Origin of the sequence: Corallococcus sp. AS-1-12 (genome assembly GCF_020036995.1) — a bacterium.
Lineage (GTDB): Bacteria > Myxococcota > Myxococcia > Myxococcales > Myxococcaceae > Corallococcus.
Window position 1 is genome coordinate 1 of the sequence record NZ_JAIQDD010000007.1, and the last position, 370077, is coordinate 370077.

General features: G+C 71.6%; 299 protein-coding genes and 1 pseudogene. 146 read left to right on the forward strand and 154 right to left on the reverse strand.

Going from position 1 to position 370077, the window contains the following annotated elements; all coding sequences use genetic code 11:
- Positions 1-222 precede the first annotated feature (222 nt).
- Positions 223-927, forward strand: coding sequence for a hemerythrin domain-containing protein (locus K8556_RS13750; protein ID WP_223740519.1), 705 nt, complete (start codon positions 223-225; stop codon positions 925-927).
- On the opposite strand, the gene K8556_RS13755 is transcribed toward K8556_RS13750, so the two are convergent.
- Both K8556_RS13755 and K8556_RS13760 read right to left on the reverse strand, forming a co-directional pair.
- Positions 908-1396: a hemerythrin domain-containing protein gene (locus K8556_RS13755; RefSeq protein ID WP_223740520.1), complete on the reverse strand. Its 489-nt coding sequence runs from the start codon at positions 1394-1396 to the stop codon at positions 908-910. The genes K8556_RS13750 and K8556_RS13755 overlap by 20 nt on opposite strands.
- Before the next feature lie 9 nt (positions 1397-1405).
- Positions 1406-2050 carry a hypothetical protein gene (locus tag K8556_RS13760; RefSeq protein ID WP_223740521.1) on the reverse strand — a complete coding sequence of 215 codons (645 nt, stop codon included), beginning with the start codon at positions 2048-2050 and terminating at the stop codon, positions 1406-1408.
- A 56-nt stretch (positions 2051-2106) separates the two neighbouring features.
- Between K8556_RS13760 and K8556_RS13765 the strand changes: the two genes are divergently transcribed.
- The 3 genes from K8556_RS13765 to K8556_RS13775 are packed head-to-tail and all read left to right on the forward strand — an operon-like array spanning position 2107 to position 4584.
- Positions 2107-2949: an LEA type 2 family protein gene (locus K8556_RS13765; RefSeq protein ID WP_223740522.1), complete on the forward strand. Its 843-nt coding sequence runs from the start codon at positions 2107-2109 to the stop codon at positions 2947-2949.
- A 14-nt stretch (positions 2950-2963) separates the two neighbouring features.
- Complete coding sequence (gene aat / locus K8556_RS13770; protein ID WP_223740523.1) at positions 2964-3650, forward strand: leucyl/phenylalanyl-tRNA--protein transferase; 687 nt, start codon at positions 2964-2966, stop codon at positions 3648-3650.
- A 10-nt stretch (positions 3651-3660) separates the two neighbouring features.
- Complete coding sequence (locus tag K8556_RS13775; RefSeq protein WP_223740524.1) at positions 3661-4584, forward strand: hypothetical protein; 924 nt, start codon at positions 3661-3663, stop codon at positions 4582-4584.
- Between the two features lie 113 nt (positions 4585-4697).
- Here K8556_RS13775 and K8556_RS13780 read toward each other — a convergent pair whose 3' ends face one another.
- Both K8556_RS13780 and K8556_RS13785 read right to left on the reverse strand, forming a co-directional pair.
- Positions 4698-5702, reverse strand: a complete 1005-nt coding sequence (locus K8556_RS13780; RefSeq protein ID WP_223740525.1) for a hypothetical protein — start codon at positions 5700-5702, stop codon at positions 4698-4700.
- 63 nt (positions 5703-5765) lie between these two features.
- A complete protein-coding gene (locus K8556_RS13785; protein WP_223740526.1) occupies positions 5766-6569 on the reverse strand; it encodes a hypothetical protein in 804 nt (267 codons plus the stop codon).
- 55 nt (positions 6570-6624) lie between these two features.
- On the opposite strand from K8556_RS13785, the gene K8556_RS13790 reads away from it, so the two are divergent.
- Positions 6625-8025: a hemolysin family protein gene (locus K8556_RS13790; protein WP_223740527.1), complete on the forward strand. Its 1401-nt coding sequence runs from the start codon at positions 6625-6627 to the stop codon at positions 8023-8025.
- 7 nt (positions 8026-8032) lie between these two features.
- Here K8556_RS13790 and K8556_RS13795 read toward each other — a convergent pair whose 3' ends face one another.
- From K8556_RS13795 to glgA, 3 genes are read right to left on the reverse strand one after another with little or no spacing between them, the layout of a single operon-like run.
- Complete coding sequence (locus K8556_RS13795; protein WP_223740528.1) at positions 8033-8524, reverse strand: hypothetical protein; 492 nt, start codon at positions 8522-8524, stop codon at positions 8033-8035.
- Positions 8524-9441: a serine/threonine-protein kinase gene (locus K8556_RS13800; protein WP_223740529.1), complete on the reverse strand. Its 918-nt coding sequence runs from the start codon at positions 9439-9441 to the stop codon at positions 8524-8526. The genes K8556_RS13795 and K8556_RS13800 overlap by 1 nt, the downstream gene beginning before the upstream one ends.
- Positions 9442-9477: 36 nt before the next feature.
- Positions 9478-10911, reverse strand: a complete 1434-nt coding sequence (gene glgA, locus K8556_RS13805; protein ID WP_223740530.1) for a glycogen synthase GlgA — start codon at positions 10909-10911, stop codon at positions 9478-9480.
- A gap of 71 nt (positions 10912-10982) precedes the next feature.
- Between glgA and pdxH the strand changes: the two genes are divergently transcribed.
- Complete coding sequence (gene pdxH / locus K8556_RS13810; protein ID WP_223740531.1) at positions 10983-11582, forward strand: pyridoxamine 5'-phosphate oxidase; 600 nt, start codon at positions 10983-10985, stop codon at positions 11580-11582.
- A 4-nt stretch (positions 11583-11586) separates the two neighbouring features.
- Here pdxH and K8556_RS13815 read toward each other — a convergent pair whose 3' ends face one another.
- Together K8556_RS13815 and K8556_RS13820 are read right to left on the reverse strand one after the other, a co-directional pair.
- On the reverse strand, positions 11587-14004 hold the full coding sequence (locus K8556_RS13815; protein WP_223740532.1) for a CapA family protein: 2418 nt from the start codon (positions 14002-14004) through the stop codon (positions 11587-11589).
- Positions 14005-14153: 149 nt separating this feature from the next.
- Entirely contained in the window at positions 14154-14843 is a 690-nt protein-coding gene (locus K8556_RS13820) for an SDR family oxidoreductase (protein WP_223740533.1), read from the reverse strand.
- A 103-nt stretch (positions 14844-14946) separates the two neighbouring features.
- On the opposite strand from K8556_RS13820, the gene hemG reads away from it, so the two are divergent.
- The 3 genes from hemG (at position 14947) to K8556_RS13835 (ending at position 18431) form a co-directional block, all read left to right on the forward strand.
- On the forward strand, positions 14947-16347 hold the full coding sequence (gene hemG, locus K8556_RS13825) for a protoporphyrinogen oxidase (RefSeq protein ID WP_223740534.1): 1401 nt from the start codon (positions 14947-14949) through the stop codon (positions 16345-16347).
- A 255-nt stretch (positions 16348-16602) separates the two neighbouring features.
- Complete coding sequence (locus K8556_RS13830) at positions 16603-17661, forward strand: sensor histidine kinase (RefSeq protein WP_223740535.1); 1059 nt, start codon at positions 16603-16605, stop codon at positions 17659-17661.
- Positions 17658-18431: a LytTR family DNA-binding domain-containing protein gene (locus tag K8556_RS13835; protein ID WP_223740536.1), complete on the forward strand. Its 774-nt coding sequence runs from the start codon at positions 17658-17660 to the stop codon at positions 18429-18431. The genes K8556_RS13830 and K8556_RS13835 overlap by 4 nt, the downstream gene beginning before the upstream one ends.
- A 48-nt stretch (positions 18432-18479) precedes the next feature.
- On the opposite strand, the gene K8556_RS13840 is transcribed toward K8556_RS13835, so the two are convergent.
- Together K8556_RS13840 and K8556_RS13845 are read right to left on the reverse strand one after the other, a co-directional pair.
- Positions 18480-19946: a hypothetical protein gene (locus tag K8556_RS13840; protein ID WP_223740537.1), complete on the reverse strand. Its 1467-nt coding sequence runs from the start codon at positions 19944-19946 to the stop codon at positions 18480-18482.
- A 99-nt stretch (positions 19947-20045) separates the two neighbouring features.
- A complete protein-coding gene (locus K8556_RS13845) occupies positions 20046-21533 on the reverse strand; it encodes a glutamate--cysteine ligase (protein WP_223740538.1) in 1488 nt (495 codons plus the stop codon).
- A gap of 165 nt (positions 21534-21698) precedes the next feature.
- On the opposite strand from K8556_RS13845, the gene rlmN reads away from it, so the two are divergent.
- Together rlmN and K8556_RS13855 are read left to right on the forward strand one after the other, a co-directional pair.
- Positions 21699-22775 carry a 23S rRNA (adenine(2503)-C(2))-methyltransferase RlmN gene (gene rlmN / locus K8556_RS13850; RefSeq protein ID WP_223740539.1) on the forward strand — a complete coding sequence of 359 codons (1077 nt, stop codon included), beginning with the start codon at positions 21699-21701 and terminating at the stop codon, positions 22773-22775.
- Between the two features lie 200 nt (positions 22776-22975).
- Positions 22976-23362, forward strand: coding sequence for a hypothetical protein (locus K8556_RS13855; protein ID WP_223740540.1), 387 nt, complete (start codon positions 22976-22978; stop codon positions 23360-23362).
- A gap of 3 nt (positions 23363-23365) precedes the next feature.
- Here the strand turns inward: K8556_RS13855 and K8556_RS13860 are convergent, their stop codons facing one another.
- Both K8556_RS13860 and K8556_RS13865 read right to left on the reverse strand, forming a co-directional pair.
- On the reverse strand, positions 23366-24976 hold the full coding sequence (locus tag K8556_RS13860) for an adenylate/guanylate cyclase domain-containing protein (protein WP_223740541.1): 1611 nt from the start codon (positions 24974-24976) through the stop codon (positions 23366-23368).
- A gap of 33 nt (positions 24977-25009) precedes the next feature.
- Complete coding sequence (locus K8556_RS13865) at positions 25010-25864, reverse strand: metallophosphoesterase (RefSeq protein ID WP_223740542.1); 855 nt, start codon at positions 25862-25864, stop codon at positions 25010-25012.
- Positions 25865-25956: 92 nt separating this feature from the next.
- Here K8556_RS13865 and gluQRS point away from each other — a divergent pair, with 92 nt between their 5' ends.
- The 7 genes from gluQRS to K8556_RS13900 all read left to right on the forward strand — a co-directional run bounded on the left by gluQRS (position 25957) and on the right by K8556_RS13900 (position 31775).
- On the forward strand, positions 25957-26895 hold the full coding sequence (gluQRS, locus tag K8556_RS13870) for a tRNA glutamyl-Q(34) synthetase GluQRS (RefSeq protein WP_255651716.1): 939 nt from the start codon (positions 25957-25959) through the stop codon (positions 26893-26895).
- Positions 26896-27055: 160 nt separating this feature from the next.
- Positions 27056-28012: a hypothetical protein gene (locus K8556_RS13875; RefSeq protein ID WP_223740544.1), complete on the forward strand. Its 957-nt coding sequence runs from the start codon at positions 27056-27058 to the stop codon at positions 28010-28012.
- A 72-nt stretch (positions 28013-28084) separates the two neighbouring features.
- A complete protein-coding gene (locus K8556_RS13880) occupies positions 28085-28732 on the forward strand; it encodes an AgmX/PglI C-terminal domain-containing protein (RefSeq protein WP_223740545.1) in 648 nt (215 codons plus the stop codon).
- Positions 28733-28776: 44 nt separating this feature from the next.
- On the forward strand, positions 28777-29616 hold the full coding sequence (locus K8556_RS13885) for a DUF4081 domain-containing protein (RefSeq protein ID WP_223740546.1): 840 nt from the start codon (positions 28777-28779) through the stop codon (positions 29614-29616).
- Positions 29617-29802: 186 nt separating this feature from the next.
- Entirely contained in the window at positions 29803-30252 is a 450-nt protein-coding gene (locus K8556_RS13890; RefSeq protein ID WP_223740547.1) for a hypothetical protein, read from the forward strand.
- A gap of 98 nt (positions 30253-30350) precedes the next feature.
- Positions 30351-31007 carry a hypothetical protein gene (locus tag K8556_RS13895; protein ID WP_223740548.1) on the forward strand — a complete coding sequence of 219 codons (657 nt, stop codon included), beginning with the start codon at positions 30351-30353 and terminating at the stop codon, positions 31005-31007.
- Between the two features lie 141 nt (positions 31008-31148).
- Positions 31149-31775 (forward strand): tRNA-(ms[2]io[6]A)-hydroxylase, encoded by a 627-nt coding sequence (locus K8556_RS13900; protein ID WP_223740549.1) that lies wholly within the window; start codon positions 31149-31151, stop codon positions 31773-31775.
- Between the two features lie 30 nt (positions 31776-31805).
- Here K8556_RS13900 and K8556_RS13905 read toward each other — a convergent pair whose 3' ends face one another.
- Positions 31806-33710 (reverse strand): SLC13 family permease, encoded by a 1905-nt coding sequence (locus K8556_RS13905; protein ID WP_370639927.1) that lies wholly within the window; start codon positions 33708-33710, stop codon positions 31806-31808.
- Positions 33711-33871: 161 nt separating this feature from the next.
- Here K8556_RS13905 and K8556_RS13910 point away from each other — a divergent pair, with 161 nt between their 5' ends.
- The 3 genes from K8556_RS13910 (at position 33872) to K8556_RS13920 (ending at position 38073) form a co-directional block, all read left to right on the forward strand.
- Positions 33872-35665, forward strand: coding sequence for a phosphoenolpyruvate carboxykinase (GTP) (locus K8556_RS13910; protein WP_223740551.1), 1794 nt, complete (start codon positions 33872-33874; stop codon positions 35663-35665).
- A gap of 138 nt (positions 35666-35803) precedes the next feature.
- A complete protein-coding gene (locus tag K8556_RS13915; protein WP_223740552.1) occupies positions 35804-36634 on the forward strand; it encodes a hypothetical protein in 831 nt (276 codons plus the stop codon).
- A complete protein-coding gene (locus tag K8556_RS13920) occupies positions 36634-38073 on the forward strand; it encodes an ABC transporter substrate-binding protein (protein WP_223740553.1) in 1440 nt (479 codons plus the stop codon). The genes K8556_RS13915 and K8556_RS13920 overlap by 1 nt, the downstream gene beginning before the upstream one ends.
- Here K8556_RS13920 and K8556_RS13925 read toward each other — a convergent pair.
- The 6 genes from K8556_RS13925 to K8556_RS13950 all read right to left on the reverse strand — a co-directional run bounded on the left by K8556_RS13925 (position 38054) and on the right by K8556_RS13950 (position 42968).
- The gene (locus K8556_RS13925) at positions 38054-39229 is read right to left on the reverse strand and encodes a pyridoxal phosphate-dependent aminotransferase (RefSeq protein ID WP_223740554.1); all 1176 of its coding nucleotides are present in this window, start codon (positions 39227-39229) and stop codon (positions 38054-38056) included. The genes K8556_RS13920 and K8556_RS13925 overlap by 20 nt on opposite strands.
- A complete protein-coding gene (locus tag K8556_RS13930) occupies positions 39226-39504 on the reverse strand; it encodes a hypothetical protein (protein ID WP_223740555.1) in 279 nt (92 codons plus the stop codon). The genes K8556_RS13925 and K8556_RS13930 overlap by 4 nt, the downstream gene beginning before the upstream one ends.
- Positions 39505-39619: 115 nt before the next feature.
- Positions 39620-40315 (reverse strand): dethiobiotin synthase, encoded by a 696-nt coding sequence (bioD, locus tag K8556_RS13935; RefSeq protein WP_223740556.1) that lies wholly within the window; start codon positions 40313-40315, stop codon positions 39620-39622.
- Entirely contained in the window at positions 40305-41486 is a 1182-nt protein-coding gene (bioF, locus tag K8556_RS13940; RefSeq protein ID WP_223740557.1) for an 8-amino-7-oxononanoate synthase, read from the reverse strand. Before bioF ends, bioD begins: the two co-directional genes overlap by 11 nt.
- Positions 41483-42508 carry a biotin synthase BioB gene (gene bioB / locus K8556_RS13945; protein WP_223740558.1) on the reverse strand — a complete coding sequence of 342 codons (1026 nt, stop codon included), beginning with the start codon at positions 42506-42508 and terminating at the stop codon, positions 41483-41485. Before bioB ends, bioF begins: the two co-directional genes overlap by 4 nt.
- 190 nt (positions 42509-42698) lie before the next feature.
- Positions 42699-42968: a GlsB/YeaQ/YmgE family stress response membrane protein gene (locus K8556_RS13950; RefSeq protein ID WP_120597359.1), complete on the reverse strand. Its 270-nt coding sequence runs from the start codon at positions 42966-42968 to the stop codon at positions 42699-42701.
- A 185-nt stretch (positions 42969-43153) separates the two neighbouring features.
- On the opposite strand from K8556_RS13950, the gene radA reads away from it, so the two are divergent.
- Positions 43154-44515 carry a DNA repair protein RadA gene (gene radA / locus K8556_RS13955; RefSeq protein WP_223740559.1) on the forward strand — a complete coding sequence of 454 codons (1362 nt, stop codon included), beginning with the start codon at positions 43154-43156 and terminating at the stop codon, positions 44513-44515.
- Positions 44516-44527: 12 nt separating this feature from the next.
- Here radA and K8556_RS13960 read toward each other — a convergent pair whose 3' ends face one another.
- Both K8556_RS13960 and K8556_RS13965 read right to left on the reverse strand, forming a co-directional pair.
- The gene (locus tag K8556_RS13960) at positions 44528-44998 is read right to left on the reverse strand and encodes a hypothetical protein (RefSeq protein ID WP_223740560.1); all 471 of its coding nucleotides are present in this window, start codon (positions 44996-44998) and stop codon (positions 44528-44530) included.
- Positions 44999-45316: 318 nt separating this feature from the next.
- A complete protein-coding gene (locus tag K8556_RS13965) occupies positions 45317-47035 on the reverse strand; it encodes a hypothetical protein (RefSeq protein WP_223740561.1) in 1719 nt (572 codons plus the stop codon).
- Between the two features lie 266 nt (positions 47036-47301).
- Here K8556_RS13965 and K8556_RS13970 point away from each other — a divergent pair, with 266 nt between their 5' ends.
- Positions 47302-48783 carry a HAMP domain-containing sensor histidine kinase gene (locus tag K8556_RS13970; RefSeq protein WP_223740562.1) on the forward strand — a complete coding sequence of 494 codons (1482 nt, stop codon included), beginning with the start codon at positions 47302-47304 and terminating at the stop codon, positions 48781-48783.
- A gap of 6 nt (positions 48784-48789) precedes the next feature.
- Here K8556_RS13970 and K8556_RS13975 read toward each other — a convergent pair whose 3' ends face one another.
- Entirely contained in the window at positions 48790-49368 is a 579-nt protein-coding gene (locus K8556_RS13975) for an NUDIX hydrolase (protein WP_223740563.1), read from the reverse strand.
- Between the two features lie 153 nt (positions 49369-49521).
- On the opposite strand from K8556_RS13975, the gene K8556_RS13980 reads away from it, so the two are divergent.
- Both K8556_RS13980 and K8556_RS13985 read left to right on the forward strand, forming a co-directional pair.
- Positions 49522-50931 carry a sigma-54 dependent transcriptional regulator gene (locus tag K8556_RS13980; protein ID WP_223740564.1) on the forward strand — a complete coding sequence of 470 codons (1410 nt, stop codon included), beginning with the start codon at positions 49522-49524 and terminating at the stop codon, positions 50929-50931.
- Positions 50932-51115: 184 nt separating this feature from the next.
- Entirely contained in the window at positions 51116-52162 is a 1047-nt protein-coding gene (locus tag K8556_RS13985) for a TetR family transcriptional regulator (RefSeq protein WP_223740565.1), read from the forward strand.
- A gap of 15 nt (positions 52163-52177) precedes the next feature.
- On the opposite strand, the gene K8556_RS13990 is transcribed toward K8556_RS13985, so the two are convergent.
- The gene (locus tag K8556_RS13990; RefSeq protein WP_223740566.1) at positions 52178-52720 is read right to left on the reverse strand and encodes a hypothetical protein; all 543 of its coding nucleotides are present in this window, start codon (positions 52718-52720) and stop codon (positions 52178-52180) included.
- Positions 52721-52855: 135 nt separating this feature from the next.
- On the opposite strand from K8556_RS13990, the gene K8556_RS13995 reads away from it, so the two are divergent.
- On the forward strand, positions 52856-53911 hold the full coding sequence (locus tag K8556_RS13995) for a hypothetical protein (RefSeq protein WP_223740567.1): 1056 nt from the start codon (positions 52856-52858) through the stop codon (positions 53909-53911).
- Positions 53912-53933: 22 nt separating this feature from the next.
- Here the strand turns inward: K8556_RS13995 and K8556_RS14000 are convergent, their stop codons facing one another.
- Positions 53934-54248 (reverse strand): tetratricopeptide repeat protein, encoded by a 315-nt coding sequence (locus tag K8556_RS14000; RefSeq protein ID WP_223740568.1) that lies wholly within the window; start codon positions 54246-54248, stop codon positions 53934-53936.
- A gap of 61 nt (positions 54249-54309) precedes the next feature.
- On the opposite strand from K8556_RS14000, the gene rsfS reads away from it, so the two are divergent.
- The 4 genes from rsfS (at position 54310) to K8556_RS14020 (ending at position 57306) form a co-directional block, all read left to right on the forward strand.
- Positions 54310-54855 (forward strand): ribosome silencing factor, encoded by a 546-nt coding sequence (rsfS, locus tag K8556_RS14005; RefSeq protein WP_223740569.1) that lies wholly within the window; start codon positions 54310-54312, stop codon positions 54853-54855.
- Positions 54856-54859: 4 nt separating this feature from the next.
- Positions 54860-55324 carry a 23S rRNA (pseudouridine(1915)-N(3))-methyltransferase RlmH gene (locus tag K8556_RS14010; protein WP_014394001.1) on the forward strand — a complete coding sequence of 155 codons (465 nt, stop codon included), beginning with the start codon at positions 54860-54862 and terminating at the stop codon, positions 55322-55324.
- Between the two features lie 78 nt (positions 55325-55402).
- Positions 55403-56548 carry an RNA ligase RtcB family protein gene (locus tag K8556_RS14015; RefSeq protein ID WP_223740570.1) on the forward strand — a complete coding sequence of 382 codons (1146 nt, stop codon included), beginning with the start codon at positions 55403-55405 and terminating at the stop codon, positions 56546-56548.
- Positions 56549-56604: 56 nt separating this feature from the next.
- Positions 56605-57306 (forward strand): ComF family protein, encoded by a 702-nt coding sequence (locus K8556_RS14020; protein ID WP_223740571.1) that lies wholly within the window; start codon positions 56605-56607, stop codon positions 57304-57306.
- 10 nt (positions 57307-57316) lie between these two features.
- Here K8556_RS14020 and K8556_RS14025 read toward each other — a convergent pair whose 3' ends face one another.
- Entirely contained in the window at positions 57317-58132 is an 816-nt protein-coding gene (locus tag K8556_RS14025) for a Uma2 family endonuclease (protein WP_370639928.1), read from the reverse strand.
- 119 nt (positions 58133-58251) lie between these two features.
- The gene (locus K8556_RS14030; RefSeq protein WP_223740573.1) at positions 58252-58569 is read right to left on the reverse strand and encodes a DUF3817 domain-containing protein; all 318 of its coding nucleotides are present in this window, start codon (positions 58567-58569) and stop codon (positions 58252-58254) included.
- 171 nt (positions 58570-58740) lie between these two features.
- Here K8556_RS14030 and K8556_RS14035 point away from each other — a divergent pair, with 171 nt between their 5' ends.
- The 5 genes from K8556_RS14035 (at position 58741) to K8556_RS14055 (ending at position 69342) form a co-directional block, all read left to right on the forward strand.
- The gene (locus K8556_RS14035) at positions 58741-59772 is read left to right on the forward strand and encodes an SIS domain-containing protein (protein WP_223740574.1); all 1032 of its coding nucleotides are present in this window, start codon (positions 58741-58743) and stop codon (positions 59770-59772) included.
- A complete protein-coding gene (gene nagA / locus K8556_RS14040) occupies positions 59772-60944 on the forward strand; it encodes an N-acetylglucosamine-6-phosphate deacetylase (protein ID WP_223740575.1) in 1173 nt (390 codons plus the stop codon). The genes K8556_RS14035 and nagA overlap by 1 nt, the downstream gene beginning before the upstream one ends.
- A 57-nt stretch (positions 60945-61001) precedes the next feature.
- Positions 61002-63038 carry a glycosyl hydrolase family 18 protein gene (locus tag K8556_RS14045; RefSeq protein ID WP_223740576.1) on the forward strand — a complete coding sequence of 679 codons (2037 nt, stop codon included), beginning with the start codon at positions 61002-61004 and terminating at the stop codon, positions 63036-63038.
- Positions 63039-63296: 258 nt separating this feature from the next.
- The gene (locus tag K8556_RS14050) at positions 63297-66959 is read left to right on the forward strand and encodes a DUF3857 and transglutaminase domain-containing protein (protein ID WP_223740577.1); all 3663 of its coding nucleotides are present in this window, start codon (positions 63297-63299) and stop codon (positions 66957-66959) included.
- A gap of 85 nt (positions 66960-67044) precedes the next feature.
- Positions 67045-69342, forward strand: coding sequence for a hypothetical protein (locus tag K8556_RS14055; RefSeq protein WP_223740578.1), 2298 nt, complete (start codon positions 67045-67047; stop codon positions 69340-69342).
- A gap of 22 nt (positions 69343-69364) precedes the next feature.
- On the opposite strand, the gene K8556_RS14060 is transcribed toward K8556_RS14055, so the two are convergent.
- Both K8556_RS14060 and K8556_RS14065 read right to left on the reverse strand, forming a co-directional pair.
- Entirely contained in the window at positions 69365-71536 is a 2172-nt protein-coding gene (locus K8556_RS14060; protein WP_223740579.1) for a bifunctional alpha,alpha-trehalose-phosphate synthase (UDP-forming)/trehalose-phosphatase, read from the reverse strand.
- Positions 71537-71549: 13 nt separating this feature from the next.
- Positions 71550-72692, reverse strand: a complete 1143-nt coding sequence (locus K8556_RS14065) for a hypothetical protein (protein WP_223740580.1) — start codon at positions 72690-72692, stop codon at positions 71550-71552.
- 147 nt (positions 72693-72839) lie between these two features.
- Here K8556_RS14065 and K8556_RS14070 point away from each other — a divergent pair, with 147 nt between their 5' ends.
- The 3 genes from K8556_RS14070 (at position 72840) to K8556_RS14080 (ending at position 76322) form a co-directional block, all read left to right on the forward strand.
- Positions 72840-73709, forward strand: coding sequence for a DUF2381 family protein (locus K8556_RS14070; protein ID WP_223740581.1), 870 nt, complete (start codon positions 72840-72842; stop codon positions 73707-73709).
- Positions 73706-75520: a serine/threonine-protein kinase gene (locus tag K8556_RS14075; protein ID WP_223740582.1), complete on the forward strand. Its 1815-nt coding sequence runs from the start codon at positions 73706-73708 to the stop codon at positions 75518-75520. The genes K8556_RS14070 and K8556_RS14075 overlap by 4 nt, the downstream gene beginning before the upstream one ends.
- A 370-nt stretch (positions 75521-75890) precedes the next feature.
- Entirely contained in the window at positions 75891-76322 is a 432-nt protein-coding gene (locus K8556_RS14080; RefSeq protein WP_223740583.1) for a cupin domain-containing protein, read from the forward strand.
- A gap of 75 nt (positions 76323-76397) precedes the next feature.
- Here K8556_RS14080 and K8556_RS14085 read toward each other — a convergent pair whose 3' ends face one another.
- Genes K8556_RS14085 through speD form a run of 7 tightly spaced genes read right to left on the reverse strand, consistent with a single transcriptional unit; the run spans position 76398 to position 83493 of the window.
- A complete protein-coding gene (locus K8556_RS14085) occupies positions 76398-77663 on the reverse strand; it encodes a low specificity L-threonine aldolase (RefSeq protein WP_223740584.1) in 1266 nt (421 codons plus the stop codon).
- A gap of 26 nt (positions 77664-77689) precedes the next feature.
- Positions 77690-79321 carry an FAD-dependent oxidoreductase gene (locus K8556_RS14090; protein ID WP_223740585.1) on the reverse strand — a complete coding sequence of 544 codons (1632 nt, stop codon included), beginning with the start codon at positions 79319-79321 and terminating at the stop codon, positions 77690-77692.
- Positions 79312-80808, reverse strand: a complete 1497-nt coding sequence (locus tag K8556_RS14095; RefSeq protein ID WP_223740586.1) for a polyamine aminopropyltransferase — start codon at positions 80806-80808, stop codon at positions 79312-79314. The genes K8556_RS14090 and K8556_RS14095 overlap by 10 nt, the downstream gene beginning before the upstream one ends.
- Before the next feature lie 13 nt (positions 80809-80821).
- Positions 80822-81049: a DUF350 domain-containing protein gene (locus tag K8556_RS14100; protein WP_014393984.1), complete on the reverse strand. Its 228-nt coding sequence runs from the start codon at positions 81047-81049 to the stop codon at positions 80822-80824.
- Positions 81049-81210, reverse strand: coding sequence for a hypothetical protein (locus K8556_RS14105; protein ID WP_014393983.1), 162 nt, complete (start codon positions 81208-81210; stop codon positions 81049-81051). Before K8556_RS14105 ends, K8556_RS14100 begins: the two co-directional genes overlap by 1 nt.
- A gap of 19 nt (positions 81211-81229) precedes the next feature.
- On the reverse strand, positions 81230-83146 hold the full coding sequence (locus K8556_RS14110) for a DUF4178 domain-containing protein (protein ID WP_223740587.1): 1917 nt from the start codon (positions 83144-83146) through the stop codon (positions 81230-81232).
- The gene (speD, locus tag K8556_RS14115) at positions 83143-83493 is read right to left on the reverse strand and encodes an adenosylmethionine decarboxylase (RefSeq protein ID WP_223740588.1); all 351 of its coding nucleotides are present in this window, start codon (positions 83491-83493) and stop codon (positions 83143-83145) included. The genes K8556_RS14110 and speD overlap by 4 nt, the downstream gene beginning before the upstream one ends.
- Positions 83494-83568: 75 nt before the next feature.
- Between speD and K8556_RS14120 the strand changes: the two genes are divergently transcribed.
- The 3 genes from K8556_RS14120 to K8556_RS14130 are packed head-to-tail and all read left to right on the forward strand — an operon-like array spanning position 83569 to position 85439.
- A complete protein-coding gene (locus K8556_RS14120) occupies positions 83569-84267 on the forward strand; it encodes a peptidylprolyl isomerase (protein ID WP_223740589.1) in 699 nt (232 codons plus the stop codon).
- Positions 84264-84998, forward strand: a complete 735-nt coding sequence (locus K8556_RS14125; RefSeq protein WP_223740590.1) for a phospholipase — start codon at positions 84264-84266, stop codon at positions 84996-84998. Before K8556_RS14120 ends, K8556_RS14125 begins: the two co-directional genes overlap by 4 nt.
- Before the next feature lie 24 nt (positions 84999-85022).
- A complete protein-coding gene (locus tag K8556_RS14130; protein WP_223740591.1) occupies positions 85023-85439 on the forward strand; it encodes a secondary thiamine-phosphate synthase enzyme YjbQ in 417 nt (138 codons plus the stop codon).
- Here the strand turns inward: K8556_RS14130 and K8556_RS14135 are convergent.
- From K8556_RS14135 to K8556_RS14150, 4 genes are all read right to left on the reverse strand, one after another.
- Positions 85436-87178, reverse strand: a complete 1743-nt coding sequence (locus tag K8556_RS14135) for a L,D-transpeptidase family protein (protein ID WP_223740592.1) — start codon at positions 87176-87178, stop codon at positions 85436-85438. The genes K8556_RS14130 and K8556_RS14135 overlap by 4 nt on opposite strands.
- 167 nt (positions 87179-87345) lie before the next feature.
- On the reverse strand, positions 87346-88707 hold the full coding sequence (locus K8556_RS14140) for a sigma-54 dependent transcriptional regulator (RefSeq protein WP_223740593.1): 1362 nt from the start codon (positions 88705-88707) through the stop codon (positions 87346-87348).
- Entirely contained in the window at positions 88704-90131 is a 1428-nt protein-coding gene (locus tag K8556_RS14145; RefSeq protein ID WP_223740594.1) for an ATP-binding protein, read from the reverse strand. Before K8556_RS14145 ends, K8556_RS14140 begins: the two co-directional genes overlap by 4 nt.
- A gap of 73 nt (positions 90132-90204) precedes the next feature.
- Positions 90205-90666 (reverse strand): hypothetical protein, encoded by a 462-nt coding sequence (locus tag K8556_RS14150; RefSeq protein ID WP_223740595.1) that lies wholly within the window; start codon positions 90664-90666, stop codon positions 90205-90207.
- A gap of 336 nt (positions 90667-91002) precedes the next feature.
- Here K8556_RS14150 and K8556_RS14155 point away from each other — a divergent pair, with 336 nt between their 5' ends.
- From K8556_RS14155 to K8556_RS14175, 5 genes are all read left to right on the forward strand, one after another.
- The gene (locus K8556_RS14155; RefSeq protein WP_223740596.1) at positions 91003-91260 is read left to right on the forward strand and encodes a hypothetical protein; all 258 of its coding nucleotides are present in this window, start codon (positions 91003-91005) and stop codon (positions 91258-91260) included.
- Positions 91261-91528: 268 nt separating this feature from the next.
- Positions 91529-91798 (forward strand): hypothetical protein, encoded by a 270-nt coding sequence (locus K8556_RS14160; RefSeq protein ID WP_223740597.1) that lies wholly within the window; start codon positions 91529-91531, stop codon positions 91796-91798.
- Between the two features lie 243 nt (positions 91799-92041).
- A complete protein-coding gene (locus K8556_RS14165; protein ID WP_223740598.1) occupies positions 92042-92626 on the forward strand; it encodes a GAF domain-containing protein in 585 nt (194 codons plus the stop codon).
- Positions 92627-92755: 129 nt separating this feature from the next.
- Positions 92756-94636, forward strand: a complete 1881-nt coding sequence (locus tag K8556_RS14170; RefSeq protein WP_223740599.1) for a serine/threonine-protein kinase — start codon at positions 92756-92758, stop codon at positions 94634-94636.
- A gap of 85 nt (positions 94637-94721) precedes the next feature.
- Positions 94722-98498: a tetratricopeptide repeat protein gene (locus tag K8556_RS14175; protein ID WP_223740600.1), complete on the forward strand. Its 3777-nt coding sequence runs from the start codon at positions 94722-94724 to the stop codon at positions 98496-98498.
- Positions 98499-98558: 60 nt separating this feature from the next.
- On the opposite strand, the gene K8556_RS14180 is transcribed toward K8556_RS14175, so the two are convergent.
- Positions 98559-99731 (reverse strand): isoaspartyl peptidase/L-asparaginase family protein, encoded by a 1173-nt coding sequence (locus K8556_RS14180; RefSeq protein WP_223740601.1) that lies wholly within the window; start codon positions 99729-99731, stop codon positions 98559-98561.
- 234 nt (positions 99732-99965) lie between these two features.
- Between K8556_RS14180 and K8556_RS14185 the strand changes: the two genes are divergently transcribed.
- The gene (locus tag K8556_RS14185) at positions 99966-100631 is read left to right on the forward strand and encodes a type 1 glutamine amidotransferase domain-containing protein (RefSeq protein ID WP_223740602.1); all 666 of its coding nucleotides are present in this window, start codon (positions 99966-99968) and stop codon (positions 100629-100631) included.
- A gap of 10 nt (positions 100632-100641) precedes the next feature.
- Here K8556_RS14185 and sufT read toward each other — a convergent pair whose 3' ends face one another.
- The 7 genes from sufT to K8556_RS14220 are packed head-to-tail and all read right to left on the reverse strand — an operon-like array spanning position 100642 to position 106900.
- A complete protein-coding gene (gene sufT / locus K8556_RS14190; RefSeq protein ID WP_223740603.1) occupies positions 100642-101193 on the reverse strand; it encodes a putative Fe-S cluster assembly protein SufT in 552 nt (183 codons plus the stop codon).
- Between the two features lie 9 nt (positions 101194-101202).
- Positions 101203-101655 (reverse strand): Fe-S cluster assembly sulfur transfer protein SufU, encoded by a 453-nt coding sequence (gene sufU, locus K8556_RS14195; RefSeq protein WP_223740604.1) that lies wholly within the window; start codon positions 101653-101655, stop codon positions 101203-101205.
- A complete protein-coding gene (locus K8556_RS14200; RefSeq protein ID WP_223740605.1) occupies positions 101652-102881 on the reverse strand; it encodes a cysteine desulfurase in 1230 nt (409 codons plus the stop codon). The genes sufU and K8556_RS14200 overlap by 4 nt, the downstream gene beginning before the upstream one ends.
- On the reverse strand, positions 102878-104188 hold the full coding sequence (gene sufD / locus K8556_RS14205) for a Fe-S cluster assembly protein SufD (protein ID WP_223740606.1): 1311 nt from the start codon (positions 104186-104188) through the stop codon (positions 102878-102880). The genes K8556_RS14200 and sufD overlap by 4 nt, the downstream gene beginning before the upstream one ends.
- Positions 104185-104967, reverse strand: coding sequence for a Fe-S cluster assembly ATPase SufC (gene sufC / locus K8556_RS14210; RefSeq protein WP_223740607.1), 783 nt, complete (start codon positions 104965-104967; stop codon positions 104185-104187). Before sufC ends, sufD begins: the two co-directional genes overlap by 4 nt.
- Entirely contained in the window at positions 104967-106406 is a 1440-nt protein-coding gene (sufB, locus tag K8556_RS14215; RefSeq protein WP_223740608.1) for a Fe-S cluster assembly protein SufB, read from the reverse strand. The genes sufC and sufB overlap by 1 nt, the downstream gene beginning before the upstream one ends.
- Positions 106403-106900 carry an SUF system Fe-S cluster assembly regulator gene (locus tag K8556_RS14220; protein ID WP_223740609.1) on the reverse strand — a complete coding sequence of 166 codons (498 nt, stop codon included), beginning with the start codon at positions 106898-106900 and terminating at the stop codon, positions 106403-106405. The genes sufB and K8556_RS14220 overlap by 4 nt, the downstream gene beginning before the upstream one ends.
- A 157-nt stretch (positions 106901-107057) precedes the next feature.
- On the opposite strand from K8556_RS14220, the gene K8556_RS14225 reads away from it, so the two are divergent.
- Positions 107058-108251 carry an ABC transporter substrate-binding protein gene (locus K8556_RS14225; RefSeq protein WP_223740610.1) on the forward strand — a complete coding sequence of 398 codons (1194 nt, stop codon included), beginning with the start codon at positions 107058-107060 and terminating at the stop codon, positions 108249-108251.
- 31 nt (positions 108252-108282) lie between these two features.
- On the opposite strand, the gene K8556_RS14230 is transcribed toward K8556_RS14225, so the two are convergent.
- The 6 genes from K8556_RS14230 to K8556_RS14255 are packed head-to-tail and all read right to left on the reverse strand — an operon-like array spanning position 108283 to position 112998.
- Complete coding sequence (locus K8556_RS14230) at positions 108283-108468, reverse strand: hypothetical protein (RefSeq protein ID WP_223740807.1); 186 nt, start codon at positions 108466-108468, stop codon at positions 108283-108285.
- Entirely contained in the window at positions 108452-108718 is a 267-nt protein-coding gene (locus K8556_RS14235; protein ID WP_223740611.1) for a hypothetical protein, read from the reverse strand. Before K8556_RS14235 ends, K8556_RS14230 begins: the two co-directional genes overlap by 17 nt.
- Positions 108719-108753: 35 nt before the next feature.
- Positions 108754-109614 (reverse strand): hypothetical protein, encoded by an 861-nt coding sequence (locus K8556_RS14240; RefSeq protein WP_223740612.1) that lies wholly within the window; start codon positions 109612-109614, stop codon positions 108754-108756.
- Positions 109608-110696, reverse strand: a complete 1089-nt coding sequence (locus K8556_RS14245; protein WP_223740613.1) for a hypothetical protein — start codon at positions 110694-110696, stop codon at positions 109608-109610. The genes K8556_RS14240 and K8556_RS14245 overlap by 7 nt, the downstream gene beginning before the upstream one ends.
- Positions 110693-112231, reverse strand: coding sequence for a hypothetical protein (locus K8556_RS14250; RefSeq protein ID WP_370639922.1), 1539 nt, complete (start codon positions 112229-112231; stop codon positions 110693-110695). The genes K8556_RS14245 and K8556_RS14250 overlap by 4 nt, the downstream gene beginning before the upstream one ends.
- The gene (locus K8556_RS14255) at positions 112228-112998 is read right to left on the reverse strand and encodes a TadE/TadG family type IV pilus assembly protein (protein ID WP_223740615.1); all 771 of its coding nucleotides are present in this window, start codon (positions 112996-112998) and stop codon (positions 112228-112230) included. Before K8556_RS14255 ends, K8556_RS14250 begins: the two co-directional genes overlap by 4 nt.
- A 239-nt stretch (positions 112999-113237) precedes the next feature.
- On the opposite strand from K8556_RS14255, the gene K8556_RS14260 reads away from it, so the two are divergent.
- Positions 113238-113909, forward strand: coding sequence for a hypothetical protein (locus K8556_RS14260; protein ID WP_223740616.1), 672 nt, complete (start codon positions 113238-113240; stop codon positions 113907-113909).
- A 30-nt stretch (positions 113910-113939) separates the two neighbouring features.
- On the opposite strand, the gene K8556_RS14265 is transcribed toward K8556_RS14260, so the two are convergent.
- Genes K8556_RS14265 through K8556_RS14280 form a run of 4 tightly spaced genes read right to left on the reverse strand, consistent with a single transcriptional unit; the run spans position 113940 to position 120052 of the window.
- The gene (locus K8556_RS14265) at positions 113940-115490 is read right to left on the reverse strand and encodes a DUF4388 domain-containing protein (RefSeq protein WP_223740617.1); all 1551 of its coding nucleotides are present in this window, start codon (positions 115488-115490) and stop codon (positions 113940-113942) included.
- Between the two features lie 14 nt (positions 115491-115504).
- Positions 115505-116326, reverse strand: a complete 822-nt coding sequence (locus K8556_RS14270; protein ID WP_223740800.1) for a lipopolysaccharide assembly protein LapB — start codon at positions 116324-116326, stop codon at positions 115505-115507.
- Positions 116327-116373: 47 nt separating this feature from the next.
- A complete protein-coding gene (hemW, locus tag K8556_RS14275; protein ID WP_223740618.1) occupies positions 116374-117579 on the reverse strand; it encodes a radical SAM family heme chaperone HemW in 1206 nt (401 codons plus the stop codon).
- A 13-nt stretch (positions 117580-117592) separates the two neighbouring features.
- Positions 117593-120052, reverse strand: coding sequence for a plectin 1 isoform 8 (locus K8556_RS14280; protein ID WP_223740619.1), 2460 nt, complete (start codon positions 120050-120052; stop codon positions 117593-117595).
- A gap of 196 nt (positions 120053-120248) precedes the next feature.
- On the opposite strand from K8556_RS14280, the gene K8556_RS14285 reads away from it, so the two are divergent.
- Positions 120249-122852 (forward strand): pitrilysin family protein, encoded by a 2604-nt coding sequence (locus K8556_RS14285; RefSeq protein ID WP_223740620.1) that lies wholly within the window; start codon positions 120249-120251, stop codon positions 122850-122852.
- Between the two features lie 75 nt (positions 122853-122927).
- Complete coding sequence (locus tag K8556_RS14290) at positions 122928-123794, forward strand: 50S ribosomal protein L11 methyltransferase (RefSeq protein ID WP_223740621.1); 867 nt, start codon at positions 122928-122930, stop codon at positions 123792-123794.
- Positions 123795-124028: 234 nt separating this feature from the next.
- Here the strand turns inward: K8556_RS14290 and K8556_RS14295 are convergent, their stop codons facing one another.
- On the reverse strand, positions 124029-125024 hold the full coding sequence (locus K8556_RS14295) for an asparaginase (RefSeq protein WP_223740622.1): 996 nt from the start codon (positions 125022-125024) through the stop codon (positions 124029-124031).
- 66 nt (positions 125025-125090) lie between these two features.
- Between K8556_RS14295 and K8556_RS14300 the strand changes: the two genes are divergently transcribed.
- The 7 genes from K8556_RS14300 to K8556_RS14330 all read left to right on the forward strand — a co-directional run bounded on the left by K8556_RS14300 (position 125091) and on the right by K8556_RS14330 (position 136007).
- Positions 125091-125825, forward strand: coding sequence for a 16S rRNA (uracil(1498)-N(3))-methyltransferase (locus tag K8556_RS14300; RefSeq protein WP_223740623.1), 735 nt, complete (start codon positions 125091-125093; stop codon positions 125823-125825).
- A gap of 109 nt (positions 125826-125934) precedes the next feature.
- Complete coding sequence (locus K8556_RS14305; protein WP_120561959.1) at positions 125935-126201, forward strand: GlsB/YeaQ/YmgE family stress response membrane protein; 267 nt, start codon at positions 125935-125937, stop codon at positions 126199-126201.
- 167 nt (positions 126202-126368) lie between these two features.
- Positions 126369-128456 (forward strand): RDD family protein, encoded by a 2088-nt coding sequence (locus K8556_RS14310; RefSeq protein ID WP_223740624.1) that lies wholly within the window; start codon positions 126369-126371, stop codon positions 128454-128456.
- A gap of 50 nt (positions 128457-128506) precedes the next feature.
- Positions 128507-131539 carry a FrgA protein gene (locus K8556_RS14315; protein WP_223740625.1) on the forward strand — a complete coding sequence of 1011 codons (3033 nt, stop codon included), beginning with the start codon at positions 128507-128509 and terminating at the stop codon, positions 131537-131539.
- A 16-nt stretch (positions 131540-131555) separates the two neighbouring features.
- Positions 131556-133097: an ATP-binding protein gene (locus K8556_RS14320; RefSeq protein ID WP_223740626.1), complete on the forward strand. Its 1542-nt coding sequence runs from the start codon at positions 131556-131558 to the stop codon at positions 133095-133097.
- A complete protein-coding gene (locus tag K8556_RS14325) occupies positions 133094-134485 on the forward strand; it encodes a sigma-54 dependent transcriptional regulator (protein ID WP_223740627.1) in 1392 nt (463 codons plus the stop codon). Before K8556_RS14320 ends, K8556_RS14325 begins: the two co-directional genes overlap by 4 nt.
- A 181-nt stretch (positions 134486-134666) precedes the next feature.
- Positions 134667-136007, forward strand: a complete 1341-nt coding sequence (locus K8556_RS14330) for an FAD-binding oxidoreductase (protein ID WP_223740628.1) — start codon at positions 134667-134669, stop codon at positions 136005-136007.
- A gap of 17 nt (positions 136008-136024) precedes the next feature.
- On the opposite strand, the gene K8556_RS14335 is transcribed toward K8556_RS14330, so the two are convergent.
- The 3 genes from K8556_RS14335 to K8556_RS14345 form a co-directional block, all read right to left on the reverse strand.
- Positions 136025-137416: a wax ester/triacylglycerol synthase family O-acyltransferase gene (locus K8556_RS14335; protein ID WP_223740629.1), complete on the reverse strand. Its 1392-nt coding sequence runs from the start codon at positions 137414-137416 to the stop codon at positions 136025-136027.
- Between the two features lie 44 nt (positions 137417-137460).
- Entirely contained in the window at positions 137461-138264 is an 804-nt protein-coding gene (locus K8556_RS14340) for a hypothetical protein (RefSeq protein ID WP_223740630.1), read from the reverse strand.
- A 94-nt stretch (positions 138265-138358) separates the two neighbouring features.
- A complete protein-coding gene (locus K8556_RS14345) occupies positions 138359-139354 on the reverse strand; it encodes a class I SAM-dependent methyltransferase (protein WP_223740631.1) in 996 nt (331 codons plus the stop codon).
- Positions 139355-139817: 463 nt separating this feature from the next.
- Here K8556_RS14345 and K8556_RS14350 point away from each other — a divergent pair, with 463 nt between their 5' ends.
- The 3 genes from K8556_RS14350 (at position 139818) to K8556_RS14360 (ending at position 142504) form a co-directional block, all read left to right on the forward strand.
- Complete coding sequence (locus K8556_RS14350) at positions 139818-140198, forward strand: hypothetical protein (protein ID WP_223740632.1); 381 nt, start codon at positions 139818-139820, stop codon at positions 140196-140198.
- 89 nt (positions 140199-140287) lie between these two features.
- Entirely contained in the window at positions 140288-141667 is a 1380-nt protein-coding gene (locus K8556_RS14355; protein WP_223740633.1) for a hypothetical protein, read from the forward strand.
- Between the two features lie 72 nt (positions 141668-141739).
- Complete coding sequence (locus K8556_RS14360; RefSeq protein ID WP_223740634.1) at positions 141740-142504, forward strand: DUF5953 family protein; 765 nt, start codon at positions 141740-141742, stop codon at positions 142502-142504.
- Between the two features lie 6 nt (positions 142505-142510).
- Here the strand turns inward: K8556_RS14360 and K8556_RS14365 are convergent, their stop codons facing one another.
- From K8556_RS14365 to K8556_RS39470, 3 genes are all read right to left on the reverse strand, one after another.
- The gene (locus K8556_RS14365; RefSeq protein ID WP_223740635.1) at positions 142511-142978 is read right to left on the reverse strand and encodes a hypothetical protein; all 468 of its coding nucleotides are present in this window, start codon (positions 142976-142978) and stop codon (positions 142511-142513) included.
- 75 nt (positions 142979-143053) lie between these two features.
- On the reverse strand, positions 143054-143554 hold the full coding sequence (locus K8556_RS14370) for a serine/threonine protein kinase (protein ID WP_223740636.1): 501 nt from the start codon (positions 143552-143554) through the stop codon (positions 143054-143056).
- A 40-nt stretch (positions 143555-143594) separates the two neighbouring features.
- Positions 143595-144701 carry a site-2 protease family protein gene (locus tag K8556_RS39470; protein WP_370639923.1) on the reverse strand — a complete coding sequence of 369 codons (1107 nt, stop codon included), beginning with the start codon at positions 144699-144701 and terminating at the stop codon, positions 143595-143597.
- 218 nt (positions 144702-144919) lie between these two features.
- Here K8556_RS39470 and K8556_RS14380 point away from each other — a divergent pair, with 218 nt between their 5' ends.
- From K8556_RS14380 to K8556_RS14400, 5 genes are all read left to right on the forward strand, one after another.
- Positions 144920-146482 (forward strand): acyl-CoA carboxylase subunit beta, encoded by a 1563-nt coding sequence (locus tag K8556_RS14380; RefSeq protein WP_223740637.1) that lies wholly within the window; start codon positions 144920-144922, stop codon positions 146480-146482.
- 121 nt (positions 146483-146603) lie between these two features.
- The gene (locus K8556_RS14385; RefSeq protein ID WP_223740638.1) at positions 146604-147218 is read left to right on the forward strand and encodes a hypothetical protein; all 615 of its coding nucleotides are present in this window, start codon (positions 146604-146606) and stop codon (positions 147216-147218) included.
- A 40-nt stretch (positions 147219-147258) separates the two neighbouring features.
- Positions 147259-148776 carry an acetyl/propionyl/methylcrotonyl-CoA carboxylase subunit alpha gene (locus tag K8556_RS14390; RefSeq protein WP_223740639.1) on the forward strand — a complete coding sequence of 506 codons (1518 nt, stop codon included), beginning with the start codon at positions 147259-147261 and terminating at the stop codon, positions 148774-148776.
- 27 nt (positions 148777-148803) lie between these two features.
- Entirely contained in the window at positions 148804-149313 is a 510-nt protein-coding gene (locus K8556_RS39475) for a biotin/lipoyl-containing protein (RefSeq protein WP_304503965.1), read from the forward strand.
- Between the two features lie 8 nt (positions 149314-149321).
- Entirely contained in the window at positions 149322-149846 is a 525-nt protein-coding gene (locus tag K8556_RS14400) for a YfbM family protein (protein ID WP_223740640.1), read from the forward strand.
- 1 nt (position 149847) lies between these two features.
- Here K8556_RS14400 and K8556_RS14405 read toward each other — a convergent pair whose 3' ends face one another.
- Positions 149848-150633, reverse strand: a complete 786-nt coding sequence (locus K8556_RS14405; protein WP_223740641.1) for a TSUP family transporter — start codon at positions 150631-150633, stop codon at positions 149848-149850.
- Positions 150634-150695: 62 nt separating this feature from the next.
- Here K8556_RS14405 and K8556_RS14410 point away from each other — a divergent pair, with 62 nt between their 5' ends.
- From K8556_RS14410 to K8556_RS14440, 7 genes are all read left to right on the forward strand, one after another.
- A complete protein-coding gene (locus tag K8556_RS14410; protein WP_223740642.1) occupies positions 150696-151508 on the forward strand; it encodes a hypothetical protein in 813 nt (270 codons plus the stop codon).
- A 106-nt stretch (positions 151509-151614) separates the two neighbouring features.
- On the forward strand, positions 151615-154308 hold the full coding sequence (locus tag K8556_RS14415; RefSeq protein WP_223740643.1) for a DnaJ domain-containing protein: 2694 nt from the start codon (positions 151615-151617) through the stop codon (positions 154306-154308).
- A gap of 30 nt (positions 154309-154338) precedes the next feature.
- Positions 154339-154695 (forward strand): ribosome assembly RNA-binding protein YhbY, encoded by a 357-nt coding sequence (gene yhbY / locus K8556_RS14420; RefSeq protein ID WP_223740644.1) that lies wholly within the window; start codon positions 154339-154341, stop codon positions 154693-154695.
- Positions 154696-154827: 132 nt separating this feature from the next.
- Positions 154828-155094, forward strand: a complete 267-nt coding sequence (locus K8556_RS14425; protein WP_223740645.1) for a hypothetical protein — start codon at positions 154828-154830, stop codon at positions 155092-155094.
- Entirely contained in the window at positions 155091-155981 is an 891-nt protein-coding gene (locus K8556_RS14430; RefSeq protein WP_223740646.1) for a hypothetical protein, read from the forward strand. Before K8556_RS14425 ends, K8556_RS14430 begins: the two co-directional genes overlap by 4 nt.
- A 139-nt stretch (positions 155982-156120) precedes the next feature.
- Positions 156121-156978 (forward strand): hypothetical protein, encoded by an 858-nt coding sequence (locus K8556_RS14435; protein WP_223740647.1) that lies wholly within the window; start codon positions 156121-156123, stop codon positions 156976-156978.
- Positions 156979-157092: 114 nt separating this feature from the next.
- The gene (locus K8556_RS14440; protein ID WP_223740648.1) at positions 157093-158211 is read left to right on the forward strand and encodes an alpha/beta fold hydrolase; all 1119 of its coding nucleotides are present in this window, start codon (positions 157093-157095) and stop codon (positions 158209-158211) included.
- On the opposite strand, the gene K8556_RS14445 is transcribed toward K8556_RS14440, so the two are convergent.
- Both K8556_RS14445 and K8556_RS14450 read right to left on the reverse strand, forming a co-directional pair.
- Positions 158189-159358: a metallophosphoesterase gene (locus K8556_RS14445; RefSeq protein WP_223740649.1), complete on the reverse strand. Its 1170-nt coding sequence runs from the start codon at positions 159356-159358 to the stop codon at positions 158189-158191. The genes K8556_RS14440 and K8556_RS14445 overlap by 23 nt on opposite strands.
- 96 nt (positions 159359-159454) lie before the next feature.
- On the reverse strand, positions 159455-160054 hold the full coding sequence (locus K8556_RS14450; protein ID WP_223740650.1) for a Uma2 family endonuclease: 600 nt from the start codon (positions 160052-160054) through the stop codon (positions 159455-159457).
- A 156-nt stretch (positions 160055-160210) separates the two neighbouring features.
- Between K8556_RS14450 and K8556_RS14455 the strand changes: the two genes are divergently transcribed.
- Positions 160211-161233, forward strand: coding sequence for an NADP-dependent oxidoreductase (locus K8556_RS14455; protein WP_223740651.1), 1023 nt, complete (start codon positions 160211-160213; stop codon positions 161231-161233).
- A gap of 142 nt (positions 161234-161375) precedes the next feature.
- A complete protein-coding gene (locus tag K8556_RS14460) occupies positions 161376-163490 on the forward strand; it encodes a catalase (protein WP_223740652.1) in 2115 nt (704 codons plus the stop codon).
- 21 nt (positions 163491-163511) lie between these two features.
- Here K8556_RS14460 and K8556_RS14465 read toward each other — a convergent pair whose 3' ends face one another.
- On the reverse strand, positions 163512-164225 hold the full coding sequence (locus K8556_RS14465) for a S8/S53 family peptidase (protein WP_223740653.1): 714 nt from the start codon (positions 164223-164225) through the stop codon (positions 163512-163514).
- A 24-nt stretch (positions 164226-164249) separates the two neighbouring features.
- A complete protein-coding gene (locus K8556_RS14470; RefSeq protein ID WP_223740654.1) occupies positions 164250-164444 on the reverse strand; it encodes a hypothetical protein in 195 nt (64 codons plus the stop codon).
- 162 nt (positions 164445-164606) lie between these two features.
- Here K8556_RS14470 and K8556_RS14475 point away from each other — a divergent pair, with 162 nt between their 5' ends.
- Positions 164607-165884 (forward strand): dicarboxylate/amino acid:cation symporter, encoded by a 1278-nt coding sequence (locus K8556_RS14475; RefSeq protein WP_223740655.1) that lies wholly within the window; start codon positions 164607-164609, stop codon positions 165882-165884.
- 17 nt (positions 165885-165901) lie between these two features.
- Here the strand turns inward: K8556_RS14475 and K8556_RS14480 are convergent, their stop codons facing one another.
- Together K8556_RS14480 and K8556_RS14485 are read right to left on the reverse strand one after the other, a co-directional pair.
- Positions 165902-167113, reverse strand: coding sequence for an SO2930 family diheme c-type cytochrome (locus tag K8556_RS14480; RefSeq protein ID WP_223740656.1), 1212 nt, complete (start codon positions 167111-167113; stop codon positions 165902-165904).
- Between the two features lie 39 nt (positions 167114-167152).
- On the reverse strand, positions 167153-168703 hold the full coding sequence (locus tag K8556_RS14485) for a parallel beta-helix domain-containing protein (protein ID WP_223740657.1): 1551 nt from the start codon (positions 168701-168703) through the stop codon (positions 167153-167155).
- Positions 168704-169055: 352 nt separating this feature from the next.
- Between K8556_RS14485 and K8556_RS14490 the strand changes: the two genes are divergently transcribed.
- On the forward strand, positions 169056-169505 hold the full coding sequence (locus tag K8556_RS14490) for a hypothetical protein (RefSeq protein ID WP_223740658.1): 450 nt from the start codon (positions 169056-169058) through the stop codon (positions 169503-169505).
- Between the two features lie 9 nt (positions 169506-169514).
- On the opposite strand, the gene K8556_RS14495 is transcribed toward K8556_RS14490, so the two are convergent.
- Positions 169515-170372, reverse strand: coding sequence for a neutral zinc metallopeptidase (locus tag K8556_RS14495; RefSeq protein ID WP_223740659.1), 858 nt, complete (start codon positions 170370-170372; stop codon positions 169515-169517).
- A 140-nt stretch (positions 170373-170512) separates the two neighbouring features.
- Entirely contained in the window at positions 170513-171829 is a 1317-nt protein-coding gene (locus K8556_RS14500; RefSeq protein ID WP_223740660.1) for a neutral/alkaline non-lysosomal ceramidase N-terminal domain-containing protein, read from the reverse strand.
- Between the two features lie 167 nt (positions 171830-171996).
- Here K8556_RS14500 and purF point away from each other — a divergent pair, with 167 nt between their 5' ends.
- From purF to K8556_RS14530, 6 genes are all read left to right on the forward strand, one after another.
- The gene (purF, locus tag K8556_RS14505; protein ID WP_223740661.1) at positions 171997-173379 is read left to right on the forward strand and encodes an amidophosphoribosyltransferase; all 1383 of its coding nucleotides are present in this window, start codon (positions 171997-171999) and stop codon (positions 173377-173379) included.
- A complete protein-coding gene (locus tag K8556_RS39760; protein WP_223740662.1) occupies positions 173357-175015 on the forward strand; it encodes a sensor histidine kinase in 1659 nt (552 codons plus the stop codon). Before purF ends, K8556_RS39760 begins: the two co-directional genes overlap by 23 nt.
- The gene (locus K8556_RS14515; protein ID WP_223740663.1) at positions 175012-176379 is read left to right on the forward strand and encodes a sigma-54 dependent transcriptional regulator; all 1368 of its coding nucleotides are present in this window, start codon (positions 175012-175014) and stop codon (positions 176377-176379) included. Before K8556_RS39760 ends, K8556_RS14515 begins: the two co-directional genes overlap by 4 nt.
- A 157-nt stretch (positions 176380-176536) precedes the next feature.
- Positions 176537-177862, forward strand: coding sequence for a TolC family protein (locus tag K8556_RS14520; protein ID WP_223740664.1), 1326 nt, complete (start codon positions 176537-176539; stop codon positions 177860-177862).
- A gap of 28 nt (positions 177863-177890) precedes the next feature.
- Positions 177891-179084, forward strand: coding sequence for an efflux RND transporter periplasmic adaptor subunit (locus tag K8556_RS14525; protein ID WP_255651735.1), 1194 nt, complete (start codon positions 177891-177893; stop codon positions 179082-179084).
- A 28-nt stretch (positions 179085-179112) separates the two neighbouring features.
- Complete coding sequence (locus K8556_RS14530) at positions 179113-182247, forward strand: efflux RND transporter permease subunit (RefSeq protein WP_223740666.1); 3135 nt, start codon at positions 179113-179115, stop codon at positions 182245-182247.
- A gap of 4 nt (positions 182248-182251) precedes the next feature.
- Here K8556_RS14530 and K8556_RS14535 read toward each other — a convergent pair whose 3' ends face one another.
- Together K8556_RS14535 and wecB are read right to left on the reverse strand one after the other, a co-directional pair.
- A complete protein-coding gene (locus K8556_RS14535) occupies positions 182252-183262 on the reverse strand; it encodes an RluA family pseudouridine synthase (protein ID WP_223740667.1) in 1011 nt (336 codons plus the stop codon).
- A 109-nt stretch (positions 183263-183371) separates the two neighbouring features.
- Positions 183372-184493: a non-hydrolyzing UDP-N-acetylglucosamine 2-epimerase gene (wecB, locus tag K8556_RS14540; RefSeq protein ID WP_223740801.1), complete on the reverse strand. Its 1122-nt coding sequence runs from the start codon at positions 184491-184493 to the stop codon at positions 183372-183374.
- 105 nt (positions 184494-184598) lie between these two features.
- Between wecB and kdsB the strand changes: the two genes are divergently transcribed.
- Positions 184599-185345 carry a 3-deoxy-manno-octulosonate cytidylyltransferase gene (gene kdsB, locus K8556_RS14545; RefSeq protein WP_223740668.1) on the forward strand — a complete coding sequence of 249 codons (747 nt, stop codon included), beginning with the start codon at positions 184599-184601 and terminating at the stop codon, positions 185343-185345.
- On the opposite strand, the gene K8556_RS14550 is transcribed toward kdsB, so the two are convergent.
- Entirely contained in the window at positions 185338-186186 is an 849-nt protein-coding gene (locus tag K8556_RS14550) for an aldo/keto reductase (protein ID WP_223740669.1), read from the reverse strand. The two genes, kdsB and K8556_RS14550, sit on opposite strands and share 8 nt — an antisense overlap.
- A gap of 116 nt (positions 186187-186302) precedes the next feature.
- Between K8556_RS14550 and K8556_RS14555 the strand changes: the two genes are divergently transcribed.
- The 6 genes from K8556_RS14555 to K8556_RS14580 all read left to right on the forward strand — a co-directional run bounded on the left by K8556_RS14555 (position 186303) and on the right by K8556_RS14580 (position 192481).
- Entirely contained in the window at positions 186303-188072 is a 1770-nt protein-coding gene (locus tag K8556_RS14555) for an ABC transporter transmembrane domain-containing protein (RefSeq protein ID WP_223740670.1), read from the forward strand.
- Between the two features lie 329 nt (positions 188073-188401).
- A complete protein-coding gene (locus K8556_RS14560; RefSeq protein WP_206799515.1) occupies positions 188402-188635 on the forward strand; it encodes a hypothetical protein in 234 nt (77 codons plus the stop codon).
- A gap of 87 nt (positions 188636-188722) precedes the next feature.
- A complete protein-coding gene (locus K8556_RS14565; RefSeq protein ID WP_223740671.1) occupies positions 188723-190375 on the forward strand; it encodes a CTP synthase in 1653 nt (550 codons plus the stop codon).
- On the forward strand, positions 190372-191208 hold the full coding sequence (kdsA, locus tag K8556_RS14570; protein WP_223740672.1) for a 3-deoxy-8-phosphooctulonate synthase: 837 nt from the start codon (positions 190372-190374) through the stop codon (positions 191206-191208). Before K8556_RS14565 ends, kdsA begins: the two co-directional genes overlap by 4 nt.
- A 23-nt stretch (positions 191209-191231) precedes the next feature.
- Complete coding sequence (locus K8556_RS14575; RefSeq protein WP_223740673.1) at positions 191232-191807, forward strand: HAD family hydrolase; 576 nt, start codon at positions 191232-191234, stop codon at positions 191805-191807.
- 44 nt (positions 191808-191851) lie between these two features.
- Positions 191852-192481 carry a response regulator gene (locus K8556_RS14580; protein WP_043321054.1) on the forward strand — a complete coding sequence of 210 codons (630 nt, stop codon included), beginning with the start codon at positions 191852-191854 and terminating at the stop codon, positions 192479-192481.
- 123 nt (positions 192482-192604) lie between these two features.
- Here K8556_RS14580 and K8556_RS14585 read toward each other — a convergent pair whose 3' ends face one another.
- Together K8556_RS14585 and K8556_RS14590 are read right to left on the reverse strand one after the other, a co-directional pair.
- Positions 192605-193054 (reverse strand): Hsp20/alpha crystallin family protein, encoded by a 450-nt coding sequence (locus K8556_RS14585; protein WP_223740674.1) that lies wholly within the window; start codon positions 193052-193054, stop codon positions 192605-192607.
- A 225-nt stretch (positions 193055-193279) separates the two neighbouring features.
- Complete coding sequence (locus tag K8556_RS14590; protein ID WP_223740675.1) at positions 193280-193474, reverse strand: CPXCG motif-containing cysteine-rich protein; 195 nt, start codon at positions 193472-193474, stop codon at positions 193280-193282.
- Between the two features lie 72 nt (positions 193475-193546).
- On the opposite strand from K8556_RS14590, the gene K8556_RS14595 reads away from it, so the two are divergent.
- On the forward strand, positions 193547-194404 hold the full coding sequence (locus tag K8556_RS14595) for a general secretion pathway protein GspE (RefSeq protein WP_223740676.1): 858 nt from the start codon (positions 193547-193549) through the stop codon (positions 194402-194404).
- A gap of 4 nt (positions 194405-194408) precedes the next feature.
- On the opposite strand, the gene serB is transcribed toward K8556_RS14595, so the two are convergent.
- The 3 genes from serB to K8556_RS14610 all read right to left on the reverse strand — a co-directional run bounded on the left by serB (position 194409) and on the right by K8556_RS14610 (position 198196).
- Positions 194409-195632 (reverse strand): phosphoserine phosphatase SerB, encoded by a 1224-nt coding sequence (gene serB / locus K8556_RS14600; RefSeq protein ID WP_223740677.1) that lies wholly within the window; start codon positions 195630-195632, stop codon positions 194409-194411.
- A 79-nt stretch (positions 195633-195711) separates the two neighbouring features.
- A complete protein-coding gene (locus K8556_RS14605; protein ID WP_223740678.1) occupies positions 195712-197373 on the reverse strand; it encodes a serine/threonine-protein kinase in 1662 nt (553 codons plus the stop codon).
- Positions 197374-197443: 70 nt separating this feature from the next.
- Complete coding sequence (locus K8556_RS14610; protein ID WP_223740679.1) at positions 197444-198196, reverse strand: TIGR02266 family protein; 753 nt, start codon at positions 198194-198196, stop codon at positions 197444-197446.
- Positions 198197-198300: 104 nt separating this feature from the next.
- Between K8556_RS14610 and nuoE the strand changes: the two genes are divergently transcribed.
- Genes nuoE through K8556_RS14645 form a run of 7 tightly spaced genes read left to right on the forward strand, consistent with a single transcriptional unit; the run spans position 198301 to position 206521 of the window.
- On the forward strand, positions 198301-198789 hold the full coding sequence (gene nuoE, locus K8556_RS14615) for an NAD(P)H-dependent oxidoreductase subunit E (RefSeq protein ID WP_223740680.1): 489 nt from the start codon (positions 198301-198303) through the stop codon (positions 198787-198789).
- A gap of 40 nt (positions 198790-198829) precedes the next feature.
- Positions 198830-200173 (forward strand): NADH-quinone oxidoreductase subunit NuoF, encoded by a 1344-nt coding sequence (gene nuoF / locus K8556_RS14620; protein WP_223740681.1) that lies wholly within the window; start codon positions 198830-198832, stop codon positions 200171-200173.
- On the forward strand, positions 200170-200676 hold the full coding sequence (locus K8556_RS14625; RefSeq protein WP_223740682.1) for an NADH-quinone oxidoreductase subunit J: 507 nt from the start codon (positions 200170-200172) through the stop codon (positions 200674-200676). The genes nuoF and K8556_RS14625 overlap by 4 nt, the downstream gene beginning before the upstream one ends.
- Before the next feature lie 25 nt (positions 200677-200701).
- Entirely contained in the window at positions 200702-201004 is a 303-nt protein-coding gene (gene nuoK / locus K8556_RS14630; RefSeq protein ID WP_120527355.1) for an NADH-quinone oxidoreductase subunit NuoK, read from the forward strand.
- A 25-nt stretch (positions 201005-201029) separates the two neighbouring features.
- Positions 201030-203258: an NADH-quinone oxidoreductase subunit L gene (gene nuoL, locus K8556_RS14635; RefSeq protein WP_223740683.1), complete on the forward strand. Its 2229-nt coding sequence runs from the start codon at positions 201030-201032 to the stop codon at positions 203256-203258.
- The gene (locus K8556_RS14640) at positions 203255-204946 is read left to right on the forward strand and encodes a NuoM family protein (protein WP_223740684.1); all 1692 of its coding nucleotides are present in this window, start codon (positions 203255-203257) and stop codon (positions 204944-204946) included. The genes nuoL and K8556_RS14640 overlap by 4 nt, the downstream gene beginning before the upstream one ends.
- Positions 204947-204961: 15 nt before the next feature.
- Complete coding sequence (locus K8556_RS14645) at positions 204962-206521, forward strand: NADH-quinone oxidoreductase subunit N (RefSeq protein WP_223740685.1); 1560 nt, start codon at positions 204962-204964, stop codon at positions 206519-206521.
- A 514-nt stretch (positions 206522-207035) separates the two neighbouring features.
- Here K8556_RS14645 and K8556_RS14650 read toward each other — a convergent pair.
- The 5 genes from K8556_RS14650 to K8556_RS14670 form a co-directional block, all read right to left on the reverse strand.
- Entirely contained in the window at positions 207036-208490 is a 1455-nt protein-coding gene (locus tag K8556_RS14650) for a sigma-54 dependent transcriptional regulator (protein WP_223740686.1), read from the reverse strand.
- On the reverse strand, positions 208487-210997 hold the full coding sequence (locus K8556_RS14655; RefSeq protein WP_223740687.1) for an ATP-binding protein: 2511 nt from the start codon (positions 210995-210997) through the stop codon (positions 208487-208489). The genes K8556_RS14650 and K8556_RS14655 overlap by 4 nt, the downstream gene beginning before the upstream one ends.
- On the reverse strand, positions 210994-212922 hold the full coding sequence (gene selB, locus K8556_RS14660) for a selenocysteine-specific translation elongation factor (RefSeq protein WP_223740688.1): 1929 nt from the start codon (positions 212920-212922) through the stop codon (positions 210994-210996). The genes K8556_RS14655 and selB overlap by 4 nt, the downstream gene beginning before the upstream one ends.
- 27 nt (positions 212923-212949) lie before the next feature.
- Entirely contained in the window at positions 212950-213645 is a 696-nt protein-coding gene (locus tag K8556_RS14665) for a phosphoribosyltransferase (protein ID WP_223740689.1), read from the reverse strand.
- Positions 213646-213779: 134 nt separating this feature from the next.
- Positions 213780-214673 carry an Hsp33 family molecular chaperone HslO gene (locus tag K8556_RS14670; RefSeq protein ID WP_223740690.1) on the reverse strand — a complete coding sequence of 298 codons (894 nt, stop codon included), beginning with the start codon at positions 214671-214673 and terminating at the stop codon, positions 213780-213782.
- 272 nt (positions 214674-214945) lie between these two features.
- Here K8556_RS14670 and K8556_RS14675 point away from each other — a divergent pair, with 272 nt between their 5' ends.
- Entirely contained in the window at positions 214946-215629 is a 684-nt protein-coding gene (locus K8556_RS14675; protein WP_223740691.1) for a succinate dehydrogenase, read from the forward strand.
- A gap of 122 nt (positions 215630-215751) precedes the next feature.
- Here the strand turns inward: K8556_RS14675 and K8556_RS14680 are convergent, their stop codons facing one another.
- Together K8556_RS14680 and dacB are read right to left on the reverse strand one after the other, a co-directional pair.
- The gene (locus K8556_RS14680; protein ID WP_223740692.1) at positions 215752-216261 is read right to left on the reverse strand and encodes a single-stranded DNA-binding protein; all 510 of its coding nucleotides are present in this window, start codon (positions 216259-216261) and stop codon (positions 215752-215754) included.
- A 252-nt stretch (positions 216262-216513) separates the two neighbouring features.
- Entirely contained in the window at positions 216514-218751 is a 2238-nt protein-coding gene (dacB, locus tag K8556_RS14685) for a D-alanyl-D-alanine carboxypeptidase/D-alanyl-D-alanine-endopeptidase (RefSeq protein ID WP_223740693.1), read from the reverse strand.
- Positions 218752-218885: 134 nt separating this feature from the next.
- Between dacB and K8556_RS14690 the strand changes: the two genes are divergently transcribed.
- From K8556_RS14690 to dtd, 4 genes are read left to right on the forward strand one after another with little or no spacing between them, the layout of a single operon-like run.
- Complete coding sequence (locus K8556_RS14690; protein ID WP_223740694.1) at positions 218886-220502, forward strand: ABC transporter substrate-binding protein; 1617 nt, start codon at positions 218886-218888, stop codon at positions 220500-220502.
- The gene (locus tag K8556_RS14695; RefSeq protein ID WP_223740695.1) at positions 220499-221413 is read left to right on the forward strand and encodes an ABC transporter permease; all 915 of its coding nucleotides are present in this window, start codon (positions 220499-220501) and stop codon (positions 221411-221413) included. The genes K8556_RS14690 and K8556_RS14695 overlap by 4 nt, the downstream gene beginning before the upstream one ends.
- Positions 221410-222243, forward strand: a complete 834-nt coding sequence (locus K8556_RS14700) for an ABC transporter permease (RefSeq protein ID WP_223740696.1) — start codon at positions 221410-221412, stop codon at positions 222241-222243. The genes K8556_RS14695 and K8556_RS14700 overlap by 4 nt, the downstream gene beginning before the upstream one ends.
- 54 nt (positions 222244-222297) lie before the next feature.
- The gene (dtd, locus tag K8556_RS14705; protein ID WP_223740697.1) at positions 222298-222759 is read left to right on the forward strand and encodes a D-aminoacyl-tRNA deacylase; all 462 of its coding nucleotides are present in this window, start codon (positions 222298-222300) and stop codon (positions 222757-222759) included.
- Here dtd and K8556_RS14710 read toward each other — a convergent pair.
- From K8556_RS14710 to K8556_RS14765, 12 genes are all read right to left on the reverse strand, one after another.
- Positions 222756-223853, reverse strand: coding sequence for an alpha/beta fold hydrolase (locus tag K8556_RS14710; protein WP_223740698.1), 1098 nt, complete (start codon positions 223851-223853; stop codon positions 222756-222758). The two genes, dtd and K8556_RS14710, sit on opposite strands and share 4 nt — an antisense overlap.
- A 77-nt stretch (positions 223854-223930) precedes the next feature.
- Positions 223931-225028 (reverse strand): serine aminopeptidase domain-containing protein, encoded by a 1098-nt coding sequence (locus tag K8556_RS14715; RefSeq protein WP_223740699.1) that lies wholly within the window; start codon positions 225026-225028, stop codon positions 223931-223933.
- Positions 225029-225114: 86 nt separating this feature from the next.
- A complete protein-coding gene (locus tag K8556_RS14720; protein WP_223740700.1) occupies positions 225115-225960 on the reverse strand; it encodes a hypothetical protein in 846 nt (281 codons plus the stop codon).
- Between the two features lie 23 nt (positions 225961-225983).
- Complete coding sequence (locus K8556_RS14725; RefSeq protein WP_223740701.1) at positions 225984-226445, reverse strand: PTS sugar transporter subunit IIA; 462 nt, start codon at positions 226443-226445, stop codon at positions 225984-225986.
- Positions 226446-226637: 192 nt separating this feature from the next.
- Positions 226638-227294, reverse strand: coding sequence for a ribosome hibernation-promoting factor, HPF/YfiA family (gene hpf / locus K8556_RS14730; protein ID WP_223740702.1), 657 nt, complete (start codon positions 227292-227294; stop codon positions 226638-226640).
- Positions 227295-227557: 263 nt separating this feature from the next.
- The gene (locus K8556_RS14735; protein ID WP_223740703.1) at positions 227558-228346 is read right to left on the reverse strand and encodes a hypothetical protein; all 789 of its coding nucleotides are present in this window, start codon (positions 228344-228346) and stop codon (positions 227558-227560) included.
- Between the two features lie 16 nt (positions 228347-228362).
- Positions 228363-229001 (reverse strand): GNAT family N-acetyltransferase, encoded by a 639-nt coding sequence (locus tag K8556_RS14740; protein ID WP_223740704.1) that lies wholly within the window; start codon positions 228999-229001, stop codon positions 228363-228365.
- A 60-nt stretch (positions 229002-229061) separates the two neighbouring features.
- The gene (gene rpoN / locus K8556_RS14745; protein ID WP_223740705.1) at positions 229062-230582 is read right to left on the reverse strand and encodes an RNA polymerase factor sigma-54; all 1521 of its coding nucleotides are present in this window, start codon (positions 230580-230582) and stop codon (positions 229062-229064) included.
- A gap of 253 nt (positions 230583-230835) precedes the next feature.
- Positions 230836-231576 carry an LPS export ABC transporter ATP-binding protein gene (gene lptB, locus K8556_RS14750; protein WP_223740706.1) on the reverse strand — a complete coding sequence of 247 codons (741 nt, stop codon included), beginning with the start codon at positions 231574-231576 and terminating at the stop codon, positions 230836-230838.
- Positions 231573-232205 carry an LptA/OstA family protein gene (locus tag K8556_RS14755; protein ID WP_223740707.1) on the reverse strand — a complete coding sequence of 211 codons (633 nt, stop codon included), beginning with the start codon at positions 232203-232205 and terminating at the stop codon, positions 231573-231575. The genes lptB and K8556_RS14755 overlap by 4 nt, the downstream gene beginning before the upstream one ends.
- Entirely contained in the window at positions 232202-232768 is a 567-nt protein-coding gene (locus K8556_RS14760; RefSeq protein ID WP_223740708.1) for a hypothetical protein, read from the reverse strand. The genes K8556_RS14755 and K8556_RS14760 overlap by 4 nt, the downstream gene beginning before the upstream one ends.
- Positions 232769-232781: 13 nt before the next feature.
- Positions 232782-233735 carry a lysophospholipid acyltransferase family protein gene (locus tag K8556_RS14765; RefSeq protein WP_223740709.1) on the reverse strand — a complete coding sequence of 318 codons (954 nt, stop codon included), beginning with the start codon at positions 233733-233735 and terminating at the stop codon, positions 232782-232784.
- An 18-nt stretch (positions 233736-233753) separates the two neighbouring features.
- On the opposite strand from K8556_RS14765, the gene astB reads away from it, so the two are divergent.
- A complete protein-coding gene (gene astB / locus K8556_RS14770; protein WP_223740710.1) occupies positions 233754-235076 on the forward strand; it encodes an N-succinylarginine dihydrolase in 1323 nt (440 codons plus the stop codon).
- Between the two features lie 133 nt (positions 235077-235209).
- Complete coding sequence (locus K8556_RS14775; protein WP_223740711.1) at positions 235210-235734, forward strand: aminoacyl-tRNA deacylase; 525 nt, start codon at positions 235210-235212, stop codon at positions 235732-235734.
- Between the two features lie 5 nt (positions 235735-235739).
- Here K8556_RS14775 and K8556_RS14780 read toward each other — a convergent pair whose 3' ends face one another.
- Positions 235740-238340, reverse strand: coding sequence for an O-antigen ligase family protein (locus tag K8556_RS14780; protein ID WP_223740712.1), 2601 nt, complete (start codon positions 238338-238340; stop codon positions 235740-235742).
- Positions 238341-238526: 186 nt separating this feature from the next.
- Here K8556_RS14780 and K8556_RS14785 point away from each other — a divergent pair, with 186 nt between their 5' ends.
- Complete coding sequence (locus K8556_RS14785) at positions 238527-238802, forward strand: hypothetical protein (protein ID WP_223740713.1); 276 nt, start codon at positions 238527-238529, stop codon at positions 238800-238802.
- Between the two features lie 19 nt (positions 238803-238821).
- Here the strand turns inward: K8556_RS14785 and K8556_RS14790 are convergent, their stop codons facing one another.
- From K8556_RS14790 to K8556_RS14815, 6 genes are all read right to left on the reverse strand, one after another.
- Positions 238822-240009: an acyltransferase gene (locus K8556_RS14790; protein ID WP_223740714.1), complete on the reverse strand. Its 1188-nt coding sequence runs from the start codon at positions 240007-240009 to the stop codon at positions 238822-238824.
- Positions 240010-241308: a UDP-glucose/GDP-mannose dehydrogenase family protein gene (locus tag K8556_RS14795; RefSeq protein ID WP_223740715.1), complete on the reverse strand. Its 1299-nt coding sequence runs from the start codon at positions 241306-241308 to the stop codon at positions 240010-240012.
- A gap of 105 nt (positions 241309-241413) precedes the next feature.
- The gene (locus K8556_RS14800; protein WP_223740716.1) at positions 241414-242385 is read right to left on the reverse strand and encodes a nucleotidyltransferase family protein; all 972 of its coding nucleotides are present in this window, start codon (positions 242383-242385) and stop codon (positions 241414-241416) included.
- Positions 242386-242424: 39 nt separating this feature from the next.
- Complete coding sequence (locus tag K8556_RS14805) at positions 242425-243501, reverse strand: nucleotidyltransferase family protein (RefSeq protein WP_223740717.1); 1077 nt, start codon at positions 243499-243501, stop codon at positions 242425-242427.
- 4 nt (positions 243502-243505) lie between these two features.
- On the reverse strand, positions 243506-244993 hold the full coding sequence (locus K8556_RS14810) for an MraY family glycosyltransferase (protein ID WP_223740718.1): 1488 nt from the start codon (positions 244991-244993) through the stop codon (positions 243506-243508).
- 137 nt (positions 244994-245130) lie between these two features.
- The gene (locus K8556_RS14815; RefSeq protein ID WP_223740719.1) at positions 245131-246159 is read right to left on the reverse strand and encodes an ROK family protein; all 1029 of its coding nucleotides are present in this window, start codon (positions 246157-246159) and stop codon (positions 245131-245133) included.
- Positions 246160-246400: 241 nt separating this feature from the next.
- Between K8556_RS14815 and K8556_RS14820 the strand changes: the two genes are divergently transcribed.
- From K8556_RS14820 to K8556_RS14840, 5 genes are all read left to right on the forward strand, one after another.
- Positions 246401-247921: an oligosaccharide flippase family protein gene (locus K8556_RS14820; RefSeq protein WP_223740720.1), complete on the forward strand. Its 1521-nt coding sequence runs from the start codon at positions 246401-246403 to the stop codon at positions 247919-247921.
- Positions 247918-249060, forward strand: coding sequence for a glycosyltransferase (locus K8556_RS14825; RefSeq protein ID WP_223740721.1), 1143 nt, complete (start codon positions 247918-247920; stop codon positions 249058-249060). Before K8556_RS14820 ends, K8556_RS14825 begins: the two co-directional genes overlap by 4 nt.
- A 142-nt stretch (positions 249061-249202) precedes the next feature.
- A complete protein-coding gene (locus K8556_RS14830; protein WP_223740722.1) occupies positions 249203-250327 on the forward strand; it encodes a glycosyltransferase family 1 protein in 1125 nt (374 codons plus the stop codon).
- Positions 250328-250342: 15 nt separating this feature from the next.
- A complete protein-coding gene (locus tag K8556_RS14835; protein WP_223740723.1) occupies positions 250343-251578 on the forward strand; it encodes a glycosyltransferase family 4 protein in 1236 nt (411 codons plus the stop codon).
- Positions 251575-252726, forward strand: a complete 1152-nt coding sequence (locus K8556_RS14840) for a glycosyltransferase family 4 protein (protein ID WP_223740724.1) — start codon at positions 251575-251577, stop codon at positions 252724-252726. The genes K8556_RS14835 and K8556_RS14840 overlap by 4 nt, the downstream gene beginning before the upstream one ends.
- Positions 252727-252730: 4 nt before the next feature.
- Here the strand turns inward: K8556_RS14840 and K8556_RS14845 are convergent, their stop codons facing one another.
- The 5 genes from K8556_RS14845 to K8556_RS14865 are packed head-to-tail and all read right to left on the reverse strand — an operon-like array spanning position 252731 to position 259915.
- Positions 252731-253816 (reverse strand): glycosyltransferase family 4 protein, encoded by a 1086-nt coding sequence (locus tag K8556_RS14845; protein ID WP_223740802.1) that lies wholly within the window; start codon positions 253814-253816, stop codon positions 252731-252733.
- 19 nt (positions 253817-253835) lie between these two features.
- Positions 253836-255284 (reverse strand): O-antigen ligase, encoded by a 1449-nt coding sequence (locus K8556_RS14850; protein ID WP_223740725.1) that lies wholly within the window; start codon positions 255282-255284, stop codon positions 253836-253838.
- On the reverse strand, positions 255281-256432 hold the full coding sequence (locus tag K8556_RS14855; protein WP_223740726.1) for a glycosyltransferase family 4 protein: 1152 nt from the start codon (positions 256430-256432) through the stop codon (positions 255281-255283). Before K8556_RS14855 ends, K8556_RS14850 begins: the two co-directional genes overlap by 4 nt.
- A gap of 49 nt (positions 256433-256481) precedes the next feature.
- Positions 256482-257726: a glycosyltransferase gene (locus K8556_RS14860; protein ID WP_223740727.1), complete on the reverse strand. Its 1245-nt coding sequence runs from the start codon at positions 257724-257726 to the stop codon at positions 256482-256484.
- Complete coding sequence (locus K8556_RS14865; RefSeq protein WP_223740728.1) at positions 257723-259915, reverse strand: polysaccharide biosynthesis tyrosine autokinase; 2193 nt, start codon at positions 259913-259915, stop codon at positions 257723-257725. The genes K8556_RS14860 and K8556_RS14865 overlap by 4 nt, the downstream gene beginning before the upstream one ends.
- 219 nt (positions 259916-260134) lie before the next feature.
- Between K8556_RS14865 and K8556_RS14870 the strand changes: the two genes are divergently transcribed.
- The 12 genes and pseudogenes from K8556_RS14870 to K8556_RS39765 all read left to right on the forward strand — a co-directional run.
- A complete protein-coding gene (locus K8556_RS14870) occupies positions 260135-261466 on the forward strand; it encodes a bifunctional glycosyltransferase/class I SAM-dependent methyltransferase (protein WP_223740729.1) in 1332 nt (443 codons plus the stop codon).
- A 7-nt stretch (positions 261467-261473) separates the two neighbouring features.
- Complete coding sequence (locus K8556_RS14875; RefSeq protein WP_370639924.1) at positions 261474-263171, forward strand: hypothetical protein; 1698 nt, start codon at positions 261474-261476, stop codon at positions 263169-263171.
- Positions 263172-263215: 44 nt separating this feature from the next.
- Complete coding sequence (locus K8556_RS14880) at positions 263216-263545, forward strand: cytochrome c (RefSeq protein ID WP_223740730.1); 330 nt, start codon at positions 263216-263218, stop codon at positions 263543-263545.
- Between the two features lie 59 nt (positions 263546-263604).
- Positions 263605-263922 carry a hypothetical protein gene (locus K8556_RS14885; RefSeq protein ID WP_223740731.1) on the forward strand — a complete coding sequence of 106 codons (318 nt, stop codon included), beginning with the start codon at positions 263605-263607 and terminating at the stop codon, positions 263920-263922.
- Between the two features lie 191 nt (positions 263923-264113).
- The gene (locus K8556_RS14890; protein WP_223740732.1) at positions 264114-264827 is read left to right on the forward strand and encodes a hypothetical protein; all 714 of its coding nucleotides are present in this window, start codon (positions 264114-264116) and stop codon (positions 264825-264827) included.
- 24 nt (positions 264828-264851) lie between these two features.
- Positions 264852-265292, forward strand: coding sequence for a c-type cytochrome (locus tag K8556_RS14895; RefSeq protein ID WP_223740733.1), 441 nt, complete (start codon positions 264852-264854; stop codon positions 265290-265292).
- A complete protein-coding gene (locus K8556_RS14900) occupies positions 265292-269596 on the forward strand; it encodes a DUF4114 domain-containing protein (protein WP_223740734.1) in 4305 nt (1434 codons plus the stop codon). Before K8556_RS14895 ends, K8556_RS14900 begins: the two co-directional genes overlap by 1 nt.
- Positions 269593-270105, forward strand: a complete 513-nt coding sequence (locus K8556_RS14905) for a prepilin-type N-terminal cleavage/methylation domain-containing protein (protein ID WP_223740735.1) — start codon at positions 269593-269595, stop codon at positions 270103-270105. Before K8556_RS14900 ends, K8556_RS14905 begins: the two co-directional genes overlap by 4 nt.
- Entirely contained in the window at positions 270102-271397 is a 1296-nt protein-coding gene (locus tag K8556_RS14910; RefSeq protein WP_223740736.1) for a prepilin-type N-terminal cleavage/methylation domain-containing protein, read from the forward strand. Before K8556_RS14905 ends, K8556_RS14910 begins: the two co-directional genes overlap by 4 nt.
- Positions 271394-272083, forward strand: a complete 690-nt coding sequence (locus K8556_RS14915; protein ID WP_223740737.1) for a Tfp pilus assembly protein FimT/FimU — start codon at positions 271394-271396, stop codon at positions 272081-272083. The genes K8556_RS14910 and K8556_RS14915 overlap by 4 nt, the downstream gene beginning before the upstream one ends.
- 167 nt (positions 272084-272250) lie before the next feature.
- Positions 272251-275835, forward strand: a complete 3585-nt coding sequence (gene mfd, locus K8556_RS14920; RefSeq protein WP_223740738.1) for a transcription-repair coupling factor — start codon at positions 272251-272253, stop codon at positions 275833-275835.
- Between the two features lie 38 nt (positions 275836-275873).
- Positions 275874-276090, forward strand: a pseudogene (locus K8556_RS39765) (DUF2652 domain-containing protein); the annotation flags it as partial.
- A 76-nt stretch (positions 276091-276166) separates the two neighbouring features.
- Here K8556_RS39765 and argE read toward each other — a convergent pair.
- The 5 genes from argE to K8556_RS14950 all read right to left on the reverse strand — a co-directional run bounded on the left by argE (position 276167) and on the right by K8556_RS14950 (position 282398).
- Positions 276167-277309, reverse strand: a complete 1143-nt coding sequence (gene argE, locus K8556_RS14930; protein WP_223740739.1) for an acetylornithine deacetylase — start codon at positions 277307-277309, stop codon at positions 276167-276169.
- A 67-nt stretch (positions 277310-277376) separates the two neighbouring features.
- The gene (locus K8556_RS14935; protein WP_223740740.1) at positions 277377-278909 is read right to left on the reverse strand and encodes a ChaN family lipoprotein; all 1533 of its coding nucleotides are present in this window, start codon (positions 278907-278909) and stop codon (positions 277377-277379) included.
- 88 nt (positions 278910-278997) lie between these two features.
- Positions 278998-280422 carry a hypothetical protein gene (locus tag K8556_RS14940; protein WP_223740741.1) on the reverse strand — a complete coding sequence of 475 codons (1425 nt, stop codon included), beginning with the start codon at positions 280420-280422 and terminating at the stop codon, positions 278998-279000.
- 63 nt (positions 280423-280485) lie between these two features.
- The gene (gene hutF / locus K8556_RS14945; protein WP_223740742.1) at positions 280486-281868 is read right to left on the reverse strand and encodes a formimidoylglutamate deiminase; all 1383 of its coding nucleotides are present in this window, start codon (positions 281866-281868) and stop codon (positions 280486-280488) included.
- 44 nt (positions 281869-281912) lie between these two features.
- A complete protein-coding gene (locus tag K8556_RS14950; protein ID WP_223740743.1) occupies positions 281913-282398 on the reverse strand; it encodes a DUF2383 domain-containing protein in 486 nt (161 codons plus the stop codon).
- A gap of 251 nt (positions 282399-282649) precedes the next feature.
- Between K8556_RS14950 and ligD the strand changes: the two genes are divergently transcribed.
- Both ligD and K8556_RS14960 read left to right on the forward strand, forming a co-directional pair.
- On the forward strand, positions 282650-285199 hold the full coding sequence (gene ligD / locus K8556_RS14955; protein ID WP_223740744.1) for a DNA ligase D: 2550 nt from the start codon (positions 282650-282652) through the stop codon (positions 285197-285199).
- A gap of 72 nt (positions 285200-285271) precedes the next feature.
- A complete protein-coding gene (locus K8556_RS14960; RefSeq protein WP_223740745.1) occupies positions 285272-286225 on the forward strand; it encodes a DMT family transporter in 954 nt (317 codons plus the stop codon).
- Between the two features lies 1 nt (position 286226).
- Here K8556_RS14960 and K8556_RS14965 read toward each other — a convergent pair whose 3' ends face one another.
- The 5 genes from K8556_RS14965 to K8556_RS14985 form a co-directional block, all read right to left on the reverse strand.
- Positions 286227-289943: a VCBS repeat-containing protein gene (locus tag K8556_RS14965; RefSeq protein ID WP_223740746.1), complete on the reverse strand. Its 3717-nt coding sequence runs from the start codon at positions 289941-289943 to the stop codon at positions 286227-286229.
- Positions 289944-290037: 94 nt separating this feature from the next.
- A complete protein-coding gene (locus K8556_RS14970; protein ID WP_370639925.1) occupies positions 290038-291552 on the reverse strand; it encodes a hypothetical protein in 1515 nt (504 codons plus the stop codon).
- Positions 291553-291606: 54 nt separating this feature from the next.
- Positions 291607-293025 (reverse strand): DUF1501 domain-containing protein, encoded by a 1419-nt coding sequence (locus tag K8556_RS14975; RefSeq protein WP_223740748.1) that lies wholly within the window; start codon positions 293023-293025, stop codon positions 291607-291609.
- 17 nt (positions 293026-293042) lie between these two features.
- Positions 293043-293714 (reverse strand): hypothetical protein, encoded by a 672-nt coding sequence (locus K8556_RS14980; protein WP_223740749.1) that lies wholly within the window; start codon positions 293712-293714, stop codon positions 293043-293045.
- Positions 293714-295537, reverse strand: a complete 1824-nt coding sequence (locus K8556_RS14985) for a DUF1585 domain-containing protein (RefSeq protein WP_223740750.1) — start codon at positions 295535-295537, stop codon at positions 293714-293716. Before K8556_RS14985 ends, K8556_RS14980 begins: the two co-directional genes overlap by 1 nt.
- 335 nt (positions 295538-295872) lie before the next feature.
- On the opposite strand from K8556_RS14985, the gene K8556_RS14990 reads away from it, so the two are divergent.
- Positions 295873-296442, forward strand: a complete 570-nt coding sequence (locus K8556_RS14990; RefSeq protein WP_223740751.1) for a DUF420 domain-containing protein — start codon at positions 295873-295875, stop codon at positions 296440-296442.
- A 9-nt stretch (positions 296443-296451) separates the two neighbouring features.
- On the opposite strand, the gene K8556_RS14995 is transcribed toward K8556_RS14990, so the two are convergent.
- The 4 genes from K8556_RS14995 to K8556_RS15010 are packed head-to-tail and all read right to left on the reverse strand — an operon-like array spanning position 296452 to position 300932.
- Positions 296452-297642, reverse strand: a complete 1191-nt coding sequence (locus K8556_RS14995) for a hybrid sensor histidine kinase/response regulator (protein WP_223740752.1) — start codon at positions 297640-297642, stop codon at positions 296452-296454.
- Positions 297639-298076, reverse strand: a complete 438-nt coding sequence (locus tag K8556_RS15000) for a response regulator (protein WP_223740753.1) — start codon at positions 298074-298076, stop codon at positions 297639-297641. The genes K8556_RS14995 and K8556_RS15000 overlap by 4 nt, the downstream gene beginning before the upstream one ends.
- The gene (locus K8556_RS15005) at positions 298073-300343 is read right to left on the reverse strand and encodes an ATP-binding protein (RefSeq protein ID WP_223740754.1); all 2271 of its coding nucleotides are present in this window, start codon (positions 300341-300343) and stop codon (positions 298073-298075) included. Before K8556_RS15005 ends, K8556_RS15000 begins: the two co-directional genes overlap by 4 nt.
- A complete protein-coding gene (locus tag K8556_RS15010) occupies positions 300324-300932 on the reverse strand; it encodes a biliverdin-producing heme oxygenase (protein ID WP_223740755.1) in 609 nt (202 codons plus the stop codon). The genes K8556_RS15005 and K8556_RS15010 overlap by 20 nt, the downstream gene beginning before the upstream one ends.
- Before the next feature lie 276 nt (positions 300933-301208).
- Here K8556_RS15010 and gltB point away from each other — a divergent pair, with 276 nt between their 5' ends.
- On the forward strand, positions 301209-305780 hold the full coding sequence (gene gltB, locus K8556_RS15015) for a glutamate synthase large subunit (RefSeq protein WP_223740756.1): 4572 nt from the start codon (positions 301209-301211) through the stop codon (positions 305778-305780).
- 3 nt (positions 305781-305783) lie between these two features.
- Positions 305784-307244: a glutamate synthase subunit beta gene (locus tag K8556_RS15020; protein WP_223740757.1), complete on the forward strand. Its 1461-nt coding sequence runs from the start codon at positions 305784-305786 to the stop codon at positions 307242-307244.
- Between the two features lie 13 nt (positions 307245-307257).
- Here the strand turns inward: K8556_RS15020 and K8556_RS15025 are convergent, their stop codons facing one another.
- The 8 genes from K8556_RS15025 to K8556_RS15060 form a co-directional block, all read right to left on the reverse strand.
- Positions 307258-309435: a hypothetical protein gene (locus K8556_RS15025; protein WP_223740758.1), complete on the reverse strand. Its 2178-nt coding sequence runs from the start codon at positions 309433-309435 to the stop codon at positions 307258-307260.
- A gap of 226 nt (positions 309436-309661) precedes the next feature.
- Complete coding sequence (locus K8556_RS15030) at positions 309662-311821, reverse strand: hypothetical protein (RefSeq protein ID WP_223740759.1); 2160 nt, start codon at positions 311819-311821, stop codon at positions 309662-309664.
- A 327-nt stretch (positions 311822-312148) separates the two neighbouring features.
- Positions 312149-313543 (reverse strand): ammonium transporter, encoded by a 1395-nt coding sequence (locus K8556_RS15035; RefSeq protein ID WP_223740760.1) that lies wholly within the window; start codon positions 313541-313543, stop codon positions 312149-312151.
- Positions 313544-313750: 207 nt separating this feature from the next.
- Positions 313751-315670 carry a S41 family peptidase gene (locus tag K8556_RS15040; protein ID WP_223740761.1) on the reverse strand — a complete coding sequence of 640 codons (1920 nt, stop codon included), beginning with the start codon at positions 315668-315670 and terminating at the stop codon, positions 313751-313753.
- Positions 315671-315680: 10 nt separating this feature from the next.
- The gene (locus tag K8556_RS39770; protein ID WP_223740762.1) at positions 315681-316826 is read right to left on the reverse strand and encodes a helix-turn-helix domain-containing protein; all 1146 of its coding nucleotides are present in this window, start codon (positions 316824-316826) and stop codon (positions 315681-315683) included.
- 2 nt (positions 316827-316828) lie between these two features.
- Entirely contained in the window at positions 316829-317251 is a 423-nt protein-coding gene (locus tag K8556_RS15050) for a hypothetical protein (RefSeq protein ID WP_223740763.1), read from the reverse strand.
- 22 nt (positions 317252-317273) lie between these two features.
- Complete coding sequence (locus K8556_RS15055; protein ID WP_223740764.1) at positions 317274-317855, reverse strand: hypothetical protein; 582 nt, start codon at positions 317853-317855, stop codon at positions 317274-317276.
- A gap of 106 nt (positions 317856-317961) precedes the next feature.
- Positions 317962-322308 (reverse strand): DEAD/DEAH box helicase, encoded by a 4347-nt coding sequence (locus K8556_RS15060; protein ID WP_223740765.1) that lies wholly within the window; start codon positions 322306-322308, stop codon positions 317962-317964.
- A 357-nt stretch (positions 322309-322665) separates the two neighbouring features.
- On the opposite strand from K8556_RS15060, the gene K8556_RS15065 reads away from it, so the two are divergent.
- Positions 322666-323025 (forward strand): DUF1778 domain-containing protein, encoded by a 360-nt coding sequence (locus K8556_RS15065; protein WP_223740766.1) that lies wholly within the window; start codon positions 322666-322668, stop codon positions 323023-323025.
- 31 nt (positions 323026-323056) lie between these two features.
- Positions 323057-323611 (forward strand): GNAT family N-acetyltransferase, encoded by a 555-nt coding sequence (locus K8556_RS15070; RefSeq protein WP_223740767.1) that lies wholly within the window; start codon positions 323057-323059, stop codon positions 323609-323611.
- Positions 323612-323678: 67 nt separating this feature from the next.
- Here K8556_RS15070 and K8556_RS15075 read toward each other — a convergent pair whose 3' ends face one another.
- Positions 323679-324149 carry a hypothetical protein gene (locus K8556_RS15075; protein ID WP_223740768.1) on the reverse strand — a complete coding sequence of 157 codons (471 nt, stop codon included), beginning with the start codon at positions 324147-324149 and terminating at the stop codon, positions 323679-323681.
- A 171-nt stretch (positions 324150-324320) separates the two neighbouring features.
- On the opposite strand from K8556_RS15075, the gene K8556_RS15080 reads away from it, so the two are divergent.
- Both K8556_RS15080 and K8556_RS15085 read left to right on the forward strand, forming a co-directional pair.
- The gene (locus tag K8556_RS15080; protein ID WP_223740769.1) at positions 324321-324947 is read left to right on the forward strand and encodes a double-CXXCG motif protein; all 627 of its coding nucleotides are present in this window, start codon (positions 324321-324323) and stop codon (positions 324945-324947) included.
- A gap of 114 nt (positions 324948-325061) precedes the next feature.
- On the forward strand, positions 325062-325997 hold the full coding sequence (locus K8556_RS15085; protein ID WP_223740770.1) for a pirin family protein: 936 nt from the start codon (positions 325062-325064) through the stop codon (positions 325995-325997).
- Here K8556_RS15085 and K8556_RS15090 read toward each other — a convergent pair.
- The gene (locus tag K8556_RS15090) at positions 325988-326596 is read right to left on the reverse strand and encodes a DUF2378 family protein (protein WP_223740771.1); all 609 of its coding nucleotides are present in this window, start codon (positions 326594-326596) and stop codon (positions 325988-325990) included. The genes K8556_RS15085 and K8556_RS15090 overlap by 10 nt on opposite strands.
- 83 nt (positions 326597-326679) lie before the next feature.
- Entirely contained in the window at positions 326680-328140 is a 1461-nt protein-coding gene (locus K8556_RS15095) for an ATP-binding protein (RefSeq protein WP_223740772.1), read from the reverse strand.
- A 174-nt stretch (positions 328141-328314) separates the two neighbouring features.
- On the opposite strand from K8556_RS15095, the gene K8556_RS15100 reads away from it, so the two are divergent.
- On the forward strand, positions 328315-329274 hold the full coding sequence (locus tag K8556_RS15100; protein WP_223740773.1) for a PLP-dependent cysteine synthase family protein: 960 nt from the start codon (positions 328315-328317) through the stop codon (positions 329272-329274).
- A gap of 7 nt (positions 329275-329281) precedes the next feature.
- Here K8556_RS15100 and K8556_RS15105 read toward each other — a convergent pair whose 3' ends face one another.
- The 3 genes from K8556_RS15105 to K8556_RS15115 all read right to left on the reverse strand — a co-directional run bounded on the left by K8556_RS15105 (position 329282) and on the right by K8556_RS15115 (position 333408).
- Entirely contained in the window at positions 329282-330373 is a 1092-nt protein-coding gene (locus tag K8556_RS15105) for an aromatic ring-hydroxylating dioxygenase subunit alpha (RefSeq protein ID WP_223740774.1), read from the reverse strand.
- Between the two features lie 41 nt (positions 330374-330414).
- Positions 330415-330828, reverse strand: coding sequence for a four-helix bundle copper-binding protein (locus K8556_RS15110; RefSeq protein WP_223740775.1), 414 nt, complete (start codon positions 330826-330828; stop codon positions 330415-330417).
- 99 nt (positions 330829-330927) lie between these two features.
- Complete coding sequence (locus tag K8556_RS15115) at positions 330928-333408, reverse strand: heavy metal translocating P-type ATPase (RefSeq protein ID WP_370639926.1); 2481 nt, start codon at positions 333406-333408, stop codon at positions 330928-330930.
- A 242-nt stretch (positions 333409-333650) separates the two neighbouring features.
- On the opposite strand from K8556_RS15115, the gene K8556_RS15120 reads away from it, so the two are divergent.
- Entirely contained in the window at positions 333651-335549 is a 1899-nt protein-coding gene (locus tag K8556_RS15120) for a hypothetical protein (protein WP_223740776.1), read from the forward strand.
- Positions 335550-335552: 3 nt separating this feature from the next.
- Here K8556_RS15120 and K8556_RS15125 read toward each other — a convergent pair whose 3' ends face one another.
- Complete coding sequence (locus K8556_RS15125) at positions 335553-336128, reverse strand: RNA polymerase sigma factor (protein WP_223740777.1); 576 nt, start codon at positions 336126-336128, stop codon at positions 335553-335555.
- Between the two features lie 15 nt (positions 336129-336143).
- Positions 336144-336722, reverse strand: coding sequence for a hypothetical protein (locus K8556_RS15130; RefSeq protein ID WP_223740778.1), 579 nt, complete (start codon positions 336720-336722; stop codon positions 336144-336146).
- A gap of 119 nt (positions 336723-336841) precedes the next feature.
- Between K8556_RS15130 and K8556_RS15135 the strand changes: the two genes are divergently transcribed.
- Entirely contained in the window at positions 336842-337306 is a 465-nt protein-coding gene (locus tag K8556_RS15135) for a hypothetical protein (RefSeq protein WP_223740779.1), read from the forward strand.
- A gap of 6 nt (positions 337307-337312) precedes the next feature.
- Here K8556_RS15135 and K8556_RS15140 read toward each other — a convergent pair whose 3' ends face one another.
- Positions 337313-338731 carry a sigma-54 dependent transcriptional regulator gene (locus tag K8556_RS15140; protein WP_223740780.1) on the reverse strand — a complete coding sequence of 473 codons (1419 nt, stop codon included), beginning with the start codon at positions 338729-338731 and terminating at the stop codon, positions 337313-337315.
- Positions 338728-340041, reverse strand: a complete 1314-nt coding sequence (locus K8556_RS39485) for a sensor histidine kinase (protein WP_304503967.1) — start codon at positions 340039-340041, stop codon at positions 338728-338730. The genes K8556_RS15140 and K8556_RS39485 overlap by 4 nt, the downstream gene beginning before the upstream one ends.
- A gap of 140 nt (positions 340042-340181) precedes the next feature.
- Between K8556_RS39485 and K8556_RS15150 the strand changes: the two genes are divergently transcribed.
- Positions 340182-341117: an MBL fold metallo-hydrolase gene (locus tag K8556_RS15150; RefSeq protein WP_223740781.1), complete on the forward strand. Its 936-nt coding sequence runs from the start codon at positions 340182-340184 to the stop codon at positions 341115-341117.
- Positions 341118-341148: 31 nt separating this feature from the next.
- Entirely contained in the window at positions 341149-342909 is a 1761-nt protein-coding gene (locus K8556_RS15155; protein WP_223740782.1) for a M14 family zinc carboxypeptidase, read from the forward strand.
- A 125-nt stretch (positions 342910-343034) separates the two neighbouring features.
- Here the strand turns inward: K8556_RS15155 and cglD are convergent, their stop codons facing one another.
- Positions 343035-346433: an adventurous gliding motility lipoprotein CglD gene (gene cglD, locus K8556_RS15160; protein WP_223740783.1), complete on the reverse strand. Its 3399-nt coding sequence runs from the start codon at positions 346431-346433 to the stop codon at positions 343035-343037.
- 196 nt (positions 346434-346629) lie between these two features.
- Between cglD and K8556_RS15165 the strand changes: the two genes are divergently transcribed.
- Positions 346630-347427, forward strand: a complete 798-nt coding sequence (locus K8556_RS15165; protein WP_223740784.1) for a TIGR02266 family protein — start codon at positions 346630-346632, stop codon at positions 347425-347427.
- Entirely contained in the window at positions 347424-348371 is a 948-nt protein-coding gene (locus tag K8556_RS15170) for a serine/threonine-protein kinase (protein ID WP_223740785.1), read from the forward strand. Before K8556_RS15165 ends, K8556_RS15170 begins: the two co-directional genes overlap by 4 nt.
- Before the next feature lies 1 nt (position 348372).
- Here the strand turns inward: K8556_RS15170 and K8556_RS15175 are convergent, their stop codons facing one another.
- Both K8556_RS15175 and K8556_RS15180 read right to left on the reverse strand, forming a co-directional pair.
- Positions 348373-352170 (reverse strand): AAA family ATPase, encoded by a 3798-nt coding sequence (locus K8556_RS15175; RefSeq protein ID WP_223740786.1) that lies wholly within the window; start codon positions 352168-352170, stop codon positions 348373-348375.
- Positions 352167-353411 (reverse strand): exonuclease SbcCD subunit D, encoded by a 1245-nt coding sequence (locus K8556_RS15180; RefSeq protein WP_223740787.1) that lies wholly within the window; start codon positions 353409-353411, stop codon positions 352167-352169. Before K8556_RS15180 ends, K8556_RS15175 begins: the two co-directional genes overlap by 4 nt.
- A 462-nt stretch (positions 353412-353873) precedes the next feature.
- Between K8556_RS15180 and K8556_RS15185 the strand changes: the two genes are divergently transcribed.
- The gene (locus tag K8556_RS15185) at positions 353874-354557 is read left to right on the forward strand and encodes a hypothetical protein (RefSeq protein ID WP_223740788.1); all 684 of its coding nucleotides are present in this window, start codon (positions 353874-353876) and stop codon (positions 354555-354557) included.
- Between the two features lie 10 nt (positions 354558-354567).
- On the opposite strand, the gene K8556_RS15190 is transcribed toward K8556_RS15185, so the two are convergent.
- On the reverse strand, positions 354568-355290 hold the full coding sequence (locus K8556_RS15190) for a 1-acyl-sn-glycerol-3-phosphate acyltransferase (protein WP_223740789.1): 723 nt from the start codon (positions 355288-355290) through the stop codon (positions 354568-354570).
- 249 nt (positions 355291-355539) lie between these two features.
- Between K8556_RS15190 and zwf the strand changes: the two genes are divergently transcribed.
- The 3 genes from zwf to gndA are packed head-to-tail and all read left to right on the forward strand — an operon-like array spanning position 355540 to position 359193.
- Positions 355540-357081: a glucose-6-phosphate dehydrogenase gene (zwf, locus tag K8556_RS15195; RefSeq protein ID WP_223740790.1), complete on the forward strand. Its 1542-nt coding sequence runs from the start codon at positions 355540-355542 to the stop codon at positions 357079-357081.
- The gene (gene pgl, locus K8556_RS15200) at positions 357078-357743 is read left to right on the forward strand and encodes a 6-phosphogluconolactonase (RefSeq protein WP_223740791.1); all 666 of its coding nucleotides are present in this window, start codon (positions 357078-357080) and stop codon (positions 357741-357743) included. Before zwf ends, pgl begins: the two co-directional genes overlap by 4 nt.
- A 22-nt stretch (positions 357744-357765) precedes the next feature.
- On the forward strand, positions 357766-359193 hold the full coding sequence (gene gndA / locus K8556_RS15205; RefSeq protein WP_223740792.1) for an NADP-dependent phosphogluconate dehydrogenase: 1428 nt from the start codon (positions 357766-357768) through the stop codon (positions 359191-359193).
- Between the two features lie 22 nt (positions 359194-359215).
- On the opposite strand, the gene K8556_RS15210 is transcribed toward gndA, so the two are convergent.
- The 4 genes from K8556_RS15210 to K8556_RS15225 form a co-directional block, all read right to left on the reverse strand.
- On the reverse strand, positions 359216-360844 hold the full coding sequence (locus K8556_RS15210) for an acyl-CoA synthetase (RefSeq protein ID WP_223740793.1): 1629 nt from the start codon (positions 360842-360844) through the stop codon (positions 359216-359218).
- A 127-nt stretch (positions 360845-360971) separates the two neighbouring features.
- On the reverse strand, positions 360972-361805 hold the full coding sequence (locus K8556_RS15215) for a zf-HC2 domain-containing protein (protein ID WP_223740794.1): 834 nt from the start codon (positions 361803-361805) through the stop codon (positions 360972-360974).
- Positions 361802-362359: an RNA polymerase sigma factor gene (locus K8556_RS15220; protein WP_223740795.1), complete on the reverse strand. Its 558-nt coding sequence runs from the start codon at positions 362357-362359 to the stop codon at positions 361802-361804. The genes K8556_RS15215 and K8556_RS15220 overlap by 4 nt, the downstream gene beginning before the upstream one ends.
- Before the next feature lie 111 nt (positions 362360-362470).
- A complete protein-coding gene (locus K8556_RS15225) occupies positions 362471-362641 on the reverse strand; it encodes a hypothetical protein (RefSeq protein WP_223740796.1) in 171 nt (56 codons plus the stop codon).
- Positions 362642-362787: 146 nt separating this feature from the next.
- Here K8556_RS15225 and K8556_RS15230 point away from each other — a divergent pair, with 146 nt between their 5' ends.
- Positions 362788-363795, forward strand: coding sequence for a cupin-like domain-containing protein (locus K8556_RS15230; RefSeq protein ID WP_304503968.1), 1008 nt, complete (start codon positions 362788-362790; stop codon positions 363793-363795).
- Between the two features lie 5 nt (positions 363796-363800).
- Here K8556_RS15230 and K8556_RS15235 read toward each other — a convergent pair whose 3' ends face one another.
- A complete protein-coding gene (locus K8556_RS15235) occupies positions 363801-366554 on the reverse strand; it encodes a CHAT domain-containing protein (RefSeq protein WP_223740797.1) in 2754 nt (917 codons plus the stop codon).
- A 553-nt stretch (positions 366555-367107) separates the two neighbouring features.
- Between K8556_RS15235 and K8556_RS15240 the strand changes: the two genes are divergently transcribed.
- Both K8556_RS15240 and K8556_RS15245 read left to right on the forward strand, forming a co-directional pair.
- Complete coding sequence (locus K8556_RS15240) at positions 367108-368136, forward strand: polysaccharide lyase (RefSeq protein ID WP_223740798.1); 1029 nt, start codon at positions 367108-367110, stop codon at positions 368134-368136.
- Between the two features lie 191 nt (positions 368137-368327).
- Positions 368328-369863 (forward strand): S1 family peptidase, encoded by a 1536-nt coding sequence (locus K8556_RS15245; RefSeq protein ID WP_223740799.1) that lies wholly within the window; start codon positions 368328-368330, stop codon positions 369861-369863.
- The last annotated feature ends 214 nt before the right edge of the window (positions 369864-370077 follow it).

Consider the following 370077-nt stretch of genomic DNA (forward strand, 5'->3'; position numbering starts at 1 on the left):
GCACCAGTCGTTCCGCGGTGGCAAGCACCTCGCGCTCCACTGCCTTGAAGCGTGGCGTCGGGTCCCTCGCGACGCGGTGTCTGCTCGCCTGCCTCGCAGGCCCGCTGGGGGCTTCTTCTTGCGATGTCACCCCACCTCTATGCGGCTCGTAGGACTGCTTATTCCGCGCAGACCTCCTGTCGGACAGGTTCAGTTGGCGGGACAGCGGCTCATACAAGGGGCATGTCCACGAATGAGGCATCCAGCCGCCGCCGCTTCCTGTCCACGGTGGTCGTGCTCGGCGTTGGAAGCACCGTGAGCGCGGCGCCCAAGGCGGAGCGCAAGTCCAGGCCCGCGGAGGTGAACGCCACCGAGGACCTGATGCGCGAGCACGGCGTCATCCGCCGCACGCTCCTGATGTACGAGGAGATCGCTCGCCGCCTCGGCGTGCCTGAAGAGAAGGCTCCCGCGGAGGTGCTCGCCCAGGCCACCCGGCTCATGCGCCGCTTCGGCGAGGACTACCACGAGAAGACAGAGGAGACGGAGGTGTTCCCCCGGCTGGTGAAGGCGGGCCAGCAGAAGGAGCTCGTCCAGGTGCTGCTCGAACAACACGCCGCCGGGCGCAAGCTCACCGCGTCCATCCTCGCCGCGGCCTCAGGCCGCGACGCCCTCACCCAACCCCAGCAGAGGGCCACGGTCGCGCGGCAGCTCACGCAGTTCATCCGCATGTACCAGCCGCACGCCGCTCGCGAGGACACGGTCCTGTTCCCCGCGTTCCGTGAGCTCTTCGACGAGAAGCAGTTCCAGGAGCTGGGCGAGCGCTTCGAAGCGCAGGAGCACCGGCTGCTGGGGAGCAATGGTTTCGAGAACGCGCTCAAGGAGGTGGATCAACTGGAGCGCGCGCTGGGAGTCCACGACCTCGCCCGGTTCACTCCTTCGGAGAAATAGTGCGCGCGAGGAACGCGGCCAGCAGGGCCCGCCGCTCCTCCTCGCCCAGCACGCCATCCAGCGCGGGGAAGAGGTACGTCTCCTCGCGCAGCGAGTGGTGGTGCTCCAGATGCTTGAACGTGCTCTCCATGTCGAACACACGGAGCACGGCGCGGCGGTAGTCCGGAGCGCTCGCGTCCAGCGCGTCCACGGCCTCCTGACACTTCGCCAGCAGCTCCCGCATGCGCTGGTGCTCGCCGGTGAAGAGCTCCGGCGCGGCGCCTCGGATCCTTCCAGCGCGTGGCAGCTCCGGCAGGAGCAGCGCCTCCTCCGCCTCCAGGTGCCGCGTCAGCTCCTCGCGGTAGCGCGCCAGCCGCTCACGCGCGGCGGGCAGGTCCATGCCCATCAGCGCCTCCTGGTGCAGGAGGAACAGCTCCTCCAGGTCGCGGTGGAGCACTCCCAGGCTGACGAAGTCGGTGGGCGCGGCCATCAACGCCCTTCAGTGCACCTTGTCGTCGCGCACGTGGGCCTCGCGGGCCACGCGCGGACGCGGCGTCACCATGCGGGCCACCCCGGAGTAGAGCTGGTCCTCCGTGTAGACCTTGCGCACGCGGCGGTGCGACGCGCGCGGGTGGTAGGCCGGGCCCGGACGCTCCAGCCATTGCAGCACCCGCACCTCGCCGGAGTACGCCAGGTCCGCGAGCAGCGCCTCCGGGCACAGCTTCAGGTAGCGGCGCACCAGCGGCCGCAGGCGGCGCCCGAACTCCGCGCCCAGCTTCGCGTGGCGGCGGCCCGCGTGCAGCGTGCCGTCGAAGCGCAGGGAGATGTGGAAGAGCTCGTGCATCAGCGTCTCCAGCCGCGACTTCGCGGTGGAGCCCCGGAAGAAGAGGGGCCGGAGCGTGATGCAGTACAGGATGCGGCGGCCCCGGATGCGCACGACCGGCTTGCGCCGCCCCGCCTTGTCGATGCTCTTGCCCCCCTTGAAGCACAAGGGCTTCACCGTGCCTCGCGACGCCCGGCGGGCCTCTCCGGCGACGATGAGGATGCGGCCCACCTTCACGTGGCCGAACTCGGGCATGCGCGCGGCGATGTCCCGGATGAGGGAGCGCAGGGTCCTGTTGAAGTTGGGACGTCGGGGAGCCACGGTTGGTGGACAGTCTAGCGGAAATCCCCTTGGGACCAGCCCCTGGCCTCCCCAGAATGTCTTTTGTGAATCGCTCGACCTGCCTGATGGCCCTGGTGTCCGCGCTGTTCGCCCTCCACCTCGGGTGTGCCTCCGCGCCCGTCCGCTCCGGCGGCCCCCCGGCCCTGACGGCCCAGGAGACCGCCGTCGTGTCCCAGGGGCTCACCGACGCCTCCGTGCGCTACACCGGACAAATCACCGGCACCGCCAACGGCGTCGTGGAGCGGGCCGACTACGAGCTCGTCGCCGACGGGCAGGTGGTGAAGACGGGCTCCGCGAAGCTGGGCGTGCCGTTCGCGCCGGGGGCCCCCGCGGACTTCTCCATCGAGGAGAAATCCGCCTACGTGAAGAGCCCGGAGGACCTGGCCCGCTTGAGCGCCCAGGGCGGCACGGTGCTCATCGCGCTGCGCGGCACGCTGGTGGTGCGCTCGGGTGGCGGTGAGGAGACCCTGCCCTTCGCCGCCAGCCGCGCCGTGCGCGTGCCCCGGCTGCCGGAGGTCATCGTGGAGAGCCTGGACGCGGCCCGCTATTCGCCGGAGGAGGTGCAGATGAACCTGCGGCTGGGCGTGCGCAACCCGAACCCGTTCCCGCTGCGGCTGGACTCGCTGACCTACCAGGTCGTCATCGCGGACAAGCCCCTGGAGGAGGGCACCACGGCGCAGGCGGACTCGGTGGATGCGTCCGCCACGGGTGTGTACCCGGTGGAGGTCGCGGTGACGGCCGAGTCCTGGGGGCCGGGGGTCAAGGCGCTCATCGGCAAGGGCGTCCTGCCCTACAGCGTGAAGGGCGAGCTGAAGGGCCCCCTGTTGCAGGTCCCCTACTTCCTCAAGGGTGACGTGAAGCTCAACGTGTCCCGCTAGACTGGGGCGCACGCGTGCCCATCTACCTGCTGAGTGACGACGAGCCGGAGCTGTTCCCCCCACCCGCCAAGGCGGACAAGAGCGGCCTGCTCGCGGTGGGCGGAGACCTGCGCCCGGAGCGGCTGGTGGCCGCGTACTCGCAGGGCATCTTCCCCTGGTACAGCGAGGGGCAGCCCATCCTGTGGCACTCGCCCGACCCGCGCTTCGTGCTGGAGCCGGACAAGATCCACGTGGGGCGTTCGCTGCGCAAGGTGATGAACCGGGGCACGTACACGGTGCGCTACGACACCGTGTTCGCGAAGGTCATCGACGCATGCTCGCGCGTGCACCGGCCGGGGCAGGACGGCACCTGGATCACGGACGCGATGAAGCAGGCGTACATCCGGTTGCACGAGCTGGGGCTGGCGCACTCGGTGGAGGCGTGGGACGGCGAGGTGCTGGTGGGCGGGCTGTACGGCGTGTCGCTGGGCGCGGCGTACTTCGGGGAGAGCATGTTCGCGCTGGCGCCGGACGCGTCGAAGGTGGCGTTCGCCACGGCGGTGGAGCGCTTCAAGGGCTGGGGCTTCCAGCTCATCGACTGCCAGGTGGAGACCGAGCACCTGGAGCGCTTCGGCGCCGAGTCCTGGCCGCGCAAGCGCTTCCTGGCGGCGCTCGCGCAGGCGTTGAAGGAGCCCACGCGGCGGGGGCCGTGGACGGAGTAGACTCCACCGGATGGACGTCCACTACACCTGGATTGGCCCTCCTCCGGCGGACCGCAACCGCGACATCACCGCGCCGAAGGCCCTGGCGGCACGCTGCGCGGGACAGAGCGTCAAAATCTATTTCTGGTGCCTGGACGCGCACGTCGCCGCCTACGAGCGGGACTTCGCCGCGCACACGAACGTCACCGTGCGAGGCATGCAGGCGTTCCTGGCGAAGGCGGGCACGCGGGCGTATCGCTGGTACTACTGGTACCAGGAGTCGGACGACTGGGCCGTCGCGGCGATGACGGACATCCTCGGCTGGGGCCTGGCGCTGGCGACGCCGCCCTCGTACCGCGCCTTCGTGAAGGACGCGTGGTCGCTGTTCCTCATGTACACGTGGGGCGGCTATGTGATGGACGCGGGCGTGGGGCCGCACGGCGGAGGCACGTTCGCCCTGCCGGAGCCAAAGGCCTTCATGGCGCCGTCGCTGACGAGGGACGACGCGCTGATGATGCGCCGTTTCCAGCTCTCACGGCTCACCGGCTGGCAGGCGGAGGGCGACGTGACGCTCAACGAAAGCCGCGCGGACGAGGTCTGCGAGGCGATGGACTACGGCGCGGCGGACGACGGCGAAGGAGAGATGTGTCCCCAGTTGGAGGTCTGGATGCTGGGGAGCCCTCGTTACTCCAAGGGTGCCTGGGCCGCGCTCAAGCAGTACTGCGTGGTCTGGAAGGAGATGCAGCAGAAGGACACGCTGGTGAGCGCGACCGCGCCGCAGGTGTTCCGCTACCTCATCGCCGGCTCCGTCTACAACGGCCTGACGCGCACGCAGAAGGGCGGCGTCCAGGCCCCGCACGGCGCGCTCTGGTACTGCACGGACAACAAGAACGGCACGGTGGACGTGCCGGACCTGAAGCTGCGCAAGACGTACCACGGGTCCAGCGCGCAGTAGCCGGGTCGCGGCCAGAGCGCGTATCGCGCCTGGACACCCTCCCACGGCCAGTCGATTGCCCCTGGAGGCCGACAGCGGCGTCCAGGGGCCTGGGCTTCACAGCGTGAGCGCGGCTACTTCTTGCACGGCGACAGCGTGCGCTTCGCGTGGATGAGGTCCTCTTCCGTGGGGCTCCCGTACCGCACGGCCTTCGGCGCGGCCTTCAGCTTCTGGTAGTCGTACGCGTAGAGCACGCCCATCTCCCGGCTCAGGATGAAGCGCGGGCCGCTGAAGTCCCAGAGGCCTCCGAACAACTGCCCTCCCGGCTTGAGCGGCGTCAGCGCCGTGCTCTCCCGCCCCCGCACGAACAACATGGACAGGTCGTCCGTCGCCCAGTTGCACGGGTTGCTGCCGTTCTTGTGCAGATAGGACACCGTCAGGTCGAACGCGCCCTCGCCCTCGTCGCCCGTCACGCCGAAGTACTCCCACAGCCGCGCGCACTCCGGCGCCGCGCAGTCCTGCGGCGGGATGTGCTCCGCGTAGTCCGGCGGAATGCCGTCCGACTCCTTGCCAATCAGGCTCCGGTTGGGCCGGCGCAGCACGCACCCCGTGGGCTCGTCCTTCTGCCGCAGCGCGATGGGCGTCCCCGCCAGCCGCCCGGGCGGCAGCACCTCGCACTCCGTCGCCAGCTCCGCCATCAGGTACGTCTGGCGGTCCTCGTCCGTCCCCATCCGCACCGCCCAGTACGCGATGGGCGTGCCCTTGCAGGCCTTCGCCTTCTCCTTGCCGAACACCCAGATGGGCGCCTTCGCCGTGTCCAGCGCGCCCAGCTTCTTCGCCTGGTCCATGGGCACCGGCTTCACCCCGGAGCGGCTGCGCGCCCCCGCCTGGAAGAACTTGTCCTTCGAGGACGGGATGATGGCCTGGTGCACCAGCCAGCCCAGCCGGTCGATGCCCACCTGCCCCATGGGCGTCATCGGCAGGAACTCCGGCTTCACCGGGCAGCCCCGGTCCGGCTCCGGCATGTCCACCACCACCGCCGAGCCGTCATCCTCATCCACCTGCGCCCACGCGGCCCCCGGCCCCACCGTCAGCGCCAGCACCAGCGCGAACCCCGCGCGCTTCACTCCGTTCGTCATTCCGTCGGACCTCCACCCACGGTCATACCGCAAGCGGCTGCCCTCCGGCGCGCCCCCCAGGCCTCAGCGGGGCTTCTTCGGAGCCGGCTTGCGCTTCACCGGCGGAGGCGGCGCGGGCGGCACCCCGGCATCCCCCGGCACGTCCGACACCGTCGCGTCGAGCGCCTCCTGCTTCGCGGCGTCGTCCGGCTTCGGCGGCGCCTCCACCTCCGTGCGGTCCTCCAGCGGCACGCGGCCCACGGCGCGGTTGAACAGCTCCCACAGCGCCTTGCGGTGGCCCTCGCGGTCCGTCTTCCCGGACAACACCAGCCCCGCGCCGCTGTAGCGCACCGTCAGCCCCGGCGGCATGCCCGCCGCGAAGTCCTCCAACTGCGCCTGGAGCTGCGGCACCGCGAACGTCAGCTCCAGCTCCTTCGCCAGGTACGCGTGCGTCTTGAGGAACGCGCGCAGCGCCAGCCGGCAGGCGTTGTCGTTCACCGTCGCCGTCAGGGCGCGCTCCGCGCCTTCCGTGGCCTTCAGGTCCGGGCAGGCCTTCCTGGCCGCCGCGAGTTCCGACCCGGTGTTCTGCAACTCGATGGGCCCCACCATCACCCGCCACACCGCGAAGCGGCCCTCCGCGTACAGCAGCACGCGCGCGATGCCGGCGGCGTGCGGCGTCAGGAGCAGCTCACCGCTCTGGGCCAGCGCCTCCGCCGTCACGACATTGGGCGCGTCGGACTCCGCCCAGTCCACGGCGGTGAGCTTCTGGAAGGTCTCCTTGCCGGGCTCCAGCGTCAGGGCCTGGTCCACCGGCCAGGCCCGGGCCGCCGAGGGCGCCGCCAGCGCGCCCAGCAGTCCGCCAATGACGTACATCCGACGTCCCCGCATGGTGCCTCCCGCCAGGGTGGTATGCCCCTCTAGCACGGGATAAGAACGACCCCCTATGCCTACCTGGACCCTCTGGGTCGCCTGCCTGGCCCTCTGCTTCATGAGGTCCCTGGTCGCCGCCGCGGAGTCCGCGCTGTATGGGACGTCCGACCTGCGCGCCCAGGAGCTCGCGGAGGAGAGCAAGAGTGTCGCCGCGCGCCGGGTGCTCCGTCACAAGACGGACCGTGAGCCCGCCGCCACCGCCCTGCGCCTGGGGATGGTGCTGTCCGGCTTCCTCGCCGCCGCCATTGGCGCCTTCGTCCCGCCGCGCCTCCTGGACTTCAGCCGCTACGCGGAGGCCACCTGGGTGCCCATCGCCACGGTGTGCGCGGGCGCCCTCTTCGTGGGCGTGCTGGCCAGCCTCATGGAGGTGACGCTGCGCGGCCTGGCCAACGGCAACCCGGAGCGCTGGGCGCTGCGCCTGTCGGCCCTGGTGTCCCTGCTGGTGGCGGTGCTCTATCCGCCCATGCGCCTGATGCTGGGCATGCTCAACCTGGGCGCCCGCACCATGGGCCGCACCCTGCGCTTCGAGCCGCCGCCCCCGCCCCTGGAGGAACTGGAGAAGCTGCTCGCCGCCCAGGCCGCGCGCAACGAGGTGGACAAGAGCGCCCCGCAGCTCATCCGCTCCATCTTCGAGCTGTCCGACAAGCGCTGCCGCGACGTGATGGTCAACCGCACGGACGTCGTCTCCGTGGACGTCACCACGCCGCCGGATGAGGTCCTGCGCATCCTGGCGGAGGAGAACCACTCGCGCATCCCGATCTACAAGGACGACGTGGACCACATCGTCGGGGTGCTGCACGCGCGCGACCTCATCCCGCTGCTCCAGCACCCGGAGCTCATCGTCCTGCAGGACATCATCCGCCCCGCCCACTTCGTGCCGTGGATGAAGCCCGTGGGCGACCTGCTGCGCGACATGCAGAAGCGGAAGATCCACATGGCCATGGTCGTGGACGAGTACGGCGGCTTCATGGGCGTCGTCACCCTGGAGGACATCCTCCGCGAAATCGTGGGCGACATCGGCGACGAGTTCGAGGTGGAGGAGAAGCTCGTCGAGAAGATGGCCGACGGCAGCTCGCTGGTGGACGCCGCCATGGAGGTGGATCAGTTCACCAAGGTCTTCGGCTTCCCGCTGCCGGAGGGCGACTTCGACACGCTGGGCGGCTACCTGTCCTCGCTGGCGGGCCACCTGCCGGACGTGGGCGAGCGCTTCACGTACAACGGCTGGCAGTTCGTCGTGGCCACCAAGGAGGGCGCCCGCATCGACCGCGTGCGGATGTCCCGCCTCAAGAGCGCCGCGCCCGGCCTCGCGGACGGACAGCTCCGCGACGGCGTCCCGGCGTCCCGGGACGACGGCCAGGGGGGCCCGCCGCGGCAGCCCCCGGACTCCGGCGCGGCGCCGGACGCCAAGGGCTGAAGCCGCTTCACTGCGCCGGGCTGGACTCCCCGCCCGGCACCCACGCGAGGTCCAGCGAGCGCACGTCCCGGAAGGGCGCGCGCCGCTCGGAGCCCCCGAAGCGCAGCACCACGCCGCCCTCCACCCGCACCTCGTGCGAGGCCGCCTCCGGCCGGCCACCGCCGCGCGCCACGGCCAGCGGGAAGGCGACCTCCAGGGGGACCCGGCCCTTGCCGTCCAGGGGCACGCCCATCACCTGCTCGCCCGTGGCCACGCGCCGCCCGTCCACGCGCAGGTCGAAGTCCACGCGCGTGAGCGTGGCCGCGTCCGAGGACGGGTTTCCCACCTGGAGCCTCAGCGTGAGCGCCCCGCTGCCGTCGCGCGTGAAGGCCACGTCCACCGCCTCCACCCGCACCGCCTCGTCGTAGGCGCGCGGGCTGAAGGGCACCACGCCCAGGCAGCCGGACAGGCAGGAGAGGCCGGCCAGCCCCAGCCCGAGCACCGCCCGGCGCGAGCGCATCAGCCGCCCAGCAGAGGCTGCAGCGCCTCCACCGTCAGGGGCCAGCCCGCGCGGCGCGCGAGCACCTCCAGCGCCTTGATGAACTCCGCCGCGGTCTGGAAGCGGCGGGCCCGGTCCGCGAACAGCGCCTTGCGCGCCACCCGCGCCGCGTAGTCCGGCAGGTCCGGAGACAGCGTGGAGAGCAGCGGCACGCGGGCATCGCGCACCTGGTGCATGAGCTGCGCCTCGTTGTCGCCGGTGAAGAGGCGGCGGCCGGCCCACAGCTCCCAGAGGATGACGCCCACCGCGTACAGGTCCGTGCGGGCGTCCACCGCCTGCCCCAGCACCTGCTCCGGGCTCATGTACGGCAGCGTGCCGCGCAGCGCCCCGGAGTCGCCGCGGATCATCCCCTCCACCTCCGCCACGCCGAAGTCGGTGAGCTTCACGTCGCCCTGGACGCCCAGGAGCACGTTGGCGGGGTTCACGTCGCGGTGGACGATGGTGGCGCCGTTCTCCCCCACCTTGGCGCGGTGGATGTAGTCCAGCGCCTTGAGGATGCACCACGCGATGTAGCAGGCGGACTCCGGCGGCATGGCGGCGCCGGCCTTGATGAGCAGCTCCTGCATGTAGCCCAGCGTCCGGCCACTCACGAGCTCCTGCACCATGAGGTAGTCCGGCCCGGCGCGGAACAGCCGGAACGTCCGCACGATGTGCGCGTTGCGCAGGCGCACCGTCAGCTTCGCCTCGTCGACGAAGGCCTTCACATACGCGGGGTCGTTGCGGAAGGACGGGTGCAGCCGCTTGATGACGACTTCCTCGGGCTCGCCCGGGGAGCGCTGGGTCGTCTCACGGGCACGCGCCTGATACACCTCGGCCATGCCACCGACCGCCAGCCGGCCGACCACTTCATAGCCACCCAGGTCCGGAGCTTCCGCCACGGCGGCAAGATTAACGCGGATCCGGGAGCGGCCCCACTATTCCTCCACCAGGGAGTGGAAGAGGGCCTCGTACTTCCGGGCGGACGCGGTCCAGGAGAAGTCCTTCCCCATGCCGCGCACCTGGAAGTCCCCCAGCCGTGCGGGGTCCGCGTACAGGGAGAGCGCCCGGCGGATGGCGGCCAGGAGCGCCGAGCGGTGGAAGGCCTCGAAGAGGATGCCGTTGCCGTCCAGGCCCCCCTCCACCGTGTCCACCAGCCCGCCCGTGGCCCGGACGATGGGCACCGTACCGTAGCGCAGCGAATACATCTGGTTCAGGCCGCACGGCTCGTAGCGGCTGGGCATGAGGAAGAAGTCCGCCCCGGCCTCCACCAGGTGTGACAGCTCCGGGTCGAACCCGATGCGCACGCCCACCTGCCTGGGGAAGCGGGCCTGGAGCGCCCGCAGGCCCTCCTCCAGCGCCGGGTCGCCGTTGCCCACCGCCACGAACCTCAGGTCCGCCTGGAGCGCCGCGGGCAGCGTCTCCAGCAGCAGGTCCACGCCCTTCTGCCACGCCAGCCGGCTGACGATGCCGAACACCGGCGCGTGGCCCTCCGTGGGCAGGCCGAAGCGCTCCAGCAGGGCGCGCTTGCACACCGCCTTGCCCGTCATGTCCTCCGGGCCGTAGCGCGCGGGCAGGAAGGCGTCCGTCCGGGGGTTCCACTCGTGCGCGTCGATGCCGTTGATGATGCCGGTGAGCGCGTGCGAGCGGCGGCGCAGCAGGCCATCCAGCCCGTAGCCCTGCTCCGGCGTCTGGATTTCGCGCGCGTAGGTGGGCGACACGGTGGTGAGCGCTTCGGAGTAGACGAGCCCCGCCTTGAGGAAGTTGACGTGGTCGTAGAACTCCACGCCCTCCGGCGTGAAGAGGTCCCACGGCAGCCCCAGGTCCTCCATGGTCCGCTTGGGGAACTGCCCCTGGTAGGCCAGGTTGTGGATGGTGAAGACGCACTTCGCGCGGCCGAGCGGCGTGCCCTGGAAGCCCCGGCGCAGCGCCACGGGGACCAGGCCCGTCTGCCAGTCGTGCAGGTGGATGATGTCCGGGAAGAAGCGCAGGCGCTGCGCGGCCTGGAGCGCGCCCACGCACAGGTAGGCGAAGCGGCGGGGGTTGTCCGCGAACTCACCGCCCGCGTCGCCGTAGAGGCCCTTGCGGCCGCCGTAGAAGGCCTCGTTCTCCAGGAAGAGGACCTCCAGGCGTTCGGTGAGGCGCGCGGACAGGATGGGGCCGCCCGTCTCGCCGAAGGGGAAGCGCAGCACCAGGGACTGGCCGGTGGGCACCAAGTGTCCGGTGTTGCGCACGTCCTGGTAGCGGGGCGTGACGATCTTCACGTCGTGCCCCAGCCCGGCGAGCGCCGTGGGCAGGGCCCCGGCCACGTCGCCCAGTCCCCCCGTCTTCGAGAAGGGGGTGACCTCCGAGGCGATGAAGAGGATCTTCATGAGGCCCGCCATTGCGTGCGAGTCCCGACAGGGAGTCAACCGCGAACGTGCGCGCCGAGGCGGTGTTTCCTATGGTGCGCCGCGTGACGACGATTCCACCCGACCCCCTCCAGCGCTTCGCCGACCTCTTCGCCCAGGCGAAGGCCGCCATCCCCGTGGACCCCAACGCCATGGTCGTGGCGTCCGTGGACGACCAGGGCCGCCCCAGCTCCCGCGTGGTGCTGCTCAAGGACTTCGATGCGCGGGGCTTCGTCTTCTTCACCAACTTCCACAGCCGCAAGGGGCAGCAGCTCCGCGCGCACCCGTACGCGGCGCTGTGCTTCTTCTGGCAGCCCCTGGAGCAGCAGGTCCGCATCGAGGGCCGGGTGGAGCAGGTGTCCGACGCGGAGGCGGACGCGTACTTCCAGAGCCGCGCGCGCGGCAGCCAGATTGGCGCGTGGGCCAGCCTCCAGAGCGAGGAGCTGCCCTCGCGCGAGCTGTTGGACCAGCGCGTGGCGGAGGTGGAGGCGCGCTTCCAGGGCCGCGCGGTGGAGCGCCCGCCGCACTGGAGCGGCTTCCGCGTGGTGCCGGACCGCATCGAGTTCTGGCACGCCCGCCCCAGCCGCCTGCACGAGCGCAACGTGTACCTGCGCGACGGCGCGGGGTGGAAGACGCAGTTGCTCTACCCCTGAGCTTTCAGGGCACGCGGTGCTCGCGGAAGGTGACGCGCAGCGTGTACGTGCCCGCCGGGGCCTCCACCCGCACGAAGTCCCGCGCGTGCGGCGTCTGGAGCGTCAGCGTGCCGCCCGTGGCCTGCTTCTCCCAGGCCACCAGCGCCAGGTCGTCCACCGCCGTCACGCCCTGGCCGGACTTCGGGGGCGCGGTGTTGAGCGTCAAGTCCAGCGCCCAGGGCGCGTTCCACAAGTTCGGCCCTGGCGGATCCGCGGGGAAGCGCAGGTCCTCCGCCACCAGCGTCCAGTCGTAGGTGCCGCCGTCGTGACGCAGCAGCGTCTGCTCGCCAAAGAGCGTGTAGGACTCCACGGGCAGGTACTGCACCTTCGCGGAGAACGCGCCGCCGCCCTGCCCCTTCAGCCACGCCACCGCCGTGAGGTCGCGGTTGGGCGGCCCCTCCGCGAAGCCCGGCGGACGGAAGCGGTTCACCAGCTTCACCGCCGCGCTCCGTGAGTCGCTGGCCGCGCGCCGCTGGCAGAGCGCCGCGGCGCCCCGGTGCGGCCCGTCCTGGCACACGTAGCCGGCGTTCGGGCCCACGCTCCAGCGCGACGCCTCGTTGGCGTCGTCGTCCACGTCGTGGTCCTCGAAGTCGCCGTGCAGGAGCACGTCGCGCCCGGCCTTGAGCTTCACGCCCGTCACGTCCGCGCCCGTGAGCCTCGCCACCGCCACGGACTCGCCTTCCTGGCGCAGGGGCCGCAGGTCCACCGTGGCGCGGCCGTTCGCGTCCACCGTCACCGGCACGTCCACGGTGCGCTCGCTCACCGCCGCGTGTCTGTCTTCCGGGAGCAGCTCGCCCCAGGAGGGTTGGGGCACCAGCTCCACGCCGCCCTCGCGGGACAGCTCCGCCAGGTTGCGCAGGAAGCTGTCCGCCAGGTCGCCCGCGACGGGGCGGGGGCGGTAGTCCTCGATGTACACGGGCACGGCGCGGGCGCGGTCCACGCGCGCGCCCGTGGCCTCCACCTCCGCCATCAGGCCCACCATCGTCTCCATGCGGTCCTGGTCGAAGGCGAAGTTGCCCAGCGACTGCGCCATCAGCACGCCCTGGTGGCGCGCGAAGCCCTGCGGGATGTGCGGGTGGTGCGCGATGACGAGCCCCGCGCCCGCGTCCACCAGGTCGCGCATCCGCTGCGCCGTCGGGGTGGAGGGCCGGAGGCTGTACTCGACGCCGGTGTGCAGCACCGCCACCGGCACGCGCCCCTGTGCCTTCTCCGCGGCCAGCAGCGCGGACGCCCGCGTCAGGTCGCGCGCGTCCGCCGCGCCGCCCTGGTCGGGGCCCGCGACGTACTGCTGCTCATGCGCGCTGCCGGTGATGGAGCACATGGACACCAGGCTGTAGTCCCCGCCCGGAAGCGACACGCGCGCCGGGAGGAAGGCCTCGGTCTCGTCCTGGCCCGCGCCGCTGAAGGCCATGCCCGCCGCGGCCACGTGCGCGAGCGTGTCCGCGAGCCCCGGCGCCAGGTAGTCGTAGACGTGGTTGTTGCCCAGGCTCACGTAGTCCACGCCCAGCCACGGCAGCGCGGGCAGCGAGCCGGGCAGCGTGAAGAACGCGTAGGCCTTCTCGTCGTGGGGCGTCGCCGGTCGGTCCGTCACCGGCGTCTCCAGGTTCACGGCCCGGAAGTCCGCCGCCTGGAAGTAGGGCCGCACGTGCGTGAAGACGGCCTTCGTGCCCGGCAGCGGATCCGACACGCGGATGAGCGCCGCCGGGTCGTCCGGCGGCATCTGGTTGCGCGGCGTGGTGTCGTCCGGGTCGAGGAAGCGCCGGCCCAGCGACACGTCGCCCGCGAAGAGCATCCGCACGCCGTCCTTCGGGGACAGGCGCACCGGCGGCAGCGTCACGCGCTTCTGCGTCAGGCTCCGGCGCAGCTCCACCGCCACCACCGCCGGGCGGAAGCCCTCCGCGTCCACCGTGAGCAGCCGGTTGTGGCGGGGCAGCGCGGGGAAGCGGAAGTGGCCGGCCGCGTTCGTGCGCGCCCGCGCGTCCCCCACCTGCACCACGACGCCCGCGACCGGCGTGCCCGCCGTGGAGACCAGCGAGCCCTCCAGCGCGATGCCGGTGCAGGCGTAGTCACGGCGCGCGGTCCGCTCGGCCTCGGGCACGCTGGCGTCCGCCGCGGGCTCCGGCGCGCAGGCCGTCAGCACCGGAGCCTCCTCGGGCGGGGGCGGCTCCTCCGCGGTCTCGTCGGGAGGCGGGTTCTCGTCCGGCGGCGGCCTGGGAGGCGGAGGGGACTCCTCGCCGGGCGGGTCCTCCGGAGGCGTCACCGGCGCCGAGGGCTCATCGCCCGGCGTCACGGCCTCCTGTCCCTGCTTCGGCGGGGACGCGCCAGGACCGCACGCCACCAGCCACGCCGCCACCCACGCCACGGACCACCGCCGCCACGCCATCCCACCCCTCCACCGCGGACCGCCTCGCGACGAGATGGGGACGACGGCAGGCAGGCGCCAGCGACGGGCTCGCCCCCGGGGGCTGCCTGCCTGCCCCGGGGGGCCGGGGGGTGTTCACCCGGCGACAGCGACCCCGTCCCTCCAGGACACTACCAGGGCACCTCCGCGCCCTCGTAGTCGAAGAACCGGCCGGAGTGCTCCAGCGAGATGCTGTCGATGACCCGCAGCATCCCGCGCACGGACTCCTCCGCCGGCAGCGGCGCGTCCTGCCCGCCCATGTCCGTCTGCACCCAACCCGGATGCAGCAGCACGCACGCCAGGCCTTCGCGGCGCAGGTCGTTGGACATGGAGCGCACGCCCATGTTCAGCGCGGCCTTGGACATGCGGTAGGCGTACGCGCCGCCCTCCGTGTTGCTGGAGAGCGACCCCATGCGCGACGTGACGTGCGCCACCTTGCGGCCCGCGCCGTGCCGCAGCGCCGGCAGCAGCGCGGAGGTGATGCGCAGCGGCCCGAGCGCGTTCACCTCGATGGTGCGCGCCAGGTCCTCGTAGTCCAGCTCATGCAGCCCCACCCACTGACCGGACACGCCCGCGTTGTTGATGAGCACGTCCACCGGCTCGCGGCACACGCGCTCCGCGAAGGCCTGGACGCTGTCCGCGCGCGTGACGTCCAGCGCGTGGATCCTCAGGCGGTTGCCCGCCTCCAGCAGCAGCGGCTCCAGCCGGCGCGCCAGCTCCGGGGCACGCACCCCCGCGTCCACCGTTTCTCCCCGCCGCAGCAGTTGCTGCACGAATTCGAAACCGATGCCACGGCTCGCTCCCGTGATGACATAGCGCATGCCTTTATTAACGCGCCGGGTGGCTCTCCTTGGCAAAGCTCTTGCCTTCGCACTAAGGCGCCCGGGGTTGCTCACCTCACGACAAGCTCGGGAGTAGGACGACATGACGGTCGCGGTCATAGGGGGAGGCATCACCGGACTGGCGCTGGCCTATCAATTGCGGGCTCGCGGTACTGATGCCGTGGTGCTGGAGTCGACGTCACGCGTGGGTGGAAACGTGCAGACCCACGCACGCGGGGGCTACTTGCTGGAGGCCGGGCCCAACAGTTTCCTGGACCGGGAGCCCACCACGCGTGAACTGGCGGAAGTGCTGGGAGTGTCAGCCCGGATTCGTCCGGCGGATGCGGCGGCGAAGAACCGTTACGTTTTCACCCGCGGCGCCCTGCGGGCGCTGCCCACGTCGCCGCCGGCCTTCCTGAAATCCGACATCCTCCCCCTTGCGTCCCGCCTGCGGGTGGTGGGGGAGCTGTTCAGCGGGCGCAACCCCACGGGTGCGGACGAGTCCCTGGCCCAGTTGGGGCGGCGCCACCTGGGACGTGAGGCGACGGCGGTGCTGCTGGACGCGATGCAGACGGGCACCTACGCGGGCGACCCGGAGCAGCTCAGCGCGGAGGCCACGTTCCCGCAGTTGGTGAAGTTCGAGCGGGAGCACCGCAGCCTCATCCTGGGCGCCATCCGTGCGCAGCGCGCGGCGCGGCGGGCGAAGGGCGCGGGCGCGGTGGAGCCAGGGCCCCGGGTCACCGGGCAGATGAGCACGTTCGACGGCGGCCTGGGCGTGCTGGTGGACGCGCTGGCGAAGGCGCTGGGCGACAACGTGCGCACGGACGCGAAGGTGGAGGGGCTGGAGCGCGCGGCGGACGGCTGGAAGGTGCGCTACCAGCAGCGGGGCCAGCCGGCGGAGCTGAGCGCGTCGCACGTGGTGCTGGCGGTGCCCGCGCACGTGGCGGCTTCGCTGGTGCGTCCGCTGGACGCGGAGCTGGCCCGGACGGCGGACGCCATCCCGTACGCGCCCATCGCCGTGGTGCACCTGGGCTTCGCGCCGGGGACGGTGCCGAAGCCGGACGGGTTCGGGTTCCTGATTCCGGCGGTGGAGGGCACGGCGATGCTGGGCACCATCCACGTCTCCACCACGTTCCCCTTCCGCGTGGAGGGCGGGCGCGTGCTGCTGACGTGCCTGATGGGCGGCGCCCGCCGGCCGGAGGTCGTCTCCCGGGACGAGGACGCGCTGGTGGCGCTGGCGCGCGAGGAGCTGAAGACGATGGCGGGGCTCACCGCGACGCCGGAGCTGACGGAGGTGTTCCGCTGGCCGCGCGGGATTCCGCAGTACACCGTGGGCCACCTGGAGCGCGTGGCGGCGATGGAGGAGCGGCTGACGCGCCTGCCCGGCCTGCACCTCGCCGGCAACGCGTACCGGGGCGTGGGCGTCAACGACTGCCTCAAGGAGGCGGCGCGGCTGGCGGACGCGCTGGGCGGGACAGCGGCGGGCGCCACCCGGAGCGCCTGAGCGACCGCTCACCCAGGGACAGCGACGGCCGGGGGCACCCCTCCCTGGAGGGGCCCTGGGTCGATGCCAGAGTCCGTGGGCATGTTTCCCGGACACTGGAGAAGCCCCCCATGTTCTCACTGCGCTCGCCGCTCCTGTCCATGCTCGCCGTCCTCTTCTTCCCCGCGGTCCTCGCCGGGACGTTCGTCCTGGAGTTCGTCCCCGCGACCGTCCCCCAGCGCTAGGGCGCGGGACGGTGTAGCCTTCCGCCTCCGCATGCCGGAGACGTCGTCGGAAGGCTCCATCGTTCGTGCCACGCTGCGCGCGCTCGTCGCGCCGTGGCGGCTGGCCCCCATCGTCCTGGTGTCCATTCCGCTGCTCGTGGCGCAGGTGCGCTGGAGCCTGGACCCGCGGGCGTTCTGGATTGGCCTCCTGCTGTGCCTGCTGTGCGTCGCGGTGGCGCCCGTGTCGTACCGGGTGCTGTTCCCGGAAGGGCTGGACCTGAGCCACGGCGGCATCCGCCTGCTGCTCTACGCGGCGGTGGGCAGCGGCGTGGTGCTGTCCGTGGGCTACGCCCTGCCGCGCGTGATGCTGATGCGGGACACGTTCCTGTCGGAGCCGTACAACCTGGCCATCTGCGGCGGCCTGTTCCTGGTCGCGGGCTGGGGGTTGGGGCGGGACATCGGCTTCGAGGAGACGCTGGCCCGGGAGCGGGCGCGCGCCACCCGCTTCGCCTGGGAGGCGGAGCAGGCGCAGTTGCTGGCGCTGCGCAGCCACCTGGATCCGCACTTCCTCTTCAACACGCTGAACGCCATCGCGGAGTGGTGCCGCGAGGACGGCGCCGTCGCGGAGGCCGCGGTGCTGCGGCTGTCCACGATGCTCCGCTCGGTGCTCGCGGGCGTGCGCAGCGTCACCTGGCCGCTGTCCCAGGAGCTGGAGCTGATGCGCACGCTCTTCGACCTGCACCTGCTGCGCGACCCGGACCTGTTCCAACTGCGCATGGACGTGGCGGACGGGCTTGCGGACGTGCCCGTGCCGCCGCTGTTGCTGCTGCCCCTGGCGGAGAACGCGGTGAAGCACGGCCCGGCGGCCGGCCACCGGGGCCCGCTGGGCGTGGAGGTGGCCGCGCGCGAGGGGGCGGTGGTGGTGTCCATCCACAACCCGGGGGCGTCCAGGGGCCCGCGCGAGGGCAGCGTGGGCCTGCCCACCGTGGAGCGGCGGCTGGCGCTGGCCTACGGCGGCCACGCGCTCCTGTCGCTGGAGAGCGCCGACGGGCGCACCCGTGTCACCGTCACCCTGCCCCGCCAGGGCCCCCAACCCGGAGTCCTCACGTGAGAGAGCCCCTGCGCGTCCTCATCGCCGACGATGAGCTGCTGGCCCGGAAGCGCCTGTCGCGCCTGCTGGCCGCGCTGCCGGACGTGAGCGTCTGCGGCGAGGCGGTGGATGGGGACTCGGTGCTCGCGGCGGTGCGCGCGGGCGGCGTGGACGTGGTGCTGCTGGACATCCACATGCCGGGCCTGAGCGGGCTGGACGCGATGGCGCTGCTGCCGGAGGGCGGGCCCCACGTCATCTTCTGCACCGCGCACGCGGAGCACGCGGTGAACGCCTTCGAGCACGGCGCGGTGGACTACGTGCTCAAGCCCGTGGAGGCGGCGCGGCTGCAGAAGGCGCTGGAGCGCGCGCGGACGCGGCTGCCGGCGCGGGTGAAGTCCGCTCCGGTGACGGCTCCGGCGTCCGCGGCGGAGAAGCCGGCGCTGGCGCGGCTGCCCATCCCGACGCGGCAGGGGCTGGTGCTGGTGTCGCCGGACGCCATCTCCCACGCGTCGCTGGAAGACGAGCTGGTGACGGTGTTCACCGCGCAGGGCGACTACCTCACGGACTTCACGCTCAACGAGCTGGCGGACAAGCTGCCCCCGGAGCACTTCCACCGGGTGCACCGCCGCGCGCTGCTCAACCTGGCCCATGTGACGCGGCTGGAGCCGCTGGAGACGGGCGGATATCTGGCGCGCACGGCGCGGGGCCACTCGGTGGAGGTGAGCCGCCAGTCCGCGCGCGAGCTGCGCCGCATGCTGGGCCTGCGCAAGGGCGCGGAGGACGAGGGCTGAGCACGGCCTGCGCGCGCGGCACGGCGTAACGCCCGGCGCCGCGCGCCTTCAGTTCCAGACGAACAGCCGGTGCACCTGCGCCGCGTCGTCGCCCAGCGTGTCCATCAGGGCCTGCTTCGCGGGGCCGGGCAGCTCCTGTCCGCCTCGCGCGCAGCGGGCCGCGTCCTCCACCGCGAAGGCGGGCGCGGCGCAGAACGCGTCCTGCCAGCGCGACATGAGCGAGGCGAAGAAGGTCTGCTCGTAGCCGCGCAGTTGGCCGTCCAGCCAGCCCTCCTTGTCGGGCCGCTCGAACCGCTGGGGCCGCACGCCGCCGGGGTCGAAGGTGATGTTGTGCTCGTAGCCGGAGGCCTCCAGGGACCGCTCCGCCTTCACCGCCAGCGGCGCGTGCCGCTCCTGGAGGATGCCCTGGGCCACCACCGCGAAGTGGTACTCCACGCCCCGCCGCTGCGCGTGGTAGTCGAACGAGCGCGACACGTCGCGGTACTTCGTCACCTCCACCGTCGTCTTGTACTCGACCGTCTTCTTCTGCTGGACGAGGCGCTTCTTCATCACGCCCTTGTCCTCGTAGGACTCCTCCACCGTGTACGGCACCTCCGCCGTCGCGGTGCGGTCCTCGTGGTCCGTGTACGGCACGCGCTCCGTCCACGGCGCCGTCAGCGTCACCGGCTCGCTGATGCGCCGCTCGCTCAGGCTCCCCGCGATGGTCATCGGCGCGTGGCGCTGGGACGCCTCCGAGTACCAGGGCGAGGCCTCGAACGCGCCCGACAGCCGCGTCACCAGGTACTGCACGACGTCGTTGCTGATGCCATCCACGGACACCTGCCACGTGGGCACGCCCAGCGCCTCCGGGAACATCCCCGCGCGGGGCGCGGGCTGCTGGTAGTGCCCGCAGTAGCGCGACACCAGCTCCGCCCAGTGCTGCGCGCCGCCGGACAGCGACTGCTTCAGGTTCGCGCACGTCGCCGCGCCGCCCTGCGCCACCGCCTCCTCCATGTCGCGGCGGATGGGCGCCATCTCCGGGTGGGCCAGGAGCGCGCGCTTGCGGTCCAGGTGCGACTCCGCCGTCAGCGCGTGGCCCCGCTTCGCCTGCTCGATGATGAGCTGGCGCAGGTGCCGGTGCGTGCCCGCCATCTCCTCCAGGAGCGAGCTCTCCATGCCGCCATCCAGCTTGGAGTTCCACTTCACCTTGTAGGTGAAGAACTGCTCCAGGCTCGCCTCCGCGTCCTCGTCCCGCCCCTCCACCCGCGCCTGCCGCGCCTGGGTGAGCAACTGGGACAGGCCGCGCCAGCGCAGGTCCTCCAGCGACGCGCGGTACTCCGGGTTGTTGGGCTCGTCATTGACGAGCTTCACGTAGACCTCGGCCGCCTCGACGAAGCGGCCCTTCTCCGCCAGGTCGTTGGCGTGGCCCCGGGTGGTCGAGCACGCGGACAGGACACCCGCGCACAGGAGCGCCGGCACGAGGAAGGACCTCCGGCGGGCGCCGGAGCGGAACGATGCGAGGAGCGAGGCGATCACGGGAACGGCACCCTTCAGCGCGAGGCACGAGGCCTCGCAAGCTGACCTTCAGGATGGCCGGATTATTCACCGCGACGGCCCCGTCCCGACAAGGGTCCGTCAGCGCTCCACCGGCCAGGTGTGCACGGGCAGCCCCTCGTCGGACAGCTCCAGGTAGCGCTCCAGCATGGCCGCCAGCGCGTCCTGCCGGGGCATGTGGGCCTCCAGCCGCTCCAGCACCGCCCGCTGCCAGCGCGCCCCGGTCCGCTGGAGCGCCACGCGCCGGGCGATGATGTCCAGCAGCCCCTCCGCCTCCGCCACGTCCACCCCGGCCTCCACCAGCCCGCGCCTCGCCACCGGCAGGAGCTGCTTCACCAGCTCCACCGCCGGCAGCACCCGGGGGCTGGGCGCGGTCTCCGCCGGCCACAGCAGCGCCGCGCCCAGGCCGTGGTGCGCCGCCTGCTTGAAGTTGCGCCGCGCCTGCCAGAAGGGCAGCGCCGGCAAGAGCGCGTCCACCCGCTCCGCGAGCCCCAGCGTCAGCCCCAGCAGGAACGCGCCGTTGGCCACCATGTCCACCGGCGTGGGGCCGGACGGCAGCGCGCGGAACTCGATGCGCACGTGGCCTTCGCCGTGCGGATCATAGACGGCCCGGTTCCACGACCAGACCGTGCCCTGGTGCAGCCGCAGCTCCTCCAGCTTCGGCAGGCCCCCGGCGGCCACCACCTCCAGCGGGGACTCCCGTCCCATCACCGGCAGGAGCGCCGGGTAGAGCGCCACCGCCTCCGCGAACAGCTCGTGCGCCCCCTCGCGCACCCAGCCATGGCCGAACGTCACGCGCGGGTGCAGGTGCGCGGCCTCGTCGCTGTCGCTCCGGTCGTCGGTGGCCTGCTGGAAGAGCGCCACGCGCGTCTCCTCCCACAGCCGCTTGCCCAGGAACACCGGCGAGTTGCCGCACGCGGCCAGCACCGGCCCGGTGGCGAGCTGCGCGGCGTTGTACACGCGCGCGAAGTCCTCCGGGGCCACGCGCAGGTGGAACTGGAGCGACGTGTTCGCCCCCTCCAGCGTCACGTCCTCCCAGGTGAGGTGGAGCGTGTCGTCGCCCGCGATGGCCACCTGGAAGGGCCCGTCGCGCCGCTTGCGGATGGCCGCGGCCAGCGCCCGGTAGCGCGGCTGCGGCGTGAGCGCGTTCCTCCCCAGGTCCGCCTGCCGCAGCGTGGGCAGGATGCCCACCGCCGCCACGCGCGCGCCCTCCGTCGCCGCCGCGCGCTTCAGCTCCGCCAGCACGTCGTCCAACTGGGCCTGGAGCCCGGTGAAGGGCCGCCCCGCGAGCAGCGAGGGGCGCAGGTTCATCTCCATGTTGAAGCGGTTGAGCTCCAGCGTCAGCCGGTCGTCCTTCGACTTCGCCAGCACCTGCTGGTTCACCGGCAGCGGCGAGCCCGCGCCGTCCACCAGCGCCACCTCCAGCTCCGCGCCCATCGTCGCGGGCCCCACGCCGAAGCCGGGACGCCGGAGCACCTGGCGCAGCGCCTCCAGGCTCTCCGCGAGCCGCGCCACGAACCGCGTGTGCTCCTCCGGCGTGAACTCCTCCTGCTGGATGGCCAGTCCCATAGGCCCTCCACGATTGCCACGACGCGCGGCCCCGGCACGCGCGGTGTCAGCCGCCGGACGCCGCAAGGTGCCGGGGCCCCCACCCGGACCCACGCCCCCCTGTCCGCCCCCCAGGCCGGCGGCCCCGGGTGCGCCCGCGCCGGGTGTGTTATCCCAGGCCCCGTCATGCCGGACGCCACCGTCAACCTCCACGACCTGACCCGCCCCGAGCTGGACGCGCGGCTCGCCGGCTGGGGCTTCAGCCCCCAGTACCGCGAGCGCGTGTGGACGGGCCTGTACCGCGACGGCGTCACCGCGCTGGGCGAGGTGACGGGGCTGCGCCCGGACCTCCAGGCCGTGCTCCAGGAGCGGGCGCGCCTGGGGGCGCTCGCCACGCACCACGAGAGCTTCAGCAGCGACGGGCTCACCCACAAGCTGCTCCTGCGCCTGCACGACGCGCAGACCATTGAGACGGTGCTGATGCGCTTCAAGGGCCGCGCCACCGTGTGCGTGAGCACGCAGGCCGGGTGCGCCATGGGCTGCGTCTTCTGCGCCACCGGGCAGATGGGGCTGTCACGCCACCTGACGCCGGGCGAGATCGTGGGACAGGTGCTCCACGTCACGCGCCTCCTGCGCGCGCAGGGTGAGAGCTTGCGTAACATCGTGCTCATGGGCATGGGCGAGCCCCTGCACAACTACGAGCACACCCTGGCCGCGGTGGACATCCTCGTGGACCCCAAGGGCCTGGCGCTGGCGCCGCGCTTCATCACCCTGTCCACCGTGGGCGTGGTGCCCGGCATCCTCCGGCTGGCGGACGAGGCGCGCCCGGTGCAGCTCGCGGTGAGCCTCCACGGCGCCACGGACGCGGAGCGCGCCGCGCTGGTGCCCGCGGGCCGCCGCTGGCCGCTGAACGAATTGATGGACGCGTGCCGCTACTACGTCGCGAAGCGCAAGCGCCGCATCTTCTTCGAGTGGACGCTCATCTCCGGCCGCAACGACACCGCGGAGCACGCGCACACGCTGGGGCAACTCCTGCACGGGATGGACGCGCACGTGAACGTCATCCCGCTCAACCCCACCGTGGGCTACGACGGCGGCCCCAGCGTCCCCGACGCGGTGCGCGCCTTCCAGGACGTGCTCACGTCGCACGGCGTGCCCAGCACGGTGCGCCAACGTCGCGGCATCGACATTGACGCGGGCTGCGGCCAGCTCAAGGCCGCCGTGGAGCGCAAGCCCCGCCGCTCCCTTCCCGTCGCTTCCTGAGCAACGTGCGGGGTCGCGCGGAACACCCCCCAACCTGACGTGTCACCCTGAAGCGCTAGCATCCAGCCCGCCCGCACGTGCGTAGCGAGGTGTGGGCGGCAAGCGGATGTTCGTGGGCCCTTGCATGGCATGGGCTCGTGGGCACATTCTTCAAGACGGCTTCCACGCAACCCCAACGGCTTCTCTGGCGGAGGTGGGCAATGCTTTCCATCCAGGAGCACGGCACGGTGGAAGAGGCGAGCAGGAACCTGCTCGACTTCATCCTGATCCCCGACAACTGGCTCGAGCAGGCGCACCCGCAGCCCGAGGGCTCCGCGACGTGGCCGGCACCGGACACCCAATACCAGCGGCGCGTGGGCCCGCTGCGCATCTGCGCGTCGGTGGACGTGGCGCCGTCGCTGGACGTGACGCTCCACATCGCGTTCCGCGCGCCGGGGCTCACGCCGCTCAAGGCGGCGGACCACCTGGAGAGCTTCCTCAAGCAGCGCCTGCCGCTGACGCCCAACAGCGAGTGGCAGGTGGAGGTGGACGAGCGCCGGTGGATCCACTTCTCGCGGCGCTACGCGGGCACGCACCTGCTGGCCTGACGGCTACGGCGCCAGCCGGTAGTGCCGCAGCGGCTGCGCCACGTTCTTCACCGGCGTCTCCGTGAGGGGGCCGAACTGGAGCTTGCGCACGAAGGGCTCCTGGGACTGCTTCAGCGCCTCGTGCACGCTCTCCATCACCAGCGTCTCGCGGAAGCCCGCCAGCGACTGCAGGCGCGCGGCCTGGTTCATGCCGCTGGAGAAGGCCGTGTAGTTGCGGTTGGGCCCGAAGAGGCCGCAGTTCGCGGTGGCCAGGTTCACGCCCACCGCCACGCCCAGGCCCGGCAGCTTCACCCGCTGGCACAGCGCGGCCACCTCTTCGCGTCCGCTCAGCTCCGCGGTGAAGGCCTGGATGTCCTGCGCCGCGCGCACGGCGGCCTCCGCGCGGCGCACGCGGTCCGTCTGGAAGAAGGGCGGCCCGAAGAGGCCGATGACGCAGTCGCCCACCATCTTGTCGAAGACGCCGCCGTGGGCCCAGATGCAGTCCACGGCGCGCGCGCTCCACTCGTCCACGAAGCGGCCGATGCTGCGCGGGCTGTCGAAGCCCTGCTCGCAGATGCGGGTGAAGCCGTTGATGTCCGCGAACAGGATGCCCACCTCCTGCTCCTGCGCGCGCAGGTGCCGCGCGTAGTCCGGGTCCTCCAGCAGCGCGTCGATGGCCACCGTGGGGAAGAACTGCGACAGGTGGATGCGCTCGCGGTTGTAGTCCAGCAGGCGCTGGCTCAGCGTGGAGGCCAGCACGCGGATGAGGTCCATCGCGTACGCGGAGAAGCCCTCGTTGCTCCAGACGACAATCTTGCCCAGGGGCTCGCTGCGCGTGGCCGCGGAGATGAGGACGGCCTCCGTGGTGCGCCCGTCGAACAGGCGCTTGAGCACGCCCGCGTCCCCGTGCAGCAGCCGCGTGCCGTGCTGGTGCACCAGCGCCTCCAACTGAGAGCCGGGCTGATCTCCGCTCTCGTACTCCAACTGCCCGTGCCGGTACGTGCGGTAGTGCAGCACGTGCGGCTGCACGGCGTCGCGGTACAGGAGGAGGAAGCCCGGCAGCCGCACCCGCTGCGCCAGCGTGCGCACCGCGTGGTCCATGCCCGCCTCGAAGACGGGGTTGGCCAGGTGCTCGTTGCACTGGAGGATGAGCTGGTGCTTCTCCGACGCGGTGTGGACCAGCATCAGCACCGTGTCCAGCTCCTCCGCCACCACGTCCAGCGCGCGCACGCGCTTCGCGGTGGTGCCCGCGTCGCCGGGCGGCCCCGCGAAGAGCACGCCCAGCGTGCCCACCGGTGAGCCCGCCACGTCCAGCGTCTGGGTGAGCAGCGTGCCCGTGTCGTGGACGCTCAGCCCCATGGGCCCCGCCAGCAGACTCCCGGCGAAGACGCCGCCCCAGTCGCCCTCGCTCCAGGTCTGCTCCACCAGCTCCTCGTCGCGCGTGGTGACGGCGATGGCGCGCGCGCCCAGCAGCGTCAGCAGCGTGGGGAAGCAGCGCCGGAAGCACTGGGTGAGCGTCTCGCGCTCCCGCAGGCTCTCCTCCAGGAGGTCGTCCGTGACGCGTCCCAGGTGCCGCAGGTAGCGGTACTCCTCCAGGGACAACTCAACGGGTGGGGACGGGGGCGCCGGGGTCATGTGCGCCCCTTGTACCGCCGCCCGGGAGAAGTGTCACAGCGCGGGCACGTGCTTCGTCCCGCCCACGACGACGCCGTCCTGGACCTCGATGAGCCAGTAGCCCTCCTTCCCCGCCTGGGTGGAGGAGCCCGCGCCGAACAGGTGGGGCCGGTCCGCCGTGGCCGGGTGGTGGTAGCGCTGGTGGATGTGGCCGTGGAGCACCGCGAAGCGCGGGCCCGGCAGCAGCTTCAGCAGCGCGTCCGCGTCATGCAGGCCGTGGTGCCAGCCGTCCGCGTGGTTCGCGGCGCCGCGCGGCGCGTGGTGCACCACCACCAGGATGGCGCGGCCATCCAGCCGTGCGTCCCTCAGCAGGGCCGCCAGGCCTTCGAGCTGGGCGGGGCCCACGGTGCCGTAGGACAGGCCGGGCGTGGGCAGCGGGCGCGCGGAGCACAGGCCCACCACCGCGGCCCCCTCCCCCACCAGCCGCACGAAGGGGAACGCGCCCTCGCGGCGGTACTCCGGCAGGTCGCTGCCGAGCAGGTCCCCGAAGTGCCGGGCGAAGCGGCCCTCCCGCGCGGCGCCGGGGGTGAAGACGTCGTGGTTGCCGGGGATGACGGTGCAGCGCGCGGGCGTGGGGGCCAGCGGCGACAGCGCGGCGCGGGCGGCGCGGAACTCGCCCTCCAACGCGTAGGCGGTGAGGTCACCGGAGAGGATGAAGTGGTCCACGCCGTGCGTGCCCGCCTCGCGGGCGATGGTGGACAGCGTGGCCTGCGCGTTCCGGTAGGCCTTCGCCCGGCCTCCCGCCGTCAACTCCACGAGCGCCACCCAGCGGCGCCAGCCCAGCTTGCGCAGCGGCAGGGCGAAGTAGTCCTCGGTGATGTGGACGTCGGAGCAGTGCAGGAAGCGCATGGAGGAGGTCACACCCTGGGAACGGGAGGAGGCGGCGGGGCATTCTCTCCCAGCGCGCGAAAGCGGGCGGGGAAGTTATGTTGGCCGCCACGATGCGAGGACGCTTCGCCCCCAGCCCCACCGGCCGCATGCACCTGGGCAACGTGAGAAGCGCGCTCCTGGGCTGGCTCCAGGCGCGGGCCGCGGGCGGCGCGTTCCTGCTGCGCATCGAGGACCTGGACCGCGCGAGGTGCCGCCCCCAGTTCCTCCAGGACCTCTACGAGGACCTGCGCTGGCTGGGCCTGGACTGGGACGAGCCGCCGCTCATCCAGAGCGAGCGCGACGGCGTCTACCGCGAGGCCCAGGAAAAGCTCGCGCGCGAGGGGCTCATCTACCCGTGCTTCTGCACGCGCGCGGAGATCGCCCGCGCGGCGAGCGCCCCCCACGGCCTGTCCGACGAGGGCCCGCGCTACCCCGGCACCTGCGCGCACCTCACCGCCGCGCAGGTGTCGGAGCGCGCCCGCACGCGCGCCCCCGCGTACCGCTTCCGCGCGCGCGCGGGCGAGGTGCGCTTCGTGGACGAGCTCATGGGCCCGTACGCCCAGGACGTGCAGGCGCTGGTGGGGGACTTCGTGGTGCGCCGCAACGACGGCGTGGCCAGCTACCAGCTCGCGGTGGTGGTGGACGACGCGGCCAGCCGCATCACCCACGTGCTGCGCGGGGACGACCTGCTGCCCTCCACGCCCCGGCAGCTCCAGCTCTACGCCGCGCTGGGCCTGGCCGCGCCCGCGTTCCTCCACGTGCCGCTGGTGATGGGCGAGGACGGCAAGCGGCTGGCGAAGCGCGACGGGGCGTTCGCGCTCGCGGAGCTGCGGGCGCGCGGCCGGCCTCCCGAGCACGTCCTGGGCCTGCTCGCCGCGTGGAGCGGCCTGGGCGACGGCGGCCCGGTGACCCTGCCCGCGCTCGTCGCGCGCTACCGCACGGACGCGCTCCCTCGCGAGCCGGTGGTGGCGCGCGAGGCACTGCTCCTCGACGCGCTCGGCCTGCGCTGAGGGCACCCGGCCTTCCGCCCCACCCTCCGGGACGGGGCGACCGTGAGGCGGTGAAACGCCCGGGCGTGCCCGGTGCACACCTTCACCCAGACACGTCCGTCCCCGGCCGCGCCGTTGGAGCGCGGCCGGGGCGGCACACGGGAAGCGAGGGTGGAATCCAATGGCAGCCATTGTCGAGAGCGAACGCGCCGGCATCATCCCAGCGGTGCCGGGCAGTGCGTACAAGCTGAGCTGGGGCGCCATCTTCGGTGGCACCTTCGTCGCGCTGGGCGTCTGGATATTGCTCTACACGCTGGGGCTGGCGCTGGGCCTGTCGTCGGTGAACCCCGCCGACGCGTCGAGCGCGAAGTCCGCGGGCATCTTCACCGGCATCTGGAGCGTCATCGTCCCGCTGGTGGCGCTGTTCGTGGGCGGCGTGGTGGCCGCGCGCAGCGCGGGCATCGTGGACAAGGCCGGGGGCGCCATGCACGGCGCGGTGCTCTGGGGCCTGACGACGCTCCTGGGCGTCATGGTCGTGGGCATGCTGGTGTCCAACGTGCTGGGCGCGGTGTTCAACGTGGGCAAGGCGGCCGTGGGCGCGGGCGGCACCGCGGCCGTGGGCGCGGTGACGGGCGGCGGTGAGGCCGCGAAGGCGTTCGGCCTGGACGCCAACGACGCGCTCGCGCCGGTGAACAAGCGCCTGCGGGAGGAGGGCAAGCCCACCATCACCGCGAACCAGTTGGAGGCCGCGACCAAGGACATCGTCACGGAGGGCGTGCGCCAGGGCCGCATGGACCGGGAGCTGCTGGTGAGCAACATCGCGCAGAACACCAACCTGTCGCGCCGGGACGCGGAGGAGGTGGCGGACCGCGTGCAGCAGCAGGTGGACCAGGGCGTGAGCCAGGCCAAGGCCAAGGCCAGCGAGGTGGGCCAGCAGGCGCAGCAGGGCGCGCTGAAGGTGGCGGACCGCTCCGGCCGCGTCTTCTGGGGCATCTTCGCGGGGCTCCTCCTGGGGCTCATCGCGTCGGTGCTCGGCGCCACGCTGGGCGTCAGCCGCAAGCAGCGCATCCGGGCCGAGGGCGCCGTGGTGCCTCCGACGACGCCGACCACGACCCCGCGGCGTGAGGTGTATCCGTAGCCTCGGGCGCTCGCGTGCATCCCCGCTTCCCGGTCCCCCGGGAGGCGGGTATGACACGCGGGCTCCCGGCCCATGGCGTCCTCGCACCGCACCCTCGTCCGCTGGCTCCTCATCCCCGGCCTGAGCCTGGGCCTGTTCCTGCTGTTCGCGCTGGGGGCCGCGTGGGTGACGCGCTTCATGGACGCGCCGGAGCGGACTGAACCGGCCGCGCCGCCCCCGGCCCGTCCGCCGGGCACGAGCGCACCGGCGCCCGGGCTCCCCCGGCCCGCGCCCCCCACCCCTCCGCGCCCGCCCCCCGTGGCACCGGCGCGAGCGCCGCCCCGCGCCCCGCCGCCGCGCCAGGCCCCCGACGCCCCCGACCCCCGCCGCGTGGAGCGGGTGGAGCCGGTGGTGGAGGCGTCCTCCGGCCGCATCGACGCGGAGGACCTGCGCCTGGCCATCCAGGCCGTGACTCCGCTCGTGCAGCAATGTTTCCAGGACGCCGCACAACGCAACCGGGGCACACAGGAAGTGAAGCTGCGCTTCACCGTGGAGGGCGAGGGCTCCGAGGGGAAGATGCGCCGGGGCGAGCTCGTCTCCAGCACCATCCCGGACCCCATGGTGCAGGCGTGCGTGCTGGACTCGCTCCTGGACGCGCGCTTCCCGGCGCCCCACCTGGGAGGGTCCGCGACCGTGCTGCATCCCTTCCGGTTCTCCGTGCCTGGGGACGCTGGCCCGTGAGGTCGGGTTGCGCGTAAGGTTCAGGCCCCCTTCGGCCCCCGCGCATGCCCGTCACCGTCGAACAGCTCGCGCCTTCCCACACGGACGCCCTGCGCGCGCTCCTGGCGAAGGATCCCGTCCACAACCTCTACCTGCTGGGGTTGCTGGAGGAGTTCGGCATCGCGGCGCCGGAGCGCCAGGCGGCCTTCTCCTTCCACGGCCGCTTCGACAGCGGCGTGCTCACCGCGGCCGTCTTCGTGGGCGGCGAGGGCGGGCTGGTGGTGCCCAGCGCCAGCGACGCCAGCGTCACCGGCGTCATCGCGGACGCGCTCGCCCCCAGCCTCAAGCTGCGCGCCACCGTGGGGGACAAGGCCTCCGTGGACGCGCTGGTGCGCAGCCTCTGTGAAGGCAAGCCGCGCCTGTCCCGCACCCAGAAGCTGTTCAGCGTCTCCGCGGACGACCTGGGCCCCTTCACCAACCCCACCCTGCGCCTGGCCCGCGAGGAGGACGTGCCCCGCCTGCTGCCCCTGGCCCAGGGCTACGTGCGCGAAATCCTGGAGCGGGATCCGCTGGCGGAGGACTCCGCCCACTACGAGTCCCGCGTCCTCCAGCGCGTGCGCCAGCGCCGCACCTACGTGCTGGAGGAGGGCGGCGAGCTGGTGTTCAAGGTGGACATCGGCTGCCGCTCGCAGTTCGGCGCGGAGCTGGAGGGCATGTACACGCCCCCGTCCCGCCGCCGCCAGGGCCACGCCACGCTGTGCCTGGGACAGATTTCCCGGCACCTGCTGTCGTCGCTGCCCCGGCTGGCCATGCGCGTGGACGAGCGCGACGAGAGCACCGCCCGCATCGCGCGCAAGGTGGGCTACCACGCCGGCCGCACCCAGCGGCTCGTGCTGGTGGAGTAGCCCCCCGGACAACGCAGGCAACACCCGCCTGTTGCTCCCGGGACAACGGGGATTGTCAAAAAGACATGTAAACAATTGAAAACACGCCAGCTTGGACCAGGGCATGGCGCTTGCTCCTTGGGAGCGCGGCGCGCGTTCGCGTGCCCGGCGGCCCCAATCACCGCCGTATCCCACGGGAGCAGTTCGATGAAGCGTTTCCAGACGTTGGCGAAGGTGTGCGCGTTCGGTGTGGTGGCGTTGAGCGCGGGGACCGCGGCCGCGTGGCAGTACTACCCGGGCATCGCGTTCAAGGCCGCGTATGCGTCCGACGCGGCGTGCTTCAACGTCCACAGCTACTCGGGCATCCGCAACGACTGTACGACGACGCGTCTGGCCATCGCCTCCGTGCCCATGTGGACGGTCGGCTACCACCCGACGACGGTGCAGATCTACGGCAACAACAGTTGGTGCGAGACGGAGACCGTCAACGGCGTGGGCAACGCCGGCCAGGTGGGCGCCACCACGTACACGGTGGCCGGCCCCATGGCGTGGCAGACCCTCAACACGGGTGACCGCTACGTGTGGGAGGACTTCGCCCTCGTCTTCCGCTGCGGCCTGCAGTCGGGCGGCATCATCGGCGGCTTCACCATCGACTGAAGCACGGGCCTGCCGGCTCACAGCGGGCCGCACGAAGGCTTCACATTCCTCCCCTTCGCGCGGTCCGCTTCTTCCCACCGAAGTCCCGCGAGCGCCCCATGTCCTCCAGGCTCCAGACCGTCCTCGCCATCGTCAACACCGCCGCCATCGCGGGCGTGGGGCTCACGCTCGCCGGCCACCAGCGCGCCTCCGGCGAAGCCCTGGAGGAGCTGCGCGCCCAGGTGCGCCACGCCAGCGAGGGCACCGACGCGAAGCGCGCCGCCGCGGAGACCGCGATGCGCCTGTGGGCCGCCAACGCCGCGCGCCCGCCCACGGCGCCCCACGCGCGGCCCGGCGCCCCGGAAGCGGCCCCTTCCGGAGCAGCCGCCGCGGCGGAGGACCCGGGCGAGGACGTGCCCCCGGCTCCGCCCATCCGCCCGCCCCCGGCCTCGTTCGAGCAGTCGCGCACGCGCGTGTTCAACGCGTTCGCCGCGGAGCCGGTGGACGGGGACTGGAGCGCGCGCGCGTCCCGGACGCTCGACGACGCGTTCCGCGCGCACCTGCCTGGCACCTCGCGCGTGAAGTCGCTGGAGTGCCGCGCCACGCTCTGCCGCGTGGAGCTGGTGCACCGGGCCCAGGCCGACCACGGGGCCTTCCTGATGAACGGGCTGCGCACCTGGCCGGGCTCCGTCTTCATCGCCAACGAGGCGCAGGAGGGCGACGACTACGTGGTCACCCTGCTCGCGTCGAAGGAGGGCACGAACCCGCCGCTGTAGCCGTGGACGCCGGCGCCCGCCGCGGGAGAGCGGCCCCTCACCGCGCGGGCGGCCGGCATGTCCTGGGAGGAAGCGGGCGCGAGGGCGCCGCACGACACCCGCGCGCGGCGCCCGGCGGATGCCCTACAGTCCGCCTCCGAAATGAGCAGCCGCCCCACGCCCTCCCGCCGTCCCCTCTCCGGAGCGGGCCCCGTCATCCTCCACGCGCCCACCGACCCCGGCTGGCTGCCGCTGGCGCTGGCGAACTTCGACGCCGTGCTGGTGGACCACGCCCACTGCGAGAAGAAGGCCGCCGCCAACGCGCTGTCCATGCTCCAGGCCTACCCGGACCTGCCGGGCCTGCCGTCGCAGATGGCGCGCCTGGCCCGCGAGGAGAGCGCCCACCTGGCGCGCGTGCTGGACCTGATGGCCGCGCGCGGCCTCACGCTCACCAAGGACGCCGGGGACCCGTACGCGCAAGGGCTGCAGAAGCACGTGCGCACGCCCGCCCCGGAGCGGCGCGTGGACCGCCTGCTCGTCGCCGCCATCATCGAAGCGCGCTCGTGCGAGCGGCTGTCCCTGCTCGCGGAGGGGCTCACCGACCCGGCGCTGGCCCGCTTCTACGGAGAGCTGGCCCAGTCCGAGGACGGCCACCAGTCCCTCTTCCACCGCCTGGCCGTCACCGCGTCCAACGGGGACGAGGCCGCCGTGGACGCGCGCCTGCAGTACCTGCTCGCGCAGGAGTCGCGGGTGCTCGCGGACGTGGGGCTGCGCGCCGCCATCCACTGACCGCCATCCCCTGAAGGGAGCGCCGCGCGCCTACGCGTGGAACGGCCACACCACGGGCACGGCGAACACCAGGAACACCACCAGCGCCGCGGTCAGCGGCGTGCCCAGCCGGAAGAAGTCGGTGAACCGGTAGTGCCCGGGCCCGTAGACGAGCACGCAACTGGGCTCCAGCGGGGTGATGAAGGAGCAGCTCGCCGCCAGCGTGATGCCCATGGCGAAGGGGCGCACGTCCACGCCCAGTTGCGCCGCCGCGTTGAGCGCCACCGGCAGCACCACCAGCGCCGCGGCCTGGTTGCTCATGGGCGCGGACAGCAGGATGGTCAGCACCATCAGCAGCGCCAGCACCGCGCGGGGCCCGCCGTACGCGCCCAGCCGGGCCACGTGGTCGCCGATGAACTTCCCCGCGCCGCTCACCTCCATGGCCAGCCCCAGCGCCATCATGGAGCCGATGAGCAGCACCACCCGCCAGTCCACGCGGAACGCGGTGCGCGCGTCCACGCACCCGGTGGCGATCATCAGCAGCATGCCGGTGAGCCCCGCCACCGACAGCGGCACCCAGCCCAGCGAGCCCGCCGCCAGCGCCCCCAGGAAGAGGAGCACCGCGAGCAGCGCCTTCGCGTAGCGCGGCGGCTCGTACTCGTGGCCCTCCAGCACCATCAGGGTGTGGCCCGGGGCCAGCTCCGCCACCTTCTGCCGGGGCCCGCGCAGGAGCAGCACGTCCCCCACGGACAGGGGCAGCGTGGACAGCGAGTGGTGGTGGTAGGAGCGCCGCAGGAGCTGCAGCTTGGTGTTGCGCTGGATGGCGGGCCGGCGGTGCAGCCCCAGCGCCACCAAGCCGAAGCGCTCCACGAACAGCGTCTCCTTCAGGCTGCGCCCCACCAGGGGGCTGCCGGGCGGCACGCCCACCTCCGCCAGCATCGACTCCGGCCCCTCCAGCTCCGCGTCCGACAGCCGCACGTCCGGCCGCAGCTCGATGCCCCGCAGGTCCTTCACCCGCAGGATGTCCTCGCGCTTGCCCTCCACCACCAGCCGCTCGTCGCCCGTGAGCACGTACCCGGGCTTCGCGGACAGGGTCTCGCCGTCGCGCACCACGCCAATCACGCGCAGGCCCAGGCCTTCGCTGATGTCCGACAGCGGCTGGCCCACGTAGCGCGAGTCCCCGGGCACCACCGCCTCCGTGAGGTAGTCGCGCAGCGTGAAGCCCTCCGTGCCCGGCTTGCCCTCGCGCGCGGGCAACAGCCACCGCCCCAGGAGCACCACCACCGCGATGCCGATGAGCACCACCGGCAGCCCCACCGGCGCCAGCTCCGTCACGCCAATGGGCGCCAGCCCCTGCCGCTTCAGCGCCGCGGACACCACCAGGTTCGTGGACGTGCCGAAGAGCAGCGCCGTGCCGCCCAGCATGGACGCGTACGCCAGCGGCAGCAGCACCTTGCTGCGCGGCACCTTCGCCCGCTGCGCGGCGCCAATGGCCACCGGCAGGAAGGCCGCCGTCGTCACCGTGTTGGAGATGAACGCGGAGAACACCGCCACCACGCCCATCATCGCCAGCACGAACGCCTGGTGGCCGAAGCGCGCGAAGAAGGCCATCCGCTGCCCCACCATCTGCACCACGCCGGTGGCGGCGAGCCCCTGGGTCATCGCCAGCAGGGTGAAGATGAAGATGACCGTGTCGTTGCTGAAGCCCTCGAACGCCTGCGCTGGCGTCAGCACCCCGGAGAGCGCCAGCAGGCACACCACCACCAGCGAGGTGAACTCGATGGGGATGGAATCCACGGAAAAGAGGATCAGGGCGACGACGATGATGACCAGGACGAGGGCGATGGACATGGAGCGGGCGGGCGCACCCACAACCTGGGCACGGCGCGCTGCGCTGCCAGCGTGTGCCGCACCGCGCCGTTTACTGATGAATGACCGGGCGCTGATAAGTGGAATTAGGCCAAAGCGGTCGAAAGTCCGGTTGACTGCCGGACGTCAGTTGCTTTTGGGGCCCCGGTCCAGAAGGTTTGGTGTTCCTTCCGCTGTAGGGTTTCGCCCCCTCGCGAAGTCGCGAAACGCGGGAGACCCGACCCATGAAACACCCCGAGGAAACCTCCATGGCTTCGACGCAAGCGGCCGCCGCCTCCGAGCAGGCGCCCACGAAGAACCCCACGCTGCTGGCCTGGGTGGCCAAGATGGCCGCGATGACCCAGCCGGACCGCATCGTCTGGTGCGACGGCTCCGAGGCGGAGAAGCAGCGCCTCACCGAGCAGGCGGTGAAGGACGGCACGCTCATCCCGCTCAACCCGCAGAAGCGCCCCGGCTGCTACCTGCACCGCTCCAACCCCAACGACGTGGCGCGCGTCGAGCACCTCACGTTCATCTGCACGCCCAACAAGACGGACGCGGGCCCCACCAACAACTGGATGGAGCCGGAGGCCGCCTACACGAAGCTCTCCCAGCTCTTCGAAGGCTGCATGAAGGGCCGCACCATGTACGTGGTGCCCTACGCCATGGGCCCGCTGGGCGGCGCCTCCACGAAGATTGGCGTGGAGCTGACGGACAGCGACTACGTGGTGCTCAACATGCGGATCATGACCCGCATGGGGAAGGCCGCGCTGGACATGCTGGGCGACAGCGACGACTTCAACCGCGGCCTGCACTCCACGGGTGACGTGAACCCGGACCGCCGCTACATCTGCCACTTCCCCCAGGACAACACCATCTGGAGCTTCGGCTCCGGCTATGGCGGCAACGTGCTGCTCGGGAAGAAGTGCCTCGCGCTGCGCATCGGCAGCTACCTGGGCCGCGAGGAGGGCTGGCTCGCCGAGCACATGCTCATCCTGGGCGTCACCAGCCCCAAGGGCGAGACGACGTACATCGCCGCCGCCTTCCCGTCCGCGTGCGGCAAGACGAACTTCGCCATGATGATCCCGCCCAAGGAGTACGCGGGCTGGAAGATTGAAACCGTCGGCGACGACATCGCCTGGATGCGCCCCGGTCCGGATGGCCGCCTGTACGCCATCAACCCGGAGGCCGGCTACTTCGGCGTGGTGCCGGGCACCAACTACAAGACCAACCCCAACGCCATGGAGACCATCTCCAAGGACACGCTCTTCACGAACGTGGCGCTCACCCCGGACGGCGACGTCTGGTGGGAGGGCAAGGACGGCGAGGTCCCCGAGGAGCTCATCGACTGGCAGGGCAAGCCCTGGAAGAAGGGCAGCACGGAGAAGGCGGCGCACCCGAACAGCCGCTTCACCGCGCCCATGAGCAACAACCCGGTGCTGTCCGCCAAGGCGAACGACCCCCAGGGCGTTCCCATCAGCGCCATCATCTTCGGCGGCCGCCGCTCCAACACCGTCCCGCTGGTGCTCCAGGCCTTCAACTGGACCCACGGCGTGTTCCTGGGCGCCACCATGGGCAGTGAGACGACGGCGGCGGCCACCGGCAAGGTGGGCGTCGTGCGCCGCGACCCCATGGCCATGCTGCCCTTCTGCGGCTACCACATGGGCGACTACCTCCAGCACTGGCTGGACATGCAGAAGTCCATCCCGCAGCTCCCGAAGATCTTCCAGGTCAACTGGTTCCGCCAGGACAAGAACGGCAAGTTCATCTGGCCGGGCTACGGCGAGAACATGCGCGTCCTGGAGTGGATCGTGAACCGCGTCCAGGGCCGCGTCCCCACGCAGGAGACGCTGCTGGGCTGGGTGCCGCGCCAGGACCAGGGCCTCAACCTGAAGGGCCTGGACATGTCCGAGGAGGCCGTCCAGGAGGCCACCTCCATCAAGGAGGACGAGTGGAAGTCCGAGCTCAAGAGCCAGGAGGTCTTCTTCGAGCAGTTGGGCACCAAGGCCCCCGAGGCCCTGATGCTCCAGCGCAAGCTGCTCATCGCGCGCCTGGACGGCTGAGCGCCGTCTGACGCCAGGGCAGGCCCGTCCGGGGCCGCTTCCTCCCCCGTGCCGATGGGGGTGGGGGTGGCCCCGGCGCTTTTTTCCGGGGGCCAGCGCTTCGACGGCCGGATTGTTCGGCGCTAGGCTCACCGCCCCATGAGACTGGTTTTCGTGTTGTCGCTGGCGCTGGCGCTGGCACCGGGGTCCGCCCTGGCGCAGCGGGGTGGCTCCAAGGTCAACGTGCAGGCGCTGTTGAAGGAGGGCAAGCGCCTCTATGACGCCGGCAAGTACCGCGAGGCGGCGGAGGCGCTGAAGCAGGCCAACGAGGCGCAGCCGCACCCGCGGCTCGTCTACAACATCGCCGTGGCGCTGGAGTACGCGGGCGAGCCCCGCGAGGCGATGAGCTTCTACCGGCAGTACGTCACGTCCTCCAGCGAGGACACCGACCCCGCCCTCCTGAAGAACAGCAACCGCGCCATCGACCGGCTGCGCGTGCAGTTGGACCGCGAGGACCAGGCGCAGGCGGCGGCGGACGCGGACCGCAAGCGCCTGGAGGCGGAGGCGGACGCCGCGCGGCAGCAGGCGGAGGCCGAGCAGGCCGCGGCCCGGCGCGCGCAGGAGGAGAGCGAGCGCCAGAAGCAGGCGGAGCTGGACCGGACCCTCAAGTCCTACCGCAACCAGCGCATCGCCGCGTTCGCCACGGGCGGCGTGGCGGTGCTGGGCGTGGGCGCGGGCGTGCTCTTCGGGCTGCAGGCGCGCGACCAGCGCGAGCAGTTCGACAGCGCCTCCACGCTCACCGACAAGCAGCGGCTGTCGGACAGCACCAAGAGCAAGGCGCTGCTGGCGGACATCGGCTTCGGCGTGGGGCTCGCGGGAGCCATCACCGCCATCATCCTGTATCCCAAAGAGGGCCCCCCCGCGCAGGGCGAGGTCCGCGTGACGCTCGCGCCGCGCGGCGCCGGGGTCGGCATGGAGGGTCGTTTCTGATGCGCGCGCTGGGAATGATGACGCTGGGCATGGCGCTGCTGTCGTCCGGGTGCAGCTTCACCACGGCGGGCGGCCTGTCCGAATGCACGACGAGCAGCGACTGCGGCAGCAACAGCGTCTGCACCTCCGGGTTCTGCCTGCCGCAGCCCGCGGGCTGCGACCAGGTGGTGGGCGCCACGTCCGCGGCGAACCCCATCGTGCTGGGCGCGGCGCTGCCGCTCACCAACGCGAGCGGCAACGCGGAGATTGAGCAGCAGCGCTTCAACGGCCTGAAGCTGGCGCTGGATGAGGTGAACCAGGCGCAGGGCGTGGGCGGCCGCCAGTTCCTCATGTACGTCTGCGACACCGGGGCGGACGCGAACCGGGCGGTGACGCAGGCGACCTGGATGGTGAACGACAAGGGCGCGGTGGCGCTCTTCAGCGCGGGCAGCGCGCAGACGCTCGCCATCAGCGGGGTCACCATCCCCAAGAACGTGCTGCTCATGAGCCACACGGCGACGAGCTCCGCGTTCACCACGCTGTCGGACAAGAACGGTGGCGCCGTGGGCCTGGTCTGGCGCACCACGCCCTCGGACGTGCTCCAGGGGCGCGTCATCGCGGACGTGCTCCAGGGCATCACGCCCATCAACGACCCGGGCGTGACGTTCACCCCTCCGACCAAGGTGGGCGTGGCGTACGTGAACGACTCGTACGGCAACGGCCTGTATGACGCCATCCAGAGCCGCGTCACCAACAAGGACAACGTCGCGGGCGCGCAGTACAACCGCAACGAGTCCGTGTCCGGCGCGGTGAGCCGGCTGGTGTCCTTCAAGCCGGACCTGACGGTGCTGGCGGGCTTCCCCGAGGACAACGCGCGGCTGATTCCGGAGGCGGCGTCCCAGGGCGTGGGCGTGGCGAGCGGCAACCGCTGGTTCCTCACGGACGCGAGCAAGGACCTCACCCTGCTGACGAACCTGGGCGCCAACAAGGCGGAGCTCACCGGCGCCTACGGCACCGCGCCCGCGTCCGCGCGCCCCAGCGACTCCACCTACAAGCTGTTCGCGGACCGGTTCATCACCGCCTACAAGACGGACCCCGGGCAGTTCTCCTTCACCGCGCACGCGTATGACGCCATGTACATCGTGACGCTGGGCGCGGCGTTCGCGGTGGGCAACGACCCCAACAACCCGCAGCCGGTGACGGGCCCCCGCATCGCGGAGGGCCTCACGAAGCTCACGCCCGCCTCGGGCCAGACCGCGACCACCTACTCGCTGGGATCCACGCAGTTCACCGCGGCGCGGGAGGACCTGCGCGCCGGCAAGGTCATCAACGTGCGCGGCGCCAGCGGCGAGCTGGACTTCAACAACGAGACGGGCGAGGCGGCGTCGCCCTACGAGCTGTTCAAGGTGGAGAACAACGCCTTCAAGACGGTGCAGCTCATCAACCCGCCGGTGGACTGAGCACGCGCACCAGCGGTGCCAGGGCGGCGGTGAAGACCTCGGGCGTCGGCAGCAGCGACAGCACGAGGTACGCACCGCCGCCGAAGTCGTGGAAGTAGCCCGGCTGCACGCGCACCCCCTCCTCCAGGAGCCGCAGGCAGGTGGCCTCCTCCCCGGGGTGATGGGGGATGCGCAGCACCGCGCTCCAGCCGCCGTGCGCGGGCACCACGTCCCACGCGGCGTCCGCCGGGCGCGCTCGACTCAACCGCTCCCGGTTGCCCTTCACCCGCGCCAGGAGCGCCCGCTGGAAGCGCGGCGCGTGCGCCAGGAGCGACGGCAGCGCGAGCTGCACGGGCGTGGCCACCGACAGCGCCGCGTCCGCCACGTCCTCCAGCCGGGCCAGGGCCTCGTCGCGCGCGTGCGCGGGGCCGCCCACGTGCAGCCACGCCAGCTTGAGGCCGGGCAGGCCCGCCACCTTGGACAGGCCGGAGAGCGAGAACGTCAGGCACGGGAGGCTCCGCCCCGCCACGGACGTCACCCGGCCCGCTTCGTCATCCCACGCGAAGTCGGAGAACACCTCGTCGCAGACGAGCGCCAGGCCGTGGCGCGCGCACACGTCCGCGAGCGCGTGGAGCTCGCCCTCGTGCAGGAAGTGGCCGGTGGGGTTGCCGGGGTTCACCACCACCACCGCGCGCGTGCGGGCGTCCACGGCGGCCTCCACCCGGCCCGCGTCCAGGCCGAAGCCGTGCACCGAGGGCAGGCGGTAGGAGCGCGCGTGCACGCCCTCCAGGCGCGCCAGCACGTCCACCAGCGGGTAGCCGGGCGCGGGCACGAGGACGTTGTCCCCCGGGTCGCACAGGAGCTTGAGGAGCCAGCCGTAGGCCTCGCTGGTGCTGGCGGAGAGGACGACGTGCGCGGCCTCCACGGGCGCGCCCCGCCGGGACAGGTGCGCGGCCACGGCCTCGCGCGCGGAGGGCAGGCCGAAGGGCTCCGGGGCGTAGTCGAAGTCCCCGCGGTGGGCCCCGAGCTTCACGCGCGGCGGCGGCAGGCCCACGCGCGTGGGGTTGGTCTCCGCCAGGTCCAGCACGGGCAGCCCGCATGCGTGGCGCATGGCGACGGCCTGGGACAGCGGGTTGAGCGTTCGCGGGAAGGCGGTGCGGAGCGAGAAGCGGCTCACAGCCCCGTCTGGAGCATGGCGCTGGCCACGCGGCGGATCAGCTCGCGGCGCAGCTCCAGGCGGCAGTGCTCGACGGCCTTCTCGTGCGGCGCGGGCAGTTCCGGGTTCCGGGTGCGGATCGCGGTGCGCAGGACCAGCTCGACCTTCGCGGGCTCAATCTGGAACAGCCGCGGACCGTCTTTCTGGAGGAAGTAGGACAGCCCGCGCTGTTCGATGAGCTTCTTGAAGAAGCGCCGGACGTCCGCGAGGAGCGTGATGTCGATGATGTCCGCCATTCGTGACGGCTTTCTCGCGCGGAAAAAACGGGCCGTCCAGATCACGGCCTCGACCACGCGAAAACTTGCGCGACCTGTAGCACGCGCCTTTCCGCCGAACGCGGCGGAGGCCGATTTATCGGGCCCGCGCGCGTTCGGGCAGCAGCGGCGCCAGCGCGCGCCGGAAGGCCATCCGGCGCTTTCTTGCATCCTCCACGTACGGCACGGGCCCCAGGACCTCCACGCCATGGCGGGCCTCCAGGTAGCGCCGGTTGTCCCGCTCCGCCAGGTCGCGTCCGGGCACCCCGCGCGACAGCACCACCGCCCGCACGGACACCTGGCGCGCGGCCAGCGCCTCCAGCGACAGCGCCACGTGGTTGAGCGTGCCCAGCCCCGCGCGCGCCACCAGCACCACGGGCAGGCGGAAGGCCTGGATGAGGTCCACCACGTCGCGCTTCGAGTCCACCGGGACGAACAGCCCCCCTGCCCCCTCCACCACCACCGCCCCGCCCTTCAGCCGCCTCCACGCCGCGAGCGTCGCGCGGAAGTCCGGCTCCATCCCCAGGCGCGACGCCGCGATGCCCGGGGCCAGCGGCGCCTTGAAGCGGTGCGGGCAGAGGGCGTCCACCGGCAGCGTGCTGCCCGCGGCCTCGCGCATGGCGAGCGCGTCCGCCGGGGCCTTGAGGGACGCGCAGCCGCTCTCGTAGGGCTTGAAGCCCTGGGGCGCATGGCCCGCGTCCCTCAGGAGCGACAGCAGCGCGCACGACACCTGCGTCTTGCCCACGCCGGTGTCCGTGCCGGTGACGAAGAACTGGAGCGCTTCAGGGGCCACGGGAGACTCCCACCCGGCGCAGGGCCTCCAGCGCCAGGTCGATGTGGCCCGTCGTATGGGCCGCGGAGAGACAGAAGCGGAGCCGGCTGGTGCCGTCCGGCACGGTGGGCGGGCGGATGGCCTTCACCAGCAGGCCCGCCTCGCGCAGGCGCGTCGCCGCGTCCAGCGCGCGCGCGGGCTCGCCCAGGATGACCGGGAAGATGGCGCTCCGGGGTTCAGCGGGCAGTCCCAGCGCGCGCAGACCCTCGGTGAAGCGGTGGATGTGCCCCCACAGCCGCTCGCGCGGGGCGGGGTCGTGCTCCACCAGGTCCACGGCGCGCTCGGCGCCAGCGCAGAGGGCGGCGGGCAACGCGGTGGAGTAGACGAACGGCCGGGCGCGGCTGACCAGCAGGTCCGCCACCGCGCGCGACGTGGCCACGTACGCGCCCAGCCCGCCCAGCGCCTTGCTCAGCGTGCCCATGCGCAGGTCCACCCGGTCCTCCACGCCCAGCGCCTCGCACAGGCCCGCGCCGCGCGCGCCCAGGACGCCGGTGGCGTGCGCCTCGTCCACCATCAGCGCGGCGCCGTGGGCCTCGCACGCGGCCAGCAATTCGCGCAGCGGGGCCACGTCCCCGTCCATGGAGAACACGCTGTCGGTGACGACCAGCTTGCGCCGCGCGGGCGTCTGCTCCAGCGCGCGGGTGAGCGCGGCCACGTCCGCGTGCGGGTAGACGACGACGCGCGCGCGGGACAGCCGGCAGCCGTCCACCAGCGAGGCGTGGTTGAGGGCGTCGGAGAACACCGCGTCGCCGGGGCCCACCAGCGCGGGCAGGATGCCGGTGTTGGCCGCGTAGCCGGAGTTGAAGAGGCGCACCGCCTGGGCGCGCTCGAAGCGGGCGAGCCGCGCCTCCAGCCGCTGGTGCGGCACCATGTCCCCCACCACCAGGCGGCTGGCGCCGGTGCCCACGCCGTAGCGCTCCAGCGCGGACGCGACGGCGGCGCGCACGGCGGGGGACGCCGCGAGCCCCAGGTAGTCATTGGAGGAGAAGTTGACCAGCCGCTCGTCCCCCACGCGCACCTCCGCGCCCTGGGGGGAGTCGAGCGGCTCCAGCGCGCGGCGCAGGCCCTTCGCGGACAGGGCCTCCAGGTCCTCGCGCGCCCAGCGGTCCGCGACCTGCGTCGAGGGGCTCACCGGTCCTGCCGGGGCTCCAGGGGGCGGATGCCCGCCTTCTCCAGGAGCGCCATGTCCTGGGTGTACTCGGGGTTGCCGGTGGTGAGCAGCTTCTCCCCGAAGAAGAGCGAGTTGGCGCCCGCCATCATGCACAAGAGCTGCGCCTCCTCGTTCATCTGCATGCGGCCCGCGGACAGGCGCACCATGGCCTGGGGCATGAGCAGGCGCGCGGTGGCGATGGTGCGCACCATGTCCACCGTCTCCACGCGGTGCTGCTGGGCCAGGGGCGTGCCCTCCACGGGCACGAGCGCGTTGATGGGCACCGACTCCGGGTGCACCTCCTGGTTGGCCAGCGTGCGCAGGAGGTTGCAGCGGTCGTCCACGGACTCGCCCATGCCGATGATGCCGCCGCAGCACACGGAGATGCCCGCGTCGCGCACCCGGTCCAGCGTCTTCAGCCGGTCGTCATACGTGCGGGTGGAGATGATGTCGCCGTAGTGCTCCGGGGACGTGTCCAGGTTGTGGTTGTACGCGGACAGGCCCGCCTCGCGCAGGCGCTTCGCCTGGCTGTCGGTGAGCATGCCCAGCGTGGCGCACGCCTCCATGCCCAGGGCCCGCACGCCCTTCACCATCTCCAGCACGCTGTCGAACTGCGGGCCGTCCTTCACCTCGCGCCACGCGGCGCCCATGCAGAAGCGGGTGGCCCCGGCGGCCCGGGCCTGGGACGCGGCGGCCAGCACCTCCGGCACCGCCATCAGCTTCTCCGCCTTGACGCCCGTCTTGTAGCGCGCCGCCTGCGGGCAGTACGCGCAGTCCTCCGGACACCCGCCCGTCTTGATGGAGAGCAGCGAACAGAGCTGCACCTTGTTCTCCACGAACACCTGCCGGTGCACCGTCTGCGCCTTGTGCACCAGGTCCAGCAGCGGCAACTGGTACAGCGCCTTCACCTCCGCGAGCGACCAGTCGTGACGCACCGTCACCCCTTCCGGGGCGGGGGCGGCGTGGTGGGCGTGGCCGTGGAAGGACTCGGCGGTGTCGGACATGCGGGCTCCTGGGGAGGCGTCAGGAGGCCGACGGTGCGTGGCCCGGGGGCCATTGTCAACGCTCTTGGAGCAGGGGGTTGACGAGTCCTCCTCCCCCTCTGGGGAGGCCCGCAAGACAGAAGGGACGTCCGTGCGTGACACGGACGTCCCTGGCTGTCTCCCGCCTCATCGGTCGAGGAGCCCTGCCTGACTAGACGTGGACGCGACGGCCGCGGCCGGCGAGCCCCACGAGGAACAGCACGACCAGCGCGCCCAGCACGGAGAACAGCAGGCCCGTGGGGTGGAGGTCGAACACGCGACCGTCACTGGAGAACAGCGAACCGACGAAGCCGCCCACGAACGAACCGGCGATGCCCAGCAGCGTGGTGGCGATGAGCCCCATCGACTGGTTGCCCGGCATGATGGCACGAGCGATCAGACCCGCGACCAGACCAATCACCAGAAACGCGATAATCCCCATGGCACTCTCCCTGTGTGGGGGGCGCGCTGTTTCGCGTCGCCCGTGGTCCAGAAAGTGGGTTGCCCCTCCCTGTAGGGCAACTCGCTACCTGATCCACGCCATCACGCCTGCCTGCTCTCCTGGCATGTCGCGCGCATGAGCTTGGGCGACGAAACGTCAGGGGTCTGGGGTAGACACTCCAACCCATGGCGAAGGCGAAGACGCACTACACCTGTCAGGCCTGCGGCTACCAGACGGCGAAGTGGCTCGGGAAGTGTCCGGACTGCGGGGCCTGGAGCTCGCTCCTGGAGGAGACCGAAGCGAAGGTGGACGACAAGCGCCCGGCGTGGGGCGCGTCCGGGGGCTCCTCCCGGCCGGTGAAGCTGCAGGACGTGACGGCGGAGACGGAGGTGCGCCGCCGCACGGGCATCACGGAGTTCGACCGCGTGCTGGGCGGTGGCGTGGTGGGCGGCTCGCTGGTGCTGCTCGGCGGCGACCCGGGCATCGGCAAGTCCACGCTGCTGCTGGCGGCGCTGGACAAGCTGTCGCGGCACGGTCCGGTGCTCTACGTGTCGGGTGAAGAGAGCCTGCGTCAGACGAAGATGCGCGCGGAGCGCCTGCGGGTGGAGGGGGACGCCATCCACCTCTTCGCGGAGACGGACGCGGACCGGGTGCTCCAGGCGGCGGAGGCGCTGAAGCCGCAGGCGCTGGTGGTGGACTCCATCCAGACCATGTACCTGCCGGAGTTGGGCAACGCGCCGGGCAGCATCACCCAGGTGCGCGAGGTGGCGGGCCGGCTGATGGCGTTCGCCAAGCGCAGCGGGGTGCCCACGTTCCTGGTGGGGCACGTGACGAAGGAGGGCTCCATCGCGGGTCCCCGGGTGCTGGAGCACATGGTGGACACGGTCCTCTACTTCGAGGGCGAGCGCGGCCACCCGTTCCGCCTGCTGCGCGCGCACAAGAACCGCTTCGGCAGCACCAACGAGATTGGCGTCTTCGAGATGAAGGGCGCGGGGCTGGTGGAGGTGGCGGACCCGTCCGCGCTGTTCCTCTCCGAGCGCCCGCAGGGCAAGTCCGGCAGCGTGGTGACGAGCACGCTCAACGGCACCCGTCCGCTGCTGGTGGAGGTGCAGGCGCTGGTGGCGCCCACGGGCTATGGCACGGCGAGGCGCACGGCGATTGGCGTGGACGGCAACCGCGTGGCGCTGCTGGCGGCGGTGCTGGAGAAGAAGGAGGAGATCCCGCTGGTGGGCTGCGACCTGTTCGTCAACGTGGCGGGCGGCATGCAGTTGAGCGAACCGGCGTGCGACCTGGCGGTGTGCGCGGCGCTGGTGAGCAGCCTGCAGAACCGGCCGTTGGACGCGAAGACGCTGGTGCTGGGAGAGGTGGGGCTCGCGGGCGAGGTGCGCGCGGTGGGCCAGGTGGAGCCGAGGCTCGCGGAGGCCGCGAAGATGGGCTTCCAGCGGGTGGTGCTGCCGGCGGGCAGCGCGCGGCGCGTGGAGGCGACGAAGCTCCAGGTGGTGGGCGTGGAGACCCTGAGCGAGGCGCTGGCGGCGATGTTCGACTGACGCCCCGGGGCGTCAGTGCTTGTGCAGCATCCAGGACACGTCCGGCACGCGCGTGGGCTTCGTGAGGGTGGGCAGGTCGAAGAAGGCGTCGCGGCCCAGGGTGGCGATGAGCTGGGCTTCCGCGGCGTCTCCTTCCGGAGTCATGGCCTGGGTGGGCAGCTCATAGGGCTGGACGAGGACGAGCCCCCCGTCGAGTGACTGGCGCTGGGACGCGGGGATGGCGTCCAGGCGCGGGCCGAAGAGGTCCACGAAGGGGGCGCCGAAGACGTTGCGCCAGTAGAGGCCGGAGAGGCCCTCGCTGTAGTCGCGCACGTTGAATTCGCGACTGGAGCCGAAGCCGTCCTCGTGCGGGACCAAACGCCAGTTCTTACGGTCGAAGTCGTCATCGAGTCCGGACTGGGCAAGGGGTGAGCCCAGCAGGCGCATGATTTCGACGACCTGACGCAGGTGGGCTTCGCGCCAGCGGGCCGTCCGGGCTTCCACGATGGACGTCATCCACCTGAATGACCCGACGAATGGATACTTCCCACGGCGGTCGGGGGAGAGATGGAGGAAATCCCGGTCTGTCTTCGCACCGATGAAGAGACGCTTGGACTCATCGTAGGAGGCCGCGAGCACATCCGGATCGAAAGAACCGGGCTCGAACTGCGCATCTGTCCCGACGCCCCCGTAGCGCACAGGTTGGAACCAGCGGCCCTCCGTGAAGAACCGATGGACCAGTTCGCGAACAACGCTTGTGGGCGGAGCGCCAGGAGGCAGCGCAAAATCCGTACTCAGGTAGCGAATGGCCATGAAGCGCTCTCACGGGAAGGGCTTGACCGTTGCCTGCCCCTGCTTTTCAAGGTCGCTCAATTCCTTGGCCAGGGGCCCGCTCAACCGCGTCGCCCCCTCGGGATGTTTGGCGGAACGGATCCAGAGTTCGAGGGAGCCACCGTACTTCTGGACGTACTCAATCATGGCCTTGAGGTTCCCTGTAAGCGCCATCTCCGCGCGCCCCTTCACCTCGACGAAGTCGTAGGGACTGCCCCAGACCAGGTCCCCCTTGTGTCCCGTCACAGCATCCGGGACGAAGCCCTGGGCCTTGCTGCCAGGCGGGGGCAGCAGGAGGTCCGTGTTCTTCGGCAGCTTCCGTCTCTGGAGCACGGACTGCTCGAACGCGCTGCCCGCGCCCTTGTTCGTGATGACCGTCTGGTAGAGCCGCTCCCACTCCGGATCCACCGCGTACTGGAAGCTCCGGTACTTCTCCGGGTGACGGAACTGGTAGTCCACCCACGCCTGCGCCAGGTGCTCCGCGCTGCCCGGCACCAGCCGCGCCCCCTCCTCCGTCGCGCGTGAGCCCACCAAAGCCACGCGCTTGCCCCGGGCCAGCACGAGCCCCGCCTCCGCGAGCGGCGCCTCCAGCCGCTTCGCCAACGCCCGCAGCTTCTCCACGTCCTCCGCGGACACGGCCTCACCGCGCCCCGCCGCGCGCAGCACCTGACGAAGCTCCTGGGCCTCCCGTGGCGACAGGTGCCGCACCACCCGCTGCAACACCTGCACCTCGCGCAGGCTCCGGCCCGTGAGCAGCGCGACGCGCTCCGCGCCCTGCGCGCCTTCCGACAACAGGCGCCCCGACACCACCGGCAGCGCCACGCTCACCGCGCACAGCAGCCGCTCGCCGTCCGTCAGCGGGTATCCCAGGAGGCTCTGCCCCAGCACCACGCCGCCCACGTCCGCCACCTCGCCGGTGACGGGCAGCAGCCCCAGGGCGATCTCCAGCACCACCTCTTCCGGGGGAATGCCCGGAGGCTCACGCGCCGGGTCCCAGACCGGAGGCGCGAAGCGGCCCGCCTCCACCGCGGACGCCAGGAGGCTGTCGCGCGCCAGCAGGTAGAGCGCCACCTCGCTGGGGCTCTTGCGCGGGAAGTCCGGGTCCGCCGTGTGCGTGTAGGCCCAGTCCAGCACCGCCTCCAGCAACGCCTGCTGCGTCTCCTCGTAGAGCGCGCTCTCGGTGAGCAGCCCGTCACTCCCGAGCCGGCGGAAGTGCGCGTCCGCCAGGGCCTGACGGCGCGCATCCGCCCAGCGGTGGAACTCCTCCAGCTTCGCCTCCGCTCGCGCGGACCGCTTGCCGTCCTCGAGCAGGGCCTGGGCGTGCTTCGCCTTCAGCCGCAGATACACCTCCAGCGGCTCGTCCTTCGCGAGTTCCTCCTCCGTCCGCGCGGACGCCCAGAGCATCAGGTCGTTGAGCGCGGCATGGCCCACCTGACGCTCCGTCTCCATCACTGCGGGCTGCTTCAAGGCGGCTCGCTTCTCGCGGATGAACGCGAGGTAGCGGCCCAATTCCTCTCCTCCGACCGTGCCGCCCGAACCCGCGCGCTTCCACGCGGCCTCCCGCGTGAACGAAGCGGGCGATGCGCTGTGATAGCGCCCGTAGCCGTGCAGCCCCACCGGCAGGGTCCGCGAGCCCGGCGTCCCGCAGGCCGTGAGCGACAGGAGCAGCACCAGCCCCGCGCTGAATCGTCCCAGCCAACCTGTCAGCATGACGCGCCCCCTCAATCACTCACATCTACCAGCCGTGTCTGACGTTTCTTGTGAGCCGCTTCCTGACGCACAGGGGCCCCGCACGCAGCGCGGACACCGCGCTCCAGCAGCCGGTTCCACGGCATGCGCCACACCTTCTCGCGCCTGTCCCATCCAAGACATCCCTCTTCCGGGGGAGCCCGCGCCGCGCTCCGGAGCGCGGAACGAGGACTGGCCACGGACGGGGGCATGCCGTTTGATGCGGGGGTGCGAGGAGCACTGCCCGGATGACGCATCGACCCCATTCCTCCCGCCTGCGGGACGCGCTGGGCTCGCTGTCCGCGCGGCTCCTGCTGGCGTTCCTCCTGCCCACCCTGCTCTTCCTGTCGCTCGCGGGCGCCTCCGTGTACGCGCTGGCCCGCGCGAGCCTGGAGGACGAGCTGGGCGCGAGCCTGTCCGCGCTCGCCGCCGCCACCGCCAGCCAGGTCAGCGGTGAGCGCATGCTCACCATCGAGCCCGGCGACGACGTGTCCGGCACCCGCACCTGGCGCGCCCTCGTGCGGCTGCTGGACGGCGTGCGCACCGCGAGCGGCGTGCGCCGGGTCTACGCCGTGGACGCGCGGGGCCGCGTGCGCGCGGACGTGGGCGGCAACCTGCCCGTGGGCACCGAGCTCCCGGACCTCGCGCGTGACCGGCTGGAATTGACGCGCGTCCTCGCGGGAAAGCGCGCCGCCAGCCAGGTGCTCTTCACCGGCTCCGACGGGCTGCTCTACAAGACGGGCTACGCCCCCGTGGTCCAGGACGGCCAGGTGGTGGGCGCCATCGGCGTGGAGGGCAGCGCGGCCTTCTTCGGACCGCTGCGGCGGCTGTGGCGCACCTTCGTCATGGCCAGCGCCGTGGCGCTCGCCGTGCTCGCCGTCATCGCCGTCATCACCGCCCGGGGACTGGCCCGTCCGCTGCGGCGGCTGATGGACTCCGCGCTGCGGATCGGCCGGGGGGACCTGACCACGCCCGTGCCGCCGGAGCCCACCCGCGAAATCGGAGTGCTCGCGCGCGAGCTGGAGGTCATGCGCGGCGCGCTGGAGGGCCGCGACCGGCAGCTCAAGCTCATGCTCGCGGGCGTGGCCCACGAGGTGCGCAACCCGCTGGGCGGCATCGCGCTCTTCTCAGGCCTCCTGCAGGAGGACCTGCGCGCGGGCGCCCACGCGGACGCGAGCAGCCACGTGGACCGCATCCAGCGCGAGGTCGCCTACCTCCAGCGCATCGTCGAGGACTTCCTCGCCTTCGCCCGCGAACAGCCGCTGGCGCGCGCGCCCATGGAGGCGCCCGACCTGCTCTCCAACGCGTGCGAGCTGCTCTCCGCGGAGGCGCACGACAAGGGCGTGGCCCTGGACGTGGCCGCCTCGCCCGCGCACCTGGAGGCGGATGGCAGCCTGCTGACCGCGGCGCTCGTGAACCTGGTGAAGAACGCCGTGCAGGCCGCGCCCGCCGGCAGCCACGTGCGGATCCGCGGCGAGGTGCGCGACGGGAGATACGCCATCGACGTCCAGGACTCGGGCCCGGGCGTGCCCGAAGCCGAGCGCGAGCGCATCTTCGAGCCCTTCTTCACCACCCGCGAGCAGGGCACCGGGCTGGGCCTGCCGCTCGCGCGGAAGATCGTCCGGGCCCACGGCGGCGAGCTCTCCCTGCGCTCCACGCCGGGCGAGACCGTCTTCACGCTGACCCTGCCCTGTCCGCCGGACGCGACAGGACGAGGAGCGGACGCCTGACGCGCCCTACGCCGCGCCGCCCGCGCGCAGCACCTCGCGCGCCTTGAGCAGCATGCGGCGCAGCGGCGCCTCATCCGCGCGCGTCAGCGCTTCGTCCCAGCCCAGCCACTGGATGCCGAACGACTCCGCGGGGTCATGCGCGAGCGACTCGGGGTCCTCCGCCACCACGAGGTAGCGCACGTCCAGGTGACAGTGCTCCGGCTCGTCCTTGCGCGCGGGGATGACGTGCACGTCCACGTCCAGCGGGCGCGGCGCGGTGGGGTGCAGGTGCACGCGGCAGCCCGTCTCCTCGCGGGCCTCGCGCAGCGCGGTGGCCTCCATGTCGCCGCCGTCCCCGGCCTCCGAGTGCCCCCCCGGCTGCAGCCAGCGGTGGAGCTTCGCGTGGTGCAGCATCGCCACCCGCCCGCCCGCCACGTCCACCACCACCGCGCTGCCGGTGAAGTGCGCCTCCGCCTGCGAGCGGGAGAAGGGCTCCTTCAGCGACGTGGCGAAGTGGCGCATGCGCGAGAGGTCCTCGCGCTCCTTGTCGTCCGTGGGGACGTGGCGCGCGAGCAGGTCGACGAGGGCAGCGGAGACGGGGGCCATGCGCCGGGATAGACACCCACCCGGCCCCTGACGCCAGCCCTTTCACGCCAGGCCCCACCTGCACCCCGCCGGGTCCGGTGTAGGGTGGCCTGGCGTGTGCATTCCGCCGCCCACCCACCGGTGGCCCCCCACCCCTCCTTCCCGAGCAGGCGCATGGCCCGCATCCTCGTCATCGACGACCACGACACCCTCCGCGAGGGCATGACCGTCACCCTCACCCGCTCCGGCCACACCGTGTCCGCGGTGCGCAGCGGGGCGGACGGGCTCGCCGCGTACAAGAAGGGCCCCTTCGACCTGGTCGTCACGGACCTGAAGATGGACGGCATGGACGGCATCGCCGTGACGCGCGCCCTCAAGCAGGCGGACCCTGGCGCCGTCGTCATGGTGGTGACGGCGTTCGGCACCATCGAGACCGCCGTGCAGGCCATGCAGGAGGGCGCCTACGACTTCATCACCAAGCCCTTCCCCCCGGAGGTGCTGCGCGCCAAGGTGGACAAGGGCCTGGAGCTGTCCGCCACGCGCCGCCAGGTGGAGCGCCTCACCGCCCGCACGGACGCGCATGACGCCGACGCCGCCCTCACCCACCGCGACCTGGTGGGCGACAGCGAGCCCATGCAGAAGCTGCTCGCGCAGGTGCGCAAGGTGGCCGCGAGCGACGCCACCGTGCTGGTGCGCGGCGAGAGCGGCACCGGCAAGGAGCTGGTCGCCCGGATGATCCACCAGCGCTCCCCGCGCAAGGACGGCCCCTTCGTCGTGGTGCACTGCGCGGCCCTGGCGGAGACGCTGCTGGAGAGCGAGCTGTTCGGCCACGAGCGCGGCGCCTTCACCGGCGCGGTGAAGCGCAAGCTGGGCCGCTTCGAGCTGGCCGACGGCGGCACCCTCTTCCTGGACGAGATTGGGGAGATTCCCGCCTCCGTGCAGACCAAGCTGCTGCGCGTGCTCCAGGAGAAGGAGCTGCAGCGCGTGGGCGGAGAGGAGACGCTCAAGGTGGACGTGCGCGTGGTGAGCGCCACGCACCGCGACCTCCAGGCGGAGGTGAAGGCGGGCCGCTTCCGCGAGGACCTCTACTACCGGCTGCACATCGTCCCGCTCACCCTGCCGCCCCTGCGCGAGCGCCCCGAGGACCTGCCCGCGCTCGCCCGCCACTTCGTCGCCAAGCACGCGCCCCGGGTCAACCGGCGCGTCACCGGCATCGACGACGCCACGCTGCACGCGCTCACCCGCCACGCGTGGCCCGGCAACGTGCGCGAGCTGGAGAACGTGATGGAGCAGGCGCTCGTCTTCGCCGAGGGCGACACGCTCACCCCGCAGGACCTGCCCCCGCACCTGGCCGGCCAGACGCCGCGCATGGACGCGGGGCTGCCCGTGCCCCAGGGCGACCGCCCCCTGCCGGAAATCCTGGAGGACCTGGAGCGCCAGCTCATCGCCCGCGCCTACGAGAAGGCCGGCGGCGTGAAGACGGAGACCGCCCGCCTGCTGGGCATCAAGACCTCCGCGCTGTACTACAAGCTGGAGAAGTACGGCTTCCTGCCGCGCGGCGAACGCCCCGAGGACGCTTCGTAGGCGCCCCGGGGGGCCTCGGAAATCCGTCATCCGCGCCCCGGCCCCATGACTTTCCACCGTCCGGCCCACCCACCCCGTCCCACCCTGCCCCCGCAGGTGCCCGGAACCAGGGCGCTTTCCGTCGGACCTGGGAACGGAGTAGGAGGAAGGGACTGGCATCCGCCTTGCTGACGGTGTCCCCCCGATGATGTTGCGTGCCCTCCCCCTCCTCCTGTGCCTGTTCGTGGCCGCGCCCGCCGGGGCGACGTCCGGCCTGGAGCAGGCGCGCGCGAAGGCCCAGGCGGCGCGCACGGAGGCACGCACCCTGCGCACCCGGCAGCAGGGGCTGCGCGACGAGCTCAACGGCCTGGCGGCGCGCATCGAGGCCCTCAAGGCCCAGCGCCAGGGGAAGCTCACGGCGGGCGGCGAGCTGGAGTCCGCGCTGCGCCGCTCGCAGGAGCTGAGCGGGGAGCTGACGGGGCTGGCGCAGTCGGTGTCCGGCGCGGACGGCGAGGTGGAGCGCGCGCACCTGGCGCTGCACGGCGCGCTGTCCCAGGAGCTGACGCGGCTGCGCGCGGCGTGGGACGCGACGACGGACCGGGCGCAGCGCGCGCGGCTGGTGGAGCAGATGCGGTCCGTGCGCGGCGAACGCGAGGCCGTGCGCGCGGCGCTGCCCGCCTCGCAGGTGCCGGCGCTGGAGGGCGCGGCGCGCGGGGATGATCCGGAGGACCTGCTGGCGCAGGCGGACGCGCTGCGCGACTCCCAGGACAAGGTGCGCCAGCGGCTGGAGGCCCTCAAGGCGCGCATCACCGAGGTGCGCGAGGAGCGCGACCTGGACCGCCGCATGAACGACTTCCTGGGCGAGGAGTCCATGTTCGACGACCAGGACCGCCGCCTGCGCCTGCGCACCGTGGGCGACCAGGGCCTGCAGGTGGCCCCCACCCAGCGGGGCGGCCGGCAGCCGGAGGGGATTCCGACCGACTCGATGGTGGAGTCGCCGGACTACGCGGGTGACCCGACCCAGGGACCGGGCGTCGGGGGCAACCCCACGGTGGGCGGTCCGGCCCTGTCCGTCACCGCCAGCGACCGGCGGCCCCAGGTGGACCCGGTGCGCGCCCAGGCGCTGGCCGCGGGCGGCCCGCAGGACCTGTCCTCGCTGGAGCAGGAGGCCGCGCGCCTGGAGTCCCTGGCGCGCGAGCTGGACGGGCGCGCGGGCGCGCTGGAGCGCCGCGCGAAGACGCTGGCGCCCTGAGACGGCGCCGGGCCGCTACAGCAGGCCGCCCTCCACCTCCAGCACCACCGTGGCCTGCACGCGCACCTCGCGCTCCGGCAGGCGCCCCGTGCCGCGCAGGATGATGGACATGCTGGGCGCGGCCACGTAGGGCCGCAGGTCCACGCTGCCGTCCGCGTTCAACCCCACCGTGGGGTTGGGCGGGTGCAGGCCCAGGCCCGCGATGCCCTCCCGGGACGCGAAGCGCGCCTCGGAGTTGCCCGCGCGGGCCACGGCCTCCAGTGAATCCAGGAAGCCGAAGTCCTGGTCGTTCGGGCTCAGGACCTTGAGCGTCATCGACTTCACCTGCACGCGCGTCACCTCGTCCTTGGTGACGTCGCGGTTCTTGAAGTCCTGGTTCTCGTTGAAGTCCAGGGCGGAGAAGCTGCTGATGGAGGGGAAGGCGTTGAGGAGCGTGGAGGTGCCTGCGGGGTTCGCGGGCACCGTCGCCTCGCCCTGGACCTCCGTGGTGAAGGACGCCGGAGAACAGGCGGCGAGCCCCAGGCCGGCCACCGCCGCGAGGAAGGACGCGTAAGACATGGCGCCAATGTACCGGGCGGCCGGGTGCGGCGTCACCGACCGCAGGCACGCCCCGGGTGTCCCGGGGACGACGTGGCCGCGGAGGGCACTTGCGAGCGTGGGGATGCCAGCGGGGCGGAGTATGGTGCGCGCGTCTTGGACCGCCGCCTCCTCCCGCTCCTGCTGGCCCTCAGCATCCCCTGGGGCGGAGGTGCGCGCGCGGCCGAGTGGCAGGGCTCGCTGAGGGGCACCGGCCGGCTGCTCGTGGACAGCAACGCCCCGCGCGACTTCTCCGACGGCGCCACGCCCGGCCCCGGCGCGGACCTGGCGCTGAGCGCGCTGGGCGTGGCGGAGGGACGGGGCACCGGCGAGCGGGCCCAGGTGGTGGGCCGGTACGAGCTGGGCGCCCGGAAGTACCTGGACTACGCCAACGAGGACACGCTGGTGCAGGCGGGCGCGCTGGAGGGCTCGCTCGCCCTGGGCACCGAGTGGGGCGTGGGCGCGGAAGGCCACGCCAAGGACCGGCGGGGCGGCAGCCGCGCGTACTCGGACCTGGGCGCCAGCCTCTTCGCCGAGTACGCCCCGGACGTGCGCCTGGCCCTGCGCCTTCGCCTGGGTGCGCGCCGCTTCGTGTACCGCCCGGACCACACGGCCGACTTCGGCGGCCCGGAGGTGGGCGTCCTGGGCCGCTACCGGTTGACCCCGCGCCACACGCTGAGCGTGTTCGGCGAGTGGGGCTCGCGCCGCTACGGCCCCTTCGCCCGGCCCTCCCCGGGCGTCAACGCGGCCCCCGTGCGGCGGCAGGACGGCGCGCTGGTGGCGGGGGTGGGCTACACGTACCGGGGGCCGGTGAAGCTGTCGCTCACCTATGCCTTCCAGGAGGTCAGCTCCAACAGCTTCGGAGAGACGGCCCTGCGCCACCGGCTCACCGGCAGCGCGGGGGTGCGGCTGCCGTGGCGGGTGACGCTGCTGGCGCAGGGGACGCTGGGCCTGGCGCGCTACCCGGACGGCATCTTCCTGTCGCCGGAGATCATCCTGGTGGAGGAGGACGAGGGGCAGAACTCGCTGTCCCTCAAGCTGGCCCGGCCCGTCTCCGCCCGCGTGGACCTGGAGCTGTCCTGGGGCCTCTGGAGCACGCGCCTGCCGCGCAATGACTTGCGTTACACGCGTCAGGTGTTCGGCGTGGGCTTCACCTGGCGGGACCAGGACTAGGAGCCCAGGCCCCGGAGCACCGTCAGTCCAGGTCGGCGATGCGCTCGTCGATCTCCTCGGCCAGGCTGGGGTGCTGCTGGGCGAGCGCGTGGTCCCGGGCGGTGGTGAGCACCTGCTTCGCCTTGTCCGTCTGGCCGGCCCCCGCGTAGGCGTCCCCCAGGGAGACGAGGGCGGCGGCGTACTTCGGGTCCAGCCGGACGGCGGCCTCCAGACTCTGGATGGCGCTGTCGTACTCCTTGCGCTCCAGGTGGAGCTTCCCCAGGGAGAACCAGGCCATGGGGGCGTCGGGGAACTGGGCCGTCATCTTCTTGAACTGCTCCAGGCGGGGGTCGCTCATGGACGGAACCCATTAGAGGAGCGCTGGAAGCTTGCCAAGGGTGCGCTAGGGTATCCGCCACATGGCCACGAAGAAGAAGACCCCTGCATCCAAGAAGGCGAAGGCGAAGAGCGCGACCCGGGCTCCGGCCCGCAAGAAGACGGCCGCCAAGAAGGCGAAGCCGGGCGTGCGTCCGCCGCCGCGCAAGAAGACCGCCGCCGCGCGCAAGAAGGCTCCGAAGCCCGCCGCCCCGCCCGCGCCTCCCAAGCCCGCGGAGAACGCGAAGGCGCGCGAGCTGGCGCGCCGCATCGGCAACCTGCTGCTGGACAAGAAGGCCACGGACGTCGTCATCCTCGACATGCGCGGGATGACGTCCTACGCGGACTACATCGTCATCGCCTCCGGCGAGAGCGACCGCCAGGTGAGCGCCATGGCGGAGAACGTCCAGGTGCAGCTCAAGCAGGACCCGCAGCCCCTGCGCCCCATCAGCACCGAAGGCCTGGAGACGGGCCAGTGGGTGCTCCTGGACTACGACGACGTCGTGGCCCACCTGTTCAACGGCGAGGTGCGCGCCTTCTACGACCTGGACGGGCTGTGGGCGGACGCGCCCCGGGAGAAGCTGTCCTAGTCCCGTGAAGGTCCGCCTCCTCTCCATCGGCAAGGACCGCTCCGGGTTGTTCGAGCCCGCCGTGCAGGAGTACGCGCGGCGGCTCGAGCACTACACGCGCTTCGAGCTGCTGGAGCTGAATGAAGCGTCGGGCCGCAAGCTCAAGCCCGGCGAGGCGAAGTCCGCGGAGGCCGCCGCCATCCTGGGCAAGCGCAAGCCGCAGGACTGGATTGTCGCGCTGGACGAGCGCGGCACGCTGCTGGATTCGGTGGAGCTTGCCCGCTACGTCGCGAAGGCGCAGACGGGCTCCAAGGACCTGCTCTTCGTCATCGGCGGAGACGAGGGCCTGGACGACTCGGTGCGTGGCGCGGCGCATCAGGTGATGTCGCTGTCGCGGATGACGCTGCCCCACCGGCTGGCGCGGGTGGTGCTCATCGAGCAGCTCTACCGCGCGTTCACCATCCTGAAGGGCGAGCCCTACCACAAGTAGGCGGCCGGGCAGCCTGTCCCGAGGCGCTGGGGGCCCGGGCGTCAGGGCGCGTGAAGCGACCGCGTCGAAGCGGCCATCATGAACACGCCCTCTTCTGAAACCTCCACGGCCGCCACCGTGCGCATCATCGCCTCGCCCCAGTCCTGGGTGGAGGGCGAGGCCGTCCGCCAGCTTGAGGCCGTGTCGCGCCTGCCCGGGATGCGGCTCGCGGTGGGCCTGCCGGACCTGCACCCCGGCAAGGGCGCTCCGGTGGGCGCGGCCTTTGAATCCGAGGGCTTCCTCTATCCCTACCTCGTGGGCAGCGACATCGGCTGTGGCATGGGGTTGTGGGACGTGGACCTGCTGACGCGCAAGGCGAAGGCGGAGCGGTGGGCGGCGAAGCTGGACCTGGAGGGGCCGTGGGTGGGGGACACGGAGGCGGTGCTCGCGGAGCACGGCGCGAGCGGCACGGGCTTCGAGTCGGCGCTGGGCACGGTGGGCGGCGGCAACCACTTCGCGGAGGTGCAGCGGGTGGAGGAGGTGCACGACGCGCGCGTCTTCGAGGCGCTGGGCCTGCGGGAGGAGCGGCTGCTGCTGCTCGTGCACTCGGGGTCGCGCGGGTTGGGGGAGGCCATCCTGCGCAAGCATGTCGACCGGCATGCCGCGGGCGGACTGGCGGCGGACTCGGACGAGGCGCGCGAATACCTCCAGCGGCATGACGGCGCGGTGCTGTGGGCGAAGGCGAACCGGGCGCTGGTGGCGCAGCGGACGCTGGAGGGGATTGGGGCGACGGGGCGGCGGGTGTTGGACGTGTGCCACAACAGTGTCACCGCGCGGCATGCGGGTGGACGCGTGGGGTGGCTGCACCGCAAGGGCGCGGCGCCGTGGGACGAGGGGCCGGTGGTGATTCCCGGCAGCCGTGGCGCGCTGAGCTATCTGGTGTTGCCGGTGGGCACGGGCGAGCAGAGCGCGTACAGCCTGGCGCACGGCGCGGGACGCAAGTGGACGCGCTCGGCGGCGCGGGAGCGGCTGAAGGAGCGCTTCACGGCGGAGTCGCTGACGCGCACGTTCTTCAAGAGCCACGTGGTGTGCGAGGACCGGGACCTGCTCTTCGAGGAGGCACCGCCGGCCTACAAGGCCATCGACCGCGTGGTGACGGACCTGGTGGAGGCGGGGTTGGTGCGGGTGGTGGCGACGCTGGCGCCGGTGCTCACGTACAAGACGCGAGGCCGCACGGCGGAGTGAGCGGCACGGGGCTGGCACGGGAGGCGCGGGAGGAACCGCCCCTGTGAGGCCCGGAGATGTGGAAGGCCCTGTTGGACCTGGTGTATCCGCCCATGTGTCTGGCCTGCGCGAAGGTGCTGCCGGGCGTGGGCGCGGTGTTCTGCGAGCCATGTGACACGGCGTTGGAGCGGCTGCCGCCGGTGTGTTGCCGGACGTGCGCGGAGCCGGGGGCGTTCCCGGGGAACACCTGTCCGCGTTGCCGGACGGTGCCGCCGCCATTCAGCCGGGCCTGGGCGCCCTTCGCGCACGAGGGGCCGGTGGCGAGGGCCATCCACCGGTTCAAGTACGAGGACCACCCGGACCTCGCGGCGCCGTTGGGGACGCTGCTCGCGGACGAGGCGCGGCGGTTCCTGAGGACCGCGCCGGGGTGCGTGGTGGCGTTGCCGCTGCACGTGCGGCGCTTCCGGAAGCGGCAATACGATCAGGCGCACCTGCTCGCGGGGGAGCTGGCGAAGGCGACGGGGCGGACAGCGCCGGTGGGGTGGCTTGTGCGCACGCGGGAGACGCGCCGGCAGGTGGGGCTGAGTGAAGCGGAGCGCGCGGGCAACGTGGCGGGAGCGTTCGTGGCGTCGCGGGCGGTGAAGGGGCAGGAGGTGTTGCTCCTGGACGACGTGTTCACCACGGGGTCCACCGCGAGGGCCGCCGCTGTCGCTCTGAGAGACGCGGGGGCCACGCGAGTGGAGGTACTGACCCTGGCGAGGGCGTTCACCCTCGCCTGAGGGCCATGGCTCAGAGCTGGGACTTCTTGAGCCGGGCGAGCTCGGCCTCGAGTTCCTGAAAGCGGCGTTCGGCCGCATTCGCGCGCCGGGCTTCCTCGTCCGCGCGCCGGGATTCTTCATCCGCACGCCGGGATTCTTCCTGGGCACGGCGTTGCAGGCTCATCGTCTGGTCTTCCAGGCGTTCGATGAACTCCTCGGAGACCAGCAGTGGTGCATTGCCCGCCCAGAAACGCACGTCCTCGCCCTCGACCTGGAGTTCGAGTCCCAGTACCTCCGAGACGAAGCGTCCGTGCCGGGACTCCATGCGCGTGTAGACGCGCGCATCCGGTGTCGCCAGCCGGTAGCCCTCCAGCGTGAGGCATCCCCCATCGAAGATGAAGTACTCGGGGATTCCCAGACGGGCATACCGGCCCACGTTGAACTCGGCATCCTTCTTCCGGTCGCCCCCGACGTGGATCTCCATCACCCAGTCGAGCCCGTGCCCCTCGTGGCTCACCAGCCACTTCTTCCGGCGATGGTTCTCGACGTCCAGCACGACCAACAGGTCCGGCGCGAACCGGCGCTCCGCCGGGTAATACACCGGCAGCTCCGAGCCCACGTAGGCCTTGCGTCCACGGCGCTTGAAGTAGCCCCGGAGCGCCTCGCGCGCGAGCATCTTGGGTTCCTGATGGCTGTCCCCCTCGGGCATCGCCATCTCTTCGTACGTCACCTCACCCGGCAGCGTTGCCACCACCCGGTCCCGCTCCGCCTGCCCCATCCGATCCCATTCTTCCTGCGAAGGCGCCCGGGGGAAGGCGTCTCCAACCTTGTCGGTATGACGTCCCATGACCTCAAGCCTGCGTCGGGTAGGCCCCATGGTCAATCACCCCCGCGCGGGCTCTGAGCAAGCAACGCGCCAGGGAATACTCGTACCGGCGTCCAGGCTTCGCGGCGAATGACCTCGAATCAGCGCGTCTTCGCCGTCTCCAGCGCGAGCGCCTCGCTCCGCAACTGCGCGTCCAGCCAGAACGTCCCGCCCGGCACGAGCGAGGCCACGAAGGCCACGGCGATCCGCTTCACGCCCCAGCGGTATTCGATGGCCGCCATCATCAGCGTGTAGAGGTACGCCATGAACAGCACCCCGTGCGCCATGCCCACCACGCGCACGCCCTGGGGCATGTTCATCACGTACTTCAGCGGCATGGCGATGAGCAGCAGCACCAGGAAGGACAGGCCTTCCCAGAAGGCGACGGCGCGGAAACGGCCCAGGGCGGTCTTCAGCATGACGTCCTCTCTCCTCCGCACCATCCCCTGCCGTCAAGGGACCCGGCCACCGCGACCGCGCCTGCCCGCTCCCCAGCCACGCACCGGATGTCGGAAGCATCACGCCCGGCGCCTTCCTCCACCCGTCCACCCCCGGAGGCTGTTATCCCCCCGAGCGTGGACCCCACCTCGATGAACTCCTCCCTCCCCGCCCTCGCACGCGAGGCCGCCGAGGCGCCGGCCGCCGCCCGCCGCCAGCTCGAACGCTGCCGCGACACCTTCGCCTACCTGGGCGCCCGCCTGCGCCGCACGCCTCCCCGCTTCGTCGTCACCTGCGCGCGAGGCAGCTCCGACCACGCGGCCGTCTACGGCAAGTACCTCATCGAGACCGCACTGGGCCGCGCCGTCGCCTCGCTGGGCCCCAGCGTCGCGTCCGTCTACAACACGCGCTCCCTGGACCTGCGCGACGCGCTCTTCATCGCCGTGTCCCAGTCCGGCCAGAGCCCCGACCTGCTGCGCATGACCGAGGCCGCCCGAGCGGGAGGCGCCGTCGTGCTGGGCTTCATCAACGACGAAGCCGCTCCGCTCGCCGCGCTGTGCGACGTGCGCATCCCGCTGTCCGCCGGCCCCGAGCACAGCGTCGCCGCCACCAAGTCCTATCTGCTCTCCGGGCTCGCCTTCCTCCAGCTCGCCGCGCACTGGTCGGACTCCGCGGAGCTGCATGACGCCGCCCGGCGGCTCCCAGACGCGCTGGAGGCCGCGGGGAAGCTCGACTGGTGGCCGGCGCTCGCGACGCTCAAGGACGCCAGCAGCCTCTATGTCGTCGGCCGGGGCAGCGGCCTGGGCGCCGCGCTGGAGATGGCCCTCAAGCTCAAGGAGACCTGCCGTCTGCACGCGGAGGCCTTCAGCACCGCGGAGGTCCTCCACGGGCCGCTCGGGCTGGTGCGGCCGGGCTTCCCCGTGCTCGCGCTGGGGCAGGAGGACAACGCCGCGCAAGGCACCCGCGACGTCGTGCAGCGCATGGTCGAGCTGGGCGCGAACGTCCACACCGCCCTGCCCGTCCCCGGCGCGCAGGCCCTGCCCACGCTGCCGGACGTTCCCGCGGCCATCGCGCCGCTCTGCCAAGTGCAGAGCTTCTACTTCGCGGTGCACCAGCTCGCGACGGCGCGAGGCCTGGACCCGGATGCGCCCGCGCACCTGCGCAAGGTCACGGAGACCGTGTGATGCCCACCGTCCTCCAGGGCGCCCATGTCTTCACCGGGGACCAGGTCCTCGAAGGTCACGCCGTCGTCATCGAGGACGGGACCGTCCATGCCGTGGTGCCCCGGGCCGGGCTCCCCACCGGCGCCACCGTGCACACGCTGCCGGAGGACGCGCTCCTGGTCCCCGGCTTCGTGGACGTGCAGGTCAACGGCGCGGGCGGCGTGCTCTTCAATGACACGCCCACCGAGGAGGCCGCGCTCGCCATCGCCTCCGCCATGCGCACGTGCGGCACCACGGGCCTGCTCCCCACCTTCATCACCGACGACGCCGCCCGCATGCGCGAAGCCTGCGAGGCCGCGCTCACCGCCACCGCGCGCCCCGGCAGCGGCGTCCTCGGCATCCACCTGGAGGGCCCCTTCATCAGCCGCGAGCGCGCCGGTGTCCACGTGCCCGCGTTCATCCGCACGCCCGACCCTCGCGACCTCGACTACCTCACCACCCTGCCCCGCCGCTTCGCCGCGCACGGCGGCCGCGTGCTGATGACGCTCGCTCCCGAGTGCGTGGACGACGCCACCCTGCGCCGCCTCGCCAGCTCCGGCGTCGTGCTCAGCGCGGGCCACACCGCCGCCACCAGCGAGCGCGCCACCCAGGCCCTGCAATCCGGCGTGCGAGGCTTCACCCACCTGTTCAACGCCATGCCCCCGGTGATGAACCGCCAGCCCGGCCCCGTCGTCGCCGCGCTCACCCATGACGACGCGTGGTGCGGCGTCATCGCGGACGGCGTGCACGTGCACGCGGACAACCTGCGCCTGCTCCTCAAGGTCAAACCGCCGGGCAAGGTGTTCCTCGTCACGGACGCCATGCCGCCCGTCGGCACGCCCGTCACGTCCTTCACCCTCCAGGGACGCGCCATCCTGCGTCGCCACGGCCGCCTGGAGACGGAGGACGGCACGCTCGCGGGCGCGGACATCGACCTCACGGCGGCCGTGCGCCACTGCGTCCAGGCGCTCGGCGTCCCCCTGGAGGAGGCGCTGCGAATGGCCTCACTTCACCCCGCCACCTTCATGGGACTGCATGGCCACCGGGGACGCATCGCCCCCGGGCATCGCGCGGACCTCGTGCTGTTGAAGCCGGACCTTTCCGTCCACACCACCTGGGTCGGCGGGCAGGCGAAATCCAAAGCCAGCCATTAACCCGGAAAAATGGGTGCGTGACTCCTTCCGCGTGTACCGCAGGCGAGGAGAACACGAATGCGTCGTAGCAAATGGATTGTGGGCCTGGTGGCGTCCGCGCTGACCGTCGCCGGCTGTGGTCAGGAGTCCTTCGCCCCCGGGGCCGAGGGCCCGGGCAGCGTGATGAAGGCACCACTGGAGGCCGCGTGGGCCGTGGGCGTCGCCTACGCCGTGGGCACGCGCGTCATCTACGAAGGCCGCGTCTATGAATGCCGTCAGGCCCACACGTCCCAGGCGGACTGGACGCCCACGGCCGTGCCAGCGCTGTGGCTGGACCTGGGCCCCGTCACGGGCGGCGGCGACACCACCGCGCCCGTCGTCACCGCGTCGAGCAGCAGCACGAGCGTCACCGCCGCGGGCTCCATCACCGTCTCCGCGAGCGCCACGGACAACGTGGGCGTGACCCGGATGGAAATCCTGGAGAACGGCACGCTCGTCGCCACCGCGTCCTCGTATACGCGCAGCTTCTCCGGCTCCGGGCAGAACGGCACGTACACGTACACCGTGAAGGCGTACGACGCCGCCGGCAACGTGGGCTCGAAGACGGTCACCGTCACCGTCGCCATCCCCTCCAACGGCGACACCACCGCCCCCGTCGTCACCGCCAGCGCTAGCGCGTCGCGCATCACCGCCGCGGGCTCCTTCACCGTCTCCGCGAGCGCCACGGACAACGTGGGCGTGACGAAGCTCGAGATCCTGGAGAACGGCACGCTCGTGGCCACCGCGTCGTCGTTCACGCGCGCCATCTCCACGTCCGCGCAGAACGGCACGTACACGTACACCGTGAAGGCCTACGACGCCGCGGGCAACGTGGGCACGAAGACGGTGATCGTCGTGGTGGAGCTGCCCGGCACGCCTCCGCCGGGCGGCAAGCGCATCGTCGGCTACTTCACCGCGTGGGGCATCTACGCCCGCAACTACCAGGTCTCCCACGTCCCGGCGTCGAAGCTCACGCACATCAACTACGCCTTCTCCAACATCTCCCCGGACGGCAAGTGCATCCTCGGGGACGCGTTCGCGGACATCGACAAGGGCTTCGGCTTCCCCGGCGAGTGGGACCCGGGCGCGCTGCGCGGCAACTTCCGCGCGTTCAAGGAGCTGAAGAAGACGAACCCGCACCTCAAGCTGCTCATCTCCATTGGCGGCTGGTCCTGGTCCAAGTACTTCTCCCAGGTCGCCGCCACCGCCGCGTCGCGCACCGCGTTCGTGAAGTCCTGCGTGGACCTGTACGTGAAGGGCCAGTTCCCCGGCGTCACCCCGGCCAACGGCGTGGGCGTGTTCGACGGCATCGACGTGGACTGGGAGTACCCCACCGGCGGCGGCCTGCCGGACAACATCAGCAGCCCCGCGGACAAGGTGAACTACACCCTGCTCATGCAGGAGTTCCGCACCCAACTGGCCGCCGTGACGGCGCAGACGGGCCAGCCGTACCTGCTCACCATCGCGTCCGGCGCGTCACCGGACCTGCTCGCCAACAAGCAGGAGACCGTGAAGCTGGCCGGCATCCTCGATTGGATCAACGTGATGTCCTACGACTACCACGGCGCCTTCGAGAGCACGGTCAACTTCCACTCCGCGCTGGACCGCGTGACGGGCGACCCGGGCGCCAACGACGGCTTCTACACGGACGGCTCCATCAGCAAGATGCTCCAGTTGGGCGTGCCCGCGTCGAAGATCGTCGTCGGCGTGCCCTTCTACGGCCGCGGCTGGGGCAACGTGCCCAACGTGAACAACGGCCTGTTCCAGTCCGGCGTCCCCACCAAGGGCACCTGGGATGACGGCCAGTCCGGCCTCACCGGCGTGTTCGACTACAAGGACCTCAAGGCCCACTACGAGCGCGCGGGCTCCGGCTACACGAAGTTCTTCCACCCGGAGAGCAAGCAGGCCTACGTCTACAGCCCCACGACGAAGGTGTGGGTCGCCTACGACGACCCGCAGAGCCTCAACGCCAAGTCGGACTACATCCTGTCCAAGGGGCTGGGCGGCGCGATGTTCTGGGAGCTGAGCGGCGATGACGGCAGCCTCGTCGACACGCTCTACAACAAGCTCCACTGACGCCAGGCCCCCAACCAGGGGCACCCACACCGGGGCCGGCACGGGCAGCACGCCCGCGCCGGCCCTGTGCGTTTTCGTGCCCTGGCCTTCACGGGCCCACCCCGCCCCACATCGGTCCGGCATAGAGTGGGGCGCGGATGGGTTGCCTGCCCGCCGTCCGGGGCCGCATGCAGGGGAAGGCCGTGACGGGTCCACCTGTTCACTGGCGTCACCACCCCCTGCCTGCCCCCGGGCGCCGCCGATACTCGAGGAGAACGGATGTCGCGTTTCACATCGCTGGCCGCACTAGTCGTGCTCACCTGCCCCGTGCTGGGGCTCGCGAAGCCGAACGCGGACGACCGGGCCCGCGAGTACGCGGCCGAGGCCGTCAAGGCCGCCAACTCGCCGCGCGGCGGCGCCGCGCTCCTGCGCATGCACGCGCTGGTGGATGACGTGGAGGACCTCACCCCGCTGGTGAGCACCTACCAGCAGATTGCGTCCCGCCGCACGTCGGACGTGAACACGCGCACCACCGCCCAAATCCTGCTCATGGACGCGGAGCGCTCGCGCGGCCGGATGGTGCGCGCCAACGAGGTCCGCCAGTGGCTGGGCTTCGTCAACGACTACTACGTCGTGGGCGGCTTCGAGAACGAGGGCAAGGCCGGCTGCGACACGGACTTCGGTCCGGAGGCCGCCAACCTGGACCTCACCGCGCGCTACCCCGGCGCCAAGGGCCACGAGGCCACCTGGCGCAAGCTGTCCGTCACGTCCGCGGACGGCTACGTGGACCTGGCCACCGCGGTGCGCCCCAACAAGGAGTCCGTGGCGTACGCGCTCACCTGGCTGGAGGTGCCGCAGGACACGCGCGTGCCGCTGGCCCTGGGCACCTCCGGCGGCTACCGCCTGTGGGTGAACGGGCAGCTCGCGTCCAAGGAGGACCGCTACAACCTGCCGCGCCCAGACCAGACGCGCGTGTCGGTGAAGCTCAAGAAGGGCCTCAACCGCGTGCTGGTGAAGGTGTGCCAGGAGTCCGGCCCGCTGGGCTTCTACCTGCGCTCGGAGTCCGCGTCCGCCCGCGCCTCGCTGCCCGCCAAGGCCCCCGCCCTGGAGCGCATGCCCGCGCCCGCGCCGCAGCCCCTGCCCACGCTGACCTCCTCGCTGCGCGCGCTGGTGGAGAAGAACCCGAACGACGCGGCCCTGCGCGGCGACTACGCCCAGGTGCTGTCCTTCTTCCGCGCGTATGACGAGCGCGAGCACACCGCCAGCGCCGAGGCCGCGCTCGCCGCGGAGAGCGCCCCCAACGACGCGCGCCTCCAGGTGCTGGCCGCCAACACCCAGACGGACGACCTCAACGAGCGCCGCCGCTTCCTGGAGGCCGCCGTGAAGGCGGACCCCACCTACGCCCCCGCGCGCCTGGCGCTGGCGGACCATGAGATGGACCGCGGCCACCCGGAGCGCGTGCAGCCGCTGCTCGCCCCCCTCCTGGAGGTGGAGGACGGCCGCAACGTGCCGGGCGCGCGCCTGCTGCTCGCCCGCGCCGCGGAAGCCCTGGGCGAGCGCGCCCGGGCGCACGCGCTGATTGAAGAGGCCTTCCGCCAGCAGCCCCGCGTGCCCCGCGTGGTGCGCGTGGCCGCCGCGGCGTCCCGTCAACTGGGCCGCGCCCAGGAGGCCATGGACCGCATGCGCGTGGTGCTGGCGCTGCGCTACGACGACACCAACACCCGCCGCCAACTGGCCTCCATGCTCGCGGACGCGGGCAAGGTGGACGCCGCCGAGCGCGAGTACGCGAAGCTCACCGACCTGAACCCCTTCGACAACGGCAGCCGCGTGCGGCTGGCGGAGCTGAAGGCCGCCAACGGCGCCGTGGAGGAGGCCACCGCCCTCTTCACGGAGGCCAAGGCGCTCTCCCCGGATGAGCCGGAGGTGTACGAGCGCGAGGGCCGCGCGCTGCTCGCCGCCGGCCAGCGCGAGCCCGCCCTGGCCGCCTTCGAGAAGTCGCTGGCGCTGCGCCCGCAGAACCCCGGCCTCAAGGAGGCCCTGCGCACGCTCAAGGGCGAGTCCGAGAGCGCGGGCACCCAGTACCTGGTGGACGCGAAGCCCCTGTCCAAGGAGGCCGAGGGCTACGTGCACGAGGACGCCCTGTACCTCGTGGACAACACCTACGTGCGCGTGCAGAAGAGCGGCCTGTCCAGCCGCCTGCAGCAGATGGTGGTGCGCGTGTACAACCAGCGCGGCGTGGACGCGTTCCGCAGCGTGCCGGTGACGTACTCGCCGGACCGCCAGGAGGTGCGCGTGCTGCGCGCCCGCGTGACGAAGCCGGACGGCTCCGTGGTGGACAGCTACGGCGACGCGGACCGCAACATCAACGAGCCGTGGACGGGCATGTACTACGACGCCCGCGCGCGCATCCTGTCGTTCCCGTCGCTGGCCGCCGGTGACACGCTGGAGCTCACCTACCGCCTGGACGACACCGCGCAGGACAACCTGCTGTCCGACTACTGGGGCGACGTGGAGAGCGTGCAGGGCACCTACCCGAAGGTGCGCTTCCAGTACGTCGTGGACATGCCCCAGGAGCGGCCGCTGTACTGGAACAAGAGCCGCCTGGCCGGCGTGGACCAGCGGCAGGAGTCCCCCGAGTCCGGCCGCACCGTGTACCGCTTCGGCGCGAAGCACGTCTCCAAGGTGGTGCCGGAGCCGGGCATGCCGGGCTGGGCGGAGGTCGCCCAGAACCTGCACATCTCCACGTACAAGACGTGGGACCAGGTGGGCCACTACTGGTGGGGCCTGGTGCGTGACCAGCTCCAGCCCAACGCGGAGCTGAAGGCCACCGTGGACCAGGTGCTCACCGGCGTGGACCGCAAGGACCAGCTCGCCGTGGTGCGCGCCATCTATTCGTTCGTCGTCACCAACACCCGCTACGTGGCGCTGGAGTTCGGCATCCACGGCTTCAAGCCGTACCGGGTGGACCGCGTGCTCGCGCGCCGCTTCGGCGACTGCAAGGACAAGGCGAGCCTCATCCACTCCATGCTGAAGGTGGCGGGCGTGGACAGCCGGCTGGTGCTCCTGCGCATGCGCAACCTGGGCTCGCTGGACGCGGAGCCCGCGTCGCTGGCGGCCTTCAACCACGCCATCGCGTACGTGCCCAAGTTCGACCTGTACCTGGACGGCACGGCGGAGTTCCACGGCGCCAGGGAGCTCCCGTCCGCGGACCGCGTGGCCAACGTGCTGGTGGTGGACCCCAACGGCACCAGCAACTTCCTCACCACGCCGGAGGCGAAGGCGGAGGACAACAAGACGACGCTGGCCATGGACGTGGCGCTGCGCCCGGACGGCGGCGCGGACGTGAAGGGCCAGAGCAGCGTGTCCGGCCAGTCCGCGCCGGACTACCGCCGCGCCTACCGCCCGGAGTCCACGCGCAAGTCCACCTTCGAGCGCGCCTGGGCGCAGAGCTTCCCCGGCCTCACCGTGCGCGAGGTGAAGCTCAGCGACACCACCCGCCTGGATGACGACGTGACGCTGGACTTCCACATGGGCATCCCGCGCTACGCGGAGGTGCTGCCCGGCGGCAGCCTGCGCTTCCTGCCCTTCGGCACGGGGCGCACGTACCAGCAGGCCTACGCGTCGCTCGCCGAGCGCCGCTTCGACCTGGTGATGCAGAGCCCCTGGGTGAACACCTTCAAGCTGCGCTACACGCTGCCCGGCGGCTACACCGTGGCGGACATGCCGCAGGCGGTGGAGGAGACCACCCCGTTCGGCCGCGTGAAGCTCAGCTACCGCGTGGAGAACGGCGCGCTCATCGCCGACGGTGAGGTGGCCCTCTCCGTCGCCCGCATCAAGGCGGACGAGTACCCCCGGTTCCGTGAGTTCCTGGGCCGCGTGGACCGCGCCTTCGGCCGCCGCATCCTGCTCCAGGGGCCGGGGCAGAAGACGGCTTCGCGGTAATCGCCGACACTCGCGACGCCTGCCGGGTGTCGCGGGAGCACGGAGGGCTTGACCCGGACGCGGCCCTCCGTGCTTAAGCAGATGCATGCACCCTGCACGCGCGCTCGTCCTTGGCTGCTTGCTGCTGGCGACGGTCGCCACCGCGGCTCCCGTCGTCCAGGTCCCCGAAGGCGGGCGGGCGGTGGAGGTCATCCCCAAGGGCGTGCTGTGCGGCCCCGTGCGCGGCGGCTGGGTGCTGGGGCCGGAGGGCCGCACGCTCAAGCCGCCCACGCGCGCGGATGAGACCAGCCGCACGCTGGAGCTGAAGGTCGCCGCGGACGAGGCCTCCTGCGCCACGGCCACCGACACCGTGGTGGTGGTGGCCACCGGGCCCTTCCCGCGCATCGACAGCGCCTCCACCACGTTCTATCCGGACGACGGGCGCCTGGAGCTCAAGGGCACCGGCCTGAAGAACGTGGCCATCGCCTGGTCCGGGACGCCCCGGGGCGTGGATCCGAAGACGCTCTCGCTGGAGGGACAGGACGTCTGCATGGAGCCCAACGGCCCCAACGAGTGCGCCGTCCCGCTGACGCCCGGCCTGCCCACGGACGCGGCGCTGTCGTGGATCCCCGCCTACGGCCGCAGGGGCGCGGACGTGACGACGTACGACGCCAACGGGCGCTTCCTGGACGACGAGTACTTCCGCCTGCGCCCCGGCCGCACCGTGCTCACGCGGCCCCTGGTGCAGTCCTCCGGCGTGGACCTGTCCAAGGGCCCCGGCTACGCGGCGGTGACGCACTCGGAGGCCATCGCGTCCGTGGACTGCGGCACCGCGAGGTGCGAGGTGACCGAGGGCGCCGTGTCCATCCGCAACGTGCCGGGGCTGAACCCCACGGTGGCGCTGCGCCTGCGGCTGGTGCCGCGCGTGTTCTTCGCGAAGGGGGACGCGCTGGAGACGTCCTTCTCGGAGACGCTGCCCGTGCTCGCGTGCCCCATCTCCGCGGTGGAGGGCACGGTGCTGCGCGACGCGGAGAACTCCGGGCTGGTGATGCGCCTGGACGCGTCCTGCGCGCACGACCCGCGCGGCCTCTTGTGGACGGTGAACGGCGCGCGCGTGCGCGTGGAGCGCGTGGTGAAGGCGCAGGACGGCACGTACGTGCTGCTGCGCACCAGCGGCACCAACGAGCCCCAGGTCGTCGTCACCGCCATCACGTCGCGCGTGGACGGCACGGTGGTGGCGTCGGAGACGGCGGACACGCAGGCCGCGCCCGTCCCCCGCGCGACCCTGGAGCTGCCGGGCCACGGCGCCATCGACTTCGTGCCCACCAACCGCCCCGCGGAGGTGACGGTGGCGTCCAACGGCGGCCTGGGCCGCTTCGTGCTGCGCCCGCTGGGCGGGGCCTACACCGTGACGGTGCGCGAGTCCGCCACGCTCATCCAGGGCGAGGCGACCTCCGGCGGCTTCGTGTCGCTGCGCTTCGGCTACCGGCTGCCCACGCTGCCGGCGGAGCTGGCCACGTCCGACCTGTTCCTCACCGACGAGCGCGTGCAGCGCGCGGTGCGCGAGGCCAGCGTGCCCACCAACGTGGAGAACCTGGTGGAGCTCATCTGCGCGGACAAGGAGGGCAACGACGAGAAGCTCTCCCCCAGCCGCCCGCACCGGCTGGAGTACGCCATGCGCAACACCTGCCGCGTCGTCGTCCACCGCGAGCGCCTCACGCCGGAGGAGGGCAACCAGGAGATCACCCTGCGCATCACCGTGACGAAGTCGGACGGCTCCGTGCGCGGCGAGAGCAGCGTGGATCAGCGCCTGTTCCTGCGCCCCAAGGGCGAGATGCGCGTCATCCCCGTGCAGGGCAACCTGGGCCAGTACGACCGCATCCTCGTGCAGGTGGCGCACGTCGCGGACGAGTCCCGCTACGCCCTCTCCACGGTGGACCGCACGGGCCTGCCGTCCGCGCAGTGGACCGCCATCGTGCGCGGCGGCATGTTCCGCCTCTACACCATGGCCACCATCCCCGCGGGCCTCTACCGCGCGACGCAGCCCACGGGGCAGTTGGCCATCAACTTCGGCGTGCTGTCGCGCCTGGCGCTGCTCAACAACGAGGGCCAGGAGCGCCTGCTGGGCATCGAGATGGGCCTGATGGGCCTGGGCCTGGTGCCGCAGTCGGGGGAGATCCAGTTCCCGCCCACGCTCGCGGCCGTGCTGGGCCTGGGCCTGCGGGTGCCCATCGGGCCGGGCGCGGCGGTGGGCGCGCAGGCGTGGATCGCCCGCGAGTTCCGGGGCGACATCACCCGGCGCACCAGCGGCGACCCCAACACCGACACCGTGGTGCCCTCCAGCAAGTGGTCCTTCATCTTCGGACCCAGCATCTCCGTGGGCAACGTGGGCTTCAACCTCTGAAGCCCGCGCCGCGCCGCCGGGGCTACTTCCCGAGCAGCGCCTTCAGGAAGCGCCGCACCTCCGGCGGCCCCTCCACGCGGTAGCCCGCGCGCGAGTGCTTGTTGCCCGCGTGCACGGTGATGCCGCCCGGGGGCACCGCGGCGAACAGGTCCTCGTCCGTGACGTCGTCGCCCAGGGCCACCACGCGCACGTCCGGCGCCTCCTGCTTGAGCACCTCCGGCACCACGCGGCCCTTGTTGACGCCCCGGGGCCGCACCTCCACCACCCGGTCCCCGGGCAGGATGTGCATGGGCTCCTGGGAGAACTTCTCGAAGAGCAGCAGGCGCAGCTCGCGCGCCTGGAGCGCGCCGAACTCCGCGTCCACCTTGCGGTAGTGCCACGCGAGCGACGCCGTCTTCTCCTCCACGAACGAGCCCGTCACCCGCGCCGCGAACGTGTCCAGCACGGACTTCACCTTCGGCTTCCACTCGAAGGACACGCCCGGCAGCGCCTGCCACGGCTGGCCCCGCCGCATGCGCGACCACAGGCCGTGCTCCGCGTGCAGCCCCGCGGGCAATTCGCCGAACCACGCCTCCAGCGTGTCGCGCGGGCGGCCGCTCACCAGGTGCACGGACAGGTCCGGCCGGGCGCACAGCTCCTGGAGCAGCGTCATCAGCTCCGCGTCCGGCGCGGCCAGCTCCGGCGTGGGGGCGAAGCCCACGAGCGTGCCGTCGTAGTCCAGGAACAGCACCTTGCGGCCCGGCCCCTTCAGCTTCTCCACGGCGAGCATGCCGTCCGGCAGCGGCGGCTTCTCCTCCACCGAGGCCAGCCCCTGGAGCCGGTCCAGGAAGCTGGCCACCCACCAGTGCACGTCCCGCGTCTTCACGCCCGCGCGCAGGGCGCGCATGCGCTCCTTGCGCTCGGGGGCGGGCATCTCCAGCGCCTGCTCGATGGCGTCCGCCATGCCCTCCACGTCGTAGGGGTTCACCAGCAGCGCGTCGCGCATCTCCGACGCCGCGCCCGCGAACTCGCTGAGCACCAGCACGCCGTCCTCGTCCGGGCGGGCCGCGCAGAACTCCTTGGCCACCAGGTTCATGCCGTCGCGCACGGGCGTCACCAGCATCACGTCCGCGCCCCGGTAGAGGCTCACCAACTGCCTCTCGTTGAGCGAGCGGTAGAGGTAGTGCACGGGCGTGCTGTGCACGGTGCCGTAGAGGCCGTTGATGCGGCCCACGATTTCGTCCACCGTCTCGCGGTACTCGGCGTAGGCCTGCACCTGCGTGCGGCTGGGCACGGCCACCTGGATGAAGCGCAGGCGCCCGCGCAGGGACGGCTGCCGCTCCAGCACGCGCTGCACCGCGAGCAGGCGCCGGGGAATCCCCTTGGTATAGTCCAGCCGGTCAATGCCCACGAGCAGCCGCTCGCCGCGCGCGCGCTCCTGGAGCGTCTTCACCTCGTCCAGCACGCCGGGCTCGCCCGCCAGCGTCTCGAAGGCGGTGGCGTCGATGCCCATGGGGAAGGCGCCCACGCGCACCTCGCGCCCCTGGAAGAGGACGCGGTCGATGTCCGTGTCCAGCCCCAGGTGCCTGAGCAGCGTGCCGGAGAAGTGCCGCACGTAGCTCACCGCGTGGAAGCCGATGAGGTCCGCGCCCAGCAGGCCCTTGAGCAGCTCCCCGCGCCGGGGCAGCGTGCTGAAGATTTCGGAGGACGGGAACGGGATGTGGTGGAAGTAGCCGATGCGCGCGTGCGGCAGGCGCTGGCGCAGCATCCCGGGCACCAGCATGAGCTGGTAGTCGTGCACCCAGATGGTGTCGCCCGGCTGGTAGTGCTTCGCGGCCAGGTCGGCGAAGCGCTCGTTCGCCTTGCGGTAGGCGTCCCAGTCCCGGTCCTGCCGGGGGACGCGGTCCAGCATGTAGTGACACAGCGGCCAGAGCACCCGGTTGGAGTAGCCCTCGTAGAAGCGGCTGACCTCGCTGGCGGACAGGTACAGCGGCACGCAGCGCAGGTCCGCCAACTGCTTCTCCACCTGCGCGCGCTGGGCGTCCGTCAGACGGGAGACATCCCCGGGCCAGCCGATCCACATGCCCCCGGAGCGCTCATGCGGGCGGCTGAGCCCGGTGGCGAGCCCCCCGGCGCTGCGCACCACGGAGACAGCATCCTTCTCCGCCTTGACGGTGACGGGAAGACGGTTCGAAACGAGCAGGAGTCGAGCCATAGACCCACTAGCTCTATTCACCCCTTCCGGGAATGGCTACCGCCTTCTGTGCCTGGCTGACGTTTATGGGCCCCTGGCCCGCCCGGGCCCAGCCGAGCCGGACCAGCAGCGCGGGCTCCCTGCCCGCCTTCCACACGAACGCATCCAACACGTAGTGCGTGGCCTGCGGCAGCGCGAGCAGGGGCACCACGAGCGCCAGCACATCCGACTCCAGGACAGGGCCCATGTCTCCGAACAACACCGGGCGGTCGTGCCACACCAGCACGTCCCACAACCCCTCCTCCAGGAGCGCCAGCCCCGCGAGGAACAGCAGGAAGCCCGGCAGCCCCGCGCGCAGGAGCACGCCCCACTCGCCGAAGCCCCCTTCCGCGTGGCGCCCGCGCGCGTAGCGGAACAGCAGCGCGAAGTACGGCACGCCGTGCAGCACCACGTTCATCACCGTGAACGCGAAGTCGTCCCGCGCCAGCACGATGCCGCCGAACCACGCCACCCACGTGGCCGCCACCAGCAGCACCTTGCCGGCCTGCACGCCTTCGCCGCGCGCGATGCGCAACGCCTGGAAGCCGGCCCACAGCGTGAGCACCGCCGCGTGCGCGCCCAGCGCCGCGGTGCCCACCCACCGGGGGAGGCCGGAGAGGAAGTCGTTCTCCACGAACCACCAGAAGGCGCGGGGCAGGTTCGCGTGCCACCACACGACGGGGCCCAGCGTGGCGGCGTAGACGGCCGCGGCGTCCAGGCGCCGCTCGAAGGCGGACGCGCGCGCCTTGCGGTCATAGAGCGCCACCCAGCCGTACTGCTGGCGGATGAAGTGGAACAGCGCCACGTACGCGAACAGGCTCCAGAACGCGGCCGGGGACACCATGTAAGCGAAGACGCCCGCCGTGTACGCGGCGAGCGGCGCGCCCACGTAGAGGCCCGGGCGGCGCGACACCTCCTCGCCGTCCAGGTACGTGCGGAACAGCGTGGACCAGACGTGCGCCACGTCCACGCCCACCACGAACAGCAGCCACGCCCACGCGGGCGTGTCCCCCGCCGCCCCCAGCCACGGCGCGGCCAGCACGAAGGCCACGGACAGCAGCGCGCTGCCGGCGAACACGGTGAGGTCCACGCCAGGGCCGAACAGCCAGGCCTGCGCGGGCGAGAGGAGACGGGGCATCGGGACGCGGAGCCTACCAGCCCTCCCGCGTCCCCGGACGAAGCGCGCCCGGACGGAGCCTCACAAGGAGTCCGCCTAGTTTCTACCCTGCATGCCGGAAACCGGTACGCCCTGGGGTAGCGTTCCCACGTGGGAGGTCACGCATCCTTGTTCCAACCTTTCAAATTGGCCCTGGTGCTCGCGCTCGCAGCGGGAGCGGCGGCGCACGCAGAGGCGTCACCTGGGGGCCGCGTCAGACGGGAACGGCCTGTCACTGTCGCGAGGACCGCGGGTGAACCGCTGCCCGTGGTCCACGTCACCCAGGACACACCGACGCTGCTCCTGTTCCCTTCACCGATTCAGCGGAAGTCCCTCACCTTCGACGAGTCGCGGATCCGCGTCCTGGATGCAGGGGAGCGGTCGGTCATCGTTCAAGCCGTGTCGGACCTCCGGGAGGACGAACGGCAGGTGATGGGTGTCTTCTTCGCGGACGGCGGTACACCCGCGAGAGCCGCCTTCTCGCTGGTGACCGTCCCGGCCGAGGTGGACACGCGGATCGATGTGCAGCGGCCCCAACCGCCGGACGTCGCTTGCCAGAACGGACCTCAAGCCAGGGTGCCACAGCCGGAGGACTTCGTGCTGCTGGGCTACGTGGACGGGATGGGCGTCACGACCTCCAAGGTCCACGCGGTCGAGCCCGGCTCGCAGGGGCTTTCTTCCTCCAAGGCCATGTCCTTCCGCGGCAAGGGATGGGTGCTGGTGGATGTCCGCGTCTTCAACGAGGTCGACCGGCCCTCCTGGACGCCGCGAGAAGCACTGTTGGTAGGCCGGGGGGGAGGCCCCCTGAGGGCACGGCTTGTGAACGTCCAAGAGGGCGCGATTCCACCAGGAGAGGAGCGGCGGGTGCTCGTGATTGCGAACACACAAGAGGTGGAGCCCCGCCTCATGTTCACCCTGGAGGTACGCGGGGACGGGGGACGTACCCTCACCATCCCCGAGGTGCGCTTTCCAAGACCTGCTCCAGGAGAAGTTCAATGACCGCGACCCTGCTCAGGCTGCCGTCGGGCGCCGTCGTGGACGGATGGCGCGTCTCGGGCGAACTCGGCAATGGAGGGTTCGCCGTCGTCTATCTCGTGGAGAAGAACGGCAAGCAATGCGCGCTCAAGATCGCGCGCCACCGTGAAGCCAGCGGGGACTACAAGCAGACCCACGCCCGCATGCTGCGCGAGTTGACGGCGCTCCTCCTGCTGGATCATCCCAACATCATCGGACACCGGGGCTACGGATACGCAGAGAGTGGCAACGCCTACATCGCACTCGATTACGTGGAGGGCTGGACGCTGGCGGAATGGAAGGAGCGCAAGCACCCCACGGTGCGTGAGCTCATGCGGGTCTTCGAAAAGCTATGCGCCGCGCTGTCCTATATGCACGGCCGGGGCGTGCTTCATCGCGACTTGAAGCTGAGCAACGTCCTGGTCCGCAAGAGCGACGGTGAGCCCATCATCATCGACTTCAGCTGTGCGACCTACACGCTGGCCGACGAACTGACGGACGGGGGGCTGCCTCCGGGAACGGACCGCTTCCGGGCCCCAGAGCAGTTCCAGTTCCTGCGTGAGCACAGGAATGAGCAGCGGGCGCGTTACGACTTCAAGGTGGCGGACGAAATCTTCGCGGTCGGAGCCATGGTCTATGAGCTGCTGACGGATCCGCGCCCGACAGGGTTCAACGGGCGCTTTTCGCTGAACAGCCCCGTTGCGACACCGCCCGCTGCGCGTGCGGTCAATGCCCGCGTCCCCGAAGCGTTGAGCGATCTCGTCGAGGATCTTCTCTCGCGCGACCCCAAGCGGCGCCCGGCCGACACCGAAACGCTGCGTCGCGAACTCGCGGAACTGCTTGCCTCGCCCGGCGACGACTACGACGTGCCGGCGCATGCACCCTCGGAGCAGCGTCAGGTTGAACCGGTTGACCGCGCCTCGCCTACCGGCATGGCGCCGCCGCCCCATGCGTCTCCACACACGCGGCACGTCAGCCTGAGGCCAGGCTCCCACCGCGGGGGGCGAAGGCTCGCGGTCGTCGTCGCGGGCATCGCGCTCGCCGCCGCTGTGGCCTATGGGTTTCGTCCCGGAGCATGGCCCCCGCACGCGCCGCCCGCCGTTGCCACGCCGCCGTCCTCCGGGGCCTCTCGTTCCGCGCCGTCCAGTCTCTCCGCCCCTGGTATGTCACCCGCTGGCGGGACGCCCGTATCCACGCCGGACCCCGCAGTCACCGCCGCCCTCAAGGAAGGTTCACCCGTGAAGACCCCACCCCTCGAAGCGACAACCCCAGGACGCACCTCTCGCAGGCAGAAGCGCCCTCTGGGGGCCGTCGAGTGCTCCTCCCTGTCGCTTGTCGCGGCGCTGGCGGCGGGTTGCCCTGGTTCCCAGATTCGCCCGGAGTCGTTCACGTGCCCAGCCGGTGCGGAACGGGCCATGCGGGAGGAACTCCACTGGGAAGTGGGCGAAAGCTTCCTGGTCATCCCGGACGACCGCTACACCACGAGTGACGCCCCCTGGATTACAGCGGGTGCGGCGGTGGTGGCGGTTGTTCCCAAGGGTGCGGTTGATCCGCGACAGGTGCAGGTGGCTCCGCCTGGGACACGCTTCCATGGGACGGCGTACTACCTGTCCGACAAGATGGGGCGCACGGAAGGACCGGCGGTCGTCATCCGGTATGACCGCGCGAAGCTGCCAGGGCAGGAGGAGCAGCCCGTTTGCTTCGTGGTGGAGATTCCCTCCAAGGGCTTCAAGGATGGCAGGGTCAAGGCTCAGCAGAACATCATTCGCGGTGACGTCGTGGACCGCTGGCCCTGAACAAGACGAGGGGGACGCCTTGGGGAGAAGGATGGCTTCCAGCACGAGCTCCGCGACGACCTTCAAGGCCCGGGGCCAGCTCAAGGCAATGGGTGTTTCGAGCGACCAGGGCAGTGCGACTCGGCGCTGCCGCGGGTACGCCCTCCCCTGCGGTTTCCCACATGGGTCCGCGACCACCGGGCTCTTTCTGTCTGATCAGAAAATGCGACCGGCAGCGGCGGTGGCGGACAGCCGCCGTGAAAACTTCCTGAGACAAGGAGATGCGTCAAAGACAACAACCCGACACGTGCGACTAACTTGCAAGGTTTTCCTTCCTGGGCGTTATCATGGCTGAAGACACACAGACGCAGGGCCGACCGTGGAGGCTTTCATGTCCGGAATGTCGATGATGAATGGACTGGTTCACACCGCCGACCTCGAGTGGAAGCCGCTCGGTCCTGGAACGTCCTACCGGCTGCTGCGCGTGAGCGCGGAGACGGGCGTGTGGAGCGCCATCCTGAAGATGGAGAAGGGCGCCGTCTTCGCGCCGCACAAGCACCTGGGCCCGGCCGAGATCTTCATCCTCTCCGGCTCGACGCAGGACCGCCTGGGCATCACCCGCGCGGGCGACTACGAGTTCGAGCCGCTGGGCGCCGAGCACCCCGCCACCACCGCGCTGGAGGAGTCGCTCGTGCACTTCACCGCGCACGGCCCCATCGCGTTCCACGACGACAAGGGCCGCATCGTGATGCTGCTCGACTCGGAGTTCTTCCTGAAGGCGCAGGAGCAGGAGCCGCAGTACAGCATCAAGAAGGCGGCCTGACGCACGGCCGAGGCTGTGTTTCACACGTCGGGTGTCTGACATTGACACCCGACGTCAGGGTTGGCGGCCAACGCCTCAGGCCGCCTCCAGCAGGCGCAGGAAGGCGCGGGCCGCGTCGGCGTCGCTGATGGGGCCCAGCCCCTCGCTCACCTGCAGCTCCGTGGACACGACGCCGGGCACGCGCGTCTGTCCGAAGCCCCCCGCCACCCAGACGCGGTCCTCGCGCGCGATGCGGTCGCGCTGACGGACGTACGACTGGGGCGAGCCGCGCAGGAACACGTGGAACATGTTCGTCTGCACGGGCTGCGGCAGCACGGTGACGCGGGGGTCCGCCGCGATGAGCGCGGTGAGCGCCTTCGCCCGCTTCACGTAGCCGGGGATGGCGGCCAGCGCCGCGTCGAAGCGCATGGCGGCGGAGGCCACCAGCGGGGCCAGGTGGAACAGGTTGCCGCCGTGCCGGTGGCGCCACACGCGCGCCTCCTGGATGAAGTCGCGGCGGCCCACCAGCATGGCGCCGCCGATGCCGCCCACCATCTTGTAGAAGGACACGTAGACGGAGTCGAAGCCCTTGCAGATGTCCGCGTAGGAGCGGCCGTAGAAGGGCTGGCTCTCCCACAGCCGCGCGCCGTCCATGTGCAGCTTCACCTTCTTGTCGCGGCAGGTGCGCTTGAGCTCCTGGAGCTGCTCCCACGTCTGGAGCTGCCCGCCCAGCCAGCGCACCGGCAGCTCCACGCTGACGCTCCCCAGCGCGTCGCGCGCACCGGCCACGTCCTCCGCCAGCAGCGGCCGCGTCCACGGCCCCAGATTCACCGCGCGCAACTGGTGCAGCACGGAGTAGGCGTCGTCCTCGTGCAGCACGTGGTGTGACGACGGGTGCACGCCCACCGTGCGCAGGTTGCCCTGGTCCGCGTAGATGCGCAGCGCGATGAGCTGCGCCATGGTGCCCGTGGGCATGAAGCACGCGTCCTCGAAGCCCAGCAGGTCCGCGAGCTTCTTCTCGAAGGCCTGCACGAAGTCGCCGTTGCCGTAGAAGTCGCTGGACAGCTTCTGGCGCTGCATCCACTCGCCAATGCGCACGTACTCCGCGCCGTCATCGGACGTGGAGGCCACCGGCAGTGACGCGGTGCAGCCCTTGCGCAGTTGTTCGTACTCGGCCGCGGAGGGCGCCGCCGCGTTCGCGTTCGCCGCGGGGACGCCCGCGAGCCCCGGCGACTTCGTGGTGCGCAGGGACGGCGTGCCCCCGTCCGGAGCCGCGTCGCCCCGCCCCGGGAACAGCGTGGAGCCCGCGAGCAGGCTGGTGAGTGCGAGGAACTCCGCCCGGCTGAAGCGACTGTCCTTCATGTGCCCTTCCCTCCCGCTTCGGATGGCTACAACCAACTGGCGCTCTTGAGCCCCATTCCCGCCAGGGCCCGCTCCGCGGCCTGCACGCCGAACCAGTTGGCCTCCTCGAAGAGGGCCATGCCGCCCAGGTCCGTGTGCGCGAAGTGCAGGTGCCGCCCCAGGCTCTGCTGCGCGGCGCGGCGGGCCTCGCCCCAGAGGAAGCCCGGCTGGGGCCGCACCATGGCGTGGCCCCAGCGCTGCACCTCCAGCCGCTGCGCGAGCGCGCCCACCCCGGGGTGCGCCGGCAGCAGGTCCGCCATCACCAGCGCCTCCCAGTCCCCGTACGTCGCGGAGAGGGCCTGATTGCGCTCCGCCTTCACGTCCGCGCCGGCCATGGGCAGGTACCACGTGAGCACCGTGGGCCCGCGCGCGTCCTGGCGCAGCGACTGGTGCGTGGCCACCACGTAGCCCAGGCTCCGGCTCTCGTAGAAGACGTTGTCCCAGGCCAGCGGGAAGCCCCGCGACGCGGGGGGCGCGGACACCGTCAGGTTCGCCACCACCCACGGGCTGTAGACGAAGGCGTCCATCCACGCGGGGCGCGCCTCGCGCCACGGCGCCACCACGTGCGCGGCGACGAAGCGCGGGCACGCCAGCACCACCTGCCGGGCGTGGAAGGCCCGAGGCGCCCCGGTGCGCGCATCCAACGCGTGCACGCGGCAGCCGTCCTCGCCCGGCTCCACCGTGTGCACCAGCACCTGCGTCTCCAACTGGCGCGGGCCCAGCGACGACGCCAGTTGCCTCACCAGCCGGCCGTTGCCCTCGGGCCAGGAGAGGAAGCCGTCGCTGCGCTCGCCCTTCCCGTTCTGCCGCGCGGCGAAGTACCAGATGCCCGCCCAGGCGGAGACGTGCTCGGAGGTGGTGCCGTAGTCGTCGCGGCACGCGTAGTCCACGAACCACTTGAGCCGGGGCGAGCGGAAGCCCTCCGCCTCCATCCATCGCGCCATGCTCAGCGCGTCCAGCGCGGTCCACTCCGCGTCGTCGCTGGAGAGCGCCCCCGGCACCGCGAACGCCTTGCGCCCCTTCGCGTCGCGCGCGGCGGCGAAGGCGTTCATCCGCGCGTCGAAGCGCTCCAGCTCCGCCAGGTCCTCGGGGCTCGCGCCCGCGCGCAGGTACAGCCCTTCGTACCAGTGGCCCCGGTAGAAGACGCGCTCGTCGGGCTCCTGGATGAGCAGCTCCTCCGCGAACGACGGGTGGCCCTCCGCGTCCACGCCGGTGACGGCGTCCATCTGCCGCAAGAGGCGCATCACCGGCCCCCTGTCCTCCAGGGGGGACGGCAGGTAGTGCGCGCCCCACGGGAACGCGGACACGGCGTTGCGGCCGGAGCGGGACGTGCCCCCGGCCTCCGCCTCCAGCTCCACCACGCGCACGTCCTTCACGCCCGCGGCGGACAGGCGCCACGCGGCGGACAGCCCGGCCACGCCCGCGCCGACAATCAGCACGTCCACCCGCTCGAAGTCCTGCGCGCGCGGCAGCGGCCCCGTGCGCAACCTGTGGCCGGTGTCCACCGCCCGGTCCACGATGGCGCCCGGCACCGGCGCGCGAGCGGCCTGCCGCGTACAGGCGCTCGCCACGGAGGCGCCCAGGAACGCGGCCACCAGCTCGCGCCGCGTCAGTTCCACCGGCGCCACTCCTCTTCGTAGTAGTGCACCAGCACCTGGTTGTTCAGCCGGTTCACCTCCGCCGGCAGCGGGGACATGTCCGGGGAGAAGCGCGTGAGCCCCTCCAGCGTGTCCTCGTCCAGGAAGGCCAGCCCCTCCGGCAACGCGCGGTGGCGGCTGGCCGTCTCCTGCGCCACCAGCACGTAGCCCCACTCACCGAAGGACGGCACCAGCGCGTGGTACGGCTGCGTCCAGAAGCCCGCAGCCTTCAGCGTGGTCTCCACGCACCAGAACGAGCGCCGCGCGAACAGGGGGCTGGTGCTCTGGATGACCGCGACGCCGCCCGGCGCCAGGCGCTTCTTCAGAATCTTGTAGAAGCCCGTCGTGTACAGCTTCCCCAGCGCGAAGTTGTTGGGGTCCGGGAAGTCCACGATGACGACGTCCCAGGCGTTGGCGCCCTCCGTCAGGAACTGCATGGCGTCCGTGTTGATGACGCGCATCTTCGGGTGCGTCATGGAGTGGTGGTTGAGCGCCGCCAGCTCCGGGTAGTTCATGGCGAGCCCGGTGATGGCGGGGTCCAGGTCCACCAGCGTGACGGACTTCACCTCCGGATACTTCAGCACCTCGCGCGCCGCGAGCCCGTCCCCGCCGCCCAGGATGAGCACGTGCTCCACCTTCTGCGCGCGCACCATGGCCGGGTGCACCAGGGACTCGTGGTAGCGGTACTCGTCGATGCTGGCGAACTGGAGGTTGCCGTTGAGGAACAGCGAGAAGCCCCGCTTGCCGCGCGTGACGATGATGCGCTGGTACGGGGAGCTGGTGGCGTGGACGACGTCATCCGCGTAGAGCTGGTCCTCGTAGAAGGTGGTGAGCCGGTCGCCCAGCGCGAAGCACACCAGCAGCCCCGCGCACAGCGCCACCGCCTTGACGCGCAGGCGCACGGGGTTGGCCAGCACGGGCGCGAGCAGCCACGTGCTCCACAGCCCCACGCCCGCGTTGAGCAGGCCGAAGAGCAGCGACGTGCGCACCAGCCCCAGCTTCGGCACCAGCAGCAGCGGGAAGGCCACGCTGGCCGCGAGCGCGCCCAGGTAGTCGAACGTCAGCACCTGGCTGACCAGGTCCTTGAACTTGAGCTGGTCCTGCAGGATGCGCAGCAGGAGGGGGATCTCCAGCCCCACCAGCGTGCCGATGACGAGCACGCTGCCGTAGAGCACCACGGGGAACACGCTGGTGAGCGTGAAGGTGAGGAAGAGCATCGGCGCGCACAGCCCGCCGACCAGGGCCACGGCCAGCTCTATCTCCACGAAGCGCTGGGCCACCCCGCGCTCCACGAAGCGCGACAGGTAGCTGCCGATGCCCATGGCGAAGAGGTAGCCGCCGATGACGGTGGAGAACTGGGTGATGCTGTCCCCCAGCAGGTAGCTGGCGAGCGTCCCGACGATGAGCTCGTAGATGAGCCCGCACGTCGCGATGACGAGGACGGTGAGGAAGAGCAGCGTCTTGTTCAAAGCGTCACGTGTTTCAGCCGCTGATGGCCGCCGCGATGATGATGGCCAGGCCCAGGATGAACGAGCCGATGACGATGCCCAGCGCGGTGTTCTGGTCGACCTCAATCTCCTTGTGCACGTCGTACGGCAGGATGAGGCGGATGACGTAGAAGCCGGCCACGAACACCACCAGGCCGATGAGCGAATAGATGACGCTCGCCAGCACTCCCTGCAGGGTGACCACCACTCCGAGCAACAGCATCACTTGCCTCCCATGAATCCACCGGTCCACAAGAGCACGCCGCCGGGACCGCGCTTCACGTCGCCGGTCACCCTGCCGCGCTCCTCGTCACTGAAAGGGGCCCAGCCCGTATAGGTGGCCCACGCGTACGCCACGAGCACCAGTCCGCCCAGGTACTTCATCGTCCACCTCCCTGTCCGCTCACAGGTTGCTCTCCTTCCAGCGCTCGGTTTCGAAGGCGTTGGCGAAGAAGAACGACAGCGCCGGAATCACCAGCAGCAGCACCAGCGAGATGACGAACCAGCTCTCGTTGGGCGTGTCGTGCGTGAGCACCACCTGGTAGCTGACGACGGGCCCCAACTGGGGCCCCTTGAGCTTCAGGGCCGGGTCGAACGACGTGGTCGTCCGCAGCACGTACGTCCCCTTGGGCAGCGACGACAGGAACACGCTGCCGTTCTGGCTGCCCTCGCTCCAGGAGCCGTCGCTGTCGCGCCCGTGGTAGAAGCTCACCTCTTCGTAGAAGCTCACCACGTCCTGCGTGTCCTGGTTCACCAGGTCGCCCTGCACGCCCACCCAGGCGTTGTTGAGCGCCTGCGACATGTGGATCTGCGCCCGCACGTTGCCGTCCCGCTGGAGCTCGAAGGGCTCGCTGAAGTGCATGGCGTCGGCGGTGCCGGAGTTCGCGGTCCGGGGCAGCGTCACCTGCAGGTCCAGCACCCGCGCGTTGAGCGCGCGCATGTGGAACACGGCCGCCAGCGCGAACAGGCCCAGCAGCCACACCGCGGACCAGCGCAGCGTGCGCAGCATCGACTCGCGGCGCAGGTTGGGCTGGCTGGGCGCGATGCCCCGGGGCCCGGGCAGCGGCTCCTTCAGCTTGAAGGCGTCGCGCACCTGCTCCGGCGTGAGGTACTCGCCGTGCGTGTAGGTGACTTCATTGTCGGTGGCGTCCTCGTTCACCGAGTACGGCGGCGCGACGTACTCCGTGGCGCGCGCCTTCTCGCCCTGGAAGACCTTCCAGTAGAACTCGCCCACCACCGCGTCGGTGACGGCGGTGACGGACTGGAAGGCCTTGTAGCGGCGGCCCCCGTAGTGGGCGGACACCTGCGGCACGACGTTCGCGTCACCGGCGGCCATGGGCGTCAGGAACACCCAGTGGCCGTTGGACTCCATCAGCCAGGTGAAGCCGCGCGCCGGGTGGTAGAGCAGGTACTCCATCCACGGGTAGCGCGTGCCCTCCACCACGCACGAGCGCTCCTGGTAGCCGATGCAGATCCACTCCGTGCCGTCGAGCGTGCCCTTCTGCCCCAGTTGGATGGCGGCCGGCAGCTCCGGCTTCTGGAGCAGCTTGAGGAAGGCCAGCTTGCCCTGGGCCACGCTCATCAGCGCGCCGCAGTACGGGCACGCCACGCGCAGCGTCTGGTCCGGCGCGCGCAGCTCCAGGGGGCCGTTGCAGTTGGTGCAGCGCGCCTGCTGGAGCTGGGCCTTGCGCACGCGGGGGCGCAGCTCCCCCGCGGGGATGCCCAGTTGCTTGAGCTCCAGCCGCTGCCCCAGGAACACCTCCGGGTCGCGGTCGCGCGTGCCGAAGTCCAGGGTGACGAACAGGCCGCGCGGGCCGGTGGCGTCCACGTAGTAGCTGTCCGCCTGGGGGTCCACGTCGCTGGGGAGCTGGCCCTCCGCGGCGACGACGCGCCCGTGGCCGCGCTCCTCCACCACCAGCGGGCGGTTGCGCAGGCGCAGCCGGTCCCCGGGGTGCAGGTGCTCCAGCTCGATGCCCTCCTCCACGCCCGCGTCGGAGAGCAGGTGGAAGGCGCCCTCGGACTCGCTGAGCCAGCCGGTGCGTCCGTCGGACATCTCCACGTACCACTCGTCCCAGGGGCCGGCGCCGTGGTCCTTCTGGAGGTGCCCCACGATTTGATACGCGGTGCCGTTGACGCGGCCCTCCAGGCCCAGCCGCAGCGGAGAGTCCGTCTCCACGATGCGGGCCACCTTGCCGTGGTCCTCCAGCTCCGCGCCCACGCGGGCCACCATCGTCTGGCAGTGGCCACACACCACGACCTGCGCCGACCCGGCGGAGAACTCCACGCTCGCGCCACACGACGGACACGCCCCCTGCGTCACGCCTCCACTCCTCTCGACAGCTCGCGCACGCGGCACGACGTGGCGCCCAGGTGCTTCGCCGCCAGCGCGTCGAAGTCCGGTCGTGCGCGGGTGCGGCAGCAGTAGACGTTGAGCGCGGCGAAGCCGTGCTCCGGGAAGGTGTGGATGGTCAGGTGGCTTTCGGCCAGGAGCGCCAGGCCGGTGACGCCGCCGGGCTCCGGGAAGACGTGCCACTGCGGCTGGCCCACGACCTTCAGGTCCATCAGGACGACCAGCTCCTCGAAGAGCGCCGCCAGCGCGGCCGCGTCCTTGAGCCGCTCCGGCGCGCAGCCGCTCGCGTCAACCAGCCATTCCTGTCCGGTTGTCACAGGGGAAACCTCCGGGAGTGGAGACCCTCTTTAACACGCTGGAGCCGGGTCGAAAGCCGCTAGGATGCGCGCCCCATGCGCACCCGATTCCTGACCGCTGGACTCCTCTGCCTCGCCCTGACCGCGTGCTCCAAGGACAAGGAGCAGCCGCCGGCCGCGAAGGCTCCCGCAGCACAACCGGCTCCCCGCACGGTGAGCCTGCAGACGGACGTGGCCTCCGCGAAGGGCTTCCAGAAGAAGGCCCTGGAGGGCCAGGACCTGTGGGCCACGATGGAGACGAACCAGGGCACCCTCGTGCTCAAGCTCTTCTCCCAGGACGCGCCCAAGACGGTGGCGAACTTCGTGGGCCTGGCGTCCGGCGAGCAGGCGTGGATCAACCCCAAGACGGGTGAGCGCGTGGAGGGCAAGCCGCTCTACGACGGCGTCATCTTCCACCGCGTCATCCCGGACTTCATGATCCAGGGCGGCGACCCCACGGGCACCGGCCGCGGCGACCCGGGCTACCGCTTCGAGGACGAGTTCAAGAGCAACCGGGACTTCGACAAGAAGGGCCTGCTGGCCATGGCCAACGCGGGCCCGGGCACCAACGGCAGCCAGTTCTTCATCACCACGTCCACGCCGCAGTTCCTCAAGGGCCGGCACACCATCTTCGGTGAGGTGGTGAAGGGCTATGACGTGGTGGAGAAGATCGCCAACACGCCGCGCAACCGGCAGGACCGCCCGGACACGGACATGGTCATCCAGCACGTCACCATCAGCGACACGCAGCCGTGAGCCTCCGCCCGCGCCACGTGCGCACGAAGCTGGGGGAGCTGGACTGCCACGTGGTGGACGCGCTCCCCGAGGGCGCGACGCCGGAGCTGGTGGTGGTGCTGAGCCACGGCTTCGGCGCGCCGGGCACGGACCTGGTGGCGCTGGCGCCGGAGCTGATGATGGCCGCGCCCCGCCTGGCGCAGGGCGTGCGGTTCGTCTTCCCGGAGGCCCCGCTGTCGCTGGACGCGCTGGGCATGCCCGGGGGCCGCGCGTGGTTCGAGCTCCCCATGGCCATCCTGATGGGCCAGGGCCGGGACTGGGCGCACTACTCGCAGGCGGTGCCGCCGGGGATGCCCGCCGCGCGCCGCGCGCTGATGAGCGTGGTGGCGGCGCTCCCGGTGCCCATGGGCCGCGTGGTGCTGGGAGGCTTCAGCCAGGGCGCGATGATGTCCACGGACGTGGCGCTGCGGCTGGACGAGTGCCCCGCCGGCCTGTGTCTCCTGTCCGGGGCGATGGTCGCCGGCAAGGAGTGGGAGCCCCGGGTCCGCGCCCGGCCGTCGCTGCCGGTGTTCCAGGGACACGGCCGGCAGGATCCAGTGCTGCCCTTCCAGGAGGGCGAGCGCCTGCGTGACCTGCTGGCGGGCGCGGGGATGCCGGTGGAGTTCCTGCCCTTCGACGGTGGGCACACCATCATCACGGAGGAGCTGGAGCTGCTGGCGGCGTTCCTCGTGAAGCGGCTGGACGGGCGCTGACCGCCGGAGACGGAGGGTTTCCAGGTGTATCAGTCGAAGGAGCTGACGGTGTCCACGCGAGGCCGGGGCCTGGTGGACATCACCGGTGAGGTGCGGAAGGCGGTGAAGGGCACGGGCATCCGCGAGGGCCTGTGCACGCTGTTCCTGCACCACACGAGCGCGTCGCTGATCATCGGAGAGAACGCGGACCCTGTCGTCCAGCGCGACCTGGAGGCGTTCTTCTCCCGGCTGGTGAAGGACGGCGACCCGCTGTTCCAGCACGACGCGGAGGGGCCGGACGACATGCCGGCGCACGTGCGCACGGTGCTGACGCAGGTGTCCCTGAGCATCCCGGTGAAGGACGGAGAGGCGGACCTGGGCACGTGGCAGGGCGTCTACCTCTGGGAGCACCGCACGTCTCCGCACCGCCGCCGCGTCACGGTGTCCGTGCTGGGCGGCTAGAGGTCCCGCACGGCGGCGACGACGGGGGCGCCCTTGCGGCGCTTCTTCGGGGCTTCGTGGGCCTGGCCCCGGATGCGCACCCAGGTGCCGGGGTCGTCCGGCATCGCGTGGACCATGGACCAGCCGGTGGGCACCTCCGGCGTGGTCCACGCGTAGAGGGCTCGCGCGTCCCTGGGCGCCAGGTTGATGCAGCCGTGGCTCACGGGTTCGCCGAAGCGGTCGTGCCAGTAGGCGGTGTGCAGGGCGAAGTCGCCCTCGAAGAACATGGTCCACGGCACGGTGGCCACGCGGTAGCTGGCGTTGCCCATGCTGCCCGTCATGTCGGCTTCCGCGAACTTCACCCAGATGCGGAAGAGCCCCTCCGGCGTGTCCGTGCCGGGTTTGCCGGAGGAGATGAGCGTGGCGTAGACGGGGCGGTCGCCCTCGTAGGCGATGAGCGTCTGGGCCTCCAGGTCTACGTCCAGCCAGCGCGCGCCGGGCTCCACGATGGACGGGGACGCCAGCGACCACGCGACGTGCAGGTCGTCGCGCGCCACCCAGTGGTCCTCCGCGATGCGGACCCACTGGCCGTTGGGGGACAGCTCCTTCACGGAGACGAGCGTGCGCGGCGGGAGGGTCGTCTCTCGTTCCGCTTTCGCGTCCGGGGCCTTGCGCACCACCACGTCGGTGCGGGGGGCGGTGCGGGACTGGGCCCAGCCGAAGGGCATGGGCAGGGACACGAGCGCCTCCGCGTCCAGGCCGCTGAAGTCGGAGGGGCGGTGCTCGCGCAGCACGCGCGCCTCGAAGTACTGACCGTCGGAGGTTCGCCAGAAGGTGCGCCGGCCGACCTTCACCTGCCCCAGGAGCTTCACGGTGACGGAGCCCTTGAGCAGCACGCCCTGCCGCCTCTTCCGGGCGAGCGCGAGGCTTGGATAGGCGCGCACGCGGTGGCCCACCACGCGCGCGTAGACGCCGGGGGTGAGCGCGCCCTCTTCGACCCGGGGCAGCGGGCGGACACGGGGCTCGCGGAAGTTCTGTTCCAGGTAGCGCTCGCAGACCCAGCCACGCGGTTGCAGTTGCACCCAGGTGTCGCAATCCGGTCCGCGCATCGCGCCCTGCCACTTCACGCGCATGTCCTGGGCCACGGTGCCCAGCGAAGGGGAGTCCTGCCGGGGCTCGGAGCGAACAGCGATGGAGCGGCGCACACGCAGCGAGCCCGCATCCGGTGCATAGGGGATGGCGTAGGGCTCCATGCCCGCGTCGACCTCCGCGAGCGGTGCCTCCGCGACCGCGTCCTCGTCACCGTCAGCGTTCGAGACAGCGCTCCCGCCGTCCAGGTCCTGCGAGAGGGCCTCCGTTCCGGTCGCGGTGGCGTCATCGTCCGCGTCGATCAACGGCTCACCGTCCGGCCCCAGCTCCAGCACGGGGACCTCGGACTCGGTGATGACCTGGGGCTCCTCTTCGCCGGGCAGGGCTTCGGTGGACTGCGACAGCGAGGGCTCCAGCGACAGTGACAGCGCACTGCCCGCGTCCTCCGTGGTGTCCACGGCGCTCAGCAGGGCCGGCGCGGTGGCATGCGTGACGCCGCCGCCATCGGCCGGCTCGGGCGCGGTGGCCTGCCATGCGGAGCGCAGCGCCTGCGCGGACTCCGTCGGCGGCGTGGCCTCCACGTCGGGCGCGGAGGCCCGCGCCGTCACGGTGCCCGCATCCACCGGCGCGGCGGGAGCGGGGGGCTCCACCGGAGCGCACGCGAAGAACAACAGGGGGAGTCCGAGGGGGAACCAGCGGCGGCGCATACAGACCGCAACGGTACGGGTCCGCGCTGACATCCTCAACGTCGGCCCAGGTGCGATCTCCTACGCACGGGTGGGCAGTCCTTGCGCCCTGAACGGCGATTGCCACGAACGGCGGAAAGTGCGTCCGCGGATCAGCTCCGGCCCTCCGTGGGCGGAATCCCTTCGGGCGTCTCCTGCGCCTCCAGGAGCTTGTAGAGCGTCTTGCGGTCCACGCCCAACAGCCGCGCGGCTTCGCTCTTGTTGCCCCCCACGTGCTGGAGCACGTGCGCCGCGTAGCGCCTGGACAGCTCCGCGAGCGGCGGCAAATCCCCCGCGAGCCCCGTCAGCCGCTTGGGCGCGTCACCGATGGGCTCCGGGAAGTCCGGCGGCCCCAGCACGCCCGTCACGTTCAGCGCGAGCGCCCGCGCCATCACGTTCTCCAACTGCCGCACGTTGCCCGGCCAGTCGTACACCGTGAGCCGCGCCATCGCGTCCGCCGTCACCACCGGCCGCACCCCGCCCCGCGCGTGCAGCGACGCGAAGTGCTCCACCAGCGCCGGGATGTCCTCGCGCCGCTCGCGCAAGGGCGGCAGGTGCAGGTGCACCACGTCCAGCCGGTACAGCAGGTCCTCGCGGAACGTCCCCTCCGCCACCCGCGCCTTCAAGTCCTTGTTCGTCGCCGCCAGCACCCGCACGTCCACCTTCACCGGGACGCTCTCGCCCACGCGGCGGATCTCCCCCTCCTGGAGCACGCGCAGGAGCTGCGACTGGACCTTCATCCCCACGTCGCCAATCTCGTCCAGGAACAGCGTGCCGCCGTTGGCCTCCTCGAACAGGCCGCGCCGCGCCCCGGAGGCCCCCGTGAAGCTGCCCTTCGCGTGGCCGAACAGCTCGCTCTCCATCAGCGACTCGGTGATGGCGCCGCAGTCCACCGGGATGAACGGCCCGGACGTGCGCGCCGAGCGCTTGTGCAGCGCCCGCGCCACCATCTCCTTGCCCGTGCCCGTCTCACCCGTAATCAGCACCGGCACGTTGCTGGTCGCCGCGCGGGCCACCTGCTTGTAGACCTCCAGCAGCGCCTGGCTGCGGCCCACCAGCGACGTGCGCTCCACCTGCTTGCGCAGCGTGCGGTTCTCCTCCACCAGCCGCTTCTGCTCCAGCGCCCGCTTCGCCACCCGCATGATGGCGTCCACGTCGAACGGCTTGGACAGGTAGTCGAAGGCGCCCTGCTGGATGCTGTCCAGCGCGCCCTCGATGTTGCCGAACGCCGTCACGACAATCACCGGCGTGTCCGGCAGGTGCTGCCGCACCAACTGGAGCACCTTCAGGCCGTCGCCCGGGTCGGGCATGGCCATGTCCGTGAGCACCAGGTCGAAGGACTGCTCGCCCATCCGCTCCGCCGCGCCCTTGGGGTCCGGCGCCTGCGTCACCGGGCCCAGCACGCCCAGGAGGCGCTGGAGCAGGTCCCGCGCATGCGGATCATCATCGACGACGAGGATTCGGGCTGTGCTCATGAGGCCTTGCGGATGGAGGAGGCGTCGCGCTGCGCCCCGGACTCCACCACAAGCGGCGCCGGAGTGCGCGCCGCACGTGCGAACCGCACGCGGATCCGCGTGCCCTTGCCTTCTTCTGAATGCACCGTGAGCGTGCCGCCGTGCGCCTCCACCACGCGCCGGGTGGTCGCCAGCCCCAGGCCGTGCCCCGGGATGCTCCGCACCTCCGCGGCCCGGAAGAACGGCTGGAACAGCGACGCCTGCGTCGCCGCGCTCATCCCCAGCCCGTTGTCCGTCACCTCCACCACCGCGTCCGCCCCCTCCGTCGCCACCCGCACCTTCACGCGCGGATCCGGCCGCCCCGCCGTGTACTTCACCGCGTTGGACAGGAGGTTGCGCGCCACCACCTGGAGCAACTGCGCCGGACAGTCCACCAGCACGCCCGGCTCCAGCTCGCGCTCCAGCGACACGCCCAGCGCCGTGGCCGTCTGGCTCACCTCCAGCAAGAGCGTGCTCACCGCCGTGTCCAGCTCCCCCATCGTCCCGTCGCCCCGCGTGCCCGCGCGGCAGAAGCGCAGCAGCGCTTCAATGAGCTCGCCCATGCGCACCGCGCTGGACTCGCACTGAGAAATCATCTCCAGCGCGCCCGGGTCCTTCACCGCGCCGGAGCGCCGGATGAGCGTCAGGTAGCCCTTGAGCGGGGACAGCGGGCCCATCAGGTCGTGCGCCACGCGCCGGGTGAACGCATCCAGCTCCTGGTTGTGCCGCCCCAGCTCCTCCAACTGTCCCTGGATGGTGGCGTCCTGGCGCTTGAGCAGGGAGATGATGTGCCAGCCCACCAGCATGGACAGCAGGATGGCCAGGAGCGTGGTGGCCGCGCCCAGGGCCGTGTTGCGCACCCGCAGCGTGCCCAGCCTCCCCACCAGCACGCGCGCGTCGGACGCGTTCTCCGTGGCCAACTGTCCCGCCAACTGGTCCACCTCCGCCGCCAGGGGGCGGATGCTCTCCACCAGGTGGCGCCGGGCGCGCTCCGCGTCGCGCTGCCGTGAGAACACCGCCGCCGCGCGCACCTGGTCCGCCAGCCCCTGGCACGCGCCGTTGAAGCGCAGCCAGATCTCCTTCTCGCCGGGCGGCAGGTGGCGCATGTACGCCTCCGAGGACTGCCGGATGCTGCCCAGGATGTCCTCCATCACCGCGTCGGCTTCCTTGCGCTCCGCGTCCCCGCTGGAGCGCACGTGCGCCTCGATGGCGGACTCCAGCGACATCACGTCCACGCGGATGCGGCCGATGAGGCTCGCGCGCTCCAGGGCCTCCAGCACCAGCGCGTCCACCTGATGCCCGGTGCGCACCTCCGTCCAGAGCATGAAGCCGATGACGCCCGACAAGAGCGTCACCACGAAGAAGAAACCCGCGCGGTATCCACGGATGGGGGTCCGCGAGTTCATCGCCACGGGGACGCTCCTTGGGTCGACAGGGAAAGAAACCGCGGGCGTCCCGTCACGGACGCCCACGCGAGACTCACGGCACCGGCCCGGCCGCCTCGGTGGAGGTGGCGCCCGGCAGGGGCGGCTGGGTGCGCCGCCGCGCGCGCTCCAGCGCGGACTCGTACCAGACGTCCGACAGCTCCTCGTGCAGCGCCGCCAGCTCGCGCTGCCGCGCCAACAACTGCGCGTTGTGCTCCTCCAGCGTGTGGCGCTCCGCCTCCAGCCGCGCCAGCTCCTCCGTGGCCGCCGTGCGCGCCTGCTCCGCCTCCGCGCGCGCCTGCTCCGCCTCCGCGCGCTCCTGTGCCAGCTCCTCCAGCGCGGACTCCAGCGCCGCCAGCTTCGCCGCCAGCGCCTCGGTGCGCTCGCGCTCGGCCTGGTACTCGCGCTGCCAGCGCTCCGTCTCCGTCACCTGGGCCTGGAGGCGCTCGGGGGGAATGGTCGCGGCGCATCCCACTCCCAGCCACGCCACACTCCATGCCACCAGCAGGTGCCGCATACGCCATCTCTCCCGACACCTGGCCGCGCGACATGCACGACGAGGACATCCGGGCTTCATGCTCCCCTTCATGTCACGGCGCGTGGCGCTCGGGACGGAAGGTCGCGGTGCAGCTTGCAGAAGAGCGTCGTTGCCGTCAAAGCAACGTGCGCCTGCCTGGGGAGCTTGCACCCATTGTTGCAATCGCAACTGAGGAGATTCTCCCCATGGCGGATCCGCTCCCACCCGGAGAACCCCGCGAAGTTGCTTGAAACGGGTGCTGGCACGGCGGGTGCTCAAGGGTCATGGCATCAACCGATGCAATCCCGCGTCGGCGTGTCGTCCCCGGAGCCATCCATGAAGACTGTCATCGTCGCCGCCCTCTTCGCCGCCACCACCGCGTTCGCCAACACCCCGGCTCCCGCCGCCGCCCCCGCCGCGCAGCCGGCCCCCGCCGCCGAGGCGAAGGCCGAGGCCGCCGCCCCCGCCGAGGCGCAGGGTGAGATGAAGACCGAGTCCAAGACCGAGACCAAGCACGAGGGCAAGGCCACCAAGAAGGGCACGAAGACCAAGACCGAGAAGAAGACCACCACCGAGACGAAGACCGAGGGCTGATCCCTCGCTTCACTCGCGCCCTGTCCGCCTCCAAGGGACGGACAGGAGGCGGTCCCGGCAGGGGCGCTCTCCTCACGAGGGCGCCCCTGTTGTCGTTTGCGCGTGGGAGCGGAATCGTTGTCACTCCAGCGGTCCTTCATCCGGCGCGCGCGAGCGGCGCCACGTGACGCAGGGTGAATAAACAAACCCCGCGCCCCATCTGAAGGCGCGATGACGATGCCCGGCGCACTCCAGCGCGGGCCGCCGTCAAGACTCCGAGCCCATCACCATGAAGACCTTCCTCGTCGCCGCCCTGCTGTCCGCCACCGCCGCCATCGCCGCCCCCACCCAGCCCGCCCCCGCCAAGGCGCCCGCCGCGGAGACGAAGGCCCCCGCGTCCACCGACGTGCAGGCGGACCCCCACGCGCCCGCGAAGACCGAGGTCAAGACCGGGGCGACGACGGAGGCCGCGCCCTCCGGCCGCACGGAGACGATGATGCAGGGCACCGGCGGCAAGAAGCCCCTGAAGGCCCCCGCCTCCCAGAAGTCCGCGCAGTAGCCCGCGTCCCTCCTCCCAGGGATGCACCCACGTCGTGCCCGGGCAGGGGCGCTCTCCATGAGGAGGGCGCCCCTGTTCGCGTTTCCAGGCCCCGGGTCCACCGCACCTCGCTCCTTCTTGGGTTTTCAGTAAAACCACCATTTGACAGGAACAGAGGAATCGCGCATAACAGGACATGTGTGGATGACGGCTCATCCACGACAGGAAGGGGTGTCCCCCTCCCCCCCTTCAAGCGAGACGGTCATGGTGGAAGCGTTCACGAAGGTGTCCGAAGCGTCGCGGTTGCTCCTGGACAAGGGCCTGTGCCCGGCCACGGGTTCGGATGCGCTGGGCATGGTGGCCCGCCCGCTGAAGGTGGACCGCGCGTGCCTCTTCGAGAACCGGACCACGAACCTGGCGGGCCGGTTCCTCACGGACCTGCGCTACGCGTGGGCGGAGCCGGGCGTGGTGTCCCCGCTGGCGCACCCGGTGCTGCGCTCGCTGCCCATGCGCGACTACGCGATGGCGTGGGCGGACATGCTGGAGGCGCAGATGGTGGTCTCCTGCACCACCCGGGAAGCGCCGCCGATGATGCGCGAGCTGCTGGAGCGCCAGGGCGTGCAGTCCGTGCTGCTGTGCCCCATCGTCCCGGCCAAGCAGTGGTGGGGGTTCGTGGCGTTCGAGGACTGCCGCCAGGCGCGGCTGTGGCGCCCGGAGGAGATCTCCCTGCTCAAGTCGCTGGCGCGGGCCATTGGCGCGTCGGTGCGGCACTCGAACATGCGCTCCTCGCTGTCGCAGGTGCGCACCAACCTCACCAGCGTGCTGCGCCCCGTCGCCGGGGACACCTGAGCCGACACCGGACCCGGCCGGGTCATGGCCGCCCGCCCCCCCGGCGGGCGGGAGGGGGCCGGGAGGGTCGCTGGGGAGCGGTAACGCGGCGTCCCGTTTCTGCTACCCTCGCCGCCCTGTTCCCCGCCCATGTCCTCGTTCGAGCCCACCGCCATCAGTCGTTCCCGGCCTCCTGATCTCGTCAGCGGTTACCGCCTGGAGAAGCTCGTCGGCGCCGGAGGCATGGGAGAGGTCCACAAGGCCACCCAGCTCTCGCTCGGCCGTACGGTCGCGGTGAAGCTGCTGAACCCGGACCTGGCCAAGGACCCGTCGTTCATCGCGCGTTTCCAGAAGGAGGCCGCGGCGCTGGCGACGCTGAGCCACCCCCACGTCGTCGCCATCGTCGACAAGGGGAAGACGGACAACACCTACTACCTGGTGATGGAGTTCGTGGACGGGCCGTCCCTGCGCGAGCTCATGCGCAGCCCGTCCATGGAGACGCCGGTGCTGCTGCGCCGGATGCTCGAGATCTGCCGGGCCATCGAGTACGCGCACGGCCGGGGCGTCATCCACCGCGACCTGAAGCCGGAGAACATCCTGCTGGATCAGCAGGCCGGCGGCATCGCGAAGGTGTCCGACTTCGGGCTGGCGTCCTTCCTGGACGACGCGTCCGCGGCGTCGCGCTTCGCGCTCACGTCCACGCACGTGTCCATGGGCACCATCTCGTACATGGCGCCCGAGCAGCGCGTGGACGCGAAGAGCGCGGACGCGCGAGCGGACATCTTCTCCCTGGGCGTCATCCTCTACGAGACCTTCACCGGCGAGGTGCCGCTGGGCACCTTCGATCCGCCGTCGCGCAAGCGCCCGGGCCTGGACGCGCGCGTGGACGCCATCGTGATGCGGTGCCTCAAGCCGGATCCGGACGAGCGCTACCCGTCCGTCACGGCGCTCATCGCGGACCTGGAGCCGCTGGTCCCCGGCAGCCTTTTGTCCATGCCGCCCCTGCGGCTGACGCGCTGGCAGCGGGCGAAGGCGGCCATGCGCCGCGCGGCGCGCGTGACGGCGCAGACGGCCGCGGGCGTGACGGTGCTGGCCGCCGTGGGCGTGCTGGGCGTGGCGTACAACCGCAGCGGGCAGGTGCGCGCCCAGCTTCCGCTGCCGAGCAAGGCCATCATGGACCAGGCGCTGCGGGACTCGCCCCGCAACGGCCCGGGCCGGGTGGAGGACGTCACCCCGGACAAGCGCCGCGTGACCATGGGGGACGGCCCGGACCTGCCGCAGATGCTGGTGGCCGGCCGCACGCTGAACTTCGAGAACAAGGCCCTGGTCTTCCCGCCCGTGGACGACGAGAAGAACGCGTCGCACGTGGGCCGCGCGCGCGTGGACGTGCTGGGGCTGGTGGGCGGCGTGGCCCGGCTGACCGCGCGCGTGCGCGCCGAAGCGCCGCCGGCCACGTGGAAGCGCCGCCTGAAGGAGCTCTGGGACGGCCCGCCGCCGGAGCCGGTGGCCTCGCTGGGGCTGATGGGCCGGGACGGCCGCTACGTCACGCTCGTGCACCACGGCGCGGGCGCGCCGCTGACCCTGGAGTGGTCCCTGGGCGAGCGCGGCGGCGCCATGCTGGGCCTCGCGTCCCCGGAGGGCGAGGTGCGGCTGGAGCTGTTCGTCACCGAGGACGGCGTGATGCAGGCCTTCGTCGGCCAGGGCAAGGACCAGCGCCCCATCGCGGAGCCCCTGAACCTGGGCCCGGACTGGCAGGCCCACTTCGGCGAGGCCCCGGCGCCGGTCATCGGCTGCATCGAGGGCACGTGCACCGTCGAGGGGCTCACCTACACGGTGGACAAGCCCGCGCCCGTGACGGAGGTCACGTCCTCGCCGGGGGTCGTCGTCCCGCAGCAGCCGCCCCGCACGGTGGCCGCCAACACGGTGCCGGCGAAGGCCGTGGTGGCCAAGAAGCCCGCCCCGCCGCCGCCCCCGGTCAAGCGCCCGCCGGTCAAGGCGGCCCCCGCCAAGCCCACCCCGAAGCGCCGCTAGGGGACCGGGCGGGGTCGGCGCCGAACAGCCACCGCAAGGGGAATATGGCCTCTCCGGGGGGATTGCATTATCCCTCGGCTCCCCTATGCGCACCTTCCGCAGCGGCCTGACCGCGCTCGCCCTCGTCGCCGGCCTCACCGGCTGCCCCCGGCCCTCCTCCGTCGTCGCGCCCCACGTGCTCGAGTCCGCCGCCGAGCGGGCCGGCCAGGGTGACGCGGAGGCGCGCACGCTCGCGTTCGCGGGCTTCCACGCCTACCTCGTCGCGGGTGACGCGAAGCTCGCCCAGGAGCGCTTCGACGCCGCCGTGAAGAAGGACCCGGGCGACCCGTACGCCCTGGAAGGGCAGGCGCTGCTCGCCCGCCGCAACGGCCAGTCCGACCGCGCGCTCGCCGCGTCCCTGGAGCTGGTGAAGCGGGCCCCCAAACACCCGGTGGCCGTCATCGCCGCGCGCTACGTGCTGGACCGCGTGGGCACCTCGCGCGCGGAGGACGACACCATCCTCAAGGGCGTGGACGCGGGGCTCGCCGCGGGCGCCCGGGGTGAGACGGCCTACCTGCTGCGCGCCGCGCGCCTGTCCGTGGCGAGCCTGCGCGGGGACGCGGCCACCCAGGCCCAGACGCTCAAGGACCTGGGCGGCGCCAGCGAGGCCACGCTGGTGGGCCCCTTCTCCCCCTTCCACGTGCTGGCCATCGACGAGCCCATCGCGCCGGAGAAGGACGGCTCCTTCGCGGGCCCCTTCACGGGCGCGTACGGCCCGCTGGCGGTGCGCACGCTGCGCTCGCCGGACGGCCGGCTGGACCTGGGCGGCGAGCCCGGCCACGGGGACATGTACGCGCTGGGCATCGACGCGGAGGTCGCGCAGGCCGGCGTCTACGTGCTGCGCACGGTGAGCCAGACGTCGCACCGCGTGCTGATGGACGGCGCCCCCGTGCTGGAGCGCCGCGACTGGGCGCGCACCGCGTCCACGGTGAGCGTGCGCGCGCTGGAGCTGCCCGCCGGCAAGCACCGCTTCGTGGTGAAGATGTCCCGCGACAACACGCAGGGCGGCCTCTCCTTCGCGCTGGCGAAGGCGGACGGCAGCCCCTCCGGCGTGCGCCTCACCGCCGCCACCGGGCCCGCGCCGCGCTGGAACGCGAGCGCCCCGGGCGAGGTGGAGGCCCCGGACCTGTACCCGGGCGCGGAGGACCTGGCCCAGGCGCTCCAGGGCGAGGCCGGCGAGACGCTGAGCACCTTCCTCGCGGTGCGCGACGGCCTGGCGCGCGACCTGGACGGCACGCACCGGCTGATGGCGAAGCTGGAGGCGACGACGCCCGCGCTGCTCACCCTGCGCGCGGAGCAGGCCGCGCAGGACCGGGGCATCCCGTCCAAGGTGGCGCGAGGCCGGGCCACGCGCGACCTGGAGGCGGCGCTGGCGAAGGACCCGGGCAACGTGGCCGCGCTGCTGCTGCGCGCGGACCTCTTCCTGGATGACGGCCAGCCGGCCACCGCGCTGGACACGCTGAAGACGGCGCGCGACGCGGTGAAGCCCGCGGGCTTCCCGGTGCACCTCCTGATGGCCCGCGCCGCGCTGGCGCTGGACGTGGACGCGCAGGCGGAGGTGGCCCTCGCCTCCGCGCTGGAGGCCCAGCCGGGCCTGTGCGAGGCGCTGGGGTTGCAGTACTCGCTGGCGCGCCGGCGCGACGCGGTGGCCCGCACGGACGAGCTGGTGAAGGCCCAGGAGGGCTGCCCCGGCGCGGACTCGCGGCGGGTGGACCACCTGCGCACGCGCGGCGACCTGGACGGCGCGGCGAAGGGCTACACGCAGTTGCTCGCGCAGGACCCGGACAACCTCACCACCGCGGCGGCGCTCTCCGGCGTCTACGTGAGCCAGCGCCGCTACGACGACGCGGCGAAGGTGCTCCAGACGCTGTCCACCGTGTGGCCGCGCAACGCGGAGATCCTCAAGCGGCTGGCGGACGTGCGCGAGTACGCGGGCCAGGGCGCGGAGGCGCTGAAGCTGCGCGAGCAGGCGCTGAAGCTGGACGGCACGGACCTGGCGCTGCGCCGCGCGGTGGAGCGGGCGAAGACGGGCAAGGAGCTGCTGGCGGCGTACGCCATCGACGGCAAGGAGGCGCTGAAGGCCTACGAGGCGGCGCCCGTGACGGGCGGCAGCGCGGCGGCGTACGTGCTGGACGCGGCGGCGGTGCAGGTCTACCCGGACGGCTCGCTCGTCAACCGCATCCACACCATCCAGAAGGCGCTGGAGCAGTCCGGCGTGCAGGAGATCGCGGAGGTGAACATCCCCCGCGGCGCCCAGGTGCTGGCGCTGCGCACGCTCAAGGCGGACGGCCGCGTGCTGGAGCCGGAGAACATCGAGGGCAAGGACACCATGAGCCTGCCCGGCGTGCAGGTCGGTGACTCCGTGGAGGTGGAGTACCTGCTGCCCGAAAGCGACCGGGGCCCCGCGCAGCCGGGCTTCACCGCGTCCGCGTTCTACTTTCAAATCGCCAACCAGCCGAACGCGTGGAGCACGTACACCGTCGTGGCCCCCAAGGGCAGCGGCATGAAGGTGGACGCGCACGGCATGAAGGCGCCGCCGCCGGAGGTGAAGGGCGACGCGGAGGTGTTCCACTACGACGCGCGCCGCGTGCCGCCGTTCATCCCGGAGCCGGACGCGCCGCCCTCCGGCAACGAGTACCTGCCCTTCGTGATGGTGGGCGCGGGCGAGACGGGCAACGACGGGCTGGCGCGCGTGTACGGCGACGCGTTCCAGGACCGGTGGATCCGCACCTCGGAGGTGGAGGCGTTCGCGCGCCAGGCCACGGAGGGCAAGAAGGGCCTGGAGGCGGTGAAGGCGCTGCACGCGGCGGTGATGAAGCGCTTCTCCGGCCGCGACGCGAGCCTGGCGCAGTCCGCGGCGTCCACCGTGGCGCAGGACCGGGGCAGCCGGCTCACCGTGATGAAGGCGGGCCTGGAGACGCTGGGCATCCCGTCGCGCATCGCGGCCATCCGCACCTTCAACACCGACCCCGCGCCGTACCTCTTCCCGGCGGACGCGCTCCTGCCCTACGCGGCGCTGCGCGTGGAGGTGCCGGGGGAGCAGCCGGTGTGGCTGGACACGTCCGTGCGCTATGGCCCCTTCGGCGAGCTGCCGGAGACCGCCATGGGCGAGCGCGAGGCGTACCTGCTGCCGGAGCCCGGCAAGCCGCTGCAGAAGGTGAAGACGCCGCCGCTCAAGCCGCGCGCGGGCAAGGACGTGAAGCTCACGCTGGAGCTGGGCGCGGACGGCAGCCTCAAGGGCCAGGGCGAGGAGGTCTACTCCGGCTTCGAGGCCGCTCAAATCGCCGAGGCCTTCGAGCAGCTCTCTGCGGAGAGCCGCAACCAGGCGCTCCAGGGCGCGGTGGCGCGCTACTTCGGCGGCGCGGAGCTGTCGTCCGTGAAGCTGGAGCACCAGGAGGAGGTGGGCGCGCCCTTCGTGCTGCGCTACGCGTTCACCGTGCCGCGCTTCGGGCGCATGGAGGGCGACAGCCGCATGGCGCTGGGCCCCCTCACCTTCCCCGCCCTGCTGGGCCGGCGCTACGTGCAGTTGTCCTCGCGCACCACGCCGCTCTACATCGACGACACGGAGGCCAGCCGCACGAACGTCGCGGTGACCCTGCCCCAGGGCTGGAAGCTCAGCGACCCGCAGGCGGGCCTGAAGGTGGACAGCCAGTTCGGCCACTACACCCGGACGGAGAAGCAGGACGGGCGCACGCTCACCATCTCCGAGTCCTTCAACCTGCCCCGCGCCCGCATCCAGCCGGCGGAGTACGAGAAGTTCTCCGGCTTCGCCGGTGACGTGGACCTGCTCCAGGTGCGCGAGCTGTTCCTCGTGAAGCAGTAGCCTTCGAGCCGCCTCCGCGCGCCACGTCCGTGGTGCGCGGAGCCGGGCCCGGCCGCCTGCCTACGGCTGCTGGAAGATGGCGACGGTGGGCGTGCCGTCCTCGCCGATGTAGCCGCGGTACATGCCGCTGGAGTTGAAGGGCATGGCCACGTGGCCCTGGCGGTCCATGGCGATGACGCCGCCCTCGCCGCCGGCCTTCACCAGCACGTCGTGGATGACGAAGTTGGCGGCCTCCGGGAGCGGCAGGTCCTGGTACTCGACGCGGGCGCAGATGTCGCGCGCCACCGTGTAGCGGATGAAGAACTCGCCGTGGCCCGTGGCGGAGACGGCGCAGCGCTCATCCGCGTAGGTGCCCGCGCCGATGATGGGCGAGTCCCCCACGCGGCCGAAGCGCTTGTTGGTCATGCCGCCCGTGGACGTGCCCGCCGCGAGGTTGCCGTCCATGTCCAACGCCACCGCGCCCACCGTGCCGAACTTGTGGTCCCCCGTGACGGGGTCCACACCCGGCGTCAGCGACGAGCCGGGCTGCGGCTGCGCGGGCGTCACGGGCGACTGGCCCTGCGTGGACGGCTGCCCCTGCTCCGCGGGCGGTGCCCCCTTCGCGTTCTCCTGCTCCAGCGCGCGCTGGAGGCCCTGCCAGCGCTCCTCCGTGTAGAAGTACTTCGCGTCCACCAGGGGCACGCCCTGCGATTTCGCGAAGGCCTCCGCCCCGTCGCCCACCATCATCACGTGCGGCGACTTCTCCATCACCAGCCGCGCCAGGTCGATGGGGTTCTGGATGTGATGGACGCCGGCCACCGCGCCGGCCATGCGCGTCTTGCCGTCCATCACCGCCGCGTCCAGCTCGTTCACGCCGTCGTGGTTGAACACCGCGCCCTTGCCGGCGTTGAAGTACGGCGAGTCCTCCATCACGCGGATGGCCGCCGTCACCGCGTCCATGCCGCGGCCGCCCTTCGCCAGCACCGCGTGCCCCGCCTGGAGCGCCTCCGTGAGCACGGCGCGCATCGCGGCCTCGCGCTCCGGGGACAGGTCCTCACGTGAAATCACGCCCGCGCCGCCGTGGATGACCAGCCCCCACTTCGGCTTCACGCGCGGCGGTTCGTCCGTGCGCAAGGCCGCCTCGTCACGCGCGGCGCCCGCCTGCGACGACGTGGCGCAGCCCAGCGGGGCCAGGAGCAGCGCGGTGCTCGCGAGCAGGCCGCGATGCATCCGGGAAGAAAACGAGGGGAACATGCCGTGCGCCTCCAATGAGGCCCGCGCTCGGGCGGGCTCCCCTTGTCGTAAAGCCGTTCCTCCAGGGCGTCCAGCGCCGCCGGGTGCCGCGCCGCATGCACCAGCGAGAAGGCCTCACCCCGAGCGCCTGCCTGTCCGCCTGCCCTCCGCTTCCCCTCCCGTCAGGGCATGTGCACCGTGCAGGTTCGGGCTGTAGGCAGCGCCAGACAGCAGGACATCCGGGAGGACGGGGCAATGAAGAAGCTGAAGGGGATGAAGGTGGCCGTGCTGGCGGCGGATGGCTTCGAGCAGGTGGAGCTGACGCGGCCGGTGAAGCGCCTGGAGCGAGAGGGCGCGCACGTCACCATCGTCTCCCTCCACAAGGGCCGCATCCGGGGCATGAACCTGCTGGTGCCCGGCCGCAAGGTGCGGGTGGACGCGACGCTGCGCGACGTGAAGGCCGCGGACTTCGACGCGCTGCTCCTGCCCGGCGGCTTCATGAACCCGGACTTCCTCCGGCAGAGCGCCCTGGCGCTGGACTTCGTGAAGGACGCGGACCTGTTGGACATGCCCATCGCGGTCATCTGTCACGGGCCGTGGCTGCTCGCGTCGGCGGGGCTGCTGGAGGGCCGGCACCTGACGTCCTGGCCGGGCATCCGCAACGACATGGAGAACGCGGGCGCGCACTGGACGGACGAGCCCGTGGTGCGCGACGGCAACTGGGTGTCCAGCCGCGGGCCGCACGACCTGCTCGCCTTCGAGCACGCCCTGGTGGAGCTCTTCGCGGAGCGCATGTCGCCCGCCATCGCCCGCCGCGCCCCCACGGAGGCCGCGCCGCGCTGGCCCCGGTGGCTCGCGGGCGGGCTCGCCGCCGCGGCCACGCTGGGCCTGGTCGCACGGGGCCGCAAGGCCCTGGCCTAACGCCGGGCGCTCACATCCAACCCAACTGGAGCCGCGCCACGTCCGACATGCGGCTCTGGTCCCACTGGGGCTCCCAGACGAGCTCCACGTTCGCCTCCTTCACGCCGGGCAGCGCGGACACCTTGGAGCGCACGTCCTCCACCAGCACCTGCCCCATGCCGCAGCCGGGCGCCGTCAGCGTCATCTCGATGTCCACGCGCTGCCCGCCCTCGTCCAGCGGCGTGGCCTTGCACGTGTACACCAGCCCCAGCTCCACGATGTTGACCGGGATCTCCGGGTCGTAGACCGTGCGGAGCTGCTCCCAGACCTGCTCCTCGTGAAACTCGCCGGGCGTGACGCTCGCCTCGGGCGGCTTCGCCTTGGCGGCGTACTGTTCGCCCAGCACGTCCGCGTTCTTCTCGTCGATGCGGAACAACTGGCCGTACGGGTCCTGCACCGTGACGTTGCCGCCCAGCGTCTGCACCACCGTCAACTCCGAGCCCGCCGGCAGCAACACCTTGTCCCCGCTGGGGATGAGCATCGCGTCCACGTCGCGCTCGATGACCGTCATCGCGCCTCGCATGACCCCTCCCTACTCCGTCGACACCGACGTGGTGCGGCCGTCCAGCGCCGCGTTCAGCGTGTGCCACGCCAGGCTCGCGCACTTCACCCGGGCCGGGAACTCGCTCACGCCCGACAGCACCGCGAGCTTGCCCAGCGCCTCCACGTCCACCTTGTCCGGGCCTTCCGTCACCAGCGTGTGCACGCGCTCGAAGAGGGCCTGCGCCTCCTCCCGCGTCTTGTCCTTCACCGCGCCCGTCATCAGCGACGCGGACGCCTTGGAGATGGCGCACCCCTGGCCCTGGAAGCCGATGTCGCGGATGACGCCGTCCTCCAGCTTGAGCGTCACGGAGAGCTGGTCGCCGCACAGCGGGTTGTAGCCCTCCGCCGCGCAGGTGGCGCCCTCCACCACCCGGAAGTTGCGCGGGCGCTTGGAGTGCTCCAGCACCACCTCTTGATACAGGTCCTTGAGGTCCGAGCTCACGCGAACACCTCCCTCACCTTGTGCAGGCCCTTCACCAGCGCGTCCACGTCTTCCGTCGTGTTGTAGAGCGCCAGCGACGCCCTCGACGTGGCCGCCACCCCGAAGCGCTGCATCAGCGGCTGGGCGCAGTGGTGCCCGGTGCGGATGCAGATGCCCTCCTGGTCCAGGATGGTGCCCACGTCGTGCGGGTGGACGTCCTCCAGCGTGAAGGACAGCACGCCCGTCTTGCGCGGCGCCGTGCCCACCAGCTTGAGCCCCGGAATCGACTGGAGCGCGTCCGTCGCGTACGCGAGCAGCCACTGGTCGTGCTGGGACACGTTCTGCATGCCCAGGGCCTCCAGGTAGCGGATGGCCGCGGCCAGCCCCACCGCGCCCGCCATGTCCGGCGTGCCCGCCTCGAAGCGGTGCGGCACGCGGTTGTAGACGGTCTTCTCCATCGTCACGGAGAGGATCATGTCCCCGCCGCCCTGGTACGGCGGCAGCGACTCCAGCATGGCCAGCTTGCCGTACAGCACGCCGATGCCCGTGGGCCCGAAGAGCTTGTGCCCGCTGAAGGCGTAGAAGTCACAGCCCAGGTCCTGCACGTCCACCGGGAAGTGCGTCACCGACTGCGCCCCGTCCACCAGCACCGGGATGTTCTTCGCGTGCGCCTTCGCCACCAGCTCCTTGATGGGGTTCACGGAGCCCAGCGCGTTGGACACGTGGGTAATCGCCAGCAGGCGCGTCTTCTCCGTGAGCAGCGCGTCCACGGCGTCCATGCGCAGCTCGCCACGGTCATCCACGGGAATCACGCGCAGCTTCGCGCCCGCCGCGTCGCACACCATCTGCCAGGGCACGATGTTGGAGTGGTGCTCCATGGCGGAGATGAGCACCTCGTCCCCCGGGCCCACGTGCTTGCGGCCGTAGGTGGCGGCCACCAGGTTGATGGCCTCCGTGGTGCCGCGCACGAAGATGACCTCGCGCACGTCCTTCGCGTGGATGAAGCGGCGCACCGTCTCGCGCGCGTCCTCGAAGGCCTGCGTGGCGCGCTCGGAGAGGATGTGCACGCCCCGGTGCACGTTGGCGTTGTCGTGCGTGTAGTAGCGCGTCAGCGCGTCCAGCATCGCCTGCGGCTTCTGTCCCGTGGCGGCGCTGTCCAGGTACACCAGCGGCCGGCCCCGCACCTCCTGCCGGAGGATGGGGAAGTCCGCGCGCACCCGCGCGAGGTCGAATCCAGGTCCACTCATCCCATCACCTCCGCCGTCCCCGGCAGCTTCTCCGCGAGCAACGCCTCCACCCGCGCGCGCACCGGACCCTCCGGCACCGCGCGCACCAGCTCGCTGGCGAACGCCCGCGTCAGCATCCGCTCCGCCTCCACCTTCGGGATGCCGCGCGAGCGCAGGTAGAACAGCGCGTTGTCATCCAACCGGCCCACCGCCGTGCCGTGGGCGCACTTCACGTCATCCGCTTCAATCTCCAACTGCGGCCGGGCGTCCACCTGCGCGCCCTCGGAGAGCAGCAGGTTGCGGCTCTGCTGGCTGGCGTCCGTCTTCTGCGCGTCCTCGCGCACGCGGATCCTCCCGTGGAAGGTGCCGCGCGCGCGGTCGTCCAGCACGCCCTTGTAGAGCTCGCGGCTGGAGCAGTGCGGCACCGCGTGGTCCAGGTCCGTGCGGTTGTCCAGGTGCTGCGTGCCCCGGCCCACGAACAGGCCGTTGAGCACGCACTCGCCGCCCTCGCCCGCGAAGGCCGCGTGCACTTCGTTGCGAGCCAGTGCTCCGCCAAAGGAGAACGCGTGCGACTGGAAGCGGCTGTCCCGCCCCTGCCGCGAATACAACCCGCCCAGGTGCAGCGCGGTGTCGCCCTCCGCCTGGAGCTTGAAGTGGCGCAGGCTGGCGTTGTCCCCCAGCGACACCTCCGTCACCGCGTTGGTGAACGTCGCGCCCGAGCCCAGGCCCGCGTACGTCTCCACCAGCGTGGCCTCGCTGCCCTCGCCCGCCACCACGACGACGCGCGGGCTGGCCAGCACCGGCCCGTCGCCGCCGCGCGCGAGGAACAGCAACTGCACCGGAACTTCACTCAAGGCCCGGGGCGCGAGCGTGAGCAGCGCGCCTTCCTCCAGCAGCGCCGCGTTGAGCGACGTGAAGGCATGCGCGGACGGCCGGGAGAACCGGCCCAGCGTCTCCTGGAGCAGCGCCCCGTCCTCGCGCAGCGCCTGCGACAGCGGCTTGAGCACCACGCCGCGCGGCAGGCCGGTGAGCACCGACAGCGCCGGCACGAAGCTCCCGTCCACGAACACGAGCCGGGGGCCGGGCAGCGAGAGCCGCGCCACCGCCCGCACCACGTCCTCGCCCGCGGGCACGTCCCGCACGGGCTGGAACGGGTGCGACGACAGCGTGGCCACGGGCGTGTACTTCCACTCCTCGTCCCTGGACGTGGGCAGGCCGCGCGCCTGGAACTGGCTCAGGCCCTCCTCACGCAGCGCCTGGAGCCACGCGGGGGCCGCGGCGCGCGCCTGGAAGGCCCGGGCCACCTCCACGTAGTGGGAAGCGCTCATGGCCGGGCCTCCTTCGCCTTGCCGGCGCCCTCCGCGCCAATCCAGCCGTAGCCCTTCTCCTCCAGCTCCAGCGCCAGCTCGCGTCCGCCCGAGCGCACGATGCGGCCCGCCGACATCACGTGCACGTGGTCCGGCACGATGTAGTCCAGGAGCCGCTGGTAGTGGGTGATCACCACCATGGCGCGGTCCTTCGCGCGCAGCGCGTTCACCCCGCCCGCCACGACGCGCAGCGCATCGATGTCCAGGCCCGAGTCCGTCTCGTCCAGCAGCGCCAGCCGGGGTTGGAGCACCGCCATCTGGAAGATCTCGTTGCGCTTCTTCTCTCCGCCGGAGAAGCCCTCGTTCACGGAGCGGTTCATGAACGCCGCGTCCAGTTGCACGAGCTTCGCCTTCTCCTTGGCCAGGGAGAGGAAGTCCATCGCGTCCAGCTCCTCCTCGCCCTTGGCGCGGCGCTGCGCGTTGAGCGCCGTGCGCAGGAAGTGCAGGTTGCCCACGCCGGGAATCTCCACCGGGTACTGGAAGCCCAGGAACACGCCCGCCTTCGCGCGCTCCTCTGGCGGCGTGCCCAGCAAATCCCTGCCGTCGAACAGCACGGAGCCCTTCGTCACCTCGTACGTCTCACGCCCCGCCAGCACGCCCGCGAGCGTGCTCTTGCCGGAGCCGTTGGGCCCCATGATGGCGTGCACTTCACCGGCACCGACTTCCAGGTTGATGCCCTTCAGGATGTCCTTGCCGCCCACGCGGGCATGCAGGTCCTGGATGCTCAACAACGACGCCATCACCCCACGCTCCCTTCCAGGCTCACGCCCAAGAGCTTCTGCGCCTCCACGGCGAACTCCATGGGCAGCTCCTTGAAGACCTGCCGGCAGAAGCCGTTCACGATCATCGACACCGCGTCCTCCTGCGAGATGCCGCGCTGCCGGCAGTAGAAGAGCTGGTCCTCGCCAATCTTCGACGTGGACGCTTCATGCTCCACCTGCGCGGTCGCGTTCTTCACCTCGATGTACGGCAGCGTGTGGGCGCCGCACTTGTCGCCCAGCAGGAGCGAATCGCACTGCGTGTAGTTGCGTGCGTTCGCCGCGCTCTTGAGCACCTTCACCAGGCCCCGGTACGTGTTCTGCCCGCGGCCGGCGGAGATGCCCTTGGACACGATGGTGGACCGGGTGTTCTTCCCGATGTGCACCATCTTCGTGCCCGTGTCCGCCTGCTGCCGGTGGTTGGTGAGCGCCACCGAGTAGAACTCGCCCACCGAGTCATCCCCCTTGAGGATGACGCTGGGGTACTTCCAGGTGATGGCCGAGCCCGTCTCCACCTGGGTCCACGAAATCTTGGAGCCCCGGTGCGCGATGCCGCGCTTGGTGACGAAGTTGTAGATGCCGCCCTTGCCCTCCGCGTCGCCCGGGTACCAGTTCTGCACCGTGCTGTACTTGATGGACGCGCCGTCCAGCGCCACCAGCTCCACCACCGCCGCGTGCAACTGGTTGGTGTCGCGCATGGGCGCGGTGCAGCCCTCCAGGTAGCTCACGGAGGCGCCTTCGTCCGCGATGAGCAGCGTGCGCTCGAACTGGCCCGTGTCCGCCGCGTTGATGCGGAAGTACGTGGACAGCTCCATGGGGCACTTCACGCCCTTGGGCACGTAGCAGAACGAGCCGTCGCTGAAGACCGCGGAGTTGAGCGCCGCGAAGAAGTTGTCGGAGAAGGGCACCACCGTGCCTAGGTAGCGCTCCACCAGCTCCGGGTGCTCGCGCACCGCTTCGGAGAACGAGCAGAAGATGACGCCCGCCTTGTAGAGCTTCTCCCGGAACGTGGTGGCCACCGACACGGAGTCGAAGACGGCATCCACCGCGACGTTCTGCAGGCGCTTCTGCTCCTCCAGCGGGATGCCCAGCTTCTCGTAGGTGCGGAGGATTTCGGGGTCCACCTCCGACAGGCTGTCCTTCTTCGGCTTCTGCTTGGGCGCCGAGTAGTAGCGGATGGCCTGGTAGTCGATGGGGTGGTACTTCACCGCCTGCCACGACGGCTCCTTCAGCGTGAGCCAGTGGCGGTACGCCTTCAGGCGCCACTCCAGCATGAAGGCCGGCTCGTTCTTCTTCGCGGACAGGACGCGGATGACGTCCTCGTCCAGGCCGGGCGGCAGCGTGTCCGCCTCCACCTGGGTGACGAAGCCCGCCTGGTAGCCCTTGCGGGTGAGTTCCTGGATGGTCTCGGTGCTGCTCATGAGCGGACTCCCGTGACGGAAGCAGGCGCGCCGACGGACGCCGGCAGGCCCAGGCCCACCAGCCGCTCCGGCATGCGGGGCGCGGGCGCGCGCAGGTCCGCGAGCGTCAGCTTCCCCAGCGCTTCCTGGATGGCCTGGTTGATGAGGCGCCAGTGGCCGCGCACCTGGCAGACGGACTCCAGCTCACAGGGCCCGGCGGGCTTGCCCGGGTGCTGGCCACACTCCGTGAGGGACACCGGCCCCTCCAGCGCGGACACCAGCTCCGCCAGCGAGATGGCCTCCGCCGGACGAGACAGGCCGTAGCCGCCGCTCGCCCCCCGGTGTGACACCACCAGGCCCGCCTGCAAGAGGCCCTTCAGGACCTTGCTCGCGGACGGAAGGGCGACATGCGTGCGCGCCGCCAGCTCTCGCGTGGTGCGGGTTTCCCCGTCCGCGCGCGCCAGCTCGGTCATCAGCACGATGCCGTAGTCGGTCATCTTGCTCATCCGGAGCATGAGTGGGTGTCTCCTCGGGACTGTCCGCGGGCCCGATGCCCGCGACGGCCTCTTATGTAATCTGGACCATCGCAGTCCACATTCAAATCGGGCCACAACGAGCTAGGGTGGGGCCGTCCGCTTTTCGTGTCCGTCTCCCCCTCGAGGAGCCCTACCGATGCGCCGTTCCCTCCCCCTCCTGCTCACCACGCTGGCCCTGGCCCTGGTGGGTTGTGAGAAGAAGTCCGCCCCGGCCCCCGCGCCCGCCACGCAGGGGGGCAGCGCCACCGCCGCGCCTGCCGGGCCTCCGCCGGAGGGCAGCATCCTCATTGGCGAGGTGGGCAGCCTCACCGGCTCCGAGGCCACCTTCGGCATCTCCGCGCGCAACGGCATCGACCTGGCGCTCCAGGAGGCCAACGCCGCGGGCGGCGTGCGCGGCCAGAAGCTGGTGGTGCGCGTCTACGACAGCCAGGGCCGTCCGGAGGAAGGCGCCCAGGCCGCCACGCGGCTCATCGCGCAGGACCGGGTGGTGGCGCTCCTGGGCGAGGCCGCGTCGTCCGTGTCCATGGCCATGGCGGACAAGGCGCAGGCGGCGAAGGTGCCCATGATTACGCCCACCTCCACCAGCCCGGAGGTGACGAAGAAGGGCGACTACATCTTCCGCGTCTGCTTCATCGACCCGTTCCAGGGCCTGGTGATGGCGAAGTTCGCGCGGGAGAACCTGAAGCTGTCCAAGGTGGCGGTGCTCACGGACAACAAGAGCGCCTTCTCCGTGGGGCTGGCGGACGTCTTCAACCAGAAGTTCAAGGAGTTCGGCGGCACCATCGCCGGCAACGAGAGCTACTCCAAGGGCGACACGGACTTCCGCGCGCAGCTCACGTCCATCAAGAACATGAAGCCGGAGGCGGTGTTCGTCCCGGGCTACTACACGGACGTGGGCATCATCGCGAGGCAGGCGCGCGAGGTGGGCCTGCGCGTGCCGCTGCTGGGCGGTGACGGCTGGGACTCCGACAAGCTGTACGAGCTGGGCGGCTCCGCGCTGGAGGGCAGCTACTTCTCCAACCACTACTCGCCGGACAACCCGGACCCCGTCGTGCAGAACTTCCTGAAGAAGTACAAGTCCGCCTACGGCGCCGTGCCGGACAGCGTGGCGGTGCTGGCGTACGACGCCGCGCGCCTGCTGGTGGACGCGATGAAGCGCGCGCCGGACACGTCCGGCCCCGCGCTGCGGGACGCCATCGCGGCCACGAAGGACTTCCCGGGCGTGGCGGGCACCATCAACCTGGACGCCAACCGCGACGCGGTGAAGCAGGCCGTGGTGATGAAGGTGGAGGGCGGCAAGGCGGTGTTCGTCACCACCGTGAAGCCCTGAAGCCGCGCTCCGGCCGCCCGTCCCCGGTGCGTCAGGGGATGGGCGACTGGATGATGTAGTAGATGGACTGGAAGTAGGTGTTGAGGGCCCGCAGCAGTTGGACGAGGAACGGCCAGCTCATCACGGTGAAGCCGAAGAACGCCGCCGTGATGACGCCGTACTCCGACATGGCCTGGCCGCGCTGGAGGGCCTGCTTCAGGCTAGTGCGCGTCTTCACCGGGCACCTCCATCGTCGTGTCGCCGCCGCCGCCCTTCTTGCCGGTGCGGCACTGGTTCATGCACTTGTCGCGCGCCTGGCCGGCGACCTTCAGGCAGTAGGGGCCGGCGTTCTTCGCCTTCTCCTTGCACACCTTCTCGAACTTCGCCTTGTCGTCCGCGCAGCGGCGCTCGCAACTGACGCCGGCGAAGGCCCGCGGGCCCCACAGCAGCGCGCCCGCGCCCAGCGACAGCATCAGGACCTGCTTCATGAAACGGCTCATCGTTCCCTCTCTGCGTGCCGCGCTCAGGGCGTGGCCTGGGACCGCATCAGCGACAGGTGGAAGTCCACCACGCGCTGCGCGGAAGGTTGCCGCAAGGTGGCCTGTCCGCGCAGCCCCGGGCGCGTCAGGGTCAGCTCGGTCTCCTGGAAGCCCTCCTGGCGGGCCTCCGACACGCTCCAGCCCTGGTCCCGCAACTGGGCGCGGTAGGCCTGCTCCACGTCGGGGAGCGCCGTGTCCGGCACCCGGCCGGAGACGGTGATGTTGGTGGCGCCCTCCATCCGCAGGGACAGCGAAGCGATGTCCTGCAGGTTCCGGGGCACCGGGACGCCCGCGGGCACGCGGCCCGCGCGCTCCAGGTAGTTGCGCATGCGCGCGGAGGAGACGAAGACGACGGTCTCGCCGCCCTGGTGCAGCGTGGACATCAGCCGCACCTCGTCATCCTTGGGGACCCAGTAGCCCACGTAGCCGGCGTTGTCGTTGAAGCGCACGCCCACGACGGGCAGGCCCTCATCCAGGAGGAACTGGCGGTAGTGCTGCAGCACCTGGTCCGACGAGTCCCGCGTGGAGAACCACGCCACCGCGATGGGCGTGTCCGGGCCCAGGTAGTCCGCGGCCAGCGCCTCCGGACGGCCGCCGTTGGGATAGGGCGGGAAGTACGTCAGCGTGCGCGCGAGGATGGCCTCGTCCCGCTTGGAGCGGCTGGGGGTGGGCCGCGCCGCCTGGTCCAGCTCGTCCGCGGCGGCCTCCGCCCGCTCCAGCTCCGTGCGGGCGCCGCCGTAGCGCGCCTCCTCCCAGCCCATGCCGATGAGGATGCCCGCCACCGCCACCGACACCAGCACCGACGCGGTGCGGAAGGCGGGATGCGAGACCCACTGCTTCAGCACGACTCCGGATCCTTGCACCCCATGTACCACTCACCGCGGTCCGAGTGCTTGTAGGTGTCCTGGTTCTTGTCGTTGTCCCAGTCGCGCCACTCCTGGTTGAAGTAGCGGGTGCTGCCCTCCTGGTCCACGGTGTTGGACGGGGTCTGCATGTTGGCCAGGTGCGGGTGGATGGACAGGTACGGCTTCGTCGGGCTGTCCTCGAAGGCGTACAGCATCATGCTGTCCAGCAGGTCCTCGGTGAGCGCGGACCGGAACTGCTGCATGCTGCTGACCATGGCCGAGTAGCCGGGCTGGACCCGCTGGTAAACGAGCTCCGTGCGGTCATACATCTCACCGCTGGAGTCCGACGGGGAGATGTCCGCGTCCTCCGTCAGCGCCCACGTGTCCGTGATGATGGCCATGCGCTGTTCCTTGAGGAAGTACGCGTTGCCGTCCTCGCCGCCCGTGCCCTGCTGGGCGTTCTCGTGGACCTGGGCCACGCCCTCCTGCTTCCAGTTCTTCTTGGTCAGCTTCTCGTTCTTGCTGAACTCCGGCAGGAACTCCTCGGGCAGCAGGTAGTTCTCCACCACCGCGCGGGCGGAGCACTGGATGAGGCCGCCGTTGGAGAACTGGCTGCGGTACTGGCCCGCGATGCCGCCGCCCAGCGACCCGGCGCTGGTGTCCGGCGCCTCGCACGTCACCTGCTTGGCGTTGCTGTTCATCCAGCACACGTGGGCGACGACGGCCAGGTGGTGGTCCGTGTCCTCGCAGTCCGCGTAGTTGCTGCCGGACATGACGTCCGGCCGGTCGATGCCGGACTCGTGGTCGCAGTAGGTGAGGCGGGCGTTGTGCTGCACGTTGGAGCTGCCGCCCTGGGGGCCGGTGCCGCCGCCGCCGCTCTGCTTGAGCGCCTTGGTGTAGTCCTGCGTGGTGAAGTCCCAGATGGTCGTCACCGCCGCCTCCTGCGCGTCCAGCGAGTAGCGCAGGAGGTCGTCCAGGAAGAGCGCGTACATGAAGATGGGGATGAGGACGATCATCGAGAGCGCCATCTCCACGGAGGCGGCGCCCCGGACGCGGCGGCGCTGGGGGTGCGCGGTGCTCATAGGGCCAGGTCCTTGGCGCTGGCGAGGTCCGCCGCGTCGCCGTTGCCGGCGCGGTTGAGCACGCGCGCGGCCTCCTGGGCGGTGAACGGGTGCAGCTTCACGCGCCAGTACGGGTTGAAGAGGCCCGGGGCCTCCTTCCAGCCGTTGGGGCCCAGGCGGTGGTAGTAGACGAGCGCCTTGGAGAGCGCCGCGCCCTCGCCGGGCGCCAGCCGCAGTTGGCCATCCCCCTGGGCGCCGTGCGTGAGCGTGAAGGAGCCGCTGTCGTTGAGCTCCCAGGGCGCCTTGTCCTTGTCGCCCACGAAGAACTGCTTGGTGACGTAGCTGTAGACGTGCGGCTGGCCCCAGTCCGTGCTGGGGTCGTCGTTGGCGCGGAACTTCATGAAGCAGTTGCCGCTGCCCGAGCAGCTCATCAGGTCCTTGGTGTTGATGCCCTTGAACTCGTCGTGCTGGCCGCTGTGGGCGCCGCCGGGGGTGTGGCTGCCGCCGTTCTCGCTGCTCTCCACCACGGCCTTGTAGGTGCCCACGCCGAAGCCGTGGCGCCACTGCGACATGAGCGTGCCGTGCTCGTCCGCGACCACGACCTTGCCCTCGTTGCCGGTGACCTGGCCGGGGCCGTGGATGTTGCTCTTGGTCTGGGCGACCTTGGCCGTGCCCTTGTGCCCCATGATGACGTGCGTGCCTTCACCCGGGATGTCCTTGAGCAGGTCCTTGATGAAGTCGCTTTTGTAGTAGGTGGGCAGCCCGTTCATGATGACCGGGAGGCTGCGGTTGGCGGCCCAACCGGGGCGCGAGGCGTTGGAGATCTCCGTCATCACCTGCGCGCGGGCCTTGTTGCTGGAGCCCTGGCGCGAGCAGTTCATCCCGTCCACCGCGCAGTCGAACTCCTCCGCGTTCAGGCTGCCCACGGAGGAGTTGAGCGAGGAGGCGCCGGGGACGCTGTAGTCGGTCATGTCCGACAGGCTGGCGGACTGGCCGTCCCGCAGGGCGTTGCGCGCGGCGCGGTGCGCGGACTTCTGCGAGTCGTGGATGCCGTTGGCCATCGTGTTCAGGTCGTGGATGACCTTGTTGAACTTGTCCTCCACGTCCTTGACCTTGGAGTCGTAGTCGCTGGCCTTGGAGCTGTAGTCCATGGCGATCATCAGCGCTTCAATCGCGTCGAAGCAGTGCTGGAAGTTGTAGGGCGGGCACTGCGCGACCTCCAGGGCGGCGATGATGAAGAAGCTCATCTGCCCGGCGCGCATCATGTCGCCGGTGGCGCTGGCGGCGGCCATGTAGCCGTGCGCGGACGTCATGCCCACGTAGGTGGACGCGATGGCCCGGTTGCTGGCGGCGTAGTAGTTGAGCGCGCGCGCCTCCACGACGCCCATGGAGTAGGCGAGCGCGTCGCTGTGCTGCTGCAGGCTCATCTTCTCCCGCAGGGCGTGGCTCAGGTTGAAGCTCAGCGTCGTCATCAACGCGAGCAGCAGGAAGGACAGGCACGCGAGCACCAGGGCCTGGCCGCGGTGGCCGCGCTTGGGCCGCGAGGCGGACCTCACGGTTCGAACGTGAAGATGCATTCGTTCTCCTCCGGAAGTTCCTTCTGGGTGAGGTAGAGGTTGGAGTGCATCCGCATGATGTACGTGGCGCGGATGGGCAGGATGTAGAGCTTGTTGTTCGCCGCGGCGTCGTACTTGGACATCTTCTTGACGATGAACTCGTCCCGCTCCGAGTCCTTGCCCAGGCGCAGCACGTACGGCAGGTCCCGGCCGCGCGCGATGTTGTAGATGACGACGTCCGCGAACGGGATGGGCAGGCGGTAGTTGAACGTCACCTGCACGCTCAGCTTGGTGCGCAGGCTGTCCGCCCAGCCGCCGTCTCCGGAGGCGACCTTCGGATCATCGAAGTCCATCTCCTTGTTGCCGTGGGAGCCGGAGCCCAGGTCCCCCTTGAGGGGGTTGCAGATGGTGACCTCCGCGAACTTCAGGCCGGAGGCGTCCCCCATCTTGTTCTTGCCGATGTCGCCGCCCTCGAACTTGGACTTGAAGTCACCCGCGCTGGTGATGGGCTTGATGATCTCCGCGCCCCCGCTGGCGGCCGTGCTCACCATGGGCAGGAGCACCGCCAGGGCGGCCTTCTCCATGGTGGGGATGTCCGCGTTGTGGATGGAGCCGGCGCGCACGGCCTTGTAGGCCGCGTACTTCGTCAGGAGCCGGGCCTGGTGCATCAACCCCAACTGGAGGATGCCCAGCAGCATGAACACGAACAGGGGCAAGACGATGGCCGTCTCCACCGCCGCCTGGCCTGATTCGTTGCCGCGCTTCATGCTTCGCCCCTGTACTGAAAATACCCCAGGGTGGGAGTCTTCCCGACCCATTGTGCCGCTACCATACCGCCCGTAGGTTCGGCGGGAATCGGCCAAGTGGCCGGGAATGCAGGCCCGGCCACCGGGCTTGCGAACATTATCGGGCGGGCCGGGGCCCGGGGTGCTTGACGCTGTGCGTATGCCATGGTTGGCACGGGCCTTCGCGTTGAGCGCAGGGAGACGAATCCATGAACTGGCACGTGGCGAAGCGAATGGGCGTGGTGTTGGCGGTGGCGTTGCTGGCGGCCTGCAGTGACGAGGGCGGGGACGCCAAGCCGGACGGCGGCACCCAGGGCGACGGAGGCACCCACACCACCAAGTCCGCGGGCCCCGGTCTGGGGACCTCGAAGGAGAACCCGGTGGGGACGCCGTTCGCGCTGCCGGCGGGGCTGACGCTGGAGAACCCCATCACCAGCTACACGCCGCAGGATCCGGTGGAGTGCGACGACATCTATCCGGAGGACGCCAAGGGCAGCGGTGACGAGGTGACGCTGTGCCTCATCTTCCGCAACACCACGGGCGGGCCCATCACGGTGACGCTGCCGCCGGGGCTCATCTTCGTGTCCACCAACGACGACGTGCAGAACGGGCTGCTGGTGCAGGCGGTCACCATCGAGGTCCCGCCGGGCGAGCGCTTCTTCGTGCCGCTGTTCCTGTACTGCGCCAACCAGGACCGCTCCACCACGGGTCCGGACGACAAGTACGAGCTGGGCCCCACGGTCCAGTACAAGGAGTTCCAGGAGCTGTACTCCCTGCTCGCGGGCAAGACGCTGGAGCCGCAGGACGCCATCCCCATCCAGACGGCCGTCGCCCACCTGGCCAACGGCGAGGGGCTGTCCTCGGCGGACCGCGCCGCCCTGCAGGCGCTGTAGGCACCGCCTCGCGTCCGGCGGCGGGCCTGGTCACCGCCGCCGGGCGATCTCCTGGATGAGCGTCACGTAGCGGCGCTGCTGGGGGTTCAGCTTGAAGGCCTTGCGCAGGGCGTCCTCCGCGAGCGCCCACTGGCCCTCGCCCCGGGCCACGTCGCCCAGGAAGGCCCAGCCCTCCTCCAGACCGGGCTCCTGGCGCACCAGCTCCTGGAGCTCCTGGAGCGCCAGCCGGCCGTGCGCCTCCGGCTTCATGAGGTAGCGCGCCCAGGCGCGGTGGGCCTGGTACAGCGGCCGGGGGTCGATGTCGCAGGCGTACTCGAAGTACTCGAAGGCGCCCGCGAAGTTGCGCGCCTCCAGGCGGCGTTTGGCTTCGTCGAACTGGGTGGTGGCGTCCAGCAGGTCCGTGCGGATGCGGAACTGCTCCGCGGTGGAGGGCCGGCCGGTGTTGTTGCGCGCCTTCTCCCGGTGCGCCTGACGGCGCTTCTTCCACAGCGCGTTCTGCTCCGGCTCCGACAGCATGCCGTAGGCCCGCGCGTACGCGGCGAGCATCCCTTCCGCCTTCTCCTTCAGCTCCGCGGTCTGGAAGCGCAGCGGGGAGAAGCGGTCCGCGGCGGCGAGGAACGCCTTGCGCAGCGCCACCGGCTGCACGTCCTCCGGCACGTCCAGCAGCGCGAAGGGGTCCATGCCGCGGTGGTTGAGGAACGCGCCCACCAGCGCGTTGCGCGCGGCCTCGTCCTCGTCCGAGAAGGGCGTGCCGGACGGGGCCTGCGTGGGCACGGGCACCGGCGTGGGGACGGGCTCCGGCGCGGGGACGGGGGTGGCGGGGGCCCTGCGGGCCAGCTCCTCGGCTCGCGCGTCCACGTCCTCCACGAAGCCGGCCACGCCCAGCAGGCACAGCGCGTAGAGCCGGCGCAGCACGGCGTCCATGTCGAAGCCGGTGCGGTCCAGCAGCTCGTTGAAGGTGGGCCGCTGGCGCAGGGCCTGGAACAGGCGCGCGTCCTTGGAGGACAGCTTGGGCGCGGACTCCACGCCGGGCATCTGGCCGAAGCGGCGGTCGTCCGTGAAGGTGAAGTGCGTGGCGACGGTGTCGAAGGGCAGTTGGGTGGAGACGCCGGTGAGGATGAGCTGCGCGGTGTTGGCGCGCACGGTGGCGTCCGGGTTCTCCACGTCCGCGATGAGGCGGTACTTCGCGTCCGTCCAGCGGAAGCAGTCCAGCAGCTTGTGCGCCAGGTTCGCCTGGAGCTGCTTGTAGAGGTCGAAGGGGCTGATGAGCCCCTTCTGCACGAGCAGCCCGCCCAACTGCATGCCCGAGGACACGCTCTCCGCCAGGGCCTTCTGGTAGTCGCCCTCCGTCAGGCGGCCCTTCTCCACCAGGTACTTGCCCAGCGTCTCGTGCAGGAGGTTGGAGTGGCACGCCACCGGCGCGCCGTCCTCGAAGGTGATGCGCTTCTCGCGCTGGCGCACCTTGAGCTCCAGCGTGCAGGTGCGCTCCTCCACCATCAGCGCGTGCAACAGCAGCGGGAACGGCGTGTCCGCCAGCAGGCCCTCGCGCTGGCGCAGCACCTGGGACGGCGGGGGGAACATGCTCGGAAAGCCTACTACTCCGCGCCGTCGCCGCCCATGTCGTCCGCGGCGTAGGGCTCGTCCTCGTAGACGCCGTAGGGGCCACCGTAGGTGTCGTGCGTGGGCAGGTAGCGGGTCAGGTACGCCCCCACGCCCATGAACACCAGGGCCACGGCGGCGTACGTCAGCGGGCGGGACGGGCGGGCCCGGTACGCCCACCAGCGGTCGCGGCGCTTCTGGAAGCGCGGGGCGACGGCGTACTCACGCCAGGCGGCGTCGCGGGCCTCCTGCGCCTCCACGTCCAGGCCCTCCTTGTCCAGCGCGCGCGCCAGGAGCACGCGCCCCTCCACGGAGCCCTGACGCACCTGGAGGAAGCGCTCCAGGGCCTCGCGCGCGCCCTTGAAATCGCCGCGCAGGAGGCGGAAGCGGCCGCGCTCCAGGTCGATGGCGCCCTGCCGGTAGTCGGCGTCCAGGCGCTCGGCCTCGGTGAGCAGCAGCTCGCCCCGGGGAGAATCGCCCGCGCCCAGGTAGGCCACGCCCAGCAGGTAGAGGGTGTCCACGTCGTCGTCGCCCGCGTCCAGGTTGGGGCGCAGCAGGTCCACGGCCTCCTGGTAGCGCTTCTGGCCCACGCGCAGGTCGGCCAGCTCCGCGCGGGCGCGGCGGTCGTGGGTGTTGGTGAGGATGGTGCCCGCGAGCTCGCCCGCGCGCTGCCAGCGCTTGAAGGCGCGCATGGGGCTGGGCAGCACCTGCAGGGTGAAGCGGTCCGCCGCGAACAGCAGCACGGCCAACAGCCCCAGGGACAGGAGCGGGCTGCCCGTCAGCATCGTGAGCCCCATCCACATCAACCACTTGGTCAGCACGGTCGAGTCGTCCTTCCTTGGAGCCGCCTGCACCGGCGAGCCGCCTACAACAGCCGCGCGCAGATGGCGCTGTGCACGTCCGCCCCCCGCTCCGTCAGGACCAGCCTGCGGCCGTGACGCGTGGCGAAGCCGTGGGCCACCAGCCGCTCCACCTCCTCGCGCCGGGGCTCCACGGGCTGGCCGTATCGCTCACAGACGGCCTCCCAGTCCACCCCCGACACCAGGCGCAGGCCCATGCTCAGCCGCTCGGCGAAGAGCTCCTCGGGGCCCAGGTCCTCGCGGCTCGCCTCCGGCAGCCTCCCCTCCTCCACCGTGCGCAGGTAGGCCTCCGGGCTCCGGAGGTTCACGTAGCGGTGGGGCGCGGGGGACAGCAGCATGCCGGTGGCGCCCACGCCCAGCGCCAGGTACTCGCCGCCGGTCCAGTAGAGCGCGTTGTGCCGGGAGCTGAAGCCGGGGCGCGCGTGGTTGGAGACCTCATAGCGGGTGAGCCCGTGCGCGCCGTACACGTCGCGCACCGTGCGGGCCATGGCCACCACGTCGTCGTCCTCCGGCAGGGAGAGTTCGCCGCGCTCAAGCTGCTTGGACAGCGGCGTGGACTCCGCCAGCACCTCGCGCTCCACCGTCAGCGCGTAGGTGGACAGGTGCTCCGGATTGAGCGCCACCGCGCGGCGCGCGTCCGCCTCCACCTGCGCCACCGTCTGGCCGTGCACGCCGTAGATGAAGTCCATGGCCACCACGGGGAAGTCCGCCTTCCGCGCCGCGGCCACCGCGCCCTCCACCATGGCGGCGTCGTGCGCGCGGCCCAGCGCCTTCAGCGTCTCTGGCTGGAAGGACTGCACGCCCAGGGACAGGCGGTTGATGCCCGCGGCGCGGTAGCCGGCGAAGCGCTCCGCGTCCGCGCGCTCCGGGTTGCCCTCCAGGGAGACCTCCAGGCCGGGGGCGAGCGACAGGCGCGCGGCGATGCCCTCCAGCACGCGCGCCACGTAGCGGGGGTGCCACAGCGACGGCGTGCCGCCGCCCAGGAAGAGGGACTCCAGCGGCTTCACGCGCAGCGACGGGTCCGCGGCGAGGCGCGCGTCCAGCTCCGCCAGCACCGCGTTCGCGTAGCGCTCCTCCGGCACCTGGCGCGCCACCGCCACCGCGAAGTCGCAGTAGGGACACTTGGCCAGGCAGTACGGGAAGTGCAGGTACAGCCCGAAGCGGGCTGCCTGCATGCCCGTCAACGGGTCCGTGGGCGCGGCGAAGGACATGGAGGTCCAACCTCTACTTCAGGGCCTTCAATTGCGCTTCCAGCCGCGCCACCTTCGCCTTGGTGCTGGCAGCCGATTCGAGCGCTGCCTCGGCCGCCATCAGCTTGCGCTTCATGGAGGCCACGTCCGCCTTGAGCTGCTCGCGCTCCGCCGCCCAGTCCGCGGGCACGTCCGCGCCAGCGGTGGGCGCCGCCGCGAGCTTCGCCTCGAGCGCCTGGCGGGCCGCCTGCTCCGCCTTGAGCGACGCGCTGACCTGGGCGAGCCGGGCCTCCAGCGCGGCCTGGTCCGCCTGCGCCGCGTCGCCCCCCGGGGCCTGGGCGTTGGACTCGCCGAGCCTCGCCTCCAGCGCGGCCCGCTCCGCCTGCTCCGCTTCGAGCGCGGCGCGGGCCTCCTCCAGTTGCGCCTCCAGCGCCGCCTTCACGCCCTGCTCCTCCAGGAGCGTGACGTCGGCCTGCGCGACCCGGGCCTCCAGCAGCGCCTTCGCGCTTTGCTCCGACGCGAGCTTCGCTTCGACGTCCTTCACGCGGGCCGCCTGCGCCTCGGCGACGCGCCGCTTGGACTCGGAGGCCTCCAGCGCGCCCTCCACCATCTTCACGCGCTGCTGGAGCCGGTCCACCTTGTCCGCTTCCGCGCGGGCCGCCTCCAACTGCTCGGTGAGGGAGACCAGCTCCTCGCGCTGGCCGTCATGTCCCGCGCTCAGCGCCTCGGCGCGGCCCTCGGCCTCGGCGGCCTGCACCCGGGCGTCCGCGATCTCGGCTTCCACCGCCTCGCGGCGGGCGCGCTCCAGCGCCAGCTCCTCCTGGGCCTTGGCGACCAGGGCCTGCAGGCGCTGCACCTCCGCCTCGCGCTGGCCCGCGGCCGTCTCCAGCATGGACGCGCGCGCGGAGAACCCCACGCGCTCCGCCTGCGTGGTGGCCAGCTTGCGCTCCACGGCGGCGAGCTGCTCCTGGTGCGCCTCGCGCTCGGCCTGCACGGCCGCGGCCTGGGCGGCGAGCTCCGCCAGTTGGGCCTCCAGCGCGGCGGCCTTGCCTTCCGCCTCGTGCACCCGGCCCTCGGCCTCGTGCACCGCCTCGCCGAGCGCCGCCGCGTCCGACTCCATCCGGTCGCGCAGCGAGACCTGCTCGACCTCCGCGGCCTCCAGCACCTCGCGCAGGGAGGCCAGCTCCGACTCGGCCATGCGCGCGCGGACCTCCGCGGCCTCCACCTCGGCGCGCGCGGCTTCACGCGCCTGGGCCACCTCCGCCTCCAGCTCGCGCACGCGCGCCTGGACCCGGGCGGCCTCCGCGGCGCGGCCCTCCAGGGCGCTCCTCAGCGAGGGCAGCTCCGCGGCCTCCGCCGTGCGCGCGGTGAGCGCGGCGCGCAGGCCCACCGCGTCCGCGTCCTTCAGCGCGAGCGCGCGCTCCAGCTCCGTCACCTGCGTCTGGAGCGTCTTGAGCCCGTCCTCCACCACCGCGAGCTGCCGGCGCGCGGCGTCCCGCTCGCCCTCCAGCCCCTTCGCGTGGGCGTGCGCCTCCTCCAGCGAGCTGCGCGACCAGTCGCTCTCGCTCTCCAGGGCGCCCATGGCGCCCTTCGCCTCCGCGAGCGCCGTCTCCAACTGGCTGATGGCCAGCGCCTGCGCGTCGCGCTCCGTGGTCAGCCGCTCCACGTCCGCGAGCACCGACTGGTACTGCGCCTGGACCGCCTCCAGCGCGCCCTGCGCCTCGGACTTGCCGGAGGCCAGCTCCGCCACGCGGTCCTGCGCGAGCCCCAGCGCCTCCTTCGCGCCGACCAGCTCCTCCGCCATCGCCCCGCGCGACTCGCGCTCGGCGTGGAGCTCCTCCGTCAGCCGGGGGACCTCCGACTCCACCTCCGCCAGCGCGCGCGTGAGGTCCTTGCGGTCCGCCTCCGACGCGGCGAGCTCCGCCTCCAGCGAGGCGATGCGCGCCTGGGCCTGCTTCAGCCGCTGCTCGTCCTGCGCGGACGGCGCCGGTGCGCCCCCGCCGCCGCCCTCCCGGCGCGCCTTCTCCAGCGCGGCCTTGAGCTGGGTGAGCTCGCCCTCGCGCTCGGCGTACAGCGCGCGCGCCCGGGCCAGGGTCTCCGTCTTCTGCTTCAGGATGCCCCGGAAGAACTCCAGCTTGTCCTCCGCCGAGCCGCCCATGGGCAGCCGGGGCTCGGCGGGCTCCGCGAAGGGGTCCCCCTTGCCGGGGCTGCGCGCAGCGGCCGCCGGGGACGGTGGCGTGGTCGTGGGCAACCCTCCACCGCCGATGGGCGCGGGGGTCGTGGGCACCCGGGCGGCCGGCGCGGCGGCCGGGGATGCGGGCAAGCCTGCGGCGGGCCGCCGGGGCGGCAGGGGGGGAGGCGCGGAGGGGGGAGGCCTGGGAACCGCGAGGGGCCTGGGGGACGCCGGAGCGGGCGCCGCCACCGGGGCGTCGCCGTCATCCAGCAGTTCCTTCAGGTCCGCGAGCGGATCCGCCTCGTCCGGGGGAGACGGCATGTGCGCGTCCCAGGTTACCGGCCACGGGGGGTTTCCACCAGTTACGCGATGCCCCCCGCGCCGCTTCGCCTGCCTGGTGGGAGGCGGACGGCACGGTCCGCTCGACGTGGAGGGGGCGGGACGTTAGCCAATGGAGCAAACATCACACCTCGCCTTGCCTCTCCTCGGGAGGGGATGACAGCTTCGGACCACTCCTATGGCCATCCGCTACACCCTGCCCAACGGGCTCACCGTCGTCTTCGAGGAGCAGCACGCCGCCAAGGTCGCGGCCTTCCAGGTCTGGGTCAAGGCCGGCAGCGCGGACGAAAGGCCGGACCAGGCCGGGCTCGCCCACCTGCACGAGCACATGCTCTTCAAGGGCACGGAGCGCCGGGGGCCCGGTGAGATTGCCCGGGACATCGAGGCGCACGGCGGCGAAATCAACGCCTGGACGTCCTTCGACCAGACCGTCTACCACATCGTCATCGCCAGCCAGTTCGCCCGCACGGGCCTGGACATCCTGGGGGACGCCGTCCGCCGCTCCGCGTTCGACAAGGAGGAGCTGGCGCGCGAAATCGAGGTCGTGTGCGAGGAGATCAAGCGCAGCTACGACTCGCCCTCACGCCGCGCGTCCCGGGGGCTGTTCACCGCCGCGTTCCAGACGCACCCCTACCGGCTGCCCGTCATCGGCACGGAGGAGAGCGTGCGCAGCTTCACCCGCGAGAAGGTGCTGGAGTTCTACCACCGGCACTACACGCCGAAGAACCTGGTGCTGTCCGTCGCGGGCGACCTGAACGAGGCGGAGCTGCGCCAGTGGGTGGACGAAATCTTCGGCGGTGACTGGGGCCGGCCCTACGCGGGCCCGGTGGAGCGTCCTCGCGACGCGGCCCCCACGGGCCGCCGCGTGCTCATCCAGACGGAGGACGTGAAGGAGGCCTACCTGCACCTGGCCTTCGCCATCCCGGAGCTGGAGCACCCGGACGTGCCCGCGCTGGACGTGCTGGCGATGATCGCCGGCCAGGGCAACTCGTCGTGGCTGGTGCGCGAGGTGAAGCGCCGCCAGCACCTGGTCAACGACGTGCACGCGTCCGCGTACACGCCCAAGGACCCGGGCATCTTCTCCGTGTCGCTGACGCTGCCGCCCGAAAAGGCGCAGAAGGCGCTCACGCAGACGGCGCGCGTGCTGGAGGCGCTGCGCACCACTCCCGTGCCCCTGGACGAGCTGCGCGCGGTGCAGGCGGTGGTGGAGGCGGAGTCCGTCTACCGCAAGGAGACGGTGCAGGGCACGGCGCGCAACCTGGGCTCGTACCAGACGTCCCCCGGCGGCCTGGAGTCGGAGGCCCGCTACCTGGAGGACATCCGCAACCTGAAGCCGGAGGACCTGCGCCGCGTGGCCCAGAAGTACCTGCGGCTGGAGCACGCCGTGGTCACCGCGCTGGTGCCGCCCGCCGCGGAGCTGACGGAAGGACACGTGCACGCCGCGCTGGATGAAGCGGCGAAGGGCCCCGGCCTCACGCCCCCGGAGCGCTCCGCGAAGCAGCCGCCCCCGGAGGCCCCGGCGCGTCCGGCCCGGAGCGCCGTCGCGTCCGCGCGCTCGGAGGTGGTGCAGGAGAAGCTGCCCTCCGGCGCCACGCTCATCATCCGCGTGGAGCCGCACGTGCCGCTGTTCTCCATGCGCGCGGCCTTCATCGGCGGGGCGCGCTACGAGACGCCCGAGGACAACGGCATCACCACGCTGCTCAGCCGCACCCTCACCAAGGGCACCACCACGCTCAGCGCGGATGACATCAGCCAGTTGGGGGACCTGTACGCGGGCAACGTCACCGGCCAGGGCGGCCGCAACTCCGTGAGCCTGAAGGCGGACTTCCTGTCGCGCTACTTCGAGCCCGGCTTCCGGCTGTTCGCGGACGTGCTGGTGAACCCCGCCTTCCGCGAGGAGGAGGTCGCGCGGGAGCGCGCGCTGCTGCTCCAGGACATCCTCACCCGCGAGGACAAGCCGTCGAGCATGGCGTTCGAGCTGTTCTCGCGCACGCTCTACCAGGAGCACCCGTACCGGCTGTCACTGCTGGGCGAGAAGGCGTCCGTGGAGGCGCTGGGGCCCGAGCAACTGCGCGCGTACCACCGGGCGCACATGGACCCGTCGCAGATGACGCTCAGCGTGGTGGGCGACGTGGACGTGGCCCAGGTGCGGGCGCTGGCGAACGAGTACTTCGGAAAGTCGCGCGGTGGCGCGGTGGCCCCGAAGCAGGTGCGGCCGGAGGCGCCTCCGTCCGCGCCGCGCACGGAGAAGAAGGTGCTCGCGCGGGCGCAGACGCACCTGGTGATGGGCTTCCAGGCGGCGCGGATGACCGACTCGTGGCGCGTGGTGCTGGACGTGCTGTCCACGGTGCTGTCCGGCCAGGGCGGGCGGCTCTTCATCGAGCTGCGCGACAAGCGCTCCATGGCCTACAGCGTGAGCAGCTTCTCCATGGACGGGCTGGACCCCGGCTACTTCGCCGTCTACATGGGCACCAGCCCGGAGAAGGTGGACGCCGCGGTGGAGGGCATGCGCCGCGAGCTGCAGCGCATCCGCGACGAGCCGATTCCGGCCGCGGAGCTGGAGCGCGCCAAGCAGCACATCATCGGGGCGTATGAAATCGACCTGCAGCGCAACAGCGCCCGCGCGACGCTGCTGGCGCTGGACACCTGCTACGGCATCGGGCTGGACAACTTCCTGCACTACTCCGAGCGCGTGGCGAAGGTGACGGCGGAGGACGTGCGGGAGGTGGCCCGCCGGGTCATCGACTTCGACCGCATGGCCACGGCCATCGTCGGGCCCTGAGGCCCGCGGCGCGAGCGTGGAAGCGTCACGACGACGGCGCTTCCACGCCGCACCGGGTGCGGTAGAAGGGGCGCCATGTCCCAGACCTACCTGTCACTCACCGTCGATATCGCGGAGGAGGCCTCCGAAATCCTCCAGGACCTGCTCCATGAGGCCGGCGCCCTGGGCCTGGAGGTCCGCGACACGGAGACGCCCACCATGCCGGGCGTGCGCGCCCCCGCGAAGGGCGAGTCCATCGTCGTGGCCTACTTCGAGGACCGCGAGAGCGCGGAGGAGGCCCGCGACGCGGTGGCGGAGAGCCACCCCACCGCGCGCCTGTCCCTGGACGAGCAGCCCCAGCAGGACTGGAGCAACGAGTGGAAGTCGCTCATCAAGTCCGTGCAGGTGGGCCGCCTGTGGGTGGGCCCGCCCTGGGACGTGGCGAACGCGCCGGCGGACAAGGTGAAGCTGGTCATCGAGCCGAAGATGGCCTTCGGCACGGGGGACCACCCCACCACGTCGCTGTGCCTGGCGGCGGTGGATGACTTCATGGCCACGCACCCGGGCGCGAGCGTGCTGGACGTGGGCACCGGCACGGGCGTGCTCGCCATCGCGGCGAAGAAGCTGGGCGCGGGCCACGTGGTGGGCACCGACAATGACCCCACCTCCGTGGAGCTGGCCCAGGAGAACTGCGCGGACAACCAGACGCCCGACCTGGACATCTCCGGGCGCGAGCTGACGGAGGTGCCGGGCACCTTCGACCTGGTGCTCGCGAACATCCTGGCCAACACCCTGATTGAGCTGGCGCCCCTCATCGTCCCCAAGGCGAAGGACCGGCTGGTGCTGGCCGGCGTGCTCGCGCACCAGCGCGCGGACGTGGAGGCCGCGTACCGCGCCCTGGGGTGCACCGTGCTGGAGGGCGCGCAGCAGGGCGAGTGGGTGCGCATCGACTTGAAGCGCTAGAAACAAGAGGGGGTCGGGCGGCGAAAACTGGTTCGCCATCCCGACCCCATCTGGACTCGCGAGGCTTTCCCCCTTGGCGTCAGGACCTCGCGAGTCCCGCCGTGTGCCTGGCGGACATTGCAGTCCGCGTGCCTGACGCTGTGTCCTTGGCGTTCCAAGAGGACGCGGGCGCGGTTGTAGCGGGGCGGGTTACGGGGAGCGCGGCGCGTGTGACCTTCCGCGCTACAGCGGGCCTCAGACGAACGCGAGCGTTCCGGCCGCGCGCAGGGAGCCCACCACTTCGTTCCGGGTGTGGAGGATGCGCGGCTCCGCGTGGTGCGCCAGGCCCGTCATGGGCAGGGACAGGCCCTGCTGCTCCGCGACGAGGCGCAGCACGGCGAGGAGCGCGGGCGCGGCGCAGCGGGCGTCGCCGTCCTCCACCTTGACGGCCACGCCCAGGCGGGCCCTGGGCAGCGCGGCGCAGTAGACGCCCTCCGCGCCAATCTTCACCACGGCCTCGCCCCCGAGCGCCGTCATGATGTCCGTGCACGCGCGGCCCCTGCCCGCGACCAGCTCCGGGTGCGCGAGCATGGCCTCGCGCAGGCGCCGGGCCGCGGGCGCCTCCGAGACGCCGAAGCGGGCCCACGCGGTGGCCATGGCGCTGAGCGGAAGACCGAAGCAGACGGCGAGGCAGCCATCCACGGCCTTCACCAGCGCGTCGCGCGGCAGGCCCGTCCACTTGGCGATTTCGTCCTGGATGCGCTCCTGCACCGGGTGGCCGTCGCTGGCGTAGCCGTGGACGTCCCAGCCGTGGTGCCGCGCCAGCGCGAGCATCCCCGCGTGCTTGCCGGAGCAGTTGTTCCAGCGGGGCGTGAGCACCACGCCCGCCCTCAGCGCCTCCTCCGCGACCGCGGGAGACAGCGGCGGGTGCGGGCCGCACGCCAGGTGGCGCTCCTCGCAGCCGGAGGCGCTCAGCATCCGCATGGCGAGGGCGCGGTGCTCGGGCTCGCTGGAGTGCGACGCGCAGGAGAGCGCCAGCTCGCGCGGGCCGAAGCCGTAGCGGTCCGCCGCGCCGTCCTGGACCATGGGCAGGGACTGGAAGGGCTTCGCCGCCGAGCGCCAGAAGGTGACGCGCTCCGGGTCACCCGCGTACGCGACGCGCGCGCCCTCCGCGTTCACCACCGCGACGGACACGGTGTGGAGGGACTCGACGAAGCCGGAGCGGGTGGACTCGATGACGAGGGTGGCCATGGGCGTTTCGCGCGCCATAGCATGGAGGGCTATCCTCCGGGCGCCCTCCCCTTCAAGGAAGCCGCCGTGGTCCGCCTCTTCGTCCCCCTGCCCGACCCCGCCCCCGCCGACGTGACGCTGACGGGCGAGCGCCGCCACTACCTCGTCCACGTGCTGCGGCTGGCGGACAGCGACGCGCTGGAGGTGTTCGATGGCAAGGGCCGCGCCTTCGAGGCGCGCGTCACCGGGCTTGGCGCGGAGTCCGTACGGCTGGTGCTGGGGGCCGTGCGGGTGACGCCGCCCGCGCGGGAGATGCGCGTGCTCCAGGGGCTGCCCAAGGGGGACAAGCTGGAGCTGGTGCTGCAGAAGGGCACGGAGCTGGGCGCCACCGCGTTCCATCCGGTGGCCACGGCGCGCAGCGTGGTGAAGCTGGAGCCGAAGCGCGCCGGGGAGCGCACCCAGCGGTGGGCGAAGATCGTCGAGGAGGCCGCGCGCCAGTGCCGGCGCGACGACGTGCCGGTGGTGCACCCGCCCGGGCCGCTGCTGGACGCGGCGCGCGCGCTGACGCCGGGCACGCTGCTGCTGGTGCTGGATGAAGAGGAGTCCGCGGTGCCGCTGGGCGAGGCGTTCCGGAGCGTGGCGCCGGGGACGCCGGTGGCGCTGGTGATTGGACCCGAGGGCGGGCTCGCGCGCGAGGAGGTGGAGGGATTGAGGGAGTTGGGGGCGCGGCCGGTGACGCTGGGCTCGCGCATCCTGCGCACGGAGACGGCGGCGCTGGCGGCGCTCGCGGTGATGCAGCACCTGGACGGTTCGCTCGGTTAGCAGGCGAGCGGACGGCCCCCCCCTGCATCCCGGGTCACGGATCCGTGTGGTGATTCCTACGTTTCTGCCATTGGGGACCTCGCGGGTCCCTCACACGGGAGAGACTCTCATGGGGATCATCGCATTCATCATCATCGGCCTCATCGCGGGCCTCATTGCTCGGGCCATCCTGCCGGGCAAGCAGAGCATGGGGTTGGTGGCCACGACGCTGCTGGGCATGGTGGGTTCGCTGGTGGGCGGTCTCATCGGCTCGCTCTTCGAGCGCAACGGCCGGCTGTTCGACCTGCATGCCTCGGGCATCATCATGTCCGTCGTGGGATCCATCATCGTGCTTCTCCTGGTGGGAGCAGCGGGACGGCGCCGCGTCCACGCCTAGCGTGAGGCGCCCCACACGCGCCGTTCCCCGAGGGGCGGTGGTGCTGGTGCGAACGAGCCCCTGACGGTTCCTCGGCCGAGGGACCGGCGGGGGCTTGTCCTTTTCTTGCTACAGGCCTGAATGCGGCCTTTCATGGCGACGGTTGTCCGCGTCACCGGGAGGATCCGTTGTCCAAGTGCCTGAAGTGCGGCGCCTCGCTGCCGCCGGTCGGAGATTGCCCCGCTTGCGCCGCCAATGCCGCGCGCCCACCCGCGGTGGCCCCCGTCCCCAGCCTGCTCGACCGCGACATCCACATTGATCGCCGCAGGTCCGGCGACCGTGTGGCCCAGGACGCTGGCGGCGACGACCCCATCACGTTGAACAGCGAACCGATGGAGCCGGAGACGCTGCGCGGCACGCCGGCCTTCGCGATGGAGCCGCCGCGCGGCCCCATCACCCCGCCGGGCATGACGCCGACGGTGCGTCCGGGAATGGCGCCGCGCGCCGCCGCGCCCCGTCCCCCCGCGCAGGCGCCGGTCGCCGCGCCGCGTGCCGCCGTGCCGCCGGATGCGGCCGTGCGCGCGTCCGCGCCCCAGGGTGACGTGACGGGTCGTCCCGCCGCGTCCAACGCGCAGCCTGTGGCTCGCCCCGCGGATGCGACGCTTCGCGCGGCGGCGCCCGCTGCGCGCCCTGCTTCGCCCCAGGCCGAGGCCCCTCACGCGGATGCAACGATTCGCGCGGCGGCGCCCACGGCGCGTCCTGCTCCGTCCCAGGCCGATGCCGCTCACGCGGATGCGACGATTCGCGCGGCGCGTCCTGCTTCGTCCCAGGCCGATGCCTCTCACGCGGCGGCTCCGGCTCACGCGGATGCGACGATTCGCGCGGCGGCTCCCACGGCGCGTCCTGCTTCGTCCCAGGCCGATGCCTCTCACGCGGCGGCTCCCACGGCGCGTCCTGCTTCGCCCCAGGCGGATGCATCTCACGCGGATGCGACGGTTCGTGCCGCAGCTCCCGCTGCGCGCCCTGCTTCGCCCCAGGCCAATGCGCCGGTTCGCACGGCGGCTCCCGCGCAGCAGGCGCCCCGGGCCGCAGCTCCCATGCCTCCGCGCGCCACGCCTCCCGCCGGGAACGCTCCCGCGGGCGCCGTGCAGCCTCCGCGCCCCGCCGCGCCGCCTCCGGGCGTGCCACCGATGGCCGCCGCTCCCGTGCCTCCGCGCGCCGCGCCCACCTCGGCCCTGTCCGAGGCGAGCTTCCAGAACCCTGGCGTCGCCGCGCCTCGCGCCGCGCCGCCTCCGGTGGCTCCCATGGAGCCCCGTCCGGGCTCCGCGCCCACGCCGGCCTACGGCACCGAGCCGCACGTTCCTCGCCCCCACGCGCAGGCCGCCTCGGGTGCACCTCGCGGCAACCCCGTCCAGGGGGCGCCCGGTCTGCCTCGCATGGACGCGCCCGCGCAGGCCCCCGGTCTGCCCCGGATGGGGGGCGCGCAGGCCCCCGCTTCCGGTCTTCCGCAGGCGGCTTCGTCCGGTCTTCCCCATCCGGCGGCCCCCGGACCGTCGGCCGCCGAGCACTGGGAGGCGGCCCACGCCTCGTCCGGCCTGCCCTTGATGGATGCTCGCAGGGACGCCGCTCCGGGCCTTCCCGACATGGAGGACCCGGCCATCCTGCCCCCGCTGGAGACGCCGGCCTTCGCGACGTCCCCGGCGCCCGCTCCGGGAGTGTCCCGCATGGAAGCCTCGCCCGTCCCCGCCCCCGCCGCCCCCGCGAAGTCGAAGGCCCCCGCGCCCTCGGCGGTCCCGGCCGCTGGCGAGGTCCACGCACGGCCCGCCTCGCTGTGGCGCCGGCTGCTGTCCTTCACCGTCGACACCGCGGCCATCAGCGCCGTGGCGGCGGCCTACATCACCCTGGCCTCGTCGGTCGCGGGCGTGAAGGGGCCGCAGCCGGGACTCACCGGGTTGGACGCGTTCGTCGCCTGGCTGCGCGCGCTGCACTCCGTGCTGCTGCCGGGCGTGGTCCTGGTGCTGGTGCTCGCCACCGTGTACTGCGCGGTCGCGGCCTTCCTGTGGAATGGACGCACCCTGGGACGGTTGCTCCTGGGCCTGCGGTTGGTGGACACCCATGGCATGGCACCCACCCCGGGCCGGGCCATCTTCCGGGCGCTGCTCGCCGGGCTTTCCTTTGTTCTCTTCCTGGGCGGCTTCTGGATGGCGCTGTTCGACCGGCGCGGACAGACGCTTCATGACAAGCTGACGTCCACCTTCGTCGTCCAACCGAGCTGAAACCGGCTCATTGTGCCTTGCGGCCGCGGCCGTAAGATGCCGCGGCCTTCATGCCTTCGCGTCTTGCCCAGCACCTCGTCTCGCGCGCCCTCCTGACCCAGGAGCAGGCCGGGGAGTTGTTGCGTCTGCACCAGGCCCAGGGTGGCCACGTGGACACCGTGCTCCTGGAGCGCGGCCTCTCCGAAGCGGATGTCCTCGCGATGCTGGGCGAGGTCTCCGGCTTCCGGCCCGTGAACCTGGTGGACTTCGAGCCCAACCTCGAGGTCGCCAGCTTCATCCCCCCGAAAATCGCCGAGCGCCTCAGCGTCGTCCCCCTGTCCCTGGACGGCAACACGCTGCACGTGGCGTGCGCCTATCCGGTGCCCAAGAAGGAGCTGGACGAAGTCGGCTTCCTCCTGGGCAAGCCGCTGGAGCTGTGGGTCGCCATCGAGCTGCGGGTGCGCGAGTGGATCTCCATCATCTACCGCCAGCCGCTGCCGCCCCGCTTCGTGCAACTGGCCGAGGCGGTCGCCCAGCAGGCCGGAGCGCTCACGCCGCCTCCGCCACCGCCGCCGGACGACGAGTCGATGACGGTGGACATGGTGGAGCAGTTGGCGCGCAACGTGGCCCAGGAGCCCGTGCCCGCGGCGGCCCGTCCCGCCGCCTCGCGTGAGCCCGAGCCCACGGACATCCCGCCGCCCGCGTACGTGCGCGAGCCGCTGCGCCTGAACACCTCCGCGGGGCCGGTGACGACGGCGCGCGCGGTCCAGCGCCCCACCCCGCCGCCGACGCCCACGGACATCCCGCCCCCCGCGTACACGCGCGAGCCGCTGCGGCTGAACATGCCGGGCACGCCCGCGCGCGCCACGGCGCCCACGCAGGCCCCGACCCGGGGCGCGCCAGCGAACGCCGGGCCGCCGACGCTCTATCCGCCGGGAGAGCGTCCTCTCCCGCCGCCGCAGCCCGTGCCCGTGCTGTTGCCCGTGGGTCCGGCCGGCACGCCCGCCCCAGCGCCGCAGGGCTCCGCCCAGGGCGGTCGACCCACCGCGCCCGGTGCGTTCGCCACGCCCCCGCAGGCCGCGGGCCGTCCGGGCACCACCGTGCAGGGCGGAGGCACGCAGGGTCCCGCGACGCAAGGCTTTGGCGGACCGGGCACCACCGTGCAGGGCGCGGGCGCGCAGGGCTTCGGAGGCCAGGGCACCACCGTGCAGGGCGCGGGTCCTCAAGGTCCCTCGACAGCGGGACAAGGCGCCCGACCGGGCACCGCCGTCCAGGGCCCGCAGGGCACGCCTCCGTCCGCGAACCGCACCGGCGCCCCCTCGCAGCCCCCGGGAGCCCGTCCCGCCGTGTGGCCTCCCGCGCCCGAGCAGCAGGCCCGCGCGGCCCAGGCCGCCACGCCGACCCAGCCTCCCGTTCCCCCGGCGCCGCCCCGGGGCGAGCCGTCCTTCATCATCTTCAGCAACCCCGCGTCCGCGCAGGGCGCGAACCGTCCCCGCGCGCCGGAGCCCGCCCCCGTCCCGGGTGCCTCCAGCGCGCCGGATGCCGCCGTGCCGGAGTGGACGCTGCCCCAGGCCCGCTCCGCGCTGCGCGAGGCGACGCGGGACCTGGACCGCCTGCTGGACGTGGCCCTGCGCTTCGGCCGCCGCACGTTCGACTACGTGGCCGCCTTCGCCGTCGTGCGCGGCGCCGCCGGTGGCTGGGACTCGCGCGGCGAGGGCTGGGACGCGAACGCCCTCGCCCAGGTCTCCATCCCCCTGGACGCGAGCAGCGTCTTCCGCACCGTCGCCGTCACGCGCGGCAGCTACGCGGGCCCGCTGCCGCCGGACGCGCTCACGCGGCACTACCTGGAACTCTTCGGCCGCCAGGCCCCGCGCACCGTCTTCCTGTACCCGGTGGAGGTGAAGGGCCGCCTCGTGGCCATCCTCTACGGCGACTGCGGCCAGAAGCCGATGAGCCAGCGCCGCCTGAGCGACTACATCCTGTTCTGCCAGGACCTGCCGGCCGCCTTCCAGGAGCTCATCCTCTTCCGCAAGCAGCGCGTGTCCGAGCTGCGCGCGCCCGAAGAGGACATCAGCATCGACGTGGACGTGCCCGGCTTCCCGGCCCCGGTCCAGCCCGCCCCCGCGCCCGCCGTGGTCGCGGGGCTCGGGTGGAACCCCGTCTTCGGCCGGGGCGGCGTGGCCAACCTGGGCCGCGCCGCCGCCCTGCCCCCGCGCGTGCTGTCCCCGGAGGAGCGCCCGCCGCCGGACTTCACGCCGCTCTTGCGCCGGCTCACCGGCCCGGACGCGTCCCTGCGCTCCAGCGCCATCGCGGAGCTGGCGCGCTCGCCGGAGGCCAGCGCCCGGGTGCTCGCGCAGCACTTCCCCGGCCCCACCGCCTGGAGCCGCCTGCCCGTCGTGGAGCTGCCGGAGGCGGACGAGCTGGGCCCCATCCCCGCCGCCCTGTCGCGCCTGGGCCGCCCCGCGGCCGTCGCGCTGGCGCCGCTGCTGGACTCGAACGACGCGGACACGCGCTACCTGGCGCTGCTCACCGCGGGCAACCTGCCCTACGCGGAGCTGGTGGACGGCGTGCTGCGCGGCCTGTTCGACATGGAGCCGGACATCTCCAGCGCCGCCCGGGTCGCCGCCGCCGCGCTCAAGCACCTGCCGCGCCTGGACGCGTCCCTGCGCGACCTGCGCCAGGAGCTGGCCAGCCGGGACGCGCTCCGCCGCTCGCTGGCGGCCCGCGCCCTGGGCACGCTGCACGACCGCGACGCCATCGAGGGCCTCATCAACCTCACCGGCAGCGACGACGCCATGTGCGCGCAGGCCGCCGCGGAGGCCCTGCGCGAAGTCACCCGCGCCACGCTGGGGCTCCAGCCGCGCCAGTGGTCGGCGTGGTGGGCGGAGAACCGCAGCCGCCGCCGCGCGGACTGGCTGGTGGCCGCGCTGCGCCACCGCGAGCTGGACGTGCGGCTCGCCGCCATCGAGGAGCTGAGCCGCGCCCTGCACGACACGCTGGGCTACTACGCGGACTCGCCCGACGCGGAGCGCGAGGCCGCGGTGCGGCGCTGGGAGTCCGCGGCGGTCGACCCCGCCAACGCCCGCCGGCTGGGCATGCTCTGAGCCACGGAGGCGCGCGATGACGGGCGCCATGTGGCTCAGCCTGCTGGCGTGCGCGGGGCAGCTCGCGCTCGCCGGCATCGCGCTCGCCCGCGTGGGACGCAGCCCCCTCGCGCTGCCGCTGTCGCTGCTCTCCATCGCGCTGTCCACCTGGAACTTCTCCGCCTTCGGGCTGGCGCGCTCGGGGGACACGGGCTGGCGGCTGATGGGCTTCGCCGCGGCGCTGATGACGCTGCCGTGCGCGGTGCACTTCATCCTCGCGTTCGTGGGCCGCCGCCGCCGCTCCGCCCGCGTGCTCTACGGCACCTACGCGGTGATGGGCGCGCTCGCGCTGACCATGCTCATCGCCATGGGCGTGCCCGCGCTGGAGGAGCGCATCAACACCTTCCGCTTCGGGCTCGCGGTCGCCGTGGGCGTCATCCCCATCCTCGCCACGGGCTTCGTGCTGCTCACGCGCCACCTGCGCCACGCCAGCGCGGAGGGCTCCCCGGACGAACGCGCGCGAGCGGGCCTGATGCTGCTGGGCCTCACGCTGCTCGTCGCGCTGCTGCTCACGGACCTGGCGGCGGACATGGCCCTGCCCGTGCCGAAGCTGGGCAACGTGGGCACGCTCCTGGGCCTGCCGGTGATGGCCACCGCGTCGCTGCGCTTCCAGCTCTTCGGCAAGGACGCGCGCGCCACGAACGCGGCCATGCACGCCGTCGTGCTCGCGCTGGTGGGCGTGCTCGCCTACCTCACGCTCTTCCGCGTCTTCGCCGCCGAGTCCGGCGCGCTCGTCGTGGGCACCACCGCCATCACCTTCTCGCTGCTGGCGGCGGCGCGGCGGGGCGTCACCGCCTTCGTCACCCAGCGCGAGCGCCTGGAGCAACTGGCCACGCTGGGCCGCTTCTCCGCGCAGATGGCGCACGACCTGAAGAACCCCATCGCCGCGCTCAAGGGCGCCGCGCAGTACCTGAAGGAGGAGCACGCGCGCGGCCACTCCTGGGACGCGCACGGGGACTTCCTGGACCTGCTGCTGGAGCAGGTGGAGCGCCTGGACCGCGTGGCGGGCACCTACCAGCGCCTCGCGCGAGTGGAGCCGCTGCGCCGGCCGCTGGACCTGAACCGGCTGGTGGAGGGCGTGCTGTCGCTCCAGGCCTTCGCGACGCCAGGCGCGGTGGAGCTGAAGAAGGAGCTCGCCCCCGACCTGCCCGCGTGCGCGGGCGACGAGGACCTGCTCGCCAACGCGCTGGAGAACCTGGTGCGCAACGCCTTCGAGGCCATGCCCGGGGGCGGCACCCTCACCGTGCGCACGCAGCGGGACGGCGACGCGGTGGTGGTGGAGGTGCGGGACACCGGCGCCGGCATGGACGCGCGCACGCGGGAGCGGGCCTTCGACGACTTCTTCACCACCAAGGCGACGGGCAGCGGCCTGGGGCTGGCCTTCGTGCGGCGCGTGGCGGAGGCGCACGGCGGCACCGCGTCCCTGACGAGCGGCGAGGGCCATGGCACCCTGCTGCGCCTGCGCCTGCCGGCGGCCCCCGCCTCCCAGGCCCCGCAACCCGAGGGAGAAGCCGCGTGAGTGACGCACTGAAGGGCCACGTCCTGGTGGTCGACGATGATCCCGCGCTGCTCAAGGTGCTGGGCGCGCTGCTCACCCAGGCGGGCCTCACGCCGCATCCGGCCTCCAGCGCGAAGGACGCACTGGCCCTGCTCGCGCGCCGCCCCATCGACGTGGTGCTGAGCGACGTGCGCATGCCGGGCATGAGCGGCATGGAGCTGCTCGCGCAGGTGGGGCGCGGCTGGCCGGACGTGCCCGTGCTGCTGATGACCGCGCACGGCACGGTGCCGCTCGCGGTGGAGGCGATGAAGGCGGGCGCGGCGGACTTCGTGCTCAAGCCCTTCGACCGCGAGGAGCTCCTCTTCACGCTGAGGAAGGCCCTGCTCCATGCGAGCCGGGACCCGGAGCCCACGCGCGGCACCGGCAAGGCGCCGGACGGCCTGGACAGCCTGCTCATGGGCGCAAGCCACGCGATGACGCAGGTGAAGGCCCTGCTGGTGAAGGCCGCCCAGGGCACCGCCACGGTGCTGCTGCGCGGCGAGTCCGGCACGGGCAAGGAGCTGGCCGCGCGGGCCCTGCACGAGCACAGCCCCCGGCGCGCGGGGCCGTTCGTGAAGCTGCACTGCGCGGCGCTCCCGGACACGCTGCTGGAGAGCGAGCTGTTCGGCTACGAGAAGGGCGCCTTCACCGGCGCGGCCACGCGCAAGCCCGGACGCGTGGAGCTGGCGCACGGCGGCACGCTGTTCCTCGACGAGATTGGCGACGTGTCCCCCGCGGTGCAGGTGAAGCTGCTGCGCGTGCTCCAGGAGCGCGAGTTCGAACGGCTGGGCGGCACCCAGACGGTGAAGGTGGACGTGCGCTTCGTCGCGGCCACGCACCAGGCGCTGGAGGACGGCGTGCGCCGGGGCACCTTCCGCGAGGACCTCTTCTACCGGCTCAACGTGGTGCCCCTCTGGCTGCCCACGCTGCGCGAGCGCCCGGAGGACATCGCGCCGCTCGCCCGCCATTTCCTGGACGTGCACGCGAAGACCAACGGCCGGCCTCCCTTCACCCTGAGCGAGGACGGCCTGCGCGCGCTCCAGGCCCAGCCGTGGCCCGGCAACGTGCGCCAGTTGCAGAACTTCCTGGAGCGGCTGGTGGTGCTCTGCGACGGGCCCGTGCTCTCGGGCGAGGACGTGGCGCGCGAACTCTCCCGCCAGCCGGGGCTCGCGCCGCCGCCCGTCGCCGCGCCGCCGCCTCCGTCGCCGTCCGACTCCGTCACGCTGGAGTCACGGCGCAAGGACGTGGAGAAGGAGGCGCTGGTGGACGCGCTGAAGCGCTCGGGGGACAATCGCACGCTGGCGGCGCGGCTGCTCGGGGTGAGCCGGCGCACGCTCTACAACAAGCTGGAGGAGCACGGCCTGCTGTAGGGGTGCCGGGGGGCCGGCCCGCTGGAGCGCGGGCCGTGTTTTCACACCGCGCTTCCGTGTACGGACCTGACTTCCAGGTTTATGCTGCTTCGCGCTCGTACTCCCTGGACGCGGCACCGCAGCGCACCCGAGTCCCCCTCCCGGCCCCCAGGGGCTGGCTGACACGAAGGAGCAACGCCCCATGACCCAGACCCTCGCCGGCCGCGTGAGCGGCCCCGTCTACACCCCCAACGACGCGGGCTATGCCCCGGAGTGTGCCGGCTTCAACGTCGTGGTCACCCATTCGCCGCAGTACGTGGTGGCGGTGAAGTCCACGCAGGACGTGGTGGAGGCCATCCGCTTCGCCCGGGAGAACCACCTGCCCGTGTCGGTGCAGGCCACGGGGCACGGGACGGACGTGCCCATCACCTCCGGCGTGCTCCTCTCCACGAAGGCGATGAATCACGTGAGCATCGACCCCGCGACGCGCGTCGCCACCATCGGCGCGGGCGCGCGCTGGGAGCCCGTCGTCGCGGAGGCGGCGAAGCACGGCCTGGCGCCCATCGCCGGCTCGTCCCTGAACGTGGGCGTGGTGGGCTACCTGCTGGGCGGCGGCTTCGGGCCGCTGGTGCGCAGCCACGGCGTCAGCTCCGACTATGTCGTGGGCTACACGCTCGTCACCTGTGACGGGGAGACGGTGGAGGCGAGCGCGGAGAAGCACCCGGACCTGTTCTGGGGCCTGCGCGGCGGCAAGGGCGGCTTCGGCATCGTGACGGAGGTGAAGGTCCAGTTGGTGGAGCTGCGCTCGCTCTACGCGGGCAGCCTCTTCTTCGAGGAGCAGCACATCGAGGCCGTGCTGCGCGGCTGGGTGAAGTGGACGTCGGAGGCGGACGCGCGCGTGTCCACGAGCATCGCCGTCATGCGCTTCCCGCCGTTCGACTTCATCCCGCCCCCGCTGCGCGGCCGCACGGTCATCAACCTGCGCTTCGCCTACCCGGGCTCCCTGGAGGAGGGCGCGAAGCTGGCGGCGCCCCTGCGCGCGCTGGCGCCCCTCTACCTGGACATGCTGGGCGAGCTGCCCGCGACCCAGATGGCGCGCATCCACAATGATCCGGACCAGCCCAGCCCCGTGTGGACCAGCGGCATGATGCTCAGCCACGTGGACCAGGACCTGGTCACCACGCTGCTGCGCCACGTGGGCGCGGGCGCGCAGACGCCGTACTTCATGCTGGAGCTGCGGCACCTGGGTGGCGCGAGCCAGAAGGACGTGGCGGGCGGCTCGGCGGTGGGCGGCCGCAACGGCAACTTCCTCGTCGGGCTGGTGGGCATGCACCCGCCGCTGTTCGAGGCGGTGCTGCCCGGCGCCACGGAGGGCCTGCGCGCGGAGCTGAAGTCGTGGCTGTCGCCGGAGATGGCCATCAACTTCATGGGCAAGGTCCGCGACGCGGCGCACTTCGACAGCGCCTGGCCGGACGCCATCCGCGCGAAGCTCAAGGAAGTGCGCGGCAAGTACGACCCGCACAAGCTCTTCGCCGCGAAGTAGCCGCCAGCGAAGGCCCTTCAGGGGGCCAGCGCCGCCAGCGCGTCCAGCTCGTCCTGGAACGCGGCGACGAGGGCCCCCGGGTCGGGCACGCGGGACGCGTCCGAGGCCACGCCCACGGTCACCCGCCCCGAGTAGCTGAAGAGGCTGACCCCCAGGCCCACGTGGCCGGCCTGGGGGACCCAGAACGTGAGCCCCTCCAGCCGGCTGCCCGCGAGCGACACCGGCTGGCGCGGCCCGGGCACGTTGGTGGCGACGAGCGACGCCTTGGTGCCCATCACGTCCACGACGGCGCGCTCCAGCGCCGCGGGCGTGCGCCCCAGCAGCTCCAGCACGCCGAACGTCACCACGGCCTCCGGAGAGCGCTTGAGCTCCTCCATCCGCTTCGCCACTTCGCGCAAGCGGCGGCGCGGCTCCGCCAGGTGCACGGGCAGCCGCAGGAACACGACGCCAAAGCGGTTGCCCAGCTCGCGAGGCACCGGCACGTCCAGGGGCCGCAGGTTCACCGGCACCAGCGCGTGCACGTCCTCCGGCGGGGCGCCGCGCGCGTCCAGGTAGCGCCGCAGCGCGCCCGTCACCACCGTGAGCAGCACGTCGTTCACCGTGCCGCCCAGGGTCCGGCCCACGGCCTTCACCCGCTCCAGTTCGATGGGCTCCGACCACGCGGCGAGCTTCCGGGGGCCCAGGGGCCCGCGCAACGGAGAGCGGGGATCCGGCGGCAGCACCAGCAGCTTGCCCAGGGCCGCCGCGCCCTTCGCGCCCTCTCGCACCAGGTCGCCCGCGAGGATGGGCTCGCGCACCAGCTCCGCGCCCTTGCGCAGCGCGGAGCGGGCACCCCGGGCCAGCCGCAGCCAGCCCGGAGCGCCCGGCGGCCGCTCCGGTCCGGACGGAGTGACTTCACTCCCCTCCTCCAGCTCCACCGCGCGCGGCCCGGGCGCCCCGGGGGCCTCCACCGGATCCGTGAGGGACAGCAGCACCCGCGCGAGCGCGATGCCATCCGCGATGCAGTGGTGCAGCCGCGCGAGCAGCACGTCCCCGCCCGGCGCGCCCCGCACCAGGTGGAGGTGCCACAGCGGACGGGAGCGCTCCAGCGGCACGCCCAGCCAGTCCCCGACGAGCGCCTCCAGCCCCGCGTGTCCCGCGGACTCCGGCACGCGCAGCGTGGACAGGTGCGCGTCCGGGTCGAAGTCCGGCGCGTCCTCCCAGTGCGGCGCGCCCAGCGGCCCGGGCACCACCCGCTGCCGGAAGCGCGGGTAGCGCTCCACCAGCCGCTCGCGCACCACCGCGCGCAGGCGCTCCAGGTCCATGGCGCCGTCGAACCACAGCACCGCGGTGATCATCATCAGGTTCGCGGGCTCCTCCATCTGGAGCCACGCCGCGTCCATGCTCGCCATCCGCTCGCGGCCTGCCATGGCGTCCTTCTCACCCGTGCGCCCCGGTGGGGGCAAGGTCCTCCTCAAGGCTTGGGCGGAGGCTCCGGCGCCTCCTGCTTCTCCCGTTCGAACTGGAACGTCTGCCGCGTGGCGCCCGGCACGGTGAGGACGAGCGAGTCCTTCTCCTCGAAGGCGTACGTGAACTCCCCGCCCTTGAACTTCCCCTGGGACAGGGGCACCACGCGCTGCTTGCCGCACACCGGGCCCACCGCCTGACCGTCCTGCGTGCGCAGCGCCAGGTGCTTCTTGTCCTTCACCTCCACCCGGCCCCACGCGCGCACGTCCAGCGTGCTGCCGCGCCCGAGCGTCGCGTCATCCAGCTTCGTGCGCAGCACGAAGCAGCCCTCCGGCGTCACCTGCAGCGCCCGCGCGTAGTCGGACCGGGGCTGCACGTCGATGCGCTCCGCCTGTCCCTGATCCGTGTCCGGGATGCTCGCCGCGGACAGCACCCACGTGCCCACCAGCTCCTTGGGGACCGCCGTGCCCTTCGGGGCCTTGTCGCCCTCGCACGGGTTCGTCACCAGCTTCTCCGGGCTCTTGGGCGCGGGCTCGAAGGACCGCTCGCAGGTGAGGCCGCACGACTTCGCCGCGCACGCCGAGTCATCCGGCGCGCAGGCCGCCTTGCTGGTGCAGGCCTTCAGCCGCTTGAGCGCGTCCTCGCACCCCTCGCGCATGCACTTGTCGACGCACTCCGCGTCGATGCACTCCGCCACGCAGACCCAGTTGGTGCGGCCACACACGCCCGCCACGGTGCGCGGGGCCTGGGCCGCCGCGGGCAGCGCGGCGGCGGACATGAGGAGCGGGACGAGGAGCCGGAGCGGTCGCATGCGCCCTGCAAGCTACGCAGTGCGCCCACCCGCGGCGACACCCGGAGACAGGAAGGCTGTCCACCGGGCATCACTCCAGGCTCCGGCACTGCCGTCAGGTGAACTGCCACCGCCAGGTGCGCGGGTCGGACGGATTGGGCAGCTCCAGCTCGAAGTCCAGCGTGTCGTAGCGGCTGAACTCGCGAGGCTCCACGCGCAGGAGCGTCATCGCCGTGGTGTTGCGCTCGCGCATGGGGGACACGTCGAAGGCCAGCTCCGCGTCGAAGGCGACCTTGTAGAACAGGCAGAAGCCGTCCACCCGCCCGTCCTCCTCCACCGGCCGCTGGATGCGCACGCGCGAGGGCAGCCCCTCCGCGCGCATCGTCTCCAGGTCGAACCCGAACGCGGGCTCCGGCTCGCACAGCAGGTGGTCCACCTCGTACGAGCGCACCAGCCGCGTGAAGTACGACGGGCTCATCGCCTCGCGCAGCGACTGGAGGCAGCGGAAGTCCACGTGCGGCAGGTGCTGCGTCCAGATGAACGGGACGCACGCCTCCTCGCGGAGCTGCACGGGCTCCACGTAGACCTCGAAGCGGTTGGGGAGGATGCGGCCGCCGGGCTTGAGCAGGCGCGAGCGCAAGTCCAGCATCCGGGGCACGAGCCCCGCGTCGAGCAGCGCATCTCCCAGCAGCTCGTGCAGCAGCACGTCCGCCTTCTCCTGCGGCTGGAAGTGCCAGGTGGGCTCGCGCACGAAGTCGATGCGCTCCAGGCCGTTGCGGCGGGCCACCCACTGCGTGGTGTCCAGCAGCCGCGAGTCATCCACCGCGTACAGCTTGCGCGGGTGCTGGTGCGCGGCGAGGAAGGTGCGCAGGCCGGTGCCGGCCTTCACGTCCACCACCACCTGGTTGGGGCGCACGTAGCGCTCCACCGCGCGGCGCCACATCTCCACGCGTTGTGGGTCCGCCAGCATCGAGTCCTGCGGCGCCGGACTGGACAGGGCCAAGCTGTTGGGCGAGTGCCGGCGGTGCAAGTGGGACACGAGCGGCAGGTGGCTGAGGCGCGAGCGCAAATCCATCAATGCCTGACGCGGCAGGTCGAGCAGGTTCGACATGGTGGCTTCCCCCCGGAAGGCCGTGAGGGTCCCGACAAAGACGCGGTCGACCACCCCGTCCCCCGGAACCGGACTCCGAACGATGCGGTAGAGCGAGGGTCCAACCCAATCCGTCCCGGGGGCCGCCCACTGTCCCCACGTGAACACCCGCCTCCGCACCGGGGGCCGAATCCACTCACGGCGCCTCGCGACAATCCCTCAAAGCAGGAAGGCACCGGGCTCCCGGTGACCTCTCGCCGGCGAACCGGAGACGTCGCCGGCGAGAGGCTTTCCCCCTGCACGGGAGCGTCCGCGAATGACAGTCCAAGCATCCCTCCGGGTGGGCAAGAAAGCAGGTGGAGTGCGTTTTTTCTGGAAAGCCGCCCATCCGCGAACCCTGGTCATCGAGGGGGAGAAGGCTGCGGGTCACTTCCGAGGATGGACCCAGGTCTCGTTGGAAGAGGGGGCACGGATGATGCGAGCGATGGCATCGCGGACGCAGGGTGGGCGGGAGCCGGCGGAGAACGTCGAAGGCGAGGCGCGGTGGGAGGCGCAGCCGTGGCGGCTCCAGTTGCAGGACGCGCGGGCGCATGAGCACCGGGTGGCGCGGCCGGTGCTCGTCGCGGCGCTGCTGGCGGAGGGCTTCACGGCGGAGGCGGAGGTGGCGGGGTTCGCGGGGGCGCTGGAGGACCGGGCGTCGCTGAGCATCGGGCAGGTGCTGCGGTTCGTGGACAGCCTGCGGGTGCGCCTGGCGTTGGCGCGCACGGACGACGAGGTGTTGCAGTTGGCCTACCTGCGCCGCCACGCGGAGGAGCTGGCGGAGCGGATGATTGACTGGGCCAACACGGGGCGCCTGCCGGCGTAGGGCAGGCGGGGCGCCGCGCGGACGTTGGTGGTGGGCGTCCCCGGTGGGAGTGCCTTGACAGGGGCGGTGGGGCGCTTTCAGGTGGGGGCATGCTCGCCCTCGCACTCGCCGCCACGCTGGCGGCCGCACCCGCGCCTCGCGTCGCCGCCTCCACGGTGACGGTCCTCCACGCTCCGCAGCTAAATCAGCTCCAGGGGTTGAACGCGTTCCTGACGCGGGCCGGGGCGTCCTCGCAGATGCTGAACCCGGAGGCCTGGCGCGGCGAGCTGCACCCCATCCTCCAGCTCGACCTGGGGAAGCCGGAGCTGATGGAGGCGCAGGGCATCGACGTGACGGGGCCGCTGACGGTGTCCATGCGGCAGGACGGCCGCATCGCGTGCACGCGGGTGAAGGACGCGAAGGTGTTCCAGGAAGCGACGGCGAACGTGCTCGCGCGCAGCGGCGACGTGAAGGCGGGCACGGTGAAGGGCGTGACGACGCTGCGAGCCCCCAGCGCCACGGGCGGCTTCGGCGGCTACGTCATCAAGGGCCAGGAGGCCTGCGCCTTCCTGAGCACGGACTCGGACGACGCGCTCCGCAAGGAGGCCGCGAAGCTGGTGGCGCAGAAGGCGCCGGCCGCGGACGCGAGGATGGCCACGGTGCCGGGGGTGCTGTTCGTGTCCACGAAGGACGGCGTGCTGGCGCTGGACGGCACGGCGACGGGGCTGAAGGTGGAGGGCACGGCGGCGAAGCTGCCCCTGCCGCCCTTCCTGGCCAGGGGCACGAGCCCCTACGGCGCCATGGCCCCCGCGGGCCTGCTCTTCGCAAGGGCGCAGGTGGCGCCGACGGGCGTGGCGCAGGCGGTGGAGTCGGTGGCGGACGCGGTGCGGACGGTGTGTCCCGCGTGCCCGGCGGCGGACGTGAAGGCGGTGACGGACGCGCTGGCGAAGCAACTGACGGGGCAGGTGTTGTTCGGGGTGGACTCGGTGGCGGTGCGGGGGTCGCTGCGCAAGCCGGAGGTGCGCTTCTTCGCGGCGAAGCAGGCGCTGGCGGCGGAGGTGACGGACGCGGCGGCGGTGAAGGCGGCGTTGGCGCCGCTGGCGAAGTTCCCGGGAGCGAAGGCGCTGGAGGACGGCTACGCGATGGAGGCGAAGGGCGGCAGCGTCTACGTGCGGCTCAAGGGCAAGCAGTTGGTGTTCGGCAACGACTCCACGGTGACGCAGGCGATGCTCGCGGCGCTGCCGGAGAAGGGCGGGCCGCTGAAGCGCGCGGTGGAGTTCACGTTGGATCCAAAGAAGCTGGCCAGGGGCCTGTCCCAGGTGTCGCTGATGGACGTGATGGGCGACGAGCGCCTGGCCGCGTTCTTCGGAGCGAGCACGGAGCTGGGCCCCCTGCTCGCGAAGAGCGACAGCATCACCGGCTGGCTGGACAGCGCACCCAACGGCACGCACCGCTTCCAGATGAACTGGTCGCTGCCGGAGAAGAACTGAAGGACAGTGCCTGATCAGCAGGCAATAGAGTCGCTGCGTGAGCGCGACCTCGCTCGCGCATGTGGTGCAGGGATGGCGATGCAGCGAAATGACCTCGTCATGATTGCCTACGCGCCCGCGCTCGCAGGCAATGACAGCCGCCCTCTTGCCGTCGTCCACGGCATGGAGCGCGCCATCCCTGGCTTGCGCCTGGACTGGGCGATCTCCTCCGAAGGGAGTCCCTATCCCCTGCCCCAACGGGACGAATGGGTCCTCGGTGGCAGGTCGGATGGCCCCGGGTTTCCTCTCGTCTGCAATGGGCCCAACGAGAGTGAGTTGGTGACGGTCTATGGACTGGAGATCTCAGCGGACTCCGGGCCGGGAGGTCAACCGTTGCTCGACGTCCACGCGGAGATGCCGATGAGTGCTGGCAACCTCGCGGCGGCAGGGGAGTTGCTGGAAGGTATCGCGGAGGGAGCGCGCGCATTCTGGGGCCACGCGACGCCTTTCCCCGCAGGCGTGGAGATCGCGCGTCAGACCAAGAATCAGGCAGCGAATCCAAAGCCTCCGCCTCGCGGGCTGCCCGCTCTCAAGCTCGCACGGGAAATCTCTTCGCCGGAATGTCCCCACCGCCTGGGCTGGCTCAACTACTGGTCGCCCGCTACCGCGCGCCACATCGGATTCCCGGACCCGGCACGCGACGCGGAGTTGTTGTCGCGAGCCCGGCGCACCGCGACAGGTGGATGGATTGTCCGCCTCACCGAGGAGCCGCTCGATCTCGACAACCCCATCCACCTCGAAACGCTCCTGAGAACCTACGAGCGCTTCCCGGCCATCGGCGGACGCGTTCGCACTTGAACGCGACTACTTGCGCACCAGCTCCACCTGCATGCCCAGCAGCTTGCGGCCCTCGCCCGTGGTGCCGCACATCGCGCCGTCCGTGAGCGGACCCATGGGGCGCGCCATGCCCTCCACCTTGCACCAGTAGCGCACGGTGTACAGGTGCGCCCCCTCTCCGCGCAGCCGGATGCCGAAGGCCTCCAGGCGCCGTGACTCGCCCTGTGTCCCGCAGGGCGTTCCCTCGGGCAGCCACCCCGAATCACCGGTGTCCTGAAGGTGGCACTGGTACTCCAGCTGCACGGCCTTCATGGGGCGCTTGAGGTGGAACTCGAACTGCTCGATGCGCTTGGGCTGCGTGGGCAGCCACGTGGCCCGACTGGAGCTCTGGTTGCCGATGTCCTCGCTGTGCACCGTGCCCACCAGGTCCACCGTCTTCGAGGGACCGGCCCCCAGCGTCGACGCCAACATCATTCCAACCAGCAGGCTCTTCATGGGGTTTCCTTGTGGGAGACACCCGTCCCGACGTGGTCAACGTGAACCTATTCACCCGGAGCGCGTTGCCGTCCGCTACCGGAACGCATCAACGACGTAGGCCGCTGCGGTGGAACCTTCGAGAATCGCCGTCCCAGGCTTCGAGTCCGGACTCTTCCGCATCTGGTCCTGGCTAAGTCGGGCCACGGCGCAGATGGGGAACTTCTCGCTGTCCGGTGGATGGGCCTCGTAGTACCGGATGACGACCTGCGGTCCGCTCGTCCAGACCTGCCCATACAAACGGGTCGTCGCCTCCAGCGTGCCGAAGTCATCCTCGAGGATGCTCTCAATCGGTCCGTCGTAGAGCGTGGGACGCCGTGAACCAATCTGATTCGCGTCCAGTTCGACCAATTGCGCGTCCCCCACACGCAACTTCAAGGCACGCATCGTCCGCTTGGCTTCCTCCGAGCACTCCTGCGGTCCCGGAGTTCCATCGGAGCGCAGCGACACCCCGCTGCTGGTACATCCAGAAGACGTAGCGAGCAGGACGCAAGTGCCGAGCAGCAGGCCGCATTTGAGTGACAGCGAAGAGGACATGGAGGGCCCCACTTACCAGGGTGGATGCCTCCCATCCAACCTACGCCGTCCGCTCCCGGGGCCACCCCGTCCGGGACCGGTTCTTCTCCGCCTCCTCCTCGCGCGCCAGCCCCCGCTGGATGTCATTCCAATCCAGCGTCCCCGCGAGCAGCCCGTCCTCATCCACCACCGACGCCATGGGCACGCGCGCCTCCGCCATCCTGCGCAGCGCCGTCCACCCGTCCTCGCGCAGGTCAGCCACCACCCCGTCCTCCATCGCGTCGCGCACCACGTAGCCCGCGCGCTGCGCCTCCGGCACCGCCTGCACCGCCGCCCACGTCACCCGCCCCACCGGCCGCCCCGCGCTCGTCACCGGCAACGCGTTCACGTGCTCGTGCCGCATCGCCCAGTGCGCGTCCTGCATGGACAGGTCCAGGTCCACGCCCACCATCCGGGGCGTCATCAGCGCCTCCACCTTCACGCGCTCCAACAGCGCCTTCATCCGCACCTGCCGCGACTCCCCCTCCGCCCCCATCAACACGAAGAACGCCACCACCAGCGTGAACGGGTTCAGCGTCGCCAGCCCCCACACGCCGAACAGCACCGCGAACACCCGCCCCAGCCCCGCCGCCACCTTCGTCGCCCGCACCATCCCCAACCTCGGCGTCAGCGCCGCGCGCACGATGCGCCCCCCGTCCATGGGGAACGCCGGCAACAGGTTGAAGCCCCCCAGCACCGCGTTGAGCATCGCCAGCGTGAAGAGCGCGAACTGCACCTGGAACAGCCCCAGGCCGTGCATCACCCACGTCAGCGCGCCCAGGAACGCCGCCAGCCCCAGGCTCGTCAGCGGCCCCACCAGCGCCATCACCGCCTCGTCCCGGGGGCGCTTGGGCACCTCCGCCAGCTCCGACACGCCTCCGACAATCATCAGCGTGATGCCGTGCACCTCGCCGCCATGCCGCAGCGCATAGAGGGTGTGCGCCATCTCGTGCAGCAGCACCGACATGAACAGCCCCACCGCCACCGCCAGCCCCCACGCCCACGGGTGCCCCCCCAGCGCGCCCGGCGGCACGTCCGCCGTCTCCGCCGCCTGCTGGAGCGCCCCGCCGAACGACAGCGCCAGGATGGGCAGCGCTATCAACAGGGAGACATGGACCCGGATGGGCACCCCCCGGAAAGAGCCCACCTGCAGTGCTCCCGGCCTCGAACGCATCGCCCACCTCCCTGCCCGCCTCCCGGCCCCGGAGCCCAGGAGACGCGGTGTCGGAAATCCTGAACTTCCGTCCCGTCCCCGCCCCATGCACGGGGGGCCCGGCCGTCCGCCCACCCCACCAGAGGCGAGGGAAGCGCTGCCAGCGCCCGCCAATCGTGTTAGAGCGGCCCCCCATGGCCACGACCCCCGAGAACGATCCCTTGCGCGCACGGCTCCAGCAGATGGAGCAGCAGGCCGAGCAGGGCGGCGGCGCCGACCGCATCGCCAAGCAGCACGAGGCCGGCAAGCTCACGGCCCGCGAGCGCATCGACCTGCTCCTCGACCCCGGCTCCTTCAGCGAGCTGGACAAGTTCGTCACCCACCGCAGCCACGACTTCGGCATGGGCGACAAGAAGATCCTCGGCGACGGCGTCGTCACCGGCTACGGCACCGTGGAGGGCCGGCAGGTGTTCGTCTTCGCCCAGGACTTCACCGTCTTCGGCGGCTCGCTCTCCGGCGCCTACGCCCAGAAGATCTGCAAGATCATGGACCTGGCCACCCGCGTGGGCGCGCCCGTCATCGGGCTCAACGACTCCGGCGGCGCGCGCATCCAGGAAGGCGTGGAGTCCCTGGCCGGCTACGCGGACATCTTCCTGCGCAACACGCTGGCGTCCGGCGTCGTCCCCCAGATTTCGCTCATCCTGGGGCCGTGCGCGGGCGGCGCGGTGTACTCGCCCGCCATCACGGACTTCATCATGATGGTGAAGGACACGTCGTACATGTTCATCACCGGCCCGGACGTCATCAAGACGGTGACGCACGAAGAGGTCTCCAAGGAGTCCCTGGGCGGCGCGCTCACGCACAACCAGAAGTCCGGCGTGGCCCACTTCGCCGCGGAGAACGAGCAGGCCGCCATCGCCATGACGCGCGAGCTGCTCTCGTACCTGCCCTCCAACAACCAGGAGGACCCGCCCGCGCAGCCGTGTGACGACGACCCGTTCCGCGCCGAGGAGTCGCTCAAGTCCATCGTCCCGGCGAACCCGAACAAGCCCTACGACATCAAGGAGATCATCCGCGCCATCGTGGACTCCAAGCACTTCTTCGAGGTGCAGGAGCACTTCGCGAAGAACATCGTCGTCGGCTTCGCGCGCATGAACGGCAAGAGCGTGGGCATCGTCGCCAACCAGCCCGCGGTGCTCGCCGGCTGCCTGGACATCGACGCCAGCGTGAAGGCCGCGCGCTTCGTGCGCTTCTGCGACTGCTTCAACATCCCCCTGCTCACCCTGGTGGACGTGCCCGGCTTCCTCCCCGGCACCGACCAGGAGTGGGGCGGCATCATCACCCACGGCGCCAAGCTGCTCTACGCGTACGCGGAAGCCACCGTCCCGAAAATCACCCTCATCACCCGCAAGGCCTACGGCGGCGCGTATGACGTCATGGCGTCCAAGCACATCCGCGCGGACATCAACTACGCCTACCCCACCGCCGAAATCGCCGTGATGGGCCCGGAGGGCGCGGTGAACATCATCTTCCGCAACGAGCTGCTCAAGGCCCAGGACGCCAACGCCGAGCGCAAGAAGCTCACGGACGACTACCGCGAGAAGTTCGCCAACCCGTTCAAGGCGGCGGAGCTGGGCTACATCGACGAGGTCATCCGTCCGGAGGAGACCCGCGCCAAGGTCATCCGCGCGCTGGAGATGCTCAAGGACAAGCGGCAGGAGAACCCGCCGCGCAAGCACGGCAACATCCCGCTGTAGGAGAAGTCCCGGACCCGCGCCCGCACGCGCCCGCCGCCTGGGGGGCAGGCGGGCGTGGAGACTTCCGGAAATTCTCAGGTAACGCCGGGGCTTTCACGGGGCCACTCAAGGAGCCCCCCCCGTGTCCCAGCAGCGCCGACTCGTTCTCTTCCTCTCCGACGTCGAAGGAAACCTCACCGCCCTGCGTCAGACGCTCAAGGGCGTGTGCGAGGGGCTCGACCTCCCGTGTCCTGAAGTGAAGTGGGTGGAACCCCGTCCGGAGTCGCTGGCCGACACCGGCTGGCACGTGGCGGAGATTCCCCTCGTCTCCGGCAAGACGTCCGGCAAGGTCTCCTCCCCCGAGGAGCACGTGGACGCCATGACGCAGGCGCTCTCCCGGGACTTCCGCGACCGCTCCATGGGCATGTACGTGGACCGGGAGCACAGCTACGCGCGCGTCTGCATGGCCGCCCCCAGCCGCCCGCCCCGCGCCATGGAGGGCGAGTACCTGGACGTCCTGCGCCAGGCCGCGCGCTGGCTGGACGTGGAGACGACGGCGCTGGCCCGGCTCTTCAGCGGGAATGCCGCGCGCAACCTGCTGGCGGCCGCGGTGGACTTCGGGCCGGACGGCAAGGCCGTGGAGGCCCCCTCCCACCCCGCCCCGCCCCCGGAGCCGGACGAGGACGACCGCTTCGTCGAGGCGAAGCTGGCCCAGGCGAAGCTGCTGATGGATGAGTACCTGAACCTGCGCAAGTAGAGGCGGGCAATCCCGGGCGCCCCATGGTAGACGGGCGCCCATGCCCAAGATCCGCAAAGTGCTCGTCGCCAACCGCGGCGAGATCGCCATCCGGGTGATGCGCACCTGCAAGGACCTCGGCATCGCCACGGTGGCGGTGTACTCCGAAGCAGACCGCTCCGCGCTGCACGTGCGCACCGCCGACCAGGCCTACTTCGTCGGCCCCCCGCCCTCGCGCGAGAGCTACCTCGTGCAGGAGCGCATCCTGGAGGTCGCGAAGCAGTCCGGCGCGGACGCCATCCACCCCGGCTACGGCTTCCTGTCGGAGAACGCGTCCTTCGTGCGCGCCTGCGAGAAGGCCGGCATCACCTTCATCGGTCCGCCGGCCGCCGCCATGGACGCCATGGGCGAGAAGACCCGCGCCCGCGCCAACATGATCAAGGCCGGCGTGCCCGTCGTCCCCGGCACCACGGAGCCCATCGGCACCATCGAGGAGGCCCGCGAGTACGCCCAGGGCATCGGCTTCCCCATCATGCTCAAGGCCGCCGGCGGCGGCGGTGGCAAGGGCATGCGCCGCGTGGAGGGCCTGGCGGACTTCGACTCCGCGTGGCGCTCCGCCAAGAGCGAGGCGCTCAACGCCTTCGGCAACGACGCGGTCTACATCGAGAAGTACCTGGAGAAGCCGCACCACGTGGAGATCCAGGTCTTCGCCGACCAGTACGGCAACACCATCCACCTGAACGAGCGCGAGTGCTCCGCGCAGCGCCGCCACCAGAAGGTGGTGGAGGAGACGCCCAGCCCCATCCTCACGCCGGAGCTGCGCGCGAAGATGGGCGAGGTCGCGGTGAAGGCGGCCAAGGCCGTCAACTACGTGGGCGCCGGGACGGTGGAGTTCCTGGTGGACGTGCACCGCAACTTCTACTTCCTGGAGATGAACACCCGCCTCCAGGTGGAGCACCCCGTCACGGAGTGGGTCACCGGCCTGGACCTGGTGGCCATGCAGATCCGCGCCGCGGAAGGCGAGAAGCTGCCCCTCTTCGAGGCCCCCGCGCCGCGCGGCCACGCGATTGAAGTGCGCGTGTACGCGGAGGACCCGGCGCGCAACTTCATGCCCAGCCCGGGCAAGATTCATGCGCTGCGCGTGCCGAGCGGCCCGAACGTGCGCGACGACTCCGGCGTGTACGCCGGCTTCACGGTGCCCAACTTCTACGACCCCATGATTTCGAAGCTGTCCGTGTGGGGCGCCACGCGCGAGGAGGCCATCGCGCGGGCCAAGCGCGCGCTGTCCGAGTACGTGGTGAAGGGCATCACCACCAACATCCGCTACCTGCACGGCATCCTGTCCCACCCGGAGTTCGTGGGCGGGGACTACGACACCAGCTTCCTCACCCGCCATCACACGGCGCTGCTGGGCGAGGAGGACCCCAAGCTCAGCGAGGTGGCGCTGCTCGCGAGCACGCTGCACGCCTTCCAGCGCGACCAGAAGCGCGCCAAGACGCTGCCCTCGCGCGCCGGTGGCGGTGACACCCCTGGCCGTATCAGCCCGTGGCGTCTGGCGTTGAAGAGCCGCCGCCGCTGACCCTCCTCCCGCAAGGACCTTTCCTCCATGCGTTACTTCACGAAGCAGCAGGGCCAGAAGGAAGCGGTGCCGGTGGACCTGGAGTCGCTGGGCCAGGACCGCTACCGGCTCACGGTGAACGGCAAGACGTTCCAGGTGGACGCGCTGTCCGTGGAAGCGGGCACGCTGTCGCTCCTGGTGGACGGCCAGTCGTACAACGTCGAGTTCGAGGAGAACGGCGACGAGATCGGCACGCTGGTGCGCGGGCAGGTGAACCGCACCGACGTGGCGGATGAGCGCAAGCTGCGCATGCGCGCGGCCGCCAGCAGCTTCTCCGTGGAGGGCCGTCAGGTCGTCCTCGCGCCCATGCCCGGCAAGGTGGTGAAGGTGCTGGTCAAGGTCGGGGAGGAAGTGAAGGAGGGCCAGGGGCTCGTGGTCGTGGAGGCCATGAAGATGGAGAACGAGCTCAAGAGCCCCAAGGCCGGCAAGGTCACGGAGGTGTTCGCCAAGGAGGGCACCGCCGTGGAGAACAACGCCAAGCTCGTCGTCGTGGAGTAGCCCGCCCCATGGAGATGCTCTGCACGCTGCGCAGCACCACCGAGCCGCAGCGCCAGGCCCTGTTCAAGGCGCCCGAGGCGCTGGAGCCCTTCCTGGAGGACGAGGAGGACTTCGGCGACGCGAAGGGCGCGGCGTTCCTGGAGCTGGACATTGGCGAGGCGTGGCACGGCCTCCAGTACCTGCTCACCGGCACCGCGTGGGAGGGCAGGCCGCCCCTGGACTTCCTGGTGCGCGGCGGCGAGGACGTGGGCGACATCCCGTCGGATGAGGGCACCGCGCGCGTGTTCGACGCGCCTTCCGTGAAGGCGCTGGCGGAGGCGCTGAAGCAGGTCCCCGTGCAGTCCCTGCGCCAGCGCTTCGACCCCGCGAAGCTCCAGGCGGAGGACATCTACCCCGGCACCTGGGACGAGGAGGAGGAGCTGGAGGAGGACGTGGATCCGCTGGAGGAGCTGCTCTCCTACTTCGTGGAGCTCCAGAAGTTCACCGCCGCCGTGGCGAAGCGCGGCCTGTGCCTGCTGGTGCACATCGGCTGAGTCAGGCCGCCCAGCCCTGCCACACGTCGTGCCCCAGCTTCAGCACCAGCGCGCCCACCACGCAGAGCACCACGACGCGCACCACCCGGTCGCCGCCCTTCACCGCCACGTGCGCGCCCAGCCACGCGCCGGTGAACTGCGCGGCGGCCATGGGCAGCGCCACCTTCCACAGCACCACGCCCCGGAGCGTGAAGAGCGTCACGGACGCCAGGTTGGAGGCGAAGTTCACCACCTTCGCGTCCGCGGACGCGCGCGCCAGGCCGTGGCCCAGCAGCGACGAGAACGCCACGATGAGGAAGGTGCCCGTGCCCGGGCCGAAGAAGCCGTCATAGGTGCCGATGCAGAGCGCGATGAGCGCCCCGATGGCCTGCGCGCGCGGACGCGGTGAGGGCTCCACGCCGTCCCGCTTCGGCGGCGCGCGGCGGAAGGCGAGGAACACCGCCACCGCGACGAGCAGCACCAGCACCAGCGGCTTGAGCACCTCCGGCTTGAGCAGCATCACCAGCGCCGCGCCGCCGAACGCGCCCATCAGCCCGAAGGGGAACGTCGCGCGGGCCAGCCGCCCGTCCACCAGCCCCGCGCGCGCGAAGCGCACCAGCGCCGCGCCCGAGCCGAACACGGACTGCCCCTTGTTGGTGCCCAGCGCCACGTGCGCGGGCAGGCCCGCCGTCAGCAGCGCGGGCAGGCTGATGAGCCCCCCGCCCCCCGCGATGGCGTCCACGAAGCCCGCGCTCAACGCGGCGACACACAACAGCCCCAGCTTCCACGCGCTGACGTCCAGGTCCACGATGGCGCCCCGCTTATCACCCTTACTTGCGCGGGGTCGAAGCTTGGGGGTCAATGGGGTCCATGCTCGCGACCCTGATGACCGTGCTGGCGCTGACGCTCGCCGCGCCGCCCTCGCCGCCTGACGCGACCACCGCCACGTGCCGCTCCATCGACGGGCACGTGTCCTGTGGCTACGCGTGCAAGTCGGATGGACAGCGCGTGCGGTGCGCCCAGACGCTCCAGGGCCGCTGTACCGTCATCGACGGGCAGGCCTCCTGCTTCGACCCGCCGGCGTACGTGGTGAAGGCGTACGGCGCGGGGCTGCCGGACTCGGAGTGCAAGACCATCGACGGGGTGGTGGGCTGCGGGTACGGGTGCGTCACGGACTTCGGCAAGGTGCAGTGCGCGAAGACGCCCGCGGGCGTGTGCCGCAGCCAGGGCGGCAACGTGACGTGCTTCGACCCGCCCGCCGCGGTGTTCGCGGTGTTCGGCCGGCAGGTGCCGCGCGCGCAGTGCGTCAGCAACGGCCTGCAGATGGCGTGCGGCTTCAACTGCGTGAACGCCTCCGAAGGCGTGCGCTGCGCGAAGACGCCCATGGGCGTGTGCAAGGCGCAGAACGGCCACATCACCTGCTTCGACCCGTCGCCCGCGGCGCTCTGCGCGTGGGGCAAGGGCCTGCCGGCGCCCCAGTGCAAGCTCAGTGAGACGGGCCCGGTGTGCGGCTACAACTGCACCACGGCGTACGGGAAGGTGGCGTGCGCGGGGACCCCGGCGGGCATCTGCAAGGTCTTCGACAGCGAGGTGTACTGCTTCGACCCGCCCGCCGAGCAGCAGGCGGACGCGGCGTGCCTGGCCAACGTGGGGCTGGCGGCGATGGAGGGTGCCGCGCCCTGAAACGCCCGCCCGGCCGCTCGCGTGACGTCGTCTGCTTGGACGCGGGCACGGGCGGCGGTAAAATTCCATCTTCCCGGCGGTCCAAGGAGCGGGAGCAGGACGGCACATGGCGGAGGGCGAGGTCCGGCAGTACTGGGTGCGGAACGATCGGGGCACCACCTGGGGGCCCCTGACGGGCGCGACCATCGAGCTGCTCATCGACAGCGGCTCCATCGAGGGCAAGCTCCAGGTCTCCACCGATGGCCTGCAGTTCGCCTTCCCCTGGCGCTTCCCCGAGGTGCGGGACGCGTTCCCCCGGGAGCTGTGGGGAGACGGCGCGCCCGCGTCGCAACTGCCCTCCACGCCCGCCGTCATCGCTCCGCCGCCGCCCGGCCCCGTGGCCGCGCCCGTCGCGGGTCCGGCCGCGGTGCCCATGGCGGGCCCTGGAGCGGCCCCGGCCGCGGGTCCTGGCGCCATGCCCATGGCGGGCCCCGGCGCGATGCGGCCCGGGCCTGGCGCCGTGCGTGCCCCCGTCGACGCGGCGGGGCGTCCTGTCGCGGCCGCGCGGCCTCCGGGGCCTCCGGTCGCGGTGGCCCGTCCGGCGGGAGCGGCTCCGGCCGCGGCGGCTCCGCAGGCTCCGCAGCCCCTGGCGGATGACGGGACCAACACGGTGCCGCCGCAGGGGCAGCTCCAGCAGTGCTCGCCCCTGCAACTGTACGGGCGCATCGCCGCGGGCGAGCAGACGGGCCTGCTGACGCTGGGGCTTTCGGACCGCACGTTGTGGCTCCACTTCCGCAAGGGCAGTCCGGAGTACGTGGACTCGTCGCACGCGGAGGACGCGCTGGGCGTGTCGCTGATGGGCGCGAGGCTCCTGACGGCGGAGCAGCTCCAGCAGGCGGAGGGCTCCAAGGAGCGCTTCGGCGGCGACCTGCTGGCGGCGCTGTTCGGGTTGGGGCTGCTCCAGCCGGCGACGGCGTTCACGCAGCTTGCGCAGCGGGCGCTGGGCATCCTGGGCAAGGCGCTGCGGGCGGAGTCCGGGACGTTCACCTTCGAGGCGCGGGACCTGCCCGCGCAGAAGGCGATGCCGCTGGGCAACCGCTGGGCGCTGCTCAGCGACCAGGTGCGGCGCATGCCGACGGCGGACCTCAAGCGGCGGCTGGCCTTCGTGCTGCCCATGCCCATCATGAAGTCCGGGGGCCGGGTGGCCTCCAGCGAGCTGCGCCTGACGCCGCACGAGGTCCGCGCGCTCTCCTTCATCGACGGGGTGCGCTCGCTGGGGCAGTTGCTCCAGGACGTGCCGCAGGACGCGGAGCACCTGCTGCGAGTGGCGTTCCTGTTGAAGGAGCTGAACGGAGTCTCCTTCGCGGCGGCCTCGCGCACGCAGGCAGCGCCCCCGCCTCCGGCCGCCGGCCCCACCGCGGCGGGAGCAGCACCAAGAGCCCCCGGAGCCGCGCCCACGGCGGGCCCGGGCAACCCGACCCGTCCGTCCGGCACCGTGCCCACCGTGGGCGCTGGAGCCGTGCCCACGGCAGGCCCGGGCAACCCGACCCGTCCGTCCGGCACCGTGCCCACCGTGGGCGCTGGAGCCGCACCCACGGCGGGCCCGGGCAACCCGACCCGTCCGTCCGGCACCGTGCCCACCGTGGGCCCGGCCGCCGCGCCCGGCGCACCTGCCGCAGCGAGCACCGGAGCCAGACCCGGCGTGCCCGTCGTGGGACCAGGAGCCACCGGAGCCGGTGCCCCCGTCGCGGGCCCGGGTGCCGCGCCCGCTGCCGCGAGCGCCGCAGCCAGACCCGGTGCCCCCATCGCGGGCCCTGGAGCCGCCGGAGCCGGGGCCCCCGTCGCGGGCCCAGGTGCCGCGCCCGGTGCGGCTGTCGCGGGTCCAGGCGCAGCGCCCCGCCCCGCCGGTGCCGCCCCCGTGGCGGGTCCCGGTGCCGCGCGTCCGGGCGCCGCGCCCACTGCCGGCCCCGGTGCCGCGCCCCGTCCCCCGGGTGCCCCCGCCGGTGCCGCCCCCGTCGCGGGCCCGGGTGCGCGCCCCCCGGGTGCCCCCGCCGGTGCCGCTCCCGTGGCGGGCCCCGGTGCCGCCCGCCCCGCCCCGCCCGTCGTCGCCGCTCCGGCGGCCCCGGCCGCTTCGGGTCCCGGTTCGGAAGAGCTGCCCGCGCTGCGCCAGCTCGCCGTGACCATGAAGGGCCAGAACCACTTCCAGCGGCTGGGCCTCACCGAGCAGACCGAAGGCAGCGCGGTGAAGATCGCCTACTTCCGCCTGGCCAAGCTCTACCACCCGGACACCCTGCCCCCGGGCGCCCCGCCGGAGCTGGAGAAGCTCAAGGCGGAGGTGTTCGCGTACATCGGCGACGCCTACCGCGCCCTCTCCGACGACAAGAGCCGCGCGGCCTACCTGGAAGAACTCAAGAGCGGCGGCGGAGACGGCGTGGACGTCCAGTCCATCCTCCAGGCGGAGGAGCTCTTCCAGAAGTCCTGCATCCTGGTGAAGGCGCGCAAGTACCCGGAAGCCGTGAAGATGCTCAACGACGCCATCGCCCTCAACGCCGAGGAGCCCGAGTTCTTCGCCTGGCGGGGCTACGCGCGCTTCCTCGCCGCCCCGGACAAGAAGGCCGCCCAGCCGGAGGCCTTCCGCGAAATCCAGGGCGCCATCAAGCGCAACGAGCGGTGCGCCCCCGCCCACTACTTCCTGGGCGTCATCGCCAAGCTGTGCGGCGACGCGACCGGAGCCCTCAAGCACTTCAAGCGGACGGTCGAGCTGCAACCGGACCACATCGATGCGATGCGAGAGGTCCGCATGGCGTCGCAAAAGAAGTAGGGTGCGCGCCTTTTCAAGGAGACACCCCCCATGCCCCTCACCGGGAAAGAACGCCGCCACCTGCGGGCCCTCGGCCACCACCTGGAGCCCGTGGTCATCGTCGGCTCGTCCGGCGTCACCGAGGGCGTCATCGCCGCCGTCGAGCAGGCGCTGAACGACCACGAGCTCATCAAGGTCAAGATCAACGAAGGCCCGGAAGGCCGCCACGAAGGCGCCGACAGCATCGCCGAGGCCACCGGCTCGGAGCTCGCGCAGCTCCTGGGCCGCACCGCCCTCTTCTTCAAGCGCCGCAAGCAGAAGTCCCGCTTCGAGGACATCCTCAAGGGCCCGCACGAGCCCCGCCCCGAGCCCAAGCCGGCCGAAGAGAAGAAGCCGCGCCGCCGTTAGCCGCACGGTTTTCCGGGGGTCACGGGGAATTCAGGCCGCCCCCCGCACTTTCCGCGGGCCCGAGAGCAGGCGAGCCCTCGTGCCGGGTTCGAAATGTCCCTACGCTGGGGGTCTTCCCCCCGCGGAGGTGATGTGCAGACTTCCCCGTCCTCCCCATCCCCCGGCTGGCACGACGTGCTGATGCATCACCTGGAGCCGCTCCTGGGTGACTTCACCGCGAAGATGGCCATCCACACCGCCGCGTTGCGGGTCCTGAAGCGTCCACCGGAACAGGTGAGCCTTCAGGACGTGCCGCTGGTGCTGGAGGGCCTCAAGCCCATGCTCAACGTCTTCATCGGCGCGGCGCGCACGACGAACACCCTCACGGAGCTTTCGAAGGCCATGGAGAAGCTGCGATGAACGCCCCCCGTCCCTCTTCGGGCCGCGCCCTCAAGCGGGTGGCGCCGTGGCTGGGCGCCGTCGCGGTGCTCCAGGTGGCGCACCTGTCCGCGGTGGCCACGTCGTTCCAGGACCCGCACCGGCTGGCGCTGGTGGGGGACGTGGCGGGCTGGACGGTGGGCCTGCTCGCGGTGCTGGGCACGGCGGCGGCGGCGCTGTCGTTCGGCTCGGGGGACTACCTGCGCCGCGTGTGGGGGCTCTTGACGGCGGGGGCGGTGCTGTCGCTCGTCAGCACCGCCCTGCGCAGCTACTGGATGCACGCGGTGCCGGACGTGCCCTTCACGCAGTCGCCGCTGTTGCCCGTGCGCATGGGCGTGGTGGTGCTGGCGAACGTGTGCACGACGTTCGCGCTGGTGCTGCTGTCGCGCACCTACAAGCAGTCCGGCCTCCAGCCTCCGCCCAGCTCCCGCGCGTCGCTGCTGTGGGCGGTGGCGGCGGTGGCGGCGCTGGCGGTGGGTGGGCCGGCGCTCATCGCGGCGGTGGGCCACCTGGGCCAGGACTTCGCGGCCACGTGCACGGCGGTCATCGCGCTGGCCTCCACGCTGGCGGACATGATGACCATCCTGCTCGTCGCGCCCATCCTCCGCGTCGCGTACATGCTCCGCGGTGGGCGGCTCGCGTGGGTGTGGTGGGCCATGGGCGTGTCCGGCGCGGTGTGGCTCTTCTACGACGCGCGTGAGTGGCTGGCGCCGCTGTTGCCCGGCAATCCCGCGGAGGCGGTGGAGCTGCTGCGCGCGCTGCGCACCTCGGGGCTCGCGATGCTGGGGCTCGCCGGGTGGTTGCAGCGCTCGGCGCTCATGTCGGCCCAGCGCCAGTCGAACCCGGGCGTCGTCATCCCCACCGCCTGACACGGCCCGCCGCGCCGCGCCGGCGCGCGAAGCCACCCCCGGCCCGCTCCCACTTCCGGGGCGGGCCGTCGTGTTTCCGAAGGGCGAGGGGCTGGAGGAGACTGGGCCTCTCGTTCTGCTCCCAGGAGGCACCCTGCCCATGCGCCCTTCCCCGAGGTCCCTGCTGTTGGCCATCTGTCTGCTGACCGGGTGCCGGACGGCGCGAGAAGCACCGGCGGCCCCCGCGAAGGCGGACTGCGGCCCGGTGATCCCCGGCATGGAGGCGGTGCTCAAGCCCGCGGCCTTCGTCGTGCTGGGAGAGATCCACGGCACGCGGGAGGCGCCAGACTTCGCCGCGCGGCTGGCGTGTCACGCGGCGGCTTCGGGGCAGCCGGTGCGGCTGGCGTTGGAGCTCCCGGTGGAGGAGCAGGCGCGCCTGGACGCGTTCGTCGCGGGTGAGGCCGAGGGACCTCCCGACAGCGCCTTCTGGCGCCGCGAGGTGCAGGACGGCCGCGGCAGCGAAGCCATGCGGCAGTTGCTGGAGCGCGCGCGGGACTGGCGGCGCGCGGGGCTGCCGCTGCGGGTGGTGGCGTTCGACGCGGGGGGCAAGGACCGCGACGACACGATGGCGGCCTGGCTCCGTCAGGCGCGGAGCGAGGCGCGCGGGGATACCTTCATCGTGCTCGTGGGCAACCTGCACGCGCGCCGCGACGTGGGCGCGCCCTGGGACGAGAAGCTCCAGTTCATGACGCACCGGTTGCTCGAAGCGGTGCCCGGGCTGGTGTCGCTCGACCTGGTGAACGCCGGGGGCTCCGCGTGGATCTGCCGGGGCATGACGGCGGACACCTGTGGCCAGCAGCCCCTGCGAAGCCGGGGCGAAGCGCGGGCCCCGGGCATCACGCTCCAGAAGAGGGCGGAGGATCCGGACGGCTACGACGGGACCTACTCGGTCGGACCGCTGAACGCCTCGCCGCCCGCGTTCGGCGCCACGAGCACCGCGACGCCCGCGCCTCGCTGAAGCACCGAGCCCGGTGTCATCCCGTCCACGCCCCGGCCACCGGGGAGTGGCCGTCCTCCCACCGGGCGCGCTACATGCGCGGCTCCCTCCTTTGGGCGGCACGAGGAACCTGGAATGCTCGCACGCACGTGGCGCGGGGTGACGAAGGCGGAGGACGCCGACGCCTACCTCGCCTATCTCCACCAGACGGGCCTCACGCACTACCGGCGCACGCCGGGCAACCTGGCCGCGTACTGCCTGCGCAAGGTGGCGGACGGGCGCGCGGAGTTCCTCCTCGTCACCCTCTGGGAGTCCATGGACGCGGTGAAGCGCTTCGCGGGGGACTCGCCGGAGCGCGCCACCTTCTTCCCGGAGGATGACCGCTACCTCATCGAGCGGGACCTGCACGTCACCCACTACGAGGTCCCCTTCGCGGAGGGCCAGGCCTTCGAGTCCCAGCGGATCCGCTTCGACGACTTCCGGGTGTCCGGGCCCGCGGGCGACCTGCGGCTGGTGGACACGGGCGGCGGCGGCAAGGCGTTGCCCGTCGTCTTCGTGCACGGGCTCGCGGGCAACGCGTCCCACTGGCAGGCGCAGTTGGAGCACCTGTCCCGCCAGGGCCGCCGGGGCATCGCGCTGGAGCTGCGCGGCCACGGGGGCTCCACGGTTCCGGAGCCGGAGGACTACACGCTGGAGTCGCTCACCGGGGACATCTCCGCCGTGGTGCGAGCGCTGGGGCTGCGCCGCTTCGTGCTGGTGGGGCACAGCATCGGCGGAGGCGTGACGCTGGCGTACGCGGGGGAGAACCCCCGGCAGGTGGCGGGCCTGTTCCTGGTGGATCCGATGACGGACTCGCGCGGCTCCCCCGAGGAGCAGGTGGCCGCGTACCTCGCCTCACTGGACGCGCCGGACGTGGCGCAGGCGGTGCGGCAGGACTGGGCGCAGATGGCGGGGCCGCGCGCGGACGTGCGCGAGCGGCTGCTGGCGGACCTGGACGCCACGCCGCTGTCCGCCGTGACAGCGGTGCAGCGCTCCAGCCTGCGGTTCGACCTGACGGCGGCGCTCGCGCGCTACCCGGGGCCGAAGTTCTCGCTCGTGGCGCCGGACAACGACACGCCGCACAGCCTCCACCGGCTGGGGGAAGGCGTGGCGCACCAGGTGGTGGAGGGCGCCGGCCATTGGATCCACCTGGACCACCCGGACGCGGTGAACGCCGCGCTGGACGCGTTCCTCACGAAGTCAGGACCAGCTTGACGAGCTCCGGGGGGCTGCCCAGCCGCATGGGGGGCCCCCAGAAGCCGCAGCCCCGGCTGACGTAGATGTGTGAGTCGCCGTGCCGGTAGTGACCGGCGGAGTGCTCCCAGCTCAGCCCGATGAGCGCGGTCATGGGGAAGAGCTGGCCGCCGTGGGTGTGACCGGAGATTTGGAGGTCCACGCCGCGCTCCGCGGCCACCTTGAAGTTGGCGGGCTGGTGCGCGAGCAGCACCGCGGCGCGCTCGGGGTCACGCTCCGCGAGCGCCAGGTCCAGGTCATAGCCCTTCTGGCCCAGGCGCCGGCCGCCGTGCCAGTCATCCACGCCCACCAGGTCGAACGCGCCGCCCGCGTCGCCAATGCGCACGTGCCGGTTGCGCAGCGAAGGAATGCCCAGCGAGCCCAGGTGGGCGACCCACGCCTCCGCGCCGGACGAATAGTCATGGTTGCCGGTGACGAAGAAGCTCCCGTAGCGAGCGTGGAGGTTGCCGAGCGCCGCGACAAAGCCGCCCAGCCGGGGCACGGTGCCATCCACCATGTCACCGGTGATGGCGACCAGGTCCGGCTTGAGCGCGTTGGCCCGCCGCACGAGCTCGTCCATGAAGCGCCGCTGGATGAAGGGGCCCACGTGCAGGTCGGTGAGCTGCACGATGCTGAAGCCGTCCAGAGAGCGGGGCAGCTTCGGGATGCGGACCACCACCTCCGTGACCTCGGGGACGGTGAACGCGCGCCAGCTCCCATACCCCGCCAGTCCCCCACCCAGCGCGAGCGCCCCACCCGCGGTCGCCTGCGACAGGAAGCGGCGCCGTTCGACATCCACGGAGGGCGCGGCGGGAGCAGGCCGGATCCGGCGCCCCAGAGCGAGCACAGCACGTCCCAGGTCGACGCCCGCGAGCCCGAGCACCAGGCACAGCGCCACGCCCATCCACGAATAGGACACCAGCTCCACGACGTCGCCAGGAGCCTCCGGAAGCGTGCGTTGCAGATACCGCCGGGCAATCAGCACCAGCGTCATGAACCCCAACCCGAGCGCGGCGACAATCCGAAGCCCACGGCGGGACGTGAGGTTCCAAACGAGCCGCCGGAACAGATACAGGTGCCCGAGCACGGCACCCAGCGCGATGAGGAGCGAGAAGGGAGACAGCGGCATGGGCCCAAGCCTCCCGCGCCTTCCACCCGAGCGCACCAGAATCCGTGCTCGCCCGGCCGCCACGGGAGCATCAGCGACAGGAAGCGAACGACTGCGTCAGCTCGCCGTGCGCCCCCAGATGAACGCGAGGTCCAGCTCCACCGCGTCGAAGGGCTCCGCCCGCACGGGAGCATCCCCGGTATGCGTGAGCAGCGCTTCGTACCTTCCATCCCGCAGCCCGAACACCTCCAGCGTTCGCGTGCGCGGTTCCATCAACCAGACATGCCGCACGCCCTCGCGCGCGTACACCGGCAGCTTCACCTCGCGGTCCAGCTTCCAGGTGGACGGAGACAGCACCTCGCAGACCCAGTCCGGGGCAAGAGACGTCGCTGCTGTTTCGGGAACATCGGGCATCCGCTCCAGCCTCCAGCCCGCGACATCCGGAACCACGACGTCAGCCCCGAAGTGCAACTCCGGTTCGTCCAGGAGCATCCAGCCCCCAGGCCCACCTCGCCCCCGCGAGAAGGGGCCCATGAGCTCTCCCCCAAGCCGGGAGGACACCACGCCATGCAGCATCGCCGGCCGTGGGCTTGCATACAGCTCTCCCGCGACGAGCTCCCCCACGACATGCTCGGGAAGCGCCTCCAGGTCCGCATAGGTCGCGGGCTTCTTTCCCATCACGTCTCCCCAGTCCTCGCCGCCCATCACTCTATCCATGAAGGCGGTTGGTAGCACGCCCGTCCGACATGACAGGGCACACGCCCAGCACCCTACCCCACACATCTTCCACAGGTTCCCGTCCAATTCCCTGCCGCGCCCGCACCCGGCGGTTAAGAGGCCCGCATCTCCATCCACTCACGAAAGGTCCCCCTCATGGCCACGCCGCTCCAGGGACGTGAAATCCGCCTGAAGTCCCGCCCGCACGGTGCTCCCACGCCGGACAACTTCGAGCTCGCCACGGTCTCCGTCCCGGAACCCGCCGAGGGCCAGCTCCTCGTGCGCAACCACTTCATGTCCGTGGATCCGTACATGCGCGGACGCATGAACGACGCGAAGTCCTACGTCCCGCCCTTCAAGCTGGGCGAGGCCCTGGACGGTGGCAGCGTGGGCCAGGTCGTCCGCTCGCGCTCGCCGGACTTCAAGGAAGGGGACTTCGTCGTCTCCGGCACCGGCGGCTGGCGCGAATACGCCGTCGCCCCCTCGAAGCACTACCAGAAGGCCGACCCGTCCGTGGGCCCGCTCTCCGCGTACCTCGGGGTGCTCGGCATGCCGGGCATGACCGCGTACGTGGGCCTGCTCGACATCGGCAAGCCGAAGGCCGGCGACACCGTCTTCGTGTCCGCCGCGGCCGGCGCCGTGGGCGGCGTCGTGGGCCAGCTTGCCCGCATCCAGGGCTGCCGCGTGGTGGGCAGCGCCGGCTCGGACGCGAAGGTGCAGCACCTGCGCGACGACCTGAAGTTCGACGCCGCCCTCAACTACAAGGCCGCCCCCATCGCCGAGTCCCTGGCCAGGGCCTGCCCGGACGGCATCGACGTCTACTTCGACAACGTGGGCGGCGACCACCTGGAGGCCGCCCTCAGCCTGATGAAGAACCACGGCCGCATCGTCCTGTGCGGCGCCATCTCCCTGTACAACGCCACCGCCCCCACGCCCGGCCCGCGCAACCTGGGGCTCGCCGTGGGCAAGCGCCTCACCCTCCAGGGCTTCATCGTCAGCGACCACGCGGCCCGCCGGCCGGACTTCCTGCGCGACATGGGCCAGTGGCTCCGCGAGGGCAAGGTCCAGGACGTGTCCACCATCGTGGACGGCCTGGACAAGGCCCCCGACGCCTTCATCGGCCTGCTGCGCGGGGACAACACCGGCAAGATGCTGGTGCGCCTGGCGAAGGACGCCTGACGCTCGCTGGCCAACGTCGCGAACGAACGCCACCGGACACAGCCGCCGTCTTGCGTCCTGCACTCCCCAGACGCGGGACACAGGACGTGCGGCCTCCGCCGCGTCCGGCACCCTGCACGCCCATTTTGAAGGAGGCGGTGCGGTGACCTCACAGAATCAGCCGGACGCGGTGCGCGTCGATGAGAAGAGCAAGGACCAGCAGCTCGCGCGGGACCGCTCGGAGCCCACGGGCAACTTCCTCACCACCGACCAGGGCATCCGCGTCGAACACACCGACGACTCGCTCAAGATTGGCGCGCGCGGCCCCACGCTCCTGGAGGACTTCCACTTCCGCGAGAAGATCACCCGCTTCGACCATGAGCGCATCCCCGAGCGCGTCGTCCACGCGCGCGGCTCCGGCGCCCACGGCTACTTCCAGGTGTACGAATCCCAGGCGAAGTACACCCGCGCGAAGTTCCTCCAGGACCCGTCCAAGAAGACGCCCGTCTTCGTGCGCTTCTCCACCGTCGCGGGCTCGCGCGGCTCCGCGGACACCGTGCGCGACGTGCGCGGCTTCGCGGTGAAGTTCTACACGGAAGAAGGCAACTGGGACCTGGTGGGCAACAACATCCCCGTCTTCTTCATCCAGGACGGCATCAAGTTCCCGGACATCATCCACGCCGCCAAGCCAGGGCCCCACCACGAGATTCCCCAGGCGCAGACGGCGCATGACTCCTTCTGGGACTTCGTGTCGCTCGTCCCGGAAACGATGCACATGGTCATGTGGACCATGTCCGACCGCGCCATCCCGCGCAGCTTCCGGATGATGCAGGGCTTCGGCGTCCACACCTTCCGCTTCGTGGACGAAAAGAACACCTCGCGCTTCGTGAAGTTCCACTGGAAGCCGCTGCTGGGCACGCACTCGCTCGTCTGGGATGAAGCGCAGAAGCTCGGCGGCAAGGACCCGGACTTCCACCGCCGCGACCTCTTCGAGGCCATCGAGCAGGGCGACTTCCCCGAGTACGAGCTGGGCGTTCAAATCCTGGAGGAGAAGGACGCGCAGGCGCTGGGCGTGGACCTGCTGGACGCGACGAAGCTCATCCCGGAGGAGGTCGTCCCGGTGCGGCCGGTGGGCAAGCTCACGCTCAACCGCAACCCGACCAACTTCTTCGCGGAGACGGAGCAGGTCGCCTTCTGCGTGTCCAACATCGTGCCGGGCATCGACTTCACGGATGATCCGCTGATGCAGGCGCGGCTCTTCTCGTACCTGGACACGCAGCTCACGCGCCTGGGCGGGCCGAACTTCGCGGAGATCCCCATCAACCGCCCGGTGGCGCCGGTGCACAACCACCAGCAGGACGGCTTCGGCCGGCACACCAGCAACGTGGGCCGCGCCAACTACTTCCCCAACTCGCTGGGCGGCGGCTGCCCGTTCCTCGCGTCCCAGCAGCAGGGCGGCTTCGTGCACCACCCGGAGCAGGTGAGCGGGAAGAAGGTGCGCGAGCGCTCCGCCTCCTTCAACGACCACTACAGCCAGGCGGCCCTCTTCTTCCGCAGCCTCTCCGAGCCGGAGCAGCAGCACCTCATCGACGCGTGCCGCTTCGAGCTGGGCAAGGTGGAGACGAAGGCCATCCAGGAGCGCGTGCTGGAGCACTTCGCGAAGATCGACGCCCTGCTCGTCTCCGCCGTGGCGGAGGGGCTGGGCCTGCCCGCCCCCAAGGCCACGCCCGTCACGCCCAAGGGCCCTCCCGCGTCCAAGGCCCTGAGCATGGAGGCGATGAAGATGGCCACGCCGCCGTCCATCAAGACGCGGAAGGTGGGCGTGCTCGTCGCGGACGGCGTGGACGCGGACGAGCTGATGGCGCTGCGCAAGGAGCTGCAGGCGGGGGGCGCGCAACTGAAGGTCATCGCCAAGCGCCTGGGCACCGTGAAGGCCTCCAACGGCAAGGACCTGCCGGTGGACAAGAGCGCCATGACCACCGCCTCCGTGGAGTACGACGCCGTCTTCATCCCCGGCGGCGCCGCGAGCGTGGCCACGCTGAAGAAGGACGGCGAGTCGCGCCACTTCGTCCAGGAGGCCTACCTGCACTGCAAGACGGTGGGCGCGTCCAAGGACGCGGAGGAGCTGCTCAAGGCCTGTGAAATCGACCCGGCCGCGCCCGGCGTCGTCGCGGGCTCCAAGGCCGGGGCCGGAGCGGCGCTGGCCACCGCGTTCGCGCAGGCGCTCGCGAAGCACCGGCACTGGGACCGCAAGGACCACGACCGCGTCCCGGCCTGAGGCCCCACCCGGTGAGCGGCGTCACCGCGTCCGCTGTGACGCGGTGACGCGCCGCCACCCGGGAGGACAGCCCTCGCGCAGCACCCGCGCCGCCGCCAGCGCGCAGGCATAGCTGGTCGTGATGGGGCGCTCGACCCAGGCCCCGTCCGCGTACAGCCGCACCTTGGACGCGTGCTCGACGTGGTCCACGAGGTCCCCCTTCCTCAGCGCGTGGGCCGTGGCCGCGTCCGCCACCGTCACCACCGACGGCAGCCCGGACGGCAGGCCCGACACGGGCCCCGCGGCGCAGAGCACCAGGCTGCCCTGCCCCACCGCCCGGTCCAGCAGCGCGGTGAGGGGCGCCTCGAAGGCGCGGCCCACGGTGCCCAGGCTCAGGTTGATGAGGTCCGGCCGCACGTCCTGCGTCAGCCACTCCAGCGCCTCCAGCAGGCCCAGCGAATCGCCGCGCATCCGCCCGTCCAGCACGCGCGCGACGTACCACTCCACGCCGGCGCCGGGACGGCCCTGGTCCATCAGGATGCTCAGCACCGCGGTGCCGTGGCCGTGCGTGTCCTCCAGGTCCTCCAGCACGCGGTCGCCGCCGCGCCAGGCCGCCAGCTCCTCACGCGAGTGGACGCGGGACTCCAGGCGCCGCGCCTCCCGGTCCACCGTGAAGCTCGCGGCCCCGGCGAGCGCCAGCCCCGCCCCGCGAAGGAAGCCCACCGACACACCGCTGTCCACGATGGCGACCTTCACGGGGGCAGGACCTGGAGCCATCGCCTAGCAGGAGCCGGACGCGTCCTCGCCCACCGGCATCTTGAGCGACGTGGGGTAGTAGGTGCCCACCCACTGGGTGCCGTTCCAGGTCCACTGGTAGCCGTTCATGTACGACGTGGCGCAGGCGTACCCGATGAGGTCCTCGGACCCGCTCACGTCCTCCAGCAGCTTCGACACGTCCTTGCTCGTGAATTTCAAGGGAGCACTCCCGGCATTGGATTGGAGGGAAAAGCGGTCCGGAGCCTAGGGGGCCGGGGAGCGGGTCGCAATGATGTGGGGCGTCCCGCGCGGGGTAGCGCGGCGCCGGACCCGCGAGGGGGTTAGGGTCCGCCCGTCCACCGGTGTGAGAGGTGTCTCGCGATGAAGCCCTGGGCCCGCTGGTTCCGCATTCCCTTCTGGCAGCGCGTGCTGGGCGCCTTCGTGCTGGGCGCGCTCGCCGGGTGGGCGCTGGGCGACCGCGCCGGCACGTGGCTCCAGCCCCTGGGCACGCTCTACGTGCAGCTCATCCGGATGATCGCCACGCCGCTGGTGTTCTTCGCCGTCATCCACGCGGTGTCCGCGCTGCGCGGCCAGAAGAGCGTGGCGGCGCTGGGCGGCCGCACCTTCCTCTGGTTCGGCGTCACCGCCGCGCTGGCCGTGGGCGTGGGCCTGGGCACCGCCGCGCTCACGAAGCCGGGCGTGGGCGTGGGCACGCTCCAGGCGGCCAGTGACTACAAGCCCCGCCAGGTGCCGGGCCCCGTGCAGGTGCTGCTGGACGTGGTGCCCACCAACCCCTTCGCCGCGCTGGCGGAGGGCAAGATGCTCCAGGTCATCTTCTTCGCGGGCCTCCTGGGCTTCGCGCTGGTGAAGCTGGGGGAGCGCACCGCGCGGCTGCGGCAGCTCGTGGGCGAGGCCAGCGACGCGATGATCCAGGTCACCCGCTTCGTGCTGGAGCTGACGCCGCTGGGCACCTTCGGCCTCATCGCCGCGCTGGTGGGCACCTACGGCTTCGAGCGCCTCCTGCCCCTGGGAACGTTCGTCCTCACGCTGTACCTCGCGTGCGCGGTGCACGTCGTCTTCGTGTACGGCGGGCTGCTCGCGGCGCACGGGCTCAACCCGCTGCGCTTCTTCCGGGGCGCCGCGCCGGGCATGCAGGTGGCGTTCGTCAGCTCCTCCAGCTTCGCGTCCATGCCGGTGGCCCTGCGCAGCGTCACCCACAACCTGGGCGTCAACCGGGACTACGCGGCGTTCGCGGTGCCCCTGGGCGCCACCATCAAGATGGACGGCTGCGGCGCCATCTACCCGGCCATGACGTCGCTCTTCATCGCCCAGTACTTCGGCCTGACGCTGTCCGCGCCCCAGCTCTTCATCATCCTGCTGGCGTCCGTGCTGGGCAGCTTCGGCACCGCGGGCGTGCCCGGCACGGCGGTGGTGATGACCACCGTGGTCCTCAGCGCCGCGGGGCTGCCCCTGGAGGGGCTGGGCTACCTGCTGGCCATCGACCGGGTGCTGGACATGATGCGCACCCTCACCAACGTCACCGGGCAGATGCTGGTGCCCGTCCTGGTGGCCCGCGAGGAGGGGCTCCTGGACCTGGCCGTCTACAACCGCGCGTCCAGCAACGTGGGGCTGGAGGAGCCCCCGTCGCCGGCCACCTGAGCGCTACTCGCAGGCCTTCACTTGCAGGCCTTCAGGGGCATCGCGTCGATCCAATCCGCGATGAGCTGCGCGCCCTCCGCGTGGTGAATCGTGCGGCCAATCTGCGGCATCATCTTGCCGGACTCCTCCGTGTGCAGCCGGTACCAGAGGATGGACTCGTCGTGCTTGCCGGGGACGATGTCGAACTCGCCGCCCACGCCCGCGCCCGCGGAGCCCGGGCGCTTGCACTCGCCCAGGCTGAACAGGCTGGTGTTGTCGAAGTTGAGGAACAACTGGCTGGTGATGCCCGCCGTGCCCTTCGGGTTGTGGCAATGCGCGCAGTTGATGTCCAGGTACGTGCGCGCCCGCGTGTCCAGGCTCGCCGCCTGCGGGTCGAACGCGTCCGGCGCCTTCGGCAGCTCCGCCGGGGCGGGCAGCCCGTCCAGCTTGCCCAGTGAAGCCAGGTACTCCAGTTGGTCGTGCTCCACGCCGCCGTAGGTGTTCGCGCGGTGCAGGTAGCGCGCCTTCACGCCAATGGGGTGCAGCACCTGGTCGCCCTTCTCATCCACCAGGTGGTGGCACTGCTGGCACTGGTTCTTGGAGGGCACCGAGTACCGGAACGACCGGGTGGCCCCCTCCGAGTCGATGAACGTCACGTCGCGGGAGCGGCCGCCGGTGGCCAGCGTGGCCTCCGTCTGCTCCGCGTTCCAGACGTACGGCCACGCCTCCCAGCCGGAGGGCTGGCGCACCAGGACGCGCGTCTCGATGAAGCGCACGTCCTGGTCCGGCGCCCGCAGGTCCGCCGGGAAGGCGAACGTCTTCGTGATGAGCGTCCCCACCGGCAGGTCCAGCGCGGCCACGGGCTCGTAGTGCGCCGTCTTGCCGGGGGGGATGTAGAGGGTGCGTGACTTGACCGCGTAGTCGGAGAACAGCGGCGTGGACAGGGTGTAGGGCACGTTGCCCTCCACCGGGACCAGCCCCCCGTCCGCCGGGCTTCCGGTGAACAGCCCGAAGCCCGACAGCGCGTTGGGGATGGCCAGCGGAGAACCCGCGTCCTCGGGACCGGCGTCCGGAACGCCCGAGTCAGGCGTCCCGGCATCCGTGCCCGCGTCCGGAACCCCCGCGTCCTCCGTCCCGGCATCCGTCACGGGGGTCCCCGAGTCGGGTGAGGGCCCGGGGACTTCCGGGTCGGAGGAACCGCAGGCCGCCAGCGTCAACGCCAGCAGCACCGCGGGAAGACGGGGGCTCACGAACGGCGTCCACATGGGTGTCACGCTCCCTGACAACGGTTACTGGATGTAATCGCCAATCGTCAGCGCGGGGCTGAAGCCGGCGCAGTTGAACTCCGCCTTGTTGGCCGGGTAGTGCCGCGTGAGGGCCCACCCGCCCGCGAAGTCACCCTTGGCCGCGGCCGCGCCCGCCGCCACCAGGTCCAGGTCCGCGATGACGTTGCCGGTGCCCGAGGGCAGCGTGTTGTCGACGAAGCAGATGTTGATGGGGTTCAGTTGCGTGCGGGCGTGGCCGAAGGGGTCCACGCCGTCCCACACCAGGTGCTCCACGCCCGCCGCGCCCTGCGTCTCGCCGTAGGTGTAGAGCGCCGCCAGCGCCGCGCCCAGGGGCCGCAACTGCGGGCTCAGCTTGCCGTTGTCCACGTTGTCGCCGCTGCCGCCCTGGAACGTGTTGCCGTGGACGTAGATGTCGGAGCTGGCGAAGTTGAAGCCGCCCGCGGCCCACAGCGCGGGGTCATCCTCGATGACGAGGCCACTCAGTACCGCCACGTCCACCGTGTTGTTGTTGCCCCAGGTGTTGCCCGTCAGCTCCACGCGGCGCGACGCCAGCATGAACGTGCCCGTGCCCGCCGGCACCTGCGACACCGTGCTGCTGCTGTTCGCCACGGAGGCGAAGTTGTTCCGGTTGTTGCCGGTGATGATGTTGTTCTTCACCCGGATGTCGGTGCCCATGATGGGGTTGCCCGGCAGGTCGAACACCACCAGGCCCGTGGTGTTGTCCTGGGCCGTGTTGCCCAGCACGTAGGCGTACTTCGTGTTCTCGATCTCGATGCCCGCCACGTTCTGCTTCGCCACGCTGTTGCGCACGACGGCGTACTCCGTCTGGCCCACGTAGATGCCCGCGTCCGCGGCGTTGTAGGCCTCGCAGTCCTCGATGAGGACGTACTTGGACTTCACCGGGTACAGGCCGTACTTGCCGTTGCTCTCCTTGTCGGCCTCCGCCCACTCCGTGCGCACGCGGCGCATGACGACGTCCGTGGAGGACTCCACGCGGATGGCGTCCTTCTTCGCGTTCCACACCGCCACGTCGCTCACCGTGAAGCGGTTGCCCACCACGTCCAGGCCGTTGGAGTTCGCCGCGGCGTTGGTGAACACCAGCACCGTGCTCTGCGCCCCGCCCGTGCCCTCGCCCTTGGCGCCCTTGCCCGCGCCCACCAGCGTGATGCCGTTCTGGCGGATGGTGATGGCGTTGTCGAAGGTGTACGTGCCCGCCGCGAGCTGGATGGTGGTGCACTCGGCCAGCGTGTTCACCTGGTCCTGGAGCGCCTCCTCCTGGCCCGGCGCGAAGCTCAGCGTCGCCTGGGTCTTGCCCTCGCAGGAGAAGGTCCCCGCGCTGCCGCCGTCCCAGGGGATGCCCGTGTCCACGCTCCCCGCGTCGCTGCCCGCGTCGCTGCCCGCGTCCGTGCCCGCGTCCGTGTTCGTCCCCGCGTCCACTTTCACGCCCGAGTCCGGCGTGGTGTCTTCATCATCCGAGCAGGCGGTCAGCGAGAGGGCCCCCACCAGGGCCAGAACGGTCGCGCACGAAGCGCGGGTCCACTGCAAACGGGGCATGTCGTTCCTCCGCGAGGCCGCTCCGCGTGGGCCACGGGGAAGCGCCCGCGGCCCGCGAAGCAGCGGGAAGGCGGCATGCTCGGAGCAAAGACACACTGACGACAAGCACAAGTTTCACGTTTGTGTTTTGACGCAGCGCCCCTTCAGTCACGCTCAAAAAAGCACGCGCACGCGGTAAGCCTATCGTTCGCAATGTGTCCGGAATGCGAATGACGCACGGCCCCATGACCGGCCCCCGGGCAGGCCCCCGGGCGCGGGCGCCGCGCTCCCCGGAGCCGACCCGCGCGGTCATCTTGAGAAGGAGGTCGCGGCGCGGTTTCCCTCTCCCGCGACGGAAGGAACGAGGACGCCCATGCGCACCGGACCTTTGGTGACCCTGGTGGTGGCGCTCGCGTCAGGTCCGGCCATGACGGCCCTGGCGCAGCAGGACGAAGCGATGACGGCCCCGGAGGGCAATGACTCGCAGAACCTGGATGACCGGCAATCAGTGACAAGCAATTCCGGCGACGGCGCCTTCTGGGACAATTACTGGTATCAGCCGCCCCAGCAGCCCCTCGCCGGCGCGTACCAGCTCGAACAGCCGATGGCCGGCGCGTATCAGCTCCAACAGCCCATGGCCGGCACGTACCAGCTCCAGCAGCCGCTCATCGGCACGTACCAGCTCCAGCAGCCGCTCATCGGCACGTACGAACTGCAGCAGCCGCTCATCGGCAGCTACCAGCTCCAGCAGCCGATGAACGGGACGTACCAGCTCCAGCAGCCGCTCGTGGGGACGCGGCAGCAGCCGCTGCCGCGCCGTTGAGCGCGCCGCCTACCGCCGGGCGTTGAAGGTGTCGCACGCCTCCAGGGTCCCCTGCTCCAGGCCGCGCTTGAACCAGGTCATGCGCTGCGCGGCGGAGCCGTGGGTGAAGGACTCCGGGACGACGTAGCCCCGGGCGCGCTTCTGGAGGGTGTCGTCGCCCACGGCGCTGGCGGCGCCCAGGCCCTCCTCCACGTCGCCCTGCTCCAGGATGTCGCGCTCCTTCTGCGCGTGGTGGGCCCAGATGCCGGCGAAGCAGTCCGCCTGGAGCTCCGTCAGCACGGAGAGCTGGTTGGCCTGCTCCTCGCTCGTGCGGTTGCGCAGGGACTGCACCTTGCGGGAGACGCCCAGCAGGTTCTGCACGTGGTGCCCCACCTCATGCGCGATGACGTACGCGCGGCCGAAGTCACCCGGCGCGCCGAAGCGGCTCTCCAGCTCGTCGAAGAAGCGCAGGTCCAGGTACACCTTCTGGTCGCCCGGACAATAGAAGGGCCCCACCGCGCTCTCCTGCATGCCGCACGCGGACTGCACCGCGTCCGAGAAGAGCACCAGGTGCGGCTGCACGTAGCGCACGCCCTGGGGCTCCAGCAGCCCGGGCCAGGTGTCCTCCGTGTCCGCCAGCACGACGGAGGCGAAGTCCTTCAACTGCTCCTGCCGCGGGTCCACGCTCCCGGAGCCGCCCGTGCCCGGCTGCGAATACGGGGAGGTGCGCGTGCCGATCTGCACGTCGGACGGGTCGCCGCCCAGCAGCATCACCAGTAAGGCCACCACCAGTGACGCGGCGCCACCGCCCACCGCGAGCGGGCGCCCGAAGCCACCGCCTCGCCGGTCCTCGACGTTCGAGCTGCGACGTCCGCCTTCCCACCTCATCCCGTGCCCCCTGTCTCGCGAAGAAGACGATCCGAGGACCAAGGTAGGCAGCGGGCCCTCCGCCCGCGACAGTGCCACCCCGGGGCGTCCGGACGTCAGGAGGTCCGCAAGGCAGGCGGGCGGCCGGGCCTTCGCCGCGCCTACCTGGCGGGAGAGAAGCCCACCGCGCCGGAGGCCACCCGCGCGGCGGCGCCCAGGCGCTCCAACAGTGCGGGACCGAAGTACTGGCGCCGGGACTCCCCCTGCCCCGCGCGCACCTGCTCCGGCGTGTCCAGGTAGCCCACGTAGCCGTTGGCGAGCCCCAGCACGTGCGTGGCCCCGGTGAGGTCCGCCAGCGCCCTCCCCGCGCCCACGGTGGGCTCTCCCGGGATGGACAGCAGCTCCAGGGGCCCCAGCGCCAGCGCGTCCACCTCCGCGTCGCGCGGGGACGAACCGCACAGGAAGTTGTCCCCCGCCGCGCGGGTGAAGGCGGGCACCAGCCGCGACGCGTCCGGCCGGGGCAGCGCCGTCTGGACGCGCGCGAACGCCAGCCGCACCGGCGCCTCCACGGACGCCGGGGCCGCCCCGTCCGCCAGCGCCGCCAGCTTGCGCGCGAAGCCCAGGGCGCGCTCGGGGCCCTGCCCTTCGTTGAAGGACACGGACGCGTTGCCCTCGCTGCCCTGCACGAACAGCGTGACGCCGCTCCCCGCCTCCTCGCGCAGCGCGCTCAGCCGGCCCGGGAAGTCCGGATCCAACAGCGCCCGCTGCCGGGGGATGAGCGTGGCGTGCCCGGCGAACACCAGCACCTCCGCCACCGGCCCCTCCGCCCCGCGCAGCACTGCCCGCGTGAGCTGGCCGTCCGGGGCGTCCCCACCGGAGCGGGAATGGACGAGCCCCGCCTCCGCCGCGCCGCCCACCTCCAGCGTCACGTCCTTCAGGGAGGCGGCGGCCTTCTCCAGCGCCTCGCTCGCGCCCTGCACCGCCGCGCTCACGGACGCCTCCCGGTAGCGCCCCGTGCCGGAGAGCTGGGCCGCCCACCGCGCGTCGTAGCCTCCAAACGAGGAGTGCGTGTGCGTGGCCACCACCAGCACCTCCCCCACCCCGGCCTTCGCGGCCCGCTCGCGCACCCGCGCCGTGATTTCCGGGGTCACCAGGAGCAGCTCCAGCGACACCACGCCCACGCGCGCGCCGCCAGCCTCCAGCACCAGGGCCCTCGCCTGGAGGGGGAGCTCGGCCTGGCTCGCCTCGGGCCGGGGGGGGACGTAGCCCGCCACCACCACCGGGAACGGGGGGGAGAGGGCCACCTTCGCCGCGCCCGCCTTGAGGGGGCCTTCGCCACGCACCTGTGACAGCACCTCGGGCGTGCGTTCCTCCCACGTCCCGCACCAGTTCCAGGAGGCGAGCGCGTAGGCGGCCCCGGCCGTTAGCAAGGCGAAGGGCAGCAAGGGACGGAGGAGGGAGCGCCAGGAGGAGGACATGCCGGAGGGCAGCGTAACCCCTCGGCGCTTCCAGGCGGCTCCCACCTTTCGGGCGACGGCACCTTGCCTGGCCTACAAGGGCCGACGTCGGCTGATGGTGGAATACCCACCTTCAAGGCGTGCGTTCCTGTTCCGCTTCGCGGTCGAAAGGGGTAAGGCAGCGCGCCATGTGCGGCATCTTCGGAATCGTGGGTCACGGAGAGGCGTCCAACCTGACGTACCTGGGGTTGCACGCCCTGCAGCACCGCGGACAGGAGTCCGCCGGCATCGTCGCGTCCGACGGGCACACCCTGCGCGCGCACCGGCAGATGGGCCTGGTCGCCGACATCTTCACCGTGCCGGTGATTGAAGGACTCCCCGGCAAGGCGGCCATCGGCCACGTGCGCTACAGCACGGCGGGCGGCAGTGGCATCAAGAACGCCCAGCCGCTGTTCGTGAACTACGCGGGCGGCCAGTTCTCCATCGCGCACAACGGCAACCTGGTGAACGCGACGGAGCTCAAGGCGGAGCTGGAGGCGGAGGGCGCGCTGTTCCAGTCGGACGCGGACACGGAGGTGGTGATGCACCTGCTCGCCCGCTCCAAGCAGCCTGGCTTCGAGGCGCGCCTCGTGGAGGCGCTGCGCCGCGTGGAGGGCGCGTACAGCATCCTGCTGCTCACCGAGGACAAGCTCATCGCGGTGCGCGACCCCAACGGCTTCCGGCCGCTGGTGCTGGGCAAGATGAAGGAAGGCGCGTACGTGCTCGCCAGCGAGACGACGGCGCTGGACCTCATCGAGGCGGAGCTGGTGCGCGAGCTGGAGCCCGGGGAGCTGGTCGTCATCGAGAACGGCGTGCTGCGCTCCAGCATGCCCTTCAAGCCCGCGCCCCGGCTGGGCCGCTGCATCTTCGAGCACGTCTACTTCGCCAAGCCGGACTCCGTCCTCTTCGGCAGCAGCGTCTATGAAGTGCGCAAGCGCCTGGGCATGCAGCTCGCGCGCGAGCAGCCCGCGGAGGCGGACCTGGTCATCGCGGTGCCGGACTCCGGCGTGCCCGCGGCCATCGGCTTCTCGCAGGTGAGCGGCATCCCCTACGACGTGGGCCTCATCCGCAGCCACTACGTGGGCCGCACCTTCATCGAACCGCAGCAGTCCATCCGCCACTTCGGCGTGAAGCTGAAGCTGTCCGCCGTGCGCCAGGTGCTCAAGGGCAAGCGCGTGGTGGTGGTGGACGACTCCATCGTGCGCGGCACCACCAGCCGCAAGATCGTGAAGATGCTCAAGGCCGCGGGCGCCGTGGAGGTGCACCTGCGCATCTCGTCGCCGCCCACGCAGTGGCCCTGCTACTACGGCATCGACACGCCCAGCCGCACGGAGCTCATCGCGGCCAGCCACACCACGGAGGAGATCGCGAAGTACGTGACGGCGGACTCCCTGGGCTACCTGTCGCTGGAGGGCCTGGGCACCGCGGTGGACGACCCGAAGCGGAGCACCTACTGCACCGCGTGCTTCTCCGGGCAGTACCTCACCGACAAGCTGTCCCAGAGCGCGGGTGCCACCAAGCTCAGCGCCTGAGACGCCAGCCGCGCCTTCGGGCCGGCCCGGGCTCGCCCAGGCGGAGCGGCAGTTCGTCCGCTCCGTCGTCGCGGGCCTGGTGTTGTTGGGCGCGGTCGCCGTCGCGGGGCCGCTGCTCTCCTACCGCGGCGACGTGGCCGTGGCCCGCGCGGAGTTCCAGTCCCGCATGACGCGCGAGGCCCGCGTCTACGCGGAGGCGCTGGGCCTGCACCTGAAGCTGCTCCAGACGGAGCTGCTGCGCGTGTCGGAGGGCGTGGGCCCGGACGTGAAGCGCGAGCTGCCCACCGAGGACCTCCAGGACCTCACCACGCCCCGCGCCGGCCTCTTCCACGCGGGCGTGATGGTGCTGGACGCGCAGGGCAAGCTGCGCTGGAGCGACCCGCCGCTCGACGAGGCGCAGGCCCGGGGCGGCTTCGCCACGCGCCCCTGGTTCCAGCAGGTGCTCGCGCGCCAGACGTCCGTGGTGGACGCCATCGCGCCGGGCGCGTCCCTCTTCGTCGTCGCGGTGCCGGTGGTGCGCGCGGGCCAGACGACCGCGGTGCTCGCGGGCCTGCTGGACACGGGGACGGCGCTGCCGGGCGGCCGGCCCCTGAGCGACGATTTGGAGCTGCTCGTCCTCAACGCCTCCGGAGACCTCTTCCTGCCGAGCGCGCCGCCCTCCTGGGCCAACGTGTCGCGCGCGTCCGGGGAGCTGCGCGACTTCATCCGCGAGGGCGTCCGCCCGCCATCCCTGGACGCGGCGCGGGAGACCTTCCTCACCGCCACGCCCGTGCCCGGCACGGGGCTGCACCTGGTGCTCGCCGCGGACGAGACCGCGCTGCTGTCCGGGCTGCGCGACCGCTTCCTCGTGCAGCTCCTGGTGCTGGCGCTGCTCCAGGTGGGCACGCTGGTGCTCTTCACCATCCACTGGCGCCGCGTCTACGGCCTGTTCCGCGAGGTCGAATCGCGCTCCGCCCGGCAGGAGAAGATGGCCGCGCTGGGCAGCGCCGCCAGCCTCATCGCGCACGAGGTGAAGAACTCCCTCAACGGCCTCAAGGCCGCCACCGGCCTCGTCTCCCCGGAGGGCGAGGGCGGGCTCGTGGTGCGCACGCTGCACGGGCAAATCGACCGGCTGGCGCACCTGGCCACGTCGCTGCTCCACTTCGGCAAGCCGCCCGTGGTGCGCCGCGTGGACGTGGACCTGTCGCAACTGGTGCGTGACGTGGTGGAGGGCCTGCGCTCGCTGCCGGAGGCGGCGGAGGTGCGCGTGGACGTGGACGTCCCCCCGGATGTCGCGCCCCTGTCGTGCGACCCGCTGCTGCTCACCACCGCGCTGGACAACCTGGTGCGCAACGCGATGGAGGCCACCGTGGCGGCCAAGGACCTGGGCAGGGTGGCGGAGCCCCGGGTGCGCGTGCGCGCCCGCCTGGACGCGGACGCCGCGGTGGTGACGGTGGAGGACAACGGGGGCGGGCCTCCGCCGGAGGTGGAAGGCCACCTCTTCGAGCCCTTCCGCACCTCCAAGCCCAAGGGCATCGGCCTGGGGCTGGCCATGACGCGCCAGGCGCTGGAGCATCAGGGCGGACAGCTCACCTTCGAGCGCCTCCCCGACGGCTGCCTCTTCCTCCTCCACCTTCCCCGAGCCCCCCGGCCATGAGCCTCCCCGTCCTCCTGGTGGATGACGACCGCGCCTTCTCCTCCATCGCGGCGGTGGCGCTGCAACGCGAGGGCTTCAGCCTCACGGTGGCGCACTCGCTGCACGAGGCCCGCGCGTCGCTGGCCAAGGCCACGCCCGCGCTGGTGGTGCTGGACCGCCGCCTGCCGGACGGAGACGGGCTCGCGTTCCTGCCGGAGCTGAGGACGCACGCGCCCGGCGTGGCGGTGGTGATGGTGACGGCGCACGGGGACATCGCCAGCGCGGTGGACGCGGTGCGGGCGGGCGCGGCGGACTACCTGGCCAAGCCCGTGGAGCTGGCGGACCTGGTGCTGCGCGCGCGCCGGGCCGTGGACGCGAGCCGCCTGAGGGACCGCCTGGAGACGGCGGAGGCGGAGCTGTCCGGCCGCCGCCGGCTGGTGCCCCCCACGTCCGCCGCCATGCAGCGGGTGTTCGCGATGCTGGAGCGCATCGCCGCGTCGCCGCGAAGCCCCGTGCTGCTGCTGGGCGAGACGGGCGTGGGCAAGGAGCAGCTCGCGCGGCACCTGCACGCGCTCGCGTCGAAGGACGGGGGCGCGCCCTTCGTGCACATCAACTGCGCGGCCCTGCCCGAGCAGACCGTGGAGAGCGAGCTGTTCGGCCACGAGAAGGGCGCCTTCACGGACGCGCGCGCCGCGCGGCGCGGGCTGGTGGAGGTGGCCCACGGCGGCGTGCTCTTCCTGGACGAGGTGGGCGAGCTGCCGCTGCCGCTCCAGGCGAAGCTGCTGACGTTCCTGGACTCGGGGCGGTTCCGCCGGCTGGGCGGCACCACGGAGCAGACGAGCACCGCGCGCATCGTGGCCGCCACCAACCGGGACCTGCCCAAGCAGATGTCGGGCGGCAACTTCCGCGAGGACCTCTGGTTCCGCCTGGGCGTGTTCCGCATCGACATCCCCCCGCTGCGCAAGCGGCGCGAGGACATCCTCCCGCTGGCGGAAGGGATGCTCGCGGACCTGGGCCGCGAGCTGGGCCGGCGCGACGTCACCCTGGGAGCGAAGGCCCGCGCGAGGCTCGGGGCCTATGCGTTCCCGGGCAACGTGCGAGAGCTGCGCAACATCCTGGAGCGGGCGCTGGTGCTGGAGCCCGGACCGGAGCTGGAGCTGGAGGTGCTGGGCGGCACGCCCTCCGTGAGCGGCGCGGTGAAGGGGGAGCCGCCGGCCGCGGTGGCGCCGGGGGCCTTCAGCGTCACGGAGCCCGTCCCCATGGAGGACCTGGAGCGCGCGTACGTGCGCTGGGCCCTGGAGCGGCTGGGCGGCCGGCGCATGGAGGCGGCGAAGGCGCTCGGGCTGTCCTACCCGACCTTCCTCAAGCGCCTGGGCGACGAGTGAAGGGATTTGCAGCGCCCGCGATGAAAGGATTTTGAAGTCGCGGGCACTGAAAGGATTTTGAAGTCGCGCGGCGGCGCATCCGCGCGGATTTGCTGGGGTCGGGCCGGGCACACGGCTTGCGATGGGGGCCTTCCGGATTCTCACCGGAGCCTGCCGCTTGCGCCGTTCCCTCCCCGCACTCCTCGCCCTGGGCACCCTGCTCGGCCTCACCGCCGGTGCCGAGCAGCACCCCACGTCCTCCGCCACGCTGCTGCTCTCCACCCTGCCGGACGACGACGGTCTGGCGGAGCTCCTCTGGGAGAGCTCCGCGGACTTCGCGGACGACCGCGCCCGCCTCGCGGCGTCGCGAGCGGACCACCAGCGCACGCACCTGCTGCCGAACCCGGAGCTGGACGTGTCGATGAACACCATCCCCATTGGCGCCACCAACCCTCCGGGCCTGCGCCGCCTGGACGACGTGCCCAACTACGTCGTGGGCGTGTCGGAGCTGGTGGAGCTGGGCAAGCGGGGCCCGCGTCAGGACGCGGCGAAGGCGGCGCTGTCCGCCACCACGCTGGACGTGCACGCCGCGCTGAGGGCCCGCACGTACGACGTGCTGGAGCAGGCGGCGGAGGTGGCCGCCACGGAGGTGCGCGTCGCGGAGCTGACGAAGCTCACCGACGACGCGCTGAAGCTCACCGACCTGCAACGCGCCCGGCAGCAGCACGGCGACGCCGCGGGGCTGGACGTGGACCGCTCCACGCTGGAGGCGCAGTCGCTGGAGGCGTCGCTGGGAGAGGAGCGCGTGAAGCTCACGGACGCGCTGCTCGCCTGCGCGCGGCTCGCGGGCATCCCGTGTGAGCCCTTCGGGAGCCACGAGCGGGCCATGGCCTTCCTCCACGCGCGGCTCGACAAGGCGCCCGCGCCCGCCGCCATCGAGTCGCGGCCGGACCTGCGGGCCCTGAGCGCGCAGGAGGACTCCGCGCGGTCCTCGCTGACGCTGGCGCGGCGCCGCTGGATCCCGGATCCGACGGTGCGCGCCGGCTACACGCGAGACCAGTTCATGATCTCCGGCAACCAGCAGAACTCCCTCTTCGTGGGCCTGTCGATTCCGCTCCCCCTCTTCGACCACGGCCAGGCGGACGCGCACGCCGCCAGCGCGAGCGCCCACTCCGCGAGGACCGCCCGGGAGCTGCTCACGGCCCAGGCCTCGCGAGAGACGGACACGCTGAACCAGCAACTGCGCGCGGTGCAGGAGCGCCGCCAGAAGCTCCACACCCAGACGCTGCCGCTGGCCGAGGGCGTGGTGAAGCGCCTGGACGCGGCGGTGAAGGCCGGAGGCGCGGCGCTGCAGGACCTGCTCCTCGCGCGCCGGACCTACGGAGAGCTGGTGCTGCACGCGGCCGACCTGGACCAGACCGCCTACCGCCTCACCCTCGCCATCGCCCGCGCCAGCGCCGCCGGACCGCGCGCGCCGGACACGCTGCTCAACCCCCGCTCCTGAACCTCCTCCCTCCCCTGGAAGCCCTCCCATGAACACCCCTGACACCTCCGCCGCCCCCACCTCCACCAACACCTCCTCGCGCCGCGCCCCGGTCTGGATGGCCTTCGCGGGAGCGGGCCTGCTGGGCACCGGCGCGCTGCTCTACGTGCTGGCCCCCACCGACTCCATCGCGGAGAGCGAGAGCGCCATCCAGGGCCCCACCGTGAAGGGCGAGACGGTGCACCTGCCGGACGAAGCCCCCCAGTGGCACTACGTGCAGCTCGCCGTGGCCACCGAGGGCAACGCCCTCACCCCGCTCCCCTCCCCCGCGCGCGTGCAGTTCGACGAGGCGCGCACCGCGTCCGTGGGCGCCCCGCTCGCGGGCCGGGTGGAGGAGGTCCGCGTGCGCCCCGGCGACCGCGTGAAGCAGGGGGACGACCTCTTCAGCGTGCGCTCCGGTGCGTTCGCGGAGCTCGTGCGCGAACAGCGCGGCGCGGAGGCCGAGCTCGCGGAGAAGCGCCGCAACGCGGACCGCCTCCAGGCGCTGGTGGCCCTGCAAGCCGCGCCGGAGAAGGAGCTGCTCGCCGCGCGGACGGAGCTGCGCCAGGCGGAGCTCTCCCTGGAGGCCGCCAGGGCGAAGCAGGGCAGCCTCCGCGTGTCCTCCCGGGGCGAGAACCTCTTCTGGGTGACCGCGCCGCGCTCCGGCACGGTGGTGGACCTGGACGTGGTGGCCAGCCAGGAGGTGACGCCGGACCGGGACAGGCCGCTGGTGCGCCTCTCCGACCTGGATCAGGTCATGGTCGTCGCGGACCTCCAGGAGGCGGACGCGCTGGACATGTCCCCCGGCCAGGACGTCACGGTCACCACGCGGGACGGCATCGTCCGCGCCGGCAAGGTAGACCGCGTCTCCGAGGTGGTGGATCCGCTGCGCCGCACCGTGGAGGTGCGCGTGCGCGTCCCCAACCAGGACCGCCGCTTCCGCCCCAACGCCTTCGTGGAGGTGACGCCCACGGCGCCGGAGGGCGTCAAGCGCGTGCGCGTCCCCGACAGCGCGGTGGTGACGGACGGAGCGCGCTCCGTGGTCTTCGTCGCCCGTGACGCGAACCGCCTGGAGCGCGTCGCCGTGACGCCGGGCCGCCGCCGCGACGGCGAGGTGGAGCTGCGCGCAGGCCTCGCCTCCGGAGACCGGTTCGTCGCCCGGGGCGCGCTGCTCCTGGAGAACCAGATCGAACTGGCGGACTGAAGCCCCCACGCCGGATCGAAAGACGCCCATGTTCGAAAAGCTCGTCGACTTCAGTCTGAAGAACCGCGCGGCGGTGGTGTTCCTCACGCTGCTGACCGCCATCTGGGGCTGGTTCTGCTTCCGCGACCTCACCGTGGAGGCCTTCCCGGACCCCACCGACACGCAGGTCAACGTCATCACCCTCTACCCGGGCCAGCCGTCCGAAGAGGTGGAGCGCCAGATTGGCCTCCCGCTGGAGCGCGCCCTCAACGGCATCCCGGGCCTGACGCGCCTGCGCAACCTCTCCATGTTCGGCCTGTCCTTCGTGACGCTGAGCTTCAACGACAACACCGACGTGCTCTTCGCCCGGGCCCAGGTGCTGGAGCGCCTGCGCGACGCGGAGCTGCCCGACGGCCTCACGCCCTCCCTGGGCCCGCTGGCCACGCCCATCGGGGAGATCTACCGCTACACGCTGAAGGGCGCGAAGGGCGACCCCATGAAGCTGCGCACCCTCCAGGACTGGGTGGTGCGGCCGGGCCTGCTGCGCGTGGACGGCGTCGCGGACGTCGTCAGCTACGGAGGCCTCCTCAAGGAGATCCACATCCAGCCGGACCCCGCCCGGCTCGCGGCGTTCGGCCTCACGCTGGACGACGTGGAGGACGCGCTGAAGGACGGCTCGGAGAACGCGAGCGGCGGCGTGCTGGAGCGAGGCTCCGAGCAGTTCGTCATCCGCAGCGAGGGCCTCTTCCGCTCGCTGGACGACATCCGCGACGTGCGGGTGGCCACGCACGAAGGCACGCCCGTGTTCCTCAAGGACGTGGCGGACGTGAACGAGGGCTGGTCCCCCCGCCAGGGCGTGGTCAGCCGCGACGGCGACGGTGACGTGGTGCAGGGCATCGTGCTGATGCGCCGCGGAGAGAACCCCTCCGTGGTGCTCTCCCGCGTGCGTGACGCGGTGGAGTCGGTGAACGGCCGCCTCCAGGGGGAGGACGCGCGCATCGACCCGTTCTACGACCGCACGGACCTGGTGAACACGACGTTGCGCACGGTGGGCCACAACCTGCTGGAGGGCGCGCTGCTCGTCACGCTGGTCCTCTTCATCTTCCTCCTGGACCTGCGGGCCGCCATCGTCGTGGGCGTCCTGATTCCCCTCTCGCTGCTGGCCTCGTTCATCTACCTGAAGATGCGGGGCATGTCGGCCAACCTGCTGTCCATGGGCGCGGTGGACTTCGGCGTCATCGTGGACGGAGGCGTGGTCATCATCGAGAGCATCCTGGCGCGCATGTCCGGCCACCAGTTCGAGGGAGAGACCCCGCTCGAGCGCATCCAGCGCGCGACGAAGGCGGTGGTGCGCCCCACGGTGTTCTCGCTGCTCATCATCATCGCGGCGTACCTGCCCATCTTCATGTTGCAGCGGGTGGAGGGCCGCATCTTCGCGCCCATGGCGAACACGGTGGTGGCGGCGCTGCTGGGCGCGCTCGTCTTCTCCGTCACGCTCATCCCGGTGCTGGCGTCGTTCGTCTACCGCAAGCCGGTGAAGCACAAGGAGTCCCCGGTGCTGCGCGCCGCGGACAAGGCCTACGGCCCCGTGCTGACGTGGAGCCTCAAGCACCCGGGCACCGTGGTCGCGGTGTGCACGGCGGGCCTGCTCTTCGCGGGAGCGCTCGTCCCGCGCATGGGCAGCGAGTTCCTCCCGGCGCTCAACGAAGGCAGCCTCTACCTGACCTTCACCATGCCCTCGAACATCTCCCTGTCGGAGGGCCGCAAGCTGGTGCCGCGCATCGAAGGCCTGCTGCGCCAGGCGCCGCAGGTGGACGGGGTGCTCAGCCAACTGGGCCGCCCGGAGGACGGCACCGACGCGAAGCTCACCAACAACCTGGAGTTCTTCGTGAAGCTCAAGCCACCCGCCGAGTGGCCCAGGAGCACGCCGAAGCTGGACGACGTGCTGGAGGTCCTCCAGCGCTCCGTGTCGGAGGTCCCGGGCATGGAGGTGAGCTTCAGCCAGCCCATCGGGGACAACGTGAACGAGAGCATCAGCGGCCAGCAGGGCCAGCTCGCGGTGAAGCTCTTCGGTGACGACCTCCAGGTGCTCCAGGAGTATTCGCAGAAGGTGAAGCGCACGCTGTCCAAGGTGGACGGCGTCGCGGACCTGGGCATCGTGAAGAGCGGCGAGGTCCCCAGCATCCAGGTGACCCCGGACCGCGTGGCGCTGGCCCGCCACGGCATGTCGCTGGGCGACTTCCAGCACGTCTTCCAGACGGCCGTGGGCGGCCGGCCGCTCAGCGAGTTCTGGGAGGGCGAGCGCCGCTTCGACGTGGTGATGCGCCTGCCCATGTCCAGCCGGGACGACGTGGAGAAGATCTCCCGCCTGCGCGTGCCCGTGGAGGGCGGCGTGCTGGTGCCGCTCAGCGAGCTGGCCCAGGTGAAGACGGGCTTCGGCCGGGCCTCCATCAACCGCGAGAACGGCCGGCGCTACATCGGCGTGCGCATGAACGTGCGGGGCCGGGACCTGGGCTCCTTCGTGAAGGACGCGCAGGCGCTGGTGGAGAAGGAGGCCCCGCCCCCCGCCGGGACGAGCGTCGAATGGGGCGGCGAGTTCGAGAGCAAGGAGCGCGCGATGGACCGGCTCCTCACCGTGCTGCCGGTGGCGCTGGTGCTCACGCTGCTCTTGCTCTTCAAGGCGTTCAACTCCTTCGGCCGCGCGGTGGTGACGCTGCTCAACGTGCCCTTCGCGCTGATGGGAGGCGTGTTCGGCCTGTACTGGGCGGGCATGCCGCTGAGCGTGGCGGCGGCGGTGGGCTTCATCGCGCTCATCGGACAGGCGGCGCTCAACGGCGTGCTGGTGATGAGCGCCATCGCGGAGCGAAGGGAAGCCGGAGAGTCACTGGACGACGCCATCCTCCACGGCAGCCGAGAACGCCTGCGCCCGGTGCTGATGACCGCCGCGCTGGCGGCGCTGGGCCTGGTGCCGGCCTGCTTGAGCAACGGCATCGGCTCGGAGATGCAGAAGCCCCTGGCCATCGTCATCGTGTCCGGAACCATCTCCGCGTGCGCGCTGACACTGGTGCTCCTGCCGGTGCTCTTCCGCATCTTCGCCCGCTTCACGGAGCAGGTCGTGGACCGGATGCCCGCGCAGTTGCTGCGCGTGGTGCCCGGCGCGAAGAACCTCCGCAAGGCCGGCTAGGGCCTCACGGCTCCGGCGCTCCGTTCGCGGGCGCCGGGGCCTTCCCTTCGATGAAGTCCTTCAGGTCATCGGGAAGCGGCGACGCGAAGGTGACCGTCTCCCCGGTGCCCGGGTGCGGGAACGTGATGCGCTCCGCGTGGAGCGCGTGCCGGGGCAGCCGCAGCCGGGCCCACGCCTCCGGCTCCAGCGAGTGCTTGCTGAAGCGGTCGAAGTAACCCGGATCCGGCCCGTACATCTTGTCGCCCACGAGCGGGAACCCCGCCTCGCGCAGGTGGACGCGAATCTGGTGCTGACGCCCCGTCTCCGGAAAGCAGCGCAGCAGCGCGAACGGCGCGCCGCCATGCGTGAAGCGCTGGAGCACCTGGAAGCGCGTGCGGCTGGGCTTGCCCACCACCGGGTCGATGCGCACGGCGATGCGGATCAGGTCCGTGCCCTCCGCGATGGGCGCGTCCACGGCGAAGGTGTCCCCGGCGGGCTGGCCCTCGCACAGCGCCAGGTACTCCTTGTGCACGTCGCGCGACAGGAACAGCCCGCCCAGCACGCGGCAGGACTCGGTGGTGCGGCCACACACCACCAGCCCGCTCGTCTCGCGGTCCAGCCGGTGCGCGGGCTCCGCGAAGCGCTCACCGAAGCGCTCGCGCAACAGCGTCACCAGCGTGCCCTTGTGGTAGCGCGCGGTGGGGTGGATGGGCAGCCCCGCCGGCTTGTCCAACACCAGCAGCCAGTCATCGGAGAAGACGACGGGCAGCGCCGTGGGCGTCACGGGCTCCTGGCTCGCGGGGCGGCGGATGCGGAAGGTCAGCCCCGGGTACACGGGCGTGGAGGGCTTGAGCCGGTACTCGTCACACAGGACGCCGCGCAGGATGATGCCGCGCACGCGCTCCAGGTCCATGCGGCGGATCTTCTCGCAGAGGTAGCGGTCCAGCCGCCACCCCGCGTAGTTCGGCTCCACGACGAACGGGATGTCCACGTAGCCGTCGGGCACGGCCGGAGCGCTCTCGGGGTCTTCACGCATGGCGGGACCCGACGCTCTACCACGCTTCGGAACACGAAGGCCGCCCGGCCCCCGCGTGACGAAGACGCGAGCACCCGGCGGCCTGATTGCTTCACGGAAACGCGTCCGCTCACCCGAAGGCGCGCTTCGTCTCCACGCCCAGGAAGCGCGCGTACAGGTCCGCGATGCGCTCGCCCGTGCGGCCGTCCCACAGCTCCGGCACGCGGCCCTTCTTGAAGTCGCCGGCCAGCACGCGGTTCGCGGCCTCGCGGATGCGCGCCGGGTCGGTGCCCACCACCTCGTTGGAGCCGACCTCCACGGTGATGGGGCGCTCGGTCTGCTCGCGCATGGTGAGGCACGGCACGTTCAACGCCGTGGTCTCCTCCTGCAGGCCGCCCGAGTCCGTCATCACCAGCTTCGCCTGCGACGTGACGGACAGGAACTCCAGGTAGCCCATGGGGTCCACCAGCTTGAGCCCCGGCGTCTGCTCCAGCCTGGACCCCAGCCCCTGCTCCGAAATCATCTTCCGCGTGCGCGGGTGCACCGGGAACACGACGGGCAGCTCCTTCGCCACGTCCATCAGCACGCCCAGGAGGCCCGACAGCAGCTTCGGGTTGTCCACGTTGGACGGGCGGTGCAGCGTCGCCACCACGTAGCCCCTGGGCGTCAGCCCCAGGGTCTTCAGCGTGGGGAGCTGGTCGGCCTTCTCCTTGGACGACAGGAGCGAGTCGATCATCACGTTGCCCACCAGGTGGATGTGCTTCGGGTCGATGCCCTCCTTCAAGAGGTTCGCGTCCGCGTCGCGCGACGGCGTGAGCAGCAGGTCGGAGAGCCGGTCGGTGACGACGCGGTTGATCTCCTCCGGCTGGTGCCGCTCGAAGCTGCGCAGGCCCGCCTCCACGTGGGACAGCGGGATCGCCAGCTTGGACGTGACGAGCGCCGCGGCGATGGTGCTGTTCACGTCGCCCACCACGGAGACCAGGTCCGGCTTCTCCTGGAGGAACACCTTCTCCATCTCCACCATCATCTTCGCCGTCTGCTCGGCATGGCTGCCGGAGCCGATGCCCAGGTGGATTTCGGGCGGAGGCAGCCCCAGGTCCGCGAAGAAGACGTCGCTCATCTTCGCGTCGTAGTGCTGGCCGGTGTGGATGACGAGCTGCCGCAGGGACGTACGCGCGGAGATGGCCCGGTGGATGGGTGCCACCTTCATGAAATTCGGACGCGCGCCAACGATGTGGATGACCTTCTTCATGTCGCCCCGGAAGCTAGGCATGGCGCCAGTTCTGGCCAGTGGTGGGCGCCAGACAGCCCCTCCCCGGGCGCGGCGAGACGTCCTGAATCTGATAGATGCCGCCCCATGCCCGCCCCCCGCACCGTGGCCGTCATCCCCGCCCGCCATGCCAGCACCCGCTTCCCTGGCAAGCCGCTCGCCCTCATCGCCGGCCGTCCGATGGTGGAACACGTCTGGCGCCGCTGCCAGGAGGCCCGCGCCTTCGACGAGGTGTGGGTGGCCACGGACGACACGCGGATCCGCGACGTCGTGGAGGGCTTCGGCGGCCAGGCGGTGATGACCAGCCCCGCCTGCCCCACCGGCACGGACCGCATCGCGGAGGTGGCCCGCGCCCGCCCGGACGTGGAGGTGTGGGTGAACGTGCAGGGGGATGAGCCGCTCGTGGACCCCGGCGCCCTCAAGGTGCTCGCGGACCTCTTCCAGGACGCGTCCGTCCACATGGGCACCCTGGTGCGGCCCCTGGAGCCGGAGGAGGTGGACAACCCCAACGTGGTGAAGGCCGTGCTCGCCCTCAACGGCGACGCGCTCTACTTCAGCCGCGCCCCGGTGCCCCACGCCCGCGAGCCCGGCACCCCCGTGCGCCGCCACGCCCACCTGGGCCTCTACGGCTACCGGCGGGACACCCTGCTCCAGCTCGCATCCTTCAGCCCCACCCCGCTGGAGGAGACAGAGAAGCTGGAGCAGCTCCGCGCCCTGGAGAACGGCCTGCGCATCCGCTGCGCCAGCGTGTCCTGGCGCACCGTGGCGGTGGACGTGCCGGAGGACGTGGCCCGCGTGGAGGCCGTGCTGCGCGAGCGCGCCGGCGTCAGATGACCGGCAGCTCGTCCGGCTCGTCGCCCTTCGGGAAGGCCGCGTCGATGCGCTGGAGCTCCTCCTTCGTGAGCTTCAGCGAGGCCGCGCTCGCGTTGTCGCGCACGTGCGCCGCGTTGCTCGCCTTGGGGATGGCGAACACCGACGGCCGGCGCACCAGGAACTGGAGCGCCACCTGGAAGGGCGTCACGCCGTGCGCCTTCGCGATGGACGCCAGCACCTTGCCGCCCGCGCTGGTGGGGGACGGGAACCGCCCGTTGCCGAAGGGGCTGTAGGCCACCACCGCCACGCCCTGCGCCTCGCACCACGGGAGGACCGCGTGCTCGATGGCGCGCTCCTCCAGGTGGTACAGCACCTGGTTGCACGCGATGCGCCCCTTGCCCGCCAGGGCCAGCACCTCCTCCAGGTCCTCCACCCCGAAGTTGCTCACCCCCCAGGCGCGGATCTTCCCGGCCGCCACCAGCTCCTCGAAGGCCTCCACCGTGCCCTCCAGCGGGTGGGAACCGGGCCAGTGCAAGAGGTAGCAGTCCAGGTGGTCCGTGCCGAGGCGCTTCAGGCTGCGCTCGCAGGCGGCCACCGTGCCCCTGCGCGTCGCGTTGGACGGCATCACCTTGGAGACGAGGTACACCTCCTCGCGCCGGCCCTCGATGGCCTTCGCCACCAGCGCCTCCTCCACCCGCCCCTGCCCGTAGAGCTCCGCGGTGTCCAGGTGCGTGAGCCCCAGGTCCAGCCCGGCGCGCAGGGCCCGGACGGCGGCCTCCGCGTCGTCGCCCTCCATCTGCCAGGTGCCCTGTCCGATGACGGGCACCGCCACCCCGGTGTTGCCAAAGACGCGCTTCTCCATGGCCCCTCCTCGCGTGGAACGGCCCCTGGAATACCACCCAGGCCACCCGCCTGCATCCCGGCCCTGCGGACGCTGTCCGGGCTGCACGTCCCCCGACAGTCCGGTAGGCTCCGCCGGTGCCTCCCTCCGTCTCCGCTCCGACATCCCGCCAGTCCTCCGGGGTCACCGTGCGCCGCCTGCTCGCCCTGGCCCGTCCTGAACTGGGCACGCTGCTGGTCGCCACCCTCTTCCTGCTCATCAGCAGCGGCGCCAGCCTGGTCTACCCCCAGGGCGTCCGCGTCCTCATCGACGAGGCCCTCAACGCCAAGAACCGCGACCTCATCGACAAGTCCGCGCTCGTCATGCTGGCCGTCTTCCTGGTCCAGGGCGTCGCCACCGCCCTGCGCTTCTACCTGTTCTCCACCGCCGGCGAGCGCGTCGTCATGCGCCTGCGCCAGGACTTCTTCCGGCGCCTCATGGACCAGGAGGTGGCCTTCTTCGACACGCACCGCACCGGAGAGCTCACCAGCCGGCTCGCGTCCGACACCACCGTGCTCCAGAACACGGTGAGCGTGAACATCTCCCAGGGGCTGCGCAACGCCGTGCAGGCCCTGGGCGGCATCGTGCTGCTCTTCTACACCTCGCCCTCGCTCACGTTCCTGATGCTCGCCATCGTGCCCCTCGTCGCCGTGGGCGGCATGGTCTACGGCCGCCGCGTGCGCGGGCTGTCACGCAACGTGCAGGACGCGCTCGCCAAGGCCAGCGAGGTCGCCGAGGAGAGCCTGTCCGGCATGCGCACCGTGCGCTCCTTCGCGGCGGAGCCCTCCGAGGTCGCGCGCTACGGCAACACCGTGCGCCACGCCTACGAGGTCGCCCGCGACCGCGCGCGCCAGTCCGCCGCCTTCATGGGCGGCGCCTCCAGCGCGGGCTACATCGCCGCGGTGGTGGTGTTCTGGTACGGCGGCCGGCTGGTGGTGGACGGCGAGCTCTCCGTGGGCGCCCTCACCTCGTTCCTCATCTACACGATGCTCGTGGCCGTCTCCCTGGGCTCCCTGGCGGACCTCTGGGCGGACTTCATGCGCGCCTCGGGCGCCGCCGAGCGCGTCTTCGAATTGATGGACCGCGAGCCCGCCATCCCCGCCCACGAGGGCGAGCGCCCCGCCACCGTCGAGGGGCTCGTGGAGCTGCGCGGCGTGCACTTCGCCTACCCCACGCGCCCGGACGTGCCGGTGCTCCAGGGCATCGACCTCACCGTCAACGCGGGCGAGGTCGTCGCCGTGGTGGGCTCCTCCGGCGCCGGCAAGTCCACGCTCGCCGCCCTCCTGTCCCGCTTCTATGATCCGCTCCAGGGCCAGTTGCTGCTGGACGGCCGCCCCCTGAAGTCCCTGGACCCCGGTTGGCTCAGGCGCAACGTGGGCATGGTCGCCCAGGAGCCCCTGCTCTTCTCCTGCTCCATCGCGGACAACATCCGCTACGGCCGCCCGGACGCCACCGACGCGGAGGTGGAGGCCGCCGCCCGCGCCGCCAACGCGCACGACTTCATCCAGCGCTTCCCGGACGGCTACCGCACGGAGGTGGGCGAGCGCGGCGTGCAGTTGTCCGGCGGCCAGAAGCAGCGCGTGGCCATCGCGCGGGCCGTGCTCAAGGACCCGCGCATCCTCATCCTGGACGAGGCCACCTCCGCCCTGGACTCGGAGAGCGAGCACCTGGTGAAGGACGCCCTGGACCGGCTGATGCAGGGCCGCACCACGCTCATCATCGCCCACCGCCTGTCCACCGTGGCCAACGCCCAGCGCGTGCTGGTGATGGAGCACGGCCGCGTGGTGCAGAGCGGCACCCACTCCACCCTCATGACGCAGGACGGCCTGTACCGCCGCCTCGTGGAGCGCCAGGTCGTCGCCGCCTGAACGCTCGTTCCCCGGACGGGCCACGCCCCCACCGCCGTCTCCATGGCGGGAAATGGAGGCACGCATTATCTCTGCTGCCGCAAGAAAGGAGGTGATGCCTTGAACGACAGCAAGATCAAGGCGTCCACCTCCGTCGCGGTGGCCTGCTAGCGCAGGTTGTCCCCGGCGGAAGTGACGCCCGCGGTACAGAGTCGCCCCCGCCTTTGCCGGCGGGGGCGACTTTTTTCGTCCCCCCTCCCTACCGGGAATGTCCTGTCCACCCACCGGTTCGTGGCCGCCGGGGGGAAGCACCATCCACGACCGTCGGGGTCGCTCGCAGGAGAACTGCCGTGTCCATCACGCCGTGCCCCATCCCTCTGCCCTCCGCCCTCCGTGACGAAGAGACGGTGGACGACCAGCGCAACCTTTTTTGCCCCAACTACGACGCCTGCCTGCACCAGGTCGTGAAGAAAGGCTGGGAAGGCTGGAGTTGCCGGGGGTGCGACCTGCGCCACTTCCGCGTCGGCCAGCCCACCGCCCAGCAGTTCGCCGTGGCCCGCCCGGGCGGTTGGGACGGGCAGTGAAGGGCTGACCTCGCGGGTCGGGGCCAGCCAGCCGTCCGTGCGTCAGAGAATATTTGACGCCCCCTGGCCCTCTTGGCAGGAAGGGACATGCGCTCCAAGAAAACCAAGTTCATCTTCGTGACGGGCGGCGTGGTCAGCTCGCTGGGGAAGGGACTGGCCTCCGCATCCATTGGCGCCCTCCTCGAGAATCGCGGGCTGGACATCACCCTCATCAAGCTGGATCCCTACATCAACGTGGATCCGGGCACGATGAGCCCCTTCCAGCACGGCGAGGTGTTCGTCACCGAGGACGGTGGCGAGACCGACATGGACCTGGGCCACTACGAGCGGTTCACCCACGCCCGGATGAGCCGCCTCAACAACTTCACCTCCGGCCGCATCTACAACGCGGTCATCACCAAGGAACGCCGGGGGGAGTACCTGGGCAAGACCGTCCAGGTGATTCCGCACATCACGGATGAGATCAAGGCCAGCATCCGCCAGGCCGCCCAGGACGTGGACGTCGTCATCGTGGAGGTCGGCGGCACGGTGGGTGACATCGAGTCCCTGCCCTTCCTCGAGGCCATCCGCCAGATGCGCTACGACGTGGGCAGCCAGAACGCCGTCTACATCCACCTGACGCTGCTGCCGTACATCGGCGCCGCCGGCGAGGTGAAGACCAAGCCCACGCAGCACTCGGTGATGAAGCTGCGCGAGATCGGCATCCAGCCGGACTTCCTCCTGTGCCGCACGGACCGGGAGATCTCGCGCGAGCTGAAGGACAAGATCGCCATGTTCTGCAACGTGGACAACGGCAACGTGTTCACGTCCCCGGACGTGCGCAGCATCTACGAGCTGCCCCTGGAGCTGCACCGCCAGGGCCTGGATGAGCGGCTGGCGGAGGTGCTCAACATCTGGAGCCGCGCCCCCCACCTGGAGAAGTGGGAGACCATCGTCCGGAAGATCTACGAGCCCGCGCGCGGTGAGGTGACCGTCGCCATCGTGGGCAAGTACGTGAACCTCACGGAGAGCTACAAGAGCCTCAACGAGTCCCTGCTCCACGGCGGCATCGCCAACGACGTGCGCGTCAAGCTGCGCTTCGTGGACAGTCAGGACGTGGAGGCGCAGGGCCCGGAGAAGACGCTCGCGGGCGTGGACGCGGTGCTCGTGCCCGGCGGCTTCGGCGTGCGCGGCACGGAAGGGAAGATCGCCGCGGTCCGCTACGCGCGTGAGAACAAGCTCCCCTTCTTCGGCATCTGCCTGGGCCTCCAGATGGCCGTGGTGGAGTTCAGCCGCACCGTGCTGGGCCTCAAGGGCGCCAACAGCCTGGAGTTCGACGAGCACACCGCGCACCCCGTGGTGACGCTCATGGAGAGCCAGGTGAAGGTGCAGGACAAGGGCGGCACCATGCGCCTGGGCAGCTACGCGTGCGCGCTCAAGCCCGGCAGCGTCGCGCACAAGCTCTACGGCCAGGAGTCCATCCAGGAGCGCCACCGCCACCGCTACGAGGTCAACAACGCCTACCGCGGCCGGCTCCAGGAGGCCGGGCTCGTCATCTCCGGCCACAACCCGGAGCTGAACCTGGTGGAGATGATTGAACTCGCGGACCACCCGTACTTCGTGGGCTGCCAGTTCCACCCCGAGTTCAAGAGCAAGCCCTTCGCCCCCCACCCCCTGTTCTCCGGCTTCATCGGCGCGGCGCTCGCCCAGCGGGACGCCACCCGGACGCAGGCCCCCGCCGCCGCCCCGGTGCGCTCATGAGCAACACCCCCTCCATCGAGCTGTGCGGCCACAAGGTCGGCCCCGGCCAGCGCCTCTTCGTCATCGCCGGCCCGGACAGCATCGAGTCCGAGGAGATGGCCCTGCGCCACGCCCACCTGCTCAAGGGCATCACCCAGCGGCTGGGCGTCCCGTATGCCTTCAAATGTTCCTATGACAAGGCCAACCGGACCAGCGGCAAGTCCTTCCGCGGGCCGGGTTTGAAGGAAGGTCTGAGAATCCTGGACCGCATCCGGCGGGAGGTGGGGGTGCCCGTTCTCACGGACGTCCATGAAACCAGCCACGTCGCGCCTGCCGCTGAAGTCGTGGATATCATCCAGATACCGGCGTTCCTCTGCCGGCAGACGGACCTGGTGGAGGCGGTGGCCCGCTCGGGCAAGGGGGTGAACTTGAAGAAGGGACAGTTCGTGGCCCCCAAGGACATCGTCCACTCCGCGCGCAAGGCCGTGGAGGCGGGCAACCCCAACGTGCTCGTCACCGAGCGCGGCTCCTCCTTCGGCTACAACAACCTCGTCGTGGACATGCGCGGCTTCGCCCAGATGCGCGAGGCCGGCCTCGTGGTCTGCATGGACGCGACCCACGCGGTCCAGCTCCCCAGCTCCAGCGACGGAAAGACAGGCGGCGACCGCAAGTTCGTCTCACTGCTCGCCCGCAGCGCCGCCGCCGCCGGGATTGACGCTTTATTCACAGAAGTCCACGAAGACCCCGACCGTGCCCTGTGTGACGGTCCGTGCTCGCTCAATCCACAGATGTTCGAGGACGTGGTACGAGATGTGCTCAGCATCCGCCGCGCGCTGGGTCACGAAGCCAGTTGATGGACGCGAAAGGTGAGGAGGCCATGCCGACGGAAGCGCCTTCCAAACCGGGCAAGGAAGAGCTGACGTCCCGCGCGTCGCGCGTGCGGTTGCTCGTGTTCGACGTGGATGGCGTCCTCACCGACGGCGCGCTGTACTACGGCGACGACGGCGAGGTGATGAAGCGCTTCAACGTGAAGGACGGCCATGCGCTCGTCATGGCCCGGCTGGTGGGCCTGCCCGCCGCCATCCTCACCGCGCGCTCGTCCCGCATCGTCGAGGCGCGAGGCCGGGAACTCGGCCTCGCCGCCATCTTCCAGGGCCGCAAGCAGAAGGGTCCCGCCCTTCTTGAATTGCTCGCCCAACTCCAAATCCCCGCGAATCAGTGCGCGTACATGGGAGACGACCTCAACGACCTGGACCCCATGTCGCTTGCGGGGCTTTCCGCCTGTCCGGCGGATGCCGTTCCAGAGGTGCGCCAGGAAGCGGACTTCGTTACGACGAACGTGGGCGGTCACGGAGCCGCCCGCGAGCTTGTGGAGCTGTGCCTCCGTGCCAGTGGCCGTTGGGAAGACGCCGTGGGTCTGATGAGAAGCACAGATAAACGCAGCACGTCGTAGGGTGGGTTGATCAAACCCCGCATTCAAGGTAGGTGTTTATTTCCATGGCTAGTGGAACGATGCAGTCCGAGGGGAGTACGGCGATGACGGACCAGCTCTACACGACGCACGACATCAGTCGGTTGCTTCAGGTGGACCCGTCGACGGTGAGCAAGTGGATTGACCGCGGCATCCTGATGGCCTTCCGGACCCCGGGCGGCCACCGCCGGGTGCGTTCGACGGACCTGCGCACCTTCCTGGTCACCCACCAGATGCCCGTGCCCGAGGAGCTGGGCAGCAGCACGGTGCGCCTGCTGGTCGTGGACGACGAGCGCCCGGTGCTGGACGCCATCAAGCGCGCGTTCAAGCCGCACGCGAACCAGGTGGAGCTCCAGACCACCACGAGCGGCGTGGAGGCCCTGCTGCTGGTGTCCGAGCAGAAGCCGCACGGGATGATCATCGACCTCAACATGCCGGACATCGACGGCATCGAGGTCTGCAAGCGCATCCGCGCGCGCAAGCAGATGGAGGGCGTGCGCCTCATCACCATGACGAGCAATCACACGCCTGACGTGGTGGAGCAGTCCAAGCAGGCCGGCGCGGTGGCGTGCCTGGCCAAGCCGCTGGACGTCACGCAGGTGATGGAGCTGTTCCGGGTGCCGCTGGCGCTCAACACCAGCGCTGCTCGCAAGTGATGGGACGGGGGCTTCCGCCGGCCACCGCGGAAGCCCTCGGGTCGCAAGGATGCTTGCGGGAGTCGCCGCGCCTCGTCGCAGCGAGGGCAGCGGCCTCCCTGATGGGGTGTTGATGCACGGGCATCAACCCTGGACCTTCACCTCGACGACGCGGGGCTTGGTCTCCTCGCGGCGCGGCAGGGTGAGGGTGAGCACGCCATTGTCGTAGCGGGCCTCCACGCGGGTCGCGTCCACCGTCTCCGGCAGGCGGAACTGGCGCGCGTACACGCCCGAGGCGCGCTCCTGGCGCCGCAGGGTGCTGCCCTCCGGCACGGTCTCGGCCTTGCGCTCGGAGCGCACGGTCAGCACGCCGTCCTCCACCTTCACCTGGATGGCCTTGGCGTCATGGCCCGGCAGGTCCACGCGCAGCGTGATGCCGGACTCGGCCTCCAGGATGTCCGCCGCGGGCGTGACGGTGCGCTCGGCGTCGTTGCGGGCGCCCGGCGAGGCCAGCTCGCGGAAGAGGAAGTCGAAGTCGCGCAGCAGCGGGTGGGTGACGGCGGCGTTGTTGAAGGGATAGCGGACGTTCAGCATGGTCGTCTCCTGTTCGTGACGTCCCTGCGGACGCACGATGTGCGGGTTCACGGTCGTTGTTGAATCGGCGTCCGGGGCCCCGTTCTTCGGGGGTGCCCGGCAGCGCCTCACAAGACTCAAGAGAACCATGCTTCGGGACGTGTCAAGCAACGGCCCCCGCCGTCCCGGCGCCCCCGCGAAGGGCCTGCCCGCCTGCCCGCCTGCCCTCCTGCCGGGAGTCCGCGCTCAGTCGTCGTCGCGGCCGAGCGTGACGAAGGCGCTGTCCTCGTCGCGGGTGACGCGCACCTGCCAGGGGCGGCAGCAGACGGGGCAGTCCTCCACGTAGGACTCGGAGGACGCGCCCAGCGAGTCCACGTCGACTTCGACCTCTTCACCGCAGTACGGGCACATCTGGGTGGCGGCGTCCGCGAATGGCTGCATGGTCCAGCCTCCTTGCATGTTCGGTGACGTGGACTGAGCGTCCGCGCCATCAGACGCTAGAATCCCCATCCCATGGCTCCCCCTTCCCGGAATCGCATCGCGGACATCCTCGTCAAGGCGCGCGTCATCGACGAGTTGCAGCTACGCAGCGCGCTCGCCTCGCTGGACCAGTGGGGCGGACGCGTGTCGCGCGTCGTCGCGGACCTGGGCCTGGCCTCCGAGGAGACCATCACCCAGGCCATCTGCCAGGGCCTGGGAATGCCGCGCGTGCAGTTGGGCAACCTGACGAAGGACGCCGCGGCGCTCGCGCGCGTGGACGTGGGGCTCGCCGAGCAGAAGGGCATCTTCCCCGTGCAGCTCAAGGACAACGGGAAGACGCTGGTGCTGGCGATGTCCGACCCCACGGACCTGGCCACGCTGGACCAGGTCGCGGCGCGCAGCCGCGCCCGCGTGGTCCCCATGGTGGCGGGCGACCGTGAAATCGAGCACGCCATCCTGCGCCACTACCGCGGCCAGGAGCCGGTGGAGAAGAAGCGCTTCAAGCCCGACACGAACAAGTCGCGGGACCCGGGCGAGCTCCCGGAGGAGGAGGAGTTCAAGGTCGTGGACATGAGCGGCAAGACGGTCGTGAAGCGCATCAGCGACATCGTCGACCCGAACGCCGCGCCGCCGCCCCCCGCCGCCCCGGCCCCCGCCGCGCGAGCGGCCCCCGCGGCCGCCCCGGCGGGCTCCAGCGCCTCGGACATCCTGGATGAAATCCTCGCGGGCGGCGCGCCCACCTCCGAGTGGACGGAGGAGGACCTGGCCCGCCTGCAGACGGTGCAGCAGAACCAGGAGAAGAGCTCCAAGATTCTGCGCGCCCTGCTGGAGCTCGTCTTCGAGAAGGGCCAGGTGCAGCAGCGCGAGCTGGCCGCGCGCATGCGCCTCTGAAGCCCTACGCGCCCGCCTCCGAGCCCACCTCCGAGCCGACCTCGCGCAGCTCGCGCGCGGTGAGGCCCAGCAGCGTGAGGATGGTGTCCAGCCCGCCGGCGGAGATGGACGTGTCGGCGGCCTCGCGCAGCTTCGGCTTGGCGCGGAAGGCAATGCCCAGCCCCGCCTTCTCCAGCATCAGCAGGTCGTTGGCCCCGTCCCCCACGGCGATGACCTGCTCCAGCAGGATGCCCTCCTGCTTCGCCAGCGTCTCCAGGAGCTCCGCCTTGCGGCGCGCGTTGACGATGGTGCCCACGGTGCGGCCGGTGAGCCTCCCGTCCTGGACCTCCAGCGCGTTGGAGTACGCGAAGTCGATGCCCAGCCGCTTCTGCAGCGCCTCCGCCGCCACGGAGAAGCCCCCGCTGATGACGGCGGTGCGGTAGCCCAGGCGCCGCAGCACGCGGATGAGCGTCTCCGCGCCCTCGGTGAGCGGCAGGTTCGCGGCCAGCTCGTGCAGCACGCGCGCGTCCAGCCCGGCGAGCAGCGCCACGCGCTGGCGCAGGGACTCGTCGTAGTCCATCTCCCCGTGCATCGCGCGCTCGGTGATGGCGGCCACCTTCGCGTGGACGCCGTACGCGCGCGCCAGCTCGTCGATGACCTCGATGCGGATGAGCGTGGAGTCCATGTCCATCACCACCATCCGCTTGCCGCGCCGGTAGAGGCTCTCGCGCTGGAGGGCGACATCGAACGTGGGGCTCGCCATGGACAGCGCCAGCAGCGCGCCCTTGAGCGCCGCCGTGTCCGCGTCCGGCGGCAGCGTGACGTGCAGCTCCACCGCCGCGAGCGGCGTCTCGCTCAGCCGGGTGATGCGCTCCACGCGCGCGTTCCCCGCAGCCAGTTGCCGCGTCAGCGCGTGCACGTCCCGCACGCCCAGCGCCTTGCCCACGGCGGTGACGACGTAGCGCAGCGGCTCCGGCCCCGGCGCGGGAGACGTGAAGGCCGGAGGCACCGCGCGCACGTCCACCGTGACGCCCAGCTCCCGGGCCAGCGCGGGGAGCGCCTGGAGGGACTCGCCGCCGGGCAGCCGCACCCAGAGGGCCAGGGTGAGCAGGCCCTGCACCACCACCTGCTCCACGTCGAGCAGCTCCGCGCCCGCTTGCGCGAGCAGGCCGGTGAGGCGGGCGGTGGTGTCGGGGCCGTCCCTGCCGGTGACGGTGAGGAGGACGCTGTCAGAGGGGCGCGTGAGCATGGGCGCGCCGCAGTCTGACAGGTCTCCACGAGGACGGGCGAGCCTCGCTTGGGAGGCCCGCCTGCCCGCCAGGCAGCGGCTACTCCTGCGGATCCGACGACAGGATGAGCGCGCCGCGGTCCAGGTACTCGCGCTCCGGGAACGCCTTGTAGAAGTCCGCCAGCATCGCGTCCACGTCCGGGTAGCGCTGCTCGCGCCGGTCCTGCGTGGCCTTGTCGAAGAGCTGATCCAACCCGCTGGGCGCCTCCGGGTTCACCTCCGACGGCAGCGGCGAGCGGCGGCCCGGAATCTGACCGGTGAACATCTCGTAGAGCAGGATGCCCAGGGCGTACACGTCCGCGGCGGGGCCCGCCTCCTGGACGCCCTTGTTCATCAGCTCCGGCGCCATGTAGACCATGCCGCCCGTGCCCACGAACACCTGGGGCATGCCCTTCGTCGCGTCCACCTCCACCACGCGGCTCATGCCGAAGTCCGACAGCTTCGCGTTGCCGTACGCGTCGAAGAGGATGTTCTCCGGCTTGATGTTGTGGTGGGTGAGCCCCGCGGCGTGCGCGGCCCTCAGGCCGTACGCAAGCTGCAGGAAGGTGCGCAGCGCGTGCGGCACGTCAATGCCCTTGCCGCCGGACGCCTCCAGCCGCTCCTTCAGGCTGCCGCGCATCAGCTCCACCACGAAGTAGGGCCGCGCCGAGTCCACGTTCTGGTCGAGGATCTGCACCACGCCCGGGTGGCGCACCTGCGCCTGCGCGCACAGCTCCTTCTTCAGGCGCTTGAGGACCTCACCGCGCTGCAGGAAGGAGAAGTAGCCGAAGATGTCCTTCAGCTCCTTGATGCAGATGTCCAGCCCCAGGGCGTTGTAGCGGCCCTTGAAGACGGTCCCCAGCGGCCCCGTGCCAATGGGGTCGAACTTCTGGTAGCGCAGGTCCAGGTCGCTGGTTCCCTTCGCGGCGGCGGCAGCGGCGGCAGCCTGGGGAACCGGGGCTGCGGGAGCGGGGGTCGAGGCGGGAGGGGGCATCGGAGCGGGCGCGGCGGCGAGCGGAGGGGTGATGATGAGCGGCTGGGACGCGCTGGGGACAGGCGCGGTCACCACGACGGGCTGGGGCGCGGGCGCCGGCGGCAGCCCGATGAAGGTCTCCCGGCGTCCTTCCGCCGGGCCGTCCTGACGGAACGCCGGCTGCGGCTGCGGCGTCGCGATGGGCGGCGGCGCGGCGGGCTGCATCTGGGTCGCGACCTGCCCCAGATCCAGCGCCGGCATGGCCACGCGGTGCGTGCGCGACGGCGGCACCGGCGGCGGCCCGCCCTGGGACTGGGCGGCGGCCCCGGCCGCGGAGGAGGCATCCACCTCCGCCTCGTCCAGGAGCAGCTCCGGCGGCGGCGGCGGGACGCTCATCGGTTCGTCCTCGTCCAGCGGGCGGCCGATGTGCGTGGCGTCCTCCGCCGGCAGGAGCTGATCCGCGAAGAAGTCGTCGACCTCCGACGCGAACCGCTCCTGCAGGTCCCCCTCCACCACCCGCTCACCCGTTTCGGTGAGCTTCAACTGGGCCTCGCGGTCCATGGCGATGTAGTGGAACTTGCGCAGGAAGAAGAAGTAGCTGTCGAACTCCAGCGAGACGGACGGCTCGAGGGCGGCCTTCACGTCGGCCAGCTTGTTCGAGCGTCCCAGGCGGCCGTTCTCCCGCAGATTCTGCAGGATGAGCAGCGCCTCGCCACTGACGGTGTCACGATGGATGGCGGGCTTCGTCATGGGTGCGCGGACTCTACGCGGCACCCGCCCGGCGCTTCAACGTCTGGCGCTTCTTAAGAAGCGGCCGGCCCTACCGGATGCGCAGGAGCTGCTTCACCGTCTCCAGCACTTCCACGAACCGCACGGGCTTGCGCAGGTAGATGTCCACCCCGAGCTGCATCGCCCGCTCCTGGGCCTCCTTGCCACCCGCGGAGATCGCGATGACCGGGATGCCCTTGAGCTCCTCCTCCTCCCGGATGCGCTCCACCAGGGCGAAGCCGTCCATCACCGGCATGTAGAGGTCCAGCATCACCAGGCTGAAGCGGTCCTCGCGCAGCCGCAGCAGGGCGTGGTGCCCGTCCGGGGCGAAGTGGACCTCCAGCGGGACCTTCCCGTGCAGGTCATTGCTCGCGAGCTTCTTCAGCACGTAGCTGTACATCTCGATGATGTGCGGGTTGTCCTCGACGATGAGCACACGGTACCCGTCCTGCTCGGAGGGGGTCGTCGCGCTGTCGTTGGGTCCCGCCGCACTCAAGATGTCACCCAGTCGCCGCCGGTCCTGCTCGCTCTCCACACGGATGCCCACGCCGCCCGGCTGATCGGGCGCGGCGATGCGCACCCACGCCACCGTCCCCCCGACTTCTACCGGATCCAGCAGTCCCGGGAAAGAAAGAGCAAGCCGCAGCTCGTCCCCCACCGCGAAGAGCTGCTCGGTCTGCACGAAGAACCCTCCGGCGGAAAGGTTCTCCGTCACGTCCCGGAGCGGCCGGCCATGGGCGTAGTCCACCCGGAGGATGGTGGGGACACGAGGGTGCTGCCGCTGGTCCGCAGGGTCCAGGCTCATAACAAGGGGTTGAAATCGCTCGGTAATTTGCTGAGGGCGGCCCAGTCTACCGCCGAGGGTTTATGTTGACAACGAAGCCATTGCGGCAATACGTACGGCCCGCCATGGCGGAGCCCCTGTTCACTCCTGAAGAGCAGAAGAAGTTCGACGCGGGGATCGCGGAAATCCTCTCGCACTACCCCCCTGATCGCAAAAGCGCCGGCATGCTTCCCGCGCTGCGCCTGCTGCAGGACCTCAAGGGGTGGTTGCCTCCTGAAGGTCTGCGGCTGGTGGCGAAGAACCTGGAGGTCACGCCGGAGCGCGCCTACGAGGTCGCCAGCTTCTACGTGATGTACCACCTCAAGAAGCCGGGCAAGTACGTCATCGACGTCTGCACGAACCTCTCCTGCTCCCTCTGGGGCGCGGAGAAGATGCTCGCGTACCTGGAGCAGAAGCTGGGCCTGACCGCCGGGGAGACGAACGACAAGTTCACCCTGCGCGAGACGGAGTGCCTGGCCTCCTGCGGGACGGCGCCCTGCCTGCAGATCAACGAGGATCACCACGAGCGGCTGACCCAGGCGAAGCTGGACGCCATCCTGGCCAAGCTGTCGTGAGTCGCCCCTCCTCTCCTTCGCTTTCCTAGGACGTTCATCCATGGCCTCTACGGCAAAGGCGGTCGAACCCGTCATCTCGGCGGCCTGGGGCAAGCCCCAGTCCTGGACCCTCGACAGCTACCGCTCGCGCGGTGGCTATGACGGCCTCAAGCGCGCGCTCTCCATGGAGCCCGCCGCCATCATCGACGAGGTGAAGAAGTCCAACCTGCGCGGCCGTGGCGGCGCGGGCTTCCCCACGGGCATGAAGTGGAGCTTCGTCCCCAAGGACAGCCCCAAGCCCAAGTACCTGGCCGTCAACGGCGACGAGTCCGAGCCGGGCACCTTCAAGGACCGCTACATCCTGGAGAACGACCCGCACATGATGCTGGAGGGCATCGCCATCGCGTCGTACGCGCTGGGCGTGCACACCTGCTACGTGTACCTGCGCGGCGAGTTCAAGTTCCAGGCGGAGCGCACCCAGGCGGCCATCGACGAGGCCTACAAGGCCGGCATCTTCGGCAAGTCGCTGATGGGCAAGGAGGGCTTCGCGCTCGACTGCTTCCTGGTCCGCGGCGCGGGCGCGTACATCTGCGGTGAAGAGACGGCGCTGCTGGAGTCGCTGGAGGGCAAGAAGGGCTGGCCCCGCCTCAAGCCCCCGTTCCCCGCGGTGGTGGGCCTCTTCGGCTGCCCCACGGTGGTGAACAACGTGGAGACGCTCGCCAGCGTGCCGCCCATCCTCGCCAAGGGCGCGGACTGGTACGCGAAGCTGGGCACGGACAAGTCCGGCGGCACGCACCTGGTGTGCCTGTCCGGCTCCGTGAACCGCCCCGGCGTCTACGAGGTGGGGATGCACACCACCATCCTGGAGCTGATCCACGACGACAAGTACGGCCAGGGCATGCCCAAGGGCCGCAAGGTCAAGGCGGTCATCCCGGGCGGCTCCTCGGCGCCGGTGCTGGGCGCGGACGAGCTGGACGTGGCGCTGGAGTTCGAGGCGCTGAAGATGAAGCAGACCATGGCCGGCTCCGGCGGCGTCATCGTGATGGACGACGCCACCTGCATGGTGCGCAGCCTCTGGCGCGTGGCCCGCTTCTACGCGGAGGAGTCCTGCGGCCAGTGCACCCCGTGCCGCGAGGGCACGCCGTGGCAGACCCGCCTGCTGCGCAAGATCGAGGAAGGCCGCGCGGAGCTGAGCGACATCGACATGCTGTCGAACGTCGCCTCCTCCATCGCGCCCTACCCCCCCATCGGCCTGGGCAACACCATCTGCGCGCTGGGTGACGCGGCGGCGCTGCCCACGCACTCCTTCCTCATGCGGTTCCGGGACGAGTTCGAGGCTCACGTACGGGAGCACCGCTGCCCGTTCGGTGACCACCCCTGGGGTTCCTTCGGAGACTGGTCTTGAACATCGAATTGGTCCTCTTCGGCGTCTTCGCCGTCATGACGCTGCTGTCAGCGGGGCTGGTCATCACCGCGCGGAGCCCCATCAACTCCGCCATGGCCCTGGTGTCGACGTTCTTCTTCCTGGCCGGCATCTACGTGCTGCTCTGGGCGCACACGGTCGCCGCCGTGCAGGTGCTCGTGTACGCGGGCGCCATCATGGTGCTCTTCCTGTTCGTCATCATGCTGCTCAACCTGGGTGACGCGCCCCACCGCGGCAAGCCCTCGGCGACGCGGCTGCTGGGCGGCGCCTCCGCGCTGGGCCTGCTGGCCGTGCTGGGCGTGACGCTGGGCCGGGTGAACGCGCAGCCCGCGCAGTTGGACGCGAAGGCCCAGGCGGCGTTCGGCACCATGGCGTCCATCGGCGAGACCATCTTCACCACCTGGCTGTTGCCGTTCGAAGCGGTCAGCCTGCTCCTGCTGGTGGCCATGGTGGGCGCGGTGGTGGTGGCCAAGTCCCGCATCTGACCCTCGCGACCTTCCGGACAACCCAATGGTCCCCATCACCTACTACCTCCTGCTGGCCGCGGCCCTCTTCTGCATGGGCATGTTCGGCGTGCTGGTGCGCACCAACGCGCTGGTCGTCTTCATGTGCGTGGAGCTGATGCTCAACGCGGTCAACCTCACGTTCCTGGCCTTCGCGCGCATGCACGGTGAAGGCACCGGGCACGTGTCCGCCTTCTTCGTCATCGCCGTGGCGGCCGCGGAAGCGGCCATCGGTCTGGCCATCGTCATCGCGGTCTTCCGCAGTCGCGGGTCCGTGAACGTCGACGACATCCGGACGATGAAGCACTAACGCCCCGTCACCCCTGAGCACATCCATGGACGGATCCCTCGTCGAGTTCTTCAGAACCGCACCCATCCCCCCCGACGTGCTCAGCCCGTCGCTGGGGTTGATCATCCTGCTGCCGCTGCTGGGCGCGTTCGTGTGCGGCGTGTTCGGCAAGTGGCTGGGCCGCGCCAACGTGCACCTGGTGGCGTGCTCCGCCATCGCCGGCGCCTTCGTGCTGAGCCTGCTGGCCTTCTGGGCCACCAGCGACGCGGCCGGCGGGCGCGTGGTGAGCATGGCCAACCCGTTCGGCCTGGAGCGGGACACCATCCGCTACGCCATCGCGCACGACTACGGGACGTGGTTCGCCGCCGGTGACTTCCGGGTGAACTTCGGCCTGCTGGTGGACCACCTGTCGGGCATCCTGCTGCTCATCATCACGGGCGTGGGCTTCCTCATCCACCTGTACTCCACCAGCTACATGGAGCACGACGATGGGTACTGGCGCTTCTTCGCGTACCTGAACCTCTTCGTCGCCGCGATGCTCACGCTGGTGATGGCCGACAACCTGGTCCTGCTCTTCGTGGGCTGGGAGGGCGTCGGCATGGCCAGCTACCTGCTCATCGGCTTCTGGTACACGGACAGCGCGAAGGCGTGGGCGGGCCGCAAGGCGTTCGTCACCAACCGCATCGGTGACTTCGCGTTCCTCATCGCCACGTTCCTGCTCATCCTCACGGTGGGCGCCTTCAACCGCCAGGCGGACCCGCGGGACTACAACGCGGCGTCCACGTCGCGCGCCCGCTACGAGCAGGGCATCTCCCAGAAGGGCCCCGTCACCTTCAAGGGCCTGGAGAAGATGGCCCTGGCCCTGCCGGAGGGCACGGGCGGCGCGGTGTCCCTGGCCACGCCCATCGAGTCCGGGCCGCTGGCGGGCTACACCTTCGGCGGCGTGATGACCGCCGCGCTGCTGCTCTTCCTCCTGGGCGCCGCAGGCAAGAGCGCCCAGTTGCCGCTCTACGTCTGGCTGCCGGACGCGATGGCCGGCCCGACGCCGGTCTCCGCGCTCATCCACGCCGCCACGATGGTGACCGCGGGCGTGTACCTGTTCTGCCGCATGAGCGCGCTGCTCGTGCTGTCCCCCACCGCCATGGCGACCATCGCCATCGTGGGCGCGCTCACGTCGCTGCTGGCGGCGCTCATCGCGTTCGCGCAGGACGACATCAAGAAGGTGCTCGCCTACTCCACGGTGTCCCAGTTGGGCATCATGTTCATGGGCGTGGGCATGGGCGTCTTCTGGGCCGCCGCCATGCACCTGATGACGCACGCGTTCTTCAAGGCCTGCCTCTTCCTGGGCGCCGGCAGCGTGATGCACGGCAACGGGGACGAGACGGACATCAAGAAGCTGGGCGGCCTGTGGAAGGAGATGAAGTGGACGCACGCCACGTTCCTCATCTCCACGCTGGCCATCACGGGCATCTTCCCCATCATGTCCGGCTTCTTCTCCAAGGACGCCATCTTCCACGGCGTGCACCACAACCACCTGCACGGCCTGGAGTGGGTGTCCGGCTTCGTCTACGTGCTGGGCCTGCTCATCACCGCGTCCACGGCGTTCTACATGTCGCGCGTCTACCTGCTCACCTTCACGGGCAAGCGGTCCCCGGAGGCGAAGCTGGCGCACGCCCATGAGAGCGCGTGGCACATGACGCTGCCGCTGGTCATCCTGGCCTTCTTGGCCTTCATCACGTTCGTCTACGCCCTGCCCCTGATGCCCCGCACGGGCGGCGGGACGCAGCCGGTGTTCGAGAACTTCCTGTCCCCCGTGCTGCGCCCGGCGGAGACGGTGGCCCGCGTGGCCAAGACGGTGCAGTTGGACACCAGCTCGCCCACCGTCGGGGACTACGCCTTCGCGTGGATGTGGGCGCTCGCGGGCGGCGCGGCCGCGGCGTTCGCCTACCTGAAGTTCTTCCCCTCGCGGGCGGGCCAGCCCGTGCCGGCCTTCGCGCGCGCGGTGCGCCGCACGGCGCAGAACAAGTTCTACGTGGATGAGCTCTACGAGTTCATCATCATCCGGCCGGTGAAGTTCGTGGCCTTCATCCTCTTCCGCGTGGTGGACGCGCTCGTCATCGACACGGTGCTGGTGCGCGGCACCGCGTACGTCACGGAGAAGGTGGGCCTCGGGCTGCGCCGGCTCCAGACGGGTGACGCGCAGGCCTACGCCGCCATCATGGCGCTCGCCATCCTGGGCGGCGCGGTCTACGCCCTCGTGCAGGTGCTTTCATGAGCTTCTTCGACACCCACCTGTTGAACGTCGTCATCTACCTGCCGCTCGTGTTCGCGGCGCTGGTGCTCGCGCTGCCCGCCAGTGAGCACGGGCAGGTCCGCACCATCACCTTCGTGGGCATGCTGCTGGACCTGGTGTTCGGCGTCTGGGCGTACTTCCGCTTCGACCCGTCCGGCGCCGAGTTCCAGATGGAGTACCGCGTCCCGTGGTTCCAGCAGTTCGGGATGAGCTACCACCTGGGCGTGGACGGCCTGGCCGTGAGCCTGCTGCTCCTGACGGTGTTCCTGGGCCCGCTGGTGGTGCTCGCCTCCACCACGTACATCCAGCACCGCATCAAGGAGTTCCACCTGGCGCTGCTGGTGCTCCAGACGACGATGCTGGGCGCGCTGGCGTCCATGGACGTCCTGCTCTTCTACATCTTCTTCGAGGCCATGCTCATCCCCATGTACCTGATGGTGGGTGTGTGGGGCGCCGAGGACCGCCGCATGGCGGCGGTGAAGTTCTTCCTCTACACGCTGGTCGGCTCGCTGCTGATGCTGGTGGCCATCGTGGCCGTGTACTTCATCAGCGGTGGCCCGGGCGTGCGCTCGTTCGACTACGGCACGCTCTACAACAACCTGCTCGCCGCCAATCAGCAGCTCGCCGCGTGCAGCAACGGGCCGGAGGGCGCGTGCGCGGGCCTGACGGGCCTGGCCGCCACGCTGCACACCTACGGGCCGTGGATGTTCGCCGCGTTCGCGCTGGCGTTCGCCATCAAGGTCCCCATGTGGCCGGTGCACACCTGGTTGCCGGACGCGCACGTGCAGGCGCCGGTGGCGGGCTCCATGATTCTTGCCGGCGTGATGCTGAAGATGGGCACCTACGGCTTCTGGCGCTTCGCCATTCCGCTCTTCCCGGTGGCGGCGCACGCGGCCCGGCCGTTCCTCGCGGTGCTGGCGGTGATTGGCATCGTGTACGGCGCGCTGATGTGCCTGGCGCAGCGGGACATCAAGAAGCTCATCGCGTACTCGTCCGTCAGCCACCTGGGCTACTGCATGCTGGGCCTGCTCGCCGTCACCGGTGAGGGCGCCACGGGCAGCGCGTACCAGATGCTCAACCACGGCATCTCCACGGGCGCGCTGTTCCTCCTGTTCGGCTTCCTCTACGAGCGCCGCCACACGCGCCTGATGTCGGACTACGGCGGCATCGCCAAGGTGATGCCGGTGTTCACCGCGGCGTTCGTCATCATCACCTTCTCGTCGGTGGCGGTGCCGGGCACCAACGGCTTCATCGGCGAGTTCCTGGTGCTGATGGGCACGTTCAAGAGCACCCTGCCCCTGGGCTTCGGCGCGTTCGCCACGCTGGGCGTCATCCTGGGCGCGGCGTACATGCTGTGGATGGTGCAGAAGGTGTTCTTCGGCAGCATCACGCACCGGGAGAACCAGCACCTGCGCGACATGAACGTGCGCGAGATGCTCACCACGGCCCCCTTCATCGTGCTGGTGGCGGTGATGGGCCTGATGCCGCAGCCCTTCCTGGACCGCATCGCTCCGTCCACGGACCGCTACGTGGCGCGCGCCAGCGTGGGCGCTCCGGGCGCCACCCAGGCGAAGGACGACCAACTGCGCGTGGAGGTGATGTCGCTGCCCTCCACCGCCGCCGCGGCCCGCCCCTCCGTTCCCGCCGCGCCGCTCGCCGTCCGCGAGTAGGCCCCGAAAGACTCCATGAACCTGCCAAATCTCACCCTGGCGGATTTCCTCCCCATGCTGCCCGCCATCATCATGGTGGTGGCGGCCTCCGTCCTGCTGTTGTCGGAGGTGTTCCTCTCCGCGACGGCGTCCCGCGGCTACCAGGCGGTGCTCACCGTCGTGGCGGCGGTGGCCAGCGGCGCCGTGGCCGTGGGCCTGATGTTCGAGCCGCCGCAGGAGGTGTTCCTCGGCTTCGGCGTGCTGGACCCCTTCTCCAGCTTCCTCACCCTGGTGGTGAGCGTGGGCCTGGGGCTGGCGGCGCTGAGCGCGGTGGGCTTCCTGCGCAAGCGCGGAGCGGAGCGCGGTGAGTTCTACGCGCTGATGCTCTTCGCCTCCGCGGGCATGAGCCTGCTGGCGATGTCGTCCGAGTTCATCACCATCTTCGTCAACATCGAGGTCCTCTCCATCGCGACGTACGCGCTGACGGCGTACCTGCGCCGCGGCACGCGCCCCAGCGAGGCGGGCTTCAAGTACTTCATCCTGGGCGCCTTCTCCTCCGCCGTCCTGCTGTACGGCACGGCGCTGCTGTACGGCGCCACGGGCACCACGAAGCTCAACGACATCGCGGGGCCGCTGCAGCAGGCGCTGACCACGTCCCCGGCGCTCGTCTACGTGGGCGCGGTGCTCATCGCCGCGGGCTTCGCGTTCAAGGTGGCGGCCGTGCCGTTCCACATGTGGACGCCGGACGTGTACGAGGGCGCCCCCACCCCGGTGACGGCGCTGATGAGCGCGGGCGTGAAGGCGGCGGCGTTCGCGTCGCTGGTGCGCGTGTTCGTCACGGTGGGCAAGGGCATGGACCCCAAGCTGCCGCTGATGCTCTTCGCCACGCTGGCGCTGCTCACGATGGTCGCCGGCAACCTGATGGCCATTCCGCAGCGCAACGTGAAGCGCATGCTGGCGTACTCCTCCATCGCGCACGCGGGCTACCTGCTCCTGGGCGTGGCGGCGCTGTTCGTCGCGGCCCCGGGCGAGCACTTCCGCCTGCTGTCCGCGTCGTCGCTGTCCGGTGGCACGCCGCTGGACGTGGCGCGCTCGGACGCGCTGCGCGGCATCCTCTACTACCTGCTGGCGTACACCTTCAGCGCGGCGGGCGCCTTCGCCATGGTCTCCGCGCTGGAGCGCCGCGAGGATGAAGAGAAGGGGACCGCGTGGGACCTGGAGCGCTTCGCGGGCCTCGCGCAGCGCCGTCCGGGCTGGGCGTTCGCCATGGCGGCCTTCATGCTGTCCCTGGGCGGCATCCCCCCCACCGTGGGCTTCATGAGCAAGCTGCTCATCTTCCAGGCCGCCATCGACGTGGGCCTGGTGGGCCTCACCGTGGTGGCGGTGCTCAGCAGCGCGGCGGGCGCGTATTACTACCTGCGCGTCGTGGTCTACATGTTCATGCACCCCGTCCCCGAGGGCGCGCAGCCGCTGGAGCGCAACTGGGGCACGGAGGCCGCGCTCGTCATCGCCACCGTCGCCGTGGTGCTGCTGGGCATCCTCCCCGGCCACGTCACCGACTGGCTGGCCCAGGCCGGCACGCTGTTCGGCCAGTAGCCGCTTCGGCTCGCGGCACCCGACGCCCGCCTCGGCCCCCGGCCCTGGCGGGCGTTGTCGTTGCGGGCATGGCTCACGGCGTCATGGCCGCCGTGCATTGCAGAAGTGAAATGGATCCGCACCGCGTCATGCGGGCGGCGGCGACGCTGCGGACGGTGCGGGGAGCGCAAAAAGAAGGCGGCCCGGCACCCGTGAGGGTGTCGGGCCGCGGGTCTTCTCAAGGTAACGCACCGGAAGTGCTGAAAGGGTGGGGGGGAACCACTTTCAGCCTCGCTTCGATGCGTCCCGAGCTAGCCTTTAGCAGGCGCCATGCCAGTGCCCGTTTGGAACGAAACTCTAGAGTTCTCAGGCACTTGGACGACGGGGCAACATTTCCCGCCCATTGCAGCCCTGAAATCGCGTTTCAGGGATGAAAACAGTCAACGAATTCAGGAGGTTGGTTTTTTCATCCCTGAACGGGGGTGATTTCGGATCTGAACTCGCACCGGGAGGCGGGTGCGAGTTCGCTGGCAGGCTATTCGCGGGCGCCGGCGGGGGGCCGCAGGTTGAGCCGCTTCATCTTCCGCCACAGCGTGGTGGAGGAGACGCCCAGCTCGTCCGCGACGCGGGCCAGGTCCACGCCGTGGCGCTCCAGGGCCTGGACGATGGCGCGGCGCTCCGCGTCCTCCACCACCTCCGCCAGCGTGGGGCCCGCGGCCTCCGCGCCGCCGGGCCGCGCGAGGTCGGTGGGGGGCAGGCCCGTGGCCTCGGGCGGAGGCGCGGCGGCGGCGAGCACGCGGCCCTGGAGGCGCAGCGGGAAGTCCTCGGGGAGCAGCTCGTCCCCTTCCGCGAGCGCGGCGGCCTGCTCCACCAGGTTCTCCAGCTCGCGCACGTTGCCGGGGAAGCCGTACGTCATCAGGTGCTCCACGGCGGCGGCGGACAGGCGCCGGGGCCGGGGGCTGCGGGCGTTGGCGCGGTCCAGGAAGTGCTGCGCGAGCGCGGGCACGTCCTCCAGGCGCTCGCGCAGCGGGGGCACGCGCAGGAGCACCACGTTGAGGCGGTAGTAGAGGTCCTGGCGGAAGCGCTTCTCCTTCACCTCCAGCTCGATGTCGCGGTTGGTGGCCGCGGCGATCCGCACGTCCACGCGCAGCGCGGTGGACTCGCCCACGCGGCGCACCTCGCCGTCCTGGAGCGTGCGCAGGAGCTTGGACTGGAAGGTGGGGCTCGTCTCCGTCACCTCGTCGATGAAGAGGGTGCCGTTGTCCGCCTCCTCGAAGAGGCCGCGGCGCGTCTTCACCGCGCCGGTGAAGGCGCCCTTGGCGTGGCCGAAGAGCTCGCTCTCCAGCAGCGTCTCGCTGATGGCCGCGCAGTTGACGGGCACGAAGGGCTGCTTGCTGCGGCGGCTGTGCGCGTGGAGGGCGCGGGCCACCAGCTCCTTGCCCGTGCCGCTCTCGCCCTGGATGAGGACGGTGGCGTCGCTCTGGGCCACGCGCAGCAGGCGCGTGGTGAGCTCGCGCATGGCCTGGCTGCGGCCCACCAGCGCGGACAGGCCGTGGCGCTCGTTGAACTCCGTGGCCAGGTTGTCCACCGCCGCCTGGAGCCGGGAGCGCTCCAGGGCGCGCTCCACGCGGTAGCGCAGCTCGCCTTCCTTGAAGGGCTTGGTGACGTAGTCGTACGCCCCCAGGCGCATGGCCTCCACCGCGCTGTCGATGGAGCCGAAGGCCGTCATCATGATGACCTGGAGGCGCGGGGCCACCTCCAGCGCGCGCCGGAGCAGCGTGAGCCCATCCATGGGCTCCATCTTCAGGTCCGTGAGGAGCAGGTCCACGCGCTCCTGCGCGAGCTTGGCCAGGGCCTCCTCGCCGGTGGCGGCTTCGTTGACGGTGTAGCCCTCCGCGCGCAGGAGCAGGGCGGTGGTGGCGCGCATGTTGCGCTGGTCGTCCACCACGAGGATGCGGCCTCGGGGAACCGGAGTGGTCGCGTCGGTCATGAGAGGGACTGGGGCTGCGTGAGCGGCAGCCAGAAGGTGAAGGTGGTTCCGCGTCCGGCGGCGCTCTCCACGGCGATCTCCCCGCGGTGCTCCTCCAGGATGCGCTTCACCACCGCCAGCCCCAGGCCGGTGCCCTGGGCCTTGGTGGTGAAGAAGGGTTCGAAGACGCGGTGGAGCAGCTCCGCCGGGATGCCCGGGCCCTGGTCCATCACGTCGATGCGGAGCTGCTCCCGGCCCGCGTGCGTGTCCCGGCGCGCGCGCACCCGGACCTCGCCGCCCTGGGGCATGGACTGGATGGCGTTGACGGCCACGTTGAACAGGGCCTGGCGGATCTGCCGCCGGTCCATGGGCACCGCGGAGAGGCCGGGCTCCACCTCCACGGAGGTGGACACCGGGCGCTCCGTGGGGGCCTGCGCCCGCGCGGCTTCGAAGGCGTCCTGGAGCACGCGCAGCAGGTCCTCCGGCTGGAGCACCGGGTTGCGCGGCCGGGTGAAGTCCAAGAGGTCCGCCACCATGCGGTTGAGGCGGTCGCTCTCCTCCGCGACGATGTCCAGCAGCATGGCCGTGTCCCCCCCGGGGTTCATGATGCGCCGGAGCGTGGCCACCGCGTTGAAGATGACGCCCAGGGGGTTTCTCACCTCGTGGGCGACGATGGCGGACAGCTCGCCCAGCGCGGCGAAGCGCTCGCGCTTCACCATCTCCGCGCGGGTGGCGGCCAGCTCCGCGTAGCTGGCCCACAGCGATTCGTAGAGGCGCGCGTTGGCGATGGACAGCGCGAGCTGGCCGCAGGTGGCCTCCGCCAGCTCAATCAATTCCGGGCCGAAGGGGCGCGGGCCGCGCACGTCGTCCACCAGCACCACGCCGATGAGCTCCTCGCGCGAGGTCAGCGGCAGGCCCAGCAGGGCCTTCTCCCCCACCCGGTCGATGAGCACCGCGCTGACGGAGGCGCTCGCGGACGTCAGGTCCTCCACCGCGATGGGCTTGCGCTCCAGCGCCACGCGCGCGGCCAGGTCGCCGCTGTCGAGCGGCACCACCACCGTGCGGAACAGGTCGCGGTGGGTCGCGGACGCCGCCGCGCCGCGCAGCACCTTGGCCTGCTCGTCGTAGAGCAGGATGAAGCAGTTGGACACGTCCAGGAGGTGCACCAGGAAGTCGGACGCGACGTCCAGGATGCTCGCGGTCTCCAGCACGCCGGACGTGGTGCGCGCCAGGTCCAGCAGCAGGCGCGTCTCCGTGAGCTGGCGGGCGGACTCGGCGCGCAGGCGGCGCTGCTCCAGGAGCATCACCAGCAGCTCCGCGAGCGTGGCCAGCAGCCGCGCGTCGCGCTCGTCGAAGGGCCGCTCCCTCGCGCGCAGCGCCTGCACCACGCCCACGCTCTCACCGCCGCGGGTGAGCCGCGCCGCCGCCCCGCTGCCGAGGCGGCCCTGGGACAGCGCCTCCAGCGCGCGCCCCTGCGCCTCCGAGGACAGCACGCCTCTGTCCTCCCGCAGCGCCGCGGCCAGCAGCACGCCGGTGGCGCGCACGGCGTCCGCGTCACTCCCCTCCTCCAGCCCCACCTGGGCGGAGAGCCGGGGGGCCTGCCCCGGCCCGGGGACGACGTGCAGCGCCACCGCGCGGGCCTGGAGCAGCTCCGCCACGCGCGCGAGGAACGTCTCCGGCGGCGGGGGCACGGGCTGCGCCACGAAGCGCGCCATCTCCGCCACCGACTCCACCTCCCAGCGGCTGCGCGCGCCGTCCGCCTGGAGGTGCGCGTCCGCGAGCGCCGCGCCCACCACCTTCGCGAACAGCGTCAGCACCGAGCCGTGCCGGGGCGCCACCCACGGGCCCGCCACCCAGAGCACCTCCGACTGGGGCCCGCCCACCGGCAGGTACGCGTGCGTGGGCTGCGCCTGGTCCGCGCCGCCGAACACCGGCCGCCCGTCCGACAGCGCCTCCAGCGCCAGGTGCGCGTCCGCCGGCAGGGACACGCCGTCACGCACCACCCACCGCGTGCCGTCCCAGCGCAAGAGCCGCGCCCGGAAGCCGGCGGCCTCCAGGCCCGTCAGCGCCACGCGCCGCACGCCCTCCTCCGAGCGCGCGGACACCAGCCCCGCGGTCGTGTCCACCAGCCGCTCCGCCACCGCCAGCTCCCGGGGGCGCTCCGCCGTCACCATGCAACTGAGCAGCAGCGCGAAGCCCCCACCCTCCAGCCGCAGGGGGCTGGCCTGCGCGAAGACCTCGCCCGACACGCCGTGGACGCTGAGCACCTTGTAGAGTTGCGGACGTCCGTCCAGCGGCGCGCCGCTGGCCAGCCGCTGGAAGCGGTCCCCCATCCGGCTGCGGTCCTCCGGCTGGATGAAGTCCAGGATGGAGCGGCCCTCCACCTGCTCCACGGGCAGGCCCAGGAGCCGCGCGTAGGCGGCGTTGGCCACCCAGACGCGCCCCTCCCCCGCCAGCACCAGCATGGGCTGGGCGAAGGGCTCCACCAGGGCGCGCACCTCCTGCTCGTTGTAGGCCTTGGAACTCATCCGCGACGCAGCACCCGTTTGTCCCCCACCCGCAGCGTCACCTTCTCCCGGTCGAAGTACTCCGACAGCGGGATGGTGAACTTGCGGCTCTGGCCCACCAGCTCCTTGAAGGCCTGCGTGGAAATCTCCTTCTGCTCCTTCAGGTACGCCACCAGCCGGGCGCGCAGGTCCTCCAGAGCGCCCGCGTCGAAGCACAGCTCCTCGCTCACCCGCACGCCGGTGCCCGACGACACCAGCACCTTCAACAGCTCCTGCAGCTTCGCGGGCGCGAGCCCCAGCTTCTGGGACAGCTCCGTGACGGTGGGCGGCGCGAGCCCCGCCGCGGACAGCTCCGCGGACAGGCGCGTGCGCGCGGCCTCGTCGCCCAGCGTGAGCGTACGGCCCCGGCCCTTGAGGCGCACCAGGTCCTTCTCCGCCTCCACGCCGCCGGAGTCCACCAGCGCCTGCACCACGCGCTGGAACAGGCGGGCGTCCAGTTGGGCGGAGAGCCGCTGACGGAGCTCCTCGCGCGACAGGCCGTCCCGCATGGGCTCGCGCTCGTGGAACGCGGCCAGCAGCGCGAGCGAGCGCTGGCGCAGGCCCTCGAAGACGTCCTGCGCCACGTAGAGCCGCCGGTCGCGGTCCACCAGCAGCACCTGCCCCTTCGCGCCCAGCAGCTCCAGCGTGCGCGTGAGCACCTTGGGCGAAAGCCCCGAGCGGCCGAACAGCTCCGTCTGCGTGAGCCCCGCGTAGCCCGCCTGCCGGAGGAGCCACCCCACCTGCCCGGCCGCGTCCGCCTCCAAAAGCGGCCGCACCACGGACGACGCGCCCTTGCGCCGGCGCGGCGGCGTGATGGAGAGCACCCGCCCCCCGGCCACCGTGGCGCCCCGTCCCGGCAGCGCGCGCGAGCCGCGCAGGATGAAGCGCTGGCCCACGAGCGCGCCCACCGGCGACTCCAGCCGGAGCTGCGCGAGCCCCGTCTCCCCCGGCGCGAGCGAGTCCAGGTCCAGCAGCGCCACCGTGGCCTCCACCTGCGCGGTGCCCAGGTGCAGCAGCAGCTTGCGGCGCTTGGGCAGGGGCGCTTCCGCGGCGGGCAGCAGCGTCAGCTCCACGTCCAGCATGGACGTCTCCGGCAGCTCGCCCGCGCGCGTGAGCACCATGCCCCGGTGCACGTCCTCCGGCTGCACGTCCGCCACGTTCACCGCCGCGCGCTGCCCCGCCTCCACGCGCGCCACCGGCTGGCCGTGCACCTGCACGCCCCGGACGCGGAAGGGGCCCGGGCGCGCGCCGGCCACCGGGGGGAGCAGCGACACCGCGTCGTCCACCGCCAGCGCGCCGGACAACAGCGTGCCCGTCACCACCGTGCCGAAGCCCTTGATGGTGAAGGCCCGGTCCACCGGGAGGAACACGGGCCCCTCCGCGGGGCGCCGTGGCAGCGACGCGCCGGCGTGGGCGAGCGCCGCCTTCAGCTCCGGCAGGCCCTGCCCCGTGCGCGAGGACACCGGCACCACGGGCGCGGTCTCCAGGAAGGTGCCGGCGGTGAGCGCGGCGAGGTCCGCCTCCACCAGCGCGCGCCAGTCGTCGCCCAGGCCCTCCAGCAGGTCCGCCTTGGTGAGCGCGACGACGCCCGCCTTCACGCCGAGCAGCCGGCAGATGTCCAGGTGCTCGCGCGTCTGGGGCATGACGCCCTCGTCCGCCGCGACCACCAGCACGGCCAGGTCCACGCCGCCCGCGCCCGCGGCCATGGCCTTCACGAAGCGCTCGTGGCCGGGCACGTCCACCACGCCCGCCACCTGTCCGTCCGGCAGCGGCAGGTGCGCGAAGCCCAACTCCAGGGTGATGCCCCGCCGCTTCTCCTCCGGGAGCCGGTCGGTGTCGGTGCCCGTCAGCGCCTTCACGAGGGACGTCTTGCCGTGGTCGATGTGCCCCGCCGTCCCGATGATCATCGCCGCGTCAGCGCCCCGCCGCGGGACTCAGGCTCCGGCCTTGTCCGGGTCGTCGTCCGGGTGGGCGTCGCCCGTCACCGGCTGGTAGTCCCACGGGAAGACGAAGAGCGCGTCCGTGGACAGCCCCACGTGGTCCGGCGTGAAGCCCTCCGGCCGCGCGATGAGGCACGCGGTGCGGATCTCCTTCGCGCCCACCTTCTTCGCGAGCGCCGTGGCCAGCCCCAGCGTGTCCCCGCTGGAGGCGATGTCGTCCACGATGAGCACGCGGCAGCCCTTGAGCTCCGGGGACATCTCCTCGCTCACCTGCGGCTGGCCGCGCTCCGGGGTGCGCTCGGCCTTGTCGCGGCTGCGGCGGCTGATGCGCACGGGGTAGAACTTGCAGCCGAGCGCGCCCGCGAGCGCCCCGCCCACGTACACGCCGCCGTGGGCCACGCCCACCACCGCCTGTGGCTCCCAGGCCTGACGGATGGTGCGCGCCAACTGCTGCACCTTCCGGTCGAACTCCGCCCACGACAGCTCCACCACGCCGGTGGACTTGTGCCGGGACTGGTCGCGGCCGGTGGGTTGGCGCGGGGCCTCCACCTGGGGCGCCAGCACCATGTCATTGGGAATGGAGACGAGCTTCTCCGCCCCGTCCTTCTGGGCGGCGGAGGGCGCGGAAGACTTCGGGGAAGGGTTGCGCTGGTCCTGGGACTTCGGCGGCGCTGCCCGCTTGATGGCCACGGCGAAAGCTCCGGGTGAGGTGCCGCCCTGTCATATCCCGAGCACCGGGCCCCCGCCACAACCGCCGCGCCTGCCTCCCCGGATGGTGTGAAGCGCTGAATCATCCGCTGTAGAAGCGGATGTCTGTCTTCACGTCAGGCGCTGCCCTCGGTGAGCATCTGCTGGATCTCCGCGCCGGGGATGACATAGCGCGTCGTGCAGAACTGGCAGGTGGCCTCCGCCTGGCCTTCCTTCTCCAGCAGGTCCTTCAGCTCCTCGCGGCCCATGGCGAGCAGCGCGAGCTTCACGCGGTCGCGGCTGCACGAGCAGGTGAAGCGCAGGGGATAGCGGGACATGATCTCCAGGTCCGCCTCCGGCACGAGCGAGCGCAGGAGCACCGCCGCCCCGTCCCGGGCGTGGGCCTGCACGGCCGTCTGGAACTGCGCCTTGAGCCGGGTGCCCAGCGCCTTGAAGGCGTCCCGGTCCCCGTCCGGCAGGGGCTGCACGAGCAGGCCCACCACCGTGGCCAGCGGATCCTCCTGGCCGTCCACCAGGCCGGGCACCTGGGCCACCATCAGGTGCGAGGGCACCTGATCCGACTGGTGGAAGTAGCGCTCCAGGTCCGCCACCAGGTCGAAGTGCTCCAGCTCCACGGACGAGCGGTAGTACTCGCCGCCGCCCTGGTCGCGCAGCACGGACAGGAAGCCCTGGTTCCCCAGCACCGGGCGCCAGTGATAGCTCCCCTCCGTCCCCACGTACTCCACCAGGGTGTTCTTCACGTAGCCGCGCACGACGCCGTTCGCGTCGCCGTCCACGAAGAGGCCGCGCAGGGGGCCGTCACACTCCAGTTGCAGGTTGATGCGGGAGTCCGTGCCCTTGCGCAGCGACCCCATGAGGGCGGCGGCGGTGAGGCCCTGGGACAGGAGCGCGGCGGAGGCCGGCATGCTCTGGTGGGTGGCGCGGGCCTGGCGGGACAGGGCCCCGGTGGTGGCCAGCACCAGGCGCAGGTCCGTCGCCTTCAACAATCCACTGACAAGCTCATCAGTCATAGGGCTGGTTAGCGTGCCCCACCCGTTCGCGCCCGCCAACGGAAGAGGGGCTGGGACGGGACGCCCGCCTGGCGGCCAGCAGTCAGGGCGGGGAGCTGGCATCGCCAGGGCTTATGAGTCGGTGTTCCCCGGCTGGCACGGACCGGTGCGGAAGAAATCCAGCCCGCGTGACGGAACGGCTATAAACCGCCGGAAGGCCGTATCACCCAGGCCCTGACTTGGGCTCGCGGGGGTCCTCACCCCACCCGACCGCGCGCCCCGCTGGAGACTCGATGAGCACCCAAGCCACCGCCGAAGCCATCACCGACCGGACGCCCCTCTTGAAGTCGCGGCTGGGGTCGTTCCTCGCCGTGGTGCCCCTGAGCATCTGGGTCATCAACCATCTGTGGGACAACCTGTCCGCCTTCTACGGCGCGACGGCCTGGGAAAAGTCGGTGACGGAGTACGCGAACCCGTTCGCCCAGGCGTTCACGTTCATCATCGTCATGCTGCCGCTGCTCATCCACACGGCGTGGGGGCTGTTGCGCATCTTCACGATGAAGCCCAACAACCTCGCCTACAACAACTACGGCAACCTCAAGTACATCATCCAGCGCGTGGCCGGCCTGGGCGTGCTCGCGTTCCTGGGCGCGCACATCTGGCTGGCGTTCCTGCACCCGCGCCTGGTGGAGGGCCACGCGGAGCCCTTCATGGATATCGCGCGGGAGATGCACTACCACGGCCCCACGCTGATGGTTTACCTGCTGGGCACGCTGGGCACCTCGTACCACCTGGCCAACGGCCTTCAGACCTTCGGCATGGGCTGGGGCATCCTCGCGAGCGACCGCTCCATGCGCCGCTTCGAGCCCATCTCCATCCTCATCTTCCTCATCCTGCTGGCCATGTCCTGGGGCGCCATCTACGCCCTCTACACGGCGGGCGCGGCGTACGGCCCGGCGGGCATGGACGTCGGCTGAGGCAGGCCTGAAGCAGCGCCGGGGCCTTGAAGCCCCGGTGCGCTGGAGCCTGGAAACACGACCGGCCGCCCCTGACATCCAGGAGCGGCCGGTTCGCTTTTCAAGGGGGAAGGCCCCAGGCGTTAGAACGGGATGTCGTCGTCCGTGCCGCCGGGGTTGCCGCCCATGCCCCCACCGTCGTCCATGCCCATGGGAGGCGGCGGCTGGCCGTAGTCGTCACGACCCTGCCCGTAGCCGCCGTTGCCCTGCTGCTGCCGGCGCCCACCGCCATTGCCGCCGCTGTAGCCCTCACCGGCGTCACGGCCGCCGAGGAAGGTGACGGAGGTGGCGACGACCTCGGTGGTGTAGTTCTTCTTGTTCTCCTTATCCATCCACTCGCGCGTCTGCAGACGGCCTTCGACGAAGCACTGCCGTCCCTTCTTGAGGTACTCGCCGCACAGCTCCGCGAGCTTTCCCCAGACGACGATGCGGTGCCACTCGGTGCGCTCCTGCTTCTGGCCGTTCTTGTCGTTCCAGCTCTCGCTCGTCGCGATGCGGAAGTTCGCCACGGCCTGACCGCCCGGGGTGAAGCGCACTTCGGGGTCCGCCCCGAGGTTGCCGATGAGAATGACCTTGTTCACGCCTCCAGCCATGTTTCCTCCCGATACCTGACCCCTCTAGGGCCAGGAACAAACCTGCGAGGCCACACGCCCCGACAGGTCCTTCAGCCCATAGCATCCACCACTGACATTCCCCGGGCCACTAAACGGCCAGGGGCGCCCGGGACGCACGTCCGCCTGCTCCCCGGGCAGGAAGTCTCAAGGATTCCGGGGCGTTGACGGGGGCTGGGAGGGAGCGCCGCCCGGACGCCTGGGGTCCGGACGGCGAAGCGCGGCGGGAGGGGCCTACCCGCCCGGGCGGAGGACCCCGGAGGCAGGGACCACGTTGGGCGTGGCGGAAGCCGGGGCGACGACCTGGACGGGCTGGGCGCGCTGGGCGGTCCGGGCCTCGGCCGTCTGGGTGGTGAGGGTGGAGTCCAGCCCCTTGGCGAAGGCGACGAGCTGCGGGTCCGTCCCGCCGGAGCCCAGCTTGCGCAGGGACTTCCAGAACGGGTGGGTGGTGTCCCCGGCCTTCACCAGCCCCTGGGCCAAGAGCGGCACGGTCGCGTCGCGCTCCACGGCGCTGGCGGCGCGCAGGGCGGTGACGAGCTCCTCGGGGGCCGTGCGGGCCACCTCGCCCAGGCCGTCCGCCAGCTCGTCCTGCGCCTCCAGGTCACGGGCGGCGCCGGCCGCGCGGCACAGCTCCAGCACGCGGGCCAGGGCCTCCGTGTTTCCGCCGGAGGCCAGCTCCACCATGCTGCTCACGCCGGGCACGCCCACGGACAGGGCGCGGGCCACCTGGCGCAGGCGGCCGTAGACGTCGTCCGTGGCGGCGTAGCTGTCCAGCAGCGTGCGGGTGCCCAGGTAGTCGTGCGGGTTGGACTGGTAGAGGCTCTCCGCCAGCACGGCGCGCACGGCGGGGTCGCGCTCGCTGCGCCACGCGGTGCGCAGGAAGCCGATGTTGCGTTGATCGCGCTGCCTGCCCAGCTCCAGGTAGGTCTTCACGCGGTTGGCGATGTCCGGCAGGCCGCCCTGGGGCTTCTGGCCCTCGTTGAGGGAGGCCAGCGCGGTGCCCGGCCCCAGCGTGGAGCCGGTGGCGGCCACGGCGGCGCCCAGCGCGTCCATGCCCGCGACGACGGGGCCCGCGCGGCCCGCGTAGTCGTTGACCATGATGGAGAAGGAGAACTTCTCCCCGCCCGCGGACTGCACGTAGCCGCTGAGCGCGGAGACGCCCTCCAGGGTGCCCGTCTTGGCGCGCAGCCGGCCCACGGCGTCCGTGCCGTCGAAGCGGTACTTGAGCGTGCCGTCCTTGCCGGCGATGCCCAGCGAGGACAGGTACTCCGGAGCCAGCGGGAAGCGCTCGTACATGTGGCGCAGCAGCCGGTCCACCTGCGCGGTGGAGAAGCGGTTGGCGTCGTTGAGCCCGCTGCCGTTCTTCATCACGTAGGTGCCGCGCGGGATGCCCACGTCGCGGTCCAGGAACTCCTCCACCACGTCCACGCCCTTGGTGAACGAGCCCGGCTGTCCGCGCAGCTCCGCGCCCATCGTCTTGAGGAGCGTCTCCGCGACGAAGTTGCTGGACAGCTTGTTGAGGCGCTTGAGGACGATGTCGAACGTGTCCGACTGGGCCACGTGCACGACCTTCGCGCGCGAAGGCGCCAGGCCTGGCTTCACCTTGCCCTTCACCTTCACGCCGCGCGAGGCGAGCAACTGCTTCAGCGTGTAGCCGAAGTACATGGGCGGGTTGTCGATCTTCTTCCAGACGCTGACGGCGCCGCGCTCGTCGGGGACCTGGCCCTTCACGACGATCTTCTGCTTGTCACCGAACGCGCCCGACTTCACGGACAGGCGCCGGGCGCGGCCGGGGCCGCTGGTGACGGAGCTGTCCACGACGAAGAAGTCGCTGGGCGGCTCCATGTCCACCACGGCCTTGCCGCCGGGAGCGGAGCGCACGTAGACGGCGACCGCGTTCCAGTTGAGGCTCAGCGCGCCGGTGGGCGCCATGTACGCGCGGTCGGAGTCCTCCTGGTCGTAGCCGGGCGGGGTGCGCTCGGCGTCGAACCAGGAGTCGTCCACGACGATGTCCTGCACCTCCTTGAGGCCCGCGTGGAGCAGCTCGGAGGTCATGCCGTAGAGGCGCTCGGTGGTGATGGTGGGGTCACCCTTGCCGCGCACGTAGAGCGTCTTGACCTTGCCGTCGGCGGGCAGCTCCTGCTCGACGAGGAACTCCGTCTCGTAGCGGAACTCCGGCCCCAGGGCGACGAGCGCCGCGGAGGACGTGACGAGCTTCACGTTGGAGGCGGGGTTGAGCAGCTCGTCCGCGTTGTGGCTGAACACCACGGTGCCGTCGTCCAGGCTCTGCATGTGCACGCCGACGCGGCTGCTCTTGAGCGCGGTGCGCTGCATCACCTGGACGAGCGCGTTCTTCAGCGCCTCGCGCTCAGCCTTTTTCTCGGCGGACGGCGACGCGGCCAGGGTGGCGGAAGGCAGCCACAAGGCAATGGCGGTCGCTGCCCAGAAGGGTCTGGTTCGAAAAACCTGCACGCACGCTCCGGGGAAGTCGCGTTCCATTATGAAGAAGGGACGAAAGGGGCGGCAAGGGCGGGGGGAGGCTCCACGTCCACCGTTACCCTGCACGCCTGCCTGCTTCCTGGAAACAGGAAGAAGGCTGTCGCAGCATGGACGCCCCGCCTGACATCCACCTCGTGACAGACGCCATGCCTCCCCTGCCCTCCCGCGCCGCCCGGGTGTCCTTCATCGCGCTGGCGCTGGTGCTTGACTCCGGCTGCCGCGACCCGGCGCCTCCGGCGGGCATCACGGTGTTGTTGGAGGCCCCACCGGACAGCCTGGACGATCGCTTCGCCCTCACGGCCCATGGACAGCGGCTGGCGCAGCTCGTCAGCCCGGGGCTGCTCACCTTCGACGACTCGAGCCGGCCCGTGCCCCAACTGGCGGAGTCCTTCCGGGAGGTCTCGCCCACGGTGGTGGAGTTCGTCCTGCGTCCGGGCCTGACCTTCCACGACGGGAGCGCCCTCACCTCGGAGGACGTGAAGGCCACCTTCGACGCCCTGATGAATCCGGCGCTGCGCAGCCCCAAGCGCGAGCGGTACGAGCCGGTGGAGCGGGTGGAGGTGGTGGACGCCCGCACGGTGCGCTTCCACCTGAAGCGGCCCTATGCGCCGCTGCTCGCGGAGCTGTCCGCGGCCATCCTGCCCGCGGAGCGCGTGGGGCCCGGAGGCGTGGAGGCGCAGGGGGCGCACCCGGTGGGCGCGGGCCCGTTCCGGTTCGAGTCGTGGCCGGACGAGGAGCACCTGACGCTGGTCCCCTTCGAGGGCTGGCATGCGGGCAGGCCCGCCGTGTCGAGGCTGACGTTCCGGGTGGTGCGGGACGAGACGACGCGGGTGCTGGAGCTGCTCAAGGGCCGCGCGGACCTGGTGGTGAACAACGTGTCCCCGGCGGTGCTGCCCGCGCTGCGCAAGGCGCCCCACCTGCGCGTGGTGACGAAGCCAGGCACGGGCTTCACGTACCTGGGCCTCAACCTGCGCGAGGGGCCGCTCGCGGACGTGCGCGTGCGCCAGGCGCTGTGTCACCTCATCGACGTGCGCCCGCTGGTGGAGCACAAGCTGCACGGGCTGGCGGAGCCCGCGTCCAGCATGCTGCCTCGCGAGCACTGGGCCTTCACCCAGACGCCGGGCTGCGGCTACGCGCCGGAGGAGGCGGCCCGGCTGCTGGACGCGGCGGGGTATCCGGATCCGGACGGGCCCGGGGGACAGCCGCGCCTGTCCTTCACCTTCAAGACGAGCACGGACCGCTTCCGGCGCGCGGTGGCGCTGGTGCTCAAGGAGCAGTTGGCGAAGGGGGGCATCGCGGTGGAGGTGCGGGCGCTGGAGTTCGGGACGTTCTTCGAGGACGTGCGCCGGGGGCGCTTCGAGCTGTTCACGTTGAAGTGGGCCGCCGTGATGGAGCCGGACCTGCTGCGGGGCGCGTTCCACTCCGCGAACATCCCCGGCCCGGAGAACCACTGGGGCGGCTTCAACCGGGGAGCCCTGAAGGACCCGAAGCTGGACCGCGTGCTGGACGCGGCGACTCAGGCGTCCCGGGAGGAGCGCAAGACGCTGTACGCGCAGGCGCAGCGGGAGCTGGACGCGGACATGCCTGTCATCCCGCTGTGGCACGAGGCCAGCGTGGCGGTGGTGTCCTCGCGGCTCGCGGACTTCGAGCCCAGCGCGCACGGCCTGCTGCTGCCGCTGGCGAAGGCGCGGGAAGTGACGCCCGGGCCTGGGGGCACGCCGTGACCCGGCGGCTCGTGTCCGCGGTCATCGCGATGGTGGGGGCGCTGCTGCTGGTGTCGCTGTTCCTGCACCTGGTGCCTGGAGACCCGGTGGACGTGATGCTGGGGGAGCAGGCGACGCAGGTGGACCGCGCGGCGCTGCGGCAGGCGGTGGGGTTGGACCTGCCGTGGTACGCGCAGCTCTGGACGTTCGCGCGCGACCTGGCTACCGGGGAGCTGCGCACGTCGCTGCCCCCGTTCCAGCGCAAGGTGCTCCCGGCCCTGGGCGCGGCGCTGCCGTACACGCTGCTGATCACGGTGTCGGCCATGGCCGTGTCCCTGGTGCTGGCGCTGCCCCTGGGCGTGATGGCGGCGGCGCGGCGGGGGACGCCCGTGGACGCGGCGGCGATGGGCGTGTCCGTGGCGGGTGTCGCCCTGCCCCGCTTCTGGCTGGGCCCGGTGCTCATCATCCTCTTCGCGCTGAAGCTGGACTGGCTGCCCGTGTCGGGCGCGGAGTCGTGGCGGCACCTGGTGCTGCCCGCGTTCACGCTGGGCACCGCGCTGGCCGCGTTCCTCGCCCGGATGACGCGCGCGACGATGCTGGAAGCCCTGCGCGAGGACTACGTCACGGTGGCCCGGGCCAAGGGCCTGTCCCCCGGCGTGGTGCTGTGGAAGCACGCGTTCCGCAACGCGCTGCTGCCGCTGGTGACCGTGCTGGGCCTGGAGTTCGGCGCATTGCTGGGCGGCGCCATCGTGACGGAGAAGGTGTTCGCGTGGCCGGGCATGGGCACGCTGCTGCTCACCGCCATCGAGAAGCGCGACTACAACACCGTGCGCGCCACGGTGCTCCTCTTCACCTTCTGCTACGTCGTGGTCAACACGCTCACCGACCTGACGTATGCGTGGGTGGACCCGCGCGTGCGGAGGCGCTCATGAGCGCGGCCCAGCGCTTCCGGCTGCAATCGTGGGGCGCCCGGTTCGGGCTGGCCGTGGCGTGCGCCTGGGTGTTCACCGCGCTGTTCGCGCCGTGGCTCAGCCCCCACGCGCCGGACGCCATCGACCTCACGCGCGAGTTGTCGCCTCCGACGTCAGGGCATCCGCTGGGCACGGGGGAGAACGGCATCGACGTGCTCACGCACGTGCTGTACGGCGCGCGGGTGTCGCTGGAGGTGTCCTTCTTCGCCGTGGTGCTGTCCGCGGCGGTGGGCATCACGCTGGGCGGCATCGCGGGCTACGCGGGCGGGCTCGTGGACGAGGCGCTGATGCGGGGGGTGGACGTGCTGCTCGCGTTCCCGGGCATCCTGCTGGCGCTGTTCATCACCGCGGTGCTGGGCCCCAGCCTCGCCAACGTGGTGTTCGCCCTGTCCTTCACCGGGTGGACGGGCTACGCGCGGCTGACTCGCGGGCAGGTGCTCACCCTTCGCGAGCGCGACTACGTGCAGGCCGCCCGGGCGCTGGGGAGCGGGCCGGGCCGCATCCTCGCGCGGCACCTGCTGCCCAACGCGGCGGGGCCGTTGCTCGTGCAGGCGACGTTCGCGCTGCCGGGCGCCATCGTCGCGGAGGCGTCCCTGAGCTTCCTGGGGCTGGGCGTCCCCCCGGGCACGCCGTCGTGGGGCGCGCTGGTGGACCAGGGGACCCAGTACCTGCTGGTGGCGCCGCACGTGGCCCTCTTCCCCGGCATCGCGCTGGCCGTCACGGTGCTGGGCTTCAACCTGCTGGGGGATGCGCTGCGCGACGCGATGGATCCGCGTCATGAAGGCCGGTGACTTGAAGGCCCCGGGCGTCCCTGGCAGGAAGCAGGGACGAAAGGGAGTCAACCCATGAAGGCCGTGGTGCAGCGGGTCCTGGAAGCGTCGGTGACGGTGGACGGGCAGCGTGTCAGCGAGATGGGCCCGGGCCTGCTCGTGCTGCTGGGCGTGGGCAAGGGCGACACCGACGCGGACATGACGTGGATGGTGGAGAAGCTGGCCACGCTGCGCATCTTCGAGGACGCCAACGAGAAGATGAACCTGTCGCTGGAGGACACGTCCAGGCAGCTCATCGTCGTCAGCCAGTTCACCCTCTACGGCGACGCGCGCAAGGGCCGCCGGCCCAGCTTCATCGAAGCGATGGAGCCTGTCGCGGCCAAGGCCCTCTACGAGCGGACCTGCGAGGCGCTGCGCCAGCGCGGCCTCACCGTGGGCACCGGCATCTTCGCCGCGGACATGAAGGTCGCGCTCGTCAACGACGGGCCCGTCACCATCCTCCTGGAGAGCCCGCCGAAGGCCGCGCCTCCGGCCTAGCGCACGTCCAGCGTGCGGCGGAAGAAGGCCACGCCCTCCGCGTTCGTGCGCGCGTGCGAGGCCGGGCGCGTCCCCTTCACCGGGTCGCGGCACAACATGGCGATGACGTCGAAGCCCTTCGGGTAGCACTCGGGCAGGAAGGTGAAGTGGCCCGCGTCGTCCAGGACCACCGTCGTCGTGGTCGCGGGCGGCAGCAGCCCCGCCAGGTGCATGCCGTGCCCTTCGTGCGGCATCAGCTCGTCGCCCTTCGCGAGCACCAGCGCCACCGGCTTCTGGACGTCGGCGGTGTCTCGGGCTTCGAACGACGCGGCCATGCCGGGCGCCATCGCGAACGCGGCCTTCACTCGCGGCTCCAGGTACGACGCTCGCGCGTGCTTCATGTCGATGCGGCGGTAGTCCACGTCGCGCAGGCCCTCGCAGCCGATCTCCTCCCGGGTTCCCGGCGTCTTGCAGCGCTTTTCAATCCACTCCAGGTTCAGGTTCAGCCCCACCAGCGCCAGCGCCGTGTAGCCGCCCATGGAGTGCCCCGCCGCGCCGATGCGCTCCGGATCCACTCGCGGGCCCCACTTCGGATCCTTCAGCAGGTGATTCAGGATGACCGTGAAGTCCTGTGGACGCTCGTAGGCGCGCGCGAAGCCCTCCGGGCTCGTGTCCCCGAAGGTGTTGCCCGGATGGTTCAGCCCCACCACGACGAAGCCGTGCGCCGCCAGGTGGGAACCGAACCAGGACAGGTCCATCACGGAGCCGCCGCTCCCGTGCGACAGCAGCACCACCGGCCAGCGCTCCCGCGCGTCCGACAGCGGGGCGTCCTTCGCGCCGTAGAAGGGCTTGAACAGGTCTGACGGCGCGCGGTTGTCCATCGGCGTGCCGGGGGCCACCGGGTACCAGACCAGCGGCTTCAGCGTGCGGCGGCGGGCCGTGTCCTCGTACGTCAGCGACTGCGTGACGCCCACCGCGTAGGCCGCGTCCGCGCCGTAGAGCGACGTGTGGTCCGTGCGCGGAGCCTCCGCCTTCTTCGAGGAGGAACAGCCGCCCGCCAGCAGCGCGGCGGAGACGAGCAGCACGGGACCCAGCGAGACGAAGTGGCGGCGCATGGCCGGGAGCATGGCCGGGAACAGCGAGACAAGGGAACCCTGAAGGCCCCCCCCTCACCAGCATCGCGGGGGCCTGCTCAGCGGACGGACAGCGTGCGACGGAAGAACTCCACGGCCTCCATGCGCGTGCGCGCATGCGTGGCCGCGCGCGTCCCGGGGACCGCGTCGCGGCACAGCGCGGGCGCGACCTGGAAGCCCAGCGGCGTGCACTCGGGGAGGAAGCTGAAGTGCGCCGCGTCGTCCAACACCACCGACCTCGTGGACGCGGCCGGCAGTTGCCCCGCCAGCTTCATGCCGTGCCCTTCGTGCGGCATCAGCTCGTCGCCCTTCGCGAGCACCAGCCCCACCTCCGCATGGATGTCCGCCAGGTCCCGGGGCTCGTAGGAGCCCGCCATCCCCGGCGCCATCGCCAGGGCCGCCTTCACGCGCGGATCCCGGTACGACGCTCGCGCGACCGTCATGTCGATGCGGCGGTAGTCCACATCCCGCAGGCCCTCGCACCCCACGTGGTCGCGGGTCTCCGGCGCGGTGCAGACGCGGGCAACCCACTCCAGGTTCATGCGCGCTCCCACCAGCGCCAGCGCCGTGTAGCCGCCCATGGAGTGCCCCGCCGCGCCGATGCGCTCCGGGTCCATGCGCGGTCCCCACCTCGAATCCTTCAACAGGTGGTCGAGCACGGCCGTGAAGTCCCGGGGCCGCTCATAGCCGCGCGCGTAGCCCTCCGGGCTGTCATCCCCGTAGGTGTTGCCCGGGTGGTTCACCGACACGACGAGGAAGCCGTGCGCCGCCAGGTGCGCGCCGAGCCAGGACATGTTGATGGCCGTACCTCCGCTGCCATGTGACAGCAGCACCACCGGCCAGCGCGTCCGTGCGTCCGACACCGGCGCGTCCTTCGCGGCGAGGAAGGGCGCGAAGATGGGCGACGTTGTCCGCGGCTCCATCCGCGTGCCGGGCGCCGCCGGGTACCAGACCACTGTCTTCAATGAGCGGTGGCGAGCGGCATCCTCCACCGTCAACGACGAGAGCCCCACTGCGTAGGCCGCGTCCGCGCTGGAGGGCGACACGGCGGTGGATGCGGCGGCCTGTCCAGTGCCGTGCGAGGAGGCACAGCCGCCCGTCAGCAGCGCCGTGGAGATCAGCAGCGCGAGGGAGGGACAGCGCGAGAAGCGGGACATGGGACGATTTCCTCCAGGCCCCCGGTGGGCCTCCGGTGAGTCCTACGGCGAGGAGGGGCGCACCATTGCGACAGCGCGCGACCGGCTCACAGCCGCACGGTGGTCCCGCGCGTCACCAGCGCGGCCAGTCCCTGCTTCGTCTGCGCGGCGGTGCGCAGGTGCAGCGTGAGCGCGCCCAGCTCGCGGATCCACGTGGCCGCGTTCGGGCCCAGGCCGGAGAAGAGCACGGACAGCGGCGGCGGCTGGGGCAGCTTCCCCGTCCAGTAGCCCAGCACCTCGTCGCGCTCCGGCAACACCGGCAGCTTCAGGCGCTCCTGCTCCCGCGTCAGCAGCCGCTCCAGCTTGCGCGGCAGGTTCACCTGCCAGTGCACCACCGTCTTCGCCGGCCGCCAGGCCCAGTCCGCGAAGGCGAACCGCTCGCGGACCGCGTACTCCCCCCGGCCCTGCGTCACGAAGACGCGGTCCGGCGGGAACTCCGGGAAGGGGTCCCACTGCCCGGCCAGGAGCGACGCCAGCCCCTGATCCCCCGGGGGGCGCCGGCGGAAGTTGTCCCGCACCACGCGCGCCGCCTTCGCGTCCCAGTAGGGATAGGCCGGGTCCTCCACCATCAGCGCCAGGTTCAGCGCCTCGTCCCACTCGTCCGCGTAGCCGCCGGGGGACCCGCCCACCTCCCAGCCGCCGGGCGCCTCGCGCCAGGGCTGGAACACCAGCCGGTCCACCAGGTCCATCCACCCGTCCGAGTCCACCGACCCCACGCCCCCCGGCAACGCCGACGAGGCCAGCCGCTGGCAGAGCGTGAACGCCTGCGCGTCACCCAGGTGGTTGGACAGGGCCTCCAGCGCGCCGGAGGCATCTCCCATGGCGCGCGTGAAGAACGGCAGCACCTGCTCGTGGAAGAAGCGGTCGTTGATGGGACGCAGGACGACGTCCATGCGGGGCGTCTCCTGTCAGGCCCTCAGGGCCGGGCGTCTTCCTGGACGATGAGGGCGTGGATGTCCGCGGCCGTGGGCGCCTCCAGGATGGCCGCCCGGAAGCGCGGGTTCTTGAACAGCCGCGAGATGCGCGCCAGCGCCTTCAGGTGCACCCCCGCGCTGTTCTCCGGCGCCACCAGCGCGAAGAACAGGTGCGTGGGCTTGCCGTCGATGGACTCGAAGTCCACCCCCGCGCGCGACACGCAGAAGGCCGCCTGGAGGCTGTCCATGCCCGCCAGCTTGCCGTGGGGGATGGCCACGCCCTCGCCAATGCCCGTGCTGCCCAGCTTCTCGCGTTCCTGGAGCACCGCCACCAGCCGGTCCTCGCGCAGATTCGGATGCGCCCGGGCCAACGTGGCACTCAGCTCGCGCAGCACCTCCGGTTTCGTCCGGGCCTGCATGTCCGCGACGACCGCCTGGGGGCTGAGGAAATCGGCGATTCTCAATGGCGCTCCCGCACTGGCGCTCCGGGCCGGCAATGATTCCTCGGCCGGCAATTACTCCTCACACTGGATTCGCGCAAGGGTCGCCTGGGCGGTGGCAGGCGCTTCGCTCACTGCGCGTCACCCAGGCCCCAGGCCCGGGCCCCGGGCCCGGGAATGCCCCGGACCCGGTTCCCCGGCACGGACGGTTGCCCGTCAGGTGCCGGTGGCCGCCACAGGCGCGTCGGGCAGGTGCGGCTCAATCAGGCCGAACCCCCCCTCCTTGCGTCGGTAGACGATGGACAGCGCCTGGGACTGCTGGTTCTGGAAGACGTAGAAGTCGTTGTTCATCAAGTTCATCTGCATCACCGCGTCATCCACGGACAGCGACTGGATGGCCAGGTGCGTGGTGCGCACCAGGCGGGCGACGCCCGACTCGGCCACCGGCGCCTGGGCGGCGGCGGCGGGCGCGGCCTGGGTGGCGGCGGGCGCGGACGCCTCGGCGGTCTCCTCCGGCTCGTGGACCTCGAAGACGTCGTGGCGGACCTTCACCAGGTCCTGGCGGTGGTGGACCTTCTCCTTGCCGTGGTGCGACTTGAGCTTGTCGCGGTAGCGGCGGAGCTGCCGTTCGATCTTGTCCATCGCCAGGTCGATGGACGCGTACATGTCATCGCTCTTCTCACGCCCCCGGAGGATCCAGGCGCCGGAGTGGATGGTGATGTCCGCGTGATGCAGGTGCCGCTCCAACGACAGCACCACGTGGGCCTCACCAGCCCGGTCCAGCAGTCGGTTCACCCGCTCGACCTTTTCACGGGCGTACTCCTTCAGGGAATCCGACGCTCCGAACTGACGGAAGGTGATGTTGAGCTGCATGCGTGGCTGCCTCCTATGGAGAGAGGTAAGCTCCGTGACAGATCAGAAACGGAGCCCACGCCGAAAGCAACCCGGCCCCCCAGGTTGGAACTTCCCGTCCACGGCTCGCGCTCGCGAAAGCGACCGCCATAGGACACGTCTGGTGTCCGCTGCCTGTCACGGCGGGGGGATTCCGACCCGGGCCCCATTTTCCGGTCCGCCATCCCCCACCCCCGGTGCGTGGCGCTCAGGCCAGCAACATGCCTCCGGCTCACCTGCCCGGCTCAGGGCACCACGGAGAGCACGAAGTCCTGCGAGTGGAAGATGGCGCCCGAGCACGACGCCACGCCCGTGCACTCGCTCACGACGCCCTCCAGGTCCGCGCCCAGCGTCAGGGTGTGGTTCGCCTGCGGGGTGCCCGCGGGGATGGCCACGGTGGACGTGTTGCCGTCCTGCGTGACGGAGAGCACGCCGGGCGCGCGGCCCCCTTCGCGCAGGAGCAGCGCCTCCACGGGACCGGGCGTCTCCGTGGAGGGCTCCCAGCGGAAGGCGTAGGACTGCCCCACGCGCAGCTTGTCCGGGGTGCCCTCGCCCTGGAACGTGAACTTGCGCTTGGCCTTGGCGTTCTTCACCACCAGGCGCACGGTGCTGGAGGCGTCCTGCAACTGCACGACGAGGTCCTGCACGGGCTCGCGGCCCCACGCGGCCGGGTCGAAGTTGAAGTAGACGCGGCTGTTCTCACACGCCTCCGCGCGCCCGCCCACGTCCGACGCGCCGCCCGGCACCAGCGTCATGGGCTGGCCGTTGAGGGTGGCCGTCACGTCGTCCGCGAAGCGCGAGCACGGGCCGTCCGCCGCCACCGAGTAGCTGACGGTGACCCGGTGCGCGCCCTGCGCGTCCGGCGTCTCCGCGTCATCCACGTCCGCCAGCGCGAAGGTGAGCGAGCGGTCCGACAGCTCCGCCAGCGTCATCACCTTCGTCTCGCCGCCGCTACAGCCGGTGAGCGCCACGAGCGCCCCCAGGGCGGTGAGGCGGGAGACGGTTCGACGCGGGCTCGGAGCAAGGAAGGTCATGGCGGCCGGCACCCTATCACTCCCGCGCCAGCAGTCCTTCGAGCCGCGCCTTCACGCCGGGCCACTCCGTGTCGATGAACCCGTAGTACGCGCTGTCCCGCACCACGCCGCCGCGCACCAGCATGTGGTGGCGCAGGATGCCCTCGAAGGAGGCACCCAGGCGCTCGATGGCCGCCCTGGAGCGCGCGTTGCGGCTGTCCGTCTTGAGCTGCACGCGCATCACGCCCAGCGACTCGAAGGCGTGCGTGAGGAGCAGGTACTTGCACTCGGTGTTCACCCGCGAGCGCCACGCCCGCCGCGCCAGCCACGTGGAGCCGATTTCGAGCGTGCGGTGCTCGCGGGAGATGTCCAGGTAGCGCGTGGAGCCCACCACGGCGCCGCCCGCCAGCTCGCGGATGGCGAAGGGCCGCTCGGTGCCCGCGGCGGCCGCCTTGAGCGCGCTGTCGACATAGTCCGCGACGTCCGCCTCCGTGCGCAGCACGCGCGAGAAGTGGGCGAAGACCTCCGGCTCGCAGACCGCCGCGAGCGCGGGCACGTGCTCCAGCGTCAGCGGCTCCAGCCGCACCGCCCTCCCCTCCAGGGTGACGGGCGGGACGACGAGCGGCACGGGGTCACGGCGGGGAACGTCGGCATCGGAGGGGAGCACGGGGTCCATGGACCCGCTTCATGCCCCAAACCGGCCCTGGCGTGCAGGGCCGGTGAAGACAGGCACGGCTCAGAAGTACTTCTTGCGCTTGCTGCTGGGGAGGATGCCCAGCACCTCGCGGTACTTGGCCACCGTGCGGCGGGCGATTTCGGTGCCCTGCGAGCGCAGCAGCTCGACGATCTTCTGGTCCGAGTACGGGTTGCGAGGGTCTTCCTGCGACACCAGTTGCTTGATGTGGTGCTTCACGGCCTCGCTGGCCGTGTCCTCGCCGGACACGCGCGCGATGGACGAGTTGAAGAAGTACTTCAGCTCGAAGATGCCCTGCGGCGTGTGCACGTACTTGCTGGTGGTGACGCGGCTGACGGTGGACTCGTGCATGCCGATGTCCTCCGCCACGTCGCGCAGGATGAGCGGCTTCAGGTGCGCGATGCCCTTGTCCAGGAAGTCCCGCTGGAACTTCACGATGCTCTCGGTGACCTTGTAGATGGTCCGCTGCCGCTGGTGGATGGAGCGGATGAGCCACATCGCGCTGCGCAGCTTGTCCTGGATGAACTCCTTGGTCTGCCCGGGGCTCACCGCGCCCGTCTTGAGCGCGTTCCGGTACATGCCGGAGATGCGCAGCTTGGACAGGCCGTCGTCGTTGAGGACCACGGTGTAGTCGTCGTCCCCCAGCTTGTAGACGAAGACGTCCGGGGTGATGTACTGCGCGTCATCCCCGCTGAAGTTGCGGCCCGGCCGCGGGTCCAGCTTCGGGAGCAGCTTCGCCGCCGCGACCACCTCGTCCAGGGTGACCTTGAGGTCCTTGGCGATGGCCGGCAGGTTCTTGCTCTCCAGGTACTTCATGTGCCGCTTGATGATGAGGCCCAGCAGCGCCGCGTTCGGGTCCTTCATCGCCTGCAACTGGATGAGCAGGCACTCCTGCAGGTCGCGCGCGCCGCAGCCCCGGGGCTCCAGGTTCTGGATGCGGCGCAGGGTGCGCTCGGCCACGTGCATGGGCACGTCCGCCTCGTTGGCCAGGCGGATGAGCGGGTCGCCCTCCACTTCCGGCAGCTTGAGGTAGCCGTCGTCGTCCAGGTTCCCCAGGATGAGCACGCCCACGCGGCGCTCGGCCTCGTTGAGCCGCAGCGTGCCCAGTTGCTCCTGGAGGTGGTCGACCAGGTCCTCCTTCTTCACCATGTTGGCTTCGAACGACGGCAGGTCGTCCGTGGCCACGTTGCCCTTGTTGGAGGCGGTGGTGGGCTCGTTGAACTGGTAGCTGTTGAGGTAGGACTCCCAGTCAATCTCCGGGGGGCCCTCGCCGTCCGCCTTGAACTCCTGGGCGGTCTCCGGCGTCGCCGACGGCAGGTCCACGTCGCGCGCGATTTCCGTGTTGTCCGCTTCGAGCGAGGCCTCGCCAGGCTCCTTCTCACTCACCTCCCCGGGCATGCCCTCCTCGGGCTGCTCCAGCAGGGGGTTCTGCTCCATCTCCTCGCGGACCTGGTCCAGGAGCTCCATTCGCGAGAGCTGGAGGAGCTTGATGGCCTGCTGCAACTGGGGCGTCATCACCAGTTGCTGCGCGAGCTTCAGGCTCTGTTTGAGTTCCATCGCCATGTGGGGGCGTCTCCGGAAGGCTTGCGTGCCACCTGATTGGAGGTTCCAATCAAGGACCGTGCCAACCTAACAAGGACCCCCGGCCACGTCCAGTGGCCCAGCGCATGGTTTCTGATTTGCAGTGTCTAAAAATCCGCTGGAAATCCGACAGGTTGTCGCAACCCCTGCTCGCCTGGCTGATGTTCAAACGTCGACGCAAAAGTGGGGCCAACTTCACCCCGAGCATCTGGAGACATACGGGGAGGGCGGCTTTTCACGGAGCCTGGAGACGGAACCGGTCTCCCAGGTAGACGGCCCTCGCGCGGGCCGAGCCGGCGATCTGCGCGGGGGTGCCCTCTTCGAGAATCTGCCCCTGTGCGATGATGTAGGCCCGGTCGCAGATGCCCAGGGTGTCCTGGACGTTGTGGTCGGTGATGAGGATGCCCAGGCCCCGCTCGCGCAGCAGGTGGATCTGCCGCTGGAGGTCGCCCACGTTGATGGGGTCCACGCCGGCGAAGGGCTCGTCGAAGAGGATGAAGCGGGGGGCGGGGATGAGGCTGCGGGCGATCTCGGCGCGCCGCCGCTCGCCGCCGGAGAGCGTCTCGCCCCAGGACTCGGCGACGTGGGAGAGGCCGAACTCCTCCAGGAGGGTGTCCGCGCGCTGCTTGCGGTCCTGGGCGGTGAGCCCCTTCTGGAGCTCCAGCACGGCCAGGAAGTTCTCGCGCACCGTGAGCTTGCGGAAGACGGAGGCCTCCTGCGGCAGGTAGCCCACGCCCCGGCGGGCGCGGCGGTGCATGGGCAGGTGGGTGAGGTCCTCGTCGCCCACGCGCACCCGGCCCGCGTCCGGCGTCACCAGGCCCACCACCATGTTGAAGCTGGTCGTCTTGCCGGCGCCGTTGGGGCCCAGCAGGCCCACGACCTCGCCGGGGGCGACGTTGAAGGACACGTCCCGCACCACCTGGCGGCGGCGGAAGGTCTTCTGGAGCCCTTCGGCGAAGAGCTTCGCGCCGCTCATGGCGTCGGGCCCGGGGGCTTGGGCGCGGGGGCCTTCCTGCGGGTGCCGGGGACGGCGGTGCTGGACGGGGAGTCCACGAGGATGCGGGCGTTCTCCACCTCCAGGCGCTCGTTGCCCAGGATGAGGCGCACCTTGGTGCCGGTCAGGTAGGTGTTGCCCTGGCGGGCCTCCGGGGAGCCCGTCACCACCAGCACGCCCGAGGGCACGTCGTAGTCGGCGCGCTCGCCCCGGGCCTGCCGGTCGCCGTCCACGGCGCGCACGTTGCCGGCGCACACCACGCGCGTCACCTGGCGGGTGGCGTTGTAGTAGCCGGTCATCTTGTCGCAGCGGATGTCCATGGTCTGGTGCTTCACCACCACGTTGCCGGTGAGCACCGCCTGGTTGCGGTCGCCGGTGACGTGGTCCGCGGACAGGTCCACCGGGTTGCGCAGGCCCGTGGGCGCCAGCGACGTGCCCGGCGCGGGCGGAGGCGCGGCCGGAGTGCCCGCGTCGGGGGCCGCGGGCTTCGCGGCGGGGGCCCCCGGCTTCGCGGCCGGCGTGGCCTGCGCGACGACCGGAGCGCCAGGAGCGGCGGCCTGGGAGGACGCGGGCTGGGCCAGGAACAGCGCCATCACGAGGAACTCAATCACTCCGTCGCTCCACCCAGCACGGCGTGGACCGTGCCCTCGAAGGTGAACGTCTGGTCCGCAGCGGACAGCGTGAAGCGGTCCGCCCGCATCTGGTAGTCCGGGCCCCTCATCGTCACGCCCTCGTCGCCGTGGGCCCGCCGCGCGTCCGAGTCGTAGGTCAGCCGGGGGGTGTTGGCCACCAGGCCCTCCGCCGTCTGGACGACGACCCCGCCCGACCCCACCCACCTCTTGGACGCGAGGCTGCCATCCATATTCGGCGCGGTGATGACGGTGTCGGCGCGCGAGGCGCCGCTTGAGCCGGCGGTCGAGCCGGCGGCCGAGCCCTTGGCGGGCGGCAGGCGCACGACGACCTCGGTGGCCTGCACCTCTCCGCCCGCGCGCCGGTAGAGGACGCGCGAGGCGGTGCCGGAGACCTGGAGCGTGTCGCCCTCGTAGGAGCGCAGGTGCGCGCCCTCCAGCACCACGTCCGGGCGCGGCTCGTTCGCGGCGCCCGGGGCCGGGCGGCGCGGCGAACAGCCGGTGGCGAGGAGTCCCAGGAAGCTCAGGGCAAGCAGGCGCGGCACGAGGCCCTCCTTATCACCGCGCCGGGGCGGACGGTGCGCCGGCGAGGGCCGGGGGAACGTCCTCGGGAGGACGCGTCTTCCAGCGCTGGTGCATCCACACCCACTGTTCGGGGGCGCGGCGGATGGCCGCCTCGATGCGCTGCGACAGCGCGGCGGTGAGCGCCTGCACGGCCGCTTCACGCTCCGTCGCGTCCGGGTGCGGCAGCTCCTCCATGGTGAGCCGGTAGCCCTGGCCGTCCCGCTGGCAGAAGCCCACCACCACGGCCGCGCCGGTGCGCAGCGCCAGGTCCGCCGCGGCGCGCGGGGTGGCCGCCAGCTCCCCGAAGAAGGGCACGAAGACGGACTGCACCTTGGTGTCCTGGTCGATGAGGATGCCCAGGATTTCACCGCTCCGGAGCGCGCGGAGCATGGCCCGGGCCGCGCCCTCCTGGCCGCGCCAGATGCTGCGCACGCCGCCCTTCGCCCGGAAGTCCTCCACCAGCGCGGTGAGGCGCGGGTCGCTGGTCTCCTTCGCGATGCTCTGGCTGGGGTAGCCCGCCTTCGCCACGCGCCGGGCGAGCAGCTCCCAGTTGCCCACGTGGCCGGACACGAAGACGACGCCCTTCCCCCTGGCCAGCGCGGCCTCCAGCACCCGGCGGTCCTCGTCCGGCCAGGACACCAGGGCCTCCAGCCCGGAGTCCAGCGCCCGCGCGGAGGCGACCTCCAGGGCCGCGGCGGCCAGGTGGCGGAAGGCGTCACGGGCGAGCGCGTCACGCTCCGCCTGGGTCCTCTCCGGGAAGGCGCGGGCCAGCGACTGGAGGGCCTTCCTGCGCTCCCCGCCCGCGAGCGTGTAGGCCCAGCCGCCCAGCGTCATGCCCAGGGCGCGCGCCGTGTCCAGGGGCAGGAACTGGAGCAGGCGCAACATCCCGGCGATGAGCAGGTAGCGCAGGTAACGCTTGAGGCGCTTTGTTAAAGGGGGACGCTCCACGACGCGTCTCCATATCCCATGCGCGAATACAACTTCGACGGCCTCATTGGTCCGACCCACAATTACGCCGGCCTCTCGCCGGGCAACCTGGCGTCACAGCACCACGGCGGCCAGCCCAGCCATCCCCGGGAGGCGGCGCTCCAGGGGCTGGAGAAGATGCGCTTCGTGTCGGAGCTGGGCGTGGGACAGGCGGTGCTGCCGCCCCAGCCGCGCCCCTCGCTGCGCACCCTGCGGGCCCTGGGCTTCACGGGCTCCGACGAGGAGGTCATCACCCGCGCCGCGCGCGACGCGGAGCACCTCTTGCGCCTCACCTCCAGCGCCTCCGCCATGTGGACGGCGAACGCGGCCACCGTGGCGCCGTCGGCGGACACCGCGGACGGCCGGGTGCACCTGACGCCCGCGAACCTCACGCAGATGTTCCACCGCGCCATCGAGGCGGACACCACGCACGCGGTGCTGCGCGCCATCTTCGCGGACGCGAAGCACTTCCAGGTGCACGCGCCGCTGCCGGGCGCCTCGCACTTCGCGGACGAGGGCGCGGCCAACCACACGCGCCTCTTCACGCCGGGGCACAAGGCCGTGCACCTGCTCGCCTGGGGGCGCAGCGCGTGGCAGGACGTGAAGGGGCCGCGGCGCTTCCCCGCGCGCCAGACGCTGGAGTCCAGCCAGGCCCTGGCGCGGCTGCACCAGTTGGCCCCGGAGCAGGTGCTGCTGCCGCAGCAGCACCCGGACGGCATCGACGCGGGCGCGTTCCACACGGACGTGCTCGCGGTGGGCAACGAGCGCTTCCTCATGCTGCACGCGCTGGCCTTCGTGGACCACCCCAAGCTCCTCCAGACGCTGCGCGAGAAGCTGGGCGACGCGTTCCGCTTCGAGGTCGCGACGGACGCGGAGCTCCCGGTGAAGGACGCCGTGCGCGCCTACCCGTTCAACTCGCAGGTGCTGTCGCTGCCGGACGGCTCCATGGCCATCATCGCGCCCATCGAGAGCCGCGAGACGCCCACCGCCCGCGCCTTCCTGGAGCGCGTCGTGGCCGGGGACAACCCGGTGAAGGCGGTGCACTACCTGGACGTCCGGCAGTCCATGAACAACGGCGGCGGTCCGGCGTGCCTGCGCCAGCGCATCTCGCTCACGGACGCGGAGCGCGCCGCCATCACCGCGGACGTCTTCTACTCGCCGGCCCTGCACGAAGGGCTCGCGGCGTGGGTGCGCAAGCACTACCGCGACGTGCTCAAGCCGGAGGACGTGCGCGACCCGCAGCTCGCGCGCGAGACGATGACCGCGCTCGACGAGCTGACGCGCCTGCTCAAGCTGGGCAGCGTGTACGACTTCCAGCAGTGACGTGAGCGGGCCCGCCCGCCTGCCCTCCGGCGCACCCGACGAGGGCAGGCAGCCACGGCCGTTCCGTTCGAGTGGCGAATGGCCGCCTGCGTCGTCCGGACACACCTTGTAGGAGAAGGAGGTGATGTCCCCCATGATTCCGAGTGCCATTCAGAGTTACCTGCGGCGCCATCGCGTCCTCTTCGAACGGTACGCCCACGCCCGGGCGGTGACGGCGACGGAGCTCGTGGACGCCCTCAACGTGCCTAGCGCTCGCGTGGCCAAGTCCGTCATCGTGCTGGCCGACCGGCAGCCCTGGATTGTCGTCGTGCCCGCGCTGGCGACCGTGGACCTGCGGCAGGTCCGCCACACGCTGGGCGTGCGCACCGCGCGGCTCGCCGCCGAGTCCGAGTTCGCCGACCACTTCCCCGACTGCGAGACGGGCGCCGAGCCTCCCTTCGGCGAGCTGTACGGCCTGCCCGTCGCGATGGACGAATCCCTGAGCGCCAACGAGCGGCTGCTGTTCCGCGCCGGTTCGCACGAGGAGGCCCTGGAGATGCGCTTCCAGGACTTCGCGCGCCTGGAGTGGCCACTGGTCGCGTCCTTCATCCAGCCGCTCTCGCGTGAAGAGGAGCGGCGGTACGGAGCATCCGTGGAGGACTCAGGCGCTCCGGCCTGAGGCCCTCAGGGAGGGGGGGCGTCGCTGACCGCCGGTGCCCCCGGCGGCTCCAGCTCCCGCCCCTTGTGTGCGTCCTGCAGCGCACGCTCGCGTTCTTCCAGCCGCGCCGCCCAGGCCTCCCCCTCCGCGCGCCGTGCGTCATCGAGCGGCATGAGGCGCAGGCCTTCGTGCACCGAGCGCGACGCCGCGTCGTAGCGCGACAGCAGCTCCTGCAACCGGGCCACCGCGAAGTGGCTCTCCGGGCCGGGCAGCAGCCCCACGACCGAGCGGCGCTGCTCCAGCGCGCGGGCCAGCAGACCTTCCTGTTCGAAGCTGTCCGCCTCCAGCGACAGCAGGCGCGCGCGCTGGCGCAGGTCGGTCAGGTACGGCGCCACGGCGGCCAGCGTGTCCCGCGATTGGCGCGTGAGCCCGGCCTCCTGCTGCCGCGTGGACAGCGTGAAGGCCAGCTCCACGTCGTGGGGGAAGCGCTTCACGAGCGCCTCCAGGGACTGGAGCGCCTCCGCGCGCCGGCCCTGCGCACGCCACACGTCCGCGCGCAGCAGGTGCGTGGCCAGTGCGTCCGGGGCGCGCCGCTCCACCTCCGCGCAGGCCGCCTCCGCCGCGGGGAGCTCTCCCTGGGCCAGCCGTCCGCGCGCCTCCTGCATCCACAGCGCGGTGGCTTCGGGCCGGCCCTCGAAGTGCTCACGCGCCCAGACGAGCCATTCGAGCCCCAGCGCGCGACGCGACGGCCCGGCGAGCAGCGCCTCCGCCAGCTCCACCACCTGCCCGGGCGCTTCGGGCGTGAGGGTCTTCAGCTCCTCGACCGTGCGGGCCCGGGGCATCGCCTCGCTGATGAGCACGCGCGTGTCCCCGGCCTCGTGCGCGAGCCGGTACTCCAGGAAGGCCTGCTCGCGCCGGCCCAGGTGCAGCAGGGCCCTGGCGGCCACGCGGTGCGCGGGCGCGTCCAGGGGGCGCAGGTACAGCGTGTGATTGACGAAGCCCAGCGCGTCCTTCGCGCCTTCCGCGCCATCCGACACGGAGGCCATCGCCATCAGCCGGTACAGCAGGTAGTCCGCCGGGTGCGCGTCGATGAGCTGAAGTCCCAGCGCTCGCACCTCCGCGCCCGGCGCCCGCGCCGCCACGCGCTCCGCCAGCAGCGCCTCCGCGTCCGCCATCCTCCGCCGTCCCGGCACGAGCGCGACGAGCATCACGACCGTGAGCCCCACCGCCAGCGCCAGCGCGGGCCTGACGGGCAGCGTGCCCGTCTTCGTGCGGCGCGCGGCCATGCGCTCGGCCTCACGGGGCCGGGCCACCGCGCCCAGCACCACCACCACCGCCACCGCGCACGCGGGCAGCTCCAGGCTGAAGTCGAAGAGGTTGTGCAACGCCAGCGCCGCCACGCCGGACAGCGCCGCCAGCTCCACGGGCCCGTGGTCCTCGCGCCGCACGCGCTTCACGAAGGCCCAGAGGGCCAGCCCGAGCAGCAGCAGTCCCGGCACGCCCCACTCCGCCGCCACCTGCAGCACCGCGTTCTCCGGGTGCGTGAAGGTGTTGGGGTTGGGCTCGGTCTGGTAGCGCGGGAAGGCGGCCTCGAACGCGCCGCGCCCCATGCCCAGCACCGGGAACGCGCGGGCCGCGCGGGCCATCATCGGCCAGGGCTCCATCTTGCCGCAGCGCAGGGACTCCACGCCGTCCACGGTGCGCGCCTCCGCCCACAGTTGATCCGCCGCCAGGTACGCGCCCACGGACAGCGTCGCCAGCAGCCCCAGCAGCACCGCCGCGCCCTTGCCCCACGCGGGCCGGGCGGGGGTGCGCGCCTCGCGACGCTGCTTCACCAGCCACGCGGCGAGCAGCACCTGCCCGAAGACGAAGAACACGATGCCCGCGCGAGACAGCGACAGCAGCACGCCCGCGCCGGAGACGAGCGCCGCCATCGCGAAAGGCCATGCGCGCGACCGCGGCTGCTTCGACAGCGCGAGCCCCACCGCCACCGTCGCGCACAGCCCCAGGAAGCCCGCCAGGTGGTTGGGGTTTCCGAACGGCGTCACCAGGGGCGGACGCGCGTGCACGTACGCCCGCAGCCCGAACAGCGCCTCCACGCCGAACAGCGCATGCCCCAGCCCCACCGCCGCCACCGCCGCGCCCGTGAACGCCAGCACCGCGAGCAGCCGCTGCCGCGACGCGCGAGCACGGCACACCTGCACCGCCGCGACGAACGTGAGGAGGTAGGCCGCGTGCTTCGCCAGCTCCCGCCAGGTGGCGGAAGGCTCCAGCGACACCGGCCGCCAGCCCGTGAGCCCCAGCGGAACGAGCACGTCCTCGCGCAGCGCCGCGGCCTCCGGGCTCACGACCGCGAGCAGCCCGGGGGGCAGCGGCACGAGCTGCAACGCGCACAGCAGCACCGCGCCCACCAGCGGCGCGGCGAAGAGCGGCACGCGAGGGGTCTCACCCTGCCGCCGGGCGCCCACGAAGGCCAGCACCGCCGCGGCCCCGGACAGCACGCCCAGCGGCCAGGACACCCAGCGCGCCGCGCCGCCGAGCGCCACCGGGCCCAGCACCACGAGCGCCGCGAGCGCGGCCTCCGCGTAGACGGTGTACCGGGAGACGCGGTGGGAGCCAGGAGCCATGCGCGGCGCGGGAGTATGTCACGCTCCTCGCGGACCTCCGGGGCGTGTCCCCCGGCCAGCGGACGCGGCGCCTGGACGCCTCCTCCCCTGGCGCGGCCTGCCTCCAGGGCGGGGGCCCGCGAATGAACGGGCCGCCCGGGACACCGCTTGCATCCGGGGAACCATCTGGCATCTTCCCCCGACCCCATGCGTCGCTTCCTGCTCACCGCCGCCGTCCTCTGCGCCTCCCTCTCCGGACTCACCGCGTGCAAGAGCGCTTGCCGCGAGTTGTCCGAGAAGCTCTGCGAGTGCGCCCTGAACTCGGTGGAGAAGCAGGCCTGCCAGCAGCGCGCCGCCGACGAGGAAGGCCGCGTGGAGCCCACCGCCGAGGACGAGATGGTCTGCGAGGCGAGGCTCGACGGCTGCGACTGCCGCGCCATCGAGACCGAAGAGGGCAAGAAGGCCTGCGGCCTCGCCCGCTGAAGCCACGCTGCCGCGAGGCTCAGGTGCCCGGCACCACGGGCGCCGGAGCCGGCCGCGCGGGCGTGCCATCCACCCACGGCTGGAGCCCTCGCCGCACCCGCGTGCGCCACGGCGTCTCCACCCACCGGTGCACCGCCACCGACGCGGGCACCAGCAACACCAGCAGCACCGCCAGGAAGCGCGTGGGCGACGACAGGTCCACGAACCGCTCCAGCCAGTGCACCAGCTCGCTGACGGGGTACTGCAGCAGGTACAGCGCGTAGCTGGCCCCGCCCAGGTGCACCAGCCACGGCCGCGCCAGCACCTGCCCCAGCGGACCGCCGCCTCGCGCCAGCCCGTACACCAGCAGCGCCGACGCGGGCGCCAGCAGCGCGTTGTGCATCAGCGGGTACGGAATCCACGCGCCCTGCGAGAAGCCCGCCACCAGCAGCGCCGCGCCCGCCAGCGCCATCACCGCGCCGGAGCGCCGGGACGCCGCCGCCGCCCGCTCCCGCACGAAGACGAGCCCCAGCAGCACGCCCAGCAGGAACTCCGGCAGGCGCGCCAGCGGGTTCAACTTCACCACCGCCAGCCACATGCCGCCGGACGCCGCGTTCAGCGGGCCCGGCCCGTCTGGCATCAACACCAGGTAGAGCACCGGCGGCAGCAGCCCCAACAGCCACACACCCACCAGCGCCGCCGTCATCCGCGCGCCCCGGAAGCGCTCCAGCCTCCGGGCGAGCGCGGGGAACACCGCGTAGAAGAACGCCTCCACCGACACGGACCAGGACGGCGGGTTCCAGTACAGCGCCAGCTTCGGCACCCACGACTGGAGCAGCAGCAGCGTGGTGAGCCCCGCCGTGGTCAGCTTCGCCGCGGCCACCGGCACGGTGTTCGCCGCCAGCGAGCCCTGCGCCGTGGGCACCGCCGACAAGAGGAACATCAGGAGGAACACCGGGTAGACGCGCGCCACCCGCGCGCTCCAGAAGGCCCGGGGCGGGGTCTGCATCCCGCCGGCCGCGTCCACGTAGTTGTACGCGAGCACGAAGCCGGACAGGAGGAAGAAGACCCCCACGGACGCATAGCCGGAGGCCACCACCTGCACCATCCACTCCGGCGCCACACCCTGGAGACACGGGGTGCCGAAGTGGAACAACACGACGTGCAGGGCCGCCAGGAAGCGCAGCCCCGTCAGTGCGTCCAGCGAGCCTCCGGACTGCTGCTTCATCTACTTGCGACCGATGCCGAAGTAGGTGAAGCCCTGCTCACGCATGCGCGCGGGCTGGAAGATGTTGCGGCCGTCGAAGACGACCGGCGTCTTCATCAGGGACTTCATGCGCGCGAAGTCCGGGTGGCGGAACTCGTTCCACTCCGTCACCACGAACAGGCCGTCCACGCCCTCCAGCGCGTCGTACGGCAGCTCCGCGTAGCGGATGCGGTCGCCGAAGACGCGCTTCGCCGCGTGCGAGGCCACCGGGTCGTGCGCGATCACCGACGCGCCCTTGCCGATGAGCCCCTCGATGACCTCGATGGAGGGCGCCTCGCGCATGTCGTCCGTCTTCGGCTTGAACGCCAGGCCCCAGACGCCGAACTTCTTGCCCTCCAGCGACCCGTAGTGCTTCACGGCCTTGTTCACGAGCAGCTTCTTCTGCCGCTCGTTGGTGCGCTCCACCGCGCGCAGCAGGTCCAGCTCCAGGCCGTACTCACGCGCCGTCGTCACCAGCGCCTTCACGTCCTTGGGGAAGCAGGAGCCGCCGTAGCCCACGCCGGGGAAGAGGAACGGGTAGCCGATGCGCTTGTCCGCGCCCAGGCCCTTGCGCACGAAGTCCACGTCCGCGCCCACCTTCTCGCAGAGCGCGGAGATGTCGTTCATGAACGAGATGCGCGTCGCGAGCATCGCGTTGGCCGCGTACTTCGTCAGCTCCGCGGAGCGCGTGTCCATGAACAGGATGGGGTTCTCCGTGCGCACGAACGGCGCGTACAGCTCCCCCATGATGGTCCGGGCGCGCTCCGTGTCCGCGCCAATGACGACGCGGTCCGGCTTGAAGAAGTCGTCCAGCGCGGCGCCTTCCTTGAGGAACTCCGGGTTGGAGACGACGTCGAACTCCACGTCCGTCACCTTCGCGATGGCCTCGCGCACCTTGTCCGCGGTGCCCACCGGCACGGTGCTCTTGTCCACCACCACCGTGTACTGCTTCATCGCGCGGCCCACCGCCTGCGCCGCCGCGAGCACGTACTGGAGATCCGCCTCGCCGCTCTCCCCTTCCGGGGTGCCCACGGCGATGAACACGGCCTGGGCGTTCTGCACGCCTTCGGCCAGGTTCGTGGTGAACGTGAGGCGCTTCTCCTTCACGTTCTTCTTGATGAGCTCCTCCAGACCCGGCTCGTAGATGGGGACCTGTCCATCCTGGAGCATGCGGATCTTCCGCTCGTCGATGTCCACGCACGCGACGTCGTTGCCCGAGTCCGCGAAGCAGGTGCCCGCGACGAGTCCGACGTAACCCGATCCGATAATGGCAATGCGCATTCTTTGAGTGTCCTGGTTTCGACAGGTGGCGTCATGAACTCATACGCCGACCGGAGCACTGAAAGAAAGCCCGGGCACGAAGGACCGCCGAGCGACCAGACAGCCTTATCGCCCCGTGAGGAGACGTCGCAGTCGATCCACACCCCGCAGGGCGGAGGAACGTCCGGGGGTGCTCACCGGACCCACCACGCCCCGGTCCAGCAGCTCACGGGTCGCGCGGCGCAGCGGCGGGAACGCGGCGGTCGCCTGGGCTTCCGCCTCCGGGAACAGCCGCGCCACGATGGCCAGCGACGTGTAGAGGGCGCGCTCCAGGCCGAACGCCTCCGCGCGCGAGAGCAGCACGGGCACCTCCAGCGGGCGCGAGTACACGCCGCCCATCCAGGTGGCGCCGGTGATGAGCTCGCGCAGGTCCACGAACGACAGCCACGGCACGTCATACCCGTGGTGGGCCTGGTCCAGCGCGGTGAGCAGCAGCGCGTCCTCCAGCTCCGGGCGGAAGACGGACTGCCCGTAGACCTTCATGGGTCGGGCGCGCTCGAAGATGCCGGCCAACTGCTCACGTCGGTTCGCGCCCAGCACGTCCGCGTAGATGTGGATGGGGGTGCGGCCGTCCGACACGACGCGCGCGGCGCCGGTGTTCCCCGTGTCCGGCTCCGGGACGAACTCGTGGTTGGACAGGTAGCCGGCGAAGCCGTCCACGTCCATGCGGCGCACCAGCACCTGGATGTCCAGCACGGGCCGGAAGCCCACGTGCGGGTAGAGCGCCTCCGCGAAGGCCGCGCCGCCCAGGAGGAGAATCTTGCGGCCCTCCAGTTGATCCACGATGCGCTTGAAGTGGACCAGCTTCATGACGTTGTCGTTCACGGAGCCGGTGTAGATGGACATCATCCGGTCGCGGGCCCACTCGGGCGCCTCGCCCCCGCCCATCCGGTACTCCAGGTTGTACGCCGCCAGCGGCGCCAGGCCCTGGGAGATGGCCCAGTCGACGTACGCCTCCCACGGCGCGCCCCGCAGCTTGCCGCGCGGGGGCTCGAAGGAGGACAGGACCCGGAACATGTCGAGGAGGCTGGGCGCCATGGTGCGGCACCTTTAATGGGCCGGGCCCGCCCGCCGCAATCACCGTCTTCCAGCGGGCGAGCGGACGGGCCGTGGCGCCCCTGGCTCCGCGCCCGTGGCGGGAGGGGGGCGGGCGCCGCGCAGCCGCCGCAGCGCGTACCGCACCATGGGCCGGGCCCGGGGCGCCAGGGCCAGCTTCGCGGCGACCCACGCCGGCTTGTTCCCCGCCAGCGCCGCGCCCACCAGCCGGGGCCCGGAGAACAGCCGCGTCGCCAGCGCGCGCTGCCACCGGGGCGGTGCGAGCGCCTTGAGCACCCAGGGGGGCACGGGCGCGCCCAGCAGCCGGTGCGCGGCGTCCCACGCGTACCAGACCAGGTGGGGCAGCTCCGTGCGCCGCGCGCGCGTCACCACCCGGTCCCAGTCGAGCCGGGGGTGCGCCCGCGCCAGCAGCTTCAGGTCGAACAGCCAGGCCAGCCGCTGCAGCAGGTGGTTGCTCGCGTGCAGGGACAGGTACACGGCCTCGTCCTCCGGGCACGGGTAGCGCACGGGGTGGCCGTCCAGCGTCGCGTCCACCGCGCGCGCCACCATGGCGTCGCCCTCCAGCGCCAGGCCGTAGCCCGTGAGCGCGCGGTAGTGCAGCTCCACCAGGCCGTCCGGTCCGGTGAGCTCCACGTGGTGCGCGTCGTCCCGGTCCACGTCGCCGGCCTGGGTGGTGAGCCCCATGCCCTCCAGCGCGTGCACGGCGCACAGCACCCGGGCGCGCGGCACCAGCAGGTCCACGTCGTTCGTCGCGCGCTGGAGCGGCTCCGGGTAGAGCCTGCGCGCCAGCCCGTAGCCCTTGAGCAGCACCGGCGTCAGGCCCAGCGCCGCCAGCGCCGTCAGGCTCCGCGTCAGGAGCGACCGCACGCGCATGCCCCGCGCCGCGCTCAGCCGGGCCTCGCGGGTGAGTAGCGCCCCGGCGTCCGGGGTCAGCGTCCAGTCCGCCTTCACGAGCGCGTGCTCGACGAAGCCCGCCAGGCCGTGGCGCACGGCGGCCTTCACCAGCGCGTCACAGTCACCTTCGTTCGAGGGCCCGGGGGCGTCCGGCACCTCGGGCCAGGCCTGGAGCAGCGTCAGCAGGGCCGGGGAGTCGCTCATGGGCTCACCGCCGCAGCGCGATGATGCGCTCGGGCTCCGCGGCCTCCAGCGCCACCAACTGCCCCACGCGCTCGGCCACCGCGTCCGCGACCACCTCCAGCGCCAGCTCCTCGTCCCGGTCGATGGCGGCCCGGCCGTCGCGCCACACCAGGCGCAGCGCGCCCAGCAGGGCGTCCTCCTCCTTCACGTCCAGGCGCACCTCCAGCGCGGCCGCGGCGCCCGCGTCCGGGTGCTGCGACTCGAAGACGACGCCCGCGTTCACGTCCTCGTGCGGGCGGCGCAGGCGCAGCTCCAGCGCGGACAGGTTCAGCCCCTGGGCCAGCGGACGGACCGCGCTCCACAGCTCCTGGAACGAGCCGGCCGCGCGCACCGAGGCGGTGACGGAGCGAATCAGCGAGCGCAGCTCCAGGTTGCGGTGGCGCGTCTGGTGGACGGCGCCCATGTGGCGCACGTCCAGGTAGCCCAGCTTGCGCATCAGCACCATGATGACCACGCCGACGCCGCTGAGCAGCAGCGCGCTCTGGAGGCTGTTGGCGAAGTGGAGCGCCAGCGCGGTGACCATGAACAGCGTGCACAGCGCGTAGAGCACCAGCACGGTGGTGCGGTGGGACAACAGCAGGCGGCTCATCAGCCGGTGGTGGATGTGCTCCTTGTCCGCGCTGAACATGGGTCTGCCCAAAAGCGAGCGGCGCACCATGGCCAGCAGCGTGTCCATGATGGGCAGCCCCAGCGCCATCACCGGCACGAGCAGCGCCACCGCGGTGCCGCTCTTCGACGACGTCTTGATGGACACCGCCGCGAGCACGAAGCCCAGGAACATGCTGCCCGTGTCCCCCATGAAGATGGAGGCCGGGTTGAAGTTGAACACCAGGAACCCGAGGATGGCGCCCGCGAGCGACACCATCAGCAGGCACAGCAGCACGTCCCCGCGCATCAGCGCGAGCAGGAAGTGGGTGCCCACGCCGAAGAACGCCACGCCGCCCGCCAGCCCGTCCAACCCGTCGATGAGGTTGAGCGCGTTGATGACGCCCACCACCCACAGCACCGTCAGGGGCAGGCTCAACAGCCCCAGCGTCAGCTCCGCGCCGAAGGGGTTGGCCAGCACTTCAATCCGGAAGCCCAGCGCGTACAGGCCCAGCGCCACCGCGAACTGCACGGAGAACTTCAGCTTCGCGCCCGCGCCCCTGAGGTCGTCGTAGAAGCCCAGCCCCGCGATGATGGCGCCGCCCACGAAGAGGCCGATGATGAGCGACGTCTGCGAGACGAACTGGTCCCCCACGCCCGAGTCCACGAGGAACAGCGCGCACAGCGGCGCGAAGAAGCCCCCCACGATGCCAATGCCGCCCAGCCGCGGGACGGGCCGCACGTGCACCTTGCGGCTGGAGCCCACCTGGTCCAACCAGCCCCACGCCAGCGCACGCTCACGCACGCGCCACGTGAGCACGAGCGCCACGAGGAGCGACACGAGGAAGGCGACGAAGAAGGTGACCATGCGAGAGGAGCGTCCACCCGCATCGTGACGGCCACCGAAGCAGCGCGTCAACGTCCTGGCGTCGCAGGTGCGTCACGATGCGCCTGCCTCCTCGCTGGTACGGGCGGCGATGTCGGGCCAGGTGCGCCCTCCAGGCCTCACATGCGCGGGCCCGCGAGCAGCGCCGCGCCGATGGCGCCGGACAGGTCGCCCAGCTCCGCGATGCGCATCACGGGCTTGCGCTCCGTGATGAACAGGTGCGGGTGCATGGCGTCCTGGAGGTGGCCCATGTAGATGGGGCCCAGCCGGGACCCCAGCCCGCCTCCGATGACGACGGCCTCCAGGTCCAGCAGGTTGATGACGGAGGCGATGGCCGCGCCCAGCATGTCGATGGCCCGCTCGATGAGCCGCGTCGCCAGTGGGTCCTTCTGCTTCAGGGCGCTCTCCCAGACGCTGCTGGACAGGCGCGTGCGCTTCTTGTCGCGCATGATGTCGAAGAGCAGGGTCTTCTCCCCCTTCCTCACCGCCGCGCGCGCCTTGCGCTCCATGGACGCGCGCCCCGCGTAGGCCTCCAGGCAGCCGCGCCGGCCGCAGCCACAGCGTGCGCCGTTGGGCTTCACCACCATGTGGCCAATCTCACCGGCGGAGCCCTGCCCGCGCCACGGCACGCCGTTGAGCACCAGGCCCCCGCCCACGCCCGTGCCCCACCACACGCCCAGCACGGAGCGGTGGTCGCGGCCCGCGCCCAGCTTGTACTCGGCCGCGACCGCCACCTGGACGTCGTTGCCCAGCACCACCTTGCCGCCGCCCATGAGGTCGCCCAGGTCCGCCGCCAGGGGATACGGCGCGTCCCAGCCGCCCGCCACGTTGCTCGTGTGGGAGAGCGTGCCGCGGTTCGCGTCCACCGCCCCGGGCACGCCCACGCCCACGCCCGCGAGCTTCGCGGGCTCGATGCCCACGGACTGCGCGGCCTCCCCCAGCGTGCCGTAGAGCTCCTTCACCACCTCGCCGGGGCCGCCGGTCGCGGGGGTCGTGTGGCGGGCCCGGCCCAGCACGTCGCCGCGCGCGTCCACGATGACGGCCTCGATCTTCGTGCCGCCCAGGTCGATGCCTCCCCAGATGCGGGCCCTGTCGTTGCGCGCCCCGTTCCCCGCGCGGTGCCCGTTCTTCGCTGACGCGTCGGCCATGTGGTGCCCCTGTGATTCGCGGCACCCGGCGGCCGCTCGCCGCACAATCTGCGCAGCGCGGGGCGCGGCCAGGACCGCCATGGCAGGCACGCCCGTGTCCGCCCGCCCGCCCCCCGGGGCTGCATGCGGGCCCTTCCCGTCGAAGGGCGGGACGCCCCCGGGTTCCGCGTCCCTGTTCGCCGGATGCGCGGGCGCATATAGGCTGCCGGGAGTTCTTTTCGTGGAGCGCCCCGTTTCCCCCATGAGCAGCCGTTCCACTCCCGCGCCGGACGCCGCCGACGCTCCGCCCCTGGGCATGGCGGACGTGAAGGTCCGCGCGCAGCGCTCCATCATCGCCCTGCTCCTGCGGACGGTCGGCTCGCTGGGCTTGCGCGTGGTGAGCTCGCTCACCCTGTCGCGGCTGCTGTTCCCCGGGGACTATGGCGTGTTCGCCATCGTCGCCTTCACGTCCGCGATGGGCGCGTTCCTGGGGGACCTGGGGCTCAGCGCCTCGCTGGTGCGCCAGCAGCACGAACCCACGCAGGATGAGATCACCTCCGCCTTCTGGAGCCACCAGGCGTTCACCGTCTTCATCGTGGGCGCCATCGTGCTGCTCGCGCCGTGGCTGTCGAGCACCTACGAGCTGGGGCCTTCGGGCGCGGCCATGGTGGGCACGATGGCGATTGGCCTGTTCTTCCACTCGCTGCGCGTCATCCCCATCATGATGCTGGAGCGCCAACTGCGCTTCCCGACGCTCGCGCGCATCGAGCTCATCGAGAGCGTGGCGCAGACGGCGGGCAGCATCCTGCTGGCCTCGCTGCACTTCGGGGCGTGGTCGCTCATCGGCGGCGGGCTGGTGCGGGGCGCGGTGGGCATGGTGCTGTTCTGGGCGGCGGCGGGCTGGCGGCCCCGGGGCACGTTCCGGTGGGACATCGTCAAGCGGCTGTTGTCCTTCGGCATCTGGTTCCAGCTCACGGGCATCATCCCCGCGGCGCTCCAGGGGTGGATTCCGCTGGTGGTGGGGCGCATGGAGGGCAAGGACGGGGTGGGCCTGGTGAACTGGGCGACGGCGCTGGCCTCCGTGCCGCTGGCGGTGAGCAGCGTCCTCACGCGCGTCGCGTATCCGGCGTACAGCCGCATGCAGGAGGACTCGGCCGCGCTGGCGGACTACCTGCGCACGTCCATCCGGCGCGTGAGCGCGGTCCTGTGTCTGGCCATCCCCTTTGGCGTCATCGCGCTGCCGCCCTTCATCCCGGTGGTGTTCGGCGCGCGCTGGAGCCTCGCGTCCACGCTGGTGCAGTGGTTCACCATCGAGGCGTCGATGCTGGCGGTGCAGGGCCTGCTGAACTCGCAGCAGAACGCCAGCGGCCACGCGAGGGAGCGGATGTACGTGGCCATCACCGGGAGCCTGCTGCGCTTCGGCCTGGGAGTGCTGGCGGTGATGCACTGGGGCATCGTGGGCGTCGGGGTGAGCGCGACGGCGGTGACGCTGACGGAGCTGTGGTTCACGGCGCGGCTGGTGTCCCGCCGCAACCCGCACCTGTCGCGGCTCGAGTTCGAGGTCATGGAGCCCTTCCTCACGGTGGGCGCGCTGCTGGCGCTCGCGGTGGGCTGTTCTCGGCTGGCGATGGGGGAGGACGGGCTGCTCGTGCAGGCGCTGGTGGCGGCGGGGCTCTTGACGGCGCTGGTGCTCGCGCGTGAGGCCACGCGGCGAGGCCTGTCGTTGCTGGGAGAGCTGCGCGCCCTGGTCCAGCACCTGCGCGCGAGGCGGGCGCCGCCGTGAGCCGCGCGTGGCATCTGTTGACGGGGGAGTATCCGCCGGCCCCTGGCGGCGTCTCCGACCACACCCGGAGCATCGCCCACGCGCTCTTGAAGGCGGGGGAGACGGTGCATGTCTGGACGCCTGGGCCCGACGGCGTCACGGATGATCAGGGCGTGACCGTGCACCGGTGGCCCGGCCTCTTCACGCCGCCGGGGCTGGTGCGCCTGACGCGCGAGCTGGATGCGACGCCCGGGCCCCGAAGGCTGTTGCTCCTGTACGTGCCGCACGCGTTCGGCATGAAGGCGATGAACGTGCCGCTCTGCGCCTGGTTCGCGGCGAGGCGGCGGGACGAACGCGAGCTGTTCCTCCATGAGGCGGTGTACCCGTGGAGTCCGGGCGCGCCGTGGAAGCATCAGGTGCTCGCGGGAGTCACGCGGGTGATGCTGCGCACGCTGGCGCTTGGAGCGGAGCGCGCCTACGTCTCCATCCCCACCTGGGCGGAGCACCTGCCGGAGCCCCTGCGGTCCCAGGCCCGCTGGTGTCCCATTCCCAGTCCCCTGCCGCTCGACGTGCCGGCGGAGGCCGTGAGCGCGGTGCGTGAAGCGCTGGGAGAGGGCCCCACAGTGGCGCACTTCGGGACGTATGGCGGAGCCATCGCGGGCCCGCTGGAGGCCGTGCTCGTGCCGTTGTTGCAGCGGGATGAGCGGCGGCAGGCGCTGCTGCTGGGCCGGGGCAGCCAGGCCTGGAGCGAGTCGCTGGGACGGAAGCATCCCGCGCTGGCTCGCAGGCTCCATGCGAGGGATGGACTGGCACCGGAGGCCGTGGCCGCGCACCTGCGCGCGGCGGAGCTGCTGGTGCAGCCCTACCCCGACGGCGTCAGCGCCCGGCGCAGCAGCGCCATGGGTGGCCTGGGGTTGGGCCTGCCCATCGTCACGAACCTCGGGCACCTGAGCGAACCGCTGTGGCGCGAACTGCGGCCCGTGGCGCTCGCGGACGATGCGTCCCCCGCCGCGCTGCTGGCGCTCGCGGAGCACTTGTGGGCGCACAGCGATGAACGTCAGGCCCTGGGTGAGCGCGCGGCGCGAGTGTACCGTGAGCACTTCGCGCTGGAGCACACGGTGGCGCACCTGCTGCGTCGTACCGGGAGCACCCATGAGTGACACATCGCTGGGTGGGCACCGTGAGCGATGAAGCCTCGCGGGCGCTGGAGTGGATCGTGGGCGAGCACGAGATGCGCATCAAGCGCGGCATCCCCTGACCGGAGGCGATGAGCAGGTGAGCACCTTGCGGTTGAAGGTCTTGATGGATCCGCGCGAAGAGGGCTGGCCCAGCATGGACCTGGTGGGCGAGGCCCTCGTGGACGGACTGGCGGCGTTCCCCGCCGAGGTCGCCGTCACCCGCGTGCGGCCGTCCATTCCCCACGCCGTGCGCGCCCTACCCCGCGTGGGAAGCCGCAAGGCCGCCTTCAACGCGGATCGGCTGCTCACCCGCTTCGGCCTCTATCCCGCGCGATTGCTGCGTGAGCGCATGGGCCCCGATGCGTTCCACGTCGTGGACCACACCTACGCGCAGCTCGTGCACGCGCTGCCCGCGGAGCGCACCGGTGTCTACTGCCATGACCTGGATGCGTTCCGCTCCGTCCTGGAACCCCACCGCGAACCGCGCCCCACGTGGTTCCGGCTGATGGCGCGGGCCACGCTCAAGGGACTGGAGCGCGCGGCCATCGTCTTCCACAGCACGCAGCAGGTCCGTGACGAACTGCTCGCGCACGGCGTGGTGCCTCCCGAGCGATTGGTGTGGGCGCCCTATGGAGTCTCGCCGGAGTACCGGCTCGAACCCGTTCATGGAGACGCCAGCGACGCGGTGCTCGCGCCGCTGAAGGGCCGGCCGTACCTGCTGCACGTGGGCAGCGCCATCCGCCGCAAGCGCCTGGACGTGCTCTTCGACACCTTCGCGGCGCTGCGAGCCCGGCATCCGGACCTGATGCTGGTGCAGCAGGGCGGCGAGCTGGACACGGCCCAGCAGGCACAGGTGGCGCGGCTCGGCTTGAAGGACGCGCTGCTGCAACCGCCCCGGCAGGAGCGGGCCACGCTCGCGGGCCTGTACCGGCGCGCCCGCGCGGTGCTGGTGCCCAGTGGCGCGGAGGGCTTCGGCCTGCCCGTCATCGAAGCCTTGGCATGTGGTGTCCCCGTGGTGGCCAGCGACCTGCCGGTGCTGCGCGAGGTGGGCGCCGACGCCTGCACGTACTGCCCGGTGGGCGACGTGGCCGCGTGGGCGGAGACGGTGGATGCCCTGCTCACGGGCCGCGTGCCCGCGCCATCCGCGGAGACGCGGCGTGCACGGGCCGCACGCTTCACGTGGAGCGCCCACGCGCGCACCGTGCTGGACGCGTACCTGCATCGCCTTGACCGCCCCGGGCGGGTCTGATTCGGTCGCGTCCGCGTGCGGATCCTGTTCCTCAACCCCGTGGGAATCCTGGGCGGTGCCGAGCGCGCACTCGTGGATCTCCTCGCGTGCCTGCGCACGCTGGAGCCCGGCCTGTCGCTGCACCTCATCGCGGGCACGGACGGGCCGCTCGTGGAGACGGCCCGAGGTCTCGGAGTGGAGGCCCGGGTGCTCGCCCTGCCCGACCGCCTCTCCGCGCTCGGGGACAGCGGCCTGCGGGAGCAGGGCCGCGCGGGGCTCCTCCGCTTCGCGCGGGAGCTTGCCCCCACGCCCCTGCTGCTGACCCGCTACGGCCTCGACCTGCGGCGCGCGGTGCGTGACGCGGCGCCGGACCTGCTGCACTCCAATGGCATCAAGACCCACCTGCTGAGCGCGGCCACCCTCGGATTGCCAATTCCGCGCGTGTGGCACGTGCACGACTTCCTCGGCGAACGGCCACTCGTGCGTCGCGCGCTCTCCGGCCTGCATCCGCTGGCCTCGGCGGCCATCGCGAACTCACAGGCCGTGGGCGATGACGCGCGCACGGTGCTCGGGAAGGTGCCCGTGCACGTCGTGCCCAATGGCGTGGACGTGGAGCGGTTCTCCCCTGCCGCCGGTGACGGCGCGCACCTGGATGCGCTGGCCGGACTGCCACCCGCGCCTCCGGGCACGCTGCGCGTGGGGCTCGTGGCCACGTACGCGCGCTGGAAGGGGCACGACGTCTTCCTGGAGGCCGCGGCCCTGTTGAAGCGTCAGGCGCCGGCCCTGCCCGTGCGCTTCTACGTCGTGGGCGCGCCGCTCTATCGCACGGCCGGCTCGCAGTTCACCGACGCGGAGCTGCGCGAACAGGTGGAGCGCCACGGCCTCATGGACCGCGTGGGCTTCGTGCCCTTCCAGCCCGAGCCCGAGCGCGTCTACCGGGCCCTGGACGTCTTCGTGCACGCGAGCACCCGCCGCGAACCGTTCGGCCTCACCATCGCGGAGGCGCTCGCCTGCGGCCGGGCGGCCGTCATCTCCAAGTCGAGCGGCGCGGCCGAAGCACTGCGGGATGGCGAGGACGTGCTGGCCATCGAACCCGGCGACGCGACCACGCTCGCGGCGGCCCTGCGCCGGCTGCTGGAGGACGAAGCCTTGCGCGACACCCTGGCCCGCGCGGCCCGCCACACCGCAGTGCGCCGCTTCTCCCGCGAGCGCTACGCCCGGGACATCCTCGCCGTGTACCGGAGCCTCGTTCCCGCGCGAGGACATTCATGATGCGTCCCCGGAAGCTCGTCACCGTCTCGCACTCCTACGTCGTCACCCTCAACCGGCGGCTGGCCAACGAGATGGCCCGCGTGGGCGCCGGCCGCTGGGACGTCACCGCCGTGGCGCCGAAGTCCTTCCACGGGGACCTGGGCCCGCTGGTGCTCCAGCGCGATCCTCATGAGGCCGTGAACCTGGAGGGCGTGCGCGCTTTCCTCAGCCGCTCACTGCACGGCTTCGTCTACGGGCCGGAGCTGCGCGCCCATTTGTCGCGGGGCGTGGATCTGGTGCACCTGTGGGAGGAGCCCTACGTCTTCTCCGGCCTGGAGGTGGCGCTCCTGACACCCCGTCAGGTGCCGCTCGTCTTCTGCACGTTCCAGAACCTGGCCAAGCGCTATCCCCCGCCCTTCGCGCAGACCGAGCGCTTCGTCGTGCGCCGGGCCGCGGGGTGGATCGCCTGGGGTCAGACGGTGCACGACAACCTCCTCGCCCGGCCCGGCTATGAGCAGCGCCCCTCGCGCATCATCCCCGTGGGCGTGGACGTGGAGCACTTCCGTCCGGATCCGGAAGCGGGCCGCGACTTCCGCGAGCGCCTGGGCTGGACGTCCGAAGGGCCGCCCGTGGTGGGCTACCTGGGCCGCTTCGTTCCGGAGAAGGGCCTGCGGCTCCTGATGGATGCGCTCAACACGCTGCGCACGCCCTGGCGAGCCCTCTTCGTCGGCGGAGGTCCCCTGGAGGCGGACCTGCGCGCCTGGGCCGCGCGCCACGGAGACCGCGTGCGCATCGTCACCGGCGTGAAGCACGCGGAGGTGCCCCGCGCGCTCAACGCCATGGACGTGCTCTGCGCGCCCAGCCAGACGACGCCCGCGTGGAAGGAGCAGTTCGGCCGCATGCTCGCGGAGGCCTTCGCGTGTGGCGTGCCCGTGTTCGCCAGCGACTCTGGAGAGATTCCGCACACCGTGGGCGATGCCGGGCGCATCCTGCCGGAGGCGTACGGCGGCGCGTGGGTCACCGCGCTTGAGGAGCTGCTGGAGAGCCCCGCGCAACGCCAGGAGCTGTCCGCGCGAGGCCGCGAGCGAGCCGTGTCCCGCTTCGCCTGGCCGGTGGTCGCGAAGGCGCACCTCGACTTCTTCGAGCAGGTGCTCGAGCGCCGAGCCTGAAGCCTCACGCCTCCAGCCGGGCCACCACCGCCGCCGCCATCGCGTCCCACGTCCAGGCCCGCAGCTCCGACGACAGCGCGGCCACGGCGGGCATCCAGTCCCCGCCCCGCGACCGCCACTCCTCCAGGCGCCGCACCAGCTCGCCCGAGTCCTCGGGGTCATCCAGCAGCAGCCCCTGAAGCGAGGACGGGAAGCGCTCCGCCACGCCCGCCGCGCGGCTCACCAGCGCGGGGATGCCCACGCACAGCGCTTCGTGCACGCCCAGGCCATAGGACTCGTAGCGCGTGGGGGACACCAGCAGGTCGGCGGCGGCCAGCAGGCGGGGCACGTCGTCGCGGAAGCCCAGGAAGCGGATCCGCTCGCCCAGGCCCTGCTCCCGTGCCGCGCGCTCCCATGCTTCGCGTTGCACGCCCGTCCCCACCACGCACAGGTCCACGTCCCACTCGCGTCGGGCGCACAGCCGCGCCCACGCGTGGAAGAGCGTGTCGAAGCCCTTGCGCCGGTCTCCCAGCGCGCCCACGAACAGCGCCACCCGCCGCTCCTGGGGCCAGCCCAGGGACGCACGCGCCTCACGGCGAAGCACGGGGGTCGTGGACGGGAAGCGCGCGGGGTCTCCGCCCAGGTACACCACGTGGACGCGGGACGCCTCCACGCCGCTGGCGGCCAGCAGGTCCTGCCGCGTGCGCTCCGAGTTCGCCAGGATGATCCGCGCCCGGCGCAGCGCGCGTTGCTCGCCGCGCAGGTGCATCCGGTGGCTCACGTGGCCCTTCAGCCGGCGCAGCGGACCGCCGCCGGGCTCGGGCGCGTGCGCGGCGTGGACGTAATGGACCCAGTTGGCGGCGGGCACCACGCAGTTGCCGCCGTTGGCCACCACCTGGCCACCTTCCGCCAGCGTGCGCGCGGCCCAGAAGCGCCCCACGGCGTCGAGCAACGGCTCGCCCAGCAGGTACGCGTTCGCGGGCTTGGGCACGCGGACGAAGTGCACGTTGGGGTAGCGCAGGAGTGAATCCTCCACCCGGTGCGCCACCAGCCGCATGGGCCCGCCCTGGCGCGCGAGCCAGTCCGCCAGCGCGAGGTTCGCGCGGTCCATGCCGCCGGTGGAGACGAAGTCACCGGCGATGAGGGTGTAGGGCCGCATTCCGGTTCCAGTACGCGCTGAAGAAGGCCGCGTTGAGCAGCCAGAACTCCATGCCCATCTGGCTCATGAAGAACTGGTAGCTGAAGGTCTGCGCGATCGCGCCCAGGTCATACGCGAAGAGGAGGCTGCCCCAGAGCCAGAACTCGCCCGCCGAGTCATCGCGGCGCCGCGCCACCTGGAAGCCCCACCCCAACGTCGCCAGCAGCGCGAGCGGATAGCAGATGAGCCCCAGCCATCCACCGTCGTAGGCCCACGCCGTCCACTGGATCTCTGCCCACAGCGGAGGGCTCTCGCGGTCCAGGTTGTCGCCGAAGTAGGCGTTGGCCATGCCGTAGCGGCCCAGGCCCGCGCCCAAGGGGAACTCCGGGAGCACCTGGTCGAAGGTCTCGTCGAGGAACCGGCCCCGGTTGGATTGATACACCTGCGACGGGTCGGAGGCCGTGAGCGTGCTCCAGCGAGAGAGCACCGCGTCGCCGCCGACCGCGACGGCCCAGCCGAAGGCCACCACCGCGAAGCCGCCCACGACCGAGGCCAGCGTCACCAGCCGCACCCACCGGCCGCTCACGGTGAGCACCAGCCCCATGGCCGCCATGCAGACAATCAGCGTCACGGCCGCGACGCGAACCTGCCCCAGGTAGAGGCAGATGAGCCCGATGCCGATGCCCGCCGCGCCCAGCACCTTGCGGGACAGGCCCTGGCGGCTGAGCAGGAACGCGCCGCCCAGCAGCACGGAATAGAAGGCGCCGGTGGCGGCTCCGCCCGGGACGTCCGTCAGCCCCATGGGGCGGAACACGCGCGCGCCGCTCGCGGTCTCGAACTGGAGGCTGCGCACGTAGCCCTCGCCCTGGCTTTCGACCATGGCGGACAGGGCGGGCTGGAAGCGTCCGGGGAAGGTCACCTGCAGGATGCCCAGCGTGGCGCTCGCCATGTTGAACAGGAAGAGGAGCAGGACGACGCGTCCGAACATCTTCGCGTCGATGCGCAGGCGGCTCGCCCAGAAGAGGGGCGCGAACACGGAGATCTGGATGCCCAGTTGCGCGGCCGCCGCCAGCGGGGTGTTGGTGCCGGGGTGGAAGAAGTTCAGCGCGGTGAGCCCCGCGGAGGCGAGCAGGAAGGGCATCGCCGGGTGCTTGAGGCGCGGGCCCTTCACCAGCACCAACAGGGCCAGGCTGGTGCCGAACGACAGGATGCGGAACACCACGCGCGCGGGCGCCAGCGCCTCCACCAGCAGCGCGAGCTGGCAGATGAAGAGCAGCGCGATGAACGCCACCACCACGCGACCCGAACCGAGCAGCCCCGGAGAAGCCGCAGCCAGAGCCGGCACGGCCTGCGTCGTCGCGGGCTCCGCCGCGCGCCGCACGTACCGCCGATGCAGCACACCGGGGCCGCGGAGCTGGGGGCGAGGACTGGCGCCACTCATGAGACGGGCTCCCGGGCCACGGAGCGCACCGCGTCCTCCAGCGCCGACAGGAAGGCCTCCGGCGCGCTCAGCGCCTTCGCGCGAGACGGGCCACCGCTGCCCAGCTTCCGACGAACTGCTTCGTCTTCGATGAGCCCGCGCAGCGCCTGGGCCAGGGGCTCCGGCCTGGGAGGCACGAGCACGCCACAGGACGCATCGACGATCTCCAAAGGTCCGCCCAGCGCGGTGGTGACCACGGGAAGCCCGGCGTAGAGCGCCTCCACGAACGCCAGTCCAAACGGCTCCGGCCCGGTGTTGGGCTGACAGTGCACCTCCGCGGCGCGAAGCAGCCGGGGAACATCCGAGCGCTGTCCCAGGAACCGCACGCGGTCCCCAAGCCCCAGGGCCTGAGACTGGGCCTTCAAGCCCGCTTCATAGGCGGTCTCCTCCGGGCGCTGCGCACCGCCAGCGAACCATGCCTTCCACCGAGGCACCTGGCGCAGCCGGCCCAGCGCTTCGAGCAGCAGCCGCTGTCCCTTCCACTCCTGCATGCGGCTGGCATGGACGATGACGACATCCGTCGAGTCCGCGCCCAGCTCGCCCCGGAGCGAAGCGCGCTCGGAAGCCGTGAGGCCCGGGCCACCGTCCCGAACCGGCGGATGGAGCACGCTCCAGGGCGTGCGCGGGTACACGCTCGGAAGCGTGCTCGCGGTGTAGCGGCTGTTGCAAAGCGCCAGGTCCGGAGAGGTGACGCGGGCCCACCGCTCCACCCAGTGCGAACCCGACAGTGCATCGTGCTGGAAGAAGATCAGCGGAACCCCGGCCGTGCGAACCACCGGCCCGAAGAGGGCTTGAGGCCACGCCGCGTGACACACCACCGCGTCGAACGCCTCCCGCTGGAGCAGCGCCATCAACGAGCGCCGAGCCTCCCAGACCCGCCACGGCCGGCTCACCTTCGCCGGTCCCAGCAGCGTCAGCGGCGCGCCCGCCGCGCGAAGCTCCTCGGCGATGCGTCCCTCGAAGCAGAGCGCGAACGCATGCACCGCGCCGCCGTCACGCTCCGCGCAAGAGAGCGCCAGCGTGCGCAGCAACGTCTCGACGCCGCCGTAGAGGTTGCCGCTGGAGACATGCAACACGCGAAGCGTATGCGCGGAGCCTCCTCCACCCACCACGAGTTCCTCACGATGAGATGCGCGCGACCCGTGCATGCGCGGACCTTCAGCGCCCACCCGCGGCGTGCCGGACAGAGGCATCGCTCCGCTCCTCCGCCACCGGCTGCCGTCCGAGCGCCTCCGCGTACAGGTCCAGGCTGCGCGACGCCATCACGTCATGGGCGAACTCCGCCCGCGCGCGCTCCTGCGCCCCGCGTGACAGCCGCTCCCGCAGGCCCGGCTCCTCCACCAACCGGCGCGCCGCCGCCGCCAGCGCCCGCGCATCCCCCACGGGCACCGTGAGCCCGGTGCGCTCGTGCAGGCTCACCCACGCCACACCCGAGTCCGGCACCGCCGTGTTGAGCACGGGCAACCCACTCGCCAGCGCCTCCACCTGCGACAGGCCATACGCCTCGCTGCGCGCGTTGCTCGGGAACCACAGGGCCGTCGCGGCCCGGTACGCGCCCGTCAGCGCCTCCGGCGACAGGTAGCCCGCCCACGTCACCCGGTCCTCGATGCCCAGCGCCTTCGCCCGCGCGCGGCCCTCCCCCGCCAGCGGCCCCTCCCCCACGATGACCAGCCGCCCCGGCGCGTGCACCAGCGCCTCCAGCGCCGTGAACAACCCCTTGTAGTAGACGAGCCGCCCCACCATCAGCCACAGCGGCCCGCCCGCGGCCTCCGCCGTCCAGCGCGCCTGGGCCTCTCGCGCCTCCGCGGAAGGAGGCCGCAGGTACGACTCCAGCTCGATGCCCAGCGGCAACACCCGCACCTTCGACTTGAACGTCGACAGCAGCGACGAGCCGCGCACGTACGCGTCACTCGTGGCCAGCAGCCGCGCCGCGCGCGAATACAGCATCCACTCGAAGGGACGGAACAGCGCGCCCGCGACCTTCTGCCGGATGATGTCGCTCTGGTGCGTCACCACCACCGCGGGCAGTCGCGGCACCGCGTCCAGCGCCAGCACCATGCTCGGGTTGGGCACGTGCAGGTGCACCACGTCCACGCCCCGCGCCAGCGCCCGCCTGAGCACGAACGGCAGCGACGGCATCACGTCCATGCGCGCCACGGACGCGAGCCGCCCCAGGCGCACCACGCGCACGGGCCCATCCCACTCCTCACGCGTGGGGCTGCGCCCATGGAACTCGTGGCTCGTCCCGGTGCCGTCCACGGAGTGGTTCGCGCACAGCACCTCCACCTGCGCGCCCAGCGCGGCCTGCGCTCGCGCCAGCGTGCGCACGTGCGCCTCCATGCCGCCGGAGGCCGGAGGGTAGAACTTCCCCAGGTGCAGCACCCGCAGGCCCGCGCCCTTCACGACGGCGCCACCCCGCCCTTGGGCTCGTCCTGCGTCGGGCCATAGCCCTGGTAGCCCAGGTACGTGTCGCCGTAGCGCGGCTGCCGCAGGTCCACGTCGTTGAGGATGGCGCCGAACATCCGCGCCTGCACGTCCGCCAGCGAGCGCAGCGCGCGCTTCGCGGCCCCGCGGTCCGTCCGGCCCGCCTTGAGCACCATCACCACGCCGTCCGCCTGCGTGGCCAGCACCGCCGCGTCCACGACGGCGTTGAGCGGCGGGCTGTCCAGGATGATGCGGTCGAACTTCTCCCCCGCCGCGCGCAACAGCTCCTTGAAGGCGCGCGTGTGCAACAGCTCCGCGGGGTTCGGCGGCAGCGGGCCACACGGCAGCACGAAGAGGTTGGGCACCTCCGTGCTCTTCACCGCCTTGTCCAGCGAGCCCTCGCCCACCACCAGCGAGCTGATGCCCAGGTCGTTGGGCACGCCGAACGCGCGGTGCAGCCGGGGCCGGCGCATGTCCGTGTCCAGCAGCAGCACGCGGTTGCCGCTCTGGGCCATGGCCACGCCCAGGTTGATGCACGTGGTGGACTTGCCCTCCTGCGGGCCGCTGGACGTCACCACCAGCGTCTTGCAGGGATGATCCGGCGACATGAACAGGAGGTTGGTGCGCACCGCGCGGCAGCACTCCGCCACCGCCGAGCGCGGCGCGCGGTGCACGTACAGGTCGCGGTCGCCCGGCGCCTTCGTGGCCTCCATGCGCGGCACCACGCCCAGGAACGCCAGGCCCAGCACGTCCTCCACGTCCGCCTGCGACGTGACGCTGTTCTCCAGCATCTCCAGGAACAGCGCCACGCCCAGCCCCAGCAAGAGCCCCATCACCCAGCCCACCAGCAGGTTGCGCCGCGTGTGCGGCCGCACCGGCAGGAGCTCCGGCCGCGCGGGGTCCAGCACGCGCACGTTGCTGGTGCGCAGGAGGCCCGACAGCTCGATGTCCTTCAGCCGCTTGAGCACCAGCTCGTACAGGCGCTGGTTGTTGTCCGACTCGCGCTGCAGCCGCCCGTACTCGATGGCCTTCTTGTTCACCTGGAAGGCCTCGGCCTTGGTCTCGTCCAGGAGCTTGTTGAGGTTCTTCTCCTCGCCCTGCGCCTCCGCCAACTGCGTCTCCGCCGAGCGCACCACGTTGGTCAGGCTCTTGAGCAGGTCCGCGCGCACGACCTCCAGCTTGCGGTTGCACTCCAAAAGCTTCGGGTGCTCCGGCAGGTAGCGCTCCGTCAGCTCCGCGCACGCGGCCTTCTGTTCGCCGTAGCGCGATTTGAGATCTTGGATGGGGCCGTCCTTCGCGCCGGGCACCGCCTCCGCCCACGTCTCGTCGTTGCCCGCGTCCTTGCGCAGCCGGTGGATGGCGTCCACGCGCGCCTGCTGCGCCGCGATGCGCGTGCGCACCTCGGTGAGCTTCAGGTTGTAGGAGTTGATCCGCTCGCTGACGATGGACAGCCGCGACTCCAGCGACGTGGACAGCATGTCCGCGTCCTTCTTCAGGTCGTAGACGGCCATCTCGCCGGCCTTGGACTGGCGGCCCAGCTCATCCAGGCGCCCCTCCAGCCACGCGCGCGCCTCCTCCGTGGTGCGCAGCTTCAGCGCCAGGTTCTCCGCCATGTACGCGGCGGCCACCTCGTTGGAGAGCAGCGCCGCTCTCGCGGGGTCCACGTCCTCCACGCCGATGTTCATCACCCGCGAGTCCTTGCCGGGCACCACCTGGATGCGCGAGCGCAGCAGCCCCACCGCGTCCGCGTCCTCCAGCGCCTTCGCGCGCTCCGCCGGGTCCTGGTTCGCCGGCAGGCCCAGGAAGGACGCGTCCTTCGAAAGCCCCAGCCGGTCCACCACGCGGCTGGCCACCGCGCGCGAGGTGATGATCTCACTCTGCGTGGCGTAGTACTCCTTGTTGAACCAGTAGTTGCTGCGCTCCTCCCCCATCACCTCCTTCACCTCGCCGTCGAGGATGCGCGGCGCGGTGACGTCGATGATGAGCGACGTGCTGGCCGCGTAGATGCGCGGCTGCCGCAGCGTCCAGGCCGCCGTGAGCGCGGTGACCCCCAACGCCACCCCGAGCATCACCCACCGCCGGCGCCACACGCCTCGCAGCCGGTGCAGCACGCTCGCGGACGTCGCGCCGGGCGCCCCACCGGCCGGGTCCAACACCGTTCCTTCCACGTCGCGTCTCTCCGGAAGTGGCTGCCGCGGGCGGTCTCCACCGGCCCGAAGTCGTCCGGACCCGACCTGCACCCACATCGCGCTGGGGGAATAACGCCCGGAGCGTGCAACGGGCCGGGCGGGTTGTCCATCCAACCGACGCCGCCTGGATGCCCCCCATCCATCCGCTCCGGTCCGTGAACGCGCACCCTGGAGGGTCCTGTGGTAGTGAGCGGCGCAATGGTTCCTGCGCTTTCCGTCGTCCTGCCCTTCAACCCCGCCACCTCCGCCGCGGCCGCCCGGTTCGCCCATGCGCTGTCCGGCCAGGCCCAGGTCGTGCTCGCGGGTGAAGGGCCGGTGGACGTCACGCCCGGTCCCAACGTCCACGTCCTCGCCGCCCAGGGTGGCAAGGGGGCGGCCATCCGCGCCGCGCTCCCCCACGTCACCGGCGCCCACACGGTGCTCCAGGATCCGGACGCCGCCTACTCGCCCGACACCTACGACGCCCTGGTGCAGCCCCTGCGGGACGACACCGCGGACGGCGTCTTCGGCCGGCGCCCCGGCATGTCCCCGGAGATGGTGGCCGAGCGCGCGCTGGGCGGCATCACCCGCTTCGTCACCGACGTGGCGCTGACGGATCCGCTCACCGGCCTGCGCGCCTTCCGCACGGAGGCGCTGCGCTCCATCCAGCTCACCAGCGACGACGACGCGGTGGACGCGGAGCTGGTGGTGAAGCTGGCCGCGCAGCTCTTCCGCCTCACGGAGGTGGCCCTGCCGCCGCTGCAGGCCGTGCCGCGCCGCCCGGCCTCCGCGCACCTGGCCCGCCTGCGCACGCTGGTGCGCTACGCCACCGTGCGCGACGACGCGGACAACCAGCACGAGGGCTACTCCACCCTGGAGCGCATGGACGGCGCCACCCACTACAACCAGTGGCTGGGCCGCCGCTTCCGCGAGCACATGGGCCGGCGCGTGCTGGAGATTGGCGCCGGCATCGGCACCATCACCCGCGAACTGGAGGCAGGCGCGGAGCACCTGGTCGCGCTGGAGGTGGAGCGCTTCTACGTGGACCGCCTGAAGAACCTCTTCCGCGGCAAGCCCCACGTGCGCCCCTACCTGTCCGACGTGGCGCTCGCGGACTGGGAGTCGCTGAAGGCGGAGAACCTGGACACCATCGTGCTGTCCAACGTGCTGGAGCACATCCCGGACGACGCGTCCGCGGTGCGCCGCTTCCGTCAAATCCTCCAGCCGGACGGCCGCGTGCTCATCCTCGTGCCGGCGCTGCCGCAGTTGTTCGGCGCCATCGACGAGGCCGTGGGCCACTACCGCCGCTACACGCCGGACACCCTGCGCGCGGTGCTGCAGGAGAACGGCTTCCGCGTGGACACGCTGGAGTGGATGAACCTGGTGGGCCTGCCGGGCTGGTTCGTCAACAGCCGCCTCCTGCGCCGCCGCGCGGTGCCCAAGCTCCAGCTCAAGCTCTACGACGCGCTGGCGCCCCTGCTCGCCCAGGCCGAGCAACAGGTGCGGCTGCCCGTGGGCATGAGCCTGTTCGCCGTCGCCCGCGCCGTCTGATGCCCGCGTGAGCGCCGAACCCCACCCCACCTCCCCGCCGCCCCCCGACGCGGCCCCGGCGCCCCCCACCGTGGCGCCCGCGCCCCGCGCCACGGGACTGCCCCGGGCGGTGTGGGCCACGGTCGCGGCGCTCTACGTGGTCCTCTTCCCGTACCACCCGGGCCTGCGCTCGCCCAACGAGCTGTGCCGGCTGTGGCAGACGCGCGCCCTGGTGGAGGACGGGACGCTGGAGATCAACCGCGCCCTGCGCGACTACGGCCCGGTGGGCGACCTGTCCGTGATGGACGGGCGCTACTACCCGTCCAAGGCGCCGCTGCTCTCCTTCGCCGCGGTGCCCGTGTACGCGGGCCTGCGAGCCCTGGGCGGCGGCCACCGCTACGCCGTGCCGGAGGTGCCGCTCGTCTTCTTCAGCCGCCTCTTCCTCACGGTGCTGCCCACGCTGGGGCTCCTGTGGCTGGTGCGCCGCTTCCTCCGCGCGTTCCTGTCCCCCGTCGTCGCGGACGGCGTCACGGTGACGTACGCGCTGGGCTCGCTCGCGTTCAGCTACTCGCTGCTCTTCATGAGCCACCAGACGACGGCGGTGCTGCTCTTCGCGGGCTTCTACGCGCTCTGGAAGCTGTCGCGCGGCGAGTGGCGCGAGCGAGGCTACGCCGTGGCCGGCGCGTGCGCGGGCGCCACCGTCGCCGCCGAGTACACCGGCGCGCTCGGCGTGCTGGGCCTCATCCTCTACGCCATCCTCACCGTGCTGAGCGTGCCAGCGCCCTGGGCCGCGCGGCTGAAGAAGCTGGGCCGGGCCACGGGGCTCGCCGTGCTGGGCGCGCTGCCCTTCATCGTGGCGCTGGGGCTCTACCACCAGGCCACGTTCGGGCACCCGCTGGAGACGGGCTACAAGCACCTCAACGACGCGGCCTACCAGCCGTGGCACCTGGGCGGCTTCCTGGGCATCCGCACGCCGGATCCGCGCGCCTTCACGCTGTCGTTCTTCTCCCCGCTGCGGGGCCTCTTCACCCTGTCGCCGTTCCTGCTGCTCGCGCTGCCCGGGCTCGCGCTGCTCAAGCGCCTGGGCAGGACGTCTCCGGAGGCACGCGCCCTCTTCTGGATGTCCGCGGCCACGCTCGCCGGCTACACGTACTTCACCTCGTCGTTCACCTACGACTCGTGGGGCTGGACCACCGGGCCCCGGCACCTCACGGGGCTGGTGCCCTTCCTGCTGCTGCCCGCGGGGCTGGTGCTGGAGCGGCTGCGCGGCGCCGGCAGGCCGGTGCTGTCCGGCGTCGCGGCCATGCTGTGCGCGGCGTCCGTGCTCGTCACGGGGCTGGCCACCTTCGTCAACTACATCCCCGACGACGTCTCCACCCCCGTGCTCGCGCTGGCCCGGCCGCTCCTCCTGGACGGCTACCACCCGCCCAACCTGCTCGCCTTCCTGGGCCTGCCCACGTCCCTCGCGGGCGCGGTGCTGCTCGCGGCGCTCGCCGCCGTGGCGGCCTGCGTCTTCGTCGCGCTGGGCCGGGACGAGTCCGCCCGCGCGCCCGCGCCCGCCGCCTGGGTGGCGGGGCTCGCGACGCTGGCGGTGATGGCGAGCGCGCAGGCGGTGTTCACCCGGAACGACCGCGCGGATCAGAACGCGGTGCGCTTCCTGGAGTCCGTCTGGCTCCAGCCCCCCGGCCGCCCCACCGCGCCCTTCTGGCCCCGCGCCGGTTCCTGAGCGCGTGGCTATACTGGCGTCCCCCTCCCCCCTGGAGACCGTGCATGACCCCGCGGTGGTGCCTGCTGTCCACCCTCCTGCTGTGCGCTCCAGCCCTCGCCCACGCCGAGGACGCCGCCGCCCTCTGGGACAAGAGCTGCAAGAACTGCCACGGCCCGGACGGCCGCGCCCAGACGCGCATGGGCCAGAAGGAGTCCATCCCCGACATGAGCCGGGCCGCCTGGCAGAAGGCGGAGTCGGACGCCGAGCTGCGCGAGGTCATCGCCAACGGCTCGTCCCACAACCCCAAGATGAAGGCCTACAAGGACCGGCTCACCCCGGAGCAGATGGACGCCCTGGTGCGATACATCCGCACCTTCAAGGCGAAGGAGTAGCGCTCGTGAATAACCCTTCGCGTCCGGGCGTCGTGGGGAGTGGGAGAATGGGAGCCGCCATGAAGACCCTCACCGTCGCCATCGTGTTCTGCCTGTCCATGGTCAGCCTCTTCACGTCGGTGCGCGCCGACGCCAACGCCTTCCCCCGCCTGGAGCCGGGCATCTCCCAGCCGGTGGCGCTGATGCCCAAGGGCGGCGACGGCAAGGGCGGCGGCAAGGGCGGCAGCGACGGCGGCAAGGGCGGCGAGGAGGACGAAGAGGAGTACCGCCGGCAGACCCGCGCCCTCTCCCAGAAGGCCGCCCTGGAGCTGGTGGACCCCGGCGTCCTGGACGACATGCTCCGCCTGCGCGCCGCCGTGCGCGGCGGCCAGCGCTGAGGCCCGGGCGACCTCGCAAGAATGAGCGGGCTCGCAAAGTTTGCGCAGCCGCCTGACGTCAGACGGCACCCCCCCGCATCACGGACATCCCTTATTCCGGCGGGTTGAGCGCCGGAATTCCCGGCACGAAGATTGCTGTTCAGGGGCACCCAAGCCGTACCTCCCCCCAGGGGTACGTGAAGGAGCCCCCGATGGTGCGTCGCCCAACCCCCCGCCGTCAGTCCCGTGGCTTCACGCTCCTGCTCGCGCTGGGCGTGGTCGCGGTCGTGACGATGGCGGTGATGCTCAGCTACAGCGTGGTGGGCCGCGAGGCCGACACCCAGGCGGACACCCGCCGCCAGAAGCAGGCGTTCTTCGCCGCCGAGGCGGGCCTGGCCGAGGGGCGCGAAGCGGTGCGCCTGATGATGGCGAAGAACAGCGGCATGAACCAGTTGACGCTGTCCACCGCCCTGGGTGGGGCCGCGCCGGTCGCGGACATCCCCGGCATCGCCGGCGCCAATCCCCCCTGGTTCGAGCTGCTGCCCGGCGCGGGGGGCGGCAACTGGAACAACTACACCCTGCTCAAGGCGAACATGGGGCCCGCGGAGATCCCCGCGGGCGTCGACTTCCCGGAGCAGAGCAACGTGCGCTACCGCGTCTTCGTCCGGGACGACGTGGATGACGACTCGGACAGCGTGGACTCCAACGGCCAGTTGTGGCTCCTCGCCGTGGGCGAGGTGACCACGCCGAATGGCCGCCCGACGCGCTCCCTGGTCCAGGCGCTGGTGACCAACGCGGAGGGCGACTCCGTCTTCATGCCCGGCTGCCAGCAGCGCAACTGCAGCTCGGACCAGACTGGTGGCCACAACCCGGACGAGAGCACCGCCGGGGAAGGTGTCGCCATCAAGATCAACCCGTACCCCTGACCTCGCTTTCCCCCACGAGCCCTCATGAAACGCCTGCCCCTCATGCTGCTCCTGCTCCCGGCGCTCGCCAGCGCCCAGGAACGAGGCGAAGTGTCCTTCAACAAGGCCTGCGCGCAATGTCACCAGGCCCGCACGCCCACGGAGACGCCCAAGAGCCTGCTGGGTGTCCGCCAGCCGGTCGGCCCCTACATGGACCAGGTGCTGCGCAAGAAGAGCCTGTCGGAGGTCCGCACCTGGGTGGAGTCCCCCCACCGGATCAACCCCAAGACCAACTGTGACACGCGCCTGCTGAGCCGCGATGAGCTGGACGGCCTCACCAGCTACCTGTCCACCGTCGTGGTCGCTCCGCCGCCGACGCGCCGGATGCGGCTGCGCCGGCAGATGGAGGAGCAGGCCGCGGCGCTCCAGAAGGCGGATGCGGAAGCGAAGGCGAAGTCCCAGCCGAAGACCCAGGGGAAGCAGTGATGCGCACGCTCTTTCAACGAACCCTCACGGCGCTGGTGCTGACGGTCGCGACGCCCTCGCTGACCACCGCGCAGCAGCTCTGCCAGGACGACCTGGCCAACGACAAGCAGGGCGACTTCAAGCTGGGCCCCAACGGCCTCACGGTCGCCAACAACACCATCATCCTGCGCGACGACGGCCGGCTCCAGCTCAACACCAACCTCAAGAAGCTGGACTCGGAGAACATCACCTTCCCGTTCGACCAGACGGTCACCATCGACTACGTGTACGAGTCCGCCGGTGCGTCGCACTCGCTGGGCTACCTGTACATGGATGACGTGGTCGCCCGGGGCTACGCGGATCCCGTCACCCGCGAGCTGGTCGACAAGAACAACAACGGCATCCTCGACCTGCACGAGGCCATCTACAACCTGACGCCGGACGACGACACCGTCCTGCCCATCAAGTACGTGGGCAAGACGCGCCGCTGCACCCGGTCCTTCACGTCCGGCGGCAAGAAGTACATGGAGCCCGACCTGGCGATGAAGGGCGACTGCTCCAAGACCTTCGTCCACAAGACGGACGTGACGGACTCGCGCCCCGTCCGCGCGGACTCCAGCTTCTACAACATCGAGAACGACTGGGTCGGCACCAACGACATCAACGGCACCGGCGGCGACAACGGCCTGTTCCCGTACATCCCCAACCTGCTGGAGCCGGCCGCCCCGGCGAACAACAACCTGGGCCTCGGCCGCATGGTCTTCCTGCTGGTGGATGACGACAGCGACAAGACGGTGCACCGCAACATCGGCCCCGTCTCGGACGTCACCGACACCTACGACGGCGTGCCGGACTACAACGTCTCCCAGTACGACTTCCGGGGCATCAAGCTGCCCGCGCCCCCGGTCGGAGACCCCGAGTACACCAACTACCAGCAGATCAACACCGGCGACCGCCGGGTGAACCTGGGCCTGGTCCAGGGTGGCAAGGAGATCGTCTTCTTCGCCGTCGTCTACTACGACGCCCGCCACAACACGGACAACGACACGGTCGCCCCCTGCCTCAAGCGCCAGCCCTACACGGGCAACGCCGACGAGGACGGCAAGTGCCTGCTGCACCTGCAGACGACCGTCTCCGTGTTCTTCTCCAAGGCCACCTGGAACCTGGACCAGAACTTCAAGGCGCCCGCGGACAACAAGGTGGCGGAGCGCAACATCGGCTGCAGCTACGAGGAGAGCTGCACCTCGCCTGCGTCCGCGACGGCCTGCACCATCGCGGGGACCAGCAAGAAGGCCTGCGGCTGGCTGGAGCAGGACACGCTCGACCGCCTGGACACGGCCGCCTACAAGAACCTGAAGATGCCGAAGGAGGGCGTGACCGTCATGCGCCCCGGCACGGAGCCCGGCAACCCGCAGATCGCCATCGACCGGATGAACTACATGCCCCACGTCATCGTGGGCGCGCCGACCACGGACCCCTTCCGGTGGATCCTCGGCTTCGAGGACCTCAACGGCGGCGGTGACCGCGACTTCAACGACATCGTGTTCATGATCAACAAGGAGAACGGCGGTGGCGCCAAGTCCACCACCATCACCTCGGACGTCATGGGCGACACGGGCGACAAGCTGGGCCCGAACTTCACCATCACCAAGGTCCGCTTCCGCCGCCAGGACGACGTCGCCCCGTACGCGACCCCCGGCAACCCGCCCACGAACATCCGCCCCAACGCCGGCTGCACCAAGGCGCCGTGCTGGACGGAGGAGGTCCCGGGCGCCTGCACCGCGAGCGGCGTGAAGCCCACCATCACCTATTCCATCGCCGTGGACTGCCGCGTGCTGGACGCGGCCGGCAAGTACCAGAAGAACGAAAACCCCACGTGGGTCCCGGTGCCGCTGGACAACAACAAGCAGTACCCGGACCAGGAGGTGGAGGTCGACATCCTGGCGCTGGGGCTCACCGGCTCGCAGTTGTGCTGGAAGGTGGACATCAGCAGCCCCAGCGAGCTGTGCCGTCCCATCATCGACGACGTGGACATCGGCTACCAGGCGGTGCGCTCGGGCGCCTACGCGCGCTCCAGCCCCAGCACCATCGGCAACGTCGCCGTCTGGGGCGTGAACGAGACGCCGGGCCAGAACTGGGGCGCGGGCTGGAACGCCGAGGGCACCCTGCCGCCTCCCGGCAACCGCGCGTATGACGGCGGCAAGGACTTCGGCATCCGTGGCCGGCTGTACCTGCAGTCGCTCTACAACCCGGAGAACCCCAAGGCGACCGAGCCGAAGCTGCGCTGGGAGGCCGGGCGCGTGATGGCGCTGTCGCTGGCCGCCTCCAACCCGCTCAACCGCAAGCTCTACACGATGAACAACGCGGGGGACCGCCTGGACGTCAAGCACGCGGACATGGGCAACACGCTGATGCCCGCCTCGCTGTGCAACACGTACAGCGAGATTGACGGCCGCTACCTCTACGACCTGAACCACGACGGCGTCTGCACCGTGGCCGCGTCGACGTCGCCCTACAGCGACCGGCAGTTCCTCATCGACTGGCTGTATGGCTACGAGGACGCGAGCGCGGCGCTCGCCGTGAACAAGTTCCGGCCCTGGCCCTTCGGCGGCATCAACATCTCCACCGTGGCGCTGGCCGTGCCGCCGTACGCGGACCCCTGGTACCAGAACGCGAAGCCCGCCGAGCGCGACCTCTTCCGCACGAACTTCCTGGAGCCCCTGAAGACCCGCAGCACCCGGGCCTTCGTGGGCACCATGTCGGGCGTGCTCCACTCCTTCGAGTCGGGCGCCTTCCGCAACGACGTGGATGACCCCTGCACGCCGGGCAACAGCCAGTTCCGTGGCTACTTCGTCGCGTCGTCCTGCCCCAGCGACGGGAGCCCGGCCCTGCGCGATTACGGCTCTGGCAAGGAGTCGTTCGCGTACATGCCCAACCTGCTGCTGAGCCAGTACCGCAACCAGTACGTGCGCTTCCGCGGCTCGGGCACGCTGCCCAAGCCGCAGATGGACGCGTCGCCCAGCATCGCCAACATGGACTTCGGCGACCGCGACAACTGGGACTCTTCCATCAAGTACAACTGGAAGCCGGAGGCCACGGCGCAGAAGAAGCGGGGCGCCAAGACGGTGCTCGTCTCCGCCTCGGGCAAGGCCAGCCCGGTGGTGTTCGCGATGGACATCACGAACCCCACCGACAGTTGGTACCCGCTGCCGCTGTGGGAGTTCAGCCTGGCGGACACCGGCGTGGCGTCCGCCTTCACCAGCGCCATCGCGACCGACAACACCGTGCTGATGCCGGACAACTCGGGCTCCCGGCACTCGCCCGCCCTGGGGCGCATCTCCTGGGGCTCCTCGGCGGAGGAGGACCGGCGCTGGGTGGCGGTGGTGGGGACGGACTACGACCCGGGCGACCTGCGCGCGGGCGCCGTCTACCTGCTCGACATGAAGACGGGCAAGCCGCTGACGTATGGCGGCGGGGCGGCCGGCAAGTACGCGGGCGTCCTCACCTTCGAGCAGGGCTCCGGCATCGCGGCGGAGACGCCGCTGGTGGACCTGGACCAGGACGGCTCCTATGACGTCATGTACGTGCCCACCACGGCCGGCAGCGTCTGGCGCGTGAACTTCAAGGACGTGGCCACCAGCGGCAGGAAGCTGGGCGGACAGGTGAAGAAGTGCATGGTGGCCCACGCGGCCTCCGCGCTGAAGAACCGCCCGGACGCGAACCAGACGGAGCTGGACCTGCAGGAGCTCTACTCCAACATCGCCGTGAAGGTGGTCAGCAAGGATTCGGGCCCGGCGGTGCGCTTCTACTTCGGCACCAGCGACAGCCCGGACAAGTACACGGACGGCTACCCCGAGCCGGATCCGAACAACCCCACGTACCAGTACCACCTGCTCGCGTTCGAGGACCCGGACCCCTCGGGCAGCAAGCCGTGCGCGCCGCTCACGCCCCTCTGGGTGCAGAAGCTGGCGCCGGGCCAGAAGCTGTGGGGCGGCGTGGCCCTGAGCGCGGAGAGCGTCTACGCCGCGACCGCGGTGGGCACGGCGGCGGACATCTGCAGCCTGGACGCGGACGCGCATGGCGAGGCGTACACGGCCAGCCAGGCGTCGGGCGTGCTGACGGGCGGTGGCCCGAAGGCCCTGACGGGCCACGCCATCTCCTCGCCGGTGGTCCACGACGAGCACCTCTTCGTGCTCACGGCCACGGGTGAGATGCAGGTCACGGGCGATCCGGAGAGCTGGAACAACAAGGCGGGCACGAGCGGTTCGTCCCGCTCGCAGATCATGCTCTGGGAGCCGCTGCCCGACGGGAGACTGCCGCAATGAAGCAGCGCGCATCACGGGGTGTCACCCTGCTGGAAGTCATGGCCACCATGGCCGTCATGCTGCTGGGAGTCGCGGCGGCGATGACCGTGGTGAGCCAGACGAGCCGCTCCAACCGCCGCACGCTGACCGCGAACCAGGCGCAGCTCATCGCGGAGCGCACGCTGGAGAACATCCTCCAGCGTGGCTGCCAGGGCTCGCCGACCTGCGACACGGTGAGGGACCGGACGTTCAGCGTCTGGCAGACGGCGGATGGCTTCCTGCGGAACGAGGCGCCCACGGACCCCAACATCGTGGCGCGCCAGTACACGGTGGACGTCGACGTGGACAACCCGGCGGTCCCCGGCACGATGGAGGCCGGGAGCGGCCTGGGTGAGCCGTCCCTCAGCCGCACCCTCGCGGCGGGCACGGCGGGCACGCTCGTGAACGTGCGCGTGTCCGTCAGTTGGATCGAGCCGGGCCTCCGCGAGGACCGGCAGATGGTCGTCATGCAGACCCGGATGGCACCGTGAGAGACGCTCGATTCCCTGTTCGGGGCTTCACGCTCCTGGAAGTGATGATCGCCAGCGCGCTGGGGGTCATGGTGCTCACCACCGGCCTGGTGGTGGGCGCCCAGATGCAGAAGCGCGCCATCTTCGAGGAACAGACGATGACCGCGCAGGTCACCGGGCGCGCGGTGAAGGAGATGCTGTCGCTGGACATCACCCGTGCGGGAGCGGGCATGGGCAACGCGCCCATCTCCTTCCTCACGGGCGGCGCCACCGACGAGCGCTCGGCCATCACGGTCTGGCGCCAGCCGGACCTGAAGACGGGCGCGAACACGCCGTTCGGCCCGGACGCGGACTTCGAGCCGCCGCCCGCGGGCTTCCCGGCGTCGGACGCCCTCCAGCTCTACTGGGGTGACACGAACGGGATGGTCACCCTGGCGCCGTGCGGCTCCGGGAAGGTCCGTCAGTCCAAGACCGAGTTCTGCGCCAAGCCGAACGCCTCGACGGCCATGGTCACCCCCAGCGGCCCGACCTCCGCCATCATGGTCAGCGGCGGCAACCGGGCCGCGTGCCCGGTCACCATCACCGGCATCGCGCCCAGCGCGACCACCCCCTCCACCATCACGGTCGACGGGGCGAAGGCGGAATCCCCCGTGTGCGAGGACTTCGGGTCCCCCTCCACCATCTGGACGCCCAAGTCCGGCTCGGACGTGGTGAACTGGCTGGCGCTGCGGCTGAGCGGCGCGGCCTACCGGGTGAACTGGAAGGGCGGCATCCCCACGCTGGAGTACCTGGCGCCGGGCTCGCTGACCTGGTCCGTGTTGAGCCGCGACGTGGAGCAACTGACCGTGCGCGAGGGCGTCGTGGACTTCGACCCGGCCCTCAAGGGCGACCCCAACCGGTACTACGAGCTGGAGTGGTACCCCAGCGTCGCCGGCGAGACCAACCACCGCAACCCGGGCGTTCCCCACCCGGCCATCTCCGAGTGTGACGAGGCGAAGTACAACCTCGACGCCTGCAAGACGGACGACCTCAACGAGAGCGGGAACGCCCTCCCGGCCCTGGCGACGTACCCGGCCGCGGACCGGACGAAGGAGGTCATCAAGCGCCTGCGCCAGCGCGTGCGCGAGCTGGAGGTGACGCTGGTCATCCGCACGCGGCGCATCAACCGGGACGCGGACATGACGGGCACGGATGAAGAGGGCCAGCCGAAGGACGGCTACACGCGCCGGCGCTACACCTTCCGCGTCGCGGCGCGCAACATGACGGTGGGCCTGCAGCGGCCGGCGGACCCGTCAGCTCCGGTGACTCCATGAAGCCCACGCGTGGCATGACGTTGTTGGAGATGATGACCGCCCTGGCGGTGATGGCCGTGTGCATCACCCTGGCGGTCGCGGGAATGCAGGGGAGCATCGGCGGGCAGAAGGAGAGCGCGGCCACGCGCGAGCTGTGGTCGGGGGCGCTGCGGGCGCGCCAGTTGGCCATCAGCACGAACCAGCCGGTGCGCATCGTGGTGGAGAACGACGTCGTCCAGGCGAACGGTCAGCAGTTCACCGTGGCCCGCTGGGAGCGGCTGCGCTGCGGTGACGCCGCCACGGATGACTGGAGCACGGCCCAGTGCCCCAGCAACGCCTGCCTCAACCGGACGTGCCGCACCACGCCCGCGTGCTGCACGGAGACGGGGCCGGACATCGTCATCCCGCCCACCATGGACGCCTCCAACATCAACAACCTGTGCTTCCTGCCGGGCTCCGGCCGGCCGGTGTTCAACCGGATGGACTGCATGCGGGGGCAGCTCGGCCAGCCCGAGCTGGTCGCCGCGGCGGCCCCGACGGACAGCTCCATCCAGTTCCGCTTCACCTCCGACCGCGCCAAGAGCGTGCTGATGGTGGAGCCGCTGACGGGCTTGTCCAGCGTGATGGACTGCGACTCGCAGGCGGCCACCACCACCGACACCAGCCGCAGGGACGTGCGGCTGGCGACGGCCTGCGCGGCCCCCTGAGCGGGCCCGCCGCGCGCCCGGGGACCTTCCCATGTCCCGGGCGCGCGTGCGCCTCCCCGCCCGGCGGCCGTCCCGCTGCGCCCCTGGACACGACAGGGGTCCGCATCCAGCGTTGATTTGGGACAGGGCGCACCCTAATTAGCCGAGGGCCCCACACGGGCCCCCGAATGGATACCTCCCTTCCCCCGAAGTCCGACGGCACGTCCTGGCCCGGCGGCGCCCCCTCCTCCTCCGGTGATGCCTTCGCCCGGCTCCTCGCCTCCCTGCGCGCGGGGCACCGCGCGCGGACGCAGGGGGTGAAGGGCGCGGCGCGCGGCCACCTGCTCGCCCGCCTGCACCGCGAGCTGCGCGCGCCCCTGGTGTGCGTGGCCGTGGACGAAGAGGCGGCGGACGCGCTCGCGCACGACCTGGCCTTCTTCCTGGGGGGCACCGGCAGCCTGCTGGAGCCCCGCGTGCTGCGGCTGCCCGCGGACGAGGTGCTCCCGTACGACGAGCTGTCGCCGGAGGCGGGCCCCATCACGGAGCGCCTGGGCGCGCTGTTCCACCTGGCGCGCGGCACGCCGTTCCCCGCGCTGGTGCTGTCCCTGCGCGCGCTGCACCGCCGCGTGCTGCCGCTGGGGGTGATGGAGGGGCTGGCCCAGCGCGTGGAGGTGGGCCAGGACTTCGACCGCGACTCGCTGGCGCGGAAGCTGGCGCTGATGGGCTACCAGAACAGCCCGCTGGTGGAGGACAAGGGCACCTTCAGCGTGCGCGGCGGCCTGCTGGACGTCTTCAGCCCGCTGTACGAGCGGCCGGTGCGCCTGGAGTTCTTCGGGGACACCATCGAGTCCATCCGCGTCTTCGACCCGGAGTCGCAGCGCACCGTGGACGCGCTCAAGTCCGTGGACCTGGTGCCGGCGCGCGAGCTGCTGCTCACCGACGACACCCGCCCGCGCGCCGAGGCCGCCGCCCGCGCGGTGGCGGACCGCATCAACCTGCCCACCATCAAGCTGCGCGAGCGGCTGGACGCGCTCCGCGAGGGGCTCCCCGGCTTCGGGCTGGAGGGGCTGCTGCCCGGCTTCTTCGAGGGCGGGCTGGCCTCCGTGTTCGACTACCTGCGCGCGTGGGCGAAGGAGCCCGTCGTCTACCTGGACGACCCGGTGGGCCTGGACCGCGTGCAGGAGGAGCTGTGGGCGGAGCTGGCCAAGGGCGTGGAGGAGGCGGACGCGCGCCAGGACCTCACCTATCCGCCGGAGCACCACTTCCTCACGCGCGAGGGCGTGGCGGCGGGACTCGAGGCCCTGCGCGTGGTGGAGGGCGGAGGCCTGTCGCTGTCGCAGTCCGGAGCGCCCGTGGCCTTCACCTTCGGCACGACGCAGGACCTGCGCGAGGCCATCCTCGCGCACCACGGTGAGGAGGGCGCGCTCACCCCGCTGGTGGAGCGGCTGCAGCGCTGGCGCGACACCGGCGTGGCGTGCGCGGTGGCGTGCGGCACGCTCAGCCAGGCGGACCGGCTCAAGCGGCTGCTGCTGGACCGCTCCGTGATGGTGAAGGTGCACACGGAGGCGTTGCAGGACCCGGCGAAGCTCTACGAGCCGGCGGTCTGGGCGCACCTGTTCACCGGCGAGGTGAGCCACGGCTTCATCGACCCGGAAGGCCGGCTGGCGGTGCTCGCGGACGAGGAGATCTTCGGCGTCCGCTCCCGCCGCCGCGTCAAGCGCAGCAAGAAGCTGGACGCGTTCGCCGCGGGCTTCAAGGACCTGAAGGAAGGCGACCTCATCGTCCACACCGACTTCGGCATCGGGCGCTACGCGGGCCTGACGAAGATGGAGGTGCAGGGCGTGCCGGGGGACTTCCTCGTCCTGGAGTACGCGGGGCGGGACAAAATCTATCTGCCGGTGGGCCGCATGCGGCTCATCCAGAAGTTCACCGGCGGCGACCCGGAGAAGGTCCAGCTCGACAAGCTGGGCACGACGAGCTGGGAGAAGACGAAGAAGCGCGTCAAGGAGCAGTTGCTCAAGATGGCGGCGGAGCTGTTGCAGATGGCCGCCGCGCGCAAGGCGCACCCGGGCTACGCCTTCGCGCCGCCGGACCGCTACTTCGCCCAGTTCGAGGCGGACTTCGAGTTCGAGGAGACGCCGGACCAGGCGAAGGCCATCGAGGACGTGCTGTCCGACATGCAGAAGGCGCAGCCGATGGACCGGCTCGTCTGCGGCGACGTGGGCTACGGCAAGACGGAGGTGGCGATGCGCGCCGCCTTCAAGGCCACGCTGGACCGCAAGCAGGTGGCGGTGCTGGTGCCCACCACGGTGCTGGCGCAGCAGCACTTCCACTCCTTCAAGAAGCGCTTCAAGGACTACCCCGTCACGGTGGAGGTGATCTCCGGCATCCGCAAGCCGCCGGAGATCCGCGACATCCTCCGCCGCGCGAAGGAGGGCAAGGTCGACATCGTCATCGGCACGCACAAGCTGCTGGCGGGTGAGGTGGCCTTCAAGGACCTGGGGCTCCTGGTGGTGGACGAGGAGCAGCGCTTCGGCGTGAAGCAGAAGGAGGCGCTCAAGCGGCTGCGCACGCAGGTGGACGTGCTGACGCTGACGGCGACGCCCATCCCCCGCACGCTGCACATGAGCATGTCCGGCGTGCGCGACATGAGCATCATCGCCACGCCGCCGCAGGACCGCCGGGCCATCCGCACCTTCGTGATGAAGTACGACGAGGCCGTCATCAAGGAGGCCGTGGAGCGGGAGATTGCCCGCGGTGGCCAGGTCTTCTTCGTGCACAACCGCGTGGAGTCCCTGCCGTCCATGGAGCAGGAGCTGAAGAAGCTCCTGCCGAACGTCTCCATCGGCGTGGCGCACGGGCAGATGGCCGAGGGGCAGTTGGAGAAGGTGATGCTCCAGTTCACGGAGCACAAGTTCCAGGTGCTCCTGTGCACCAGCATCATCGAGAGCGGCATCGACATCTCCAGCGCCAACACGATGATCGTCAACCGCGCGGACCAGTTCGGTCTGGCGCAGCTCTACCAGTTGCGCGGGCGCGTGGGCCGCAGCAAGGAGCGCGCGTACGCGTACCTGCTGGTGCCCACCCGCCGTCCGGTGACGAAGGACGCGCAGCGGCGCCTGGAGGTGCTCCAGAACTTCACGGAGCTGGGCGCGGGCTTCTCCATCGCCAGCCACGACCTGGAGATCCGCGGCGCGGGCAACCTGCTGGGCGAGAAGCAGTCCGGCGCCATCGCTGAAATCGGCTTCGACCTGTACGCGCAGTTGATGGAGGAGGCGGTGGCGGAGCTGCAGGGCCAGCCGCCCAAGGTGCACGTGGAGCCGGACATCAACCTGCCCATGCCGGCGCTCATCCCCGATGACTACGTGGCGGACGTGCACCAGCGGCTGGTGTTCTACAAGCGCTTCAGCCAGGCCAGCCACCCGGACGAGGTGACGGACCTGCGCGCGGAGCTGGTGGACCGCTACGGCGAGGCCCCCGACGAGGTGGACGCCCTCTCCGAGGTGACGCTCTTGAAGATCGACATGCGCGAGCTGCGGCTGCGCGCGCTGGAGGCGGGCCCGGGCCGGCTGTCGCTGGCGCTGGGCGGCGACGCGCTCCTGGACGGCGCGAAGGTGGCGGGGCTGGTGCAGCGCTCCAAGGGCTTCTACCGGCTGACGCCGGACATGAAGCTCATCGCCCGCGTGCCCCCGGAGGTGAAGGGGCACGCCCTGCTGGCGGAGGCGCACAAGCTGCTGCGCGACGTGGGCACCTGCGCGCTGCCCCGGCACTGACGCACCTGGCGGGGACTTTCCGCTAGGCTGGCCGCCGAATGGCGATCGAGAAGGCGCTGTTGCTCATCGCGGACATCGGCGGCTACACCCGCTTCATGCGGCAGCACCGCTTCGGTCTCGCGCACGCGCAGGACACGGTGGCCCAACTGCACGCTCAAGTTCGTGGCCCACGCCGGGGAGGTCGCCTTCCAGAAGGTGAAGCACCTCACGGAGCTGGCGGGGGTGGACGTCATCCTCGTGCACCGGGAAGTACGTGCTCGGCCTCAAGGAGGCGTGCCAGGGCTTCCGCAACGTCGAGGTCGTCGACGAGAAGCCCTGAAGCGCCGCGCCCTCAGCCGCCCGTGCAGAAGCGCGCGACGGCCTGGGTGAGCGCGGCCTCGCAGCGCACCAGGTCCTCCATGGGGACGAACTCGCCCGTCTGGTGCGCGACGCGGATGTCGCCGGGGCCGAACACCACGGCCTCCGCGCCCAGCTCCGTGAGCTGGGGGGCCTCCGTGCCGAAGGACACCGTCTCGGATGCGTTGCCGCTGACCTGCTCCAGGAAGCGCACCACGTCCGCGTCGCCGCGCGTGTGGACGCCGCGGTCCATGCGCAGGACCTTGATGCGCGCCTCGTAGGCGGGCTCGTCGCGGGTGAGCTCCTGGCGGATGTGCTCCATCAGCTCCGGGACGCGCTCGGCGGCCTGACCGGGGATGGGGCGCCATTCGACGGTGAAGCGGCAGGAGCCGGGCAGGACGTTCTTCGCCTTTCCGCCCTGGATGAGGCCCACGTTCACGGTGGTGAAGGGCGGCTGGAAGCCCTCGTCGCGGTCCTCGCGCAGGACGGTGTTCGCCAGCGCCTCCAGCCGGTGCAGGAAGCGGCCGGCGCGGAAGATGGCGGACGCGCCCAGCTCCGGGTACGCGCTGTGCCCTTCCTTGCCCAGCACCTCCACCTCCGCCAGGCAGTAGCCCTTGTTGGCGCGCACGGGGATGAGGCGCGTGGGCTCACCGACGATGGCGTGCCTCGCGCGGCCCAGGCCGGCGGCCACCAGCTTCTTCGCGCCCACGAGGCCGACCTCCTCGTCCGCGGTGAGGATGACGAGCAGGGGCGCGTCCAGCCCGGGCAGGTCCTTGCGCGTGGCGGTGTGCAGCGCGCAGGCGATGAAGCCCTTGGTGTCACAGGCGCCGCGGCCATACAGCTTGCCGTCGCGCTCGGTGAGGCGCAGCGCGTCCGTCCAGGCGGCGTCGTAGGGCACGCAGTCGGAGTGGCCGACGAGGGCCAGCGCGGCGCGGTCGGCGTCGCCCTTGCGCGCGATGAGGTTCACCTTCGCCACGCCCGCGTCGTCCGTGTAGTGCTGGCGCTCGGAGGTGAAGCCCGCGGCCTCCAGGCGCGCCTGGGCGTAGTCGATGAGGGGCGCGTTGGGGCGCGAGGACGTGGTGTCCAGCGCCACCAGGTCGGCCAGGGTGGCCCGCAGCGCGGGCAGCGTGTCGCTCATGGGACGGCCTCCAGTCAGGCCACCTCCATGCCACCGCCCGCGCCGCGACGCCAGTGTGCCCGCGCCCTCAGCGTCGCGAGGAGGCCACCACGTCCGCGTCCGGGGCCCGCGGGAACACGGAGTTGTCATCCGCGCCCGGCCGGCCCAGGCCCTTGGAGATGGCGGGCGCGGACGCGGTCACCGGGCCTACGTAGAAGACCCCGTGGTAGCCGTCCTTGTTGGGGGAGTCCCAGACGTGCACGAAGAAGCGGTCGCCGTTGTCCTTCCCCTTCGCCTCCTTCACGCCACAGTCCAGCTTGCGGCCCTGCGCATCCGGCGCGCAGATCCACGCCGAGCCGCTGTCGTACGCCACGTCCAACGCCACCACGTGCTTCAGCCGCTCGGACAGGAGCCGCCCCATGGGTTGGTACTGCTTGTCCCAGGGCAGCCCCTTCGCCGTGCGCGGATGGATGTTCCCGCTCACCACCAGGTGGAAACGTGTGGGGCCGGCCTCCACCTCCTTCAACACCGTGGCGGCCAGCGCCTGCTCGCGCGGCTGCCCCGTGAGCTTCGGGTGGTCGTAGACGAACACCGCCACGTCCAGGCCCTGTGCGCGCAGTTGGCGCAACTGCTCCAGCATGTTGGCCACGGCCTCGCTGCCACGGCCATCCGGATACGGGCTGCGCCAGAACGGCGCCTCCATCAGCTTGAGCCAGTCCTCCTCCCTGCCCTGGCTCTGGAGGAACGTGGTGATTCGCTTCTGGTCGTCCACCGGCAGCTCCAGCCCCACCGACACGGGCAGGCCCCCCGCGGTGAGCTGGCAGGCGGCCTGCGCGATGAAGCGCGGCACCTGCTGGGTGCCGTGCAGCTCGCCCAGCAGCAGCACCCCGCCCGCCTTGGCCTGGGCCTTCAGGCCGAGGATGGGCGCGCCGCACTCGGTGAACACGGGCGCGGACTTCGCTTCGGGCGCTTTCGCCACCTGCTGCACGGCAGTGGGCGGAGTGGCGCCGTCCTTTGCCGCCAGACGTGGCGCGATGGCGTGAAACACCCGCCACTCCATGGTGAGGTCGCGCGTGCCATGCGCGGACTCCGCGACGATGGCGTTCTCTCCACGCGGCATCGAGAACCGGTCCTCGTCGTCCTCCACGCTGAGGGCGAAGCCACCCTCCAGTGTTTCGGGGCCTCCCGGAGCGGGCTGGATGCCCCCCAGGTCCTCCAACCGGTTCTGGAGGTCGAGCCCCATGTTGCGGCTCACGCCCCACTCCAGCTCCTTGCCGGGCGCGGAGAGCGTCTTGTTCGCGCTGCGGGTGACACGGATGATCCACAGCTTGCTCTTCGTGGGCGTCTCCCGCTTGCCGAGCACGAGGTAGCGGTGCCAGTAGCCGGAGACCTTCGAGCCGCCGAACTCCTCCTTCCATTCCGTCTGCAGCACCGGGCTTCCCGGGGCCTCGCGGAAGGTCAGCTTCGCGTCCACGAAATACTGACGCACCGAGGGCCAGATCTCCTCCAGGGGCCGGTCGTAGATGGCCTCCCGGCCCATCAGGTCCCAGTCCACCGGTCGGGCGGCGCATCCCACCGCCAGGAGCAACACCATCCACCCCATGTTCAGCATCAAGCGCATTCGCAGTGCCTCCATCGCGTCACGCGACGCGGAAGGAATGTGACGTGGCGGGTGGGCATATCGAGTCGCGCGTTTCCGCTGCGATGGACTACGGGCTCGGCGTGGACACCGTGTCCGGGTTGCCCAGGCCCTTGAGGACGGCGGGCTCGGACGCCGTCACGTGTCCCACGTAGAACACGCCGTGGTAGCCGTCACTGTTGGCCGAGTTCCACCGGTGGACGAAGACGCGGTCTCCGTTGTCCTTCCCCTTCGCTTCCTTCACACCGCAGTCCAGCTTGTTGCTCCGCGGGTTCGCCGCGCAGATCCACGCCGTGCCGCTGTCGTAGGCCATGTCGAGCGCCGTGACGTCGTCGAGTTCCGCCTTCAGCAGGTAGCCCATCGGCTTGTACTGCTTGTCCCAGGGCAGGCCCTTCGCCGTGCGCGGGTGGATGTTGCCGCTCACCACCAGGTGGAAGCGCTCCGGCTTCGACTTCACCTGCGCCAGCACCGTCTTCGTCAGCGCGTCCTCGCGCTGCTGCCCCGACAGCTTCGGGTGGTCGTAGACGAACACCGCCACGTCCAGGCCCTGCGCTCGCAACTGCCGCAGTTGCTCCAGCATGTTGGCCACGGCCTCGCTGCCACGGCCGTCCGGGTACGGGCTGCGCCAGAACGGGGCCTCCATCAGCTTGAGCCAGTCCACCTCACCGCCCTGGCTCTGGAGGAACGCGGTGATGCGCTCCTCGTTCTCCACTGGCAGCTCCAGCCCCACCGTCACCGGCATCCCCACCGTGACCAACTGGCACACCGACTGCGCGATGAAGCGCGGCACCTCCTGCGTGCCGTGCAGTTCGCCAAGCAGCAGCACCCCACCCGCCCTGGCCAGCTTCTTCAGCCCGAGGATGGACTGGCCGCACTCGGTGAACACCGGGGCCTCCTTCGCGCCCGGCGCCTTCGCCACCGCCTGCTCCGCACGCACTTCCTGCTTCTTCGCCAGCTTGGGCATGACGCCCCGGAACACGCGCCACTCCATGGTCAGGTCGCGCGTGCCCTGCCCCGACTCCATGTAGAAGGCGTTCTCGCCCACGGGGAAGGTCAACCGGTCCGCGTCGTCCTCCACGCTCAGGTCCGAGACATCTTCAGCGCCATTGCCAAGGCTTCGGGAAGTGCCCCACTCCAGTTCCTTGCCGGGCCGCGACAGCGTCTTGTTCACCGACTTGGTGATGCGGATGATCCACAGCTTGCTCTTCGTGGGCGTCTCCCGCTTGCCGATGACCATGTAGCGGTGCCAGTAGCCGGCGATCTTCGAGCCGCCGAACTCCTGCTTCCACTCGGTCTCCAGCACCAGGCTTCCCCGGTCCTCCCGGTAGGGCAGGCGCGCGGCCGTGAAGTACTCACGGACCGACGGCCACATCTCCTCCAGGGGCACGTCGTAGATGGCCTCGTAGTCCGGGGTCTCCAGGTCCTGCCGCCCGGCACAGCCCCCCACGGCCAGTCCCATCAGCATCACCAGCGCCAACCCGATTCCTGAACGCATCCACATCCTCCTTCCCCCACAAACGGGCCGGTGGCGCCTCCATATCGAACCGGGTCCCCGACCCTATGGATAGAGGCGACGGGCGAGCTGATGGAACGACCTGCCGCTCTCCTCCATCAGCGGATGGCGGCCGTCCCGGACCACGAACCGGCCCGCCACGGCCACGTCGCGCACCGCGCCTCCCGCCGCGCCGAAGACGATGCCCGGCAGGAGCGACGCCGCCCCCGCGCCCACCAGCGACGGGTGGTGCACGTCCACCGTGAAGAAGTCCGCGGCGGACCCCGGCGACAGCGTGCCCGTGCCCATCCCCAGGCTTCGCGCGCCCTGCACCGTGGCCATGTCGAAGAGGCGCGCCGCCAGCCCGTCCAGGGTCCCCGTCCCCGGGTCCAGCACCGCGCGGCGCAGCCGCACCAGCCGCAGGTGCTGCTCCAACTGCCGCGCCTCGTCCAGCAGGTCCACCACCGTCTGGCTGTCCGAGCCGAAGCTCACGCGCGCCCCGGCCTTCACCAGCGCGTCCGCCGGCACGATGCCGTCACCCAGGTTGCGCTCCGTGGACGGGCACGCGCACACCGTGGCCTCCGCGCGGCCCAGCAGCGCCACCTCGGCCTCCGTCAGGTGCACGCCGTGCACCGCCGTGAAGCGCGGCCCCAGCAGGCCCACGTCCGACACCAGCTCCACCGGGCGGCGGCCGTGCTCCGCGAGGCACGCCTCGATCTCCTTCGGCTGCTCCGCCACGTGCATGTGGATGGGCATGCCGGCGGGCGCGGCGCGGGCCACCTGCGTCAGCCAGTCCCGCGACACCGCGCGCACGCTGTGCGGCGCGAGCCCCACGTTCACCCGCGCGTCGCCGCGCACCGCCTGGGCCAGCGCCTGCGTGGTGGACAGGAACGTGTCCACGTCCGCGTCGATGAAGCGGCGCTGGCGCGGGTTCGCCTGCACGTTGAAGCCCGCGCGCGCGTAGCCCACCCGCAGCAGGCAGATGCGCAGCCCCACGTCCGTGGCCGCGCGGATGACCGCGTGCGCCAGCGCGTTGCGGTCCGCGTAGGGCGCGCCGTCCGGCTGGTGGTGCAGGTAGTGGAACTCGCCCACCGTGGTGATGCCCGCGAGCACCATCTCCAGGAACACCTGCCGGGAGGCGACGTGGATCTCCTCCGGCGTGAGCGCCTCCGCGGCGCGGTACATCGCCTCGCGCCAGGACCAGAAGTCGTCCTGCCCTCCGGCGGACGCCACGTACTCGGTGCGCCCGCGGATGAGCCGCTGGAACGCGTGCGAGTGGCCGTTGACGAGCCCCGGCAACAGCGCCCGCCCCGCGAGCCGCTCCACGCGCGCGCCCTCGGGCACCGCGTCGAGGACCCGGCCATCCGCGCCCACCGCCAGCGCTCGGCCTTCGTGGAAACGCCCTTCCGTGAAGAGGAAGTCGGGTTGGTAGACAGTGATGTCGCTCACGCGCGGCAGCGTATGCCAGTTCCCCGCGACGCGCGGTAGCCGCTTCAGGCGCCCATTTCCGCCATGCCCAGGAAGGGCAGACGGCTGTCCGCCCAGGGCCGGGTGCGCACCGCGTCGCGGATCCACGTGCCGTGGCGCCGCTCGTCCTCGCGGTGCTGGCGGATGAGGGCCTTCACCTCCGGCGACCACTCGAACTGGAGCGCCAGCTCATAGGCCCGGTCGAACAGTTCCTCGTTGCCCAGCATGGCCCACAGCGTGGCCTCCGTCCCCATCAGCCCCGTCATGGCCGTCAGGCCCTTCATCGCGGAGCCCTTCAGGTCCGGGCGCAGCGCCACCGGCTCACCGCCGAAGTGCTGGAGGAGCGTGTTGAGGTCCTGCACGTGGCGCAGGTGGTCCGCGCGGAAGCTGTTGAGGCGTTCGCGCACCAGGGCGGGCCTGATGCGGGCGATGGCCACGTCATACGCGCCCACCGCGTCGGCATCGAGCTGGGCCAGGCTGTGCAGGCGATCCACTTCGGACTTGTCTGCCATGGGTGCCTCCTTCAACCGGGTACGGCGAGTGCTCGGGCCCAAACAATGTGGGGATTCATCCTCCCGGTTCCAACCGCCCTCCCCGGCCCCACCCCTCCACCGCACGCAGGGCAGGCGGACGGCCTCCCTTCCCGTCTCGCGTGTGGCCGAAGACGCGGACGCCGGGTCCGCGCGGAGCGCCTGCTCTCCTGGCTGCCCCCCAGGCGATGTGAGGAATTGCGCGCCCGCCTTCCTGTGCAGAGCGTTGGAAGGTGAAGAACTCCGACCCCCAGAGACGGCTGCGCCGCTACCGGACGAAGCGCGACTTCCACCTCACGCCCGAACCGTCGCCGGACGTGAGGGCCCCGAAGTCGGGCGCGCCTGTCTTCGTCATCCACAAGCATGACGCCACGCGCCTGCACTACGACCTGCGCCTGGAGATTGGCGGCGTGCTGGTGAGCTGGGCCATTCCCAAGGGCCCCAGCCATGACCCGGCCGTGAAGCGGCTGGCGGTCCAGACGGAGGACCACCCGCGCTCCTACGCGGACTTCGAGGGCCACATCCCGGATGAGCAGTACGGCGGCGGGGATTCGCTGCTCTGGGAGTCCGGCACCTTCGAGGTCGTGCCTCCCGGAGACGCCGAGGCGCAGTTGAAGCGCGGGCACCTGGAGGTCGTGCTGCACGGCGCGAAGCTCAAGGGGCGCTGGCACCTCATCCGCACGCGTCCGCGCGGCGGCAAGGCGCAGTGGCTCTTCTTCAAGGCGAAGGATGAATACGCCAGGGCCGGCCATGACGTCACCGTGGAGCGCCCCGAGTCCGTGAAGAGCGGCCAGGTGGAGACGCGCGGGCCTCGCAAGCCCGGCGTGCTCCGGAACAAGAAGCCCGTGCGCAAGGTCGCGAGGAAGCCGGCCCGTCCTCCAGCCACGCCGGAGAAGCTGCTGGAGCGCGTGTGGCCGCCCATGCTGGCGCGGCTGGCCGTGTCCGACGAGGTGCACGACGAGACGCACGCCTACGAGGTGAAGTACGACGGCTTCCGCGCCGTGTGCGCGCTCACGCGCGGGAAGCTCGCGTTCCAGAGCCGCCGGGGCAACGACCTGTCGAGCCGCTTCGCCCGGCTCACCGCCGTGCTGCGCGAGCTGCCCGCGAAGGACGTCGTCGTGGACGGGGAGGTCGTCGCGCTGGACGCGAAGGGCCGCTCGCGCTTCCAGATCCTGCAGAACACGGAGGAAGGCGCCGAGCAGCGCTTCATGGTGTTCGACCTGCTGTGGCTGGACGGCGAGGACCTGCGCGCGCTCCCCTACGAGGAGCGCCGCGCGCGGCTGGAGAAACTCCTGGCCCATGTGGAGCCGCCGTTGCAGCTCTCCGAGAAGGTGGACCTGCCGCTGTCGCGCGCCCTGCTGGAGGCGCGGCGCAAGGGGTGGGAGGGCCTCATCGCCAAGCGCAAGGACTCGCCCTACACGGGCACGCGCTCCGGGGACTGGCTGAAGCTGAAGGTCATCGCGGGCCAGGAGGTCGTCATCCTGGGCTACCTGCCCATCAAGAACGAGCGGGCGAGGTCGGAGATTGGCGCGCTGCGCGTGGGCGTGCGGGGCAAGGACGGCTTCCACGACGTGGGCAAGGTGGGCACGGGCTACACGTCGAAGGACCGCCGCGAGCTGCGCTGGCTGCTGGACGCCACGCGCGTGAAGGAGCCCGCCGCGGTGGACGCGCCCGCGAACACGGACACCGTCTGGGTGAAGCCGAAGTACGTGGCCCAGGTGAACTTCACCGAATGGACGAAGGATGGCCGCCTGCGCCACCCCGTGTTCCAGGGCCTGCGCAGCGACAAGGCGCCGCGGGAGGTCGTGCGTGAACGCCCCGCCCCCATCGAAGGCGCCGCACGCCGGGGCTCGCGGCGCGCGCCGGCGCAGGCCGCCGCCCGCACCGCGAAGGCGCCCGCCGTGAAGACGCCGCGCGGGAAGTCCCGGGGCGCGCCGGAGGTGGCCCTCACGCACGGCGACCGCGTGCTGTTCCCTGAGTCCGGCCTGACGAAGGCGGACGTGTTCGCGTACTACGAGCAGGTGGCGCCGCTGCTGCTGCCCGTGCTGGCGGACCGGCCCCTGGCCCACCAGCAGTGGCCCGCGGGAATCCAGGCCCCGGGCTTCTTCCGGCACGAGCTGTCCGGCATCCCGTCATGGCTGCCCACGCTGCGCGTGCGCCACGAGGGCAAGACGCTGCGCCACGTGAACGTGAAGGACGTATCCGCGCTCCTGTGGCTCGCGAACCAGTCCGCGCTCACGCTGCACATGTGGCTGTCCCACGCGCCCCGGCTGGCGCAGCCGGACTTCGTGGTGTTCGACCTGGACCCCGGCGAGGGCGAATGGAAGGACGTGGTGAAGGTGGCCACCCTGCTGCACGCGCGGCTGGACGAGCTGGGGCTCAAGGCCTTCCCGAAGACGTCCGGCAAGCGCGGCCTGCACGTGCTGGTGCCGCTGGCGCCGGGCCACACCTACGCGCGCACCCAGGCCTTCGCGGACGCGCGGGCGCGGGAGTTGGAGGAGGAGCTGGGCGACATCGCCACCACGGAGCGCTCCATCCGCGAGCGCGGCGGGCGGCTCTACATCGACGCGGGGCAGAACGCGCGCGGCAAGACGGTGGTGGCGCCCTACTCCCTGCGCGCCGTGGAGGGTGCGCCCTTCTCCGCGCCGCTCGACTGGAGCGAGGTGAACGGCCGCCTGGACCCGCGGCGCTTCCGCCTGGAGACGCTGAAGAAGCGCCTGGACGCCGTGGGGGACCTGTTCGCGCCCGTGCTCCGGGTGAAGCAGGTGCTGCCAGACGTGTGAGCGTGCGGCTGACGCGCCGCGCCCTGAACGGATGTTTCCCGAAGGGGCGGCGCGTGCTAGTGCCGCGCCGCCATGTCGTCCGTGACCGTCGTGACCCCGGCCGCGCAGCCCGCGCCGCGGTGGAAGGTGTCCCTCGCCTACGCCACCTGCTTCATCCTCTGGGGCTCCACGTGGGCCGCCGTGAAGGTGGGGCTGGAGGACCTGCCGCCCCTGCGCTTCGTGGGCACGCGCATGCTCGTGGCCGGGGTGGCGCTGTTGCCCTTCGCGCGCTCGCGCGGGACGGCGCTGGGGGGCGGCGTGGGGTGGCGCATCGCGGGGCTGGGCGTGCTCCAGTTGGCGGTGCCCTTCGGGCTGCTCTTCGTGGCGCAGCAGTGGATCCCCTCCAGTTGGTCCGCGCTGCTCTTCTCCACCTTCCCCGTGTGGCTGCTGCTGGTGGGGCGCGTGGTGTTCCCGGACCAGAAGCTCACCGGGCGCAAGCTCTTCGCGGCGGCGCTGGGCCTGACGGGCGTGGTGGCGCTCCAGCACCAGGAGCTGGTGTCGCTCAGCCTCTCCGGGCAGGTGGTGCTGGGCTGCGCGATGACGCTGTTCGCGGCGTCGGTGGTGGCGGTGGCCAACGTGCTGGTGCGCCGGCACATGACGCACGTGCCGCCGCACCTGCTGACGCTGGTGCAGACGTTGAGCAGCGCGGCGCTGCTGCTCTCCGCGTCCGCGATGCTGGAGTGGAACCAGCCGGCGCACTGGACGCCGAAGGCGATGGGCGCGCTTCTGTACCTGGCGCTCGGCGGGACGGTGCTCACCTACCAGTGCCTGTACTGGCTCCTGCCGCGCATCTCGCTGGCGGCGCTGGGCGCCATGGCGCTCCTGGACACGCTGGTGGCGGTGACGCTGGGCGTGGCGCTGCTGGGCGAGCCGCTCACGCCGTCGCTGCTCGCGGGCGGCGCGCTCATCCTCACGGCGGCGGCGCTCGCCAACCGCGACGAGGCCCCGGAGGCGAAGGCGCCTCCGGAAGCCCCGCCCGCGGGGTGAATCAGAACGGCAGCGGCAGCGCGTACGCCGTGCCGTTCTGCGTGCCGGTGCGGTAGCTCCTGGGCGCGCCGATGACGACCGACGGCGGCGAGCTCCCAGCCCCGGGGACCACGGCGATGGACTGGCCCAGGTAGGAGCGCTCCGCGCCGTCGCCCACCACCAGGAGGAAGGGCGACAGCGCGCCGGTGGACTTCGCGCCACCGGCGAAGAGGAACGCCGCGCCGTCGCCGTCCGAGGCCACCGACGCGTTGGGCGCGCCCACCCACAGGTCCGGCACGCCGTCGCCGTTGAGGTCCCTGCCGCCCGACAGCGACGTGCCGAAGCTCACCGCGCGGGCGCGGTACGTCACGGGGATGGGCGTCAGCCCGTCGTTGATGGCGCCCACCACGGCCTCGCCGGAGGCCGGGCGCTTCGCGTTGATGGCGGCGACGTCGTAGAGCAGCACCGTGGGCTGGTTCACGCCCTCGAACAGGTAGTTGTTGGCCGTCACCGCGATGAAGTCGCGCGAGTCCCCCAGGAACCTCCCCGCGCGCGTGGTGGCCACGCCCAGGTTCATCAGCGCGATGGCCTTCTCCGGGTCGCCCGCGATGCGCACCATGGACGGCGTCGTGCGGCCACCGCACCGGGTGCCCCCCGGGTCGTAGCCGTAGAGGATGACGATGCCGGAGCGGGTGTTGTCGTTGTAGCGCCACGCCACCTCATCGCACCCGTCCCCGTTCAGGTCGCCCAGCGCGGCGGGCGCGGACGTCTGCTGCCCGGCGGTCGCGGCGGAGAAGAAGGAGGAGTAGAGGGGGTCGCAGGCCAGCGTCATCTTCGCGAACGACGCGTCCTCGGGCGCGCGGCCCAGGAACAGCTCGAAGCCCCGGTCCCTCAGCACGCCCAGGTCCTGCCTGCCGTCGCCGTTGAAGTCGAAGCCGCCCACCACCCCGCGGCCGATGCTGGTGCGCTTGCACCGGGCCGCCGCGGCATCGTCGCAGCCGGTGACGACGGACGGCGCGAACACGCGGTAGGCCGGCTTGAAGGTGCCGTCCGCCTGCCCCACCGACACCAGCAGCCCGCCCAGCGACTGCGTGGCCGTGGTCATGCAGGCGTTGGCCACGTAGGGGTCGCGCTCCGCCGCGGCGGAGTTCGTGGCCGGGATGACGAGCCCCGTGGCGCCGGCCACCATGTCCGGCCGGCCGTCGCCGTTGAAGTCCGTGAACGCCACGTCCACGCCCACGTTGCGGCCGCCGTACCACGGCGAGCTGGCGCCCTCCCCCGACACGATGGCCTTCCCGGGCGCTGCGGTGTCGAAGGTGTACGCGCGGCCCACGGTCATGTCCGCGCCGTCGTTGTTCGGGCCCGGGCCGGAGAAGCCCGGCGAGCCCACCAGGGCCACCACCTTGTCGTTGAGGCGCGCGACCGCCACGGTCTCACCGAAGCGCTCCACGCTGGCCTTCGCCGTGACGTCCATCTCGCGGCGAGACCACTCCGCGAGGGTCGCGCCGGCCTTGGAGAAGACATCCACGCGGCCGGTGAAGGCCCCCGCCGCGGTGGACGCGCGGCCGGAGAAGCCCGCCAGCACCGGGCCGGACGGCAGGTTCCACGCCGCGAGCCCCGCGCCCAGCACCTCCGCCTTCGCCGCGCCGCCCAGCGCCGCGAGCGGCTTGTTCATCACCGTGTCCTTCGACAGGCCGGTGAGCGGGAACACCAGCACCTTGCCCGCGTTGCCCAGCGTCGCCGTGCCCGCCGTCACCGCCGCGTACGGCGCGCCCAGGAGCAGCTCCGGCCCTGGCGTGCCGTCCACGTCCATCACCGCCCAGCTCCGGGTCGCGGTGATGCTGCGCGCGTCGCCATAGAAGCGCGCGTAGGCGTTCGCCAGCGGCACCGTGGACGGGTTCACCATGGACGGGTCCGCCGCCAGCGTGGCGCCCCGCAGGTCGAACAGGTACGCGCCGCCCGCGTCCTGCGCCGCCGCCACGCCGCCCGACGTGCGCAGGTCCGGCGCGTCCGCCCGGTCCGCCATCACCAGGAGGAACGGGGGCCGGTTGCCCTCACCGGGGATGGCGCCCAGGCGGAAGGTGCCCTCGTTGGCCATCGTCTCCACGGCGGTGTTGGACACCAGCACGTACTGGTCCGGCACGGAGCGGTAGCGCGGCGCCGTGTCGCGCGCGAAGTACACCGCCACGGCCATCTGCTGCCCGTTGGTGCTGCCGTCCGCGTTGAAGCGGGTCAGCCGGTTCAGCGCCGCCAGGTCCGGGCGGCCGTCGTCGTTGAGGTCCGCCACGACGAGGGCGCGGCCCAGCTCCGTGTTGCTCTTCAGGTCGAACGCGCCGTTGGCCTTCAGGTCCTGCCCGCCCAGGCGCACCGCCGGCAGGTCCGGGACGGGCTGCCCCTTGGTGAGGAGGAAGATGTCGATGACGCCGCGCCGGCTGATGCCGGACAGGGTGGACAGGTCCGCGCCGGGCGAGCCCACGAACAGGTCCATGTCCCCGTCCCCATCCGCGTCCGCGATGGCCATGCCCGTGCCGAACCCGCCGCGGCCCAGGCCCGTGAGCGCGGGCCTCAGCAGCGCGGGCCCCTGGCCCGGCTTGAACGTGTAGAGGTACACCGCGCCCGAGTCACCGATGGTGACGTCCGCGGCCGGCGAGGACACCGCCAGGTCCGCGACCCCGTCGCCGTCCAGGTCGCCCGCGGCCAGCATGTCGCCGAAGAGCGCGCCCTCCGTCTCGCCCGTCAGCACCCAGGTGGGCTTCGCGGGGAGGCCGGAGGCGCTGCCCTTGTAGATGAACACCGCGCCGCCCGTGGGGCGCGACAGCTCGCTCTCGCGCTGGCCCACCGCCAGGTCCTGGATGCCGTCACCGTCGAGGTCCGCGGTCACCAGCGTGGCCACGTCCGACAGCTTGCCGTGCGCCAGCAGGGGCCGCGTCAGCTCGTCCAGCACGCGCACCGACACCGGGGCCACGTCGCCGGTGAAGGCGTCCTTCGCCTCCAGCACGACGGTGCCGGTGGCGCCCGCCTCCACCACGATGCGGCCGTTCACCACGGAGCCGGGGCCGGACTTCTTCGTCCACGTCACGCGGTCCGAGCCGCCCGCCGTGCCCAGCGGCGCGGACGAGCCCGACGGCACGCCCAGGTACTGCGGGTCGCCCACCAGCTTCGCGGCCTTGCTCACGGTGTACTGGAGCGACTCCGTGTCGCCGGACTTCGTGTCGCGCACCGTGATGACGTCCTGCGCCTCCACCTGCCCCGCCGTGTAGAGGCCCGTGTCGGTGAGCGTGGCGCCGGAGCCGTTGGTGGTGAGCGAGAAGGTCGCCGTGCCCACCAGCCCTTCGATGAGGATCTGGAAGGACGTGCCCGGCCGCAGCATCGCGCGCGCGGGCGCGACGCCGAACCGGGAGATGACCTTCACCCGCACGCTGGTGGCGCCGCCGCACTGCTCGTCCACCACCGTCAGCGTGGCCTCGCCGGGCGTGCCGCCCGCGATGAAGCGGTTGCCGCGCATGTCGCCGGAGGAGCCGCCGGCCTCCGCGCGGAAGGAGTAGTGGCCGCTGCCGCCGCCGGCCGTCAGCGTGCTCACGTCGCCGGAGCGCACCGTCGTGGGCTCCGCCGACAGCGTCAGCGGGACCAGGCCATCACAGGGGCCCACGTAGGGAAGCTGCTCGGCGGGCTTCAGCTCGCCGTCACAGGCCAGGGTCAGCAGCGCGGCGAGGGGGGTCGCGCGGAGGAGACGTTTCATGGGGGGTGCCTCGGAGGGGGTCGCCCGTCCTCCTCCGGGAGGAAGGGAGGACGGGCGCATGCACTGACGAAGAAGCAGGCGGGGAGCAGGGACTTCAGGGCAGCGCGCCGGAGGACACCCAGCGCTGGATGAGGGCCAGGCCCTGCTGATCCAACGGCCCGTCCGCGGGCATGCGCAGGTCGCGCACCGCCGCGTTGATGAGCTGCGCGTTGGACTTCCACAGCTCGTAGGTGTTCAGCGGCCGGCCGGGGCTGGTGGTGTGGCACTTGGCGCAGCGGGCCTCGTGGATGGGCCGGATGTCCCGCGCCCAACTGGGGACCGTGGTGAGCGGCTGGTAGACGAAGGGCAGTTGCCGGCGCGCCTCCGAGCCGTCCTCGAAGCGGGACACGACGCTCAGCGTGTGGCCGCCCGGCGCCAGCGCGGAGAAGGAGAACGCCTTGAGCGTCTCGCCGTCCGCCTCCAGGCCGCCCATGCTGAACGCGGGCCCGGCGGCTTCGACCTCCTGGCCCTCCAGTTGGAAGTGGACGCTCTTCGGCGGGGTGCCCGGCGGCAGGCGGGCCTGGACCACCAGCCCGTCCTCCACCACCCGCATGCCCTGGTGCATGCCCGTCACGCGCGGCGCCGGCGTCTGGCTGATGGCCAGCGACTGCTCGCCCACGCGCGCCCACGCGCAGCCGCTCTCGTCCGCGGCCAGCAGCACCACCGCGCCGGACGGCAGCCCCTCCGCGGAGCCCCAGACCTTCGCGTCCGCGTCGTAGGTGAAGAGCCGGTCCCCGGCGCGCGCCCAGAGGTAGCGCCCCGCGCCCAAAAGCTGCTCGGGCAGGGCCGGCAGCGACACCGTGCTCCAGCCGTCCGTGTTCCGGCGCAAGAGGCGGGTGCTGGTGAGCACCCAGACCTCCCCCGCCACGCCCGTGCCCGCGCCCAGCCCGGCGAGCGCGCGCACCGTCTCACCTCCGGCGAGCGGCGCGTCCGTGCCGCGCACCTGGTAGACGCCCGGCGCGGACGCCACCACCACGTTCAGCTTGCCCTCGCGCGCGAACCACAGGCCCGCGAGGCCGTCCTCCGCGGGCGCGGCCGTCATGGCGGTGATGCCGGTGAGCGGCTGCCCGGACAGCTTCAGCGACGCGAGCACGCCGCCCTGAAGCTGGAACAGGCCCTTGGGGTGGGCGAGCCACGCGGCGCCGTCCGCGGTCTGCGCGGTGGCGACGATGCCGGTGCCCAGCACCTCCTGCCACAAGGGCTCGATGAGCCAGCCCTGGTCCGCGAGGAACAGGCCGCGGTCCGTCTCCACCAGGGCGCTGTGCGGCCCCAGGCGGAAGGTGGCGCGCACGGCGCCCAACGCCGCCGTGTTCCGCGGGTGGGCGGCGAGCGCGGCCTGGGTGCCATCCAGCCGCAGGCGCACGGCCTCGCCCGTCGCGGTGGCGAAGATGCCGCCGCCGGACTGGTCCGCGAAGCCGGGCGCCGCGGCCAGGGACTGCGCCGTGGAGACCCGGGTGGCCGTGAAGACCGCGGGCTTCGCCGGGTCGCTGCCCGGCGGTGCGTCCTCGCCGCACGCGGCGGACAGCACCGCGGACATCAGCAGGAGCGAGGTGGGGAGGAAACGCGCCACGGCGGGGGAACCGGGGCGCGGACGGGGACGCATGAGGGGAGTGCTCATCAAGGTTCAGGCAAGGATGAACCGCAGCGGGTCCACCCGCGTGATGCTGTAGTCCAGCTTCGCCGAGGCCAGCACCGTGGCGATGATGTGCTCGGGGAAGATGTTGGAGCCGTTCGGGTCGTTGGCGCCCGTGCGCAGGTCCACCAGGCCCGGCGACATGCCGATGTCACCGCTGCGGCCCACCACCTGGTTGTGCTTGATGCCCGCGCCCATCAGCAGGCAGCTATTGGACAGGTGGTGGTCGCGGCCGCCCGTGGCGTTGATGGTGGGCGTGCGGGCGAACTCGCTGAACACCAGGATGGTGGTGTGGTCCATGAAGTTGCCGCCGCCCGGGTGCGCGGTGGAGCGCAGGTCCGTCACCAGCAGGTTCAGCGCGTTGAAGCCCGCGCGCTGGTTGGTCGCGTGCGTCTGCTGCGTGCCGAAGTGGGTGTCCAGGCCGCCGGCCAGGTTGATGGACACGCACTGGCTGATGCCCTTCTTCAGGGCGGTGGCCACCATGGCGGCGCGGCCCGCGGCGCTGTTGTACGGGTAGGCCTGGTTGTTGAGCCCGTAGAAGTCGCGCACGGACTGGTTGGCCGCCAACTGGAAGCGGAACGAGTCCGACAGCTTGTTCTCCATCACCGTCTGCATCTGGCCGCGGCTGCTCTCATAGGCGCTGCCCACGCCCCGCGCGGTGAGCGCCTGCTCCTCGCAGGTGATGGGCTGGCCGTTGAGGTCGATGAGGCTCTTCTCGATTTCGCTGTCCAACTGGCGCGACGCCACCGGCGGGTCCAGCGTGAGCACCAGGTCCGCCAGGCCGCTGACGCGCAGCGCGTTGGCGTAGCCGCCGTAGCGGTCGTTGTAGGACTCCACGCCCTGGGCGATGGACGGGATGGGCACCGCGGGCTTCATCTGGCCCACGATCTCCGTGGCGGTGGAGGAGCCGCGCGCCGCGCTGCCGATGGGCATCTTCCCGGTGAGGAAGTAGCGGTAGCCCACCTCGTGGGTGAGCGTGCTCATGTTGATGCCGCGCACCACCGTCATCAGGTCGTAGTGGTCCGACAGGTTGGCCACGCGCGGGTCGCCGATGGCCGGCCCGAACGCGATGTTGGACGGGCCCGCCCCCGCCCGCTCCTTGGGGATGACGGGGGTCTGCGCGAAGGCCCCGTCGGTGAGCAGGCTGTAGCCCGGCATGATGCGCGTCTCGGAGACGCGGTCGGCGGTGAAGACCGCCGGGTCGCGCGGGTCGAACGCGAGCAGTTGGTCCCACCCTCCGCTGAAATAGACGAAGACGAAGCAGCGGTCGGGCGGGGCCAGGTTCGTGGCCTGGGCCACGGCCTTGAAGGGGATGCCGCCCAGCAGCAGGGAGCCCATGAAGCCGGCTCCGGCCTTGAGGAAGGTGCGGCGCTCGGGGCAGCAGAGGTCGTCTTGGCGTGTCTTCTTCATCGCAGGCACCGTCAAGGTCAGTAGGTGATGAAGCGCGAGTCCGTCAGCATGGCGATGCAGACCACCGCCAGCGCCTGGTCGCGCTTCTTGAGGGTTTCGGCCCGGGCGGCGGCCTTGCGGAAGAACGTCGCGTAGCGCGTGAGCTCCTCACCGGAGAGCGGCGCGCCCCAGAACCGGGTGGAGAGGTACACGAGCGTCTCGTCCACCTGCGCGTCCGTGAGCTTCGTCAGGTCGCTCATGGGCGAGGGCAGCGTGCGGCCCAGGGTGCGCAGGCTCACGTCCGCCTGCGCGATGTCCTTCTGCGCCTGGGCGATGCAGACCTTGCGCGCGCCGTCATCCAGGAAGCGGGCGAAGACGAGGTTGGGCTCCGTGTTCTCGGAGGTGACGAGCGCGTAGTCCGCGCGGCCCAGCGACTGGGCGCGCGACTCCAGCTCGTCCCACTCCATGCCCACGGCGACGCGGATGGACTCCTTGAGCTGCGCGACGGTGAGGCGGCGGGGCGCGCGGCCCACGCTGCCGCCCTGGGCCTCCGGGTCCGGCAGCGGGTCGATGGGGGCCGAGTCCCCGTGCGGGTTGGGCACGGGGTCCAGTTGGGCGTCCAGCGGGACGGGCTTGGCGGGGACGTCCACGGAGCCCTGCGTGCAGCCCGTGGCGAGCGCGAGCAGCGCGGTCAGCAGAAGGCGGCGCATCAGTCGATCCTCCGGTACGCGTCGGACATCACCACCTGCTCGATGAGGCCCTTGAGGCTGTGGTTGTTCTTGGCGAAGTCCTGCGAGAGCCGCTGCAGGTACAGGCGCTGCTCCTCGGCCGTCATGGCGCGGCCCAGGAACTCGTTCCAGACGCGCTTGACGGTGCAGCGCTCCAGGTCGCCCGTCTCCATCATGCGCTTGACCAGCGCCTGGGGGCCGCCCTCGATGTTCTTCTCCTCGTCCGCGTTGCGGTAGAGGTAGGTCTTCAAGAGGCCCAGCGAGTTGGCGCCGTCGCCGTCGAAGGCCTGCATCACGTACTGGCTGCACTCGCCGTCGCAGTTGGTGTTCCCGGCGAGGGCGCAGTCGCGGCACTTCACGTCCAGGCGGGGGAACTGCTCCGGGGACAGGAACAGCGCGGAGCGCTCCGCGTAGCGGCCCCAGTGCGCGCCCGTGGGCTCGATGGTGGCGTGGCAGTAGTTGCAGCCGCAGCGCTTGGCCAGGTTGTTCTCGCGGTTGCAGGCGTCGTCCGGGGGCGGCAGGGACGCGTCCGCGGCCGGGGCGAAGTGCTTGCAGAGGAACGCCTCGTAGAACTCGTTCACGCGGGCGCGCTGCGTGGGGAAGCGGTAGAGGAACGCGGGCGTGGTGAGCACGCCGGAGTGGGTGCCGTCACGCACGTACTCGCTCCACTGGGTGGCGTTCGCGTACGTCACGGCGGGCAGCGTGGCCGCGTCCGCCGGGGACTTGATGCTGAAGACGCCCGCGCCCTGGCGCTGCCGGTAGAACTCCGACAGCGTGCCGTTCACGAAGGAGCGGCGGGTGGTGAGGATGTTGAAGTAGGGCTCGTCGTTCCGCACCACGGAGTCCGTGATGTAGAGCGGCTCCTCGTTGAAGGCGGCGACGCGCGCGGTGTGCACATCCGTGATTTCGCAGCGGCGCATCTTGTCGCCGCAGCCGCAGCTCCGGTCGCCGTTGAAGCGCGCCGTCTCACAGGACTCGCCCGTGTACGGGTTCGCCGCGCGGTCCTGCGCCTCCACGGCGCACACCTTCACGGTCTCCGTGGTGGTGGACCAGTAGGGCTGCACCGTGGTGGTGACGTAGCCGTCGCGCTGCACGCAGCCGCGCTGCGCCGCCCAGACGCCGTCCCGGAGCGGGTTGCCGTTGACGTCCTTCTTGATGTCGAACCCGCAGCGGTCCAGCCGCTTCAGGCTCGCGGTCTGGTCCGGGTTCACCCAGGCCGTGACGACGCCCGTGGCCGGCGACGCCACCAGCACGTTGGTGGTGTTCTTGTTCGGGTCCGGCAGGCAGAGGTAGCCCACGGACTTCCCGGCGGAGGCCAGGTAGCGGTTGTCACAGAAGTTCACGTACTTGCCGTACGTCGCGTCGGCCTTCAGCGCGTTGCAGTCCGCGAACTTCAGCTCCGGGGACGTGGAGGCCACGTCCAACTGGCGGCACTGGTAGAAGTTCGTGTCGTAGTCGTAGCTGACCGGCAGCGGGATGCCCTGCGCGTCGCGGCAGGCGGGGGCCGTGGAGTTGTCCTGGTGCGGGTCCTGCGGGTTCGCCTTGCAGGCGTCCTGCAGAATCTCCCCGTCACAGCGCTGGCTCTGGCCGCCGCGCAGGCTGTTGGAGTTGTTGCCCGCGAAGCTCAGCGGCGTGCCGGACACGCGGTAGTCGCCGTTGCCCTGCACGCTGCCGCTGATGTTCGAGCGCAGCAGCGCGCGGTGGTAGTTGCGCATCCGCGCGTAGAAGGACTCGTCCTTCATCATCGCGCGGACGTCCTCCGCCGTGACGGAGCCCTTGGCCTGGAACGCCTTGTACTCCTCCATGGTCGGAGGGCGTCCCAGCAAGTCGAGAGAAAGCTGTCTGAGATGCCGCTCCAGTGGAACTTTCGCCACGGGCGCGCACACCGCTTCTTCAGCGGCCGCGGGCAGGGCGAACAGGAGGGCGGCGCTCGCCAGGGGGGCAAGGCAACGCACGCTGAACACGGGGAACCTCCGAGAGGGGGGGTCGGGGGTGACGCAGTGGACCGAAGTATGAAGGAATTTCCGGTTTGAGATCCAGTTGGGCTAACCGATTCCATTCAACCGACATGTAGGCGGCAGTGGGGTGCGGCGGAGAGGGCCTGTTGCAAGCGGGACCTGACGCGGGCCACAAGGGGGGCATGTCCAACGCCGCCTCCGGGCTCTCCCCGTCGTCTCCGTCCGCCAACGACCGCTCCTTCTTCATCGCGATCGGCGTGGTGTCCGCCGGCGCGCTGGCGCTGCTGGCGTGGCTGCTGCTCATCCGGCGCGGAGGCGCGGGGATGGGCGTGGACCTGCGCTTCATGCCGGCGGTGAACGCGGGGCTCAACGCGACGGCGGCGGCGCTGCTGCTGGGCGGGTGGGTGGCCATCAAGCGGGGCGCGCGCAAGGCGCACCAGAACCTGATGGTGAGCGCGTTCATCGCGTCCGCGCTGTTCCTGGTGGGCTACCTCGCCTACCACTTCGTGCACGGGGACACGCGCTACGTGGGGGACTTCCGCGGGCTGTACCTGACGCTGCTGGCCAGCCACGTGCTGCTGTCCATGCCGGTGCTGCCCATGGCGCTGGTGGCCTTCTACTTCTCCTGGCGGCAGCAGTTCGCCCGGCACCGCAAGGTGACGCGGTGGCTGGCGCCCATCTGGCTCTACGTGTCGGTGACGGGCGTGGTGGTGTTCTTCATGCTGCGCGGCGGCGTGCCCGCGGTGTCCTGAGGCGCCGCGCTACGGCGCGGTGTACTCGGGCGTAGCGTGCGCGGGCCCCGCGGAGAGGGCGATGCCCCGGGGCAGGCGCACGGTGAAGGTGGAGCCCTGCCCCTCCACGCTGCGCACGGCGAGCGTGCCGCCGTGCAGCTCCACCATGCGGCGCGCGCTGGCCAGGCCCACGCCGCTGCCGGACACGTCCCGGGACACGTTGCGCCCGCGGTGGAAGCGCTCGAAGACGAAGGGCAGGTCCTCCGCCGGGATGCCGATGCCCTGGTCCGTCACGGAGAGCAGCACGAACTGCTGCGTCTGCTCCTCCTCCACCGTCAGGTGCACGGTGACGGTGGAGCCCGCGGCGCTGTACTTCACCGCGTTGCCCATCAGGTTCTCCAGCACGCGCTCCAGGGCGTGCGCGTCCCAGTCGCCGGTGAAGTCGCGCCCCTCCGGCACCTCCAGGACGAAGTGGTGGCGGGACGCGTTGGCCTCCAGCTCGCGCACCTTGCCGCGCGCCATGGCCAGCAGGTCCATGGGCTCGCGCTTGAGCGGGCGCTCCTGGCCGCGCGTCACCTCCAGGAAGTGGTCGATGAGCTCGCCCATGCGGTGCGCCGCGCGCACGATGTGGCCCAGGCGCGTCTCCAGCGCGGGCGTCATCGCGGCGGCGGGAATCTGCCGGCGCAGCACCTGGGCGTTGAGCGTCATGATTTGCAGCGGGCCCTTGAGGTCGTGCGTCGCCAGCGAGAAGAGCTCGTCGCGCACGGCCAGCGCCTCGCGGGCGGTGGCCTCGGCGCGCTCGGCGCGCACGCGGCGCTCCTCCAGCTCGCGCGTCATCAGCACCGTGTCCACCGCGGCGCGCAGGCTGAGGCGCAGGCGCTCCGGGCTGAAGGCCTCCTTCACCAGGTAGTCCTGGGCGCCGGCCTTCATGGCCTCCACCGCCACGCGCTCGTTGCCGCTGCCGGTGAGCACCACCACGGCGGGCACCCGGGGCAGGCCCAGCTCCGCGAGCCTGCGCAGCAGGGTGACGCCGTTCATGCCGGGCAGGTGGTAGTCGAGCAGCATCGCGTCCACCGCGTTGGCGGACAGGTACGCCAGCGCGTCCTCCGCGGAGGACACCGGCACCACCTCCCACCGCATCTCCGGGTCCTTCGCCAGCGCGCGGCTGACCGCGAGGCGGTCCGCCATGCCGTCATCCACCAGCAGCACGCGCAGGCTCATGTCTCGGGCTCCTGGGGCTCGGGCAGGCGCGCGGCCTTGAACCAGAAGGCGTGGAGCGCCTCCGCGGTGGCCTGGAGCTGGGGGCCGACCTCCGGCTTGAAGAGGTAGCTGTTGGCGCCGTCCGCGTAGGCGCCGTCCACGTCCCTCGACTCCACGGAGGAGGAGAAGATGATGACGGGGATGGAGCGCAGGACCGGATCCGCCTTCAGCGTGGAGAGCACCTCGCGCCCGCTGATGCCGGGCATGTGCAGGTCCAGCAGGATGAGCACCGGGCGCTCCGCCTCCGCGTGGGCCCCGCGCCGGAAGAGGTAGTCCAGGGCGTCCTCGCCGTCGCGCACGCGCACCACCGGCACGGGCAGGGGCAGCCGCTTCGCGATGCGCATCAGCGCCTCCGCGTCCGGGTCACTGTCCTCCACCAGCAGCAGCGGCTTCATGAACGCGGTCCCTCGCCCAGCGTGAAATAGAAGGTGGAGCCCCGCCCCGGCGCGGACTCCACCCAGAGCGCGCCGCCGTGCAGCGTCACCAGCCGGCGCGCGATGGCCAGCCCCGCCCCCGTGCCGCCGCCATAGGCCTGCGCGGGATGCAGGCGGCGGAACAGCTCGAAGATGGCTTCGTGGAACTGCGGCGCGATGCCGATGCCCGGGTCCTTCACGTAGAAAAGGTAGGACGCGCCGACGTGCCGCGCCGCCTCCGGGCGTGCTTCCCCGGGCCCCACGAAGCCCACCTCCACCCAGCGCGGCTCGGCCGTCTGGTACTTGGCCGCGTTGCTGATGAGGTTGGCCCACACCTGGCGGATGCGGACGGCGTCACACGCCACCGTGGGCAGCCGGCGGGGCAGGCGGACCTCCACCCTGCCCTCCTCCAGCCGCGCGCCCAGCGTCTTGAGCACGTCCTCCACCAGCGCCTGCTGATCCGTCCGCTCCCACGACAGCTCCAGCCGGCCCAGGCGGCTGTACTCGAAGAGGTTGTCGAGCAGCTCCTGCGTGCGCTTCGCCAGCCACGACAGGGCCTCCAGTTGCTGGCGGCCGTCCGCGCCCAGCGTGGGGCCGAAGTCCTCCAGGAGGAAGGAGCTGTACTGGAGGATGCCGCGCAGGGGCTCCTTGAGGTCGTGCGCCACGGTGCCACCGAACGCATCCAGCTCCGCGTTGGAGCGGGCCAGCTCCCGCGACAGCCGGGCCAGCTCCTCCGCGTGCCGCAGCACCACGCCCACCAGCGCGCCCTTGAGCGCGAGCGCCGCCTCCAGGTCCTGTGCGGTCCATGGAGTGGAGGCGCCCTTCATCTCCTCGCGCCACACGTCGAAGGACGCGCGGGGCCGCAGCCGCGCATGGCCCGGCTCCGGACGCACGGGCTTGTTCGGGTTGCCGGCCCACGCCACGGTGCGCGCCACCTCCGGGCGGAACCACAGCGCGAAGTGCGGCACGGAGGGGTCCAGGCGCACCGCCAGCAGCCCCGCCGCCACGTCCGCGCGCGAGGCCAGCGGCGGGTACACGTCCCCCAGCCGGTCCACGTGGAGGACCTCTTCCGGAAGCTCGCGCGCCGAAAGCCACGCCACCAGGGCGCGCACCTCCTCCGCGGACGGCGTGGTGCCGAGCAAGAGGGGCGACGCCGCCGAGCCCGCGCTCGCGCCCAGCATCAGCGCCACGCCGTGCGAACCCGTGAGCTCCATCAGGAGCGGGGCCTGCGCCTCCAGCGCCTTCGCGGGGCTGCGCTCGCCCAGGTTCGGGACGACCAGCGCGTTGAGCAGCGACGCGCGGCGCGCCTGGGCGGCGGACTCCAGGCTCCGCTCCTCCGCGGAGAGCTGGAGCGACAGCAGCCGCGCCAGCACCTCGCACGCCTGCCGCCGCGCGGCGGACACCGCGCGGGGCGACAGGTGGTGGCAGGCCATGAGCCCCCAGAGCTGCCCGTCCTTCAGGAGCGACACGCTGAAGGACGCGCCCACGCCCATGTTGCGCAGGTACTCCAGGTGGACCTCCGACACGCTCCGGAGCGCGGCGCCGGAGAGGTCCAACGGGCGCAGGGTGCCGGGCAGCACCGGCGGCACCAGCCCCACGACCTGCGCGTCCACGTCCGCGATGAGGCGCACGGGGTTGCGCGTGTAGAGGGCGCGCGCCTGCGCGGGGATGTCGCTCGCCGGGTAGTGCAGGCCCAGGAAGGAGTCCACGCCCCCCCGCACGCTCTCCGCCACGACCTCGCCGTGGAAGTCCGCGTGGAAGCGGTAGACCATCACCCGGTCGTAGCCGATGAGCTCCCGCACCGCGTCCGCGGCCTCCTGGAGCAGCGCGGCCGTGCCCTTCGCGCGCCCCAGCGGCGACACCAGCCGCTGCACCGCGCCCAGCGCGGTCTCCTCCGCGCCCGCGTCCTCGTCCGCCAGCGGCTCCAGCTCCAGCACGCGCAGGCCGTCGCTGTCGTGCAGGAGCGCGGAGCAGCGCTGGCCGGACACCTCCACGGTGACGGGCCCGGGCCCCGGCCCCGCCTCCACGCGCGCGAGCAGCCCGCGCGGAAGCACGCCGGACAGGGGCCTGCCCAGCAGCGCGTCCGGCCCGGCGCCGAGCAGCGCCTGGACGTTCGCGCTCACGACCGCGATGGCCTCCGTGTCCGGGTGGAAGGCGACGAGCACGCCCCGGGGCTGCACGCCGCCCAGCAGGTGGATGGGCTCGCGGTCACAGACGCTGAGGTCGGCATCAGAGACGGACGGGGACATCGTGCTCCCGCTTCAACCAGGCGGCGAAGGTATCGAAGGTGTCCCGGGCACCCTGCACGACGGCCGCGTCGAAGGACTCGGACGCCGCCCGCGCGGAGGCCCGGGTGAGCGCTTCACCGAACGCGCGCCACATGGGGCCCACCTGGTCTCCGTAGGCCCGGAAGAAGGCGAAGGTCCCCACGCGCGCGTCCGCCCCGAAGTGGCGCGCCAGGTGGCGCAGGATGAGCTGGCCCCCCAGCGTGGAGCCCTCCAGCACGTACGCGCAGCCCAGCGCCTCCGCCAGCCCCGGCAGCGCCGGCAGCGAGGAGGCGCGCGGCAGCCGCGCGAGCGAGGCCGTGTCATGCCCCATGGCGCGCAGGTCCGCCTCCAGCAGCGGCGTCTTCCAGCGCGCCTCCCAATCCAGCGCCGGCTCCAGGGCCGTGAGGGGCGCGGCGAGCAGCGCCTCCAGCGGCGCGTAGAGCCCGTGGAAGGCCTCCAACTGGCGCTGGTAGCCCGCGGGCGTCAGGTCCGCGTCCATCAGACGCACCACGCCCTCCGTGCGCTCATGGTGAGGGCGCGTCTCCGTCTTCAGCCGCTGAAGCAGTTCCAAGTTGCCTTGAGGATGGGAAGCGTCCCGGCGGCTGAAAAGAACCAATTGCGCTGAATGTTGGCCGTTCATCGCAGATGAATGTTGGCCGCTCATCCCTGCACGCGGCGCGGGCCGTACGGAGCGTGAGGTTTCACGGAGAGCCTGTTTCCCCGGCACCACTGCACGCGGTGACTCGACCCCCTGAGTCACCCTGTCTTTACGGGCCGCGACACGCCGCGTTAGCCTGGATGCTCAACAGCTTGGCTTCCCGCGTCATGCGGGAAAGGGGTCCCGACGATGCCGTTCACCCTCCCTCCGCGCTACGGGCTGTATGAGCCGGAGACCGAGCACGACGCCTGCGGTGTGGGGTTCGTGGCCCACATCCGGGGACAGCGTTCGCGGGGCATCGTGGAGGACGCGCTGGAGCTGCTCAACCGGTTGAGCCACCGCGCCGCGGCGGGGAGGGACCCGGAGACGGGCGACGGCGCCGGCATCCTGGTGCAGTTGCCGCACCGCTTCTTCAACCACGAGGCGCCGAGGCTGGGGTTCGAGCTGCCGCCGCGCCGCCAGTACGGCGTGGCGCAGGTGTTCCTGCCGTCGGAGCCGGAGGCGCGCCGCGCGTGCGAGGCGCTGTTCGAGGACGTGGTGGAGGAGGAGGGGCAGCGGCTGCTCGGCTGGCGTGACGTGCCGGTGGCGCCGGAGGAACTGGGGCCGCTCGCGAGGGAGGCGGCGCCGGCCATCCGGCAGCTCTTCATCGCGCGCAGGCGCGTGGTACCCAGCGCCTTCGAGCGCAAGCTCTACCGCATCCGCAAGCTGGTGGAGAACCGCGTGCTGGCGCGCGGCGTGGATCCCCAGGGGCGCTTCCACGTGGCCAGTTGCTCGTCGGAGACGCTCATCTACAAGGGGCTCCTGCTGCCCCGGCAGCTCCCGCGCTTCTACGCGGACCTGCGGCACCCGGAGTTCGTCAGCGCGCTGGCGCTGGTGCACTCGCGCTTCTCCACCAACACCTTCCCCACGTGGGAGCTGGCGCAGCCGTTCCGCTTCATCGCGCACAACGGTGAAATCAACACCCTGCGTGGCAACCGCAACTGGATGACGGCGCGGCGCGGGCTCCTGCAGACGGCGAAGCTGGGCGGGAGCCTGGAGCCGCTGTGGCCCATCATCGTCCCGGGCAAGAGCGACTCCGCGCAGTTCGACAACATGGTGGAGCTGCTCTACCTGGGCGGCCGCACCCTGCCCCACGCGATGATGATGACCATCCCGGAGGCGTGGGAGGGCAACAAGGAGATGGGCGACGAGCGCCGCGCCTTCTACGAGTACTCCGCGTCCCTCCTGGAGCCGTGGGACGGGCCCGCGGCCATCGCGTTCACGGACGGGCAGCTCATTGGCGCGACGTTGGACCGCAACGGCCTGCGCCCCGCGCGCTACCTGGTGACGGAGGACGACCGCATCATCCTGGCGTCGGAGACGGGCGTCATCGACGTGCCCGCGTCGCAGGTGCGCCGCAAGGGCCGGCTGACGCCGGGCCGCATGCTGCTGGTGGACACCACGGAGGGGCGCATCCTGGAGGACGAGGAGGTGAAGCGTGAAATCACCTCGCGCTGGCCCTACCGCCGCTGGCTGCAGCGCAACGTCTTCACCTTCGAGGACCTGCCCGCGGTCCCCGCCCCCGCGCGCCTGAAGGGCGAGGCGCTGTGGCGGCTGCAGCGCGCGTTCGGCTACACGGACGAGGACGTGCGCACCACGCTGGTGCCCATGGCGGAGACGGGCAAGGAGCCCACGGGCTCCATGGGCACGGACACGCCGCTGGCGGTGCTGAGCGACCAGGCCCCCACCCTCTTCAACTACTTCCACCAGCTCTTCGCGCAGGTGACCAACCCGCCCATCGACCCGCTGCGCGAGGCGCTGGTGATGACGCTGGCCACCGCGCTGGGCCCGGAGGGCAACACCTTCGAGGAGACGCCGGAGCAGTGCCACCGGCTGTCCCTGCCCGGCCCCATCCTCACCAACGGGCAACTGGCGCGCCTGGCGAACCTGCGCGGCGACACCGGCCTCTTCGAGCCGCGCTCCTTGAGCCTGCTGTACCCGCACGCGGGCGGCGCGGCGGCGGCGCTGGAGGTCGCGGTGGAGCGGCTGTGCACGGCGGCGGTGGACGCCGTGGACGCGGGCGCGAGCATCCTGGTCCTGAGCGACCGGGGCGTGGACGCGGCGCACGCGGCCATCCCCGCGCTGTTGGCCGTGTCCGCGGTGCACCAGCGGCTGGTGCGTGACGGCACGCGCATGTACACGGGCATCGTGCTGGAGACGGCGGAGGCGCGCGAGGTGCACCACTTCGCGTGCCTGTTCGCCTACGGCGTGTCCGCGGTGAACCCGTACCTGGCTCTGGACAGCTTGCGCGCGCTGGCGGATGCCGGAGAGCTCAAGGCGGACGCGGACAAGGCGCAGGCGCAGTACCTGCACGGCCTGGAGGAGGGGCTGCTCAAGGTGATGTCCAAGATGGGCATCTCCACGCTCCAGTCCTACCGCGGCTCGCAGCTCTTCGAGGCGGTGGGCCTGCAGCGCAGCCTCATCGAGAAGCACTTCACCGGCACGTCGTCGCGCGTGGAGGGCGTGGGCCTGCCGGAGCTGGGCCGCGAGGTGGCGGAGCGGCACGCGCGCGGCTTCGGCCCCGGCGCGGACGGCGAGGAGCCCCTGCTGCCGGTGGGCGGGCAGTTCCGCTGGCGCCGGCAGGGCGAGCGGCACAAGTGGAACCCGGCCACCGTGGCGAAGCTCCAGGCGGCGGTGCGCGCGAACGACCCGGTGCAGTTCCAGGAGTACTCGAGGCTGGCGGACGACGAGACGCGCGAGCACAGCAACCTGCGCGGCCTGCTGGACGTGGTGACGGAGGGCTGCACGCCGGTGCCGCTGGAGGAGGTGGAGCCCGCGCTGGAGCTGGCGCGGCGCTTCGTCACCGGCGCCATGTCCTTCGGCTCCATCAGCGCGGAGGCGCACGAGACGCTGGCCATCGCGATGAACCGGCTGGGCGGCAAATCCAACAGCGGCGAGGGCGGCGAGGAGTCCCGCCGCTACACGAAGGACCCCAACGGCGACTCGCGCCGCAGCGCCATCAAGCAGGTGGCCAGCGCGCGCTTCGGCGTCACCGCGGAGTACCTGGTCAACGCGGACGAGCTCCAAATCAAGATGGCCCAGGGCGCCAAGCCCGGCGAGGGCGGCCAGCTCCCGGGCCACAAGGTGGACGAAAGAATCGCGCGCGTGCGCTGGAGCACGCCGGGCGTGACGCTCATCTCCCCGCCGCCGCACCACGACATCTACTCCATCGAGGACCTGGCGCAGCTCATCTACGACCTCCAGTCCGTGAACGCGAAGGCGCGCGTGAGCGTGAAGCTGGTGAGCGAGGTGGGCGTGGGCACCATCGCCGCGGGCGTGGCCAAGGCGGGCGCGGGCTGCGTGGTGGTGGCGGGCTACGAGGGCGGCACGGGCGCCTCGCCCCTCTCCAGCCTCCAGCACGCGGGGCTGCCGTGGGAGCTGGGGCTGGCGGAGACGCAGCAGGTGCTGGTGCACAACGGCCTGCGCTCGCGCATCCGCGTGCAGGTGGACGGCGGCCTGCGCACCGCGCGCGACGTGCTGGTGGCGGCGCTGCTGGGCGCGGAGGAGTTCGGCCTGGCCACCGCGAGCCTCGTGTCCGTGGGCTGCATCATGCTGCGCAAGTGCCACCTCAACACCTGCTCGGCGGGCATCGCCACGCAGGACCCGGCCCTGCGCGAGCGCTACCAGGGCACGCCGGAGAACGTCGTCAGCTTCTTCCTGCTGCTGGCGGAGGAGCTGCGCCGGCACATGGCGAGGCTGGGCGCGCGCAAGCTGGAGGAGCTGGTGGGCCGGGTGGACCTCTTGCGCCAGCGCGCGGCGGTGGACCACTGGAAGGCGCGCAAGGTGGACCTGTCCGCGCTGCTCGCCGCGCCGGCCGCGCCGGCCACCGAACCGCGCCACTGCCAGACGCCGCACCGCAAGGACGTGTCGGACCACCTGGACCACGAGCTGCTCACGAAGGCGCAGTCCGTGCTCGCGGGCGGGCCGCCGCTCCTGCTGTCACTGCCGGTGGCGAACACGCACCGCGCGGTGGGCGCCATGCTGTCCGGCGAGATTGCCCGCCGCCACGGCGCGCAGGGGCTGCCGGACGGCAAGCTGCGGGTGAAGCTGAAGGGCTCCGCGGGCCAGAGCTTCGGCGCGTTCCTCGCGTCCGGCGTGACGCTGGAGCTGGAGGGCGACACCAACGACTACCTGGGCAAGGGGCTGTCCGGCGGACGCATCATCGTCTACCCGCCGGAGGGCAGCCGCTTCACGCCCGAGGAGAACGTGCTCGTCGGCAACACGGTGCTCTACGGCGCCACGGCCGGCGAGGTGTACCTGCGGGGCCTGGCCGGTGAGCGCTTCGCGGTGCGCAACAGCGGCGCGCAGGCGGTGGTGGAGGGCGTGGGCGACCACGGCTGCGAGTACATGACGGGCGGCGTGGTGGTGGTGCTGGGCCAGACGGGCCGCAACTTCGCGGCCGGCATGAGCGGCGGCACCGCGTACGTGCTGGACCGCGAGCGCTCCTTCCGCGAGCGCTGCAACCTGGAGATGGTGGAGCTGGAGTCGCTGGTGGACGAGTCTGAAATCTGGCTCGTGCACGGGATGATTGAACGCCACCTGCACCACACCGGCAGCGCGCTGGCGCGGCGGGTCTTGGACAACTGGGAGCTGATGGTGCCGCAGTTCATGAAGGTGATGCCGTCCGACTACAAGCGGGTGCTCCAGGCGCGCAGGGCGGCGCGCAGGCCGCCACCCACCGCGAGCGTCCAGCAGCTCCACGTCGTGGGCGGGGGGACCTGAACCATGGGCAAGCCCACGGGTTTCATGGAGTGGCAGCGCGTCCACGCCCCCAAGCGGGACAAGGTGGAGCGCCTGGAGGACTGGCGCGAGCTGCACCTGCCGCTGGCCGCGGACGAGGCGAAGCGGCAGGCGGGGCGCTGCATGGACTGCGGCGTCCCCTTCTGCCACCAGGGGTGTCCCCTGGGGAACCTCATCCCGGACTTCAACGACGCGGTGTACCGGGGCCAGTGGAAGGAGGCGTACCAGGTGCTCAGCCGCACCAACACCTTCCCGGAGTTCACCGGGCGGCTGTGCCCCGCGCCGTGCGAGGCCGCGTGCGTGCTGGCCATCGACCGGGACGCGGTCACCATCGAGCAGATGGAGAAGGAGATTTCGGAGCGCGCCTTCGCGGAGGGCTGGGTGAAGGCGAGGCCTCCGGCGCGGCGCACGGGCAAGCGCGTGGCGGTGGTGGGCTCCGGCCCCGCGGGGCTGGCGGCGGCGGCGCAGCTCAACGCGGCCGGGCACAGCGTGACGGTGTACGAGAAGGACGCCCGCGCCGGAGGCCTGCTGCGCTACGGCATCCCGGACTTCAAGCTGGAGAAGGCGGTGCTGGACCGCCGGCTCGCGCTGATGGAGGCGGAGGGCATCGTCTTCCGCACGGGCGAGGACGTGGCCGTCACGCCGGGCTGGAAGGCGCTGCGCGAGCAGTACGACGGCGTGGTGCTGGCCCTGGGCGCGCGCAAGGCCCGCGAGCTGGACGTGCCGGGCCGCGAGCTGTCCGGCGTGGTGCGGGCCATGGACTACCTGGAGCACCAGAACCGGGTGGTGACGGCGGGAGCGCCGCCGGACGCGCGCCTGGAGGCGAAGGGCAAGCGGGTCATCATCCTGGGCGGCGGAGACACGGGCTCGGACTGCCTGGGCACGGCGCTGCGCCAGGGGGCTGCGGGCGTGACGCAGGTGGAGCTCTTCCCCGCGCCGCCGCGGGTGCGCGCGAAGGAGAACCCGTGGCCGCGCTGGCCGCTGGTGTTCCGCACGTCGACCAGCCAGGAGGAGGGCGGCGAGCGCGCCTTCGCGCTGATGACGAAGCGGCTGGAGGGCGAGAACGGCCAGTTGAAGCGGCTGCACGCGGTGCGCGTGGAGGTCCAGCCCGAGCCGGGCGGCGCGCCGAGGCTGGTGGAGCTGCCGGGCTCCGAGCAGGTGTTCGAGGTGGACCTGCTCGTGCTGGCCATGGGCTTCACCGGCCCGGACACGGACCGGCTGGAGGAGGAGCTGGGCGTGACGCTGTCGCCGCGCGGCACGGTGAAGGTGGACGCGCGGTTCGCCACCTCCGCGCCGGGCGTGTACTGCGCGGGCGACGCCAGCCGGGGCGCGAGCCTCATCGTCTGGGCGCTCGCGGACGGACGTGAGGCGGCGCGCGCGCTGGACACCTGGCTGTCCGGCGCCGCCTCCGTGCTGCCCACGCGCGGTCAGGACTGCGCGTTCTAGCCGCCGCGGCCCGTCAGTGGACGAGGGCCGCGGGCGGCTGGAGGAAGTCGAGCGGCACCTCCCGGGGCTGCGCCGTGAAGTCCTGGCGCAGCTCCAGCAGTTGCTTCACCACGCCGACGTCGCGGATGGGCCCCACCGTGAGCGCCGGCTCGGGCGCGCCGGGCGGCACGTCCAGGGGCACGCTCCCGGAGAGCGCCTCCATCCGCGCCAGGGAGCCCGTGTCCAGGCCCCTGACCCATCCGCACAGGGTGCAGTTGGCCAGCTCCTGGAGCCGCTGGTGCCGGCGCTGCAGGTCCGCGTACGGCCACGACGTCACCTGCGCTCCGAACTGGGCGTCCGGCACGAGGTACATGAAGCCCGGGCCCCCGCCCGTCAGGAACCTGGACAGCCGCGCCGGGATGCCGGACGTGGGGCTGACGTGCGTGAAGGCCACGTTGTCCATGCCGGAGAAGTCGTTGGTGCCCGTGTCCTTGAAGTGACAGCCATTGCACGTGTTGAGGGAGAACTCCTTCCGCGCGCAGACCTCCGCGGCATCCGTGGCGTCCACGCTGAAGCCCTCCCAGTGGGTGGGCTTCGCCACCAGCGAGTTGGCCCCCAGGAAGGGCCGGCCACGGACCTTGCGAGGCACCGTGAAGTTCGCGGTGCACCGGGTGGGGACGGTCACCGGCAGCTCGACGCCGTTCTTGACCTGCGTGCGCACGAAGAAGTCGATGTCCGGATCCACCTCGGAGTCATGGGTCGCGTCATCGGGGGTCCGCGCCATGGTGTGGACGCGCAGCAGCCCGTCCGAGGGCTTGTCCTTGCCGCTGACGGGGTGCTCGTCCACCAGCCGGAACTCCCGCAGCTCCCACGGGAACGCCAGGGCGGCCTCGTTGGTGCGGATCTGATTGAGCGCGTTGTCGTTGCCCTTCCCCGGCGCCCGCCCGCGCAGGACGACACTCTGGGTCATCTGCGTGAGCTGCGCCTTGTAGGCCACGTTGAAGGACGGGATGTTCCCCAGCAACGCCCATTGACGTGCCCAGGCGACGACCTGCGCGCAGCCCTCTCCGGGCACGCCGTATTCGAAGATGACGGTGAAGGGCCTGAGGTTGCAGGTGGCCTCCGTGCCGCCGCCCCAGGGCGAGGGGCGCGTCAGCCCGAAGAGGAAGCGCAGCTCGCCCGGGTCGGACTGCCGGTCCGCGTGGTCCCAACTGCTGGCCAGGTCGATGCGGTTGACGATGGCCAGCAACCGGAAGGGCGCGATGTCCAGGTCCAGCGGCCTGCTCAGCACCACCTCCCAGCGGGTCGTGGCGGGGTTGAGCCGGAGGGAGGACGTCGCGCCGCTGGCGGCGGCCCAGGGGGCAATCACCTCGTCATACATCTTGCGGCGCGCCGGCACCGTGTCGCCGTTGGACTGGAAGTCATTGAGCCAGAGCGACAGCCAGCTCAACACGAAGGCCTCCGGCCGCGCGCCGGAGCCCTGGGCCATCTCCCGCATGAGGTGCGCGAAGGTCCACACGCCGCCCTTCGTCCCCGCGCCCGTGCACGGGTCCCACGTGCGCGCCGGGTCGAGCACCACGGCCGGGTCGCGGATCATCAGCGTCCGCTCCCACTGGGGCTGGGTGGAGGCGGGCAGCAAGGGGCAGCTCGTGACCGGCACCCGCTCACCCCACCCGAAGGCCGCCGCGTTCACGGGGAGCCCCTCGTAGCGGGCCACCGGGTGGCGGCCGTTGAACAGGATGGACTCCCGGCTGGTGGGCCCCAGCTCGCCAGACGCCAGCCGGCGCTCGTTCTCCTGGCGCCGCTCCACCTCCGAGTCCGGGAGCCGCGCGAAGAGGGTGAAGAAGTCGGGGCCCGGGCTCGCCGGAATCGCGCCCAGCCGGGCCAGGGTGTCGGAGTGGAAGAGGACCGAGGGCCGCGCCGGGTCACCCGCCACGCGCACCAGGCTGTCGGAGAGCTGCCGGTTGGCCGGGGGCGGCAGCTTCACGTGCACCGCCGTCGTCTCCCCCAGCGCCGTGGGCCGCTCCAGCTTCTGGGCGAAGGTCCCGGCGACGGACAGGCCCGGCACGAGGGGCAGCTCCCCCAGGCTCGTGCTGCGCCCCCGCGACTCCTCCGCGGCGTCCTGCCACGACGGCTCCCGCGAAGGCTCCTGCGCGGGCTCCCTCGCGCAGCCGCTGACCATCAGCACGGCCCCCACCACGGCGACTCTCAATTCCTCGCACTTCCACAACATACATCCTCCCCGGCAAAGCCAGCCGTTGCCTGGAATGGCTGGCATTGACTCAACGCCGCTGGAGTGAAGTGCATGGACGGACGTCACGCCCCGGACAGGGCTGCCCGTACGAGTGAACAGCAGGGGCTCCGCCCATTTCCTTCCCGACAGGCTCACGGCCTCGCGGGGTCCACGCGCCTGGAGGCCCGACGCATCGCGTGGTGCGTCAGTGGACGCGGGCCGCAGGCGGCTCCAGGAAGTCGAGCGGCAAATCCCGCGACCGGAGCCTGAGGCCGGGGCGCAGCTCCAGCAGTTGCCGCACCACGCCAACGTCGAGGATGGGGCCCACCGTGAACGTCGGCCCGGGCGCGCCGGGCGGCACGTCCAGGGGCACGCTCCCGGCGAGCGCCTCCATCCGCTTCAGGTAGCCGGCGTCCAGGTCGATGAACCACCCACAGGTGGCGCAGTGGGCCAGCTCCTGGAGCCGCTGGTGGCGGCGCAGCAGGTCCGCGAACGGCCACGACGCCACCTGCGCTCCGAACTGGGCGTCCGGCACGACATACATGGAGCCATTGCCCCCGCCCGTCAGGAACCGGGACTCCCGCGCCGGGATGCCGGACGTGGGGCTGACGTGCGTGAAGGCCAGGTTGTCCACGCCCGTGAAGTCGTTGGTGCCCGTGTCCTTGAAATGACAGCCATTGCAGGTGTTGCTGGAGAACTCCTTCCGCGCGCAGACCTCCGTGGCGTTGGTGGCGACCGCGGAGGCGGCCTCCCAGTGGGTGGGCGGCGCCACCTGCGCGTTGGCGCCCAGGAAGAACCTGTCGTTGACGGAGGAGGGCACCGTGAAGCGGGCGGTGCAGTGGGAGGGGATGGACACCGGCTGCTCGACGCCGTTCTTGACCTGCGTGCGCACGAAGAAGTCCACGTCGGGGTCCGTGCGGAAGTCATGGGTCGCGTCATTGGGCGTCAGCGCCAGCGTGTGGACGCGCAGCAGCCCGTTGGACGGGGTGTCCTTGCTGGTGCCGGGGTGCTCGTCCGCCAGGTGGAACTCCCGCAGCTCCCACGGGAACGCCAGGGCGACCTCGTTGGTGCGCAGTTGGTTGAGCGCGCTCTGGTTGCCCTTCCCGGGCGCCCGCCCATGCCGGACGACGCTCTCCGTCATCCGCTGCAGCCGCGACCGGTAGGCCTCGTTGAAGGTGGGGTACATGCCCAACCCCACCCACTGCCTTGCCCACTGGGTGACGGCCCGGCACCCCTCGCCCGGCACGCCGTATTCGAAGATGGTGGTGAAGGGCTTGAGGTTGCACGTCGCCTCCGTGCCGCCTCCCCAGGGCGAGGGGCGCGTCAGCCCGAAGATGAACCGCAGCTCGCCCGGGTTGGAGGACCGGCCTCCGTACTCCGTGCCGCCCCCCAGGTCGATGCGGTTGATGATGGCCAGCAGCCGGAAGGGCGCGATGTCCAGGTCCAGCGGCTTGCGCAGCACCACCTCCCAGCGGTTCGTGGAGGCGTTGAACTCGAGGGACGAGAGCGCTCCGCTGGCGGCGGCCCAGGGGGCAATCACCTCGTCATACATCTTGCGGCGCGCGGGCACGGTGTCGCCGTTGGACTGGAAGTCATTGAGCCAGAGCGACAGCCATTCCAGCACGAAGGCCTCCGGGCTCACGCCGGAGCCCTGGGCCATCTCCCGCATGAGGTGCGCGAAGGTCCACACACCGCCCTTCGTCCCCGCGCCCGTGCACGGGTCCCAGGTGCGCGCCGGGTCGAGCACCACGGCCGGGTCGCGGATCATCAGCGTCCGCTCCCACCAGGCCTCCGTGGAGGCCGGCACCTGGGGGCAGCTCGTCTGGGGCACGAGCGCGCCCCGCGCGAAGGCGTTGGGGTCCATGGGGAGCCCCTCGTAGCGGGCGGCCGGGTGGCGGCCGTTGAACAGGACGGTCTCCCGGGTGGGCGCCCCGAACTCGCCCGACGCCAGCCGCCGCTCGTTCTCCCCCCGGCGGTCGACCTCCGAGTCCGGGAGCCGCGCGAAGAGGGTGAAGAAGTCGGGGCCCGGACTCGCCGGAATCACCCCCAGCCGGGCCAGGGTGTCGGAGTGGAAGAGGACGGTGGGCATTGACGGCTCACCGACCACGCGCACGAGGCTGCCCGCGAGCCCCCGGTTGATGGGGGGCGGCAGCTTCACGTGCACCGCCGTTGTCTCGCCCAGGAACGTGGGCCGGGCCAGCTTCTGGGCGAAGACCTTCGCGACGGAGCCGCCCTCCACGACGGGCAGCTCCCCCAGGCTCCGGGAGGCTCCCGGACCGGCGGCCTGCACGGCCGCCGGGGCCTCCCGCACCGGCGGGGGCGGCGTGGGTGCGGGCTCCTTCGAGCACCCCCACACCGCGAGCACGATTCCCAGGACAGCGACTCTCGATTCATTGCGTTTCCGCGACATGTGCTCCCCCCACGCGAAGCCAGCCCTGTCATCCGATGACTGGCCGTGTCTCAACGCAGCAGGCGCACGTGCATGAACGGAGGTCCAATGCATGGCAGGGCACCGTCAGACCCCTGACAGGGTGCTGCCCGCGCGAATGATCAGCGGGAGCCCTGCCCATCCCCTTCCCGACAGGTTTCCGGCCTCAGGGGGCCCACACACTCGTTGCCCCAAGGCACCACGGGGCCCGCTCGCGTGAAGGCGAGGGGCCCCGTGCGCGCTGGCACCGCTGGGGACGAAGCGCTACGCGGGCACGGGCTCCGACGGGGCGGCGTGCTCCGGTGCGCCAGGCGCGCTCGCGGCGGGCGCGGGCGGCGTGGGGACGGCGAGCGCGGCGGTGGGGACCTCGCCCACGGTCTCTCCGTGCTGGCTCAGGTCGAGCCCCTCCTCCTCCTGCTCGCGGGTGACGCGCAGCGGGACGATGCGGTCGACGAGCTTGTACAGGAGGAACGAGCCCACGAAGGAGAAGACGGAGACGACGACCAGCGCCAGGAGGTGCATGAAGAAGGTGCGCGTGGTGCCGTGGATGAGGCCCACGTCCTTGGCGAGCACGCCGGTGAGGATCATCCCGACGATGCCGCCCAGGCCGTGGCAGGGGAACACGTCGAGCGTGTCATCCAGCGCGGTGCGGCTCTTGAAGTGGACGGCGGCGTTGCTGACGAAGCTGGCGACCAGCCCCACCAGGATGCTCTGCCCCACGGTGATGAAGCCCGCGGCGGGGGTGACGGCGACCAGGCCCACCACCGCGCCCACGCAGGCGCCCATGGCGCTGGGCTTGCGGCCGCGCAGCCAGTCGAAGGCGATCCACCCGAGCATCGCGGCGGCGGAGGCCGTGTTGGTGGTGGCGAAGGCGAGCGTGGCCAGGGACGACGCGGACAGCGCGGAGCCGGCGTTGAAGCCGAACCAGCCGAACCACAGCATGCCCGTGCCGAGCATCACGAAGGGGACATTGGCGGGCGCGTGCGTGGCGTGCGTCAGGTGCACCTGGCGGCGCCCCAGGACGATGGCGCCCGCGAGCGCGGCGAGGCCCGCGGACATGTGCACCACGGTGCCACCGGCGAAGTCGAGCACGCCCCACTGGCGCAGGAAGCCCTCCGGGTGCCACGTCCAGTGGGCGAGCGGCGCGTAGATGAAGAGGCTGAAGAGCACCATGAAGAGCAGGTACGCCTTGAAGCGCACGCGCTCCGCGAACGCGCCGGTGATGAGCGCCGGGGTGATGATGGCGAACTTGAGCTGGAAGAGCGCGAAGAGGAGCAGCGGCACGGTGGGCGCCAGGTCCGGGTGCGTCTCACCGCCCACGCCGCTGAACATGAAGAAGGTGCGCGGGTCCCCGATGAGGCCGTGGAAGCTGTCGCCGAAGCAGAGGCTGAAGCCCACCACGACCCACAGCACGCTGATGACGGCCATGGCGATGAAGCTCTGCATCAGGGTGGAGACCACGTTCTTCAACCGCACCATGCCGCCGTAGAAGAACGACAGGCCGGGCGTCATCAGCAGCACCAGCGCCGTGGCGGTGAGCAGCCACGCGGTGTCCGCCGGGTTGATGGGACCGCCCTGCTTCACCTGCGCCGCCGGGGTCACCAACAGCCCCGCCACCCCCACCGCCACCAGCAGGACCATCGCCATCCACTTCTGCATCGCCGCACCTCTCCAGAGAGCTGACGCAACGCAGTGTAGGTCCGGACTGGGCTATTTTCAATCAGCCCTGACATATTTAACTTCGAATCAACTATAAATTACGACAATTTAGGCTCAGATATTCGAATGGGAGTGCTTTGGGTGGCAACCGTCAGGCCAGCCTCCTGACGGCTTCTCCGGCCTCGGCCCTGCTCATGACGCAATCCGTCACGGACCTTGGGGAGGGGGTTCCTGGGGCGCCAGCCGGTACACGTGGCGGAGCAGGAACGGCTCCCCGGGGCGACGCGTGAGCCGGCTGAGCGAGAGGGCGTCACCGCGGCGGGTCAGGACCGTGCGCACTTCGACAGGGGCTCCGTTCTCGTGCCCCGTCCCCTCCGCCACCAGGGTCAGCTCGCGGGCGTCGCGGCCTCCACGGCGTTCGAGGATGCGCATCCGTTCGGTGGAGCGCCCCTCTTCACTTTCGAGCCCCTCGCGGATCCGCAGGACCTGCGATGCGCGGACCGTCTTGCCGGGGCCGTCGTCGAAGGTGAACGCGAGGCGGGCCTCCTCCCCCTCCCCTGTCACGGTGAGGAGCGTGGAGAGGACGACGCGCCGGTCGCTTCCGAAGTCGCGGTAGTCGAGCGTGCCGCTCCAGTCGCCCGCCAGCGCGGAGGCCAGGGAGGGGACGGCGGGCGGCGCGGAGGCCCTCGCGACTTCGGCCACGCGGTCCCGTCCCGCCTCGAAGTCGAGGAGCGTGGGGATGACGGTCTCGTCCACGGGGACGCCTCGGCCCGCGACGAAGTGCTCGATGTTCGTCCGGTTCCAGGCAATGGGGATGCGGATCCGCACGCCGCCGTGGGGCAGCGTCAGGAGGAAGATGCGGCCCGCCGTGGGGCCCTCCGCGCTGCCGGCGCTCTCCTCCCCCACGAGCCGCGCGCCCCCGCGCTCCTTCAGGTGCGCGATCGTCATCGTCGCGCCCGAGGCGTTCATGGGGCCGGTGAGGACCGTCAGCCTTCCGGTGAAGCGGTCCGGTGAGGGCTCCCGAGGCTGCCTCGCGGCCTCGTCCGGCGGGGGCAAGCGTTCCCACGTGCCGTCCTTCATGCGGCGGAAGTCTTCCAGGGGCGGCTCGAAGAGCTCCTGCCGGTTGCCCCAGCTCTCGATGTGCTGGGGAAGGTCTCCGTAGCGGATGGCCTTGAGCCGCGCGGGCTTCAACCAGACGAAGGGCTCCGGGAGCAGGTGGCGCAGCAGCGCGACCGCCACCTCATCCGAACCGCCTCCGCTCTCCCGAAGGTCGAGCACGAGGTGTTCCACGCCTCGGGCCTTCAGCGTCTTGAAGAAGGCGCCCAGGAAGGCCTCGGGGTGCACGGGGTTGCGGTAGTTCACGAAGGTGTCGATGCGCAACGTGGCGACCCTGCCGTCGAGCCGCCAATGGAGGGCCTTGTAGAACTCGTCGCGGTAGGGGCTCCCCGGCCAGGCCAGCGAGGTCCACTGCGTGAACGGGATGGGCTCCAGGGTGACGTGCGTGGGCTGGCGCTCTCCCGGGCGCTTCCAATCGAGATCCCAGCGCGAGGGGAACCCGTGGAAGGCGGGCCAGGCTTCGTTGAAGTCATCGCCCATGAGGTCGCTGTCCGACCCCAGCTTCGCGGCGATGGCCTGGTCGGTGCTCCCGTCGTAGGCGACGGTGCGGCCCAGGGTGGGCAACACGCGGGGCACGGGCAGGCCGTTGATGGCGACGAGCTCCGAGCCGGGAGGCGGGGCTCCGGGCTGACCGTCGTTCGACACGACGATCATCCGTCCTTCGATGAGCTTGAAGCGCAGCGGCAGGTGCGTGGGTTGGGCGCGGCGCCACGCCTCCAGCGCTTCTGGAAGCTCCGCCTTGGTGTGGTCGCAGTGGATTCCGGCGAGCAACAGCGAGACCTCCCGCCACAGCGCGAGGTCGGTGATGGGACGTGACGCCGCCGCCTCCAGGCGGGCGAACGCGGCCTGCGTACCGGCCTTGTCGCGGTAGCGGTGGAGGCCCGGATGGAGGGTCTCCAGCGCCCGGCGCAGGAGCGCGACGTCGGCACGCGCCTTCGTCGCGTCCAGGGTGATGGAGGGAGGCGGAGGGACGGCGAGGAGCAGGGTCAGGGCCAGCGCGGGCAGCAGCATGGCCGGAGAGCTACGCCGGCACGTCCCCCTCCGTCGTCTCAAGTCCTGGAGGCGCGCGGTTTTTCGTTTGTTGAGCCGTCCGCCACGCGGAGGGGCTGAGGCCGGTGTGTTCGCGGAAGATGCGGTTGAAGCTGGCCTTGGAGGCGAAGCCCGCCTCCAGCGCCATCGTCAGCAGCGGTGTCGGGTCGTTGGAGGCCAGCCGCTGCTGCACGGCGGCCACGCGCATGGCGTTGATGACGGTGTTGAAGTTGCGGCCCAGTCCCCGGTTGAAGGCGCGCGACGCATAGCTCTCGTTGGTGCCCAGGCGGCGGGCGACATCGGAGAGGGTGAGGCCCGGCTCGCGCCACCAGCCCGCGCTCTGGATGCGGGCCTCCCATCCAGCGGCCAGGGCGGCCCAGTCGCGGTCCGGCGCGGGGGCGCCGTCGGCGCGGAGCGCCCACTGGGGGAAGCGATGTCCGGCATGGCGCCAGCCCTCCAGCCCCAGCCCCAGGACGATGGCCGCGAAGAGCAGGTATTGGGGGAAGCGGTCGTAGTAGCTGAGGGGCGTCAGGAACCGGTCCACGAACGCGAAGCCCACGGTCGCGGTCCACCCCAGCTCCAGCGACACGAGCACGGTCGTGATCCACTGCTGGCGATGCGAGTCCCGGTCGCTGACGTGTTCCAGGAGCCAGCGCTGGTAGCGGCCGTGGAAGTGGACGGAGGCCACCAGGTACGCCGCGAGCGAGAGCATGTTCGCGGCGGATTCGACGGGAGCGATCCACGGCTCATGGACGGAGTCGTTCCAGCGCGACTTCCACGTCAGGGGCAGCGCGAACGCGCACAGCGTGTAGCCGAGCATGACGCCAGCGGGAACGAAGTGCCGCCACGCGCGAGCGGGCAGCGTGGGCGTCACGAGGCGACGGACATAGAGATAGAGCAGCGGCCCGGTCGCGAGGCCCAGGTCGAACGGCGCGAAGGACAGCCAGGGATACGCGTCATAGAAGCCCGCGAAGCCCAGGACATAGGGCATCAGCCGCAGCACGGAGACGCCCAGCAACGCGGCCAGGAGCCGGTTCGCCGGGCGGTTCCCGGAAGCCGTCAGGAGCAGCACGGAGACGAGCGCGCCAAAGCCCGCGGCCAGTCCCAGGGTGGTGCTCCACGGTCCGAATCGAATCACCGCTACCTCCTGTCCAGGATGCGTCCCTGTCCATCAATCGCGTAGACGGCGCCCCCATCCAGGATGGGCTCATTCAAGCCGCAGCGCGATGGATTCGGAGAGAACCACACGAAGAAGAGGTCGGCTCCCGATTGGAGGACATGCGTGTCGTAGCTGCTTCGCCTGGAGAGACACTGAGCCATGCGCTTGTCGGGGTCCTGGGTCTGGAGCTCCGAGCCCGGGGGCAGGAACTCGTTCATCGCGACCTCGAGGGCGGACATCATGGGGCCCTCCAGGTGGACACCTTCCTTGAAGGAGTTCGGGAACACCACGGCGGCGGCCTCTTCGGGAGGCGCCCATGAAGCCTTCTCCACCTTGTGGTACCCGAGCAACGAACACCCGGCCAGTGGCAGGCAGAGCAGGGCCATCCACATGGACGTCTTCATCGGGAATCCTCCCTGCGAACGACTACGGCAACCATGACTGCCCCTCGAACAGGTCGAAGCTGAAGTCCCCCGCTGTTCCGGAAGCCCTCCCAATGGGGATCCATTTTCCACCTCGCAGCGCCGACACAATCCGGGAGGAGTAGTTGTAGTCGTACGCAAGGCATCCGCCATTCCGAGGCCCATAGAAGAGGAGCAGTTCGTGCTCCCAGACCCGCCCGGACTTGTCCACGAAGCGAGCGGAGCCCCAAGGTGACCAGTTCGGCTCGTGGTTCGCGCCCATGTCCTCGCGGGAGAACTCCCAGTTGTGGGGATGCGGGTGCGCGGGCCCAAGAATGACAGGGTCACGGGTGTTGGCATCCCGGAGTGCCAGCGGCACCTTGCAGAACTTCTTGCCGCCCGCTCCGTCACCTCCCAGGTCCGAGAAGTAGCTGAGGAAGTACGCCTCCGCTTGGGGGGAGTAGTACCAGAGCGCGCAGTATTCCTTGCCCTGCCTGCCATGCAGGGTCGAAGCACCGGGCATCTGGATCATCCGCTCACAAGCGACTTGAGCCAGTTCTTCCCGCGTCTTGAAGGGCCCCGCCAACGGCCCCTCGACCTCGTACATGCCACTGCCAAGCTGGCGGACGCGGATGTCTGGATGCGGCGCCGAGCATCCCATCGCCACCAACAACACAATCCAGGAGCCGCGAGCGGCCCCTGTCCTGCGCAGGTCAGTTCACCTGCGCGAGCGGTCCATCGGCTTCCGCGTCCTCGTTCTCCGGCGCGTCCTCCACCGCGTCCACGCCCTGCGGAATCCCGTCCACGTACGTGACGACGTTGTTCGGCAGCGCCGCCACGCGCGGGCCCGGTGTCACCACGCCCGTGAGGTTCAGCGGATCCACTCCGGACAACTGGATGCGCACACCGGACGGAGCCGCGCGCCGCACCGCCCGCGCCATGTCCACCGCCTCCGGCAGCGCGAACTGCTCCCCCACGAAGCCCGACACGAAGCGCCCTCCTCGCAGCTCGCCTCGCGCCTCCATGCGCCGGTAGACGAACAACAGCTCGCGCCAGGTGGGCGCCAATGACTCGCGCATCACCAGGTCGCGCCAGACGATGCCGTAGCGCTGGAGGAACAGCTTCGCCAGCGACTCCGTCACCTCCTCCTGCGACTTCGGCTCCGACGGCGCCAGCAGGCTCCAGCGGCCCGGGCCGCCCCGGTTGAGCAGCTTCTGGCGCTTGCGGTGCGCCGGGCTCTGCAGGATGCGCAGGTTCTGCACCGCGTCCGCGGTCACCAGTCCCTTCGCCACCAGCTCCCACAGCGCGTCCTCCACCTCCGCCGGCAGCCGCCGCGCCCGCGTCACCAGGTCCTGGAAGAAGCACGCGCCCCGCCGCTCCAGCACGCCCACCACGTCCTTCGCCGCCGCGCTCAGGTCCGGCGGCGTCCACACGCCCCCGTCCGCCAGCACCGCGTGCGGACGCGCCGCCGCGAGCATCCACTCCAGGTCCTCGCGCACCGTGAACGTCAACGGCGCGTTGCGCGTCGGTGAAGACCGCTTCGCCACCACCGGCTCCGGCGCCTCCAACACCGGCGCGCCCCGGCGCGGGCCCGCGGGCTTCGGCGGATCCTTCAGCGTCACCCGCCCCCACGCCACCTCGCCCGCGTAGCACGCGCGCTCCATCAGGTCCGGCGTGTAGCCCCGCATGCGCGCGGGCAACAGGAAGCGCTCCCACGCGGAGGCCGGCGCTTCGTACCCCTGCAGCAACCGCACCGCCTTGAGCAATCCCGTGCTGCCTCGCAGCGCGTCCACGTCCTCCAGGTGGTGCCACCGGAAGAGGAAGCGCATGAAGTCCTGCGGGCTCAGCGGTTCAATCTCGCGGCGCAGCCGCCCCACCGTCAGCCGGTGGATGCGCTGGAGCAGGCGCCGGTCGCACCACTCCAACACCGGGCTCCCGTCCGCGTCCCGAGGCACCGGCACGTCGTCCTGCGCCCGGAACTGGCCTCGCAGCACGCTGCCCTGGCTCTCCAGATGGTGCAGCGCCAGGTTGATGTCGTCCGCATCCAACAGCGTCAGCCGCGCCAGCTCCGTCACCGTGGTGGGCCCCACCAGCTCCATCCGCCCGCGCACCACCTGGAGCACCGCCGCGTCGCGCTCCACCGGCCGGTCGTACTCCAGCACCGGCAACACCGGCTGCGTCACGGCGTCCGGGAAGAGCGCGCGCACCGCGTTGCCCCGCTCCGCCGACACCAGGAACCGCCCGCCCTGCCGCTCCAGCCAGGCCACGCGCCCCTGCTTGAACAGGCCCGTCTCCAGGCCTCGCGGCACCTCCGAGGCTCGCACCAGCACCAGTTGCAACAGCGCGTCGTGCAGCTCGTCCTCGTCGCGCATCGGCTGCGCGGCGTCCTCCACCACCTGCCGGATGGCGTTCGCGTCCAGCGCTCCGAACGCCGCCGCGTCCTCCGCGGGCATCGCGCGGCGCAGGGCCACGTTGCGCACGCGGCGCTCCTCGGCCGGCGCGTCGTCCAGGAAGGTGTAGGGCTGGCTGTTGATGAGCGCGTGCGCGAAGACGCTCGGCTCCGGGACGTCTCGCGCGACCAGTTGGATGCGCCCGTCCTTCATGCGCCGGAGCACCTCGCGCAGCCCGTCGATGTCCATCGCCTCGCGCAGACAGTCGTCCATCGTCTGCTTCACCAGCGGATGGTCCGGCAGCTCCACGTCCCCGCCTCCGTGGTTGTCCTGGCAGCCCACCTGCGCCGGGAACACCGCCGCCAGCAGGTCCTCGCTGCGCGCGCGCTGGAGGTTCGGCGCCACGCGCTTGCCCCCCATCATCCGGTGCAGCGTCAGCGCCCGCGACGCCACCCACCGGAAGCGCGTGCCGAAAATCGGCGCCTGGAGGATGGCCTGCACCAGCACCTCCTCCACGTTGTCCGGGTGCAGGAAGTCGAAGATGTCCGCCAGCGGGAACGAGTGCTGCTCCCCCAGGCTCAGGAGGATGCCGTCCTCCGTGGCCGCCGCCTGCAGCTCGAAGTCGAACGAGCGGCAGAAGCGCTTGCGCAGCGCCATGCCCCACGCGCGGTTGATGCGGCTGCCGAACGGCGCGTGGATGATGAGCTGCATGCCGCCCGCCTCGTCGAAGAAGCGCTCGGCGACGACCTGGTTGTGGCTGGGCACCACGTCGCCCAGCATCTTCTTGCCCAGCCGCAGGTAGCCCAGGAGCGCGTCCACCGCGGGCGGCGGCACGCGCAGGAGCTTCTCCAGGAAGCCCGCCGGGTCATCGTGGCGCAGCAGCTCCTCGCGCAGGCGGCCCACCTGGAGGCTCAGCTCGTCCGTGCGGCCCGGGGCCTCGCCGCGCCAGAAGGGCACGTTGGGCGGCGCGCCCCTCGCGTCCTCCACCATCACCGTGCTGCCCACGACGCGCTGGATGCGCCACGCGGTGCTGCCCAACAGGAAGATGTCCCCCGGCGAGGACTCCACCGCGAAGTCCTCGTCCAGCGTGCCCACCACCTTGCCTTCCGGCTGCGCGGTGACGCTGAAGTTGAACGTGTCCGGGATGGCGCCGCCGTTGGTGAGCGCGGTGATGCGCACGCCCCGGCGCCCCTTGAGCCGCTGGTTCACCCGGTCGCGGTGCAGGTGGATGCTGCCCCGGCCCCGGCGCTCGGAGACGCCCTCCGACAGCATCTCCAGCACCTGCTGGTACTCCTCCCAGGTCAGGTCCTGGTACGGGTACGCGCGCTGGAAGACGCTGAAGAGGGCGCGCTCGTCCCACTCCTCGCACGCGCACGCGGCGACGATCTGTTGCGCCAGCACGTCCAGCGGCTTCTTGGGGATGCGGACCGCGTCCAGGTCTCCCTCGCGCACGGCGTTGAGGAGCGCGACGCACTCCACCAGCTCGTCGCGCGTCATCGCGAAGAGGATGCCCTTGGAGATGCCCGCCTTGTGGTGGCCCGCGCGGCCCACGCGCTGGAGCAGCACGGAGATGGCCTTGGTGGTGCCCAGTTGCACGACCAGGTCCACGTTGCCCACGTCGATGCCCAATTCCAGCGACGCGGTGGCCACCATCACGCGCAGTTGGCCGGCCTTGAGGCGCTCTTCCGCGGACAGGCGCATCTCGCGGGACATGCTGCCGTGGTGAGCGGCCACCCACTGCTGGCCCAGGCGTTCGCCCAGGTCGTGGGCCACGCGCTCGGACATCTTGCGCGTGTTGACGAAGATGAGCGTGGTGCGGTGCTCGCTGGAGAGCTGGATGAGCCGGTCATAGACCTGCCCCCACATCTCGTGGCTCGCGATGGAGGACAGCTCCGCGTCCGGAATCTCGACCTTGAGGTCCCACGGGCGCTGGTGGCCGACCTCCACGCGCTTGCACTCGGTGAGGGACGCGCCGGTGAGGAAGCCGGCGATGGCGTCCAGCGGCTTCTGCGTGGCGGACAGGCCCAGGAGCTGGGGGCGCACGTCGGTGAGGGCCTTGAGGCGCTCCATGGACAGCGCGAAGTGGCTGCCGCGCTTGTCGCGAGCGAGCGCGTGGATCTCGTCCACGATGACCGTGCGCACGTGGCGCAGGGTGGCGCGGGCGCGCTCGGCGGTGAGGTAGAGGTAGAGGGACTCGGGCGTGGTGATGAGGATGTGCGGCGGGCGGCGCACCATCTGGGCGCGCTCGCCCGCGGGCGTGTCACCGGTGCGCACCTGGACGCGGAGCTGCTGGGGTTCGTAGCCCTCCTCGCGCGCCAGGGTCATCAGCTCCTCCAGCGGCTGGAGGAGGTTCTTCTGCACGTCGTTGCCCAGGGCCTTCAGGGGCGACACGTAGAGGACCTGGGTGCGGTCGGTGAGCGTGCCGTCGAGCGCCAGCCGGAACAGGGAGTCCAGCGCGGCGAGGAACGCGGTGAGCGTCTTGCCGCTGCCCGTGGGCGCGGCGATGAGCACGTCATGGCCGCCGTGGATGAGGGGCCAGCCTTCAATCTGCGGACGGGTGGGTTCGCCCAGGCGTGAAGCGAACCAGCGCCGCACCACCGGGTGGAAGGCGGCGAGCGCCGGGTGGGCCGCGAACTCCGACGTGAACGCGAGGGCGATTTGAGGGGACATGGCGGGCTCCCAGACAGCCAGCCTGAACACAGGTACAGCGCGGCGTCAACGGACGGGGGGTGCCCTCTCCTGCCCCCAGGTCAGGGGGATGTCGGAGGGCCCGCGTATACCCCCGAACCGTCGACGGATTCGTCTCCCCAGCAGGACGCAGGGCACCCAGGCGGGCAGTTATCACCTCGCCACAGGACACCGCATCACGGTGCCGCCCGGTTCCGTGCATGACCCTGGTGGCGGATTGAAAGCGGCTGGAATGTCAGTAGATTTCTACTGAATTTCCAGTGGGCATCCGTTCGCACATCGATGCCCTCGCGGAAGAGACCCTGCTCCCCTCAAGCCGTTGGCAACGGAGTGCCCGCCATGACGACTTCCTCCTACCGCCTGCAGGCAACGCTTCCTGCGCCCTATGGAACCCAGCTTGAGCAACTTCGGAGCAAGCTCCAGATCGACAACACCGAGGTCATCAAGGAGGCGTTGGGCTTCTTCGCCAAGGCCGTGCTCGAGGCGAGCCTGGGCCGCCGCATCGCCTTCGTGGACGAGAAGCATCAGGTGCTTGCTGAGTACAGCTCACCATCCCTCACCCGGCTGGAATGGAACGCCCGAGAGGAAGGCCGCGTCGTGCTGCCCGACAGTGACTTCGACCGGCTCGTGGAAGCGTTGGAGAAGCCCGCGAAGCCGCTGCCCCGGCTTCGGAAGCTTGCGCGCAAGAGGGCCCGCTAACGTTTTGGAGAAACGAAAGGGGGGTGCCGTCATGACGGTCTCCCTGATGTTTCCCGAGCTCACCGCCATCACCAGCAAGGACGCTGCCAGTGGTTTCCGCTGTGAGGAGGAGGCGCTCACTCGCTTCTTCCAACAACAGGCTACGCAGCAGGGGCGCCGCGAGGAGAACCGGACCTGGGTGCTCCACCGGCCCGACGGACGGCCTGAGCTGCCCTGGGTGCTGGGCTTCTACACACTCACCTGGATCCAACTGGAGCGCAGCAACCTGCCTGCGCCCGTCATCCGGCGGCTACCGGACTATCCGGTCCGCGCCATCCTCATCGGGCGCCTTGCGCGCGACGAGCGGTGCAAGGGCATGGGCATCGGGGAGCATCTGCTCGATGACGCCCACCGCAGGACCTTGCGCGTCAACACGGACATTGGAGGGCTCGTCGTCGTCGTGGACGCGAAGAACGCGCACGCAGCGGCGTTCTACGAGGCACATGACTACACAGCCCTCATTCGCACCGAGCCAGAGGCCGCGTCGTGGCCCCGGCGCTACTTCGTGAGGATGGAAGACCTGAGAGCGACCTATGAGGGAACGTAGCTACGAAGAGTCGAGAAGGAAGTGGGCTCGAACGGCAACGTGCCAAGTGCACCAGTACATGCATCGCTCACAGGGGCATCGAATCACTCACGGACTGTGGATCAACTTCTTCAATCTTAGGGTCTCGGCGCTTTGGCGCAGGCCGCGCGGCGGGAAGGGGCGGCGGATTTGCCTTCAGGAAGTCATTGCAGACTCTGTCGAGCATAGGTGCGAGCGCCATGCGAACAATTGACTCTATCTCACGGTTAGGGACAGCTCCGTACTGGCCGCCGGTTTCCCAGGTGACGACGCCGTATGCTCGTTTCCCATTGTAAAGTCTGAGGTCCGTCGGCCTGCTGAGGGCACCGACATCCACGGCAATGTGCAGGTACGCACTAGCAACTGATTTGACGACCTCTTCGTCTGTGAGGACTCGAATTCCTGCCCGCCGGAGAGCGAGTTCCGCCATGACAACAACGTCGGCTCGAGTCACGCCTGCATTGATGGGAATCTTCTCAACGAGAATGCCGAGCCCAGGAAGACCTGCCAGGGTTTCCATTTGAGGCCGGTACGATGTGGCACATCCGGCTACGAGTTCCGTAGCAACGATTTCCCATACTGCCTCCATATCCGTGAGGCTATGCGCCCCACGTTCCTGCTCGCAATTGCCCCCAGCGACAACAGGACTTGATGGGTCCACAGTGCCTATCAACAGTCGAAGGGCATCAACGTGCATGACTGGAGTGGCCAGTTCGCGCTTCCCCGCGTTGATCTATCCTCGTTGCCCGAGCGCGACCTGCTTGTGGAGCCACGTGTCGAACCCCACGCGGAATACGCTCGCCTTGTGTCCCATGTGCGGCTGCTCCTCCCAGCCGGTCTGTCCCCGGAACCCGGCATGCAGTTCGGTCCGCTTCGAGGCACGGCGCGCGGAACCTTCGGCCCCTTGAGCGCACGCTACGGCTGGGAGGTACTGGTCACGCAGGAGGCTTCGCGGCACCTCCAGGCCGTGGGGATCCGGGGGCTCGTTCCTGTGCGCGCGGAGCTACAAGGACTCGATTCAGGAGTCGTGCTGTATGAGCTGGAGCTTCCCCTGCGCGGGCTTCTGCACCGGGACGCGGTCCTGACAGGCCCCAAGTGCCCAACATGCGGCGGGTACGAGGCACGAATCTCGCCCGAGCCCTGGCTGGACGGAGATGCGCTCCCTCACGATGTGGCCATCTTCCGCCCCGCGAACGGAACGACGTTCACCTTCGTCAACGAACGCTTCGTCGAAGCAATCGAGGCACTGGGCCCGTCCGACGTGATGTTTCGCGAAGCCGCGGTCGTGCCCGAATCCCGCACAGGCTCGGTCCACTGAGCCAGTTCCGCCCCTGTACAGGCACCCGACACCGCGCCTCACTCCACGGCAAGTGAGCCGCGCACTCCCGCCCGAACCGGGGCACACTGCGCCCCTCGGAAAAGGAGCCACACCATGAGCTGGGAAGAAGACCTGCAGGGCCGTGAGCCCCCGCCCTCCCTGGAGACGCTCATCGTCCCGCGCGTGCGCGACCTGGGCGATGGCTTCCATGTCCGGCGCGCCCTGCCCTCCGCGCGCCGCCGCATGGTCGGCCCCTTCATCTTCCTGGACCAGATGGGCCCCGCGGACTTCGACCCCGGCCACGGCCTGGACGTGCGCCCCCATCCGCACATCGGCCTGTCCACCGTCACCTATCTCTTCCAGGGCGAAATCCTCCACCGCGACTCGCTGGGCTTCGTGCAGCCCATCCGCCCCGGCGCCGTGAACTGGATGACCGCCGGCCAGGGCATCGCCCACTCCGAGCGCACCGCCCCCGAACCCCGCGCCGCCGGTGGCCGCCTCTTCGGCATCCAGGCCTGGGTCGCCCTCCCCAAGCAGCATGAAGAGGTCGCCCCCGCCTTCGTCCACCACCCCGCCGACACGCTCCCCGTCATCGACGGCGAGGGCGTCCACCTGACCGTCATCGCGGGCCAGATGCACGGCGGCAAATCCCCCGTGCGCGCCCACTCCGACCTCTTCTACGGGGACGCGAGGATGGAGGCGGGCTCCCGCCTGAAGCTCTCCTCCGAATACGAGGAGCGCGGCCTCTACCTCGTGGAGGGCACCCTGGAGGTGGAGGGCACGCGCTTCCAGCCCGGCGAGCTGCTCGTGTTCAAGCCGGGCAGCGAGATCATCCTCAACGCGGAGTCCTCCGCGCGGATGATGCTCCTGGGCGGCGAGCCCATGGACGGCCCGCGCTACCTCTTCTGGAACTTCGTGTCGTCCTCCAAGGAGCGCCTGGAGGCCGCCAAGGCGGACTGGAAGGAGGGCCGCTTCGCGCCCGTCCCCACGGAGACGGAGTTCATCCCCCTGCCTCCGGAGGATCCGCCCGCGCCCGTGCGCTACCCGTAGAGCCGGCGCACCGGCGCCAGCGTGCCCGCGGGCCGCTGCGCGTGCGACTGCGACCACGTCAGCCGGTACGTCGCCGCCGTCCCGTCGAAGGCGATGGGCCTCACCTCCGGTGAGCCCGCGCCCGACGCGCGCAGCGTCTCCGCCAGGAAGCCGCAGGCGAAGAAGGGGTTGTCCGCCAGCACGTCCTTCACCCACAGGGTGGCGTCCTGCTTCGACAGCTCCTCCACCCGGACCTCGTTGAAGTTGTTGCCCGCGCGCAGGTTGTACGGCACGCGCTCCAGCGTCTTCCGCGGGCCCAGGTGCGTCACGAGCTGCATGCTCGCCCGCCCCACGGACGTCTGCTGGAAGCCCTTCAGGTAGCGCGCCCCCAGCTCCAGGTAGGCCGCCTCCAGCGGCTGGCCGGGGAAGACGTCCCGCGCGGCGATGTCCAGGAAGACGCGCCACTGCTCCAGCGCGTAGTGGGGGCGCAGCGGCTCGGAGAGGTTCAGGCCCGCGGCCTTCAGCTTCTGGCGCCCGTCACGCGTCAGGTACGGCCCCAACGCACGCACGAAGAGGGCTTCCACGCTCTGGGCGAAGATTTGCTTTTCGGATGGGGCCATGCCCCCAGGGTGGAGTCGCCCCTGCGCATGCGGAAGGGTGGACGCAATGCATCCGTCCACGAGTCGTCAAACCCGTAGGTTTTTCAGCCTCGCGGCAGCCGCACCGTGAAGGTCGTCCCCTGCGCCTCCGTGGAGGTCACCTGCACGCTGCCGCCGTGGGAGCGGACGATCTGGCCGGTGATGTAGAGCCCCAGGCCCAGCCCTCCGGCCGCGCCGCGCTCCCGGTCGCTGCGGCCGGCGCGGCGCCACGCGGCGAAGAGGTATGGCAGTTGCTCCGGCGGAATGGGCGCGCCCAGGTTGTGCACCCGCACCACGGCCTCCCCTTCCAGCCCCTCCGCGCTCACGCGCACGGGGGAGTCCGGCGGGCTGAACTTGAGCGCGTTGGACAGCAGGTTGCCCACCACCTGCTCCAGCCGGTCCGCGTCCCACGCGCCGCGCCCGTCCCCTCGCACCTCCAGCAGCAGCTCGCGCTGGGGGTGGCTGGCGCGCGACTCCTCCACGGCGCCGCGCACCACGTCGAACAGGTCGCACCGCGAGCGCACCACCGGCAGCCCCGCGCCCAGCCGCGCCCGCGCGAAGTCCAGCAACTGGCGGATCATCCGCTCCATGCGCTCGGCGCTGGTGAGGATGCGCTCGGTGAAGACGCGCTGGCGGTCGGACAGCTCGCCCTGGCGCTGGAGCTGCTGCGCGGACATGGACAGCGCGTTGAGCGGGTTGCGCAGGTCGTGGCCCAGGATGCCGATGAACTGCTCGCGGAAGTCCTCCGCGTTGCGCGCCTCCGTGACGTCCTGCCCGGTGGCGATGACGGCCTCCACCGCGCCCGTGGGGCCGGTGGCGGGCGACATGGTGTACTCGAAGTGCCGGAGGCCCTGGTCCGACGACAGGGTGATGCGGCCGCGCTGCACCTGGCCCGTGCGCCGCGCCGCGTCCAGCGACTGCGCGAAGGCCTCCAGTTGGGGGTCCATCGCGCGCAGCGCGTCCATGGTCCTGCCCGGCACGTGCACATGGTGCGAGCCGCGCGACGCGGCCACCGCCTGGTTGGCGTAGACGAGCGTCCCGTCACCGTCGTAGAGCGCGATGGGGTCCGCCGCCGAGCCCATGGCCAGCTCCAGCAGGCGGCGCTGCTGCTGCACCTGGTCGGAGAGGACGCGCACCTCGCGCTCGGCGCGGCGCAGGCGCAGCAGCGCGTGCACCTGGGCCACCAGCTCCTCCGGATCCACCGGCGCCACCAGGTACGCGTCCGCGCCGTGCTCCAGCCCCTGCGCCCGGTCCGCGGGGCCCACCGCCTGCGCGGACAGGTGCAGCACCAGCGCGTTGCGCGTGCGCGGGGAGGCTTTCAGGCGGCGGCACACCTCCAGGCCGCTCATGTCCGGCAGGCGGACGTCCAGGATGACCAGGTCGGTCTGTTCGTCCGCGAGCGCCAGCGTCTCCCCGCCCGTGCCCGCCTCCAGCACCTGGAAGCCCGACAGGGACAGCACGCGGGAGGTGACGTAGCGGCTGGCCAGGTCGTCGTTGACGTTGAGGATGATGGGCGCGGAGGGCATGCGGGCGGATGGAACCGTGGCCCATCTTCGTAATGGCTGCCACCGGGTGCGCCAAGTCTTGCACGTGGGAAAATGTCTTCTCCGACAGAACAGCCGGGGGACCGGGCGTACGCCGCCGCTCGCTGGACAACAGGGTGACTCCCCCGCCAGCGCGTTTCGCGATAGGGATGGCCCATGCGCCCTCCCTGCCGCCCGCTCCCCGCTGATGGTCGCTTCCTCCAGGCCGTGGGGCCCACGCCGCTCGTGCCCGTGCGGCTGGACCCGGAAGGTCCGACCATCTGGTGCAAGCTGGAGTTCCTCAACCCCAGCGGAAGCACCAAGGACCGCATCGCCCGGTACATGCTGGAGAAGGCGTGGCGGCTGGGGGAGCTGTGCCAGGGCGGCGACGTGGTGGAGGCGTCCAGCGGCTCCACCAGCATCGCCATGGCGCTGGCGAGCGCGCAGATGGGCTGCCGCTTCACGGCCGTGATGCCGGAGGGCGTGACGGAGGAGCGGCTCATCGCCATCCGCGCCTACGGCGGCGAGGTGGAGCTGGTGCCGCGCTCGGAGGGCATCCGGGGCGCCATCGCGCGGGCGGAGGCGCTGGCGAAGGAGCGCGGCGGCTTTGCGCCCCGCCAGTTCGAGAACCCGGACAACGCGGAGGCGCACCGCGTGTGGACGGGGCAGGAGATCCTGGCGCAGGTGCCTGGCGGCCTGGTGCACGGGGTGGTGAGCGGCGTGGGCACGGGCGGCACCATCGTGGGGCTGTACCAGGCGTTCGCGGAGGCGGGCTGTCCGGTGACGCCCTTCGTGGCGCGGCCCATCGCCGGGCTGGGCTGCGACATCGAGTGTTGCAGCTTCAGCGCGCGCGTGCCGGGCGTGGTGGACGGCCTGTCGCGGCTGTACCGCGAGGCGGACATGCCGGGCCGCGTGGAGCTGGACGTGTCGGACGACCTGGCCATGCGCACCGCGCGGGCGCTCATCCGCCGCGGCTTCCCGGTGGGCCCGTCCTCCGGCCTCAACTACGCGGCGGCGGTGGAGGCGGCGAGGCGGCTGGGCCCGCAGGCCCAGGTGGTGACGGTGTTCCCGGACCGCATGGAGCGCTACTTCTCCACGGAGCTGGTGCAGCCCCGGGCCGCGCCCAGGGCCGGCTGAAGGCCGCTCACGTGCGCATGCGCACGCGCGTCTCGTGCACCGTGTCCGGAGGCGGCGCGGCGCGCTCGCGCTCCTGGGCGCGCATCAGGCGCAGGATGCTGGGCCCCAGGACGTCGATTTCGGTGGAGGCGTAGGCCTCCGTGCCGAAGCGGCGGATGGAGTCCGTCTGCTTCTCCAGGATGCGCGCGTCCTGCCCGAAGATGTGCAGGCCCACGGGCAGCACGAAGGGCACCGCGGCCCGGAGCAGCCAGCGCGGCACGGGCAGCTTCACCGTCACCACCGCGTACACGAGCGTCTCCCAGTCACTCACCGGCGTCATGGCGGAGTTGACCAGGATGTGGCTCCTGTCCCCGATGCGGTACTCCACCTGCGCGATGGAGGGCATCAGGAAGCGGTCGAAGTGCTGCACCACCCCGCCGCCCGGCGCGAGCAGCCTCCCGACGAGCCCCTTGGGCGCGGGCTCGCCCAGGTACTCCGCCTCCACGCGGTCCGCGCTCCGGCGCACCACCACGTCGATTTCGTTCTTCTTCTCCGCGGTGCGGAACAGGCCGCCGTGGAGGAAGGCCGTGTGCGGCACGTCCAGCGTGTTCTCCAGCACCGCGTGCAGCGACCCGGGCGCGCGCAGCACCCGGCGCACGGTGGTGTAGTCCCCCGCGTCCAGCAGCGGGAAGCGGAAGGGCTCCGTCGTGGGCTCCACGCCGGGCGTGGAGTAGACCCAGACGAAGCCGTCCTGCTCGCGCGTCGCGTAGGACGCGGCGCAGCGGGAGCGGGCCTCGGGCTCGCCCACCAGGCCGGGGATGAGCCGGCACTGGCCTCCGGTGTCGAAGCGCCACCCGTGGTAGCCGCACTCCAACTGCCCGTCCTTCACGCGCCCCAGCGACAGGGGCACGTTGCGGTGCGGACAGCGGTCCATCAGGGCGCCGGGCCTGCCGCCCTCGCCCCGGAAGAGCACCAGGGGCGTGCCCTGGAGCGTGCGGGCGAGCGGCTTGTCCCCCAGCTCGCGCGACGCGCAGAGGATGAACCAGGAGTGCGGAAGCCGGACGACGGAGATGTGACTGGGGGACGCACCTGGGGTGCGCCCCTCCTCGCGGGCGTTCATGCGCCCAGTCTAATGGGCCCGGGCCCCCGTGCACGCCCCCTTCAGGCGGGCAGGTCGGCGAAGCGCTGGGCGGCCTCCGGGTTGAGGGGCTGGGGCATCACTCCACCGCTCATCCTCCGGCAGGACTCCTCGCAGCGGCGGCAGGCGTCCGCGCAGGCCTTCATCCGCCCCTCGTCGCCCATCGCCTCGCAGGCGGTCGCGCAGGCGGCGCACACCTCCGCGCAGGCGAAGCAGGTGCGCGAGTGCAGCTCCGAGCCACGCAGCATGAACCGCGCGCTCGTCTCGCAGATGTCCGCGCAGTCCATCAGCAGCCGGAGGTGCCCCGGCTCGGCGGGCCGGCCTCCCCGCGTCAGGGAGTCCGCCAGCGTCTCCATGCAGACGCGGTGACAGGCCAGACAGTGGTCGATGCACTCGCGCAGGTCGTCATCGCTTCGGTTCACTTCCGCGTTCGCCATGAGAGGCGTCCTTTCGGGTCCTGGAGTCCTCCCCTCACGGTGGGCACGCTTGGAGCGGCAACCACCCCGCCCCGCGTGCCCGACCGACCGGCCGCCGGGCTAGAGCTTCAGCCGCCGCAGCCGCAGGGCGTTGCCGATGACGGACACCGACGAGAGGCTCATCGCCGCGCTCGCGAACAGGGGGCTCAGGAGCAACCCGAGGAAGGGGTACAGCACGCCCGCCGCCAGCGGCACTCCCAGCAGGTTGTAGACGAAGGCGAAGAAGAGGTTCTGCCGGATGTTGCGCAGCACGCCCTGGCTCAACCCGCGCGCCCGCGCGATGCCTCGCAGGTCGCCCTTCACCAGCGTCACGCCCGCGCTCTCCATCGCGATGTCCGTGCCCGTCCCCATGGCGATGCCCACGTCCGCCCGCGCCAGCGCCGGGGCGTCGTTCACACCGTCGCCCGCCATCGCCACCACGCGTCCCCGGGCCTGCAGCGCCTTCACCGCGTCGCCCTTCGCGTCCGGCTGCACGCCGGCCAGCACCTCCGTGATGCCCAGCCTGCGCGCCACCGCGTGCGCCGTCGTGGGGCTGTCGCCGGTGAGCATCACCACGCGCAGCCCTTCGGCCCGCAGCCTCGCCAGGGCCTCCGGCGTGGACGGCTTCAGCGGATCCTCCACGCCCAGGAGCCCCGCCGCGCGGCCGTCCACCGACACCAGCACCACCGTCTGGCCCTCCTGGCGCAGCGCCTCCGCGCGCTCCGTCAGCGCCTCCACCTCCACGCCCAGGCTCCGCATCAACGCCGCGTTGCCCAGCGCCACGTCGCGTCCTTCCACGCGGCCCCGGACGCCCTGCCCCGGCACGGACTGGAAGTCCTCCACGCGCCCGGGGGACACGCCCCGCTCCTTCGCGCCCGACACCACGGCGGCGGCCAGCGGGTGCTCGCTGCCGCGCTCCAGGCTCGCGGCCTGGAGCAGCAGCGCGGAGGCGTCCACGCCCGGCGCGGGCTCCACCGTCACGAGGCGCGGCTTGCCCTCCGTGAGCGTGCCCGTCTTGTCCACCACCAGCGTGTCCACCGCCGCCATCCGCTCCAGCGCCGCCGCGTCGCGGATGAGCACGCCCATGCGCGCGCCCTGCCCCGTGCCCACCATCACGGACATGGGCGTGGCCAGGCCCAGCGCGCACGGGCAGGCGATGATGAGCACCGCCACCGCGTTGACCAGCGCGTGCGCGAGCCTCGGCTCCGGGCCCCACACGCCCCAGACCACCGCCGTCACCCCCGCCACCGCGATGACCGCGGGCACGAAGACGCCGGCCACGCGGTCCGCCAGCCGCTGGATGGGGGCGCGCGTGCGCTGCGCCTCGGCCACGCGCTGGACGATGCGCGACAGGAGCGTGTCCTTCCCCACGCGCTCCGCGCGCATCACGAGCGTGCCCGTGCCGTTCACCGTGCCGCCCGTCACCTTCGCGCCCGGCCCCTTCTCCACCGGCACGGGCTCTCCGGTGACGAGCGACTCATCCACCGAGCTCGCGCCTTCCAGCACCTCGCCGTCCACCGGCACCTTCTCACCGGGGCGCACGCGCAGGCGCCACCCGGCGTGCACCTGGGACAGCGGCACGTCCTCCTCATGGCCGTCGTCCGAGATGCGCCTCGCCGTGGCGGGGGCCAGCGACAGCAGGGCCCTCAGCGCGCCGGACGTCGCGTGGCGGGCGCGCAGCTCCAGCACCTGCCCCAGCGCCACCAGCGTGAGGATGATGGCCGCCGCTTCGTAGTACACGGGCGCGGTGCCGCCGTGCCCCGTGCGCGCGCTCTGGGGCAACAGGTGCGGGAACAGCGTGGCGCCCACGCTGAAGACGTACGCCGCGCCCGCGCCCAGCGCGATGAGCGTGAACATGTTCAGGTGCCGGTTCCGCACCGACGCCCAGCCCCGCTGGAAGAACGGCGCGCCCACCCACAGCACCACCGGCGTCGCCAGCGCGAACTGCGCCCACACGAGCGCCGAGGCCGACAGCCCGTGCCGCACCGGCAGCATGTCCGACATGCCCAGCAGCATCAGCGGCACGCTCAGCGCCAGCCCCACCCAGAACCTGCGCGTCATCGACCGCAGCTCCGGATCCGGCGGCTCCTCCACCATCACCGTGCGCGGCTCCAGCGCCATGCCGCACTTGGGGCAGGTGCCGGGCCCGTCGCGCACCACCTCCGGGTGCATGGGGCAGGTGTATTCGACGCGCGTCTGGAGGACGGGCGGCGCTTCGGGCTCCAGCGCCATGCCGCACTTCGGGCACGCCCCGGGCGCGTCCTGCCGCACCTCGGGATCCATGGGGCACACGTACACGGCGCCCGGCGCGGCGGGGGGTGGCGGCGTCCCGGGCTGGAGGTACCGCGCGGGGTCCTCCTGGAAGCGCTGGCGGCACTTCGGGTTGCAGAAGAACCAGGTGTGGCCTTCGTGCTCCCAGCTCCCGCCCCGGGGCGCGCGAGGGTCCACCTCCATGCCGCACACGGGGTCGATGGCGGGCCCCGCTCCGCCCATGGGGGGCGGAGGCCGGGGCGGAGGCCGGGGCGGGGACGGGACGGGGGAATGCGGGTGGGGATGCGTCATGGGGATGGCTCCTTTCCCCGGGCCAACGCGGCACCCGGCGCGCTCTTACACATGGGTAACCCTCCCTCTCCCACCCCGTGCCGCCCGCGCTCCTCCCACCGCCAGGCAGGGCGCCAGGCGGGCCCCGGGTTTGTCCGCGCGGGGTCTTTTCCGGTAGGACCCGCCGCGAAACAGCCAGGAAAATCCCTTCGGGCCGTATGGCCAGGGAAGCAAGGTCGGGGCCCGACCAGAGAGGGCATCGAATGCGACGCATGTGGGGGACCTGGGGGGCGCTGCTGGCCCTCCTCACCGGCGGCTGTGATGCCATCGACCTGGCGGACATCACCCAACGCGACGCGAAGACCCGGGTGCGCCCGGAGCCCCCTGGCGAGCACTGTGAGTTCGGCGGGGACACCGTGGAGTCCGGCCTGGACCTGGACCGCGACGGGGTGCTGGACGACGCGGAGGTCACCCTCACCGACTACGTCTGCGACTCCTCCGTGGCCAACGTGCTCCTGCGCGTGCGGCCGGTGGGGCCGGGCGAGCGGTGCCTCCTGGGCGGACAGGTGTCGCACGCGGGCCATGACGCCAATGGCAACGGGCTGCTGGAGGACGAGGAGATTGCCCAGGAGGTGTACGCCTGCGACGTGATGGCCCCCGTCCTGACGCGCCTGCGCCCGCTGACGGCCTTCACCGCGCCGTGCGACGGCGATGACCGCGGCGGCACGGCGCTGGAGGCGGGCCTGGACCTGGACGCGGACGACGCGCTCGCGACGTCCGAGCTGGAGGCCTCCCACTTCTTCTGCGGCCTGCAACCGGCCGACCTGAAGGTCCGCCACCAGCCCGAGCCCGCGGGGCCGAACTGCTCCCGCGGTGGCACGCGCGTGGACGCGTTCCAGGACCTGGACCTCGACGACGAGGTGGACCGCGGCGGCGCCTCGGCGACCGTCTACGTGTGCCAGGCCACCCGCGTGCATGACGGGGACTTCGCGGTGACGGGCCCCGTGGACCTGGTCGCGCTCGAGGGCGTCACCCACCTGCGGGGCGAGCTGGTCATCTCCGCGCCCACGCTCACCGACGCGTCCCTCCCCTCGCTGGCGGTCATCGAGGGCGGCCTCACCGTGCGCGGCAACGCCAGCCTGCGCCGGCTGTCCCTGCCCGCCCTGCGCTTCGTGGGCGGCAGCGCGGCGGTGCTCTCCAATGCCCGGCTGGACGCGCTCGCGCTGGGCACGGCGCCGGACACCCTGCTGGTGGTCGAGCGCAGCCTCCTCGTGGAGGACAACCCCATGCTCCCCACGCTGGAGGGGCTGGCGGCGGTGCAGCCCGGTGACAGCATCTCCCTGCGCGCGAACAACGCGCTGGTGGACCCCGGCCTGCTCCCGTACGTGCACGTGCTCCGAGGGTCGCTCGTCATCGAGGACCACCTCCGGATGGACCGGACGCCCTTCATCCAGTTGACCCAGGTGCACGGGGACGTGCGCATCGCGAACAACGCCGCGCTGAGCGGCCCCTTCGGCCTGGATCGCCTGACGGACGTGGGCGGCACCCTGGAGTTGGACGGCAACGCGGTGATGGAGGTGCTCCACCCGCTGGCCCAGCTCGTCTCCGTGGCGCAGTTGATCATCTCCAGCAACCCCCGGCTGCCAGACACGGCGGGGCTGGAGCGGCTCGCCTCCGCGGGCCGCATCCACATCCAGGGCAACAAGGCGCTCGTGAGCGTGGGGGACATGCCCTCGCTGTCGCACGTGACCGAGGGCCTCTCCGTGAAGTTCAACGAGAAGCTCCAGCGCGTGCACCTGCTGCCGTCCCTGCGCAACGCGGCCTCGGTGACCCTGGTGGGCAACGCGGCGCTGACGAACCTGGAGGGCCTCCAGCAACTGACCCGGCTGGGCACCCTGGAGGTGCAGGGGAACGCGGCGCTGACGAACCTGGGCGACCTGGCGCGGCTGCGCGAGGTGGAGTTCCTCAACCTCCAGGGCAACGCGGCGCTCACGGACTTCGGCATGGCGGAGCTCGCGCGCGTGTCGCAGGCCTTCGTCGTCGTGGACAACCGGAAGCTGCCCACGTGCCGGGCCACCGCGCTCGCGGCGGGCGTGTTCCAGGGCGACCCGCTGGCGGGCATGAACATCGACCAGAACGACGACGCGGCGACCTGCCCCTGAGCTTCAGCGGCGCCGCTTGCAGGAGCAGTCCAGGCAGCCGTGCGCCGCGCACGCGCCGCAGCCGCGCTCCAGCGAACGCTTGAGCGCGAGCCTCGCCCGGTGCAACCGCACGCCCGCGTTGTTGGGGGTGATGCCCACCTCGCGCGCCACGTCCGGCACCGCGCGCCCCTCCAGGTCCACCTGGCGCACGAGCCGGGCGTACTCGGGCTTGAGCGTGGGCAGCAGGTCCGCGAGGCACGCGCACACCGCGCCCTGGAGCTCCAGGTCCTCGGTGGCGGCGTCCGCGTCGCGCGCCTCCACCGCCAGCGCGCGGCCCTCCGCGGCCTGCCGGCGGTGGTGGTCCACCAGGGCGTTGCGCAGCAGGCGGTAGAACCACGCCACCGCGCCCTCGCCGTCCTTCAGCGCCCCGCCCTTCTCCAGGGTGCGGGCGAAGGCCGCCTGGAAGAGGTCCTCCGCGACGGCCCGGCTGCCCACGCGCCGCTCCAGGAAGGCGAGGAAGCGGCGCTGATGGGCCAGGAGCGCCGCCACCACGTCCTCGCGGTCCGGGGGCAGCCCCGCGTCTGGCCCTTCAGCCTCCATGCGACTCCTTCGCGACTACGGAGGGCCGTAGCCCTGCACGCGCGAGTTCAGCTCCACCGCGGTGGCGTAGATCTGCGCCCACGCACGGTACTTGAACTTCGCCATCGTGCCCTTCTGGTCGTTGGCGTAGTCGAACATGTCCTGGCGGAACTGCGCGTCCGCGGCCTTGCGGGCCTCCGGCTTCAGCGGCGTGCCCTTGCGGTCGTAGTAACGCAGCAGGTCGTAGCCGTAGTCGTGCGTCTTGGCCGCCGGGTCGAACTCCTGGTCCGGGCCAATCTTGCCGGGGACGGAGGCGTAGCCGAGCGGATCCTGCATGCGCTGGCCGTGCGGCGTCTGGATGGCGTAGGGCTTGTAGCCCATCACCTGCTCGAAGTCCGCCGGGGGCGGACGCGCGCCGGTGAGGTACTCGTTCATCAGCTTGCCGTGGTCGCCCGGGGGCGCCTTGCTGATGGCGCCCGTGCGCTGGGCGGCGGTGGTTCCGGAGGAGAAGGAGTCCTTCACCACGTTGCGCGCGGCGGGGGCGGCGGGGCGCGCGGCGGTGGGCTCCGTACCGGAGGTCTGCGGCTGGCGGACGGGCGAGTTGCGGATGATCATGGGGGCCTGGGGGAGAAGTCTTCTCGATTTTTCGGAAACCGCCGTCCCAAAGTTGCGGCCCCCCGACCAAAGTCGCGCAGAATGCGTGCAACGCACCGCGTGGTGCACTGGGAGACACCGTGAAGAGCTACCCGTATTCCGAAGGAATCAAGGAACTGCGCGCCGGCAACTTCGAGAACGCGCAGCGGCTGGTGGAGCAGGCGAAGCAGCAGGGGGACGCCAGCGTGGAGGAGCTCCAGGCCATGGCGTTCGCCATGGACGCGCACCAGCAGCGCGGCTTCGCCACGGAGCTGCTCCAGGAGGCGCTGAAGCGGGAGCCCTCGGCGGTGGAGCCGGCCTGTGCCCTGGCCATGTTCCACCTGGAGAAGCAGGAAGACGCCCAGGCCGCGGCCGTCCTCAAGCCCGCGCTGGACGCGGCGCCGGACCACCCCAAGGCGAACCTGTGCATGGCCATGGCGCTGGCGAAGACGGAGGCCGCCAAGGCCCGCGCGCACCTGACCAAGGCCGCGAAGGACACCGACGCGGACGTCCGCGCGCAGGCGGAGGCGCTGGACAAGGTGCTCGCGGAGCACGAGCCCCGCTAGGGCCCTTCAGTCGCCGCGCTTGAAGTCCTCCGTGCGGACACCGTAGCGCTTGAGCAGGCGGTGCAGGCTCTCGCGCTCCATGCCCGCGCGCTCGGCCGCGTGGGTGACGTTGCCGGAGAACTCCTGCATCAGCGCGGTGAGGTAGTCGCGCGACACGGCGTCGCGCACGCGGTCCACCGCCTCACGGTAGGGCTGCTTCGCCAGTGCCTCCGCGGGCAGCGGCCCCGGGGCCTCGGGGGCACGGGCCACGGATGCACTGGCGGTGAGTTCGGGCGGCAGGTCCTCCGGGGTGATGCGGGGGCCCGCCGCCACCGCCGCCGCGCGGGCCACCGCGTTCTGCAACTGCCGCACGTTGCCGGGCCAGGGCGCGGCGATGAGCGCCTGGAGCGCCTGGGGCGTGAAGCCCTCCAGCTCCGGCCGGTTCGCGCCCGCGAGGAAGTGCATGGCGAGCAGCGCGATGTCCTCGCGGCGCTCGCGCAGGGCGGGCATCCGCACCGTCACGCCGCCCAGCCGGTAGTAGAGGTCCTCGCGGAAGCGCCCCTCGGCCACCTCCCGCGCCAGGTCCCGGTGCGTCGCCGCCACCACGCGCACGTCCACCGTCACCGGCGTGGTGGTGCCCACGCGGCGGATCTCCTTCTCCTGGAGCGCGCGGTTGAGCTTCACCTGCACGGGCAGCGGCAGGTCCCCCACCTCGTCCAGGAAGAGCGTGCCGCCATGGGCCTCCTCGAAGAGGCCCGCCTTCGCGCCCGTCGCCCCGGTGAAGGCGCCCTTCGCGTGGCCGAAGAGCTCGCTCTCCACCAGCTCCGCCGGCAGCGCGCCGCAGTTCACCGCGACGAAGGGCCTGTCGCGCCGCGGGCTCTCGCGGTGCAGCGCGCGGGCGGCCAATTCCTTGCCGGTGCCCGTCTCGCCGGTGAGCACCACGGTGAGGTCGCGCGAGGCCACCTGCGCGAGCAGCGCGTGCGTCTTCTGGAGCGCGGGGCTGGTGCCGCGCAGGCCGTGGAAGTCCGGCATGCGCGCCACGCGGGCGGCGAGCCCCCGCGCGTCCCGGCGCTGGCGCTGGCGCTCCAGGGCGCGGGCCACCACCAGGGCCACCTCGTCCGGGTCGAAGGGCTTGGACAGGTAGTCGTACGCGCCCTCCTTGATGGCCTCCACGGCCTTGGGGATGCTCGCGTAGGCGGTGACGAGCACGACCTCCGTCTCCGGCGCGCGCCGCTTCACCTCGCGCAGCACCGTGAAGCCGTCCGCGCCCGGCATCTGGATGTCCGTGACGACCACGTCGAACGCGCGCTCGGAGACCCGGGCCAGCGCCCGCGCGCCGTCGGGCGCGGTCGTCACCGCGTACGCGTCCCCGAGGATGCGCGCGAACAGCTTGAGCATGTTCTCCTTGTCGTCCACGACAAGGACGGAAGGCTTCGCGCCGCTCATGCCGCCGCCTCCTGTTCGCGCGACGGCGGGGGCAGCGACAGCGTGAAGCGCGCGCCGCCCAGGGCCCCGGTGTCCACGTCGATGCGGCCGCCGTGCGCCTCCGCGATGGCCTGGCTCACCGCGAGCCCCAGCCCCGTGCCGGAGGGCTTCGTGGTGAAGAAGGGCTCGAACAGCCGCGAGCGCGCCTCGGGCGTCACCCCGGGCCCCGAGTCCGATACCGCCACGCGCGCGCTCCCGTCCGCGTCCATTGCGATGCGCACCTCCACCCGTCCTCCCTCGCCCGCGGCCTCCGCCGCGTTCTTCACCAGGTTGAGCAGCACCTGCCGCAGCCGGGGCGCCTGCGCCCACGCGGTGCCCTCGCCGTGCACGTCCACCGTCACGGCGCCCAGGCGCGTGGCCTCACGCAGGCGGGAGACGACCTCCTCGCACGCGTCGCGCAGCGCCACCGGCTCACTGGGGCCGCGGCCCGGACGCGCCAGGTCCAGCAGCCCCTCCACGATGTCCTGGCAGCGCACCGCCTCCTCCTCCACCACGCGCAGGTCCTCCGCGAGCGGGCCCTCCGCCCGCCGCTGCAACAGCCGCACGTACCCGAGGATGACGCCCAGCGGGTTGTTGATTTCGTGCGCCACGCCCGCCGCCAGCCGGCCAATGCCCGCCAGCTTCTCGTGCTGGACGAGCCGCGCCACCGCGTTGCCGATGTACACGCCCACCCCGGCCGCGAACAGCGTGGCCCCGCCCAGGAGCAGCAGCGCCCAGCGGAAGCTGTCGCGCTCCACCGCGCCCACGTGCGCCTCGAAGGCCTCCATGGACGCGTCCGAGTCCGCCGTCAGCGCGTCCACCCGCGCCTGGATGCGCGACACCCACTCCAGCGCGCGGCCATGCGCCGCCTCCACCGCGCCCGCGTCCTTCGCCATCACCGCGGGCAGCAGCGTGTCCCGGTAGAGCGTGTCCAGCGCGTCGCCGGACGCCTGGATGTCCGCCACCGCCGCGCGCTCGTCCGCGTCGCGCGCGTGCTCGGCCAGCCGCCGCGTCAGCGCCTCCACGCGGGCGCGGGCCTCCGTGTGGAAGCGCCGGTGGCTGTCGTTGCCCAGGATGATGGTGTGCGCCAGGTGCGCGTACTGGTCCCGCACCGCCGTGGCCAACTCCCGCGCCTCCCGCGCGCGGCCGCCCACCTCGCGCAGCGCGCGCGTGCCCTCGTGGATGTCCGCCAGCCGGCCGAGCGCATAGCCCGACGCCGCCGTGAACAGCGCCACCAGCGCGCCGAAGGCGAGCAACACCCCGCGGGTCGTGGTGTTGGAGACAGGTCCCATGGGAAGCCCTCTTATACGGCGCGGGGCCGCCCCGGGCGGTCCGGCCGCATTCCCCTTGCGCCCCTCCCCTCCGGCCGAGCATGACTCGCCCAGGCGGCGCGGGCCCATCCTTGGGGGACACCGGTTGCCAGGAGCCCCTCATGGCGATGCGCTTCAAGAACCTGGATGGCAGCGGACCGCAGGCCTTCACCCGCGTCTTCAAGTGGGCCGTCACGGACAAGCTCGCGGGCAGGCGCCGCGGCTCGCCCGCGCGCGCGGTCGTGCCGCGCGTGGAGCCGGACCTGGCGGTGCTCGCCACCCCGCCCGCCCCGGGCGAGGGCGCCCGCCTGACGTGGCTGGGCCACGCGAGCTGGCTGGTGCAACTGGACGGCGTGTCGCTGCTCATCGACCCGGTGCTGCGCGACGCCATCAACGTCATCATCCGCCGCAACGTGCCGCCCGGCGTGCCGGTGGAGAAGCTGCCGCGCATCGACGCGAGCCTGGTGAGCCACAACCACTACGACCACCTGGACCTGCCCACGCTCAAGCAGGTGGGCGCCCGCGTCGTCACCGGCCTGGGCCACGCGCCGGTGTTCCAGGGCCAGGGCCTGCCCTTCCAGGAGCTGGACTGGTGGGAGTCCACGCAGGTGGGGCCCGTGCGCGTGCACTACGTGCCGTCCCAGCACTGGAGCCGCCGCGGCCTGCACGACGCCAACCAGATGCTCTGGGGCGGCTTCGTGGTGGAGGGCTCCAGCGCGCGCGTCTACCACTCCGGCGACACCGCCTACTTCCAGGGCTTCAAGGAGATTGGCGCGCGCTTCCCCAGGCTGGACGCGGCGCTGCTGCCCATTGGCGCCTACGACCCCGCGTGGTTCATGCGGCTGCAGCACATGAACCCGGAGGAGGCGGTGCAGGCCTTCGAGGACCTGGGCGCGCTGGCCTTCTTCGCCATGCACTGGGGCACGTTCAAGCTCACGGACGAGCCCCTGGACGAGCCCCCCGCCCGCCTGGACGCGGAGTGGCTGCGCCGCGGCTGGCCGCGCGACCGCGTGCACGTGCTGCCCGTGGGCGGTACACACACCGTGCGGCACGGTTGAGCGCTGGCGGGGCTTGTGGTCTCAAGCGGCCATGCTCCTGCCCACCCTCGCCGCCCTGGTCCTCACGCAGGCTCCACCTCCCCTCACCACCGTCTCCGAGCAGAGCGGCTGGAAGCGCACCGGCCGCTACGCGGAAGCGGAGAGCCTGTGCCGCGCCTTCCCCAAGGCGTTCCCCGGCAAGGCCCGCTGCGACACGCTGGGCACCACGCCGGAGGGCCGCCCCCTGGTGGCGCTCGTCGTCAGCCAGGACGGCACGCTCACCGCGGACGCCGCGCGCAGGAAGGGCAGGCCCGTCGTCTTCTTCCAGGGCGGCATCCACGCGGGTGAAATCGACGGCAAGGACGCCGGCTACTGGCTGCTGCGCGACGCGCTCCAGAACCGCGCGTCCGTGCCGGACCTGCTCAAGGGCGTCACCGCCGTCTTCGTCCCCGTCCTCAACGTGGACGGCCACGAGCGCTTCAACCCCAACCACCGCCCCAACCAGGTGGGCCCGGAGGAGATGGGCTTCCGCGTCACCGCGCAGAACTTCAACCTCAACCGCGACTACGTGAAGGCGGACGCGCCGGAGATGGTGCTGCTGCTCAAGTACCTCAACGCGTGGGACCCGCTGGTCTACGTGGACCTGCACGTCACGGACGGCGCGAAGTTCGAACCCGACGTGTCCGTGGGCCTGGAGCCGCAGAAGTCCGGCCCGCCCGCGCTGCGCGAGCGGGGCGCGAAGCTGGTGGACGAGCTCTTCACCGGCCTCACCGCCCAGGGCCACCAGCCGCTGCGCTTCTACCCGTCCTTCCTCCGGGACGACGACCCCACGAGCGGCTTCGCCTACGGCGTCCCCCCTCCGCGCTTCAGCCACGCCTTCTGGTCCGTCCACCACCGCTTCGGCGTGCTCGTGGAGACGCACTCCTGGAAGGACTACGCCCAGCGCGTGAAGGCCACCCGCGACGTGCTGGAGGGCCTCTTGAAGCTCGTGGCCCGCGACGGCGCCGCGCTCCTGGCCGCCGTGAAGGCGGAGAACCAGAAGGCCGTGGCCGGACAGGTGCGCGAGGTGGTGCTCGGCTGGGAGAGCGCGCCCCGGCGCGAATCGATTGAATTCAAGGGCTACGCCTACGAGCGCCTGCCGTCGGACATCTCCGGCCAGCCGCACATCCGCTACGACGACACGAAGCCCCAGACGTGGAAGGTGCCGTACGCGCCGGACATCCAGCCCGCCGTCACCGCGACGCTGCCCACGGGCGGCTACCTGGTGTCCGCCGCGCACGCCGCGTGGGTCGCTCCGAAGCTGGCCGCGCACGGCATCGCGTTCCAGCGCCTCACCCGCGCGGTGCCCGCCGCGAAGGTGGAGTCGTTCCGCTCGAAGGACTTCCAGTTCCAGGCCCGCTCCAACGAGAGCCACCAGGGCCTCACCGCGAAGGGCGAGTGGAGGCCGGACACGCAGGACCTGCCCGCGGGGACGCTCTACGTGCCGGTGGCGCAGAAGAACGTGGAGCTGGTGGCGCACCTCTTCGAGCCCGCGGGGCCGGACTCGCTGCTGGCGTGGGGCTTCTTCAACGCCCACTTCGAGCAGAAGGAGTACATCGAGGACTACGTGCTGGAGCCCTGGGCCCGCGAGCTGCTGGCGAAGGACGCGGGCGTGAAGGCCGCGTTCGAGGAGCGCCTGAAGGACCCCGCGTTCGCCAGGGACCCTCGCGCCCGCCTGCGCTTCTTCGCCGAGCGCCACCCGGCATGGGACGAGCGCCTGGGCCTCTACCCCGTGTACCGCGCCGCCAGCCCGCCCGCGAACCTGGGGAGGTAGCAGGGCAGAAGCAAGAAGCCCCCGGCCCGCCTCCCCGTTGAAGGGGCGTCGCGGAGCGGGGGCTTCGGAGGTCACCGCCGCGCTCCCGGTCCATGCGGCACCGGGAGCGCGTCTTCATTCACGGCCTAGCCGATGGGCTTCTCGCAGACGCACGCGCTGACGTTGCAGGAGAAGCCCGGCGCGCAGCCGCCGCAGTCCGGCTTGCAGACGCAGGCGCACAGCTCCGCGTTGGCGCCGAAGCCGGTGCCGCAGTTGAGGGCCGCCGTGTCGCAGACGCAACCGCAGGCGTTGTTGTCGAACTTGTAGCCCGCCGCGCAGGTCGCGGACTGCACGCAACTGCACGAGCAGGAGTTCGTGTTGCACGTCTCGAAGGTGCCGCACGTGCCGCCGCAGTCCTGGGCGCAGGTGAAGTCACACACCGCGCGGTCCGTGTTGCACACCTGGCCCGGAGGCGCCGAGCCGCCGCAGTCCGCCGGGCACTCGCACTTGTCCGTGGTGCGGTTGCAGGTGAGCTTGCCCTTGCAGAAGTCCGGGTCGTTCGGGTCGTAGTACTGCGTGTCGGACGAGCACGGCGGCGGGTTGCCGTCCGGCTTGGCCGTGCGGTCGATCCAGTAGCGGTACGACAGCGCCGCCTGCGTCTTGCCGGACTCCTTCGGACGGCACGCGCCGTAGAAGGACACGGTGCGGTTGATGCCGTCCACGTCGAAGCCGTTGGTGCGGCTGCGCGGCAGGTCCCCGATGTTCGGGCAGACGGCCGAATCCACCACCGCCTCCACCGCGACCTTCAGCGACGCGCCAATCGGCGGCTTCAGCGTGCGGTAACCCACCGACGCGATGACGCTGTCCACGATGGCGTTGATGGTGTTGGTGATGGAGGTGTTGTCCCGGATGCTGCCGGACACGCCGCCCGTGGCCTGGATGACGTCCAGGTGGCGCGGGTTCGTGTTGTCCTCACCCGAGTAGCACTGGCCGCCGTCCGGCGGGCAGATGATGCCGTGCACCTGGATGGGCTGGCCCGTGGGGTTGCTGGTGGTGCCGGACGTGGTGCCGCTGTTGAGGAAGTACGCGGAGTAGTTGGCCACCGTGTCCGTGGACTGGTCCTTCACGTCCGTGAGGATGACCACCACCACCTTGGCGCCCGGACGGATCTTCGTCTCCGCGCCGCCCGTGGACGCGGCCATGTCGTTGATGGCCTTGCGCGCCGCCTCCAGCGGGCGCTCGCTGCCGTCGCCCTTCAGGCCCACCCAGCAGTTGGTGTCCGCCGTGCAGGTGGTGTTGGGCAGCGGCGTGTAGGTGGGGTTCTGGGTGGTGCCGCCCTTCACGGCGCACACGCTGTTGTTGCACACCGCGTTCTGGGTCAGCCACGCCTTGAACTGGCTGATGTTGGTGGTGAAGGGACGCAGCACGTTGCGGTTGGCGCTGGTGCCCACCGTGTAGCTGGTGGTCACCATGGCCACGCGCCAGTCCAGCGTCGCGTTGCCCAGCTTGTTGGCCACCGCCGTGCCCGCGTTCGCCAGCGACGTCTGCGACGACGCCATGGAGCCGGAGTCGTCCACCACGAAGAGGAAGTCCACCACGGCCGTGTTGCCGGTGAAGACCTCGCACTGCACCGCGTCCGCGTCGCCGAACTGCGCCAGCGCGGAACCGCCCGCCGTGTCCGCCGTGGTGAAGAGGCTGCCCGCCTCGTTGTAGCGGGCCGCCGGCGTGATGGCGAGCACCACCACGACGCTCTGGTTGGAGCGGTGCACGTACTGCGCCTGGATCTTGAACGGGCCGTTGATGCCCGCCGTGCCGCCGAGCGTCTCCGTGCTGTTGGGCACCAACTGGCGCGCCAGCGAGTTGGTGAAGGCCTTCAGCTCCGTCGTGCCGGCGAGCGCGTAGCGGGAGACCGCCGCGGGGAAGCCGTCCCAGGTGGTGAACGTCTGCGTGAACTCCACGTCCGCCGGGGCCAGGAGCGCCGTGCCGGCGCGGATGCCCGACTCGTCGCCCGAGGGCGTGGTGGAGCTGCCCACCTGCGCGCGCTTGTACGCGATGAACGTCACCTGCTTCGTGTCGTCATAGCCCATCACGCCCACGGTCTGGCCGTTGGCCTTCAGGTTGAGGAGGTTGGCGTCCTTGAACGTGTTGGGCAGCGCGAGCCGGATGTCCGCGCCGCTGTCCTCCTTGAAGGTCACCGTGCGCAGGTTCTGCACGCTGCACGCCTTGCCCGCGGGCGTGGTGGCCGCGCCGTCCTTGGGGTCCAGCGGGTTGAGCTCGTTCGGATCCACGCGGCCGTTCTGGTTGGAGTCCTCGGCGCCGTCGGGGATGCCGTCGCCGTCCGTGTCCGCCTTGTTGGGGTCCGTCTTCGTGGAGGGGTCCGCGTCGCCCACGTAGCCGCAGTTGTTGCGGGGGGCCGCGGCCGTGGTCACGCCGCGCTCCACGCCGTCCAGCAGGCCGTCACCGTCCGTGTCCGGGTTGGTGGGGTCCGTCTCGCCGGGGTCCACCTGGCCGTTGGAGTTGGGGTCCTCGCCGAGGAAGCCGTCGCGGCCGGCGCCGTCCTGGAGGCCGTCGCAGTCCGTGTCGGTCTGGCGCGGGTCCGTCTCACCGGAGTCCACGCGACCGTTCTTGTTGGTGTCCTCCACGCCGTCCGCCACGCCGTCGCCGTCCGTGTCGGCCTTGTTCGGGTCGGTGCCGGTGGCGAGCTCGACGGCGTCCGGGATGCCGTCGAAGTCCGAGTCCGGGATGGACGCGGCGCAGTCCGACTTGCGCGGATCCGTCTCGCCGGGGTCCACCTTGCCGTTCTTGTTCACGTCCTCGGCGCCGTCCGCGCAGGTGTCGCCGTCCGTGTCGGGCTTGAGCGGATCCGTGCCCGTCTGCTTCTCCAGGCCGTCCGGCAGGCCGTCGCCGTCGGTGTCGCGCAGGCGGGGGTCCGTCTCGCCGGGGCTCACCGAGCCGTTCTTGTTCGCGTCCTCCACGCCGTCCGGGATGCCGTCACCGTCCGAGTCCGCCGTGTTGGGGTCCGTCTCCGTGAGGTCGCGCTTGCCGTTGCGGTTGGCGTCCTCCAGGCCGTCCGGCAGCCCGTCATCGTCCGTGTCCGCCTTCACCGGCGAGGTGCGCGTGGTGGGGTCCAGGTCCGGGTAGAAGGAGCAGTTGGGGTCCACGCTGGACGTGCGGCCCACCTCCACGCCGTCGCGGATGCCGTCGCCGTCGGTGTCGCGCACGCCCGCCTTCGTCTTCAGGCCGCCGGCGTAGACCGTGGAGAACTCCTCCTGGTCCGTCAGGCCGTCGCAGTCCGAGTCCCTGGTGGCGTTGTCCTGAGCATACGGGTTGGTCGGGACCTCACCGGGGTCGGGGTCCGGGTCGACGATGACGCCCGCGTCCTCGACGTAGCCGGCGTCGAAGCCCGCGTCGACGCCCGCGTCGACGCCTCCGTCGTCGGTGGGGAGGGGATCAACGGGGCCGGGGTCCGGGTCACTGCCGCCACAGCCCGCCATGAGCGTGGCCGCGAGCAGCGTGCCGGAGAAGAGTCGGATCCAATTGCGCATAACGGGTCAGCACTCCGGGAAGGGGGGTAACGGAGAACACCAGCAGCATAGAGGGATGCGTGCCCGCTGCCGATGTAGGTACGCCCCCGGGACGGAGGTGGCATCGCGATTCGTAAACTTGGCGTCCACCGCTGTCGCCTGTTTCCGACTGCACTGTCTTTACGGGGGACAGGAGGGCTCGGTTATCGTCCGCCCCGTGCCTGTGTTCGGTCTCGCGGCGGTGTGGGGGGAAGCGGCTTCGCCCGAGAAGGCGGCGGCCGTCGTGGAGGGCCTGGGCGCGCTCCTGCCGTCCGCGCAGTCGATGCAGCTCGTGGTGGCGTTCCGCGACGAGGCCGGCGCGCTGGAGGTGAAGGTGGAGGTGCCCGGCTATCCGCGCGCGGCGGTGGAGCGGCTGGGCGAGGAGGTGCGCAAGAGCGGCGGCACGTTCGTGGAGCTGTGGCGGCTGCCCAAGGCGGAGCGGGACGCGCTGCGCTCGCGCACGCTGACGGGCGGCACGCCCTTCACCGGCGACGAGCGCACGCAGGCCGCGCAGGAGCTGCGGCAGCACCTGGAGGCCCTGGCCGCGCGAGGCCCCCTGCCCGCCCCGTCCGCGCCGAAGCCCCCGCCGCCGCCCGAGGCACCGCCCGCGCCGCCGGCCGCTCCCACCGCCGCGCCACCGGCACCGGGTGATGAGTCCCAGCGCCGCGCCCGGCGCTTCGCGGTGAAGCTGGAGATGGAGTTCCGCACGGAGCTGGACTTCGTGCGCGAGCACGCGCTGAACATCAGCAACGGGGGACTCTTCGTGCGCACGGCGCACCGCCCGCCCCAGGACAGCGTCGTCACGGTGGACGTGAAGCTGCCCAACGGCCAGCGGCTGCAGGGCGAGGCGCTGGTGGTGCACGTGGTGGATGACCAGTACACCGGAGGCGTGGGGCTGGCCTTCCTGAGTGACGACGACACCTTTTCGGCGACGCTGGACGGGTACCTGGCGAGCCTGGCCGGAGAGAAGGCGTGACGTTGGAGGAAGGCAAGACCCCCGAGTGGCCGCGCGACCTGGGCCGCTTCCAGTTGCTGTCGCGGCTGGGGCGCGGCGGCAACGCGGAGGTGTTCCGCGCGCGGATGCTCCAGGGGCCGCACGCGGGCGAGGAGGTGGCGCTCAAGCGCGTGCGGCCGGAGCGCCTGCGGGACGCGGAGGCGCGCGAGCAGCTCCTGCACGAGGCGGAGCTGGCGCGGTGCCTGGACCACCCGCACATCGTGGGCTTCCGGGAGTACGGCGAGCTGGCGGACGGGCCCTACCTGGCGCTGGAGCTGGTGGACGGCACGGACCTGGGGCGCGTGCTGGCGCAGTGCCGGCGCCGGCGCATCGAGCTGCCCATCGACATCTCCGTGATGATGGTGCGCCACGTGCTGGAGGCGCTGGCGTACGCGCACCAGGCCACCAACTCCAAGGGCCTGCCGCTGGCGGTGGTGCACTGCGACGTGTCTCCGCACAACGTGCTCTTGTCGCGCGGCGGAGAGGTGAAGCTGGCGGACTTCGGCGTGGCCCGCTCCCGGGCGGGCCTGGCGGTGGACCCGCGGCGGGTGGGCAAGCAGAACTACCGCTCGCCGGAGCTGCTGGCGGGCGAGGTCTCCGTGGCGGTGGACCTGTGGGCGGCGGCGGTCCTGCTGTACGAGCTGCTGTCCCTGGAGTCGCCCTATGAGGATGGGACGACCGAGGAGGTGGAGGCCTCCATCCGGGGCCTGCGGTTGACGCCCGTGCGCATGGTGGCGCCGGAGGTGTCGGATCCGCTGGCGCTGGTGCTGGACCGGGCGCTCGCGCCGCACCCGGCGCAGCGCTTCTCCTCCGCGGAGCAGTTCGCGCGGGCGCTGGCGGCGCTGAGCGACGACCGCGTGGCGACGCCGCTGGCAGTGGCCGCGGTGGTGCGCGGCCTGATGGGCGCGGAGCCGGTGACGGGCTGAGTCACGCCACCTGCTGGTTGGAGGGCACGACGAGCCCCGCGTCGCCTTCGACGACGAGCTTGCTGCGGCCGCCGCCCTGCTTCACCACGCGCACCTGCACGCCGATGCGCTCCGCGAGCCCGCTCACGTGGGAGATGATGCCCACCTGGCGCCCGGTGGCCTGGAGCGCGTCGAGCGTGGCGAGCGCGACCTCCAGCGTCTCCGGGTCCAGCGTGCCGAAGCCCTCGTCGATGAAGAGGGTCTCCACCTGCGTCGTCTCCGATGAGAGCGAGGCCAGGCCCAGCGCGAGCGCGAGCGACACGAGGAAGCTCTCGCCGCCGGAGAGGCTGGCCACGCTGCGGACCTCGTCGCCCATGTCGCCGTCCACCACCTGGAGGTCCAGGTCGTGGCCGGGCACGCGCTCCAGGCGGTAGCGGCGGGCCAGCTCGCGCAGGTGCGCGTTGGCGTGCAGGAGCAGCGCGTCCAGGGTGAGGCTCTGGGCGAAGACCTTGAACTTCTTTCCGTCGTGCGAACCGATGAGGTCGCCCAGCGTCTTCCACACCTCCGCGTCGGCGCGGCGCTGCTCCAGGGCCCGGGCCTCCGCGCCATGGCGGGCGCGGGCGGCGTCGTCGTGGTCCAGCTTCGCGCGCAGCAGGGCCTCCGCGCGGCGGCGCACCTCCACGTCGGTGCGCAGGCGCTCGCGGAGCTCCGCGACGTCTGCCTCCGCGAGCGTGGGGAGCCCGGAGGCCTCATGGCGGACGCGGCGCTCGCGGCGCTCCACGAGGATGGCGCGGGCCTGGGCCACGGACTCGCGCAGGGCGTTGAGCGCGCGGGCCTCCGCGTCGCACCAGGCGGCGCCGCGCGACAGCAGGGCCTTGAGCGCTTCCAGGGTGGTGCCATGGCCGGCGAGGCGCTCCGAGAGGACGGCCTGGGCGCGGTCGAGGGTGAGGGCGGCCTCGGTGCGCAGGCGCACGGCGTCCTCGGCGCGGGCGGTTGCCACCTTCTCCGCCTGCTGGAGGGCTTCGGAGTCCTCGCGGGCGCGCTCGTAGGTGGCCTGGGCGGCGTCGATGCGCGCCTGGACCTCCGCGCGCACCTCCTGTGTGGGGCGGCCCTGGAGCAGCCGGGCGCGGGCCCTGGACGCATCCTGGAAGGCCGCGTCCTTGAGGCCCGCGCGGTGGGCGGCGGTCTGTGCGTCCTCGAGCCGGGACTGGAGGCGGACCTCTTCACGGGCACGCAGGCCCTGTTGTTCCTCCAGGCGCTTGCGAGAGGTCTCCAGCTCCGCGAGCTTCTCGCGCCACTTCGTCACGCGCGCCAGGCACTGGCCCTGGAAGCGGGCGGGGTCCGCGGCGAGCTTGTCCTTCCAGGTGACCTCCTCGCTGGCGAACGGAGGGGACACTTCGGCGAGGGCGCGCTCGCGGGCATCACGGGCGGTGTCCCGGCGAAGCAGCGCATCCCGGTGGGACTGGGAAGCGCGGGACCAGGAGTCCTCGGCCTTGCGAAGGGCATCGGCCGCGCCTTCGCGCCGGGTGCGCCGGGTCTCCAGCAGGGCCCGGGCCTCACGAGCGGCGCTGGCGCGGGCCTCCGCGGAAGCCTCTTCGTCACGAAGGGTCGCGAGCCGCGAGCGCACGTCCTCTTGAGCGGCGCGGAGCCACGCCTGCGCGGTGGAGTCCTCCGCGTCCTCGGGAGGCGAGGCAGCGGCATCCTGTGCGGCGTGCTCTACGGAGGTCCACCGTTCACGCGCCGCGCGCCAGGCTTCACGGTGCGCCGTGCGCTTGCGTGCTGCGGTGTCGCGCCGGGCCTCGGCCTGGGTCGCGGCCGTGTCCGCGGTCGCCTGCCGCACGCTCGCCGCGCCCTCCTGCTTCGCCGCGGCATCCCGCGCGGTCTCCAGCTCCAGCACCCGGGCCGCGGCCTCCGCGACCAGCCCCTCCAGCGCGGAGGACTCCCGGGCATACGGATGTTCGAGCGCGCCGCACAGCGGACACGGCTCACCTTCGTGCAGCGCGGCCCTGTGCGAGGCCAACCCCTGCGTCGCCTCCGCGCGCGACTGCGCACGGCGCGCCTCGTGGAGCATCGCCTCCTGCGTCGCCCGCCGCGCCGCCGCGTCCTTCGCCTCCTCCGCCGCGCGCTGGGAAACCTCGCGGTGCGCCTTCACCTCCGCCGCAGCGTCACCTTCCGCAGCGCCCTCCGCCCGAGCCCCTTCGCCCGCGAGCGCCAGGGCCCCCAGCGCGTCCTGCCGCGCCAGCAGCGCCTCCCGGAGCTCCCGCCTCGCCGCGCCGCCATCCTCGCCCAGCGCGGCCTCCGCGTGCGTCGCCAGGGCCTGCGCCTGCGCCTCCGACTCGACCGCGCCCTGGTGCTCCTCGCGGCGCGCCTGGGCCTCGTTACCCAGGCGGTCCGCGTCCTTCCCCAACCGATCCGCGTCCGCGCCCGCAGCCTGCTCCTCCTTCAGCGCTACGGCGAAGCGCTCCAACTCGCGCTGCCAGCGAGGCCACTCCGTCGCCAGGGACTCCCAGCTCGCATGCGACGCGCGCCACGCCTCGGCCGCGTCCACCAGCACCTGGGCCTTCGCCTCCGCCGCCTGCACCAGCCCCAGCGCATCCCGAGCCGACGCCTCCGCAAGCTTCGCCTGCTTCGCCAGCTCCGCGGCCTCACGGGCCTCGCGCTCCGCCTCCGCGCGGCGCGTGTCCAGGGTCGCGGCCTCCTCCAGCGCCGGACGCACCGACGCCTCCGCGTCCAGCGCCGCCGCCCGCGCGGCCTCCGCCTGCATCCGCACCTGCCGCTGCGCCGCCGCCGCCGCGAGCGCCGCCTCCGCCTGCGAGGCCCGCTCCAACAGCTCGGCCTCCGCCCTCACGCACCCCTGCTCCGCCGCCTCCACCGCGGACACCACCGCGCGGAAGCCCTCCGCCGCGCGCACCGACTCCAGCAGCGCCTCACGCGGCGCCGCCGCCTCCCGCTCCGACTCCGCCCGGGCCACCGCGCCTTCCGCCTGCTGCTCCTGCCCCACGAACTCCGCGCGCTGCGCGTACCAGGACCGGGCCGCCTCCGCCTCGCGCAGCCGCGTCTCCTCGCGGACCCGCGCCGCCTCCTCCTCGCCCAACTGGACGCGCACGCCCTCGCGGTCCGCGTCCGACATCAGCGCGATGGCCGCGAGCCCCTGGGACAGCCGCTTCAGCTCCTCCTGCTCCTTCGCGTTCTTCTCGTGCGCCGCGATGGACAGGCGGCTGTACACCTCCGTGCCCGTCATCCGCTCCAGCAGCTCCGCGCGCTCGTTCGCGTCCGCGCGCAGGAACGCCGCGAACTCCCCCTGCGCCAGCAGCGCCGAGCGCCGGAACTGGTCGAACGACAGCCCCAGCCGCTCTTGAATCGCGTGCAGCACCTCGCCCTTGGTGCGGCCGAACACCTGCCCCGAGGCCACGTCCGTCAGGCTCAGCTCCTGCGGCCGGAATCGCCCCTCCGCGCGCTCGCGCGCACGCCACACGTTCCACCGCGCCCGGTAGCGCCGCCCGTCCTTGCCCAGGAAGTCCACCTCCGCGTGCCCCTTGCCCGCCCCGCGCCGCAGCATGCCGCGCACGTCGTACGCGGACAGGCGCGCCTCCTCGTCCTCGTCCGCGCGGCCCACCAGCACCTTGCTGGGCCCGCCCAGCCGGGGCGTGCGGTCGAACAGCGCCAGGCACAGCGCGTCCAGCAGCGTGCTCTTCCCCGCCCCCGTCGCGCCGGAGATGGCGAACAGCCCCAGCCGGTCCAATGGCGCCTGGTCCAGTTCCAGCGCGAAGTCCCCCGCGAAGCTCGTGAGGTTGCTGCCGCGAATCGCCAGGATCTTCACGACGCGTCCTCCTGCACCTGCGTGAGCAGCGCGTGGAACGACTCCAGCAACCCCGGCGAGGGCGCCTCCTTGAAGTCCCGCGCGTACCGGGCGAGGAACACGTCCTCCGGCGTGCGCTCCCGCAGGGACAGCCCCGGCCGCACGTCCGCCAGCGCGCCGCCCGTGCCCGTGTAGAACGGCGTCAGCTTCACCAGCCGCGCCGCCCGCCCCTCCAGGGCCTTCTCCACCTTGTGGCGCAGCGCCGGCTCCGGCCGGGGCAGCGACACGCAGACCTCCAGGTACGGCCGCATCGACTCCGGCGCCCCCGGCTCGCACGCGGGCAGCGCCGCGAGCAGCTCCAGCACCTCCGACAGCGGCGCCGCGTCCCGGGCCGGCACCCGCATCATGTCCGTGGTGCGCGGCACCGACAGCGGACGCACCTGCGTCAGCGCCCCGTCCTCCACGTCCAGCACCAGCACCTGGTGCCGGTAGTGCGCCTCCGACAGCGACAGCGGCAAGGGAGAGCCGCTGTAGCGCACGCCCTCGCGTCCGCCCACCCGCTGCGCCTTGTGCAGGTGCCCCAGCGCCGCGTACGCCACGTCCTCCGGGAACAGGTCCACCGGCAGCGCATGCTGGTTGCCGCCAAGAATCTTGCGCTCGCTCAGCTCCGACAGCTCCGAGCCCGTCATGTAGCAATGGCCCATGGCCACCAGCGCCTGCCCGGACCGGCGCCGCCTGCGCGCCGCCTCCAGCACCTCCGCGTAGACGGAGCGCACGCCCTCCACCAGCCGGTCCCCTTCACCGTCCGGCACGGACGGCAGGTCCGAGGGCCGCAGGTACGGCACCGCCGCCACCCACGCCCCCACCTTCCCGCGCGAGTCATGCACCGGCACCACCAGCCGCTCCAGCTCCAACCCACCCCGGTGACGCGGCAGGCCGCCCACCACGCGCACGCCCAGGGCGTGGAACAGCGGATCCGGCGCGTCCAGGCGCGCGGCGGAGTCGTGGTTGCCGCCCACCACCACCACGTCCAGCTTCGGCAGCGTGCGCCGGGCGCGCGCGATGAAGTGGTACCAGGCCGCCTGCGCCTCCGCGCTGGGGTTGGCCGTGTCGAAGATGTCCCCGGCCACCAGGAGCGCGTCCACCTCCTGGGACTCCAGCGTGTCCAACAGCCACGCCAGGAACGCGGCGTGCTCCGCTTCGCGTGAGACGTCATACAGCGTGTGGCCCAGGTGCCAGTCCGACGTGTGCAGCAGGCGCATCCGGCGTTCACCCTCCCTCGTGGCCCGGTGGCGGGTGCGGGCCGGGCAGCCTCCCCCGGTCCCATCCCCGACTCCAAGCGGCGAGCCCTCGCTCCCTTACCCGCCCCCTCTGACATTGTCGAAAAAGGGCGTCATTCCGCGCGCTTGCATCCGTGGCCTGCCCGACGCGTCCCGTCCTCCCCACCCCACGCGCCACGGCGCCTCCGCCCGCGGCCGGGGCCCACCCGCGAGGACACACCCATGGCATGGGGCCCCTGCGCCATGCGTGCGGTCCACACGGAGCGCGTGCGCCATGCGCCGCGCGGGAGCGCGAACCACGTGGGATTCCACACGTTTGCGCTCGCGCGGCGTCCCTTCCCCAGGTCCACGCACCCATGCCGCAAGCCTGCCCGGCGCGCGGAGGTGCATCCGCGATCGGATTGATGGTCCACGCGTCGCGGGGCCAGTGCACAATGCGCCGCCATGCTTTCCGGTGTCTTCTCCCCGCTCGGCATCCTCGCGTCCCTGCTCGTCCTGGGCGCCCTGGTCCTCGCCACGCTGTTCCAGCTCAAGCGCCGCCAGCGCGCCGCGTGGGAGGCGTTCGCGAAGGCGCACGGCCTCTCCATCGCGGAGCGGCGGATGGAGGTGCAGGGGCGCTATCAGGGGCGGCCGCTGCTGCTGGCCACGGGCAAGCGCGGCGCGGGCGGCAAGAAGCGCCACACCGTGACGGTGCTGCGGCTGGACCTGGAGGGCGCGCTGCCCGCGGACCTGCTGCTGGAGCACGAGCGCCCCGAGGACAAGCTCCCCGGCGCCGCCACCCCGCGCGAGGAGCTGCTGGGTGACGCGGAGCTGGACGCGGCCTTCCAGGTGGAGGGGCTGGCCCCGGAGGCGCGCCCCGTGCTGTTGGAGCCGGGCGTGCGCCAGCGCCTGCTGGGACTCAAGGGCCACCGCCGCGTGAGCATCAAGGGCGGCTGGCTCCAGGTGGAGCAGCGCGGCGTCCCCGCGAGCTCCGCCGCGCTGGAGGCGTTGCTCCGCGCGCCCCACGACCTGGCCCGCGCCGTCTCCGAGGCCGCCCCCGCGCTGCCCGCGACGAGCGCGGTGGAGGCCGCGCCGCACGCGGAGGCGTCGCGGATGGACGAGGAGCTGCCCGGCTCCGAGCACGCCTGAGGGCGGCGCTTCAGCCCACCCGCGCGAGCGCCTCCACGTACTGCTCGCGCACGCGCGCGGCCAGGGCCGCCGAGTCCGGCCCGAACGTCTCCGGCGGCAGCGCGGGCATCACCCGCACCGTGACGGTGGCGCGGGGGCTCATCCACGGCCCGTCCCCATCCACCAGCTCCCGCGTGCCGCGCACCAGCACCGGCACCACCGGCACGTGCTCCTCCAGCGCCAGTTGGAACGCGCCGCGCTTGAAGGGCAACAGCTCCCCGGACGAGTACGTGCCCTCCGGGAAGATGAGCACCGGGATGCCCTTGCGGAGCCACCGGCGGCACGGGCCCAGCAACTGCTCCATGGACGTGGAGCTGCCGCGCACGATGGGCACGTAGCCCAGCAGCGTCATCATCCAGCCCACCAGCGGCGTGCGGAACAGCGACGCCTTCGCCACGAACTTGTACGGCGTGAACAGCCCCATCACCGCGAGGATGTCCGCGAACGACTGGTGATTGACGACGTAGACGCACGGCCCCCTGGGCAACAGCTCCCGTCCCTCCACCCGCACGCGCCAGCCGGGGGACGCGTGCAGCCACAACCCGTAGCACCAGCGGCACACCAGCACGTGCAGCCACTGGCGGTTCGGATCCAACGGGTACGCCACCACGAACAACACCGCGCCCAACGTGAAGAGGATGGGCGCGGTGACCAGGAACAGCGCGAAGAACCACAGCGAGACGACGTAGCGCATGCGAGAGGGGAGGACTCCGTTCAGCGCGACGCCGGAGGCGTCAGGTCCGCCGCCAGGAGTACCATGTTCCCACCGCCCCCTCACGCCCGGCCGCCCGTGCGCTCACCGGAGGAGCCTTGACGAGAGCGCGGGAGCGCCCGAGCGCCGGGGCAGGCAAGACGTCAGGCCCGCGTCATTCTCCTGCAATGCGCTTGCAGGGCCGCCAGATTAGCGCCTTAAGGTTCCCGGCGAACCCGGAGGGAGAACCGCATGGACGCGCAGGGAGTGCACATCGAAACCCATCCCCGTGAGGGCGAACCGGTGTTCAGCGCGGGGCGCCCGGACCCCTGCACCCTGGTCCTCTTCGGTGCCACGGGCGACCTGGCCGAACGCAAACTATTCCCCGCCCTCTTCGAGCTCGCCCGCTCCGGCCTGCTCCCCGAGCACTTCGCCATCGTCGCCTTCAGCCGCTCCAAGCTGGAGGACGCGTCCTTCCGCGAGCACGTGAAGGAGGGCCTCAAGAAGTTCGCCCGCACGCAGCCGCTCGACGAGGCCACCTGGAAGCGCTTCTCGGAGGCCATCGAGACCGCCTCCGGCGGCTACGACGACCCGGAGGCCTTCAAGCGCCTGGGCCAGAAGCTCCAGGACATCTCCCGGCGCCACAAGACGGACGGCAACAAGCTCTATTACATGGCCACGCCGGCCTCCACGTTCCCGCAGATCATCCACAGCCTCTCCAGCGCGGGGTTGATCAATCGCGAGGAGCAGCCGGGAGAGAAGCCCTGGAGCCGGCTCATCATCGAGAAGCCCTTCGGCCACGACCTGGAGAGCGCCAAGGCCCTCAACAGGACGCTGGGCTCGGCGCTGGACGAGAAGCAGATCTTCCGCATCGACCACTACCTGGGCAAGGAGACGGTGCAGAACATCCTGGTGTTCCGCTTCGCCAACGCCATCTTCGAGCCGCTCTGGAACCGCCAGCACATCGACCACGTCGAGATCACCGCGGCGGAGGCCATTGGCGTGGAGGGCCGCGGCGGCTTCTACGACGAGACGGGCGTCATCCGGGACATGGTGCAGAACCACCTGCTCCAGGTGCTGGCCCTGTGCGCCATGGAGCCCCCGGTGTCCTTCGCCGCGGAGGACATCCGCGATGAGAAGACCAAGGTCTTCCGCGCGCTGCGCCCCGTCGAGGGCGGCGAGGTGCCCCAGCACGTGGTGGTGGGCCAGTACGAGGGCTACCAGGACGAGAAGGGCGTGAAGAAGGGCTCGCGCACGCCCACCTACGTGGCGATGAAGATGAACATCGACTCGTGGCGCTGGCAGGGCGTGCCCTTCTACCTGCGCGCGGGCAAGAACCTGAAGAAGCGCCTGACGGAGGTTTCCATCCACTTCAAGTCGGTGCCCATCGGCCTGTTCAGCGGCGGCGGCGCCACCTGCCAGCGGCTGCAGCCCAACGTGCTCACGCTGCGCATCCAGCCGCACGAAGGCATCGCGCTGTCCTTCGAGTCCAAGATCCCCGGCGAGGACGTCAACATCGGCGGCGTCACCATGGACATGGACTACGCGGAGAGCTTCAAGAAGCCCGTGCCGGAGGCGTACGAGCGGCTGCTGCTGGACTGCATGCGCGGCAACGCCACCCTCTTCGCGCGCCAGGACAGCGTGGAGCAGGCGTGGGGCTACATCACGCCCATCCTCCAGGCGCTGGAGACGGACGCGGGCGGCACGGTCCACACCTACGCCAAGGGCAGCAAGGGCCCCGACGCCGCGGACGCGCTGCCCGCGAAGAACGGCCGGCGGTGGTCCCCGCTATGAGCCCGCCCCTCATCGTCCCCCCGGAGCGGCTGGCCCGCGAGGCCGCGGACTGGATGGCGCGCGAGCTGGAAGAGGCGCTCGCGACGAAGCCCCGCGCGAGCCTGGCCCTGTCGGGCGGCAACACGCCCAGGCCCGCGTACCGGCTGCTCGCGGACCACAAGCTCCCCTGGGAGCGCGTGGACGTGTACTTCGTGGACGAGCGCTTCGTGCCGCCGGACCACAAGGACAGCAACTACCTGCTGGTGAAGGAGTCGCTGCTCGCGCCGCTGAAGCTGCCGGACGCGCAGGTGTTCCGCATGCAGGGCGAGCGCACGGACCGCGACGCCGCCGCGCGCGACTACGAGAAGACGCTGCCCGCGAAGCTGGACGTGGTGCTCATCGGCGTGGGCGAGGACGGCCACACCGCGAGCCTCATGCCCGGCCACCCGGCCCTCCAGGAGCGCACGCGGCGGGTGCTGGCGGTGGAGCAGAGCGCCAAGCCGCCGCCGTGGCGGATGACGCTGACGTTCCCCGTGCTCCAGGGCGCGGGGGCGGTGCTGGGGCTGGTGGCCGGCGAGGGCAAGCGGGACGCCATGCGGCGAATCCTCGCGGGCGATATGTCCCTGCCCGCGTCGCACGTGACGAACACGCAGTGGATGTTGGACCCCGCCGCCCACGGGTGAGGCGGCCCCTCTGGAGGGAACGATGAGCACACAGACGAAGCCGGCGCAGTTCGGCGTGGCGGGCATGGGCGTGATGGGCGCGAGCCTGGCCCTCAACATCGCGGACCACGGCTTCAGCGTCGCCGTATGGGACCGCCACCCGGAGAGCATCCAGAAGGTCCTGCGGGAGAACCCGAAGCAGGCCCTGCAGGGCTTCCCGGAGCTGGAGAAGTTCGTCGCCGGCCTGGAGCGCCCGCGCCGCATCCTCCTGATGATTACGGCCGGCGCCCCCGTGGATGAGATGCTGGGCCGGCTGTTCCCGCTCCTGTCGCCCGGCGACGTCATCATGGACGCGGGCAACTCCTGGTACCTGGACACGCGCCGCCGCGAGGCCCTGTGCAAGGAGAAGGGCTTCCACTTCCTGGGCATCGGCGTGTCCGGCGGTGAGGAGGGCGCGCGCCACGGCCCGTCCATCATGCCCGGCGGCCCCAAGGACGCGTACGCGCTGGTGCAGCCGGTGCTGGAGGCCATCGCCGCGCGCAGCGAAGAGGGCCTGTGCGTCACCCACGTGGGCCCGGAGGGCGCGGGCCACTTCGTGAAGATGGTGCACAACGGCATCGAGTACGCGGACATGCAGTTGCTCGCGGAGACGTACGACGTGCTCCGCCGCGGCCTGGGCCTGGACACCGCGACGCTGGCCGACCTCTTCAGCAAGTGGAACGAGGGCATCGCCGAGTCGTTCCTCCTGGAGACCACCATCAAGGTGCTGCGCAAGCGCGACCCGGAGACGGGCAAGCCGCTGGTGGACATGGTGCTGGACAAGGCCGGCCAGAAGGGCACGGGCAAGTGGACGGTGCAGGTGGCGCTGGACCTGGGCGTGCCGGTGCCCTCCATCGCGTCCGCGCTGGACGCGCGCAACCTGTCCTCGCGCAAGGACGAGCGCGTGGCCGCGAGCCAGAAGCTCCACGGCCCCGACGTCTCCCTGTCCTCGGAGGAGAAGAAGGAGCTGGCGCAGTGGGCGCATGACGCGCTCTACGCGGCGCGCGTGGTGACGTACGCGCAGGGCATGCGGCTCATCCAGGCGGCGTCGGACGAGTACAAGTGGGGCGTGTCGCTGGCGGAGATGGCGCGCATCTGGCGGGGCGGCTGCATCATCCGCGCGAAGCTGCTCACCCCGCTGCGCGAGTCCTTCCAGCGCCAGCCCACGCTGCCCAACCTGATGGTGTCGGAGGCCTTCGCGCCCGTGCTGGACAAGCTGGCCCCGGCGTGGCGCAAGCTCGTGGGCGTCGCGACGAAGGCGGGCATCCCCGTGCCGGTGTTCAGCAGCAGCCTGGCGTACCTGGACAGCTACCGCAGCCCGGAGCTGCCGCAGAACCTCACCCAGGCCCAGCGCGACGCGTTCGGCGCGCACACGTACCAGCGCCGGGACAAGCCCGACGCCGGCTTCGTGCACTCGGACTGGCTGAAGTAGTCCCGCCGCCCCTGCGCGCCGCTCACCTCTTCTGGGTGGCGCGCAGCTCGGCGCGTCGGATCTTCCCGCTCACCGTCTTGGGCAGCTCCGCGACGAATTCAATCTCGCGCGGGTACTTGTAGGGCGCCGTGGTCTTCTTCACGAAGTCCTGCAGCTCCTGCGCGAGCTGGGGTGACGGCGTGTGGCCCGGCGTGAGCAGCACGTACGCCTTGATGCGGTGGCCCAGCTTGTCGTCCGGCACGCCGATGACGGCGGACTCCGCCACCGCCGGGTGCTCAATCAGCGCGGACTCCACCTCGAAGGGGCCCACGCGGTAGCCGGACGTCTTGATGACGTCGTCGGAGCGGCCCACGAACCACAGGTAGCCGTCCGCGTCGCGCACCGCGCGGTCGCCGGTGACGTACCAGTCCCCCCGGCTGCTGGCGGCGTTGGCCGCGTCGTCGTGGAGGTAGCCCGCGAACAGGCCCACCGGCCGCTCCGGCTTCACGCGCACGGCGATGTCGCCCTCGTGCCCGTCCGCCACCTCGTCGCCGTGCTCGTCGATGACGGCCACGGTGAAGCCCGGGGACGGCTTGCCCATGGAGCCCACGCGCGGCTCCATGCCGGGGAAGATGCCGACGATGACCACCGTCTCCGTCTGGCCGTAGCCCTCGCGGATGTGCAGCCCGGTGGCCTCCTTCCACGTCTGGATGACCTCCGGGTTGAGCGGCTCGCCCGCGCTCAGCGAGTGGCGCAGCGAGGACAGCTCCACCGCCTTCAGGTCCTGGAGCACCAGCGCGCGCCACGCGGTGGGCGGCGCGCAGAAGGTCGTCACCCGCTCCCGCTCCAGCACCTTCAGGAAGGCCATGGGGTCGAACCGGCCGCGGAAGTCGTACACGACGTTGCACGCGCCCACGCTCCACGGGCCGAAGAGCTTGCCCCACGCGCACTTCGCCCAGCCGGTGTCGCTGAGCGTGAGGTGCCGGTCCTCCGGCGTCAGGTCCAACCAGTAGCGGCCGGTGATGAGGTGCCCCTGGCCGTAGCTGGCCTGCGTGTGCAGCACCATCTTCGGCATGCCCGTGGTGCCGGACGTGAAGTAGATGAGCAGCGGCTCATCCGAGCGCGTGGGCGGGAACGCCGTCGCCTGGGATTCCGCCAACGGCTCCGGCGCATAGCGCGTCCACGGCGGAGGCGCGTCGCCGGTGGACACCCACGTCGTCACGCCGGGGGCCTGCCCGAGCACGCCCTCGAAGCGGTCCAGGCAGCTTGCGTCGGTGAGGACGGCCTTCGCGCCGGAGACCTCCAGCCGGTAGCGGATGTCCTTGGCGGTGAGCATGGGCGTGCCGGGCATGAAGACGATGCCCGCGCGGATGCAGCCCAGCACCAGGAACCACCACTCCGGCACGCGCGGCATCAGGATGAAGACCCGGTCGCCGCGCTTCAGGCCCAGCCCGGTGAGGAAGCGCGCCGCGTGCAGCGAGCGCTCCTTCAGGTCCTGGAAGGTGAAGCGCTGGGAGCGCCCGGACTCGTCGGACCACTGGAGCGCGGGGGCCTGGGGCCGCTCGGCCGCGTGCCGGTCGATGACGTCCGTGGCGAAGTTGAAGTGCGCCGGCCGCTCCCACCGGAAGTCACGGCGGGTGGACGCGTAGTCGGCGGATGGGGACTCGGGCATGGGCGGCTCCTGGAGTGTTCCGACAACCCCAGCAGCCTGTCACGTCATCCCGAGCGGTGAGGCGAAACCCCGCGCGAAAGCGCCCGGTGGTGGACGCTCATGACGCGCGGGGGGAGTCCCGCGTGCTTCAGCGGGCGGCGGCGCGCAGCTCTTCCGCCAGCTTGCGCGCTTCGTCGCTCCAGCCCGGCTCGCCCAGCGCGGCCACCTGGTCGAAGTCGCGCGCGGCGGGCTCCTTCTGGCCCAGCGCGCTCAGCGCGAGCCCGCGGTTCCACAGCGCCTGCGGGTGGCGCGGATCCGCGCGCACCACCGGATCCAACAGCGACAGCGCGTCCTGGTAGCGGCCGTTCTGCAGCGCCACCACCGACAGGTCCACGTTGCGCGCCGCCGACGCGGGCTCGCGCGCCAGCACCGCCTGCGCCTGCTGCCACTGGCCGTGCAGCACGTAGGCCGCGACGATGCCGCGGAAGTCCTTGCGCTCCTCCATCTCCGCCAGCGGGCGCAGCGGCAGGGTGCCCTTCCCGGCCTCCACGGTGTCCGCGTCACCGAGCATGGGGCTGTAGCGGCGCCACTTGTCCGCGCGCGGATCCGACAGGCGGGCCTCCAGCTCGCGCGTGGTGTGGTTCTCCAGGAAGACGACCGCCGGCACGTCGCCCGCGGCGGGCATCATGCGCGGCACGAAGACGGCGCAGAGGCTGGCGGCCATGGCCAGCGGCACCACCACGCGCGCGTTCCTGCGCACCCACGCGCCCAGCGCCACCACGTTGCCCTCCGGCTTCGCGGCCGGCGCCTCCGCCACGCCCGTGCCCAGGGCCCGCGCCGCCAGCAGCTCCAACTGGAGCAGGTCCCGCAGGCCCCCCTCGCAGGCGGCACAGCGCGGCAGGTGGTTCCGGAACCCTTCGGCGTCGGACTCGGACAGCTCGCCGTCCATGAAGAGGTGCAACCGGGTGCAATGCGCGTTCATGACTGGACTCCCCGCTCCCGGGCCACGGCGACGCTCGGAAGCAGCAGTTCCCGCAGGTCCCGGCGCGCCAGCGTCAGCCAGCTACCCACGGTTCCCACGGGAACGTTGAAATGTTCGGCGATGGCCTGATAGCGGCGGCCTTCGGCGTGAAGCTTGTACGCGTCCCGCAGGTGCGGCTTGAGCTGCTCGATGGCCGCCTGGAACGCGTCGTTGCCCACCAGCTCCCAGTTCTCCTGGTCGCCATCCCCCGTCACCGGCAGGTCCTGCACCAGCGCCAGGTGCGGCAGCCCCCGGCTCTCCGTGCGCTGCCGGCGGCAGTGGTCCAGGAACCGGTTCGTCATCGTCGTGCACAGCCACGCCGCGCACGCCGCTTCCGTCCGGTCCTTCAGGTGGCCAAACTCCGGCAACGCCCGCTCGAAGGCCTCCTGGACCAGGTCCTCCGGGTCCAGGACGCCGCGGGCGCACAACCGCCGCGCCACCGCCAGCAGGCTGGGCCGGTGTCGCTGGATGAACGCCTCGAAGTGGCGCTTTTCCCGGTTGAAGAGATTGGCCATGACCCAAGGCCCCGAAGTGACTGGTGGGCTTTCCTGACTAAAGACGCCGAGCGGTTCGTTTCTTGAGAGAAAAATGCCCGGAAGGGCAGACAAGCCCGCCCGGCAGGCGGCTCAGCGGGCCCCTTCCGGCCCCGCCAGCAGGGGGGGAACCGACGGCGGCGGCAGCGGGCGGCGCCGCTTGGGGCCGCGCTCCGAGCAGTTGACGTACGAATTCTTCACGTGCGGCGCGCTGCGGTCCGGCTCGAAGGCATTGATGGGGGAGGACACGTCTCCGGGGATCATGGGTCGCTTCTCCTGGTACGGCGGAAGTCCGGCGAAAACCGGGGATGGGTAGAAAAAGACTGTTGGGCGTGGTCCATAGCACGGCTCGCCTCACCGACAGGAGTGGCCCCCAGGGTCATTCCTCCAAGGATTTCAAGGAGTTCTGAATGAACGAGGACAAGTCCCCGCTGCACCCCGCCTGGCGGCAGTGGCTGGCGGAGAACCTGGCATTGGGAGTGTCGGCGGAGGACGTACAGCAAACGCTGGTGCGGGCCGGGGTGGACCCGGCGCTGGCGCGGGAGGAGGTCGCCGCGGTGGGGCAGCACCCCTACTTCAAGGCGGCGCTCCAGGTGGCCCGGCACTTCGGGTGGCTGGAGTCGCTGATGGATGTCTACAGCGAGCTGCGCGCCCGGGACGGGGGGCGGGAGCTGGAGGTGCGCGAGGGGGTGTCCCCGGAGGAGTTCTTCCGCCGCTACTACCTGGGCCACCGGCCGGTGGTGCTGCGCGGCCTGATGGCGGACTGGCCCGCGCTCAAGCGCTGGTCGCTGCCGTACTTCCGCGAGCGGTTCGGCGCGGTGGAGGTGGAGGTGATGGTGGGGCGCGACGCCAACCCGGAGCACGCGGCCGAGCAGGACCGGCACCGGGCGCGGATGCCCTTCTCGGAGTTCCTCACCCGGGTGGAGACGGCCGGGGAGACGAACGACTTCTACATGGTGCCGCGCAACGAGAACTGGGGGCGCGAGGGGCTGGCGCCGCTGCGCGAGGACCTGCGGGCCCCCGCGGGGCTCATCGACCCGTCGCTCCGGGCGGATCAACTGACGCTGCTGCTGGGGCCCGCGGGCACCGTCACCCCGCTGCACCACGACAACATGAACATCCTGTTGGGCCAGGTGATGGGCCGCAAGCACGTGCGGCTGGTGCCGTCCTTCGAGCGCCACCGCGTGTACCCGCACCGGGGCACCTTCAGCCACGTGGACGCGGCGAAGCCGGACCTGGCCGCGCACCCGCTGTTCGCCGAGGCCACGGTGCTGGAGGCGGTGCTGGAGCCCGGAGACATGGTGTTCCTGCCGGTGGGCTGGTGGCACTGGGTGAAGGCGCTGGACGTGAGCGCCAGCGTCACCTTCCATCACTTCCTCGTGCCGGGAGGCAACACGCACCTGGACGCTCCCTTCTGAGCGGCTCAGTCCGCCCGCTCCACCAGCAGCACGGAGCGCGTCCAGACGGCGCGGGCGTCGCGCGCGAGCCACGCCTGGCGCTCGTCGCGCAGCGCGACGGCGGCGGGCTTGCCGGCGTGGATGCTCCGGCGCACGCCGTCGAAGAAGCGGCCCGCGGTCTCCGGGATGTCCACCGTGGAGGCCAGCACCGCGCGGGCCCCGGAGTCGATGAAGGCCGCGGGCAGGCTGAAGGGCTCCGTGGTCTGGGCCGCGGTGCGGCCCGCGCTGCACGCGGCCAGGAACACGGTGGGCGCGCCGGTGAGCTTCTGCTCGCGCACCACGTCCGCGGTGAGCGCGTAGCGGCCGTTCACCTCCGGTGACAGCACCACCAGCGACGCGCCGGAGATGCTGGGGTCGGTGATGCCGTGCGCGTGGATTTCAATCTCCGTGGCGTCCACCATCCGCTCCAGCACGCGCGAGGGCGTGGCGTCCGCGCCGGACAGCACGTCCGGCGGCGCGGCGCCGGGCTCCGGCTCCGGCGTCCACGAGGGGAGCCGGGGCAGTTGCAAGAGCGACGGCGCCTCCACGCCGGCCACCACCAGGCGGCGCGAGGCGGTGGACGCCGGCGCGGGGCGCGGCCCCTGCGTGCGGCCCAGGCGGAAGCTCCAGGCCAGCTCCGGCGGCAGCAGGTCCGTGCGGCCGAAGAGGGGCGTCCACGCGAACACGTCCACGTGCTCGCAGCCGGTGAGCGTCTGGCGCAGGGGCTCCGGCACCAGCCGGGACGAGTCCGCGCGGGCGACGGACTCGCGGCGCGAGCCGTCGTAGTAGCCCTTCACCTCGCCCTTGGGCCCCAGCGCCACCAGGGTGGTGCGCTCCGCGTGGACGCTGGCCGCCAGCGCGCACCGCGAAGGGACGGGCGTGCCCAGTTGCGCGGCCATCAGCGCCACCACCTTGGGGAACTCGCCGGCGCGGCCCGCGTCCGCCGCGAGCGACGAGTAGCTGAGCGCCCAGGTCTCACGCCCCAGCACGTCGCCGCGGGGCAGGGCCTCCGCGTCCTTGATGGCCTGCTTGAGGAGCGCCTCGCCCCGGGCCCGGTCCTGGTCCAGGAGGAAGCGGCCCTCCAGATAGCGCGTGTAGATGCGGTCGCTCTCCGGGACGGAGGGGCCCTCCAGGGCCTTGGTGGTGACCGTCTTCAGCCACTCCGCGTCGCGGGGGCCGGCGCCGAAGCGCGACAGCTCCGCGACCGTCGCGCCGAACACCAGCTCCATGGGGTTGTCCGCGCACGCGTCCGCCGCCTCCAGCTCGCGCCGCGCGGCGTCCGGCCGCAGGTCCAGGGAGTACAGGTGCGCCAGTTGCACGTGGGGCCAGGAGCAGCTCCGGGTGGCGCCTCGCGCGGCCCACTCCTCCAGGTAGGCGCGCGCGCTGCCCAGGTCGTTGCGGGAGCGCGACACGTGGCTGAGGATCTCCAGGACGTTGAACTCCGTCTCCCACTCGCGGAGCTGCCGCGCGCCCGCCCACAGCACGCGCGCGTGGGCTTCCGCCTCCGTGAGGCGCTGCTGATCCGTGTAGAAGATGGTCAGCCGGCGCTCCAGGTCCAGGCAGCGCACGGACAGCGTCGTCTCACGGCAGCGCTGGAGCGCGTTGAAGAGCCGCTGCTCGGCCTTCCACCACGCCCCTTCCGCGACCTCCTGGCGCGCCTGGTCCCGCTCCGCGATGTACGTGAACCAGGGGTCGCCCATGCGGCTGACGCGCGCGACCATGTCCTGCAGGCCCGTCAGGGAGCCGTTGCGGCCGCGCAGGAGCGCGCCCAGGTAGATGTCGTCGTCACCGGACGCGCGCGCCCGGTTCAGCAGCGCCTCCGGGACGGCGTGGCCCGCGCGCAGCGTCTCCGCGTACTGGCGCGCCAGGTCCGCCCGGCGGGAGAAGTCGCGCTTCGCCACGCGCTGCACGTAGTCCGTGAGCACGCTGCCGCCCTGCACCCGGTCCAGCTCCTTCGCCAGGGGCAGCAGCGCCAGCGCGCGCTCCTTCGACGCCGCGGCGCGCACGGCGTCATAGAAGATGCCGCGCACCGCGCCCGGGAGCTGCCGGGCCGCGTCCATGGGCAGCGGCGCCTTCGGGTCCTCCACCAGGGCCAGGGTCGCGTCGCGCGCGGCCTTCCACTGGCGCTGGCGCTCCAGCGTGGCCTCGCGCAGCGACAGCGCCTGGGCGTGGGCCTCGCGCCCCCAGCCCTGCTCGTTGCGCCTGGCCACCTCTTCGAACAGCTCCGACGCGCGCAGCGTCAGCCCCATCTCCCGGAACACCAGCGCGCGGTTCCACAGGGCCTGCGTCAGGCCGGGCTTCGCGGTGAGCGCCGCGTCCAGCAGGCGCAGCGCGTGCTCATGGTCTCCCCGGGCGAGCGCCACCGCCGCCAGGTCGCTGTCGCGCTCCGGCGAGGCCGGCAGGCGCTCCAGGAAGGAGGCCGCCTGGTTCCACTCGCCCTCCAGGGCATATGCCGCCGCGATGCCGCCCCAGTCCTCCCGGGCCTCCATGCGGGCGAGCGGGCCCAGGGGCATCGGCTCGGCGGGCACCGGGCAGCCCCCCGCGGGGGCGCGCGAGCGGTAGCGGTCCGCTTCCGGGTGCGTGAGGCGGGCCTCGATGCGGGCCGCCGCGCGGCGATCCGTCCAGAAGGTGTCAGGCAGGGGCTGCGGCTGCGCCCGGGGCTTCACGGCCGCGACGCCGGCCGCCAGGAGGGGGATGGCCATGGCCAGCGCCCAGAGACTCGTCTTCGCCGGCTTCACCATGCGGTCCCCTCGGGCGTCGCCCCCCCGCCGCCCCTCCGGGCCGTTCTACACCAACCTCCGACGAACGCCGACCTGGCCCCATCCCCTGCCTCCGGGCGTTCCATGACGCGGTGGGCAGCAAGGCGGTGGGAGAACAGGCGCATCGGATGTTTGGGGTGACACACGCACCAATAGACGGCCTGCTCCGCCGATCTTGAGAAAAGGCCCCACTTCCCACGTCCGGCGCGGGAGGGAGACAGGGCGCCGGGCCGTCAGGTTGTTGGGGGGATGACGCCCGGGGGCTCGGCTGCACGGCTGCTCCCGGCGAATGGTTTGAGCGCCCGCATCCACCCGGAATCACGCGCTTCGGCATGCCTGGGGAAGTGACGGGCGGCAGGGCCCCGTCCCCCTCGTACCCCACCAGGCGGCCCGGCGGGCGCGCGTGCGGCAGGGGGTTGGCAGGCGGGATGGGGCGGGAAGGCTTTTTTCCCGCCGCGTGTCCCCTGGGCCCAACCCGGACCGAAAGGACCCCTGTTTGAAGCGACTCCTTCAACTCGTTGCCGCGGCCTCCCTGATGCCCGCCCTGTCTTTCGCTGGCGTCATCTGGAAGGGCGACTTCGAGACCGGCAACACGTCCCAGTGGACGCGCCAACAGGCCGTTGCCAACAGCCGCTTGCAGGTCGTGACCGACGTGGTGCGTGACGGAAAGTACGCCCTCAAGGCCACGGTGAAGCAGGGCGACAACCCCATCAACGCCAGCGGCAACCGCAACGAGTTGCTCTACCTGACCCACGAGACGCAGGGGAAGGAGTACTACTACAAGTGGAGCACGCTCTTCCCCTCCAACTACCCGGTGCATGACTCGTGGCAGGTCATCACCCAGTGGCACCAGGAGAGCTGCTGTGGCTCGCCGCCGCTGGAGTTCTTCGTGCGCGGGGACAAGATCAACCTGCGCGTGGGCGGCAACACCACGCCCGTGCTGTGGCAGACGTCCATCAACAAGGGCAACTGGCACGACTTCGTGCTGCACGTGAAGTGGTCTTCCGACAAGAAGGTCGGCTTCGTGGAGCTGTGGCACAACGGCGAGCACGTGCTGCCGAAGACCTACGGCGCCAACCAGTTCGGCAAGGAGCTGAACTACCTGAAGATGGGCCTGTACCGCGACAACGTCATCAAGCCCGAAGGGACCATCTTCCACGACGGCTTCACCATGGCGACGACGCTCGAGGACGTGATGCCGCCCGCGCCCGCGCCGGTGGAGGAGACGCCCGCGCCCACGCCCGTGCCGGATGACACGACCATCCCGCAGGAAGACCCCACGCCGGTGACGGAGACGCCCGTGGCGGAGAGCCCGGTGACGCAGACGCCGCAGTTGCCCACCACCCAGTTCCCCAGCGTGGGCGGGCAGCCCCCCACCTCCACGCCCGTGTCCAACAACCCCAATGGCCTGCCGGACTCGGCGGACGCCATGGCGGGGGGCTGCAGCGCGTCCGGAACGTCCGGCACCCTGCCCTTCGCCGGGGCCCTGCTGATGCTGGGCGCTGTCGCGCTGCGCCGCCGCCGGGCCCCCGCCCGCGCGCTGGCCCCGCGCGCGAAGCGCTGACTTCCGCCCGTCACCGAAGCAAGTCCAGAGGCCCGGTGCGTCACATGACGCACCGGGCCTTCTTGTCTCCGGGGACTTTCTTCGGCCACACAAAAATGTCGGAGAATTTAAGCAATTCTTGAATTGTTTGATTATCTCGGCTCAGTCGGGTTTCACTCCGGGCTCCCCCGCAGCACGAAAGGCAGGACCCGATGAAGCGGACCTCCGGGCTGTTCTCCACCGCGACGGCGCTGTTCGCTGGCGCCACGTTGAGCGTCATTCCCACGATGGCGATGGCGGCGCCCTCCCCGGCGGAGGCGGCGCTGGCGCACGACGTGTCGCCCGAGCTGCTCTCCGCGATGCAGCGGGACCTGGGCCTGACGGCGGACGGCGCGAAGCGGCGGCTGGCGTCGGAGGCGGCGGCGGTGCGCGTGGAGGGCGCCCTGCGCGCGGAGTTGGGCGAGCGCTTTGGCGGCGCGTGGATGAGCGCGGACGGCGGCGCGCTGGTGGTGGGCGTGACGACGGACGCGGACGCGGACGCGGTGCGCCGCGCGGGGGCGGTGCCCCAGAAGGTGAAGTACACGCAGGCGGAGCTGGAGGCGGTGAAGGCCCGGCTGGACCGCGACAGCCGGATGGCGGGCCGCGCCGTGCATGCCTGGTACGTGGACGTGATGACGAACAGCGTTGTGGTGCTGGCGCAGGACTCCGCGCTGACGGGCGGCACGGACTTCGTCGCGAAGGCGGGCGTGAAGCACCCCGCGGTGCGCACGGTGCCGTCGCGCGAGGAGTTCCAGCCGGTGTACGACCTGCGCGGCGGTGACGCGTACTACCCGGGCGGCTCGCGCTGCTCCATCGGCTTCCCGGTGGCGGGCGGCTTCGTGACGGCGGGCCACTGCGGCGGGCCGGGCACGGGCACCAGCGGCTTCAACGGCGTGGCGCAGGGCACGGTGGTGGCGGCGAGCTGGCCCGGCAACGACTACGCCTGGGTGCGCACCAACGGCTCGTGGGGCTCGCAGCCGTGGGTGAACAACTACGCGGGCGCCAACGTGCTGGTGCAGGGCTCGCAGGAGGCGGGCGTCAACGCGTCCGTGTGCCGCTCGGGCTCCACCACGGGCTGGCGCTGCGGCGTCATCACGGGGAAGAACGTCACGGTGAACTACTCCGCGGGCCCGGTGTACGGCCTCACGGCGTCCAGCGCGTGCGCGGAGGGCGGTGACTCCGGCGGCTCATGGCTGTCCGGCAACCAGGCGCAGGGCGTGACGTCCGGCGCGGGCGGCAACTGCACCTCCGGCGGCAACACCGTCTTCCAGCCGCTCCTCCCCATCCTGAGCGCCTACGGCCTGTCGCTCACCACCACGGGCGGTGGCGGCACGGGCGGCCCCATCATCGGCCTGGCGAACAAGTGCATCGACGTGCCGAACTCCAACAGCAACGACGGCACCCGGCTGCAGCTCTGGGACTGCAACGGCACCAACGCGCAGAAGTGGACCTTCATGTCGGACGGCACCGTGCGCGCGTTCGGCAAGTGCATGGACGTGGCCTGGGGCTCCAGCGCCAACGGCACGGCCATCCAGTTGGTGAGCTGCAACGGCAACCCCGCGCAGCAGTTCATCCTCTCCGGCGCCGGTGACCTGGTGAACCCCCAGGCCAACAAGTGCGTGGACGTGACGGGCGGCAACTCCGCCAGCGGCACCCCGCTGCAGCTCTGGGAGTGCAACGGCACCGCCGCGCAGAAGTGGCGCCGGTAGCCGCTCCCCGCCGCGCCTGAAACGAAGAAGCGCGGGCCCCCGGTGTGGTGGGGACCCGCGCTTCGTCGTTTGCAGCGGGCGATGGCTGGGTCAGGGGGACACCGCTGATGCGGTTACCCATTTGGACATGGCTCTAATACCACTTAGTCGGTTGTTGAAGCCGCCGGTCGATCATGATCTACGGTCGCGATGGACCGGCGGACGCTGAAGCGAC

Excerpts from the sequence above, each read along its gene's own strand:
- K8556_RS13750 (WP_223740519.1), top strand. The coding sequence starts at position 223 with ATGTCCACGAATGAGGCATCCAGCCGCCGCCGCTTCCTGTCCACGGTG.
- K8556_RS13755 (WP_223740520.1), bottom strand. The coding sequence starts at position 1,396 with ATGGCCGCGCCCACCGACTTCGTCAGCCTGGGAGTGCTCCACCGCGAC.
- K8556_RS13765 (WP_223740522.1), top strand. The coding sequence starts at position 2,107 with ATGTCTTTTGTGAATCGCTCGACCTGCCTGATGGCCCTGGTGTCCGCG.
- K8556_RS13775 (WP_223740524.1), top strand. The coding sequence starts at position 3,661 with ATGGACGTCCACTACACCTGGATTGGCCCTCCTCCGGCGGACCGCAAC.
- K8556_RS13780 (WP_223740525.1), bottom strand. The coding sequence starts at position 5,702 with ATGACGAACGGAGTGAAGCGCGCGGGGTTCGCGCTGGTGCTGGCGCTG.
- K8556_RS13785 (WP_223740526.1), bottom strand. The coding sequence starts at position 6,569 with ATGCGGGGACGTCGGATGTACGTCATTGGCGGACTGCTGGGCGCGCTG.
- K8556_RS13790 (WP_223740527.1), top strand. The coding sequence starts at position 6,625 with ATGCCTACCTGGACCCTCTGGGTCGCCTGCCTGGCCCTCTGCTTCATG.
- K8556_RS13795 (WP_223740528.1), bottom strand. The coding sequence starts at position 8,524 with ATGCGCTCGCGCCGGGCGGTGCTCGGGCTGGGGCTGGCCGGCCTCTCC.
- glgA (WP_223740530.1), bottom strand. The coding sequence starts at position 10,911 with ATGAAGATCCTCTTCATCGCCTCGGAGGTCACCCCCTTCTCGAAGACG.
- pdxH (WP_223740531.1), top strand. The coding sequence starts at position 10,983 with ATGGTGCGCCGCGTGACGACGATTCCACCCGACCCCCTCCAGCGCTTC.
- K8556_RS13815 (WP_223740532.1), bottom strand. The coding sequence starts at position 14,004 with ATGGCGTGGCGGCGGTGGTCCGTGGCGTGGGTGGCGGCGTGGCTGGTG.
- K8556_RS13820 (WP_223740533.1), bottom strand. The coding sequence starts at position 14,843 with ATGCGCTATGTCATCACGGGAGCGAGCCGTGGCATCGGTTTCGAATTC.
- hemG (WP_223740534.1), top strand. The coding sequence starts at position 14,947 with ATGACGGTCGCGGTCATAGGGGGAGGCATCACCGGACTGGCGCTGGCC.
- K8556_RS13830 (WP_223740535.1), top strand. The coding sequence starts at position 16,603 with ATGCCGGAGACGTCGTCGGAAGGCTCCATCGTTCGTGCCACGCTGCGC.
- K8556_RS13845 (WP_223740538.1), bottom strand. The coding sequence starts at position 21,533 with ATGGGACTGGCCATCCAGCAGGAGGAGTTCACGCCGGAGGAGCACACG.
- rlmN (WP_223740539.1), top strand. The coding sequence starts at position 21,699 with ATGCCGGACGCCACCGTCAACCTCCACGACCTGACCCGCCCCGAGCTG.
- K8556_RS13855 (WP_223740540.1), top strand. The coding sequence starts at position 22,976 with ATGCTTTCCATCCAGGAGCACGGCACGGTGGAAGAGGCGAGCAGGAAC.
- K8556_RS13860 (WP_223740541.1), bottom strand. The coding sequence starts at position 24,976 with ATGACCCCGGCGCCCCCGTCCCCACCCGTTGAGTTGTCCCTGGAGGAG.
- K8556_RS13865 (WP_223740542.1), bottom strand. The coding sequence starts at position 25,864 with ATGCGCTTCCTGCACTGCTCCGACGTCCACATCACCGAGGACTACTTC.
- gluQRS (WP_255651716.1), top strand. The coding sequence starts at position 25,957 with ATGCGAGGACGCTTCGCCCCCAGCCCCACCGGCCGCATGCACCTGGGC.
- K8556_RS13875 (WP_223740544.1), top strand. The coding sequence starts at position 27,056 with ATGGCAGCCATTGTCGAGAGCGAACGCGCCGGCATCATCCCAGCGGTG.
- K8556_RS13880 (WP_223740545.1), top strand. The coding sequence starts at position 28,085 with ATGGCGTCCTCGCACCGCACCCTCGTCCGCTGGCTCCTCATCCCCGGC.
- K8556_RS13885 (WP_223740546.1), top strand. The coding sequence starts at position 28,777 with ATGCCCGTCACCGTCGAACAGCTCGCGCCTTCCCACACGGACGCCCTG.
- K8556_RS13890 (WP_223740547.1), top strand. The coding sequence starts at position 29,803 with ATGAAGCGTTTCCAGACGTTGGCGAAGGTGTGCGCGTTCGGTGTGGTG.
- K8556_RS13895 (WP_223740548.1), top strand. The coding sequence starts at position 30,351 with ATGTCCTCCAGGCTCCAGACCGTCCTCGCCATCGTCAACACCGCCGCC.
- K8556_RS13900 (WP_223740549.1), top strand. The coding sequence starts at position 31,149 with ATGAGCAGCCGCCCCACGCCCTCCCGCCGTCCCCTCTCCGGAGCGGGC.
- K8556_RS13910 (WP_223740551.1), top strand. The coding sequence starts at position 33,872 with ATGGCTTCGACGCAAGCGGCCGCCGCCTCCGAGCAGGCGCCCACGAAG.
- K8556_RS13915 (WP_223740552.1), top strand. The coding sequence starts at position 35,804 with ATGAGACTGGTTTTCGTGTTGTCGCTGGCGCTGGCGCTGGCACCGGGG.
- K8556_RS13920 (WP_223740553.1), top strand. The coding sequence starts at position 36,634 with ATGCGCGCGCTGGGAATGATGACGCTGGGCATGGCGCTGCTGTCGTCC.
- K8556_RS13930 (WP_223740555.1), bottom strand. The coding sequence starts at position 39,504 with ATGGCGGACATCATCGACATCACGCTCCTCGCGGACGTCCGGCGCTTC.
- bioB (WP_223740558.1), bottom strand. The coding sequence starts at position 42,508 with ATGTCCGACACCGCCGAGTCCTTCCACGGCCACGCCCACCACGCCGCC.
- K8556_RS13950 (WP_120597359.1), bottom strand. The coding sequence starts at position 42,968 with ATGGGGATTATCGCGTTTCTGGTGATTGGTCTGGTCGCGGGTCTGATC.
- radA (WP_223740559.1), top strand. The coding sequence starts at position 43,154 with ATGGCGAAGGCGAAGACGCACTACACCTGTCAGGCCTGCGGCTACCAG.
- K8556_RS13965 (WP_223740561.1), bottom strand. The coding sequence starts at position 47,035 with ATGCTGACAGGTTGGCTGGGACGATTCAGCGCGGGGCTGGTGCTGCTC.
- K8556_RS13970 (WP_223740562.1), top strand. The coding sequence starts at position 47,302 with ATGACGCATCGACCCCATTCCTCCCGCCTGCGGGACGCGCTGGGCTCG.
- K8556_RS13975 (WP_223740563.1), bottom strand. The coding sequence starts at position 49,368 with ATGGCCCCCGTCTCCGCTGCCCTCGTCGACCTGCTCGCGCGCCACGTC.
- K8556_RS13980 (WP_223740564.1), top strand. The coding sequence starts at position 49,522 with ATGGCCCGCATCCTCGTCATCGACGACCACGACACCCTCCGCGAGGGC.
- K8556_RS13985 (WP_223740565.1), top strand. The coding sequence starts at position 51,116 with ATGATGTTGCGTGCCCTCCCCCTCCTCCTGTGCCTGTTCGTGGCCGCG.
- K8556_RS13990 (WP_223740566.1), bottom strand. The coding sequence starts at position 52,720 with ATGTCTTACGCGTCCTTCCTCGCGGCGGTGGCCGGCCTGGGGCTCGCC.
- K8556_RS14000 (WP_223740568.1), bottom strand. The coding sequence starts at position 54,248 with ATGAGCGACCCCCGCCTGGAGCAGTTCAAGAAGATGACGGCCCAGTTC.
- rsfS (WP_223740569.1), top strand. The coding sequence starts at position 54,310 with ATGGCCACGAAGAAGAAGACCCCTGCATCCAAGAAGGCGAAGGCGAAG.
- K8556_RS14015 (WP_223740570.1), top strand. The coding sequence starts at position 55,403 with ATGAACACGCCCTCTTCTGAAACCTCCACGGCCGCCACCGTGCGCATC.
- K8556_RS14020 (WP_223740571.1), top strand. The coding sequence starts at position 56,605 with ATGTGGAAGGCCCTGTTGGACCTGGTGTATCCGCCCATGTGTCTGGCC.
- K8556_RS14025 (WP_370639928.1), bottom strand. The coding sequence starts at position 58,132 with ATGGGACGTCATACCGACAAGGTTGGAGACGCCTTCCCCCGGGCGCCT.
- K8556_RS14030 (WP_223740573.1), bottom strand. The coding sequence starts at position 58,569 with ATGCTGAAGACCGCCCTGGGCCGTTTCCGCGCCGTCGCCTTCTGGGAA.
- K8556_RS14035 (WP_223740574.1), top strand. The coding sequence starts at position 58,741 with ATGAACTCCTCCCTCCCCGCCCTCGCACGCGAGGCCGCCGAGGCGCCG.
- nagA (WP_223740575.1), top strand. The coding sequence starts at position 59,772 with ATGCCCACCGTCCTCCAGGGCGCCCATGTCTTCACCGGGGACCAGGTC.
- K8556_RS14045 (WP_223740576.1), top strand. The coding sequence starts at position 61,002 with ATGCGTCGTAGCAAATGGATTGTGGGCCTGGTGGCGTCCGCGCTGACC.
- K8556_RS14050 (WP_223740577.1), top strand. The coding sequence starts at position 63,297 with ATGTCGCGTTTCACATCGCTGGCCGCACTAGTCGTGCTCACCTGCCCC.
- K8556_RS14055 (WP_223740578.1), top strand. The coding sequence starts at position 67,045 with ATGCACCCTGCACGCGCGCTCGTCCTTGGCTGCTTGCTGCTGGCGACG.
- K8556_RS14060 (WP_223740579.1), bottom strand. The coding sequence starts at position 71,536 with ATGGCTCGACTCCTGCTCGTTTCGAACCGTCTTCCCGTCACCGTCAAG.
- K8556_RS14065 (WP_223740580.1), bottom strand. The coding sequence starts at position 72,692 with ATGCCCCGTCTCCTCTCGCCCGCGCAGGCCTGGCTGTTCGGCCCTGGC.
- K8556_RS14075 (WP_223740582.1), top strand. The coding sequence starts at position 73,706 with ATGACCGCGACCCTGCTCAGGCTGCCGTCGGGCGCCGTCGTGGACGGA.
- K8556_RS14080 (WP_223740583.1), top strand. The coding sequence starts at position 75,891 with ATGTCCGGAATGTCGATGATGAATGGACTGGTTCACACCGCCGACCTC.
- K8556_RS14085 (WP_223740584.1), bottom strand. The coding sequence starts at position 77,663 with ATGAAGGACAGTCGCTTCAGCCGGGCGGAGTTCCTCGCACTCACCAGC.
- K8556_RS14100 (WP_014393984.1), bottom strand. The coding sequence starts at position 81,049 with ATGCTGTTGCTCGGAGTGGTGGTCACCCTGCAGGGAGTGCTGGCGAGC.
- K8556_RS14105 (WP_014393983.1), bottom strand. The coding sequence starts at position 81,210 with ATGAAGTACCTGGGCGGACTGGTGCTCGTGGCGTACGCGTGGGCCACC.
- K8556_RS14120 (WP_223740589.1), top strand. The coding sequence starts at position 83,569 with ATGCGCACCCGATTCCTGACCGCTGGACTCCTCTGCCTCGCCCTGACC.
- K8556_RS14140 (WP_223740593.1), bottom strand. The coding sequence starts at position 88,707 with ATGAGCACAGCCCGAATCCTCGTCGTCGATGATGATCCGCATGCGCGG.
- K8556_RS14145 (WP_223740594.1), bottom strand. The coding sequence starts at position 90,131 with ATGAACTCGCGGACCCCCATCCGTGGATACCGCGCGGGTTTCTTCTTC.
- K8556_RS14150 (WP_223740595.1), bottom strand. The coding sequence starts at position 90,666 with ATGCGGCACCTGCTGGTGGCATGGAGTGTGGCGTGGCTGGGAGTGGGA.
- K8556_RS14155 (WP_223740596.1), top strand. The coding sequence starts at position 91,003 with ATGAAGACTGTCATCGTCGCCGCCCTCTTCGCCGCCACCACCGCGTTC.
- K8556_RS14160 (WP_223740597.1), top strand. The coding sequence starts at position 91,529 with ATGAAGACCTTCCTCGTCGCCGCCCTGCTGTCCGCCACCGCCGCCATC.
- K8556_RS14165 (WP_223740598.1), top strand. The coding sequence starts at position 92,042 with ATGGTGGAAGCGTTCACGAAGGTGTCCGAAGCGTCGCGGTTGCTCCTG.
- K8556_RS14170 (WP_223740599.1), top strand. The coding sequence starts at position 92,756 with ATGTCCTCGTTCGAGCCCACCGCCATCAGTCGTTCCCGGCCTCCTGAT.
- K8556_RS14175 (WP_223740600.1), top strand. The coding sequence starts at position 94,722 with ATGCGCACCTTCCGCAGCGGCCTGACCGCGCTCGCCCTCGTCGCCGGC.
- K8556_RS14180 (WP_223740601.1), bottom strand. The coding sequence starts at position 99,731 with ATGTTCCCCTCGTTTTCTTCCCGGATGCATCGCGGCCTGCTCGCGAGC.
- K8556_RS14185 (WP_223740602.1), top strand. The coding sequence starts at position 99,966 with ATGAAGAAGCTGAAGGGGATGAAGGTGGCCGTGCTGGCGGCGGATGGC.
- sufT (WP_223740603.1), bottom strand. The coding sequence starts at position 101,193 with ATGCGAGGCGCGATGACGGTCATCGAGCGCGACGTGGACGCGATGCTC.
- K8556_RS14200 (WP_223740605.1), bottom strand. The coding sequence starts at position 102,881 with ATGAGTGGACCTGGATTCGACCTCGCGCGGGTGCGCGCGGACTTCCCC.
- sufD (WP_223740606.1), bottom strand. The coding sequence starts at position 104,188 with ATGAGCGCTTCCCACTACGTGGAGGTGGCCCGGGCCTTCCAGGCGCGC.
- sufC (WP_223740607.1), bottom strand. The coding sequence starts at position 104,967 with ATGGCGTCGTTGTTGAGCATCCAGGACCTGCATGCCCGCGTGGGCGGC.
- sufB (WP_223740608.1), bottom strand. The coding sequence starts at position 106,406 with ATGAGCAGCACCGAGACCATCCAGGAACTCACCCGCAAGGGCTACCAG.
- K8556_RS14220 (WP_223740609.1), bottom strand. The coding sequence starts at position 106,900 with ATGCTCCGGATGAGCAAGATGACCGACTACGGCATCGTGCTGATGACC.
- K8556_RS14225 (WP_223740610.1), top strand. The coding sequence starts at position 107,058 with ATGCGCCGTTCCCTCCCCCTCCTGCTCACCACGCTGGCCCTGGCCCTG.
- K8556_RS14235 (WP_223740611.1), bottom strand. The coding sequence starts at position 108,718 with ATGAAGCAGGTCCTGATGCTGTCGCTGGGCGCGGGCGCGCTGCTGTGG.
- K8556_RS14245 (WP_223740613.1), bottom strand. The coding sequence starts at position 110,696 with ATGAGCACCGCGCACCCCCAGCGCCGCCGCGTCCGGGGCGCCGCCTCC.
- K8556_RS14255 (WP_223740615.1), bottom strand. The coding sequence starts at position 112,998 with ATGAAGCGCGGCAACGAATCAGGCCAGGCGGCGGTGGAGACGGCCATC.
- K8556_RS14265 (WP_223740617.1), bottom strand. The coding sequence starts at position 115,490 with ATGTTCCCCCCGCCGTCCCAGGTGCTGCGCCAGCGCGAGGGCCTGCTG.
- hemW (WP_223740618.1), bottom strand. The coding sequence starts at position 117,579 with ATGTCCTTCGCCGCGCCCACGGACCCGTTGACGGGCATGCAGGCAGCC.
- K8556_RS14280 (WP_223740619.1), bottom strand. The coding sequence starts at position 120,052 with ATGCCGTCTCCCCCGGACGAGGCGGATCCGCTCGCGGACCTGAAGGAA.
- K8556_RS14285 (WP_223740620.1), top strand. The coding sequence starts at position 120,249 with ATGGCCATCCGCTACACCCTGCCCAACGGGCTCACCGTCGTCTTCGAG.
- K8556_RS14290 (WP_223740621.1), top strand. The coding sequence starts at position 122,928 with ATGTCCCAGACCTACCTGTCACTCACCGTCGATATCGCGGAGGAGGCC.
- K8556_RS14295 (WP_223740622.1), bottom strand. The coding sequence starts at position 125,024 with ATGGCCACCCTCGTCATCGAGTCCACCCGCTCCGGCTTCGTCGAGTCC.
- K8556_RS14305 (WP_120561959.1), top strand. The coding sequence starts at position 125,935 with ATGGGGATCATCGCATTCATCATCATCGGCCTCATCGCGGGCCTCATT.
- K8556_RS14315 (WP_223740625.1), top strand. The coding sequence starts at position 128,507 with ATGCCTTCGCGTCTTGCCCAGCACCTCGTCTCGCGCGCCCTCCTGACC.
- K8556_RS14320 (WP_223740626.1), top strand. The coding sequence starts at position 131,556 with ATGACGGGCGCCATGTGGCTCAGCCTGCTGGCGTGCGCGGGGCAGCTC.
- K8556_RS14330 (WP_223740628.1), top strand. The coding sequence starts at position 134,667 with ATGACCCAGACCCTCGCCGGCCGCGTGAGCGGCCCCGTCTACACCCCC.
- K8556_RS14335 (WP_223740629.1), bottom strand. The coding sequence starts at position 137,416 with ATGGCAGGCCGCGAGCGGATGGCGAGCATGGACGCGGCGTGGCTCCAG.
- K8556_RS14340 (WP_223740630.1), bottom strand. The coding sequence starts at position 138,264 with ATGCGACCGCTCCGGCTCCTCGTCCCGCTCCTCATGTCCGCCGCCGCG.
- K8556_RS14345 (WP_223740631.1), bottom strand. The coding sequence starts at position 139,354 with ATGTCGAACCTGCTCGACCTGCCGCGTCAGGCATTGATGGATTTGCGC.
- K8556_RS14350 (WP_223740632.1), top strand. The coding sequence starts at position 139,818 with ATGGCATCGCGGACGCAGGGTGGGCGGGAGCCGGCGGAGAACGTCGAA.
- K8556_RS14355 (WP_223740633.1), top strand. The coding sequence starts at position 140,288 with ATGCTCGCCCTCGCACTCGCCGCCACGCTGGCGGCCGCACCCGCGCCT.
- K8556_RS14360 (WP_223740634.1), top strand. The coding sequence starts at position 141,740 with ATGGCGATGCAGCGAAATGACCTCGTCATGATTGCCTACGCGCCCGCG.
- K8556_RS14365 (WP_223740635.1), bottom strand. The coding sequence starts at position 142,978 with ATGAAGAGCCTGCTGGTTGGAATGATGTTGGCGTCGACGCTGGGGGCC.
- K8556_RS14370 (WP_223740636.1), bottom strand. The coding sequence starts at position 143,554 with ATGTCCTCTTCGCTGTCACTCAAATGCGGCCTGCTGCTCGGCACTTGC.
- K8556_RS14380 (WP_223740637.1), top strand. The coding sequence starts at position 144,920 with ATGGCCACGACCCCCGAGAACGATCCCTTGCGCGCACGGCTCCAGCAG.
- K8556_RS14390 (WP_223740639.1), top strand. The coding sequence starts at position 147,259 with ATGCCCAAGATCCGCAAAGTGCTCGTCGCCAACCGCGGCGAGATCGCC.
- K8556_RS39475 (WP_304503965.1), top strand. The coding sequence starts at position 148,804 with ATGCGTTACTTCACGAAGCAGCAGGGCCAGAAGGAAGCGGTGCCGGTG.
- K8556_RS14400 (WP_223740640.1), top strand. The coding sequence starts at position 149,322 with ATGGAGATGCTCTGCACGCTGCGCAGCACCACCGAGCCGCAGCGCCAG.
- K8556_RS14410 (WP_223740642.1), top strand. The coding sequence starts at position 150,696 with ATGCTCGCGACCCTGATGACCGTGCTGGCGCTGACGCTCGCCGCGCCG.
- K8556_RS14415 (WP_223740643.1), top strand. The coding sequence starts at position 151,615 with ATGGCGGAGGGCGAGGTCCGGCAGTACTGGGTGCGGAACGATCGGGGC.
- yhbY (WP_223740644.1), top strand. The coding sequence starts at position 154,339 with ATGCCCCTCACCGGGAAAGAACGCCGCCACCTGCGGGCCCTCGGCCAC.
- K8556_RS14430 (WP_223740646.1), top strand. The coding sequence starts at position 155,091 with ATGAACGCCCCCCGTCCCTCTTCGGGCCGCGCCCTCAAGCGGGTGGCG.
- K8556_RS14435 (WP_223740647.1), top strand. The coding sequence starts at position 156,121 with ATGCGCCCTTCCCCGAGGTCCCTGCTGTTGGCCATCTGTCTGCTGACC.
- K8556_RS14440 (WP_223740648.1), top strand. The coding sequence starts at position 157,093 with ATGCTCGCACGCACGTGGCGCGGGGTGACGAAGGCGGAGGACGCCGAC.
- K8556_RS14445 (WP_223740649.1), bottom strand. The coding sequence starts at position 159,358 with ATGCCGCTGTCTCCCTTCTCGCTCCTCATCGCGCTGGGTGCCGTGCTC.
- K8556_RS14450 (WP_223740650.1), bottom strand. The coding sequence starts at position 160,054 with ATGGATAGAGTGATGGGCGGCGAGGACTGGGGAGACGTGATGGGAAAG.
- K8556_RS14455 (WP_223740651.1), top strand. The coding sequence starts at position 160,211 with ATGGCCACGCCGCTCCAGGGACGTGAAATCCGCCTGAAGTCCCGCCCG.
- K8556_RS14475 (WP_223740655.1), top strand. The coding sequence starts at position 164,607 with ATGAAGCCCTGGGCCCGCTGGTTCCGCATTCCCTTCTGGCAGCGCGTG.
- K8556_RS14485 (WP_223740657.1), bottom strand. The coding sequence starts at position 168,703 with ATGCCCCGTTTGCAGTGGACCCGCGCTTCGTGCGCGACCGTTCTGGCC.
- K8556_RS14490 (WP_223740658.1), top strand. The coding sequence starts at position 169,056 with ATGCGCACCGGACCTTTGGTGACCCTGGTGGTGGCGCTCGCGTCAGGT.
- K8556_RS14495 (WP_223740659.1), bottom strand. The coding sequence starts at position 170,372 with ATGAGGTGGGAAGGCGGACGTCGCAGCTCGAACGTCGAGGACCGGCGA.
- K8556_RS14500 (WP_223740660.1), bottom strand. The coding sequence starts at position 171,829 with ATGTCCTCCTCCTGGCGCTCCCTCCTCCGTCCCTTGCTGCCCTTCGCC.
- purF (WP_223740661.1), top strand. The coding sequence starts at position 171,997 with ATGTGCGGCATCTTCGGAATCGTGGGTCACGGAGAGGCGTCCAACCTG.
- K8556_RS14515 (WP_223740663.1), top strand. The coding sequence starts at position 175,012 with ATGAGCCTCCCCGTCCTCCTGGTGGATGACGACCGCGCCTTCTCCTCC.
- K8556_RS14525 (WP_255651735.1), top strand. The coding sequence starts at position 177,891 with ATGAACACCCCTGACACCTCCGCCGCCCCCACCTCCACCAACACCTCC.
- K8556_RS14530 (WP_223740666.1), top strand. The coding sequence starts at position 179,113 with ATGTTCGAAAAGCTCGTCGACTTCAGTCTGAAGAACCGCGCGGCGGTG.
- K8556_RS14535 (WP_223740667.1), bottom strand. The coding sequence starts at position 183,262 with ATGCGTGAAGACCCCGAGAGCGCTCCGGCCGTGCCCGACGGCTACGTG.
- wecB (WP_223740801.1), bottom strand. The coding sequence starts at position 184,493 with ATGAAGAAGGTCATCCACATCGTTGGCGCGCGTCCGAATTTCATGAAG.
- kdsB (WP_223740668.1), top strand. The coding sequence starts at position 184,599 with ATGCCCGCCCCCCGCACCGTGGCCGTCATCCCCGCCCGCCATGCCAGC.
- K8556_RS14550 (WP_223740669.1), bottom strand. The coding sequence starts at position 186,186 with ATGGAGAAGCGCGTCTTTGGCAACACCGGGGTGGCGGTGCCCGTCATC.
- K8556_RS14565 (WP_223740671.1), top strand. The coding sequence starts at position 188,723 with ATGCGCTCCAAGAAAACCAAGTTCATCTTCGTGACGGGCGGCGTGGTC.
- kdsA (WP_223740672.1), top strand. The coding sequence starts at position 190,372 with ATGAGCAACACCCCCTCCATCGAGCTGTGCGGCCACAAGGTCGGCCCC.
- K8556_RS14575 (WP_223740673.1), top strand. The coding sequence starts at position 191,232 with ATGCCGACGGAAGCGCCTTCCAAACCGGGCAAGGAAGAGCTGACGTCC.
- K8556_RS14580 (WP_043321054.1), top strand. The coding sequence starts at position 191,852 with ATGGCTAGTGGAACGATGCAGTCCGAGGGGAGTACGGCGATGACGGAC.
- K8556_RS14585 (WP_223740674.1), bottom strand. The coding sequence starts at position 193,054 with ATGCTGAACGTCCGCTATCCCTTCAACAACGCCGCCGTCACCCACCCG.
- K8556_RS14590 (WP_223740675.1), bottom strand. The coding sequence starts at position 193,474 with ATGCAGCCATTCGCGGACGCCGCCACCCAGATGTGCCCGTACTGCGGT.
- K8556_RS14595 (WP_223740676.1), top strand. The coding sequence starts at position 193,547 with ATGGCTCCCCCTTCCCGGAATCGCATCGCGGACATCCTCGTCAAGGCG.
- serB (WP_223740677.1), bottom strand. The coding sequence starts at position 195,632 with ATGCTCACGCGCCCCTCTGACAGCGTCCTCCTCACCGTCACCGGCAGG.
- K8556_RS14605 (WP_223740678.1), bottom strand. The coding sequence starts at position 197,373 with ATGACGAAGCCCGCCATCCATCGTGACACCGTCAGTGGCGAGGCGCTG.
- K8556_RS14610 (WP_223740679.1), bottom strand. The coding sequence starts at position 198,196 with ATGAGCCTGGACCCTGCGGACCAGCGGCAGCACCCTCGTGTCCCCACC.
- nuoE (WP_223740680.1), top strand. The coding sequence starts at position 198,301 with ATGGCGGAGCCCCTGTTCACTCCTGAAGAGCAGAAGAAGTTCGACGCG.
- nuoF (WP_223740681.1), top strand. The coding sequence starts at position 198,830 with ATGGCCTCTACGGCAAAGGCGGTCGAACCCGTCATCTCGGCGGCCTGG.
- nuoK (WP_120527355.1), top strand. The coding sequence starts at position 200,702 with ATGGTCCCCATCACCTACTACCTCCTGCTGGCCGCGGCCCTCTTCTGC.
- nuoL (WP_223740683.1), top strand. The coding sequence starts at position 201,030 with ATGGACGGATCCCTCGTCGAGTTCTTCAGAACCGCACCCATCCCCCCC.
- K8556_RS14640 (WP_223740684.1), top strand. The coding sequence starts at position 203,255 with ATGAGCTTCTTCGACACCCACCTGTTGAACGTCGTCATCTACCTGCCG.
- K8556_RS14645 (WP_223740685.1), top strand. The coding sequence starts at position 204,962 with ATGAACCTGCCAAATCTCACCCTGGCGGATTTCCTCCCCATGCTGCCC.
- K8556_RS14650 (WP_223740686.1), bottom strand. The coding sequence starts at position 208,490 with ATGACCGACGCGACCACTCCGGTTCCCCGAGGCCGCATCCTCGTGGTG.
- K8556_RS14655 (WP_223740687.1), bottom strand. The coding sequence starts at position 210,997 with ATGAGTTCCAAGGCCTACAACGAGCAGGAGGTGCGCGCCCTGGTGGAG.
- selB (WP_223740688.1), bottom strand. The coding sequence starts at position 212,922 with ATGATCATCGGGACGGCGGGGCACATCGACCACGGCAAGACGTCCCTC.
- K8556_RS14670 (WP_223740690.1), bottom strand. The coding sequence starts at position 214,673 with ATGACTGATGAGCTTGTCAGTGGATTGTTGAAGGCGACGGACCTGCGC.
- K8556_RS14675 (WP_223740691.1), top strand. The coding sequence starts at position 214,946 with ATGAGCACCCAAGCCACCGCCGAAGCCATCACCGACCGGACGCCCCTC.
- K8556_RS14680 (WP_223740692.1), bottom strand. The coding sequence starts at position 216,261 with ATGGCTGGAGGCGTGAACAAGGTCATTCTCATCGGCAACCTCGGGGCG.
- K8556_RS14690 (WP_223740694.1), top strand. The coding sequence starts at position 218,886 with ATGGACGCCCCGCCTGACATCCACCTCGTGACAGACGCCATGCCTCCC.
- K8556_RS14700 (WP_223740696.1), top strand. The coding sequence starts at position 221,410 with ATGAGCGCGGCCCAGCGCTTCCGGCTGCAATCGTGGGGCGCCCGGTTC.
- dtd (WP_223740697.1), top strand. The coding sequence starts at position 222,298 with ATGAAGGCCGTGGTGCAGCGGGTCCTGGAAGCGTCGGTGACGGTGGAC.
- K8556_RS14710 (WP_223740698.1), bottom strand. The coding sequence starts at position 223,853 with ATGCGCCGCCACTTCGTCTCGCTGGGTCCCGTGCTGCTCGTCTCCGCC.
- K8556_RS14715 (WP_223740699.1), bottom strand. The coding sequence starts at position 225,028 with ATGTCCCGCTTCTCGCGCTGTCCCTCCCTCGCGCTGCTGATCTCCACG.
- K8556_RS14720 (WP_223740700.1), bottom strand. The coding sequence starts at position 225,960 with ATGGACGTCGTCCTGCGTCCCATCAACGACCGCTTCTTCCACGAGCAG.
- hpf (WP_223740702.1), bottom strand. The coding sequence starts at position 227,294 with ATGCAGCTCAACATCACCTTCCGTCAGTTCGGAGCGTCGGATTCCCTG.
- K8556_RS14735 (WP_223740703.1), bottom strand. The coding sequence starts at position 228,346 with ATGACCTTCCTTGCTCCGAGCCCGCGTCGAACCGTCTCCCGCCTCACC.
- K8556_RS14740 (WP_223740704.1), bottom strand. The coding sequence starts at position 229,001 with ATGGACCCCGTGCTCCCCTCCGATGCCGACGTTCCCCGCCGTGACCCC.
- rpoN (WP_223740705.1), bottom strand. The coding sequence starts at position 230,582 with ATGGCGATGGAACTCAAACAGAGCCTGAAGCTCGCGCAGCAACTGGTG.
- lptB (WP_223740706.1), bottom strand. The coding sequence starts at position 231,576 with ATGAGCGGCGCGAAGCTCTTCGCCGAAGGGCTCCAGAAGACCTTCCGC.
- astB (WP_223740710.1), top strand. The coding sequence starts at position 233,754 with ATGCGCGAATACAACTTCGACGGCCTCATTGGTCCGACCCACAATTAC.
- K8556_RS14775 (WP_223740711.1), top strand. The coding sequence starts at position 235,210 with ATGATTCCGAGTGCCATTCAGAGTTACCTGCGGCGCCATCGCGTCCTC.
- K8556_RS14780 (WP_223740712.1), bottom strand. The coding sequence starts at position 238,340 with ATGGCTCCTGGCTCCCACCGCGTCTCCCGGTACACCGTCTACGCGGAG.
- K8556_RS14785 (WP_223740713.1), top strand. The coding sequence starts at position 238,527 with ATGCGTCGCTTCCTGCTCACCGCCGCCGTCCTCTGCGCCTCCCTCTCC.
- K8556_RS14790 (WP_223740714.1), bottom strand. The coding sequence starts at position 240,009 with ATGAAGCAGCAGTCCGGAGGCTCGCTGGACGCACTGACGGGGCTGCGC.
- K8556_RS14795 (WP_223740715.1), bottom strand. The coding sequence starts at position 241,308 with ATGCGCATTGCCATTATCGGATCGGGTTACGTCGGACTCGTCGCGGGC.
- K8556_RS14800 (WP_223740716.1), bottom strand. The coding sequence starts at position 242,385 with ATGGCGCCCAGCCTCCTCGACATGTTCCGGGTCCTGTCCTCCTTCGAG.
- K8556_RS14805 (WP_223740717.1), bottom strand. The coding sequence starts at position 243,501 with ATGAGCGACTCCCCGGCCCTGCTGACGCTGCTCCAGGCCTGGCCCGAG.
- K8556_RS14810 (WP_223740718.1), bottom strand. The coding sequence starts at position 244,993 with ATGGTCACCTTCTTCGTCGCCTTCCTCGTGTCGCTCCTCGTGGCGCTC.
- K8556_RS14815 (WP_223740719.1), bottom strand. The coding sequence starts at position 246,159 with ATGGCCGACGCGTCAGCGAAGAACGGGCACCGCGCGGGGAACGGGGCG.
- K8556_RS14820 (WP_223740720.1), top strand. The coding sequence starts at position 246,401 with ATGAGCAGCCGTTCCACTCCCGCGCCGGACGCCGCCGACGCTCCGCCC.
- K8556_RS14830 (WP_223740722.1), top strand. The coding sequence starts at position 249,203 with ATGGATCCGCGCGAAGAGGGCTGGCCCAGCATGGACCTGGTGGGCGAG.
- K8556_RS14840 (WP_223740724.1), top strand. The coding sequence starts at position 251,575 with ATGATGCGTCCCCGGAAGCTCGTCACCGTCTCGCACTCCTACGTCGTC.
- K8556_RS14845 (WP_223740802.1), bottom strand. The coding sequence starts at position 253,816 with ATGGACCGCGCGAACCTCGCGCTGGCGGACTGGCTCGCGCGCCAGGGC.
- K8556_RS14850 (WP_223740725.1), bottom strand. The coding sequence starts at position 255,284 with ATGAGTGGCGCCAGTCCTCGCCCCCAGCTCCGCGGCCCCGGTGTGCTG.
- K8556_RS14870 (WP_223740729.1), top strand. The coding sequence starts at position 260,135 with ATGGTTCCTGCGCTTTCCGTCGTCCTGCCCTTCAACCCCGCCACCTCC.
- K8556_RS14880 (WP_223740730.1), top strand. The coding sequence starts at position 263,216 with ATGACCCCGCGGTGGTGCCTGCTGTCCACCCTCCTGCTGTGCGCTCCA.
- K8556_RS14885 (WP_223740731.1), top strand. The coding sequence starts at position 263,605 with ATGAAGACCCTCACCGTCGCCATCGTGTTCTGCCTGTCCATGGTCAGC.
- K8556_RS14890 (WP_223740732.1), top strand. The coding sequence starts at position 264,114 with ATGGTGCGTCGCCCAACCCCCCGCCGTCAGTCCCGTGGCTTCACGCTC.
- K8556_RS14895 (WP_223740733.1), top strand. The coding sequence starts at position 264,852 with ATGAAACGCCTGCCCCTCATGCTGCTCCTGCTCCCGGCGCTCGCCAGC.
- K8556_RS14900 (WP_223740734.1), top strand. The coding sequence starts at position 265,292 with ATGCGCACGCTCTTTCAACGAACCCTCACGGCGCTGGTGCTGACGGTC.
- K8556_RS14905 (WP_223740735.1), top strand. The coding sequence starts at position 269,593 with ATGAAGCAGCGCGCATCACGGGGTGTCACCCTGCTGGAAGTCATGGCC.
- K8556_RS14915 (WP_223740737.1), top strand. The coding sequence starts at position 271,394 with ATGAAGCCCACGCGTGGCATGACGTTGTTGGAGATGATGACCGCCCTG.
- mfd (WP_223740738.1), top strand. The coding sequence starts at position 272,251 with ATGGATACCTCCCTTCCCCCGAAGTCCGACGGCACGTCCTGGCCCGGC.
- argE (WP_223740739.1), bottom strand. The coding sequence starts at position 277,309 with ATGAGCGACACGCTGCCCGCGCTGCGGGCCACCCTGGCCGACCTGGTG.
- K8556_RS14935 (WP_223740740.1), bottom strand. The coding sequence starts at position 278,909 with ATGCGCTTGATGCTGAACATGGGGTGGATGGTGTTGCTCCTGGCGGTG.
- K8556_RS14940 (WP_223740741.1), bottom strand. The coding sequence starts at position 280,422 with ATGCGTTCAGGAATCGGGTTGGCGCTGGTGATGCTGATGGGACTGGCC.
- K8556_RS14950 (WP_223740743.1), bottom strand. The coding sequence starts at position 282,398 with ATGGCAGACAAGTCCGAAGTGGATCGCCTGCACAGCCTGGCCCAGCTC.
- K8556_RS14960 (WP_223740745.1), top strand. The coding sequence starts at position 285,272 with ATGTCGTCCGTGACCGTCGTGACCCCGGCCGCGCAGCCCGCGCCGCGG.
- K8556_RS14965 (WP_223740746.1), bottom strand. The coding sequence starts at position 289,943 with ATGAAACGTCTCCTCCGCGCGACCCCCCTCGCCGCGCTGCTGACCCTG.
- K8556_RS14975 (WP_223740748.1), bottom strand. The coding sequence starts at position 293,025 with ATGAAGAAGACACGCCAAGACGACCTCTGCTGCCCCGAGCGCCGCACC.
- K8556_RS14980 (WP_223740749.1), bottom strand. The coding sequence starts at position 293,714 with ATGCGCCGCCTTCTGCTGACCGCGCTGCTCGCGCTCGCCACGGGCTGC.
- K8556_RS14985 (WP_223740750.1), bottom strand. The coding sequence starts at position 295,537 with ATGGAGGAGTACAAGGCGTTCCAGGCCAAGGGCTCCGTCACGGCGGAG.
- K8556_RS14990 (WP_223740751.1), top strand. The coding sequence starts at position 295,873 with ATGTCCAACGCCGCCTCCGGGCTCTCCCCGTCGTCTCCGTCCGCCAAC.
- K8556_RS14995 (WP_223740752.1), bottom strand. The coding sequence starts at position 297,642 with ATGAGCCTGCGCGTGCTGCTGGTGGATGACGGCATGGCGGACCGCCTC.
- K8556_RS15000 (WP_223740753.1), bottom strand. The coding sequence starts at position 298,076 with ATGAAGCCGCTGCTGCTGGTGGAGGACAGTGACCCGGACGCGGAGGCG.
- K8556_RS15005 (WP_223740754.1), bottom strand. The coding sequence starts at position 300,343 with ATGTCCCCGTCCGTCTCTGATGCCGACCTCAGCGTCTGTGACCGCGAG.
- gltB (WP_223740756.1), top strand. The coding sequence starts at position 301,209 with ATGCCGTTCACCCTCCCTCCGCGCTACGGGCTGTATGAGCCGGAGACC.
- K8556_RS15020 (WP_223740757.1), top strand. The coding sequence starts at position 305,784 with ATGGGCAAGCCCACGGGTTTCATGGAGTGGCAGCGCGTCCACGCCCCC.
- K8556_RS15035 (WP_223740760.1), bottom strand. The coding sequence starts at position 313,543 with ATGCAGAAGTGGATGGCGATGGTCCTGCTGGTGGCGGTGGGGGTGGCG.
- K8556_RS15040 (WP_223740761.1), bottom strand. The coding sequence starts at position 315,670 with ATGCTGCTGCCCGCGCTGGCCCTGACCCTGCTCCTCGCCGTCCCTCCG.
- K8556_RS15050 (WP_223740763.1), bottom strand. The coding sequence starts at position 317,251 with ATGAAGACGTCCATGTGGATGGCCCTGCTCTGCCTGCCACTGGCCGGG.
- K8556_RS15055 (WP_223740764.1), bottom strand. The coding sequence starts at position 317,855 with ATGTACGAGGTCGAGGGGCCGTTGGCGGGGCCCTTCAAGACGCGGGAA.
- K8556_RS15060 (WP_223740765.1), bottom strand. The coding sequence starts at position 322,308 with ATGTCCCCTCAAATCGCCCTCGCGTTCACGTCGGAGTTCGCGGCCCAC.
- K8556_RS15065 (WP_223740766.1), top strand. The coding sequence starts at position 322,666 with ATGACGACTTCCTCCTACCGCCTGCAGGCAACGCTTCCTGCGCCCTAT.
- K8556_RS15070 (WP_223740767.1), top strand. The coding sequence starts at position 323,057 with ATGACGGTCTCCCTGATGTTTCCCGAGCTCACCGCCATCACCAGCAAG.
- K8556_RS15075 (WP_223740768.1), bottom strand. The coding sequence starts at position 324,149 with ATGGAAACCCTGGCAGGTCTTCCTGGGCTCGGCATTCTCGTTGAGAAG.
- K8556_RS15085 (WP_223740770.1), top strand. The coding sequence starts at position 325,062 with ATGAGCTGGGAAGAAGACCTGCAGGGCCGTGAGCCCCCGCCCTCCCTG.
- K8556_RS15090 (WP_223740771.1), bottom strand. The coding sequence starts at position 326,596 with ATGGCCCCATCCGAAAAGCAAATCTTCGCCCAGAGCGTGGAAGCCCTC.
- K8556_RS15095 (WP_223740772.1), bottom strand. The coding sequence starts at position 328,140 with ATGCCCTCCGCGCCCATCATCCTCAACGTCAACGACGACCTGGCCAGC.
- K8556_RS15100 (WP_223740773.1), top strand. The coding sequence starts at position 328,315 with ATGCGCCCTCCCTGCCGCCCGCTCCCCGCTGATGGTCGCTTCCTCCAG.
- K8556_RS15105 (WP_223740774.1), bottom strand. The coding sequence starts at position 330,373 with ATGAACGCCCGCGAGGAGGGGCGCACCCCAGGTGCGTCCCCCAGTCAC.
- K8556_RS15110 (WP_223740775.1), bottom strand. The coding sequence starts at position 330,828 with ATGGCGAACGCGGAAGTGAACCGAAGCGATGACGACCTGCGCGAGTGC.
- K8556_RS15115 (WP_370639926.1), bottom strand. The coding sequence starts at position 333,408 with ATGACGCATCCCCACCCGCATTCCCCCGTCCCGTCCCCGCCCCGGCCT.
- K8556_RS15120 (WP_223740776.1), top strand. The coding sequence starts at position 333,651 with ATGCGACGCATGTGGGGGACCTGGGGGGCGCTGCTGGCCCTCCTCACC.
- K8556_RS15125 (WP_223740777.1), bottom strand. The coding sequence starts at position 336,128 with ATGGAGGCTGAAGGGCCAGACGCGGGGCTGCCCCCGGACCGCGAGGAC.
- K8556_RS15130 (WP_223740778.1), bottom strand. The coding sequence starts at position 336,722 with ATGATCATCCGCAACTCGCCCGTCCGCCAGCCGCAGACCTCCGGTACG.
- K8556_RS15140 (WP_223740780.1), bottom strand. The coding sequence starts at position 338,731 with ATGAGCGGCGCGAAGCCTTCCGTCCTTGTCGTGGACGACAAGGAGAAC.
- K8556_RS39485 (WP_304503967.1), bottom strand. The coding sequence starts at position 340,041 with ATGGGACCTGTCTCCAACACCACGACCCGCGGGGTGTTGCTCGCCTTC.
- K8556_RS15150 (WP_223740781.1), top strand. The coding sequence starts at position 340,182 with ATGGCGATGCGCTTCAAGAACCTGGATGGCAGCGGACCGCAGGCCTTC.
- K8556_RS15155 (WP_223740782.1), top strand. The coding sequence starts at position 341,149 with ATGCTCCTGCCCACCCTCGCCGCCCTGGTCCTCACGCAGGCTCCACCT.
- cglD (WP_223740783.1), bottom strand. The coding sequence starts at position 346,433 with ATGCGCAATTGGATCCGACTCTTCTCCGGCACGCTGCTCGCGGCCACG.
- K8556_RS15180 (WP_223740787.1), bottom strand. The coding sequence starts at position 353,411 with ATGCGCCTGCTGCACACGTCGGACTGGCACCTGGGCCACACGCTGTAT.
- K8556_RS15185 (WP_223740788.1), top strand. The coding sequence starts at position 353,874 with ATGCTTTCCGGTGTCTTCTCCCCGCTCGGCATCCTCGCGTCCCTGCTC.
- K8556_RS15190 (WP_223740789.1), bottom strand. The coding sequence starts at position 355,290 with ATGCGCTACGTCGTCTCGCTGTGGTTCTTCGCGCTGTTCCTGGTCACC.
- zwf (WP_223740790.1), top strand. The coding sequence starts at position 355,540 with ATGGACGCGCAGGGAGTGCACATCGAAACCCATCCCCGTGAGGGCGAA.
- pgl (WP_223740791.1), top strand. The coding sequence starts at position 357,078 with ATGAGCCCGCCCCTCATCGTCCCCCCGGAGCGGCTGGCCCGCGAGGCC.
- gndA (WP_223740792.1), top strand. The coding sequence starts at position 357,766 with ATGAGCACACAGACGAAGCCGGCGCAGTTCGGCGTGGCGGGCATGGGC.
- K8556_RS15210 (WP_223740793.1), bottom strand. The coding sequence starts at position 360,844 with ATGCCCGAGTCCCCATCCGCCGACTACGCGTCCACCCGCCGTGACTTC.
- K8556_RS15215 (WP_223740794.1), bottom strand. The coding sequence starts at position 361,805 with ATGAACGCGCATTGCACCCGGTTGCACCTCTTCATGGACGGCGAGCTG.
- K8556_RS15220 (WP_223740795.1), bottom strand. The coding sequence starts at position 362,359 with ATGGCCAATCTCTTCAACCGGGAAAAGCGCCACTTCGAGGCGTTCATC.
- K8556_RS15225 (WP_223740796.1), bottom strand. The coding sequence starts at position 362,641 with ATGATCCCCGGAGACGTGTCCTCCCCCATCAATGCCTTCGAGCCGGAC.
- K8556_RS15230 (WP_304503968.1), top strand. The coding sequence starts at position 362,788 with ATGAACGAGGACAAGTCCCCGCTGCACCCCGCCTGGCGGCAGTGGCTG.
- K8556_RS15235 (WP_223740797.1), bottom strand. The coding sequence starts at position 366,554 with ATGGTGAAGCCGGCGAAGACGAGTCTCTGGGCGCTGGCCATGGCCATC.
- K8556_RS15240 (WP_223740798.1), top strand. The coding sequence starts at position 367,108 with ATGCCCGCCCTGTCTTTCGCTGGCGTCATCTGGAAGGGCGACTTCGAG.
- K8556_RS15245 (WP_223740799.1), top strand. The coding sequence starts at position 368,328 with ATGAAGCGGACCTCCGGGCTGTTCTCCACCGCGACGGCGCTGTTCGCT.